Source organism: Spiroplasma endosymbiont of Dactylopius coccus (genome assembly GCF_977110965.1).
Window position 1 is genome coordinate 1 of the sequence record NZ_OZ373019.1, and the last position, 461,373, is coordinate 461,373.

The window sequence follows — 461,373 nt, forward strand, 5'->3', positions numbered from 1 at the left end:
TATTTTCTTATTATCACAATGATGTTTAACCATTAAAAAGTATTCTTTATACAAATTTTTACTTTCTAAAATAGTTTTTGTTTTAAATGTTTCGTTAAAGATAATATTATTACTTTCATTTGAATATATAACAATTCCATTATTACCAATTCCAGCAGGGTCAATTCCAATGATTAAGTTATATTGCATTATGTTAAAAATACTTTTTCATTATGAGTTGAAACATGTTTATAAGAACCTGTTTGGAATCTTTTAAACATAATTAAACTAAAAAAGGGAATAATTATTTCTAACCTGACAGTTAATTAACATTTTATTTTCTTTGTCATTTTTTTGTTAAAAAGATTTTATCATTTGACAACTTATCGATTAAAAATTTATTTTTCAACTATAAAATAACATTTATGATATTAATTTAATCAAAAATAAGTTAAAAAAGATCCTAAACAGGTTCTAAGAAGTAACAATATAATTAATTGGCAAATCATTATGGTTATATGGATTATTTATTTTAAAACTTTTATTATCTTGTTGTCATGTAATATTGTATTTAAAACAAGGATTAGTAATTTTAGTTTTGTTATCAGTTATTTCACCAATAAATCAACTATTATGTTGTTCATAAAATATTAATGGTTCAAGTTTTATATCATTAATATAATATTCTTTTGGTGCTTCTTGTTTATTAACAGTTATTTTTTGTTCAGAAAGATATGGTTTTAATAATTCTAATAGTTCTTGACCATTCATTTCTTTTTTAATATTTTCTAAATTAAACACTCAATATGTATAATTATTATCAACAGTAAAACTATTATTTTTAATCATTCAATTTGGAATAGATAATTTATATTCACCATAATCAATCATAATAGAATTTTGTTTTTTAATTATTTGTTCTTTTTTAAATTCTATTTGCATAATAATCCTTTCCTAATATGTTCTGTTGCTTCTAGCATAAAGAACATATAATTTGATTTTTAGATTATTAATAATACTACTATTCGTTTTATTTATTCCTGTAATTCTGGGCTCAAAAATAAATTGTGAAATTTTAAAAAACATCGAGGCATTCGATTCAATATTTATTTAATTTGCGTTTAGTAAATTAATATTTTAATTGAACCGGCACCGCTCAATTTTTTTTATAAGTTTGAAATTTATTTTATCGCCCAAAAAAATTTTTCAAAAAAAATAAAAAATAAAACCAACACTTGCTCACTGGAGAGTGGCAAGGTTGGTTAAATTAAGAATAATAATAGTTCGTCCCCACTTCGGGTCTATATATACTAGTTTCCAATTCGCTCCCACCCCAAGAATTACCATTACTGGTTAGTATATTTTATTAGGTATCACTCCACTTTTTATTTATCCATGCAAGTCCACATGGCTAGCTACTATTTTTAACAACTGTGTTGTAGTTCACTTTTTTAGTTCCCTAACACGTGTTGATAATAGCGTTAAAGACGTTTATTAAAAATTTTAAAATTTTACAATTACAAAAAAAGACAAGATTATTTCTTGTCTTTTTCCTTTGATAATAATTTTTATTTTATCTTATAAAATCTATATTTTTTAAAATACGTCGAATATAAATTTAATGGTAAAAGAGAATTTAATTTGTCTATCATCATTTTTAAATGGTAATTTTGGAAATAAGTTACTACTATGATAATTAATTATTTCGTAAATTTGACAACCGCCCATTTTATTTTAATAAAAATTATCTATCAAATTATTATTATGATATTTTTATTGTTAATTAATTTTCTAAATTAGAGTAGTATTAATAGTTTTTATAAAAATTTAATAAATGTCTTGTTTTTTAATTAAAAGTAATTTATAATTTTTATAAATAAGTATTTAATTAATTAAATAACTATTTTAAAAAGGAGAAGTTATAATGATAGTTAAAAGTGTTGACCAAGAAAAAGAAAAAGTAGATATAAAAACAAAGAAAAAAATAAAGATTAATTCAAAACAACAAATTTTTAATATTACTTTGACAGGAATTTTATTGGGATTAGCTGTTGCTTCTTCATTAATTGAAATACCTATTCAGTTTATGGGAGTAATTTTACCATTAAGAATTTTTGATTCATTAATTATTGCTTTTGCTTTACCAATTATTGGTTTATATTATACATTAGCAATTGGTATTATTGAACCTTGATTACATTTATTAGCAGATAGTGATCATCCGCCAATTCAAATTTTCTTTGATAATATTGCTAATATTTTATTTATTGTTTCTTTTTATTTTATTTACTACTATCTTTTTAAATTGTGTAATAAAAGTAAAAATTTAAAAGTAGATACTATCAAAAAAGTAAGTGCTGGTCTAGTAATAGTACCCTTAAATGCGATTATTGCTACTTTATCTTTTGCTTTAACTTTAGTAGTACTTTATTTTAGTCCTAACCTACCAAGACCTGATGAATATGATAATAATATTCTTAATTTTAATAATCATTCAGTAATTATATTATTTATTTTACTTGGTATTGAAATTTTAAGATTTATTTTTATCTTTATCTTATTTAGCTTAGTTGAAAGAAAGATAGGTTCTGCTAAACGTTATTATTTTTAATAAAAAGTATTTTATTTTATAAAATAAAATGTTAAATTAATACTTATTAATTAAAAATAAAATGTGGGAGTAACATATGAAGTTAATAGTTATTTTAATTATTATCATGAGTATTATTTTTTTAATTGGTTTTATAATAATATTTTTTCTGAAATTAAGAAAAAAGAAAATAAAATCATCAAGGAAAATAAAATATCGTTTATGTGATCCAAATTCTTATCATAGTAGCATTATCAAGAATAGAAAGTTTAAATTTAAAAGTAATAATGATTTAGTAAATAATAAAAAAGTATTGGAAATGTTAACATATTTACAGGAAAGAGATATCGCTAATTATAATAATATTATTCCTACTTTTTATAGCATTTTGGAAAAACCTATCCAACATAATTTGGAAGCTAATAAAAATGTTAATTATTTATTAACTAATATTGTTGATATTTTATGTCACCATCATCACTCTATGGTAAATCCCTTACATTTGATTAAACATTTGTTTAATAAATGTAATAATAAATTACATCAACACAAAAAAATTCTCATTTTACTCAAGAGAATAATCATTCAGTTAAACCAACACATGTTTTTAATAAAACACAAACTAATGCTTCTACACCAAAAACTAATGTTTCTACAACAAAAAAATATAATAAACATACTTTCTCATAAATTTATAAATATTCCTTTACTAGTTATTAGTCCTAACTTAACAAAAACGGAATATCTAATTAAATTCATAATTAAAATGTATTAAATATCTACTAATTTAACTTATTAGTAGATATTTTTTTTAAAAATAAAATTTACTGTACATTATTTTGTAATAGTTTATAATAATAAGAAAATCATTATAAATGGAGTGTAAAATATGAGACGAAAATTAAATTTATTTTTTACTACCAGCCTTTTATTAAGTTCTAGCATGTCGCTTTTAGCATTCACAATTGATACAAACAATATTAGTATTAATAATTTTGCCAACAACAATGTTGATACTAAAACAGCAACTAAGTATGCTAATGAAACCTCTATTGTTGGTAAATCGTTATTAATTGCTAAAAATAAAGGTTTTAATACTAATAATTTATTAAATGATATGTATAATCAAACCCCTTCTATTCAAATTGATAATCTTACAGGTAAGAATACTGGAAATGATTTTATTAATGATTGAACTAGTAACTTAGATGGTAATAGTATTAATACTATTCAATCTTTATTTCAACGTAATGGTATTAATCAATCTAAAGTTGATGCTATCACTAATAATATTAATAACTATAGTAGTTATCATGACATATTGCCAATGCTTAAAAATTATTTAAATAATTCTATTTTATCTAATGATGATACTGTTAATATGATTGATGGAATGTTAAAAAATATTAAAAATTTAATACCAAATATTAATGATTACTTATCTTATACTAATTATATTCCAATTATAACTAATACTATTGATGAATTATTAGCAGATTGAGATCAAGAAGATAATTTTAGTGGTAATACTACTTTTGAAAAAATGCAAGATTATATGTCAAAGAAAGCGACATTTGCTCAAGCTTGAAATATTCCAAGTCATGAAAAGTGATACTATGTTAAAGATGAAGCAAAAAATTGAAATTGAAATCAATTTTATGAATATATAGCTGGTGTTAATTTTAATTATATGTTTAAGTCAATATCAGGAAAATATATTGGGGAAATGATTAGCGATAATATTAAATATGCTTTATGAGGTGCTGGACCTATCGGTTTTAATTCTGATAATTTTAATGCTACATTTAGTGAAACTCTTAATAAGATTTTAACAAATCCAGTGGCATGACCTTATTTAATAAAAACAATAATACCAATGGTTAAAAGTGAAGTATTAAAATTAACTAATCCAACTCTTGGTATTGATAGTATTACTTGAGATGATAAAACACCACTTAAAAATAATACAGTTCAACTAAAAAAAGTATTAACTATTTTTCAAGAATTAATATCTTCAAAAGATAATATGCTTAAATTAGTTACCAATTTAATGACCGGACCTTTTGGTGAAGACATTATTGCGAAAGCTACCTTTGCATGAACTGATTCATATTGAACATTACCTGAGATTCAAAAGAAATTTTCTTTTATTTCAACTATTAGTGATATTCCTCAACAAGTTGTTAATAGTTTAGAATCAGCAATTAAAAATGTTCCAATTAATGACACAATTAATAAAATATTTGAGTTTACTAACAAATATTTAACAACAAATCCATTAATTGATTTAAAAGATTTAGTAAAATATTTAGATTTAACTTTCGGTAGTAAAGATTTTATTAATGCTTTAAATAATCTTAAATATATTATTAATCACCCAACAACAGATAATATTAGTAAAACTAAAGAAATATTACAATTATTAGGTGTTCAATTTGGTGATGAAACTAATTTTAAACAAGATAGTGTTCTTGCAAACTTTTCTAATTGATTAAATACTCCTACTAACAGTTTAAATTCTTTACTAAATATAATAGTTGATAAAACACATCATAATGGTGGTATTCTTGATAATATGTTAAAGGACCAAGAAAATTTATATAAAGATATGTATAGTAAATATTTTGATATTAACAATAATAGTTATTTTACTTTAAGTGATATTGCAATGAATACATTTAAACATGATGATGGTAGTGTTAGTGCAGTTTTAAGTTATAAAATTAAAAATAATTTAGATAATAAAAGTTATGATATTACATTTAAAAATGCTAATTTTCTTACAAGTAAAATCTTTAAAATAAAATTATTTCATATTAGTCAATAATTTTTAATAATTTCCTTCAATAATTAGATATTTTAATTTAAAAAGTATATTAATATACAAGTCAGTTATTGCATTTCTCTTTAAACAATTTAAAATATAGATAACTTATAGATTTAAGAAAAAGTTATTGGGGAAAATAAAGGGGACTAATTATGAAATCATTATTAACAACATTAAGTGTTTTAACACTTGCAACAACTACAGGAAATTTAATCAATATTTTAAATACAATTGAAGAAAAAACTAATATTACAACTAATTACATTCAAAGTAAAACACAACAAGATACAATTTACAAAAATAAAAATGGAGAAAAAATAAAAACTAATATAGAAGATTTGTCAGAGATAGAAAGTAAAGAGGTTGTTCAAATTGGTTTTTATAAGAATCGACAAGGTGAAATTCAAGTTGCTAGAGTGCCAAAAACAATTCAAAAAGTACCAGATCAGTTACCATCAGAAATAACATCTTTGAGTTATATGTTTACTCGTGCGAAATCATTTAATCAGGATTTGTCAGCTTAATGTAACAAATATGAGCAGTCTGTTTAGTGACACATTAGTATTTAATGGTAATATTGCTAATTGAAATGTGTCGAAGGTGACAACTATGAAACAAATGTTTTATTATGCAGCCACATTTAATCAGGATTTGTCAAAATGAGATGTATCTAATGTAACAGATATGTATGCTATGTTTAGTAAAACTTGAGAATTTAATGGTAATATTACTAATTGAAATGTGTCTAAGGTGACAACTATGAATAATATGTTTAGTGCTTCTGGATCATTTGAAGGTTCATCATCATTTAATCAGGATTTGTCAAAATGAGATGTATCTAATGTAACAGATATGTATGCTATGTTTAGTAAAACTTGAGAATTTAATGGTAATATTACTAATTGAAATGTGTCTAAGGTGACAACTATGAATAATATGTTTAGTGCTTCTGGATCATTTGAAGGTTCATCATCATTTAATCAGGATTTGTCAGAATGAAATGTATCTAATGTCACAGATATGAGTGGTATGTTTAGTAGAACTTGAAAATTTAATGGTAATATTTCAAATTGAGATGTATCTAATGTTACAAATATGAGTGATATGTTTGCATATGCAACTTCCTTCAATCAAAATATTTCAAAATGAAAAGTTGAAAAAGTAAAAAACCATGATAATTTTGCTATTGAGTCAGGAATTGCATCAGATCTTAGTAAATGACCAAAATTTAATAAATAAAATAAATGTTTCAAGAAGAAACAATAAAAAATAATGAGGCTTTTTAGAAATCTGTGTATCTTTGTTTTACAAAGTACTAGTTAAGATTAATTCTATCTTCAAATTTTATCATAAAATGAGCAATTGCTGTATTTCAATTTTGAATGGGCATTGTTCATTTTTTTGTTATATTTTCAATTGCTAAATAAAATATTTTCAATTCTTCCATATCATTAGGAAAAACTTTTTTATTTCTGATAACTTTTCGTAATTGACTATTAACAGATTCAATAGCATTTGTGGTATAAATTACTCTTTTAATTTCTGTTGGATAACTAATAAAAACTATTAAATTTTCTCAATTTTTATATCAAGATTTAGCAATTTGAGGATATTGTTTATTTCACTTATTTTCAAATGTTTCTAAAGCCTGCATTGCTTGTTCTTCATTACATGCAGTATAAATTGGTTTTAAATCTGCAACTAGAGATTTTCTATGCTTATATGAGACATATTTCAAACTATTTCTAATTTGATGAACGATGCATAATTGATGTTCTGTTTTAGGATAAACTGATTGTATTGCTTCTGACATTCCTGTTAAATTATCACTACAAGCAATAAGAATATCATTTAAGCCTCGATTTTTCATTTCTGTGAAATTGGCTAATCAAAATTTAGAACCTTCATTTTCACTAATTCATAAGCCTAAAATATCTTTTTTACCTTCTAAATCAACTCCTAAAGCTATATACACAGATTTGTTAATAATGCGTTTATCTTGTCGTATTTTAACTACTATGCAATCAAAATAAACAATCGGATAAATACTATCTAATGGTCGATTTTGCCATACTTTTACATCATCAATAACATCATCAGTAATTTGTGACTAATAACACTTTCACTAATATCAGCACCATGATATAACTCTTGTAATTGCATTCTAATATCTGATAATGTCATACCTTTTGCATATAAAGAAAGAACTTGTTGATCAAAACCATCAAATCTTCTTTGTCTTTTTGCAATTATTACAGGATTAAAATTACTATTGCGATCTCGTGGTACATCAATCTCAATTTTACCTTGTTGAGTTATTAATTTTTTTGAACTTATACCATTACGAGCATTGTCACTATTACTATGTTGATTCTTATCATATCCTAAATAATTTTGCATCTCAGAATTCAACATTTTTTCTACTAATCTTTTTGTTAATTCTTTATACAAACCTCCCTCTTTAAAAACTGTTGTTAAATCTTCAGTATTTTCTAATAATAAATCTACTGCTTTTGATATTGGATCATTATTATTAATATTTTGCTTTTTAGCCATCTGTAATTCACTCTTTCTAGGTTTATTATAGAATTAATTAAACATAGTTATTTTTGTAAGTTACACAGATTACTAAACATTACCTTTTTTATTGATAATCTAAGTAAAGATTATTATTTACATTACTTAAGATAATTTTTATTTTCTTTATTTTGAATATTGTTTTTTAAATGTTTTGATTTTATAATGTATATGAACAGACAAGAAATATATGCTTAAATCATTAAGCCTGTTTAGTATTATTACCTAAACAGGTTTTTTTGCTGTTTAATTAGAGAAATTTTAACTTAGAAAGAAGAGTAATTAAATGATAAATAATCAAGAACAGTATAAAAAAATTATTACTATTGTTTTAAATGCTATTGGTGCTGGTAGTGCTGGTGCAACTACTAAATTATTACATAATGCTCGTCAAGTTTCACAATGATTAAATTTAGCAAATGCTTTAAATAGGGGTGTTTTTGGGACAGCATTTACATTTTTACCAGATAGTAAAAAAGTAGCAACATTAATAGAAGTTTGAAAAATATTAATAAATACCTCATATATAGTTACAACATTAGATGTTAATTTTATTAAAACAATATTTACTAAAGCAAGTAATTGAGATTTAACAATTCCTAATTTACTACCATTTATTAGTTTTGAAATATCTGCTATTTCTGGTGTTTTGGCTGGAACAACAACACTTACACGTATTTATTTTACTAATAAAGATTCAGCAACTAATAAAATATTAAAGTCAATTGAAGATGGTTTTAATTTATTATGTCCTTTTGCTGCAATTATTGGAGGAGGATCATTATTTTGAACACCTGGTCTTGATTCAAAAATTATTGCTCCAATTTTTGCTACACTTGATGGAGTTTCTGGAACTACTAATTGATTAATAAATAAATTTTGAAATCCTATTGATTTTGAGACTAATAATGAAAATCAGAGCATATTGGATAATGAAGAAAATGGTACTTTATTAATTAATGATGAAGAATTTAAGACAAGATGTAATGAAACAAATATTGATAATGATTCATCTTCATTAAACTCTGTTAATTCAGTTTTTGTTGCTAATTAGTAATAGTTTTTTGTTAAATTTATTTAAATAGATTTTTAAAATTTAATAATAAAAAACTACTAGCATCTTTGTTGTTGCTAGTGGTTTTTATTGTTTGATTTGTTAATGTTGTGCTAAAAGTAGTGTTTTGTGGGAGTATAAATATTTGTTATTGCATTATCTTAAAAAGCATTCTAAGAACCTGTTTAGGATCTTTTTTAACTTATTTTTGATTAAATTAATATCATAAATGTTATTTTATAGTTGAAAAATAAATTTTTAATCGATAAGTTGTCAAATGATAAAATCTTTTTAACAAAAAAATGACAAAGAAAATAAAATGTTAATTAACTGTCAGGTTAGAAATAATTATTCCCTTTTTTAGTTTAATTATGTTTAAAAGATTCCAAACAGGTTCTAAGAACCTGTTTAGGATCTTTTTTAACTTATTTTTGATTAAATTAATATCATAAATGTTATTTTATAGTTGAAAAATAAATTTTTAATTGATAAGTTGTCAAATGATAAAATCTTTTTAACAAAAAAATGACAAAGAAAATAAAATGTTAATTAACTGTCAGGTTAGAAATAATTATTCCCTTTTTTAGTTTAATTATGTTTAAAAGATTCCAAACAGGTTCTAAGAATTATGACTGGTATGTTTGCTGGCTCAGTATTATTTGATCAAGATCTTTCAAATTGAGATGTATCCAATGTACTAGATCACACTCATTTTGCTGTTGGTTCAGCAATTTCTAATTCTAATAAATTACCTAAATTTAAAAAATTTTTTATTAATAACACTATTTAATTTGATCAAAAGTATTTAATTTCTAAGTAAGTAATTATAATAAAATATTTAAAATATTATATTTGTTTTTTATAAAAGCATATAATATTGACAAACGGTAAATTTAAAAAGTTTTAACTCATTTCTTTATTTTTTTAAAGTAAATGAGTTTTTATTTTTATTATTATATGTTCTTTTATTTTACTGACTAGTCATACATTTAAAGTAATCAATTGCAATTATATGCCAAAGGTTATATAATATGGGTAATAGTGGGAAAGTGTGGGTGATATTATGCTACTAGGACAATCATTGTCAACATTAGATGAAAAGAAACGAATGATAATTCCTTCTAAGTTTAGAAGTTATTTTCATAACAATGAGATTGTTATTGTTTCTAAAGGTTTTGAAGGCTGTTTAGTTATTCGTAACGAAATTGAATTTATTAAATGACAAGATAAAATCTTATCACAATCCGAAGGTCAGAAAGAAGCCAGAATTTTAGCAAGACAAGTATTTGCTAATTCAGAAGAATTAACTATTGATAGTAAAGGTCGCATTAATATTCCACATTCATTATTGACACTAGCTGATATTAAACAAAAAGTAATTATGATTGGACTATCCAATAAAATTGAGATTTGATCAGAAACTAATTGAAATAGTTTTAATCAAGATACCAAGGATAAATTTGAGTCGGCGGCAGCAGCTCTAGATGAGATATAAAAATTATGAATAATATCAATGCAAGACACATTTCTGTAATGTTAACAGAAGCAATTGATTTCTTAAATATTAAACCTGATGGTATTTATGTCGATTGTACATTAGGACGAGCAGGTCATAGTAAAGTTATACTATCAAAACTTACCTCTGGCAAACTATATGCTTTTGATCAAGATCAAATGGCCATTGATAATAGTAAAATTATTTTAAAAGATTTTAAAGATAAATATGAAATAATTAAAAGTAATTTTGCAAATATTCAATCTGAGCTTTTAAAAAGAAATATTACTAAAGTTGATGGTATATTATATGATTTAGGTATATCATCACCACAAGTTGATGAAGATATTAGAGGATTTAGTTATATGAAAGATGCTAAGTTAGATATGCGTATGGATCAAAGTCAAAAATTAAATGCGTGAGATATTGTTAATAATTATAATTATGAGCAATTAAAAACAATTATTAAAAATTATGGTGAAGAAGTATTTGCTAGTAGTATTGCTAAAAATATTATTAAAACAAGAACTTTTCAACCAATTGATACCACTTTACAATTGGTTACGATTATTAAAAAATCATTACCAGTAAGAGTATTAAATAAGCATCATCATCCTGCTAAAAAGACTTTTCAAGCATTAAGAATTGCTGTTAACAATGAGTTAGAAACATTAAAATCTTCTTTAAAACAATCTTTGAAATTATTAAAATCTAATGGTAGAATTGTTGTTATTAGTTTTCATTCTTTAGAAGATCGTATTGTTAAACAAACTTTTAATGAAGTTTTAATTGATCCACAAGCACAATTATATGCTAAATTACCAGTTCACAATAATTGAAAAACAAAATATCAGTTAATAATTAAAAAACCAATTACACCAAAGCCTGATGAAATAAATAAAAATCCAAGAGCACGAAGTGCAAAACTAAGAGTTATTACTTATATTGATTCATAAAAATGTTTGGAGGTGAGCAATATGAATTTTCAAGAACTATATGTTGTATGTCAAATTGAAGATTTTAGTTTAAAAGTTATGGTTAATAATTATGTTAATAATCAAATTCAGGTTTTATATAAAGAAACTGTTGATACTGAACAGTTTTCTGAAAATGGTGTAATTATTAATTCAATTGCTACAGGTAAGTTATTAAGACAAATTATTAATAAAATTAATAATACTTTAAATATAAAAGTACAACGTATTGCCTTAACTTTACCTTCAAATAATTTAAAAATTTATCAATCACAAGCATCACTTGATTTTAAAGATGCTAATCACATTATCACTGATGAAGATTGTAGTAAAGTGATTGAAATGGCTAAAAACATTACTATTGATAATAGTGAAATTATTTGTTTAACTAAACCATACAATTTTAAAGTTGATCATGCAATTGGTAATTGTTCATTACCAATTGCAAAAAAAGGACAAGTTATGCATGTTGATGCTTTAGTTTATTCATTACCTAAAAGTTTATATAATTCTCACCTCGAAGTATTAACTAATGCCGAAACAGAATTGTTAACTGTTACTTTAGATCAATTTGCATTAGTATGTAATATTAAAAATACTGATTTTAATCGTAATACAGTTTTAGTTGATTGAAATATTAATAGTACTAAGATTAGTGTTTTTAGTAATTCAGTATTATTTGCAACAACTAATATTAAAATTGGTTGAAATCAAATAATTCAATCATTAATGAAGCAAATGCATTGTGGTTATGATAAAGCTGAAAGATATTTACAAAAAATTATTAATATAAGTAGTAATTATTTATGCGATGTTGTTGTTGATAAGTATGTTGATGATCAAACAAAATCTATTGTTCGTTTAACAAAAACTGATTTACAAGCAACAGTTAAAAGACAAATTAATGAAATTATTTCTTGTATTGAATATTTTCTTGATGAAGTTAGTGATAATAATAGTTCAGATATGGAAATTATTTTTACGGGAATTACTATTGGTTTATGTGGTTTTGCCAACTATTTTAAAAATAATAGCAAACTAAAAGAAGTAAAATATATGCTCAGTCAAACTCCTGGTGCATATAGTTATCAGTGAACTACTTTAATCGGTAATACTCACTACCAACATTTAGTAAATGTTTTTAGTAATAATTATATTTCATCAATACATAAACCAGAAATTGTATCAAAATTAAATCATTATACGCATTCTAATAATCATGATAATAAGCATTATAATTCCCCCTTTCAACCAAATTATCAGTATAATGATGGTAGTAAATAGAAGAAGACAATTTGATTACTCAGGAGGAAAATAAAATGGAACATAATAATTCACAATTTAAACCAATAGCATCAATTCGGGTAATTGGTATTGGTGGTGCTGGTAATAATGCTGTTAATAGAATGATTGAAGCAGAGGTACAAGGTGTTGATTTTTATGTTGCTAATACTGATGCACAAGTAGTTAATGCATCACCAGCTGAAAATAAAATTATTTTGGGCAAAGAGTTATCAAAGGGACTTGGAGCAGGAGCTAATCCCGAAATTGGTAAACAAGCCGCAATTGAAAGTGAAGCAGAAATTAAACGTGCTTTAGATGGTGCAGATATGGTTTTTATTGCTGCTGGTATGGGTGGTGGTACTGGTACTGGTGCTGCATCAATTGTTGCAAGAATTGCTAAAGAATGTGGTGCTTTAACAATTGCTATTGTTACTAAACCATTTAAATTTGAAGGACGTAATCGTAATGCTCATGCTATATTTGGAATTGAAAATTTAAAGAAACAAGTTGATGCAATTATTATTATTTCTAATGATAAATTATTACAAGTAATTGGTAATATCCCTCTTAAAGATTCGTTTAAAGAAGCAGATAATATTTTACGTCAAGGTGTACAGACTATTACTGACTTAATTGCTGTTCCTGCTTTAATAAATTTAGATTTTGCTGATGTTCGTACTATTATTGAAAATAAAGGTAATGCTTTATTTGGTATTGGAATGTCAAAGGGTGAACATAAAGCTAAACAAGCCGCAACAAAAGCTATTTCTTCTCCTTTACTTGATGATGTGACAATTAAGGGTGCTAAAAATGCTATTGTTAATGTTACTGGTGGAACAACAATGACATTAACTGATGCTAATATTGCTGTTGATTTAGTTCGTGATGCTGCGGGTAATGATGTTAATATCATTTTTGGTGTTGCTGTTAATGAAAATTTAAATGATGAAATGATTGTAACAGTTATTGCCACTGGTTTTGATGAAGAAGGTGCTAATGCTAATAATTTTGTTTATAGTTCAAAAGTTGATAATCATGAATTTATTACCAATAAGACTCAATATTTAAGTGAAGAAATTAAAGAACAAACAAAGAAAAAAGAAGAAGAACAACAAAATTTAGTCCAAGAAGCAGCAATGGAAGCAGATGATGATTTACCATCATTTTTACGAAGACGAAAGGGAGTTTAATTAATTATGGGATGAAGAAGTAAAAAATATAAAGACAATGATGAAAATAGTAATTATAAAACCAGTTTTCAAGAACAAATACAAGAATTTGCTCCTAAAAATTATCAAGAAATTGAATCAGTTGCTAATGCTATGATTTTACAAAAACCAATTAAAGTTAATTTAACAACAACTGTTGAAAATGATCGAAGAAGAATTATTGATTTTCTTTGTGGTATTTCGTATGTTATTGGTTTTGTTGTTGATAAAACTGATATTCATATTTATGAATTTAAAAATGAATTAAGTTAATCTTGAACAAATAGGTTTTTTATTTCTTTCTAATAATAAAGAAATAAAATTATTTATTTTTTAAATTGTTCTTACATTAATTTTAGAATATAAATCGGTAATGTTTAGTAATCTGTGTAACTTACAAAAATAACTATGTTTAATTAATTCTATAATAAACCTAGAAAGAGTGAATTACAGATGGCTAAAAAGCAAAATATTAATAATAATGATCCAATATCAAAAGCAGTAGATTTATTATTAGAAAATACTGAAGATTTAACAACAGTTTTTAAAGAGGGAGGTTTTTTAGAAATCTGTGTATCTTTGTTTTACAAAGTACTAGTTAAGATTAATTCTATCTTCAAATTTGAGGCTTTTTAGAAATCTGTGTATCTTTAGTTGTTAAACCTTCACTATCAAGAAAAAAAGTTTTCGAAAGAAATTTAAAAAAAATTTTGTAAAAAATTTACCTATAATAACTGCCGGTACTGCTACAGTAGTAACATTAGCGGTTGGTGGAATTGATGGCTTTCAATGTTCTGATTTAGGAATAACAGCTAGTGCAGGTACATCTGCTGCTATGATGGGTGCAGTTATTAAAGCTACGATTAAACAAAATAAACAAGAGAAAGTAGAATTAGAAGATGAGAATAATGAAAAATCAAGTATTCTTCAGAGAAAATTAGAAGAATTACAATTAGAAACAGTAGGAGCAAAAATTCTTAAAAAACAATTAGAAAGAACTAAAGTTGAATTTGAATTAGTTAAAGCAAGAGAAGAATTAGCAAAACTTAATAACATAACTAGTTTAAATATTACTTCATCACCGATCCCTCAAGAATTTAATTTAGCAAAAGTAGTAAATGTAGAAACGAGTAATAGTTGTTCATTATCAATTCATAAAAAAATAAGTACATATATATATATATAAAAATGTAAATAAACAATTGAAAAGGATAAAAGATATGAAAACAGAATTGCAAAATTTAAATGATTGTAATAATGAAACTGTTGTTATTGTAAAAAAACTCTATATAAAGAAAATAAAAAATTTTATTGAAAAACTGGTATTCAAGCTGTTATAAGTACTGCTGCTATTACTGGCTTGTTTGTAAGTGGTGTTGGGTTAGTACCAATATCTATTTTTTCTGGAAGTGTAATAATTGGTAATACACTTTCAATTTGAGCAGAAAGAAAAAGAAGAAAAAATGTCAAAAAATTTTTTCAAGAATTAAATAAAAAATTAAATAAGGAATTAGAAATTAGTAAAATAAGATCAGAAATACAAAAAGAAAGATTAGAAGCAGAAAATTTAATTAAGCAAGAAGAACTTGAACAATTAAAGTTAGAAATAAATGAAAAAGAATTAATTATTTTAACTAAACAAATAGAATATAAAAAAAATAGAATTAGAAAAAAGTAAGATAGAAGCAGAAAATTTGATTAGGGAAAAAGAGCTTGAACAATTAAGTCTAGAAAGAAGTAGGGTACAACAAGATATTTTAACTAAGCAGTTAGACCTTGCAAAATTAGAAATGACTACCACGTTAGAAACAGATAAAACATTAGTACAACCTCAATTAAATGGTACATTAAAAGTAGAAAGTTTATTTGATATTTTAGAAAAAAATAGATTAGCAAAAAAAGAGAGTAGAAGGAAATTTTTTGAAGATGAATCATTAGATGAAAGATTAAATATTGAAAAAATTAATAAATCAGAATCACAAAATCAACAATCTTTAACAAAAAATTATTCGCAAGAAAATTGCAAATTTAAAGTTTATTAAAAATATTATGATACATTTTTATTAAGTTAAATCTAAATTTTAATTTTCAAGAAATATTTTTATAAAGGTTATATTTTCATTTATATTTCATAATTGTCGTTAAACATGTTAATCATCATTTATGATAGAATTTAATATATGAGATTTTAGAGTTGTGAGGTTTTAGTATGGAAGTGTCAGCAGAGAATTATAGAAATATTAATTCTCATAATCGTTGAGGAATTATTGTTAGTTCGGGATTAATGGCAATAACTTTGATTATAAGTTGAGTATTATGACTTATACTTTATCGTACTAATGTTAATGAGATTTTAGTAATTTTAACTGAAGTAATTAATAGTAAAGGCATTACATTTACTCTTACTTTTCAGATTTTAACAATTTTTACTTTAATTTTTTCGGTTATTACTCTAGTGTTTATTACAATTCCATTTATTTTTTTAAATAAATATGGAGTAATAACTTTAGTATGAGCATTAATAGTAGTAGTAATTTCGCTTGTCTTACTTATTAGTTCGGGATTATTAATAAGTTATGGTTATAAAAAAATTTATAGTTATGTTATGGACAAAAAAATTATTAATGTTTTATTTTTTATTTTACCTTGAGGCTTTGCATTAATTAGTAGTTTCTTTTTAGTACTTTTTTCTTTATGATTAATAATGGCTAATTTAAGAAATAAATCAAAAAAAGTATTATCATTGACAAATAATAATGCTTTATCAGCAACAGAAATACCCGCAAGTGTTGAACAAAATTCTCTTTTTGGTGAACAAACTATTGGACCATCATTTACAGATCGATTTTTTAATGAACATGATAAATCAACACAAGGTATAAATATAGTTATTAATAATACTGGTGGAGGTGCACTTCCACAATCAAAATTACTTGATAATCAAGTAACTAGTAATCCAAATCCTGTTCAAACTAATAACAGTAGTAATAACAGTAGTAATGTTGTTAATAGTGAAGTAACTTGAACACCACAACAAATTGAAGAAGTATGAAATAAAGGAGAAATTATTGATGATTATAATCCACAGTTATATCGAAAAGACTATGCGGGTGCGCTAATGTTTAAAAATAACTTTATTAGTAATGTTAAACTTAATGATGATCCTAAAAGTTATAATTGAACTATTATACATCAACGACCTTTATTTCATGGAGGTACTTCTGATATTAGTAATTTACAACCAATGAATAATACTAATGCTATTACTAAAGGTAATAATTATCCACGTTGAAAAACAGCTATTACTTTTAATGGAAAACAAAATTTTTTAAAACAAAAATCATGAAAAGATAAAAAATAGAGTATTAATCATTAATTTAACTGAAGATGATATTAAGCATATTATAAATATAATTGGTATTTTGCTTAGTTGTTAATAATTTAAATTTAATTACACTATTATCTTTTAAAATTTATTTGTTTATGGGAAAATGTATATAATAATTAAAAGATAGGAGCAATTAATCATGCAAGTTATTGTCCATGGAAAAAATATTAATATTACTTATGAAATTAAAAATGCTGTTGATAAAAATTTTAATTATTTACAAGAAAAGTATTCTAAATATATTAAAAAAGATATGATTGCTAAAGTTGGTATTGAAAGAAATAGTAATCATACATATAATATTTCCGTTCATATTCAGTTATTAAATAATAATTTTTTACAGTGTTTAGTAGAAAATCACGATCTTTATGTTGGCATTAATAAAACATTAGTTCCGTTGGAAAAACAATTAAGTCGTTTAAAAACGGTTGCTGATAAAACTGGTGCTGAAAGCGTTGGTCAATTTATAACTAAAGAAATTCTTGATGATAATAGTGAAGTTATTATTGACGTAACAGAAAATAAAGATTAAAGAAAACGTTTATGAAAGTATACAATTATTAGCATTATTTTTTTTATGTAAATATGATGCATCATATTTTTCATTTTCTGCATCTTTTGCTTTTTTTTGTAAATTTTCTTCGGGCGGTTGTCGGACGTATGAGATTAACCCTTAGAATTATGAGTAACATTAACAATATAACTGCAAATTCTATTATTTTTTAATTTAATTATAACATATATTTTAAAAATATTAAAATATATAATTTCAAAATTACATTTAAATAACACAAAAATTCTAATCTTAAAATTAGAAATAAAAAATATTAAGTTTTAACTTATTAAGTACTATTAAGATAACTTCTACTATTTAAATAATTGGCTTTTGCTATTAACATATTATTTAATATTTGATAATTATATATTTTTGCTCCATTAGTTAAAGATTTTAAAAAATGATATACATCACTTTCCGCACTACAACCAATATTTCAATCAGCATTTTGATTAATAATTCCTTGTTCATTATTTTTAAAATAATTATAAGTTTTTTTAGTAACTTTATTATGATTATTTTCTAAAATAGTAATTAATTGATTATAACTACCATTTGAAAAAGTAGTTGTTACATCTAAATATTTTGTTCAATCAAGTGCTTTCTTTTGATGTTTACCACGAACATTAACAAAAGATTTTCATAAATAACTATAAGCATGATATTTATCTAAAATATAATAACAACCCAATCAACTAGCCATTGCTCTAATTCATAATGCACCATCACCAGCAACTACTAAATTATGATTATTATATTCTCAATTAATAGCAAATATATTTAGGGAGCATACCGATGTTGTCAATAATATTCAAATTTGTCTTAAAATTATAAAGTTAGACGAGAATAATTTAGACTTCAATATGCAATTGTATTGTAATTTTAACACTTGTAAAATATTAGTCAACAATAATACTTACTTTTATAATTCAAAAATTCTTATTAATAGTTACTTTAATAAGTTTTATTTTATTTTTAGTTTTTTTAAAATCTTTAATTTTAATTTATAATAACTGGATGGCAGTATTTATTTGATAGCATTTAAAATTAACCATTTTTGTATACATATCAATATTATAAGTTCTATCACCAATCATATGCTTTAAAATTTGTTTAATATTAGTTTCAGTAAAGCAACCAATATTTTCAACTAATGCTTGATTTAATACACCATCTTTTGCATTAATAAAATAATCAACTTTTAATTTTTTATATTGCAAAGTTAATGATTGTAAAAAATCAATTAATTCATAATATTGACCTTTGGCAAATAAATTTATTGCATTTTCATAATGTAATTTAGCAATTTTATTTTTTCTTCTTCCAGCCATTATACCAAGAAATAAAACATGAAAAGCATGGAATTTATCTAAAATAAATTTAGCATTTAAAATTGTAGCAGTTTTTTTAATTCATTTTGCACTATCTCCACAAACTATTAAATTTGCTTGGTCAAAGTTTTCAAAATATAAATTACCATATGTTTGAATTAATTTAGCTGTTTTTTCTGCACCAATTTCTGTTTTTGATACTCTTATTTTACATACAGCTCTTTTATTAATTAATTTTCCATTTTTCTTTTTACCAGTACAAAATACTAATAATCTCATAGAACATTTTTTACAATTTTTAGTATTGTGTTTTTCATTAAACTTAAATTTTCTATGTCCATCATCAATATTTATATATAAATATTGATTTGGTTGCAATGGTATTTTAGGAATATTAGCTTTTGGTAATTGAAATTTTTGATAGGTTCTACAAACTATACTAGTACTTATTAAATCCTCAATAAAAGTATCACAAATATCACGATATTTTTTACCATCAGCAAAATATTTTATAATTTGTTTAATAACATTTGGTGCAAGTTTACTATATTTTTTAACACCAAGATAATTATCTAGCAGTGAAACAAATTCCTTTTTTTGTGTTTTTGGGTTATAATATATACAAATACGTCGTTTATAAGTTAATAAACCTTTTTTTGCTTTTAATTTTCTTTGTCTAAATCTATATGATTTATATTCAGATTTATTACATTCATTTCATAGTTGTTCATCTATTTTTGCAAATAATTCTTCTGTTTGTTTTAAACTTAATTCATCTTGATTAAAATCGTGTTTGTCTCAATCAAAAAGATTAGGGAATGGTAATTTTAACATTTTTAATGTTCCTTTCTTTTAAATAATTTAATTTTAACTTATATATGTTAATAAGGAGTAAATATGGATTTTATTACTAGTTATGCACAACTAAATAAAAAATATAATCTTAATTTTAGTGATAATAATTATGGTTTTAGTTGAGATATTTTTAAACAATTTGTTGGTGATGAATGAGCAGAATATTTTACTACTAATTGTTTTTATCGTTTTATACCAACAGCACGTGGAACAAGAAAAACTTGAAACTGCTTAGCATTTGATTTATTTATATGTTGTAATTTTAGTGATAGTAGTGTTCAAGAAGTAAGACGATATGAAAATACTCATAGTGAAACTACAATTGGTGCTTTAATGAATGTTTGTCAAGTTTTATTAGATACATATAATATTAATTTATTACCTAATAATCCACATGGTATTAAATGAAAAATTACTAAGGACGGTGGGTGTATTATTTTTCCTAGTAATCAACAAATTGACTTTATTGGTTATGCTAATGGTAATAAGATTTTTGGAAAAGAAGCCGGTGGTTCAAGTTTTTTTAGGTTCAAGAACAGATGAAATTATTATGGCAGAAGAAAAGGAAACATTAACTGAAAAACAATTAACATATTGATATGAACGTTTACAAAACTCTATGTTTAGAAGTAATCGTATTAAAGTATCAAAAGAACCTATTAAAGAATGAAGTTGAACTTTTATTGATAAAAATATATATAGTCCTAATTTTGGAAAAAAGACTACTCGCTATTTTTATAAAAGTTTCTTTATTACTTTTACATGTAATCCTTATGATAAGTATCATCCGTTTTATTTAAAATACTGTACACCCTTTTTACCATTAAATGATGAAATAACGAAAAATCTTAAAAAAATTGGCAAAGTTTATTATGAAAATAAAGACATATTTAGTGGTTTGGGTTTATTTGTTTTAAGATTTACTATTCAACCATTTTGAAATAAATTACCTGAAATTCAACAAAAAACTTTATTAGAAATGAAAAAAAGTAATCCAGATGAATATAATACTGTTTTTTATGGTTTTGAATTTTTAGATAGTGATGCAACAATTTTTCCATTTCAAAAAGTAGTAAAATATTGACAATCATATGATTTAAAACAATTTTATAATCAAGAAAAAGATATGTATAAATTTGATTTTTATAGTGTTGGTATTGATTGAGCTACGGGACCAAAAGACCATACTGTATTTATGGTAGTTGCTTTTAAAGAATATAATAATACTGGTTATTATGATGCTTATATTATTTGTGAATTAGTAGTTACACCGAATGATTTTATTAATGAAAATGAAAAAATTAATGCTTATGTTAATGAAATTTTAGGGTTAATGGATAATTTTGAAAATTTTGAACAAGCAATTTATTTTTATGATGATAAAGCAAGAACAGCAATAGATTGATTAAATCAAAAATTAATAGATGAACATAATACTATTTTAATAATACAAACTGCAATTAAACATGCTTCAAATTTAAATCAAGAAGCAGGATTAACTAATAGAGTAGTTTGAATGAGAAATATTATGAGTTATGGAAACTTTTATGCTAATAAAGATGATTTACCAAAAACTACTCAATGTTTAGAAGAATTACGTTATGATGAGACGAAAACTAACATTCCCGACAGAAATATGTATCAAGACCCTTATGATGCATTATTTTATGCCTTGTATCCATATAAAAATGTAATTAGGGGTAAAAATAATGCTAGTGTGAAAAAAAGTATCTTCACATTTGCTATATAATAAACAATTTCAATATAATTAATAGTATAGGTATCACAAAATAAACGCCTTTAATTTAGGCGTTATTTTGCATTTAAAATCATACTTGTAAAAATAATGAAAAATAGTACAATTTATAAGTAAAATCAAGGAAAAAAGGAGTAATTTAATATGAAAACATGAATAAAAACAAATTTAAGTAAAATAACATTAGCATTAGCACTAACTGGTGCTATAAGCGGAGTAACTGGTTTAATAATCGCTTCAATAACACATCATAAAACTAATGATTTGACTTATTTTTTAGACCATGATTATAATGCTCACTGGGGGGGGCTTCTATTTGAGAAAGTCAAAGAAGCGACCATTATAAAATAGATTTATATTTTGCAATTAAACCAGCTAATGATAATGATAAAAAATGAGATGGAATTTATCCAAAAGGATATTTTGATAATTAAATTTCTAAATTAATATATGAAATATTTTCGTTATATTTATCAAATAAATTAATATTATTTAAATTTATTTCTTGTTTATCAGTTATTAAAACTAAATCATAATTTCCAGTACCAAATATGCCACTAATTTCAATTCGATTTAAGTTATTAATCGGATTTTCAATTTGTAATTCAAATTCACTAATATTATCAATTTTTTAAATTTCTTTATAAAATTCTAATTTAGAAAATAATTGAGATTTATTTGAACCATATAAATTTAAAGCATTTTCAATTTTATTTTTATTAATAATTACTCTTGTAAAGTATTTGCCATATTCACCATTACCTAATGTTCAGTCAGCAGGAATTAATGATGGTATATTATTACTTTCTAATTCATTTGTAATAGATAATCAGTTAAATTGATTATCATCTAGTTTAAATAATTCATTTTGACTAATGTCGTTATTTTTTAGTTTAATGCTATTCATATCTGTAAAGTCAAAATATACTGATTTTAAAATTACTTTTGCATCCTTAAACTCTCAAATTTCATCAGAATTTCTATGAATAGGATTTGATTTTAATTCAAAATAATATGGTAATAAAATTTTATCATCATCATTTAAACCTTTGTTGATTGACATATTAGAATAAATATTATTTGATAACATAATAATTATTTTTTTAAGTATTTGTACTTGTGGTAAATTTACATAATTTGGATAATCTAATTTTCATTGTTTAAATAAATTACTAATTACTTCTTCGGGTTTTTGACCCTCAAATTTTGCTCTCAATTTATCTAATTCATTTGGTTTTTTTGTTGGGTCTAAACTTGCACCATCAAAATTTCTATTATAAGTATATGTATAAGTTAGCATATCTAATAATAACTTTTGTAAACTATCAATTGGTGGTTTATCATTTATTTCAATTTCAATATCATTAAAGTTCTGTGATAATTCAATAGCAATATATTTACTAGGATATGGTGGGGTTGGTTCTCTATGACTATATAATATATATTGTTCATTCTTTTTCATTTCAAAATCAGCTAATTTTTTAGGTACTGGTGCTGGTCCATCATATTTACCAATTTTTGCATATGTTATTTTTGCATTATTAATAATTTCTTTTCTTGTTTCAGTTCCACCACCAATAGCAATTAAATCTAAAACTGATTTTTCTTGTCCTATAAATTGTTTTACTAAATTTCAAGGTAATATTTGTTCACTAAATCATTGTTGTAATATTCTAACTTTTGGTTGAGTTTCAATAGGCATTGATAATAGCGGAAATGCTATCTTATTTTTAACAAATAACTTTGGGTATACTTCCATATTGTCAACTTCACCAAGTACCTTTATATTGCCGAAAATCATGCTTCTAGGGGCTTTAATTTTTAAACCAGTTACTTTGGTATCTTTATCTAATGGTTTTTGTAATTTAATAATAATTGGATAACCATCTCTTGTTTTAAAATCCTTAATTTTAATAATAGTAATGCTTTTAGTACTTCTTGTTTTTGGATTTTGATAAGGTTGAGAATAATTATTAATGATATATAAATTATCAATATTATTTTCACTTAAAGGTTCATTAATTGAAACTGCATATAATTTAAATTGATTTAATAAATTTATTTCTTGAAATATTAAATTTTTAATATCAGTCATACTATATTCAATAGTATTATCATTAATGTTAGTACTTGCTCTTTGATTTAATTGCATAGTAAAGTCTGATGTTTCAACAGCAGTAGTTTTAATACTTTTTCAATATCAATAAAACCTATTTTAATAGTGTTTGCTGAAAATTTTAAACTATTATTTTCATTATTTTTAAATAAACGTTCAATTTCATAAATATAAATTGTTCTTTTTTTAAATTCATCATATGCTCTATTAATATTTGGGTCACTAGTAGCACCCATCATATTTGTAAAATCATAAGGAATATTATCAATTAAATAATCATTTTCTACTTCTGCTTGATTAAGTTTAGTTTGTTTCTGTGGAAACTTCGTTTGTGGTTTGTTGTTGTTTTCCATTGTTCTCTCCTATTAATTGGTTATTTTCGGGATTAAATAATTGTAGTTTAACTGTTAAATTATTAATTTCTTGTTCATCATTAATATTAAATGTTTTACTATTTAATAAATCTTTATCTAAACGTACTAATATTTGAATAAATTTAAGAATATCAATATTAAATTGTCATAATTTTTGTTCAATATAATTAATAGTTGAAATATTTACAGCTGTACTTTCGGGAACTGATTGTTGTGCTGACTTCTTTTGACTTGGTATATGAATACCACAACGTTTAAATATTTCATTAACATTTCAGTCGTATATATCAGTTAAATTTTTACCTTTAAAATTACTACTTGTCATATTGATATTTTCGTTTTGTTCATTATTATCTCCACCACTTTTAAATATATAGTTTTTAGTAACCAAAGTTCTTACTGCATCTTCCATTAAAGATTGAACATTACCATAAGTTTGACTAAATATAAATTTAGGTGAATTTAAAATGGTATCTAAAACAATTTGTTCATAAATAACATCTAATGCTTTAATTTTATCCATTACTTTATTACAATCTGCTAATTCATTTGCTTTATTTCTCATAATTGCTATTGGTATATAGTTAATATTTAGTGTTTGTTCTTGTGCTAAATTAGGGTTATTAATGAATGATTTAAAATCTAGTGGAAATTGTTTTTTACTATCATTAACACTATAAATTGCACGATTAATAGTTACTTGTTCATTATTTAATGTATAAACTTCAAATAATCTTACAATTTGTGCATTTTGTTCATAACTATCATAAAAAATAGTACATTGAATTAATTTACCAGTAATATCATAAACTCTTTGTTGTATATCAACTACTTGAAAATATAAATCATCAGTAGCAATAAAAATTAAATAACCACTAATTCCTAATTTACTTAACTTAAAAATAGAATTTCAATTTTTTCTATAAAATTCTTGATTAATTAAATATTGTTTAATGGTTTCATTATTAATATCTAATGGAGCATTATATAAATTAGCATTATTTTCTGCTACAAAATCAGTAAAATAAGTTTCATGATTAAAATCATTAAAACCAAAATAACTTAAAATAGAAGCATGTGTACTTTTACCTTTTAAAAAAGTTAATTTAGTTTTTTCTTCATTATTAGTACTTTTATCTCTTCTTAAAAATTTACCTAACATAATATTCACCACCTTTTTTAAAATATTTGATTAATTTTTAATATTATTTTTACAATGATAAATATAATTAAACCCGCTGTTGCTGATGATAGAATTACTCCTATTAAACCTAAAATAATTTTTATTATTTTAAAAAACATAATATTATTCCTGTAATTCTTCTAATTTTAAAAGTTGGCCAAATCTTGTAGGGTCACTAACGATAGCAATTGTATCATTTTGCATTTGTAAAGAAATTATTATTCTATCATTAACTTTATCTCAATACAAAGATTGAATATCAGTATTTAACTCACCATATAAAAATTCTTTACACATAAAAGCAAATTTTTTACTACTTGTTTGGCTTTCAAAATTATAATAAATTTTATATTTAGTATTTGATTTAAAAGTATATTTAATATGATTTATATTAACTTTTGTTCCTACTTCTTTTCAATTTGAACCACTTGGTGGAATTGGACTAGGTGCTGGTTGTTTTTTATTTAATTCATTAATAGTACCAGCAATAGTTTTATCTTTAGTTTCTAAATTAGGAATTTCTTTACTAACAGCATTTATTTGAAAAGCAATTGGAAATTGTGATTTTGTATCTTCTATTTTTTTATCTACTTCTTCTTTTTTATAATAATCAGATAAATCTGCTTTACCACCAGTAGCACTAATAGTATTAGTTTTTTCATCAATCTTAATATTTTCACCAGCAATTAATTTATTTTGTTTTTTATTTAATAAATTATTAGTTTCTAATTTTGTATAATAATCACGTTCAGTACTTTCTTCTGTTATAAATTCAGTTGGTGTTCCAGTTCCTTGATATTGATATATTTTAGAAATAAATCCTGAATAATATGTCCCGGGTGTAGCAGTAGCGCGAATTTTATAATTACTGCAAGTTAAATATAATCTAATATTATTAGTTTTATCTGAATAAAAAGTATCTAATAGAGTATATGATTTTATTGCATATTCTTCATTTAATTTAAATATAGATTTTCTAGTATATTTATATTTATACATATCACTCTCATAAATATAACCTCATATTACTAATATTTCTTTATTTAAATTATCAGTTGAAAGTTCATTAGATATCTCTTTTCATAATGGACTAGTTTCAATATTAAATCAGTTATTTTTAATATCATCAATATTTTGTTTATTAATCTCAATTTTATTTTCTATTGATTTGATATTATTATCAACTTTAGTTTCTAATAATTTAATATTATTTTCATTAGTAGTAATTCGTTTTTGTTGTTTAGCCGAAAAATCACAAGTTGGTGCATGAGTAAAATCACCAATTTGTGGATTATTTTGTAATGCTTCGGGTGGTAATGTACCAATTTCATCAGGTCAATCTAAAATCATTGTTTCAGTTTCTTTATCATAATCAGTTGCAACATAACCTTTATTAACAAATTTACTAACAGGACCTCTATATATTTCCTTTTCATTATCATCAACTAAATCATCATATAATTTTACTTGTTTTGATAATGTAAATTCTTTTTGTTCTTTAATTAATTCATCAACTTGATTTCTAGTATAAAATGCTTTTAAATCAATTTTTTCAACATCTATTTCATCATCATTATAATTTGATAATATTTGTTTTAATTCTGTTAGTCTTGCCCATATTTTCATTCTACTTGGTGCTAAATCTCATACATTAATTGTAGGAATACTACTTGCACTAAATTGACTACCATTATTAAATTGAATAGTAGCATCGACATTAAACTCAATTGGTGTACGATTAAATACTCAATGTTCAACGGTTACATATACCATATCTCTTAATGTTTCTTTAATTAATTCATCTTTGAAACTATCAAAAGGAAATTTAGATAAAATAAAACCAAGATAAGCATTAATATCATTTTGTGCACGAATAGCAAAAGTTTTAAATCAATCATTAACATTTAGTCATGTATTTATATATTGTTGTGGAGTTTCTGTAATTTTTCCAGTTAATGGATATCAATTATTATAATTTTCTAAACTGACACCAGTTCAAAGTTTATTAATCATATTTTATCATTCCTTAAAAAATGCTTTTTTATAACGTTTAGTTTTTGATTTTGTTTTTCTATGGGATATATGCAAAATTTCTTTTTGTAATTTTTTCTTTCCTTTTTTTACAACTTGCTTATATGCAAATTTTTCTAAATGCCTTAATAATCCAGTTCCAAATATAGTATTTACTGAAAATTTTAAACCAACTCTTTTAAATGATTTATTAATATTTTCAATAGGGTTATTAATAATATTAACTACTTTATGATAAGTTCTTATTGTTCTAAATATTTGTCTATATACTTTAAAACTATCTTTAATTATTTGTTGAACTACTGGGGGTGCAAAAGCAATAGTTTTTAATCATTTATTTTGAGTAACCCCATAACCAATATATCAACCACTATATCATCTATATCAATGAAATGGATGTATTTGAGTAACAAAAGTTTCTACTTTTATAATACTGTCAATAACTACAATTGGTTTATATTTAGGATTACGATGATAAATAGTAATTGCACATTTGTCTAATGATAATGGTTGAATTTTACAAGCCATAAATACCGGTGAATTTAATGGAATTAATTGTGCATGTTTAATTGCTTTCTTTTCTGCGCTTGTAAATACATCAGTTGCTTTTTCTTTTAATTTATTAATTTTCTCGAATGCTTGTTTTTCTAATTTTTCAAACTTTTCTTGCAATTTATATATACTTTCACGTATTTTTTCAAAATATGGTGTTTCTTTTCAAAATTTATTTAAACCTTTTTTAAAATAAAATTTAATATCAAAATATTTAAAAGTTTTATTAACTTTTAAAACAAGTTTATGAATAGTACTATTTTTAAAATTAAATTTAATAGCATTAGCACGAATTTTTTGTAAATCTAAAATTAAAGATTTTCCATATCTATTTTCTGCATGTATTGTATGAACTAAATTTAATCAATCATGTTGATTCATTTTTAATACTTCTTTTAAATCAGTATTATATTTTTTTAAAAAGTTATTGGCTTTATCAATATCTTTAATTTTAAATTTTGGAGTTAACTGTGGACTTAACTTTATTAATTCATTTTGTAATAATAAATAATCTTTTAATTCTTGTGTTTCTAACTTTGCAAAATTATTTTTATATTGTCTTTCAGCAACAAATACTAAATTTTGTATTATTGTTTCGCGATTTGGAACATGGTTGTAATTAAATAAATAACGTTTATTACCAATAATTTTATCTGTTAAAAATTGTTTTTCACTTACTTGACTAATGATTTCTTGTAAATTTTTTGCTTTTTTAATACCAATTTGTTCTAATGTTTTAGTTTTTTCTGCTAAACTAATAAATTTACTTGTACGATAACCACGACTAATTCTATTAAGTCCAGCAAATGCTGGTAATATATTAAAAAAAGTATTTAATGGTGTTACATTTCCTTTTAAATAATCATAAACTTGATTTATAGTAAAATCAGTTAAAAATTCTACACCAACAGCACTAATAATAGCAACTAAATCACTTGCACCTAATCCAAGTGCAAAACTTTCACTTAATCCACCAGTAAAAGGAGCAAGTGCTACTGCAATTACTTGTACACCAATCATTTCTAAAATTTCTCATCAAAAACTTTTATGTTCTTGTTGTTGACTTGTTCTAGTATGTTTTGGTTTATTTATGTTTAAAAGTATTGCTGTACTAGTTGTACCAATTGGCATAATAATTATCCTTATTTAATAGTTATTTTAATTGGATTTGTTGAACTTTGATAATATGCATCATTAATATCAGCAGTAATTATTACATATAAATCTCCTGCTTTTTGTTTTTCATTAGTTATGTCAGTTGTAGCTTGTTGTTCACCAAAATACTTAATTTTTGGATTTGTTAGATTAGGATTTAAAGTTTTAATTTCATTAGTATTTAAAATTTTTTTATCTAAAAATTGATTATTTTTAGTAGTATCAGCAGTAATATTAGTTGTTAAAGTTGTTACTTTACTACTTAAATCAGTTTTATTAATAATTCCACATAACATTCAACGTGATGTTTCTTCTTTTTTAGAAATATAAGGTATTGATTGACCTAATACTTCACCACCAACTTTATATGCTCTACCAAGTTTGCCATCGGCAATTTCTTGTACATATACTATTGTTTGTTGCAACATGTATCTTTTCATTGCTCTTGGTGTTGCTAAAACAAATGGCATAATTTGTTTTTTCTTTGTACTATCAGTGAATGGATGGGTTACACTTTATTGGACACTAATTACGTAGACAAGTGAACAAATTAGTGAAAAGAAAGGAAGTATAATTATGGCCAATATTAACTCATATTCAGATGAATTTAAAAAACAAATAGTAGCTTTATATCAAAGCGGTAAGTCAGTGTCTTGTCTTGCTAAAGAGTACAATGTTACAAGAGCAGCTACTTATAATTGAATTAAGCAATTTACTAATTCAGGTAGTTTTAAAACTAAAGATAATCGTTCTGTTGAAGAAAATGAATTAATTAAATTAAGAAAAGAATTAAAACAATTAAGAATGGAAAATGATATTTTAAAGCAAGCAGCACTAATAATAGGCAGAAAGTAGAAATTATTGCTAAAAATAAAGTTAAATATAAAATTCGCACAATGTGTCGTTTTTTGAAAATATCTAAATCAACATATTATTTTAACTTAAAGAAAAAAGAAAATAAAATCAAAAATAATATGTATGATGAAGCTGTTATTAGTGCTTTTAAAGAAAATAAAGAAGTTTATGGTACTAGAAGATTAAAAAAAATTTTAGAAAACCAAGAAATTTATTTATCACGCAGAAAAATTAAAGAAATTATGAATAAGCATAATTTAATATCAAAATACACTAAATTATCATTCAAAAATCATCATAATAAAGTCAATAATAGTCAAATAACCAATCTTGTTAATAGAAACTTTAATAATAGGGTTAAAAATGAAGTTATTGTTAGTGATTTAACTTACGTTCAAGTTAATGGTAAATGAAACTATATTTGCCTATTAATAGACCTATTTAACCGCGAAATTATTGGACATAGTGTTGGAGTTAAAAAAGATTCATTACTAGTATATCAAGCATTTATGCAATCAAATCGCTGTTTAAAAGATATCCAAATATTTCATAGTGATCGAGGTAATGAATTTAACAATAAAATTATTAATAATCTTTTATTAGCATTCAATATTACTCGATCTTTAAGCAAAAAAGGTTGTCCTTATGATAATGCTGTTGCTGAAGCAACTTTTAAAACTTTCAAAACTGAATTTATTAATGATAAAAATTTTACATCATTAATCCAATTAAAATTAGAATTATTTGATTATATCAATTGATACAACAACATAAGAATCCACAGCACTTTAAACTACTTAACTCCTATCAAATATCAAGAACAAGTGTCTACCAAAAAATAGTCCTAAAAAGTGTTGCCATTCCAGAAAGTCATATAATCATCCATTACAATTTGACATAAAACACCTTTTATATATAAATCATTTCCATTTAATCTTAATTGTTGAGAAATTTGATTATCAGTAATTAAGCCTTTATTATTTGCTAAGTAAACAATAGTATCATAAAGATTATTATTAATAAAGAAACGACAATTTGCACTATTTCTTAATTGAAATAAAGTATTTCAAGCAGTTAACATTGCTTGTATATGTCCAATTGGTGATATGTCATTAATTACTATTTTGGTTGCATTTTCACTAATTACTTGTGTATCATCAGTTGCTAGTTTATCTGCTAAATCATTAGCCACTTCATATTGCATACTTTCTAATAAATTTTGTCCATTTTCAGCATTTAAATCAACAGCTGCGATAGTTTCACCAGCAACATATAATTTTTCTATTATTTTGGAAATAGTATCAGTTTGTGCATAAGTAACATCTACTCTTTGACTTTTATCATTTCAAGCAATTACTTTAATTGATGGGTCTTTTGGAACTTTAATAATAAATTCAATTTTTGTAGAATTTACTATTTCAATAGGAAAAAAGTTTGTTCATGGACTATTTGATTGTTTAAAAAACTCAATAAATTCCGGTGCTTCTACTAATTTTTGTGTATTATCTAAATTTTTTTGAATATTAATTGCCATTTTTTATATTCCTTTCCGTTATAAGTTATTTTTCTTTTTATAATCCAATAAAGTACTTTTTATTGAACTTGGTTGATTTGTTAATATTGTTTCTTGTTTACCACCCGTATTAATTGTTTCCTTAAATACTGGTTGTTCTTTAATCATTTTTTTAATAGTTTCTTCAATTTTTGAATTTTCTAAATTATTAGTTTTAAATTTTAAAAAATCATAAAATTCAGTTTTAACTTGATATTTTTTAAATATATTAATCATTTCTTTTTCTTTAATTTCTTGATTAAGTTGATTTAACTTATTTTCTAATTCAACAATTTTAGTTTCTTGTTGTAAATTATTATCTTCAGTTAAAGGTTCCGTATTTTGTTCAATATTAGTTTCATTTTCTAACATTTAAATCACACCTTTATTATTTATTTTCTTTACCATTAATTTTTTTATTAAGTTTTGCTAATTTTTTTTGATGTTTCATTACTTTATTATTTCTTCTAATATGTTTTGGAGTTGTAATAAATCTTTTAAATCAAACAATTAATTCTCTGCAAATTAATGTTCCTACACTTGTTCCAATAATAATTAATTCATGTAAAAATTCTTTCATTTTCAATTCTTTCCTTTCAATTATTTATTTTTAATTATTCATCAAATTGACCACTATTAATTCTTTCAATCATTGACTGTGAATTACTTATAATAATTACCAATAAAGATATTTCTTTATTTAATTGTTCCATTCTTTCTTTATATGTTTGAATTTCATTGTTATAATATTCAATCATTTTTTCTTTATTCATTAGTTATCATCTCCTTTATAAACTATCATATGTAGTTGGTCTTTCATATAAAACATCACTACTTCCACTATGATTACTAATAACATCACTATTAATTAATCTTCTTGTTTCATTTGTAAATGATGTTTCTTGCATTTCTTGATTATGATTTGTAGTTTCCATAGGTAATAAATTATGAATAATTTCACTTGCACCAGCAACTATTGTTGGCACTGCATAAGCATTATTAAAATCATTATTAATACCCATTGCTACACCACTACTAATCAAACATCCACCAGTTGCCATATTACATATCTTTCTTATTACTTCAAATCTATTAGGTATTAATTCGCTTAATCCACCAATTAGATTTGATATACCATAAGTATTTAAACTAATATATGTATCTCAATCCATTAATTGTTGTTTATTATCATTAGTTAATAATAATGGTCATGGTGGTGTTTCTGTGGTAGTAGTTGTTAATCAAGGTGCTGGTTCAGGATTAGGATTAATTTTTGTAAATTTAGCATAATTAACTAAACCAATAGTTCCTAAACCTAATAATATTTTTTTACTTGAATTTAATATTTTCTTTTTAGTACTTGGCATTTGATTTAAATTTCATATATCAATTCCTAATTTTTTAGAAAATAATAAAGCATTAATGCTACCTAATATTGGATATTTTAAATACTGTCCATAGTAAGAACTTGTACCAATCATTGCTGATAATGGACTTATTCCAGTTCTTATTAATTTCAATAAAGTATAATTATTTGATTGTACATTGGTGTCATTTGGCATTTTCATTTACTCCTTCTTTTGGTTTAATAAATATTTCTACTCAACCTGTATAATGAATGTTGTCACCAACTAAAATAGCAGTATTTGCATGTGGTTGAGAAACAACTAAATATTCAGCAATAACATTAGGATATTTTCATAAAATAATTGCTTTTATATCATTACTATCTGTTAAATCTTTGGGATTTGGTGAAAATATTTCTATTTTATCTTGACCAAATAAATCTGTTAATTTAGTCATTATCAAAATCTCCATTTATAATAGCTTCATATCACTTTTCTAATTCATAAAGTCTATTAAAAAGTTTATTTATTTCAAATTTACTTTTTGAGTCTTCTATTTTTTCAGTAATAAAATCTATTCTTTTTTTCATATTTTCAATTATTTTTTCTTTATTCATTATCAAAGTCTCCATTTTCAATTTTTTCTTTTATAGTATTAATTGCTAATAATATCCCGTAATGTGTATATTTATCTTGTTCATTTTTAAATTCCATAAAATGATAACCATAATCAGTTTCCATATTTTTATAATATTTATTTAAATATTTAATTAATTTTTCTTTATTCATTATCAAAATCTCCATTTTCTATTTTTTCTTGTAATTTCATTATTAATTTCATTTTCCAATTACTAATATTAATTTTAATTTCATCACTAATATCATCTTTAAGTAATTCCATAAATTCATTGTCAAGATAATTAATTATTTTTTCTTTATTCATAATTTAACCTTTCTTTTCTAACTCTTTTATTTTGTTTTTGCTTACATAAGTTATTACATTTATGGGCATAAACTCTACCATAACCACATTTATTATTCTTTTTAATTTTTATTATCATTAGTTTTAAATGTTTCTTCTTTTTCATCTCAATATAATTTGGTATTTGTTTCTATTCACTTCTCAAAAGAATTTAATTTTAATTTATTCATTATCAAATGTCTCCATTTTCTAAATCTTTAATTAACTCAAAAGCATCAATATATAGTATTCCATCATCACCTTTATCTAATTCATCTTGTATTTGTTCTTTAAGAAAAATAATTAATTTTTCTTTATATTCATTAATTGTTCTTTTTTGTATATCTTTATGTATTTCCAGTGAACATATAATACTATCAAAGGGTTTATTCATTATTATCAACTCAACTTTCATTTAATCATAAAAATATTTCATGTAAAACTAATATTGAATCTGCTTTATCTTTATACTTAAACATTAAATCTGTTATATATTTACGTAATACACTTTTATTAACTCTATTTTCTTTTTTCATTATCTAATACCCTTTCTATGTTCTCTTACATGTTCAATATTTTCTTCATCACCAATCATTATTTCTCCACAAAAAACACATTTATACTTTGTTCAATATCCCATTATTTATTCTCCTTATTTTTATTTAAATTCATAATTAATATTTCTAAACAATTCATACATCAATAATTAGTTAATCAAATTCTTTTATTACAATATTTACATTTATTCATTTTTACTCTTTTCATTTTTTAAATCATTTAACGTTAATTGAACAAAATGCACGATTTTTAGGAATATTTAAAGTATTAAAGATTTCACCAGTTACTATAATTTCATCTTTTTTGTTTAATAAAATACATCGATTATAAAGTTTTGGGTTGTTAAAAATTAAAGTAACATAGTTTAATCCATTTCATTGACCACGAACACTATAATATAATCCTTTATTACCTTTTTCGTAATATTTTGTTTCAATAGTGTTACTAAGTTTTACTGTTAATTTGACATAATTGGCTTTCTCTTTCATTTTTATAATTCCTTAAATAATATTGAATGTGCTTATATGTATGGCTTGACCTGTAACTTCTCCACCAACTAAATGCATTCTTCCAACTTTACCATCTGCCACTTCTTGAACATAAATAATTGTATCTTGCAACATATATCTTTTCATTGCTTTTGGTGTTGCTAAAACAAATGACATAATTTCATCATCATTTTTATCATTTTTAAAAGTCATATAGTCATCCATTACAATTTGACATAAAACACCTTTAATATATAAATCATTACCATTTAATCTTAATTGTTGTGCAATTTCATTATCAGTAATTAAACCTTTATTATCTGCCAAATAAACTATACTATCATAAAGAGAATTAGTAATAAAGAATCTACAATTTGCAATATTTCTATATTGAAATAATGTATTTCATGCCCCCAACATTGCTTCTACATATTTAATTGCTTGTGCTTTTGGTTCTGTTGATTTTTCAATCATAAATTTAATTGCATATTTTGCAATTACATTAGTATTGTTATTAGCTAAATAATCTGCTAAATCATTAGCAACTTCATATTGCATACTTTGTAATAAATTTTGACCATTTTCTGCTAATAAATCTTTTGCTGCAATTGTTTCGCCAGCAACGGCTTCTTCTGTAATTTCTTTAATAATTTTATCTGTATCAGCATATCCAACATCTATTCTTTTACTTTTATCATTTCATTGAAGAACTTTAACTTTTGGGTCTTTTGGTTTTTTAACTATAAATTCAATTCTTGTTGAATTAACCATTTCGATAGGAAAAAAACTTGCCCACGGACTATTTGATTGTTTAAAAAATTCTATAAATTCTGGTGCTTCTACTAATTTTTCGGTATTATCTAAATTTTGTTTGAATGGTACTGCCATTTTTTATTTTCCTTCCTTAGAACCTGTTTAGGATCTTTTTTAACTTATTTTTGATTAAATTAATATCATAAATGTTATTTTATAGTTGAAAAATAAATTTTTAATCGATAAGTTGTCAAATGATAAAATCTTTTTAACAAAAAAATGACAAAGAAAATAAAATGTTAATTAACTGTCAGGTTAGAAATAATTATTCCCTTTTTTAGTTTAATTATGTTTAAAAGATTCCAAACAGGTTCTTATAATTTATTTTTATTTTTATAATCCAATAATGTACTTTTTATTGAATTTGGTTGATTTGTTATTATTGTTTGTGGTTTGCCACCTGTATTAATTGTTTCTTTAAATACTGGTTGTTCTTTAATCATTTTTTTAATAGTTTCTTCAATTTTTGAATTTTCTATATTACTTGTTTTAAATTTTAAATAATCATAAAATTCAGTTTTAACTTGATATTTTTTAAATATATTAATAATTTCTTTTTCTTTAATTTCTTGATTAAGTTTATTTAACTTATTTTCTGCTTCATTAACTTTATTTTCTATTTCTTGTGAAGAAGCATTATTTTCAGTTAAAGGTTCAGTTGTTTGTTGAACATTATTTTCAGTTAAAGGTTCAGTTGTTTGTTGAACATTATTTTCATTTTCTAACATTTAACATTCTCCTAATCTTATCCCAATAATCAATCTTTAACTAATTGTGGCATTTCACTTATTATTTTTTTATAATCATTAACAGCATTTTCTAATATATCAATATCAGAAAATTTAAAACAATTTCCTATATCTAAATCAAAATCTCTATCAATTTTGATATTATTTTTTCTATATTTTTCATTAAATTCAATTTTTGTCATATTATTTTTCTCCTTTATTAATTTTTTCGTTTAATTTTGCTAATTTTTTTTGATGTTTTATAATTTTGTTATTTGCTCTAACATGTTTTGGAGTTGTAATAAATCTTTTTAATAAAACAATAATTTCTCTGCAAATTAATGTTCCAACACTTGTTCCAATAATTATTAATTCATGTAAAAATTCTTTCATCTCAATATTTTCCTTTCAATTATTTATTTTTTAATTATTCATCAAATTGACCACCATTAATTCTTTCAATCATTGATTGTGAATTACTTATAATTTTTACTAATACAGATATTTCTTTATTTAATTGTTCCATTCTTTCTTTATATGATTGTATTTCTTGATTATAATATTCAATTATTTTTTCTTTATTCATTGCTTTTCACCCCCTTTATAAACTCATGTGATTGTAATCTCAATTTAATGAAGCATTATCAGTATTTAATGGTACTTCGCTCATATTATCACTACCGTATTGACTGGTTGTTTCACTATTAATTGAAAATCTATTATCATTAATTAATCTTGTAGTTTCATTATTAAATGTTGTTTCTTGCATTTCTTCAACATGATGATTTGTTTCCATAGGTAATAAATTATGAATAATTTCAGATGCCCCAGCAATAATGGTAGGTACTGCATAAGCATTATTAAAATTATTATTTATACCCATAGCAACACCAGTACTAATCAAACATCCACCAGTTGCCATATTACAAATTTTTCTTATTGTTTCAAATTTATTAGGTATTAACTCAGTTAATCCACTAATAAGATTTGAAATACCATAAGCATTTAAACTAATATATGTATCTCAATCCATTAATGACTGATTATCTTGTTTATCTAATAATAATCATGGTGGACCCTCAGTTGTAGTTGTAGTAGTTATTGGAGTTGGTGTTGTTGGAATAATAGGATTAATATTATTTTCTGTTCATTTACTATAATTTGCTAAACCGATTGTTCCTAAACCTAGTAATATTTTTTTAGAACTATTAATTAATTTTGTTTTAGTATTTGGTCTTTGATTTAAATTTCAAATATCTAAACCTAATTTTTTACCAAATAATAAACTATTAATTGAACCTAATACTGGATTTGAAATTACTTGACCATAATAAGCACTTGTACCAATCATTGCACAAATAGGACTTATTCCAGTTCTAATTAATTTGGTTAAAGTATAATTTGATTGTGTATTTTCGTTTGGCATTTTATTCTCCTTTAATTTCTAATTTTTTAACTGTTACTTTAATTCAACCTTGATAAACATCATTATCACCAACTATTAATGCAACATTACTTTCGGGGTCAGAAACAATTATGTGTTTTGATTTAATATTTGGATATTGTCTTAAAATAATTGCTCTAATATCATTACTTGTATGAATTGCTTTGGGAAATGGTGATAATATTTCAATTTCATCTTTATTTTCAAACAAAGTAGGTAATATTATCATTAGTCAAATTCTCCATTTTCTATTTTTTCTTGTAATTTCATTATTAATTTCATTTTCCAATTACTAATATTAATTTTAATTTCATCACTAATATCATCTTTAAGTAATTCCATAAATTCATTGTCAAGATAATTAATTATTTTTTCTTTATTCATAATTTAACCTTTCTTTTCTAACTCTTTTATTTTGTTTTTGCTTACATAAGTTATTACATTTATGGGCATAAACTCTACCATAACCACATTTATTATTCTTTTTAATTTTTATTATCATTAGTTTTAAATGTTTCTTCTTTTTCATCTCAATATAATTTGGTATTTGTTTCTATTCACTTCTCAAAAGAATTTAATTTTAATTTATTCATTATCAAATGTCTCCATTTTCTAAATCTTTAATTAACTCAAAAGCATCAATATATGGTATTCCATCATCACCTTTATCTAATTCATCTTGTATTTGTTCTTTAAGAAAATTAATTAATTTTTCTTTATATTCATTAATATATTTTTGAGCAATTTTTCTTCTTATATTTTCAACTTTAATCATATGTTCTTCACAAAAATATCTTACTTGTACATTATCTTTATCTAATTTTGTTGGTAAATTAGTACAATTAGTTATATGTTTACCAACTTCATTAACTTCACTAAAACAACATGGTATATTTTCTTTATTCATTATTTACTTTCCTTTCTATATTTTTTTCTTGATGTATTAATAAATTTATTAAAATTATTTGTTTATCAATGTCACCTAATTTTTTTAAAAGATATTCATATCTTTTTTTAAAATCTTCACTATCAATATCTCTATCTTTATAAATTAAATTTTTCAGTTTTTTTATTTTATATAAGGTTTTTGGGGAATATATTTCTCCATCCATACAAAGAAAACATTTCATTATTTTATTTCCTTATTTTCAATTTGATTAGCAATTTCATTTAATATTTTCAATACTTTATATTCATTTTTTAATTCTTTAATAATAAATATTAAAATTATTATTAGTGTTATACTTGTTATTAATATTGGTACTATTAATAAAATTTTTCATAATATCATTTTTTTACTCTTTTCATTTTTTAAATCATTTAACATTAATTGAACAAAATGCACGATTTTTAGGAATATTTAAAGTATTAAAAATTTGACCAGTTACTAAAATTTCATCATTTTTGTTTAATAAAATACATCGTTTATAAAATTTTGGGTTATTAAAAATTAAAGTAACATAGTTTAATCCATTTCATTGACCTCTAACACTATAATATAATTCTTTATTACCTTTTTCGTAATATTTTGCTTCAATAGTATTACTTAGTTTTACTGTTAATTTGACATAATTTGCTTTTTCTTTCATGTTTATAATTTCCTTAAATAATTATCAAAAATTAATATTTTTTTATGATTTTTTAAATAATATTGAATATGCTTATAAGCATCTTGTTCATGTTTTGTTAATTTTATATTTCCTTTATAATTTGTTATTTTATTTTTATTTTTTGGTTGGTTTTCTAGATAATCTCAATTCATAACATCTTGTACTAATACCATTAATGCACCAATAATTTTAGGGGTTGCTAATGGATTAGTTAATAATTGTTTTGAATTTAAAAAGAAATTTTCTACAATAACTAATATTTTTTTATCAATAAATTTTTCTTTAATTAATTGAAATTTTTCTTTATACATATTTTTAGTTCATAAAACAGTTAATGTATTAAATGTTTCATTAAAAATAATATTATTAGTTTCATGTGAATATATAACAATTCCATTATTACCAATTCCAGCGGGGTCAATTCCGATAATTAAGTCATATTGCATTAATTAAGTTAACCTTTAATAACTGTTTTAATAATTTCTAAATCACAATTACATCAACAATATTTACATTCTTCAATAAATTCTTTATGACCACAAACTAAATTATCTTTTTTTAAATCATCAATCAGTTTAATTAGTCCTATTTTAAATTCAATATCATCACTGTCTGGTATGCAAATCGTTCCTCTTTTAGTTAAATATTCTTTATCCATATTTATACCTCCTACTTAACCTAATATTTAAAATACAGTCATAACAAATCGCTTTACTATTTTTATCTCTTAAAAAATATTTTCTTGTTTTTATATCATTAGTATTAAAGAATAAATAATCAAATTTATGTTGTTTACATGTTCAACAAAAATACTTTTTCATTTTATTTATCTACATTTTCTTGTTTTTTATCAATAACATAATCAATTGTTATATTTTTATAATTATTTAAGTGAGTTTTACATAATCCTAATTTTGTATCTTTTTTAATTGAACAAACATATATTTCTTGTTTACTATTATTATTTTTACAACCATAAATATCACAAAATCATATTCAATCATGTTCATTAATCATTATTGAATTACCTTACTTTCATTATTAATATGTTCTGTTGCTTCTAGCATAAAGAACATAACTACTATTTGTTTTATTCATTCCAGAAGTTCTGGGCTCAAAAATAAATTGTGAAATTTTAAAAAACATTGAGGCATTCGATTCAATATTTATTTAATTTGTGTTTAGCAAATTAATATTTTAATTGAACCGGCACCGCTCAATTTTTTTTACAAGTTTGAAATTTATTTTCTCGCCCAAAAATTTTTTCAAAAAAAATAAAAAATAAAACCAACACTTGCTCACTGGGGAGTGGCAAGGTTGGTTAAATAAAGAATAGAATTAATACAATAGGTCCCTACAACAGGTCTATATATACTAGTTTCCAATTCGCTCCCACCCCAAGAATTACCATTACTGGTTAGTATATTTTATTAGGTATCACTCCACTTATTATTTATCCATGCAAGTCCACATGCTCTAACTGCTATTTTTAACAACTGTGTTGTAGTTCACTTTTTTAGTTCCCTAACACGTGTTGATAATAGCGTTAAAGAGGGTTATTAATTATTAACTTTCTCCTACTTGGTCACTGCGTGTAGTAGATATTTAAAGAGTGTTAATAATAAAAATTTTAAAATTTTACAATTACAAAAAAAGACAAGATTATTTCTTGTCTTTTTCCTTTGAGAATAATTTTTATTTTATCTTATAAAATCTATATTTTTTAAAATACGTCGAATATAAATTTAAATTTAAGGGTAAAAGAAAATTTAATTTGTCTATCATCATTTTTAAATGGTAATTTTGGAAATAAGTTACTAATATGATAATAAATTATTTCGTAACTTTGACAACCGTCCTTTTTATTATTTTAAAAAACATAATATTATTCCTGCAATTCTTGTAATTTTCATAAATTACCACCACTAATATTCATGTCTTCTCATTTAAAAACATCAAGATTTTCATGTCTTGAACATAATAATTGTAATCTTCCACCATCTTTTATATAAGTACTATATACTGTTACGGTTTGTGGAATACCAGAACCTAACGAATAAACAAATTCAGTAAATGTATAAATATCTGGTAATATTATTTTTTGTTGTCTTGGATTTAAATTAAATCATATACGATATAATTTATTTTCTTTACAATCATATCTAATTTCTTGATTTTTTATACCAGTAGTACTAATATTAAAGGCTACATCTTTTCATTGTGGAATACTTGGTGTTGGTGTATTTTTTAATTCAATATCAAAAGTATTTTCTGCTAATTCTTTAATATTTAAAGTTTTTGAATTAATTTTTAAAGGTTTAGTTATATCTATTTTTTCACTTTTTGTAATATTTAATGTATTTGAAGTAATTTCATAAGTATTTTCTGTAATTTCTTCTTCTAATTTTAACAATTGACCAACTTTTTTTGAAATTGGAATTGTATTCATAAATATAGAATTTATATTTAATTGTAAAAATGTATTTGAATTATCACTATATAAAAAATTTTCTAAAACTTGATTATTATTCCCATTATGTATAAATTCTTTACATATTCATGAAAAATTATTTATGTTACTATCAGTTAATTCAAAATTATAATAAATACGATATCTTTTATTTTTAATAAAATTATAATTAATAGTTTTATTATCTTGTTTAATACCAACTTCTTTTCATTTACCAATTTTTAAATCTTTTATTTTTTTAATTAATTCATTAATAGCACCAGCAATAGTTTTATCACTAGTTTCTAAATTAGCAATTTCAGTACCAAAAGTATTGAGAACAAAAGCATATTGAAATTGTGTTTTATCTATTTTATCTTCTAATTCTTTATCTACTTCTTCTTTTTTATAATAATCAGTTAAATCTGGGATATTTTTATTTAATGTTCTTAAATTAACATCATCTTGTGGTTGTGTAGGGTCTGCTATATAAACAATTCTAGTATTATTTGAAGTAATAATTCTTTTTTCTTTAGGTTGAATAATATTAGGCGAATTAGGGTCTATTAATCATAATGATTCACCACTACCGCCAGTAGCACTAATAGTATTATTTTTTTCATCAATCTTAATATTTTCACCAGCAATTAATTTATCTTGTTTTTTATCTAAGAACCTGTTTGGAATCTTTTAAACATAATTAAACTAAAAAAGGGAATAATTATTTCTAACCTGACAGTTAATTAACATTTTATTTTCTTTGTCATTTTTTTGTTAAAAAGATTTTATCATTTGACAACTTATCCATTAAAAATTTATTTTTCAACTATAAAATAACATTTATGATATTAATTTAATCAAAAATAAGTTAAAAAAGATCCTAAACAGGTTCTAAGAACCTGTTTGGAATCTTTTAAACATAATTAAACTAAAAAAGGGAATAATTATTTCTAACCTGACAGTTAATTAACATTTTATTTTCTTTGTCATTTTTTTGTTAAAAAGATTTTATCATTTGACAACTTATTGATTAAAAATTTATTTTTCAACTATAAAATAACATTTATGATATTAATTTAATCAAAAATAAGTTAAAAAAGATCCTAAACAGGTTCTAATAAATTATTAGTTTCTTGTTTTGTATAATAATCACGTTCAGTATCTTCTTCTGCTATAAATTCAGTTGGTGTATCTATTCCTTGATATTGATATATTTCTTCTATACTACCAATTAAATTAATTTTTCCACGTTCAGGATAAGAATTACCGCCACCACTAAATTCTTTCTTTTTATTGTTATAGTAAATCGTTCCGGTATTTAAAATTCTTTTATTTTGGATTTGTTCACTATACGTCATGGAATCAACATTTAGCAATTCAAATTCATTAAAAACATTATTTAAATAAATTTTAATTACTTTATAAAATTTCATAAAGTTATTTTCTGTTGAATATTGATAACTGATTTTAATAAAATATCATTTAAATATTTCTATATTATTATTTTCAACTTTTTTTCATAAAGGACTAGTTTCAATATTAAATCAATTATTTTTAACATCATTAATATTTTCATTTGCTTTAATTAATTCAGTATTTAATTTGGTAATTTCATTTTCATTAGTAGTAATTCGTTTTTGTTGTTTAGCAGAAAAATCACAAGTTGGTGCATGCGTATAATCACCAATTTGTGGATTATTTTGTAATGCTTCGGGTGGTAATGTACCAATTTCATCAGGTCAATCTAAAATCATTGTTTCAGTTTCTTTATCATAATCAGTTGCAACATAACCTTTATTAACAAATTTACTAAGAACCTGTTTGGAATCTTTTAAACATAATTAAACTAAAAAAGGGAATAATTATTTCTAACCTGACAGTTAATTAACATTTTATTTTCTTTGTCATTTTTTTGTTAAAAAGATTTTATCATTTGACAACTTATCGATTAAAAATTTATTTTTCAACTATAAAATAACATTTATGATATTAATTTAATCAAAAATAAGTTAAAAAAGATCCTAAACAGGTTCTAACAGGACCTCTATATATTTCATTTTCATTATCATCAACTAAATCATCATATAATTTAATTTGTTTTGATAATGTAAATTCTTTTTGTTCATTAATTAATTCATCAACTTGATTTCTGGTATAAAATGCTTTTAAATCAATTTTTTCAACATCTATTTCATCATCATTATAATTTGATAATATTTGTTTTAATTCTGTTAGTCTTGCCAATATTTTCATTCTACTTGGTGCTAAATCTCAAACATTAATTGTAGGAATACTATTTGCACTAAATTGACTACCATTATTAAACTGAATAGTAGCATCAACATTAAATTCAATTGGTGTACGATTAAATACTCAATGTTCAGCGGTTACAAAAACCATATATCTTAATGTTTCTTTAATTAATTCATCTTTAAAACTATCAAAAGGAAATTTAGATAAAATAAAACCAAGATAAGCATTAATATCATTTTGAGCATGAATAGCAAAAGTTTTAAATCAATCATTAACATTTGGTCATGTTTGTATATATTGCTGTGGTGTTTCTGTAATTTTTCCAGTTAATGGATATCAGTTATTATAATTTTCTAGACTGACACCAGTTCAAAGTTTATTAATCATATTTTATCATTCCTTAAAAAATGCTTTTTTATAATGTTTAGTTTTTGTTTTAGTTTTTCTATGTGATATATGTATAATTTCTTTTTGTAATTTCTTTGGATGGGTTACACTTTATTGGACACTAATTACGTAGACAAGTGAACAAATTAGTGAAAAGAAAGGAAGTATAATTATGGCCAATATTAACTCATATTCAGATGAATTTAAAAAACAAATAGTAGCTTTATATCAAAGCGGTAAGTCAGTGTCTTGTCTTGCTAAAGAGTACAATGTTACAAGAGCAGCTACTTATAATTGAATTAAGCAATTTACTAATTCAGGTAGTTTTAAAACTAAAGATAATCGTTCTGTTGAAGAAAATGAATTAATTAAATTAAGAAAAGAATTAAAACAATTAAGAATGGAAAATGATATTTTAAAGCAAGCAGCACTAATAATAGGCAGAAAGTAGAAATTATTGCTAAAATAAAGTTAAATATAAAATTCGTACAATGTGTCGTTTTTTGAAAATATCTAAATCAACATATTATTTTAACTTAAAGAAAAAAGAAAATAAAATCAAAAATAATATGTATGATGAATCTGTTATTAGTGCTTTTAAAGAAAATAAAGAAGTTTATGGTACTAGAAGATTAAAAAAAATTTTAGAAAACCAAGAAATTTATTTGTCACGCAGAAAAATTAAAGAAATTATGAATAAGCATAATTTAATATCAAAATACACTAAATTATCATTCAAAAATCATCATAATAAAGTCAATAATAGTCAAATAACCAATCTTGTTAATAGAAACTTTAATAATAGGGTTAAAAATGAAGTTATTGTTAGTGATTTAACTTACGTTCAAGTTAATGGTAAATGAAACTATATTTGCCTATTAATAGACCTATTTAACCGAGAAATTATTGGACATAGTGTTGGAGTTAAAAAAGATGCATTACTAGTATATCAAGCATTTATGCAATCAAATCGCTGTTTAAAAGATATCCAAATATTTCATAGTGATCGAGGTAATGAATTTAACAATAAAATTATTAATAATCTTTTATTAGCATTCAATATTACTCGATCTTTAAGCAAAAAAGGTTGTCCTTATGATAATGCTGTTGCTGAAGCAACTTTTAAAACTTTCAAAACTGAATTTATTAATGATAAAAATTTTACATCATTAATCCAATTAAAATTAGAATTATTTGATTATATCAATTGATACAACAACATAAGAATCCACAGCACTTTAAACTACTTAACTCCTATCAAATATCAAGAACAAGTGTCTACCAAAAAATAGTCCTAAAAAGTGTTGCCATTCCAGTTAATGGTTCAAGTTTTATATCATTAAGATAATATTCTTTTGGAGCAATTGGTTTATTAACAATTATTTTTTGGTCTTTAATATATGGTTCTAATAATTTTATTAATTCATTACCACTTAATTCTCTTTTAATATTTTCTAAATTAAAAACTCAATACGTGTAACTGTTGTCAACAATAAAAGAATTATTTTTAATCATTCATTTTGGCAGTGATAATCTATATTCAACATAATCAATAAGAATAGATTGTGGTTTATCTTTAACAATTTGTTCTTTTTTAAATTCTATTTGCATAATAATCCTTTCCTAAATATGTCCTGTTGCTTCCTAGCATAAAGGACATAGACATATAATTTGATTTTTAGATTATTAATAATACTACTATTCGTTTTATTCATTCCATCAATTCTGGGCTCAAAAATAAATTGTGAAATTTTAAAAAACATCGAGGCATTCGATTCAATATTTATTTAATTTGCGTTTAGCAAATTAATATTTTAATTGAACCGGCACTGCTCAATTTTTTTTACAAGTTTGAAATTTATTTTCTCGCCCAAAAAAATTTTTCAAAAAAAATAAAAAATAAAACCAACACTTGCTCACTGGAGAGTGGCAAGGTTGGTTAAATTAAGAATAATAATAGTTCGTCCCCACTTCGGGTCTATATATACTAGTTTCCAATTCGCTCCCACCCCAAAATTACCATTACTGGTTAGTATATTTTATTAGGTATCACTCCACTTATTATTTATCCATGCAAGTCCACATGGCTAGCTACTATTTTTAACAACTGTGTTGTAGTTCACTTTTTTAGTTCCCTAACACGTGTTGATAATAGCGTTAAAGACGGTTCTTAAAAATTTTAAAATTTTACAATTACAAAAAAAAGACAAGATTTTTATTCTCGTCTTTTGTCATTTATTTTTAATTCAAGGGTAAAAAAAGAAAGGAGCTATTTTTAAAACTTTTTAGTTACCGACATCTTCGGTACGCTCCCTTGTAAATTAATAAGTGAAGAACAACTAAGTAAGTTATATAAAAACCATTCTGAAAAGAATGGTTTTTATATAACTATATTTTAATGTTTTATTAAATTTATTATTAGGAAATTATTTTTTACCTAATAATGTAAACATTTTCTTTTTGTATACTTCAACACCAGGTTGGTTAAATGGGTCAACACCTAATAATTTTGCACTAACAGCACAAGCCTTCATAAAGAAATAACTAGCATAACCAAACATTTTGCCATCCATTGTATCCCATTCTAATAAAATATTTGGTGTTTTTCCTACTATTTCATCACTATGAGCTTCAATAGTTCCTTGTAAGGCAATATTATTAATTTCATGTAAAGAATGTTTTGTTAAATAGTTTAATTGATCATTGTTTTCTTTATCAAGTGGAATTTTGATATCTTTATTAGGTTTTTTGATTTTTATTACTGTTTCAAAAAACATTTTTGAACCTTCTTGAATAAATTGGCCCATTGAATGTAAATCAGTTGAAAAAACAACACTAGCTGGTAATAATCCTTTGCCATCCTTACCTTCTGACTCACCAAATAATTGTTTTCATCATTCACATAACATTTGCATTTGTAATTCATAGCTTACTAAAATTTCAACTGCTTTATTATTAGTTTTATGTAAATGATAGCGAGAAACTGCATATAAATAGGCATCATTAACATCAATTTTATCACTTTTACATTCTTTTGCTGCTAATTGCGCACCAGCAATAATTTCTTCACAGTTAATTCCTGCTACCATCATCGGAAAAATACCAACAGGAGTTAAAACAGAGTATCTACCACCGATATTATCGGGAATAACAAAGCTTTCATATCCTTCTTCTTTTGCCAAATCATGGAGTACTCCTCTTGTTTTATCAGTAGTAGCGATAATTCTGTTATTAACAATATTCTTATTTTTCTTTTGTTTAATTAATAGTTCTTTTAACAAACGAAAGGCAATTGCTGGTTCAGTAGTAGTTCCTGATTTAGAAATAACATTAATGGCAAATTCTTTATCTTTTAAATATGATAAAACTTGGTGAACATAAGTTGAACTCATGGTATTACCCATATAAATTACTTTAACAGGAGCCGTATTATTAAATAAACCTTGCACCATATCAATTCCTGCTCTAGCACCTAAGTATGATCCACCAATACCAATTACTACTAAAACTTGTATTTCTTTTTGTAGTTTCAATGCTAGAGTTTTCATTCGTTTTCAAGACTCTTGAAAAGTAATGTCTTTTTGGTATGCAAATGGAAAATCAATTCATCCTAATCAACCATCTTCATTTTTAGCATTACTTTCCAGTTCAGCGTTAATCACCGTTACTTTTTCTTGATATAAAGTTGATAATTCTTTCATATCTAAATTAGTAAACTTTAAATTAGTTTTTATCACTATTCTATAACCTCCTTATAGTATTTAAAATTAAAATATTAATTCGTAATAATACTATTTAATATTTATAATAAAAATATAGTTGTAAAAATTTTAGATTGCAAGAAAATAATAAAAAATATTGCCATTAAATAGCAATATTTTTTATTATTTGGAAGAAAAATAGTATTTTAATTATTTTCTTCTTTTTTAAATCAATTATCAACAGTTTCTCTTATTGGTGCAAATCCTTTACCATTTTCTTCAATTGAAGAATTATTCTTTGCAACTAATCCTTGTTCTTTTGTACTTAAACTTAATTGTTGTTTAGTATGATCAATACCTGTTATTTCTGCTTTAACTGATGTACCAATTGTAAAATAATCACTAACATTTTTAACAAATTTAGGGGTAATACGACTAATGTGAATTAAACCAGAAAATCCATTTGGACACTTACAAAAAACTCCAAATTCCTTTATTCCAGTTGGAGTTACGGTAATAATGTCACCAACTTGAAATTGTTGAACATTTGATTCATTTTCTTCATTTTTAATAATTGTACTCATAATAAGTTAATTCCTCTTTCTTTTGTATAATTTAATAATACATAGAAATATTATAACATTATATTTAATCTTGAAGTTAAAATTAATAATATTAATTTTATGAATTTTTAAACATTAGAATGAGAAATTATTAATTGATTTTAAATTTAAAGATTATTAAAATATTAAATTTGTTAGCAATTTCTTTATTTTTAAAGAAATGAATGTTACTTGTAACAATATTACAACAATATTACTAATTTTTTTTAATATTTTTCTTTATTTTATACTTAAAATGGTAAGTTAATATAGATATTTTATTTTATATGATGTAATCAAAAAAGATTTGGATATTAAAGAAAAATTGGATTTACATGTTGCAAAGTTAGATAATGACTGTATTATTTGTTATGAAATTTTATTAAAATTATCAAAAGAAAATGTGATTTTTTCTGAAAAATTAGAAAAATGAAAATTATATTATAAAACAAATGAATTAAAAAAAGAAATTGTTGAAGTTGGTAATAAGGTTGAGAAACCAAATTCTAGTTTCTTTTTAAAGTGATTTTTTATTCTTTTAGTTGCTCCTTTATCTATGTTATTTTGATTATTTAAAGATAATGGTTATTTTTGTGTTAATCATATTGAAATAAAATTTTTAAAAGAAGAAAGAATAAAAAAGATAATTATTTATTCTTTTATTTCATTAATATGATTAACATTAATTTTGTGTTTTTATTTTTTTGTTTGTAGTAAATGGTAATTTAATTGAATTATTTTAATAATATAACTTGTATATATATATATATAATGGTTAATAGCAAAGATGTAAAGTTTTACCAACCATTTAACTTTATGTTTTTGCTTTTTTTGTGTCAATATCGAGTGAAAATTTCCCAAAAATATTTATCAAAAATTAAATTATTTTGGAAAGTTACACTGTTAAATAAACACAAATTCTAAATAACCCCTAAAATTTAGTTCCTTGTTTTCATATAGGAACTTTTTTATTTACAAACCAATTTTTAATGAATATAATAAATATGAATTAAAAATAGTTTTAGAAACCTAATTGTTTTATTTTTAAACAATTAGGTTTCTAATTTTGAAAGGATTTTTAATATATGGATAAACAATTACAAGAAAGTCAAAATCAAATTTCTAAGTTAAGTAATGAATTTAGAAGTTTGGAGAAAAAGCTAGATAATGAAAAAAGAAAAGAAAAAGAAATAAATAAAAAAATATCTTGTTTAACAAATCAAGATATTAACAATAAAAATGAATTAAAAATAAGAAATGAAATAAGAAAATATGAAAATGAACATAGAATTATTTCTCAAAAAGTAAATTATTTTGAAATTAAATTTAATTCAATAAAAGAAGAATTAAAAAAAATATCAAATTTAAAAATGGAAATTTATAACAAAAATTTAGAAAAGTTAAAAATAAAAAAGTTTGATGAAGTTGAAATTAATAGCTTTGAAAATAAAAATTATAAGGGTTTTAAAATAAAATCACTAAAATTAAAAAATAAACAGCCCTAAAAAGGGCTGTTTTAAATCGAATTATTATTAATTATAAGTTATATAAATAACTTCACTTTTGGGAAATTATTACTCGATAACTAATAGGAAATTTTTACTAAATAATGACAAATTTTGCTTTTTTTGTGTCAATATCGAATGAAAATTTCCTAAAAATATTTATCAAAAAATTAAATTATTTTGGAAAGTTACACTATTAAATAAACACAAATTCCAAATAACCTTTAAAATTTTAATTCCTGTTTTTAATATAGGATTTTTTTTGTATAATTTAATTAAACTTAATATAAGTTTTTAACTCATTGCTTTAATTTCAAAGTAAATGAGTTTTTATTTTGAAAGGATGAAAAAATGAATAAAAATTTACAAGAAGAATATGAATGAATTAATAAAGAATTGATAAAAATAATCATTGATAAAAATCAATTTACTCCAGAAATTATTAGTAATAGAGTTAATTTAGCTCAAACTACTATTGTTGATATTAATGAAAATTTAAAAAAACAAAAGATTAGCAAATTTAAAAAAATTAGTTATTTAATATTAAAAATATTTACTTTTGGAAAAATTGATAAAAATAAAATAATTAAAGAAAAAAATGATTTTTTTATAAAAATATCAAAAGAACTTTTTGGAAATATTAAAAAAGTAAAAGAATTATATATAAGAAAATCAAATAGTGAAATAAATATAGATGTTAATAAAATTAATAATGCAACTTTAAATAATTTATTAATAAATCCGAAGAGGCTTTTTAGAAATCTGTGTATCTTTGTTTTACAAAGTACTAGTTAAGATTAATTCTATCTTCAAATTTTATCATAAAATGAGCAATTGCTGTATTTCAATTTTGAAACTAATAAAAACTATCAAATTTTCTCAATTTTTATATCAAGATTTAGCAATTTGAGGATATTGTTTATTTCACTTATTTTCAAATGTTTCTAAAGCCTGCATTGCTTGTTCTTCACTACATGCAGTATAAATTGGTTTTAAATCTGCAACTAGAGATTTTCTATGCTTATATGAGACATATTTCAAACTATTTCTAATTTGATGAACGATGCATAATTGATGTTCTGTTTTAGGATAAACTGATTGTATTGCTTCTGACATTCCTGTTAAATTATCACTACAAGCAATAAGAATATCATTTAAGCCTCGATTTTTCATTTCTGTGAAATTGGCTAATCAAAATTTAGAACCTTCATTTTCACTAATTCATAAGCCTAAAACATCTTTTTTACCTTCTAAATCAACTCCTAAAGCTGTATAGACAGATTTGTTAATAATGCGTTTATCTTGTCGTATTTTAACTACTATGCAATCAAAATAAACAATCGGATAAATACTATCTAATGGTCGATTTTGCCATGCTTTTACATCATCAATAACATCATCAGTAATTTGACTAATAACACTTTCACTAATATCAGCACCATGATATAACTCTTGTAATTGCATTCTAATATCTGATAATGTCATACCTTTTGCATATAAAGAAAGAACTTGTTGATCAAAACCATCAAATCTTCTTTGTCTTTTTGCAATTATTAAAGGATTAAAATTACTATTGCGATCTCGTGGTACATCAATCTCAATTTTACCTTGTTGAGTTATTAATTTTTTTGAACTTATACCATTACGAGCATTGTCACTATTACTATGTTGATTCTTATCATATCCTAAATAATTTTGCATCTCAGAATTCAACATTTTTTCTACTAATCTTTTTGTTAATTCTTTATACAAACCTCCCTCTTTAAAAACTGTTGTTAAATCTTCAGTATTTTCTAATAATAAATCTACTGCTTTTGATATTGGATCATTATTATTAATATTTTGCTTTTTAGCCATCTGTAATTCACTCTTTCTAGGTTTATTATAGAATTAATTAAACATAGTTATTTTTGTAAGTTACACAGATTATTAAACATTACCTTTGGTTTTTGTTTTACCTTTATTAGGTAAAATTTTGCCAGTTGTTAATGCTTTGTTACAAACTATTTATATGCAGTATTTAAGTTCTTTTGCTGGATTACATACTGTGACCCTTTTTATTAAGTCGTTTTTTTATGATAGTTTATACACTTTACCTTTGCCTATTCTTGCTTTAATAAATGTTAGTTTTGTATTTTATTTAATTTTGGGATTATTTAGATTTACAAGACATTAGGATGTGAAATTATGTTTATACCTTTTATTACAACTGTTATGCAATTATTTGCTTCAATTTTTATGAAGTTTTTTAGTTTTCCACTTGGTGATTTAGGTTTTAATTTGGGTACTTTGATGATATTTTGATTTTGCTTAGATTTGCATTTAGGGTTATTTTACCCGAATTAATGTTACCAACATTAGGTTTAGGTTATGGTGTTAAAAAAATTGCTAAGTCTTCTGTTTTAGTTGGTAAAACAATTGCCAAGGGTCATAAACAAACACAAGATTTTAGTGGAATAAATGTAGGTAAATAATTATGTCTGATTTTGTTTTTAGTATATTGCATTTTATTTTTATATTTTCTAGTAAAGATATTCAAATATTTTTAAATCAATCAAATATTACTAATGAAGTTTATATTTTGTTTAATTTGACTTTTTGGTTGGTGTTAGGTGTGTTTTTTAATTTTATTTATCGTAGTATTAAATTTATTTTTAGGTCATTATTTGGGTAGGTGTTAGTTATGAGTGTTTTAGAAATTTATAATAAAATACATCAATGTATTGTTGATTATTGAACTATGTTTATAGGTAGTCCAGTTGATGATTTTACTACTATTTTATGAAACTTAGTAGTTTATGGAACTCAATTTTTTATTGGATTTGTTTTGTTTTATGGTTCATGGTGAATTTTAAAATGTTTATTTGGTAAATAATTATGTGATTTAAGTTTGCTAAATTATTTTTTGTTGTAAATACTTCTGTTCAAGCACCCACTAGTTTAATTGCTTCAAATGACCCTAATATTGTTAATTATGATATTACAAAAGATATGATTAAACATTTAAAATATAATGATTTTAATGATTGAGCAACAATACCATGAAATTCTGCTTATTTTGATGTTGACCAACCGGATTTAAAATTAGTTAGTGGTTATTTTTATGATTTTTATAATCCAAATTATAAATATTTTTTAAATTACGTTAGTGATGTTACTGGTGTTTCAAAAAAACATGTTGATTTTGATGGTCATTTATTTTTAAATGCTGAGCAGTTGAATGCTTTTTCACGTATTATGATTTGGTACAGTCTAATCAAAGTAATTTTTTTGAATTTGGTAGTAATGTTGCAATTCAAAAAAAATTTAGTTTTCAATTAAAATTTGTAATTTCTAAACCTTTGAGTTTTTATATACAAGGTTTTATGTTTTATTTTGATTTTTTAAATTTTCTTTATTTTGGTTCAACATTTAGATTTTCTTTTTTGGATTATGATGGTAATACAGAATATGATTTTAAAGGAGAAATTGATAGTCAGTTTTGTTCAAGAAATATTTATAATTTTATTACTATGCCAGTTCGTGTTCCAAATTTAAAATATTTAACTGTTGATTTTGATATTCTTTCTACTATTGGAAATCCACAAAAGTCAATGTCACTTAAATTTGGTCAGATGAATATTTTTTCTTCCAAAGATATTAATCCAGTACCCCCAAATAGTCCTTTTAACCCTAATTATGAACGAGTTATTTGATATGATTTTTTTGGTCAATTGCGTAATGCTTTTAGATGAGTACTTTATGGTGTTGTTGGTAAAGTTTTACCCGTTGAACCTTTAAGAGAATTTTTTGCTAAACTTGACGGATTATTGAGACGTATTTTTGATGATACTATTAGTTCTGTTTTAAATGTTGATTTTACTAGTGGTTTAGAACAAGTTTTAACTTTATGAGTATTTTTAAAAGCAGTAGGATTTTTAGTTGGTTAGGAGTTTATTATGAAAAAGAAAGATTTATTTGAAATTTGTAGTGGAGTTATTTTTTGTTTTTTAATATCATCGCTTACTGCGTTATTTTTTGATTTTGATGTAGACAAATTAAAGTTATTTTTTGAAAATGCTAGTTTTGGTTCAAAATTTTTAATTCTCTTTTTTGATTTTATTTTTCCCTTTATTTTAAGTTCATATTTTGTAGAGTTTTGTTTTTGAATTAAAAATAAGTTTAAAAATAAGTTTAAAAATAAAAGTAAGGTGGTTAAATAATGCCTTGATATGGTTATTTACTTTTAGGAATTTTATTATTAATAATACTTTATCCGTTTTTGATAACAAGAAAAAATATAAAGATATTACAACGTGTAGGTAGTTATATAATTTCAGCACCACCACGTACTGGTAAATCTGCTCTTGCTTGTTGTTTAGCACAAAAACATAAGGGTAGGGTAGTAAGTCCTATTCCTATTAAAGTACGTAATGAGTATAGTTATCGTTGTTCTTATGATGATGTTTTTAAATTTAATCAATTAAATAGTAATTATGCTTTTAAAGAGAATGATATGCTTGTTTTTGATGAATTAGGTTTAAAAATTAATAGTAATGATTTGTCACCCGAATTTAAAGAAACACAAGAAAGTTTAGGAATGTTTTGTAAATTAATAGGTCATAATTTTAATGGAATTATGTATATGATTGAACAACATCCTGATAGAATACCAAAACAAGCACGTGAAAAAGTTGAATATATTGTGCAAGTTAAAAGAATGCGTATTTTGTTATTTTTAGTTAAGTTTAAACTAAATATTTATACTAATGTTGATGATTATAATAAAGTTGTATTATCTAAAAGACAAACAAAGCGAATAATTAAACGTGGTGGATTACCACCTAGTTATAGTGGTGAAACTATGACTTTTAGTTTATGATTTCCTAGGTCTTATTTACAAAGATATAATAGTCGTGCTTTAAATTATATTCATTCGTTAAAGAGTGAATTAAGTACTGTTAAAGACTATGAACAATCACAAGCATTAGATTTTACTGTTGATGATATTAGAGCAGTAGGATTAGATAAGTTGGATAATATATTACAAACTGAAAAGAAAGAAACTGAAAATACTGTATGTCGTACTTGTTATTATAGAAATAAGCATTCTAATAAAAATAAGAAAAATTTTAAAATAGAATAAACCTATATTATTGGTCGAAGCCAACCAGAACCTTGGTTGGTTGGCCGCGGGGTTTAGCCCCGCTGGGGTGAGTTGCGAAGCAACTAGGGGCAAAGCCCCTATATACTTGAGCTTTTTCCATGCCAGAACATTCAGTAATACTTTTTTTAATATAATCTCCTTCTTTATTTGAAAGTAATCCATAGATTCAAACAACTAATTGATCATCTGATTGGCTTTTAAAGTGTGGTTGACGATTTAAGGTATAACTTAAAATTCAACTTGAATTGATAGCAGTAACAATTCCACCAGTTACAACTTTTTTAGCATACGGATCTCTTTTGCTGATTTTTTCAATATAAGGTGCTATTTTTTTATCTAGAGTTGTTAATGTTGCTGAGATAAATCAATTTTCTTTTGGTAAATTTGCATAAAATTTTTCTGGTTTTCCAAAATCTTTACTTTGCTTTGCCAAATTTTCTCATAATTCTCAACTTCCACCTAATTGGAGTTGTTCACTAATTGGTGCTGGAGTATTATGATCACCATATGTTGTACTTTCAGTAATACTGCCATTAGTTACAAAAACGAAATCGTTTTCTTTTAATATTATTTGTTGTTCTTTATTCTTTTTTTGAAAAATGATTTTTTTTGCAATTTTTTTCTTTATTTTCATTTTCTGAAATTATAATATTTTTTACTATTGTTTCATAGTGAAAAACAACACCTTGTTCTTCTAAGTGAGAAATTAATGGTAAAACAAGTGATTCGTATTGATTGTTGGAATGGCAACACTTTTTAGGACTATTTTTTGGTAGACACTTGTTCTTGATATTTGATAGGAGTTAAGTAGTTTAAAGTGCTGTGGATTCTTATGTTGTTGTATCAATTGATATAATCAAATAATTCTAATTTTAATTGGATTAATGATGTAAAATTTTTATCATTAATAAATTCAGTTTTGAAAGTTTTAAAAGTTGCTTCAGCAACAGCATTATCATAAGGAAAACCTTTTTTGCTTAAAGATCGAGTAATATTGAATGCTAATAAAAGATTATTAATAATTTTATTGTTAAATTCATTACCTCGATCACTATGAAATATTTGGATATCTTTTAAACATCGATTTGATTGCATAAATGCTTGATATACTAGTAATGCATCTTTTTTAACTCCAACACTATGTCCAATAATTTCGCGGTTAAATAGGTCTATTAATAGGCAAATATAGTTTCATTTACCATTAACTTGAACGTAAGTTAAATCACTAACAATAACTTCATTTTTAACCCTATTATTAAAGTTTCTATTAACAAGATTGGTTATTTGACTATTATTGACTTTATTATGATGATTTTTGAATGATAATTTAGTGTATTTTGATATTAAATTATGCTTATTCATAATTTCTTTAATTTTTCTGCGTGATAAATAAATTTCTTGGTTTTCTAAAATTTTTTTTAATCTTCTAGTACCATAAACTTCTTTATTTTCTTTAAAAGCACTAATAACAGCTTCATCATACATATTATTTTTGATTTTATTTTCTTTTTTCTTTAAGTTAAAATAATATGTTGATTTAGATATTTTCAAAAAACGACACATTGTGCGAATTTTATATTTAACTTTATTTTTAGCAATAATTTCTACTTTCTGCCTATTATTAGTGCTGCTTGCTTTAAAATATCATTTTCCATTCTTAATTGTTTTAATTCTTTTCTTAATTTAATTAATTCATTTTCTTCAACAGAACGATTATCTTTAGTTTTAAAACTACCTGAATTAGTAAATTGCTTAATTCAATTATAAGTAGCTGCTCTTGTAACATTGTACTCTTTAGCAAGACAAGACACTGACTTACCGCTTTGATATAAAGCTACTATTTGTTTTTTAAATTCATCTGAATATGAGTTAATATTGGCCATAATTATACTTCCTTTCTTTTCACTAATTTGTTCACTTGTCTACGTAATTAGTGTCCAATAAAGTGTAACCCATCCAAACATTTGAAAATAAGTGAAATAAACAATATCCTCAAATTGCTAAATCTTGATATAAAAATTGAGAAAATTTGATAGTTTTTATTAGTTATCCAACAGAAATTAAAAGAGTAATTTATACCACAAATGCTATTGAATCTGTTAATAGTCAATTACGAAAAGTTATCAGAAATAAAAAAGTTTTTCCTAATGATATGGAAAAATTGAAAATATTTTATTTAGCAATTGAAAATATAACAAAAAAATGAACAATGCCCATTCAAAATTGAAATACAGCAATTGCTCATTTTATGATAAAATTTGAAGATAGAATTAATCTTAACTAGTACTTTGTAAAACAAAGATACACAGATTTCTAAAAAGCCTCAAAAAATCATTTTTTTCTTTAATTATTTTATTTTTATCAATTTTTCCAAAAGTAAATATTTTTAATATTAAATAACTAATTTTTTTAAATTTGCTAATCTTTTGTTTTTTTAAATTTTCATTAATATCAACAATAGTAGTTTGAGCTAAATTAACTCTATTACTAATAATTTCTGGAGTAAATTGATTTTTATCAATGATTATTTTTATCAATTCTTTATTAATTCATTCATATTCTTCTTGTAAATTTTTATTCATTTTTTCATCCTTTCAAAATAAAAACTCATTTACTTTGAAATTAAAGCAATGAGTTAAAAACTTATATTAAGTTTAATTAAATTATACAAAAAAATCCTATATTAAAAACAGGAATTAAAATTTTAAAGGTTATTTGGAATTTGTGTTTATTTAACAGTGTAACTTTCCAAAATAATTTAATTTTTTGATAAATATTTTTAGGAAATTTTCATTCGATATTGACAACAATAAAAGAAAAACGTTACTTAATAACATTTTCTTTACTAGTAATAGATAATTATAATTTTTAATTAAAAAATAATTTTAAAATATATAAAAAAGAAAAGAAATTTTTTAAAAAAATAACTTAATTTACAAGTATTTTTGCATATTAAAGTTATATTGTAAAATATTTGGTTTTCATATATTATTAATTCAAAATCTTTATTGGTTTTTAAATTAACTTATTATTTTTAAGCGAGGTAAAAAATGAAAAACTTAGTAAAATTATTATCGATCTTAACAATATCAACACCAATACCATTATCAGTTGTTGCTTGTGATAATAACACAACACAAAAAACAGAATTAAAAGATAAAATTACTAAACTAACAACAAATATTACTGTAGATGTTAATAAAAGTAATAAAAAATTAGATACATTAATAAATAATACAATAGAAGTTAAAAACTTAAATCCAAAGTTAGGTAACCCTGTAATTAAATATTTTAGTGATAAAGAAGCTAAAAATGATATAACTACTAAATTACAAAAAGTTGGTGATTTATATATAGTTATTACTAGCAATAGTAATGATTTGAATTATCAAGGTTCAACAAGCGCCAATTAAAATAAATATAAAAGAACAATCTGATAAAACTGATTTAAGTACTATTACTCAATTAACTGGTTTAGACATTATTGCTAATCCAAGTAAAAGTTATAAAGAATTAATTAGTAATATAAATAGTTTTGATGAATTTAAGTCAATACCATTAGCTGCTGGTTATCAACTTCAATTTTATAACGAAAATAATGAAGAAATAACAAACAATAAACAAGAACTTGAAAAAGTATCTAAAATAGTTGTCAAAATAAGTAGTAATTCAAATGATCCAAATTATCAAGGTTCAACAATGATTGATATAACTAAACAAACAATTATTTCAGATATTGATATGCAAAATTATTTTGCAAAGACAACTTTGCCATTCGCTTCATGAGCACCAGCAACTTCAACTAAAGCAACAATGAATAAACAAGAAGCAGTAACAGATGTTATAAATAAATTAAAAAAATTACAAAAAGATTCAGAATTAGCTGTTAAAGTTTTATTAAAAGGTATGTATAAAGAAAAAATTGATTTTAATAAGCTTAGAAATGAAAATGAAATTTATGATAAAAATGAAAAGCCAGTACCTAATGATTGATTTAAAGATAAAGAATCAGATAAAGAAGCAAATGTATTGATTTTTTATGGTAATACAGAAACTGGTTATTTTTATCCTATAAAAATAAATATAAATTAATTTATTAAAATTTATGATAAAAAATAAACTCTCTTTTAATTAAAAGAGAGTTTTTATTATTTAAACTTTTTTATTTTTTTCTTTTAAATTTTGATGTTTATAGAACATTCTATTTTCAATACTTGCAATACGAGCAGTTGATTCACCAACATTAATATTAACCAATGCTTCATCAATTGCATAGATCTTTGCATCTAAGTTATCTAAATGATGTAAAATTTCAGCTTCTATTGTTTTTGGTAAGACAGGTGAACCATATTCATATTTACCATGACTAGCTAATATTAGATGCTGTAATAAAACTACGATTTCTTCTTCTAAGTTAATATTTAATTCTTTACAAGCGAGTGTAACTTGCATTGCGCCTAATGAAATATGACCAATCATTTTACCTGATAGTGTATATGAACTAATAGGATTATTATTTAATTCAACCATTTTTCCATAATCATGCATAATGATTCCTGCATATAATAGTTCACTATTAATATTACGATCATTATAAAGTGCTACTACTTGTTTTGCCATTCTTAACATTGTTACTGAGTGTCATAATAAACCGCTTTGAACAGCATGATGCATTTTAACTGCTGCTGGTCACTTCTTATAATCATCAATATTTTTTTTATTAAAACATTGGATTAATACTTTTTTTAAAATTGGATTTTTAAATTCCTTTATTGTTTGACTAATTTCAGTTCATGCTTCAATAATATTAATTGGTGCTTGTGTAAGTAATAAATCATAATATTCACTAGGATTAGTAATAATAGTTCAATTATTAATTTTTAGTTGTATTTCATTATTATAATTAATGCTATTTGCTTCAATTTTAATTACTTGTCCTATTGTTAATTGTTCAATAGTTTCTTTGCTTACGTCTCAAATTCTTGCTGAAATTGTCCCAGTTTTATCTTGTAATTGTAAGTTTAAATAATTAGTATTGTTAGAAGCAACACCTTGAATTACTCGATTAATAATTACTACTAAACTTAAAACATTATTAGGTTTAATATCTTTAATTACAGTCATTTTTTAGTTCCTTTCTATCATTTTATATCTTTGATATTTAGATATTTGATAGCTAATTCTTCATACATTTTTCTCATTTTTAATTGTGCATCATTAATGGTTTTATCAACACAAACAAAATAGAATTTAATTTTTGGCTCAGTTCCACTAGGTCTAACAGCAAATCATGAACCATCACTGAAGTAAAATTTTAGTAAATTTTGCGATGGCATTCCATGTAAACCAGTTTGATAATCTTCAACTTTAATTGTTTTAATATTATTAAGTGTTGGTATTTTACTAGTTCTTAATGTTTCTAACATATTATTAATAGTATTTTGTCCTGTTTTGCCTTTTAAAATAAGATTAACAGTATAACAGTAATAATATCCAAATTTTTGATAAATATTTTCTAAAACATCAACTAATGTTTTTTGTGACTTTTGATAATATCAAGCCGCTTCTGCTGCTACTATTGCTGATTGAATACCATCTTTGTCACGAGTAATATCTTTAATAACATAACCATATGCTTCTTCAAAACCAAAAACAAAGTTAATGTTACGTGCTTTTTCTTTTAGCATTTCTGTACCAATTCATTTAAAACCAGTTAACGTTTTAATAACTTGACATCCATATGATTTAGCAATCATATCAGATAAATTTGAAGTAACAAATGTATTGTACATAACAGGATTTTTTGGCATTGTTTTATTAAGTTGATAATGGCTTAATAAATATTCTAATAAAATTGGTGCTGTTTCATTACCTGTTAATAATACATAATCATTATTATGTTTTACAGCAATACCAATGCGATCAGCATCAGGATCATTTAAAATAATTAATGGTGCATCATGTTTTTTAGCATGTTTAATTGCTAAATCAAATGTTGGTTTTACTTCGGGATTGGGCGACACTACACCTTTAAAATCAGGATCATAGTTAGCTTGCTCTGTTACTAAAATAATTTCATAACCGCATTGTTCTAAAATTGGTTTAACTCATTCACGACTAGTACCGTGTAGATTAGAAAATACAATTTTAAAGTTACGATTTTTAACTTGTTGATAAAACTGTAAATTTTTAATATCGTCACGATAATTATCTTCTACTGTTGAAGGCACTTCTTTAATTAGGTTAGTATCATAATCGAATGTTAATTGAAAATCATCAGGCAATTGTTCCATTTTATTGCTAATTATATTGGTAACATTAGGAAGAAATTGACAGCCATATTGATCATAAATTTTATAACCATTATATTCAGGAGGATTATGACTGGCTGTAATAACAATTCCAGCAAGAGCATTAACTTTTCTAATACTATATGAAAGTACTGGTGTTGGTCTTAAATCATTATTTTTAAATAAAAAAACAGGAATTTTATGTTTAGCTAAAGTTTTTGCTGTTAACATTGTAAATTCTGCTGAAAAGTGACGATTATCATGAGCAATAATAACACCACGAAGTAAGTCTTTTTCAGAAAAGGCAGATTTTAAATATTGAATAAATGCGACAGTTGCCTTCATAATAATAATTTCATTAATTCTGCCGGTACCAACTCCAGTAATACCACGCATGCCAGCTGTACCAAATTCTAAAGTTGTAGTAAAAGCATCTTCAATTTCACTTTTAGACATTGTAGTTAATTGTTTTTTTAAGTGTTGCGGTAAGTTTTGCTTTTTTCAAATCTCATATGTTTTTAGTACATTCATTATTATTTCTCCTTTATAATAAAAAATTAAGTTTATAGGTAAATCATACTATAAAATAAGAAGAAAATAAATTTTAGTAGTTAATCTAAACATAAACTTTGAATTAAATAATAAAAAATAAAATTATTAAAAATTTCAATTTCAATCTTTAATAATTTTATTTTATTTTTATATTGATTGTGAATTGGTTTTATTTAGGGCGCATTGCAAACTTGGATACGATTTAATAAAAATATAAATGAGAGATAAAACTCTCATTTTTAATTGTTGAACAATTATAATTAATTATTTTATTAAACCAGCACTTTATTAAAGTAATTAATTATTACATAACTAAATAAAAAATTATTTAGGCTATTGTGTTGGAATTAACCAATAGTAATTTTTGTGTTACTCTTTGAAAATTTCAGAAATTTTGGTTCCCTTCCCCTAGAACCCCTACCCTCCAAGGCTTTGCTACTTACAGTAGCATAAGCCTTACGTAGTAGATTAGATAATTAGTTAGTAGTAATAAGCCTTTTATCACTGTAGGTGATAAGGCTTATACGTAGAAAGGATTCGTAATGATTAATGTTAATTTAGATATTAAAAATAAAGTTAGAGAAACAACTAAAGGTATGTTATTAGAAATTGGTGAATATGAAACATGATTTCCAATTAAAGATACTACTTTTGATAAAAATAATAAAAAAATAACATTAAAAATAATTGAAGATTTTAATTATAAATTAGGTAAAAAATCAATTACAAAAGATATTGAAAGTATTAAAGGTAGTGAAATTTTAAAATATATTAAAAATATTGAGGCTTTTTAGAAATCTGTGTATCTTTGTTTTACAAAGTACTAGTTAAGATTAATTCTATCTTCAAATTTTATCATAAAATGAGCAATTGCTGTATTTCAATTTTGAATGGGCATTGTTCATTTTTTTGTTATATTTTCAATTGCTAAATAAAATATTTTCAATTCTTCCATATCATTAGGAAAAACTTTTTTATTTCTGATAACTTTTCGTAATTGACTATTAACAGATTCAATAGCATTTGTGGTATAAATTACTCTTTTAATTTCTGTTGGATAACTAATAAAAACTATCAAATTTTCTCAATTTTTATATCAAGATTTAGCAATTTGAGGATATTGTTTATTTCACTTATTTTCAAATGTTTCTAAAGCCTGCATTGCTTGTTCTTCACTACATGCAGTATAAATTGGTTTTAAATCTGCAACTAGAGATTTTCTATGCTTATATGAGACATATTTCAAACTATTTCTAATTTGATGAACGATACATAATTGATGTTCTGTTTTAGGATAAACTGATTGTATTGCTTCTGACATTCCTGTTAAATTATCACTACAAGCAATAAGAATATCATTTAAGCCTCGATTTTTCATTTCTGTGAAATTGGCTAATCAAAATTTAGAACCTCCATTTTCACTAATTCATAAGCCTAAAACATCTTTTTTACCTTCTAAATCAACTCCTAAAGCTATATACACAGATTTGTTAATAATGCGTTTATCTTGTCGTATTTTAACTACTATGCAATCAAAATAAACAATCGGATAAATACTATCTAATGGTCGATTTTGTCATGCTTTTACATCATCAATAACATCATCAGTAATTTGACTAATAACACTTTCACTAATATCAGCACCATGATATAACTCTTGTAATTGCATTCTAATATCTGATAATGTCATACCTTTTGCATATAAAGAAAGAACTTGTTGATCAAAACCATCAAATCTTCTTTGTCTTTTTGCAATTATTACAGGATTAAAATTACTATTGCGATCTCGTGGTACATCAATCTCAATTTTACCTTGTTGAGTTATTAATTTTTTTGAACTTATACCATTACGAGCATTGTCACTATTACTATGTTGATTCTTATCATATCCTAAATAATTTTGCATCTCAGAATTCAACATTTTTTCTACTAATCTTTTTGTTAATTCTTTATACAAACCTCCCTCTTTAAAAACTGTTGTTAAATCTTCAGTATTTTCTAAGAACCTGTTTAGGATCTTTTTTAACTTATTTTTGATTAAATTAATATCATAAATGTTATTTTATAGTTGAAAAATAAATTTTTAATCGATAAGTTGTCAAATGATAAAATCTTTTTAACAAAAAAATGACAAAGAAAATAAAATGTTAATTAACTGTCAGGTTAGAAATAATTATTCCCTTTTTTAGTTTAATTATGTTTAAAACATTCCAAACAGGTTCTAATAATAAATCTACTGCTTTTGATATTGGATCATTATTATTAATATTTTGCTTTTTAGCCATCTGTAATTCACTCTTTCTAGGTTTATTATAGAATTAATTAAACATAGTTATTTTTGTAAGTTACACAGATTACTAAACATTACCGATTTTACTACTATTTTATGAAATTTAGTAGTTTATGGTACACAGTTTTTTATTGGATTTGTTTTGTTTTATGGTTCATGGTGAATTTTAAAATGTTTATTTGGTAAATAATTATGTGATTTAAGTTTGCAAAATTATTTTTTGTTGTAAATACTTCTGTTCAAGCACCCACTAGTTTAATTGTTTCAAATGACCCTAATGTTGTTAATTATGATATTAAAAAAGAAATGATTAAACACGTTAAGTATAATGATTTTAATGATTGAGCAACAATACCATGAAATTCTGCTTATTTTGACATTGACCAACCGGATTTAAAATTAGTTAGTGGTGAATATATTGGTAATCAGGGTACTTATATATGTTCTTATTATAGTGATACAGTTGGTGTTCCAAAACAACAGATAAATATGGGGTCTGGCGTTTATACTTTTAATAGAAAACAATTGGATGAATTTTCACGTATTATGTTTAATCATAATTATGTTTCAGAAAAGAATACTAATCATTTGAATTTTGTTAATAACGATAGGAGAGTTATAAATTTTCAAACACAGTTAAATTTTGAAATTGATAAACCTTTGAGTTTTTATATTCAAGGATTTATGTTTTATTTTGAATATGAACGTTTTAAAACTTTTACTGCTAATTTTACTTTTAGTTTTTTAGATTATGTTGGTAATACAAAGTATGTTTTTAAAGGTAAAGTGGATAATGATATTTATTAACAAGATTTATATAATTTTGTTACTTTGCCTATTCGTGTACCAAATTTAAAACATTTAAGAGTATTTTTTGACGTTCACGGTGATTCATATTCTTATATGTCACCACAATTAAATTTTGGTCAAATTAATATTTTTTCAAGTGAGAAAGTAACACCAGTACCGCCAAATAGTCCTTTTAACCCTGAGTATGAGCGTGTTAGTTGATATGATGTTTTTGGTCATTTACGTAATGCTTTTAGATGAGTACTTTATGGTGTTGTTGGTAAAGTTTTACCGGTGGAGCCATTAAGACAATTTCTTTTTACAACAGATAGTTTATTACGTCATATTTTTTCAGATACTATTAGTACTGATTTAAATGTTGATATTGTTAGTGGAATAGAAAATATTATACCTTTGTGATTATTTGTTAGAGCAATTAGTTTAATTATAGGTTAGGAGTTTATTATGCCTTGATATGGTTATGTGTTATTAGTTATAGGTTTGATTATGATTATTTATCCAATTTGTATAAATATTCGTAATGTTAAAATTTTAAAACGAGTTGGTAGTTATATTATTTCAGCACCACCACGTACTGGTAAATCTGCTCTTGCTTGTTCTCATAAAAAACGAGTAGTTAGTCCTTTTCCTATTAAATTAAAAAAAGGTTATTCTTATTTGGTTAATTATAATGATGTTTTTACTTTTAATCAGTTAGCAAGTAATTATGCTTTTGAAGAACAAGATTTAATAATTTTAGATGAATTAGCATTAAAGATAAATTCTAATGATTTAGGAATGCAGTTTAAAAATCAACAAGAAAGTTTAGGACAATTTTGTAAGTTAATAGGTCATATGTTTAATGGTACAATGTATTTGATTGAACAACATCCTAATAGAATACCAGTACAAGCAAGAGAAAAAGTAGAGTATGTTGTTCAAGTCAAAAGAATGCGTGTTTTTTTATTTTTTGTTGTGTTTAATATTAATTTATATACGAATATTGAGGATTATAATAAAGTAGTGTTTTCACGTCGTAGAACAAAGAAAATGATTAAAAGAGGCATTATGCCTCCAAGTTATAATGGTGAAGCAATGACTATGACTTTATTTTTTCCTAGACATTGGTTAAAGAGGTACAATTCTAGGGCTTTACATTATGTACATGAACTTAAAAGTGAATTGTCACCTAAGAAATACCTTAAAGAGGCAAGTAGCATTGATATGACTTATAGTGATATTAAATCTGCTGGTTTAGATAAATTGGATAATATTTTAAAGAAGAAAGATAAACTTAAAAATAAAGATAAATAAAAATGATTATAGTCCCAGTGAACCTACTGGGACTATAATTTGGGTGAGCCACGTAGTGGCGAGGGACGTAGTCCCTATAACTTGACATTAAAATGGTTATTTTTAAATGTAATAAGAACCTGTTTAGGATCTTTTTTAACTTATTTTTGATTAAATTAATATCATAAATGTTATTTTATAGTTGAAAAATAAATTTTTAATCGATAAGTTGTCAAATGATAAAATCTTTTTAACAAAAAAATGACAAAGAAAATAAAATGTTAATTAACTGTCAGGTTAGAAATAATTATTCTCTTTTTTAGTTTAATTATGTTTAAAAGATTCCAAACAGGTTCTAAGAACCTGTTTAGGATCTTTTTTAACTTATTTTTGATTAAATTAATATCATAAATGTTATTTTATAGTTGAAAAATAAATTTTTAATCGATAAGTTGTCAAATGATAAAATCTTTTTAACAAAAAAATGACAAAGAAAATAAAATGTTAATTAACTGTCAGGTTAGAAATAATTATTCCCTTTTTTATTTTAATTATGTTTAAAAGATTCCAAACAGGTTCTAAGATAAATTTAGAAACATAATTTAATGAATGTAGTAATTACTGATTATTTCACAATTTGCAATAGCATCTCAAAAATTATTATTTTTTATTTTTCTTTTTAAACCAATAATTAAGAATGTTAATGACAAAATTATAGACACAAAAATTGGAACTACAATTGTAGAAAAAATAACTGCAATTTTTAACCATAATAAAGGATAATTATAATAATTATCAATAATATAACAACTTCCAAAATTTTTAAAAGAAATATTATTATTGGTTAATATGTAATATCAACTATATTTACTTCATAAAGTAAAACCATTATATTCAAATGTTAAAGTTTCTGAATTTTTAAATAAATAATTATTTTTAACAGTTACTACTTCTTTTCCATGAAATAAACTAAGTAATAATAGTCCAATAATCATAATTAAAATAGTTAAAATAAATAACAATACAGTTATTAACTGTAATTTTTTAAGTTTCATTTTTAAAATCTCCTTAATTTTACTTTACAAGTTTAGCATTTAACAAACTTAATTATAAGTATTTTAGTTGCAATAAATTTAAAAAAATTATATTATTTAAATACAATTTCATAAAAATCCAAATTATTTCTTGTCTAAATTTATAATAAGACGATATAAATTAATTTATTCCGGATTTTTGACAATCTCCCAAATAAATTTTTAAATCATGTAAAATTATAATAAGAAAAAATAGGATTTAAAATATTGGATGGGTTACACTTTATTGGACACTAATTACGTAGACAAGTGAACAAATTAGTTAAAAGAAAAGGAGAATAAAAATGTTTAAAAAAATAAAAGAAATTAAGAAAAGTAATAAGCTTAAATCTATAAATGATTATCAGTGATTAGCTTTAGATATTGGGACTGAAAATTTTAAAGCTAGATATATTAATACTGGTCTTAGGTATGATGCACCAACATATTTAGCTGAAGATTATGAAAAGAATATAATTATTTATGGTGAAGAAGCAAAAGCATTGATGGATAAAACTAATGAAAATGTTATTATTAAACGTCCAGTTCGTGGCGGTAATATTGCTGATCCCGATGCTTTACAGCGTATTCTTGTTAAAATTTTTCAAGATTTCAGACTTGAAATTACAAATATAAAACAAAAAGATAATAATTCGATAAAAAATTTTAAAGCACTAGAAAAAATAGATAAAAAACGTGACTTGATTGTATTAATGGCTACACCAAGTGAAATCAATACAATACAAAGAGAAGCTTTAGAAAATATTGTTCATCAATTAGGAGCACTGCGTGGATTTGTACAAGAAGAAGTTAAAATGGCAGCGCTAGGTTCGGGACAAGATATTTTTGGAACAGCAATTATGTGTATTGATATTGGTGGAGGAAGTACTGATATTGCTGTAATTAATAATGATTCAATTTTATATTCATATACAACACATTGTGCTGGAGATTTTTTAACACAAAAAATTCAAGAATACATTGCTAAAAAACATGCTATAAAAATTGGAACAAAAGAAGCTGAAGATGTTCTCAAAAACATTGGTTCACTTATGAAATATCAAAATGAAAAACCGTATACTATTTCGGGTATTTCATTACCTAGATTGGAATCTCAACCCGGAGAAACAATGTCAATTTCTAAAACTATTGAAATTACACCCGAAGAAATTCGTGAAAGTGTTATGCAAGTTCAATTTAGAGAACATGTTATTCCTGCAATTAGAACAGTGTTAAGAACTGTCGGAGACAAAGCTTCTGGAAGTGTTAGTGACTTAAAGAAAAAAGGTAAGGGAATCACAATTTGTGGTGGTGGAGCTTATATTAAAAAAATAGATGAATTTATTAAAGAAGAATTATCTAAAGAATACTTCATTGAAGTTAAATCTAATAAATCTGGTATAAAACCAGTTCGTCAAAAATATGAAGGAGATATCTTTGAAGTACGTATTGCTCAAAATCCTTTAGAAAATGTTATTGATGGTTGTGTAAAATATCGTGATACAATTTATAAACAAATAATAGCTGAACAAAATCCTAACCGTGAGATTCTTAAAAAAGAAGAAGAATAAGATAAAAATAATTAAAAATTAAAATTTTTGGAGGGATAGTTATGAATAAAAAAGAATTAGTAAAAGCAATAAGTAATGAAATTAATTTGAATCAAAAAGATATTGAAAACTGTGTTGATAAACTTTCAGAAATAATTATTGCTAAAAATTCAATTGGTGAATTTGTTGATATTTCAAATCTTGGAAAATTCATGATTGTTAAAAAGAATGCAAGAACTGTTAGAAATCCTAAAACTGGTCAGACTTTACAAATGAATGAACATTACTCACCGAAATTTCAACCAAAATCTATCTATAAACAAACTATTAAATCAGCAGTTATTCAAAAAGAAATAGGAGTAAAAACAAATGTTTAATAAGTTAAAAGAAAATTAAAAACAGAAAATGAATAAAATAGAATTAGGTTTATATATTGATAATTTTGTAAAATTAAATCAAAAGAAAAACACAAGGCCAAACATAGGAAAATTTGAACAAAATTCATTTTTCGTTATACAAAATTGTTTTAAAGAAAATAAAAACAAACCAGTTGCAAAATCAGAATTTTAAAATAAAAACGAAACTGAACATAAATAATTAAATAAAGGTCATATATGACCTTTATTTAATGAATGATGAAAATATATTTTTATATATATAAATAGTAATATTTGTAATACTTTATGCTAATTAGTTGATTTATATAGTTTTTATTATAAAATAATACTTGATTAAGTATCGTTTTTGTTTATGTTTGCTTTTATAATTTTTTATGTTAAGATTTGTTTGTTATTAAAATATATAAAATTAGTTTTTAAAACTAGAATTATGGAGTTTTATATATGGATATTCAGCAAGATTTTTATGTTAAAAAGATTTTTTATGCTTGTTATGTTAAAAATGTAGTTTTACCTATTTCTTTTTTAAATAATATTGGAAATAAAAAAGGTAAATGTTATGTTGGTAATAAACAGAAATTAAGAAATAATACTTTTCGTACTAAAACTAATTTGATACAAAAAGCATTACATAATTTTTATGATAGTAAAATGTTAAGTTTTGTTACTTTAACTTATAAAGATAATATGCAAGATATTAAAAAAGCAAAAAAAGATATTCGTTTATTTTTTCTTAAATTAAAGAGATGATGAAATGACCCTAAACGTTTTGAACATTTAGGAGAATTAAAATATTTTTATGTTTATGAATATCAGTCACGTGGTGCTATTCATTTTCATATAATTTTTAATAGAAAGATACACAAAAGTATGTTAGCAGAATGATGAACTCATGGTTTTAATGATTTAAAGGTAGTTAAAAAAGGTACAAATGAATTTGTTATTAAATATTTAGGAAAATATGTTACAAAAGCAATAGATGATGTTAAATCTATAAATCAAACAGATGTAGGCATAAAAGCATATTCTTTTAGTCGTAATTGTAAAAATCCTATTGTAGTTCGTGGTATTAAAAAAATTACAATTCAAGATATAATTAAAGCAAGTTTTAATGCAACAAATGTATTTTATTTTAAAACTCAAAAAGATAGTAATGGTGATACTGTTATGATTGGTGGGATTATTGAAAGTACTGTTGTTAATGATTATTTTAAAGAGTATGAAGATTATGAACGATATGTATATTTAAGTGCTTTATCGTATAAAGAATATTTACGGACTAGTGAAATCGGTTATTTAATTCAAAGAGATAAAGATGTTTTGACTTGGACAGAGAAAGTTTTTGGGAATAAAGTTGAAAAAATAGATTTTAAGAAAAAAGTTTTACATTAGAAAAAAACCTTAATTTTTCTATAATTTTACTTGTATATATATATATATATATATATAATGGTTAATGAATACTAGTAATTACCGTAATTCTTACTAGTGTTCGTTTTTTTTATTGTATTTTTATTTTTTATGTTATAATATTTTTGTAAGTATAGGTTTACCCTACTATGCTTAACTTATTAAATTTTTAATTTAATGAATTACGGAGGTTAAGTATTTTTTTATGTTTAAAGTACAGTTAGTTAATATTGAAAAAGGGCGTATTATTCCCGATAAAAATAATAAAGGTCAAACATTGAAGTTTGATGTTTTGAAGTTTGTAGAAATAAATAAACAAACAAGTGTGCCAACTGGTCAAACACGTGATAAATGATATAATCCAGAATTTGCTAGTGATTTTAATAATTGTTTATCTACTGTTGATTTAAAAGTTGGTAATTTTTATTCACTTGAACTTGATTTAAGCGGTAATATTAAAAAACTTTCTAATTGAAAATAGTTATTTATTAAAAGGGTAATTTTAAATAATTATTAATATGTTAGGAGTTAAGTTTAAATTATGGCTAAAAATGATAATTGTTCATGTGAACAAGCATTTCATTTAGCAATTTATATATGTAAACTTTGTGACCAAGTTGTTTGTCCCAAAAGAGTTTTACAAAACTTATATACTAAAAATTATTATTGTCCAAATTGTATATTAGATATTGCTTTAAATAAAGCAATGAGACAACAAGAAAGTAAGTTAAATTATGAGACGTAGTTTAAAGTGCTGTGGATTCTTATGTTGTTGTATCAATTGATATAATCAAATAATTCTAATTTTAATTGGATTAATGATGTAAAATTTTTATTATTAATAAATTTAGTTTTGAAAGTTTTAAAAGTTGCTTCAGCAACAGCATTATCATAAGGACAACCTTTTTTGCTTAAAGATCGAGTAATATTGAATGCTAATAAAAGATTATTAATAATTTTATTGTTAAATTCATTACCTCGATCACTATGAAATATTTGGATATCTTTTAAACAGCGATTTGATTGCATAAATGCTTGATATACTAGTAATGCATCTTTTTTAACTCCAACACTATGTCCAATAATTTCTCGGTTAAATAGGTCTATTAATAGGCAAATATAGTTTCATTTACCATTAACTTGAACGTAAGTTAAATCACTAACAATAACTTCATTTTTAACCCTATTATTAAAGTTTCTATTAACAAGATTGGTTATTTGACTATTATTGACTTTATTATGATGATTTTTGAATGATAATTTAGTGTATTTTGATATTAAATTATGCTTATTCATAATTTCTTTAATTTTTCTGCGTGATAAATAAATTTCTTGGTTTTCTAAAATTTTTTTTAATCTTCTAGTACCATAAACTTCTTTATTTTCTTTAAAAGCACTAATAACAGCTTCATCATACATATTATTTTTGATTTTATTTTCTTTTTTCTTTAAGTTAAAATAATATGTTGATTTAGATATTTTCAAAAAACGACACATTGTGCGAATTTTATATTTAACTTTATTTTTAGCAATAATTTCTACTTTCTGCCTATTATTAGTGCTGCTTGCTTTAAAATATCATTTTCCATTCTTAATTGTTTTAATTCTTTTCTTAATTTAATTAATTCATTTTCTTCAACAGAACGATTATCTTTAGTTTTAAAACTACCTGAATTAGTAAATTGCTTAATTCAATTATAAGTAGCTGCTCTTGTAACATTGTACTCTTTAGCAAGACAAGACACTGACTTACCGCTTTGATATAAAGCTACTATTTGTTTTTTAAATTCATCTGAATATGAGTTAATATTGGCCATAATTATACTTCCTTTCTTTTCACTAATTTGTTGACTTGTCTACGTAATTAGTGTCCAATAAAGTGTAACCCATCCACTTCCTTTCTTTTCACTAATTTGTTCACTTGTCTACGTAATTAGTGTCCAATAAAGTGTAACCCATCCAAAAACTATATTAACACAATTATATTTTACAAAAAGAGCAGTTGACAATGTTCTTTTTGTGTTAATTAATAAATTATTTTATTTAGTCTTATTTTAATATTTAAGTTTGTTGAATTAATTTATTTTTTCTTTTATTCATAAATAAAATAATTTGATATTTTATTTATGAACTAAATTTATAATTATCAAATAAGAGGGGGTGTTAAAATGATAAATAATGTTGTATTAGTAGGTAAATTAATGAATGAACCAGAAATAATACCAACCAGAGAACAAATTCCAACAAAATGAACCAAGTTTATAATGGCTGTTGAAAGACCTTTTAAAAATCGTCAAAATCAATTTGAAATTGATTTTATCACTATTAAAACTTGAATAGCTAATACAGAGGAATTAAAAACACTATTAAAAAAGAATGCAATTATTGGTATTAAAGGTAGAATTCAAACATTTGCTAATAAAGCTAATGATTTTTACTATACAGAAATTATTGCTGATCGTATTATTTATTTAACTTAAAAGTAATTAAAAAATGGTCTTAATTACTCAATAATTAAGACCATTTTTATTTTTACTACTAATAAGTTTATAGTCACTTTATATTTTTTTCAAATTAAAACGATATATAGTAAAATAAATTTGTTATAATTTTACTATAATTTATTAGTATAAAAGGTTAGGAGCAAACAAAATGAAAATTGGAATTGTAAGTGATTCAGCTACTGGTTTTACCGTTGAAGATATGAAAAAATATCCTGAAATAATAATTATTCCTTTAAATATTATTGAAGGAGAAAATGCTTATGATGATAATAACATTGATATTGATAGCGAAACAATTCGTAAAAAGATGATTGATGAACACTGTATTTTAAAAACTAGTCAAACTAGTCGTGGTAAACTTGAACAATATTGAGATAATGCTTTAAGTAAATATGATCAAATTTTATTTTTACCAATTGCTAATAATGCTTCAGGACAATATGCAAGTTCACAAGTTTTACAAAAAGAAGAAAAATATAAAAATAAAGTTCATATTTTAGAAACAGGTGCTGCTTCAATACCTTTAAAATTTATGGTTTTAATTGCTTTTACTCTTGTTAAAAATGGAAAAAAAATTCCTGAAATTTTAGGAATTTTAAATAAATTTCGTAAGACTTATGAATCTTATATTGCTCCTAATGATTTAAAATTTTTGGCTCGTGGTGGTAGATTACCAATGAGTAAAGCAAGAATTGGTAATTTTTTACGTTTTAAACCAATTTTAAGATGTAAAGAAACAATTGATAATATTGGTAGAGTTAGAACCTTAAGTAAAGCTATGGAAGAAATGTTAGATATTATTACTAAAATTAAAGACGTTACTAAAGAAACAATATATATTATTGATGGTTGATGTAGAAAAGATATTATTGATGAAGCAATTAAAAAAGTAAAAAATAGAGGATTTACCAAATATAAAGTTGAACCATTATGTAATATTTTAAAAACACATACTGGTAATAATACTATTGGTTTTTCAGTAGTACCTAATCAATGAGTAAAAGAAGTCTAATAAAAAAGTAGTTTTATAAAAAATGATTAAGTATTCTGTTTTTTAGAAAATATATAAAAAATTTTAAATCTAAAAAAGAATGTTAGTAAAGGTTAATTTAGTTTACTAACATTCAGATTTTTTCAACTTATAAATAATAAAATATTAAATATTATGATTTAAATTCTTATTAATAATTAAAGTTTTAAACTAAAGAAATAATTGAAAAAATTTAATAAAATAAATATTTATAAATCAAAGTAATGGTTTTTTAATTTATTGAGTTTTAACTATAAAATTAAAAAATATTTTTATTAAGTATCCTTAACCATTTCATAGTATAACTATTTTATTTTTTTAATTTTAATAGCCATTTTCATTTAGTGGTATTTTAAATCAAAAACCTTCATAACAAACAACATTTCCAAAATTATTTTTATATTTTTGATAAGAACGATAAATATTATTATAGGCTTGATAATAGCGTTTTTTATTAGTTTTATCAATGTGGTAAATTTTTAATATTGCTTCTTCCATAGTGTCATAAACACCTAAACAGTTATCTTCTTTATCATATCTCGCATAAATAAAATTATTTTTTTTCATTTTTAACTCCAATACTTTTTTATATATTCCCATAATTTAAGATTTACTTACAACATAGATTATATTTATAATATTTAGGATTTTAAAAAAATATGAAATGGTGTAAGAACATTAAATTAGTTTGTAAATTTATAAAAAATAAAATGATAAGTTAAATTTATGACAATATTAAAAATATTGTTAATAATATAAATTGATAACAAATTATTTTTTTATAGAATATAGTTTTAATTGAAAAATTATTATTTATTGTTTATTTTTGAATTCTAAGTAAATCTTAATTTAAGTCTATAATTGAAAAAATGAATATACAATAAAAAATTCACTTTTTTATAAAAAGGCGAATTTATTTCATAATTTTATATTTATTGTAAAATTAAAATTAAAATTTTATTTAATTTTTAACTAATATTTTTTAAATTTATTATTTTATTTTAAATAAATTTTTACTATTTTAGTGGTTTTTTATTTTTTTATTATAAATTATTTTTCATTTTTTTAGATTTATTTGAAAAAATATTAACTAAACACTTTCTATTTTAAATGATTAAAAGTAAAATAATGTTGTTTTTAATAAAACAAGAAATAAGTATATTAGTAGTTTTAAAAAAACTACTAAGATATTTGGATGGGTTACACTTTATTGGACACTAATTACGTAGACAAGTGAACAAATTAGTGAAAAGAAAGGAAGTATAATTATGGCCAATATTAACTCATATTCAGATGAATTTAAAAAACAAATAGTAGCTTTATATCAAAGCGGTAAGTCAGTGTCTTGTCTTGCTAAAGAGTACAATGTTACAAGAGCAGCTACTTATAATTGAATTAAGCAATTTACTAATTCAGGTAGTTTTAAAACTAAAGATAATCGTTCTGTTGAAGAAAATGAATTAATTAAATTAAGAAAAGAATTAAAACAATTAAGAATGGAAAATGATATTTTAAAGCAAGCAGCACTAATAATAGGCAGAAAGTAGAAATTATTGCTAAAAATAAAGTTAAATATAAAATTCGCACAATGTGTCGTTTTTTGAAAATATCTAAATCAACATATTATTTTAACTTAAAGAAAAAAGAAAATAAAATCAAAAATAATATGTATGATGAAGCTGTTATTAGTGCTTTTAAAGAAAATAAAGAAGTTTATGGTACTAGAAGATTAAAAAAAATTTTAGAAAACCAAGAAATTTATTTATCACGCAGAAAAATTAAAGAAATTATGAATAAGCATAATTTAATATCAAAATACACTAAATTATCATTCAAAAATCATCATAATAAAGTCAATAATAGTCAAATAACCAATCTTGTTAAAGAAACTTTAATAATAGGGTTAAAAATGAAGTTATTGTTAGTGATTTAACTTACGTTCAAGTTAATGGTAAATGAAACTATATTTGCCTATTAATAGACCTATTTAACCGAGAAATTATTGGACATAGTGTTGGTTAAAAAAGATGCATTACTAGTATATCAAGCATTTATGCAATCAAATCGCTGTTTAAAAGATATCCAAATATTTCATAGTGATCGAGGTAATGAATTTAACAATAAAATTATTAATAATCTTTTATTAGCATTCAATATTACTCGATCTTTAAGCAAAAAAGGTTGTCCTTATGATAATGCTGTTGCTGAAGCAACTTTTAAAACTTTCAAAACAGAATTTATTAATGATAAAAATTTTACATCATTAATCCAATTAAAATTAGAATTATTTGATTATATCAATTGATACAACAACATAAGAATCCACAGCACTTTAAACTACTTAACTCCTATCAAATATCAAGAACAAGTGTCTACCAAAAAATAGTCCTAAAAAGTGTTGCCATTCCAATTTTTAAAATTTAATGGAGGATGAAAATGCAAACTTTTATTGGAATTATAGGTTATTTAGCCGGAATATTGTCTATTATAACATTTATTCCACAAGCAATAAAAACAATAAAAACTAAGGAAACTAAACATATAATCTTATCAACTTATATTATTTATAATATTGCTAATCTTTTTTTCTTGATATTTGGAATACTTTCAGTAACATTACCAGTAATGTGACCAGAAGGTGCTGATACTCTTGAAATTGCAATTTGAGGTTCTACCTTAATAATACCGTCTACAGTAACAATGACTGCAACTAATTGTATTATTTATGTTAAAGTAAAAAATATGAAAACGTTGGGCGAAAATGCTAAAACTTTGGAGGAATAAAAATAATGGCAAATACTGAATGATGAATTACTACTATAATAGGGATTATTGGAGCACTTATTGCTGTTATAGCATTTTGTCCACAGTCTTTAAAAACAATAAAAACTAAAAAAACAGATGGTATTTCTTTACTTACATTTATTCTTTATACAACAGCTAACAGTTTATGAGTATTATGGGGCATTATTCATTTATCATATCATGGTGGATCTGAATCAACAATTTTAATGAAAGATTTAGTTATAATTTGTGCTAATACACCTTGTGCAATATGATCAGGAATTATTCTTGGTATTAAAATTAATAATATGTATAAATATGATGAAGATTGTAAAAAATGAAAAGGTAAAGTAAATATAAAGAGTGACTTTTAATAGTTTATTTTTTATTAAAAATAATAATTTATTACTAAAAATGCATTGTAATGATGCATTTTTTAATATTTATAGTAGTAAAATACTTATCAAAATTAAAAATATAATTTAAGTTATAATATATGTATAATTAAAAATTCTGTGGGGTTAAATAATGATAATTCAAAATGATGTTTATAAAATTCTAGTACAAGTAATCCTAGAAAAAGGTCATTGTAATGTTTTATTAGCACAAATGATGCGAGATAAAAATCTAACATTATCAGAAAAAGAAGCAATTGAAAAGATAGTACTAGGAACCTTAAAAAATCAAATTTATTTAGATTATATATTAAATCAAATATGAAATGTTTTGAAATCAGTAATTACTATTCCTTTTCACATAACTATTTTATTATGAATAGTTTTATATGAAATCTATTTTTTAGAAATTACTAATAAAGAAATCTTCATTGAAAATACTTTAAAAAAAGTAAGCACCATTGATAATAAACTAACATTTATTATTTCTAAAGTATTAGATTTATGTTTTACTGAATTTAGATCAGAATTTAACTTACAAAAAGAAAGTAAACAAAATATTAAATTAATTAAATATAGTTATCCTAGTTGATTATACTCTTTAATAAAATCACAATTTAGTATTAATATTGCAAATCAATTGATAAAAGATAACTTAAGAATGCCATTAATTAGTTTTAGAGTTAATACATTAAAAACTACTGTTAATAAAGTGTTAAACAATGAAAATTATAAATCTTTTAACTTTTGTTTAAGCGAGATAGTATCTGATGGTATTATTAGTTCAAAGTCAATTTTTAACACAAAATTATATAAAAATGGTGAAATTATTAAACAAGATCAAGCAAGTATGCTAGTTAGTCATATTTTAGATCCACAACCATATGATGAAGTATTAGATATGTGTGCAGGAATTGCTAGTAAAACAGCCCATATGGCAGCTTTAATGTCTAATCACGGTAAGATAGTTGCTTGTGATATAAATGAAGAACGATTAAAAATTGGTGCTACTTATTTGAAAAAATTAGGCGTAACAAATACTGAACTTAAATATGGTGATTCTACAATATTAGATTTTAATAATAAATTTGACAAAATTTTAATTGATGCTCCTAGTACTGCTTGAGGTTTAATTAAAAGAAAACCAGAAGTTAAACTTATCAATTGAAGTAAAGAAGAAATTAATCAGTTAATTACTGTTCAAGCAAAATTATTAAATAAGGCTTATCAACTTTTAAAACCTGAAGCGATAGTTGTGTATGTTACTTGTACTTTCAATATTAAAGAAAATCAAAATCAAATTGAGAATTTTGTTAAAAATCACCCAGATATGACAATCATTGCAGAAAAACAATTTTTTGGTTTTAATAACAATACTGATGGATTTTATATTTGTAAATTAAAAAAAGGAATATAGGGGGACAGTTTATGAAAATAAATGCTAGTTATAAAACAGATGTTGGTAATTATCGTACAAATAATCAAGATGCCGTTTTATATTTAACAAATAACACTGGACAAGTTATTGGTGTTGTTTGTGATGGATTGGGTGGTCATAAATGTGGTGAAGTGGCCAGTAATATGGCTGTTAGTATGTTAAAAAAATTTTTTCAAACAACAGATTTTACTAAATTAAAACATGATAAACAAATTCATGCATGATTACAAGAAAAGATAGAAATTATTCAAATTGAAATGAATAATTTTAGTTTAAGTAATGAACAAGCGCTTGATATGGGAACAACTATGGTAATAATTTTAATTACTAATAACAAAGCTTATTTAGTAAATATTGGTGATTCACATATTTATCAATATAGTGAACAAGGATTAAAACAGTTAACAGTTGACCATAATATTTTAAATTTATATTTACAAAAAAATACAACTAAAGAATCAAGTGTTGATTTAAATCACACTTATTGAAAGGCATTGACTAGTGCTCTTGGTCCACGTAAGCCATTAAAAACCGATATTTTTCATTTACCATTAATAATTCCATCATATTTTCTTTTAACTAGTGATGGTGTTCATGATTTTTTAGAAGAATATGAAATAGTTAATATTTTAGAAAAAAATGGAAATATTAATAATAAAGTTAAATTATTAATTAAGCAAGCATTACTTAATGTTTCAACTGATAATGTTACTGCATTATTAATGGAAATAAAATTTTAGTCTTTTGATATTTTTGTGTAAAATATAAATTATAAATAAGTTAGTAATTTTTAAAAAATAAATTTAAAAGTAATGGTGAAACTAATGGAAATAAATAAATTATTGAATAATCGTTATCATATTTTAAAAATTATTGGTTCGGGTGGTATGGCTAAAGTTTATGAAGCACAAGATAAATATTTAAATCGGCAAGTTGCTTTAAAAGTAATTAATCCAATTTCACCGCTAGATGACTTAATAAAAGAACGATTTTTGCAAGAAATTAGAGCAGTATCTAGAGTTAGACATCCCAATGTTATTTTGGTATATGATGTTTTTATTGATAAGAAAGATTGATGCTTAGTTTTTGAATTATTAGAAGGTAAAACATTAAAAGAATATTTAAGTAATTATTCGGTTTTATCAGTTAATGAAGTTATAGTTATTATGAAAGAAATCTTAAAAGGGGTTAATGCGTGTCATTCAGTCAATATTATTCATCGTGATTTAAAACCTGAAAATATTATTTTAACTAGTAGTGGAGCAATTAAAGTTTTAGACTTTGGTATTGCTGTTATTGATGATTATGAAGTTAAAAAACACGCTAATCAAGTTGTAGGAACAATGAAATATATTGCTCCAGAAGTAGTAAGATTTCAAAAACCAACAATTCAAAGTGATATTTATGCTTTGGGTATTATATTATATGAATTATTAGTTGGTAAACCACCTTTTTTTCATAAAAATCCACAAATATTAGCCGCTAAACATATTAAAGAACCAATGCCATTAATTCATGAAATTAATAAGAATATTCCACAAAGTTTAGAAAATATTATTTTGAAGGCAACTGCTAAGAATATTAATGATCGCTATCGGACAATTAGTGAATTGAGTAATGATTTAGATTGTTGTTTAAAAACGGAAAATAAAAATAATATGTTATTTAAGAAAAATTACTTAAATTTACAAAAATTAAAAAAACCATTTTATTTAAAAAAAGAATTTTTATTATTTTTAATTTTAATTATATTATTACTTATTGGTGTTATTATAAGCATATTAATTTTATATTAATTGGAGGACACTATGAATTTTAAACAAGGAATAGTTATTGGAGTTGCAAATAACTTTGTTGAAGTAAGAATTGAAAATCAAATTTTTTCTTGTTTAATCAAAGGAAATTTAAAATTTCAAACAGCAAAAATTTTAGTTGGTGATTATGTTAAAGTTAATTTTAAAGATGATAAAAATCCTTTGGTTGAATCAATTTTACCTCGATTTAATGAACTATATCGACCAAGCATTGCTAATGTTGATCAAGTATTAATTGTTAGTTCTCTTGTTAATCCTTTTCTTAGTAGTTTTCTATTAAATAAATTATTAACTATTTTTAATTATTATCATTTAAAAATAATTTTAATATTTACAAAAATTGATTTGGTAACTAAAGATAATGAAGTTTGAACAAAAGTTAAAGCATATCAGAATTTAAATTTACCAACAATTTTTATTTCAAATGTTAAAAAAAATGGTATTGAAGATTTAAAAAAAGTTTTTACAAACAAGTTATCAATATTAACAGGTACTTCAGGAGTGGGAAAGAGTTCAACTTTAAATAGTTTGGATAATAATTTAAAATTATGAACACAGGATATTTCTACAAGTTTAAATCGTGGTAAACATACCACAACTAAAACTCGCCTTTATTTTTTACATGATGGTATTATTGCAGATACACCTGGTTTTTCGGTCTTTCAGTTACAAGGTCTAAGTAGTATTGATATTGCTACTAATTTTCCTAGTTTTACTAATATTTGACAAAATTGTAAGTTTCGTACTTGCTTACATCAGCAAGAACCAGAATGTGCAATTAAAAAAGCAGTTGCAAATAAAATAATTTCTAGTTTTTTTTATGAAGATTATTGTAAAATTTTAATAGAATTCAATAAAATTAATAATTTAAAATAAAGGATGGTAATATATGAAAAAAGAAGTAACAATTGCCGCTAGCATTTTAACTGCTAACTTTCTATCTTTAAAAGATGATTTATTAAATTTACAAAATGCAGGAATTAATTGAATTCATTTTGATGTTATGGATCATCATTTTGTTGAAAATTTAAGTTTTGGTGCAAAAATATTAAGTGATGTATGTAAATTTAGTTCTAATATCAATATTGATTGTCATATGATGGTAAAGATAACAACATCAAAAGTATGTGATTATTTAAAACCATTTATAATTTTACCGCAAGTTAAAAATATTACTTTGCATTATGAAGCATTAACAGAAGAACAATTAAAAGAATTTCTGCAGTGAAAAAACCCTGGTTTTAAAAAAGGAATTGCCATTAATCCTGATACACCAATTTCAAAAATTTATGATTATTTGAAAGATCTTGATACAATTTTAATTATGAGTGTGCAACCAGGTGCGGGTGGACAACGTTTTTTAGATTTAACTATTAATAAAATTAAAATGTTAGTAAAACATATCCATAATAATTTTCCAAATATTACAATTGCTGTTGATGGTGGCATTAATAATTTAACAGCAAATGATTGTATTGCTGCTGGTGCTAATTACCTAGTAGCGGGTAGTTATTTATTAAATAGTGATAATTCAGTAAAAAAACAAGTTGCGATGTTAACAAATTATGAAAAATAGTGATATTAAACAATTAGTAATTGTTTGTCGTGATTATAATTTAAATTGAGAACAATTTATTAATCCAATTTTTATTGGTGTTGAAACTGGTGTTTTATCATTATTAAAATATAAAAAACCAATTAAGTTTATTTGTGGTGATAATGATACCATTAATAAACAACAGTTAAAGATTTTAAATGATCAAAGTAAAATACATAATTTTGAAATTATTACTTTTAATAAAGAAAAAGATTTTATTGATAGTGAACTTGCGATAGTTACTGCAATTTCCAAAAAAATTAATTTTCAACAAATAGTGATAGTAAGTGATGGAATACGTTGGGATATGTTACTTGCTAGTATTAATATATTAAAAAAATATGAATGTTTTAACCCAATTTTATTAGGTGAAAATAATTATTGTTTTTTACTAAAAGCAAAATCAGAATATATTTTTTACAATTGACAATTAACATATAAATATATTTCTTTTTTTAGTTTAGACAATGAAGAAGTAATTTATAACTTTAGTGGTTGTAAGTTTTATCCAAATCAAGATATTACTGTTACTAATAATAGTACGCAAACTATTAGTAATGAATTTAACAAAGAAGAAAGACCAAAACTAATTATTAAAAAAGGAAAATGTTTAGTTTTTTTACATAAATAATTTTTAAAATTTAGAAAAACTAATTATTATTTTATGACAAAAGTATATTAATAAAAATGGGAGATTGTCAAAAATCCGGAATAAATTAATTTATATCGTCTTATTATAAATTTAGACAAGAAATAATTTGGATTTTTATGAAATTGTATTTAAATAATATAATTTTTTAAATTTATTGCAACTAAAATACTTATAATTAAGTTTGTTAAATGCTAAACTTGTAAAGTAAAATTAAGGAGATTTTAAAAATGAAACTTAAAAAATTACAGTTAATAACTGTATTGTTATTTATTTTAACTATTTTAATTATGATTATTGGACTATTATTACTTAGAACCTGTTTGGAATCTTTTAAACATAATTAAACTAAAAAAGGGAATAATTATTTCTAACCTGACAGTTAATTAACATTTTATTTTCTTTGTCATTTTTTTGTTAAAAAGATTTTATCATTTGACAACTTATCGATTAAAAATTTATTTTTCAACTATAAAATAACATTTATGATATTAATTTAATCAAAAATAAGTTAAAAAAGATCCTAAACAGGTTCTTAGTTTATTTCATGGAAAAGAAGTAGTAACTGTTAAAAATAATTATTTATTTAAAAATTCAGAAACTTTAACATTTGAATATAATGGTTTTACTTTATGAAGTAAATATAGTTGATATTACATATTAACCAATAATAATATTTCTTTTAAAAATTTTGGAAGTTGTTATATTATTGATAATTATTATAATTATCCTTTATTATGGTTAAAAATTGCAGTTATTTTTTCTACAATTGTAGTTCCAATTTTTGTGTCTATAATTTTGTCATTAACATTCTTAATTATTGGTTTAAAAAGAAAAATAAAAAATAATAATTTTTGAGATGCTATTGCAAATTGTGAAATAATCAGTAATTACTACATTCATTAAATTATGTTTCTAAATTTATCTTATTACATTTAAAAATAACCATTTTAATGTAAATACTAATATTATATGTTCTATTACCAAGCATTTCTTTTAAAATATGTCAAATATTACCTTCTGTAAAACAACCTTTATTCCAAGAAGCGCCTTGATTTTCAATACCTTGTTTATTATTTTTAAAATATTGTTTTTTTAATTTTTTATGATTATCTAATTGGTTATATAAGTAATCAATTAATTGTTCATATTGACCATTATTAATTAAATTTTTACAGTGATTATATTCTTTTAAATATTTTCCTTTATTGCCAGCCATTATTCCAAGATATAATGTTCTAATTAAATGAAATTTATCTAAAACAAATTGTGCACCTAAATAATCAGCAATTTCTTTAATTCATCCTGCACTATCACCACAAATAATATTTTTTGCTTTTGCAATATTTTCATAAAATTTTTGACAATGTTCTTTAAGAACCTGTTTGGAATCTTTTAAACATAATTAAACTAAAAAAGGGAATAATTATTTCTAACCTGACAGTTAATTAACATTTTATTTTCTTTGTCATTTTTTTGTTAAAAAGATTTTATCATTTGACAACTTATCGATTAAAAATTTATTTTTCAACTATAAAATAACATTTATGATATTAATTTAATCAAAAATAAGTTAAAAAGATCCTAAACAGGTTCTAACAAATTCAGCAGTTTTTTTAACTCCAATTGGTGTTCTTGTTTTTCTTATAATGGCTTTTACTCTTTTATTTTGTACTTTATGATTAATATTATCTGTATATGTTACTATTAATCGGATAGAATGTTTTGTACCTTTACGTTTAAAGTCTCAAAACTTGCGGTGTCCATCATCAATTGCTACAAAAATAGGTTGATTTTTTTCTAATTTTACTTTTACTGGGTTTGCTTCAAATATTTCTAAATTTTTAAAAACTCTATGAACACTACTAACACTAATACCTGCTTTTTTACAAATGGAATGGCAACACTTTTTAGGACTATTTTTTGGTAGACACTTGTTCTTGATATTTGATAGGAGTTAAGTAGTTTAAAGTGCTGTGGATTCTTATGTTGTTGTATCAATTGATATAATCAAATAATTCTAATTTTAATTGGATTAATGATGTAAAATTTTTATCATTAATAAATTCAGTTTTGAAAGTTTTAAAAGTTGCTTCAGCAACAGCATTATCATAAGGACAACCTTTTTTGCTTAAAGATCGAGTAATATTGAATGCTAATAAAAGATTATTAATAATTTTATTGTTAAATTCATTACCTCGATCACTATGAAATATTTGGATACCTTTTAAACAGCGATTTGATTGCATAAATGCTTGATATACTAGTAATGCATCTTTTTTAACTCCAACACTATGTCCAATAATTTCGCGGTTAAATAGGTCTATTAATAGGCAAATATAGTTTCATTTACCATTAACTTGAACGTAAGTTAAATCACTAACAATAACTTCGTTTTTAACCCTATTATTAAAGTTTCTATTAACAAGATTGGTTATTTGACTATTATTGACTTTATTATGATGATTTTTGAATGATAATTTAGTGTATTTTGATATTAAATTATGCTTATTCATAATTTCTTTAATTTTTCTTCTTGATAAATAAATTTCTTGGTTTTCTAAAATTTTTTTTAATCTTCTAGTACCATAAACTTCTTTATTTTCTTTAAAAGCACTAATAACAGCTTCATCATACATATTATTTTTGATTTTATTTTCTTTTTTCTTTAAGTTAAAATAATATGTTGATTTAGATATTTTCAAAAAACGACACATTGTGCGAATTTTATATTTAACTTTATTTTTAGCAATAATTTCTACTTTCTGCCTATTATTAGTGCTGCTTGCTTTAAAATATCATTTTCCATTCTTAATTGTTTTAATTCTTTTCTTAATTTAATTAATTCATTTTCTTCAACAGAACGATTATCTTTAGTTTTAAAACTACCTGAATTAGTAAATTGCTTAATTCAATTACTAAGTAGCTGCTCTTGTAACATTGTACTCTTTAGCAAGACAAGACACTGACTTACCGCTTTGATATAAAGCTACTATTTGTTTTTTAAATTCATCTGAATATGAGTTAATATTGGCCATAATTATACTTCCTTTCTTTTCACTAATTTGTTCACTTGTCTACGTAATTAGTGTCCAATAAAGTGTAACCCATCCAAATTATTTCGTAAATTTGACAACCGCCCTAAAAACATAAACATTTAAAATATGATAAAATCATTAAGTATTATTAAATAATAGTTAGTAAGTGTGAAATTTTAAAAGATAATCTTACTTTTAATTTTTTTTAAAATAAAAAGTTTAATATTGTATAAAAATATTGATAATTTTTTAATTTACTAATATAATTGTTAAAGTAAAATAAAAAATAGGAGCTGACATGAATGCATTCAGTGAAAAAATCACCATCATCAGACAACAAAGAAAACGAAGAACGAACAAGTAGTGAACAAGAGTTTCAACGTCTTTTAAAAGGATTTAGTAAAAAGGCCCAAGAAACTAAAAGAGCAGAAAAAAGACATAAACATTTTCTTTCTGCGCGTGATGAAAAACGCGAAAAACAAAGCGCTGCTGCTAAAAAGAAAAAACATCGTAAGTAATAAAAAGGAAAAAATGGTAATCACTGTTAATTATTATTGGCGGTGATTTTTTATATGAAATATCCTTTTGTTCAACAAGAAACAGAAAATGATTGTGGTTTGGCATGTCTTGCTATGATATATAGGTTTTATTTTAAGAAGAAGTTATTAATTAATGACATAAAAAAAGATATATTTTTAACAAAATTGGGAATTAATCTTTTAGAATTAAAACAATTGGCTAGTAATTATAATTTATTATTAAAAGCTTATAATATTAATTTTGATAAATTAAAATCACTAATAATTGTTAAACCATTAATTATTCAAATATATAATGCTAATGTCGGATTTCATTTTATAGTTATTTACAAAAAGAAAAAAAATAAATGACTGGTGGCAAATCCAGAAGATATTGAACTTAGTTGAAAAAATATTGAAGATTTTACAAAAATTTTTACGAATGTTGTTATTTCAACTAATATAATAAATAAATTTTTTATTAGTAATAAAAAAAAGATGAATAAAATTAAAAATTTTTCACCATTTTTGATTCCAAATTATTTATATTATTCATTAATTATTATAATTAATAATTTATTTTTAGTTACTACCTTTTTTATAGCACAAGTATTTTATAAGCATTTTATTAATCAAATTATTTTAAATAATAGTTTACAGTTAGCAATGATTTTATTATTAAGTTTCTTTTTTATTAATTTAATGAAAATTTTAATTGAATATATTTTAAATAAAATATGTCAAAAATTTTATTTTTATTTCAATAACTTTTTAGTTGTCAATATCGAGTGAAAATTTCCCAAAATAATTTATCAAAAAATGTAAAAAATTTTGGCAAGTTAAAAATAAACATAAATATAATTAAGAGGTTGTAATTACAACCTCTTAATTTTTTACATTTTTTGTGATTTACTACTAGATTTTGTTTTAGCTTGTTCTTGCTGTTTTTTTATAGCATCTTCTTTTGCTCATCTTTCCTTAGTTTCTTTCATATCATTAATTTCCCATTTTTTAACTTCTTTCAAATCTGTTGAACCATCAGAATTTTCCTTTCATTTATTTGGCATAATTTGTTTTTCCTCTCTTTGTTTATTATTTTTAAATACTTTTTTCTATTATCTTTAAAATATTTAACAAAACAAGTATATATTTTTAAAACTAAAAATGTGTAAAAAATAATAAAAAATCACTATTTTTAAAAATAGTGATTAAAACTTTATTAATTAATTGAATAATATAAATTTGTTAAATCATTGATTGATTTATGTTAATAAACATTTTACTTTATTTCAAGTATTAGCTGAAATTGGAATATTATTAATACTTTTTGCATTAAATTTTTCTTGAGTTTGATTAGACAATTTTCTATTTTTAAGTATATTAATATTCTGTTCAAAACTTGCTTTGATTTTATCAAAAGGTATTTGTTTTTGACAACTTAAATAGTTTTTTAAAACTCTACTATTGGTATTATGAAAATTTATTTCGTTTAAATCATTTATATCTATTTTTTTATCTTTCTTTGAATTTATTCATTTTTTTATTTTTTGAAGTAATGGTTTAATCACATAATCTTTTGATAATGAAATACTTGTAACAAGTAAAATAGCTAAACCAATACACAACACTATAGGGACATTTGTTCCAATTAATGATAATATTCATATTGATATCGGTGTTCATCACTCAAAGGCTAGAAGTAAAGTACCTTTACCTGCTATAAGTCCAAGAAATCCTGAAATAACACCAAAAATATAGGTTTCAGTAATAAATATAAATGGTCGTAAAATTCATTTTTTTATGTATGAAATATATTTATTTTCATTAATTGTTTTACTATTTAATATTTTATCCGGTTTTTCTTTTTTATTTTTAAAGAGCAAAATAGATTTTTTTCTAATAAAAACCTTACTATCATTTTTATCTTTAATTGTTTGAACTGCTTGTAAATATTCTTGTTTATTAGAAAAAAATCTAAATTGTTCAATTATTTTTTGTTCAATATTATTTTCTTTATTATCAATATATACTGCTTTTTCTCAAATTTCACCATTTTCACAATAAATTCTTGTTATAAGGCAAGTACCATTTACATCTTTTACTTTATTTAAAAAATATTCATAAATTACTTCTTTATTAACTTCTGTTTTATATACAAAACCATTTTCATTTTTTATTTTTTTAGAGTTTATTCGCTGTATTTCTGCTTGAGTTTTTTGTATTTGATGTAAGAACCTGTTTGGAATCTTTTAAACATAATTAAACTAAAAAAGGGAATAATTATTTCTAACCTGACAGTTAATTAACATTTTATTTTCTTTGTCATTTTTTTGTTAAAAAGATTTTATCATTTGACAACTTATCGATTAAAAATTTATTTTTCAACTATAAAATAACATTTATGATATTAATTTAATCAAAAATAAGTTAAAAAAGATCCTAAACAGGTTCTAACGGTGGATTTCTTAATTTATCATCATTTTTTTCAAATCAAAAACTATTAATATTTTCTATCAACGTAGATTTCATTTTAATGTCTCTTTTTGACAATAAAACCCATTTACTTTTAAATTAAAGTAATGGGTTAAAACTTATATATTGGATAACAACTACATGTTATCAAATTTTGTGTATTTTACAATTAGTTAAGTTTTAACCAAAATTGAGTTATGCAAGAAGTCTATTTACAAAATCAATTAAAATTGTATAATTAAAATGTTTCTGAAAAAGAAATCATAATTTAACCCAAATTTATAAAAAATATTCTAGTCTCCTTGTTGTTGTCATTTTAGAAGATTTTTTATTATTGAAATATATTTAAAATCAATTTTAAGAGGACGGTTGTCAAAGTTACGAAATAATTTATTATCATATTAGTAACTTATTTCCAAAATTACCATTTAAAAATGATGATAGACAAATTAAATTTTCTTTTACCCTTAAATTTAAATTTATATTCGACGTATTTTAAAAAATATAGATTTTATAAGATAAAATAAAAATTATTCTCAAAGGAAAAAGACAAGAAATAATCTTGTCTTTTTTTGTAATTGTAAAATTTTAAAATTTTTATTATTAACACTCTTTAAATATCTACTACACGCAGTGACCAAGTAGGAGAAAGTTAATAATTAATAACCCTCTTTAACGCTATTATCAACACGTGTTAGGGAACTAAAAAAGTGAACTACAACACAGTTGTTAAAAATAGTAGTTAGAGCATGTGGACTTGCATGAATAAATAAAAAGTGGAGTGATACCTAATAAAATATATTAACCAGTAATGGTAATTCTTGGGGTGGGAGCGAATTGGAAACTAGTATATATAGACCTGTTGTAGATCTGCCAAATAAACTATACTATCATAAAGAGAATTAGTAATAAAGAATCTACAATTTGCAATATTTCTATATTGAAATAATGTATTTCATGCCCCCAACATTGCTTCTACATATTTAATTGCTTGTGCTTTTGGTTCTGTTGATTTTTCAATCATAAATTTAATTGCATATTTTGCAATTACATTAGTATTGTTATTAGCTAAATAATCTGCTAAATCATTAGCAACTTCATATTGCATACTTTGTAATAAATTTTGACCATTTTCTGCTAATAAATCTTTTGCTGCAATTGTTTCGCCAGCAACGGCTTCTTCTGTAATTTCTTTAATAATTTTATCTGTATCAGCATATCCAACATCTATTCTTTTACTTTTATCATTTCATTGAAGAACTTTAACTTTTGGGTCTTTTGGTTTTTTAACTATAAATTCAATTCTTGTTGAATTAACCATTTCGATAGGAAAAAAAATTGCCCACGGACTATTTGATTGTTTAAAAAATTCTATAAATTCTGGTGCTTCTACTAATTTTTCGGTATTATCTAAATTTTGTTTGAATGGTACTGCCATTTTTTATTTTCCTTCCTTATAATTTATTTTTATTTTTATAATCCAATAATGTACTTTTTATTGAATTTGGTTGATTTGTTATTATTGTTTGTGGTTTGCCACCTGTATTAATTGTTTCTTTAAATACTGGTTGTTCTTTAATCATTTTTTTAATAGTTTCTTCAATTTTTGAATTTTCTATATTACTTGTTTTAAATTTTAAATAATCATAAAATTCAGTTTTAACTTGATATTTTTTAAATATATTAATAATTTCTTTTTCTTTAATTTCTTGATTAAGTTTATTTAACTTATTTTCTGCTTCATTAACTTTATTTTCTATTTCTTGTGAAGAAGCATTATTTTCAGTTAAAGGTTCAGTTGTTTGTTGAACATTATTTTCATTTTCTAAGAACCTGTTTAGGATCTTTTTTAACTTATTTTTGATTAAATTAATATCATAAATGTTATTTTATAGTTGAAAAATAAATTTTTAATCGATAAGTTGTCAAATGATAAAATCTTTTTAACAAAAAAATGACAAAGAAAATAAAATGTTAATTAACTGTCAGGTTAGAAATAATTATTCCCTTTTTTAGTTTAATTATGTTTAAAAGATTCCAAACAGGTTCTAACATTTAACATTCTCCTAATCTTATCCCAATAATCAATCTTTAACTAATTGTGGCATTTCACTTATTAGTTTTTTATAATCATTAACAGCATTTTCTAATATATCAATATCAGAAAATTTAAAACAATTTCCTATATCTAAATCAAAATCTCTATCAATTTTGATATTATTTTTTCTATATTTTTCATTAAATTCAATTTTTGTCATATTATTTTTCTCCTTTATTAATTTTTTCATTTAATTTTGCTAATTTTTTTTGATGTTTTATAATTTTGTTATTTGCTCTAACATGTTTTGGAGTTGTAATAAATCTTTTTAATAAAACAATAATTTCTCTGCAAATTAATGTTCCAACACTTGTTCCAATAATTATTAATTCATGTAAAAATTCTTTCATCTCAATATTTTCCTTTCAATTATTTATTTTTTAATTATTCATCAAATTGACCACCATTAATTCTTTCAATCATTGATTGTGAATTACTTATAATTTTTACTAATACAGATATTTCTTTATTTAATTGTTCCATTCTTTCTTTATATGATTGTATTTCTTGATTATAATATTCAATTATTTTTTCTTTATTCATTGCTTTTCACCCCCTTTATAAACTCATGTGATTGTAATCTCAATTTAATGAAGCATTATCAGTATTTAATGGTACTTCGCTCATATTATCACTACCGTATTGACTGGTTGTTTCACTATTAATTGAAAATCTATTATCATTAATTAATCTTGTAGTTTCATTATTAAATGTTGTTTCTTGCATTTTTTCAACATGATGATTTGTTTCCATAGGTAATAAATTATGAATAATTTCAGATGCCCCAGCAATAATGGTAGGTACTGCATAAGCATTATTAAAATTATTATTTATACCCATAGCAACACCAGTACTAATCAAACATCCACCAGTTGCCATATTACAAATTTTTCTTATTGTTTCAAATTTATTAGGTATTAACTCAGTTAATCCACTAATAAGATTTGAAATACCATAAGCATTTAAACTAATATATGTATCTCAATCAATTAATGACTGATTATCTTGTTTATCTAATAATAATCATGGTGGACCCTCAGTTGTAGTTGTAGTAGTTATTGGAGTTGGTGTTGTTGGAATAATAGGATTAATATTATTTTCTGTTCATTTACTATAATTTGCTAAACCGATTGTTCCTAAACCTAGTAATATTTTTTTAGAACTATTAATTAATTTTGTTTTAGTATTTGGTCTTTGATTTAAATTTCAAATATCTAAACCTAATTTTTTACCAAATAATAAACTATTAATTGAACCTAATACTGGATTTGAAATTACTTGACCATAATAAGCACTTGTACCAATCATTGCACAAATAGGACTTATACCGGTTCTAATTAATTTGGTTAAAGTATAATTTGATTGTGTATTTTCGTTTGGCATTTTATTCTCCTTTAATTTCTAATTTTTTAACTGTTACTTTAATTCAACCTTGATAAACATCATTATCACCAACTATTAATGCAACATTACTTTCGGGGTCAGAAACAATTATGTGTTTTGATTTAATATTTGGATATTGTCTTAAAATAATTGCTCTAATATCATTACTTGTATGAATTGCTTTGGGAAATGGTGATAATATTTCAATTTCATCTTTATTTTCAAACAAAGTAGGTAATATTATCATTAGTCAAATTCTCCATTTTCTATTTTTTCTTGTAATTTCATTATTAATTTCATTTTCCAATTACTAATATTAATTTTAATTTCATCACTAATATCATCTTTAAGTAATTCCATAAATTCATTGTCAAGATAATTAATTATTTTTTCTTTATTCATAATTTAACCTTTCTTTTCTAACTCTTTTATTTTGTTTTTGCTTACATAAGTTATTACATTTATGGGCATAAACTCTACCATAACCACAGTTATTATTCTTTTTAATTTTTATTATCATTAGTTTTAAATGTTTCTTCTTTTTCATCTCAATATAATTTGGTATTTGTTTCTATTCACTTCTCAAAAGAATTTAATTTTAATTTATTCATTATCAAATGTCTCCATTTTCTAAATCTTTAATTAACTCAAAAGCATCAATATATGGTATTCCATCATCACCTTTATCTAATTCATCTTGTATTTGTTCTTTAAGAACCTGTTTGGAATCTTTTAAACATAATTAAACTAAAAAAGGGAATAATTATTTCTAACCTGACAGTTAATTAACATTTTATTTTCTTTGTCATTTTTTTGTTAAAAAGATTTTATCATTTGACAACTTATCGATTAAAAATTTATTTTTCAACTATAAAATAACATTTATGATATTAATTTAATCAAAAATAAGTTAAAAAAGATCCTAAACAGGTTCTAAGAACCTGTTTGGAATCTTTTAAACATAATTAAACTAAAAAAGGGAATAATTATTTCTAACCTGACAGTTAATTAACATTTTATTTTCTTTGTCATTTTTTTGTTAAAAAGATTTTATCATTTGACAACTTATCGATTAAAAATTTATTTTTCAACTATAAAATAACATTTATGATATTAATTTAATCAAAAATAAGTTAAAAAAGATCCTAAACAGGTTCTAAGAAAATTAATTAATTTTTTTTATATTCATTAATATATTTTTGAGCAATTTTTCTTCTTATATTTTCAACTTTAATCATATGTTCTTCACAAAAATATCTTACTTGTACATTATCTTTATCTAATTTTGTTGGTAAATTAGTACAATTAGTTATATGTTTACCAACTTCATTAACTTCACTAAAACAACATGGTATATTTTCTTTATTCATTATTTACTTTCCTTTCTATATTTTTTTTCTTGATGTATTAATAAATTTATTAAAATTATTTGTTTATCAATGTCACCTAATTTTTTTAAAAGATATTCATATCTTTTTTTAAAATCTTCACTATCAATATCTCTATCTTTATAAATTAAATTTTTCAGTTTTTTTATTTTATATAAGGTTTTTGGGGAATATATTTCTCCATCCATACAAAGAAAACATTTCATTATTTTATTTCCTTATTTTCAATTTGATTAGCAATTTCATTTAATATTTTCAATAATTTATATTCATTTTTTAATTCTTTAATAATAAATATTAAAATTATTATTAGTGTTATACTTGTTATTAATATTGGTACTATTAATAAAATTTTTCATAATATCATTTTTTTACTCTTTTCATTTTTTAAATCATTTAACATTAATTGAACAAAATGCACGATTTTTAGGAATATTTAAAGTATTAAAAATTTGACCAGTTACTAAAATTTCATCATTTTTGTTTAATAAAATACATCGTTTATAAAATTTTGGGTTATTAAAAATTAAAGTAACATAGTTTAATCCATTTCATTGACCTCTAACACTATAATATAATTCTTTATTACCTTTTTCGTAATATTTTGCTTCAATAGTATTACTTAGTTTTACTGTTAATTTGACATAATTTGCTTTTTCTTTCATGTTTATAATTTCCTTAAATAATTATCAAAAATTAATATTTTTTTATGATTTTTTAAATAATATTGAATATGCTTATAAGCATCTTGTTCATGTTTTGTTAATTTTATATTTCCTTTATAATTTGTTATTTTATTTTTATTTTTTGGTTGGTTTTCTAGATAATCTCAATTCATAACATCTTGTACTAATACCATTAATGCACCAATAATTTTAGGGGTTGCTAATGGATTAGTTAATAATTGTTTTGAATTTAAAAAGAAATTTTCTACAATAACTAATATTTTTTTATCAATAAATTTTTCTTTAATTAATTGAAATTTTTCTTTATACATATTTTTAGTTCATAAAACAGTTAATGTATTAAATGTTTCATTAAAAATAATATTATTAGTTTCATGTGAATATATAACAATTCCATTATTACCAATTCCAGCGGGGTCAATTCCGATAATTAAGTCATATTGCATTAATTAAGTTAACCTCTAATAACTGTTTTAATAATTTCTAAATCACAATTACATCAACAATATTTACATTCTTCAATAAATTCTTTATGACCACAAACTAAATTATCTTTTTTTAAATCATCAATCAGTTTAATTAGTCCTATTTTAAATTCAATATCATCACTGTCTGGTATGCAAATCGTTCCTCTTTTAGTTAAATATTCTTTATCCATATTTATACCTCCTACTTAACCTAATATTTAAAATACAGTCATAACAAATCGCTTTACTATTTTTATCTCTTAAAAAATATTTTCTTGTTTTTATATCATTAGTATTAAAGAATAAATAATCAAATTTATGTTGTTTACATGTTCAACAAAAATACTTTTTCATTTTATTTATCTACATTTTCTTGTTTTTTATCAATAACATAATCAATTGTTATATTTTTATAATTATTTAAGTGAGTTTTACATAATCCTAATTTTGTATCTTTTTTAATTGAACAAACATATATTTCTTGTTTACTATTATTATTTTTACAACCATAAATATCACAAAATCATATTCAATCATGTTCATTAATCATTATTGAATTACCTTACTTTCATTATTAATATGTTCTGTTGCTTCTAGCATAAAGAACATAACTACTATTAGTTTTATTCATTCCAGAAATTCTGGGCTCAAAAATAAATTGTGAAATTTTAAAAAACATTGAGGCATTCGATTCAATATTTATTTAATTTGTGTTTAGCAAATTAATATTTTAATTGAACCGGCACCGCTCAATTTTTTTTACAAGTTTGAAATTTATTTTCTCGCCCAAAAATTTTTTCAAAAAAAATAAAAAATAAAACCAACACTTGCTCACTGGGGAGTGGCAAGGTTGGTTAAATAAAGAATAGAATTAATACAATAGGTCCCTACAACAGGTCTATATATACTAGTTTCCAATTCGCTCCCACCCCAAGAATTACCATTACTGGTTAGTATATTTTATTAGGTATCACTCCACTTTTTATTTATTCATGCAAGTCCACATGCTCTAATTACTATTTTTAACAACTGTGTTGTAGTTCACTTTTTTAGTTCCCTAAGAACCTGTTTGGAATCTTTTAAACATAATTAAACTAAAAAAGGGAATAATTATTTCTAACCTGACAGTTAATTAACATTTTATTTTCTTTGTCATTTTTTTGTTAAAAAGATTTTATCATTTGACAACTTATCGATTAAAAATTTATTTTTCAACTATAAAATAACATTTATGATATTAATTTAATCAAAAATAAGTTAAAAAAGATCCTAAACAGGTTCTAACACGTGTTGATAATAGCGTTAAAGAGGGTTATTAATTATTAACTTTCTCCTACTTGGTCACTGCGTGTAGTAGATATTTAAAGAGTGTTAATAATAAAAATTTTAAAATTTTACAATTACAAAAAAAGACAAGATTATTTCTTGTCTTTTTCCTTTGAGAATAATTTTTATTTTATCTTATAAAATCTATATTTTTTAAAATACGTCGAATATAAATTTAAATTTAAGGGTAAAAGAAAATTTAATTTGTCTATCATCATTTTTAAATGGTAATTTTGGAAATAAGTTACTAATATGATAATAAATTATTTCGTAACTTTGACAACCGTCCGAATTTTTTTGTATAATTTAATTAAACTTAATATAAGTTTTTAACTCATTGCTTTAATTTCAAAGTAAATGAGTTTTTATTTTGAAAGGATGAAAAAATGAATAAAAATTTACAAGAAGAATATGAATGAATTAATAAAGAATTGATAAAAATAATCATTGATAAAAATCAATTTACTCCAGAAATTATTAGTAATAGAGTTAATTTAGCTCAAACTACTATTGTTGATATTAATGAAAATTTAAAAAAAACAAAAGATTAGCAAATTTAAAAAAATTAGTTATTTAATATTAAAAATATTTACTTTTGGAAAAATTGATAAAAATAAAATAATTAAAGAAAAAAATGATTTTTTTATAAAAATATCAAAAGAACTTTTTGGAAATATTAAAAAAGTAAAAGAATTATATATAAGAAAATCAAATAGTGAAATAAATATAGATGTTAATAAAATTAATAATGCAACTTTAAATAATTTATTAATAAACCCGAATAAATCAAACTTACCACAAATGTAAAAACGATAGATTGCAATTACAATTTCTTTTATATTTAAAATCAATTTTAGGTCACCAAATTTGCTCATATACAAATGATTTAAAAATTTATATGGTTTAGTATTCACAAAATGTAAATCTTATATAACTTTAATTAGGAATTATTAATATCCATATCTTCAAGGATGATTTTTATTGGGTATATAAACTTTTTTAGTTTTTATTAAATTTTCTTTGATAATTGGTTTTAAAGCTATTTCTTTTAGTTCATACATTTGATTATTGTAACTAAGATATAAGTCATTAATAAATGATTTAAGTACAATTACATCAGTTCTAGGTTGTATATATTGAACTTTGTTATTTTTATAAGGAAAATATTTTTTACTATAATATGTTATAGTTGAACCACTATCTGTTTTTCTTTTAGAAAATCTTGAAAGATAAATATTTATTTCTTCTTGTGTAGGAGCTTTAATCATAGCAGATTTATTATCATCAATAGGAAAAGCAAACTGTTTATTAAAAAAGTTTATGTACGTTTTAAGAAATTGATTAGCTTTTTCTAAAGTTTTAATTTTATTAAGTCTTAGTTCGCTAATTAATCGACTTTGAAGTGTTCCAAATAAGCGTTCAATTCGACCTTTAGCTTGTGGAATTGAAGTTCTAATTATTTCAACACCCAAATCATTACAGCATTTTTGAAATTGAGTATAAGTGTCATTTTCTGTTTTTATTTTACCCGCATCGATTTTTTTCTTATATCCAAAAACTGTTCTGTTATCAGTATAAAATGCTTTTGGTATGCCATATTTAGTTAAAATTTGATAAAAGACATTATAATAACCATCTAATGTTTCTTGATGATCAAATCATAGCCCGACAATATTGCCTGTAGCATCATCAATTGCAGCATGTAAAAATGTTTTTGGCTTATCGTTACCAAATCAATGATGATTACTGGCATCCATTTGAATTAATTCACCAAAATTTGTTCTACGATTTCTTGTTGGATGTAAGTTATTTTTCTTATTTTTATGTTTTTTTGGTGAAGTGAGTTTTTTTAATTAATATAGTATAAAGTGTGCTATATGAAATTTTAATTTTTTCTTCATTAATTAATTTCTCATGGAAATGTTGAAAATTAAAATTATAATATTTGGTTTTATACAAGTTTATAATTTCATTTTTAATTTTAATATTTGTTGCTTTATTAGAAATTTTATTACGTGATTTATGAATAAAACCAATTTTACCTTCTCTATTAAAAATTTGAATTAATTGATTAATTCTTCTAATAGTTAAGTTAAGTTTACTTTTAGCTTGATGCTTAGATAATTTTTTAATAGTAATGTCGTTTATAATCTTATATTTATATTTTTCTTTCATAGTCATGCTTCTTCCCATATTTATCACCAAGTATATTTAACTTCACTTTTGGGAAATTTTACTCGATAACTAATAGGAAATTATCACTAAATAATGACATTTTGTCCACTTTTCTGTCAATATCGAGTGAAAATTTCCCAAAAATATTTACAAAAAAATAAATTATTTTAGAACCTGTTTAAAATCTTTTTAATAAAATTGAAATAAAGGAAAGAACAACCATTTGTAAGCTAGTGTTTAGTTTTCGTTCGCAATTTTTTCATAATCTTCTGCATTTTTCTAATCATGCAAAACTTCGTTCTACAACTCATCTTTTTGGTAATACTACAAAAGAATGGATGGGTTACACTTTAAAATTGATTTTAAAAACATCTAATTTGTTCATAGACAAACGATTTAAAAATTTATATGATTTAAAATATTCAAAAAATAAAAATCTCTAATTAGAGATTTTTTAAATTAAATATTTGGTATTATCAAATATCTTTATTTTTATGAAATTATTATTTGATAATTAGCGGGAAATTAAACTATTAAATAAACACAAATTACAAAAATCTTTAAATAATTTAGTTGAAAATTTATTTAGGGGCTTTTTTTATTTTAAAAAAGTAGTAAAATTAATGAAAATAAAAAATTGCTTTGTTTTGAAAGTAAATATAAATTATTTACTTTCAAAAAAAACAATAATTATGAAGTATTAAAGTCAAATTTATTGATTTAAATTTTGAACAATAATTGTTAATTAATTACTAATGAAAAACATAAAAAAAGAGATATTAATAGTGGTTCAGAAAAAAATAGCATCTATTCAAGATGAGTATGCCTTAATAAAAAAATAACATTTTTTTGTTTATAAAAAATGATTAATAAATTTTTTCTTAATCTTGTACTTAATTGTATTTAATTGTACTTAAACAAATAAAGATATTTTAAAACTATAAAACTATTAAAAATAAATTAATTTTATTAAAAGGAGTTTTAAAAATGGATTATTTAACTGACGAATTAACTGATAAAAAGAAACCACCACATAAACCTGAAAAACCATCAAAACCACCACATAAACCAGAAAGTGCGCATATAAAAGATTATGATAAAAATCAATATGATAAGCGCGGAAGTAAAGTTAAAAATATTTTAAAAAGTACATGAAATGTTTTAGACAAAACTTTAGATAAATTAGAACAAATTGTTAATATAACTCAAGCAATTGATTCTATGTTTAACTTAGGAATTTTTGAAAATACTGATGAAATAGCAAATAAAATTGCTGAAAAATTAAAAGAGCAAGTTAAAAATGATCCAGGTAAAGAAATTAATGAAAACATTGAAGATAAATTAAAAAAAGAACTTACAGCTAAAGTAAAAGAATTAGTTTTAAAAAACTTTAAAGATGATCCAGAAATTGTTAATAACGAAGAAATGGTAGAATATTTAACTTTTTTAACTACTGATAAATTATGAGAATTAAAAGAAAAAGAACCAAGTGAAGATTTAATTTTAAAAACTATAAATGAAGTTTTTGATGATCCTAATAACTGAAAAGAATCATTTTTTAACGAAATAACAGAAATAAATTCAATTGATTTACAAAATGAATCTTCCACAAGTGGATATAAACCAAACTCATCACAAATGTAAAAAACGAGAGATTGTAATTACAATCTCTCTTATATTTAAAAAGGCATGAGTTAGATAAGTTTACTAAACATTACCAACTTATCTAACTCATGCCAATTCTGTTTTGAAAGTTTTAAAAGTTGCTTCATCAACAGCATTGTCATAAGGACAGCCTTTTTTGCTTAAAGATCGAGTAATATTGAATGCTAATAAAATTTATCAGATATTAGAATGCAATTACAAGAGTTATATCATGGTGCTGATATTAGTGAAAGTGTTATTAGTCAAATTACTGATGATGTTATTGATGATGTAAAAGCATGGCAAAATCGACCATTAGATAGTATTTATCCGATTGTTTATTTTGATTGCATAGTAGTTAAAATACGACAAGATAAACGCATTATTAACAAATCTGTGTATATAGCTTTAGGAGTTGATTTAGAAGGTAAAAAAGATGTTTTAGGCTTATGAATTAGTGAAAATGAAGGTTCTAAATTTTGATTAGCCAATTTCACAGAAATGAAAAATCGAGGCTTAAATGATATTCTTATTGCTTGTAGTGATAATTTAACAGGAATTTCAGAAGCAATACAATCAGTTTATACTAAAACAGAACATCAATTATGCATCGTTCATCAAATTAGAAATAGTTTGAAATATGTCTCATATAAGCATAGAAAATCTCTAGTTGCAGATTTAAAACCAATTTATACTGCATGTAGTGAAGAACAAGCAATGCAGGCTTTAGAAACATTTGAAAATAAGTGAAATAAACAATATCCTCAAATTGCTAAATCTTGATATAAAAATTGAGAAAATTTGATAGTTTTTATTAGTTATCCAACAGAAATTAAAAGAGTAATTTATACCACAAATGCTATTGAATCTGTTAATAGTCAATTACGAAAAGTTATCAGAAATAAAAAAGTTTTTCCTAATGATATGGAAGAATTGAAAATATTTTATTTAGCAATTGAAAATATAACAAAAAAATGAACAATGCCCATTCAAAATTGAAATACAGCAATTGCTCATTTTATGATAAAATTTGAAGATAGAATTAATCTTAACTAGTACTTTGTAAAACAAAGATACACAGATTTCTAAAAAGCCTCATAAATAAATCTGTTTCTTCTTTAACTTTTGACAATGATGATAATATTTATGCAGGAGTTTGAACCGGTTCATATCAATCTCCTAGTAATGATGAAGTTTACAAATGTTTAGCAGAAGAAACAAACTTTAAACCAATGTCTGGAATAAAAGGGGGAGTACTATCATTAGTTTTTAATAAAAATACAAATTTTTATATGTTACTACATGAAACGGATATGGAAAAACTAAAACTAATGACGGTTCACTTTATAAATGCTTACCACCAAATAATATCTTTACTTTAGTTCAAAAAAATTTACCAGCTATATGACATCTAAAAACCAAAAATAGTGAACCATTTATTGAACTTGAATATTAACAAATATCAAAAAAAATATAATTGAAATTAATAATTATTAATTTAACATTATTGAAAAATTGATTTCAATTAAATTACATAATTAATCTCTAATGAAAAATAATTAAATTGTTTTTCATTAGAGATTTTTAATATTTATATTTTCTAATTTTATTAAACTTCTAATCACTTTAAAATTAAAATTTTACTTCTTAAATTCCAAATTTAATATTGATAACTGATCAGATGAAATTTCACTAGGACTATTTGTTAATAAACAAATACCACGATTATTTTTAGGAAAAGCAATAGTATCACGAATTGATTCATTCTTAATTAAAATCATTAATAAACGATCAATGCCAAAAGCAATACCACCATGTGGAGGAACTCCGTAATTAAAAGCTGATAAGAAAAAACCAAATTTATTTTCAATTTCTGTTTTACTTAAATCTAATAATTCAAAAATCTTTTTTTGTAATTTATAATCATGAATTCTAACGCTCCCACCAGCAATTTCAAAACCATTTAAAACCAAATCATAAGCATCTGCAGTTAAAGTTCCTAAATCTTTATTTTTTATATCTAATAATTTTTCAGGATTTTTTGGACTTGTAAAAGGATGATGACAAGCTTGTCATTTATTTTCTTCCTGTTCAAACATTGGTCAATCAATAATTCAAATAAATTCAAAGTTTTCAATATTATTCATAAAATCTTTATGATTAATTCGTTTTGACAAATCATTAATATAAAAACTTCTAATAGCACCCATAACTTTATTAGCAACATCTTGTTGTTCATATACGAAAATTAAAAAATTATTATTATATTTTATTTTTGATATTTCTTCTGCTAAAACTAAATCATCAAACTTTACTTTAGAATTATTATGAATAATTTTTTTTTAATTAAGTCATAAATTATTAATGTTTTTCCTCCATGCTGATTGCTAATTTCTGTTATTTTTTTTATAGTTGTTTCATTCATTTTATCATTAACTATAAAACCCTTATAAATAAATCCATCACTATTATTGTTAATATTAATACTTATTAACTTACATGTACAACGCAAATCAGGTTTATCACTACCATATAAATCCATTGCTTGATCATAGGTAATCGATGAAAATGTTGAGGGAATATTACCAATTTTTAAAGTATTAAAAAGACTTATTATCATATTTTCTACTATTAATTTAATTTCTTTATTAGTAGTAAATGCCATTTCTAAGTCTAATTGTTGAAATTCGGGTTGTCTATCAGCACGAAAATCTTCATCACGAAAACATTTAGCAATTTGATAATATTTGTCAATACCTGATATCATTAATAATTGCTTATAAATTTGTGGTGATTGTGGTAAAGCATAAAAATGTTTTTTTTGAATACGAGCAGGAACTAAAAAATCACGAGCACCTTCTGGTGTTGATTTTGTTAAGCAAGGAGTATCAATTTCTAAAAAATTATTTTGATTCAAAAATGTTCGTAAGCAACTAAGAACTTGGTGTTTAAATTTAATATTATAATTCATTGCTGGTCTTCTTAAATCTAAATAGCGATATTGTAAACGTAATTCTTCACTAGCAAGCGTATTATCATTTTTAATAACAAATGGTAAATTAATAGAATTGCTTAATATTTCAATATCTTTTGCTACTACTTCAATCATATCATTAGCAGTTTTTGCATCTTTATTTTTTCGTAAGACAACTGTTCCAATTACTTTTAAAACAGATTCAACTTTAACATTTTTTATTTCTTGATAATATCCGTTATCTGGTTTAACAATGACTTGTGTTGTTCCATACATATCACGTAAATCAATAAAAATACCAAATTTATTAATACGAATATCTTTAACTCAACCACTAATAATAATTTCTTTTGTAATATCACCCTGCGTTAAATTACCACATGTATGAGTTCTAAAGAGTTTTTCCATATTCTTCATTCTCCTCTAATAATAGATTTTTAACCTTACTAAGCAATTGCTGTTCAGTATCAAAAATTAATTTTATCATTTCTTTTTTAACAAAAGAATAAAAACTAACCTGATTTTTTTCTTTTAAAAATAGTATATTTTTGGCTAAACTACGATCAATAATCTGTGACTTATTTTTATCTTGATATAAATTATATTCCATATCAATATGATAATTTTCTTTACGTAATTGTAATAATAAATCGGAAGCTATTATTAATCCTAATTCGCTTAAAGCAATAATTTGTAAATCAATAATTGGTGGTTTATTAATATTTTTATTTTCTACCAATAATAACATTAATCTTTCAATACCAATTGCAAAACCAATAGCAGGTATTTTTAATGGTGAACCCAATTCATTAAATAAATTATCATATCTACCACCACCAAGTAAAGTATTTTGACTTTCACCAATTCGTGAATCAATAGTAGTTATTTCAAAAATAATACCATTATAATAATCTAAACCACGAACTAAATGCTCATCAATAATAAAATTAACTTTATTATTTTTTAAACTATTAATAATGGTTGTAAAATATGTTTTTTCTTCATTAGTTAAAAAATCATTTAAATATGGTATTTCTAAATTTAATTTAGTACAAATTTTACAATCAAGAACTCTTAACGGCGATACTTTAACTCTAATTTGACAATTTTCACACAATTGCTTACTTTGATTTAATAATTGTTCTTTAAGTGCTATTTGGTATTTATTTTTTGTTTCATTAGATCCAAAATAATTAATATTTAAAGTTAAATTTGGTATTGAAAAACTTTTTATCAGTTCTAGGGCCATCATCATTACTTCAACATCAACTAAAGGATGTTTAACACCAACAGTTTCGATACCAAATTGATTAAATTGACGTTGACGCCCTTTTTGAGGTCTTTCATATCGAAACATTGAACCATAATAAAAATACTTTAACGTTTGCTTAGATTTATATAATTTATTTTCAATTATAGCACGAACAATACCCGCTGTTCCTTCAGGACGAAGAGCTAATAATCTATCATTTTTATCATTAAATTGATAAATTTCTTTCTGAATAATATCAGTTCTATCTCCCACGGCTCGTAAAAATAGTTGAGCCTTTTCAAAAATAGGAGTAATAAATTCTTGATAATTATATTTAATTGCACACTGTGTTAAAGATTTAATAATATTACGATATATAATAACCTCTTCATTATACATATCACGTGTTCCTCTTGCTTTTTGAAATTGCATACTTTTTTTACTCCTTTTAATAAAAAATAAATCTTCTAAAAAAATGTTCCTTTATTTTAGGAACGTTTCTTAACGCGACCATCCTAATTCATTTACAAAGTAAATGCACTTAATTATAATTTATCATATTTAATTAATTAATAATACAAGCTATTTAATGTCATAAAATTAGTTAACCAATGTTTGCACCAACCACACTGTCTCTTAATGTTTACCCTAAATTTACTTTTAAATGCTCAAAATATTATACTAAAATATTACATAATTATTCTGTTTATTGCAATAATATCAGGAATTTTTTTAATTGATGAAATAATTTGATGTAAACGTTCAATATTAGAAACTTTAATTAAAATTTTTAAACTTCCATGATTTTCCTTAAGCTTATTATTAGCATCAATACTTTGAATTTGTGCCTTTAAATAGCCCAAAATATTTAAAACATCAGTCATCAATGCTGGTCGATCTAAATATTGAATTTGAATTTTTGAATTATAAAGATGATGACTGGTTGCTAATAAATTTCACTTAGTATCAATAATACGTTCTTTACGCTCTGGCAAACTAACATTAGGACAAATTAAACGATGAACTTTAATACCTTGCCCTTTAGTAATATAACCCGCAATTGGTTCATCAGGGATAGGTAAACAACAATGAGCCAATGATGTTTTAGTATTGGGGGCATTTTCAATAATAATTTCATTATTACTACTTAAATTCATTGTTGTTTGTTGTTTAGTTTTTAATTCTTGAAATGTTACTGAATCACTATATAAAATAGTAGTAACCGCCTGTTCAATTGTATAAGTTCCATTAGCAACATCTAAGCAAAAATCTTCATACGTTTTATATTTTAATGATATAATTCTTGACATAATAACATTATGTTTTGCAATTTTTCAACGAATGTGATTTTCAATAATATATTCTTCTATTTTTTCCTTTGTTTTTTTTATTTTCTCTTTGTTTTCTGTATCTTTAATTTTATTTTCTTGATTAAATTTTTCTTGCTGATTATTTAAATATTTTTTTATTTTATGTTGAGCAAAATTGGTCTTAACAATATTTAATCAATCACGAGAAGGGCGTGCAGTTTTAGCAGTTTTAATTTCAACAATATCACCTGATTTTAAAACAGTATTAATAGGAGAGTAAATACCATTTATTCTTGCACCTACTGTTGTTTCACCAATTTCAGTATGAACTTTAAAAGCAAAATCTAAAACAGTTGAACCAAATGGTAATGTTATAACATTACCATTTGGAGTTAATACATAAATTAAATCACTAAAAATATCTTGTCGAATTTCTTTTTCTAAATTATTATCTTTGGCAATATTATCTGCTAATATGTTTTCATCAACATTTGGATTTAAGTCATTTAAATTTAATATTTCTTGAAAAATATTTAATTTTTCATCAATTTCTGCTTGACGTTTCTTAGGATTTTTATTTTCCCCTTCTTTATATCTTCAATGCGAAGCTGCACCTGCTTCAGCAAAATCTTCCATTTCTTCAGTTCTAATTTGTAATTCATAAATTTCATTATCAAAAACAACAGATGTATGTAATGATTGATACATATTATTTTTTGGTGTTGCAATATAATCTTTAAATCTACCCGGAACAGGAGTAAAACTTTGATGAATATAACCCAAAATGGCATAACAACTATCAATAGAATTAGTAACAACTCTAATTGCTAAAATATCATGTATATCATCAAAATCTTTTCCAAAATAATACATTTTACGATAAATAGAATATAAGTGTTTACTACGACCATAAATTTTAAAAATTAAATTTTTATGTTGTGATAATGTTTTACTTAATTCTTTAATAATTTCATTAACTAATTTTTCACGTTTTTCACGATCCAAATTAATAAGGTTATCAATTTTTTTATACTCTTTAGGATGTAATACTGCAAAAGAAAGATCTTCTAGTTCTGATTGTAATTTACGCATACCTAGACGATGAGCAATAGAAGCATAAACTTCTAAAGTTTCTTTAGCAATAATTATTTGTTTTTCGGGATTTAAAAAATTAATAGTTCTAATATTATGTAAACGATCTGCCATTTTAATAATAATGACACGAATATCATGAGCTAAACTTAAATATAATTTACGTAAATAATTAGCTTTAATTTCATTTCTTTTTTCTTTTGCAAAATGACTAACTTTAGTTACAGCTAAAACTAAATTAGCAACTTCCAAACCAAATTCTGCTACTAACTCATCAAAAGTTGTTGGTGTATCTTCTAAAATATCATGTAAAAATCCTGCTTGTATTGAAGAGACATCTAAATGTCATAATACTAAATTATATGCTGTTGATAAAACATGATAAACATAAGGATCACCATTCTTTCGATATTGATCTTTATGTTTTAATAATGCATATTCATAAGCTACTTTAATTTTTGTAATTTGCTTAGGATCTTTGATAAATGTTTTTGCTTCCGCTAATAATTGGTTAAAATCTTTACAAGTTAAATTATTCATTATTTACTACTTATTAAAACTGAATTATTTCTAACAGCGGAATATTATCAAAATGATGTTTATTAGCAAATTCAGAAAGCGAAATTAAAGTAGCAATGCCAACTGATTGAGCATTACTTTGTTTTATTAAATTAAGACAAGCATTAATTGTTCCCGAAGTTGCAATCAAATCATCAATTATTACTACTTTATCTTTTGTTGAAAGTACATTTTGCTGCATTTCTAATATAGCAGTACCGTACTCTAAATTATAAGTTACTTTATAGGTTTTACCTGGTAATTTACCTTTTTTGCGTGCAAGAACTAATTTGATACCCAACTTATATGCTATAGCAGCACCAAAAATAAATCCTCTTGCTTCAGGTGCTAAAATTGCTGTTGCTCCACATTTTTTAATAAAATCTACAAAAATATTAACAACACTTTGAAATGCTTCTGGATTACTTAATATTGGGTTAATATCTTTAAATTGGATACCTTTAATTGGAAAATCAGGAATATTAATAATAATTTTTTTTAATGATTCTTTTGTCATTGCAACCACCTATTCATTAATACCTTTAATAACATATTCATCTGCACCAATGAAATGTTTTTTAATTTTATTAATACGTTTTTTATATCTATAAACTCTTCATTTCTCAAAATAAATTCAAATAAAAGGAGCAATAAAGTAAGATGATACTAAACTTACTATACAACCTATTAATAATGATAAACTAACTATTCAGAAACTAGGAATAATAAACATAACAATTACTGATGTTATTAATACTACACCATTAATAACTAATGTTCTTGGTAAAGCCTTTTGAACACTTTTATTTGAAATTTCAATTATTTCTTCTGTGCTAATAACTTGTGTTTGATTATTATTAATCTTAATTTCACGAATATTATCAAAAATTGACATAATACTAATTATTGTTAAAATCATTACTCCCAATAATATTCCAACAATTGAAGTAGAAATTACAATTTGGAAAATACTAATAATAGCAAGTGTCATTAGTAAACTAAAAATAATAGCTAAAATTAAAGGAATAACATAAGTTAATTGAAATCTAATAATAATATAAATTAAAATAACAATAAAAGATAAAGCAATTGAAATAATCATATTAACTAATAAATCTACACCTGACTTAGCAACAACTAGATCAATTTCTCCTCATTGTAAAATAGATTTTTGTTTTCAATTTCTATTTCTAGTAATCTCCCCTAAAAAATTCTTAAACCTTTGCTGCATACTTTGAGAATTTACTGTTGTTTGAACAATAATTTTAAACTGATATCGTTTTCCTTCACCACCAGCAACTAAGGAAAAATTAATATTTTTAAAATATTTACTAAATTGACTATTATTTTGAATTTCTTTACTAATAAAATCTTTTGCTAATTCTGCTTCTTTAATAATATTGTAACTAGGATCACTTGGATCTTGAATTGTACCCATTCCAACAAAATCAGTTCGTTGATCAAAACCAGAACCAAAATTAGAACCAATTACACCATAAGTAATAGCTGAAGCAAGAACAATAACAGCAGAACCTGAAAGAATTCATTTTGTTAATTTATGAAAATAATTTCAGTTACTTATTTTAAGTTTTGAAAAAACATTTTTAAAATTAACTAATATTTTTTTGTCTTTTGCTTTAACTATTTGAATTTTTAACGGTTTTAATGCATTAATTAATTCTTGTTTCAATTTATTAATTTCTTGTGAAAGATTTAATTTTAAATCTTTTACTTTTGACTTATAAACTGATCTTGATTTACTATGTTCTTTTTTTAATTGCTGCTTATCAACTTTAAATTTTTTAATTAATTCTTTAACTTTATTTTTATAACTAATTTGAAGCTGACATTTTTCTGAAATTAATTGTTTTTTTATTTTTTTATCACTACTTTTAATATTATTTGTATCTATTGAATTATTTAAAACTATAGTGCTTTTTCTACTAATATTATTAGTTCCTAAAAGTTGAGGTTTATTTTCTAACCAGTTATTTCGTAATAATGTTCATAACATTAATCTTAATAAGATAATTCCAAAAATAATTACACCAAAAGTAGCAATAGAAGTCATAATAATAAAACCTTTGATAGCACGAGTTCCAAATCAGAAAATAGTTAAATTAACAATTAAAATAATAGCGCTACAATCTAATGAAGAAGATAATGTTTTCTTATTTGCTGATTTAAAAGCACTAATCAAAGTTTTACCTTGCATATATTCATTTTTAAAACGTTCCAACAAATTAATAATTGTATCTAATAATAGTGCAAAACCAATAATTAAAGCAATTACGCTTTCAGGAGCAATTATGCCATTAATGAAAACAAAACTAACAATAGTAAATAATAAAAATAATGATATTATAATTAGAACAATAACTCCTAACATACGATAATAAAACAGAACAATAGTCATAAGAACAAAGGTAACTAATATAATAATAACAACTGCAATTTTTAAAGATGTTGCACCTAGCGTTGGACTAACATTAGCATAAGATAACATAGTAAAATTATTTTTTGACAATCCTGATGTTAAAACACTTTTCATTTGTTCAACTATTTCAAGATTAAAAGTATCTGAATTAATTGAAATACTATTGTTAGTTACTTTAACTTCACCAACTCAATATGGAATATAACGATAATCAATAACATCTTCATGTAAAATATCTGAAACATCTGGTAAACGTAATAAATCTTTAATATAAGGCAATCATGCATTCATAGGTGAACCAACAATAGGAGAAGCAAAAGGATCAAAGCGATTAGCAGGATCATATGTATTTTTTTCATCATTAGTATCAACAGAAAGACTATGAACTGAACCTAAATTATCAGAATAAATTCAATTAATACCAAATTGACCATTTTGATTAGGATTTAATAGTCGTGCTAAAGTAGGGTCTTGTGCTTTAGCTCTAGCTAAAATATCAGTACCTTTACCAAGACCTGGTGTATTATTATCTAATAATGATGTTAATGATGCTTTAATCTTACCATCAGTATCATTTTTAAGATTATCAATTATAAAAGCAAGGGAGCGAATACCCTCCATACTACTTCGAATATAATCTAATAACTGACCAATATCTGAATAAATATAAAATGTATTTTCTTTGGCAGAAGTAAGTTCTTTTAAAACTGAATCATTTTTAACATCAAAAACAAGTTCTGGGCGATGAGTAACAGAATTATTAACAGCTTTAATAGCAGAAAAAACATCACTAGTTAATAATCTTTTATCTCTTTTTGTTCAAGTAGTAGCTTTGTCATCTTTCTTTTCGGTTGCTAATAAATCATTACCATCTTTATCAACAATATAAGAATAACCACGTCGTGATACACTGTGAACAAAAGTAGAAATATCAACTCCCGCATCTTTACTCAACGCTAAATTATACTTATTATTATTGCTAGTAATGCTTTCAATATAAACGTTACTAGTACCTAAAGGGTCAACTCTGTCTTTTAATAAATTAATAACATCTTTTTGTTTACCTTTACCCTCATATTGAACTTGTGTTTGATAACCACCAGCAAACTCAATACTTAATTTACTATTATTTTCAACATATTTAGCACTAAACACTACTGAAATTATTATTGCAGAAACAATAATTATTAAACTAAAAATCCTTAAAAAAAATCCAAGATTTTTAGTTTTTCTTGTCCTAGAAGAAGTGTTCATATTTCTTCACTCCTAAATCATTTTATTTGTATAAACATAGATTGTATATTATTTAAGCACTATATAAGAATACCAACATTCGTTATAAATAACAATTGTTTTACAGTACTATCAAAAATAATTATTTTCTAAATAAAATTATATTATTAATATACTCTTTACCAATAATTGTTATTGGGAGATTGTCAAAAATCCGGAATAAATTACTTCATACACAGTCTTATTATAAATTTAGACAAGAAATAATTTGGATTTTTATGAAATTGTATATTCATCTTAGAACCTGTTTAGGATCTTTTTTAACTTATTTTTGATTAAATTAATATCATAAATGTTATTTTATAGTTGAAAAATAAATTTTTAATCGATAAGTTGTCAAATGATAAAATCTTTTTAACAAAAAAATGACAAAGAAAATAAAATGTTAATTAACTGTCAGGTTAGAAATAATTATTCCCTTTTTTAGTTTAATTATGTTTAAAAGATTCCAAACAGGTTCTTACTATTTTTTAAAAGATAATACAACTAAAATACTTATTTTTAAAAATTACTAAAAAATTAAAAAATAAATCTAATATTTATACACAACAAAAATTCTTATTAAAACACATTTAATAAGTTTTATTTTATTTTATTTTGATTTTTTAAAAAAAGTAAAATTTTAACTTGGTAATGTTTAGTAATCTGTGTAACTTACAAAAATAACTATGTTTAATTAATTCTATAATAAACCTAGAAAGAGTGAATTACAGATGGCTAAAAAGCAAAATATTAATAATAATGATCCAATATCAAAAGCAGTAGATTTATTATTAGAAAATACTGAAGATTTAACAACAGTTTTTAAAGAGGGAGGTTTATATAAAGAATTAACAAAAAGATTAGTAGAAAAAATGTTGAATTCTGAGATGCAAAATTATTTAGGATATGATAAGAACCTGTTTGGAATCTTTTAAACATAATTAAACTAAAAAAGGGAATAATTATTTCTAACCTGACAGTTAATTAACATTTTATTTTCTTTGTCATTTTTTTGTTAAAAAGATTTTATCATTTGACAACTTATCGATTAAAAATTTATTTTTCAACTATAAAATAAAATTTATGATATTAATTTAATCAAAAATAAGTTAAAAAAGATCCTAAACAGGTTCTAAGAATCAACATAGTAATAGTGACAATGCTCGTAATGGTATAAGTTCAAAAAAATTAATAACTCAACAAGGTAAAATTGAGATTGATGTACCACGAGATCGCAATAGTAATTTTAATCCTGTAATAATTGCAAAAAGACAAAGAAGATTTGATGGTTTTGATCAACAAGTTCTTTCTTTATATGCAAAAGGTATGACATTATCAGATATTAGAATGCAATTACAAGAGTTATATCATGGTGCTGATATTAGTGAAAGTGTTTTAGTCAAATTACTGATGATGTTATTGATGATGTAAAAGCATGGCAAAATCGACCATTAAATAGTATTTATCCGATTGTTTATTTTGATTGCATAGTAGTTAAAATACGACAAGATAAACGCATTATTAACAAATCTGTGTATATAGCTTTAGGAGTTGATTTAGAAGGTAAAAAAGATGTTTTAGGCTTATGAATTAGTGAAAATGAAGGTTCTAAATTTTGATTAGCCAATTTCACAGAAATGAAAAATCGAGGCTTAAATGATATTCTTATTGCTTGTAGTGATAATTTAACAGGAATGTCAGAAGCAATACAATCAGTTTATCCTAAAACAGAACATCAATTATGCATCGTTCATCAAATTAGAAATAGTTTGAAATATGTCTCATATAAGCATAGAAAATCTCTAGTTGCAGATTTAAAACCAATTTATACTGCATGTAGTGAAGAACAAGCAATGCAGGCTTTAGAAACATTTGAAAATAAGTGAAATAAACAATATCCTCAAATTGCTAAATCTTGATATAAAAATTGAGAAAATTTAATAGTTTTTATTAGTTATCCAACAGAAATTAAAAGAGTAATTTATACCACAAATGCTATTGAATCTGTTAATAGTCAATTACGAAAAGTTATCAGAAATAAAAAAGTTTTTCCTAATGATATGGAAGAATTGAAAATATTTTATTTAGCAATTGAAAATATAACAAAAAAATGAACAATGCCCATTCAAAATTGAAATACAGCAATTGCTCATTTTATGATAAAATTTAAAGATAGAATTAATCTTAACTAGTACTTTGTAAAACAAAGATACACAGATTTCTAAAAAGCCTCTTTAACTTATAATAATTGTATCTCTGTATTTATTTTATTACATTTAAAAATAACCATTTTAATATAAATTGAAATATTATCAGTTCTATCACCAAGCATTTCTTTTAAAACGTGTCAAATATTAGTTTCAGTAAAGCAACCAATATTTCATTTTGCACCTTGATTTTCAATACCTTGTTTATTATTTTTAAAATATTTTTTCTTTAATTTTTTATGATTATCTAATTTTTTATATAAATAATCAATTAATTGTTTATAATTACCATTATTAATTAAATTTTTACAATGATTATATTCTTTTAAATATTTTCCTTTATTTCCCGCCATTATTCCAAGATATAATGTTCTAATTAAATGAAATTTATCTAAAACAAACTGTGCACCTAAATAATCAGCAACTTCTTTAATTCATCCTGCACTATCACCACAAATAATAATTTTTGCTTGTTCAATATTTTCATAAAATTTTTGACTGGATGGGTTACACTTTATTGGACACTAATTACGTAGACAAGTGAACAAATTAGTGAAAAGAAAGGAAGTATAATTATGGCCAATATTAACTCATATTCAGATGAATTTAAAAAACAAATAGTAGCTTTATATCAAAGCGGTAAGTCAGTGTCTTGTCTTGCTAAAGAGTACAATGTTACAAGAGCAGCTACTTATAATTGAATTAAGCAATTTACTAATTCAGGTAGTTTTAAAACTAAAGATAATCGTTCTGTTGAAGAAAATGAATTAATTAAATTAAGAAAAGAATTAAAACAATTAAGAATGGAAAATGATATTTTAAAGCAAGCAGCACTAATAATAGGCAGAAAATAAAAATTATTGTCAAAAATAAAGTTAAATATAAAATTCGCACAATGTGTCGTTTTTTGAAAATATCTAAATCAACATATTATTTTAACTTAAAGAAAAAAGAAAATAAAATCAAAAATAATATGTATGATGAAGCTGTTATTAGTGCTTTTAAAGAAAATAAAGAAGTTTATGGTACTAGAAGATTAAAAAAAATTTTAGAAAACCAAGAAATTTATTTATCACGCAGAAAAATTAAAGAAATTATGAATAAGCATAATTTAATATCAAAATACACTAAATTATCATTCAAAAATCATCATAATAAAGTCAATAATAGTCAAATAACCAATCTTGTTAATAGAAACTTTAATAATAGGGTTAAAAATGAAGTTATTGTTAGTGATTTAACTTACGTTCAAGTTAATGGTAAATGAAACTATATTTGCCTATTAATAAACCTATTTAACCGAGAAATTATTGGACATAGTGTTAGTTAAAAAAGATGCATTACTAGTATATCAAGCATTTATGCAATCAAATCGCTGTTTAAAAGATATCCAAATATTTCATAGTGATCGAGGTAATGAATTTAACAATAAAATTATTAATAATCTTTTATTAGCATTCAATATTACTCGATCTTTAAGCAAAAAAGGTTGTCCTTATGATAATGCTGTTGCTGAAGCAACTTTTAAAACTTTCAAAACTGAATTTATTAATGATAAAAATTTTACATCATTAATCCAATTAAAATTAGAATTATTTGATTATATCAATTGATACAACAACATAAGAATCCACAGCACTTTAAACTACTTAACTCCTATCAAATATCAAGAACAAGTGTCTACCAAAAAATAGTCCTAAAAAGTGTTGCCATTCCGGATTTTGAAAAGAAGAAACGTAAATTAGAAATGGAAAAACAACAAAAAGAATTAGAGAAAGGGGGTGATTAATATGCCTGCTGGATTATCAGCATTATTAAATATGATTGGTGGTGTTGGCCAACAATTATTAAATTCTTTTACTTAGAACCTGTTTAGGATCTTTTTTAACTTATTTTTGATTAAATTAATATCATAAATGTTATTTTATAGTTGAAAAATAAATTTTTAATCGATAAGTTGTCAAATGATAAAATCTTTTTAACAAAAAAATGACAAAGAAAATAAAATGTTAATTAACTGTCAGGTTAGAAATAATTATTCCCTTTTTTAGTTTAATTATGTTTAAAAGATTCCAAACAGGTTCTTATATTTTTGGTTGAGTATTTACTACTGGCGATGGTGGAACACTTACAAATTGACCAGTGTTAATTTCAATTGTATTTATGGTATTAGTGTTTATCAAACAATTTGTGGGACATATTATTCATGGAACACATTAGTAATTAGAAAGGAAGTAAGCGAATGGTAAAGTTATTTTTTAGTTTGGTTTGAGGCTTTTTAGAAATCTGTGTATCTTTGTTTTACAAAGTACTAGTTAAGATTAATTCTATCTTTAAATTTTATCATAAAATGAGCAATTGCTGTATTTCAATTTTGAATGGGCATTGTTCATTTTTTTGTTATATTTTCAATTGCTAAATAAAATATTTTCAATTCTTCCATATCATTAGGAAAAACTTTTTTATTTCTGATAACTTTTCGTAATTGACTATTAACAGATTCAATAGCATTTGTGGTATAAATTACTCTTTTAATTTCTGTTGGATAACTAATAAAAACTATTAAATTTTCTCAATTTTTATATCAAGATTTAGCAATTTGAGGATATTGTTTATTTCACTTATTTTCAAATGTTTCTAAAGCCTGCATTGCTTGTTCTTCACTACATGCAGTATAAATTGGTTTTAAATCTGCAACTAGAGATTTTCTATGCTTATATGAGACATATTTCAAACTATTTCTAATTTGATGAACGATGCATAATTGATGTTCTGTTTTAGGATAAACTGATTGTATTGCTTCTGACATTCCTGTTAAATTATCACTACAAGCAATAAGAATATCATTTAAGCCTCGATTTTTCATTTCTGTGAAATTGGCTAATCAAAATTTAGAACCTTCATTTTCACTAATTCATAAGCCTAAAACATCTTTTTTACCTTCTAAATCAACTCCTAAAGCTATATACACAGATTTGTTAATAATGCGTTTATCTTGTCGTATTTTAACTACTATGCAATCAAAATAAACAATCGGATAAATACTATCTAATGGTCGATTTTGCCATGCTTTTACATCATCAATAACATCATCAGTAATTTGACTAATAACACTTTCACTAATATCAGCGCCATGATATAACTCTTGTAATTGCATTCTAATATCTGATAATGTCATACCTTTTGCATATAAAGAAAGAACTTGTTGATCAAAACCATCAAATCTTCTTTGTCTTTTTGCAATTATTACAGGATTAAAATTACTATTGCGATCTCGTGGTACATCAATCTCAATTTTACCTTGTTGAGTTATTAATTTTTTTGAACTTATACCATTACGAGCATTGTCACTATTACTATGTTGATTCTTATCATATCCTAAATAATTTTGCATCTCAGAATTCAACATTTTTTCTACTAATCTTTTTGTTAATTCTTTATACAAACCTCCCTCTTTAAAAACTGTTGTTAAATCTTCAGTATTTTCTAATAATAAATCTACTGCTTTTGATATTGGATCATTATTATTAATATTTTGCTTTTTAGCCATCTGTAATTCACTCTTTCTAGGTTTATTATAGAATTAATTAAACATAGTTATTTTTGTAAGTTACACAGATTACTAAACATTACCTTTGGTTTTTGTTTTACCTTTGTTAGGTAAACTTTTACCAGTTGTTAATACTTTGGTACAAACTATTTATATGCAGTATTTAAGTTCTTTTGCTGGGTTACATACTGTGACACTTTTTATTAAGTCGTTTTTTTATGATAGTTTATATACTTTACCTTTGCCTATTCTTGCTTTAATAAATGTTAGTTTTGTATTTTATTTAATTTTAGGATTATTTAGATTTACAAGACATTAGGATGTGAAATTATGTTTATACCTTTTATTACAACTGTTATGCAATTATTTGCTTCAATTTTTATGAAGTTTTTTAGTTTTCCACTTGGTGATTTAGGTTTTAATTTGGGTACGTTGATGATATTTTTGATTTTGCTTAGATTTGCATTTAGGGTTATTTTACCTGAATTAATGTTACCAACATTAGCATTAGGACGTAATGTTAAAACCATTGGTCGTTTTGCTAGTAATGTAAATAATGTTGTTGGTACAAGTATTGCCAAACATCATTTAAGAAAATTGGAACAAAAAGAAGTTAAAGAAAGAATGGAACGACGTGCTAATTATGTAAGAACCTGTTTAGGATCTTTTTTAACTTATTTTTGATTAAATTAATATCATAAATGTTATTTTATAGTTGAAAAATAAATTTTTAATCGATAAGTTGTCAAATGATAAAATCTTTTTAACAAAAAAATGACAAAGAAAATAAAATGTTAATTAACTGTCAGGTTAGAAATAATTATTCCCTTTTTTAGTTTAATTATGTTTAAAAGATTCCAAACAGGTTCTAAGGCTTAAATATGGTGAATAGTTATGTCTAATTTTGTTTTGAGTATATTGCATTTTATTTTTATATTTTCTAGTAATGATATTGGTATATTTTTAAATCAACCAAACATTACTAATGAAGTTTATATTTTGTTTAATTTGACTTTTTGATTGGTATTAGGTGTATTTTTTAATTTTATTTATCGTGCTATTAAATTTGTTTTTAGGTCATTGTTTGGGTAGGTGTTAAGTATGAGTGTTTTAGAAATTTACAATAAAATACATCAATGTATAGTTGATTATTGAACTATGTTTATAGGTAATCCAGTTGATTATTTTACTACTATTTTATGAAATTTAGTGGTTTATGGAACTCAATTTTTTATTGGATTTGTTTTGTTTTATGGTTCATGGTGAATTTTAAAATGTTTATTTGGTAAATAATTATGTGATTTAAGTTTGCTAAATTATTTTTTGTTGTAAATACTTCTGTTCAAGCACCCACTAGTTTAATTGTTTCAAATGACCCTAATGTTGTTAATTATGATATTACAAAAGATATGGTTAAGTATGTTAAATATAATAATTTTGATGATTGAGCAACAATACCATGAAATTCTGCTTATTTTGACATTGACCAACCGGATTTAAAATTAGTAAGTGGTGAAATTATAGGTGGTGTAAAGAATGATTTGGATGTTGAATATCGAAGTGATGTTGTAGGTGTTAAAAAGACAACACTTAATACTGGAACTGGTGTTTATTCTTTTAAGAACCTGTTTAGGATCTTTTTTAACTTATTTTTGATTAAATTAATATCATAAATGTTATTTTATAGTTGAAAAATAAATTTTTAATCGATAAGTTGTCAAATGATAAAATCTTTTTAACAAAAAAATGACAAAGAAAATAAAATGTTAATTAACTGTCAGGTTAGAAATAATTATTCCCTTTTTTAGTTTAATTATGTTTAAAAGATTCCAAACAGGTTCTAAGAGATATCAGTTAGATGACATTTCTCGTATTATGTTTAATCATAATTTTATTCAATATGGCAAAAAAAATCAAATTCTTATTTATAATGTAAATCGTTGAGCTAAACCTTTGAGTTTACGTTTTGAATTAAATTTTGAAATTGATAAACCTTTAAGTTTTTATATTCAAGGTTTTATGTTTTATTTTAGTTATGATGGTTTTTCTACATTTACTGGTGATTTTTCTTTTAGTTTTTTAGATTATGTTGGTGATACTAAATATGTTTTTAAAGGTGCAATTGATAATACTACTTTTAGTCAAGATTTATATAATTTTATATCTATGCCGGTGCGTGTTCCAAATTTAAGACATTTAACTGTATTTTTTGATATTCATGGAACTACAGATTTAACTATTTCACCAGATGTTTTATTTGGTCAAGTTAATATTTTTTCAAGTGAGAAAGTAACACCAGTTCCACCAAATAGTCCTTTTAATCCTGAGTATGAACGAGTTAGTTGATATGATGTTTTTGGTCAATTGCGTAATGCTTTTAGATGAGTACTTTATGGTGTTGTTGGTAAAATTTTACCCGTTGAACCTTTAAGAACCTGTTTAGGATCTTTTTTAACTTATTTTTGATTAAATTAATATCATAAATGTTATTTTATAGTTGAAAAATAAATTTTTAATCGATAAGTTGTCAAATGATAAAATCTTTTTAACAAAAAAATGACAAAGAAAATAAAATGTTAATTAACTGTCAGGTTAGAAATAATTATTCCCTTTTTTAGTTTAATTATGTTTAAAAGATTCCAAACAGGTTCTAAGAGAATTTTTTGCTAAACTTGACGGATTATTGAGACGTATTTTTGATGATACTATTAGTTCTGTTTTAAATGTTGATTTTACTAGTGGTTTAGAACAAGTTTTAACTTTATGAGTATTTTTAAAAGCAGTAGGATTTTTAGTTGGTTAGGAGTTTATTATGAAAAAGAAAGATTTATGATATGGTTATTTACTTTTAGGAGTTATATTAATAATACTTTATCCATTTTTAATAACTAGAAAAAATATAAAGATATTACAACGTGTAGGTAGTTATATTATTTCAGCACCACCACGTACTGGTAAATCTGCTCTTGCATGTTGTTTAGCACAAAAACACAAAGGTAGAGTAGTAAGTCCTATTCCTATTAAAGTTCGTAATGAATATAGTTATCGTTGTTCTTATGATTATGTTTTTAAATTTAATCAATTAAATAGTAATTATGCTTTTAAAGAGTGTGATATGGTTGTTTTAGATGAGTTAGGTTTGAAAATTAATAGTAATGATTTATCACCCGAATTTAAAGAAACACAAGAAAGGTTAGGAATGTTTTGTAAGTTAATAGGTCATAATTTTAATGGAATTATGTATATGATTGAGCAACACCCCGATAGAATACCAAAGCAAGCACGTGAAAAAGTGGAATATATTGTTCAAGTTAAAAGAATGCGTATTTTTTTATTTTTAGTTAAGTTTAAACTAAATATTTATACTAATGTTGATGATTATAATAAAGTTGTATTATCTAAAAGACAAACAAAGCGAATAATTAAACGTGGTGGATTACCATCTAGTTATAGTGGTGAAACTATGACTTTTAGTTTATGATTTCCTAGGTCTTATTTACAAAGATATAATAGTCGTGCTTTAAATTATATTCATTCGTTAAAGAGTGAATTAAGTATTGTTAAAGACTATGAACAATCACAAGCATTAGATTTTACTGTTGATGATATTAGAGCAGTAGGATTAGATAAGTTGGATAATATATTACAAACTGAAAAGAAAGAAACTGAAAATACTGTATGCCGTACTTGTTATTATAGAAATAAATATTCTAAGAACCTGTTTAGGATCTTTTTTAACTTATTTTTGATTAAATTAATATCATAAATGTTATTTTATAGTTGAAAAATAAATTTTTAATCGATAAGTTGTCAAATGATAAAATCTTTTTAACAAAAAAATGACAAAGAAAATAAAATGTTAATTAACTGTCAGGTTAGAAATAATTATTCCCTTTTTTAGTTTAATTATGTTTAAAAGATTCTAAACAGGTTCTAAGAACCTGTTTAGGATCTTTTTTAACTTATTTTTGATTAAATTAATATCATAAATGTTATTTTATAGTTGAAAAATAAATTTTTAATCGATAAGTTGTCAAATGATAAAATCTTTTTAACAAAAAAATGACAAAGAAAATAAAATGTTAATTAACTGTCAGGTTAGAAATAATTATTCCCTTTTTTAGTTTAATTATGTTTAAAAGATTCCAAACAGGTTCTAAGAAAAATAAGAAAGATGTTAAAATAGAGTAAACCTATATTATTGGTCGGAGCCAACCAGAACCTTGGTTGGTTGGCCGTGGCGTTTACGCCACTGGGGTGAGTTGCGAAGCAACGAGGGGCAAAGCCCCTATATACTTGTACTTTGTAAAACAAAGATACACAGATTTCTAAAAAGCCTCCTATTATTTTTAATCATTCAATTTGGAATAGATAATTTATATTCACCATAATCAATCATAATAGAATTTTGTTTTTTAATTATTTGTTCTTTTTTAAATTCTATTTGCATAATAATCCTTTCCTAATATGTTCTGTTGCTTCTAGCATAAAGAACATATAATTTGATTTTTAGATTATTAATAATACTACTATTCGTTTTATTTATTCCTGTAATTCTGGGCTCAAAAATAAAATGTGAAATTTTAAAAAACATCGAGGCATTCGATTCAATATTTATTTAATTTGCGTTTAGCAAATTAATATTTTAATTGAACCGGCACCGCTCAATTTTTTTTATAAGTTTGAAATTTATTTTATCGCCCAAAAAAATTTTTCAAAAAAAATAAAAAATAAAACCAACACTTGCTCACTGGAGAGTGGCAAGGTTGGTTAAATTAAGAATAATAATAGTTCGTCCCCACTTCGGGTCTATATATACTAGTTTCCAATTCGCTCCCACCCCAAGAATTACCATTACTGGTTAGTATATTTTATTAGGTATCACTCCACTTATTATTTATCCATGCAAGTCCACATGGCTAGCTACTATTTTTAACAACTGTGTTGTAGTTCACTTTTTTAGTTCCCTAACACGTGTTGATAATAGCGTTAAAGACGTTTATTAAAAATTTTAAAATTTTACAATTACAAAAAAAGACAAGATTATTTCTTGTCTTTTTACTTTGATAATAATTTTTATTTTATCTTATAAAATCTATATTTTTTAAAATACGTCGAATATAAATTTAATGGTAAAAGAGAATTTAATTTGTCTATCATCATTTTTAAATGGTAATTTTGGAAATAAGTTACTAATATGATAATTAATTATTTCGTAAATTTGACAACCGCCCATATACAAACATATTTATTAACCGAACAAATACAACAAAATAATTTTTTAAATAATAATGAAAAAAGTAAATATAGAAATAAAACTCATGAAAATGAAAAAAAATCACAAATCATAAGATTTAAATAATTATTATATGTCAAAAAATCATTTTAAATAAATTATTTTTTTAATTATTTTACTAAATTTAAAAATATTGCGTATAATTTATATAATGTCAAAATTTAAGAATAACGGAGAATGAAAAATGTCTGAACAAGAAAAAGTTTCTGCTGAACAAAAAATTATTAATATTGCAGTGATAGCACACGTCGATGTTGGAAAGTCAACATTAGTTGATGCTTTATTAAAGCAATCAAATATTTTTCATCAAAACCAAGTTATTGTTGAACAAATAATGGATAGTAATTATCAAGAACGTCAACGAGGAATTACTATTTATTCTAAAAATTGTTCAATCATGCATGGTAATACAAAAATTAATATTATTGATACACCTGGTCATGCTGACTTTTCCTCTGAAGTTGAAAGAATTATGAAAACAGTAGACTGTGTTATTTTACTAGTTGATAGTGTTGAAGGACCAATGCCACAAACTCGTTTTGTATTGCAAAAAGCACTAGAACATAACTTAAATCCAATTTTAATGATTAACAAAATTGATAAAAAGGACCAAAGAATTGAAGAAGTAAAAGATGAAGTATTAGAACTTTTTATGGAATTAAATGCTAATGATGAACAGTTAGACTTTCCAACACTTTATGGAATTACTAAACAAGGTATTGCCCAATATGAATTGAATCAACCAAGTGAAAATTTAGAACCATTATTTGAAACAATTATTAAACATGCTAAAATTTCTAAATTAGTAAAATATAATGAGCCTTTACAAATGCAAATTAGTTCATTAGATTATGATAGTTTTATTGGCAGAATTGGAATTGGTAGATTATTTCAAGGTACTATTTCTGAAGGACAAGAAATAATTGTTGTTGATGATTATGATTTAAAAAGAAAAGCTAAAGTAAAATATTTATTTGTTTATCAAGGATTAAAACGAGTAGCTGTTAAAAACGCTGTTGCTGGTGATATTGTTTGCATAGCGGGTATTGAAAATATAACAATTGGTAATACTATTTGTGATAAAGATAATGTTGTGCCAATGGAACCAATTACAATACAGGCTCCAACAATGTCAATGAATTTCCTTGTTAATAATTCACCATTTTCTGGAACTGAAGGTAAACTAGTAACTAGTAATAAAATTAAAGAACGTTTAACAAGAGAATTAGAAACTAATGTTGGTTTAAAAATAGAACAATTATCTGGAAGTAATGCTGATGGTTTTAAAGTTTTTGGTCGTGGTGAATTACATTTATCTGTTTTAATTGAAAATATGCGTCGTGAAGGCTTTGAATTAGGTATTTCTAAACCGGAAGTAGTATTTAAAAAAGATGAAAAAGGACACACCACTGAACCAGTCGAAGAAATTATTTTAAATCATCCTACTAAATATAGTAGTATTGTTATTAATAATTTAAATCTAAGAAAAGGTATTATGACTAATATGGATTCTGATAATGTTCGTGATAAAATTATTTTTCATATTCCAACAAGAGGATTAATTGGATTTGGTCGTCAATACGTTAATATTACTCGCGGAACTGGTGTTATGGTTCGTAGTTTCCTTACATATGAACCATTAAAAGGCGAAATTAATAATAATAGAAATGGCGTTCTAGTAAGTATGATTACAGGCACAACATTACCTTATGCTTTAAATTCTTTAGAAGAACGTGGTACTTTATTTGTTAAACCGCAAACTAAAGTGTATGAAGGAATGATTATTGGTTTAAGTAATCGTGATAAAGATTTAGATGTTAATCCTTGCAAAGCAAAACAATTAACAAATACTAGAAGTTCAGGTAATGATGAAGCTGTTAGATTAACACCACCAACTATTTTTAGTTTAGAAGAATCTTTAGAATTTATTGCTAGAGATGAATTAGTTGAAGTAACACCACAAAATATTCGTATGCGTAAAAAATTCTTGACTGAAAATGAACGTAAACAAAATAGAAATCGTAAGTAATACTTACGATTTTTTTTAAAGATTGGTAATGTTTAGTAATCTGTGTAACTTACAAAAATAACTATGTTTAATTAATTCTATAATAAACCTAGAAAGAGTGAATTACAGATGGCTAAAAAGCAAAATATTAATAATAATGATCCAATATCAAAAGCAGTAGATTTATTATTAGAAAATACTGAAGATTTAACAACAGTTTTTAAAGAGGGAGGTTTGTATAAAGAATTAACAAAAAGATTAGTAGAAAAAATGTTGAATTCTGAGATGCAAAATTATTTAGGATATGATAAGAATCAACATAGTAATAGTGACAATGCTCGTAATGGTATAAGTTCAAAAAAATTAATAACTCAACAAGGTAAAATTGAGATTGATGTACCACGAGATCGCAATAGTAATTTTAATCCTGTAATAATTGCAAAAAGACAAAGAAGATTTGATGGTTTTGATCAACAAGTTCTTTCTTTATATGCAAAAGGTATGACATTATCAGATATTAGAATGCAAGAGGCTTTTTAGAAATCTGTGTATCTTTGTTTTACAAAGTACTAGTTAAGATTAATTCTATCTTCAAATTTTATCATAAAATGAGCAATTGCTGTATTTCAATTTTGAATGGGCATTGTTCATTTTTTTGTTATATTTTCAATTGCTAAATAAAATATTTTCAATTCTTCCATATCATTAGGAAAAACTTTTTTATTTCTGATAACTTTTCGTAATTGACTATTAACAGATTCAATAGCATTTGTGGTATAAATTACTCTTTTAATTTCTGTTGGATAACTAATAAAAACTATCAAATTTTCTCAATTTTTATATCAAGATTTAGCAATTTGAGGATATTGTTTATTTCACTTATTTTCAAATGTTTCTAAAGCCTGCATTGCTTGTTCTTCACTACATGCAGTATAAATTGGTTTTAAATCTGCAACTAGAGATTTTCTATGCTTATATGAGAACCTGTTTGGAATCTTTTAAACATAATTAAACTAAAAAAGGGAATAATTATTTCTAACCTGACAGTTAATTAACATTTTATTTTCTTTGTCATTTTTTTGTTAAAAAGATTTTATCATTTGACAACTTATCGATTAAAAATTTATTTTTCAACTATAAAATAACATTTATGATATTAATTTAATCAAAAATAAGTTAAAAAAGATCCTAAACAGGTTCTGAGACATATTTCAAACTATTTCTAATTTGATGAACGATGCATAATTGATGTTCTGTTTTAGGATAAACTGATTGTATTGCTTCTGACATTCCTGTTAAATTATCACTACAAGCAATAAGAATATCATTTAAGCCTCGATTTTTCATTTCTGTGAAATTGGCTAATCAAAATTTAGAACCTTCATTTTCACTAATTCATAAGCCTATGGAATGGCAACACTTTTTAGGACTATTTTTTGGTAGACACTTGTTCTTGATATTTGATAGGAGTTAAGTAGTTTAAAGTGCTGTGGATTCTTATGTTGTTGTATCAATTGATATAATCAAATAATTCTAATTTTAATTGGATTAATGATGTAAAATTTTTATCATTAATAAATTCAGTTTTGAAAGTTTTAAAAGTTGCTTCAGCAACAGCATTATCATAAGGACAACCTTTTTTGCTTAAAGATCGAGTAATATTGAATGCTAATAAAAGATTATTAATAATTTTATTGTTAAATTCATTACCTCGATCACTATGAAATATTTGGATATCTTTTAAACAGCGATTTGATTGCATAAATGCTTGATATACTAGTAATGCATCTTTTTTAACTCCAACACTATGTCCAATAATTTCGCGGTTAAATAGGTCTATTAATAGGCAAATATAGTTTCATTTACCATTAACTTGAACGTAAGTAAATCACTAAGAACCTGTTTGGAATCTTTTATAAAATAACGTAAAATGACTATATATTTTAAGATAAGGGGTATATATGCATAAAAATTATCCAAGTCATGTTACTAAAGAACAATTTGAGAACATAAGATCAATTTTAGAAAATAGCAAAAAGAAAACAAAACCAAGAAATTTAGATTTATATGAAGTATTTTGTGCAGTTTTATATGTATTAAAAAGTGGATGTCAATGAAGAATGTTACCAAAAAATTTTCCAAAATGACAAACTGTATATTATTATTTTCAAATTTGAAGTAAAAATAGTGATAAAGAACCTAGCACTTGACAAGTAATTTTAAAAAAAATTAGTTAGAAAAGTTCGTATCAATAATGGTAGAAAAGAACAAACTAGTTTTTGTATAATTGATTCACAAAGTGTTAAGAACACAGATACTGCTAAAAATAAAGGTTATGATGCTGGTAAAAAAATTTCAGGAATAAAGCTTCATATTGCTGTTGATTCTCAAGGTTTACCACATACAATTTACATAACCACAGCAGAAAAAACAGATCGTAACAGTGCTATAATAATGATTGAAAATGAAAAAGAAAATTTATCTAAAGTTCAAAAAATACTAGTAGATGCTGGTTATACTGGTGAAAAATTTGCTTTTAAAATCAAAACAATCATAAATGCAAATGTTGAAGTTATCAAACGTAATGAATTACATTCTTTTGTATTATTGCCAAAAAGATGAGTTGTAGAACGAAGTTTTGCATGATTAGAAAAATGCAGAAGATTATGAAAAAATTGTGAAAGAAAATTAAATACTAGCTTACAAATGGTTGTTCTTTCCTTTATTTCAATTTTATTAAAAAGATTTTAAACAGGTTCTAACAATAACTTCATTTTTAACCCTATTATTAAAGTTTCTATTAACAAGATTGGTTATTTGACTATTATTGACTTTATTATGATGATTTTTGAATGATAATTTAGTGTATTTTGATATTAAATTATGCTTATTCATAATTTCTTTAATTTTTCTGCGTGATAAATAAATTTCTTGGTTTTCTAAAATTTTTTTAATCTTCTAGTACCATAAACTTCTTTATTTTCTTTAAAAGCACTAATAACAGCTTCATCATACATATTATTTTTGATTTTATTTTCTTTTTTCTTTAAGTTAAAATAATATGTTGATTTAGATATTTTCAAAAAACGACACATTGTGCGAATTTTATATTTAACTTTATTTTTAGCAATAATTTCTACTTTCTGCCTATTATTAGTGCTGCTTGCTTTAAAATATCATTTTCCATTCTTAATTGTTTTAATTCTTTTCTTAATTTAATTAATTCATTTTCTTCAACAGAACGATTATCTTTAGTTTTAAAACTACCTGAATTAGTAAATTGCTTAATTCAATTATAAGTAGCTGCTCTTGTAACATTGTACTCTTTAGCAAGACAAGACACTGACTTACCGCTTTGATATAAAGCTACTATTTGTTTTTTAAATTCATCTGAATATGAGTTAATATTGGCCATAATTATACTTACTTTCTTTTCACTAATTTGTTCACTTGTCTACGTAATTAGTGTCCAATAAAGTGTAACCCATCCAACAAATTATGCCATTTGTTTTAGCAACACCAAGAGCAATGAAAAGATACATGTTGCAACAAACAATAGTATATGTACAAGAAATTGCCGATGGCAAACTTGGTAGAGCATATAAAGTTGGTGGTGAAGTATTAGGTCAATCAATACCTTATATTTCTAAAAAAGAAGAAACATCACGTTGAATGTTATGTGGAATTATTAATAAAACTGATTTAAGTAGTAAAGTAACAACTTTAACAACTAATATTACTGCTGATACTACTAAAAATAATCAATTTTTAGATAAAAAAATTTTAAATACTAATGAAATTAAAACTTTAAATCCTAATCTAACAAATCCAAAAATTAAGTATTTTGGTGAACAACAAGCTACAACTGACATAACTAATGAAAAACAAAAAGCAGGAGATTTATATGTAATAATTACTGCTGATATTAATGATGCATATTATCAAATTTCAACAAATCCAATTAAAATAACTATTAAATAAGGATAATTATTATGCCAATTGGTACAACTAGTACAGCAATACTTTTAAACATAAATAAACCAAAACATACTAGAACAAGTCAACAACAAGAACATAAAAGTTTTTGATGAGAAATTTTAGAAATGATTGGTGTACAAGTAATTGCAGTAGCACTTGCTCCTTTTACTGGTGGATTAAGTGAAAGTTTTGCACTTGGATTAGGTGCAAGTGATTTAGTTGCTATTATTAGTGCTGTTGGTGTAGAATTTTAACTGATTTTACTATAAATCAAGTTTATGATTATTTAAAAGGAAATGTAACACCATTAAATACTTTTTTTAATATATTACCAGCATTTGCTGGACTTAATAGAATTAGTCGTGGTTATCGTACAAGTAAATTTATTAGTTTAGCAGAAAAAACTAAAACATTAGAACAAATTGGTATTAAAAAAGCAAAAAATTTACAAGAAATCATTAGTCAAGTAAGTGAAAAACAATTTTTAACAGATAAAATTATTGGTAATAAACGTTATTTATTTAATTACAACCATGTTCCAAATCGCGAAACAATAATACAAAATTTAGGATTTGTTGCTGAAAGACAATATAAAAATAATTTTGCAAAGTTAGAAACACAAGAATTAAAAGATTATTTATTATTACAAAATGAATTAATAAAGTTAAGTCCACAGTTAACTCCAAAATTTAAAATTAAAGATATTGATAAAGCCAATAACTTTTTAAAAAAATATAATACTGATTTAAAAGAAGTATTAAAAATGAATCAACATGATTGATTAAATTTAGTTCATACAATACATGCAGAAAATAGATATGGAAAATCTTTAATTTTAGATTTACAAAAAATTCGTGCTAATGCTATTAAATTTAATTTTAAAAATAGTACTATTCATAAACTTGTTTTAAAAGTTAATAAAACTTTTAAATATTTTGATATTAAATTTTATTTTAAAAAAGGTTTAAATAAATTTTGAAAAGAAACACCATATTTTGAAAAAATACGTGAAAGTATATATAAATTGCAAGAAAAGTTTGAAAAATTAGAAAAACAAGCATTCGAGAAAATTAATAAATTAAAAGAAAAAGCAACTGATGTATTTACAAGCGCAGAAAAGAAAGCAATTAAACATGCACAATTAATTCCATTAAATTCACCGGTATTTATGGCTTGTAAAATTCAACCATTATCATTAGACAAATGTGCAATTACTATTTATCATCGTAATCCTAAATATAAACCAATTGTAGTTATTGACAGTATTATAAAAGTAGAAACTTTTGTTACTCAAATACATCCATTTCATTGATATAGATGATATAGTGGTTGATATATTGGTTATGGGGTTATTCAAAATAAATGATTAAAAACTATTGCTTTTGCACCCCCAGTAGTTCAACAAATAATTAAAGATAGTTTTAAAGTATATAGACAAATATTTAGAACAATAAGAACTTATCATAAAGTAGTTAATATTATTAATAACCCTATTGAAAATATTAATAAATCATTTAAAAGAGTTGGTTTAAAATTTTCAGTAAATACTATATTTGGAACTGGATTATTAAGGCATTTAGAAAAATTTGCATATAAGCAAGTTGTAAAAAAAGGAAAGAAAAAATTACAAAAAGAAATTTTGCATATATCCCATAGAAAAACAAAATCAAAAACTAAACGTTATAAAAAAGCATTTTTTAAGGAATGATAAAATATGATTAATAAACTTTGAACTGGTGTCAGTTTAGAAAATTATAATAATTGATATCCATTAACTGGAAAAATTACAGAAACTCCACAACAATATATAAATACATGACTAAATGTTAATGATTGATTTAAAACTTTTGCTATTCGTGCACAAAATGATATTAATGCTTATCTTGGTTTTATTTTATCTAAATTTCCTTTTGATAGTTTCAAAGATGAATTAATTAAAGAAACATTAAGAAATATGGTATATGTAACCGTTGAACATTGAGTATTTAATCGTACACCAATTGAGTTTAATGTCGATGCTACTATTCAATTTAATAATGGTAGTCAATTTAGTGCAAGTAGTATTCCTACAATTAATGTATGAGATTTAGCACCAAGTAGAATGAAAATATGGGCAAGACTAACAGAATTAAAACAAATATTATCAAATTATAATGATGATGAAATAGATGTTGAAAAAATTGATTTAAAAGCATTTTATACTAGAAATCAAGTTGATGAATTAATTAAAGAACAAAAAGAATTTACATTATCAAAACAAGTAAAATTATATGATGATTTAGTTGATGATAATGAAAAGGAAATATATAGAGGTCCTGTTAGTAAATTTGTTAATAAAGGTTATGTTGCAACTGATTATGATAAAGAAACTGAAACAATGATTTTAGATTGACCTGATGAAATTGGTACATTACCACCCGAAGCATTACAAAATAATCCACAAATTGGTGATTTTACTCATGCACCAACTTGTGATTTTTCGGCTAAACAACAAAAACGAATTACTACTAATGAAAATAATATTAAATTATTAGAAACTAAAGTTGATAATAATATCAAATCAATAGAAAATAAAATTGAGATTAATAAACAAAATATTGATGATATTAAAAATAACTGATTTAATATTGAAACTAGTCCATTATGAAAAGAGATATCTAATGAACTTTCAACTGATAATTTAAATAAAGAAATATTAGTAATATGAGGTTATATTTATGAGAGTGATATTTATAAATATAAATATACTAGAAAATCTATATTTAAATTAAATGAAGAATATGCAATAAAATCATATACTCTATTAGATACTTTTTATTCAGATAAAACTAATAATATTAGATTATATTTAACTTGCAGTAATTATAAAATTCGCGCTACTGCTACACCCGGGACATATTATTCAGGATTTATTTCTAAAATATATCAATATCAAGGAACTGGAACACCAACTGAATTTATAACAGAAGAAAGTACTGAACGTGATTATTATACAAAATTAGAAACTAATAATTTATTAAATAAAAAACAAAATAAATTAATTGCTGGTGAAAATATTAAGATTGATGAAAAAACTAATACTATTAGTGCTACTGGTGGTAAAGCAGATTTATCTGATTATTATAAAAAAGAAGAAGTAGATAAAAAAATAGAAGATACAAAATCACAATTTCCAATTGCTTTTCAAATAAATGCTGTTAGTAAAGAAATTCCTAATTTAGAAACTAAAGATAAAACTATTGCTGGTGCTATTAATGAATTAAATAAAAAACAACCAGCACCTAGTCCAATTCCACCAAGTGGTTCAAATTGAAAAGAAGTAGGAACAAAAGTTAATATAAATCATATTAAATATACTTTTAAATCAAATACTAAATATAAAATTTATTATAATTTTGAAAGCCAAACAAGTAGTAAAAAATTTGCTTTTATGTGTAAAGAATTTTTATATGGTGAGTTAAATACTGATATTCAATCTTTGTATTGAGATAAAGTTAATGATAGAATAATAATTTCTTTACAAATGCAAAATGATACAATTGCTATCGTTAGTGACCCTACAAGATTTGGCCAACTTTTAAAATTAGAAGAATTACAGGAATAATATTATGTTTTTTAAAATAATAAAAATTATTTTAGGTTTAATAGGAGTAATTCTATCATCAGCAACAGCGGGTTTAATTATATTTATCATTGTAAAAATAATATTAAAAATTAATCAAATATTTTAAAAAAGGTGGTGAATATTATGTTAGGTAAATTTTTAAGAAGAGATAAAAGTACTAATAATGAAGAAAAAACTAAATTAACTTTTTTAAAAGGTAAAAGTACACATGCTTCTATTTTAAGTTATTTTGGTTTTAATGATTTTAATCATGAAACTTATTTTACTGATTTTGTAGCAGAAAATAATGCTAATTTATATAATGCTCCATTAGATATTAATAATGAAACCATTAAACAATATTTAATTAATCAAGAATTTTATAGAAAAAATTGAAATTCTATTTTTAAGTTAAGTAAATTAGGAATTAGTGGTTATTTAATTTTTATTGCTACTGATGATTTATATTTTCAAGTAGTTGATATACAACAAAGAGTTTATGATATTACTGGTAAATTAATTCAATGTACTATTTTTTATGATAGTTATGAACAAAATGCACAAATTGTAAGATTATTTGAAGTTTATACATTAAATAATGAACAAGTAACTATTAATCGTGCAATTTATAGTGTTAATGATAGTAAAAAACAATTTCCACTAGATTTTAAATCATTCATTAATAACCCTAATTTAGCACAAGAACAAACACTAAATATTAACTATATACCAATAGCAATTATGAGAAATAAAGCAAATGAATTAGCAGATTGTAATAAAGTAATGGATAAAATTAAAGCATTAGATGTTATTTATGAACAAATTGTTTTAGATACCATTTTAAATTCACCTAAATTTATATTTAGTCAAACTTATGGTAATGTTCAATCTTTAATGGAAGATGCAGTAAGAACTTTGGTTACTAAAAACTATATATTTAAAAGTGGTGGAGATAATAATGAACAAAACGAAAATATCAATATGACAAGTAGTAATTTTAAAGGTAAAAATTTAACTGATATATACGACTGAAATGTTAATGAAATATTTAAACGTTGTGGTATTCATATACCAAGTCAAAAGAAGTCAGCACAACAATCAGTTCCCGAAAGTACAGCTGTAAATATTTCAACTATTAATTATATTGAACAAAAATTATGACAATTTAATATTGATATTCTTAAATTTATTCAAATATTAGTACGTTTAGATAAAGATTTATTAAATAGTAAAACATTTAATATAATAGCAAATGCTATACAAGAAAACTTTAAAATAAGTGATTGAATTAAATATTTTACTAAACCAAATATTATATTAGCAAATACAATCACTTATTTTTCTATACGACCAGTTAATTCCATATTTAAATGAGGATTAGAAACATTAAAAATTAAAACTAATATTTGTCCTCAAATAATTTCAAACTGAATTACAAAACAATCAAATTATGGAAAATTTTCAATGGCAATATTTTTATTTTTTTTGAATGCTGTTTTTACTAATATTACTAAAACAGCAACAACACTACTTACTAAATATGAAGTTACAAAATCTCATGTTCTACTTGAATTAAAATTAAAAAAATGAGAAACATGATTATTTTTTTTCTTAGCAACAGGTTCTCAAATGTTTTCTCTTTCTATTTCAAATTTTTATAAAATCTTTAATTTTGAAACTTTAATAAAAAAAATTAGATATTTTCATAAACCAAACATAAGTTTACTAGAAGAAAAATTAATAGAATTAGAAAACAATAGTAATATTCCAATTTTTAATAAATCAAAAGTAATAAAAATACAAGACAGCATAAATGAAGCAAATAAGACTTATAAAGTAATATATTCAAATACAAAAAAATTGATCCAAAGTTAATAAATACCATTGATTATGATTCAGATCAATTTCCATTATTAAACAAAAAAATGATTTTATTTGCTTAATTCATAATATAACTTAAAAATATATTTTTTTTTAAAAAATATTTATACTAATTTATGGATATTTTTAAAAAAAAGAAAAAAATAATCCAAAGTTTAACATTAGAAAAGAGGAACTTTTTATTATGGATAAAGATAAGGAAATTGAAAAGTTAAGAAAACAAGATGCAGAAAATAAAAAACAATTTGAAGAAGAAAGATTAAAAAAAAGAATTGCAGAAGCTGAAAAGGAAAGAAAAAGAATTGCAGAAGAAAAAAACAGTATAAAAAAGATAAAAATTTATAGACATAATACATTTTTATTATAGTTACAATATAAAAAATATTTTTTTATAAAATTAATATATTATTAAAATTAAAAAAAATTTTAAGTATAATAAATTTATGAAATATTTAGGCATTGATTTAGGTAGTAAAACATTAGGGCTTGCTCGTGGTGAAGGAAAAATTGCTTTTTCTTGAAAAACTATTCGTTTCCCAGAGCATGATTTTAATAATGCTATTATCCAACTCCAAAATGCTATTAAAGAATATGATGCTGATATTCTTGTTTTTGGTTACCCTTTAAACATGGATAGCACAGTCGGCCCCAGCGCAAAAATTGTTTTAAATTTTATTGATAAATTTAAATTAACACAAAATAATGATAAACTAAATATTGTTTTACAAGATGAAAGAAGAACTACCTATTCTTCGCAGCAAATATTAATTAAATCTAATGTTTCTTCAAATAAAAGAAAACAAGTTAAAGATCAATTGGCTGCTGCTATTATTTTACAATCATACTTTGATAAAATAACTCAATCTTAAATTTTAGGAGATAAATGTGAAATATAAAAAAATTAATTTAATCGCTATCGCTGGCGGCAGTGCTTCAGGAAAAACAACAGTAGCAGAAAAAATTGCTGAAACTTGTAATAAAAAAAATGTCATTTTTGTACAAATGGATAATTATTATCATGACCTTAGTAACTTAAAAGTTGAAGAAAAAAAACTAATTTTGATCATCCTAATGCTATTGATATGAAATTATTAATTCATGATTTAGAACAATTATTACTTGGCAATGCTATTGAAGAGCCTATTTATGATTTTAAAATCAATAGTCGCAGTAAAAACACTGAGATTATTGGTCCGGGTGATGTTATCATTCTGGATGGTATTTTTGCTTTAGAAAATCCTATTATTCGTGAATTATCTACTATCAAAATTTTTGTTGATACTGATAGTGATACTAGACTACTAAAAAGAATTAAACGAGATGTTAGTTTTAGAAATCGTACTCTTGACAGTGTTTTACAACAATATGCATTAACTGTTAAACCTATGCATGATGCTTTTGTTGAACCAACTAAACGTTATGCTGATATTATTATTCCTTTTGATTTTCATAATACTGTAGCTATTGATATTATTGCTACTAAAATTAAAGCAATTATTAAATAATTGCTTTAAGCTTTAATTTTTAAAAGAGGCTTTTTAGAAATCTGTGTATCTTTGTTTTACAAAGTACTAGTTAAGATTAATTCTATCTTCAAATTTTATCATAAAATGAGCAATTGCTGTATTTCAATTTTGAATGGGCATTGTTCATTTTTTTGTTATATTTTCAATTGCTAAATAAAATATTTTCAATTCTTCCATATCATTAGGAAAAACTTTTTTATTTCTGATAACTTTTCGTAATTGACTATTAACAGATTCAATAGCATTTGTGGTATAAATTACTCTTTTAATTTCTGTTGGATAACTAATAAAAACTATCAAATTTTCTCAATTTTTATATCAAGATTTAGCAATTTGAGGATATTGTTTATTTCACTTATTTTCAAATGTTTCTAAAGCCTGCATTGCTTGTTCTTCACTACATGCAGTATAAATTGGTTTTAAATCTGCAACTAGAGATTTTCTATGCTTATATGAGACATATTTCAAACTATTTCTAATTTGATGAACGATGCATATGAGCTAATCGATATTCGATTGGCTCATTCCAAACCAACAAATAATTACTTCATACCTATAAATTTAACACTTATAAACGCTATTTTATAAAATTTAATAAAAGGTTACTTTTCTTGACAAGTTCACAATTTATTAAAACATACATAAGTATTTTTAATAAGCAATTTTCTTTTCCTATTGATGATAATAAATTTGCTATGATTAAAGCTCCTACATTAGAAGAAATAAATATTTATCTTTCAAGATTTTCTAAAAGAAAAACAGATAGTGGTTCAACTATAACATATTATGGTAAAAAGTATTTTCCTTATAAAAATAATAAAGTTCAATATATACAACCCAGAACTGACGTAATTGTACTTAAATCGTTTATTAATAACTTATAATCTTAGTTATAATCATCAAATATATGAACTAAAAGAAATAGCACTAGAACCAATCATCAAAGAAGAATCAGTAAAAATTAAAAAAGTTTATATACCAAATAAAGATCATCCTTGAAGATATGGATATCAATAATTTCTAATCAAGTATATAGGGGCTTTGCCCCTAGTTGCTTCGCAACTCACCCCAGTGGCGTAAACGCCACGGCCAACCAACCAAGGTTCTGGTTGGCTCCGACCAATAATATAGGTTTACTCTATTTTAACATCTTTCTTATTTTTCTTAGAACCTGTTTAGGATCTTTTTTAACTTATTTTTGATTAAATTAATATCATAAATGTTATTTTATAGTTGAAAAATAAATTTTTAATCGATAAGTTGTCAAATGATAAAATCTTTTTAACAAAAAAATGACAAAGAAAATAAAATGTTAATTAACTGTCAGGTTAGAAATAATTATTCCCTTTTTTAGTTTAATTATGTTTAAAAGATTCCAAACAGGTTCTTAGAATATTTATTTCTATAATAACAAGTACGGCATACAGTATTTTCAGTTTCTTTCTTTTCAGTTTGTAATATATTATCCAACTTATCTAATCCTACTGCTCTAATATCATCAACAGTAAAATCTAATGCTTGTGATTGTTCATAGTCTTTAACAATACTTAATTCACTCTTTAACGAATGAATATAATTTAAAGCACGACTATTATATCTTTGTAAATAAGACCTAGGAAATCATAAACTAAAAGTCATAGTTTCACCACTATAACTAGGTGGTAATCCACCACGTTTAATTATTCGCTTTGTTTGTCTTTTAGATAATACAACTTTATTGTAATCATCAACATTAGTATAAATATTTAGTTTAAACTTAACTAAAAATAACAAAATACGCATTCTTTTAACTTGAACAATATATTCCACTTTTTCACGTGCTTGCTTTGGTATTCTATCGGGGTGTTGCTCAATCATATACATAATTCCATTAAAATTATGACCTATTAACTTACAAAACATTCCTAAACTTTCTTGTGTTTCTTTAAATTCGGGTGATAAAACATTACTATTAATTTTCAAACCTAACTCATCTAAAACAACCATATCACACTCTTTAAAAGCATAATTACTATTTAATTGATTAAATTTAAAAACATCATCATAAGAACAACGATAACTATATTCATTACGAACTTTAATAGGAATAGGACTTACTACTCTACCTTTGTGTTTTTGTGCTAAACAACATGCAAGAGCAGATTTACCAGTACGTGGTGGTGCTGAAATAATATAACTACCTACACGTTGTAATATCTTTATATTTTTTCTAGTTATTAAAAATGGATAAAGTATTATTAATAATATAACTCCTAAAAGTAAATAGCCATATCAAGGCATTATTTCAACTCCTAACAACTTATTAAAATTCATATTTTCACTTAATCTTTGTTCAAAATTTCGCTTTGCTTTTTTCTTTTGTAACTTTTGTCTTGGCATATTTTTTCATTTATTTTTTTTCATTTTCATCAGTTACTCCAAACTCATTATTTAATTTTTTTATATTTTTCTTAGTTTTAACCAAATCAAAAATAATATAACTAATAGTTAAAATAACTAACACCAAAGACAAAACTAAACCAACAATATCACCATTTGTAAAAGAACTATCCATAATCATGCTTAATTTAGAGCCTAAAACACTAAAAGAAAAAACAAATATAATCAAAGAACATCAATCTAAAAAAGTATTTTTCATAATATCTTGACGGCGTTTCAAATATTATCTTAACTTTTCTTTAAATTCCATTTTAAACACCACCTAATGTATAAGCATAAGAATAATCCCAATTTAAACTTGCTCTATCTAAATTAATCTCAGACATACTATCATCATTTAAATCAACATCAACCATACCATCATCACTTATACTTTGATAATCATTAACACTAGCATTAATTAATCTTGCTCTTTCATCTGTAAATAATTCTTGTAATTCTGTATTATTATGTGTATTTCCTAAGAACCTGTTTAGGATCTTTTTTAACTTATTTTTGATTAAATTAATATCATAAATGTTATTTTATAGTTGAAAAATAAATTTTTAATCGATAAGTTGTCAAATGATAAAATCTTTTTAACAAAAAAATGACAAAGAAAATAAAATGTTAATTAACTGTCAGGTTAGAAATAATTATTCCCTTTTTTAGTTTAATTATGTTTAAAAGATTCCAAACAGGTTCTAACGGTAATAATAAAGTATTAATAATCTCACTTGCTCCGGCAATAATTGTAGGAATAGCAAAATAATTATTAAAATTATTGTTTATACCCATAGCAACACCACTACTAATCAAACAACCACCAGTTCCCATATTTGCTATTTTTCTTATATTTTGAAACCTATTAGGTATTAACTCAGTTAAACCACTAACAACATTTGCTATACCAAAACTGCTTAAAGATAAATATGTATCTCAATCTACAAAAGGTACATCAACTATTGGTTTAGGCGTTGGTGTTGGAATTGGCGGAACTGGAGGTTCAGTTGGGCATGGCGGTCAAAAACAAGGTTCATTTCTTAATAAAGAAACTGACTTATCTACATACTGAACAAACTTAGCATAATTTATTAAACCAATTGTTCCTAAACCTAAAAATATCTTTTTATAACTATTAATAACTTTATTTCTAGTAGTTGGTCTTTGATTAATATTCCATATATCAATTCCTAACTTTTTACTAAATAATAAAGAATTAATACTTCCCAAAATTGGGTCTTTTAAATATTGACCATAATAAACACTAACTCCAACCATAGCACTTAATGGACTTAATCCAATTTTTAAAATTTTAGTTAAAGTATAATTACTAGTTTGGATGGGTTACACTTTATTGGACACTAATTACGTAGACAAGTGAACAAATTAGTGAAAAGAAAGGAAGTATAATTATGGCCAATATTAACTCATATTCAGATGAATTTAAAAAACAAATAGTAGCTTTATATCAAAGCGGTAAGTCAGTGTCTTGTCTTGCTAAAGAGTACAATGTTACAAGAGCAGCTACTTATAATTGAATTAAGCAATTTACTAATTCAGGTAGTTTTAAAACTAAAGATAATCGTTCTGTTGAAGAAAATGAATTAATTAAATTAAGAAAAGAATTAAAACAATTAAGAATGGAAAATGATATTTTAAAGCAAGCAGCACTAATAATAGGCAGAAAGTAGAAATTATTGCTAAAAATAAAGTTAAATATAAAATTCGCACAATGTGTCGTTTTTTGAAAATATCTAAATCAACATATTATTTTAACTTAAAGAAAAAAGAAAATAAAATCAAAAATAATATGTATGATGAAGCTGTTATTAGTGCTTTTAAAGAAAATAAAGAAGTTTATGGTACTAGAAGATTAAAAAAAATTTTAGAAAACCAAGAAATTTATTTATCACGCAGAAAAATTAAAGAAATTATGAATAAGCATAATTTAATATCAAAATACACTAAATTATCATTCAAAAATCATCATAATAAAGTCAATAATAGTCAAATAACCAATCTTGTTAATAGAAACTTTAATAATAGGGTTAAAAATGAAGTTATTGTTAGTGATTTAACTTACGTTCAAGTTAATGGTAAATGAAACTATATTTGCCTATTAATAGACCTATTTAACCGCGAAATTATTGGACATAGTGTTGGAGTTAAAAAAGATGCATTACTAGTATATCAAGCATTTATGCAATCAAATCGATGTTTAAAAGATATCCAAATATTTCATAGTGATCGAGGTAATGAATTTAACAATAAAATTATTAATAATCTTTTATTAGCATTCAATATTACTCGATCTTTAAGCAAAAAAGGTTGTCCTTATGATAATGCTGTTGCTGAAGCAACTTTTAAAACTTTCAAAACTGAATTTATTAATGATAAAAATTTTACATCATTAATCCAATTAAAATTAGAATTATTTGATTATATCAATTGATACAACAACATAAGAATCCACAGCACTTTAAACTACTTAACTCCTATCAAATATCAAGAACAAGTGTCTACCAAAAAATAGTCATAAAAAGTGTTGCCATTCCATAATGCAAAAATTTATTCAAAAGAAGCATTTTTTAATTTATTAAAATTAAAACAAGCAAGGATTAATAAATTAAAAGTGTTTGTTTAAATTTATAAAATTTAATAAATCTAAACCTAAATAGTTAGGAATTTTTAAATTATATTAATAAAAATGTGACACAAAATACTTTATTTTTTTAATTAATGTGTTATAATCATTATAAAAATTAATAATTTATTTTATCTTTTATTTAAAGAAAATTAAATTATATCCACATTTGAAATACGTCCCATAAAAATTATGATAAGCACGATGAATAAGACTAGTTTTAGTACGAATAGTACTATTTTTCAATTTCTTATCATTAATTCCTAAATTTTTAATACCTTGACCATTACGTTTATTACTTAAAATTGCTTCCATAGGTAAAACTACATTTTTAACATAACAACCATAAAATGTTTTTTTAATATAAAAATTTTCTTCCATATATAAAACTCCCAAGATTTATTATTAATTTTACATATTATTATTAATTAATATATTATCACAAAAAAATAAAAATTATTTAAAAATAAAAACTCGGGGGTGAATTGTGTTACTTAATTGAATTGTGTTACTTAATATAAGAGATTTTATTTTTTTAAATACTAAACCATATAAATTTTTAAATCATCTGGAGGCTTTTATGTAATCTGTGTATCTTTGTTTTACAAAGTACTAGTTCAGATTAATTCTCTTCTCAAATTTTATCATAAAATGAGCAATTGCTGTATTTCAATTTTGTGGATTGGATGAATAAAGGAAAATTTACCTAAATATATTTACTTTTATAATAACCATCGACCTCAAATAAAATTAAATGGAATGAGTCCAATCGAATATCGATTGGACTCATTCCATTTTCATTTGTTCCTCTGCACGTACATGTGATGAGAAATCGGTTAAATAATATTTTTAAAAAAAGCGAAATAAAATTTAAAAATCGCTACCCTAACAAATAACTTTTTGTTAGGGTAACTAACAACGAGGTAAACTCGTTGGAGTGAGTTACGAAATAACAAGAGCAAACCCACTATTACTTGACTTCTATTAAAAATTTTTATTTAGTCTTTTTGCCAATAAAAAAACCAACACTTGCAGAAATAATTATACAAATTGTAAGAATAATCACTCATATTCATCAAGTCATATTTTAATCACCTTTCTAATTTAAATTTAATTTAATACAATTTTATTATAACACATTTTAAAATAAATTAGGATATCAAATAGTTTTTGAATGGCAACCTTTTTTAGTACTATTTTTTGGTAGACATTTGTTGTTGATATTTAACTAGAGTTAAGTAGTTTAAAGTGTTGTGAATTCTTAGAACCTGTTTAGGATCTTTTTTAACTTATTTTTGATTAAATTAATATCATAAATGTTATTTTATAGTTGAAAAATAAATTTTTAATCGATAAGTTGTCAAATGATAAAATCTTTTTAACAAAAAAATGACAAAGAAAATAAAATGTTAATTAACTGTCAGGTTAGAAATAATTATTCCCTTTTTTAGTTTAATTATGTTTAAAAGATTCCAAACAGGTTCTTATGTTGTTGTATCAATTGATGTAATCAAATAATTCTAATTTTAATTGGATTAATGATATAAAATTTTTATCATTAATAAATTCAGTTTTGAAAGTTTTAAAAGTTGCTTCAGCAACAGCATTGTCATAAGGACAGCCTTTTTTGCTTAAAGATCTAGTTATGTTGAATGCTAATAAAAGTTTATCAATCATTTTATTGTTAAATTCATTACCGCGATCGCTATGAAATATTTGGATATTTTTTAAACAGCGATTTGATTGCATAAATGCTTGATATACTAATGATGCATCTTTTTTAACTCTCCAACACTATGTCCGATAATTTCGCGATTAAATAGGTCTATTAATAGGCAAATATAGTTTCATTTACCATTTAACTTGAACATAAGTTAAATCACTAACAATAACTTCATTTTTAAGACTATTATTAAAGTTTTGTCAATATCGAATGAAAATTTCCTAAAAATATTTATCAAAAAATTAAATTATTTTGGAAAGTTACACTGTTAAATAAACACAAATTCCAAATAACCTTTAAAATTTTAATTCCTGTTTTTAATATAGGAATTTTTTTTGTATAATTTAATTAAACTTAATATAAGTTTTTAACTCATTGCTTTAATTTCAAAGTAAATGAGTTTTTATTTTGAAAGGATGAAAAAATGAATAAAAATTTACAAGAAGAATATGAATGAATTAATAAAGAATTGATAAAAATAATCATTGATAAAAATCAATTTACTTCAGAAATTATTAGTAATAGAGTTAATTTAGCTCAAACTACTATTGTTGATATTAATGAAAATTTAAAAAACAAAAGATTAGCAAATTTAAAAAAATTAGTTATTTAATATTAAAAATATTTACTTTTGGAAAAATTGATAAAAATAAAATAATTAAAGAAAAAAATGATTTTTTTATAAAAATATCAAAAGAACTTTTTGGAAATATTAAAAAAGTAAAAGAATTATATATAAGAAAATCGAGGCTTTTTAGAAATCTGTGTATCTTTGTTTTACAAAGTACTAGTTAAGATTAATTCTATCTTCAAATTTTATCATAAAATGAGCAATTGCTGTATTTCAATTTTGAATGGGCATTGTTCATTTTTTTGTTATATTTTCAATTGCTAAATAAAATATTTTCAATTCTTCCATATCATTAGGAAAAACTTTTTTATTTCTGATAACTTTTCGTAATTGACTATTAACAGATTCAATAGCATTTGTGGTATAAATTACTCTTTTAATTTCTGTTGGATAACTAATAAAAACTATCAAATTTTCTCAATTTTTATATCAAGATTTAGCAATTTGAGGATATTGTTTATTTCACTTATTTTCAAATGTTTCTAAAGCCTGCATTGCTTGTTCTTCACTACATGCAGTATAAATTGGTTTTAAATCTGCAACTAGAGATTTTCTATGCTTATATGAGACATATTTCAAACTATTTCTAATTTGATGAACGATGCATAATTGATGTTCTGTTTTAGGATAAACTGATTGTATTGCTTCTGACATTCCTGTTAAATTATCACTACAAGCAATAAGAATATCATTTAAGCCTCGATTTTTCATTTCTGTGAAATTGGCTAATCAAAATTTAGAACCTTCATTTTCACTAATTCATAAGCCTAAAACATCTTTTTTACCTTCTAAATCAACTCCTAAAGCTATATACACAGATTTGTTAATAATGCGTTTATCTTGTCGTATTTTAACTACTATGCAATCAAAATAAACAATCGGATAAATACTATCTAATGGTCGATTTTGCCATGCTTTTACATCATCAATAACATCATCAGTAATTTGACTAATAACACTTTCACTAATATCAGCACCATGATATAACTCTTGTAATTGCATTCTAATATCTGAGAACCTGTTTGGAATCTTTTATAAAATAACGTAAAATGACTATATATTTTAAGATAAGGGGTATATATGCATAAAAATTATCCAAGTCATGTTACTAAAGAACAATTTGAGAACATAAGATCAATTTTAGAAAATAGCAAAAAGAAAACAAAACCAAGAAATTTAGATTTATATGAAGTATTTTGTGCAGTTTTATATGTATTAAAAAGTGGATGTCAATGAAGAATGTTACCAAAAAATTTTCCAAAATGACAATGGATGGGTTACACTTTATTGGACACTAATTACGTAGACAAGTGAACAAATTAGTGAAAAGAAAGGAAGTATAATTATGGCCAATATTAACTCATATTCAGATGAATTTAAAAAACAAATAGTAGCTTTATATCAAAGCGGTAAGTCAGTGTCTTGTCTTGCTAAAGAGTACAATGTTACAAGAGCAGCTACTTATAATTGAATTAAGCAATTTACTAATTCAGGTAGTTTTAAAACTAAAGATAATCGTTCTGTTGAAGAAAATGAATTAATTAAATTAAGAAAAGAATTAAAACAATTAAGAATGGAAAATGATATTTTAAAGCAAGCAGCACTAATAATAGGCAGAAAGTAGAAATTATTGCTAAAAATAAAGTTAAATATAAAATTCGCACAATGTGTCGTTTTTTGAAAATATCTAAATCAACATATTATTTTAACTTAAAGAAAAAAGAAAATAAAATCAAAAATAATATGTATGATGAAGCTGTTATTAGTGCTTTTAAAGAAAATAAAGAAGTTTATGGTACTAGAAGATTAAAAAAAATTTTAGAAAACCAAGAAATTTATTTATCACGCAGAAAAATTAAAGAAATTATGAATAAGCATAATTTAATATCAAAATACACTAAATTATCATTCAAAAATCATCATAATAAAGTCAATAATAGTCAAATAACCAATCTTGTTAATAGAAACTTTAATAATAGGGTTAAAAATGAAGTTATTGTTAGTGATTTAACTTACGTTCAAGTTAATGGTAAATGAAACTATATTTGCCTATTAATAGACCTATTTAACCGCGAAATTATTGGACATAGTGTTGGAGTTAAAAAAGATGCATTACTAGTATATCAAGCATTTATGCAATCAAATCGATGTTTAAAAGATATCCAAATATTTCATAGTGATCGAGGTAATGAATTTAACAATAAAATTATTAATAATCTTTTATTAGCATTCAATATTACTCGATCTTTAAGCAAAAAAGGTTGTCCTTATGATAATGCTGTTGCTGAAGCAACTTTTAAAACTTTCAAAACAGAATTTATTAATGATAAAAATTTTACATCATTAATCCAATTAAAATTAGAATTATTTGATTATATCAATTGATACAACAACATAAGAATCCACAGCACTTTAAACTACTTAACTCCTATCAAATATCAAGAACAAGTGTCTACCAAAAAATAGTCCTAAAAAGTGTTGCCATTCCATATTTTTTAAATAATAAATAATAGTAATAAAGTGTACTAGTTTATAAACTAGTACACTTTATTTATAAATTATTTTACATTAAAAATTTGTATCTCTTAAAGCCGCTATTGGTTTATTATTTTTTTTATAAAGGATATTATTATAAAGAGTAAAAAGTAACATCAAAATTATGTATAAGATTAAAATTGCAAAGATATAAATAAAGAAAGTAGTTAAACTTTTATGAAAATCTAAAAATGGATATGGAAATGAATAATCAATTTCTGTTGTTCCTTTTCTTAAAAAACCAACAAAATTTCCTTTAGCAAGTGCATAACCTAAATATACAAACATGTAAATAGAAATAATTGGTATTCAAAGATATGTTTGTTTTCCAAGTTTTCAGTAGTATTTACCAGCAGAAAACATAAAATATAAAATCACTATCACTGGTACTATTAAATGTAATAAAAATGTATTTATAAAATTTAATATGCTAATACTATTACTACTATCTAAATTATTTATCATTGGTTTAAATAATACAGCAAAAAATACGATAAGAGTTACGGTAATATAAACAGTAATTGCTAATGAAAAGCGCCCAAAAACAAATTGTGCGCGATTGTCATGAAAACGATTTGTTAATACAAAACAAAAGAAAAGAAAAACTAAAAAATTTGACTGAATAGTAAAGGTAGAAATCATTGTTCAAATACCAACTCATGGGCCATCTGGAGTTCATAAATTATGAGGATTAGGTGTTCTAACTGTTATTGGTTTATACTCAATTAAAACTATTGCAAATTGCATTATTAGACCTATAACAGCAATAATTAGTCCAGATCAAAGTAAAAAATCAGAAAATTTACTTTTAAATCCTATATTTTTTCCTATTCCCATATGGATCAACTCACAATTCTACATTTTTTCTATTTTAATTACATTATACATGATATTATAATAAGTATGTAAGATATTAGAAAATTATTAATAGCAACTAAATGAAATAATAAGGTGATGTTATGTATCAATTATATTTAGATACAACAAATAACAAATTAACAGTGGTGATTTTGCAAGCTAATAAAATTTTAGCAAGTTCATCATTTATTGCTTGACAAAAACAAACAGAATTGGCAATTCCAACTATTACTAATTTACTTGTAAAATGTAAAATAAAATTAAAAGATATTTCAAAAGTAGTTATTGCAAATGGTCCTGGCAGTTATACTGGAATTAGAGTAGCAATTACTTTTGTCAAAACACTTAAAGTTTTGAATAGTTTTTTAACGGTTTTTACTATTAATAGTTTATTATTACAGGCAGGATTAATAAAATCAATAAGTGTTTTGTCAGCATACAATAATAAAAGTTATTTGGCAGTATGTGATAATGGAAAAATAATTATTCAGCCGCAATTAGTAGATGAAAATGCTAAAATTGGTATTATTAGTGATTTACTAGATTATAAAATAATTGAAAATTTAGAAAAGTGTAATATTGTGGAAAATTTTCAAAAGTTGTCACCATATTTTATCGAAGTAAAAAACATGGAAGATTTGCGACCATATTATATTAATGATCCATTTTCATCACATAATTAAAAAAATGGATGGGTTACACTTTATTGGACACTAATTACGTAGACAAGTGAACAAATTAGTGAAAAGAAAGGAAGTATAATTATGGCCAATATTAACTCATATTCAGATGAATTTAAAAAACAAATAGTAGCTTTATATCAAAGCGGTAATTCAGTGTCTTGTCTTGCTAAAGAGTACAATGTTACAAGAGCAGCTACTTATAATTGAATTAAGCAATTTACTAATTCAGGTAGTTTTAAAACTAAAGATAATCGTTCTGTTGAAGAAAATGAATTAATTAAATTAAGAAAAGAATTAAAACAATTAAGAATGGAAAATGATATTTTAAAGCAAGCAGCACTAATAATAGGCAGAAAGTAGAAATTATTGCTAAAAATAAAGTTAAATATAAAATTCGCACAATGTGTCGTTTTTTGAAAATATCTAAATCAACATATTATTTTAACTTAAAGAAAAAAGAAAATAAAATCAAAAATAATATGTATGATGAAGCTGTTATTAGTGCTTTTAAAGAAAATAAAGAAGTTTATGGTACTAGAAGATTAAAAAAATTTTAGAAAACCAAGAAATTTATTTATCACGCAGAAAAATTAAAGAAATTATGAATAAGCATAATTTAATATCAAAATACACTAAATTATCATTCAAAAATCATCATAATAAAGTCAATAATAGTCAAATAACCAATCTTGTTAATAGAAACTTTAATAATAGGGTTAAAAATGAAGTTATTGTTAGTGATTTAACTTACGTTCAAGTTAATGGTAAATGAAACTATATTTGCCTATTAATAGGCCTATTTAACCGCGAAATTATTGGACATAGTGTTGGAGTTAAAAAAGATGCATTACTAGTATATCAAGCATTTATGCAATCAAATCGCTGTTTAAAAGATATCCAAATATTTCATAGTGATCGAGGTAATGAATTTAACAATAAAATTATTAATAATCTTTTATTAGCATTCAATATTACTCGATCTTTAAGCAAAAAAGGTTGTCCTTATGATAATGCTGTTGCTGAAGCAACTTTTAAAACTTTCAAAACAGAATTTATTAATGATAAAAATTTTACATCATTAATCCAATTAAAATTAGAATTATTTGATTATATCAATTGATACAACAACATAAGAATCCACAGCACTTTAAACTACTTAACTCCTATCAAATATCAAGAACAAGTGTCTACCAAAAAATAGTCCTAAAAAGTGTTGCCATTCCAGTTATTTGGAATTTGTGTTTATTTAACAGTGTAACTTTCCAAAATAATTTAATTTTTTGATAAATATTTTTAGGAAATTTTCATTCGATATTGACATATTAATTATTTAATCTTGATTTTTTGTTAATAAAGTTTATTATTAATGTTAAGGATATAATTTTTATCCTTATAATTTTAATGAATATATAAGTAATTATATAAGTATTAAAATTATATATGTTGATTTAACAAAAAGTTTAATAATTGATTATATATCCTTAGTTTTATTTTATTAAAACTAAGATTTTAAGTATTTAATTAAATATGCTTAATTTAATATTATAATTATAAACACAAATAATAGGTAAAAAAGGAGTAATCATAATGACAAATTTCTTATCTTTTAGTTTTTTTAAAACTAAAAGTTTTAAAACAATAAGTTTGGCTTTGGCATTATCTCTTACTAGTAGTTTAATGATAGTTACTAATCATCAATCTAATATTAGTACTGTTAATGAGAGTAACAAACTTTCTGGGTTTCATATTACTGTTAAGGAAAATAATAAAAATTTAATTAGTGAAGATAATACTTGAAATTCAATTAATAATAATTATGAAGATTTTATTAGATTGCATAAAGAAGTAATAACAGAACAATTTAATGATTGATCAGACCTTATTAATAAGGTTAATAATAATCCAAATGATAATCTTAGTAAAGATGTTAATGAGAAATTTAAGAAACAAATTAAAAACAAAGCTAATAATATCTTGCCAGATAATGGTATTAAATATTTTACTGATAAAGTTATTGGTCGTAGTGTTGCTAAACAAAGTTTTAATGATATTGCTAGTTTTGGCTATGTTTATGTTGGTTACCATGATAATAGTTTACCAGCGCAGATTAACAATGGTATTTTTGCAACGGTAAATCCTAGGGCAGATTTTAATAATTATTTTAGTATTCCTTATATGGTTAAACCAAGCGATGATTTTTTAAATAGTCATAAAAGTGTTCAAGATCGGTTAGCAATTTTACCACTTAATAATGGTAATCCCAATGATACTAATCAACCAATGTTAGCTATTTTAGCAAAAAATAAAAATGATAAGAATGAACAATTATTAATAAATGATAAAAATGATGAAGTTTTTGATAATGGTTCAATTAGTTATGCAATATTAAATCATAAACCAGATGATCATTTAAAATCAACTATTTTTAATGTTAGTGTTAAAGATAGTGGTTATAGTAAAACTATTAAGTTAACAAATAGTAGTTCAAATATTCAATTTAGTACTATTAGTGATGAAAAAGTTAAAGAAAATCCTGTAATTGTACCTCAATATTTAGTTCAAAATAATTCACAAGATAATAAAAATACATTAATAGTTATGAATAAAGCTATTGAGAAAGCTAAAGTAAATATTAGTGATTCACAACAACATTGACTAAAATGAAAAGTTGATTCACAAACTTTACAAAAAGCAAAAAATGATTTGGGAACACCTATTAAAGATGGTGATAATTTAACTCTTAATCAAGGAAGTAATTTTCAAGTTTATTGTATAGGTTTAGATACATCTGACTTACAACGTCAAGCTGCTTCTGAACAATATATTACTGTTTATAGAAGCAATACAAAAATACCTAATTTTCCAAATTGTACTGATTTTTTTGAAAAAACTAATAATTTATTAGCGGGTTTTCAACAATATTTAACTAGTGCTACTAACAATAGTATTAAAATTGAAGATTTAAAAAATAATGCTGCTGGTGAGTTTTTATCATGATTTATTCAATATCAAGGTGATATTACTAAACAAAATTATGTTAATTATTTACAAAGTAATAATTCAGATCGTCCCTGAGATGTTAATATATCATTAACAACTAAAATGTTAGTTAATAATTGAAATATTATTATCATTTGTGGATTCATTATTAGTTTTTTAACTATAATTCCAATAGTTGTTGTTATTATTCGTAAAAAGAAATATTTAAAATAAAGTTTGTTATTTTTAAGTAGTACTTGTTAAAAAACAATATTTTATATAAAAATATAAAATGATAAGTGTAAAAAATGTTATTACTTGTTTTTTCTTTTTAGTGAGTTACAATAAAAATGGTAGTTATAAATGTTTAGAAAATATTTAGGTAATGCCGGTTTTAATTTTATATTTGACTTTAAGTCCTTGTATACTATATATGCTATACAAGGAGTTTTTATATAATTTTAAAATAAAATATATTAAGAAAAAGGAGGCAAAAAATAACAAAATAATATTTAAAAAAAATAATACAATTTCAAATTTTTACTTTTCACAAATATATATTCCTCCCTACAATTATTTTTCTATTATATTTTTTAAATAATAAATAATAGTAATAAAGTGTACTAGTTTATAAACTAGTACACTTTATTTATAAATTATTTTACATTAAAAATTTGTATCTCTTAAAGCCGCTATTGGTTTATTATTTTTTTTATAAAGGATATTATTATAAAGAGTAAAAAGTAACATCAAAATTATGTATAAGATTAAAATTGCAAAGATATAAATAAAGAAAGTAGTTAAACTTTTATGAAAATCTAAAAATGGATATGGAAATGAATAATCAATTTCTGTTGTTCCTTTTCTTAAAAAACCAACAAAATTTCCTTTAGCAAGTGCATAACCTAAATATACAAACATGTAAATAGAAATAATTGGTATTCAAAGATATGTTTGTTTTCCAAGTTTTCAGTAGTATTTACCAGCAGAAAACATAAAATATAAAATCACTATCACTGGTACTATTAAATGTAATAAAAATGTATTTATAAAATTTAATATGCTAATACTATTACTACTATCTAAATTATTTATCATTGGTTTAAATAATACAGCAAAAAATACGATAAGAGTTACGGTAATATAAACAGTAATTGCTAATGAAAAGCGCCCAAAAACAAATTGTGCGCGATTGTCATGAAAACGATTTGTTAATACAAAACAAAAGAAAAGAAAAACTAAAAAATTTGACTGAATAGTAAAGGTAGAAATCATTGTTCAAATACCAACTCATGGGCCATCTGGAGTTCATAAATTATGAGGATTAGGTGTTCTAACTGTTATTGGTTTATACTCAATTAAAACTATTGCAAATTGCATTATTAGACCTATAACAGCAATAATTAGTCCAGATCAAAGTAAAAAATCAGAAAATTTACTTTTAAATCCTATATTTTTTCCTATTCCCATATGGATCAACTCACAATTCTATATTTTTTCTATTTTAATTACATTATACATGATATTATAATAAGTATGTAAGATATTAGAAAATTATTAATAGCAACTAAATGAAATAATAAGGTGATGTTATGTATCAATTATATTTAGATACAACAAATAACAAATTAACAGTGGTGATTTTGCAAGCTAATAAAATTTTAGCAAGTTCATCATTTATTGCTTGACAAAAACAAACAGAATTGGCAATTCCAACTATTACTAATTTACTTGTAAAATGTAAAATAAAATTAAAAGATATTTCAAAAGTAGTTATTGCAAATGGTCCTGGCAGTTATACTGGAATTAGAGTAGCAATTACTTTTGTCAAAACACTTAAAGTTTTGAATAGTTTTTTAACGGTTTTTACTATTAATAGTTTATTATTACAGGCAGGATTAATAAAATCAATAAGTGTTTTGTCAGCATACAATAATAAAAGTTATTTGGCAGTATGTGATAATGGAAAAATAATTATTCAGCCGCAATTAGTAGATGAAAATGCTAAAATTGGTATTATTAGTGATTTACTAGATTATAAAATAATTGAAAATTTAGAAAAGTGTAATATTGTGGAAAATTTTCAAAAGTTGTCACCATATTTTATCGAAGTAAAAAACATGGAAGATTTGCGACCATAGTATATTAATGATCCATTTTCATCACATAATTAAAAAAATGGATGGGTTACACTTTATTGGACACTAATTACGTAGACAAGTGAACAAATTAGTGAAAAGAAAGGAAGTATAATTATGGCCAATATTAACTCATATTCAGATGAATTTAAAAAACAAATAGTAGCTTTATATCAAAGCGGTAAGTCAGTGTCTTGTCTTGCTAAAGAGTACAATGTTACAAGAGCAGCTACTTATAATTGAATTAAGCAATTTACTAATTCAGGTAGTTTTAAAACTAAAGATAATCGTTCTGTTGAAGAAAATGAATTAATTAAATTAAGAAAAGAATTAAAACAATTAAGAATGGAAAATGATATTTTAAAGCAAGCAGCACTAATAACAGGCAGAAAGTAGAAATTATTGCTAAAAATAAAGTTAAATATAAAATTCGCACAATGTGTCGTTTTTTGAAAATATCTAAATCAACATATTATTTTAACTTAAAGAAAAAAGAAAATAAAATCAAAAATAATATGTATGATGAAGCTGTTATTAGTGCTTTTAAAGAAAATAAAGAAGTTTATGGTACTAGAAGATTAAAAAAAATTTTGGTAATGTTTAGTAATCTGTGTAACTTACAAAAATAACTATGTTTAATTAATTCTATAATAAACCTAGAAAGAGTGAATTACAGATGGCTAAAAAGCAAAATATTAATAATAATGATCCAATATCAAAAGCAGTAGATTTATTATTAGAAAATACTGAAGATTTAACAACAGTTTTTAAAGAGGGAGGTTTGTATAAAGAATTAACAAAAAGATTAGTAGAAAAAATGTTGAATTCTGAGATGCAAAATTATTTAGGATATGATAAGAATCAACATAGTAATAGTGACAATGCTCGTAATGGTATAAGTTCAAAAAAATTAATAACTCAACAAGGTAAAATTGAGATTGATGTACCACGAGATCGCAATAGTAATTTTAATCCTGTAATAATTGCAAAAAGACAAAGAAGATTTGATGGTTTTGATCAACAAGTTCTTTCTTTATATGCAAAAGGTATGACATTATCAGATATTAGAATGCAATTACAAGAGTTATATCATGGTGCTGATATTAGTGAAAGTGTTATTAGTCAAATTACTGATGATGTTATTGATGATGTAAAAGCATGGCAAAATCGACCATTAGATAGTATTTATCCGATTGTTTATTTTGATTGCATAGTAGTTAAAATGCGACAAGATAAACGCATTATTAACAAATCTGTGTATATAGCTTTAGGAGTTGATTTAGAAGGTAAAAAAGATGTTTTAGGCTTATGAATTAGTGAAAATGGAGGTTCTAAATTTTGATTAGCCAATTTCACAGAAATGAAAAATCGTGGCTTAAATGATATTCTTATTGCTTGTAGTGATAATTTAACAGGAATGTCAGAAGCAATACAATCAGTTTATCCTAAAACAGAACATCAATTATGCATCGTTCATCAAATTAGAAATAGTTTGAAATATGTCTCATATAAGCATAGAAAATCTCTAGTTGCAGATTTAAAACCAATTTATACTGCATGTAGTGAAGAACAAGCAATGCAGGCTTTAGAAACATTTGAAAATAAGTGAAATAAACAATATCCTCAAATTGCTAAATCTTGATATAAAAATTGAGAAAATTTGATAGTTTTTATTAGTTATCCAACAGAAATTAAAAGAGTAATTTATACCACAAATGCTATTGAATCTGTTAATAGTCAATTACGAAAAGTTATCAGAAATAAAAAAGTTTTTCCTAATGATATTGAAGAATTGAAAATATTTTATTTAGCAATTGAAAATATAACAAAAAAATGAACAATGCCCATTCAAAATTGAAATACAGCAATTGCTCATTTTATGATAAAATTTGAAGATAGAATTAATCTTAACTAGTACTTTGTAAAACAAAGATACACAGATTTCTAAAAAGCCTCAAAATTTTAGAAAACCAAGAAATTTATTTATCACGCAGAAAAATTAAAGAAATTATGAATAAGCATAATTTAATATCAAAATACACTAAATTATCATTCAAAAATCATCATAATAAAGTCAATAATAGTCAAATAACCAATCTTGTTAATAGAAACTTTAATAATAGGGTTAAAAATGAAGTTATTGTTAGTGATTTAACTTACGTTCAAGTTAATGGTAAATGAAACTATATTTGCCTATTAATAGACCTATTTAACCGCGAAATTATTGGACATAGTGTTGGAGTTAAAAAAGATGCATTACTAGTATATCAAGCATTTATGCAATCAAATCGCTGTTTAAAAGATATCCAAATATTTCATAGTGATCGAGGTAATGAATTTAACAATAAAATTATTAATAATCTTTTATTAGCATTCAATATTACTCGATCTTTAAGCAAAAAAGGTTGTCCTTATGATAATGCTGTTGCTGAAGCAACTTTTAAAACTTTCAAAACTGAATTTATTAATGATAAAAATTTTACATCATTAATCCAATTAAAATTAGAATTATTTGATTATATCAATTGATACAACAACATAAGAATCCACAGCACTTTAAACTACTTAACTCCTATCAAATATCAAGAACAAGTGTCTACCAAAAAATAGTCCTAAAAAGTGTTGCCATTCCATATTTTCTGAATTATCTGAATGTAAAATTAATATATTTAATTCTCTACACAATACTTTTAATTTATTAAAAATATCACTTAATAATCAATATTTATAATTACCATGAGTATTAAAACCATTTTTAGGTGTACTACCAATTTCTAATTGTAATTTAAGTATTTTTTTATATAAATTATTCATTATTTATCACTCTTTCTATTTATTGCATTTTTAATTAAACCTCTTATAAATTTTGTAATTGTAATATTTTTACTTTGACAAAAATCTTTAATTTCTTGTTTTTTAATATCAGAAACACGAATTCTTATAAAATTATTTAATAATATTTTATCTTTTGAAATTTTATTTCTAGGTGTCATATTTATTCATCTCCTTTAACCTTTAAAAACTCTTTTATAATCAATAATTGCTTGTTCTAATTTATTTACATCTTCATATGTAAAATAATCATTATAAGTTTTTAAATCACCATCATCATCAATTGTAATTTCTCAATTTTCATATTTACTATTAAATTCTTCTTGTAATTCTTCAAATTTTTCTATTAATTTCATTGCATTTTGTAATTCTAATTGATTCATTTTTTTTACACTCCTTTAAAATTTTCTAATTGTAATTCATTAATATAATATTCATATAAATAATCTCAATTATCACTTGTTAAAAACATATCGTTTTCAATCATGTCATTAATACATTTATTACAATAATATGTATTTTCTAATTCACTAAATCAAATATATTTTTCATTATGAATATTACATTTCATTTTTTTCACCAATTAATTTATAAAAACATTTATTACAAGTTTGATTTGCAAATGATGAATTTTTATTACATATATCACATGAACCAAATATTTTTTCAATTTCTTCATATTTTAAATATATTCTTTTATCTTCTTTTAAATTCAACATAAATTAATTCTCTCTTTCTATAATTTTTAATATTTCTTGTATTTCAATATATTTTTGATTTTTTAGTAATTTTTCATTACATAATTTTTTTATTAATTCTATTTTTTCAACATTTAATAACATATTAATTTCCTTTAATACTTTAAATAAAATATTTTTTCATTATGAGTATTTATATCTTTCATTGGTGTAACAATATAATTAATCGCTAAATCATTATCTTTATATGGATTATTTATTTTAAAACTTTTCATATATTGTTCTCATGTAATGTTATATTTAAAACATTTTTGATTTTTATCATTTGTAAAAATATAATAACCATTATATTGTTCATTAAGTTTTTCATCACAAGCTATTAATTCATTTTCATTTGTAGTAATATCTGAAATATTTTTTATATATTTTAAAATATCACTACCTTTAATACTTTCAATATCTTTTGTAATTGATTTTTTACCTAATTTATAATTAAAATCTTCAATTATTTTTAATGTTATTTTTTTATTTTTTTCATCAATAGTAGTATATTGTTTAGGAAATCATGTTTCATATTGACCAACTTCTAATAATATGCCACCTTTATTTTTTTCATCTTTATATGTTTCTCTAATTTTAGTTTTCAAATCTAAATTAACATTAATCATTACGAATCCTTTCTACGTATAAGCCTTATCACCTATAGTGATAAAAGGCTTATATACTTACTAACTAATACTACTACTATACGTAAGGCTTATGCTACTGTAAGTAGCAAAGCCTTGGAGGGTAGGGGTTCTAGGGGAAGGGAACCAAAAAATATCAAGTTGTAAAAGAGCATGACAAAAATTACTATTTGCAAATTCCTATACAATAGCTTTTATAATTTTTATTAAATTTGGAATAATTAATTACTTTAATAAAGTATAGGTTTAATAAAATAATTAATTATAATTGTTCAACAATTAAAAATGAGAGTTTTATCTCTCATTTAATTTCTTATTAAACCGTATCCAAGTTTGCAATGCGCCCTTTAAATGGTTCAATAGGAATTTTTTTAATTTTAAAATCATTTATTGAATTACTTTTTTGACTTTGGATTATATTTAAAATTGTATTTCTTGATCAATCAGCAATTGCTGAGGTAAAAAATGTCGTTAAAATAGTATCAATGAATGTTGTGAAATAGTTTTGTTTATTTTGAAATATTCCATAAAGATAATCTTCTGATGTATATTCTTGCTCATCAAAAATATATGTAGAAATTATTCTTTGTGCATTTTTTCCAGTAAATGCAATATAAACTAGTAGTAATCCTAACAATAAATTAGGTAATGTTTTTTTAATTTTGGCACTTATTGAAATATTGCTAGACGAAGTAGGAATATCAATAAGTTTTTGCATATATGTTAAATACTGATATAACTTTAATAAATTATCATAATTAATATTAATACTTAATTCTTGATTAAATGAGGTAATATTTTTTATAAACATATCTATATTATTAATAGAATTTATAGCAACGTTTTCTAAATAATAATAATATTTTAGATTTGATTTTTCGCCTCCTTTAACTTTGATAGGAGAGGAATCTAAAAGTTTATTATTCTTTAGGTCATCTGATAATTTGTCAATGTTTTCATATTTTTTAACGTGTTTATATAATTTATTATTTTTAATTAAAAATATTTCAAAAATAATTTGACTATTTGGAAAGACAGTTCTTTTCGTTCAATATTTAAAATCATTTTTGTTTTTGTCATAAATTGTCATATAGGATTCATAAATAAGTGAATCAAGTTCATTAGATTTATTTCTAATTTCAGTTTTATATTCTCATTCTCCTTTATTATTTTTTCATTTCTTTGTTTTTCCACCAAACCTATTGTTATTTTTTGTTAATTTTATTTTTTTTAAATTTCTCATTTTTACTCCTTTTTAATTATAAAAGTTTTATTTAATATATTAATTTGTTATTAATAACAGTAGTTATATATTTTAAAAAGGATCATATTACAAGATCCTCAAAAGCAGTAGTATTAATTTTTTTGAATTAGTTTTACTATAACAATTTATAAGTATTTTAAAATCATATCCAAAAAATTACTGTTTATAAGTAAAGTTTTTAGTTGTGTTATTAATTTTTTCCCAATACCTTCTTAGATATATAATAAGAAGTAACTAAATTCTAAAGTTTTTAAAATAAAATACAATAAAAATTATTTTTATGTCATTATTTAGTGATAATTTCCTATTAGTTATCGAGTAAAAATTTCCCAAAAGTGAAGTTAAATATACTTGGTGATAAATATGGAAAGAAGCATGACTATGAAAGAAAAATATAAATATAAGATTATAAACGACATTACTATTAAAAAATTATCTAAGCATCAAGCTAAAAGTAAACTTAACTTAACTATTAGAAGAATTAATCAATTAATTCAAATTTTTAATAGAGAAGGTAAAATTGGTTTTATTCATAAATCACGTAATAAAATTTCTAATAAAGCAACAAATATTAAAATTAAAAATGAAATTATAAACTTGTATAAAACCAAATATTATAATTTTAATTTTCAACATTTCCATGAGAAATTAATTAATGAAGAAAAAATTAAAATTTCATATAGCACACTTTATACTATATTAATTAAAGAAAAACTCACTTCACCAAAAAAACATAAAAATAAGAAAAATAACTTACATCCAACAAGAAATCGTAGAACAAATTTTGGTGAATTAATTCAAATGGATGCCAGTAATCATCATTGATTTGGTAATGATAAACCAAAAGCATTTTTACATGCTGCAATTGATGATGCTACAAGCAATATTGTTGGGCTATGATTTGATCATCAAGAAACATTAGATGGTTATTATAATGTCTTTTATCAAATTTTAACTAAATATGGCATACCAAAAGCATTTTATACTGATAACAGAATAGTTTTGGATATAAGAAAAAAATCGATGCGGGTAAAATAAACACAGAAAATGACACTTATACTCAATTTCAAAAATGCTGTAATGATTTGGGTGTTGAAATAATTAGAACTTCAATTCCACAAGCTAAAGGTCGAATTGAACGCTTATTTGGAACACTTCAAAGTCGATTAATTAGCGAACTAAGAACCTGTTTGGAATCTTTTAAACATAATTAAACTAAAAAAGGGAATAATTATTTCTAACCTGACAGTTAATTAACATTTTATTTTCTTTGTCATTTTTTTGTTAAAAAGATTTTATCATTTGACAACTTATCGATTAAAAATTTATTTTTCAACTATAAAATAACATTTATGATATTAATTTAATCAAAAATAAGTTAAAAAAGATCCTAAACAGGTTCTAAGACTTAATAAAATTAAAACTTTAGAAGAAGCTAATCAATTTCTTAAAACGTACATAAACTTTTTTAATAAACAGTTTGCTTTTCCTATTGATGATAATAAATCTGCTATGATTAAAGCTCCTACACAAGAAGAAATAAATATTTATCTTTCAAGATTTTCTAAAAGAAAAACAGATAGTGGTTCAACTATAAGAACCTGTTTGGAATCTTTTAAACATAATTAAACTAAAAAAGGGAATAATTATTTCTAACCTGACAGTTAATTAACATTTTATTTTCTTTGTCATTTTTTTGTTAAAAAGATTTTATCATTTGACAACTTATCGATTAAAAATTTATTTTTCAACTATAAAATAACATTTATGATATTAATTTAATCAAAAATAAGTTAAAAAAGATCCTAAACAGGTTCTAAGAACCTGTTTGGAATCTTTTAAACATAATTAAACTAAAAAAGGGAATAATTATTTCTAACCTGACAGTTAATTAACATTTTATTTTCTTTGTCATTTTTTTGTTAAAAAGATTTTATCATTTGACAACTTATCGATTAAAAATTTATTTTTCAACTATAAAATAACATTTATGATATTAATTTAATCAAAAATAAGTTAAAAAAGATCCTAAACAGGTTCTAACATATTATAGTAAAAAATATTTTCCTTATAAAAATAACAAAGTTCAATATATACAACCTAGAACTGATGTAATTGTACTTAAATCATTTATTAATGACTTATATCTTAGTTACAATAATCAAATGTATGAACTAAAAGAAATAGCTTTAAAACCAATTATCAAAGAAAATTTAATAAAAACTAAAAAAGTTTATATACCCAATAAAAATCATCCTTGAAGATATGGATATTAATAATTCCTAATTAAAGTTATATAAGATTTACATTTTGTGAATACTATAAACCATATAAATTTTTAAATCATTTGTATATGAGCAAATTTGGTGACCTAAAATTGATTTTAAATATAAAAGAAATTGTAATTGCAATCTATCGTTTTTACATTTGTGGTAAGTTTGATTTATTCGGATTTATTAATAAATTATTTAAAGTTGCATTATTAATTTTATTAACATCTATATTTATTTCACTATTTGATTTTCTTATATATAATTCTTTTACTTTTTTAATATTTCCAAAAAGTTCTTTTGATATTTTTTATAAAAAAATCATTTTTTTCTTTAATTATTTTATTTTTATCAATTTTTCCAAAACTAATTTTTTTAAATTTGCTAATCTTTTGTTTTTTTAAATTTTCATTAATATCAACAATAGTAGTTTGAGCTAAATTAACTCTATTACTAATAATTTCTGGAGTAAATTGATTTTTATCAATGATTATTTTTATCAATTCTTTATTAATTCATTCATATTCTTCTTGTAAATTTTTATTCATTTTTTCATCCTTTCAAAATAAAAACTCATTTACTTTGAAATTAAAGCAATGAGTTAAAAACTTATATTAAGTTTAATTAAATTATACAAAAAAATTCCTATATTAAAAACAGGAATTAAAATTTTAAAGGTTATTTGGAATTTGTGTTTATTTAACAGTGTAACTTTCCAAAATAATTTAATTTTTTGATAAATATTTTTAGGAAATTTTCATTCGATATTGACATAAAAATTATTTTTAATTAACTTTATTTTTATTTTTATGAATAATAATCAATTTAATATTTTTTTAATTCTTTGATTATTTTTGATTTTAGTAAAATTATGATAAGATATTTTTATATTTATATTAGTTTTTTGCTTTTAAAGTTTTTTTATTAATAAAATAAATAAAAGGGTTTTGGTCTTTAAAAAAACTGGTGTAAATAAAAACAATTATTTAGAAAATCAATATCAAAATAATTAGAGATAAATTGTTTTTTAACTTTTTACTAGCAAATAATGAAATATTCATATTTAAAAATAAATAAATAAATGCAGTATTAGTTGGATTGTTAATCTTAAGGAATTAAAAAAATTAACGTATAATTAAACTATCAATAATTATAATATAATATTATTTAAGGTTTCTTAAATTATTTTTTGTTTTTAGGAGGAACTATGAAAATTGCTTTTGATGTAATGGGTTCAGACCATGGTAGTTTGCCCGCTATTGCTGCAGCGTTAGAAGTTATTAAAGAATTCAAAAACGTTGAAATTTGTTTAGTTGGTGATGAAAAACAAATTAATGAAAACTTGCAGATTTTATTAAAAAATAAGCCATTATCATCAAGAATAACAATACTAGCAACAACCCAAGTAATAACTATGAATGATGGTCCACTCGCTGGTATTAGAATGACTGATTCTTCTATGAATCAAGCCATTCAGTTAGTTAAAAATAAAAAAGCAGATGGGATTCTAACTTCTGGTTCAACTGCTGCCTATCTTGGTGCTTGTCATTTTTTATTAGGCGAAATCAAAGGCATTAAACGTCCGGCATTCATGCCAATTATGCCTACTTTAATAAAAGATCGACAAGTAGTATTATTGGATGTTGGAGCAAATATTGAAAACACTGTTGATGAATTAATTAATTTTGCATTAATGGGTCATATTTATTGTCAAACTATTCAAAATATTTCACGTCCTAAAATTGGTTTACTAAATATTGGTATTGAAGAAAGCAAAGGTCCAGAAGTAACTAAAACAACATATGCTAAACTAAAACAATTAACACAAAAAAGTGAAAAGTTAAGTTTTTTAAATTTTCACGGTAATATTGAACCACGAAATGTTTTAAGTGGTGATGTTGATATTATTATTTGTGATGGTTATTCAGGTAATATTGTTTTAAAATCAGTTGAAGGCATGGCATCATTATTATTTACATTAATTAAAAATGGTTATAAAAAAAATTTATGAACTAAATTTTTAGGTTTAATGTCAATTGGTATTTTTAAAAATATTAAAAAGACTTTTGATTATAAGAATACAGGTGGTGCTCAATTAATAGGTATTAATGGCATTGCTTTTAAAGCACATGGATCTAGTGATAAAAAATCTTATTATAGTACTTTAAAACTTTTAATTCGTGCTATTGAGCAAGATGTTACTAATAAAATAGCTAAAAAAATTCAAGAATTATAATTTATAAATAAGTATTAAGGAGAAAAATATGATTAATATTGAACATATTTTAAAATCGAGTATTTTAGAAAAAATTAAATCTAATCGTAATTATCGTGAAGCATTTACTCATCGTTCTTTTTCAAACGAACATAATTTAGATTATTCATATGAGCGATTAGAATTTTTGGGTGATTCGATTTTAGGGGAAAATATTTCAACTTACATTTGACACTTATTTCCAAATAAAGATGAGGGACAATTAACAAGTTTACGTAGTAAAGCAGTTAGACAAGAAACATTGGCAGCAGTGGCAATTGCTCTAGGATTACAAGATTATTTATTTTTGGGAAATGGTGAAAAAAATACAGGTGGACAACAACGCGAAAGCATTTTATCAGATGTTTTTGAATCATTTCTTGCTGCAGTATATCTTGATTTAGGAAATAGTGCAGTGAAAAAAATCTTAGACTTAACCTTATTTGAATTAATTAAAACTAATCAGTTAGAAACAATTATTGATTATAAAACTAAATTACAAGAATTAGTACAGGCAGAAAAAAGAGATCCTATTAATTATAAAACTATGGAACAAATTAAAAAAGATAATATTACTTATTTTATTGTTCATGTGTATTTAGATAATAAAATACTAATGGGGAAAGGAGTAGGAACAAATAAAAAGAAAGCTGAGCAAGAAGCAGCAAAGTCAGCTTTAGCAAAACTGTCAAAATCTAATTTATTAATAAGTGATCATAAGAAGGGATAAACATGTTTAAATTATTACGTAATTATATTCGTGAACAAAAAAACAATTTATTACAAATGTTTGGTTTAGGTTTTTTAGTAATGATTATGATTATTGCCTTTTTATCATTAAATTTTTCTAATAATTATTTATTTGAACAATATGTTAACGATATTGCTCATAATGAATTTAATCAATATACATTTTTTTCACCAATCGAATATGTTAATTTTGATGGAAAATATAATGAAAAAGATAAAGTTGGTTCTTATTTAAATAATATTAATTATTATCAAAAAGATAATACTATTGATAAAGAAAAGATGGCAAAAGCTACTTTTCAGTTAACAATACCAGATGCTACTAGACCTGATATATATCGTTTTACTTTTTATGGTGGGGACGCTAATAGTAAAGAATATTTTGCTATTGGTGATAGTCTTTTTAATGATACTAGCCATAATTATATTGATTTTAAAATTAATATTCCTATTAATTATCCATCTTATGATACTCATAAAGCAACGATAAAACAATATGCTAATATTCTAAATCAATATCTATATGATCCATTACATCCAGAAAATGCAACAAATTTTATGATTACTAGTGAAGCTGCTTTACAGTTTTATAACGATAATTTTAAGGGACAATTGTCATATGCTAATCGAAACTATAGTGAAATATATATTAAAAATGAAGCTAAGTTATATGAAATAATGTCAATGGGAATGTTATATAAAGATATTGAATGACAACATGCTGTTATGGTCCGTGATTTATTAATTACTAGTAAAAATTTTGCTTTTATTGAAACAGGACCCGAATATATTGTTAATAAAGCAATTATTGTCAAAGATGGTGGCCCAAGTTTAACAGAAAAACCATTACAAGATAATGAAATTTTAATTTACAAACATTTTGCTGAACTAAATAATTTACATATTGGTCAAAATTATGTAATTGCTGGACAAACGTTTATTATTCGTGGTTATGCTACAAGCTCATTAGCAGCATTTGTTGGTCGTTATTTTGGTAATTCACTTGATTTAAAAAATAATACTGTCGCTTTTACTAATGGTAATACGATGCGCAAAGTTGAATCTGATTTAAAGGCATTTAGCAGTAATATTGATGATTTTTTTTTAGGTATTAATCCTGATTTGTCTAAAAATATTGATTCACAAATAAACAATGAATGAATTTATAATTATCTTCATGCAACTTATAAAACACCTACTGATATAGCAAGTACAAAATATTATAATAATGGTATTGATTATAATAAAATAGTTTCTCCTTTAAGTATCAATAATCTTAGATTTTATACTAGTATGCAAGAATGATCTTTTAGTTCCATTAATAATAGAATTAATGTTATTGAAGAGATTTCTAATTTATTCTTAATTTTGATTTTTATTGTGACTACTATTATTATTTTTATTATTACTTTTAAAATGATTGATCGTAATAAAAAATTAATTGGAATTTTAAAAGCAACAGGATATAAAAGTTGACAGTTAAGTATATCATTAGTAATTTCAATTATTGCTCCTTTAATTATTTTTTCTATTATTGGTGTTTTAATTTCTATTCCAGTTGCGCATTATTTAATTTATATTACTAATATTAGTACTGTTGCCTTAATTAGTTATGGTTGGTACTTTAATATTGTTACCGCTATTTTATTACTTGTTATTCCAATCATTAGTTTAACTTTCATTAGTTTTTTAATGGTATTATTCTTATTAAGAAGTAAACCATTAGATTTAATTACTAATAATATTTCAAAACAAAAATATAAAATAAATATTAGTTCAACTTTTACTTTTATTGCAAGATATGTGATTGGTAGATTTAGTTATCGTAATAAGTTGGCCGTTACTACTTCACTACGTAGTTTTGGTAAAACATTAATTATGTGTTTTACTAGTATTTTTGCTGCAACATTAGTATTCTTTGCGCTTGCTGCTAGTGGTTTAGTTAATAATATGTTAGGTTCACAATTTGCGGGAACTAATTTTAATTATCAAAATGGTTATCAATTTGATGATAATATTAAAACTAACTTTATTAATAACGAAAATAAATTAATGTATCAATTTAATAGTGTTGATAATATTAAAAGCAAAATTTCATTATATCCAGAATTATTAGCTGCAATTAAACGATTTGATCCTCTTAATCCTAATAAATCAATTATGATTAATGTTCAAAATCGTTATATTATGGGTAGTGAATTATTAAAAATAAAACAGTGAATTGCTGCTAATCCATCAAAGATTCCACCCATAGTTAAGGATTTCTTAGAAAAAAATAAAATATTATTTAATTATTTAACCAATAATAATGGTAAAAGCAATACTGATTTATTGATAAGTTTTGGTTTAATTCCTTATGATGAACACTATGAAGTACCATACACACAATTAGAACTTGATAAGGCTAGTTTGTTACTTCCTAATCAGCGTGGTGCTGTTTTTGATAATGATACACAAACCTTATCAAAAGAATCTTTTAAAAATTGAAGTGCACCAAGAACTGCTTATGGTATTGATGATAGTTTAAGTGATTTTTTATCTCTAAATTTTAGTATAAGTGATTTCTCTACTTTTAGTAAATTAAATTTAGCTGATATGGAAGTTTCTAATAATTGGCAAGATAAACAATTTATTAATATTCGTAATCATTTAATTCAAAAATTAGGAATTAAAAATCCAGATAGTAGTGCTGTTCAATTTATTCCAATGGCTACTTCTGTTTTACCTTCGGTTGTCAATGTTTATAATGGTGGAGAACAACTTAATAATAGTGTTATTTATAGGTATAAAGGATTAGATAATCAAATAAAATATATAATTGGTATTGCTTATGATTATATTAATAAATTAGATCCAAAAATAATAGTAATGCCTAAACTTTGGCTTAATGATATTTTGTTTGGTAGTAAAAGTGATTTATTAGAAAATAATTTTGCTAATAGTAAATTAAGCAAATTTACTGATAATGAGTTTAAACATTACTTACCAATTATTAGTAATAAAAATGATTATAATATTGATTTAGCACAAATTTCACACTCAGGATATTTGGAAAGTAAAGGTATTAGTACTTCATTATCATCAGTGTATGATATTAGTAATTTACGTAGTATTATGAAGAATAATCAATATAGTTTACAAATAATCATTTCATTTTTTGGTATTTTTAGTGTTATATTATCATTAATGATTATTGTTATTGTTACTAATATTAGTGTTCGTGATAATTTAATATTAATTAATATTTTACGAAGTTTAGGTTATACTGCATTAGAAGTTTCTTATAATTTCTTTCTGGTAATAATACCGGCATTGGTAATGAGTAGTTTGGTTGCTGTTTTTATTGTTCCTTCTTTAGTAATGGTACTTTCTAATTTATTAGCAACTTTTGCAAAAATCGCATTTCCTATTGTTTTTCGTTGATGATATTTTGCATTGATGATTAGTATAAATATTTTAATTTATTTAGTCTCATACATTATTACTTGAAAGTTAAACGTTAATAATAAACAATTAATGACATTAACTAAATAATATATAATCTGGTTTGCTGCTATTAAATAAAAAATTACACATTAAAATGTTTTAATTTTAAAAAATATTTTTAAATTGATAAAATTAATTTGAAGTATCAACTGAGGTTAGTGGAATATGGTAAAAATATTTTTTAATTATTTGCGTGAACAAAGAAAAAATATTATTCAAGTTTTAGGGTTAGGCTTTTTAGTTATGATTATGATTATAACTTTTTTGGGAGCGTACCGATGTTGTCAATAATATTCAAATTTGTTTTAAAATTATAAAGTGAGACGAGAATAATTTTGACTTCAATATGCAATTGTATGTTAATCTTAACACTTGAAAAATATTAGTCAACAATAATACTTACTTTTATAATTCAAAAATTCTTATTAATAGTTACTTTAATAAGTTTTATTTTATTTTTATTTTTTTTAAATTTAAACTTTTTATTTTATAATAACTGGATGGCAGTATTTATTTGATAGCATTTAAAATTAACCATTTTTGTATACATATCAATATTATAAGTTCTATCACCAATCATATGCTTTAAAATTTGTTTAATATTAGTTTCAGTAAAGCAACCAATATTTTCAACTAATGCTTGGTTTAATACACCATCTTTTGCATTAATAAAATAACCAACTTTTAATTTTTTATATTGTAAAGTTAATGATTGTAAAAAATCAATTAATTCATAATATTGACCTTTGGCAAATAAATTTATTGCATTTTCATAATGTAATTTAGCAATTTTATTTTTTCTTCTTCCAGCCATTATACCAAGAAATAAAACATGAAAAGCATGGAATTTATCTAAGAACCTGTTTGGAATCTTTTAAACATAATTAAACTAAAAAAGGGAATAATTATTTCTAACCTGACAGTTAATTAACATTTTATTTTCTTTGTCATTTTTTTGTTAAAAAGATTTTATCATTTGACAACTTATCGATTAAAAATTTATTTTTCAACTATAAAATAACATTTATGATATTAATTTAATCAAAAATAAGTTAAAAAAGATCCTAAACAGGTTCTAAAATAAATTTAGCATTTAAAATTGTAGCAGTTTTTCTAATTCATTTTGCACTATCTCCACAAACTACTAAATTTGCTTGTTCAAAATTTTCAAAATATAAATTACCATATGTTTGAATTAATTTAGCTGTTTTTTCTGCACCAATTTCTGTTTTTGATAATCTTATTTTACATACAGCTCTTGGATGGGTTACACTTTATTGGACACTAATTACGTAGACAAGTGAACAAATTAGTGAAAAGAAAGGAAGTATAATTATGGCCAATATTAACTCATATTCAGATGAATTTAAAAAACAAATAGTAGCTTTATATCAAAGCGGTAAGTCAGTGTCTTGTCTTGCTAAAGAGTACAATGTTACAAGAGCAGCTACTTATAATTGAATTAAGCAATTTACTAATTCAGGTAGTTTTAAAACTAAAGATAATCGTTCTGTTGAAGAAAATGAATTAATTAAATTAAGAAAAGAATTAAAACAATTAAGAATGGAAAATGATATTTTAAAGCAAGCAGCACTAATAATAGGCAGAAAGTAGAAATTATTGCTAAAAATAAAGTTAAATATAAAATTCGCACAATGTGTCGTTTTTTGAAAATATCTAAATCAACATATTATTTTAACTTAAAGAAAAAAGAAAATAAAATCAAAAATAATATGTATGATGAAGCTGTTATTAGTGCTTTTAAAGAAAATAAAGAAGTTTATGGTACTAGAAGATTAAAAAAAATTTTAGAAAACCAAGAAATTTATTTATCACGCAGAAAAATTAAAGAAATTATGAATAAGCATAATTTAATATCAAAATACACTAAATTATCATTCAAAAATCATCATAATAAAGTCAATAATAGTCAAATAACCAATCTTGTTAATAGAAACTTTAATAATAGGGTTAAAAATGAAGTTATTGTTAGTGATTTAACTTACGTTCAAGTTAATGGTAAATGAAACTATATTTGCCTATTAATAGACCTATTTAACCGCGAAATTATTGGACATAGTGTTGGAGTTAAAAAAGATGCATTACTAGTATATCAAGCATTTATGCAATCAAATCGCTGTTTAAAAGATATCCAAATATTTCATAGTGATCGAGGTAATGAATTTAACAATAAAATTATTAATAATCTTTTATTAGCATTCAATATTACTCGATCTTTAAGCAAAAAAGGTTGTCCTTATGATAATGCTGTTGCTGAAGCAACTTTTAAAATTTTCAAAACTGAATTTATTAATGATAAAAATTTTACATCATTAATCCAATTAAAATTAGAATTATTTGATTATATCAATTGATACAACAACATAAGAATCCACAGCACTTTAAACTACTTAACTCCTATCAAATATCAAGAACAAGTGTCTACCAAAAAATAGTCCTAAAAAGTGTTGCCATTCCAAGCATAGAAAATCTCTAGTTGCATATTTAAAACCAATTTATACTGCATGTAGTGAAGAACAAGCAATGCAGGCTTTAGAAACATTTGAAAATAAGTGAAATAAACAATATCCTCAAATTGCTAAATCTTGATATAAAAATTGAGAAAATTTGATAGTTTTTATTAGTTATCCAACAGAAATTAAAAGAGTAATTTATACCACAAATGCTATTGAATCTGTTAATAGTCAATTACGAAAAGTTATCAGAAATAAAAAAGTTTTTCCTAATGATATGGAAGAATTGAAAATATTTTATTTAGCAATTGAAAATATAACAAAAAAATGAACAATGCCCATTCAAAATTGAAATACAGCAATTGCTCATTTTATGATAAAATTTGAAGATAGAATTAATCTTAACTAGTACTTTGTAAAACAAAGATACACAGATTTCTAAAAAAGCCTCGTCATTTCAATTCCAACTTTATTATCAATTTCATAATTTCAATTTCAACTGGGTGGATTAATATTTGGTTCATTTTTCATGCCTCATGCAGTGAAGTGAAAATGAACAGCTCTTCGTTGTCCTTTTTTATTTAATAAATAAATTGGTCCCATATCACGCGCTCAACTATCTTGATATTTAATATCGATTAATTTGATAGTTGGATCTAATAGTTTGCGAGCTTCATTTCAATTACTTTTATTAATAATAATTTTTACTGGTTCATGCTTATTGATTGAGTTAGCTATTTTTGCAAAAACAGTTCGTGCTGGTTGACATTCTTTTTGTTAATTATCTTTCATAAGCGGTCAAATCATTCATGTGCCTTTATGTTCTATTGATTCAATTGGGGCAAAAAACCATCTTTTTTTGGTGTTGATGTTAATAATTTGCTCATAATTTCCTCCCCCTTTAAGTAGTACTATTTATAATAGTGGATTTACGTAACCCCTATTCTATATATAAATAGTATTTTTATTATAAAATATTTTATTTACAAAATAAAATTTATTTCATAATAAAAGTGTTAAAATTAATTGAATATGATTTTATTTATCATTTTAATTAGTAAAATTAATGTAATATAAAGTATGATTTTTGTATATTATTTGCAATACATTTTATACATGCTATTATTTAGCAATAGTTATCTCAAATATTAGAGATAAACTATATGCATTATTATAGGTAATTAACAAGAGATTTTAGAAATTGTTAATTAACTTTTTCAAATAAATTATAACTAATTTATTTTAGAATTGTTCCTTTGCTTATTTTAATGAAAATTTAAAATAAAAAATTTAAAAAAATATGTTTTTCAAGCCCATTGTTTTATTTTTAATAAAATAAATGGGTTTTTTATTTGAAAGGATGTAAAAAAGTGCCTACAGAAATTCAAGAAATAGGTTCTGATAATAAAAAGCAAAAAAATATTAAGGATTTTAGAAAAGAAATAACTTCTAAGAACCTGTTTGGAATCTTTTAAACATAATTAAACTAAAAAAGGGAATAATTATTTCTAACCTGACAGTTAATTAACATTTTATTTTCTTTGTCATTTTTTTGTTAAAAAGATTTTATCATTTGACAACTTATCGATTAAAAATTTATTTTTCAACTATAAAATAACATTTATGATATTAATTTAATCAAAAATAAGTTAAAAAAGATCCTAAACAGGTTCTAAGATTACAAGTGCAAAAATAGAAAAAAATATTGCAAACAATTAATAAAAACAATTAATAGTGATGACCTTACTATATTTTTTAATAGTTTAATTAAAGCAGATTCATTATTTTGCTTTTTAAATATTGTTCATCATCTTTATCAAGAATTATTTTCTTTTTATAATAATAAAAAGTTTTTAGTATTTGATGAACTTTTATTAGAAAATTTAATAGATTCATTAGAATGAATTGAGAAAGAACAGCAAATTTTAATGAAGAATATAACTTAATTATTGAATTAAAAAATATAGTTAAAGAATCATTTCCAGAGCAATATTTTGAAATTATAAAATTTAAACAAGAACAAGCACGAATTAATTTTGATTACTTTTTTCCTGAATTAAAAATTCCTGATAATGCGATTAATTTTTGAAAACAAATTATACAAGAAGAAAATCTAGAACAGTTTTTATCAGTAGAGTGAAAAGAAAAAATTGCTGAGTTGTGTAATGTTTTTATTAATTTTGAAAAAAATATTAAAAAATTTAAAATTATTGGTGAAGATTATCAAGAATTTATTTTAAATCATAAAAGAAATCTAGAAAAAGTTAAAGAATGTAGTGATCAAGTAGTATTAGTTAGTAATGTTATGAAAAGAAAACAATTTTTAATTGATTTAGAAGATTATAATAATGAAAATTACTATAATAGTTTTCAAAAAAAATTATCAAAAAGTATAAATGAATTAAAAAATTTTATTAATAATATTGAAGATTCTAAGATAATGAATTACTATTATCAATTTCTTATTTTTAATAGTATTGAACAATTTGCAGCAGATAGTTTAGAATGAAATATTAATAGAATATGTGATGCTATCAATAATGAATTTACTATATTAAAAAAAATAAGTGATTCATATACAAGTGACTTAACAAAAAATTTCATAATGAAATACATAGCAGGAGCAGTAAATTTAACAAAAAGTACTTCTGAAAAAATGAAAGAAATTACATTACAGTTTGATAGACATTGTGAACAATTAGTTGAAGAAGAAAATAAATTGATTGAAGTTATTAACAAAAAAATAGAAGCATTAGAAAATATTAATAAAACAGAAAGAACGACATATGAAAATTTGTCAAGAACTTTGGAAAATGTAAGTTTAGATAATGATAAAAAAATGATAACAGAGTTAAAACAACAAATTGAAAACATTAGAACTATTACAAAAGAAAAAATAACAGAAAGTAAAAAAAAGCAAGAAGAAGCTATTGAACGAAGAAGAAAAACAAAAAACGCTTCAATTAGAAGAAACTAAACAGGAAATTATTAATAATACAAATTTAATGAAAGATAATATTAAAAATTATCATCAAAAAATTACTGAATTTATTAAGTCTTTTACAATTTCACTTTATGAATTTATTTTATGATTTAAAAATAATGAATGAGATCGTGAAAAATATAAATTAAACAATACGATCAATAATATTTTACAACCAGGATTAATTATTAAAATTGAATATAAAAATGATAATTTACAATATAAGTTACCATGATCAAATTTTATTTATTTAAAAACAGAAAATGATAATTATTTGGTATTAGCAGTTCCCGATAGTGAAGAAGCTAATTTTCAAATATTAAATAAAGAAGGTAGAAAAATTTTGATTAAAAAATTAATTGAAGAGGAAAAATATTATTTTTTATCTAGAAAATTTTGTAATTTATACACTAAATTTACATTAGTTGAAGATAATTTCTTAAGTGAAAAGGAAGTAAGCAAAATTTTTAAAAAAATAGAAGTATTAGAAAATATTAAAACTATTGAAAATGAAACTCCTCAATTAACAAATAATAAACAAAAAGAATTTTTTCAAACAAAACTTAATGAAATATTTCAAAAAATTGAAGAACAATATCAGTCACTTATAACATCATTAAAAGAAATTTTTCCTATTGAAAGATTAAAAGTTATTAGTAGTTGAAAGACAATTGATAATAATGAAAATGTAGCAACTAAAAATGAAGATTCTTTATTATTTGAAACGATTATTAAATATATTGATACATATATAGAAGATTTAATTCCAAAAATTAAAGCAAAAGTTGAAAAAGAATGAGAAGAAACTGAAGATGAAGATTGAGATGCAGTTGAAGCAATAACTACTGCTTTCAAATCTGATTTTGAAAAAAAGATACTGAAATTCAACATTTAAAAAAATTCTTGAAGAAAAAGAAGAAAAAATTGCACAACTAGAGACACAATTAAAAAATGTGCTACCTAAAAAAGATAGTCCAATTGTGAGTTTTAATGATATAAAAGAGCAATGTGATTTAGAATTTTTACCAATTTTAGAAAACAATTTTGATGAACTTGAACAAAGTAAAGAAAGTGATTCTAGTAGAAATTTATCTTCAACTTCGCTTACTTCTTCTTATTAAAAATGTTCATATCAAATTTAATTAATACTTTTTTGTTAAATTAGCAAAAAAATTGTTATTATTATATTTATTAAATATGATTTTGTTTTTCGAAGAGGAATAATTTGTGTTTTTATTATATAAGCAAAAATTTAAAGATTGAAGATTTTTATATAAATTATTAAGTTGTATATTAATTTTTATTTTATCAATATTGACTATCATCTTTTCTGTATTTACTGAATTTTGATATGTTAATAGTACTAATAAAGATAATTTTTATAATTCTATAGTATTACAAAACTTTGATGTAATGTTATCATTTTGGTCTTCTCAAACAATATTTATTGTTAATATTTGATTTTTATTTTCTTTAATTTATCATCAAAAAGAGCAGACAAATGGATTCACTAATATTTATAGTCAAATTAATTTAACAATATACATAACTATTACTGCCCTTATTTTTTGAGCGGGGATATTTATTGATAGTGTTTCAAAGTTAGATTTAGAACTTAATTGATTTTGAAAATTGAATAATTTATCTTTATTTTGTTCCTTTTTAGATCATTTAGTATCACCAATATTGATGATTATTTTTTTAATTTTAACGTTTAGAAAAAACAAATTTAATATCAATATTAAAAAACAATTTATATTAGTGGTTATTTATCCAATTATTTATCTAACTTATATTTATATTAGAGCCGGTATTTTACAAGCAAATGATGTTAAAAATTTTATTTATCCTTATAACATCCTCAACTTTAATTATTCAATTATTGGAATTCCATTATGAATTAATAGTATCTTAGTTATAATGTTAATTATTAGTACTATTATTAGTACTACATTATTTTATTTGTGAATTAATAAATTTTATTATAAAACAATTAAAGAACAAATAATAATGCAAATAAAGTAATATTTCTGCTAAATCTTAACAATAAATATTAAGCTGATTCATGGTAAAATATAAATATATATTTTAAAATAGGTGAGGTAAGATGGCATTCTTAAAAAGAATCGAAGCATATGGTTTTAAGTCATTTGCAGAGCCTTTAACAATAGAATTTGATACTAATATTGTAGGTATTGTTGGCCCTAATGGCTCTGGGAAGTCTAATATTAATGATGCTATTCGTTGAGTTTTAGGTGAACAATCAGTTAAATCATTACGTGGTGAAAATAGTGAAGATATAATTTTTAATGGTGCTAAAGGAAAACAACCATTAAATAGTGCTCAAGTTACTTTAGTTTTTGATAATACTAATAAAATATTTAAAGTTGATTTTAATGAAGTACAAATTACTAGAAAAACTTTTCGTAATAGTTCAGAAAATGAATATTACATTAATAAAGCTCGTGTTCGTTTAAAAGATGTACAAGAAATTATTATGGGTACAGGTTTAGCTAAAGGTTCACTTGCAATTATTAGTCAAGGTAATGTTTCACAATTTGCTGATTCTAAGCCAGAAGAAAGAAGAACTTTATTTGAAGAGGCTGCTGGTGTTTCAAAATACAAAAAGAGGAAAGAAGAGTCATTACGTAAATTAGAGCGTACTAATGAAAATTTAATTCGAGTTAATGATATTATTAGTGAAATAAGTAGAAAAATTGAACCATTAGCAAAACAAGCACAGAAAGCTAAAACTTATGTTGAATTACGTGATAATTTAAAAAAATATGAAATTACTATTATTGTTAAAGATTTGGAGACATATCATAATCAATTAAAACTTACAACAGTTAGTATAAATGATAATGAAATTTTACAACAACAACTTAATTTAAATATTAGTAAGAATGAACAACAATTAAAATTTTTAAAAAATAAAAGTTATGATTTAGATAAAAACATTAATAGTTTAGAAATGAATTTATCTAATGTTAATAGTTTATTGCAAGTTTTAGAACAACAAAAATCGTTAATGAAAACAAAACAAAGTGAAATAAAAGATCAAACAGAAGTTGAAAAATTAAAAAATGAAATTGAAACTTTGCTTACTATTATTGAACAAAAAACTTTTTTACAAAAAAAAGAACAAGAAAATTTTGATAAAATTAATAATTTATTTGAAGAACTAAATGTTCAACATCAAGATTTAATTTTAGGACAAAATAATATTCATCGTGGTTTAGGTGAAAAAAAAGCACAATTAGAATCGGTAATTAATTATCAACAACGACAAAATCAAAAATATTTGGGTGTTCAAACAATTTTAAATAATAAAGATAAACTATATGGCATCATTGGAGTAGTGAGTGATTTAATTTCGGTGCCCGATCTTTATAGTGAAGCGATTGTTAAAGTATTGGGCAATACCTTAAAAAACATTGTTACGGCGACTAACAAAGATGCAACCAAGGCTGTTGAATTTTTAAAACAAAATAAAGCGGGAATTGCCACTTTTTTACCTTTAAATTCAATTCAAGTTCGAACAGCGACTAAAGAAGATGAAATTATTGTTAATAGTAAATCAGGTTATTTAAGTTTTGCTCATCATTTAGTTACAGTAGTTGATAATATAATTCAGCCGATTATTAATTTTCTTTTAGGTCGTACTATTATTTGTGAAGACTTAGAAAGCGCAAGAGTTATTTCACAATTAATTGCTGCTAAATACCAATGTGTAACTTTAGATGGTCAATTAATTAAAGCTGGTGGTGCTATTGTTGGAGGTTATCAACATCAAAATAGTATTAATGTTTTTAAAGAAAAGTTAATAGTTTCTGAATTAAAAGAAGAAATTAAATCATTAGAACAACAATTAGTTAATATAAATGTCCAAAGAACAAGTATTGAAAGCGAATTAAATAATTATCAAGGTCAAAAGTTGACAATTACTTTAACAATAAATAAACTGATTAGTGAAATTAGTGATATCACTAATCAATCACAATTATTAACTACTCAATATCAAACATTAACTGGTAAAAAATTAGATATTGATACTACAAACCAATTAAATGATATTTTTATTCAATATGAAAATTCTAAATATGATCAAGCAACAATAAAAAGTCAACTACAATTAATTCGTAAACAGAAACATCAATTATTAGAACAAATGCAAAGTTTAGAAAATGAATTATATAGTTTAAATCAAGAACATTTTATGACTAGTGATAAATTAAATAATCAAAAGCTTGAACAAGTAAAAATGGAGTCAAAAGTAGAACAACATTTAAGACGTTTAGTTGAAACTTATAATTTAACTTATGAATATGCTAGAGAACATTATAGTGAACCATTAGCAGACGAACAACAAGCACGTAATTTGGTACAACAATTACGTAGTGAAATTGAAGATTTAGGATTTGTAAATATTAATGCTATTGAAGAATTTGAAAATGAAAATGAACGTTATTTACGTTTAAAAACTAAACATGATGAATTACAATTAGCATCACAATCGTTGTTAACAGCCATTGATGAAATGGATAATGTTATGGTAACGCAATTTGATGAAACAATCAAAGCTATTAATATGGTATTGCCCGAAACATTTCAAACTTTATTTGGTGGAGGAACTTGTAGTTTACGATATACATCACCTGATGATATTTTAAATACAGGTGTGGAAGTGCTTGCTAATCCTCCTGGTAAAAGAATTAGTAATTTAAACTTATTATCAGGTGGTGAAAAATCATTAGTTGCATTAGCAGTATTATTTGCTATTTTAAAAGTCAAGTCGTTGCCATTGACAATATTAGATGAGGTTGAAGCACCATTGGATCCAGCAAATTTAGAGCGTTTTGCTAGATATGTTCGTAGTTTTTCACAATATACACAATTTATTATTGTTACTCATCGTCCAGGTACAATGGAAAATTGTGATGTATTATATGGTACAACTATGCAAAATCAAGGAATTACGAAAATGGTAGCCATTAAATTAGCAGATGCTAAAAAAATTATTGAAAGCGATAAATCAGTGAAAAATGTTAATTATGTCGTTTAAATTTTATGTTATATTAAAAATAAATTTATTAAAGGTAATGTTTAGTAATCTGTGTAACTTACAAAAATAACTATGTTTAATTAGTTCTATAATAAACCTAGAAATAGTGAGTTACAAATGGCTAAAAAGCAAAATATTAATAATAATGATCCAATATCAAAAGCAGTAGATTTATTATTAGAAAATACTGAAGATTTAACAACAGTTTTTAAAGAGGGAGGTTTGTATAAAGAATTAACAAAAAGATTAGTAGAAAAAATGTTGAATTCTGAAATGCAAAATTATTTAGGATATGATAAGAATCAACATAGTAATAGTGACAATGCTCGTAATGGTATAAGTTTAAAAAAATTAATAACTCAACAAGGTAAAATTGAGATTGATGTACCACGAGATCGCAATAGTAATTTTAATCCTGTAATAGTTGCAAAAAGATAAAGAAGATTTGATGGCTTTGATCAACAAGTTCTTTCTTTATATGCAAAAGGTATGACATTATCAGATATTAGATTGCAATTACAAGAGTTATATCATGGTGCTGATATTAGTGAAAGTGTTATTAGTCAAATTACTGATGATGTTATTGATGATGTAAAAGCATGGCAAAATCTACCATTAGATAGTATTTATCCGATTGTTTATTTTGATTGCATAGTAGTTAAAATACGACAAGATAGACCAACAAGAACAGTAATTGGAGTTAAAAAGACTGCTGAATTTGTTAAAGAGCATTGTCAAAAATTTTATGAAAATATTGAACAAGCAAAAATTATTATTTGTGGTGATAGTGCAGGATGAATTAAAGAAGTTGCTGATTATTTAGGTGCACAGTTTGTTTTAGATAAATTTCATTTAATTAGAACATTATATCTTGGAATAATGGCGGGAAATAAAGGAAAATATTTAAAAGAATATAATCACTGTAAAAATTTAATTAATAATGGTCAATATGATGAATTAATTAACTATTTATATAAAGAATTAGATAATCATAAAAAATTAAAAAACAGTATTTTAAAAATAATAAACAAGGTATTGAAAATCAAGGTGCAAAGTGAAATATAGGTTGCTTTACTGAAACTAATATTTGACATGTTTTAAAAGAAATGCTTGGTAATAGAACATATAATTGGAATGGCAACACTTTTTAGGACTATTTTTTGGTAGACACTTGTTCTTGATATTTGATAGGAGTTAAGTAGTTTAAAGTGCTGTGGATTCTTATGTTGTTGTATCAATTGATATAATCAAATAATTCTAATTTTAATTGGATTAATGATGTAAAATTTTTATCATTAATAAATTCAGTTTTGAAAGTTTTAAAAGTTGCTTCAGCAACAGCATTATCATAAGGACAACCTTTTTTGCTTAAAGATCGAGTAATATTGAATGCTAATAAAAGATTATTAATAATTTTATTGTTAAATTCATTACCTCGATCACTATGAAATATTTGGATATCTTTTAAACAGCGATTTGATTGCATAAATGCTTGATATACTAGTAATGCATCTTTTTTAACTCCAACACTATGTCCAATAATTTCGCGGTTAAATAGGTCTATTAATAGGCAAATATAGTTTCATTTATCATTAACTTGAACGTAAGTTAAATCACTAACAATAACTTCATTTTTAACCCTATTATTAAAGTTTCTATTAACAAGATTGGTTATTTGACTATTATTGACTTTATTATGATGATTTTTGAATGATAATTTAGTGTATTTTGATATTAAATTATGCTTATTCATAATTTCTTTAATTTTTCTGCGTGATAAATAAATTTCTTGGTTTTCTAAAATTTTTTTTAATCTTCTAGTACCATAAACTTCTTTATTTTCTTTAAAAGCACTAATAACAGCTTCATCATACATATTATTTTTGATTTTATTTTCTTTTTTCTTTAAGTTAAAATAATATGTTGATTTAGATATTTTCAAAAAACGACACATTGTGCGAATTTTATATTTAACTTTATTTTTAGCAATAATTTCTACTTTCTGCCTATTATTAGTGCTGCTTGCTTTAAAATATCATTTTCCATTCTTAATTGTTTTAATTCTTTTCTTAATTTAATTAATTCATTTTCTTCAACAGAACGATTATCTTTAATTTTAAAACTATCTGAATTAGTAAATTGCTTAATTCAATTATAAGTAGCTGCTCTTGTAACATTGTACTCTTTAGCAAGACAAGACACTGACTTACCGCTTTGATATAAAGCTACTATTTGTTTTTTAAATTCATCTGAATATGAGTTAATATTGGCCATAATTATACTTCCTTTCTTTTCACTAATTTGTTCACTTGTCTACGTAATTAGTGTCCAATAAAGTGTAACCCATCCAAATATTAGTATTTACATTAAAATGGTTATTTTTAAATGTAATAAAATAAATTTAGAAACATAATTTAATGAATGTAATAATTACTTATTATTTCACAATTTGCAATAGCATCTCAAAAATTATTATTTTTTATTTTTCTTTTTAAACCAATAATTAAGAATGTTAATGACAAAATTATAGAGACAAAAATCGGAACTACAATTGTAGAAAAAATAACTGCAATTTTTAACCATAATAAAGGATAACTATAATAATTATCAATAATATATTCATTTCCAAAATATTTAAAAGAAATATTATTATTGGTTAATATGTAATATCAACTATATTTACTTCACAAAGTAAAACCATTATATTCATATATTAAACGTTTTGTATTTTTAAATAAATAATTATTTTTAACAGTTACTACTTCTTTTCCGTGAAATAAACCAAGTAATAATAGTCCATTAATTATAATTAAAATAGTTAAAATAAATAGTGATACAGTTATTAACTGTAATTTTTTCAGTGTTTTAATTTTCATCTTTAAATTCTCCTTAAATATTACTTCATAAGTTTAACACTTACTAAACTTAATTATAAGTATTTTAGTTGTATTTTTTTTTAAAAAATAGTAAGATAAATATACAATTTCATAAAAATCCAAATTATTTCTTGTCTGAAATATAATAAGACTACAACGATTTAATTTATTCCGGATTTTTGACAATCTCCCCTAAACTTTCTTTAAAAGAAATATGTGAAAACTTTAATATTGAAAATTCTAACATAAAAGAATTACTAAATGATTGTTTAAAAATCCCAGATAATAATTTTGAAAAAATCAAACAACAAAGTAATTTAGATACTAAAGAAAACAAAACTTATAATTATCATTCTGTTCAATTATAAATTAATAAATAATTAAAAATGACCACTATTTATTAGTGGTCATTTTTAATTAAATTATTTATAATTGATTTTTTACTTCTATAATTTTTACCCTATATGTTTCTTTAATACCTTTAATATCAACAATATCACCAACAACACAATTCATAATTGATACTGCTAATGGGCACTCATTAGAAATTAATCCTTCAAATGGATTACTTTCAATACTTCCAACAATTTTAAATTTTTCTTCTGAATCAGAAACAATTTTACCATCTTTAATTTTTACAATTGTTACTCAACTACCAACACGAACTGCTTTGATATTACTATTTTTACGTTGTTTTTGTTCTTCAAGAATAACAGCACTAGTAATAATCGTTTCAAGTTCTTGAATGCGTGCTTCATTTTTACCTTGCTCTTCACGCGCACTAGTATAATCAGCATTTTCTGATAAATCACCATCAGCCCTAGCTGCTTTTAATCGTTCTTTTATCGATTCACGTTCAACATTAATTCGTTTATATAATTCAGTTCTTAACTTTTCTAAACCTTGTTCTGAAATTATTATTTCTTTATTTTTGTTAATTTCGCTCATTAAATGCCTCCATTTATATAATTTAATATTTTAAGAACGTAAATAATTATATCATAAGGATAAATGGTTTTAAAAAAAGTATTAAAAAGAATACTTTTTTTAAAACCATTTACTTTATTAATTTTTCTTCTTTTAATAAAGAAATAATTTCTGTTTTAACTTCTTCAAGTTTTTTATCTTCTTCTTTCTCATCCATTTTTGTAATAATAAAAGCAATTTTACTAAAATTTTTTGCTTGTAAACCTAGAAAATTAAGAACTGACTTAGCTTTAACTTTAGTTTCATTACCAGTAAGTTTTACTGGCTTCGTAATATCTGCATTATCAGGTAATTTAATGACTTCTACCTCAATATTTTTATACTTACTAATAGCACCAGCAATTTTGGCTATTGGTCGTGCATGTAAACCAATCTTTTTTTCATCATCAATTTGCACAGCATAAATAATACAATTCATTTTTTTCCTCCAAGATTTCTTAAAAATTTGTATAATATAGTTTACTTATAACATATTTTTTATTTTTTTAAAAAAAATATATAATTTAAATTTTTCTTATTAAAATAATGTCCTAGTAAATATTCAATTTTTTACAAATAAATTTTAATTTTTTTTAAAATAAATAAATAAATATGGTATTATTTATTAGTTAAAACATTAATAAGGAGAAAATAACTATGGCAAGAAAATGTGCTTTAAGTGGTATTGGTCCACTAGCTGGTAACAACCGTTCGCATGCGATGAACTCTTCTAGAAGAAAATGAAATCCAAACTTACAGCCAATAAAAATTGGTGGAAAAAATTTAATGATTAGTGCTCGTACTTTAAAAACTTTAAAGAAAAATAATGCTTTAGATAATAAAAAATAAAGTTATTTTATCTTTTGAATTATATAAATAAAGAATACTAATAAAAGAAAGAAATACTTTTCTTTTATTTTTTTATATTAAATTAAAAATATTTAATAAAATGGTATTAAGTTAACTTAATACCATTTTTTAATTACTAAAAAATATTAATAATATAGTTTAGAACCTACATTTTTTATAAAAATGAAATAATTTTTCTAGTTTTTATCAATTATATTGTTATAATACGTGTATGATAAAGAAAACTCTCAGTTGGGTGGATTTATATGCTAAAAAAAAGAATTTTGTCATTATTTTGATTAATCACAATGATTAGTATTTTTATTGTAACTTTAGTTAGTCATAAACCCTATTTTATTATGGGTGGTTCAACTTCAGTAGCACCTTTAATGCATACATTAATGGAAGACTATCCTGATAATCATAAAGAAGCAGATTTTACTTATAACAGTTTAGGTTCAGATGCAGCAGTAATTCCCGTTAATAAAAATATGTTTGGTATTGGCTGACTTTCAAAGGAATATACAACTCCTAATAATAATTTAATTTCTTTTGTTTTATCAAAAGATGGCATGATTTTAGTTTATAATTTACCAAAAGATTGCTTAGGTAATGATAAACCTCTAAATTTTACACAAGATAAAGTAAAAAAAATGTATTTAAAATCGTCTATTTTCTGAAGAGATTTATTTCCACAAAATACTTCAGAACCAAATCAAGGTTGAATCAAACCAACTTGTGACCTCAAAATTTTACCTTATACTAGAGAAAATGGTTCAGGAACACGAGATGTTTTTAATGAAAAAGTTCTGGGTGATTCAAAAGCATATTATCCACAAGCAATAACCGTTAATTCAAGTACACAAATGTTTAATATGTCTAGTGGTGGTGTTGGTTATAGTTCATATTCAGATAAAAAACAATTAGATTCAAATAAACAATTCACTAATATTCATATTGCTAATTGAGAAAAAATTGCTCCAAGTTTAGATACCATTAAAAATGGTACTTATCAGTTATCACGACCATTTACAGGTTTAATAAATAAAAATTTTAAACAAATTAATACTTTAGTTAAATTTCTAAAATTCTTGTTTATTCCTGGCTATCCAGGTCATAACGAATACGTAGTTCCTGCTTTTTCAGAAGCTCAATACGCACAATCAGCAGTACCATTAACTGACAAATTAAATCATGATTTAAATCAGTGATTAAACAATTTTCCATAAAGGAGTATTAATAAATGAAATCCAAATCTTTTAAAAAGTTTTGACATAAAATAACTTTTAATCATTTTAATAAAAATCATGATCCAAAAAATGTTTTTATTAGTGAACAAAAAAAACATACTTATGATTTGATTGCTAAAATTTGTGTATTGTCTATATCTTCATTAGCACTAATTGCCGCTTCATTATTAATTGGTTTTATTATCGGCCAAACATTTAGTAATATGAGTTTTCTTAATTGATTTAAAATGTTAGGAAATAGTAAATGATTACCTAGTGCTAATAGTTTTGGTATTATTGCCTTTGTTGTTGCCACTTTTTGAGTTGCGCTATTTTCAATGATACTTGCTGTTCCTTTAAGTTTACTAACATCATTATTTATATGTGAATTTTTACCACCAAAATTAAAAAAAACAACATTAACTTTAGTAGAATTATTATCTGGTATTCCTTCAGTTGTTTTTGGTGCTTTTGGTTTAATGACCATTGGTCCTATTTTTGTAAAAATGGGAGCACCAACCAAAGAAAATATGATGACAGCAAGTTTTATTTTATCAATGATGGCATTACCAACAATTATTTCATTATCTGTTAATGCTATTACTAGAGTACCAAAATCTTATCTATATGCATCATTAGCACTAGGTATTAGCAGGACTGACACTAGTTTTAAAGTCATTTTTAAAGCGGCAAAAACCAAAATCATTGGTGCAATAATTTTTGGATTTGGAAGAGTCATTGGTGAAACAATGGCCGTTGTCATGATTGCTGGTAATAGTACTCTAACCCCCAATTTTGCACATGGTACACTTGCATTTTTATTTAGTTCAATTTCTACTTTAGCGGGAGTAATTGGACTAGAAATTGGAGAAGCAGTTAGTTCTCAACAAATATCAGCATTATATGGAATTGGTTTATTTTTATTTATTATAGTTTCAATCATTAACTTTATTGTTTTAATAATTTATAAACGTAGTGATAAAAAAGCAAAAGGTCATAAAAAACCACGAAATTATAATTTAAAAAAAATAAATCTATCTGATAATCAACTAATGTTAACTATTAGTGAAAAAACTATTAAAAATCAAGGCTGAAAACACTTTAAAGACTATTTTCGATTATTCTTTATGGGGCTAGCTTGTTTTATTACTATGGGATTAATTATTTGAATTATTGGTGATATTATTATTAATGGTATCTTCAACATTAGTGGTAATACTGGTAGTAGCGTTTTCAATTTTAATTTTGCGGCTTTAATTTGAACAACCGGTGATGAAGGTTACTTATCAATTATCACAATGACATGTTTATTGGTATTAACAACAATTACTATTGCTATGCCATTAGGTATTATTGGCGCAATTTATCTTCACGAATATGCCAAAAATGGTTGATTTGCTTCAATATTACGTTTTGTGCTAAATACCTTAGCTTCTACGCCATCAATTATCTTTGGTATGTTTGGATTTACTTTTTTTATTACTTTCTTACAAATAAGTTTCTCAGCAATTGCTGCTAGTTTAACATTAACAATTGTTATTTTACCACTTATTATTAGAGCAGTAGAAGATACATTAAAATCAGTACCCATTGAATATCGTGAAGCATCATTAGCACTAGGTGCTAGTAAATTTGAAACAATAAGAAAAGTAGTTATTCCAGCTGCCATTGCTGGCATTATTACTAGTATGATTTTATCAATGGGTAGAATTATTGGTGAATCAGCACCAGTTTATCTAACATTAGGAAGCACTGTTGCTTTTCCCAATAAAGGTTTCTTAAGTTCAGGACAAACTTTAACAACCCATATTTTATTAGTTAATAAAGAATCAAATGACCCTAATAAATTAGGAATGATGTACCAAACAGCACTAATAACAGTTATACTAATATTTATTTTAAATTTTATAGCAAAACATTTTGAAAAAAGTTTAACAACAAGAATCGGGGTGAAAACAAAATGCTCAATTGAATTATTAAAAGAAAAAATGAAAGCAAGAAAGAATCAGCGAATAGCAATAAAAAAAGAAAAGTAAATGTGATTAAACCTTACTTTTTAAAAGTGAAAGATAAATTTAAGAAAAAACCAAATAACAAATCAAATAATTTATCAAATATAGAAAATATTCCAAAAAGTAATTATGTTTTTACTATTAAAAATTTAAATTTCTTCTATAATCATGGTAAAAAACAGGCTTTATTTAATATAAATTTAGAAATAAGTCGTAATCAAGTAACCGCTTTTATTGGACCAAGTGGTTGTGGCAAATCAACATTACTACGAACTTTAAATAGAATGAATGATTTAATTGATGGTGTTAAAATTAATGGACAAATATTATTCAATAATGAAGATATTTATGAAAATAAAAAAAATATTATTTCATTACGAACTAAAGTTGGAATGGTATTTCAAAAACCTAATCCCTTTCCAATGTCAATTTATGATAATGTTGCATATGGTCCAAAAAATCAAGGCATTAAAAACAAAAAGATTCTAAATCAAATTGTCGAAGATGCTTTAAAAAAAGCGGCTTTATGAGATGAAGTTGCTCAACACTTATTTGATTCAGCATTATCATTATCAGGTGGCCAACAACAACGTTTATGTATTGCTCGTGCTATTGCCCTAAAACCAGAAGTACTATTAATGGATGAACCAACTTCAGCTCTAGATCCGATTGCCGCATCTAAAATTGAAGACTTAATGAATGATTTAAAATCAGACTTTACAATTATTGTTGTTACTCATTCAATGCAACAAGCAGCACGAATTTCTGATAAAACTGCTTTTTTCTTAAATGGAGAAGTCATTGAGTATAATAATACTAAAAAAATATTTTCACGACCAAAAGATAAAAGAACAGAAGATTATATTACCGGCAGATTTGGTTAAAAATATATATAATTAATTATAGAGGAAGGAGGAAAAAATGAAAATAATTAACCGTAGATTTGATTTAGATATCATAAATTTAAAACAAAACTTATTAACTTTATTAAAAGAAGTAAAAAAAGAACATAAAGACGCTTTAATAGCAATGGAAACACAAGATTTTGATATGTCAAAAAGAATTGTTGAAACCGATAAAGAAATTAGAACAGTCGCTGAAAGTTTAACAATTACTGCAATTTGAAGTATTGCTCAACAAAATCCTTTTGCTACTGACTTACGTACTATTATTGGCTATATGAATATTATTCGTGATTTAGAACGTATTTCAAATTATGCTAAAAATTTATCCAAATTTAATGTCAAATATAAACCAGAAATTAAATTAACATCTCAATTATCAGGATTAATGAAAAAAGTATTTAAAATGATGGATTTAATTGGTGAATCTATAAATGAAAATGATATTAACAAAGCTTATCAAGCAGCAGAATATGATATCGATATTGATAATCGTTTTCGTGAATCAATGAAAAACATTGTCAATATGTTAAAAGTAAACAAAAATAATGATCAACTCTCTCAATATACATCAACAATGCAACAGTTGAAATATATTGAAAGACTAGGTGATCACTTAGTTAACATTTGTGAAACAATAGTATATATTATTAAAGGTAAATTTTATGATTTATCTTCAACAAAAATATCTGAATAATTTATCAATCATTGTTAAAATAATTACTTTTTTTTGCAAGTTTCATTTAAATAGAGGCTTTTTAGAAATCTGTGTATCTTTGTTTTACAAAGTACTAGTTAAGATTAATTCTATCTTCAAATTTTATCATAAAATGAGCAATTGCTGTATTTCAATTTTGAATGGGCATTGTTCATTTTTTTGTTATATTTTCAATTGCTAAATAAAATATTTTCAATTCTTGCATATCATTAGGAAAAACTTTTTTATTTCTGATAACTTTTCGTAATTGACTATTAACAGATTCAATAGCATTTGTGGTATAAATTACTCTTTTAATTTCTGCTGGATAACTAATAAAAAGGTAATGTTTAGTAATCTGTGTAACTTACAAAAATAACTATGTTTAATTAATTCTATAATAAACCTAGAAAGAGTGAATTACAAATGGCTAAAAAGCAAAATATTAATAATAATGATCCAATATCAAAAGCAGTAGATTTATTATTAGAAAATACTGAAGATTTAACAACAGTTTTTAAAGAGGGAGGCTTGTATAAAGAATTAACAAAAAGATTAGTAGAAAAAATGTTGAATTCTGAGATGCAAAATTATTTAGGATATGATAAAAATCAACATAGTAATAGTGACAATGCTCGTAATGGTATAAGTTCAAAAAAATTAATAACTCAACAAGGTAAAATTGAGATTGATGTACCACGAGATCGCAATAGTAATTTTAATCCTGTAATAATTGCAAAAAGACAAATAAGATTTGATGGTTTTGATCAACAAGTTCTTTCTTTATATGCAAAAGGTATGACATTATCAGATATTAGAATGCAATTACAAGAGTTATATCATGGTGCTGATATTAGTGAAAGTGTTATTAGTCAAATTACTGATGATGTTATTGATGATGTAAAAGCATGGCAAAATCGACCATTAGATAGTATTTATCCGATTGTTTATTTTGATTGCATAGTAGTTAAAATACGACAAGATAAACGCATTATTAACAAATCTGTGTAGGAGTTGATTTAGAAGGTAAAAAAGATGTTTTAGGCTTATGAATTAGTGAAAATGAAGGTTCTAAATTTTGATTAGCCAATTTCACAGAAATGAAAAATCGAGGCTTAAATGATATTCTCATTGCTTGTAGTGATAATTGGTCGTTTAAAAAATGCGTATAAAGTATATTTTCTATGAGAGAAAAATATCTTTAATTGTTATAACAATTATAACACATTAATTAAAAAAAATAAAGTATTTTGTACCACATTTTTATTAATATAATGGGAGCGTACCGAAGATGTCGGTAACTAAAAAGTTTTAAAAATAGCTCCTTTCTTTTTTTACCCTTGAATTAAAAATAAATGACAAAAGACGAGAATAAAAATCTTGTCTTTTTTTTGTAATTGTAAAATTTTAAAATTTTTATTATTAACACTCTTTAAATATCTACTACACGCAGTGACCAAGTAGGAGAAAGTTAATAATTAATAACCCTCTTTAACGCTATTATCAACACGTGTTAGGGAACTAAAAAAGTGAACTACAACACAGTTGTTAAAAATAGTAGCTAGAGCATGTGGACTTGCATGAATAAATAAAAAGTGGAGTGATACCTAATAAAATATATTAACCAGTAATGGTAATTCTTGGGGTGGGAGCGAATTGGAAACTAGTATATATAGACCTGTTGTAGGGACCTATTGTATTAATTCTATTCTTTATTTAACCAACCTTGCCACTCCCCAGTGAGCAAGTGTTGGTTTTATTTTTTATTTTTTTTGAAAAAATTTTTGGGCGAGAAAATAAATTTCAAACTTGTAAAAAAAATTGAGCGGTGCCGGTTCAATTAAAATATTAATTTGTTTAACACAAATTAAATAAATATTGAATCGAATGCCTCAATGTTTTTTAAAATTTCACAATTTATTTTTGAGCCCAGAATTTCTGGAATGAATAAAACTAATAGTATTAATAATATAAAAATCAAAATATATATTCTTTATGCTAGAAGCAACAGAATATATTAGAAAGAATTATTATGAAAAAGTATTTTTGTTGAACATGTAAACAACATAAATTAGATTATTTATTCTTTAATACTAATGATATAAAAACAAGAAAATATTTTTTAAGAGATAAAAATAGTAAAGCAATTTGTTATGACTGTATTTTAAATATTAGGTTAAGTAGGAGGTATAAATATGGATAAACAAAAATTAATTAGTTGATTAAATTTAATTTTAGATAGTGATATAGAACAATATAATAAAGAAAAAGACATATATTATTTAAATAAATTAAAAGGTTCAATTGATATTATTAAAATTTTAATTAATAAAATACAATGCAGAGAATTTGATTAATAATGAAATATGAATTAATTATTGGAATTGACCCTGCTGGTATTGGTAATAATGGAATTGTTATATATTCAAATGAAACTAATAATATTGTTTTTAATGAAACATTCAATACATTAACTGTTTTATGAACTAAAAATATTTATAAAGAAAAATTTCAATTAATTAAAGAAAAATTTATTGATAAAAAAATATTAGTTATTGTAGAAAATTTCTTTTTAAATTCAAAACAATTATTAACTAATCCATTAGCAACTCCTAAAATTATTGGTTCATTAATGGTATTAGTACAAGATGTTATGAATTGAGATTATCTAGAAAACCAACCAAAAAATAAAAATAAAATAACAAATTATAAAGGAAATATAAAATTAACAAAACATGAACAAGATGCATATAAGCATATTCAATATTATTTAAAAAATCATAAAAAAATATTAATTTTTGACAATTATTTAAGGAAATTATAAAAATGAAAGATAAAACAAATTATGTCAAATTAACAGTAAAACTTAGTAACACTATTGAAGCAAAATATTACGAAAAAGGTAATAAAGAATTATATTATAGTGTTCGTGGTCAATGAAATGGATTAAACTATGTTACTTTAATTTTTAATAAACCAAAACTTTATAGACGCTGTATTTTATTAAACAAAAACGATGAAATTATAGTAACTGGTGAAATCTTTAATACTTTAAATATTCCTAAAAATCGTGCATTTTGTTCAATTAATGTTAAATGATTTAAAAAATGAAAAGAGTAAAAAATGATATTATGAAAAATTTTATTAATAGTACCGATATTAATAACAAGTATAACACTAATAATATTTTTAATATTTATTATTAAAGAATTAAAAAATGAATATAAAGTATTGAAAATATTAAATGAAATTGCTAATCAAATTGAAAATAAGGAGAAAAAATAATGAATAGATGTACATTTAGTCAAACTACTAAATTTACTAGTTTAATACCACCACATGATGAAAATTTTGAACAAATACAATGTGAAAATATAACAGAAGAGCAATTTGATGAATATGGTAGAGCATACTGTAAAGAACATAGAATTAAAGTTGATGAAATTAATAAATCAAGACATAAAAATTGTATTAATAAAGAAAAATTACTTGAACATATTAAAAATATAAATTTTAAAGGAATTTTTGGTTTATTAATTAAAAAAATAGAAAACGGAGAAATTAACTAATGACTAATTGTAAACATGAAGATGTAAGCATTGAATTAATATTTCGTTGTAATGATTGTTTAGCTGTTCAATTTCAACATCCAAAAAATAATAAGGAGAAATAACTAAATGAAAATGTGTAATGATTGTAAAGAAAATTATAATTGACCAAATTGTCAAAATTGTTTTAAAAATAATGATAATAAAAACTAATAATTGAAATATAACAATATCAAATCATGATGAAGCAGATAGTTTATTAATTGGTTGATATTATTTAAATAAGGAGAATAAATAATGAATAAAGAACAATTAATTAAATATTTAAATCAATATTATAAAAATATGGAAACTGATAATGAATATCACTTTATGGAATTTAAAAATGAACAAGATAAATATACACATTACGGGATATTATTAGCAATTAATACTATAAAAGAAAAAATAGAAAATGGAGAATTTGACTAATGATAATATTACCTACTTTGTTTGAAAATAAAGATGAAATTGAAATATTATCACCATTTCCAAAAGCAATTCATACAAGTAATGATATTAGAGCAATTATTTTAAGACAATACCCAAATGTTAAATCAAAACACATAATTGTTTCTGACCCCGAAAGTAATGTTGCATTAATAGTTGGTGATAATGATGTATATCAAGGTTGAATTAAAGTAACAATTAAAAAATTAGAAAATTAAAGGAGAACAAATAAATGCAAAAAGAAAAAATTAAAATTAGAAATTATGAATTTGAATTAAATTCTTATGTAGTAGATTCCTTATTAGATGTTATAAGAGAACTGATAAAAACAAATAAAGGAGATTAAATTATGTTAGATGAAATTTTACAAGTCATTTTTGATAAAGCAGATAAAAAAGAGTTAATCGATACGATAGAAAAGTTAATTAATGTTACTAACAATCATTCAGAAACAAAAAAATGACTTATTATAAATTTTGATAAAACTAATTATGTTTTAGAAAAATTATTGAATATGAACGGAGAAATTAAATAATGCCAAATATAGAAAATCAATCAAATTATACATTAACTAAATTAATTAGAACTGGTATAAGTCCTATTTGTGCAATGATTGGTACAAGTGCTTATTATGGTCAAGTAATTGCAAATCCAGTATTAGGTTCAATTAATAGTTTATTATTTGGTAAAAAATTAGGTTTAGATATTTGAAATTTAAATCAAAGACCAAATACTAAAACAAAATTAATTAATAGTTCTAAAAAAATATTACTAGGTTTAGGAACAATCGGTTTAGCAAATTATAGTAAATGAACAGAAAATAATATTAATCCTATTATTCCAACAACACCAACTCCAATAACTACTACAACTACAACTGAGGGTCCACCATGATTATTGTTAGATAAACAAGATAATCAGTCATTAATGGATTGAGATACATATATTAGTTTAAATGCTTATGGTATTTCAAATCTTATTAGTGGATTAACTGAGTTAATACCTAATAAATTTGAAACAATAAGAAAAATTTGTAATATGGCAACTGGTGGATGTTTGATTAGTACTGGTGTTGCTATGGGTATAAATAATAATTTTAATAATGCTTATGCAGTACCTACCATTATTGCTGGGGCATCTGAAATTATTCATAATTTATTACCTATGGAAACAAATCATCATGTTGAAGAAATGCAAGAAACAACATTTAATAATGAAACTACAAGATTAATTAATGATAATAGATTTTCAATTAATAGTGAAACAACCAGTCAATACGGTAGTGATAATATGAGCGAAGTACCATTAAATACTGATAATGCTTCATTAAATTGAGATTACAATCACATGAGTTTATAAAGGGGGTGAAAAGCAATGAATAAAGAAAAAATAATTGAATATTATAATCAAGAAATACAATCATATAAAGAAAGAATGGAACAATTAAATAAAGAAATATCTGTATTAGTAAAAATTATAAGTAATTCACAATCAATGATTGAAAGAATTAATGGTGGTCAATTTGATGAATAATTAAAAAATAAATAATTGAAAGGAAAATATTGAGATGAAAGAATTTTTACATGAATTAATAATTATTGGAACAAGTGTTGGAACATTAATTTGCAGAGAAATTATTGTTTTATTAAAAAGATTTATTACAACTCCAAAACATGTTGGAGCAAATAACAAAATTATAAAACATCAAAAAAAATTAGCAAAATTAAATGAAAAAATTAATAAAGGAGAAAAATAATATGACAAAAATTGAATTTAATGAAAAATATAGAAAAAATAATATCAAAATTGATAGAGATTTTGATTTAGATATAGGAAATTGTTTTAAATTTTCTGATATTGATATATTAGAAAATGCTGTTAATGATTATAAAAAACTAATAAGTGAAATGCCACAATTAGTTAAAGATTGATTATTGGGATAAGATTAGGAGAATGTTAAATGTTAGAAAATGAAAATAATGTTCAACAAACAACTGAACCTTTAACTGAAAATAATGCTTCTTCACAAGAAATAGAAAATAAAGTTAATGAAGCAGAAAATAAGTTAAATAAACTTAATCAAGAAATTAAAGAAAAAGAAATTATTAATATATTTAAAAAATATCAAGTTAAAACTGAATTTTATGATTATTTAAAATTTAAAACAAGTAATATAGAAAATTCAAAAATTGAAGAAACTATTAAAAAAATGATTAAAGAACAACCAGTATTTAAAGAAACAATTAATACAGGTGGCAAACCACAAACAATAATAACAAATCAACCAAATTCAATAAAAAGTACATTATTGGATTATAAAAATAAAAATAAATTATAAGGAAGGAAAATAAAAAATGGCAGTACCATTCAAACAAAATTTAGATAATACCGAAAAATTAGTAGAAGCACCAGAATTTATAGAATTTTTTAAACAATCAAATAGTCCGTGGGCAAGTTTTTTTCCTATCGAAATGGTTAATTCAACAAGAATTGAATTTATAGTTAAAAAACCAAAAGACCCAAAAGTTAAAGTTCTTCAATGAAATGATAAAAGTAAAAGAATAGATGTTGGATATGCTGATACAGATAAAATTATTAAAGAAATTACAGAAGAAGCCGTTGCTGGCGAAACAATTGCAGCAAAAGATTTATTAGCAGAAAATGGTCAAAATTTATTACAAAGTATGCAATATGAAGTTGCTAATGATTTAGCAGATTATTTAGCTAATAACAATACTAATGTAATTGCAAAATATGCAATTAAATTTATGATTGAAAAATCAACAGAACCAAAAGCACAAGCAATTAAATATGTAGAAGCAATGTTGGGGGCATGAAATACATTATTTCAATATAGAAATATTGCAAATTGTAGATTCTTTATTACTAATTCTCTTTATGATAGTATAGTTTATTTGGCAGATAATAAAGGTTTAATTACTGATAATGAAATTGCACAACAATTAAGATTAAATGGTAATGATTTATATATTAAAGGTGTTTTATGTCAAATTGTAATGGATGACTATATGACTTTTAAAAATGATAAAAATGATGATGAAATTATGTCATTTGTTTTAGCAACACCAAGAGCAATGAAAAGATATATGTTGCAAGATACAATTATTTATGTTCAAGAAGTGGCAGATGGTAAAGTTGGAAGAATGTATTTAGTTGGTGGAGAAGTTACAGGTCAAGCCATACCTTATATTTCTAATAATGAAACAACATCACGTTGAATGGCATGTGGAATTATTAATACTGATAAAACTGATTTAAAAACTAAAATTACAAATTTAACAACTGATATTACTGCAAATGTTAATAACAATAATAGTGAATTAAATACACAAATAAAAAGTACTAATGAACTTAAATCATTAAATCCAAATTTAACAAATCCAACTATTAAATATTTTAGTGACGCACAAGGAAAAACTAATGTAAGTAATCAAAAACAAAAAGCAGGTGACTTATATATAACTATTACTGCAAATGTTAATGACTTAAATTATAAAGGAACAACAAATCCAATTAAAATAACTCTTAAATAAAGGAAATTAATACCATGCCAATCGGTACAACTAGTACAGCAATACTTTTAAACATAAATAAACCAAAACATACTAGAACAAGTAACCAACAAGAAAATAAAAGTTTTTGATGAGAAATTTTAGAAATGATTGGTGTACAAGTTATAGCAGTAGCACTTGCTCCTTTTACTGGTGGATTAAGTGAAAGCGTAGCACTTGGATTAGGTGCAAGTGATTTAATTGCTAGTATTAGTGCTGTTGGTGTAGAGTTTTTAACTGATTTTACTATTAATCAAGTTTATGATTATTTAAAAGGAAATGTAACAAAATTAAATACTTTCTTTAATATACTTCCTGCATTTGCTGGACTTAATAAAATTAGTCGTGGTTATCGTACTACTAAATTTATTAAATTAGCAGAAAAAACTAAAACATTAGAACAAGTTGGAATTAAAGAAGCAAAAAACTTACAAGAAATTATAAGTCAAGTAAGTGGAAAAGAAATTTTAACAGATAAAATTATTGGTAATAAACGTTATTTAATGAATTATAGTTTTACTCCTAATCGTGAAACAGTATTACGAGATTTAGGTTATGTTGCTGAAAGACAATATAAAAATAATCAAAATTAAGTCCTCAATTAACTCCAAAGTTTAAAATTAAAGATATTGAAAAAGCAAATAATTTTTTAAAAAAATATAATACTGATTTAAAAAAAGTACTATCTATGAATCAACATGATTGATTAAATTTAGTTCATACAATACATACAGAAAATAGATATGGAAAAACTTTAATTTTAGATTTACAAAAAATTCGTGCTAATGCTATTAAATTTAATTTTAAAAAAAATTCAATTCATAAGATTGTTTTAAATGCAAATAAAATTTTTAAATATTTGGATATTAGATTTTATTTAAAAAAAGGTTTAAATAAATTTTGAAAAAATACATCATATTTTGAAAAATTACGAGAAAGTATATATAAATTACAAGAAAAATTTGAAAAGTTAGAAAAGCAAGCATTTGAGAAAATTAAAAAATTAAAAGAAAAAGCAACTGATTTATTTACTAGTGCAGAAAAAAGAGCAATTAAACATGCACAATTAATTCCATTAAATTCACCAGTATTTATGGGTTGTAAAATTCAACCTTTATCATTAGATAAATGTGCAATTACTATTTATTATCGTAATCCTAAATATAAACCAATTACAGTTGTTGATAGTATTCTTAAAGCAGAAACTTTTGTTGCTCAAATACATCCATTCCATTGATATCGTTGATATAGTGGTTGATACATTGGTTATGGAGTTAATCAAAATAAATGATTAAAAGCAATAGCATTTGCTCCGCCGGTTGTTCAACAAATAATTAGAGATAGTTTTAAAGTATATAGAGAAATATTTAGAATCGTAAGAACTTATCATAAAGTAGCAAATGTTATTAATAATCCTATTGAAAATATTAATAAATCATTTAAAAGTGTTGGTTTAAAATTTTCAGTAAATACTGTATTTGGTACTGGATTATTACATCATTTAGAAAAATTTGCATATAGTCAAGTTGTAAAAAAAGGTAAAAAGAAATTACAAAAAGAAATTATACATATATCACATAGAAAAACTAAAACAAAAACTAAACATTATAAAAAAGCATTTTTTAAGGAATGATAAAATATGATTAATAAACTTTGAACTGGTGTCAGTCTAGAAAATTATAATAACTGATATCCATTAACTGGAAAAATTACAGAAACACCACAGCAATATATACAAACATGACCAAATGTTAATGATTGATTTAAAACTTTTGCTATTCGTGCTCAAAATGATATTAATGCTTATCTTGGTTTTATTTTATCTAAATTTCCTTTTGATAGTTTTAAAGATGAATTAATTAAAGAAACATTAAGAGATATGGTTTTTGTAACCGCTGAACATTGAGTATTTAATCGTACACCAATTGAATTTAATGTTGATGCTACTATTCAGTTTAATAATGGTAGTCAATTTAGTGCAAATAGTATTCCTACAATTAATGTTTGAGATTTAGCACCAAGTAGAATGAAAATATTGGCAAGACTAACAGAATTAAAACAAATATTATCAAATTATAATGATGATGAAATAGATGTTGAAAAAATTGATTTAAAATCATTTTATACTAGAAATCAAGTTGATGAATTAATTGAACAGCAAAAAGAATTTACATTATCAAAACAAATTAAATTATATGATGATTTAGTTGATGATAATGAAAATGAAATATATAGAGGTCCTGTTAGTAAATTTGTTAATAAAGGTTATGTTGCAACTGATTATGATAAAGAAACTGAAACAATGATTTTAGATTGACCTGATGAAATTGGTACATTACCACCCGAAGCATTACAAAATAATCCACAAATTGGTGATTTTACTCATGCACCAACTTGTGATTTTTCGGCTAAACAACAAAAACGAATTACTACTAATGAAAATGAAATTACCAAATTAAATACTGAATTAATTAAAGCAAATGAAAATATTAATGATGTTAAAAATAATTGATTTAATATTGAAACTAGTCCTTTATGAAAAAAAGTTGAAAATAATAATATAGAAATATTTAAATGATATTTTATTAAAATCAGTTATCAATATTCAACAGAAAATAACTTTATGAAATTTTATAAAGTAATTAAAATTTATTTAAATAATGTTTTTAATAAATTTGAATTGCTAAATGTTGATTCCATGACGTATAGTGAACAAATCCAAAATAAAACAATTTTAAATACCGGAACGATTTACTATAACAATAAAAAGAAAGAATTTAGTGGTGGCGGTAATTCTTATCCTGAACGTGGAAAAATTAATTTAATTGGTGATATAGAAGAAATATATCAATATCAAGGAATAGATACACCAACTGAATTTATAGCAGAAGAAAATACTGAACGTGATTATTATACAAAACTAGAAACTAATAATTTATTAGATAAAAAACAAGATAAATTAATTGCTGGTGAAAATATTAAAATTGATGAAAAAACTAATACTATTAGTGCTACTGGTGGAAGTGGTGAATCATTATGATTAATAGACCCTAATTCGCCTAATATTATTCAACCTAAAGAAAAAAGAATTATTACTTCAAATAATACTAGAATTGTTTATATAGCAGACCCTACACAACCACAAGATGCTGTTAATTTAAGAACATTAAATAAAAATATCCCAGATTTAACTGATTATTATAAAAAAGAAGAAGTAGATAAAGAATTAGAAGATAAAATAGATAAAACACAATTTCAATATGCTTTTGTTCTCAATACTTTTGGTACTGAAATTGCTAATTTAGAAACTAATGATAAAACTATTGCTGGTGCTATTAATGAATTAATTAAAAAAATAAAAGATTTAAAAATTGGTAAATGAAAAGATGTAGCCTTTAATATTAGTACTACTGGTATAAAAAATCAAGAAATTAGATATGATTGTAAAGAAAATAAATTATATCGTATATGATTTAATTTAAATCCAAGACAACAAAAAATAATATTACCAGATATTTATACATTTACTGATTTTGTTTATTCGTTAGGTTCTGGTATTCCACAAACTGTAACAGTATATAGTACTTATATAAAAGAGGGTGGAAGATTACAATTATTATGTTCAAGAAATGAAAATATTGATGTTTTTAAATGAGAAGACATGAATATTAGTGGTGGTAATTTATGAAAATTACAAGAATTGCAGGAATAATATTATGTTTTTTAAAATAATAAAAATTATTTTAGGTTTAATAGGAGTTTTATTATCTTCTGCTGTTGCTGGTTTAATTATATTTATTATAGTAAAAATTGTATTAAAAATTAATCAAATATTTTAAAAAAAGGTGGTGAATATTATGTTAGGTAGATTTTTAAGAAGAGATAAAAGCGCTAATAATGAAGAAAAAACTAAATTAACTTTTTTAAAAGGTAAAAGTACACATGCTTCTATTTTAAGTTATTTTGGTTTTAATGATTTTAATCATGAAACATATTTTACTGATTTTGTAGCAGAAAATAATGCTAATTTATATAATGCTCCACTAGATATTAACAATGAAACTATTAAGCAGTATTTAATTCAACAAGAATTTTATAGAAAAAATTGAAATTCTATTTTTAAATTAAGTAAATTGGGAATTAGTGGTTATTTAATTTTTATTGCAAATGATGACTTATATTTTCAAGTAGTTGATATACAACAAAGAGTTTATGATATTACTGGTAAATTAATTCAATGTACTATTTTTTATGATAGTTATCAACAAAATGCACAAATTGTAAGATTATTTGAAGTTTATACATTAAATAATGAACAAGTAACTATTAATCGTGCAATTTATAGTGTTAATGATAGCAAAAAACAATTTCCACTAGATTTTAAATCGTTCATTAATAACCCTAATTTAGCACAAGAACAAATACTAAATATTAACTATATACCAATAGCAATTATGCGAAATAAAGCAAATGAATTAGCAGATTGTAATAAAGTAATGGATAAAATTAAAGCATTAGATGTTATTTATGAACAAATTGTTTTAGATACAATTTTAAACTCACCAAAGTTTATTTTTAATTCAACTTATGGTAATGTAAAAGATTTATTAGAAGATGCTGTAAGAATATTAGTTACTAAAAATTATATTTTTAAAAGTGGCGGAGATAATAACGAACAAAACGAAAATATCAATATGACAAGTAGTAATTTTAAAGGTAAAAATTTGACTGATATATACGATTGAAATGTTAATGAAATATTTAAACGTTGTGGCATTCATATTCCAAGTCAAAAGAAGTCAGCACAACAATCAGTTCCCGAAAGTACAGCTGTAAATATTTCAACTATTAATTATATTGAACAAAAGTTATGACAATTTAATATTGATATTCTTAAATTTATTCAAATATTAGTACGTTTAGATAAAGATTTATTAAATAGTAAAACATTTAACATTAATGATGAACAAGAAATTAATAATTTAACAGTGAGATTAAAATTATTTAATCCCAAAAATAACCAATTAATAGGAGAAAACAATGGACAATCAAAACAACAAACCACAAACGAAGTTTCCACAGAAACAAACTAAACTTAATCAAGCAGAAGTAGAAAATGATTATTTAATTGACAATATTCCTTATGACTTTACTAATCTTATGAGTAGCAAAGGTGACCCTGAGCTTAAAAGAGCATATGATGAATTTAAACTAAGAACTTTATATATTTATGAAATTGAACGTTTATTTAAAAATAATGAAAATAATAATTTAAGATTTTCAGCAAATACTATTAAAATTGGTTTTATTGATATTGATAAAGTATTAAAAACTACTGCTGCTGAAACATCAGACTTTACTATGCAATTAAATCAAAGAGCAAGTACAAATATTAATGATAATACTATTGAATATAGTATGACTGATATTAAAAATTTAATATTTCAAGAAATAAATTTATTAAATCAATTTAAGTTATATGCTGTATCTATTAATGAACCATTAACTGAAAATAATATTGATAATTTATATATCATTAATAACTATTCTCAACCTTATCAAAATCCAAAAACAAGAAGTACTAAAAGTATTACTATTATTAAAATTAAAGATTTTAAAACAAGAGATGGTTATCCAATTATTATTAAATTACAAAAACCATTAGACAAAGATACAAAAGTAATTGGTTTAAAAATTAAAGCCCCTAGAAGCATGATTTTCGGCAATATAAAGGTACTTGGTGAAGTTGACAATATGGAAGTATACCCAAAGTTATTTGTTAAAGATAAGATAGCATTTCCGCTATTATCAATGCCTATTGAAACTCAACCAAAAGTTAGAATATTACAACAATGATTTAGTGAACAAATATTACCTTGAAATTTAGCAAAACAATTTATTAGCCAAGAAAAATCAGTTTTAGATTTAATTAAAATTAGTAGTGGTTCTGTAACAAGAAAAGAAGTCATTAAAAATGCAAGAGTTACACATGCTTGATTAGGGTATGAATTTAGTAATGTTTTAGGTGGTAAATGACCACTAAAAAGTCAAAAAGAATTAAAAGATAAAGAAGTTTGAGATTTTGTAGGTGAAAGTCAATTTTATCAATATGTTGCAACTAATAATAGATTTGATGATATTGAAATTGAAATTAAAGATGCACCAACTAATGATAGTTTACAGCAACTTTTATTAGATATGCTAAGTTACACATATAACTATAATAGAAATTTTGATGGTGCAACATATGATGATAAAGGTGTTCCAGACAATGAAATAGCAAAGTTAAGAGCAAAATTTGAAGGACAAAAACCAGAAGAAGTAATAACTAATTTATTTAAACAATGAAAATTAGATTATCCAAATTATATAAATTTACCACAAGTTTATATTTTTAAGAAACTAGTAATTATGTTATCAAATAATATTTATTCAATTATGTCAATTAATAAAGGTTTAAATGATGATAATAAAATTTTGTTACCCTATTATTTTGAATTAAAATCGAGTCCAATAAAACCTACTGGTAAAGATATTTGAAGATTTAAAGATACCAAAGTTATATTAAAATCTGAGTATTTTGATTTTACAGATATGAATAACATTAAACTAAGAAATAATGATATTAGTCAAAATGAATTATTTAAATTAGATGATAATCAATTTAATTGATTATCTATTACAAATGAATTAGAAAGTAATAATATACCTTCATTAATTCCAGCAGATTGAACATTAGCAAATGGCGAATATGGAAAATATTTTACAAAATTAATCATTAGTAATAATAAAATTGAAAATGCTTTAAATTTATATGGTTCAAATAAATCCCAATTATTTTCTAAATTGGAATTTTATAAAGAAATATCACAAATTGATAATAATAGTGAATTTGAATTACAAATTGAAAATCCGATTAATAACTTAAATCGGATTGAAATTAGTGGTATATTTGGTACTGGAAATTATGATTTAGTTTTAATAACTGATAAACAAGAAATAAATTTAAATAATATTAATTTATTTGATAAATATAATGAAAATATTTCTTATATTAACTTAGAAATTTAATTATTCAAAATAATTATTTGTGTAAGTACCATCTCATTTTACATCTTCATCATGATGTTTAATTTTTGAAAAATACAATCTAGTTTTATCGGGGCTATATCATTTATTTCATCAAATAGTAGTTGTACCTAATACTTTTTCACCATTTGGTTTTAAATAATAATTTTCCATATTATGAGTAAGCACCCCCCCATGATTAATCCTATTGTTCCAGTTGTTGCACCAGTTAGTGCTAATGCTAATGTTATTTTACTTAAATTTGTTTTTATTCATGTTTTCATAATAAATTTCTCCTTTTTTCCTTGATTTTACTTATAAATTGTACTATTTTTGATTATTTTTACAAGTATGCTTTTAAATGCAAAATAACGCCTAAATTAAAGGCGTTTATTTTGTGATACCTATACTATTAATTATATGTAAATTGTTTACTATATAGCAAATGTGAAGATACTTTTTTTCACACTAGCATTATTTTTACCCCTAATTACATTTTTATATGGATACAAGGCATAAAATAATGCATCGTAAGGGTCTTGGTACATATTTTTATCAGGAATGTTAGTTTTGGTTTGGTCATAACGTAATTCTTCTAAACATTGAGTAGTTTTTGGTAAATCATTTTTATTAGCATAAAAGTTTCCATAACTCATAATATTTCTCATTCATACTACTCTATTAGTTAATCCGGCTTCTTGATTTAAATTTGAAGCATGTTTAATAGCAGTTTGTGTTATTAAAATAGTATTATGTTCATCTATTAATTTTTGATTTAATCAATCTATTGCTGTTCTTGCTTTATCATCATAAAAATAAATTGCTTGTTCAAAATTTTCAAAATTATCCATTAATCCTAAAATTTCATTAACATAACCATTAATTTTTTCATTTTCATTAACAAAATCATTTGGAGTAACTACTAATTCACAAATAATATAAGCATCATAATACCCAGTATTATTATATTCTTTAAAACCAACTATCATAAATACAGTATGGTCTTTTGGTCCAGTAGCTCAATCAATACCAACACTATAAAAATCAAATTTATACATTTCTTTTTCTTGATTATAAAATTGTTTTAACTGATATGGTTGTCAATATTTTACTACTTTTTGAAATGGAAAAATTGTTGCATCACTATCTAAAAATTCAAAACCATAAAAAACAGTATTAAATTCATCAGGATTACTTTTTTTCATTTCTAATAAAGTTTTTTGTTGAATTTCAGGTAATTTATTTCAAAATGGTTTAATAGTAAATCTTAAAATAAATAAACCTAAACCACTAAATATGTCTTTATTTTCATAATATACTTTGCCAATTTTTTTAAGATTTTTCGTTATTTCATCATTTAATGGTAAAAATGGTGTACAGTATTTTAAATAAAACGGATGATACTTATCATAAGGATTACATGTAAAAGTAATAAAGAAACTTTTATAAAAATAACGAGTAATCTTTTTTCCAAAATTAGGACTATATATATTTTTATCAATAAACGTTCAACTTCATTCTTTAATAGGCTCTTTTGATACTTTAATACGATTACTTCTAAACATAGAGTTTTGTAAACGTTCATATCGATATGTTAATTGTTTTTCAGTTAATGTTTCCTTTTCTTCTGCCATAATAATTTCATCTGTTCTTGAACCTAAAAAACTTGAACCACCAGCTTCTTTTCCAAAAATCTTATTACCATTAGCATAACCAATAAAGTCAATTTGTTGATTACTAGGAAAAATAATACATCCACCGTCCTTAGTAATTTTTCATTTAATTCCATGTGGATTATTAGGTAATAAATTAATATTATATGTATCTAATAAAACTTGACAAACATTCATTAAAGCACCAATTGTAGTTTCACTATGAGTATTTTCATATCGTCTTACTTCTTGAACACTACTATCACTAAAATTACAACATATAAATAAATCAAATGCTAAACAATTTCAAGTTTTTCTTGTTCCCCGTGCTGTTGGTATAAAACGATAAAAACAATTAGTAGTGAAAAATTCTGCTCATTCATCACCAACAAATTGTTTAAAAATATCTCAACTAAAACCATAATTATTATCACTAAAATTAAGATTATATTTTTTATTTAGTTGTGCATAACTACTAATAAAAGCCATATTTACTCCTTATTAACATATATAAGTTAAAATTAAATTATTTAAAAGAAAGGAACATTAAAAATGTTAAAATTACCATTCCCTAATCTTTTTGATTGAGACAAACACGATTTTAATCAAGATGAATTAAGTTTAAAACAAACAGAAGAATTATTTGCAAAAATAGATGAACAACTATGAAATGAATGTGATAAATCTGTATATAAATCATACAGATTTAGAAAACGAAAATTAAAAGCAAAAAAGGGTTTATTAAATTATAAACGACGTATTTGTACATATTATAACATAGAAAAACAAAAAACTGAATACGTATCTTTATTAGATAACTATCTTGGTGTTAAAAAATATAGCAAACTTGCACCTAATGTTATTAAACAAATTTTAAAATTTTTTGCTGATGGAAAAAAGTATCGTGATGTTTGTGATACTTTTATTGAGGATTTAATAAGTACTAGTACAGTTTGTAGAACATATCAAAAATTTCAATTACCAAAAATTAATATCCCTAAAATAGTATTAGAAAAAAATCAAACTTTATATATCAATATTGATGATGGGCATAGAAAATTTAAGTTTAATGAAAAACACAATACTAAAAATTGTAAAAAATGTTCTATGAGATTATTAGTATTTTGTACTGGTAAAAAGAAAAATGGAAAATTAATTAATAAAAGAGCAGTTTGTAAAATAAGAGTATCAAAAACAGAAATTGGTGCTGTGGATGGGTTACACTTTATTGGACTGGATGGGTTACACTTTATTGGACACTAATTACGTAGACAAGTGAACAAATTAGTGAAAAGAAAGGAAGTATAATTATGGCCAATATTAACTCATATTCAGATGAATTTAAAAAACAAATAGTAGCTTTATATCAAAGCGGTAAGTCAGTGTCTTGTCTTGCTAAAGAGTACAATGTTACAAGAGCAGCTACTTATAATTGAATTAAGCAATTTACTAATTCAGGTAGTTTTAAAACTAAAGATAATCGTTCTGTTGAAGAAAATGAATTAATTAAATTAAGAAAAGAATTAAAACAATTAAGAATGGAAAATGATATTTTAAAGCAAGCAGCACTAATAATAGGCAGAAAGTAGAAATTATTGCTAAAAATAAAGTTAAATATAAAATTCGCACAATGTGTCGTTTTTTGAAAATATCTAAATCAACATATTATTTTAACTTAAAGAAAAAAGAAAATAAAATCAAAAATAATATGTATGATGAAGCTGTTATTAGTGCTTTTAAAGAAAATAAAGAAGTTTATGGTACTAGAAGATTAAAAAAAATTTTAGAAAACCAAGAAATTTATTTATCACGCAGAAAAATTAAAGAAATTATGAATAAGCATAATTTAATATCAAAATACACTAAATTATCATTCAAAAATCATCATAATAAAGTCAATAATAGTCAAATAACCAATCTTGTTAATAGAAACTTTAATAATAGGGTTAAAAATGAAGTTATTGTTAGTGATTTAACTTACGTTCAAGTTAATGGTAAATGAAACTATATTTGCCTATTAATAGACCTATTTAACCGAGAAATTATTGGACATAGTGTTGGAGTTAAAAAAGATGCATTACTAGTATATCAAGCATTTATGCAATCAAATCGCTGTTTAAAAGATATCCAAATATTTCATAGTGATCGAGGTAATGAATTTAACAATAAAATTATTAATAATCTTTTATTAGCATTCAATATTACTCGATCTTTAAGCAAAAAAGGTTGTCCTTATGATAATGCTGTTGCTGAAGCAACTTTTAAAACTTTCAAAACTGAATTTATTAATGATAAAAATTTTACATCATTAATCCAATTAAAATTAGAATTATTTGATTATATCAATTGATACAACAACATAAGAATCCACAGCACTTTAAACTACTTAACTCCTATCAAATATCAAGAACAAGTGTCTACCAAAAAATAGTCCTAAAAAGTGTTGCCATTCCATGGTCATGTTTGTATATATTGCTGTGGTGTTTCTGTAATTTTTCCAGTTAATGGATATCAGTTATTATAATTTTCTAGACTGACACCAGTTCAAAGTTTATTAATCATATTTTATCATTCCTTAAAAAATGCTTTTTTATAATGTTTAGTTTTTGTTTTAGTTTTTCTATGTGATATATGTATAATTTCTTTTTGTAATTTCTTTTTACCTTTTTTTACAACTTGACTATATGCAAATTTTTCTAAATGATGTAATAATCCAGTACCAAATACAGTATTTACTGAAAATTTTAAACCAACACTTTTAAATGATTTATTAATATTTTCAATAGGATTATTAATAACATTTGCTACTTTATGATAAGTTCTTACGATTCTAAATATTTCTCTATATACTTTAAAACTATCTCTAATTATTTGTTGAACAACCGGTGGAGCAAATGCTATTGCTTTTAATCATTTATTTTGATTAACTCCATAACCAATGTATCAACCACTATATCAACGATATCAATGGAATGGATGTATTTGAGTAACAAAAGTTTCTGCTTTAAGAATACTATCAACAACTGTAATTGGTTTATATTTAGGATTACGATGATAAATAGTAATTGCACATTTATCTAATGATAAAGGTTGAATTTTACAACCCATAAATACTGGGGAATTTAATGGAATTAATTGTGCATGTTTAATTGCTTTTTTCTCTGCACTAGTAAATAAATCAGTTACTTTTTCTTTTAATTTATTAATTTTCTCAAATGCTTGTTTTTCTAATTTTTCAAATTTTTCTTGTAATTTATATATACTTTCTCGTAATTTTTCAAAATATGATGTATTTTTTCAAAATTTATTTAAACCTTTTTTTAAATAAAATCTAATATCCAAATATTTAAAAATTTTATTTGCATTTAAAACAATCTTATGAATTGAACTTTTTTTAAAATTAAATTTAATAGCATTAGCACGAATTTTTTGTAAATCTAAAATTAAAGTTTTTCCATATCTATTTTCTGAATGTATTGTATGAACTAAATTTAATCAATCATGTTGGTTCATAGATAGTACTTTTTTTAAATCAGTATTATATTTTTTTAAAAAGTTATTTGCTTTTTCAATATCTTTAATTTTAAATTTAGGAGTTAATTGTGGACTTAGTTTTATTAATGTATTTTGTAATAATAAGTAATCTTTTAATTCTTGTGCTTCTAATTTTTGAAAATTATTTTTATATTGTCTTTCAGCAACATATCCTAAATTTTGGATTATTGTTTCACGATTAGGAGCAAAACTATAATTAAATAAATAACGTTTATTACCAATAATTTTATCTGTTAAAATTTCTTTTCCACTTACTTGACTTATAATTTCTTGTAAGTTTTTTGCTTCTTTAATTCCAACTTGTTCTAATGTTTTAGTTTTTTCTGCTAATTTAATAAATTTAGTAGTACGATAACCACGACTAATTTTATTAAGTCCAGCAAATGCAGGAAGTATATTAAAGAAAGTATTTAATTTTGTTACATTTCCTTTTAAATAATCATAAACTTGATTAATAGTAAAATCAGTTAAAAACTCTACACCAACAGCACTAATACTAGCAATTAAATCACTTGCACCTAATCCAAGGGCTACACTTTCACTTAATCCACCAGTAAAAGGAGCAAGTGCTACTGCTATGACCTGTACACCAATCATTTCTAAAATTTCTCATCAAAAACTTTTATTTTCTTGTTGTTTACTTATTCTAGTATGTTTTTGTTTATTTATGTTTAAAAGTATTGCTGTACTAGTTGTACCGATTGGCATAATATTAATTTCCTTTATTTAAGAGTTATTTTAATTGGATTTGTTGTTCCTTTATAATTTAAGTCATTAACATTTGCAGTAATAGTTATATATAAGTCACCTGCTTTTTGTTTTTGATTACTTACATTAGTTTTCCCTTGTGCATCACTAAAATATTTAATAGTTGGATTTGTTAAATTTGGATTTAATGATTTAAGTTCATTAGTACTTTTTATTTGTGTATTTAATTCACTATTATTGTTATTAACATTTGCAGTAATATCAGTTGTTAAATTTGTAATTTTAGTTTTTAAATCAGTTTTATCAGTATTAATAATTCCACATGCCATTCAACGTGATGTTGTTTCATTATTAGAAATATAAGGTATGGCTTGACCTGTAACTTCTCCACCAACTAAATACATTCTTCCAACTTTACCATCTGCCACTTCTTGAACATAAATAATTGTATCTTGCAACATATATCTTTTCATTGCTCTTGGTGTTGCTAAAACAAATGACATAATTTCATCATCATTTTTATCATTTTTAAAAGTCATATAGTCATCCATTACAATTTGACATAAAACACCTTTAATATATAAATCATTACCATTTAATCTTAGAACCTGTTTGGAATCTTTTAAACATAATTAAACTAAAAAAGGGAATAATTATTTCTAACCTGACAGTTAATTAACATTTTATTTTCTTTGTCATTTTTTTGTTAAAAAGATTTTATCATTTGACAACTTATCGATTAAAAATTTATTTTTCAACTATAAAATAACATTTATGATATTAATTTAATCAAAAATAAGTTAAAAAAGATCCTAAACAGGTTCTTAATTGTTGTGCAATTTCATTATCAGTAATTAAACCTTTATTATCTGCCAAATAAACTATACTATCATAAAGAGAATTAGTAATAAAGAATCTACAATTTGCAATATTTCTATATTGAAATAATGTATTTCATGCCCCCAACATTGCTTCTACATATTTAATTGCTTGTGCTTTTGGTTCTGTTGATTTTTCAATCATAAATTTAATTGCATATTTTGCAATTACATTAGTATTGTTATTAGCTAAATAATCTGCTAAATCATTAGCAACTTCATATTGCATACTTTGTAATAAATTTTGACCATTTTCTGCTAATAAATCTTTTGCTGCAATTGTTTCGCCAGCAACGGCTTCTTCTGTAATTTCTTTAATAATTTTATCTGTATCAGCATATCCAACATCTATTCTTTTACTTTTATCATTTCATTGAAGAACTTTAACTTTTGGGTCTTTTGGTTTTTTAACTATAAATTCAATTCTTGTTGAATTAACCATTTCGATAGGAAAAAAAATTGCCCACGGACTATTTGATTGTTTAAAAAATTCTATAAATTCTGGTGCTTCTACTAATTTTTCGGTATTATCTAAATTTTGTTTGAATGGTACTGCCATTTTTTATTTTCCTTCCTTATAATTTATTTTTATTTTTATAATCCAATAATGTACTTTTTATTGAATTTGGTTGATTTGTTATTATTGTTTGTGGTTTGCCACCTGTATTAATTGTTTCTTTAAATACTGGTTGTTCTTTAATCATTTTTTTAATAGTTTCTTCAATTTTTGAATTTTCTATATTACTTGTTTTAAATTTTAAATAATCATAAAATTCAGTTTTAACTTGATATTTTTTAAATATATTAATAATTTCTTTTTCTTTAATTTCTTGATTAAGTTTATTTAACTTATTTTCTGCTTCATTAACTTTATTTTCTATTTCTTGTGAAGAAGCATTATTTTCAGTTAAAGGTTCAGTTGTTTGTTGAACATTATTTTCATTTTCTAACATTTAACATTCTCCTAATCTTATCCCAATAATCAATCTTTAACTAATTGTGGCATTTCACTTATTAGTTTTTTATAATCATTAACAGCATTTTCTAATATATCAATATCAGAAAATTTAAAACAATTTCCTATATCTAAATCAAAATCTCTATCAATTTTGATATTATTTTTTCTATATTTTTCATTAAATTCAATTTTTGTCATATTATTTTTCTCCTTTATTAATTTTTTCATTTAATTTTGCTAATTTTTTTTGATGTTTTATAATTTTGTTATTTACTCTAACATGTTTTGGAGTTGTAATAAATCTTTTTAATAAAACAATAATTTCTCTGCAAATTAATGTTCCAACACTTGTTCCAATAATTATTAATTCATGTAAAAATTCTTTCATCTCAATATTTTCCTTTCAATTATTTATTTTTTAATTATTCATCAAATTGACCACCATTAATTCTTTCAATCATTGATTGTGAATTACTTATAATTTTTACTAATACAGATATTTCTTTATTTAATTGTTCCATTCTTTCTTTATATGATTGTATTTCTTGATTATAATATTCAATTATTTTTTCTTTATTCATTGCTTTTCACCCCCTTTATAAACTCATGTGATTGTAATCTCAATTTAATGAAGCATTATCAGTATTTAATGGTACTTCGCTCATATTATCACTACCGTATTGACTGGTTGTTTCACTATTAATTGAAAATCTATTATCATTAATTAATCTTGTAGTTTCATTATTAAATGTTGTTTATTGCATTTCTTCAACATGATGATTTGTTTCCATAGGTAATAAATTATGAATAATTTCAGATGCCCCAGCAATAATGGTAGGTACTGCATAAGCATTATTAAAATTATTATTTATACCCATAGCAACACCAGTACTAATCAAACATCCACCAGTTGCCATATTACAAATTTTTCTTATTGTTTCAAATTTATTAGGTATTAACTCAGTTAATCCACTAATAAGATTTGAAATACCATAAGCATTTAAACTAATATATGTATCTCAATCCATTAATGACTGATTATCTTGTTTATCTAATAATAATCATGGTGGACCCTCAGTTGTAGTTGTAGTAGTTATTGGAGTTGGTGTTGTTGGAATAATAGGATTAATATTATTTTCTGTTCATTTACTATAATTTGCTAAACCGATTGTTCCTAAACCTAGTAATATTTTTTTTAGAACTATTAATTAATTTTGTTTTAGTATTTGGTCTTTGATTTAAATTTCAAATATCTAAACCTAATTTTTTACCAAATAATAAACTATTAATTGAACCTAATACTGGATTTGAAATTACTTGACCATAATAAGCACTTGTACCAATCATTGCACAAATAGGACTTATACCGGTTCTAATTAATTTGGTTAAAGTATAATTTGATTGTGTATTTTCGTTTGGCATTTTATTCTCCTTTAATTTCTAATTTTTTAACTGTTACTTTAATTCAACCTTGATAAACATCATTATCACCAACTATTAATGCAACATTACTTTCGGGGTCAGAAACAATTATGTGTTTTGATTTAATATTTGGATATTGTCTTAAAATAATTGCTCTAATATCATTACTTGTATGAATTGCTTTGGGAAATGGTGATAATATTTCAATTTCATCTTTATTTTCAAACAAAGTAGGTAATATTATCATTAGTCAAATTCTCCATTTTCTATTTTTTCTTGTAATTTCATTATTAATTTCATTTTCCAATTACTAATATTAATTTTAATTTCATCACTAATATCATCTTTAAGTAATTCCATAAATTCATTGTCAAGATAATTAATTATTTTTTCTTTATTCATAATTTAACCTTTCTTTTCTAACTCTTTTATTTTGTTTTTGCTTACATAAGTTATTACATTTATGGGCATAAACTCTACCATAACCACATTTATTATTCTTTTTAATTTTTATTATCATTAGTTTTAAATGTTTCTTCTTTTTCATCTCAATATAATTTGGTATTTGTTTCTATTCACTTCTCAAAAGAATTTAATTTTAATTTATTCATTATCAAATGTCTCCATTTTCTAAATCTTTAATTAACTCAAAAGCATCAATATATGGTATTCCATCATCACCTTTATCTAATTCATCTTGTATTTGTTCTTTAAGAAAATTAATTAATTTTTCTTTATATTCATTAATATATTTTTGAGCAATTTTTCTTCTTATATTTTCAACTTTAATCATATGTTCTTCACAAAAATATCTTACTTGTACATTATCTTTATCTAATTTTGTTGGTAAATTAGTACAATTAGTTATATGTTTACCAACTTCATTAACTTCACTAAAACAACATGGTATATTTTCTTTATTCATTATTTACTTTCCTTTCTATATTTTTTTTCTTGATGTATTAATAAATTTATTAAAATTATTTGTTTATCAATGTCACCTAATTTTTTTAAAAGATATTCATATCTTTTTTTAAAATCTTCACTATCAATATCTCTATCTTTATAAATTAAATTTTTCAGTTTTTTTATTTTATATAAGGTTTTTGGGGAATATATTTCTCCATCCATACAAAGAAAACATTTCATTATTTTATTTCCTTATTTTCAATTTGATTAGCAATTTCATTTAATATTTTCAATACTTTATATTCATTTTTTAATTCTTTAATAATAAATATTAAAATTATTATTAGTGTTATACTTGTTATTAATATTGGTACTATTAATAAAATTTTTCATAATATCATTTTTTTACTCTTTTCATTTTTTAAATCATTTAACATTAATTGAACAAAATGCACGATTTTTAGGAATATTTAAAGTATTAAAAATTTGACCAGTTACTATAATTTCATCGTTTTTGTTTAATAAAATACAGCGTCTATAAAGTTTTGGTTTATTAAAAATTAAAGTAACATAGTTTAATCCATTTCATTGACCACGAACACTATAATATAATTCTTTATTACCTTTTTCGTAATATTTTGCTTCAATAGTGTTACTAAGTTTTACTGTTAATTTGACATAATTTGTTTTATCTTTCATTTTTATAATTTCCTTAAATAATTGTCAAAAATTAATATTTTTTTATGATTTTTTAAATAATATTGAATATGCTTATATGCATCTTGTTCATGTTTTGTTAATTTTATATTTCCTTTATAATTTGTTATTTTATTTTTATTTTTTGGTTGGTTTTCTAGATAATATCAATTCATAACATCTTGTACTAATACCATTAATGCACCAATAATTTTAGGGGTTGCTAATGGATTAGTTAATAATTGTTTTGAATTTAAAAAGAAATTTTCTACAATAACTAATATTTTTTTATCAATAAATTTTTCTTTAATCAATTGAAATTTTTCTTTATACATATTTTTAGTTCATAAAACAGTTAATGTATTAAATGTTTCATTAAAAATAATATTATTAGTTTCATGTGAATATATAACAATTCCATTATTACCAATTCCAGCGGGGTCAATTCCGATAATTAAGTCATATTGCATTAATTAAGTTAACCTCTAATAACTGTTTTAATAATTTCTAAATCACAATTACATCAACAATATTTACATTCTTCAATAAATTCTTTATGACCACAAACTAAATTATCTTTTTTTTAAATCATCAATCAGTTTAATTAGTCCTATTTTAAATTCAATATCATCACTGTCTGGTATGCAAATCGTTCCTCTTTTAGTTAAATATTCTTTATCCATATTTATACCTCCTACTTAACCTAATATTTAAAATACAGTCATAACAAATCGCTTTACTATTTTTATCTCTTAAAAAATATTTTCTTGTTTTTATATCATTAGTATTAAAGAATAAATAATCAAATTTATGTTGTTTACATGTTCAACAAAAATACTTTTTCATTTTATTTATCTACATTTTCTTGTTTTTTATCAATAACATAATCAATTGTTATATTTTTATAATTATTTAAGTGAGTTTTACATAATCCTAATTTTGTATCTTTTTTAATTGAACAAACATATATTTCTTGTTTACTATTATTATTTTTACAACCATAAATATCACAAAATCATATTCAATCATGTTCATTAATCATTATTGAATTACCTTACTTTCATTATTAATATGTTCTGTTGCTTCTAGCATAAAGAACATAACTACTATTCGTTTTATTCATTCCAGAAATTCTGGGCTCAAAAATAAATTGTGAAATTTTAAAAAACATTGAGGCATTCGATTCAATATTTATTTAATTTGTGTTTAGCAAATTAATATTTTAATTGAACCGGCACCGCTCAATTTTTTTTACAAGTTTGAAATTTATTTTCTCGCCCAAAAATTTTTTCAAAAAAAATAAAAAATAAAACCAACACTTGCTCACTGGGGAGTGGCAAGGTTGGTTAAATAAAGATAGAATTAATACAACAGGTCCCTACAACAGGTCTATATATACTAGTTTCCAATTCGCTCCCACCCCAAGAATTACCATTACTGGTTAGTATATTTTATTAGGTATCACTCCACTTTTTATTTATTCATGCAAGTCCACATGCTCTAACTACTATTTTTAACAACTGTGTTGTAGTTCACTTTTTTAGTTCCCTAACACGTGTTGATAATAGCGTTAAAGAGGGTTATTAATTATTAACTTTCTCCTACTTGGTCACTGCGTGTAGTAGATATTTAAAGAGTGTTAATAATAAAAATTTTAAAATTTTACAATTACAAAAAAAGACAAGATTATTTCTTGTCTTTTTCCTTTGAGAATAATTTTTATTTTATCTTATAAAATCTATATTTTTTAAAATACGTCGAATATAAATTTAAATTTAAGGGTAAAAGAAAATTTAATTTGTCTATCATCATTTTTAAATGGTAATTTTGGAAATAAGTTACTAATATGATAATAAATTATTTCGTAACTTTGACAACCGTCCGTAATTTTAATCCTGTAATAATTGCAAAAAGACAAAGAAGATTTGATGGTTTTGATCAACAAGTTCTTTCTTTATATGCAAAAGGTATGACATTATCAGATATTAGAATGCAATTACAAGAGTTATATCATGGTGCTGATATTAGTGAAAGTGTTATTAGTCAAATTACTGATGATGTTATTGATGATGTAAAAGCATGGCAAAATCGACCATTAGATAGTGTTTATCCGATTGTTTATTTTGATTGCATAGTAGTTAAAATACGACAAGATAAACGCATTATTAACAAATCTGTGTAGGAGTTGATTTAGAAGGTAAAAAAGATGTTTTAGGCTTATGAATTAGTGAAAATGAAGGTTCTAAATTTTGATTAGCCAATTTCACAGAAATGAAAAATCGAGGCTTAAATGATATTCTCATTGCTTGTAGTGATAATTTAACAGGAATGTCAGAAGCAATACAATCAGTTTATCCTAAAACAGAACATCAATTATGCATCGTTCATCAAATTAGAAATAGTTTGAAATATGTCTCATATAAGCATAGAAAATCTCTAGTTGCAGATTTAAAACCAATTTATACTGCATGTAGTGAAGAACAAGCAATGCAGGCTTTAGAAACATTTGAAAATAAGTGAAATAAACAATATCCTCAAATTGCTAAATCTTGATATAAAAATTGAGAAAATTTGATAGTTTTTATTAGTTATCCAACAGAAATTAAAAGAGTAATTTATACCACAAATGCTATTGAATCTGTTAATAGTCAATTACGAAAAGTTATCAGAAATAAAAAAGTTTTTCCTAATGATATGGAAGAATTGAAAATATTTTATTTAGCAATTGAAAATATAACAAAAAAATGAACAATGCCCATTCAAAATTGAAATACAGCAATTGCTCATTTTATGATAAAATTTGAAGATAGAATTAATCTTAACTAGTACTTTGTAAAACAAAGATACACAGATTTCTAAAAAGCCTCAATAAAAACTATCAAATTTTCTCAATTTTTATATCAAGATTTAGCAATTTGAGGATATTGTTTATTTCACTTATTTTCAAATGTTTCTAAAGCCTGCATTGCTTGTTCTTCACTACATGCAGTATAAATTGGTTTTAAATCTGCAACTAGAGATTTTCTATGCTTATATGAGACATATTTCAAACTATTTCTAATTTGATGAACGATGCATAATTGATGTTCTGTTTTAGGATAAACTGATTGTATTGCTTCTGACATTCCTGTTAAATTATCACTACAAGCAATGAGAATATCATTTAAGCCTCGATTTTTCATTTCTGTGAAATTGGCTAATCAAAATTTAGAACCTTCATTTTCACTAATTCATAAGCCTAAAACATCTTTTTTACCTTCTAAATCAACTCCTACACAGATTTGTTAATAATGCGTTTATCTTGTCGTATTTTAACTACTATGCAATCAAAATAAACAATCGGATAAACACTATCTAATGGTCGATTTTGCCATGCTTTTACATCATCAATAACATCATCAGTAATTTGACTAATAACACTTTCACTAATATCAGCACCATGATATAACTCTTGTAATTGCATTCTAATATCTGATAATGTCATACCTTTTGCATATAAAGAAAGAACTTGTTGATCAAAACCATCAAATCTTCTTTGTCTTTTTGCAATTATTACAGGATTAAAATTACTATTGCGATCTCGTGGTACATCAATCTCAATTTTACCTTGTTGAGTTATTAATTTTTTTGAACTTATACCATTACGAGCATTGTCACTATTACTATGTTGATTCTTATCATATCCTAAATAATTTTGCATCTCAGAATTCAACATTTTTTCTACTAATCTTTTTGTTAATTCTTTATACAAACCTCCCTCTTTAAAAACTGTTGTTAAATCTTCAGTATTTTCTAATAATAAATCTACTGCTTTTGATATTGGATCATTATTATTAATATTTTGCTTTTTAGCCATTTGTAACTCACTCTTTCTAGGTTTATTATAGAACTAATTAAACATAGTTATTTTTGTAAGTTACACAGATTACTAAACATTACCTTTAAATTTTTAAGTCATACTTTAATATGATAATATTTATTATTATTTTATTTTTAATTGTATTAAATTAAGGTATGATTTTTTAATTTAATATTAAAATTTCTAAAAAGGAATGTTTAACTTAGTTCTTCTATTTTAATATTACTATTAATATTTTTTTTGTTATCTACATTTTGCTTATTTTTATTATATAATAAAGAAATTCCTATTATTAAACCAATTAAATTTAATGTTAAAAATAATAATATGATGCCTAATGCATTATTACTATTACATAAAGTTATACCTCAAATTAAAAACACTATTCAAATTACTAAACATATTCATATAATAAATGTAATTAAACCAATACTCATTACCTTGCACCTTTTTCTTTCTAAAAAATAATTAAACTAAATAAAATATAGTATTTTCTATTAGATTCTTATAATTTAATATTTTTTACTTTATACAAGTATTTACTCTATATAAATATAAGAAAAATGCATATTTTTATGCATTTTTCTTATATTTATTAAATCAACCCCCATCTATATCCTTTTCTTATGATCAATTTATTTCATTTGGTTTCATTGGTTTTTCATTATTCTTTACACTAATAATTTTACCATTTTTAACGTTAATAACAGTATTTGCAACATATTGGAAGTTAGGATTATGAGTAACCATAATAATTGATGTTTTATATTCTCGATTAACATCCAATAAAATTTCTAACACCTTACGCCCCATTTCCTCATCAAGTGCTCCTGTTGGCTCATCACAAAATAAAATTGTCGGATTTTTTGCTAGTGCTCTACCAATCGATACTCTTTGTTGTTGTCCACCCGATAATTGACTTGGAAACTTATTCATATGTTCATCCATTTCAATAACTTGAAAAATATCATCAATACTCATATTTTTATTTTTAGCAAGATTTTCACCAACTTCAGCATTTTCACGAGCAGTTAAGTTAGTTAATAAATTGTATTGTTGAAAAATAAAACCAACATTATCTCGTCTAAATTTAGTTAAATGACTATCTTTTAATAAAGATAAATTGTATCCCGCCACAAAAACATCACCAGTATTAGGTTTATCCAATCCCGAAATAATATTTAATAATGTTGTCTTACCACTTCCCGATGGTCCTAAGATAACAACAAAATCACCTAATTTAATTTTTAAATTAACTCCTTTTAATACTTCATATTCTAAGTCTCCAGTTAAGTAAGATTTTTTAACATCAAATAATTCAATAACATTAGTTTGAGTATCAGGAGTATTATTAGTCATTGATATAATTTTACCTGCTAAAATTTCTTTTGAATGAGTTTTTGTTAATTTTTTAATTGCTTTTTGATTATCTTTAAAAGCTTGCAATTTAGCTTTATTAGCTTCTATTTCTTCCTTTGATTCTGGTTTATCATGAGATTTATGAGTTACTGGTGGTATTGTACCTTCGGTTTTAGATACTGACTTCTTTGTAAAACTAGATTCTAACTTATTTTTAGTTACTTGTTCACTTGAATTTTTAGTGTTTTTTTTATCATTTTTCATGTTTTTATTCCTTTCTGCTTTTAATCAAATTCATTTAAAGTTTTAATTGGATTAATCTTCTTCATGGCATATCAATCAATAATAAAGGTTGTTGCATAAATACCAAAGACAATTAAACCAACCACAAGCGGTAATCATCAAACAAAGAATAATGGTAAAACCCATGTTGTATTAGCAGCTAAATAGTTAAGAATAAACTTAACAATTATTCATCCTACAGGAAAACCAATAACAAACATAACAGCAATCACTGGTAAATACATACCAATAACAATATTAGTTATTTTTGCATCACTATAACCAAGTGTTTTCATTGTTGCTATTGTTTTACGATTTTCATAAATTACTAAATTACTTGTTAATAAAATAATAAAGAACGAAATGATTAATGAAAAGATAATAAATGTAACCAATACTGTATCAACTAAAGCAGTAATTTGATTTAACAACTGATGATGGATATCTTGTGGCGTAATATTAACAGCACTACCTGCACCATAACCTTGATAAGTACCAGAACCATCAGTACCACCATTTAAACCAAAAGCACTGTAATCTCCATACATTTGCGAAGTTGAAAATGAATTAGTTATATCTGGTAATGATTGCGAATTTGAAAATTTAAAATTAAAGATTGGATTTTCATTTTCAAATATTTGATTAAGTTTATAAATAACGGGATCATTTAATTGATTAAGAAAATTTTGATATTCATTAAATGATTTTAATTTACCAAAATCAACATCACAAGTTGTTTTTTTGTCTTCTCATTCTTTTTTAAATAATAAAAATAAAAATTCTTTTGTTTTATTAAATGATAAAACTTTATCAGCATTAGTTTTACTAATATAAGCATTAGGTTGACCATAACCATTATATATACCAACTACTTTATACGTTGGTGTTTTAGAACTTATCTTATCATTATAAGAATTAACAACCTTACCAGCAGCAACTTCTTTTAACATATTTGTAGCATTAATACCCGCATTAACATAAGCCTCATCCTTTAACTCATCAACTTGTGTATAACCAGTTTGTTGTTTTAATAATGTTACATTATTAACATTTTTACTATCGCCAACAACGTTATCAATATTAATTTTATCCAAATCAAAAGGTTTCAATTTATTATTATCTTTAAATTTTATAGTATTACCATTACTACTCATTTTAAATTCATCATTTATTTTTAAATTTAATTGTTTAGCAATTGTTTGATTAATAACAAGACTAATACTATCATCACTATTTTCTTGTTCTAAAAGTGGATTTAATGAAGAACCTCCAGCATCATATAATTGCATCATTGAAGGTTTGCCTAACTGTTGTTGATTTTGTAAACCATAAACTTTCATTAAATATTTGTTCTGTTTAAATAATTTTTCAGGAGTACCAATAAAGTAAGTTCCTAATTCATCAGTTTCTTTATCAAAAGGCACAACATTAAAAGCAACATTAAAAGGAGCATTGGGATGACTATAAGCTTTGGCAATATTTTGACGAATAAAATATGGGCTTTTAGTATAAGCACCTTGCACTACAGTTTGTCCCATTCTATTATAAAATAAAGCACCAAATCAAATTCCAACTTTATTAATTCAACTATCACGCTCTTTGTCACTAATTTCAGATGCATTATTATTCAATAATTGTGTTTCATTAGTTAAATGTCACGGATATAATTTATCGTTAGTATCAAAACTTAAATTATCAATATCATTAATAAAAGTAGGACCCTTACTTGAGGCATTTTTGTAAGCAGGAATATTACTATTTGCTCAATCTTTGAATTTTGTAATATCTAAATCATTAGGATTAGTACTAATCTTACCAGTCTTCGAAATCGTACCACTAATATTCATTGCCACTGTTGTTCGATAGTTTTGATAAAATTTTCTAATAATATTATAAGTATTCTCACTATAAAAACTGTTAATATTAGTATTTTTTAAAACTGTGTCATACATTGGTAGTGCATTTGGTCAAGCCATTTGTACCATAATTCCAACAATCACAGAAGCATCTTTAATATCACTAGAATCTAATCCATTTAAAAAGTTTTTAGTAAGCATTTTACCATTTAAATACGTTAAACCAGTATATCCTAAATCACTAATAGCAGCACCGGGATTAGATTCATCTGACATTGGAGCATATGCTTCAGCATTAATATTATTTTCTAATAATTCTTTAACAAAAGTATCATTTAATGGTCCAGAATTATCAAAACGTGGTGGATGTCAATATGTATCACCAGTAGTACTATCAACAGTAGAAGTATAAGTTCAATCATCTTTATTATTTGGATTATAAGTTTTATAAAAACTATATGGAGAATTATAAGTCGGAATGTCATATTCAACTAAGGAGTGATAATTCATACCAGTAAAAGAAAGTAATTTATTATCAGCCATAATTTTTGGACCAATAATAGATGTTGTCATTAAAGTTGTTCCTAAAAACATAGTTAATGCTGCTGCTGCCATTTTTCCAATTGATGATGTAAATAGTGATAAACGGAATCTTGTTAAAAATCCACGATTAATACTTTTTGTTTTAATAATTCGACTAAAGCGAGAATTAACAGTAGCTGATTCGTTTTTAATTAAATCTATTGGTTTTTTAATAACTGTTAAAGCACTAATAACTCATGCAATAATTGATAAAAAACCAAATATTAAAATTAAACAATATATAAATCCTAAACCATTAAAAATAAAATGACCAAAATCTAGATTAAAATAGTTGGCAAATGTTTGAACTATAATTACTTGTAAACCACTTGCTGGTAAAAACACTAAAATAGTACCAATAAGTGCTGCTACCATTGGATAAGATAAAGATGTAATTAAAATTTTAATATTACTATAACCTAATGATTTTAAAATTCCAATTTGTGTTCGTGAATTATCAATATTTTTATAAGTAATTAATATTACTGTAATTCCTGTAATAATTAAAACAATTAACAATAAACCAATTAATAAACTTTTAAATCCAATAATAGTTGCATTCAAAGTAGCAGTACGTTTATTAAACGTATACTTATTATTTCCTAATTTATATACTAAAGCAGCATCAGAATCAATAGTATTAATATATTTACTTCTTAAACTTTGTGAAATTAATTTAATATCATTAATTTTACCTATTGTTGATTTTCCAACAAAATAAATTTCGCGATCATTATCAGAAGAAATTGTGATTTTTTCATTAGCTTTATCATATGATCAAATATAATTATTTTTTTCTAACCTTTTACTTAAACCAAATTGCATTGGATCAACGTATAATAAACCTTCACGAGTTTTATTTGGAATTGGTGTAGTTTGATCAATAATTGGGGTTGTGAAATCAGCAGATACACCATATCCAACAATTTTTAATCAATTATAACTACTATAAGCAGCATCATTTAAATCATATCCTGAAACTTTTAAACTACTTCCTAATTGATCTGATTGCACACGAATTGTATCATTAATATGCAAATTATTTTTTTGAGCAAATTCTTTATTAATAACTACCTGTTTTCAACTTGGAGTTTTATCTGGATTATTACTATCTCCTATTTGATAACCATCACTAATGATTAATTTATCAATACGAGCATCTTGATTATAAGTTAATATTTTTAAAATTCTAGGATTACTATTATTATCTAATTGCATAGTTCTGCCTTCAACACGATCTCATATAAATTCATTACCAGCATCATTTGCAATATTGTTAATATCAAAATCATTCTTTTCATCAACAGCAGTTGTTGATGTTGAGATTTTATTAGAAACAGTTTTTGGAGTAGTATTAGATAAATCAATAACAAAATCATGTAAATTAGATTTTGCAACTAATGTTGAATATTCATCAGAAATTCTTGCTAAACTTGTTTGCATTAATGAAAAAATAGTTGATGATAATAATACTAAAACAATTAAACCAACTAATTGAATTTTATTACGAAATGCTTGTTTAAACGAATTTTTAAAAAGCAAAAATGATTGTTTTTTCATATTCGTTCTTCCTTTCTTTTAAATTTTAAAACAAAAAAAGTTATTGAATTAAAGCCATTTTTCAACCATTAATTAAAGTTTTTAAATCTTGAATAGTTTTAGTAATAAGTAGTGTTAATTGGGCACTTAAAAAATAAGTTAAATTCTTCTTAAAAATAGCAATTAAAAGTTTTTTATTATTATCAGTAATAGAAACTTGGTGGTCAAAATTAGTAAACATTTGTTTTTTAAATTGCCATATTAAAATGATAATTTTAGTTTTAGTATATGCTTTTACTGGAAATTGTTTATTAATAATATTGGGTAATGAAGAATTACTAAATAATGTTACTCAAGTTTTTTTAATTAAATTAAAAATTGTAAATAAATTATCACTAAACATTTTTCATGAAAAGAAACCTAATCAATAGTAAAAGAACACTAAAATTAGTACTGAAATAAAGTTATTTATTGATGGTAATGATATTTTAATCATAGTAAAATTAAATTGTAAAATAATAGCAATTATAATAATTCACAAAATAGTAAAACGCATCACTTTCATAATTTGATTATTATTACGGCTTAAAAAACTAAAACAAATAAATAAATGTAAAATCGAAATCAATGATAGCATTGGTAAACTTTCTAAATCTAAAAAATTAATATTAATTACCATTTCTTGAACTGGTAATAAAAATAAACAAAATTGTGCTAAAAATCATAAACTAAATTGAAGAATAATGATTTTTGTTTTATTAAATATTTTTTTATTATTAATACTATTTTTATGAAAATTAATAGTAATTAAAAAAGTTAATTTCATAATTAAAAGTAAAAAAAGAACTGGTAAACCAAAAAAAATAAATAATTGTTCAAAATTATTAATACTATTAATTTTTAAAATATTACTACTACGTAACATTATATTCACCTTTAAATAAACTTTGTTATTATTATAATTATAAACTATTAAAATTAAATAATGCAATTATTTAGTTTTAGATAGTGTTCAAATATTCAAAAAGAAAAGGAAAAAAGAAAATGTTATGAAACTGCTGTATTAAATTCTTTAGTAATAATTTTGATAATGAATATCAATATTTACAACCTATGGATTCAAACTATATGTACTACCCCACTACTAATTATCAAACTACTACATCTACTACTAAAATAATAGCTGTTGAACAACCAACTAAAAATACATCAACAGTTTTTTCAAATAGAAAAATTATTTCAAAACCATTGAAAAAAAAGATACAAGAAATTAATATTAATAATATTACTATTTTTGAAGAAGAAAGTGAAAATCAAACTAAACATATATCTTTATAAATATCTTTAATGGTAATGTTTAGTAATCTGTGTAACTTACAAAAATAACTATGTTTAATTAATTCTATAATAAACCTAGAAAGAGTGAATTACAGATGGCTAAAAAGCAAAATATTAATAATAATGTTCCAATATCAAAAGCAGTAGATTTATTATTAGAAAATACTGAAGATTTAACAACAGTTTTTAAAGAGGGAGGTTTGTATAAAGAATTAACAAAAAGATTAGTAGAAAAAATGTTGAATTCTGAGATGCAAAATTATTTAGGATATGATAAGAATCAACATAGTAATAGTGACAATGCTCGTAATGGTATAAGTTCAAAAAAATTAATAACTCAACAAGGTAAAATTGAGATTGATGTACCACGAGATCGCAATAGTAATTTTAATCCTGTAATAATTGCAAAAAGCCTCTCTTTAATTTTTTTAAAAACCATTGTTTTATAATCTTTGTTACGATAATCATCAAAAACAAATATACCTATAAAATGATAACCAATGCCTTTTGATTTTTCTTTTATTTTTACAAAAGTAACAAATTCTACTTTATCTTTAATATATTTTTCACCCAATTGTTTTCTTTTTTCACTTGTACTGGTACTATTAAATTGATAAATAACATTTCAATCTTCTGACAAAAAATTTGCATATCCTGTTTTAATTACTTCTTCTTTTTCGCTATTTGGACTAATCGTTAAAAATCAAACTTGTTGATAATCATTTATTTTATAACCAATTTTTAATATTGATACACCATCTTCATTAGTAAAAAGAGTACTTAAAACCTCAAAAATTGTTTTAAATAATATTCTATCTTTGATAGTTATTTCTTTCTTGAATAAAATTGTTTTTAGTACCTCATTGTTCACTATATGATCACCTCTATATAAACTATAACATAATTTTAATGATTCTTATTTATACGAAATAATAATACTAATTACATTGTAAATAATTTTGGTTGTAAACAAAATCCTAGTGTTAATTCATTAGCACTATGAACGTCTTTTCAATTTTCAGTTTCAACTGAAAATTGTTGACCCGTAGGTACTAAAACTGATACTGGTGCAACTACTTCCATCATTTCACTAACTACTAATGTTTTTGATACTATTTTTTTTCAATAACTGGGTTAATATGAATACAAGATTTTATATCATAACTATCAGTAAATGCCACTAAATTTTGATTATACTGTGATAACACTTGTATTTTTTTTATTTAAATTTGTCAACTTCTGACTACCTTTTTTATTTAAAGTTTCTAACTTTTCTTTTTCTAAAACTAATTGTTTTTTTCTTTAAGTAGTTTTTGAACTTCTTCAGTTGTTTGATTACCAATCTTTGTTAATTTATCTTCTAGTAAAGAAATATTTTTTTCTTTCTCCTTTATTTGCATGCCATTTTCTTGTTGAATAGTTTCTAGTTTTATTTTTTCTTCCTTTAATTGATTAACTTCCGTAACCAATTTTTGATTTTTATCTTCTACTGTTATTAATGTTTGTTGTGTTTTTGATAATTCTTGATTTAATTTTTCTAAATCTTGGTTATTTTTATAATTTCTACTTTCTAATCTTTCTTTTTCTGAAACTAACGCGAACTCTTTTTTTATTAATCTTTCAATACTTTTATTTTTTTGATCACGAATATTTCTCAATTTTTTTTGCACTTTTTCTAAATTATTACCTATTTGATTTATTTTTACACTATTTTGTTGTTTAATTTTTTCTAACTTTGTTTTCTCTCTTTCTAAAGTAGCAACTTTAGAAACTAAAAATTTAGTTTCATCAATTAATAGTTGTACTTTTTGCTTTTCTGCTATTAATTGTTGTTCTAATATTGCTGTTTCTTCTGCAGATTTAACTTTTGTTTTATCCAATTCTTCTTGTGTTTGCTTTAATTGTGCTTCTAATTGATTAATTTTTGCTTGTAAAATTTGATCTTGACTTAAAATTTCTGTTTTTTCTTCTTTTGCATCATTTTCTTGTTTTATACTTTGTTCTTTAATGTCCTTTTCTTCTAAAATAGCATTAATTTTAGTAATATCTTTTTCAAGTAAAGACGTTGAACTACTTGTTGTAGATGATTCTGAATTATCTGTTTCATTAGTATTAATAAATTTTAAATGTTCATTTTTTTTGTTGTCTTTTTTCTTATTTTTTCTTTTTTTAACATTTGTTTTCTTTGTTTCTGTTTTATGAGAATTATTAAAACTTTCTACTTGCATTAACGTTTCCTTTTTTGAAACATCATTATCGTTTAAAATTTCTTGCAATTTTTGTTTTAACTTTTTAATCATTTCAATATTACTATCAATATTTTTTTCAATTTCGTTTAAATATTGCATTGAATCATTTTCATCAAAAATTTGATTTACAATTTTCGTTAAAGGCAATGAAGAAGTAACTGGTTTTTGAAACATTTCAAAAATAATTTTTGAAAAATCAAAAATATTTTGAATTTTTAATTCATTTTTAATAATTTTATATATTTTTACTAACAAACTAATCATAACACAAAAAACAAAATAATTAATAAATTATCTTGCGGTGAATTGTGTTACTTAATGAATTGTGTTACTTAATCAAGAGCAGATTTACCAGTACGTGGTGGTGCTGAAATAATATAACTACCTACACGTTTTAAAATTTTAACATTACGAATAGTTATACAAATTGGATAAATAATTATAATCAAACCTATAACTAATAACACATAACCATATCAAGGCATTATTTCAACTCCTAACCTATAATTAAACTAATTGCTCTAACAAATAATCACAAAGGTATAATATTTTCTATTGCACTAACAATATCAACATTTAAAGCAGTACTAATAGTATCTGAAAAAATATGCCGTAATAAACTATCTGTTGTAAAAAGAAACTGTCTTAATGGCTCAACTGGTAAAACCTTACCAATAACACCATAAAGCACTCATCTAAAAGCATTACGCAAATGAGCAAAAACATCATATCAACTTGGTCTTTCATATTCTGGATTAAAAGGACTATTTGGTGGCACTGGTGTTATATTTTCACTTGAAAAAATATTAATTTGACCAAAATTAACACTAGGTCTAACACTATGCGTATTAGTACCATGAATATCAAAAAATACAGTTAAATGTCTTAAATTAGGAACACGAACCGGAATAGTAACAAAATTATATAAATTTTGACTAAAAGTATTATTATCAATTGCACCTTTAAAAGCATATTTAGTATCACCAACATAATCTAAAAAACTAAAAGTAAAATCACCAGTAAATGTATCAAAATTTAATCAATTAAAATAAAACATAAATCCTTGAATATAAAAACTTAAAGGTTTATCAATTTCAAAATTTAACTCAAATTGCAAACCAAAATTACCACCCCTACCATTTTTAACTTGAAACAAATTTGGATGGGTTACACTTTATTGGACACTAATTACGTAGACAAGTGAACAAATTAGTGAAAAGAAAGGAAGTATAATTATGGCCAATATTAACTCATATTCAGATGAATTTAAAAAACAAATAGTAGCTTTATATCAAAGCGGTAAGTCAGTGTCTTGTCTTGCTAAAGAGTACAATGTTACAAGAGCAGCTACTTATAATTGAATTAAGCAATTTACTAATTCAGGTAGTTTTAAAACTAAAGATAATCGTTCTGTTGAAGAAAATGAATTAATTAAATTAAGAAAAGAATTAAAACAATTAAGAATGGAAAATGATATTTTAAAGCAAGCAGCACTAATAATAGGCAGAAAGTAGAAATTATTGCTAAAAATAAAGTTAAATATAAAATTCGCACAATGTGTCGTTTTTTGAAAATATCTAAATCAACATATTATTTTAACTTAAAGAAAAAAGAGGGAGCATACCGATGTTGTCAATAATATTCAAATTTGTCTTAAAATTATAAAGTTAGACGAGAATAATTTTGACTTCAATATGCAATTGTATGTTAATCTTAACACTTGTAAAATATTAGTCAATAATAATACTTACTTTTATAATTCAAAAATTCTTATTAATAGTTACTTTAATAAGTTTTATTTTATTTTTGGTTTTTTAAAATCTTTAATTTTAATTTATAATAACTGGATGGTAGTATTTATTTGATAGCATTTAAAATTAACCATTTTTGTATACATATCAATATTATAGGTTCTATCACCAATCATATGCTTTAAAATTTGTTTAATATTAGTTTCAGTAAAGCAACCAATATTTTCAACTAGTGCTTGGTTTAATACACCATCTTTTGCATTAATAAAATAACCAACTTTTAATTTTTTATATTGTAAAGCTAATGATTGTAAAAAATCAATTAATTCATAATATTGGCCTTTTTCAAATAAAGTTATTGCATTTTGATAGTGTAATTTAGCAATTTTATTTTTTCTTCTTCCAGCCATTATACCAAGAAATAAAACATGAAAAGCATGGAATTTATCTAAAATAAATTTAGCATTTAAAATTGTAGCAGTTTTTCTAATTCATTTTGCACTATCTCCACAAACTACTAAATTTGCTTGTTCAAAATTTTCAAAAAATAAATTACCATGTTTTTTAATTAATTGTGCTGTTTTTTCAGCACCAATTTCTGTTTTTGATACTCTTATTTTACAAACTGCTTTTTTATTAATTAATTTTCCATTTTTCTTTTTACCAGTACAAAATACTAATAATCTCATAGAACATTTTTTACAATTTTTAGTATTGTGTTTTTCATTAAACTTAAATTTTCTATGTCCATCATCAATATTTATATATAAAGTTTGATTTTTTTCTAATACTATTTTAGGAATATTAGCTTTTGGTAATTGAAATTTTTGATAGGTTCTACAAACTGTACTAGTACTTATTAAATCATCAATAAAAGTATCACAAACATCACGATACTTTTTTCCATCAGCAAAATACTTTAAAATTTGTTTAATAACATTAGGTGCAAGTTTACTATATTTTTTAACACCAAGATAATTATCTAGCAATGAAACAAATTCATTTTTTTGTGTTTTTTGGTTATATTTTGTACAAATACGTCGTTTATAATTTAATAAACCTTTTTTTGCTTTTAATTTTCGTTTTCTAAATCTATATGATTTATATTCAGATTTATCACAGGTACTTCATAAATAATCATCTATTTTTGTAAATAATTCTTCTGTTTGTTTTAAACTTAATTCATCTTGATTAAAATCATGTTTATCTCAATCAAAATGATTAGAGAATGGTAATATAAACATTTTTTAATGTTCCTTTCTAAATTTTGTTTGTTATAATTTAATTGTATTGCTTATAAAAATTAGGGAGTAAAATATGCCTTTTATTAGTAGTTATGCACAACTGAATAAAAAATATAATCTTAATTTTAGTGATAATAATTATGGTTTTAGTTGAGATATTTTTAAACAATTTGTTAGTGATGAATGAGCAGAATTTTTTACAACTAATTGTTTTTATCGTTTTGTACCAACTGCACGTGGAACAAGAAAAACTTGAAACTGTTTAGCATTTGATTTATTTATATGTTGTAATTTTAGTGATAGTAGTGTTCAAGAAGTAAGAAGATATGAAAATACTCATAGTGAAACGACAATTGGTGCATTAATGAATGTTTGTCAAGTTTTATTAGATACATATAATATTAATTTATTACCTAATAATCCACATGGTATTAAATGAAAAATAACCAAAGATGGTGGATGTATTATTTTTCCTAATAATCAACAAATTGATTTTATTGGTTATGCTAATGGTAATAAAATTTTTGGAAAAGAAGCGGGTGGGTCAAGTTTTTTGGGTTCACGTACTGATGAAATAATAATGGCAGAAGAAAAAGAAACACTAACAGAAAAGCAATTAACATATAGATATGAGCGTTTACAAAATTCTATGTTTAGAAGTAATCGTATTAAAGTTTCAAATGAACCAATTAAAGAATGAAGTTGAACTTTTATTGATAAAAATATATATAGTCCTACTTTTGGAAAATTAATTACTCGTTATTTTTATAAAAGTTTCTTTATTACTTTTACATGTAATCCTTATGATAAATATCACCCATTTTATTTAAAATACTGTACGCCATTTTTACCATTAAATGATGAAATAATTGAAAATCTTAAAAAAGTTGGTAAAGTTTACTATGAAAATAAAGACATATTTAGTGGTTTAGGTTTATTTGTTTTAAGATTTACTATTCAACCTTTTTGAAATAAATTACCTGACATTCAAAAAAGAACATTATTAGAAATGAAAAAAAGTAATCCTGATGAATTCAATACTGTTTATTATGGTTTTGAATTTTTAGATAGTGATGCAACAATTTTTCCTTTTCAAAAAACAGTAAAATATTGACAATCATATGATTTAAAACAGTTTTATAATCAAGAAAAAGATATGTATAAATTTGATTTTTATTCAGTTGGTGTTGATTGAGCAACTGGTCACAAAGACCATACTGTATTTATGGTGGTCGGATTTAAAGAATATAATAATACTGGGTATTATGATGCTTATATTATTTGTGAATTAGTAGTTACTCCAAATGATTTTGTTAATGAAAATGAAAAAATTAATGGTTATGTTAATGAAATTTTAGGATTAATGGATAATTTTGAAAATTTTGAACAAGCAATTTATTTTTATGATGATAAAGCAAGAACAGCAATAGATTGATTAAATCAAAAATTAATAGATGAACATAATACTATTTTAATAACACAAACTGCTATTAAACATGCTTCAAATTTAAATCAAGAAGCCGGATTAACTAATAGAGTAGTATGAATGAGAAATATTATGAGTTATGGAAACTTTTATGCTAATAAAAATGATTTACCAAAAACTACTCAATGTTTAGAAGAATTACGTTATGACCAAACCAAAACTAACATTCCTGATAAAAATATGTACCAAGACCCTTACGATGCATTATTTTATGCCTTGTATCCATATAAAAATGTAATTAGGGGTAAAAATAATGCTAGTGTGAAAAAAAGTATCTTCACATTTGCTATATAGTAAACAATTTACATATAATTAATAGTATAGGTATCACAAAATAAACGCCTTTAATTTAGGCGTTATTTTGCATTTAAAAGCATACTTGTAAAAATAATCAAAAACAGTACAATTTATAAGTAAAATCAAGGAAAAAAGGAGAAATTTATTATGAAAACATGAATAAAAACAAAATTAAGTAAAATAACATTAGCATTAGCACTAACTGGTGCAACAACTGGAACAATAGGATTAATCATGGGGGGTGCTTACTCATAATATGGAAAATTATTATTTAAAACCAAATGGTGAAAAAGTATTAGGAACAACAACTATTTGATGAAATAAATGGTATAATCCTAATAAAACAGATTTATATTTTTCTAAATTTAAACATCATGATGAAGATATAAAATGAGATGGTACTTATACAGATAATTATTTTGAATAGTTATATTTCTAAATTTATATAAGAAATATTTTCATTATATTTATCAAATAAATTAATATTATTTAAATTTATTTCTTGTTTATCAGTTATTAAAACTAAATCATAATTTCCAGTACCAAATATGCCACTAATTTCAATTCGATTTAAGTTATTAATCGGATTTTCAATTTGTAATTCAAATTCACTAATATTATCAATTTTTGAAATTTCTTTATAAAATTCTAATTTAGAAAATAATTGAGATTTATTTGAACCATATAAATTTAAAGCATTTTCAATTTTATTTTTATTAATAATTGCTCTTGTAAAGTATTTGCCATATTCACCATTACCTAATGTTCAGTCAGCAGGAATTAATGATGGTATATTATTACTTTCTAATTCATTTGTAATAGATAATCAGTTAAATTGATTATCATCTAGTTTAAATAATTCATTTTGACTAATGTCGTTATTTTTTAGTTTAATGCTATTCATATCTGTAAAATCAAAATACTCAGATTTTAATATAACTTTGGTATCTTTAAATCTTCAAATATCTTTACCAGTAGGTTTTATTGGACTCGATTTTAATTCAAAATAATATGGTAACAAAATTTTATTATCATCATTTAAACCTTTATTAATTGACATAATTGAATAAATATTATTTGATAACATAATTACTAGTTTCTTAAAAATATGAACTTGTGGTAGATTTATATAATTCGGATAATCCAATTTTCATTGTTTAAATAAGTTAGTTATTACTTCTTCGGGTTTTTGTCCTTCAAATTTTGCTCTTAACTTTGCAATTTCATTATCTGGTCTACCTTTATCATCATATGTAGCACCTTCAAAATTTCTATTATAGTTATATGTGTAACTTAGCATATCTAATAAAAGTTGCTGTAAACTATCATTAGTTGGTGCATCTTTAATTTCAATTTCAATATCATCAAATCTATTATTAGTTGCAACATATTGATAAAATTGACTTTCACCTACAAAATCTCAAACTTCTTTATCTTTTAATTCTTTTTGACTTTTTAGTGGTCATTTACCACCTAAAACATTACTAAACTCATATCCTAATCAAGCATGTGTAACTCTTGCGTTTTTAATAACTTCTCTTCTTGTTTCAGTTCCAGTACTAATTTTAATCAAATCTAAAACTGATTTTTCTTGTCCAATAAATTGTTTTGCAAGATTTCATGGTAATATTTGTTCACTAAATCATTGTTGTAATATTCTAACTTTTGGTTGAATTTCAATAGGCATTGATAATAGCGGAAATGCTATCTTATCTTTAACAAATAACTTTGGGTATACTTCCATATTGTCAACTTCACCAAGTACCTTTATATTGCCGAAAATCATGCTTCTAGGGGCTTTAATTTTTAAACCAATTACTTTTGTATCTTTGTCTAATGGTTTTTGTAATTTAATAATAATTGGATAACCATCTCTTGTTTTAAAATCTTTAATTTTAATAATAGTAATACTTTTAGTACTTCTTGTTTTTGGATTTTGATAAGGTTGAGAATAGTTATTAATGATATATAAATTATCAATATTATTTTCAGTTAATGGTTCATTAATAGATACAGCATATAACTTAAATTGATTTAATAAATTTATTTCTTGAAATATTAAATTTTTAATATCAGTCATACTATATTCAATAGTATTATCATTAATATTTGTACTTGCTCTTTGATTTAATTGCATAGTAAAGTCTGATGTTTCAGCAGCAGTAGTTTTTAATACTTTATCAATATCAATAAAACCAATTTTAATAGTATTTGCTGAAAATCTTAAATTATTATTTTCATTATTTTTAAATAAACGTTCAATTTCATAAATATATAAAGTTCTTAGTTTAAATTCATCATATGCTCTTTTAAGCTCAGGGTCACCTTTGCTACTCATAAGATTAGTAAAGTCATAAGGAATATTGTCAATTAAATAATCATTTTCTACTTCTGCTTGATTAAGTTTAGTTTGTTTCTGTGGAAACTTCGTTTGTGGTTTGTTGTTTTGATTGTCCATTGTTTTCTCCTATTAATTGGTTATTTTCGGGATTAAATAATTTTAATCTCACTGTTAAATTATTAATTTCTTGTTCATCATTAATGTTAAATGTTTTACTATTTAATAAATCTTTATCTAAACGTACTAATATTTGAATAAATTTAAGAATATCAATATTAAATTGTCATAACTTTTGTTCAATATAATTAATAGTTGAAATATTTACAGCTGTACTTTCGGGAACTGATTGTTGTGCTGACTTCTTTTGACTTGGAATATGAATGCCACAACGTTTAAATATTTCATTAACATTTCAATCGTATATATCAGTCAAATTTTTACCTTTAAAATTACTACTTGTCATATTGATATTTTCGTTTTGTTCGTTATTATCTCCGCCACTTTTAAAAATATAATTTTTAGTAACTAATATTCTTACAGCATCTTCTAATAAATCTTTTACATTACCATAAGTTGAATTAAAAATAAACTTTGGTGAGTTTAAAATTGTATCTAAAACAATTTGTTCATAAATAACATCTAATGCTTTAATTTTATCCATTACTTTATTACAATCTGCTAATTCATTTGCTTTATTTCGCATAATTGCTATTGGTATATAGTTAATATTTAGTATTTGTTCTTGTGCTAAATTAGGGTTATTAATGAACGATTTAAAATCTAGTGGAAATTGTTTTTTGCTATCATTAACACTATAAATTGCACGATTAATAGTTACTTGTTCATTATTTAATGTATAAACTTCAAATAATCTTACAATTTGTGCATTTTGTTGATAACTATCATAAAAAATAGTACATTGAATTAATTTACCAGTAATATCATAAACTCTTTGTTGTATATCAACTACTTGAAAATATAAGTCATCATTTGCAATAAAAATTAAATAACCACTAATTCCCAATTTACTTAATTTAAAAATAGAATTTCAATTTTTTCTATAAAATTCTTGTTGAATTAAATACTGCTTAATAGTTTCATTGTTAATATCTAGTGGAGCATTATATAAATTAGCATTATTTTCTGCTACAAAATCAGTAAAATATGTTTCATGATTAAAATCATTAAAACCAAAATAACTTAAAATAGAAGCATGTGTACTTTTACCTTTTAAAAAAGTTAATTTAGTTTTTTCTTCATTATTAGTGCTTTTATCTCTTCTTAAAAATCTACCTAACATAATATTCACCACCTTTTTTTAAAATATTTGATTAATTTTTAATACAATTTTTACTATAATAAATATAATTAAACCAGCAACAGCAGAAGATAATAAAACTCCTATTAAACCTAAAATAATTTTTATTATTTTAAAAAACATAATATTATTCCTGCAATTCTTGTAATTTTCATAAATTACCACCACTAATATTCATGTCTTCTCATTTAAAAACATCAATATTTTCATTTCTTGAACATAATAATTGTAATCTTCCACCCTCTTTTATATAAGTACTATATACTGTTACAGTTTGTGGAATACCAGAACCTAACGAATAAACAAAATCAGTAAATGTATAAATATCTGGTAATATTATTTTTTGTTGTCTTGGATTTAAATTAAATCATATACGATATAATTTATTTTCTTTACAATCATATCTAATTTCTTGATTTTTTATACCAGTAGTACTAATATTAAAGGCTACATCTTTTCATTTACCAATTTTTAAATCTTTTATTTTTTTAATTAATTCATTAATAGCACCAGCAATAGTTTTATCATTAGTTTCTAAATTAGCAATTTCAGTACCAAAAGTATTGAGAATAAAAGCATATTGAAATTGTGTTTTATCTATTTTATCTTCTAATTCTTTATCTACTTCTTCTTTTTTATAATAATCAGTTAAATCTGGGATATTTTTATTTAATGTTCTTAAATTAACAGCATCTTGTGGTTGTGTAGGGTCTGCTATATAAACAATTCTAGTATTATTTGAAGTAATAATTCTTTTTTCTTTAGGTTGAATAATATTAGGCGAATTAGGGTCTATTAATCATAATGATTCACCACTTCCACCAGTAGCACTAATAGTATTAGTTTTTTCATCAATTTTAATATTTTCACCAGCAATTAATTTATCTTGTTTTTTATCTAATAAATTATTAGTTTCTAGTTTTGTATAATAATCACGTTCAGTATTTTCTTCTACTATAAATTCAGTTGGTGTATCTATTCCTTGATATTGATATATTTCTTCTATATCACCAATTAAATTAATTTTTCCACGTTCAGGATAAGAATTACCGCCACCACTAAATTCTTTCTTTTTATTGTTATAGTAAATTGTTCCGGTATTTAAAATTGTTTTATTTTGGATTTGTTCACTATACGTCATGGAATCAACATTTAGCAATTCAAATTTATTAAAAACATTATTTAAATAAATTTTAATTACTTTATAAAATTTCATAAAGTTATTTTCTGTTGAATATTGATAACTGATTTTAATAAAATATCATTTAAATATTTCTATATTATTATTTTCAACTTTTTTTCATAAAGGACTAGTTTCAATATTAAATCAATTATTTTTAACATCATTAATATTTTCATTTGCTTTAATTAATTCAGTATTTAATTTGGTAATTTCATTTTCATTAGTAGTAATTCGTTTTTGTTGTTTAGCCGAAAAATCACAAGTTGGTGCATGAGTAAAATCACCAATTTGTGGATTATTTTGTAATGCTTCGGGTGGTAATGTACCAATTTCATCAGGTCAATCTAAAATCATTGTTTCAGTTTCTTTATCATAATCAGTTGCAACATAACCTTTATTAACAAATTTACTAACAGGACCTCTATATATTTCATTTTCATTATCATCAACTAAATCATCATATAATTTAATTTGTTTTGATAATGTAAATTCTTTTTGCTGTTCAATTAATTCATCAACTTGATTTCTAGTATAAAATGATTTTAAATCAATTTTTTCAACATCTATTTCATCATCATTATAATTTGATAATATTTGTTTTAATTCTGTTAGTCTTGCCAATATTTTCATTCTACTTGGTGCTAAATCTCAAACATTAATTGTAGGAATACTATTTGCACTAAATTGACTACCATTATTAAACTGAATAGTAGCATCAACATTAAATTCAATTGGTGTACGATTAAATACTCAATGTTCAGCGGTTACAAAAACCATATCTCTTAATGTTTCTTTAATTAATTCATCTTTAAAACTATCAAAAGGAAATTTAGATAAAATAAAACCAAGATAAGCATTAATATCATTTTGAGCACGAATAGCAAAAGTTTTAAATCAATCATTAACATTTGGTCATGTTTGTATATATTGCTGTGGTGTTTCTGTAATTTTTCCAGTTAATGGATATCAGTTATTATAATTTTCTAGACTGACACCAGTTCAAAGTTTATTAATCATATTTTATCATTCCTTAAAAAATGCTTTTTTATAATGTTTAGTTTTTGTTTTAGTTTTTCTATGTGATATATGTATAATTTCTTTTTGTAATTTCTTTTTACCTTTTTTTACAACTTGACTATATGCAAATTTTTCTAAATGATGTAATAATCCAGTACCAAATACAGTATTTACTGAAAATTTTAAACCAACACTTTTAAATGATTTATTAATATTTTCAATAGGATTATTAATAACATTTGCTACTTTATGATAAGTTCTTACGATTCTAAATATTTCTCTATATACTTTAAAACTATCTCTAATTATTTGTTGAACAACCGGCGGAGCAAATGCTATTGCTTTTAATCATTTATTTTGATTAACTCCATAACCAATGTATCAACCACTATATCAACGATATCAATGGAATGGATGTATTTGAGCAACAAAAGTTTCTGCTTTAAGAATACTATCAACAACTGTAATTGGTTTATATTTAGGATTACGATAATAAATAGTAATTGCACATTTATCTAATGATAAAGGTTGAATTTTACAACCCATAAATACTGGTGAATTTAATGGAATTAATTGTGCATGTTTAATTGCTCTTTTTTCTGCACTAGTAAATAAATCAGTTGCTTTTTCTTTTAATTTTTTAATTTTCTCAAATGCTTGCTTTTCTAACTTTTCAAATTTTTCTTGTAATTTATATATACTTTCTCGTAATTTTTCAAAATATGATGTATTTTTTCAAAATTTATTTAAACCTTTTTTTAAATAAAATCTAATATCCAAATATTTAAAAATTTTATTTGCATTTAAAACAATCTTATGAATTGAACTTTTTTTAAAATTAAATTTAATAGCATTAGCACGAATTTTTTGTAAATCTAAAATTAAAGTTTTTCCATATCTATTTTCTGTATGTATTGTATGAACTAAATTTAATCAATCATGTTGATTCATAGATAGTACTTTTTTTAAATCAGTATTATATTTTTTTAAAAAATTATTTGCTTTTTCAATATCTTTAATTTTAAACTTTGGAGTTAATTGAGGACTTAATTTTGTTAATGTATTTTGTAATAATAAGTAATCTTTTAACTCTTGTGCTTCTAATTTTTGAAAATTATTTTTATATTGTCTTTCAGCAACATAACCTAAATCTCGTAATACTGTTTCACGATTAGGAGTAAAACTATAATTCATTAAATAACGTTTATTACCAATAATTTTATCTGTTAAAATTTCTTTTCCACTTACTTGACTTATAATTTCTTGTAAGTTTTTTGCTTCTTTAATTCCAACTTGTTCTAATGTTTTAGTTTTTTCTGCTAATTTAATAAATTTAGTAGTACGATAACCACGACTAATTTTATTAAGTCCAGCAAATGCAGGAAGTATATTAAAGAAAGTATTTAATTTTGTTACATTTCCTTTTAAATAATCATAAACTTGATTAATAGTAAAATCAGTTAAAAACTCTACACCAACAGCACTAATACTAGCAATTAAATCACTTGCACCTAATCCAAGTGCTACGCTTTCACTTAATCCACCAGTAAAAGGAGCAAGTGCTACTGCTATAACTTGTACACCAATCATTTCTAAAATTTCTCATCAAAAACTTTTATTTTCTTGTTGGTTACTTGTTCTAGTATGTTTTGGTTTATTTATGTTTAAAAGTATTGCTGTACTAGTTGTACCGATTGGCATGGTATTAATTTCCTTTATTTAAGAGTTATTTTAATTGGATTTGTTGTTCCTTTATAATTTAAGTCATTAACATTTGCAGTAATAGTTATATATAAGTCACCTGCTTTTTGTTTTTGATTACTTACATTAGTTTTTCCTTGTGCGTCACTAAAATATTTAATAGTTGGATTTGTTAAATTTGGATTTAATGATTTAAGTTCATTAGTACTTTTTATTTGTGTATTTAATTCACTATTATTGTTATTAACATTTGCAGTAATATCAGTTGTTAAATTTGTAATTTTAGTTTTTAAATCAGTTTTATCAGTATTAATAATTCCACATGCCATTCAACGTGATGTTGTTTCATTATTAGAAATATAAGGTATGGCTTGACCTGTAACTTCTCCACCAACTAAATACATTCTTCCAACTTTACCATCTGCCACTTCTTGAACATAAATAATTGTATCTTGCAACATATATCTTTTCATTGCTCTTGGTGTTGCTAAAACAAATGACATAATTTCATCATCATTTTTATCATTTTTAAAAGTCATATAGTCATCCATTACAATTTGACATAAAACACCTTTAATATATAAATCATTACCATTTAATCTTAATTGTTGTGCAATTTCATTATCAGTAATTAAACCTTTATTATCTGCCAAATAAACTATACTATCATAAAGAGAATTAGTAATAAAGAATCTACAATTTGCAATATTTCTATATTGAAATAATGTATTTCATGCCCCCAACATTGCTTCTACATATTTAATTGCTTGTGCTTTTGGTTCTGTTGATTTTTCAATCATAAATTTAATTGCATATTTTGCAATTACATTAGTATTGTTATTAGCTAAATAATCTGCTAAATCATTAGCAACTTCATATTGCATACTTTGTAATAAATTTTGACCATTTTCTGCTAATAAATCTTTTGCTGCAATTGTTTCGCCAGCAACGGCTTCTTCTGTAATTTCTTTAATAATTTTATCTGTATCAGCATATCCAACATCTATTCTTTTACTTTTATCATTTCATTGAAGAACTTTAACTTTTGGGTCTTTTGGTTTTTTAACTATAAATTCAATTCTTGTTGAATTAACCATTTCGATAGGAAAAAAACTTGCCCACGGACTATTTGATTGTTTAAAAAATTCTATAAATTCTGGTGCTTCTACTAATTTTTCGGTATTATCTAAATTTTGTTTGAATGGTACTGCCATTTTTTATTTTCCTTCCTTATAATTTATTTTTATTTTTATAATCCAATAATGTACTTTTTATTGAATTTGGTTGATTTGTTATTATTGTTTGTGGTTTGCCACCTGTATTAATTGTTTCTTTAAATACTGGTTGTTCTTTAATCATTTTTTTAATAGTTTCTTCAATTTTTGAATTTTCTATATTACTTGTTTTAAATTTTAAATAATCATAAAATTCAGTTTTAACTTGATATTTTTTAAATATATTAATAATTTCTTTTTCTTTAATTTCTTGATTAAGTTTATTTAACTTATTTTCTGCTTCATTAACTTTATTTTCTATTTCTTGTGAAGAAGCATTATTTTCAGTTAAAGGTTCAGTTGTTTGTTGAACATTATTTTCATTTTCTAACATTTAACATTCTCCTAATCTTATCCCAATAATCAATCTTTAACTAATTGTGGCATTTCACTTATTAGTTTTTTATAATCATTAACAGCATTTTCTAATATATCAATATCAGAAAATTTAAAACAATTTCCTATATCTAAATCAAAATCTCTATCAATTTTGATATTATTTTTTCTATATTTTTCATTAAATTCAATTTTTGTCATATTATTTTTCTCCTTTATTAATTTTTTCATTTAATTTTGCTAATTTTTTTTGATGTTTTATAATTTTGTTATTTGCTCTAACATGTTTTGGAGTTGTAATAAATCTTTTTAATAAAACAATAATTTCTCTGCAAATTAATGTTCCAACACTTGTTCCAATAATTATTAATTCATGTAAAAATTCTTTCATCTCAATATTTTCCTTTCAATTATTTATTTTTTAATTATTCATCAAATTGACCACCATTAATTCTTTCAATCATTGATTGTGAATTACTTATAATTTTTACTAATACAGATATTTCTTTATTTAATTGTTCCATTCTTTCTTTATATGATTGTATTTCTTGATTATAATATTCAATTATTTTTTCTTTATTCATTGCTTTTCACCCCCTTTATAAACTCATGTGATTGTAATCTCAATTTAATGAAGCATTATCAGTATTTAATGGTACTTCGCTCATATTATCACTACCGTATTGACTGGTTGTTTCACTATTAATTGAAAATCTATTATCATTAATTAATCTTGTAGTTTCATTATTAAATGTTGTTTCTTGCATTTCTTCAACATGATGATTTGTTTCCATAGGTAATAAATTATGAATAATTTCAGATGCCCCAGCAATAATGGTAGGTACTGCATAAGCATTATTAAAATTATTATTTATACCCATAGCAACACCAGTACTAATCAAACATCCACCAGTTGACATATTACAAATTTTTCTTATTGTTTCAAATTTATTAGGTATTAACTCAGTTAATCCACTAATAAGATTTGAAATACCATAAGCATTTAAACTAATATATGTATCTCAATCCATTAATGACTGATTATCTTGTTTATCTAACAATAATCATGGTGGACCCTCAGTTGTAGTTGTAGTAGTTATTGGAGTTGGTTTTGTTGGAATAATAGGATTAATATTATTTTCTGTTCATTTACTATAATTTGCTAAACCGATTGTTCCTAAACCTAGTAATATTTTTTTAGAACTATTAATTAATTTTGTTTTAGTATTTGGTCTTTGATTTAAATTTCAAATATCTAAACCTAATTTTTTACCAAATAATAAACTATTAATTGAACCTAATACTGGATTTGCAATTACTTGACCATAATAAGCACTTGTACCAATCATTGCACAAATAGGACTTATACCAGTTCTAATTAATTTAGTTAATGTATAATTTGATTGATTTTCTATATTTGGCATTATTTAATTTCTCCGTTCATATTCAATAATTTTTCTAAAACATAATTAGTTTTATCAAAATTTATAATAAGTCATTTTTTTGTTTCTGAACGATTGTTAGTAACATTAATTAACTTTTCTATCGTATCGATTAACTCTTTTTTATCTGCTTTATCAAAAATGACTTGTAAAATTTCATCTAACATAATTTAATCTCCTTTATTTGTTTTTATCAGTTCTCTTATAACATCTAATAAGGAATCTACTACATAAGAATTTAATTCAAATTCATAATTTCTAATTTTAATTTTTTCTTTTTGCATTTATTTGTTCTCCTTTAATTTTCTAATTTTTTAATTGTTACTTTAATTCAACCTTGATATACATCATTATCACCAACTATTAATGCAACATTACTTTCGGGGTCAGAAACAATTATGTGTTTTGATTTAACATTTGGGTATTGTCTTAAAATAATTGCTCTAATATCATTACTTGTATGAATTGCTTTTGGAAATGGTGATAATATTTCAATTTCATCTTTATTTTCAAACAAAGTAGGTAATATTATCATTAGTCAAATTCTCCATTTTCTATTTTTTCTTTTATAGTATTAATTGCTAATAATATCCCGTAATGTGTATATTTATCTTGTTCATTTTTAAATTCCATAAAGTGATATTCATTATCAGTTTCCATATTTTTATAATATTGATTTAAATATTTAATTAATTGTTCTTTATTCATTATTTATTCTCCTTATTTAAATAATATCAACCAATTAATAAACTATCTGCTTCATCATGATTTGATATTGTTATATTTCAATTATTAGTTTTTATTATCATTATTTTTAAAACAATTTTGACAATTTGGTCAATTATAATTTTCTTTACAATCATTACACATTTTCATTTAGTTATTTCTCCTTATTATTTTTTGGATGTTGAAATTGAACAGCTAAACAATCATTACAACGAAATATTAATTCAATGCTTACATCTTCATGTTTACAATTAGTCATTAGTTAATTTCTCCGTTTTCTATTTTTTTAATTAATAAACCAAAAATTCCTTTAAAATTTATATTTTTAATATGTTCAAGTAATTTTTCTTTATTAATACAATTTTTATGTCTTGATTTATTAATTTCATCAACTTTAATTCTATGTTCTTTACAGTATGCTCTACCATATTCATCAAATTGCTCTTCTGTTATATTTTCACATTGTATTTGTTCAAAATTTTCATCATGTGGTGGTATTAAACTAGTAAATTTAGTAGTTTGACTAAATGTACATCTATTCATTATTTTTTCTCCTTATTTTCAATTTGATTAGCAATTTCATTTAATATTTTCAATACTTTATATTCATTTTTTAATTCTTTAATAATAAATATTAAAAATATTATTAGTGTTATACTTGTTATTAATATCGGTACTATTAATAAAATTTTTCATAATATCATTTTTTTACTCTTTTCATTTTTTAAATCATTTAACATTAATTGAACAAAATGCACGATTTTTAGGAATATTTAAAGTATTAAAGATTTCACCAGTTACTATAATTTCATCGTTTTTGTTTAATAAAATACAGCGTCTATAAAGTTTTGGTTTATTAAAAATTAAAGTAACATAGTTTAATCCATTTCATTGACCACGAACACTATAATATAATTCTTTATTACCTTTTTCGTAATATTTTGCTTCAATAGTGTTACTAAGTTTTACTGTTAATTTGACATAATTTGTTTTATCTTTCATTTTTATAATTTCCTTAAATAATTGTCAAAAATTAATATTTTTTTATGATTTTTTAAATAATATTGAATATGCTTATATGCATCTTGTTCATGTTTTGTTAATTTTATATTTCCTTTATAATTTGTTATTTTATTTTTATTTTTTGGTTGGTTTTCTAGATAATCTCAATTCATAACATCTTGTACTAATACCATTAATGAACCAATAATTTTAGGAGTTGCTAATGGATTAGTTAATAATTGTTTTGAATTTAAAAAGAAATTTTCTACAATAACTAATATTTTTTTATCAATAAATTTTTCTTTAATTAATTGAAATTTTTCTTTATAAATATTTTTAGTTCATAAAACAGTTAATGTATTGAATGTTTCATTAAAAACAATATTATTAGTTTCATTTGAATATATAACAATTCCATTATTACCAATACCAGCAGGGTCAATTCCAATAATTAATTCATATTTCATTATTAATCAAATTCTCTGCATTGTATTTTATTAATTAAAATTTTAATAATATCAATTGAACCTTTTAATTTATTTAAATAATATATGTCTTTTTCTTTATTATATTGTTCTATATCACTATCTAAAATTAAATTTAATCAACTAATTAATTTTTGTTTATCCATATTTATACCTCCTACTTAACCTAATATTTAAAATACAGTCATAACAAATTGCTTTACTATTTTTATCTCTTAAAAAATATTTTCTTGTTTTTATATCATTAGTATTAAAGAATAAATAATCTAATTTATGTTGTTTACATGTTCAACAAAAATACTTTTTCATAATAATTCTTTCTAATATATTCTGTTGCTTCTAGCATAAAGAATATATATTTTGATTTTTATATTATTAATACTATTAGTTTTATTCATTCCAGAAATTCTGGGCTCAAAAATAAATTGTGAAATTTTAAAAAACATTGAGGCATTCGATTCAATATTTATTTAATTTGTGTTAAACAAATTAATATTTTAATTGAACCGGCACCGCTCAATTTTTTTTACAAGTTTGAAATTTATTTTCTCGCCCAAAAATTTTTTCAAAAAAAATAAAAAATAAAACCAACACTTGCTCACTGGGGAGTGGCAAGGTTGGTTAAATAAAGAATAGAATTAATACAATAGGTCCCTACAACAGGTCTATATATACTAGTTTCCAATTCGCTCCCACCCCAAGAATTACCATTAATGGTTAGTATATTTTATTAGGTATCACTCCACTTTTTATTTATTCATGCAAGTCCACATGCTCTAGCTACTATTTTTAACAACTGTGTTGTAGTTCACTTTTTTAGTTCCCTAACACGTGTTGATAATAGCGTTAAAGAGGGTTATTAATTATTAACTTTCTCCTACTTGGTCACTGCGTGTAGTAGATATTTAAAGAGTGTTAATAATAAAAATTTTAAAATTTTACAATTACAAAAAAAAGACAAGATTTTTATTCTCGTCTTTTGTAATTTATTTTTAATTCAAGGGTAAAAAAAGAAAGGAGCTATTTTTAAAACTTTTTAGTTACCGACATCTTCGCCACGCTCCCAAAAAAGAAAATAAAATCAAAAATAATATGTATGATGAAGCTGTTATTAGTGCTTTTAAAGAAAATAAAGAAGTTTATGGTACTAGAAGATTAAAAAAAATTTTAGAAAACCAAGAAATTTATTTATCACGCAGAAAAATTAAAGAAATTATGAATAAGCATAATTTAATATCAAAATACACTAAATTATCATTCAAAAATCATCATAATAAAGTCAATAATATTCAAATAACCAATCTTGTTAATAGAAACTTTAATAATAGGGTTAAAAATGAAGTTATTGTTAGTGATTTAATTTACGTTCAAGTTAATGGTAAATGAAACTATATTTGCCTATTAATAGACCTATTTAACCGCGAAATTATTGGACATAGTGTTGGAGTTAAAAAAGATGCATTACTAGTATATCAAGCATTTATGCAATCAAATCGATGTTTAAAAGATATCCAAATATTTCATAGTGATCGAGGTAATGAATTTAACAATAAAATTATTAATAATCTTTTATTAGCGTTCAATATTACTCGATCTTTAAGCAAAAAAGGTTGTCCTTATGATAATGCTGTTGCTGAAGCAACTTTTAAAACTTTCAAAACTGAATTTATTAATGATAAAAATTTTACATCATTAATCCAATTAAAATTAGAATTATTTGATTATATCAATTGATACAACAACATAAGAATCCACAGCACTTTAAACTACTTAACTCCTATCAAATATCAAGAACAAGTGTCTACCAAAAAATAGTCCTAAAAAGTGTTGCCATTCCAACTTTATTTTTTCCTAGACATTGGTTAAAGAGGTACAATTCTAGGGCTTTACATTATGTACATGAACTTAAAAGTGAATTGTCACCTAAGAAATACCTTAAAGAGGCAAGTAGCATTGATATGACTTATAGTGATATTAAATCTGCTGGTTTAGATAAATTGGATAATATTTTAAAAAAGAAAGATAAACCTAAAATAAAGATAAATAAAAATGATTATAGTCCCAGTGAACCTACTGGGACTATAATTTGGGTGAGCCACGTAGTGGCGAGGGACGTAGTCCCTATTACTTGATTGCTCTCTTAATTTATTTAGCTTATTTAAGTCCTTGCACGAACTAATTTTTTAATAAAAAAATATTATCATTTTTCAGGATTTCTATTTTTGTTTTCATAAATTCAATATTAGTAATATCTTTTTTAATAAAATCACTAAAATCACTAAATAATAAAGGATGATTAAAAACATTAATTATTAAAATAATTGAAATCAAACTTTTCAAACTGTATAAATTGTCTTGATCAATATATTGCAAAGAACTATGCAAATTTTTTCTAAACAATTGACTATCAAATTTTTCATCTTCTTGTTGATAATATTTGGCAATATTACTAATAGAACTATCAATAGCATTATATTCTGCACAAGTTATATAGATAATATTAAGCGCAGTAATAATGTCTTCTTTAGTTAATGTTGGTACTTGTGATTTTATTTTTTGTAAAATGTTAGAACCTGTTTGGAATCTTTTAAACATAATTAAACTAAAAAAGGGAATAATTATTTCTAACCTGACAGTTAATTAACATTTTATTTTCTTTGTCATTTTTTTGTTAAAAAGATTTTATCATTTGACAACTTATCGATTAAAAATTTATTTTTCAACTATAAAATAACATTTATGATATTAATTTAATCAAAAATAAGTTAAAAAAGATCCTAAACAGGTTCTTAGTAATTAAAAGTTTACCTACTGCCATTATTTTTACTCCTATCTTTTTTAATCAATTAAAAGCTCATATAGCCATTAAATGGTTATATGAGCTTTAGTATCTTTAATATTATATTGTAATAATCACTTTTAATTATAGATTAACTTTAGTTTTAATATTCAAAGTTGCTGAATTTTGTAACTGTGCCTTTATTGCATTGGCTACATGTTCAACATCGGTACCAATAACAATTTGCAAAGCTTCTTTATTCAAAATTTTAGTACCAAATGCTCCTGCGGCCTTAACTTTTGCCAAATTAACACGTGATGTATCTTTAACAATCAAACGTAACCTAGTAGCACAATTATCAATTTCAACAAAATTATCTGCACCAATTGCTTCAATTAATTTTGTTGCCATTAATGTATATTTATCACTTTTAAGATTTTTATTGCTTAACTCTGATTTTGTTGTTACTTTATTTTCTTCAACACCAAAATCTTCTTCTCTTCCTGGTGTTTCAATATTCATTTTAGTAATTAATGTATAAAATACAATAAAATAAACTCCACCAGCAGCCACAATTAATAATAATACTCATAGTGGATTTGAAGTAATATGATAAGCACCTGTAGCATGATTAGCAAATCCTCATGATTGAGCAAAAGAAATGCAATAGTCAATAATTCCAGCACTAAAACCAAAACCAACTTGAATATGCAATGCTGTCGTTATTGCAATAAATATCCCTGTTAATAAGGCATGAATTACTAATAATAATGGAGCAATAAATACAAATGAAAATTCAATTGGTTCAGTGATTCCACTAATAAAAGAAACTAAAGCAACTCCTCCTAAAAATCCTGATACCATTTTTCTATTTTCTTTTTTAGCTGCCATAATCATAGCTAAGGCAGCAGCGGGAATACCACCCATCATAATAGGAAAGAAACCTGATTGAAAAAATCCAGATCCTTCAATACCTCTAGTAAAAGCATTAATGTCTCCATTTACTCATTCCGCTGTTCCAGATGCAGCACCTGTAATTGGAGATATTATCTGACCATTAATTGGTAATTGAAATCAAAAAAAAGTATTTAAGATTTGATGTAATCCAAAAGGTAATAATAAACGATTTAATATTCCATAAACTGCTGTTCCTGGAATAGCAACTGCTGGATTATTTGGATTAGCAACTAATTGACCAAATTTCATTAATACTAATTGAATTCATGGTCAAACAATAGCAAATGCCAAAGCAGTGGGAATAGTTATTGCTAAAGCCACCATTGGTGCAAATCTTCTACCACCAAAGAATGATAATGCTTGAGGAAGTTTAATTTCTTTATATTTATTATATAAAACTGCAGATAAACACCCCGCTACAATTCCACCAAAAACACCAATGTTTAATACATAAATGCCACCGATAATAGTTTTACCATCTGTTCCAAATTCTTCTACATAAAATAATGACGAAAATTTTTCACCTTTACTTGATGTAAAAGTTAAAACATTTTTATATAACATTTCTGGTAATGAATGTTCAATTGACGTCATTGCAGATATTGCCAAATAAAATACTGCTCCAACTAATGCAGCTTCACCACGATGATCTTTAGCTAAACCAAATGCTAAACCTAAAGCAAATAATAATGGTAAATTATTAAATACTATTTTTCCTGGTTGTTGAATAATATATGAAATTCAATAACCCACTTCATTAGTAACATGCATAACACCAGCATCAGTTGTAGTAGTAAATGTAAGCCCTAATGCTCCAAATCTGTTTAAAATAGCAGCGAATGGTAATACTGCAATTGGAAATTGTAATGCTTTACCTAAGTCTTGTAAAAATTTTAAAACATTATTTCAAGGACTTTTTTCTTTTGAGGTTTTTAATTCAATATTACTATTTTTTGTTTGATTTTTCTCTTTATGTTTTTTTCAGAAAACTAAACCCATATTTTAATCCCTTCCTAAAACTTTTTCTTAATTTTTCAAAATTAAAACATTGAACTTATTGAAACTGATAATAGCACAATGGCACCAACCGTTGCACAAAACATTAAAAATATATAAAGAGCTTTATTTCAAAAATGAAAAACTTGATATGTAACTTTTTTTAGTTTAAATAAAAATTGCTCGTTAATCAGGCTCCTTTCTTTACGTAATTTTCTTTTAAATAAAAAAAACACAATAAAAATAATACCAATACAAATCAAACCAATGATAAACATTATTCACATTGCCGATGTTGATAAACTTTTATTGTGCGACTCTAATGTTAAAAAATTTAGCATAATCATTTACACTTTCTAATCATTAGTTTTTTATCTTAATAAATATTATTATACAATAAATTTTTCTTAAATAAATATAATCACAAAATTTTAAACTTTTTTATTATTTATTATACAATGACTTACGCATTCTAAATCTTAATTTAATTGGTACACCCTGAAAACCAAATCGTTCACGAATTTGATTAATTAAAAAACGTTCATAAGAAAAATGACATCGTTGTGGATCATTGACCATTAAGATAAAAGTAGGCGGATTTTTTTCAACCTGTGTTGTGTAATATATCTTTAATCTACCACCTTTAAAGTAGGGCGGCTCATTAATTAATTGAGCTTTATTAATTATTTCATTAAGAATACTTGTTTTAATTCTTAAATTCATATTAACTAATACTTCATTAATAGTAGCAAATAAAGTATGAATTCTAGTATTTTCTAAAGCAGATAAATATACAACAAAAGAATACTCAAGGTATTTAAATTTTTCTTTTATTTTTTTAGTAAACTCTTGCATTGTTTTTTCATTTTTTTTAACTAAATCTCATTTATTAACAATAATAATAACTGGCTTATCTAAATTTTTTGCCATTCCTGCTATTGTTAAATCTTGTTCTTGAATTTCAACACTACCATCTAATAAAAACAAAACAATATCACTACGTTCAATAGCATTAGTAGTTCTAATTAAACTATATTTTTCTAAATCTTCAGTAATTTTTCCTTTTCTACGAATTCCAGCAGTATCAATAACACAATATTGTTTTTTATTATAAACAAAATTACTATCAATAGCATCAGTTGTTGTTCCTGCTATTGGTGAAACAATAACTCTATTCTCTTGAAGAATAGTATTAACTAAACTTGATTTACCAACATTGGGACGACCAATAATTGCTAAATTAATATGTTCTTTCTTTTCTGTATGAACCTCTTTTGGTAACTTAGTAATTATCATATCTAATAAATCACCAAAACCAACACCATGACTAGCAGATACTAAAATTGGTTCGCCAAAGCCAACTTTTAAATAATCATAAATTTTATCATTATCGTTTTGAACATTATCATATTTATTTGCAATAATAATAACCGGTTTCTTAGTTCTGTATAATAATTTGGCAATATCTTCATCTTCGTGAGTTAAACCTTCTTGATAAGAACAAACAAATAAAACAATATCAGCCTCAGCTAAAGCAATATTAACTTGTTGATTGATTTGTTGAGTAAAATTAGTAATCGTTTTAGTAATACCACCCGTATCAATAATCACAAAATTTTGTGTTAATCATTCACCAATGCCATAAATTCGATCTCTAGTTGCTCCAGGCATATCTTCAATTATTGCTACTTTTTTTTGTAATATACGATTAAAAATTGAAGATTTACCAACATTAGGGCGTCCTACAATTACTACTTTTGGTAACTTATTCATTTTATTCAAATCCTTATATTTAAAATATTATTTTTTATGACTAAAGTAATTATCATATAAAACTTTTAATTTATCAACGGTCGTTTGTAAATTATAATCACTATTATCTAAAATAACTGCATCTTCAACAATTACTAGTTGACCAGTGCTACGAGTTTTATCAACATTATCACGAATTACCATATCGTTATATACTTGTTCTTGTGTAATATTAATACCATCTTTAATATACTGTTTATATCTTCTTTCACTACGAGCGTGTAAACTAGAAGTTAAAAAAATCTTTAATTGAGCATCAGGTAAAACAACACTACTAATATCTCTGCCAACGACAATAAAGCCTTGACTTCTAACCATTTCTTGAATTCTAGCAACCATAACTTTTCTAACTTCAGATAACGAAGCAATTATTGGTACTTTACTAGTAACATTTTTATCATAAATTTCTTCTGTTGGTGGTTGATCATTAAATAAAAAATGACCATTAACTCATCTTATATCAAAAAGTTGTAATGCTGCAAGTATTAAATCTTCACTTTCAAAAGCAATTTTATTTTTTAAACAATAATTAGTAAAGCTACGATACATAATTCCTGTATCCATAAATTGATAATCAATTTTTTTAGAAAGCAAATATGCAGCTGCTGATTTACCACTAGCTGCTGGACCATCTATTGCAATATTAATCTTTGGGTACATTGTTTTTCTCCATTCTCTACTTAATAAATAATATTAATGATAATACTAACACGACTATTAAAATTAAACAAATAATGATAATACTAAATACTGTTAAACTTCACTTATAGTTATTTTTAATTTTAACTTTTTGTAATTCATCTTGAAAATTATTATGTTCTTGATTAATTTCTTTTAGTTCTTTATTAAGATCACTATTATTTATTTTATACTTTTTATATTTAAATTCTAAATTTTTAACAAAATTTTTGACATCATGAATTTTACTTTCTAAGTCTTTTTGAAATTCATTTATTTTATTATGCATACTATTAATTAACGTTTGATATTCTAAGTTAGTACTTATTAATGGCAAATCAACTATTTCAAAATCAATATTTTCACTATATTTTTTTAAAATATTATTAATATTTTCTAACATATTTTCCAATATTAATTTATCATCATCATCTAAATGTTGTTCATTATTTTTAATAAAATAATTTTCAAAATTAACTAAATTTAAATCAGAATTTAATTTTTGAAAAATTGGCTCAAAATATGATTTATCAATTTTTATTAGTTGCTGATAATAATTCTCTATTTTTTGTTCTTGTTCTCAAAGCTTACTATTTTCTTTAATTTCTTTAGCAATTTGTTCACGTAAACTTTTATATTTTTCCATTCTTGTCATTAAAGCACCCACAAATTAATATTTAAAAAATTCCAATATTGATTTATTTTTAATAGTAATGATAATTTTCTTGATTATAACATAAATATATAAAATCATTATAATATACAAATTTAACTATTGATAATATTGATAATATTTTAAAAAATAATTGTTTTTACTTAGTTTTCTTTTAAACATTATTAAATGTCAATATCGAATGAAAATTTCCTAAAAATATTTATCAAAAAATTAAATTATTTTGGAAAGTTACACTGTTAAATAAATACAAATTCCAAATAACCTTTAAAATTTTAATTCCTGTTTTTAATATAGGATTTTTTTGTATAATTTAATTAAACTTAATATAAGTTTTTAACTCATTGCTTTAATTTCAAAGTAAATGAGTTTTTATTTTGAAAGGATGAAAAAATGAATAAAAATTTACAAGAAGAATATGAATGAATTAATAAAGAATTGATAAAAATAATCATTGATAAAAATCAATTTACTTCAGAAATTATTAGTAATAGAGTTAATTTAGCTCAAACTACTATTGTTGATATTAATGAAAATTTAAAAAAACAAAAGATTAGCAAATTTAAAAAAATTAGTTATTTAATATTAAAAATATTTACTTTTGGAAAAATTGATAAAAATAAAATAATTAAAGAAAAAAATGATTTTTTTATAAAAATATCAAAAGAACTTTTTGGAAATATTAAAAAAGTAAAAGAATTATATATAAGAAAATCAAATAGTGAAATAAATATAGATGTTAATAAAATTAATAATGCAACTTTAAATAATTTATTAATAAATCCGAATAAATCAAACTTACCACAAATGTAAAAACGATAGATTGCAATTACAATTTCTTTTAGAACCTGTTTGGAATCTTTTAAACATAATTAAACTAAAAAAGGGAATAATTATTTCTAACCTGACAGTTAATTAACATTTTATTTTCTTTGTCATTTTTTTGTTAAAAAGATTTTATCATTTGACAACTTATCGATTAAAAATTTATTTTTCAACTATAAAATAACATTTATGATATTAATTTAATCAAAAATAAGTTAAAAAAGATCCTAAACAGGTTCTTATATTTAAAATCAATTTTAGGTCACCAAATTTGCTCATATACAAATGATTTAAAAATTTATATGGTTTAGTATTCACAAAATGTAAATCTTATATAACTTTAATTAGGAATTATTAATATCCATATCTTCAAGGATGATTTTTATTGGGTATATAAACTTTTTTAGTTTTTATTAAATTTTCTTTGATAATTGGTTTTAAAGCTATTTCTTTTAGTTCATACATTTGATTATTGTAACTAAGATATAAGTCATTAATAAATGATTTAAGTACAATTACATCAGTTCTAGGTTGTATATATTGAACTTTGTTATTTTTATAAGGAAAATATTTTTTACTATAATATGTTATAGTTGAACCACTATCTGTTTTTCTTTTAGAACCTGTTTAGGATCTTTTTTAACTTATTTTTGATTAAATTAATATCATAAATGTTATTTTATAGTTGAAAAATAAATTTTTAATCGATAAGTTGTCAAATGATAAAATCTTTTTAACAAAAAAATGACAAAGAAAATAAAATGTTAATTAACTGTCAGGTTAGAAATAATTATTCCCTTTTTTAGTTTAATTATGTTTAAAAGATTCCAAACAGGTTCTTAGAAAAATTTATATTTTTATGCAGGCATTATTTTTTTATTGTATATTCTTTTTTTCAATTATAGACTTAAATTAAGATTTACAAAAAATATTTTTATCTAATATCACTTTCACATTATTATAAATATCTTGCTATTATCGATATTAAAAATAAAAATATATTACATTAGGTAAATCTTAATTCTAAAAATAAACTAAAACTAAAAATCAAAATTTTGGATGGGTTACACTTTATTGGACACTAATTACGTAGACAAGTGAACAAATTAGTGAAAAGAAAGGAAGTATAATTATGGCCAATATTAACTCATATTCAGATGAATTTAAAAAACAAATAGTAGCTTTATATCAAAGCGGTAAGTCAGTGTCTTGTCTTGCTAAAAAGTACAATGTTACAAGAGCAGCTACTTATAATTGAATTAAGCAATTTACTAATTCAGGTAGTTTTAAAACTAAAGATAATCGTTCTGTTGAAGAAAATGAATTAATTAAATTAAGAAAAGAATTAAAACAATTAAGAATGGAAAATGATATTTTAAAGCAAGCAGCACTAATAATAGGCAGAAAGTAGAAATTATTGCTAAAAATAAAGTTAAATATAAAATTCGCACAATGTGTCGTTTTTTGAAAATATCTAAATCAACATATTATTTTAACTTAAAGAAAAAAGAAAATAAAATCAAAAATAATATGTATGATGAAGCTGTTATTAGTGCTTTTAAAGAAAATAAAGAAGTTTATGGTACTAGAAGATTAAAAAAAATTTTAGAAAACCAAGAAATTTATTTATCACGCAGAAAAATTAAAGAAATTATGAATAAGCATAATTTAATATCAAAATACACTAAATTATCATTCAAAAATCATCATAATAAAGTCAATAATAGTCAAATAACCAATCTTGTTAATAGAAACTTTAATAATAGGGTTAAAAATGAAGTTATTGTTAGTGATTTAACTTACGTTCAAGTTAATGGTAAATGAAACTATATTTGCCTATTAATAGACCTATTTAACCGCGAAATTATTGGACATAGTGTTGGAGTTAAAAAAGATGCATTACTAGTATATCAAGCATTTATGCAATCAAATCGATGTTTAAAAGATATCCAAATATTTCATAGTGATCGAGGTAATGAATTTAACAATAAAATTATTAATAATCTTTTATTAGCATTCAATATTACTCGATCTTTAAGCAAAAAAGGTTGTCCTTATGATAATGCTGTTGCTGAAGCAACTTTTAAAACTTTCAAAACAGAATTTATTAATGATAAAAATTTTACATCATTAATCCAATTAAAATTAGAATTATTTGATTATATCAATTGATACAACAACATAAGAATCCACAGCACTTTAAACTACTTAACTCCTATCAAATATCAAGAACAAGTGTCTACCAAAAAATAGTCCTAAAAAGTGTTGCAATTCTACAATTCTTTATTATTTTAGGGTAGTAACACGTTAATGTTACTACCCTAAATTTATTATTTTTTAATTTTAAAAGAGAGAGAAATTTAATATTAAGAATTTTTATATTTTTAATTGTTTTAAGAAATTATTCTTTCAAAGTATTGTCACTATAACTTACAATTTTATTATTTAAATTTAAATTTTTATTAATACCAATATTGGCAATTGTATTAAGACTTGATATTGGTAATGTTTTTACTCTAAAAGATAAATCATAAATTTCAGTTTCATTTAAGACACGAAGTTCTCCGTTGATTAAGTATTCATAACCAATTCTAAAGTTTTTAATTCAAGTTGCACGATTAAGATCAGCATAACTAATATCTTCCTCGCGAAAACTTAAAATAGAATTATTATTAGATTTTTTCAATTTAATAATAGATAAGTTATCACCTAATAAGCCTAGGCTTTGCTCATGTTGTTCAATTGAATTTCTAATAATAGGAATTATTAAACATTTTTGATCAGGAGTTTGTGTTCAAATGATAACTGTTTCAAGTTTGCAACCATTACAATATTGATAATTACAATTTATATTTTCACATCTAGTTTCGTTAGTTGTTTTTGTTAATGGCACATTGGCAAAATAAATGCCACAATTTATAATATTCTGCATTTAATAAACCTCATTTTCTAAAGTTTTAATAATACTTTTACTATAAACAAACTTAATTACCATAAAAGAGTAAATTTGACCTTAAACTTAATACTTTTAAATTATAATGATATAAATTTTAAAATGTTTTTAATTATTAGTCTGTATAAATTTTGGTTTAAGGGTAAGTGGGAATATTAATTTATGAAATTGGAATAGATATTAAATTGAGTTTTTAAACTAAATTAAAGACTCATATCAATAAATTAAAATACAAAACCCTTACATGAAAATTACTCATATAAGGGCATAAAGCCAAATTTACAATTTTAAATTAATTAAACTGATGTTTTGTCCTAAAGTTTTAGGACAAATATAATAATAACAAATTTAAACCAAATTACAATAGAATCTCATACTGTATATAATATATTTTGATTAATCATTACTATAAATTATTATTAATGCTTTAATTAATTTTATAATATAAATATTATTTATTTTATTATAATTATTTTATTTTAAAAAACAAAAAAATAAATAAAAGCAGTACCTTAAATACTACTTTTATAATATAATTTCTCTAATTAAGTTAAAAAAATAATATTTTAAACTATAAATTAAAATTCATGCAAATTTAACTTTAAACTAGTAGTAAAATAACCTCTCACAAACTGAGTATCTTTTTCATTATTTGCTGTAACCGTTTCAACACTAACAAATTTAAAAATAAATGCTTTTTGATTTCAATCATAATCGTAACTAACTGTTTGCTGAACTTTATTCATATTTCCTTCATGTGAAATACTATTATCAATAAACTTTGTATCACTAGATACAATAACTAAATTCTTACTTTGATCATTATAATAATCTTTTCCATTTATATGAAAATCGACATGACTTTTTATATCAGTTAATTCTATATATTTTAATTTTGAAGGATCACTAAAAGAACAATAACATTTTTTTCAAAAGTTTTAACTGTAGTTTCTCCATTATCAGCAAAAATAGGGTATTCAACAATATCAATTGGTTGTATTACATCATGTAAATTATCAACATTTATTAAATTGTAATTTTTTACATATGAATTTAATATCGAAGAAGTTGAAAATATTGATGCTGCTGATAATGCTATTGTTGTTAACATTGATAAATATTTTTTCATAAATAACACCTCTTTTTTAATAACTTCTTAAAATCTTAAGAAGTTCGATACATCATAAACCTTTCTTTTAAAGAAAACAATAAAAAAACATTTATAATAAATAAATGTTTTTTTAATAATTTTTACGATTAAAATAAAAAATGAAATTCATTATTAGCGATTTTTTTGATAATTATATACTAACTTAAGTACTGTTTTTAAAGGTAATATTCTAATAATAGTTCTTGTAATTTTATTAGAAATTCCTGTAATAATAAAACTTTTTCTTTTTGTTTTTAAGGCTGTTTGTAAAGACTTTTTAGCATAAGTTTCAGTATCTAAAACTGGTAATAATGAACTATAATGTTCTTTATTTCCTTTACCATTACTACTACGATTTCAAAATTCAGTTTTTAATGGACCTGGACAAATTGTAATTACTCTTACTTTACTTTTTGCTCTTTTTAATTCATAATTAACTGCAACACCTAAACTTCAAACATATGATTTAGAAGCATAATAACTAGCAAAAACAGGACCTGGACTAAAAGCTGCCATACTTCCAATATTAATAACACGACCATAATTATTTTTACTAAAACGTTGAACAAATAACTTTGTTAAAATATGTAAACAAGAAATATTTAAATTAATCATATTTAATTCTTGTTCTAACATACTATCTGCAAATGTTCCTCAAACACCATAACCAGCATTATTAATAACTACTGTTACATTTAATTCTTTTGATAACTCAAATAATTTATAAATATTTTTTAAATCAGATAAATCTAAATCATAATTTTTAACTTGTAAGTGTGGATACTTATCTGCTAATTCTAATATTTTTTTACTATCACGTGATACCCCTAATACGTGATAACCTTGTGCTAATAATGCTTGACAGTAATAATATCCCAATCCTTTAGACGCTCCTGTAACTACTGCTCACTGATTCAAAACAATTACTTTATTTATCATTTATATTAATACTCCTTTTATTTTTAGATATTAAACAATTTTTTACTATTTGAACTAATATAATTATAAGCACTAAAAATACTTAATACTGTAACAACGTACATTGGTATCATTACTAATTGATTAATTAAACCATATTGATCATTATTACTATGACCATTAACACTACCATTTAAAAATCGTCAATTAATAAAAAATAAAATTGTAATTCCTAACATTTGTAATGCTGCCTTTATTCTACCATATTTATCAGCAGCCATTACTGTACCTTTAGTAGCCAAAATTTGACGAACTACATCAATAATAAAATCACGTAATACCAAAATAATTACCATTCAAACGGGAATTATAGTAGCACATGCCATTACAATTAAAACACCATTAGTTAAAAGTTTATCTGCAATTGAATCAAAAAATTTACCAAAAGTTGTTACCTGATTAAATTTTCTTGCTCATCATCCATCAATAAAATCACTAATGGCAGCAATAATAAATAAAATTGCTGCTATTAACCAACTAATCGGTAAACTATAACTATTAATATTAATACTTGTTATTCAAAGATGATAAAAATTATCATTATCTATTGGACCGATAATCATTAAACTAACAATAATTGGGACTAATATTAATCTTATTAAAGAAATAATATTGGGAACATTCATATTTAAAATCCTTTCATATAAGTTTATTTATAATATTTAATATTATTATGTACTTACCTTTTTTAGCATAATTTATAAAAAGTAAAACTTATATTTTTGATCTATTCATGAAATAAGTATATCGTTATTTTCTATATCTATCAATAATATACATTTATATATTAAAATAAATATTCTTTTATATACAATTTCTTAACTATTGTTTGTTTTTTATTTTTCTGATTTTTCTCTTTCGGCAGCAGCTTGTGGATTTTTTCTTTTCTCAATATAATAGAATAAACCAATATAACTTAAATAATAATCTTTATTAAAATCAATTAAACGTGAAGCATTTGTAACAGTTGCTTGTCCTGCCGGTTTACTTCCTCATTCATAAAACGGAATTAAACGTGTTTTTGCTGGATTATGTTTTGCTAAAAAAATAACAGCAGTATCAAAATCTAATTTCATTAACTCACTACCTGTAATTAATTTTTTACCTTGTAATGATGAATTAATATTATCAGCTTTTTTATCTTTATTACCAGAATGGCTATAATTAATAATTGTTTTTTCACCGAACATATCTGAATATTTATTAGCGGTTTGTAAATCCATAGTTTGCAAAAAAGTATGCAAAATACAGTTATTAAAAATAGTTTCTGCTGTTTCTTTACCATATTTTTGTGTTAATTGTTGTAAATCTTGCATAATCATCATGAAAAAAATATTACGACTTCGTGCAACAGTAATCATTTGTGCCATACTAGCAATCGTTGGTATATTACCAAACTCATCAAATAAAAAGTATAAAGGACGTGGTAATTTAATATCAGGTAAAGTACTTGCATAACGAATTGTATTTTTATATAACTGTGCAATAAACATTGATACAAAAGCATTACGTTCATTACTTTCATCAGGAACAACTAAGAAAACAGCACTTGGTTTTTTTACAATTTGATCTAAATTTATATCATTACTGCAACTAATATTTCGCGTCACTGGATCAGTAAATAAACGTAATCCATTAGCAACCATTTGACTAATTGATCCCGCAGTTTCTTCAGCACCTTCTAATACACCTAAACCAATTTGACGAGCTAAACTATGAGTTGGCATTTTTTTTAGAATTTCAACATATCGTTGACGATTAGTAGCAACAATAGCAGCATTTGACATACTAAAGTATTTTAAAGGAACATCAGGTTGATCTTCAAGTTGTTCTAACATAAATAACATAATTGATTTGACAACTTGCATCGCTGATTGATTTCAAAATTTTTGTTTTGGATCTGATTCAGGAAATAAAGCTTCAACAATATCATTAATTCATGATAATGCCATTGATTCATAAGTAATTGATTCATTTAAAGGATTATTTTCTTTTTTTAAACGCATTGATTCTACATAAAAATCATATACTTTAACAAAAGGATTTCATGAATTAGATACTGATGTATCACGTAAATTAATAACATAAACATCGTAACCATTATCTTTTAATATTTTAGAATGATTTTGAAATAATTCTCCTTTTGGGTCAGTAATAACCATTGATGGTTTAATTTTCGATTGGGCATTTAAATATATAGTTGGAATAACTAATTTTTGAGTTTTACCACTTCCTGTTCCCCCAATTACAATATTATGAGCATCAGACTTAATATTAAATTGGACACCACCAATTTTAGTTTTTGTTGTTTGAACAACAATACCATAATCATTTTCAACAGTTTTTGATAAAGGAAAAGTATTAGCAATTTCAGTGGGTGTTAATCAAGCAGCAGATCCATACACTTTATTTTTTGAATCACGTAAAAAGCGACTTTTATTATGAGTTTCACGATAAATTTTATATTTATGAATCATAAAGTAAGATAATAAAACTGAAAATTCAATAAGAAATAGAATTAAAAATATTAATCAATAATTAATAACATCCTGTATTAAAAATTTAAGTGTAAATGGTTGTTGATTATCTCCACTATGAGAAAACATGTTACGAACAAAGACTAAAGCATAAACTAATAAAGTATTTATTAATACTAAAAAGGGTATAACAATTATAATTACTGCTGGTAGTACTCATTTTTTTTGACGAATAAATTTCATTTTTATGTTCCTTTATTTTTTATATATTTTATAATAATTTATATTTTACCCATATTGGGAAATAACACCAGCAATACCTGATATTATTAATAATAAAACACCAATAGTTACATTACGTCTTCAACGATAACTTTTTTTCTTTTTAAATTCATTTTTTGTTTTTTTAAATTTCATGATTATTTCTCCAAGATTTTAATATTTTACTTTTTTTATTCATCAGGATCTCCTCTTCTTGCACTCTTTCTAGTGTTATTTAAATTTACAAAAGGTTCAACAAAAGCACCCTTAGCCATATTATTTAATCCAACAAAAGGGCTTTTTAAATTATTTTTTGTATCTTGTCATTTAGTACCTTGATCATGAGAATTTTGAAATTTACCAATTCCTTTAGCAACTCCTTTAGTACCTTTACCTAAATAACCTGTGATACCATTTTTTAATAGTCCATTTGCTTTCTTTTGACTACCATCAGGATTTCTTCCATCTTTAGCACCACCAAATGCAATTTGTTTCCCAAGTTTTAATGCACCAGCACCACCTGCTGCAAGGCTAGCAAAAGTCCGAGCTTTACCCATAATATTTCCAGCAATAGCTGCTCCATTAGAATCAATAGCACTTTGTACACCTAAGTTTTGTGTTACTAAGTGATTAATAATTTTTTGAGTTCTTAAACAACTAATAGCACCGGCTGTACAAAATAACGTATATAAAACTTGTTTTTCAAGTCAACTAAAATTAGTATTATTAGTAATATCTAATATTGCCTTTGGTAATATTTGAAGAAAGATATAAATAGGTAACATCGTTCCTGGACCAATAATAAACTTACCTATTACCATTTCTTTTCAAACACCCAATCTTTTTCCTTGATCAACAGGCATCATAGAAGCAACAATTGGTGATATTGAAAATAAAAGTAATAAATCAATAATTCTTTCAACCAACGTCATTGATGCAACAAATAATACATACAAAGTAAATCACACCGCAATAATTTCAAGAATAAAGTTTCAATGTTTTAATTGAGAAATAGGTGGCATTGAATAAACACCAGGATCATGCTGAGCAGCATTAGCATCCGGAGCACCAATACCTCATAATAAATCAGCTAAACTAGCATTTTTTCCTAAAGCTGTAATTTGTAAAACTGCCAATAATCCTGTTATTAAATAATTTATAGTACTCATAAAAAATGGAATGAAAACAATTACTAAAAAAGCTAAAAATGTATTTTTTATAGCTTTACCTAATTTTTCTCTAATTGTATGTGTTTCAGTAAATTGAATAATAATTAATTGCATAATAAACATAATAAGTATTACGCCAATTGAAACAATTGCTAATGCTGAAAAAAATACTGGTAAATTTTTACTATTAAGTGGATCTTTAGTAAAATCTCCAAAAACTAAATTAGTTATCGCATCAGTTGTTAAATAATCAAATATGCCGCCATGACCATGATTAGGTGATCTCAATAAAATATCAATTAAATATAATGGTCCTTGAATGAAAATAAGTCAAGGTATAAATAATAAAGCTCCTAGTATACTATCTATTAGTCAATCCATATTTTCATCTCTTTTCTCTTCATAACTTAATATTAAGTTAATATATAACTTTCTTTAGTTAGCTAGGAAGAATATTTGGATTACCACCAAAAGCTTGCACAAGAGCAATTATTATTGCTGATGCAGTAATGCCAATAATTGGTGCAATTAATGTATACATAAACGCTTTTTTAATCTCACTTCTACGTTGTGGATCATCACCAGCAGCCGCTAAATCTTTTGCCAATATAATTATTTTAAAAACACTAAATGCAATTAAAGCAGCAATTAGCAATCCTGCAACTGCCGAAACATAAGGTTTTGCTACATCAATGATTTTATTTATATCAGGTCCATCTGATAGATAATTAAAAATCATAAGTTTTTCCTCCTTAAATAATAAAAAAATAAAATTATTTACTAATCAAAATTGTTTATAAAGCATGAATTTATCTAATAATATAATAAGCCCTATTTTACTCCTTAAAGAGATAAATTAGGACTTACAGTCAAATTCATATGTTATAAATAATGTTGATACACTTTAATTATAGTTGATTTTAAAATAAAGTAAATAAAAATTTTCAATTTTATCAACTTATTTTTTATTGTTTTATAAAATTTTTAGGGCGGTTGTCAAATTTACGAAATAATTAATTATCATATTAGTAACTTATTTCCAAAATTACCATTTAAAAATGATGATAGACAAATTAAATTCTCTTTTACCATTAAATTTATATTCGACGTATTTTAAAAATATTGGATGGGTTACACTTTATTGGACACTAATTACGTAGACAAGTGAACAAATTAGTGAAAAGAAAGGAAGTATAATTATGGCCAATATTAACTCATATTCAGATGAATTTAAAAAACAAATAGTAGCTTTATATCAAAGCGGTAAGTCAGTGTCTTGTCTTGCTAAAGAGTACAATGTTACAAGAGCAGCTACTTATAATTGAATTAAGCAATTTACTAATTCAGGTAGTTTTAAAACTAAAGATAATCGTTCTGTTGAAGAAAATGAATTAATTAAATTAAGAAAAGAATTAAAACAATTAAGAATGGAAAATGATATTTTAAAGCAAGCAGCACTAATAATAGGCAGAAAGTAGAAATTATTGCTAAAAATAAAGTTAAATATAAAATTCGCACAATGTGTCGTTTTTTGAAAATATCTAAATCAACATATTATTTTAACTTAAAGAAAAAAGAAAATAAAATCAAAAATAATATGTATGATGAAGCTGTTATTAGTGCTTTTAAAGAAAATAAAGAAGTTTATGGTACTAGAAGATTAAAAAAAATTTTAGAAAACCAAGAAATTTATTTATCACGCAGAAAAATTAAAGAAATTATGAATAAGCATAATTTAATATCAAAATACACTAAATTATCATTCAAAAATCATCATAATAAAGTCAATAATAGTCAAATAACCAATCTTGTTAATAGAAACTTTAATAATAGGGTTAAAAATGAAGTTATTGTTAGTGATTTAACTTACGTTCAAGTTAATGGTAAATGAAACTATATTTGCCTATTAATAGACCTATTTAACCGCGAAATTATTGGACATAGTGTTGGAGTTAAAAAAGATGCATTACTAGTATATCAAGCATTTATGCAATCAAATCGCTGTTTAAAAGATATCCAAATATTTCATAGTGATCGAGGTAATGAATTTAACAATAAAATGATTGATAAACTTTTATTAGCATTCAATATTACTCGATCTTTAAGCAAAAAAGGTTGTCCTTATGATAATGCTGTTGCTGAAGCAACTTTTAAAACTTTCAAAACAGAATTTATTAATGATAAAAATTTTACATCATTAATCCAATTAAAATTAGAATTATTTGATTATATCAATTGATACAACAACATAAGAATCCACAGCACTTTAAACTACTTAACTCCTATCAAATATCAAGAACAAGTGTCTACCAAAAAATAGTCCTAAAAAGTGTTGCCATTCCAATCTTTTTAACAAAAAAATGACAAAGAAAATAAAATGTTAATTAACTGTCAGGTTAGAAATAATTATTCCCTTTTTTAGTTTAATTATGTTTAAAAGATTCCAAACAGGTTCTTAGAGAAAAGTCACCAAGTAGAAAGATGAGACAAATATCTTTATAATCTAAAAAGGAAATAAAGTTATGAATAAAGAAGAAAAAGAAAAAGTAGAAAAAGAACTTAATAAATCAGCTAAACGAAGAGTTGCAAATATGGAAAAAAGATTAACACGCGAAGATATAGAAAAAGCTAATAAAGAAAAAGTAGAAAAAGAAAAATCTGAAAAACAAAATAAGACTTCAAAAAGTCGTAGTTGATTTTCAAAATAAATAGTTTTTTAAAAGTCTACTGATAAATACAAAAAAGTTAGGTAATACTTATTTTAAAAATATTACCTAACTTTTTTTATGTTAAAGTTTTAATAAATTTTAGAACTTCATCATAGTTTGGTTCTAATGTTACTTCTTTAACAATTTGTAAATATATAACTTTATTATTTTTATCAACAATGATAATAGTACGTGCTAATAATTGGATTTCATCAATTAATAAATTAGTAGTATTACTAAAATTATTTTTATTATTACGATAATCACTTCAAATATGAAAATTATTATTCATTTTTAGTTTTTCACAAAAGCGACTTTGAGCAAATGGTAAATCTTTGGAAATAGTAATGATAACTAAATCTTTTAATTTAGTAGCCTCTTTATTAAAGTGTATAGTTTGTAAAGCACAAGTTTTAGTATCAATGCTTGGTACACTAGAAATAATCTTAAATTTATTAGTGAATTGTTCTAAATTCATATTATCCATTTTTTTATTAACTGCAGAAAATGATAAAGTATCTCCAACTTTGATTATTTCATTTTTAATATGAACGGGTTTACCTTTAATTGTTAATTGCAACATAATATTTTTTTCTCCCTTTTTATCAAATGTATTTATAATATTATTATAACTAAATTTATTAAAGATAATCTATTAGAACCTGTTTGGAATCTTTTAAACATAATTAAACTAAAAAAGGGAATAATTATTTCTAACCTGACAGTTAATTAACATTTTATTTTCTTTGTCATTTTTTTGTTAAAAAGATTTTATCATTTGACAACTTATCGATTAAAAATTTATTTTTCAACTATAAAATAACATTTATGATATTAATTTAATCAAAAATAAGTTAAAAAAGATCCTAAACAGGTTCTTAAGGAGTAACAAAGTGTTAAAAATTTTAAATAAATTTAAAATTGCTATTCAAGAATTTAAAATGGTTTTTAAAGCAGTGGGGACTAAACACATTTATAAAAATAAAAGAGGCTTTTTAGAAATCTGTGTATCTTTGTTTTACAAAGTACTAGTTAAGATTAATTCTATCTTCAAATTTTATCATAAAATGAGCAATTGCTGTATTTCAATTTTGAATGGGCATTGTTCATTTTTTTGTTATATTTTCAATTGCTAAATAAAATATTTTAAAAACTGACATATCATTAGGAAAAACTTTTTTATTTCTGATAACTTTTCGTAATTGACTATTAAAAGATTCAATAGCATTTGTGGTATAAATTACTCTTTTAATTTCTGTTGGATAACTAATAAAAACTATCAAATTTTCTCAATTTTTATATCAAGATTTAGCAATTTGAGGATATTGTTTATTTCACTTATTTTCAAATGTTTCTAAAGCCTGCATTGCTTGTTCTTCACTACATGCAGTATAAATTGGTTTTAAATCTGCAACTAGAGATTTTCTATGCTTATATGAGACATATTTCAAACTATTTCTAATTTGATGAATGATGCATAATTGATGTTCTGTTTTAGGATAAACTGATTGTATTGCTTCTGACATTCCTGTTAAATTATCACTACAAGCAATAAGAATATCATTTAAGCCTCGATTTTTCATTTCTGTGAAATTGGCTAATCAAAATTTAGAACCTTCATTTTCACTAATTCATAAGCCTAAAACATCTTTTTTACCTTCTAAATCAACTCCTAAAGCTATATACACAGATTTGTTAATAATGCGTTTATCTTGTCGTATTTTAACTACTATGCAATCAAAATAAACAATCGGATAAATACTATCTAATGGTCGATTTTGCCATGCTTTTACATCATCAATAACATCATCAGTAATTTGACTAATAACACTTTCACTAATATCAGCACCATGATATAACTCTTGTAATTGCATTCTAATATCTGATAATGTCATACCTTTTGCATATAAAGAAAGAACTTGTTGATCAAAACCATCAAATCTTCTTTGTCTTTTTGCAATTATTACAGGATTAAAATTACTATTGCGATCTCGTGGTACATCAATCTCAATTTTACCTTGTTGAGTTATTAATTTTTTTGAACTTATACCATTACGAGCATTGTCACTATTACTATGTTGATTCTTATCATATCCTAAATAATTTTGCATCTCAGAATTCAACATTTTTTCTACTAATCTTTTTGTTAATTCTTTATACAAACCTCCCTCTTTAAAAACTGTTGTTAAATCTTCAGTATTTTCTAATAATAAATCTACTGCTTTTGATATTGGATCATTATTATTAATATTTTGCTTTTTAGCCATCTGTAATTCACTCTTTCTAGGTTTATTATAGAATTAATTAAACATAGTTATTTTTGTAAGTTACACAGATTACTAAACATTACCAAATAAAAGAACAATTATTAAAAGTATTGCACTATGTTTTATTCCATTTTTATATGCTTTTATTGCTTTATGAGCTTTTTTTAATCCATTGGGAAATATTAATCGTTTACCAATTGCTTTAGTTAATAACGATAGTTCTGCAGTAGGAATTAATCGTGTTATTAATCGACATAATTTAAATTTGGATAATGAAAATCCTAATAGTAGTGGTGCTTATGAATTTAAAATTAATGATTTACAAATTAACAATGAGAAAAAAACATTTACTGTTTATTATTATGATGATTGAAAAAGTTATTATCAACATCAAAATGACAAAACTTTTTTAACTGAAATTATTATTGATAGTTGTTTTACTAAGGATTTTAATGATTTTTTTAAACAAGCTTTTAAAGTAGTTATTGATAATATTAAAACTCCAGAAAGAATTTGGAATCTTATTAATCAAATTACTATTAGACCAAAAATTAGTTTACAAGCTTCATATAAAGTTAGTCCGATTTTAGGTGAAATTAATGATTTTACTTTAAATGCATTAAAAGATAATATTTTTAGTAAGTTTTTACCTGTTGTTATTAGTGATCAAGTATTTGATTATTGAGATAAAGATGCTTCTGATTCAGGTTATCACCATTTACAACCAATTTTAAAAGAAATTTATGGTATTCTTTCAATTGTTGTTCCTGGTTTAGGTCCTCATGCCGAACAATTTAATGATAATATTGATAGTGTAACAAGAAACGAAGAGATTAAACATATTAAAGTTTTAGAACATGATTATTGAATGAATCATACTTTATTGGCACCTATTAACTTTATTAATTTTAATATTAATATTGAAGGTCAAGATAAATCTCCTTATGGATTTGGTTTGGGTCCATATTTCATGTGTATTGGAATGTGAGTAGGTACTTTATTATTAACTTTTACTTTTATTAGAAATAAAGATATTCCAAAAACTAAATTTTGATCAAACTATTTAGCTAAATCAGCATGAATGATTATTTTTGGTTTAATTCAGTCAACAATTTTAGTAACTTCATTATTACTATTATTTAATAATATTGATTTATGACAACGATTTTGACAAATGTTTTTATACATGTGATTAATAGCAATTATTTTTGATTTGGTTGTTCAATCAATTGCTCACATGTTTCGTAATCATGATTTGGGTAGATTTTTAATTGTTATTCTTTTAATACTACAACTTTCTTCATCAAGTGGTACTTTTCCTGTTGAATTAGAACCCAAGTTTTTTCAAGTAATGTATAATTTTTTACCATTTAGTTATGCAATAAAAGGATTAAGAGAAATTCTTATTAATCCTAATCCAATGACTATTTTATGAAGTATTGGTTGTTTATTAATATTTATTATTATTTTAGTACCATTATCGTTGTTACTTAATTGATGACATGATCATAAAGATGCAAAAAATGAAGTTGGAAATAAAAAAAATAAATTAGTTGTTAATAATTCTTCATCATTAAAAAATAAAACTACTACTGATGAGAACTAAACATTATATTTTTAGGTGTCCTTTTTATTAATACTTTCTAATAAAAATAGAATACTTAAAAGAATGTTGTATATTATTTTTTTCAATTATAAACTTAAATTAATATCTACAAAAGATATATCTTTTGTAGATATTAATTTATAAAATAAAAAACATAAATATTTAAAAAAAATAATAAAAAAGTAAAAGAGGAAAAAAACTTATGCATTTTAAAAAATTATTAACAATGTTTACTATAACATTTTTTGCTAGTTCAGGGACTATGCTTTCAATTAATACTCATGTTTCTAATAACAAATTAATTAAAAATTGTTTGGTTAATAACCATGAAACATTTTCAAAATTGGAAGGAACTAGTGGTGTAATTCAATCAATAACTAGTGATCAAAAAGGCAATTTTTATGCTGCTAATGATGAAGGTATTATTTATTATATTAGTGAAAATAATAAAGATATTAAACCAATATTTAAAAGTGAAGGTATTATTCAAGCAATAGCAACTTCTAATAATGGTAATGTTTATGTAGCTATAAAAGAAACAAAAAATGAAACAAAAATTTATATAAAAAATAATGATAGTAATAATTTTAAACTACTTGAAAAATTTGATTTTAACTTATTATCAATGATAGTCTATACTTCTAATGATGGTGAAGAATATCTTTATATGGGTACAGATAATGATGTTAAAGCATATTATCAATCATTTGGACAAGAATGATTGCAAACTATTCCTGGAACTAAAGGAAAAATTTCTGCAATAATTAAAGATAATAATGATAAATGTATTTACGCTGCTACTACTGATGGTCAAATTTATAAAACTATTGGTGGTGATCAAAAATTTAAGGAACTTCTTACTACTGGTAGTAAAATTACTGATTTAACATTTGATAATTTAGGTAATGTTTATGCTACTGAGATGTCAGGGCAAGTTTGAAAAAAAGATAATAATAAGAATTCTTTTTTTAGATTTCAATTACATCCATTATCAAATTGTGGAATGGCAACACTTTTTAGGACTATTTTTTGGTAGACACTTGTTCTTGATATTTGATAGGAGTTAAGTAGTTTAAAGTGCTGTGGATTCTTATGTTGTTGTATCAATTGATATAATCAAATAATTCTAATTTTAATTGGATTAATGATGTAAAATTTTTATCATTAATAAATTCAGTTTTGAAAGTTTTAAAAGTTGCTTCAGCAACAGCATTATCATAAGGACAACCTTTTTTGCTTAAAGATCGAGTAATATTGAATGCTAATAAAAGATTATTAATAATTTTATTGTTAAATTCATTACCTCGATCACTATGAAATATTTGGATATCTTTTAAACAGCGATTTGATTGCATAAATGCTTGATATACTAGTAATGCATCTTTTTTAACTCCAACACTATGTCCAATAATTTCGCGGTTAAATAGGTCTATTAATAGGCAAATATAGTTTCATTTACCATTAACTTGAACGTAAGTTAAATCACTAACAATAACTTCATTTTTAACCCTATTATTAAAGTTTCTATTAACAAGATTGGTTATTTGACTATTATTGACTTTATTATGATGATTTTTGAATGATAATTTAGTGTATTTTGATATTAAATTATGCTTATTCATAATTTCTTTAATTTTTCTGCGTGATAAATAAATTTCTTGGTTTTCTAAAATTTTTTTTAATCTTCTAGTACCATAAACTTCTTTATTTTCTTTAAAAGCACTAATAATAGCTTCATCATACATATTATTTTTGATTTTATTTTCTTTTTTCTTTAAGTTAAAATAATATGTTGATTTAGATATTTTCAAAAAACGACACATTGTGCGAATTTTATATTTAACTTTATTTTTAGCAATAATTTCTAATTTCTGCCTATTATTAGTGCTGCTTGCTTTAAAATATCATTTTCCATTCTTAATTGTTTTAATTCTTTTCTTAATTTAATTAATTCATTTTCTTCAACAGAACGATTATCTTTAGTTTTAAAACTACCTGAATTAGTAAATTGCTTAATTCAATTATAAGTAGCTGCTCTTGTAACATTGTACTCTTTAGCAAGACAAGACACTGACTTACCGCTTTGATATAAAGCTACTATTTGTTTTTTAAATTCATCTGAATATGAGTTAATATTGGCCATAATTATACTTCCTTTCTTTTCACTAATTTGTTCACTTGTCTACGTAATTAGTGTCCAATAAAGTGTAACCCATCCAAGCTACTATTTTTAACAACTGTGTTGTAGTTCATTGTTTTAATTCCCTAAGAACCTGTTTGGAATCTTTTAAACATAATTAAACTAAAAAAGGGAATAATTATTTCTAACCTGACAGTTAATTAACATTTTATTTTCTTTGTCATTTTTTTGTTAAAAAGATTTTATCATTTGACAACTTATCGATTAAAAATTTATTTTTCAACTATAAAATAACATTTATGATATTAATTTAATCAAAAATAAGTTAAAAAAGATCCTAAACAGGTTCTAACACGTGTTGATAATAGCGTTAAAGACGGTTCTTAAAAATTTTAAAATTTTACAATTACAAAAAAAAGACAAGATTTTTATTCTCGTCTTTTGTCATTTATTTTTAATTCAAGGGTAAAAAAAGAAAGGAGCTATTTTTAAAACTTTTTAGTTACCGACATCTTCGGTACGCTCCCAAACTTTTTATTTTTTTATATGTTATACATAAGTTTGAACAATCATAATTTTGATTAAAGATAAAAATTCAACAATCTAAAAGACTATATTTATTTAAATTGATTTTTATTTCTGGTAAAGAAACTATTTTAACACCATAATTTGATGTTAAAATGGTAACATTATTTATTGATTTAATGTAGTTAATGTTTAAAATCAAACCAGTATCAATATTAAACATATTTTAACTATAACCTAACTCTTTTAATTTTCTAGGATTATTTCTTCAATCAGGTATTACTTTTACAAAAGTTTTTAATATAATATGAGAATCAAAAATACTTTCTAAATCTGTTCTAGCTCTTATTCCAATTTCTTTAATCATACTACCTCCTTTACCAATAATAATTCCTTTTTGTGAGTCGCGTTCAACAACAATAACAGCATTAATATCAGTAATATTAGTATTTGGATTATAATTAATACTTTCAATTAATACTGCTACACTATAAGGAATTTCTTCTTCTGTTAAATTTAAAATTTTTTCACGAATAATTTCCTTAATTAAAGTATTATCTGAAACATCATCGTTATTTTCAATTAAATAATTCTTTTCACCAATTGGTAAATACTCATATAGTTTTTTCAATAATATATCTAAGTTCATTTCTTTTATAGCAGAAATTGGAATTATTTCTTTAAATGGTAATAAATCTTTTCAATCATTAATTTTATCCATTAATTTTTCTTTTGTTACTAAATCAACCTTAGTTAATAAAAGTAGAATAGTTGTATTTACCCTTTCTGATAATAATTTAATAATATGTTTATCGCTATTTCCAATGTATTCATTACATGGCGCTAATAAACAAATAATGTTAGTTTCTTTAGTGGCACGGTTAGCATCGCGATTCATCATTCGTCCAAGTTGGTTATTATGTTTATGAATGCCGGGAGTATCAAAAAATATGATTTGCATATCATCACTATTATAAATACCTTGAATTTGATTTCTGGTTGTTTGTGGTTTATTAGATACAATTGCCTTTTTTTCTTGAAGAATGGTATTTAATAAAGTTGATTTTCCAACATTACTTCTACCAATAAAACTAACAAAACCTGATTTAAAATTATTAGTCATAAATTAATTCCCTTTCAATGAACTTGGTTTAAACGCTAAAGGTAATAAGTCTTTTACTAATATTTTACAAATTATTTTAGTATCATTATTTTCATTTTTATTACTAATATAAACAGGGCATGTTTCTGGCATAATTTCAATCATAAATTGACGACACATACCACAAGGAGAACCAACCGTTTCACTATCAGTAATTAAAAATAGACTAATAATATCTTCTTTTTTATAACCTTGAGCAATAACTTGTGACAAAGCTGCTCTTTCAGCACAAATACCTACTGAGTATGCAGCATTTTCAACATTTACTCCTAACACTTCTTTACTATTTTTCAAAATTACTATTGCAGCAACTCTAAATAAAGAATAAGGCGCATAAGCATTTTTTTGTATTACTTTTGCTTTTTTCAATAATACTAATAAATCTATATCTTGTTCCATTATACCACTCCTTATTTTCTAGTAATACCAAGAATATTTAAAATTTCATCTTGTAAATCAAACATAACCTTTTCTTCTACACTATTTTGATGATCATATCCTAATGTATGAAGTAATCCATGAATAAAAAGAAATGATAATTCTCTAATTAAACTATGACCATATTCTTGTGCTTGCGCTACTGCCTTTGAATAACAAATATAAACATCGCCTAAATCTCTAATATCAATATTAATATTTGGAAAATCATCATCATTATTTCCAAATGATAAAACATCAGGAACATAATCTTTATGACGATACATTTTATTTAATTCAATACTAGTCTGTTCGTCATTAAAAATAACAGCAATACACCATGTAATTTTCTGTTTTAACTTAATAGCTACTGCATTTAAAATATTTTCTGATAAAATATTAAAATTTTTAATGTCATAGTTATGATCATTGTAAATATTTACAATATTAATTTTTGCTGGCATTTATCTACCTAACTTCTTTTTGATTAAATTATATCAATATTTACATTTATGTTGTAATATTATTTCAAATAAATGTTAACAAACTTTCTTTACCAATAATAATTATTAATACCATTTGATTTAAATATGTATTAGAATTAATGTTTTCTTCAATTAAAAGTTGATTATTATCATTTCATTTTGGAAAAAATTGTTAAGTAACATTTATTAATAGAGAAAAAAATAGTAATTTGATTAAAACTATTAAACTTTAAACATTCTTCTCTTTTAAAATCTAATAAATAAGCAAAGTGTCCCTTATTTTCATATCTTGTCTCACTTATAAAAATAGTTTGACCATTAACAGCATAAACATGAGGAATATTAATAATTTTTAAACCTAATAAGAGTCCTAAAAAAAGAAAAATTGAACTACTTCCTAATAAATAAGTACTTTTTCTAAAAAAAATCATTACTCATTACCATCTATACTTTTATAATTATTTAAATCAATTACATTTTTAAATAATTTTACTAGTGTTAAATCATGACCTGCATAAATAATAATTATTTTTTTATAATGATTCAATAATAAAGTTATTAACTTTATTTTTAAATCATTATTGATGTTACTCAAAATTTCATCTAATAAAATTACTTTTCAATCATAAAAAAATAAACTTAAGAAAATAATTATTTGTTTTTGACCTTGACTAAGATTAGCCCCATATTCTTGACAATAATAAAATGTTGTTAAACCTAAACTGCCCAAGAGATCATTAAATCCTAATTTTTGAAAATTTATTAATTTTTCTTTTGTAATATTAAATGATAAAATATTTTCTAAAACTGTACCGTTATGAATAATAGAATTTGAATGCAAATAAATACATTTTTTTTGTCAAAATTCATATGAAATATTATCTAATCCAATTTCATTATTAATTAAAATCTTACCTTTAAAAGGCACATATTTCTGAATTAATAATGATAGTAAGGTTGTTTTACCAATGCCAGAAGGACCAATAATAATATTACTTTGTTTTAATATTAAATTTAAATTACTAAAAACTACTTTATTTCTTAGAACCTGTTTGGAATCTTTTAAACATAATTAAACTAAAAAAGGGAATAATTATTTCTAACCTGACAGTTAATTAACATTTTATTTTCTTTGTCATTTTTTTGTTAAAAAGATTTTATCATTTGACAACTTATCGATTAAAAATTTATTTTTCAACTATAAAATAACATTTATGATATTAATTTAATCAAAAATAAGTTAAAAAAGATCCTAAACAGGTTCTTAGATTAAAATAGCAATCTTTTAATACTATTTTATTAATTGATATTGAAAAAAAATTTTTGTTATTCTTATATTGTAATCTACAATTAATAAAATTATTAAATCTTTGAAATGATTTAATAAAAACCGGAAAGAAAATAAGACTATTACCAATATTTTGAAAAAAGAATTAATATAAATACTAATACTAGTAATAAATATTAATTGAGATAGATTAATTTTACCATCAAAAATTAATATTAATGATAAATATATAGTAATAAAACTAATAATATTTTTAATAAAACTTGTTAACGAACTATTATTAATAACTAAATTATTTAATTGTCAATAATTATTAGAGGTTTTTTAGAAATCTGTGTATCTTTGTTTTACAAAGTACTAGTTAAGATTAATTCTATCTTCAAATTGGAATGGCAACACTTTTTAGGACTATTTTTTGGTAGACACTTGTTCTTGATATTTGATAGGAGTTAAGTAGTTTAAAGTGCTGTGGATTCTTATGTTGTTGTATCAATTGATATAATCAAATAATTCTAATTTTAATTGGATTAATGATGTAAAATTTTTATCATTAATAAATTCAGTTTTGAAAGTTTTAAAAGTTGCTTCAGCAACAGCATTATCATAAGGACAACCTTTTTTGCTTAAAGATCGAGTAATATTGAATGCTAATAAAAGATTATTAATAATTTTATTGTTAAATTCATTACCTCGATCACTATGAAATATTTGGATATCTTTTAAACAGCGATTTGATTGCATAAATGCTTGATATACTAGTAATGCATCTTTTTTAACTCCAACACTATGTCCAATAATTTCGCGGTTAAATAGGTCTATTAATAGGCAAATATAGTTTCATTTACCATTAACTTGAACGTAAGTTAAATCACTAACAATAACTTCATTTTTAACCCTATTATTAAAGTTTCTATTAACAAGATTGGTTATTTGACTATTATTGACTTTATTATGATGATTTTTGAATGATAATTTAGTGTATTTTGATATTAAATTATGCTTATTCATAATTTCTTTAATTTTTCTGCGTGATAAATAAATTTCTTGGTTTTCTAAAATTTTTTTTAATCTTCTAGTACCATAAACTTCTTTATTTTCTTTAAAAGCACTAATAACAGCTTCATCATACATATTATTTTTGATTTTATTTTCTTTTTTCTTTAAGTTAAAATAATATGTTGATTTAGATATTTTCAAAAAACGACACATTGTGCGAATTTTATATTTAACTTTATTTTTAGCAATAATTTCTACTTTCTGCCTATTATTAGTGCTGCTTGCTTTAAAATACCATTTTCCATTCTTAATTGTTTTAATTCTTTTCTTAATTTAATTAATTCATTTTCTTCAACAGAACGATTATCTTTAGTTTTAAAACTACCTGAATTAGTAAATTGCTTAATTCAATTATAAGTAGCTGCTCTTGTAACATTGTACTCTTTAGCAAGACAAGACACTGACTTACCGCTTTGATATAAAGCTACTATTTGTTTTTTAAATTCATCTGAATATGAGTTAATATTGGCCATAATTATACTTCCTTTCTTTTCACTAATTTGTTCACTTGTCTACGTAATTAGTGTCCAATAAAGTGTAACCCATCCAGAATTCAGTTTAACTTTACTAATTGTATTAATTGTAATCAAATAACTAATTTGTATTTAATTAATTATGATTTGGGTGGTATTTTTTGTAAAAATTGTTTTTTAGAATTAGATATAATTAATTTTGACATTGTTTTGTTTAAAAAAATATATCAACTTTATTTATTAAATTATCAAGATATTAATAAATGAAAAGTTGAAAAAGAAGAACTTAATAAAATTCTTAATATTTTAGAAAACCACTGTCAAAAATATAATAATAAATTAATAATTACATAAATATTTTAATAATTAGTTGTTATATTATTTTTAATAATATATAACACCTATAATAGGTTGACAAAACCTATCTATGAACATATTATTAACAAGATTATTCTTTTTAGAGATTTTATATATTATTTAAGATATTTAAGAAAATTTTTATGATTAATGGAGGGGCAATGATTAATAGAATTATCAATGATAAGTCAATGAAGGAAATAATTACTCATTTAAAAGAAAATGGTTTTATTTTTCAAGGATCAGAAATTTATTCAGGTCTTGCTAATAGTTGAGATTATGGTCCGCTTGGTGTAGCACTTAAAAATAATATTAAGAAAAGTTGATGAGTTTTTTTTGTCGAAAAAAATCCATACAATGTTGGGTTAGATAGTTCAATTATTATGAAATCTAAAGTTTGAGAAGCTTCAGGGCATTTGAGTAATTTTAGTGATCCATTAATTGATTGTAAAAAATGTAAGTCTCGATTTCGAGTTGATAATTTAATTAATCATTATTTTCCTATTATTAATTGTGATAATTGAAGTAATGAAAAATTAGAAACATATATTAATCAAAATCATATTAAATGTATTAAATGCAATAATGAAGATTGAACTAAAGTTAGACAATTTCAATTAATGTTTGAAACATATCAAGGTGTTTTAAAAGAAGATAAAAATAAAATTTATTTAAGACCTGAAACTGCACAAGGAATATTTATAAATTTTAATAATGTAAGAAATAGTTATAATAAAAAAGTACCATTTGGTATTGGTCAAATTGGTAAAAGTTTTAGAAATGAGATAACTCCTGGTAATTTTATTTTTCGTACTAGAGAATTTGAACAAATGGAATTAGAATTTTTCTTTATTCCAAAGGATAAAAATGATAACACTTGATTTAATTATTGAGTTGATCAATGTAAAGAATTTCTCTCTCTAGTAGGTTTATTGAATTCAAAAAATATAAAATTTAAAAATCATGAACAAAATCAACTAGCACATTATGCATTAGCAACTACTGATATTGAATATAATTTTCCTTTTGGTATGAGTGAATTATGTGGTATAGCTAATCGCGGGAATTATGATTTAACAAAACATAGTGAGAATTCTGGTGTAAATTTTGAAATTCAAGATCCTAATGTTACAGTAAAAAGAATGGTTATTCCTTCAGTTATTGAACCTTCAATTGGTGTTGAAAGGCTTTTATTAGCTTTAGTTTGTGAAGCATTTACAAAAGAAGTTTTAAAAGACGATAAAGAACGGTTAGTGTTAAAATTAAATAAGAGTATTTGCCCTTATCAAGTAGCTGTTATGTCTTTAAATAAAACAAAATTGGGTAAAGAGGCATATGAAATTTTTGAAATGTTAAATAAAACACAATTAAGAGTAATTTATGAAGCATCATCAAGTGTTGGTAAATCTTATCGTTATCAAGATGGTATTGGTACTATGTATTGTGTAACAATTGATTATGACACAAAAACTAAAGGTACTGTTACAATTAGAGATCGTGATACTACAAATCAAGTTATAGTTAAAGTTGATCAACTTAAAGAATATTTATATGACAAATTAGACATTATTTGTTAGAATTGTGTGAAAAAATATGGATATCGAGTTTAATAAAAAAATTAATGAAGTTAAAGCAAAAATTAATATTGTTGAAGTTATGGGTAAATATTTAAATTTGATCCGTAAAGGCAATAATTTTTGAGCTATCTGTCCTTTTCACGAAGACTCTACTCCTTCATTATCAATTTCACAAGAAAAACAAATTTATAAATGTTTTTCTTGTGGTGAACAAGGAAACGTTTTTATTTTTTTACAAAAATATAAAAATATTAATTTTATTAATGCTCTTAAAGAAGCAGCAGATAATGTTAATTTAAATTTAAAAGAGTTTGATATTAATTTATCTGAATTTAATGTTGAAACTAAAAAAAATCCACTAAAAATTTTAAATAATATTGCAATGAATTTTTTTAGTTATCAGTTACTAACTGATATTGGTCAAGAAGCAATGAAATATTTACAAAATCGTAATATTACTACTGAAAATATTAAATATTTTAATATTGGTTATGCACCTATTAATAATGAATTAATAGATTATCTTAACGCACAAGGTTATAAAGATAATATTGAATTTGTAAAATTAGGACTTATGAAAATTAATAATAAGGATCAACTTCTTCCTACCTTTTCAAATCGAATTATGTTTGCTATTAAAGATGAAGATGGAGATTGTGTTGGTTTTTCTGCAAGAAATTATAATAGAGAAGATAAAAGTTATAAATATATTAATAGTCCAGAAACAGATTTTTTTAAGAAAAGTAAAATTTTATATAACTTTAATAATGTTAAAAATTATATTAAAAAAAATGAAGTTATTTATTTGACTGAAGGTTTTATGGATGTTATTGCTCTAAATAATCAAAATATTAAAAATGTTGTTGCTTTAATGGGAACAAATTTAACAAAAGAACATATTTTACTTTTAAAAAAAATTACTATTAATATTATTATTTTTTTAGATGGTGATTTACCAGGAAAAATAGCATCTTCAAAAATAGCTAGTGTTTTATTATCAAATAATTTTAAAGTACAAATTATCAATAATGATACTAAATTTGATCCTGATGAATTAATAAATAAATTTCCTCAAAAATTTTATGAAATAATAAAAAAAACCATTCATCCTTTTGAATTTGCAATTAATTTATCATTAACTAAATATAACATTAAAAAAGATAGTTATGAACTTAATGAATTTTTAAAATCATTAGTTCCAATTTGAACAAAAATCAATGATGTTATTACTAAAAAGTTTTACTTAAATATGTTAGCAAAAATAACTAATTTATCCACTGAAGACTTAATACAAATTTTAAATATTGATAATAATTTAGTAACTACAACTTTTAGTATCAAAAATAAATCTAAAATAGAAGTAAAAAATATTTTTTTTGAAGCACAAGAACAACTTATTTTTTTAGTAATGTTATCAAAAAATGTTTATTTAATTTTAGAAAAAGAAAAATTTATTTTTCCAAATCAAGATTTTATGAATTTATACTTTTTAATTAGTCAAAAATATCAAAATAATCAAATAGAAGCAATTAATTTTGATTTAATTTTAGAAGAACTTAAAGGTAATTCACTTTTAAATATTTTAGAAAAACTTCTTGATAAATATAAAAATAAAAAGTTTGATTTAAAACCTCAAATTATTAATGATTACTTAAAAATTATTAATAATCAACTAATTGATTATGAAATAAAAATGATCAATGATAAATTGAAATCTGAAAAAAATATTGAAAAACAAATATTGTTATTAAAAGAAATATCAGTATTAAAAAATAAAATAAAGAAAAAATAAGTATGATGATAAATTAAGGATAAGGTGAAAATATGGCTGTTATAGAACAAAAAACGAAATTGAAAAAACTTTTAACTTTAGAGGAAGTAGAAAGTAATTTAATTAAAAAATTAGAAAAGAGTCAAACAAAAGAATTAAAACAAGAAGATGTCATTAAAGGGTTTGCACATTTAAAATTAGATGATGATACGATTGAGGAAATTTTTGATCGGTTAGAAAAAGAAGGAGTAGTCTTTACTGATATTTTGATGGATGAAGTTGAAGATGATGCTAATTTTACCGATATTGATGATGAACAATTACCTGATGATTTAGATATTGATATTTTAGTTAGTGATTTGAGTTTTAAAAATACAATGGGGATCTCTAATGATACAAGAAGAAAAGATGGAATTAAGTCTTATTTTAATATTTTGGGAACAAGTCAAATATTGAGTCAAGGTGAGGAAATTAAATATGCTAAAATGTTAGAATCAAAAGATGTTGAGGAAAGAACATATGGTCGTGAGCAATTAATTAAATCAAATTTAAAATTAGTAGTTTCTGTTGCTAGAAAACATTTAAATCGTGGTTTAGATTTTGCTGATTTAATTGAAGAAGGTAATATTGGTCTTATTAAAGCAGTTGATAAATTTGATTATCGCCGTGGTTTTAAATTTTCAACTTATGCTACTTGATGAATTAGACAATCAATTACACGAAGTTTAGCTGATCAAGGTAAAATGGTTCGTGTACCTGTTCATATGGTTGAAAGAATTAATAAGTTAACAAGAATTGAAAGAAACTTAACACAAGAATTAGGTCGTGATCCTACTCATGAGGAAATTGCCAATAAAATGGGACAAAACATGACAGCCGATCGTGTTCGTGAAATTAAAAAACTTGCTATTGAACCAGTATCTTTAGAAAAACCAATTGGTGAAGAAGATGATACACATTTTGGTGATTTTATTAAAGATAAAAATATGCTATCTCCCGATGAATATGCTGAAAGACATTGATTAAGAGAACAATTGGATCGTGTTTTTGCTGAAGTATTAACAAAACGAGAAGAAAAAGTTATTAGAATGCGTTTTGGAATTTTACCAACAAAATTAAGAATATTATTAGAACTTTGTGAAGATGAAAAAGAAATTACTGAATTAAAAACAGTAGTTAATAATTTACAGTTACACTATGATACTAGTTTAGATAAAACAGAATTGTTAAGTGATAAGGTTGTTCATCGTCATATTACTAAGTACGATTCTCCAAAAACTCTAGAAGAAGTTGGTAAAGAATTTATTGTTACAAGAGAAAGAATTAGACAAATAGAAGCAAAGGCAATTAGAAAATTAAAACATCCGTCTAAATCTAAACATATTAAAGAATTTTATAAAGGATAATAGTTAAAATGTTAACTATCAATAATATAATTAATGTTTTAGAAACATATTTTCCTTTAAAAGATGTTTGTGAATGAGATTTTTCAGGAATACAAATTAAATCAAAAACAAAGACCAATATTAATAAAATTTTAGTTTGTTTGGATGTTACTAATGAAGTTTTAACTGAGGCCATTAATAATAATATTGATTTAATAATTTCTCATCATCCATTAGTTTTTGCCAAAGATATTAATCAATCTAATATTTCAAATTGAAAAAAAGAATTATATAGTAAAATACTAATAGCAGAATTAATGTATATTCATTACATACTAATTTTGATATATCATTAGTAGGTATGAATATGTTGATGGCTAAAGAATTAAAAATTAAAAATATTCATTTATTAATGAAGAAAAGTTAGCAATAGTTGGTAAATTTGATAGACAAATGCCATTAAAAGAATTAATTAATAACTTAAAAAAATATTTTAATGTTGCAAATATACAATTGGTTAATAATAAATTGAGTGATAACAATATAGTGACTGTTGCTTTATCTGCTGGTGCTGGTGGTGATATTATTAGTAATTTATCTGGATGGGTTACACTTTATTGGACACTAATTACGTAGACAAGTGAACAAATTAGTGAAAAGAAAGGAAGTATAATTATGGCCAATATTAACTCATATTCAGATGAATTTAAAAAACAAATAGTAGCTTTATATCAAAGCGGTAAGTCAGTGTCTTGTCTTGCTAAAGAGTACAATGTTACAAGAGCAGCTACTTATAATTGAATTAAGCAATTTACTAATTCAGGTAGTTTTAAAACTAAAGATAATCGTTCTGTTGAAGAAAATGAATTAATTAAATTAAGAAAAGAATTAAAACAATTAAGAATGGAAAATGATATTTTAAAGCAAGCAGCACTAATAATAGGCAGAAAGTAGAAATTATTGCTAAAAATAAAGTTAAATATAAAATTCGCACAATGTGTCGTTTTTTGAAAATATCTAAATCAACATATTATTTTAACTTAAAGAAAAAAGAAAATAAAATCAAAAATAATATGTATGATGAAGCTATTATTAGTGCTTTTAAAGAAAATAAAGAAGTTTATGGTACTAGAAGATTAAAAAAAATTTTAGAAAACCAAGAAATTTATTTATCACGCAGAAAAATTAAAGAAATTATGAATAAGCATAATTTAATATCAAAATACACTAAATTATCATTCAAAAATCATCATAATAAAGTCAATAATAGTCAAATAACCAATCTTGTTAATAGAAAATTTAATAATAGGGTTAAAAACGAAGTTATTGTTAGTGATTTAACTTACGTTCAAGTTAATGGTAAATGAAACTATATTTGCCTATTAATAGACCTATTTAATCGCGAAATTATCGGACATAGTGTTGGAGAGTTAAAAAAGATGCATTACTAGTATATCAAGCATTTATGCAATCAAATCGCTGTTTAAAAAATATCCAAATATTTCATAGTGATCGAGGTAATGAATTTAACAATAAAATTATTAATAATCTTTTATTAGCATTCAATATTACTCGATCTTTAAGCAAAAAAGGTTGTCCTTATGATAATGCTGTTGCTGAAGCAACTTTTAAAACTTTCAAAACTGAATTTATTAATGATAAAAATTTTACATCATTAATCCAATTAAAATTAGAATTATTTGATTATATCAATTGATACAACAACATAAGAATCCACAGCACTTTAAACTACTTAACTCCTATCAAATATCAAGAACAAGTGTCTACCAAAAAATAGTCCTAAAAAGTGTTGCCATTCCACTAACAATATTGATTTATTAATTACTGGAGAAATGAAATGAAACTATATTATGGAAGCTAAAGATAGAAAAATTAATGTTATTTTGGTTGGTCATTATATGGAGCAAAAATTTGTTGATTTTCTTTTTCAATTACTTATTGAAAAAGAAAATCAACAAAAGTTAAAATTTTTAAATATAATTTAGAAAATCCTATTACTTTTTTTTAAACTTATAAAATTTAAAAAGGAAAAAACTATTTTTTAAATAAAAATAAGTTTTAGGGGGTTGATAAATATGATTTTAGAAGATTTAGAACCAATGACTGATCAAGAGTGTCAGGCAGTTAGTGGTGGTTTTGCTCAATTTTTAATGGGTGCCATGTTAGCAGGGATAGCAATTCCTGTTATTAAAAATTTATGAAATAGTGTTTCAGGAAGTATTAAGTTACCAGGTGGTATTGAAAGTAAATGAGATAGTTCTAAAGATGATAGTAAAGATTTAACAAAAATTAAAGATGAATTTAATAAATTTCAAGAAAAATTAACACATTTAATACCACCTTTTATGAATTTTAAAGAACTTAATAATACAAAAAAACCAAGAAAAAAAGCCATTAAATATGGCTTTGACGCTCTTAGTGATAATGAATTATTAGCAATTATTTTGCGAACAGGAACTAAAGAAAAAAATGTATTATTTTTAGCGTAAGAAATAATTACTAATTTTAATGGTCTTGAAAATTTAAATAAAGTAACTATTAAATCTTTGATGAGTATTAAAGGTATTGGTGTTAGTAAGGTTTTAGAAATTTTAAGTTGTTTAGAAATAGTAAAAAGAATAAGAACTATTGAAAGTCAAAAAAATATTTTAAAATTATTATTCCCGAAGATGTTTTTAATTTAGTTAATGCATATTATCAAAATTTAACGCAAGAACATTTTTATTTATTATTATTAAATAATCAAAATAAATTAATTCATCAAAATTTATTATATAAGGGTACTAATGATACTATGAAAATTGATGTTAAAGATATGTTGCATCTGGCACTTATTCATAAATCAAGTAAAGTAATTTGTATTCATAATCATCCTAGTGGTAATAGTGAACCCTCACTATCTGATTTATATATCACCGAAGAAATTAAAAAAAATTTTCAGGTTTTTAATATTACCTTAGTTGATCATATTATTATTGGCAAAGGTAATTATTTTAGTATAAATTTAAATAAAAAATATTATAAGTTTAAATAAAAACTTAAAAAAATACATTACTTAAATTTAAAAATATAGTAAAATTATTATGGTTTAGTGTGTAAATAATATTTAACTTACCAATAATGGACTAGTTATTAAACATAGTTTGTTATTAGAACCTGTTTGGAATCTTTTAAACATAATTAAACTAAAAAAGGGAATAATTATTTCTAACCCGACAGTTAATTAACATTTTATTTTCTTTGTCATTTTTTTGTTAAAAAGATTTTATCATTTGACAACTTATCGATTAAAAATTTATTTTTCAACTATAAAATAACATTTATGATATTAATTTAATCAAAAATAAGTTAAAAAAGATCCTAAACAGGTTCTTAGATATTGATAAGAAAGGAGAAAATTATGTCAACAATTAAACCAAGCAATGAATCATTTACTGCCCAACCGTCACTATTTGGAAAAATTATGGTTTATTTATCTTTTGTTTTAATATTTCCAATAATTTTATTTATTGTTTCTCGTAATAATTTTCTAAGATTACAACAATCAATTGAAGAAACTGCTTCTGATATTGATGTGCAATTAAAGCGTCGTTTTGATTTATTAACAAAATTAGTAGATGCTACTAAAGGTTATATGAAATTTGAAAAAAGTACATTAACAGATGTTGTATCTTTACGAAGTGGAAAAATGGAAACAATGAGTGATCTTTCAAAAGCAGATAGTGGACTTAATGCAGCTTTTGGAAAATTTAATGCTTTATTAGAAAATTATCCTGATTTAAAAGCAAATACTACTGTTTTACAATTACAATCAGGTGCCAAAGATTGTGAAGATAATATTGCTGCTGCTAGAAGATTTTATAATGCTAATGTTAAGGTGTTCAATAGTAAAATTAAAACCTTTCCAAGTAATGTTGTAGCATCAACATTAAATTTAGTTTCAAAAGATTACTTTCTTGCATCAGATAGCGATCGTCAAGATATTAAAATTGATTTATAAAATTAAAATTTATATTAATTAGATTTAATTCTTTTATTATTTATTTCATTTTTTATTTAAGAAAAATTATATTTTGGTATAATCTAACTCATTAAGTAAGTTCTTAATAAATATTAAAGAAAGTAGTAAAGTAATATGAATATTTTTTTCAAATTTTTTCAAATTTTTCTTTTTTAATGTTTTTATTATGAATTTTTTTGTTTGCATATTTATTTTTTAAAATTATTAAAAATAAATTAGTTATTAATTATAAAATATTAAATTTTCAAAGAAAACATGTTTTTGGTAATATTAGTTATCAAAAGATTTTTTATTTATTATTATTAATGTTTTTATTAACGCAAGTTTTACCATACAATATTGTTTTTAATAATAGTTTACAAGTTACTCAAGTTTATCGTTTTCAAAATTTTATGATGTTAAATTATTTCATTTCTATTTTTAAACTTTTAACTTTTTATTTTTTTATTTTTAGTTTCTTTTTAGGAATTAATAATAATATGGAAAAAAAATATACTTTACAATTTATTAGTTTTTTGTTTCTTTTTATAAATTTATTTTTCAATTTAGTTGCTATTCCTAATCAAACATTGAATTTATTAAATGCTATTAATATTTTTTCTGTTATTCCTTTTATTTTTATATATATTTTAGTTTTTTTAAAACAATTATGAAGTATATTTTTATTACTTGCCAAAAATGAAGAAAACTATACTTTGTTGTTAAATACTACTACTAATAGTAGTAATTCAAAATTATTAGTTTCTGATATTTCTATAATCAATTCTAAAGTTATTAAAAGAAACATAAGTTTTAATAGTAAAAATAAAAAGGTTTTTTAAAAGATAAAATTTTAAAAGACTATATAGTTGTTAATGGTTGAAAAATGAGTTTAATTCAATAAATTTAAAACATAATACATATAATAAAAATTAATTTCATTTTACAATTAGTAAAAAAAATATAGTGATGAAAATAAGTACGTTCTTATTAAAATATTTAGTAAGTAAACAATTGATTTGTATTTTTACAAAAACGTAAAATACCATTTTAAAATACTAAAAATATTATTTGTTAAAAAATAAATATTTTTAGAATAATCTTAATTTTAAAAACCACAAAATGCCATTATATCCTTACAAATAATTATCAATAATTATATTTTAAAAGTGGAATGGCAACACTTTTTAGGACTATTTTTTGGTAGACACTTGTTCTTGATATTTGATAGGAGTTAAGTAGTTTAAAGTGCTGTGGATTCTTATGTTGTTGTATCAATTGATATAATCAAATAATTCTAATTTTAATTGGATTAATGATGTAAAATTTTTATCATTAATAAATTCAGTTTTGAAAGTTTTAAAAGTTGCTTCAGCAACAGCATTATCATAAGGACAACCTTTTTTGCTTAAAGATCGAGTAATATTGAATGCTAATAAAAGATTATTAATAATTTTATTGTTAAATTCATTACCTCGATCACTATGAAATATTTGGATATCTTTTAAACAGCGATTTGATTGCATAAATGCTTGATATACTAGTAATGCATCTTTTTTAACTCCAACACTATGTCCAATAATTTCGCGGTTAAATAGGTCTATTAATAGGCAAATATAGTTTCATTTACCATTAACTTGAACGTAAGTTAAATCACTAACAATAACTTCGTTTTTAACCCTATTATTAAAGTTTCTATTAACAAGATTGGTTATTTGACTATTATTGACTTTATTATGATGATTTTTGAATGATAATTTAGTGTATTTTGATATTAAATTATGCTTATTCATAATTTCTTTAATTTTTCTGCGTGATAAATAAATTTCTTGGTTTTCTAAAATTTTTTTTAATCTTCTAGTACCATAAACTTCTTTATTTTCTTTAAAAGCACTAATAATAGCTTCATCATACATATTATTTTTGATTTTATTTTCTTTTTTCTTTAAGTTAAAATAATATGTTGATTTAGATATTTTCAAAAAACGACACATTGTGCGAATTTTATATTTAACTTTATTTTTAGCAATAATTTCTACTTTCTGCCTATTATTAGTGCTGCTTGCTTTAAAATATCATTTTCCATTCTTAATTGTTTTAATTCTTTTCTTAATTTAATTAATTCATTTTCTTCAACAGAACGATTATCTTTAGTTTTAAAACTACCTGAATTAGTAAATTGCTTAATTCAATTATAAGTAGCTGCTCTTGTAACATTGTACTCTTTAGCAAGACAAGACACTGACTTACCGCTTTGATATAAAGCTACTATTTGTTTTTTAAATTCATCTGAATATGAGTTAATATTGGCCATAATTATACTTCCTTTCTTTTCACTAATTTGTTCACTTGTCTACGTAATTAGTGTCCAATAAAGTGTAACCCATCCACTATTTGATATCCTAATTTATTTTAAAATGTGTTATAATAAAATTGTATTAAATTAAATTTAAATTAGAAAGGTGATTAAAATATGACTTGATGAATATGAGTGATTATTCTTACAATTTGTATAATTATTTCTGCAAGTGTTGGTTTTTTTATTGGCAAAAAGACTAAATAAAAATTTTTAATAGAAGTCAAGTAATAGTGGGTTTGCTCTTGTTATTTCGTAACTCACTCCAACGAGTTTACCTCGTTGTTAGCTACCCTAACAAATAACTTTTTGTTAGGGTAGCGATTTTTAAATTTTATTTCGCTTTTTTTAAAAATATTATTTAACCGATTTCTCATCACATGTACGTGCAGAGGAACAAATGAAAATGGAATGAGTCCAATCGAATATCGATTAGCTCATTCCTTTTAATTTTATTTGAGGTCGATGGTTATTATAAAAGTAAATATATTTAGGTAAATTTTCCTTTATTCATTCAATAGTTCTATTTTGGAAAATAGTGATTAAAAATTATTTATTACACATTTTTAGTTTTTAAAATATATAATTTTATTGGATATTTTAAGGGTAAAAAAATATTCAAAAATAATAATAAGGGAGAAGATAAACATGCCATGAGAACCAATTGATAAATTAAGTCAAGCGGATAAAGATAAACATAACAAAGATGCTGAACGAATAAATAAAGCTTGAGGAGAAAAAAACGAACGAGAAAGACGAGAAAGAGTTGCCAATGCTCTTGGATTTGAAAAAGATAAGTCAAAAGTAAACAGTGAAGGTTCAACAAGTAAAAATCAAAGTTCTAGTAGTAAATCACAAAAAATGTAAATATTATATGAACATCTAGAATAAAGTAGACACAGAATTGTAACCTTTGTGTTAAAAATACTTTAAGGAAGGTGTTCATTTTTTTATGGCTAAATGACTATCAAAAGAAGAAAAGTTAAAAATAATAAAAATAAGTAAAATTAAAACAATTGATAAAACCGCATTAGAGTATGGTATTGGTCGATCATCAATAAAAGAATCAATTAAAGCATATAAATTATTAGGTGAAAAAGGTTTAGAATATGGCAATGGAATTCGTGCTAAAAAACCAAAAGAACAGGTCGATCCAAATCTTTAAATTTTAATGAAATGACAAAACAAGAATTAATTGAATATATTGGGCAATGAATTATATAAAAAAGTATTTAGAAAAATCGACAAAAAAGAAGAAATATTTTGTGATTTTCTCATTGAAGAAAAAATATCAGATTAGTTATTTATGTTGATTATTAAATGTTTCAAAATCAGGATATTATAAATGAATTAAGAATGGAATGAATGAATTTAATAAATGAGATACATTTTTAGCTAATATAATTAAAAATATTTTTTATGAATTTCAAGAAATTTATGGTTATAAAATGATAACTTTATGAATTAACAAAATTTATAATTTAAAATTAAAATTTCATATTGTATATAGATATATGAAAAATATGGGTTTAAAAGCTAAGGTTCGCATAAAAAAAATTGATTATAGAACTAAATCAGGAAGTTTAAGATATGATAATTTATTAAAACGTGATTTTTCAACCACTAATTTAAATCAAAAATTAGATACTGATATAATTTATTTATTAACTAATGGTAAAACATATTATTTATCAATTGTTAAAGATTTTCATAATAATGAAATATTAGATTATAAAATAAGTGCAAGTTTAGACATGACATTTGTTGTCCAAAATATTATCCAAACTTGAGTTAATACTCAAAAACCTACTTCATGAATTTTACAATCAGATCAAGGATTTCACTATACAAATCCTTCTTATAAAATTTTATGTGATGAATTAAAAATAAAAATTTCAATGTCTAGAAGAGGTAATTCCTGTGATAACGGTGTTACTGAAACTTGATTTGGAACAATGAAAACAGAATTTCTATATCAAATTCCAAGAAAAAATAGAACTATTGAATGAATAAAGGAAAATTTACCTAAATATATTTACTTTTATAATAACCATCGACCTCAAATAAAATTAAAAGTAATGAGATGTTCTGTTTTAGGATAAACTGATTGTATTGCTTCGAGGCTTTTTAGAAATCTGTGTATCTTTGTTTTACAAAGTACTAGTTAAGATTAATTCTATCTTCAAATTTTATCATAAAATGAGCAATTGCTGTATTTCAATTTTGAATGGGCATTGTTCATTTTTTTGTTATATTTTCAATTGCTAAATAAAATATTTTCAATTCTTCCATATCATTAGGAAAAACTTTTTTATTTCTGATAACTTTTCGTAATTGACTATTAACAGATTCAATAGCATTTGTGGTATAAATTACTTTTTTAATTTCTGTTGGATAACTAATAAAAACTATCAAATTTTCTCAATTTTTATATCAAGATTTAGCAATTTGAGGATATTGTTTATTTCACTTATTTTCAAATGTTTCTAAAGCCTACATTGCTTGTTCTTCACTACATGCAGTATAAATTGGTTTTAAATCTGCAACTAGAGATTTTCTATGCTTATATGAGACATATTTCAAACTATTTCTAATTTGATGAACGATGCATAATTGATGTTCTGTTTTAGGATAAACTGATTGTATTGCTTCTGACATTCCTGTTAAATTATCATTACAAGCAATAAGAATATCATTTAAGCCTCGATTTTTCATTTCTGTGAAATTGGATAATCAAAATTTAGAACCTTCATTTTCACTAATTCATAAGCCTAAAACATCTTTTTTACCTTCTAAATCAACTCCTAAAGCTATATACACAGATTTGTTAATAATGCGTTTATCTTGTCGTATTTTAACTACTATGCAATCAAAATAAACAATCGGATAAATTGGAATGGCAACACTTTTTAGGACTATTTTTTGGTAGACACTTGTTCTTGATATTTGATAGGAGTTAAGTAGTTTAAAGTGCTGTGGATTCTTATGTTGTTGTATCAATTGATATAATCAAATAATTCTAATTTTAATTGGATTAATGATGTAAAATTTTTATCATTAATAAATTCAGTTTTGAAAGTTTTAAAAGTTGCTTCAGCAACAGCATTATCATAAGGACAACCTTTTTTGCTTAAAGATCGAGTAATATTGAATGCTAATAAAAGATTATTAATAATTTTATTGTTAAATTCATTACCTCGATCACTATGAAATATTTGGATATCTTTTAAACAGCGATTTGATTGCATAAATGCTTGATATACTAGTAATGCATCTTTTTTAACTCCAACACTATGTCCAATAATTTCGCGGTTAAATAGGTCTATTAATAGGCAAATATAGTTTCATTTACCATTAACTTGAACGTAAGTTAAATCACTAACAATAACTTCATTTTTAACCCTATTATTAAAGTTTCTATTAACAAGATTGGTTATTTGACTATTATTGACTTTATTATGATGATTTTTGAATGATAATTTAGTGTATTTTGATATTAAATTATGCTTATTCATAATTTCTTTAATTTTTCTTCTTGATAAATAAATTTCTTGGTTTTCTAAAATTTTTTTTAATCTTCTAGTACCATAAACTTCTTTATTTTCTTTAAAAGCACTAATAACAGCTTCATCATACATATTATTTTTGATTTTATTTTCTTTTTTCTTTAAGTTAAAATAATATGTTGATTTAGATATTTTCAAAAAACGACACATTGTGCGAATTTTATATTTAACTTTATTTTTAGCAATAATTTCTACTTTCTGCCTATTATTAGTGCTGCTTGCTTTAAAATATCATTTTCCATTCTTAATTGTTTTAATTCTTTTCTTAATTTAATTAATTCATTTTCTTCAACAGAACGATTATCTTTAGTTTTAAAACTACCTGAATTAGTAAATTGCTTAATTCAATTATAAGTAGCTGCTCTTGTAACATTGTACTCTTTAGCAAGACAAGACACTGACTTACCGCTTTGATATAAAGCTACTATTTGTTTTTTAAATTCATCTGAATATGAGTTAATACTGGCCATAATTATACTTCCTTTCTTTTCACTAATTTGTTCACTTGTCTACGTAATTAGTGTCCAATAAAGTGTAACCCATCCATCACATTATAAAATTGGATTAATGGAACAAGGAATTTATTTTCATTTTAAACCAGAACAAATGATAATTACTGATAATCAAGAATCAAGAATTAAAACTTAATAATGTGGGAGGAAATTTACATAATTATGATGATGAAAACAAACATTTACCAAATTCTTTTTTTTAATATAAATGCAACTATTAAATACCAAGTAAAATAAATTTAAAAATATACTAAAAATAACCAAATATTTGGTTATTTTTTATTAATATAACAAATCAATAAATACAAAAGTGATAATACTAATTAATTAGTATTTGTATTAGTAATTTCTTTTAATAATTGTTGATCTCCTGTTTTTGAACCATTAATTATTGGTTTAATAAATGATTCAAAAACAAGATTAGGATTTGTAAATAATTGTTCTTGATTATTTAATTCAAAAATAGATTTTTCTAATATTTCATTTTTTTGATGTGCTGGTACTTTAATTATATCTTCAATAAAAATATCAATTATAGCATTTTGTGTTTCTTCATTAATTTCTTTATCAGAGAACTGATTTTTAAGTTTCAATCTAGCATTAATTAAAAAATCAGCACTTTCCTCTCTTGGAAATGAAATACTTTCTTGAAAACTATTATTACCTGAATTAACTTCAAATGAAGGTGTTACTACTTTTGTAGTTTCTTCCTCATTTCTTTTTGCTGGTGTTTGATTAGTAACATTTGAAAAATATTGATAATGTCGAGCTTGATAGTATAACTTCACTTCATTATTAGCAATTACATTATCTGGTTCAAATCTTTCCCTACTTGCAATATCAAAATCTTCATTAATCCTAATAATATCACAATTTAAAATATTACAAATTGCTTCAATTTCAACAGAACCTGTTATTTCACCATTTTTTCTCATTTGTTCTAAAGTTTTTCTTATTTGTGTATCTTCACTATTGTTATGATATAATTCTTTATTTTTTTTATTAATTTCACTATCTAATAACATTGATCTAAAATTAGCTTTATTATTTGGACGTTTTGTATCTAAATTTGTTTCAATATAATCACAAATACGATTACGAAAGACTTTAACTAATTTTTCATTTTCTTTATCATCAAAATTAAAATCAGCAAAATTAAAAATTCGTTCTCAACCGAATTCTATACCAAAAAGCGATTTATATCTTGTTTTAAATTGGTTTTTATTAGTTTTAACTTGTTCTAAATATGAAACGATTACTGCTCATAATAAACAATTACCATCTCTTTGTACATATTTAATTGCCATGGTGATGTGTGCTCCTTTAAACGAAAAACAGTTACTAAAATAAAATAATAAACTGAAATTTTAAATAAATATATTGGAATTTTAATACTCGTTGCTTTGCAATTCATCGTAAATTGGTAATAAATATTACTACTTATAATATAACAAAAAAACAAAAAAAATAATAGCAAATCATTATTAAAATATTATATATAAATATTTCATAATTTAATTTTATTTAATAAAAAATATATTATAATACTTTCCTAACAAAATAAAATTAACCTATAAATAAAATATAAGGAGATTTTTAGAAATGAAAATTCAGAAACTTAAAAAAATAAATTTAATAACACTATCACTATTGATTTTAACTATTTTGGTTATATTTACATCTTTAACCTTAATAAATTTTTTTAACATAAAAAATGATATAAAATATATTCCTTCTTTCTATAATTATTATCGAAAACAAGAAATAATAACAAAAGAAAATGGTTTTAATTTAATAAAAGAACATGGTCTAATTTATATGTTAACTAATAATAAATTATATTTTTGTAAACATTACCTCTTCCAAAATATTGTTGAAAACTATAATCTTAAATCATTAGTACAACTAAAAATTGGAATTGTTTTTGCTATAATTTTAAGTCCAATTTTATTATTTATAACTATATTACTAATCTTTTTAAATATTTATTTAAAAATAAAAAAAGCAGATAATAACTTTTGAGATGCTATTGAAAATTGTGAAATTATTAATAATTACTATGTTCATTAATTTTTTATTTATTATTAGAAATTAAAGTAAGAACCTGTTTGGAATCTTTTAAACATAATTAAACTAAAAAAGGGAATAATTATTTCTAACCTGACAGTTAATTAACATTTTATTTTCTTTGTCATTTTTTTGTTAAAAAGATTTTATCATTTGACAACTTATCGATTAAAAATTTATTTTTCAACTATAAAATAACATTTATGATATTAATTTAATCAAAAATAAGTTAAAAAAGATCCTAAACAGGTTCTAAGAAATTTAAAAACTATTGATTATATTTATTATTTAATATAGTAAGCATAGATAAAATTATATGCTTACTATAAATTTTTAATTACTCTTGATAAAATTAACTGAATATTATCATTATAAATTTCTACCTTTCCTTCCATTAAAATTACTTTATTAACTTGTAAATATTCTTGGTATATTTGATATAACTTTTCAAAAACCGTTACTTCAATAACATTACTATCATTTTGCATTTCAAAAAAAGCCATTAATTTTTTAGTTTTAGTTTTAATTACTCTAATATTATTGATAACTCCATATACTCTAACATGTTGATCAACATAATTATTAATATATGCTAAATCAATAGCTTTATTATGAGGATCTAATTGCTCTTTTCATAGTAATTTAGGATTATATTTTAAATAAAGTCCTAATGCACGATGTTCATTAATACTATTATTATTTCAATCATCTTCTCTTTGTAACATAATTGGTTTAGCAATTAAATTAAAATTTAATGATAATTCGCCACTAGCTTCATCTTTTACCTGCACCATATTTGCATATTCTAATGCAGCATCCAAGTTTAATAATAACATTGTTCGATTTGATTGAATATCATCTAACGCACCAGCAGCAATTAAATGTTCAATGTTTTTACGATTCAAACCAATAAATATTGCCCGAGCACAAAAGTTAAAAAAATCTTGAAAAAATCCATTACTAGTACGTTCTTTAATAAGATTACTACAACTACCTTGACTCATTTGCTTAATTGCTTGTAAACTATAACGAATAGCTTTTTTAGCACCATCAATTAAAAAATCAATGCCAGAAAATTGAATTGATGGTGGTAAAACTTTAATTTGATATTTTTGACATTCATTCAAATATTGTAACATTTTTTGATCATTACCAATAACACTACTTAATAACGACACCATAAATGCCAATGGATAATTTGCTTTTAAATAAACTAAATAATAACTAATTAATGAATAAGCGACAGCATGAGATCGATTAAATCCATAACCAGCAAATTTTTCAATATCTTCTCATATTTTCTTAACAACTCTTGGTGAATAACCTCTATTAACAGCACTTTTAATAAATGAGTTTGCTTGTTCTTTCATAACTGTAGTATCTTTTTTACTAATTGCACGACGAATTAAATCAGCTTTTCCTAATGAATAACCAGCAATTTTCTGTAAAATTAATAATATTTGTTCTTGATAAATAATAATGCCATAAGTTGATGCTAAATAAGGTTTTAAATCTTCATGAATATACGTAACTTTTTGTTTTCCTAATTTACGATTAATATAATCTTGAATGTACTCTTGTGGTCCAGGACGAAATAAAGAAGAACTACCAATAATATCTTCTAAGTTATCAACTTTCATTTTAATTAAAATTTGACGCATTCCTGAAGATTCCAATTGAAAAATACCTGTTGTATCACCATTTTTAATAATGTTAAAACTTTTTTCATCATTTAAAGGAATTTGAGATAATTTTAAATTTAAAAAATAATGTTTGCTTACCTGTTGTAAAATATTTTGCAAAATAGTTAAATTACGTAATCCTAAAATATCCATTTTTATTAAACCAAGAGCTTCTAGGGTTTGCATTGGAAATTGCGTTTGATAAATACCTTGAAATCCTAGTTGTAATGGAATAGTAGTAACTAACGGTGCTCTTGTAATAACGATTCCTGCTGCATGAGTACTAGTTTGTCGTGGAAAACCAAGAATTTCTTTGGTTAAAGTAAACAATAAAGGATACTTATTTGCATATCATGCTAATTTTGGTGATTGTTTAATAGCCATATCTATTTCAAAATTATATTGAATTGGTATTAATTTTGTCATTTCATTAATATCTTCAATATTAACTTGAAAAACTCTTCCCAAATCACGAATTGCCATTTTACTAGCAATTGTTTGAAAAGTAACAATATATGCAACATGTTCTTTGCCATATTTTTGATGAATATAATTAATAACTTCATCTCTTCTTGTATCTTCAAAATCGATATCAATGTCTGGTAATGATATTCGTTCTGGATTTAAAAATCTTTCAAAAATTAAATTATAAGTAATAGGATCAACACCAGTAATTCCTAAAACATATGCTACTAAACTACCAGCAACACTTCCTCTACCTGGTCCAACCATTATATTCTTGCTTTTTGCAAATTTAACATAATCATTAACAATTAAAAAATAATCAGCAAAACCCATTTCATTAATTACTTGTAATTCATATAAAACTCTTTTAACGTATGTTTCAGGAATTTCACGACTTTGAAAATGCGCTTCTAATCCCTGTTTACATAATTCTTGCAAATATAAATTACTAGTAAGATTATTAGGGCAAGTAAATTTTGGTAAACTTAATTCTGCACTATTTGGCTTATTTTTAGGAAATTTTAAATTACATAGTCAAATAACCTTTTCAATATTTTCAATAATTTCATTTGGATAATGTTGCATTAAATCTTGTTTAGTTTTATATAAAAACTCATTACTTTTTGATAAATCTTCTGATTTTAATGTTTTTTGTTCTTTAATAGCTTGTAAAATTTGATAAGTACGATGTTGTTTTTCATCTAAATATAAAACCAAATCAATTGGAATAATATTAGATGTAATCGATTTTAATAAAGTAATATTATCCATATCACTAGGTACTAAACCAAAATAAACTAATTCATGACCTGTTGAATTTAAAATATCATAATTGTTTTTAATATATCTAATATTTTTATTATTAGCATGAATAATAACTAAAACTTCACGTGTTTGATTTAGATATTTTTTTACATCATTAGTAGTAACAATATTATTATTAGTACTAATAATAGTAGAAAGCTCTATTAATCTTTGATAACCAGCATATGAAGTTGCCATAATAGTTAATTCAACTTTATCAGTAGCACTTTCTCAAACGCAATTTAAACCAATTAATGGTTTAATATCATTCTCTATACATGAATTACAAAATTCATAAGCACCATACATTATATTTTTATCTACTAAAGATAGAACTTTTAAATTATTTTTTTTAGCAAATTCAATATAATCACTTATTTTAATAGTTGATGAAAGAAATGAATAATTAGAACGAACATTTAAATTAACTATATATTTCATACTATCCCCTACAATTCTTGAATGACTTATATTACAAGTTAATTTTAACATCATTTTCTTGCTAGGTTATTCTTAAGTTATTGTTTTTAATACAAAACTATTTAAAACACTTAAAATCAACTTTTTTAGAAATAAAATAAAAAAATAAATTTTATTTCTAAAATTTATATTAAAAAAGAAAAAATAAACATTATTTTTTCAATAATTAATAATAAATAATTTGGGAAAAATTATAATATATTTTTTTACATATTAAAACCAATAATATGTTAAAATCTGCATAAACTTAATACAAGTTTTCAACTTATTACTTCATTTTAAAGTAAGTGAGTTTGTTATTTTTAATCAAATAAGGAGAAAAAAATGGATATTCAAAATATTAATTTAATAAAAGCTGCTAAAATCGGTGATCTACAAGTAATTAAAAAAATAATTAAAAATGGTGGCAATGTTAATTATATATGCGATGATATAACCGCTTTAATATGAGCAGCGCAAAATGGTCATTTAGATGTGGAATGGCAACACTTTTTAGGACTATTTTTTGGTAGACACTTGTTCTTGATATTTGATAGGAGTTAAGTAGTTTAAAGTGCTGTGGATTCTTATGTTGTTGTATCAATTGATATAATCAAATAATTCTAATTTTAATTGGATTAATGATGTAAAATTTTTATCATTAATAAATTCAGTTTTGAAAGTTTTAAAAGTTGCTTCAGCAACAGCATTATCATAAGGACAACCTTTTTTGCTTAAAGATCGAGTAATATTGAATGCTAATAAAAGATTATTAATAATTTTATTGTTAAATTCATTACCTCGATCACTATGAAATATTTGGATATCTTTTAAACAGCGATTTGATTGCATAAATGCTTGATATACTAGTAATGCATCTTTTTTAACTCCAACACTATGTCCAATAATTTCGCGGTTAAATAGGTCTATTAATAGGCAAATATAGTTTCATTTACCATTAACTTGAACGTAAGTTAAATCACTAACAATAACTTCATTTTTAACCCTATTATTAAAGTTTCTATTAACAAGATTGGTTATTTGACTATTATTGACTTTATTATGATGATTTTTGAATGATAATTTAGTGTATTTTGATATTAAATTATGCTTATTCATAATTTCTTTAATTTTTCTGCGTGATAAATAAATTTCTTGGTTTTCTAAAATTTTTTTTAATCTTCTAGTACCATAAACTTCTTTATTTTCTTTAAAATATCATTTTCCATTCTTAATTGTTTTAATTCTTTTCTTAATTTAATTAATTCATTTTCTTCAACAGAACGATTATCTTTAGTTTTAAAACTACCTGAATTAGTAAATTGCTTAATTCAATTATAAGTAGCTGCTCTTGTAACATTGTACTCTTTAGCAAGACAAGACACTGACTTACCGCTTTGATATAAAGCTACTATTTGTTTTTTAAATTCATCTGAATATGAGTTAATATTGGCCATAATTATACTTCCTTTCTTTTCACTAATTTGTTCACTTGTCTACGTAATTAGTGTCCAATAAAGTGTAACCCATCCACTTTATTTTTAGCAGTATCTGTGTTCTTAACACTTTGTGAATCAATTATACAAAAACTAGTTTGTTCTTTTCTACCATTATTGATACGAACTTTTCTAACTAATTTTTTTTAAAATTACTTGTCAAGTGCTAGGTTCTTTATCACTATTTTTACTTCAAATTTGAAAATAATAATATACAGTTTGTCATTTTGGAAAATTTTTTGGTAACATTCTTCATTGACATCCACTTTTTAATACATATAAAACTGCACAAAATACTTCATATAAATCTAAATTTCTTGGTTTTGTTTTCTTTTTGCTATTTTCTAAAATTGATCTTATGTTCTCAAATTGTTCTTTAGTAACATGACTTGGATAATTTTTATGCATATATACCCCTTATCTTAAAATATATAGTCATTTTACGTTATTTTATAAAAGATTCCAAACAGGTTCTAAAGCCTGCATTGCTTGTTCTTCACTACATGCAGTATAAATTGGTTTTAAATCTGCAACTAGAGATTTTCTATGCTTATATGAGACATATTTCAAACTATTTCTAATTTGATGAACGATGCATAATTGATGTTCTGTTTTAGGATAAACTAATTGTATTGCTTCTGACATTCCTGTTAAATTATCACTACAAGCAATAAGAATATCATTTAAGCCTCGATTTTTCATTTCTGTGAAATTGGCTAATCAAAATTTAGAACCTTCATTTTCACTAATTCATAAGCCTAAAACATCTTTTTTACCTTCTAAATCAACTCCTAAAGCTATATACACAGATTTGTTAATAATGCGTTTATCTTGTCGTATTTTAACTACTATGCAATCAAAATAAACAATCGGATAAATACTATCTAATGGTCGATTTTGCCATGCTTTTACATCATCAATAACATCATCAGTAATTTGACTAATAACACTTTCACTAATATCAGCACCATGATATAACTATTGTAATTACATTCTAATATCTGATAATGTCATACCTTTTGCATATAAAGAAAGAACTTGTTGATCAAAACCATCAAATCTTCTTTGTCTTTTTGCAATTATTACAAGATTAAAATTACTATTGCGATCTCGGTACATCAATCTCAATTTTACCTTGTTGAGTTATTAATTTTTTTGAACTTATACCATTACGAGCATTGTCACTATTACTATGTTGATTCTTATCATATCCTAAATAATTTTGCATCTCAGAATTCAACATTTTTTCTACTAATCTTTTTGTTAATTCTTTATACAAACCTCCCTCTTTAAAAACTGTTGTTAAATCTTCAGTATTTTCTAATAATAAATCTACTGCTTTTGATATTGGATCATTATTATTAATATTTTGCTTTTTAGCCATCTGTAATTCACTCTTTCTAGGTTTATTATAGAATTAATTAAACATAGTTATTTTTGTAAGTTACACAGATTACTAAACATTACCGAATTGAAAAAACAAAATTATTAGTAAATGAAATAAATGGAATTGATTTACAAAATCAAACTTCAACAAGTAATCAAAATACTTATTGTAATATTTTATAGTTTACTATTAAAAAATAACAAAAAGAGTGAAACTTCACTCTTTTTTTATATTTAAAGTAAATAAACTGCAATTTATTAAAACTATTAAATTATTAATAAATTTATTTATATTTTTTCAATATCTTTAAAACTATTTATTAAAATTTGTTCTCAATCAATTATTTGCTTTAAATCATTTTCTAAAAGTTCACATTCTTTAATCTTTGGTTGTGTAACAGAGTTTTTGGGAACAAATAATGAACAACAATCAGCGAATGGTAAAATTGATGTTTCATAAGTACCAATTTTTTTTGCAAGATTAATAATATCAACTTTATCTTCGGCAATTAAACTACGCAAAATTGGTAAATTGCTAACAATATTAATAGCATTAATACTTGCTAATGTTTGTGAAGCAACCTGACCAATCGCTTCACCAGTTGCTAATGCTTGAATTTTATATTTTTCTGCAAATAAACTAGCAATTCTAATAAACATTCTACGCATTAAAGTAATACGATAACTTTCTTTCTTAATATGACTTAATTCATTTTGCAAGTTAGTAAAATTGCAAATATATAAATTTTTACTACCAGCATTATAAGGTGCTAAAATTTGAACTAAAGTTTCTACTTTTTTTAATGCTGTTGGTAAAGTAAAAGGTGGAGTAGCAAAATGTAAATATTGAACTTGTAATCCTCGTTTCATTAATTTATATGCTGCTACAGGGGAATCAATACCACCGCTCAATAATAATAACACTTTCCCTGAACTACCTACTGGAAATCCACCAGCACCAATAATTTTATTTGCAAATAAATAAATATCATCTTTATTAACTTTGATATTTATTTTTAAATCAGGATTAGTAACATTAACTTTTAAATCTGTTTTTTTTAAAATTATAGAAGCTATAATTTTAACTATTTGTTCTGAATTTAATGAAAAACTCTTATCACTACGACTAACAAAAAGTTTAAATGTTTTAAAATTTGTTAGATCTTGACTTAAAATTAATGATATTACTTTTTCTGATAATATTTCCATATTTTTAGCAATTCTAAAAGCAGGTGATAATGAACTAATACCAAATATTTTCACCAAAATATTAATAACATCATTCATTACGTCAAGAGATAAATTAGTTAATTCCATCCGATCATGAAAATGAATAATATTTATTTGTTTATAATCACTAAGAGCATACTTAATATTTATTTTTAATTGTTTAATAAAATCAATCCGATTTTTACTTTTAGTTGTTAATTCACCATAAAGAATAATAATAATTGGTACCATTTAATTTTCCTCTTTTTTAAAATTTATTCCATTAATTCCAATAATAATGTTAATGCTTTTTGATTATGATTATTAGTGATATTATTTTCAATTTCATTAAATTTACTATTAAGTTGCTGATTAATTGAACGATGACGATTAGCATAAACAAGAGTTAAATGTGATAATTTATGAATAGTAATTTCCATTTTTAATTCAGTATAAAGATGAAAAATTTTATTTTGTAAATCATTAAATTTACTAAAAGAAGAATTATCATAATTTCCATTTTTAAAATTTAAAATAGTATCATTTATTAAATATTGTAAATCACTAAACTTTTCTTTATAAATTTCATTTAAATAATAAAAATTAATATTATTTAAAATATTATCAATTTGTAACATCATTGAATTGATTTTATCAACATAAGTTTTAAATTTAATTTTTGCTTTATTTTGTTCATTCAACAATTTATTATACTCTTTTAAACTATTAAAAACAACAATACTATTTTCAAATAACGCCGCTAATAACATCACTAATGTTTCATAACTAGTATTTTTTATTGATTTTTGATGTTCTATGATTAATAAATTATCAAAATGATTAACAGTAGCAAGTTGTTTATTAATAATAGTTTCTAAGTTAGTTATTTTGCTATTTTCTATCATTTTAGAATTAATTTTATTTGAAAGAGCAATTTCATTTTTAATAGCTTCAAATATTTCATTAAAATTAAAACTCATAACTAAAAATTTTTCATAATTTTCTTTAAAAATATTATAAAATATTTGTTCTTTATCAATTTTATTACTAAAAGTGGCAATTAATTTTAATATTTCTTGAGTGTTAACCTTAGCTTTTTTGTATTGTAAATTATTAATTTGTTTATTAATAAAACTTAACTTTTCATCAACGTTTGCTACTAATTGTTCGTATTGTAAAAGTAAAGTATTATTTATTTTTATCATTTGATATTTATTTTTTAAGGCCGCCATTTTCTGTTTAATTTCATATGTTATAATATAACGAAGTGTTGGTAAATTATCTAAAATTTCTGCCAATGTTACAACAGCAATCGCAATCTCACTTAAAATAGTAATAATTTGACTAACATTAATAGCATTAATATTTGTTTCTAATTCTTTAAACATATCATTAATTATTTTAATAACTTCATCTAATTGTTCTCGATTAAGATCGTTTTGTAAATTAATCTTGATCATTTGATCTTGTAAATAATTAAAATTTTGTTTAAAAAATAATTGATATTCTCGTAATAATTGATCAATACTAATAAAATAATCTATTTCAATTGTTAATAACTGCAATTGATTTTTTAAATTATTACTTTTATTATGCATTCTATACATTAATTTATATCTTTTTCATAATTCTTTATTATTTTGTAATTTTAAAATTTGAATATATTTTTTAAAAACCTTATTTAAATCTTTTTTTAAAAAAAGATTATAACGACTAATTCAAATCCCTAAAATAGAACTATATTGTTCATTTGCTTGTACCATTTGATTAATACGATTTAATCTTTCTTTAATATTAATATTTTGAATATATTGCAAATTTTTATAAACCATAAATTGTTTATTTTTATACGAACTAAAAATTACTAATAAACTTGTTAAAACGATAATAGTAAAAATTAATAAACTAATAATAGTTATTATAATAATTTGTGCACTAGTTAATTTATAAATTTTTATTAACATCAACATAGTTTTATTCTCCTTTCCTTATATTTTAAATATATTAAAAGATATTAATCTTTTATTTTATTATTACTTCTAAAATATTTAATAATATCAACTAAACCTAAAAATAACATTTGTGGTTCATAAATATAAGAAAAATCAAAATAAGATTTTAAAATTGGTACACTACCTCCTGTTAAAATTACAGGTAAACTAATATTTGTTTCATTTTTAATTCTAGCAACTATACTATTAATCATTGCACTAAAACCATAACCATAACCAATTGATAAAGCATGATTAGTATTTTTACCTAACATTGATTGATAATGTTGCATTTCAAAATCAACAAGTAAAGCAGCATTATCAATCAATGCATCTTTACTTGTACTAAATCCAGGTCCAATAATAACGCCAACCAAAACATCATTAACAACAACACTATAGGTAGTAGCAGTTCCCAAACTAACAACTATCGCATTGTGATACTTAGTATAAGCAGCATATGATAATGCTATCAAATCACTACCTAATTGACGATTTTCTAAATTAAGTTTTAAAGGTAAAGAACTTAGTAAATTAAAATCAACAATTAACGGTTTTAAATTATATGTAAAAACAATTAATTTTTCTATTATTATTAAAAAATTTGGAACAACACAACTAATAACAGCTTCTTCAAAATGTAATTTTTTATTTAATTTAAATGCTTTTTTCAATTGAACAATTGCAGTTTTACTTTTGGTTTCTATTACTGCTCATTGTTCAATAATTTCACTATCATTAATCATAGCAATCTTAACTAATGTATTACCAATATCTACTAATAACAAACTTTTCATTATTATACTTGTTGAACCATTTCTTTAGTTGAAGCTAATTCATCATATAGTGTACGAACAAGATTATTTAAGTTTTCAACTTGTAAAAACTTACCACTACGAGCTATTGAAACAGAACCATTAGTTTCACTAACAATAACTGATACTGCATCGGTTTGCTCTGATATTCCAATAGCAGCACGATGACGTGAACCAAATTGACTAGATATTTTTTTATTAGTTAGTGGAAAATAAGTAGAGGCACATTCAATACGACCTAAACGAATAATAACTGCACCATCATGCAAGGGTGAACCTTTAATAAAAATAGATTGTAATAGTTGTGAAGTTACTTCACCATCAATTTTTACTCCCAAATCAGTATATTCATTTAATGAAACATTCCTTTCAATAGTAATTAGTGCTCCAATTTTTTCTTCTGCTAATTTAATCACTGCTTCTGCTAAAACACTTGCTAACATTCTTTTTTCTGAAGTTGCTAGTAGTTTCATATGAGATTTATTTCTTGTTGTTCATCAAACTTTTTTACCACGAATAAAGGTATTCATAACTATTAAAATAAGAATTGTCATTAATAAAGAAATGGTTATTCCAAATAAAACCGCTATTTCAGCAATAACTGTTCCAATATCTGCTGAAATTACAGTCGAAATAATATTTAACGGTAATACACTCATATTAAATACCACCATTCCTTTATTTTTTGATTCCACTACTTTAATTATAAAGTAAAAAAATTATTTTTGATATTATTAGTATAACAACTTATCATAATTTACAAAATACTCCTTTTAAAAATAAATTTAAAAGGAGTACTAATATTTTTGATAATTTTAGATTTTATCTTATATAAGTTTATAAAATTATTATTTGTTAATTATCTTTATTAACTATAAATTTGGTACAGTGTTATGAAGATAATTTTTATTTACTACGGATAATGTTGGAATTGCAACACTTTTTAGGACTATTTTTTGGTAGACACTTGTTCTTGATATTTGATAGGAGTTAAGTAGTTTAAAGTGCTGTGGATTCTTATGTTGTTGTATCAATTGATATAATCAAATAATTCTAATTTTAATTGGATTAATGATGTAAAATTTTTATCATTAATAAATTCAGTTTTGAAAGTTTTAAAAGTTGCTTCAGCAACAGCATTATCATAAGGACAACCTTTTTTGCTTAAAGATCGAGTAATATTGAATGCTAATAAAAGATTATTAATAATTTTATTGTTAAATTCATTACCTCGATCACTATGAAATATTTGGATATCTTTTAAACAGCGATTTGATTGCATAAATGCTTGATATACTAGTAATGCAAACACTATGTCCAATAATTTCGCGGTTAAATAGGTCTATTAATAGGCAAATATAGTTTCATTTACCATTAACTTGAACGTAAGTTAAATCACTAACAATAACTTCATTTTTAACCCTATTATTAAAGTTTCTATTAACAAGATTGGTTATTTGACTATTATTGACTTTATTATGATGATTTTTGAATGATAATTTAGTGTATTTTGATATTAAATTATGCTTATTCATAATTTCTTTAATTTTTCTGCGTGATAAATAAATTTCTTGGTTTTCTAAAATTTTTTTTAATCTTCTAGTACCATAAACTTCTTTATTTTCTTTAAAAGCACTAATAACAGCTTCATCATACATATTATTTTTGATTTTATTTTCTTTTTTCTTTAAGTTAAAATAATATGTTGTTAAGTATCGTTTTTGTTTTATTGTTGTCAATATCGAGTGAAAATTTCCCAAAAATATTTATCAAAAATTAAATTATTTTGGAAAGTTACACTGTTAAATAAACACAAATTCTAAATAACCCCTAAAAATTTAGTTCCTTGTTTTCATATAGGAACTTTTTTATTTACAAACCAATTTTTAATGAATATAATAAATATGAATTAAAAATAGTTTTAGAAACCTAATTGTTTTATTTTTAAACAATTAGGTTTCTAATTTTGAAAGGATTTTTAATATATGGATAAACAATTACAAGAAAGTCAAAATCAAATTTCTAAGTTAAGTAATGAATTTAGAAGTTTGGAGAAAAAGCTAGATAATGAAAAAAGAAAAGAAAAAGAAATAAATAAAAAAATATCTTGTTTAACAAATCAAGATATTAACAATAAAAATGAATTAAAAATAAGAAATGAAATAAGAAAATATGAAAATGAACATAGAATTATTTCTCAAAAAGTAAATTATTTTGAAATTAAATTTAATTCAATAAAAGAAGAATTAAAAAAAATATCAAATTTAAAAATGGAAATTTATAACAAAAATTTAGAAAAGTTAAAAATAAAAAAGTTTGATGAAGTTGAAATTAATAGCTTTGAAAATAAAAATTATAAGGGTTTTAAAATAAAATCACTAAAATTATAAAAAAGATATTGCAATTGCAATATCTTTATGTATTTAAAATGAATTTTAAGGCACCAAATTTGCTCATATTCAAACGATTTAAAAATTTATATGTTTTAGTATTCAAAAAATAAACAGCCCTTTTTAGGGCTGTTTTAAATCGAATTATTATTAATTATAAGTTATATAAATAACTTCACTTTTGGGAAATTATTACTCGATAACTAATAGGAAATTTTTACTAAATAATGACAGTTTTTGTTTTATTGTTGTCAATATCGAGTGAAAATTTCCCAAAAATATTTATCAAAAATTAAATTATTTTGGAAAGTTACACTGTTAAATAAACACAAATTCTAAATAACCCCTAAAAATTTAGTTCCTTGTTTTCATATAGGAACTTTTTTATTTACAAACCAATTTTTAATGAATATAATAAATATGAATTAAAAATAGTTTTAGAAACCTAATTGTTTAAAAATAAAACAATTAGGTTTCTAATTTTGAAAGGATTTTTAATATATGGATAAACAATTACAAGAAAGTCAAAATCAAATTTCTAAGTTAAGTAATGAATTTAGAAGTTTGGAGAAAAAGCTAGATAATGAAAAAAGAAAAGAAAAAGAAATAAATAAAAAAATATCTTGTTTAACAAATCAAGATATTAACAATAAAAATGAATTAAAAATAAGAAATGAAATAAGAAAATATGAAAATGAACATAGAATTATTTCTCAAAAAGTAAATTATTTTGAAATTAAATTTAATTCAATAAAAGAAGAATTAAAAAAAATATCAAATTTAAAAATGGAAATTTATAACAAAAATTTAGAAAAGTTAAAAATAAAAAAGTTTGATGAAGTTGAAATTAATAGCTTTGAAAATAAAAATTATAAGGGTTTTAAAATAAACTCACTAAAATTATAAAAAAGATATTGCAATTGCAATATCTTTATATATTTAAAATTAATTTTAAGGCACCAAATTTGCTCATATTCAAACGATTTAAAAATTTATATGTTTATAGTATTCAAAAAATAAACAGCCCTTTTTAGGGCTGTTTTAAATCGAATTATTATTAATTATAAGTTATATAAATAACTTCACTTTTGGGAAATTATTACTCGATAACTAATAGGAAATTTTTACTAAATAATGACATTTTTGTTTTATTGTTTGTTTTTATAATTTTTTATGTTAAGATTTGTTTGTTATTAAAATGTATAAAATTGGTTTTTAAAACCTAGAACTCGGAATTTTTATATATGGATATTCAACAAGATTTTTATGTTAAAAAGATTTTTTATGCTTGTTATGTTAAAAATGTAGTTTTACCTATTTCTTTTTTGAATAATATTGGAAATAAGAAAGGTAAATGTTATGTTGGTAATAAGCAAAAATTAAGAAATAATACTGTTCGTACTAAAACTAATTTAATTCAAAAAGCATTACATAATTTTTATAATAGTAATATGTTAAGTTTTGTTACTTTAACTTATGCTGAAAATATGCAAGATGTTAAACAAGCAAAAAAAGACATTCGTTTATTTTTTCTTAAATTAAAGAAATGATGAAATGACCCTAAGCGTGCTAAATATATGGGTGAATTAAAATATATGTATGTTTATGAATATCAAGACCGTGGAGCAGTTCATTTTCATATAATTTTTAATAGAAAGATACCTTATAATATGATACGTGATTGATGACCACATGCTGGAAATGCTAAGGGTATTGATTTGAGAGTTGTTCGTAAAGGTACAAATGAGTTTGTTATTAAATATTTAGGTAAATATGTTACAAAATCACTAGATGATGCTAAATCTTTAAATCAAGAAGATGTTGGTATAAAAGCATATGCTTTTAGTCGTAATTGTAAAAATCCTATTATAGTTCGTGGTATTAAGAGATTGACAATTGGAGATATAATTAAAGCAAGTTTTAATGCAACGAATGTATTTTATTTTAAAACTCAAAAAGATAGTAATGGTGATACTGTTATGATTGGTGGTATTATTGAAAGTACTGTTGTAAATGATTATTTTAAAGAGTATGAAGATTACGAACGATATGTATATTTAAGTGCTTTATCGCATAAGCATTATTTACGGACTAGTGAAATAGGTTATTTAATTCAAAGAGATAAAGATGTTTTAACTTGGGTAGATAAAGTTTTTGGTAATAAAGTTGAAAAAATAGATTTTAAGAAAAAAGTTTTGCATTAGAAAAAAACTAATTTTTTCTATAATTTTACTTGTATATATATATATATATATATATAATGGTTAATGAACATTAGTAATTATTCGAGTTCTTACTAGTGTTCATTTTTTATTTTTTGTTGAAATTTTATATTTTTATGATATATTATTAATAAGTATAGGTTTACCCTACTATGCTTAACTTATTAAATTAATTTTTAATGAACTCGAAAGGTTAAGTTTTTTTATGTTTAAAGTACAGTTAGTTAATATTGAAAAAGGGCGTATTATTCCCGATAAAAATAATAAAGGTCAAACATTGAAGTTTGATTTTTTGAAGTTTGTAGAAATAAATAAACAAACAAGCGTGCCAACTGGTCAAACACGTGATAAATGATATAATCCGGAATTTGCTAGTGATTTTAATAATTGTTTATCTGCTGTTGATTTAAAAGTTGGTAATTTTTATTCACTTGAACTTGATTTAAGCGGTAATATTAAAAAACTTTTTAATTGAAAATAGTTATTTATTAAAAGGGTAATTTTAAATAATTATTAATATGTTAGGAGTTAATTTTAAATTATGGCTAAAAATGATAATTGTTCATCTGAACAAGCATTTCATTTAGCGATTTATATGTGTAAACTTTGTGACCAAGTTATTTGTCCTAAAAGAGTTTTGCAAAATTTATATACTAGAAAATATTATTGTCCAAATTGTATATTAGATATTGTTTTAAATAAATCAATGAGACAACAAGAAAGTAAGTTAAATTATGAGACATAAGTGTAGTGATTGAACTTATGAACGAGTATATGGTTGTGAAATGTGTTACAGAGTTGCTAATGAAATGGAACGAATAAGAAAACAAAATAAAAAAAATCAAGGTGGTAAATAAAAATGCAAGATTTAGAAAAACGTATTGAAGAATTAGAAATTATTGTTAATGATTTAGTTAAATTTCAAACTTTACTTTTACATTCTTTTAATTATCTTAGTAAAGATGAAGAGAAATTTAAAAATAATATTAAACGTTTAAAATAGTATTAAAAAAAACTGAATAGGGAGCATATATATACTTTTTTGTGTACTTTGCTCCCATGTTATACAAATTAGTATAAATATGCTCCTTATTAGTATATAAAGTAAGAAGTTTTATTTATGGAAAAAACGAAACAGTTTAAATATGACTATATGTTAATTGATAAAGCGTTTAGAGATGCTAGGGAAGATAAGCATTTGCAAGAGATTTTAAAAAGATTAAGTGAAAAATAGAGGAGACAGTAAACATGCCTAATGAGTTAGAACAAACTAGTAATTATACTTTAACTAAAATTTTAAGAACTGGATTAAGTCCATTAAGTGCTATGGTAGGAGTTATATGTATAACTTTTATTAGATATGCTAAGTTATACATATAACTATAATAGAAATTTTAAGAACTGGATTAAGTCCATTAAGTGCTATGGTAGAAGTTAGTGCTTATTATGGTCAATATTTAAAAGACCCAATTTTAGGTTCTATTAATTCTTTGTTATTTAGTAAGAAGTTGGCAATTGATATATGAAATATTAATCAAAGATCAACTACTAAAAATAAAGTTATTAATAGTTATAAAAAGATATTTTTAGGATTAGGAACAATTGGTTTAGTTAATTATGCTAAGTTTGTTAATTATGTAGATAAGTCAGTTTTTTTATTAAGAGATGAACCATGTTTTTGACCACCTTGTCCTACACCACCACCAATTCCTACCCCAATACCAACACCTAGTCCAATAGTTAATAAACCTTTTGTAGACTGAGATACTTATATATCTTTAAATAGTTTTGGTATAGCAAATGTTATTAGTGGTTTAACTGAATTAATACCTAATAGATTTGAAATTATACGTAAAATAGCGAATACGGGTACTGGTGGTTGTTTGATTAGTAGTGGTGTTGCTATGGGTATTAATAATAATTTTAATAATTATTTTGCTATTCCTACGATTATTGTCTGTGCAAGTGAGATTATAAATACTTTATTGTTATCGTTAAGAAATACACATAATAATACAGAATTACAAGAAGTATTTACTGATGAAAGAGCAAGATTAATTAATGCTAGTGTTAATGATTATCAAAGTACAAATGACAGTATGGTTGATGTTAATTTAAATGATGATAGTATGTCGGAGATTAATTTAGATAGAGCAAGTTTAAATTGGGATTATTCTTATGCTTATACGTTAGGTGGTGTTTAAAATGGTTAAATGAATAGTTGTGATAATTGCTGTGTTAGGTACTTTTTGATTTTTTAAAGATTCTATTAAAAAGTTAGTTTGAAAATTTAAACTGGAATGGCAACACTTTTTAGGACTATTTTTTGGTAGACACTTGTTCTTGATATTTGATAGGAGTTAAGTAGTTTAAAGTGCTGTGGATTCTTATGTTGTTGTATCAATTGATATAATCAAATAATTCTAATTTTAATTGGATTAATGATGTAAAATTTTTATCATTAATAAATTCTGTTTTGAAAGTTTTAAAAGTTGCTTCAGCAACAGCATTATCATAAGGACAACCTTTTTTGCTTAAAGATCGAGTAATATTGAATGCTAATAAAAGATTATTAATAATTTTATTGTTAAATTCATTACCTCGATCACTATGAAATATTTGGATATCTTTTAAACATCGATTTGATTGCATAAATGCTTGATATACTAGTAATGCATCTTTTTTAACTCCAACACTATGTCCAATAATTTCTCGGTTAAATAGGTCTATTAATAGGCAAATATAGTTTCATTTACCATTAACTTGAACGGGGGCGCATTGCAAACTTGGATACGGTTTAATAAGAAATTAAATGAAAGATAAAACTCTCATTTTTAATTGTTGAACAATTATAATTAATTATTTTGATAAATCTGTACTTTATTAAAGTAATTAATTATTACATAACTAAATAAAAATTATTAAAGGCTATAGTGCAGATATAACTAATAGTAATTTTTGTCATGCTCTTTTAAAACTTGATATTTTTTGGTTCCCTTCCCCTAGAACCCCTACCCTCCAAGGCTTTGCTACTTACAGTAGCATAAGCCTTACGTAGTAGTAGAAGTATTTAGTTATTAGTATATAAGCCTTTTATCACTGTAGGTGATAAGGCTTATACGTAGAAAGGATTCGTAATGATTAATGTTAATTTAGATATTAAAAATAAAGTAAGAGAAACAACTAAAGGTATGTTATTAGAAATTGGTGAATATGAAACATGATTTCCAATTAAAGATACTATTATTAATCAAAATAATAAAAAAATAACATTAAAAATAATTGAAGATTTTAATTATAAATTAGGTAAAAAATCAATTACAAAAGATATTGAAAGTATTAAAGGTAGTGAAATTTTAAAATATATTAAAAATATTTCAGATATTACTACAAATGAAAATAAATTAATATCTTGTGAATTTTATGAACAATATAATGGTTATTATATTTTTACAAATGATAAAAATCAAGAATGTTTTAAATATAACATTACATGAGAAAAAGATATGAAAAGTTTTAAAATAAATAATCCATATAAAGATAATGATTTAGTAATAAATTATATTGTTACACCAATGAAAGATATAAATACTCATAATGAAAAAATATTTTATTTAAAGTATTAAAGGAAAATAATATGTTATTAAATGTTGAAAAAATAGAATTAATTAAAAATTTATGTAATGAAAAATTACTTAAAAATAAAAAATATATTGAAATACAAGAAATATTAAAAATTATAGAAAGGGATGAATAAAATGAAATGTAATATTCATAATGAAAAATATATTTGATTTAGTGAAATTGAAAATACATATTATTGTAATAAATGTATTAATGACATGATTGAAAACGATATGTTTTTAACAAGTGATAATTGAGATTCTTTATATGAATATTATATTAATGAATTACAATTAGAAAATTTTAAAGGAGTGTAAATATGAATAGATTAGAATTAGAAAATGCAAGAAAATTAATAGAAAAATTTGAAGAATTACAAGAAGAATTTAATAGTAAATATGAATATTTTGAAGTTGAAATTGATAATGATGGTGATTTAAAAATTCATAATGATTATTTTATATATGAAGATGTAAAAAAATTAGAACAAGTAATTATTGATTATAAAAGAATTTTTAAAGGTTAAAGGAGATGAATAAATATGACACCTAGAAATAAAATTTCAAAAGATAAAATATTATTAAATAATTTTATAAGAATTCGTGTTTCTGATATTGAAAAACAAGAAATTAAAGATTTTTGTCAAAGTAAAAATATTACAATTACAAAATTTATAAGAGGTTTAATTAAAAATGCAATAAGAAAGAGTGATAAATAATGAATAATTTATATAAAAAAATACTTAAATTACAATTAAAAATTGGTAGTACACCTAAAAATGGTTTTAATAAATTTGGTAATTATAAATATTGATTATTAAGTGATATTTTTAATAAATTTAAATTATTATGTGAAGAATTAAATATTGTTATTACACATGAAGATATATTAACAACTGATAGAAAAATTAGTTATTTAGATAAAAATGAAGTAGAAATAACTTATTTTAAAAGATATACAATTATTGATTTAGATAATGATAAAGAAATTAAATATTTTGATATATTAGCATGTGCTAAAAATACAGATATAGCAAAAGCAAAAGGTAGTGCAGAAACTTATGCTTATAGATATTTTTAATGAATTTATTGTTATTAAGTGAAGATGAACTTGACCCAGATAATGATAATGTTAATTTAATACAAAATAATAATAAATCACAAAATAATTATATTAATAATAATGTAAAAATACAAAATGAAAAATGAGAACCAAGTGAAAAACAATTAGATTATTTTGAAAAATATATGATTACAAATACAGTTTTATTTGATGAATGTATCAGAGAAGATATGGAAAGATTAAATCCAAATAATAGTAAAGATTTTTTAATATTAATGGGTGAAAATTATTTAAAAAATTTATTTAATAAATTTAAAGAAATTCGTGAAAGATTTAAAAATATAAAATCTAATAATAAAAATGAGTATAGAAATTATGAATAAATGTAAATATTGTAATAAAAGAATTTGATTAACTAATTATTGATGTATGAATTGTTTAGAAATATTAATTATGAATTTAAATAAAAATAAGGAGAATAAATAATGGGATATTGAACAAAGTATAAATGTGTTTTTTGTGGAGAAATAATGATTGGTGATGAAGAAAATATTGAACATGTAAGAGAACATAGAAAGGGTATTAGATAATGAAAAAAGAAAATAGAGTTAATAAAAGTGTATTACGTAAATATATAACAGATTTAATGTTTAAGTATAAAGATAAAACAGATTCAATATTAGTTTTACATGAAATATTTTTATGATTAAATGAAAGTTGAGTTGATAATAATGAATAAATTAAAATTAAATTCTTTTGAGAAGTGAATAGAAACAAATACCAAATTATATTGAGATGAAAAAGAAGAAACATTTAAAACTAATGATAATAAAAATTAAAAAGAATAATAAATGTGGTTATGGTAGAGTTTATGCCCATAAATGTAATAACTTATGTAAGCAAAAACAAAATAAAAGAGTTAGAAAAGAAAGGATAAATTATGAATAAAGAAAAAATAATTAATTATCTTGACAATGAATTTATGGAATTACTTAAAGATGATATTAGTGATGAAATTAAAATTAATATTAGTAATTGGAAAATGAAATTAATAATGAAATTACAAGAAAAAATAGAAAATGGAGAATTTGATAATGAATAATTATTTACTTTCAATTGACCCAAGTATTAAAAATACTGGATTTACATTATGAGAAAATAAAAAACCAATATTTGTTAAAAGTTATAGTTTTAAAAAATATAGTACTGGAGTTGAAATTAGTAAATCAGATTATATTTATAATAATAACTTTAATTATTTAATACTTAATCAAATAGAAAAAGAATTAGATTTTCAATTAGGAAGTAAAAATTCAAAATCCAACTTTAATCTAATTATAGAACGTGGTTTTCCTAATATGAAAGGTTCTGAAACACAAGAACATTTACGTGGTTTTATTGCTGGACAATTTAATAAATTATTAAAAAAAGATATGTTAATAAGTCCTAAAGAATGACAAAATTGATATTTAAAAGAATTAAGATATGAAGAAGATGATTTATTTAAAGATAAAAAGTGAAATAAAGAAAAATCATTATATATAGTTGGTGGTTTAATTAGACAACAAAATTGAAATATAACTATATCAAATCATGATGAAGCAGATAGTTTATTAATTGGTTGATATTATTTAAATAAGGAGAATAAATAATGAAAAAACAAATAATTGTTGAAAATATTAGATTACATAATCTTCAATATTATAAAGAAATGAAAATTAAAGATTTAGTTAAAATGTCACAATTTGATTTAGTAAATAATTTTATTCATATATTAGAATGTATTATTTTAAGTTTAGAATTAGATACAGAAGATAGTAATGGAGATATATAATTAATGCAAAAACAAAAACAAGAAAAAGTATTACTTAAATGTATTGTTAAAGATTGTAATAGTAAAGTATTAGTTATTTTAAAAACTTTAAATATAGAAGATAGTGTAGTTCAATTTTTTAATATGTGTTATTTTCATAAAAAACAATTTAAAAATAAAGTAAAAGAAATTAAAAATAAGGAGTAAATAATGACTAAAGAAATTGAACAAAAAATTATAGAATTTACTAATCAAATAAGTCATAAATTAAATACAACTGAACAACAAGTATTAAATAAAATTATTAATAATTATATAAATTTAAGTAAAACTTTAAATAAAATAACAGATAATCATATAAATAATCATTAAATTATCTATATTAAATATAGAAAATATGATATAATTAAAATAAAGATAAGTATTGCTCAATTCTACTTATCTTTTTTTAATTAACATTTTTCATTATTACAACTTAAACATATTTCATATTTAATATTATCTCTAGTAGAATTAAAGTAAAAAGTATGATTTAAATCAAGAAATAATGGTTTTATTATAAAAATATCATTATTAAATCTATTAATAATATAAAAAAATCTTCTTTTTGAATCACAAAATCTTTTTTTATAAATTGGTAAGTTAATTATATTTTGGTCAATTTCTTTATCTTTAAATCCATAATTTTTATATAAAAACTTAATTTCTAATTGTGTTTTTAAATCATCTACTATTCCAGAATTTTTTTCTTTTGTAAGATTTTTATAAAAATTATCTGACTTAGAAATATCTTTTAATAAATCAAAATAAAACTTATCAATTTTGTTGACCATTTCTTTATTAGTTTTATAAGTAAATTTATTTTTTTGAATATTAATACAAATACAATCGTAAATAAATAAACTAAAATCAATTAAATGTTTCATATTTTAGAAAAATCTTTCATATCATTAAAATTAATATTATTATTTGAAATTTCATTATCTTTTAAATATTTTCTTGCATTTTGTCAAGGTTTTGTATTATGTGCTATCTCAACTAAATCAAAAGTAGACTTATTTAGGTATTTATCAATTTTTTTATCAATAAATTTTTTTATTTTATCATTATTTAAACTACATATTTCAAATAAAGTATCATCTTCTTCAATTTCAAAATTAAAACCATGATATTTGATATGATAAAAAACTTTCGTTACTACAGGTCCATATATTCATGCTTCAAATTCTTCATCAAATAATTTTTCATTATTTTCTTTTAAATAATCTAAATATAAAAAATATAAAATTTTTTGTAATTTTACTGGTTGAATAATTTTATATTTTTCAACTAAATATTTAGTAATTGATAATAAATTATTTTTTATTTCCTTTTTTTTCATTTTTATCACATCCGAACAATAATTTAACAAAATCTATTTTTGTATTTAAATATTAACATATTTAAAAAATGAATAATAGATAATACAAATATTAAAAAATAAATTTTAATAATTCAATTTTTAATATTTTAAAATAAAAAAAGTTACCAATAAGGTAACTTTTTAATTAGGTGTTAACCTAATAATTACATTAGTTTGAGAAAAATTGATATTATCATCATATACTTACAAAAGTAAGTATTTTTATTATACATTATTTAAGATTGTTAGGAAATATTATTTTGTTTAAACTTTACCAGAAAAATCTTTAAGATAATAAAAATTAACATAAGGTGCATGTTTAATAATAGTAATATTACCATTAGAAACAATAGTATTATTTAATTTATCTTTTATTTCTGTTTCGGTATTATTCATATTTAATCCATATACATCTAAAAATTTACTAAACATTTTTCCACTAATTTCAATTTTTATATACCCTTCTTTATTATAAAAATCATTAAGAGAACCAGCATTATCTAATACATCATTTTTATAAAGTTTTAAATCCATTACTGGAATGGACATATTAACAACAATAACATTAAATTTATTAATTTTTTCAAATGTGGCTGTAAAAGTTTTTGGTAAACCTTGTTCAACACCACAAGCATTTAAATTTATAACTGAGAATGATGTTAAAGTAACTACTGATAATATTTTTAAAATAAATTTCATATTTTATATTTCCTTATCTATATAATATTCATTATAATTAATTATATATTATTTTATCTTGCGTTTAAAACTATTTTAATAATATTAGCATTTGCTTTATTTGTATATATTTTAGCATAATTATTATTAGAACCAGAATTATATTGTTCTGTATGTGCTTTACTTGGTGTTATAAAAATATTAATTTTTCAATTTAAATTATTATTTGAATTACTTAAAATATCAAAACCAATTGGATTTTTATTAGTAAAATCTAATGAAGAAACTGAATCATATACTTTAAAATAGTAATTTAATAAATTAAATTGTGATTTATTACCTTGATAATAAGCATAAGAACCTGTTTAGGATCTTTTTTAACTTATTTTTGATTAAATTAATATCATAAATGTTATTTTATAGTTGAAAAATAAATTTTTAATCGATAAGTTGTCAAATGATAAAATCTTTTTAACAAAAAAATGACAAAGAAAATAAAATGTTAATTAACTGTCAGGTTAGAAATAATTATTCCCTTTTTTAGTTTAATTATGTTTAAAAGATTCCAAACAGGTTCTAAGAAAAAGCTCTTCAATTACCACTTCCACCTACTGGTTTAAATTCAGTTTTTTTATCAATATTAGGTATTGATTTTGAAAATATTAAATCTTTTAAATTAATTTCAATTAAACTAGTTAATTCTTTTGCAGGATTAAAAGTTTCATCAGTTCCTCATTCGCTAGAACTAGAATCACTAACAAAACCTACATTATAACTATAGTGTATAGTTATTGATTTATAATATCTTTTTAAATCATTAAAAGTTTTAATTAATAATGTAGGGTCTAAATAATCTTTTAAACTAATATCTATATTTTTAGAAACTGGAATATTTTTATTAAATCATTCTTGTGTATTATTATGTGGATTACCAGTATTGTTAATTACTAATGGTATATCAATATAATTTAATTCTACTTTTAAATCCGGAATAATAATTATTGATTTTGCTATATTTTGAGGACTTGGTGGTAATATTTTTTGCTGGATAACTAAATGTAGTTTCTTCACTTTCTTCATATTCATCATGATTTAATTTATATAAAGTAGTTCAATTAAAAGCATTACCAGTTAAATAACCCATATTATTATAACGAAATTGAGCAACTGCTATTTCGTTATAATCACCTTGATAAGTAAAAGGATTATCACTATAAAATGTATGTCTTTCTTCACCTTGATGTAATGATTGAGTTACAATTGTATCAATAATATAAGCATAATTTGAACCGTCAATAACTCCATTTGCTGTTGGATTTCATTGACAATCTTTATCTTCATTTGTAAATGGTGAAGCTATATCTAAAAACTCAGTATCTTCTGCTAAAATATAAACTTTATTATTTTTCTTTTGTGATAAATCAACAGTTGATATTTGTTCTTTTACAGTTAATTTCTTACCAGTAGTAGGGTCTCATGGATAAACACTTACTCTATCACTTAATTTCATTGTCATAGCAGTTGTTGAAACATTTGCTCCTAATAATTTACCAATAGTAAAATCATTATCATTTGTAAATGCATTTAAAGGAATTAAACCACCATTACCAATAATACTTTCTAAATTACTTGTAAAAAATGCTGACATAAAACCATTAAAATATAACATTTTTTTATATTGTTGAGCATTTTGAGTAATAACTCAACTACTTCATATACCTAATGTTAAAGCATTTAATAATTTACCAATTAAAGGTATATCACTTAAAGCAAATGGTAATCATTGTTGACTATCATAAGGCATTTGAACTAATGGAGAAAATACTACACTATTAAAATTTAATATTGCTGACATATATTTTTGACTTATTTTTGAATAATCAACAGTTGGACTTCCTATAATTAATCCAGATTCTGGGTCTTTATATTTAAAATTACTACTCATATCTACATTATAATTACCCGTTAAATTATTTATATTTCATTCACTATCTCAAAAGAATTTTGCTTCTCCTACTGATGTACCATTACTTAATCTTGCTTTATCTTTATCAAAAGAAAGCATACCTTTAAAATCTTTTGTTACAAATAAATTATCTTGAAAATTTAATGAAGTTTTTAATCATTCTGTAAAATTTTTAAAATTAGTAAATCCAGTAGGTTTTGCATCCATAATATTATAAAATGTAGTTTCTGGATGACTACTTGTTGTTATTTTATCATTTATTCCAGCAAGTAAACCACCATTAGTTTTAATATTAGTTGTAGATTTTTCATTATTACCAGCAATAAATAATCTTCTTGAAGCAAATACTTTACTTTCAAATATTTCTTCATTATTTTGTTGAATAGGTTCTTGACCTTGAATTATTGGTCTTCCATAATAATAACAACTTGATAATAATTCTAATCCATAACTTTGTCTATGACTATATCTTACTCCTATATCACGCATTAAAGTACGATTTAATGTTACTTTTCCTTGTTGAATAGTAGGAAGCATAACCACTACCAGGACTTGCATATTGTACAAAATCAAGTGTATTTTGACCACTAGAAACTACTCTATCATTTAAACTACTAAAAGTTAATACTTGCATACTAAATGCACCATTATAAGGACTATAATAATTTGTTACATTTGAAATATATAATAATTGTCTATCTTGATTTTTACCACTATTACCACCAATATTTTCATTTTCATCATTAAATACAACAAAAAATTGTAAATAATCATCAATTGTAATATGTTCTTCAAACATTACTAAAGTATATTGTCTTTTAGTTTGTACTGTTTTAAATATTTGATTATTTGGTAAATTACTAAAATCAACACCACTTGTATCATCAATTAAATAAGCATTTCAATAATCACCAATTTTATATTGTTTTGTATAAAATTCATCTTGACTATTAACTTTATGTGTTTCTTCATTAATTTTACCTTTATTTTTTTGATATATTTTTGTACTATTTTTCCAAATACATACAACTGGAGTAGTACCAGTTAATATTAATTCATATTGACCAAAATCACTTATTTTACTATTAATTGGTTTATAACCAGTTTCAGTTAAAGGAATTGCACCATTATTAATAACAAATGGAAATATTTTTCAATAACTACATCTTTTAATTAGCAATTGTTGTCTTTTTAATTGAAGATGTAGATGTTTCATTAATTGAATTTGTTGATGTATCATTTTCTTTTTCTCCTAATAATTTAATTTCTTCTTTATCTTCTTCCATTATTTCTTTATAATGTTTTTTTGCTTGTTGTTTTGTTACTTCATCTAATTCAGCAATAGCTTGTGTATATGATAATGTTCTATCTGCTAATCTTTGACTAATCATTTCTTGTTTTAATAATTGGTCAGTCATAGCAATAGGTAAAAATTTAAAACTATAAGGTCTATCACCTTTACCATTTCATAATTTTTCATAAATTAATAACATATCAAAAAATCTATAAAAATAATATGAATAATGACTTATTTTAGTTTCAGTAGTTTCCATATCATTTTTATTATTAAATAATGATTTAGTTTTATTTTCATAATTTACACCACTAAATTCACTATAATCATAACCTGCACCATTTCATATATCTTTTCCTAAATCATCTTTATCTAAAATATAATTACTAGCTTTAAAATCACCTTGTATAACTTCCATACCACCAGCACCAGATTTATTATAGCCAGCAGTACCAACATTAACTACAATATTTTTTTTAGGATTATCAATAATTTTTCCATGTTCAATCATATCTTTAACAGTTTTATTATCAAATGCACCAAATAAAGTTGTAACATTTAATTCTCTATCAACATTTCTTTGAGTATATGATTTATGATAATATTCAGTTAAGTATCGTTTTTGTTTTATATTTGTTTTTATAATTTTTTATGTTAAGATTTGTTTGTTATTAAAATGTATAAAATTAGTTTTTAAAACTAGATTTCGGAGTTTTATATATGGATATTCAGCAAGATTTTTATGTTAAAAAGATTTTTTATGCTTGTTATGTTAAAAATGTTGTTTTACCTATTTCATTTTTGAATAATATTGGAAATAAAAAAGGAAAATGTTATGTTGGTAATAAGCAAAAATTAAGAAATAATACTGTTCGTACTAAAAATAATTTAATTCAAAAAGCATTACATAATTTTTATAATAGTAATATTTTGAGTTTTGTTACTTTAACTTATAAAGAAAATATGCAAGATGTTAAGCAGTCAAAAAAAGATATTCGTTTATTTTTTCTTAAATTAAAAAAGTGATGAAATGACCCTAAGCGTGCTGAATATATGGGTGAATTAAAATATATGTATGTTTATGAATATCAAGACCGTGGAGCAGTTCATTTTCATATAATTTTTAATAGAAAAATACCTTATAATATGATATGTGATTGATGACCACATGCTGGAAATGCTAAGGGTATTGATTTAAGAGTTGTTCGTAAAGGTACAAATGAGTTTGTTATTAAATATTTAGGTAAGTATGTTACAAAATCATTAGATGATGTTAAATCTATAAATCAAACAGATATAGGTATTAAAGCATATTCTTTTAGTCGTAATTGTAAAAATCCTATTGTAGTTCGTGGAATTAAAAAAATGACAATTCAAGATATAATTAAAGCAAGTTTTAATGCAACAAATGTATTTTATTTTAAAACTCAAAGAGATAATCAAGGTAATACTGTTATGATTGGTGGTATTATTGAAAGTACTGTTGTAAATGATTATTTTAAAGATTATGAAGATTATGAAAAATATGTATATTTAAGTGCTTTATCGTATAAGCATTATTTACGGACTAGTGAAATAGGTTATTTAATTCAAAGAGATAAAGATGTTTTAACTTGGGCAGAGAAAGTTTTTGGTAATAAAGTTGAGAAAATAGATTTTAAAAATAGAGTTTTACATTAGAAGAAAAACTTAATTTTTTCTATATTTTTACTTGTATATATATATATATATATATATAATGGTTAATGAACATTAGTAATTACCGAAATCATTACTGATGTTCGTTTTTTTTATTGTATTTTTATTTTTTATGTTATAATGATTTTGTAAGTATAGGTTTACCCTACTATGCTTAACTTATTAAATTTTTAATTTAATTGATTTCGGAGGTTAAGTATTTTTTTATGTTTAAAGTACAGTTAGTTAATATTGAAAAGGGTCGTGTTATTCCCGATAAAAATAATAAAGGTCAAACATTAAAGTTTGATGTTTTGAAGTTTGTAGAAATAAATAAACAAACTAGTGTACCAACTGGTCAAACACGTGATAAATGATATAATCCAGAATTTGCTAGTGATTTTAATAATTGTTTATCTACTGTTGATTTAAAAGTTGGTAATTTTTATTCACTTGAACTTGATTTAAGCGGTAATATTAAAAAACTTTCTAATTGAAAATAGTTATTTATTAAAAGGGTAATTTTAAATAATTATTTTATGTTAGGAGTTAATTTTAAATTATGGTTAAAAATGATAATTGTTCATGTGAACAAGCATTTCATTTAGCAATTTATATATGTAAACTTTGTGACCAAGTTATTTGTCCTAAAAGAGTTTTGCAAAACTTATATACTAGAAAATATTATTGTCCAAATTGTATATTAGATATTGCTTTAAATAAAGCAATGAGACAACAAGAAAGTAAGTTAAATTATGAGACATAAGTGTAGTGATTGAACTTATGAAAGAGTATATGGTTGTGAAATGTGTTACAGAGTTGCTAATGAAATGGAACGAATAAGAAAAGAAAATAAAAGAAAAAAATAAAAACTAAATAAGGGGCATATATATACTTTTTAGTGTATTTTTGCCCCTTACTCTAATTAGTATAAATATGCTCCTTATTATTAATAAAAGTAAGGAGTTTTATTTATGGAAAAAAGGAAACAGTTTAAATATGACTATATGTTAATTGATAAAGCGTTTAGAGATGCTAAGGAAGATAAGCATTTGCAAGAGATTTTAAAAAGATTAAGTGAAAAATAGAGGAGACAGTAAACATGCCTAATGAGTTAGAACAAACTAGTAATTATACTTTAAGTAAAATTTTAAGAACTGGATTAAGTCCATTAAGTGCTATGGTAGGAGTTAGTGCTTATTATGGTCAATATTTAAAAGACCCAATTTTAGGTTCTATTAATTCTTTGTTATTTAGTAAGAAGTTGGCAATTGATATATGAAATATTAATCAAAGACCAACTACTAAAAATAAAGTTATTAATAGTTATAAAAAGATATTTTTAGGATTAGGAACAATTGGTTTAGTTAATTATGCTAAGTTTGTTAATTATGTAGATAAGTCGGTTTTTTTATTAAGAGATGAACCATGTTTTTGACCACCTTGTCCTACACCACCACCAATTCCTATTCCAATACCAACACCTAGTCCAATAGTTAATAAACCTTTTGTAGACTGAGATACTTATATATCTTTAAATAGTTTTGGTATAGCAAATGTTATTAGTGGTTTAACTGAATTAATACCTAATAGATTTGAAATTATACGTAAAATAGCGAATACGGGTACTGGTGGTTGTTTGATTAGTAGTGGTGTTGCTATGGGTATTAATAATAATTTTAATAATTATTTTGCTATTCCTACGATTATTGCCGGTGCAAGTGAGATTATAAATATTTTATTGTTACCGTTAAGAAATACACATAATAATACAGAATTACAAGAAGTATTTACTGATGAAAGAGCAAGATTAATTAATGCTAGTGTTAATGATTATCAAAGTATAAATGACAGTATGGTTGATGTTAATTTAAATGATGATAGTATGTCGGAGATTAATTTAGATAGAGCAAGTTTAAATTGGGATTATTCTTATGCTTATACGTTAGGTGGTGTTTAAAATGGATTTTAAGGAGATTGTTAAATATGCTTTATATATTGGTGGGTTTTGCCTTATACTTTGATTTTGTCGTAATTGAATACATGAGTGTATACAGAAATTCAAACATAAAAAACATGTAAAGGAAAAAGAAAATGACCCAGATTGTATTTTTTGTCGTAAAGATTTTGAAAAGAAGAAACGTAAATTAGAAATGGAAAAACAACAAAAAGAATTAGAGAAAGGGGGTGATTAATATGCCTGCTGGATTATCAGCATTATTAAATATGATTGGTGGTGTTGGCCAACAATTATTAAATGCTTTTACTTATATTTTTGGTTGAGTATTTACTACTGGCGATGGTGGAACACTTACAAATTGACCAGTGTTAATTTCAATTGTATTTATGGTTCTTGTATTTATTAAGCAGTTTGTTGGTCATATTATCCATGGAACACATTAGTAATTAGAAAGGAAGTAAGCAAATGGTAAAGTTATTTTTTAGTTTGGTTTTTGTTTTACCTTTATTGGGTAGACTTTTACCAGTTGTTAATACTTTGGTGCAAACTATTTATATGCAGTATTTAAGTTCTTTTGCTGGATTACATACTGTGACACTTTTTATTAAGTCGTTCTTTTATGATAGTTTATACACTTTACCTTTGCCTATTCTTGCTTTAATAAATGTTAGTTTTGTATTTTATTTAATTTTAGGATTATTTAGATTTACAAGACATTAGGATGTGAAATTATGTTTATACCTTTTATTACAACTGTTATGCAATTATTTGCTTCAATTTTTATGAAGTTTTTTAGTTTTCCACTTGGTGATTTAGGTTTTAATTTAGGTACGTTAATGATATTTTTGATTTTGCTTAGATTTGCATTTAGGGTTATTTTACCCGAATTAATGTTACCAACATTAGGTTTAGGTTATGGTGTTAAATTTATTGGTAAATCTGCTGTTGCTATTGGTGGTGGTGCTGGTAAAGATATTGCAAATGCTTATCGTAATGGAGAATCTGGTGTAAAACCAGTTCAACGTTATAAAGGTGGTACTTATTCTTATAAACAAAAAGGTACTGCTGTTGCTCGTACTAGTGGATATGAACAACATTATTATAATCCTAAGTATATTAAGTAGGTGTTATTATGTCTAATTTTGTTTTTAGTATATTGCATTTTATTTTTATATTTTCTAGTAAAGATATTCAAATATTTTTAAATCAACCAAATATTACTGATGAAGTTTATATTTTGTTTAATTTGACTTTTTGGTTGGTATTAGGTGTATTTTTTAATTTTATTTATCGTAGTATTAAATTTGTTTTTAGGTCATTGTTTGGGTAGGTGTTAATTATGAGTGTTTTAGAAATTTACAATAAAATACATCAATGTATAGTTGATTATTGAACTATGTTTATAGGTAGTCCAGTTGACCAATTTACTACTATTTTATGAAATTTAGTAGTTTATGGTACACAGTTTTTTATTGGATTTATTTTGTTTTATGGTTCATGGTGAATTTTAAAATGTTTATTTGGTAAATAATTATGTGATTTAAGTTTGCTAAATTATTTTTTGTTGTAAATACTTCTGTTCAAGCACCAACTAGTTTAATTGCTTCAAATGACCCTAATGTTGTTAATTATGATATTACAAAAGAAATGGTTAAACATGTTAAATATCATAATTTTGATGATTGAGCAACAATACCATGAAATTCTGCTTATTTTGACATTGACCAACCAGATTTAAAATTAGTAAGTGGTGAATTTATTGGAAATGGTGAGGGTATTTATACATGTCGTTATTTTAGTGATACAGTTGGTGTTTTACCACAAGTGGTAAGGATGGGAACTGGTGTTTATACTTTTAATAGAAAACAATTAGATGACTTTTCACGTATTATGTTTAATCATAATTATGTTTCAAATGATAATGTTAATTATTTAGGTTTTCTTAATACTGGTAAAAGTATTATAAATTTTCAAACACAGTTAAATTTTGAAATTGATAAACCTTTAAGTTTTTATATTCAAGGTTTTATGTTTTATTTTTCTTATCATGATTTTAAAACTTTCTCTGCTCATTTTACTTTTAGTTTTTTAGATAATGTTGGTGATACAAAATATGTTTTTAAAGGTAAAGTTGATAATGATATTTATCAGCAAGATTTATATAATTTTGTTACTATGCCTATTCGTGTTCCAAATTTAAGACATTTAACAGTATTTTTTGATATTCATGGTCAATCAATTAGACCAACTTTTTCACCAGATGTTTTTTTTGGTCAAGTTAATATTTTTTCAAGTGAAAATATAACTCCAGTGCCACCAAATAGTCCTTTTAATCCTGAATATGAAAGACCAAGTTGATATGATGTTTTTGGTCATTTACGTAATGCTTTTAGATGAGTACTTTATGGAGTTGTTGGTAAAGTTTTACCAGTTGAACCTTTAAGAGAATTTTTTACTAAACTTGACGGATTATTAAGACGTATTTTTGATGATACTATTAGTTCTGTTTTAAATGTTGATTTTACTAGTGGTTTAGAGCAAGTTTTAACTTTATGAGTGTTTTTAAAAGCAGTAGGATTTTTAGTTGGTTAGGAGTTGAAATAATGCCTTGATATGGTTATTTACTTTTAGGAGTTATATTATTAATAATACTTTATCCATTTTTAATAACTAGAAAAAATATAAAGATATTACAACGTGTAGGTAGTTATATTATTTCAGCACCACCACGTACTGGTAAATCCGCTCTTGCTTGTTGTTTAGCACAAAAACATAAAGGTAGAGTAGTAAGTCCTATTCCTATTAAAGTTCGTAATGAATATAGTTATCGTTGTTCTTATGATGATGTTTTTAAATTTAATCAATTAAATAGTAATTATGCTTTTAAAGAGTGTGATATGGTTGTTTTAGATGAGTTAGGTTTGAAAATTAATAGTAATGATTTATCACCCGAATTTAAAGAAACACAAGAAAGTTTAGGAATGTTTTGTAAGTTAATAGGTCATAATTTTAATGGAATTATGTATATGATTGAGCAACACCCCGATAGAATACCAAAGCAAGCACGTGAAAAAGTGGAATATATTGTTCAAGTTAAAAGAATGCGTATTTTGTTATTTTTAGTTAAGTTTAAACTAAATATTTATACTAATGTTGATGATTATAATAAAGTTGTATTATCTAAAAGACAAACAAAGCGAATAATTAAACGTGGTGGATTACCACCTAGTTATAGTGGTGAAACTATGACTTTTAGTTTATGATTTCCTAGGTCTTATTTACAAAGATATAATAGTCGTGCTTTAAATTATATTCATTCGTTAAAGAGTGAATTAAGTATTGTTAAAGACTATGAACAATCACAAGCATTAGATTTTACTGTTGATGATATTAGAGCAGTAGGATTAGATAAGTTGGATAATATATTACAAACTGAAAAGAAAGAAACTGAAAATACTGTATGCCGTACTTGTTATTATAGAAATAAATATTCTAAGAAAAATAAGAAAGATGTTAAAATAGAGTAAACCTATATTATTGGTCGGAGCCAACCAGAACCTTGGTTGGTTGGCCGTGGCGTTTACGCCACTGGGGTGAGTTGCGAAGCAACTAGGGGCAAAGCCCCTATATACTTGATTAAATTTCAAACTGGATAAGTATCTGGATATGCATTTAAAGTTGTTGAATTACCATAAAAATTAACCATTGGTAAATTTGTTATTAATCTAATATTGGTAAATAATTTCAAGGATTTTTAATTTCATAACTATATTTTGGAGTTAAATTAGGTTTTAATTTTGTATGTGCTGTTCCTAAAATAATTTCTTTTTCATTTTTATTATCATTTTTATAAGTTTCAAATCTTATTTTTCCATTTTCAGCAATTACTCAAGTTAAAGTTGCACTATCTGCTTGTTCATTTATAAAAAAGAATTCTGCACATTGTTCTTCTTCATTATATTTAGCAACTCTACCAGCAAATGAATTAGGTAATACTTTTAAACTTGTACTGTTATCTTTATAAATAATAGGCATTATATATACTTTTCCAAGTAAACTTTCTTGAATTCCAAATTTATATAATTTTTCAAATCATTTATCACTAATAATTTTATTAGTAAAATATTTTAAAATATTATCTTTTTCACTATCAAATAATAAACCTTTACCTAATCATAATTTAGTTGATTTTTGAGCAATTCTCATAGGAATATCACTATATCATTCTCTTTTATTACAAGAAAGATATTCTAATGGATTATTCATTTTTATCACTCTCCAAATTTATTTTTATTAATTAATAATTCATTATCAATATTATTAATTAATCATTTCATTTTATGCATTGAAGCATACATTCTTGCATCTCAACAATTATCATATAAATCAAGCATTTGTGGTTCATTATTTGAATTTTCTAATTTAGATTTTGCTAATCATTGCATTTTTGATAATTCTTCATGTGTATTAGGACATTTTTTTCAATTAATACTTAATATACCTTTAATCATACAAATAGTATCTCAATCAATTCTATCTCTTAAATACATTGTAGTTTATCTACTGGAGTAAAATGTAATCAATTAATTCTTCTTTTTTCTACTTCTTTTTTTAAAATATCAATAACTGCTAATCCACCACTACCATAATCAACATAACAAGTAAATCCAAATTTCATTGCTTGAAATTTAATACTTTCATCTAAATAATAATCAATAATATTATTAGCTAATTCATATGTATCTTTAAATTTCATAATAGCATTACTATGATAAAATTCACTTTCTTGATGTATTCTTCTAGTTTTTTCATTTTCACCAATAAAACATAAAACAGCAACAGTAGGATGAGCTTGTGAACTTGTAGCAAAACCTAAATCTAAACCACCAACTATTTCATTAACATTAAAATCTAATTCAGTTTTAAGTTTATCAATATATCTTGCAAATATAGAACCAGTTAAAACACTAGGTACACCATAATATCAACTTTGTGCTTTAATAGGGTCAAGTATTTTTAATTCTTCTAAATCATTAATTTTATCTTGTTTTAAATTATGTTCATTTAATTTTCAATTTGAATAATGAAATAATTTAAAAATATTATTATCAAATACTGATTTAATTTGTTCATTATTTTCTTTCATTAAATCTAAATTAAAAGGTACTATTTTATTCATATATTCAATAAAATATTGATAAATATTATCTGGATTACAACTTCTAATTTTAATATGTTTTTTAGCATTACCTAATGCAAATGTAATTGCTTGAAATTCTGCTTGACTAAATTCATTTGCTTCTTCTTCTCATTCTATTGATAAATCAAAACCTTTTATTTCACTTCTAGATAGCCCTTTTAAAGGTATTCTATCATTACTATTTGAATATACACCCATTACTCTAATAAAAGATTTAGTTCCTTTAAATCTAAAATATGCTTGTTTATTTGGATATTTTAAATTAAAGTCTACATAATCATTAAATCCAGAAGAAATAAATGCTTCATATATTTCTTTTGTTAATTCATTAATATCTTTATTTAATTTTCTAAATCCATAAATAGCAATTGATTTATTAACTTTAATTGAAATTGCAATTAATATTGCTAATTCTTCTGCAATACTATATGTTTTACTTGAATATCTACTACCACTTAAATTATATTCACTATGAGTAAAATCACTTTTATTTAATAATCAATAACTAATTTCATGCAAATAAGTAAATTCTTTATTCATAATATTATTCCTGCAATTCTTCTAATTTTCATACATTACCTTTTAAATTACCTTTTCCAGTATAAATAGTAATCAATTTTGCATGTTGAACTGATAAAATTACTATATTAGCACTATCATTAAAGATTTGTATTTGTACACCAGCAATTTTTTTATCAGTTATAATAAATTCTTGAATAGTATAAACTGGATTATATATACTTCAAGAATAATAAACTCTATAATGTTTATTCTCTTGAAAATCATAAGTAATTTGTCAATTATCTCATTTATTTTTTTCTCTTGTTCCTACTTCTTTTCAATTTGAACCACTTGGACTTGGTTGTGGTTGTTTTTCTAATATTTCATTAATTGCTTGTAATAATTTTTTATTTTGAGTTTTTAATAATTTATATTCATTATTTTCTAATAAATCTCTACAAAGTAATGAATTTTCTTCATCATTTAGTAAAATTTCATTTGTTTCAGTATTATATTTAAAATAATCATTTGAAAATTTTTTATCTTTTGTTTTTTCTTTTAACTCATTAATAGCACCAACAATAGTTTTATCTTTAGTTTCTAAATTAGCAATTTCAGTACCAAAAGTATTGAGAACAAAAGCATATTGAAATTGTGTTTTATCTATTTTATCTTCTAATTCTTTATCTACTTCTTCTTTTTTATAATAATCAGTTAAATCTGGGATATTTTTATTTAATGTTCTTAAATTAACAGCATCTTGTGGTTGTGTAGGGTCTGCTATATAAACAATTCTAGTATTATTTGAAGTAATAATTCTTTTTTCTTTAGGTTGAATAATATTAGGCGAATTAGGGTCTATTAATCATAATGATTCACCACTACCGCCAGTAGCACTAATAGTATTAGTTTCTTTATCAATCTTAATATTTTCACCAGCAATTAATTTATCTTGTTTTTTATCAACATATTCTTTATTGGTTGCATCAGTTAAAAATGTAGGTGTACCAACATCAATTATTCTTTTATCATTAGCACTAATACCTTTATCATCTTTGGATTTAATAAAATTAGTATTATCTTTATCAACTTCTCATAATGAATTACCACTAGTAGCACTAATAACTTTCTTTTCTTGACCTTATTTACCATCTACTAATTTCATAGTATCATTACTAAAATATTTAGTAAATAATTCAATTGTTGTTAAATTATCAAATGATTTAATACCAGTAGTATCAATTCATAATTCAGTTCCAATTAAATGTTTAGGATGTTTAAGATATATTTTTACTCTTGTATCATTTGTTTTTAAATTTATTAATTCTAAATATCTGGTTAAAGGACTATCTTCAGCAAAATTACTAAAAAAATTACTAAAAAAATCATATCTTTTAGGTAAAACATCTAAATTAAAACCAGTAATATTTGGATATTCTTTAATTTTTCTTAAACAATTAAATACTTCTGGAACAATATAATAAGGTTCATTAGGATTATTTTCACTATAAGTCATACCACCTTGACTAATACTTGATTGACCACGAATATAATTACTATCTTTTGTTAATAAAAATCTAACATAATATGCAGTAGCAGTTTGTATTTCATCAGTAAATTCTGTTAATGTAGTTTCTGGTCATTTTTTTGAAATAGAATGTCCACTTAAATAATCAATATTATTACTTGCAACTGAAATAGCAAATCAAATTTCATTATCTGGTGTTGTTGTATCATCAAATTCTAATTTATTAAAACCTTTTCAATTTTTAAATTCTTCAATTGTAATAAACATTAATGGGTCTTTAATAGCCATAATAATTTACTCCTTAATGTAAAATAAAGGGTATTTAAACCCTTTAAATTTTAAATTTAGTTACTTTTTTCTTATCTTTTTCACTTAATTCTTGACGTTTTGCTTTTTGAGTAATTGCAAATTTTTTAATATCTTCTTCAGAAATATTAAAACTATCAAGTAATTTAGCAGTATCAGTAGTTTCTAATTGTAAATGAGAATTTAATTGTTTAATATTTTCAATAATATAATTAATTTCTAATTCTTTTTTTAATTCTTTTGCTAATTTACTATGTTTTATTTTTTTAATTTTTCTTAAAATTAATGGTGAAATAACACTAATTGAGCCACCACTTATTAATGCAATTATAATAATTTCTAATAATTTTCATGATATATTCATTTTTTATTCCTCCAATTGTATTTTATTTGAATGTTGTTTACATAAATGACATTCTTTTTTATGTTTTCTAATATTTTTATATTGATATATTAAATAAGGACTTGTAATAATAATTGGGATTGTTATTAATATATATTTAATTAATTTTCCATAATTACCTAATTTAGTTATAATATTTAATCCAATATGACCAAACATAGGAAATAACGTTAATATTAAATGGTCAGGTCAAGTAAAATTATATTGATTAGTATAATTGCCTATTCCCATTTCTATTGGTATTTTAGGTATTAATCAAGGTGTTATTGTAAAAAATAATGTTATAAACATACCAAGACTATGACTAGTTATTTTTAAAATATTTGATATTAAAATTTTAATTTTATCAATATGAGTACTATTTTTATTAAATCAAATCTTATTTAATCTTTTATATTCTTTATTATCTTTACTTAATGGATTAATAGTATTTCATATACCAATTGGTTTAATTGGTTTATCTAATTCAATAATAATTACCACCTACTTTCATGTTTTATAAAAATTAGAATTTTGTTTAATTTTTATATATTTTTTTGTATGTAAAGAATTTTTTAATAATTGTTTTCTTTCATATCTTCATTGTGTACTTCCAATTTCATTTTTAGATAAAGTTTTATATTCTTTTAATTTAAAAAAACCTTTTTCTAATCTATTAATAAAATGCATAGTTTTTTGAACATTAATATTATTTGGATAAATTACATTTGTATCTTGAGACCCGTAATACTTACCTTTTTTAGCTAATTCACTTTTAACATATTTTCTTAATTGACTTGGTAATCATTTTCTATTTCAAAATTTTCAAAATATAGTTCCAGCACCAGTACCATTTTTTCCTTTTGCTTGTGTCATTAATATTCATATTTCTTGTGGAAATGCTGGATAAGTATAAGGACCATATCATATTTGTCTTTTATCATTATCACTTTGAAATAATGTTGTTAAAGTTCCAATTTTTAAATTTTTATTATCAACAATAAATCTTCCTTTTTTAAATCATGAACTTGATAATACTTCTCATGCATTTTCTGGTATTTCTTCTTCATTTTCTTTAAATAAATTATTAAATTTATTTACATAATTTTTAACAGTTCTAATTTCTGTTGGTATAATAGAATTTTTAAAACTATTTATTGGATTTTTAAATTTATTAATTTCATTTTTTAATATAGATAATTCACTTGGTTTTAATATACTTGTTAATTTTTTAAGTATATTTGGATTAAAAACACTATATGGTTGATGTATTTCTTTTTCACTAATATTTTCACTATCAAATACTGCTTTTAATGATTGATTTTTATAATAAGTTTTTAAAGCATTTATTAACGCTAATTTAATATCATTACTTGCTAATGCATAATATATTCATTCAATAATTAAAGGTAACATTATAAACTCATATGACTATAATCTCATCTTAAATTTGATTCACTAATTTCACTAATAGCACCATATTGACTTATACTATCATTAATAAGATTTGCAGTTTCATTATTAAATGGTGTTTCTTGCATTTCTTCAATATGATTTGTAGTTTCCATAGGTAATAAATTATGAATTATTTCACTTGCACCAGCAATTATTGTTGGCACTGCATAAGCATTATTAAAATCATTATTTATACCCATAGCAACACCACTTGATATTAAACAACCACCAGTTGCCATATTTGCTATTTTACGTATAGTTTCAAATCTATTAGGAATTAATTCTGTAATTCCATTAATAAGATTTGAAATACCATAAGCATTTAAACTAAAATATGTATCTCAATCCATTAAATTATTAGTATTATTTTTCATTAATAATAAATCATCTGGAAAAGGATTAATTGGTGTTGTACTTGGAAATGGATTAGGAGTTGGATTAGGATTAATATTTATATTAGTAAATTTAGCATAATTAACTAAACCAATTGTTCCTAAACCTAATAAGATTTTTTTACTACTATTAATTAATTTAGTTTTAGTATTTGGTCTTTGATTTAAATTTCAAATATCTAAACCTAATTTTTTACCAAATAATAAACTATTAATTGAACCTAATACTGGATTTGCAATTACTTGACCATAATAAGCACTTGTACCAATCATTGCTGCTAATGGACTAATTGAAGAACGAATTATCTTTAATAAAGTATAATTATTTGATTGTATAGTTTCAGAAATTGGCATTTTCATTTACTCCTTTTAATAAATTAGGTTGTTTTTCTATTTTAATAATTACTTTACCTTCACAATGAATATTATCTCCTACACATATAGCATAAGTATCATGTACATCACTTACTATAAAATAATCATTTCTTAATTTAGGATATTCATCTAATAAAATTGCTCTAATATCATTACTTGTAGTTAAATCTGCTGGCTTTGGTGAATAAATAGTAATATTTGCTTTTTCATCAAAATATTTATAAATATATTCCATAATTATTTTTAGAAAATTTTAAATTTACTACTCCATAATATTCAGTATTATTACCAGTCATAGTAACACTTGTTGATTTAATATCACTAAATATTGCTTTACCTTTTTCATAGCCAACATTACCAGCATTTATTATTGCTTCTTCTAATTCACCATTAGTAGGACTTGCACCAGCCATAGTTATTTTTCCTAAATTTCTATAATAAATAACATCTTCTAAATTTAATTTATTAATATCATCATATAAAGTTGATTGATAAGTTGCATTTTCATTTTTAGGATTAGTTAAAAAATCTTTTGCTCTTGCTTCTTTAATTTCTGCAAGTGTAGGCATAGTTGGTCTAATTAAATACATTAAATTAGGTCTAATAGCACTTGGTAAAGCAAATAAACATTTACCAATAATTTTAATATTATCTGTATCATTATCTAATTTTTGTCTTATTTTAGTAAATGAAATAGGCATACCTCACATATATCTATTAACTACAAAACCATGTGTATTTTTTAAACTATAATCTTTTTCTAAATGCATTGCTTTTTCAGTATCATGAATAAATTCTTGTTCTAAATAAAAACTTTCTCAAAATTCCATACCAGCAATTAAACTTGTATATCTTCTACCATATGCTAATGTATCTGCTGAAATTTGACTATAATTTAAAACAGTAAATGCTTTTGATAAACCTAAATTACTATCAATACCAGTTGCTCCCATTAAATCTTCTCTATTAGTTCCTACAGTAATATAATTTACTAATTTAATTAATTTATTATTTCTTGCTCAAATTGTATAATAAGCTTCTTTTGCTTGTTCTGCATTCATATTAATTAAATCTAAAGGTAATACTAATGATTTAGCAATAGCATAATCTTGAATACCATTTAAAAATATTAATTCTAAATTTTCACCTAAATTTCTCATAAATGAAGCTGTTCAATTTGAAACAATTTGTACTGCAATATCTTTTGGTGCTTTCATAAATCTTTCAATATCAAATTCTGGAATTTCAAAATCAATTGTTAAATATTTATTAATTTCTAATTTAGTTGTATAAACATCACCAATTTGTCTTTTAGTTCCATTTTTTACATCTCATGTTGAACCTCAAAGTACACGAACAGTTGCACGAAATATTGCAATACCAACACCAGACATTTCACCAATTTGAGCAGCACTACAAGTTCCACGCATAAACATGGTTGATTTTTCACTTGTTAATTCACCACGTACTTGTGCTTCAAGTACACTTAAAATAGCATTTTCTGTTGGATTATTACCTTTAATAAAAAATGCTTCAGGTATTTTTATTGCTCCCATAATAAAACTTCTTTCTATTTACCAATAGATTGAAAAGCTTCATTTCTAGTAATTTCAACTAAATCTTCTAATTCTTTTTGATTAGTCATTCCTTGTGTCGTTGCTTTATTTTTTAAATCTTGAGCAATTTTAAAATGGTCTAATGAATTATTATGTAATTTTAAAATTAAATCAGTAGGATTAATTGAATTATCTTGTTGTTTATTTTCTTGTTTAATAGGTTCTAATTTATCAATTAAAAAATCTTTATAATCTTCATTTATTTTATTAAATGCTTCTTGTTTAGATAAAGATTTATAATTATCAGTACTCATTAAATTTTTAATTAAATTTACTTTTTTAGTATCTTTAATATTTGAAAATAATTGTTGCTCTTCAAAACTATTAATTTTATTTTCATATTCTTTTAATTTTGTTTGATATTCATTTATTTTTGGTTCTAATTCTTTTTTAAGAAATTCATCTTTTGCTTGTGCATTGGAATGGCAACACTTTTTAGGACTATTTTTTGGTAGACACTTGTTCTTGATATTTGATAGGAGTTAAGTAGTTTAAAGTGCTGTGGATTCTTATGTTGTTGTATCAATTGATATAATCAAATAATTCTAATTTTAATTGGATTAATGATGTAAAATTTTTATCATTAATAAATTCTGTTTTGAAAGTTTTAAAAGTTGCTTCAGCAACAGCATTATCATAAGGACAACCTTTTTTGCTTAAAGATCGAGTAATATTGAATGCTAATAAAAGATTATTAATAATTTTATTGTTAAATTCATTACCTCGATCACTATGAAATATTTGGATATCTTTTAAACAGCGATTTGATTGCATAAATGCTTGATATACTAGTAATGCATCTTTTTTAACTCCAACACTATGTCCAATAATTTCGCGGTTAAATAGGTCTATTAATAGGCAAATATAGTTTCATTTACTATTAACTTGAACGTAAGTTAAATCACTAACAATAACTTCGTTTTTAACCCTATTATTAAAGTTTCTATTAACAAGATTGGTTATTTGACTATTATTGACTTTATTATGATGATTTTTGAATGATAATTTAGTGTATTTTGATATTAAATTATGCTTATTCATAATTTCTTTAATTTTTCTGCGTGATAAATAAATTTCTTGGTTTTCTAAAATTTTTTTTAATCTTCTAGTACCATAAACTTCTTTATTTTCTTTAAAAGCACTAATAATAGCTTCATCATACATATTATTTTTGATTTTATTTTCTTTTTTCTTTAAGTTAAAATAATATGTTGATTTAGATATTTTCAAAAAACGACACATTGTGCGAATTTTATATTTAACTTTATTTTTAGCAATAATTTCTACTTTCTGCCTATTATTAGTGCTGCTTGCTTTAAAATATAATTTTCCATTCTTAATTGTTTTAATTCTTTTCTTAATTTAATTAATTCATTTTCTTCAACAGAACGATTATCTTTAGTTTTAAAACTACCTGAATTAGTAAATTGCTTAATTCAATTATAAGTAGCTGCTCTTGTAACATTGTACTCTTTAGCAAGACAAGACACTGACTTACCGCTTTGATATAAAGCTACTATTTGTTTTTTAAATTCATCTGAATATGAGTTAATATTGGCCATAATTATACTTCCTTTCTTTTCACTAATTTGTTCACTTGTCTACGTAATTAGTGTCCAATAAAGTGTAACCCATCCATAAAGTATTCTATAATTAAAATTAACAAATATAATAATTGTAATCTCTTTTCATAAAACTATAAACCAAACGAAACACGATCATAGCAAGATTTGTTTTTTTATTTTTTCTATCATTTAAATAATATGATATTTTCGTTTTAATTGTTTTAAATTAATTAAATTAAATAAAGTTGAAATACTAAAAATAATCAAAATAATTAATAATGCAGTTATTAATAATCATATAGCCCCTGGAATACCATAAAAAGATTTGTGAATGTTTAAAAAGAAATATTGATAAGCTCAAACCTTTCCTGCTTTTCAACGAAATTCACCACGAATTAACATTATAACTGCTCAAATAAATGGATAAATATAGTACATTCACATACGCTTTTTTCAAAATTCTTTAGTTGTGAAAACACTACCTTGCTCTCTTGGCATAATAAAAAAGTAAATAATCATTATAATTGGAACTACCATATGTTGGACAATATTAGTAAATCATGCATAAAAGGTTTGTAGTTGATTTACTAAAGTTGGTAATAACATAACATTAAAAACAATACCTGTAATAGTAATAAAAGTTGTTACTGCTAAGGTCATATATTGGCCAAATCATTTACTATTAATTCTACCTTCTTGTTCTCAAAAAATAGCAGATGATATTAATCAAATAATAACAAAAACATTAGTTTGAATTGTAAAAAAAGAAAAATAATTTAAAATAAAATCTCCTTTATCTTCAGTAAATCACATTCAGTTTCTAGCATCTTTTTTTTGTTGATCAGTTACAGTAATTCCATTAATTAAAGATGATAATAATCCATATAATAAAACTGCTAGAAAAAATAAACCAAAACCTAATTTAAAATAAAATTTTCAATCCTTAATACAATCATATCAACTTAAATCTATAATATATTTCCCCCTTTGTTTAATTGTAACACTTATTAGTTTTTAATAATTTTTAATACAAAAACTTATTTCAACACTTTTTTTCTTTTAGCACTACTTATAATTTTTACTTTTTATTAATCCAAAAATACAAATTTTGACTGATTCTGGTTACCAAAATTACAAAAAAATCATAAAAAACATTTTTAACATTTAAAAAGTTTATAAAAAATCTATTGCTTTAAAATTAAAGAAATAGGATTTAAAATAAACTTGATATTAAGTTTATAAAATTATTGTAATATAGTTTTCTATACCATTATATTTTTATACAAATTAACATCGTTAAATGTTTTTAATATTTAATTCTAAACTATCAAATCAAAAACTAATTAATATTATTTTTAATAATATCTGTTATTTCTTTAACAGCAATATCTAAGTCATCGTTAATAACAATATAATCATATTCATGTTGAACTTTAAATTCTTCTTTTGCTTTATTTAATCTTTTCTCAATAATTGCTTCTGACTCACTAGCACGCATACGAATTCTTTGTTCTAATTCTTGATAAGAAGGAGGCATAATAAAAATACTCATAATATCATTGCGATGTTCATAATTTTTTAAAACTTGACTAGCACCATCAACCTCAATTTCCAAAATAACGTTATAACCTTGATTTTGCAAATTTAAAACATAACTCTTACTAGTACCATAGTAATTACCAATAAAATTTGTATATTCTAAAAAATCATTACCTTTAACATGATTTAAAAAAGTTGATACATCAACAAAAAAATAATTAATGCCATCTTGTTCTTTATTACGTTGTTTTCTTGTTGTCATCGAAACTGAATATGCTAAATTTAATGATTTATCAGCAAATAATTTAGCAATAATTGCACCCTTACCAACACCACTTGGTCCAGAAAGAATAATTAATTTTCCTTTTTTTTGTGCCATTTACATTCTACTTTCTACTTTTCATAAAATTGAATTATTTTAATATATATTTTACCGTATTTTTTATTAGATACTACTTTAAAATGGAAATTTAATTGTAAATTTTCAAGTGGTACATTTGTTTCTAAAACAATTAAAGCATTATTAGCAAGTAAATTATTTTTATAAAAGAAATCAATAATTCACTGTTGACAAGTAATATTTGCAAACGGTGGATCAATAAAAACAATATCACACTGTTGTACTAGTATTTTACTAAAAATTTGATAATCCAAATTACTTAATTTAACTTGTTCTTGTAAATTACAAGCAAAACAATTTTGATTAATAATGTTACAAGCAGCTTTATTAATATCATTTGCAAAAGCAAATTTTGCCCCTCGTGATAAACTTTCAAGAATTAAATTACCACTTCCAGCAAATAAATCAACAACAATTTTATCTTCAAAACTACAATAATTTAACATAATATTAAAAATATTTTCTTTAATTCGATTTAAGGTTGGCCGTGTTGATAAACCATCTAAAGTAATTATTTTTTTTCCTTTTAATTTTCCAGCAATAATTTTCATGTTTTCTCCAAAATTTAGTTTATAATAACTTTATCATTAAATTTGATAAAAGCAAATTAGTTTAATTTATTATTTATTACAAACTGATGAAAGGATCTGCAATGTTAAAAAAATTACAAAACGAAGTACCATCAGCATCTTGAATTACTGAAGATACAAAACCTAGTTTATTAAAACCTTGTGCTGATGTTATTTTACCATTAACACCTAAAGATGAAAATATTATGAAACGTATGATTGATTGAGTAAAAGCATCACAAGATAAAGAATTTAATGCTAACAACATTTTAACCGAAGCTATTGGTATTGCTGCACCACAAATTGGAGAAAATATAAAAATGTATTATATTTTATTACCAATTCCTGATAAAAATGAAAAGATTATTTACTATGAACATGCATTAATAAATCCAAAAATCATTGGTAAAAGCGAACAAATAGCTTATTTAAAAAAAGGTGAAGGTTGTTTAAGTGTAACTAATCACCCTCATGAAGGTTTAGTTCCACGTAGTTATAAAATCAACGTTACAGGTTATGACTATTTAAAAAAGAAAAAAGTAACTTTAACTGTTAGAGGTTATGAAGCAATTGTTTTTCAACATGAGCAAGACCATTTAGAAGGAAAACTCTTTTATCATTACATTAATAAGGATAATCCTTGACTTAATGATGATAAATGGATTATGATATAAAGTAGAATGATAAACTTAAGTTTTTAAATTGTTTTATTATAGTTAAATATAATATACCAAATAAGTAATAAGTAAAAACATGATTAAATTCATTACATTTTTTTATGTTATGTTTTATGTTATTTCCTTATAATTTAAAATGAATGAAGGAGAAAAAATATGAGTGATACACCCACAAAAAATACTATGCCAGTTAAAAAGTTCGTCACGAAAATCTTTGCACTTGGTGGGCTAGAAGAAGTTGGAAAAAATACTTATGTAATTGAACAAGATAATGAAATTATTATTATTGATGCTGGAGTAAAATTTCCTGATGCTTCTATGCCAGGAATTGAAGCAGTAATTCCTGATTATAGTTACCTAAAAGAAAATAAACATAAAATTAAAGGAATATTTATTACTCATGGTCATGAAGATCATATTGGTGGTATACCATACTTATTAAAAGAAATTAGTGATATTCCAGCTATTTATGCTCCTAACTTAGCAGCAGCTTTAATTCGTCATAAAATTAAGGACAAAGGAATAAAATCAAAAATAAAAATAAATATTGTTGATGGTAATAGTAAAATTAAAACTAACAGATTTATTATTAGTTTTTTTGCTGTTAATCATTCAATTCCTGATGCATATGGAATTTGTGTAGAAAATTCAAATGGAACTGTTGTAACAACAGGTGATTATAAATTCGATTGAACACCTTTAGGTCATAAAGCAGATATTGATAAAATGGCACAAATGGGTCAAAAAGGAGTAACATTATTTTTAGCAGATTCAACGAATGCTGAAGTACCCGGTTATACAATGACAGAAATGCTTGTTGTTAAAAGAATTAGTGAAATATTTGCTAAAGCAAAGGGCAGAATTTTAATTTCTACTTTTGCTTCTAATGTACACCGTTTACAACAAATTATTGAAGTTGCAACAAAACATAATAGAAAAGTTATTGTTGTTGGAAGAAGTTTAGAAAGAATAGTTAATGTTATTCGTCAAATGGGACATTTAAAAGTTCGTGATAGTTCATTTATTAAAGCAGAAGAAGCTAAAAAATATGATAATAATCAAATTGTTATTATTTGTACGGGTTCCCAAGGTGAACCAATGGCAGCATTATCAAGAATTGCTAATCGCGAACATCGTCAAATAAAAATTATACCCGGTGATACAGTAATATTCTCTTCATCAGCAATTCCCGGTAACCGTGCTGACGTTGAAAGAGTAGTTAATAAACTAACACGACTTAGTGCGATTGTTGAAGAAAATTCACCATTAAATTGATTGCATACTTCTGGTCATGCTTCACAAGAAGAACAAAAATTAATGTTAAATTTAATTAAACCATCATACTTTATGCCAATGCATGGTGATTATCGAATGTTAAAAGTTCATAAAGAAACAGCTGTATCAATTGGAATCCCTGAAGAAAATATATTTATTTGTGCTAACGGTGATCCAATTATTATGGATAATGGTAAATGTTCTTTAAGCGATAAACGCATTGCTGCTGATCCTATTTATGTTGATGGTGGTAAAGATATGTCTGGAGTAACAACTGCTGCAGTAATCCGTGATAGACAAATTCTTTCTAAAGATGGTTTAATTGCAATTGTTGTTTCTATTGATTCACAAAATAATAAATTATTAGCACCACCAACGTTTATTTCTCGCGGTTCTTTCTATGTTCGTGATGCAGCACCTTTAGTATCTGAAGCAATATTATTACTAACAAAAGCTATTAATGAAGTATTAAAAAGTGAAAGACCTACTTTTGCTACAATAAAAAATGCTATCAAATCAACATTAGCACCTTATATATTTAAAAAGAAAAGAAGAAACCCTTTAATTATTCCTGTTATATTAAATAAAAAATAGTTTTTAAAACTATTTTTTATTTTTTTGATATATTTTATTAAACATAATTAGCATTGAATATGATGTTATTATTAAGGGTTAACTATTAATTCTTCTCCTACAAGAATCATAACTTCACCGATTTTAAATCTAACTGTAATTTTATCATTGGCCATAAAATTACCTGTTGTTTTATCATTTTTTGTTACTAATAATTTTAGTGGTCCTTTATTTAATAATTTTTGGATTCCAAAGATTGTTTTAACATTATCTTTAGAATTATCTAACATTGAAGTCAAATCACTCTTAATTTGAAATTTACTTACTGATTGACCTACTTTAAATTCACTTTGAAAATTACTATTAAAATCTGTTTTTTTAATTGGAAAAATATCATGACCAACTACTCCATTTGGACTTGTTTTTATAACTACTTTATATTTATCAGTTTTTGTAACACCATTTGTAAATATTATATTATATGAACCTTTTACAATGTAAAAATCATTTTTGTCTGTTACTGGATTTAATTCAACATTAATATTTGAAATAATAGTAGTTACACCATTTAATTCTGTTTCATTAAAAATAGCATCTTCTAATTTTGTGCCACTATCAATTTTAATATTTAAGGCATTTTTTAAAAATTGAAAACTTTCTTCATCTTTAGCTTTTTTATCATTTTTAACCAAATTTATTACCTTAATATTAGTTGTATTGATTTTTCAGGTTACTTGTGATTTATCATTTTCATCAATATTAATAGTAGGCATTAATAATCCTTCGCCAGTAGCATTAGTCAATTTTAAACCTTGTGAAACTTTTGCATTTAATAAATTTCCTTCGAAATCTTGATTATCACATGCAATAACTGAGCTTGTGCTAACTGTAGTTAAAGCAACTGCCGACATTAATCTTAATACCGATTTTATAATATTCATATTTTTCTCCTCAATCTTTAAATCTTTTTTTACTATATCTATTATATATAATTTTTGTTATATTACATTAATTATTATTTTATTATGATTTGAGTGTTTACTTAATTAATTGTATAAATTTAATCTGTATAATTAAATGAAAATTACCTTTATATTTGTAAAGTTTTTTTATTATTAATTGTTAAAAAAGTATTATCATCTTCAATTAAATTTATATTATTTTTAAAATAATCAAAAGCATCAATAGCAACTTCATCAACATCATAATAATAATTTATAATGTTAAATCTATTTTTATTAGCATTTTTATCTTTTTTATTTAAAGGTTTAATAAAACAAGATTTTTTTCTTGATAATAAATCAATATTTTTTTCTAAAAATATTCTATCTTCTTCATTTATTTGAACTTTTGATTTAATTGCTAAAGCATTTTCTTTTTTTAGTAACATACAAGCATGATTTCATGCTGAATTCCCCGAACTATCTTTATAATCAATATCAACTGATCATTTTGTTACTAAATAAGTTACTAATTTTTGTCAATCATTTAATACTGCTATATGCAATAATGAATAATTTTCCTCTTCAAATTTTAGACTATTAATAAATTCTTTTTAAAAAAAAGTGGATGGGTTACACTTTATTGGACACTAATTACGTAGACAAGTGAACAAATTAGTGAAAAGAAAGGAAGTATAATTATGGCCAATATTAACTCATATTCAGATGAATTTAAAAAACAAATAGTAGCTTTATATCAAAGCGGTAAGTCAGTGTCTTGTCTTGCTAAAGAGTACAATGTTACAAGAGCAGCTACTTATAATTGAATTAAGCAATTTACTAATTCAGGTAGTTTTAAAACTAAAGATAATCGTTCTGTTGAAGAAAATGAATTAATTAAATTAAGAAAAGAATTAAAACAATTAAGAATGGAAAATGATATTTTAAAGCAAGCAGCACTAATAATAGGCAGAAAGTAGAAATTATTGCTAAAAATAAAGTTAAATATAAAATTCGCACAATGTGTCGTTTTTTGAAAATATCTAAATCAACATATTATTTTAACTTAAAGAAAAAAGAAAATAAAATCAAAAATAATATGTATGATGAATCTGTTATTAGTGCTTTTAAAGAAAATAAAGAAGTTTATGGTACTAGAAGATTAAAAAAAATTTTAGAAAACCAAGAAATTTATTTATCACGCAGAAAAATTAAAGAAATTATGAATAAGCATAATTTAATATCAAAATACACTAAATTATCATTCAAAAATCATCATAATAAAGTCAATAATAGTCAAATAACCAATCTTGTTAATAGAAACTTTAATAATAGGGTTAAAAATGAAGTTATTGTTAGTGATTTAACTTACGTTCAAGTTAATGGTAAATGAAACTATATTTGCCTATTAATAGACCTATTTAACCGCGAAATTATTGGACATAGTGTTGGAGTTAAAAAAGATGCATTACTAGTATATCAAGCATTTATGCAATCAAATCGCTGTTTAAAAGATATCCAAATATTTCATAGTGATCGAGGTAATGAATTTAACAATAAAATTATTAATAATCTTTTATTAGCATTCAATATTACTCGATCTTTAAGCAAAAAAGGTTGTCCTTATGATAATGCTGTTGCTGAAGCAACTTTTAAAACTTTCAAAACAGAATTTATTAATGATAAAAATTTTACATCATTAATCCAATTAAAATTAGAATTATTTGATTATATCAATTGATACAACAACATAAGAATCCACAGCACTTTAAACTACTTAACTCCTATCAAATATCAAGAACAAGTGTCTACCAAAAAATAGTCCTAAAAAGTGTTGCCATTCCAAACTGACATAGAAAACTTTATTAAAAGAATAAAAACAACAAAAGTACCTAAATTAAAACCTAAATCTGCCATTGGCAAATTTCAAAATTTCATAAAAATTTCTCCAAATAATTCTAAAACTTTTGAAATAAAAGCAACACCCATAATAAACTACTCCTATATTATTTTTAATAATTTTAAAATTAATGAAAAAGTAAAAAGTACTAAAATAATTGCTAACAATGGTGCTGGCATTGAAACTATTTGTTGTGAACTATCACCAAAAATGAAACTTTTAATAACCAAAGACAAATTATGTAAACCAGAAAAATCAGTAATATAACTTTGCAAAATATTTTGCACAATATTATTTAAAGAAGGTAAAAGTTTACCTAATAAAGGAAAAACAAAAATTATTGCAAAAAATAATTTAATCATAACCATTACCTCCTAAAAATAAGTTTCTTTTTTTTCTATCTGAACCCCCTAATAATATGTCCAATAAATTCTTTAATAAACACTAATACCATCATAAATATTGGAATTAAAACCGGTCAATTTGTCATTATAGAATCACCAGCAAATACTCAATTAAATACATAACTAAAAGATTCTAATAATTTTTGGCCAATACCTCCAATCATATCAATTAAAGCACTAAGTCCTTTTGGCATACTAATCACCTCCCTCCTCTAATTCTTTTCTTGCTCTTTCTTTACGTTTTTGTTCTTTACAATATCAACAATCGGGTTCAATTACTTCATGTTTTTTATGTTTAAATTTTCAAACTAACTTTTTAATAGAATCTTTAAAAAATCAAAAAGTACCTAACACAGCAATTATCACAACTATTCATTTAACCATTTTAAACACCACCTAACGTATAAGCATAAGAATAATCCCAATTTAAACTTGCTCTATCTAAATTAATCTCCGACATACTATCATAATTTAAATTAACATCAACCATACTGTCATTTGTACTTTGATAATCATTAACACTAGCATTAATTAATCTTGCTCTTTCATCAGTAAATACTTCTTGTAATTCTGTATTATTATGTGTATTTCTTAACGGTAACAATAAAGTATTTATAATCTCACTTGCACCGGCAATAATCGTAGGAATAGCAAAATAATTATTAAAATTATTATTAATACCCATAGCAACACCACTACTAATCAAACAACCACCAGTACCCGTATTCGCTATTTTACGTATAATTTCAAATCTATTAGGTATTAATTCAGTTAAACCACTAATAACATTTGCTATACCAAAACTATTTAAAGATATATAAGTATCTCAGTCTACAAAAGGTTTATTAACTATTGGACTAGGTGTTGGTATTGGGGTAGGAATTGGTGGTGGTGTAGGACAAGGTGGTCAAAAACATGGTTCATCTCTTAATAAAAAAACTGACTTATCTACATAATTAACAAACTTAGCATAATTTTAACTAAACCAATTGTTCCTAATCCTAAAAATATCTTTTTATAACTATTAATAACTTTATTTTTAGTAGTTGGTCTTTGATTAATATTTCATATATCAATTGCCAACTTCTTACTAAATAACAAAGAATTAATAGAACCTAAAATTGGGTCTTTTAAATATTGACCATAATAAGCACTAACTCCTACCATAGCACTTAATGGACTTAATCCAGTTCTTAAAATTTTAGTTAAAGTATAATTACTAGTTTGTTCTAACTCATTAGGCATGTTTACTGTCTCCTCTATTTTTCACTTAATCTTTTTAAAATCTCTTGCAAATGCTTATCTTCCCTAGCATCTCTAAACGCTTTATCAATTAACATATAGTCATATTTAAACTGTTTCCTTTTTTCCATAAATAAAACTCCTTACTTTATATACTAATAAGGAGCATATTTATACTAATTTGTATAACATGGGAGCAAAGTACACAAAAAAGTATATATATGCTCCCTATTTAGTTTTTTTTAATACTATTTTAAACGTTTAATATTATTTTTAAATTTCTCTTCATCTTTACTAAGATAATTAAAAGAATGTAAAAGTAAAGTTTGAAATTTAACTAAATCATTAACAATAATTTCTAATTCTTCAATACGTTTTTCTAAATCTTGCATTTTTATTTACCACCTTGATTTTTTTTATTTTGTTTTCTTATTCGTTCCATTTCATTAGCAACTCTGTAACACATTTCACAACCATATACTCGTTCATAAGTTCAATCACTACACTTATGTCTCATAATTTAACTTACTTTCTTGTTGTCTCATTGATTTATTTAAAACAATATCTAATATACAATTTGGACAATAATATTTTCTAGTATATAAATTTTGCAAAACTCTTTTAGGACAAATAACTTGGTCACAAAGTTTACACATATAAATCGCTAAATGAAATGCTTGTTCAGATGAACAATTATTATTTTTAGCCATAATTTAAAATTAACTCCTAACATATTAATAATTATTTAAAATTACCCTTTTAATAAATAACTATTTTCAATTAAAAAGTTTTTTAATATTACCGCTTAAATCAAGTTCAAGTGAATAAAAATTACCAACTTTTAAATCAACAGCAGATAAACAATTATTAAAATCACTAGCAAATTCCGGATTATATCATTTATCACGTGTTTGACCAGTTGGCACGCTTGTTTGTTTATTTATTTCTACAAACTTCAAAACATCAAACTTCAATGTTTGACCTTTATTATTTTTATCGGGAATAATACGCCCTTTTTCAATATTAACTAACTGTACTTTAAACATAAAAAAAATTAACCTTTCGAGTTCATTAAAAATTAATTTAATAAGTTAAGCATAGTAGGGTAAACCTATACTTATTAATAATATATCATAAAAATATAAAATTTCAACAAAAAATAAAAAATGAACACTAGTAAGAACTCGAATAATTACTAATGTTCATTAACCATTATATATATACAAGTAAAATTATAGAAAAAATTAGTTTTTTTCTAATGTAAAACTTTTTTCTTAAAATCTATTTTTTCAACTTTATTACCAAAAACTTTATCTACCCAAGTTAAAACATCTTTATCTCTTTGAATTAAATAACCTATTTCACTAGTCCGTAAATAATGCTTATGCGATAAAGCACTTAAATATACATATCGTTCGTAATCTTCATACTCTTTAAAATAATCATTTACAACAGTACTTTCAATAATACCACCAATCATAACAGTATCACCATTACTATCTTTTTGAGTTTTAAAATAAAATACATTCGTTGCATTAAAACTTGCTTTAATTATATCTCCAATTGTCAATCTCTTAATACCACGAACTATAATAGGATTTTTACAATTACGACTAAAAGCATATGCTTTTATACCAACATCTTCTTGATTTAAAGATTTAGCATCATCTAGTGATTTTGTAACATATTTACCTAAATATTTAATAACAAACTCATTTGTACCTTTACGAACAACTCTCAAATCAATACCCTTAGCATTTCCAGCATGTGGTCATCAATCACGTATCATATTATAAGGTATCTTTCTATTAAAAATTATATGAAAATGAACCGCACCACGGTCTTGATATTCATAAACATAAAAATGTTTCAATTCACCTAAATATTTAGAACGTTTAGGGTCATTTCATCATTTCTTTAATTTAAGAAAAAATAAACGAATATCTTTTTTTGCTTGTTTAACATCTTGCATATTTTCAGCATAAGTTAAAGTAACAAAACTTAACATATTACTATTATAAAAATTATGTAATGCTTTTTGAATTAAATTAGTTTTAGTACGAACAGTATTATTTCTTAATTTTTGCTTATTACCAACATAACATTTACCTTTCTTATTTCCAATATTATTCAAAAAAGAAATAGGTAAAACTACATTTTTAACATAACAAGCATAAAAAATCTTTTTAACATAAAAATCTTGTTGAATATCCATATATAAAAATTCCGAGTTCTAGGTTTTAAAAACCAATTTTATACATTTTAATAACAAACAAATCTTAACATAAAAAATTATAAAAACAAACAATAAAACAAAAACAATACTTAACAGTAGGGGCTTTGCCCCTCGTTGCTTCGCAACTCACCCCAGCGGGGCTAAACCCCGCGGCCAACCCAACAAAAGGTTCTTTGTTGGTTCCGGTCATTTTTTTAATTTTTATCTCCCTTTTTCTTTAAAATATTATCTAATTTATCTAAACCAGCAGATTTAATGTCATTATAAGTCATATCAATACTACTTGCTTCTTTAAGGTATTTTTTAGGTGATAATTCACTTTTAAGTTCATGCACATAATGTAAAGCCCTAGAATTATACCTTTTTAATCAATGTCTAGGAAAAAATAAAATCATAGTCATTGCTTCACCACTATAACTTGGAGGCATTATACCTTTTTTAAACATTTTCTTTGTTTTACGTCGTGAAAATACTACTTTATTATAATCATCAATATTAGTATATAAATTAATATTAAATACAACAAAAAATAATAAAATACGCATTTTTTTAACTTGAACAACATATTCCACTTTTTCTCTTGCTTGTACTGGTATTCTATTAGGGTGTTGTTCAATCAAATACATTGTACCATTAAACATATGACCTATTAATTTACAAAATTGTCCTAAACTTTCTTGTTGATTTTTAAACTGTACTCCTAAATCATTAGAATTTATTTTTAATGCTAATTCATCTAAAATTATTAAATCTTGTTCCTCAAAAGCATAATTACTTGCTAACTGATTAAAAGTAAAAACATCGTTATAATTAACCAAATAAGAATAACCAGTCTTTAACTTAATAGGGAAAGGACTCTAACTACTCGTTTCTTATGAGTTTGTGCTAAACAACAAGCAAGGGCAGATTTACCAGTACGTGGTGGTGCTGAAATAATATAACTACCAACTCGTTTTAAAATTTTAACATTACGAATAGTTATACAAATTGGATAAATAATTATAATCAAACCTATAACTAATAACACATAACCATATCAAGGCATTATTTCAACTCCTAACCTATAATTAAACTAATTGCTCTAACAAATAATCACAAAGGTATAATATTTTCAATTGCACTAACAATATCAACATTTAAAGCAGTACTAATAGTATCTGAAAAAATATGCCGTAATAAACTATCTGTTGTAAAAAGAAACTGTCTTAATGGTTCAACGGGTAAAACTTTACCAACAACACCATAAAGTACTCATCTAAAAGCATTACGCAATTGACCAAAACATCATATCAACTAACTCGTTCATACTCAGGATTAAAAGCACTATTTGGTGGAACTGGTGTTACTTTCTCACTTGAAAAAATATTAACTTGACCAAATAAAACATCTGGTGAAATAGTTAAATCTGTAGTTCCGTGAATATCAAAAAATACAGTTAAATGTCTTAAATTTGGAACACGCACCGGCATAGATATAAAATTATATAAATCTTGACTAAAAGTAGTATTATCAATTGCACCTTTAAAAACATATTTAGTATCACCAACATAATCTAAAAAACTAAAAGAAAAATCACCAGTAAATGTAGAAAAACCCTCATAACTAAAATAAAACATAAAACCTTGAATATAAAAACTTAAAGGTTTATCAATTTCAAAATTTAATTCAAAACGTAAACTCAAAGGTTTAGCTCAACGATTTACATTATAAATAAGAATTTGATTTTTTTTGCCATATTGAATAAAATTATGATTAAACATAATACGAGAAATGTCATCTAACTGATATCTCTTAAAAGAATAAACACCAGTTCCAGTATTAAGTGTTGTCTTTTTAACACCTACAACATCACTTCGATATTCAACATCCAAATCATTCTCTACACCACCTATAATTTCACCACTTACTAATTTTAAATCCGGTTGGTCAATGTCAAAATAAGCAGAATTTCATGGAATTGTTGCTCAATCATCAAAATTATTATATTTAACATACTTAACCATATCTTTTGTAATATCATAATTAACAACATTAGGGTCATTTGAAACAATTAAACTAGTGGGTACTTGAACAGAAGTATTTACAACAAAAAATAATTTAGCAAACTTAAATCACATAATTATTTACCAAATAAACATTTTAAAATTCACCATGAACCATAAAACAAAACAAATCCAATAAAAAATTGAGTTCCATAAACCACTAAATTTCATAAAATAGTAGTAAAATAATCAACTGGATTACCTATAAACATAGTTCAATAATCAACTATACATTGATGTATTTTATTGTAAATTTCTAAAACACTCATACTTAACACCTACCCAAACAATGACCTAAAAACAAATTTAATAGCACGATAAATAAAATTAAAAAATACACCTAATACCAATCAAAAAGTCAAATTAAACAAAATATAAACTTCATTAGTAATGTTTGGTTGATTTAAAAATATACCAATATCATTACTAGAAAATATAAAAATAAAATGCAATATACTCAAAACAAAATTAGACATAACTATTCACCATATTTAAGCCTTACATAATTAGCACGTCGTTCCATTCTTTCTTTAACTTCTTTTTGTTCCAATTTTCTTAGAACCTGTTTGGAATCTTTTAAACATAATTAAACTAAAAAAGGGAATAATTATTTCTAACCTGACAGTTAATTAACATTTTATTTTCTTTGTCATTTTTTTGTTAAAAAGATTTTATCATTTGACAACTTATCGATTAAAAATTTATTTTTCAACTATAAAATAACATTTATGATATTAATTTAATCAAAAATAAGTTAAAAAAGATCCTAAACAGGTTCTTAAATGATGTTTGGCAATACTTGTACCAACAACATTATTTACATTACTAGCAAAACGACCAATGGTTTTAACATTACGTCCTAATGCTAATGTTGGTAACATTAATTCAGGTAAAATAACCCTAAATGCAAATCTAAGCAAAATCAAAAATATCATCAACGTACCCAAATTAAAACCTAAATCACCAAGTGGAAAACTAAAAAACTTCATAAAAATTGAAGCAAATAATTGCATAACAGTTGTAATAAAAGGTATAAACATAATTTCACATTCTAATGTCTTGTAAATCTAAATAATCCTAAAATTAAATAAAATACAAAACTAACATTTATTAAAGCAAGAATAGGCAAAGGTAAAGTGTATAAACTATCATAAAAAAACGACTTAATAAAAAGTGTCACAGTATGTAATCCAGCGAAAGAACTTAAATACTGCATATAAATAGTTTGTACCAAAGTATTAACAACTGGTAAAAGTCTACCCAATAAAGGTAAAACAAAAACTAAACTAAAAAATAACTTTACTATTTGCTTACTTCCTTTCTAATTACTAATGTGTTCCATGAATAATATGTCCCACAAATTGTTTGATAAACACTAATACCATAAATACAATTGAAATTAACACTGGTCAATTTGTAAGTGTTCCACCATCGCCAGTAGTAAATACTCAACCAAAAATATAAGTAAAAGCATTTAATAATTGTTGGCCAACACCACCAATCATATTTAATAATGCTGATAATCCAGCAGGCATATTAATCACCCCCTTTCTCTAATTCTTTTTGTTGTTTTTCCATTTCTAATTTACGTTTCTTCTTTTCAAAATCTTTACGACAAAAAATACAATCAGGCTCACTATCATTCTCCTTTATATGTTTTCTATGTTTATATTTTTCTATACCCTCACGTAGTATTCAATTTCTACAAAACCAAAGAATTAAACAAAACCCACCAATATATAAAGCATATTTTATAATCTCCTTAAAATCCATTATTTATCAACTCCTAACAACTTATTAAAATTCATATTTTCACTTAATCTCTGTTCAAAATTTCTTTTTGCCTTTTTCTTATGCAACTTTTGTCTTGGCATATTTTTTCATTTATCTTTTTTCATAAATTAATTCACTCCTTATAAAATAAATGTTTTTATCATTTTATTTTGTTCGCTAATTTTTGGCATTTCATTATTAATTTCTAATAATTTATTTTGAAATTCTAATGTTTGTTTTAATTCTTTTATTTGATTGTTTAAATTTTCAAATTTTCTTTCTAATTTTTGTTTTTCATATCTTTTTCTTTCTACTTTTAAATCATTTTTCTTAATCAATTTATTTTCTTTTCTTTTAAAAACCCAATTTGTTATTTTATTTTTAATATTATTTCATGGAATACCAACATAACCTATAACAATACTGATTAAAATAGATAATGGTTTAATTGCAACAATCCCTAAAAGTATAATGCTAGGAACTAATCCTAAAAATATACTAAATGTAATACATCCAGTTAATGCTATAAATTTTAAAATTCATCACATATATATTTTCACTTTAAACACCACCTAGTGTATAAGCATAAGAACCTGTTTGGAATCTTTTTTAACTTATTTTTGATTAAATTAATATCATAAATGTTATTTTATAGTTGAAAAATAAATTTTTAATTGATAAGTTGTCAAATGATAAAATCTTTTTAACAAAAAAATGACAAAGAAAATAAAATGTTAATTAACTGTCAGGTTAGAAATAATTATTCCCTTTTTTAGTTTAATTATGTTTAAAAGATTCCAAACAGGTTCTTACAAATGCTTATCTTCCTTAGCATCTCTAAACGCTTTATCAATTAACATATAGTCATATTTAAACTGTTTCCTTTTTTCCATAAATAAAGCTCCTTACTTATTTAATAAGGAGCTTATTTATGAATTATAATCTAATCCATTGGGGCTTAATGAAAAATATATAATCCATATATAAGCCCCTTATTTAATTTTGTTAATACTACTTCAAACGTTTAATATTAGTTTTAAATTTCTGTTCATCTTTACCAAGATAATTAAAAGAATGTAAAAGTAAAGTTTGAAATTTAACTAAATCATTAACAATAATTTCTAATTCTTCAATACGTTTTTCTAAATCTTGCATTTTTATTTACCACCTTGATTTTTTTTATTTTGTTTTCTTATTCGTTCCATTTCATTAGCAACTCTGTAACACATTTCACAACCATATACTCGTTCATAAGTTCAATCACTACATTTATGTCTCATTTTAACTTACTTTCTTGTTGTCTCATTGCCTTATTTAAAGCAATATCTAATATACAATTTGGACAATAATATTTTCCAGTATATAAATTTTGTAAAACTCTTTTAGGACAAATAACTTGGTCACAAAGTTTACACATATACCTTGCTAAATGAAATGGTTGTCGACATGAACAATTATTACTTTTAGCCATAATTTAATTAACTCCTAACATAAATAATTATTTAAAATTACCCTTTTAATAAATAACTATTTTCAATTAGAAAGTTTTTTAATATTACCGCTTAAATCAAGTTCAAGTGAATAAAAATTACCAACTTTTAAATCAACAGTAGATAAACAATTATTAAAATCACTAGCAAATTCTGGATTATATCATTTATCACGTGTTTGACCAGTTGGCACACTTGTTTGTTTATTTATTTCTACAAACTTCAAAACATCAAACTTCAATGTTTGACCTTTATTATTTTTATCGGGAATAATACGCCCTTTTTCAATATTAACTAACTGTACTTTAAACATAAAAAAATACTTAACCTTTCGCGTTCATTAAAATTTAATTTAATAAGTCAAGCATAGTAGGGTAAACCTATACTTACTAATAATATATCATAAAAATATAAAATTTCAACTAAAAATAAAAAATGAACATTAGTAAGAACGCGAATAATCACTAATGTTCATTAACCATTATATATATATATATATATATATACAAGTATATTATTTAATAATTTAATTTTTTATGATAAAACTTAAAATTTTTAAATTTATTATTTTAAATCATTTTTTAAACAATTCGGACAAATAGCAATCATAATTTTTAACTTGTTTTTTTCAGTTACTAAAAAGAATTTAAAAATTACACTTCAATCAATTATTTTTTTCCTATTATATAATGAATTAGTAAATTCATCTCATTTTTTTGTATCAATAATACTTCTACATTGAGAACATTCATATTTATTTTCGAAATTAAAAATAGATAATAAAATATTTACTTCTCACAAATACGAATTAAAATGTGTTATAAATTCTTTTGACATTTCTTTTACTGAAAGTTGTTTACTACCTATTATTCATTTTTATAATCTCTAAGTAAATTTTTCTCTTCATAAGAAAAAAAATGATATTTATTTCAAATCTTTTCTAATTCTTTATATAATTCTGTTTTAATTGTTCTTTTTCTATTCTCAAATTGAATATATATAGTAATACCTAAAGTTATAATAACAGACATAGTACTAATAATACTAGTACAAATTTCAATTATTGTTTTAGTATCCATTTTTTTCTCCTTTTATATTTTATTATAATTTAAAAAAATAAAAAAATACTAAAAATTAAACTAATGTAAAACTTTTTTCTTAAAATTTATTTCTTCAACTTTACTACCAAAAACTTTATAAACCCAAGTCAAAACATCTCTATCTCTTTGAATTAAATAACCTATTTCACTAGTCCATAAATAATGTTTATACGATAAAGCACTTAAATATACATATTTTTCGTAATCTTCATATTCTTTAAAATAATCATTTACAACAGTACTTTCAATAATAGCACCAATCATCACAGTATCACCATTACTATCTCTTTGAGTTTTAAAATAAAATACATTTGTTGCATTAAAACTTGCTTTAATTATATCTTGGATTGTCATTTTTTTAATTCCACGAACTATAATAGGATTTTTACAATTACGACTAAAAGCATAAGCCTTTACGCCTACATCTGTCTGATTTATAGATTTAACATCATCCATGGCTTTTGTAACATATTTTCCTAAATATTTAATAACAAATTCATTCGTACCTTTTTTAACTACTTTTAAATCATTAAAACCATGATTTCATCATTCTACTAACATACTTTTATATATCTTTCTATTAAAAATTACATGAAAATGAATAGCACCACGAGATTGATATTCATAAACATAAAAATACTTTAATTCTCCTAAATTTTGAAAACGTTTAGGGTCATTTCATCACTTTTTTAATTTAATAAAAAATAAACCAATATCTTTTTTTGCTTTTTTAATATCTTGCATATTATTTTTATAAGTCAAAGTAACAAAACTTAACATTTTACTATTATAAAAATTATGTAATGCTTTTTGAATTAAATTAGTTTTAGTACGAGAAGTATTATTTCTCAATTTTTGTTTATTTCCAACATAACATTTACCTTTTTTATTTCCAACATTACTTAAAAAAGAAATAGGTAAAACAACATTTTTAACATAACAAGCATAAAAAATTTTTTTAACATAAAAATCTTGTTGAATATCCATATATAAAACTTCCGCGTTCTAGGTTTTAAAAAACCAATTTTATACATTTTAATAATAAACAAATCTTAACATAAAAAATTATAAAAACAAATAATAAAAGAAAAACGATACTTAATTTTAAATTTAATCTAACAATTAGTAAATTTTACCAATTAATAAGTGAATTTTTAATTAGTGCTATAATTTAAGTAAGCGATTTTAAAAAATATTTTTTTTGGGGGGAATAAATTTTGGAAGGACAAAAAATTCAATTTAAAAAATTACGACCGCATAATTTTTTGGGAGGGCAATATTTTGTTTTATTATTTTTTTGAATAATATTTATTACATTACTAATTACTGCATTAGTCTTATTTTTAAATGAAAGAACAAGAATTGATAAAGAAAATAATGTTAAAGAACTACTAGAACAAATTGCTAATGCAAAACAAGAAAGTGACAAAATTTCTTTCTATAAAAAATTAATGGATATTTATTATCCATTAATTGATTTTTCATTAATGTCATTTATTTTTACTAAACATGATGATTCACCAATAAGTGACTGAGGAAGCGCATGAACACAACGTTTAAATAGCATTAATACTGCTTATTCATATATCTTTATTACAATTTTAATCGCTTTACTTTTTTATATTATTATCATTATTAAACTTTATCGTCGTCGAGCATTTCAAAGAAAATATGGTTTAACAACTCAATTTGCTAATGATTATCCAATTTATGATATTAAAATGTATCTAGGTTTTACAGTTAATTTAGCTATTGTTTTTAGTTTTTTCAATTTTCTAACAACTATCATTGTATTAATTTATGGTACTATCTTGGTATTAACTTCTTATTTCTTTTGATATATTTTAAAAATTAAAACAGAAATATTAATTATGCATAAATGATGAAAAACACCAAACTTTGCTTTATTTTTATCTGTTATTTTATTTCAAAATGGTTATACTTTATTAAAATCAATATTTGCTCAAAATTTTAATGTTAACTTAGACTTAATTTTATCAATTATTTTACCAATTGGAACAATTACCATTCATTACCTTATTAATCAAAAATATGCTTAATTCACAAGTTACAGCAGTAAAAAATGCTATTAAAACAATTGCTGCTAAAATTAGTGCTTTTCAAATTTTCTATTATACACAAAAAGAAAAATCTTTAGAAGACTACATGTTTGTTAGTCAATTGCCAACACTTGTTCGTATACCATTACAAAATAATAGCATTAACACCAAACAAGCAGTAACGCTAATGGCAACTATTGATGAAACAATAATATTTTTTAAAAAACACTTTCATAAACCAAAAGAATTAAACTATATGCTTTTTCACTTATTTAATAGAATAACTGATATTGAAGAAATTGAAGAAATCAAAAATAATATTCTTAAAATAGAAAAAAATAATTAATCAAAATTTAACAAAAAAGTTTTAAAAATAGTTAATACCATAGAAAATAATAAAATTTGTTATAATTGAGTAGAGTAATTATGATATGAGGAAAGGAAGTTATATATATGTGACCATTTAAAAAAAGGGATAAAACTGGAGAAGCAAAAGATCAAAAAAAATGTGATGGTTGTGGGAAAATGAAAAATTCATCTGAATGTACTAAAGCAGCAGATGGTAAATGTTTGTGTAAAGATTGTGCTAAATAAATATATTAAATAAGTGTGTCATTAACACACTTATTTAATATATTTAGAAAGGAAGGATATAATGAAATGATTCAATAAAAAAAACAAAAAAACTGATGATGAATCTTTAACAAAAACTCTAAAATGTTTTGATTGCGGAATGATGTTTGAACCTTTTGACATTCTTGATACAAAAGAAGGAAAATCTTTATGTAAAAAATGTTTCATTAAAGAAGAAGAAAAATAAATTAATGATGTGTTTAGCAAAACACATTTTTTATTATTTAAAATAAAATAAATAACTATTTTCACAATATTTGGGCGCATTGCAAACTTGGATACGGTTTAATAAGAAATTAAATGAGAGATAAAACTCTCATTTTTAATTGTTGAACAATTATAATTAATTATTTTGATAAATCTGTACTTTATTAAAGTAATTAATTATTACATAACTAAATAAAAATTATTAAAGGCTATAGTGCAGATATAACTAATAGTAATTTTTGTCATGCTCTTTTACAACTTGATATTTTTTGGTTCCCTTCCCCTAGAACCCCTACCCTCCAAGGCTTTGCTACTTACAGTAGCATAAGCCTTACGTATAGTAGTAGTATTAGTTAGTAAGTATATAAGCCTTTTATCACTATAGGTGATAAGGCTTGGATTCGTAATGATTAATGTTAATTTAGATTTGAAAACTAAAATTAGAGAAACATATAAAGATGAAAAAAATAAAGGTGGCATATTATTAGAACCTGTTTAGGATCTTTTTTAACTTATTTTTGATTAAATTAATATCATAAATGTTATTTTATAGTTGAAAAATAAATTTTTAATCGATAAGTTGTCAAATGATAAAATCTTTTTAACAAAAAAATGACAAAGAAAATAAAATGTTAATTAACTGTCAGGTTAGAAATAATTATTCCCTTTTTTAGTTTAATTATGTTTAAAAGATTCCAAACAGGTTCTAAGAAGTATGAGCGGTATGTTTACTGGTTGTTTTTTATTTAATCAAGATTTATCAACTTGAAATGTATCTAGTGTAGAAGATATGGTTGGTACATTTGCCAATACTTTAGCATTTAATAAAGATTTATCAAAATGAAATGTATCCAATGTAAGAACCTGTTTAGGATCTTTTTTAACTTATTTTTGATTAAATTAATATCATAAATGTTATTTTATAGTTGAAAAATAAATTTTTAATCGATAAGTTGTCAAATGATAAAATCTTTTTAACAAAAAAATGACAAAGAAAATAAAATGTTAATTAACTGTCAGGTTAGAAATAATTATTCCCTTTTTTAGTTTAATTATGTTTAAAAGATTCCAAACAGGTTCTTAGAAATTGGTGAATATGAAACATGATTTCCTAAACAATATACTACTATTGATGAAAAAAATAAAAAAATAAAATTAAAAATAATTGAAGATTTTAATTATAAATTAGGTAAAAAATCAATTACAAAAGATATTGAAAGTATTAAAGGTAGTGATATTTTAAAATATATAAAAAATATTTCAGATATTACTACAAATGAAAATGAATTAATAGCTTGTGATGAAAAACTTAATGAACAATATAATGGTTATTATATTTTTACAAATGATAAAAATCAAAAATGTTTTAAATATAACATTACATGAGAACAAGATATGAAAAGTTTTAAAATAAATAATCCATATAAAGATAATGATTTAGCGATTAATTATATTGTTACACCAATGAAAGATATAAATACTCATAATGAAAAAATATTTTATTTAAAGTATTAAAGGAAATTAATATGTTATTAAATGTTGAAAAAATAGAATTAATAAAAAATTTATGTAATGAAAAATTACTAAAAAATCAAAAATATATTGAAATACAAGAAATATTAAAAATTATATAAAGAGAGAATTAATTTATGTTGAATTTAAAAGAAGATAAAAGAATATATTTAAAATATGAAGAAATTGAAAAAATATTTGGTTCATGTGATATATGTAATAAAAATTCATCATTTGCAAATCAAACTTGTAATAAATGTTTTTATAAATTAATTGGTGAAAAAAATGAAATGTAATATTCATAATGAAAAATATATTTGATTTAGTGAATTAGAAAATACATATTATTGTAATAAATGTATTAATGACATGATTGAAAACGATATGTTTTTAACAAGTGATAATTGAGATTATTTATATGAATATTATATTAATGAATTACAATTAGAAAATTTTAAAGGAGTGTAAAAAAAATGAATCAATTAGAATTACAAAATGCAATGAAATTAATAGAAAAATTTGAAGAATTACAAGAAGAATTTAATAGTAAATATGAAAATTGAGAAATTACAATTGATGATGATGGTGATTTAAAAACTTATAATGATTATTTTACATATGAAGATGTAAATAAATTAGAACAAGCAATTATTGATTATAAAAGAGTTTTTAAAGGTTAAAGGAGATGAATAAATATGACACCTAGAAATAAAATTTCAAAAGATAAAATATTATTAAATAATTTTATAAGAATTCGTGTTTCTGATATTGAAAAACAAGAAATTAAAGATTTTTGTCAAAGTAAAAATATTACAATTACAAAATTTATAAGAGGTTTAATTAAAAATGCAATAAATAGAAAAAGTGATAAATAATGAATAATTTATATAAAAAAATACTTAAATTACAATTAGAAATTGGTAGTACACCTAAAAATGGTTTTAATACTCATGGTAATTATAAATATTGATTATTAAGTGATATTTTTAATAAATTAAAAGTATTGTGTAGAGAATTAAATATATTAATTTTACATTCAGATAATTCAGAAAATATGAATATAAATAAAATAGAAAATATTAAAGAATTTATGGATAAAAATAATAATAAAATACAAAATGTAACAAAAGAAATAGAAGTTTCATATCAAAAAAAATATTCAATTATTGATTTAGATAATATAGAATTTAGAGAAGAATTTAATATTTTTGCTTGTGCTAAAAATACAGATATAGCAAAAGCAAAAGGTAGTGCAGAAACTTATGCTTATAGATATTTGGAATGGCAACACTTTTTAGGACTATTTTTTGGTAGACACTTGTTCTTGATATTTGATAGGAGTTAAGTAGTTTAAAGTGCTGTTGATTCTTATGTTGTTGTATCAATTGATATAATCAAATAATTCTAATTTTAATTGGATTAATGATGTAAAATTTTTATCATTAATAAATTCAGTTTTGAAAGTTTTAAAAGTTGCTTCAGCAACAGCATTATCATAAGGACAACCTTTTTTGCTTAAAGATCGAGTAATATTGAATGCTAATAAAAGATTATTAATAATTTTATTGTTAAATTCATTACCTCGATCACTATGAAATATTTGGATATCTTTTAAACAGCGATTTGATTGCATAAATGCTTGATATACTAGTAATGCATCTTTTTTAACTCCAACACTATGTCCAATAATTTCGCGGTTAAATAGGTCTATTAATAGGCAAATATAGTTTCATTTACCATTAACTTGAACGTAAGTTAAATCACTAACAATAACTTCATTTTTAACCCTATTATTAAAGTTTCTATTAACAAGATTGGTTATTTGACTATTATTGACTTTATTATGATGATTTTTGAATGATAATTTAGTGTATTTTGATATTAAATTATGCTTATTCATAATTTCTTTAATTTTTCTTCTTGATAAATAAATTTCTTGGTTTTCTAAAATTTTTTTTAATCTTCTAGTACCATAAACTTCTTTATTTTCTTTAAAAGCACTAATAACAGCTTCATCATACATATTATTTTTGATTTTATTTTCTTTTTTCTTTAAGTTAAAATAATATGTTGATTTAGATATTTTCAAAAAACGACACATTGTGCGAATTTTATATTTAACTTTATTTTTGACAATAATTTTTATTTTCTGCCTATTATTAGTGCTGCTTGCTTTAAAATATCATTTTCCATTCTTAATTGTTTTAATTCTTTTCTTAATTTAATTAATTCATTTTCTTCAACAGAACGATTATCTTTAGTTTTAAAACTACCTGAATTAGTAAATTGCTTAATTCAATTATAAGTAGCTGCTCTTGTAACATTGTACTCTTTAGCAAGACAAGACACTGACTTACCGCTTTGATATAAAGCTACTATTTGTTTTTTAAATTCATCTGAATATGAGTTAATATTGGCCATAATTATACTTCCTTTCTTTTCACTAATTTGTTCACTTGTCTACGTAATTAGTGTCCAATAAAGTGTAACCCATCCATTTGCATCTCAGAATTCAACATTTTTTCTACTAATCTTTTTGTTAATTCTTTATACAAACCTCCCTCTTTAAAAACTGTTGTTAAATCTTCAGTATTTTCTAATAATAAATCTACTGCTTTTGATATTGGATCATTATTATTAATATTTTGCTTTTTAGCCATCTGTAATTCACTCTTTCTAGGTTTATTATAGAATTAATTAAACATAGTTATTTTTGTAAGTTACACAGATTACTAAACATTACCAATTTTAATTTTTTATAATTTTGTTTATTCATAAAACATCTCTAATATTTTATTAGAGATGTTTTTAAAGATACTTTATAAATATATTAAACTTATATATTTGCTTGTAAATTTGATTTATATAAAAAACTATTACTATTTTTTAACTTTAATTTTATTTCTTTAAAAAAATCAAATTTTTCTTTTTCTTTATAATCATTAGAAAATATTTCTAAAGTTTCAGCATCAGATTTTTCATAAAAATGATATATATTATTGAATACTTGCTTTTGTGTTTCTTCTTCTTTTATTACTCGATATATAAAATTAAGAACTGAACACATTTTTCGATATTTATTATCTTTTCTTAAAGCATTATTAAATTTTTCTTTTTGTTTAGTATTCATTTTGGATATTTTAGAACTATTTTTAACGTTTGTTATATCAATTTCTTCATCCACTAAATAAACTACTTGATCTAAAAAATTTAATACTAATTCATCTACATCTTTTGATTTATATTTTTTTAAGGTTTCTAAATAAGTATCTACTAAATTAATTGCTAATAAATTTAAAAAATTATTTAAAACTTTTGTTTTTAAATTTTTGTTAATATTTAAATCCATTATCAAAACTCCTTAAAATCACCTTCAATAGATTAGGATTATTATCATGTTTTAAATAATAATTTTGTCTATTTATAATTAATTTATTTTCTAATATTAACCCTAATCTTTTAGTTTTTTCTTCAGCTAATTCTTTTTGTAATTTTCTGTCTTTTTCATTTTCAAGTGATTCATGTTTAAATCTAGAATCTTGTAAATCTTTTTCATGTTGTCTTTGCTTTTCTTTATCAATTAATTTTGCTTCAATCTTAGCTCTATTTTCTATATACTTTTTAATACTTTTAAAAATAGAAATTGGGTTCAAACAATCAATTATTTTTAATAAAATTTTCACATAACCCCCTACTCCCCATTTAAGTAATTATTATTAATATACTTATTATAAATTAAAATTTTATCAATTTCTTAGGGAATTGTTTTTTTATTATATCATTTTATTTAAACTTGCTTTTAATTTATTTTTCTATGAATACTAGATTTATTATAGAAAATTATATCATTTTATTTATAATTTTTATAAATAAAATGATATAATAAAAAATATAAATAAATTATTTATAAAACTTTGAAATGGGGAATATAAAATGATTAATAACATAAAAAATATGATTAAAAATTACTCTAGAGAAATTGAGTGTCACGCAATAATAAAAAATAATTTAGAAAATAATCATTTAAAAAGTCAAGAGAATTTAATTAATATTGAAATGCAAAAAAATTACATAAAAATTAAAATGGAAATAATTGCAGAATTAAAAAAAATACTATATATTTAACATAAAATTGTGAGAAATCTCATTTTTATTTCAAAATATGCTTTATGAAAATAAAAAATTAATTGACTTAAATAGATCAATTAATTTTTTATTTTCAAATAATCCAATTTAGAAAAAAACAAATCAAATATTTATAACTTTTTTATTAATTTTCTTCATCTATTTTTAAAACAGCACGAAATGCTTCTGGTGGTAATTCAACATTACCAATCGATTTCATTTTTTTCTTTCCTTCTTTTTGTTTTTCTAAAAGTTTTCTTTTTCTTGTAATATCACCACCATAACATTTAGCAATAACATCTTTTCTAACTGCTTGCACAGTTTGACGAGCAATAATTTTATTATTAATAGCAGCCTGAATAGCAACTTCAAAATTTTGTTTTGGAATTAATTTTTTTAATTTTTCACATAAAACACGCCCACGATCATAAGCAAAATCCTTATGAACAATAACAGATAATGCATCAACAATATTACCTGCTAATAAAATATCCATTTTCACTAATTTACTTTCCTGATAACCAATTAATTCATAATCTAATGAAGCATAACCTTTTGATATTGATTTTAATTTATCAAAAAAATCAATGACAATTTCATTCAGTGGCATATTATAAATAAGAGTTCTTCGTAAATTATCAGCATATTTTAAATCTAAATAAGTTCCACGTTTATCCTGACATAATTGCATCAATGCACCAACATATTGTTCTGGTGTCATTATTGTTACTTGCACAAATGGTTCTTCTACACTTTTAATTGTCTGCACAGTTGGTCATTTTGCTGGATTATCAATTATTAACTTTTCACCATTAGTTAAATTTACTTCATAAATTACAGAAGGAGCTGTTGAAATTAAAACTAAATTATATTCACGCTCTAAACGTTCTTGAATAACATCCATATGTAATAACCCTAAAAAACCACAACGAAAACCAAAACCTAATGCTTGTGATGTTTCAGCAGTAAAAATTAATGAGGCATCCGATAATTGAATTTTATATAATGCATCCTTTAATTCTTGATATTTATTAGTATCAATTGGATATAAACCACAATAAACCATTGGTTTTAAAGTTTTATAACCCGATAATGGTGCATCAGCAGGATTAATAACACTAGTAATCGTATCACCAACATGAATATCACTAATTATTTTAATTGCACCACTAATTCAACCAACTTCACCAGCTGTTAACATTTCTCTCTTTTCTTCTTTTGGTGTGCGTACTCCTAATTCAGTAATTTCATATTCGGCACCAGTTGACATCATTCTTACTTTATCGCCAACTTTAATTACACCAGTTTTGATTCTAATAAATGCCATCACTCCACGATATTTATCATATAATGAATCAAAAATTAAAGCACGCAATGGTTCATTATCATCAGCATCAATTGGATAAGGAATATATTTAATAACTGCTTCTAAAACATCGCGAATATTAATACCTGTTTTTGCAGAAATTAAAGACGCATAATCAGCAGGTAAACCCAATACTTTTTCAATTTCTTCCTTAACTTTTTCTGGTTCAGCACTTGGTAAATCTATTTTATTAATAACAGGAATAATTTCTAAATCATTATCTAATGCTAAATATACATTTGCTAAAGTTTGTGCTTCAATACCCTGAGCAGCATCAACTACTAAAATGGCACCTTCACATGCTGCTAAACTACGCGATACTTCATAAGTAAAGTCAACATGACCTGGAGTATCAATTAAGTGAAGCAAATAAGTATGACCATCTAATGATTGATATTTAAGTTGTACACTATTTAATTTAATTGTAATGCCACGTTCACGTTCTAAATCTAGTGAATCTAACAATTGATTTTTCATTTCCCTTTTTGAAACAGCATTAGTTAATTCTAAAATACGATCAGCCAAAGTTGATTTACCATGATCAATATGGGCAATAATTGAAAAATTTCTAATGTATTTTTTATCGATACTCATAATATTATTTATTCACCTATCTTTTGCTTATAAACTATTTACTATGTTTTAGTATACCAAAGTTTAAATAAAATTAAATCGAAAGTTGCAGATAATGTTATAAATATATTAAACTATCACTTAACAATATATGAAAAGATATATACATAAATAACTAGTTTTTAAAATCATGTAAAATTATAATAACAAAAAATAAAGGAGGGAGGTTGTTAATAATATGAAAAAATTGGAATGGCAACACTTTTTAGGACTATTTTTTGGTAGACACTTGTTCTTGATATTTGATAGGAGTTAAGTAGTTTAAAGTGCTATGGATTCTTATGTTGTTGTATCAATTGATATAATCAAATAATTCTAATTTTAATTGGATTAATGATGTAAAATTTTTATCATTAATAAATTCAGTTTTGAAAGTTTTAAAAGTTGCTTCAGCAACAGCATTATCATAAGGACAACCTTTTTTGCTTAAAGATCGAGTAATATTGAATTCTAATAAAAGATTATTAATAATTTTATTGTTAAATTCATTACCTCGATCACTATGAAATATTTGGATATTTTTTAAACAGCGATTTGATTGCATAAATGCTTGATATACTAGTAATGCATCTTTTTTAACTCCAACACTATATCCAATAATTTCGCGGTTAAATAGGTCTATTAATAGGCAAATATAGTTTCATTTACCATTAACGTGAACGTAAGTTAAATCACTAACAATAACTTCATTTTTAACCCTATTATTAAAGTTTCTATTAACAAGATTGGTTATTTGACTATTATTGACTTTATTATGATGATTTTTGAATGATAATTTAGTGTATTTTGATATTAAATTATGCTTATTCATAATTTCTTTAATTTTTCTGCGTGATAAATAAATTTCTTGGTTTTCTAAAATTTTTTTTAATCTTCTAGTACCATAAACTTCTTTATTTTCTTTAAAAGCACTAATAACAGCTTCATCATAGATATTATTTTTGATTTTATTTTCTTTTTTCTTTAAGTTAAAATAATATGTTGATTTAGATATTTTCAAAAAACGACACATTGTGCGAATTTTATATTTAACTTTATTTTTAGCAATAATTTCTACTTTCTGCCTATTATTAGTGCTGCTTGCTTTAAAATATCATTTTCCATTCTTAATTGTTTTAATTCTTTTCTTAATTTAATTAATTCATTTTCTTCAACAGAACGATTATCTTTAGTTTTAAAACTACCTGAATTAGTAAATTGCTTAATTCAATTATAAGTAGCTGCTCTTGTAACATTGTACTCTTTAGCAAGACAAGACACTGACTTACCGCTTTGATATAAAGCTACTATTTGTTTTTTAAATTCATCTGAATATGAGTTAATATTGGCCATAATTATACTTCCTTTCTTTTCACTAATTTGTTCACTTGTCTACGTAATTAGTGTCCAATAAAGTGTAACCCATCCATGTTTAATATATTGCACTAGTCCAACTGTTTGCATATAGGAGGAGTACCTACAGAATCTGAAATATCACCTAATATTTCTTTTTTAGTTTTATCAATTCTTCTTTCTACTTCAATTTTATTTTCAATTTCTTCTAAGAACCTGTTTAGGATCTTTTTTAACTTATTTTTGATTAAATTAATATCATAAATGTTATTTTATAGTTGAAAAATAAATTTTTAATCGATAAGTTGTCAAATGATAAAATCTTTTTAACAAAAAAAATGACAAAGAAAATAAAATGTTAATTAACTGTCAGGTTAGAAATAATTATTCCCTTTTTTAGTTTAATTATGTTTAAAAGATTCCAAACAGGTTCTAATAAACCTTCAATTCTATTCATTAATTCTTTTTGATCTGCAATAATATTCATAATTTTTATCTTCCTTTTCACATATAATTTTAATTTAATAAAACCTAGTATAGTTAAATTACTATACTAGGTATGAACAATTATTAAATTATAAATACTATTATAACTATAAGTTAAAAATTACTCAATCAACTATTATTTACTATTTTTAAATTTTCTAATTATTTTTTTGATCTAATAACATAAATAATCATTATATATGTTCTTTTTCTATTCAAGTTAAAACATCTTCTAAAATAATATTAATATTGGGTTCATTTAAAATTGCATGATTACCTTCTTCATAAAAACTATAAGTTATCCCCTGTCTTCAACGTTTATTATTTTTTTCAATTTTATCAAAATCGGCAAATATATCTTTTGCAGATTGAACAATCAAAACCGGACATTTAGCATTATTAAGATTTTTTGGTACTTGTTTACTTAATTTTTGTGCTTGTAAAGAAAATAATAATGTAAATTTCATATTAGTCATTGCTCTAATTTTCCCTTTTTTAATATAATTAGAGTTAATAGAAATTGTTTCCATATCAAAAGTAATAGGTAATGGATGATGTTTATAAAATAGAAATCCTCAAATTGCATGACAAACTAATGAAGGTTTTATTTTAAATATTTGTTTCTTAGTAACAAAATTAGTTAAAATTGCACCATCAATCATTTTTGGTAATCTTTTAATTGCTAATGCTGTTAACGCCGAACCTAATGATTCACCCATTAATAAAATTTTTTTATTAGGATAACGTTCATTCAAAACCGTTATAATATCTTTAATATCATTAATAGTTGTTCCTAAAGTATGATATTTTCATTTTTCATTTTCTCCTCAACCTCGTTGATCAAAACTTAAAAATGAAATACCATGTTTAGTAAAAAACTTAGCAGCTGTTTTAAAGTCTGTTAAAGAGGCACCCATACCATGAATACCAATAATAATATATTTACTATTATCAACAAATTTAAATTCAGTATGTAAAAAATAGTTATCCCTAGTAATGATTCCCTCATTACTTCATTGTGGAAAATGACGATTCAGTTCTCAGTGATAATCAATATGGAAAATTTGATAAATTCTATATAAAATATAAAGTATTATTAACATAGCTAAAACTACAATAAGTACTGCTCATCAATAATGTTGCCAAAAATTATCCATAATAAATGATACCCTCCAATAATATATAAATACTTACTAATATTTTATCAAATTAATTTTGTTTTTATTAAAACAAAACCATTTAAGGTTTTGTTTTAATAAAAATATTTATTTCTTAGTGACTTCAGCAATTAATTGACCAACCGTTACTTGTTCATCATCTTTTACTACTTGCTTTACAACATAACCTTCCATTGTTTCATTAGTGAAAACAATTGGTGTTGTTACTTTTTTACCTTTATTCTTAACTTCTTGTAAATTAGCAATTACCATTACTTCTGATTTTTTAATTGGTTTACCTTGTTCAACTTTAATATCAAAGCCCTTACCAGCTAATTCAACAGTATCAATACCAATATGAACTAAACATTCAATACCTGTATTTACATCTTTAATACCATAAGCATGTCCTGTATTAAATACTGTTGCTAATTTTCCATCAAATGGTGATACAAATTCAACTCCATCTTTATCTTTATATTCAGGAATAATAGCAAAACCAGTCCCTAACATTTCCTGAGCAAATACTGGATCTTCAACTTTACTAAGGTTAATAACTTTACCAGTAACTGGCGCATAAATTAATAAAGGTAATTGTTTTTTTTTCTTGAAAAACATATGTCGATTCTCCTCAAAATTATGTAAATTAGATGTTTATAATTTTAACATTAAATAATGTAACTTTAAAAATAAATAATATTTTTATTTTTTTGATAAAATTTTTCTACTAATGATTTAACTTCTTCATTGGTTTCACATTGTAATGCTTTTGATGCTAATATTTCTGTATCCTTTTTATTTAAAGTACTAATAATTTTTCTAGTTTCTAAAACACTAGATGCAGACATTGAAAATTCATCTAGCCCTAGACCAACTAGTAGTGGAACAGCAATTTTATCACCAGCCATTTCACCACACATGGCAACAGGACGATTATATTTATGTCCACCATCAATTGTCATCTTAATCAAACGTAAAATTGATGGATGATATGGTTGATATAAATAAGACACTTTTTCTGACATACGATCAGCGGCTAAACTATATTGAATTAAATCATTAGTTCCAATTGAAAAGAAATCTGCATATTTAGCAAATGTTTCGGTATTAACTGCTGCTGCTGGAATTTCAATCATCATTCCAACTTGAATATCATCACTAACTTTAACTTTTTCTTTAATCAATTCTTTTTTGCAAGTTTCATATAATGCTTTAGCTGCTTTAAATTCTTCAACAGTGGCAATCATTGGAAACATAATAGCTAATTTACCAAAAGCTGAAGCACGAATTAAAGCACGTAATTGAGTTTTAAAAATATCTTTACGATCTAAACACAAACGAATGGCACGATAACCAAGAAAAGGATTCATTTCTTTTGGTAAATCTAAATATGATAATTCTTTATCACCACCAATATCTAAAGTTCTAATAACAACTTTATGTTTAGTAGCAGACAATACTTTTTTATATTCTTCAAATTGAATATCTTCACTTGGAAAATCACTACTTTCCATATAAAGAAATTCACTTCTAAAAAGTCCTACTCCTTGTGCATCATATTCAATTGCTTTAATCATATCTTTAGGTGAACCAATATTTGCTTCTAACTTTACTTCATGATTATCACTGGTTTTAGTTAATTTACCTTTAAATACTAATAATTCTTTTTGTTCTTCAATTCATGCGTTTTGTTTAGCAACTCATTTATTTTTTTCACTACTATTTAAATCAATTTCAATTTCACCAGTATTACCATCTAATACACAAAATTGATTATTTTTTACTTTTGTAGTAACATTTTTTAATCCAAGAACCGCTGGAATACCAAGACTACGAGCCATAATTGCTGCATGAGAAGTTCTACCACCAATATCACATAAAAATCCTTTAACAAATTTAGGATTCAATTGACTTGTTTCTGAAGGTGTTAGATCATGACTAACAATAATTGTTTCTTCTTTAATTGCACTTAAATCAATAGTTTTAATATTTAAAATTTTACGTAAAATTCGATCACGAACATCAATAACATCAGCAGCACGTTCACGAAAATAATCATCATCCATTGATTGAAATGTTGCAATTGCTTTATTAGCAGTACTTTCTAAAGCATTAGCAGCATTATATTTTTCTTCTTTAATTAACTTTTCAGTATCTTCAATTAATACTGGATCAGTTGTTACTAAAAAATGAGCTTCAAAAACAGCGGCTTTTTCTTCACCTAAAGTTTTTGTTGTATTTTGGATGAGTTGTTTAATTTCATCACCTGCTATTTTTAAGGCATCATGTAACTTTTTAACTTCTCCTTCTATTTCTTTTTCATCAATTTTTTTAGGATTAGTTTTGATAGTTTCATGTTTTAAAATTAATGCTTTGGCTAGAGCAATGCCATTACTAGCACCAATACCTTTCATTTTTAACATTATATATATTTCACTCCTTATAAAATATGTTTATTAATAGTCTACTAAATTATAATAAAAAAAATGAAATATTGTATAAAATATTTATTATAATTTAAACTTTTTGTAAATAAAAATGATTTTAATATTTTTAAATATTTTTCATATATGTTAATTCCTACTTTTAATTTCATTAAAAGTAGGAATTGGATGAAACGAATTTTCAATTTCATCAATAATATATATTTTATTTTTATCATTATTCATAATTCTGGGCATTAAATAAAGAAATCTTTTTGTTCCCTCCGATATATTTTCAAATGGTACTTTTATTTCTTTATTGTTTTTATCTTTGACAATTGCAATAATATCATCATCATAACCATGATATTGTAAATCAATAATATTTGGATCAACAGCCTTAATTGGGATTTTTAAATTTTTTAATTCTTGTTTACTTTTGTCATTTTTAGATTTAAAAATTTTCTTTAAATCATGTGTAAGAACCTGTTTGGAATCTTTTAAACATAATTAAACTAAAAAAGGGAATAATTATTTCTAACCTGACAGTTAATTAACATTTTATTTTCTTTGTCATTTTTTTGTTAAAAAGATTTTATCATTTGACAACTTATAGATTAAAAATTTATTTTTCAACTATAAAATAACATTTATGATATTAATTTAATCAAAAATAAGTTAAAAAAGATCCTAAACAGGTTCTAAGATGATGGTGTTCATAAACTCCAAAAACATTATCAAAAATTTCAATATTTTTTATAAATAAAAATAAGTTATTTATTAAATTAACTTCTTTTTCTTCAAATTTAAAAGTTATTTTTTCCTCATATTCAGAAATAGTTGCTACTCTTCATAATAAACAATAATCTTTATAATTTTCAAAAATAGTTTTTCATTCTGTAACTTCATTATTAATTTTTTCAAAAATAAATAATTTTTCTTTAATTAATTTGAAATCATCACTAAATTCTAAATCATGTTTTAATAAATTATTATTAATTATATATTCAAAACTAAATAGTTTTTTTCTTTTCAAACCCACATATATTTTTTATAGTATTTTTATTAATTTCAAATTTATTAGTAACTATTTTCTTATATATATATTGCATCTAAAAAAGAAGATTTACCAGTTGCATTACCACCAATAATACCAGCTAAATTAAATGTATATAAAATATTAGTATTAGTTAATTTATGTGTTATAGTAACATTTTTATTTTTATTAGCTATATTTTTATGAGTATAGTATTCTATTTCTGCATTTGTTAAACTTTTAAAACCTTTAATTTTAATTTTAGTTAACATATACTTTCTCCTTTTTAATTTATGTTACAGAAATATAGTAACATAAATTAAATAAATGTAAAGTTAAATATTAAAATTTTACCCCATAATTCCAGCTTCATATAAATGTTTAAAGTGACCTTCTTTAACTTTTAATTCATCAAAAGTACCAACTTGAACTAAACCTTTTTCTTTTTCTAAAACTAAAATCTTATCAACAGTTTTAATTGTTGATAAACGATGGGCAATAATAATACTAGTACGACCAATCATTAATTTATTAAATTGTGCTTGTATTTCCTTTTCGACAATATTATCTAAGGCACTAGTAGCTTCATCTAAAATTAATAGTTCTGGATTTTTTAAAAAGATACGAGCAATAGCTACTCTTTGTTTTTGCCCACCAGATAAGTTAATCCCACGTTCACCTAAAATTGTATTATAACCATTAGGTAATTGTTCAATGTAATCATGTAAGTTAGCTTTACTTGCAGCAATTTTGATTTCTTCTAAAGTTGCTCCTTGCTTAGTATAACTAATGTTTTCGGCAAATGTGCCAAATAAAATTTGTGGATTTTGTTCAATATAGCCAATATGATGTAAGTATTGTGCTAAGTCAATATCACGTAAATCAGTATTATTATTAATTAAAATTCTTCCTTTAGCGGGGTCATAGTAACGTAGTAATAACTTAGAAATAGTAGTTTTTCCGACACCAGTTGCACCAACAATAGCATAACTTTTACCTTTTTCAAAAGTGAAAGAGAAGTTATTTAAAATTCAGTCTTCTTTTTCATCATAGCGGAAATTAACATTTTCAAAAATAATATCACTAGTAATTTGTTTTACTGGTAAGGCTTTTTCTTTATTAACTATTTTTGGTTTAATATTAAGAATTTCATTAACTCTTAAAATTGAAGTTGATGTTTTAGCTCAATTACCTAAGAATTGAATACTTTGAATAACTGGGAAAATTAAAGTGTTGACTGCTAATAAAAAAGCAATTAGTGTTGGAACACTAATGATGTGTTTACTTACAAACATGAAACCAGCAACTAAACCAACAATGTTAATTCCTGTTAGCAATGTAATTAGTAATGCTCTAGTAAAACTTTCAAAAGTAATAGTTTTTTTTGCTGCTTGGTAATATTTAAGATGTTCATTAGAAAATCTTTTATTTTCACTTTTTTCTGTAGCATTACTTTTAATTAAAGTAATAGTATTTAGTCGATCAGTAATATCAGCATTAACTTCAGTGTAAACTTTTCTTCATTTATAGTTTAAATAACGAATAATTTGAACATTTAATACTGATATTATTAAAATTGATAAAACAATACCTAAAACAATTAATGATAATTGTCAATTTAAAGAAAAAATAACGTAAATTGAACCAAAAAAAGTCACAATTGAACTAAGCATAGTTAAAGGAATAGATTGCATATTTTCACCAATAACACTAGTATCACTAATTAGTTTTGTTAAAGTGTCACCAATTTTGCGGTCTTCATAATATGACATATCTAAATCTAGTAAATGTTTTAAAACTTTATTTCGATATTCAATTTCAACTTTAACACCAATGATGCTTCCTGTTAAATTACGAAAGTACATAAATAATCCTGATGCAATTTGTAAACTAATTAAAATATAAGCTAAAGTAGTAATTTTTTCTCATTGAAAACCATCGGGGGTAGCTAAAGAATTATTAGTAATTTTAGGAATAATCACTGAAATTATTGAAGAAGCAATAGTGGTTAGTATTGCAATTAGATAAAGTAGTGGATATTTTTTAAAGTATTTAATAACTGCGCTTAAGAAACCACTTTTTTTTATTTTTAATTCATTATAATCAGTCACGCTTTTTTTTATTTTTGCTGTTGTTTTTTCTTTTGTCGGCGAAGCAGTAATTTTTGTTTTATTTTTTTTGGACATAATATTTGATCTCCTTATTAATAATTTATTTTTATTTGTTATAGTGGTAAACCCAATTCTTTTAATGGAATATAATTAAAAAAATAACGACAATTACTATCTATTATATAATTTAAAGTATCTTTATATTCTGGTTTTTTAAATCAATCACTTAATAAATATCAGTATTCAATTTTGCAATTTAATATTGATAAAAGTTTTTGTCATTGTTTTCTTTTAAAATCACAAGTTTGTAGTTTTTCATCAACACTTCCAGCAACATTTTGTGTTTTAATTTCAATAATGAAAAAAGTATTATTCTTATATACAAAAATACTGTCATCTGGTAGTAATTTTTTTGATAAAAAGTAATTTCAGTTTAAATTGTGGTGTTTTTCTAAATAAACATAGATTGCATGTTTTTTGAAAATATTAGCAACATGTTCTCCCATATAAAATAATTCAAATGCATCATTTCTTTTTAAATTGTGGATTCGAATCATATTTTTAATTTCATAATTTTCCTGTTTTTTAAAAAATGAATATAACTCTTTTTCTCCTTCAAAAGCGAGACCAGTTTTTGTATTTGCACCACCGATTCCATTTTTAACCATTATTATCCAATCTTTTTTTGCTAGATTAAAATATTCAATATTATTTTCAATTCCTATGAAATTTCTATTGTGCATTTTACATGCAAGACCAGTTGTGCCACTACCCATAAACGGATCTAAGACAATATCATTTTCATTAGTACAAGCAATTATAATTCTTTTTAAAAGATCTAATGGTTTTTGTGAAGGATGTTTACCATAAATTTTTTCAAATGGTTTAGGGGTAGTTATTGCTCAAACACTTCGCATTTGCTTATCTTCATTCTTAAAATTATCTTCTTCTCATTTAGAATATTTCATATCTTTGTAATTAAAAACATGTTTAGAATTACTATCTTTTTTTGCTCATATTAATGTTTCATGACTAGCAGTAAAATTTCTACAACCAATATTAGGTGTACAATTAGGTTTGTATCAAGCTATGTCATTAAGAATGTGAAAATTTAGTTCTTGTAAAATAAAACCACAAATGTAAATAGAATGATAAGTTCCAGTAATTATTAAAGTTCCATTTGGTTTTAAAATTCTTTTGCATTCTTTAATTCATTTTTGATGAAATTTATAATTTTCAATAAAACCTTTACTTTTATCTCATTCACCTTTATTAACAGATGTTCTTTTGCCAGCGTTAACACTATAACCATCATTTGATAAAAAATAAGGTGGATCGATAAATATAAAATCAACTAATTCATTTTTCATTTTTTTCATTTCAATAAAACTATCTCCAAAAATAAGATTTATTTTTTTAACTTGATTTGAATTTGAATCATCTATTTTAAGTTTAACTGTTTTTCCATTTTTGGTTTCTAATTCTTTACTCACTAAACTCATTATTAGTACTCCTTAGTTACAATTATTTGTTTATATTATTACAATACTATTTAGTTTATTAAACTTCCCTTTTCTTTAATTTATATATTAAATAATTAATAAATAAGTATTTTACTATAGATACTATTTATTAATTTTTATTACTTCACGTTTCATATATTGTTAAAAACTTATTATTTAATGGTTTTTTTTGTTCTATTAAATGCTTTTTTAAAATTTCTAGATAGTATTTAAAAGCAACAGTTAAATCTTGAAAGGCAAGTTTTCTTAATTCTTCAACATAATAATGGTTACGTTCAATTGATATTTTATCTGCTAATAATACTATTAATTCTAAAGGTTTCATTTCAGTTGCACCAGTAGTATGTTTAGCAATTGCATGAAGAACTAAATCATCATGGTACTGATAATGATTTTTTAAATACAATGCTGCTACATAACCATGTCAAATTGGAAATGGTTCTTGTAAAAATTCTTTATTATATTTTGTTAAAAATTTAGTCATTTTATTTTTACTTCATTGTTTGCAAAGGTCATGATAAGTGCCTGCAATTAGGGCTTTATTAGCATCTTCGTTATAATGAATTGCTAATTTAACAGCCATTTTACCAACATTAATACAATGTTCAGTTCTATTGTTATCTAAATTTGCTTTTAAACGCTCATAACTATATATTAAATTATTGTTAATATAATCATTAATTTTTATATCAATTTGATTAATAATTTCACCATTTCTAATTTTGGCAGAGCTAATATCACTACTTGGTCGAACTACTAAATTTTGACACTTGTATTTTGACATTAGTTCTAATGTTTTACGATAATGAGGGCGATTAACAACAATAATTTTAACTAAATTAATTAACTGTTCAATTCCTTGTCATTTATTTAAGGTATATAAATTATCAGAACCGATAATAAAAAAGAATTTGTGATTTGGATAGTTTTCAATAAAGTAGTTAATAGTATTAATAGTATAACTAGGTTGTTTACTTGTTAGTTCATAATCATTTAATTTTATTCAAGAATAGTTTTTAATAACTAAATTAATCATATCGACTCTTTGTTGATCGCTGGCACTGACACTGTCTTTTAACGGATTTTGTTTTGTTGGTAAAATTCAAACTTCATAAAGTGAAAGTTTATGATAAGCTGTATTTGCAATATTTAAATGTTGATTATGAAATGGATCAAAAGTTCCACCAAAAATACCAATTCTTTTCATTATTTGCTAGTTCCTAATGATTCTAAAATTTCTTTATTATATTTTTTTGTTCTTATCATTTTAATTTCATGTAAATAAGGTGGATGTCCATTAATTCATGGCGTTTCTAAAATTTTTATTTTAGTAAGCAACAATGGATGATAAATAATGTTAATTAAAGTTTGAAAACCAAGGTAACCCATTCCTAAGTTAGCATGACGATCTTTATGAGCATTGATTGGGTTTTTAGAATCATTAACATGAATAACTAATAATTTATCTAATCCAATAAGTTGATCAAATTGTTGTATTACTTGTTCTAAATTATTATTAAGATCATAACCAGCATCAGATAAGTGACAAGTATCTCAACAAACACCAATTAGTTCGGGCCTTTTTACATTATTAATAATATATTGAAGTTGTTCAAAAGTAGTTCCTACTTCACTACCTTTTCCTGACATTGTTTCCAAAGCAATTTTTACAGTTTGTTTTTCTAAACATGCTGCATTTAGTCCTTTAACAATTTGATCTAAAGCAGTTTGTGGTAAAGCACCAACAGCGCTACCTGGATGTAAAACCAAAGTTTTAATGCCAATATCTTGACAGCGAATTATTTCTTGTCGTAAGAAATCTACTGCTAATTGGTAAGTACTTTTGTTAATACTATTAGCCAGATTAATAATATAAGGAGCATGGACAATAAGATTATTAATATTAATATTTTTTTCAATTAGTTTTTCTGTAAATTCTTTAATAAATAATGCTTTGGTTGGTTTACGAATTGTATTTTGTGGAGCACCTGTATAAAACATAAACGTATTGGCATTATAACTTAGAGCTTCTTCAAGAGCACCTAATAAATATTTTGGTGCTTTCATTGAAACATGAGATCCAATAATTAATTTGTCATTTTCCATCTTGCTTCCTCTTTCATTATTAATTTTCATCAAAAAGTTTTTTTCTTCTTGCAATTGCTTGTGTTTTTTTAATTTTCTTAATTGATGCTTTAATGTGTTGTTTTCTTGTTTCTTTTTTTATTGCTTCTAAATCTTTATTAAATTTTTTCTTATAACCAGGAGTTACATTTTTATTTTTTTTAAAGCGATTAATAACATATTGTTCTTCTTTATTTCTTTCTATTTTTTGTTTATGAGCAATGATGTTGTCATTAGTAATTTCTGGTAGTAACTTATTATCTTTAATTTTATAGTATTCTATTGGAACGTTTAAATTTTTTAACTTATGAATAGTAGAATTATCACTCTTATCATAAAATACATAAGAAATACCTGAATAGTTAGCTCGTCCTGTTCGTCCTGCTCGATGAAAATAATATTCTATATTATTTGTCGGTAATTGTAAAGAGATAACATGAGATACCCCTTCAATATCAATACCACGTGCTGCTATATCTGAACAAACAACATATTGATATTCAAAATTTTTAATACGTTTAAAAGTTTGAGAACGTTCTCGTGCTGGTAATCCACCATGTAAGATTGCTACTTTTTTATTTTCTTCAATTAAGACGTTTGCAATTTCTTCAATATTTTCTTTGTTATTAACAAAAATTAAACATAAATAAGGATCAAACATTGTTAATAATGATTGTAGTTGTTTTTTACTATCTTGATGATGACGATTAATAAAGATATGTTGAATTTTTTGAGATTTATTATCAATACTAATTGTAGTAGCATTAGTAATATATTTTTTTAATCAAGTAACTAGTTGGGGTAATATTGTTGCTGAAAAAGTCATAATTTGAGTATTTTTATTCATTTTAGTAATTAAAAAATTTAAATCTTCCATGAATCCCATATCAAATAACATATCACATTCATCAATAACTAAAGTGTTAGTAGTAGTAATTGCTAACATATTAAGTTCATATAAACGTTTTAATCTAGTTGGAGTACCAATTACAATTTGTGGTTGATTATTACTTAAATTATTACTTTGACGAATAATATCTTTGCCACCCACTAAACAAGCAATGCTAATATTTTGATCTTTGATTAAAGCTTTTAAAAAATTGAACGTTTGTTGAGCAAGTTCACGAGTAGGTATAATAATAACTGCTTGTGTTACTTTTAAAGTAACATTACAATTATTTAAAATTGGAATTAAATAAGTATGAGTTTTACCACTACCAGTAGCACTTTTAATAATTAAGTTTTTATTAGTTAATGCTAAAGGAATGATTTCAGTTTGGACTGGTGTTGGATTAATTAGTTTTTCTTTTTTTAAATTTTCAATTAGTCATGGTTGTAAATTAAATTGTTGAAATGACATACGTTCACCTTTTTCTTTAATGCAATATTAATATTTTATCTTATTTTTACTAAGTTCTTTAAAAAATAAGATAAAAAACTTTATTAAAAGTAATAATAATTACTATTTTAATGTTTAAGATTATTAATTTTCAAAAAATAAAAAAATACATCAGTAATTTATACAACTAATTGTTTATCTAAATTTCTAATCTAATAAAAGTAAAATGTCAATAGATTATTTGTAATCATGTAAAATTAAATTAGAAAAAATTTAAGGGCTTAGAAAAGAGGTTTGTAATTTATGTCAGAAGAAGATGAAGAAAAAAAGAAAAAGAAGAAGAAATCAACAAAAATTATTGCTGGTCTTATCGGCTCTGCAGCTTTAATTGGAGCCATCATTGCTGGTGGTATGACAGCTATTGCTGAAACAGAAAGAGAAAAAGAAGAAGAAGAGAAAGAAAAAAATAAAAAAAATCAAATGGTTCGATCTCTAAACAATCATCAATTAGTGATAATAAACAAATTTTAGCAGTAATTTTAAAAAGCAAAACAAATTTGCAATTAAAAACTGAAGACAAATTGAAAATGACAAGTTCAGAAACTGTAAAGGAGGTTATTAAAGAGAGACTAATTGAAAATAATCCACAATCAAATTTAATAAAAGAAAAAATTATTTTAGGTAATTTAAAATATAATAATATGAACATTAAACCAACTACTTTAACAGTTGAAATGACTTATGATGACCCTTTAGTTATTGGAAGTGTAATTTTAAATGTAATTTATCCAAAATAAAAGATAAGCAGAACTTGTTTATAAAATGACGCAAATTTATATATTAAGAAAATTTAGGGGGTTATTTATATGCAAAATAATTTAAATATAATGTTTTTAGTTAATTGATCAGATTTTTCAATAAAGGACTGAATAATCATAGGATTATCAATATTATTATTAATGCTAACTTTTATTTTTATTTTAGTTATTTTTCTTTTTAAAAGAAAAAGATTTAAGTTTAAAATAAACAATATTATAAGTGATAATTTAGTAAAAATAGGTAAAAATAATTATAAATTTTCAAGTAGAAATGCTTTTATACTCTTTAATGAAATTAAATCAATAATTTTAGATAAGCGTTATAAGTATTTTTATAAATTTAAAAAGAGATATAAAGATGGTAGTTTAAATAATGAACTTTTTGATATAGTTCAAAAATATTATTTAAAAAATGAAAAAGAATTAAAGAAAAAACCAAAACCTTTATTTGAAAATAAAAAAAATGATAAACCCAGTGATGCTGTTAATAAAAAAGATGATAAAAAAGTTAAATTTGTTTTTGATGATCAAGAAATGACAGTAAAAATTGAAGAAGATAAATAAAACTACTCAATTGAGTAGTTTTATTTATTTATAACTATTTTTTATCTTTTAAAAATATGTATAAAAATTTAACACCAAATATTCTAGATATTATGATATAATTCTTTAAACTTAATTTAAGTTTTCAACTCATTATTTTATTTTTTTAAAGTAAATGGGTTTTTTATTTTTTTGAAAGGAAGATTAAAAGATATGTATAGTAAAGTTAAAAAAATAAAAAGTATATATAAATTAATTGCTGAAATTAAAGAAGAAATAAAACTTCCAGAAGGATTTGAAGAAAGAAAAATGTACCATGCTTGAGTACAAGAACCACTTTGCAATGTTTTAGATACCACTTGATATCATGAAATTGATATAAAAATTCAAAATATTGAAAAAAGATTAAATAATAATATTAATAAAACTAGTTTAAAAGAAATCAAAATAGAATTGGAAAAAATAACAAAAGAAATTGATCAAAAAAATGGTTGAGATATAGAAAAAGATAATAATTTTATTGATGAAATAAATAAAATAAGTTTATCAATCCAACATAAAACTAAAATTAATAATAAATTTATAGCAAAATAAAAATAGTTACCAAAATGGTAACTATTTTTCTAAATTAAAAAAGATGCTAAAATCAAGAACATAAACTTAATATAAGTTTATAAATACACTATTTATTTTAAAAAGGAAATATAAAATATGGATATAATGTTAGAGAATAACAATAACGAAAAAACAAAAGATGAATCTATTTTTATACCTTCTCCTGCTATTTTTGTAGAAATTTCATTTGAAAACATTAAAACTAAAAAACAAAAACATGCAGAAAGACAAAAAAATATGGACGTATTTCAAATGTGGATATAATTTAATTTTCTTTAAATAAAAGATAAAATAAATTATTAATTTTTGTAATAATTACAACACATTAATTAAAAAAAATAAAGTATTTTGTGTCACATTTTTATTAATATAAGAGGCTTTTTAGAAATCTGTGTATCTTTGTTTTACAAAGTACTAGTTAAGATTAATTCTATCTTCAAATTTTATCATAAAATGAGCAATTGCTGTATTTCAATTTTGAATGGGCATTGTTCATTTTTTTGTTATATTTTCAATTGCTAAATAAAATATTTTCAATTCTTCCATATCATTAGGAAAAACTTTTTTATTTCTGATAACTTTTCGTAATTGACTATTAACAGATTCAATAGCATTTGTGGTATAAATTACTCTTTTAATTTCTGTTGGATAATTAATAAAAACTATCAAATTTTCTCAATTTTTATATCAAGATTTAGCAATTTGAGGATATTGTTTATTTCACTTATTTTCAAATGTTTCTAAAGCCTACATTGCTTGTTCTTCACTACATGCAGTATAAATTGGTTTTAAATCTGCAACTAGAGATTTTCTATGCTTATATGAGACATATTTCAAACTATTTCTAATTTGATGAACGATGCATAATTGATGTTCTGTTTTAGGATAAACTGATTGTATTGCTTCTGACATTCCTGTTAAATTATCACTACAAGCAATAAGAATATCATTTAAGCCTCGATTTTTCATTTCTGTGAAATTGGCTAATCAAAATTTAGAACCTTCATTTTCACTAATTCATAAGCCTAAAACATCTTTTTTACCTTCTAAATCAACTCCTAAAGCTATATACACAGATTTGTTAATAATGCGTTTATCTTGTCGTATTTTAACTACTATGCAATCAAAATAAACAATCGGATAAATACTATCTAATGGTCGATTTTGCCATGCTTTTACATCATCAATAACATCATCAGTAATTTGACTAATAACACTTTCACTAATATCAGCACCATGATATAACTCTTGTAATTGCATTCTAATATCTGATAATGTCATACCTTTTGCATATAAAGAAAGAACTTGTTGATCAAAACCATCAAATTTTCTTTGTCTTTTTGCAATTATTACAGGATTAAAATTACTATTGCGATCTCGTGGTACATCAATCTCAATTTTACCTTGTTGAGTTATTAATTTTTTTGAACTTATACCATTACGAGCATTGTCACTATTACTATGTTGATTCTTATCATATCCTAAATAATTTTGCATCTCAGAATTCAACATTTTTTCTACTAATCTTTTTGTTAATTCTTTATACAAACCTCCCTCTTTAAAAACTGTTGTTAAATCTTCAGTATTTTCTAATAATAAATCTACTGCTTTTGATATTGGATCATTATTATTAATATTTTGCTTTTTAGCCATCTGTAATTCACTCTTTCTAGGTTTATTATAGAATTAATTAAACATAGTTATTTTTGTAAGTTACACAGATTACTAAACATTACCTAATATAATTTAAAAATTCCTAACTATTTAGGTTTAGATTTATTAAATTTTATAAATTTAAACAAACACTTTTAATTTATTAATCCTTGCTTGTTTTAATTTTAATAAATTAAAAAATGCTTCTTTTGAATAAATTTTTGCATTATTATTAGATATAGATTTTATTAAATGATAAACATCACTTTCAGCACTACAAGCAATATTTCAAATAGCATTTTGATTTCTAATACCTTCTTTATTATTTTTAAAATATTCATATATTTTTTCATCAGCATTATTTTCTTTTAAATAATCTAATAATTTAGTGCATGTTTAATGGCTCTTTTTTCTGCACTAGTAAATAAATCAGTTACTTTTTCTTTTAATTTATTAATTTTTTCAAATGCTTGTTTTTCTAACTTTTTAAATTTTTCTTGTAATTTATATATACTTTCTCGTAATTTTTCAAAATATGGAGTATCTTTTCAAAATTTATTTAAACCTTTTTTTAAATAAAATCTAATATCAAAATACTTAAAAATTTTATTTAATCTTACAATATTTTTATGAATTAGGTCATTTTGAATTCAATTAAATTTATGAGCATTAGCACGAATTTTTTGTAAATCTAAAATTAAAGTTTTTCCATATCTATTTTCTGTGTGTATTGTATGAACTAAATTTAATCAATCATGTTGATTCATTTCTAATGCTTTTTTTAAATCAGTATTATATTTTTTTAAAAAGTTATTTGCTTTTTCAATATCTTTGATTTTAAATTTAGGAGTTAATTGTGGACTTAGTTTTATTAATGTATTTTGTAATAATAAGTAATCTTTTAATTCTTGTGCTTCTAATTTTTGAAAATTATTTTTATATTGTCTTTCAGCAACATATCCTAAATTTTGGATTATTGTTTCACGATTAGGAGCAAAACTATAATTAAATAAATAACGTTTATTACCAATAATTTTATCTGTTAAAATCTCTTTTCCACTTATTTGACTAATAATTTCTTGTAAATTTTTTGCTTCTTTAACACCAATTTGTTCTAATGTTTTAGTTTTTTCTGCTAATTTAATAAATTTAGTTGTACGATAACCACGACTAATTTTATTAAGTCCAGCAAATGCAGGTAATATATTAAAGAAAGTATTTAATGGTGTTACATTTCCTTTTAAATAATCATAAACTTGATTAATAGTAAAATCAGTTAAAAACTCTACACCAATAGCACTAATACTAGCAACTAAATCACTTGCACCTAATCCAAGGACTACACTTTCACTTAATCCACCAGTAAAAGGAGCAAGTGCTACTGCTATGACCTGTACACCAATCATTTCTAAAATTTCTCATCAAAAACTTTTATTTTCTTGTTGGTTACTTGTTCTAGTATGTTTTGGTTTATTTATGTTTAAAAGTATTGCTGTACTAGTTGTACCGATTGGCATGGTATTAATTTCCTTTATTTAAGAGTTATTTTAATTGGATTTGTTGTTCCTTTATAATTTAAGTCATTAACATTTGCAGTAATAGTTATATATAAGTCACCTGCTTTTTGTTTTTGATTACTTACATTAGTTTTTCCTTGTGCGTCACTAAAATATTTAATAGTTGGATTTGTTAAATTTGGATTTAATGATTTAAGTTCATTAGTACTTTTTATTTTTGTATTTAATTCACTATTATTGTTATTAACATTTGCAGTAATATCAGTTGTTAAATTTGTAATTTTAGTTTTTAAATCAGTTTTATCAGTATTAATAATTCCACATGCCATTCAACGTGATGTTGTTTCATTATTAGAAATATAAGGTATGGCTTGACCTGTAACTTCTCCACCAACTCAATACATTCTTCCAACTTTACCATCTGCCACTTCTTGAACATAAATAATTGTATCTTGCAACATATATCTTTTCATTGCTCTTGGTGTTGCTAAAACAAATGACATAATTTCATCATCATTTTTATCATTTTTAAAAGTCATATAGTCATCCATTACAATTTGACATAAAACACCTTTAATATATAAATCATTACCATTTAATCTTAATTGTTGTGCAATTTCATTATCAGTAATTAAACCTTTATTATCTGCCAAATAAACTATACTATCATAAAGAGAATTAGTAATAAAGAATCTACAATTTGCAATATTTCTATATTGAAATAATGTATTTCATGCCCCCAACATTGCTTCTACATATTTAATTGCTTGTGCTTTTGGTTCTGTTGATTTTTCAATCATAAATTTAATTGCATATTTTGCAATTACATTAGTATTGTTATTAGCTAAATAATCTGCTAAATCATTAGCAACTTCATATTGCATACTTTGTAATAAATTTTGACCATTTTCTGCTAATAAATCTTTTGCTGCAATTGTTTCGCCAGCAACGGCTTCTTCTGTAATTTCTTTAATAATTTTATCTGTATCAGCATATCCAACATCTATTCTTTTACTTTTATCATTTCATTGAAGAACTTTAACTTTTGGGTCTTTTGGTTTTTTAACTATAAATTCAATTCTTGTTGAATTAACCATTTCGATAGGAAAAAAACTTGCCCACGGACTATTTGATTGTTTAAAAAATTCTATAAATTCTGGTGCTTCTACTAATTTTTCGGTATTATCTAAATTTTGTTTGAATGGTACTGCCATTTTTTATTTTCCTTCCTTATAATTTATTTTTCTTTTTATAATCCAATAAAGTGCTTTTTATTGAATTTGGTTGATTTGTTATTATTGTTTGTGGTTTGCCACCTGTATTAATTGTTTCTTTAAATACTGGTTGTTCTTAATCATTTTTTTAATAATTTCTTCAATTTTTGAATTTTCTAAATTATTAGTTTTAAATTTTAAATAATCATAAAATTCATTTTTAACTTGATATTTTTTAAATATATTAATTATTTCTTTTTCTTTAATTTCTTGATTAAGTTTATTTAATTTATTTTTTGCTTCATTAACTTTATTTTCTATTTCTTGTGAAGAAGCATTATTTTCAGTTAAAGGTTCAGTTGTTTGTTGAACATTATTTTCATTTTCTAACATTTAACATTCTCCTAATCTTATCCCAATAATCAATCTTTAACTAATTGTGGCATTTCACTTATTAATTTTTTATAATCATTAACAGCATTTTCTAATATATCAATATCAGAAAATTTAAAACAATTTCCTATATCTAAATCAAAATCTCTATCAATTTTGATATTATTTTTTCTATATTTTTCATTAAATTCAATTTTTGTCATATTATTTTTCTCCTTTATTAATCTTTTCATTTAATTTTGCTAATTTTTTTTGATGTTTGATAATTTTGTTATTTGCTCTAACATGTTTTGGAGTTGTGATAAATCTTTTTAATAAAACAATAATTTCTCTGCAAATTAATGTTCCAACACTTGTTCCAATAATTATTAATTCATGTAAAAATTCTTTCATTCCAATATTTTCCTTTCAATTATTTATTTTTTAATTATTCATCAAATTGACCACCATTAATTCTTTCAATCATCGATTTTGAATTACTTATAATGCTTACTAATAAGGCAATTTCTTTATTTAATTGTTCCATTCTCTCTTTATATGTCTGAATTTCATTATTATAATATTCAAGTAATTTTTCTTTATTCATAAATTATTCACCTCCTTTATAAACTCATGTGATTATAATCTCAATTTAGTGAAGCATTATCATGATTTAATGGTACTTCGCTCATATTATCACTACCATATTGACTAGTTGTTTCACTATTAATTGAAAATCTATTGTCATTAATTAATCTTGCAGTTTCATCATTAAATGATGTTTCTTGCATTTCTTCATTATGATGTGTAGTTTCCATAGGTAGTAAATTATGTATAATTTCACTTGCACCAGCAATTATGGTAGGTACTGCATAAGCATTATTAAAATTATTATTTATACCCATAGCAACACCACTACTAATCAAACATCCACCAGTTGCCATATTACAAATTTTTCTTATTGTTTCAAATTTATTAGGTATTAACTCAGTTAATCCACTAATAAGATTTGAAATACCATAAGCATTTAAACTAATATATGTATCTCAATCCATTAATGACTGATTATCTTGTTTATCTAATAATAATCATGGTGGACCCTCAGTTGTAGTTGTAGTAGTTATTGGAGTTGGTGTTGTTGGAATAATAGGATTAATATTATTTTCTGTTCATTTACTATAATTTGCTAAACCGATTGTTCCTAAACCTAGTAATATTTTTTTAGAACTATTAATTAATTTTGTTTTAGTATTTGGTCTTTGATTTAAATTTCAAATATCTAAACCTAATTTTTTACCAAATAATAAACTATTAATTGAACCTAATACTGGATTTGAAATTACTTGACCATAATAAGCACTTGTACCAATCATTGCACAAATAGGACTTATATCGGTTCTAATTAATTTGGTTAAAGTATAATTTGATTGTGTATTTTCGTTTGGCATTTTATTCTCCTTTAATTTCTAATTTTTTAACTGTTACTTTAATTCAACCTTGATAAACATCATTATCACCAACTATTAATGCAACATTACTTTCGGGGTCAGAAACAATTATGTGTTTTGATTTAATATTTGGATATTGTCTTAAAAAATTGCTCTAATATCATTACTTGTATGAATTGCTTTGGGAAATGGTGATAATATTTCAATTTCATCTTTATTTTCAAACAAAGTAGGTAATATTATCATTAGTCAAATTCTCCATTTTCTATTTTTTCTTGTAATTTCATTATTAATTTCATTTTCAAATTACTAATATTAATTTTAATTTCATCACTAATATCATCTTTAAGTAATTCCATAAATTCATTGTCAAGATAATTAATTATTTTTTCTTTATTCATAATTTAACCTTTCTTTTCTAACTCTTTTATTTTGTTTTTGCTTACATAAGTTATTACATTTATGGGCATAAACTCTACCATAACCACATTTATTATTCTTTTTAATTTTTATTATCATTAGTTTTAAATGTTTCTTCTTTTTCATCTCAATATAATTTGGTATTTGTTTCTATTCACTTCTCAAAAGAATTTAATTTTAATTTATTCATTATCAAATGTCTCCATTTTCTAAATCTTTAATTAACTCAAAAGCATCAATATATGGTATTCCATCATCACCTTTATCTAATTCATCTTGTATTTGTTCTTTAAGAAAATTAATTAATTTTTCTTTATATTCATTAATATATTTTTGAGCAATTTTTCTTCTTATATTTTCAACTTTAATCATATGTTCTTCACAAAAATATCTTACTTGTACTGGATGGGTTACACTTTATTGGACACTAATTACGTAGACAAGTGAACAAATTAGTGAAAAGAAAGTAAGTATAATTATGGCCAATATTAACTCATATTCAGATGAATTTAAAAAACAAATAGTAGCTTTATATCAAAGCGGTAAGTCAGTGTCTTGTCTTGCTAAAGAGTACAATGTTACAAGAGCAGCTACTTATAATTGAATTAAGCAATTTACTAATTCAGGTAGTTTTAAAACTAAAGATAATCGTTCTGTTGAAGAAAATGAATTAATTAAATTAAGAAAAGAATTAAAACAATTAAGAATGGAAAATGATATTTTAAAGCAAGCAGCACTAATAATAGGCAGAAAGTAGAAATTATTGCTAAAAATAAAGTTAAATATAAAATTCGCACAATGTGTCGTTTTTTGAAAATATCTAAATCAACATATTATTTTAACTTAAAGAAAAAAGAAAATAAAATCAAAAATAATATGTATGATGAAGCTGTTATTAGTGCTTTTAAAGAAAATAAAGAAGTTTATGGTACTAGAAGATTAAAAAAATTTTAGAAAACCAAGAAATTTATTTATCACGCAGAAAAATTAAAGAAATTATGAATAAGCATAATTTAATATCAAAATACACTAAATTATCATTCAAAAATCATCATAAGGTAATGTTTAGTAATCTGTGTGACTTACAAAAATAACTATGTTTAATTAGTTCTAGTAAATATAATTAAATGACTAGAAAGAGTGAGTTACAGATGGCTAAAAAAGATAACTTTAATAATAATGATCCAATATCAAAAGCAGTAGATTTATTATTAGAAAATACTGAAGATTTAACAACAGTTTTTAAAGAGGGAGGATTATATAAAGAATTAACAAAAAGATTAGTAGAAAAGATGTTGAATTCTGAAATGCAAAATTATTTAGGACATGAAAGAAATCAACGTGGTAATAGTGATAATATTCGTAATGGTACAACTTCAAAAAAATTAATAACTCAACAAGGTAAAATTGAAATTGATGTACCAAGGGATCGCAATAGTGATTTTACTCCTGTAATAGTTGCAAAAAGACAAAGAAGATTTGATGGTTTTGATCAACAAGTTCTTTCTTTATATGCAAAAGGAATGACTTTATCTGATATTAGATTGCAATTACAAGAGTTATATCATGGTGCTGATATTAGTGAAAGTGTTATTAGTCAAATTACTGATGATGTTATTGATGATGTCAAAGCATGACAAAATCGACCATTAGAAAGTGTTTATCCGATTGTTTATTTTGATTGTATAGTAGTTAAAGTACGACAAGATAAACGGATTATTAATAAATCAGTTTATATAGCTTTAGGAGTTGATTTAGAAGGCAAAAAAGATGTTTTAGGTTTATGAATTAGTGAAAATGAAGGCGCTAAATTTTGACTATCTAATTTTACAGAAATGAAAAATCGAGGCTTAAATGATATTCTTATTGCTTGTAGTGATAATTTAACAGGCATGTCAGAAGCAATACAATCAGTTTATCCTAAAACCTAACATCAATTATGCATCGTTCATCAAATTAGAAATAGTTTGAAATATGTCTCATATAAGCATAGAAAATCTCTAGTTGCAGATTTAAAACCAATTTATACTGCATGTAGTGAAGAACAAGCAATGCAAGCTTTAGAATCATTTGAAAATAAATGAACTAAACAATATCCACAAATTGCTAAATCTTGATATAAAAATTGAGATAATTTAATGGTTTTTATTAGTTATCCTGCAGAAATAAAAAGGGTAATTTATACCACAAATGCTATTGAATCTGTTAATAGTCAATTACGAAAAGTCATCAGAAATAAAAAAGTTTTTCCTAACGATATGGAAGAATTGAAAATATTTTATTTAGCAATTGACAAAATAACAAAAAAATGAACAATGCCCATTCAAAATTGAAATACAGCAATTGCTCATTTTATGATAAAATTTGAAGACAGAATTAATCTGAATTAGTAACTTTGTAAAACAAAGAAACACAGATTATTAAAAAGCCTCCATCATAATAAAGTCAATAATAGTCAAATAACCAATCTTGTTAATAGAAACTTTAATAATAGGGTTAAAAACGAAGTTATTGTTAGTGATTTAACTTACGTTCAAGTTAATGGTAAATGAAACTATATTTGCCTATTAATAGACCTATTTAACCGCGAAATTATTGGACATAGTGTTGGAGTTAAAAAAGATGCATTACTAGTATATCAAGCATTTATGCAATCAAATCGCTGTTTAAAAGATATCCAAATATTTCATAGTGATCGAGGTAATGAATTTAACAATAAAATTATTAATAATCTTTTATTAGCATTCAATATTACTCGATCTTTAAGCAAAAAAGGTTGTCCTTATGATAATGCTGTTGCTGAAGCAACTTTTAAAACTTTCAAAACAGAATTTATTAATGATAAAAATTTTACATCATTAATCCAATTAAAATTAGAATTATTTGATTATATCAATTGATACAACAACATAAGAATCCACAGCACTTTAAACTACTTAACTCCTATCAAATATCAAGAACAAGTGTCTACCAAAAAATAGTCCTAAAAAGTGTTGCCATTCCATGTTTTTTCTTTGTACTATCAGTGAAAGTCATATAATCATCCATTACAATTTGACATAAAACACCTTTTATATATAAATCATTTCCATTTAATCTTAATTGTTGAGAAATTTGATTATCAGTAATTAAGCCTTTATTATTTGCTAAGTAAACAATAGTATCATAAAGATTATTAGTAATAAAGAAACGACAATTTGCACTATTTCTTAATTGAAATAAAGTATTTCAAGCAGTTAACATTGCTTGTATATGTCCAATTGGTGATATGTCATTAATTACTATTTTGGTTGCATTTTCACTAATTACTTGTGTATCATCAGTTGCTAGTTTATCTGCTAAATCATTAGCCACTTCATATTGCATACTTTCTAATAAATTTTGTCCATTTTCAGCATTTAAATCAACAGCTGCGATAGTTTCACCAGCAACATATAATTTTTCTATTATTTTGGAAATAGTATCAGTTTGTGCATAAGTAACATCTACTCTTTGACTTTTATCATTTCAAGCAATTACTTTAATTGATGGGTCTTTTGGAACTTTAATAATAAATTCAATTTTTGTAGAATTTACTATTTCAATAGGAAAAAAGTTTGCTCATGGACTATTTGATTGTTTAAAAAACTCAATAAATTCCGGTGCTTCTACTAATTTTTGTGTATTATCTAAATTTTTTTGAATATTAATTGCCATTTTTTATATTCCTTTCCGTTATAAGTTATTTTTCTTTTTATAATCCAATAAAGTACTTTTTATTGAACTTGGTTGATTTGTTAATATTGTTTCTTGTTTACCACCCGTATTAATTGTTTCCTTAAATACTGGTTGTTCTTTAATCATTTTTTTAATAGTTTCTTCAATTTTTGAATTTTCTAAATTATTAGTTTTAAATTTTAAAAAATCATAAAATTCAGTTTTAACTTGATATTTTTTAAATATATTAATCATTTCTTTTTCTTTAATTTCTTGATTAAGTTGATTTAACTTATTTTCTAATTCAACAATTTTAGTTTCTTGTTGTAAATTATTATCTTCAGTTAAAGGTTCCGTATTTTGTTCAATATTAGTTTCATTTTCTAACATTTAAATCACACCTTTATTATTTATTTTCTTTACCATTAATTTTTTTATTAAGTTTTGCTAATTTTTTTTGATGTTTCATTACTTTATTATTTCTTCTAATATGTTTTGGAGTTGTAATAAATCTTTTAAATCAAACAATTAATTCTCTGCAAATTAATGTTCCTACACTTGTTCCAATAATAATTAATTCATGTAAAAATTCTTTCATTTTCAATTCTTTCCTTTCAATTATTTATTTTTAATTATTCATCAAATTGACCACTATTAATTCTTTCAATCATTGACTGTGAATTACTTATAATAATTACCAATAAAGATATTTCTTTATTTAATTGTTCCATTCTTTCTTTATATGTTTGAATTTCATTGTTATAATATTCAATCATTTTTTCTTTATTCATTAGTTATCATCTCCTTTATAAACTATCATATGTAGTTGGTCTTTCATATAAAACATCACTACTTCCACTATGATTACTAATAACATCACTATTAATTAATCTTCTTGTTTCATTTGTAAATGATGTTTCTTGCATTTCTTGATTATGATTTGTAGTTTCCATAGGTAATAAATTATGAATAATTTCACTTGCACCAGCAACTATTGTTGGCACTGCATAAGCATTATTAAAATCATTATTAATACCCATTGCTACACCACTACTAATCAAACATCCACCAGTTGCCATATTACATATCTTTCTTATTACTTCAAATCTATTAGGTATTAATTCGCTTAATCCACCAATTAGATTTGATATACCATAAGTATTTAAACTAATATATGTATCTCAATCCATTAATTGTTGTTTATTATCATTAGTTAATAATAATGGTCATGGTGGTGTTTCTGTGGTAGTAGTTGTTAATCAAGGTGCTGGTTCAGGATTAGGATTAATTTTTGTAAATTTAGCATAATTAACTAAACCAATAGTTCCTAAACCTAATAATATTTTTTTACTTGAATTTAATATTTTCTTTTTAGTACTTGGCATTTGATTTAAATTTCATATATCAATTCCTAATTTTTTAGAAAATAATAAAGCATTAATGCTACCTAATATTGGATATTTTAAATACTGTCCATAGTAAGAACTTGTACCAATCATTGCTGATAATGGACTTATTCCAGTTCTTATTAATTTCAATAAAGTATAATTATTTGATTGTACATTGGTGTCATTTGGCATTTTCATTTACTCCTTCTTTTGGTTTAATAAATATTTCTACTCAACCTGTATAATGAATGTTGTCACCAACTAAAATAGCAGTATTTGCATGTGGTTGAGAAACAACTAAATATTCAGCAATAACATTAGGATATTTTCATAAAATAATTGCTTTTATATCATTACTATCTGTTAAATCTTTGGGATTTGGTGAAAATATTTCTATTTTATCTTGACCAAATAAATCTGTTAATTTAGTCATTATCAAAGTCTCCATTTTCAATTTTTTCTTTTATAGTATTAATTGCTAATAATATCCCGTAATGTGTATATTTATCTTGTTCATTTTTAAATTCCATAAAATGATAACCATAATCAGTTTCCATATTTTTATAATATTTATTTAAATATTTAATTAATTTTTCTTTATTCATTATCAAATTCTCCATTTTCTATTTTTTCTTGTAATTTCATTATTAATTTCATTTTCCAATTACTAATATTAATTTTAATTTCATCACTAATATCATCTTTAAGTAATTCCATAAATTCATTGTCAAGATAATTAATTATTTTTTCTTTATTCATAATTTAACCTTTCTTTTCTAACTCTTTTATTTTGTTTTTGCTTACATAAGTTATTACATTTATGGGCATAAACTCTACCATAACCATATTTATTATTCTTTTTAATTTTTATTATCATTAGTTTTAAATGTTTCTTCTTTTTCATCTCAATATAATTTGGTATTTGTTTCTATTCACTTCTCAAAAGAATTTAATTTTAATTTATTCATTATCAAATGTCTCCATTTTCTAAATCTTTAATTAACTCAAAAGCATCAATATATAGTATTCCATCATCACCTTTATCTAATTCATCTTGTATTTGTTCTTTAAGAAAAATAATTAATTTTTCTTTATATTCATTAATTGTTCTTTTTTGTATATCTTTATGTATTTCCAGTGAACATATAATACTATCAAAGGGTTTATTCATTATTATCAACTCAACTTTCATTTAATCATAAAAATATTTCATGTAAAACTAATATTGAATCTGCTTTATCTTTATACTTAAACATTAAATCTGTTATATATTTACGTAATACACTTTTATTAACTCTATTTTCTTTTTTCATTATCTAATACCCTTTCTATGTTCTCTTACATGTTCAATATTTTCTTCATCACCAATCATTATTTCTCCACAAAAAACACATTTATACTTTGTTCAATATCCCATTATTTATTCTCCTTATTTTTATTTAAATTCATAATTAATATTTCTAAACAATTCATACATCAATAATTAGTTAATCAAATTCTTTTATTACAATATTTACATTTATTCATTTTTACTCTTTTCATTTTTTAAATCATTTAACGTTAATTGAACAAAATGCACGATTTTTAGGAATATTTAAAGTATTAAAGATTTCACCAGTTACTATAATTTCATCTTTTTTGTTTAATAAAATACATCGATTATAAAGTTTTGGGTTGTTAAAAATTAAAGTAACATAGTTTAATCCATTTCATTGACCACGAACACTATAATATAATCCTTTATTACCTTTTTCGTAATATTTTGTTTCAATAGTGTTACTAAGTTTTACTGTTAATTTGACATAATTGGCTTTCTCTTTCATTTTTATAATTCCTTAAATAATATTGAATGTGCTTATATGCATCATGTTCATGTTTTGTAAATTTTATATTTCCTTTATAATTTTCTATTTTAATTTTATTTTTTGGTTCGCTTTCTTGAAATTCTCAATTCATAACGTCTTCTACTAATACCATTAATGCACCAATAATTTTAGGCGTTGCTAATGGATTAGTTAATAATTGTTTTGAAGTTAAAAAGAAATTTTTTACAATAACTAATATTTTTTTATCAAAAAATTGTTCTTTAATTATTGATAGTATTCTTTTATAACAATTTTTACTTTCAAAAACATGTGTTGTGTTGAATGTTTCCATATAAATAATCATATTTGTTTCATTTGAATATATAACAATTCCATTATTACCAATACCAGCGGGGTCAATTCCAATAATTAAGTCATATTGCATTATTAATCAAAGTCTCCATTTTCAATTAATTCCTTTAAAATAAATAAAGTTACATCAGTTCTACGTTCTGGTTCTAATTTAATTAAATTATTAATATGATTAATTAATTTTTCTTTATTCATATTTATACCTCCTACTTAACCTAATATTTAAAATACAGTCATAACAAATTGCTTTACTATTTTTATCTCTTAAAAAATATTTTATTGTTTTTATATCATTAGTATTAAAGAATAAATAATCTAATTTATTTTGTTTACATGTTCAACAAAAATACTTTTTCATTATGAGTTGAAATTTCCTTATATGAAGTGACTATATAATTAATTGGTAAATCATCATGTTTATATGGATTATTTATTTTAAAACCTTTTCTGTTTTCTTCTCACGTAATGTTATATTTAAAACAAGGATTAGTAATTTTAGTTTTGTTATCTGTTATTTCACCCATAAATCAACTATTATGCTGTTCATAAAATGCTAATGGTTCAAGTTTTATATCATTAAGATAATATTCTTTTGGAGTAGTTGGTTTATTAACAGTTATTTTTTGGTCTTTAATATATGGTTCTAATAATTTTATTAATTCATTACCACTTAATTCTCTTTTAATATTTTCTAAATTAAAAACTCAATATGTATAACTGTTATCAACAATAAAAGAATTATTTTTAATCATTCATTTTGGAAGCGATAATTTATATTCAACATAATCAATAAGAATAGATTGTGGTTTATCTTTAACAATTTGTTCTTTTTTAAATTCTATTTGCATAATAATCCTTTCCTAATATGTTCTGTTGCTTCTAGCATAAAGAACATATATTTTGATTTTTAGATTATTAATAATACTACTATTCGTTTTATTCATTCCATGAAAACTGGGCTCAAAAATAAATTGTGAAATTTTAAAAAAACATTGAGGCATTCGATTCAATATTTATTTAATTTGCGTTTAGCAAATTAATATTTTAATTGAACCGGCACCGCTCAATTTTTTTTACAAGTTTGAAATTTATTTTCTCGCCCAAAAATTTTTTCAAAAAAAATAAAAAATAAAACCAACACTTGCTCACTTGAAAGTGGCAAGGTTGGTTAAATAAAGAATAGAATTAATATAGTAGGTTCCCTAAGCAGGTCTATATATACTAGTTTCCAATTCGCTCCCACCCCAAGAATTACCATTAAATGGTTAGTATATTTTATTAGGTATCACTCCACTTTTTATTTATCCATGCAAGTCCACATGCTAGCTACTATTTTTAACAACTGTGTTGTAGTTCACTTTTTTAGTTTCCTAACACGTGTTGATAATAGAGTTAAAGACGGTTATTAAAAATTTTAAAATTTTACAATTACAAAAAAAAGACAAGATTTTTATTCTCGTCTTTTGTCATTTATTTTTAATTTAAGGGTTTAAAAAAGAAAGGAGCTATTTTTAAAATTTTTTAGTTACCGACATCTTCGACACGCTCCCAATTTTTTTAATAAAATTGAAATAAAGGAAAGAACAACCATTTGTAAGCTAGTATTTAATTTTCTTTCACAATTTTTTCATAATCTTCTGCATTTTTCTAATCATGCAAAACTTCGTTCTACAACTCATCTTTTTGGCAATAATACAAAAGAATGTAATTCATTACGTTTGATAACTTCAACATTTGCATTTATGATTGTTTTGATTTTAAAAGCAAATTTTTCACCAGTATAACCAGCATCTACTAGTATTTTTTGAACTTTAGATAAATTTTCTTTTTCATTTTCAATCATTATTATAGCACTGTTACGATCTGTTTTTTCTGCTGTGGTTATGTAAATTGTATGTGGTAAACCTTGAGGAATCAACAGCAATATGACGCTTTATTCCTGAAATTTTTTTACCAGCATCATAACCTTTATTTTTAGCAGTATCTGTGTTCTTAACACTTTGTGAATCAATTATACAAAAACTAGTTTGTTCTTTTCTACCATTATTGATACGAACTTTTCTAACTAATTTTTTTTAAAATTACTTGTCAAGTGCTAGGTTCTTTATCACTATTTTTAATTCAAATTTGAAAATAATAATATACAGTTTGTCATTTTGGAAAATTTTTTGGTAACATTCTTCATTGACATCCACTTTTTAATACATATAAAACTGCACAAAATACTTCATATAAATCTAAATTTCTTGGTTTTGTTTTCTTTTTGCTATTTTCTAAAATTGATCTTATGTTCTCAAATTGTTCTTTAGTAACATGACTTGGATAATTTTTATGCATATATACCCCTTATCTTAAAATATATAGTCATTTTACGTTATTTTATAAAAGATTCCAAACAGGTTCTAAGAACCTGTTTAGGATCTTTTTTAACTTATTTTTGATTAAATTAATATCATAAATGTTATTTTATAGTTGAAAAATAAATTTTTAATCGATAAGTTGTCAAATGATAAAATCTTTTTAACAAAAAAATGACAAAGAAAATAAAATGTTAATTAACTGTCAGGTTAGAAATAATTATTCCCTTTTTTAGTTTAATTATGTTTAAAAGATTCCAAACAGGTTCTAAGAAAAATAAGAAAGATGTTAAAATAGAGTAAACCTATATTATTGGTCGGAGCCAACCAGAACCTTGGTTGGTTGGCCGTGGCGTTTACGCCACTGGGGTGAGTTGCGAAGCAACTAGGGGCAAAGCCCCTATATACTTGAACTTGATATTAAAAATTTAAGAGAAAAAAAGCAGAAAAAAATTGAAAACTAACTTTTTTAAATGTATTTACTTTTGGTATTTTTAAATATGTTAGAAACAAAAAAGTTAATAAAGAAATTAAAGAAATAAAATTGAAGACAAGAAATTTAAGAGAAGAAATAATGAAAATGAAAAAAATATTAAACTACTTAAAGTTTTAAAATTAAATATTTTTGAAAATATTATTAATTTACAAGTCAGTTTGATTAATAAAATTACAAATGAAAAAAATGAAGAAATTTTTGATAAATTAAATTTTATTTCAGAAAATGAAATATCAAAGCAATTTGATGAAGACAATCCTTTTTCTAGTAAAAAAAGAATTAATTTCAAGAGTTAATAGTCAATATAGTGATCTTGGTTTTGAAACAGATATTGAAAAAAATCAATCTTGTTTTAGTTTGCCAAATGAAGATAAAGCAGAAGAAAAATTAAGTTCTTCTTTGAAATCAATAAATTCTTTATAAGAAAAAAAGATTTTAGTTAAAAATGAATTTAAAAAGTTATTATTTAAAATAACTTTTTATTTTTATATATTATATAATTAATTATCAATGATATTATTGGCAATTAAATATAATAAATAAGTAACATTATGTACTTATTTATTTCAATGTTATAATTATTTTAAGATTAAATTTAAAAATATATAATTAGATTGGAAGTAAAAAATGATTCCCGAATATCGATTATTTAACCATCTTTTGCTTTTAAAAAGTAATTATTTTTTTAAGCGCGAAATTAAAAAAAAATTAGGTCATTTAAAAGCAAAAGATTATCGTAATACTTATAACTTAATATTTAATAGTAATCAAAATTTAATGTTTATGAAAATAATAAGTGTTTATTTATATTTTAATAAAATTTCTTATAAAGAATATTTAAGATTAGTTGCAAATTTTATATTAACTATTTCTGCTTTAATTCCTACTTTTAAGCATCAAGAAAAACAGTTAGATGATTATCAAAATGCCAAGGAACTTTTATTATTACTTGGATGTAAAGACCAAATAAAAGTTTGGTTTGATGATACTTCAAAAGTAGTATTACCTGATTTTTTGATAAATAATTCTAATTTGAAAAAAGAAAGTTTGCTAATAATTAAAAGATTGGTAAATATTAGTAGTAATATTTTTATTAATTTAACTAAGAATGAAACAAACATAAAAAATAATTATGAGTTTGGAAGTTTATTAATGTTATTTTACTTGTTGGATTTAGAAACTAGAAAAACATTGCTAACAAAAGATAGTACTGATTTAAATTTAAAAGCTTTTTTTTCATATGAAACTTTGTTTACTAATAAGTTGATAATTTTAGATGAATTGGTTAAATGTGCTATGCGCTTAGAACAAACTAATTTTAATTTTTATATTAGAATAATGAATTATTCTTTGTTAGGAAATTATCAATAAATTAAGGAGAAAAAATATGAATAATTATGATGTAAAAGTTGAAAATATTAAAAGTAAATTTTTAAATATTAATAAAGATATTATTATTGCTTTACCTTCTATTTATGATCAAAATATTGCTTATGAAGTTTATTTAGTTTTTGATGGTAAAGATATGTTACTTAATAGTAATAGTAATATTTTATTTGAAAATAATAGTAATTGTATTTTTATTGGTATTGGTAGTACCAATAATATGACTCGTTTTAATGATTTAGCAACTTATACCAATGATGATGTAAAAATATTAATGACAAAATATTTTCCTGAATTAAAAAAAAGTAAGATTGATTTTCTTGGTGGTAATGGTAAAAATTACTTAGAATTTATTATTAATGAGGTTATACCATTTGTTATTAAAAAGTTTAATTTAAAAATTAAAAATTTAAATGCCATTGGTTGTTCTTTGGGAGCATATTTTTGTTTACAAATGTTATATTTATCAAAATTACAATTTACAAAATTATTATTATTTTCGCCAGCAATTTGATTTAATTCACAAATTATTGAAGATTTAAAAACTAAAGTTTTAAATAATAATCAACCTTTAATAGTTGAACTATGGGTAGGAAAAAAAGAACCAAAGTTTTTTAAAGGCAAATTAGTAACAAATTATGAAAGTAATACTATTGAATTAAAAAAAATATTAACTAATAGAAAAATTACTACTAATTTAGTAATTGATGAAAATGGTAGTCATGGTTTTAAATGATGAATTAAATATATTAATGAAAATCCTTTAATTCTTATTACCTAATTGAAACTATGGTTTTTCTTTTTTTCTAAAAATATTATTAATTTTTAGAATTAAAATAATACTTGCAAAAAATAATACAATAGTATTAGTTGTAATAATAGCAGGTTGATTAGACAATATTGCAAAAATAATTCATGTTATTGCTGATAGTACAAAAATAATATACATATATAATGATAATGATTTTGTATCTCTGGTGCGAATTATTTTAAAACTTTGAGGAATTAAAACAATACTAGTTAAAATTGCTCCAATCCAAGATAAAATATTAATTGTAAGTTCCATATCTTTCTCTCCTAAATTCTTACTATATTTTAGTATTCCAAGTTATAGGGACTACGTCCCTCGCCACTACGTGACTCACCCAAATTATAGTCCCAGTAGGTTCACTGGGACTATAATCATTTTATTTATCTTTATTTTTAGGTTTATCTTTCTTTTTTAAAATATTATCCAATTTATCTAAACCAGCAGATTTAATATCACTATAAGTCATATCAATGCTACTTGCCTCTTTAAGGTATTTCTTAGGTGACAATTCACTTTTAAGTTCATGTACATAATGTAAAGCCCTAGAATTGTACCTCTTTAACCAATGTCTAGGAAAAAATAAAGTCATAGTCATTGCTTCACCACTATAACTTGGAGGCATAATACCTCTTTTAATCATTTTCTTTGTTCTACGACGTGAAAACACTACTTTATTATAATCCTCAATATTCGTATATAAATTAATATTAAACACAACAAAAAATAAAAAAACACGCATTCTTTTGACTTGAACAACATACTCTACTTTTTCTCTTGCTTGTACTGGTATTCTATTAGGATGTTGTTCAATCAAATACATTGTACCATTAAACATATGACCTATTAACTTACAAAATTGTCCTAAACTTTCTTGTTGATTTTTAAACTGCATTCCTAAATCATTAGAATTTATCTTTAATGCTAATTCATCTAAAATTATTAAATCTTGTTCTTCAAAAGCATAATTACTTGCTAACTGATTAAAAGTAAAAACATCATTATAATTAACCAAATAAGAATAACCAGTCTTTAATTTAATAGGAAAAGGACTAACTACTCGTTTCTTATGAGTTTGTGCTAAACAACAAGCAAGAGCAGATTTACCAGTACGTGGTGGTGCTGAAATAATGGATGGGTTACACTTTATTGGACACTAATTACGTAGACAAGTGAACAAATTAGTGAAAAGAAAGGAAGTATAATTATGGCCAATATTAACTCATATTCAGATGAATTTAAAAAACAAATAGTAGCTTTATATCAAAGCGGTAAGTCAGTGTCTTGTCTTGCTAAAGAGTACAATGTTACAAAGAGCAGCTACTTATAATTGAATTAAGCAATTTACTAATTCAGGTAGTTTTAAAACTAAAGATAATAGTTCTGTTGAAGAAAATGAATTAATTAAATTAAGAAAAGAATTAAAACAATTAAGAATGGAAAATGATATTTTAAAGCAAGCAGCACTAATAATAGGCAGAAAGTAGAAATTATTGCTAAAAATAAAGTTAAATATAAAATTCACACAATGTGTCGTTTTTTGAAAATATCTAAATCAACATATTATTTTAACTTAAAGAAAAAAGAAAATAAAATCAAAAATAATATGTATGATGAAGCTGTTATTAGTGCTTTTAAAGAAAATAAAGAAGTTTATGGTACTAGAAGATTAAAAAAAATTTTAGAAAACCAAGAAATTTATTTATCACGCAGAAAAATTAAAGAAATTATGAATAAGCATAATTTAATATCAAAATACACTAAATTATCATTCAAAAATCATCATAATAAAGTCAATAATAGTCAAATAACCAATCTTGTTAATAGAAACTTTAATAATAGGGTTAAAAATGAAGTTATTGTTAGTGATTTAACTTACGTTCAAGTTAATGGTAAATGAAACTATATTTGCCTATTAATAGACCTATTTAACCGCGAAATTATTGGACATAGTGTTGGAGTTAAAAAAGATGCATTACTAGTATATCAAGCATTTATGCAATCAAATCGCTGTTTAAAAGATATCCAAATATTTCATAGTGATCGAGGTAATGAATTTAACAATAAAATTATTAATAATCTTTTATTAGCATTCAATATTACTCGATCTTTAAGCAAAAAAGGTTGTCCTTATGATAATGCTGTTGCTGAAGCAACTTTTAAAACTTTCAAAACTGAATTTATTAATGATAAAAATTTTACATCATTAATCCAATTAAAATTAGAATTATTTGATTATATCAATTGATACAACAACATAAGAATCCACAGCACTTTAAACTACTTAACTCCTATCAAATATCAAGAACAAGTGTCTACCAAAAAATAGTCCTAAAAAGTGTTGCCATTCCAGATTTTATCATTTGACAACTTATCGATTAAAAATTTATTTTTCAACTATAAAATAACATTTATGATATTAATTTAATCAAAAATAAGTTAAAAAAGATCCTAAACAGGTTCTTATATCAATATTGAAATATAATTTAAATTATATATAAAATATTTCTAATTAACCAATTCATTATTATCAAATTCTCTGTTTTTAATTATTTGGGAGCGTGGCGAAGATGTCGGTAACTAAAAAGTTTTAAAAATAGCTCCTTTCTTTTTTTACCCTTGAATTAAAAATAAATTACAAAAGACGAGAATAAAAATCTTGTCTTTTTTTTGTAATTGTAAAATTTTAAAATTTTTATTATTAACACTCTTTAAATATCTACTACACGCAGTGACCAAGTAGGAGAAAGTTAATAATTAATAACCTTCTTTAACGCTATTATCAACACGTGTTAGGGAACTAAAAAAGTGAACTACAACACAGTTGTTAAAAATAGTAGCTAGAGCATGTGGACTTGCATGAATAAATAAAAAGTGGAGTGATACCTAATAAAATATACTAACCATTAATGGTAATTCTTGGGGTGGGAGCGAATTGGAAACTAGTATATATAGACCTGTTGTAGGGACCTATTGTATTAATTCTATTCTTTATTTAACCAACCTTGCCACTCCCCAGTGAGCAAGTGTTGGTTTTATTTTTTATTTTTTTTGAAAAAATTTTTGGGCGAGAAAATAAATTTCAAACTTGTAAAAAAAATTGAGCGGTGCCGGTTCAATTAAAATATTAATTTGTTTAACACAAATTAAATAAATATTGAATCGAATGCCTCAATGTTTTTTAAAATTTCACAATTTATTTTTGAGCCCAGAATTTCTGGAATGAATAAAACTAATAGTATTAATAATATAAAAATCAAAATATATATTCTTTATGCTAGAAGCAACAGAATATATTAGAAAGAATTATTATGAAAAAGTATTTTTGTTGAACATGTAAACAACATAAATTAGATTATTTATTCTTTAATACTAATGATATAAAAACAAGAAAATATTTTTTAAGAGATAAAAATAGTAAAGCAATTTGTTATGACTGTATTTTAAATATTAGGTTAAGTAGGAGGTATAAATATGGATAAACAAAAATTAATTAGTTGATTAAATTTAATTTTAGATAGTGATATAGAACAATATAATAAAGAAAAAGACATATATTATTTAAATAAATTAAAAGGTTCAATTGATATTATTAAAATTTTAATTAATAAAATACAATGCAGAGAATTTGATTAATAATGAAATATGAATTAATTATTGGAATTGACCCTGCTGGTATTGGTAATAATGGAATTGTTATATATTCAAATGAAACTAATAATATTGTTTTTAATGAAACATTCAATACATTAACTGTTTTATGAACTAAAAATATTTATAAAGAAAAATTTCAATTAATTAAAGAAAAATTTATTGATAAAAAAATATTAGTTATTGTAGAAAATTTCTTTTTAAATTCAAAACAATTATTAACTAATCCATTAGCAACTCCTAAAATTATTGGTTCATTAATGGTATTAGTACAAGATGTTATGAATTGAGATTATCTAGAAAACCAACCAAAAAATAAAAATAAAATAACAAATTATAAAGGAAATATAAAATTAACAAAACATGAACAAGATGCATATAAGCATATTCAATATTATTTAAAAAATCATAAAAAAATATTAATTTTTGACAATTATTTAAGGAAATTATAAAAATGAAAGATAAAACAAATTATGTCAAATTAACAGTAAAACTTAGTAACACTATTGAAGCAAAATATTACGAAAAAGGTAATAAAGAATTATATTATAGTGTTCGTGGTCAATGAAATGGATTAAACTATGTTACTTTAATTTTTAATAAACCAAAACTTTATAGACGCTGTATTTTATTAAACAAAAACGATGAAATTATAGTAACTGGTGAAATCTTTAATACTTTAAATATTCCTAAAAATCGTGCATTTTGTTCAATTAATGTTAAATGATTTAAAAAATGAAAAGAGTAAAAAATGATATTATGAAAAATTTTATTAATAGTACCGATATTAATAACAAGTATAACACTAATAATATTTTTAATATTTATTATTAAAGAATTAAAAAATGAATATAAAGTATTGAAAATATTAAATGAAATTGCTAATCAAATTGAAAATAAGGAGAAAAAATAATGAATAGATGTACATTTAGTCAAACTACTAAATTTACTAGTTTAATACCACCACATGATGAAAATTTTGAACAAATACAATGTGAAAATATAACAGAAGAGCAATTTGATGAATATGGTAGAGCATACTGTAAAGAACATAGAATTAAAGTTGATGAAATTAATAAATCAAGACATAAAAATTGTATTAATAAAGAAAAATTACTTGAACATATTAAAAATATAAATTTTAAAGGAATTTTTGGTTTATTAATTAAAAAAATAGAAAACGGAGAAATTAACTAATGACTAATTGTAAACATGAAGATGTAAGCATTGAATTAATATTTCGTTGTAATGATTGTTTAGCTGTTCAATTTCAACATCCAAAAAATAATAAGGAGAAATAACTAAATGAAAATGTGTAATGATTGTAAAGAAAATTATAATTGACCAAATTGTCAAAATTGTTTTAAAAATAATGATAATAAAAACTAATAATTGAAATATAACAATATCAAATCATGATGAAGCAGATAGTTTATTAATTGGTTGATATTATTTAAATAAGGAGAATAAATAATGAATAAAGAACAATTAATTAAATATTTAAATCAATATTATAAAAATATGGAAACTGATAATGAATATCACTTTATGGAATTTAAAAATGAACAAGATAAATATACACATTACGGGATATTATTAGCAATTAATACTATAAAAGAAAAAATAGAAAATGGAGAATTTGACTAATGATAATATTACCTACTTTGTTTGAAAATAAAGATGAAATTGAAATATTATCACCATTTCCAAAAGCAATTCATACAAGTAATGATATTAGAGCAATTATTTTAAGACAATACCCAAATGTTAAATCAAAACACATAATTGTTTCTGACCCCGAAAGTAATGTTGCATTAATAGTTGGTGATAATGATGTATATCAAGGTTGAATTAAAGTAACAATTAAAAAATTAGAAAATTAAAGGAGAACAAATAAATGCAAAAAGAAAAAATTAAAATTAGAAATTATGAATTTGAATTAAATTCTTATGTAGTAGATTCCTTATTAGATGTTATAAGAGAACTGATAAAAACAAATAAAGGAGATTAAATTATGTTAGATGAAATTTTACAAGTCATTTTTGATAAAGCAGATAAAAAAGAGTTAATCGATACGATAGAAAAGTTAATTAATGTTACTAACAATCGTTCAGAAACAAAAAAATGACTTATTATAAATTTTGATAAAACTAATTATGTTTTAGAAAAATTATTGAATATGAACGGAGAAATTAAATAATGCCAAATATAGAAAATCAATCAAATTATACATTAACTAAATTAATTAGAACTGGTATAAGTCCTATTTGTGCAATGATTGGTACAAGTGCTTATTATGGTCAAGTAATTGCAAATCCAGTATTAGGTTCAATTAATAGTTTATTATTTGGTAAAAAATTAGGTTTAGATATTTGAAATTTAAATCAAAGACCAAATACTAAAACAAAATTAATTAATAGTTCTAAAAAAATATTACTAGGTTTAGGAACAATCGGTTTAGCAAATTATAGTAAATGAACAGAAAATAATATTAATCCTATTATTCCAACAAAACCAACTCCAATAACTACTACAACTACAACTGAGGGTCCACCATGATTATTGTTAGATAAACAAGATAATCAGTCATTAATGGATTGAGATACATATATTAGTTTAAATGCTTATGGTATTTCAAATCTTATTAGTGGATTAACTGAGTTAATACCTAATAAATTTGAAACAATAAGAAAAATTTGTAATATGGCAACTGGTGGATGTTTGATTAGTACTGGTGTTGCTATGGGTATAAATAATAATTTTAATAATGCTTATGCAGTACCTACCATTATTGCTGGGGCATCTGAAATTATTCATAATTTATTACCTATGGAAACAAATCATCATGTTGAAGAAATGCAAGAAACAACATTTAATAATGAAACTACAAGATTAATTAATGATAATAGATTTTCAATTAATAGTGAAACAACCAGTCAATACGGTAGTGATAATATGAGCGAAGTACCATTAAATACTGATAATGCTTCATTAAATTGAGATTACAATCACATGAGTTTATAAAGGGGGTGAAAAGCAATGAATAAAGAAAAAATAATTGAATATTATAATCAAGAAATACAATCATATAAAGAAAGAATGGAACAATTAAATAAAGAAATATCTGTATTAGTAAAAATTATAAGTAATTCACAATCAATGATTGAAAGAATTAATGGTGGTCAATTTGATGAATAATTAAAAAATAAATAATTGAAAGGAAAATATTGAGATGAAAGAATTTTTACATGAATTAATAATTATTGGAACAAGTGTTGGAACATTAATTTGCAGAGAAATTATTGTTTTATTAAAAAGATTTATTACAACTCCAAAACATGTTAGAGCAAATAACAAAATTATAAAACATCAAAAAAAATTAGCAAAATTAAATGAAAAAATTAATAAAGGAGAAAAATAATATGACAAAAATTGAATTTAATGAAAAATATAGAAAAAATAATATCAAAATTGATAGAGATTTTGATTTAGATATAGGAAATTGTTTTAAATTTTCTGATATTGATATATTAGAAAATGCTGTTAATGATTATAAAAAACTAATAAGTGAAATGCCACAATTAGTTAAAGATTGATTATTGGGATAAGATTAGGAGAATGTTAAATGTTAGAAAATGAAAATAATGTTCAACAAACAACTGAACCTTTAACTGAAAATAATGCTTCTTCACAAGAAATAGAAAATAAAGTTAATGAAGCAGAAAATAAGTTAAATAAACTTAATCAAGAAATTAAAGAAAAAGAAATTATTAATATATTTAAAAAATATCAAGTTAAAACTGAATTTTATGATTATTTAAAATTTAAAACAAGTAATATAGAAAATTCAAAAATTGAAGAAACTATTAAAAAAATGATTAAAGAACAACCAGTATTTAAAGAAACAATTAATACAGGTGGCAAACCACAAACAATAATAACAAATCAACCAAATTCAATAAAAAGTACATTATTGGATTATAAAAATAAAAATAAATTATAAGGAAGGAAAATAAAAAATGGCAGTACCATTCAAACAAAATTTAGATAATACCGAAAAATTAGTAGAAGCACCAGAATTTATAGAATTTTTTAAACAATCAAATAGTCCGTGGGCAAGTTTTTTTCCTATCGAAATGGTTAATTCAACAAGAATTGAATTTATAGTTAAAAAACCAAAAGACCCAAAAGTTAAAGTTCTTCAATGAAATGATAAAAGTAAAAGAATAGATGTTGGATATGCTGATACAGATAAAATTATTAAAGAAATTACAGAAGAAGCCGTTGCTGGCGAAACAATTGCAGCAAAAGATTTATTAGCAGAAAATGGTCAAAATTTATTACAAAGTATGCAATATGAAGTTGCTAATGATTTAGCAGATTATTTAGCTAATAACAATACTAATGTAATTGCAAAATATGCAATTAAATTTATGATTGAAAAATCAACAGAACCAAAAGCACAAGCAATTAAATATGTAGAAGCAATGTTGGGGGCATGAAATACATTATTTCAATATAGAAATATTGCAAATTGTAGATTCTTTATTACTAATTCTCTTTATGATAGTATAGTTTATTTGGCAGATAATAAAGGTTTAATTACTGATAATGAAATTGCACAACAATTAAGATTAAATGGTAATGATTTATATATTAAAGGTGTTTTATGTCAAATTGTAATGGATGACTATATGACTTTTAAAAATGATAAAAATGATGATGAAATTATGTCATTTGTTTTAGCAACACCAAGAGCAATGAAAAGATATATGTTGCAAGATACAATTATTTATGTTCAAGAAGTGGCAGATGGTAAAGTTGGAAGAATGTATTTAGTTGGTGGAGAAGTTACAGGTCAAGCCATACCTTATATTTCTAATAATGAAACAACATCACGTTGAATGGCATGTGGAATTATTAATACTGATAAAACTGATTTAAAAACTAAAATTACAAATTTAACAACTGATATTACTGCAAATGTTAATAACAATAATAGTGAATTAAATACACAAATAAAAAGTACTAATGAACTTAAATCATTAAATCCAAATTTAACAAATCCAACTATTAAATATTTTAGTGACGCACAAGGAAAAACTAATGTAAGTAATCAAAAACAAAAAGCAGGTGACTTATATATAACTATTACTGCAAATGTTAATGACTTAAATTATAAAGGAACAACAAATCCAATTAAAATAACTCTTAAATAAAGGAAATTAATACCATGCCAATCGGTACAACTAGTACAGCAATACTTTTAAACATAAATAAACCAAAACATACTAGAACAAGTAACCAACAAGAAAATAAAAGTTTTTGATGAGAAATTTTAGAAATGATTGGTGTACAAGTTATAGCAGTAGCACTTGCTCCTTTTACTGGTGGATTAAGTGAAAGCGTAGCACTTGGATTAGGTGCAAGTGATTTAATTGCTAGTATTAGTGCTGTTGGTGTAGAGTTTTTAACTGATTTTACTATTAATCAAGTTTATGATTATTTAAAAGGAAATGTAACAAAATTAAATACTTTCTTTAATATACTTCCTGCATTTGCTGGACTTAATAAAATTAGTCGTGGTTATCGTACTACTAAATTTATTAAATTAGCAGAAAAAACTAAAACATTAGAACAAGTTGGAATTAAAGAAGCAAAAAACTTACAAGAAATTATAAGTCAAGTAAGTGGAAAAGAAATTTTAACAGATAAAATTATTGGTAATAAACGTTATTTAATGAATTATAGTTTTACTCCTAATCGTGAAACAGTATTACGAGATTTAGGTTATGTTGCTGAAAGACAATATAAAAATAATTTTCAAAAATTAGAAGCACAAGAGTTAAAAGATTACTTATTATTACAAAATACATTAACAAAATTAAGTCCTCAATTAACTCCAAAGTTTAAAATTAAAGATATTGAAAAAGCAAATAATTTTTTAAAAAAATATAATACTGATTTAAAAAAAGTACTATCTATGAATCAACATGATTGATTAAATTTAGTTCATACAATACATACAGAAAATAGATATGGAAAAACTTTAATTTTAGATTTACAAAAAATTCGTGCTAATGCTATTAAATTTAATTTTAAAAAAAGTTCAATTCATAAGATTGTTTTAAATGCAAATAAAATTTTTAAATATTTGGATATTAGATTTTATTTAAAAAAAGGTTTAAATAAATTTTGAAAAAATACATCATATTTTGAAAAATTACGAGAAAGTATATATAAATTACAAGAAAAATTTGAAAAGTTAGAAAAGCAAGCATTTGAGAAAATTAAAAAATTAAAAGAAAAAGCAACTGATTTATTTACTAGTGCAGAAAAAAGAGCAATTAAACATGCACAATTAATTCCATTAAATTCACCAGTATTTATGGGTTGTAAAATTCAACCTTTATCATTAGATAAATGTGCAATTACTATTTATTATCGTAATCCTAAATATAAACCAATTACAGTTGTTGATAGTATTCTTAAGGCAGAAACTTTTGTTGCTCAAATACATCCATTCCATTGATATCGTTGATATAGTGGTTGATACATTGGTTATGGAGTTAATCAAAATAAATGATTAAAAGCAATAGCATTTGCTCCGCCGGTTGTTCAACAAATAATTAGAGATAGTTTTAAAGTATATAGAGAAATATTTAGAATCGTAAGAACTTATCATAAAGTAGCAAATGTTATTAATAATCCTATTGAAAATATTAATAAATCATTTAAAAGTGTTGGTTTAAAATTTTCAGTAAATACTGTATTTGGTACTGGATTATTACATCATTTAGAAAAATTTGCATATAGTCAAGTTGTAAAAAAAGGTAAAAAGAAATTACAAAAAGAAATTATACATATATCACATAGAAAAACTAAAACAAAAACTAAACATTATAAAAAAGCATTTTTTAAGGAATGATAAAATATGATTAATAAACTTTGAACTGGTGTCAGTCTAGAAAATTATAATAACTGATATCCATTAACTGGAAAAATTACAGAAACACCACAGCAATATATACAAACATGACCAAATGTTAATGATTGATTTAAAACTTTTGCTATTCGTGCTCAAAATGATATTAATGCTTATCTTGGTTTTATTTTATCTAAATTTCCTTTTGATAGTTTTAAAGATGAATTAATTAAAGAAACATTAAGAGATATGGTTTTTGTAACCGCTGAACATTGAGTATTTAATCGTACACCAATTGAATTTAATGTTGATGCTACTATTCAGTTTAATAATGGTAGTCAATTTAGTGCAAATAGTATTCCTACAATTAATGTTTGAGATTTAGCACCAAGTAGAATGAAAATATTGGCAAGACTAACAGAATTAAAACAAATATTATCAAATTATAATGATGATGAAATAGATGTTGAAAAAATTGATTTAAAATCATTTTATACTAGAAATCAAGTTGATGAATTAATTGAACAGCAAAAAGAATTTACATTATCAAAACAAATTAAATTATATGATGATTTAGTTGATGATAATGAAAATGAAATATATAGAGGTCCTGTTAGTAAATTTGTTAATAAAGGTTATGTTGCAACTGATTATGATAAAGAAACTGAAACAATGATTTTAGATTGACCTGATGAAATTGGTACATTACCACCCGAAGCATTACAAAATAATCCACAAATTGGTGATTTTACTCATGCACCAACTTGTGATTTTTCGGCTAAACAACAAAAACGAATTACTACTAATGAAAATGAAATTACCAAATTAAATACTGAATTAATTAAAGCAAATGAAAATATTAATTATGTTAAAAATAATTGATTTAATATTGAAACTAGTCCTTTATGAAAAAAAGTTGAAAATAATAATATAGAAATATTTAAATGATATTTTATTAAAATCAGTTATCAATATTCAACAGAAAATAACTTTATGAAATTTTATAAAGTAATTAAAATTTATTTAAATAATGTTTTTAATAAATTTGAGTTGCTAAATGTTGATTCCATGACGTATAGTGAACAAATCCAAAATAAAACAATTTTAAATACCGGAACGATTTACTATAACAATAAAAAGAAAGAATTTAGTGGTGGCGGTAATTCTTATCCTGAACGTGGAAAAATTAATTTAATTGGTGATATAGAAGAAATATATCAATATCAAGGAATAGATACACCAACTGAATTTATAGCAGAAGAAAATACTGAACGTGATTATTATACAAAACTAGAAACTAATAATTTATTAGATAAAAAACAAGATAAATTAATTGCTGGTGAAAATATTAAAATTGATGAAAAAACTAATACTATTAGTGCTACTGGTGGAAGTGGTGAATCATTATGATTAATAGACCCTAATTCGCCTAATATTATTCAACCTAAAGAAAAAAGAATTATTACTTCAAATAATACTAGAATTGTTTATATAGCAGACCCTACACAACCACAAGATGCTGTTAATTTAAGAACATTAAATAAAAATATCCCAGATTTAACTGATTATTATAAAAAAGAAGAAGTAGATAAAGAATTAGAAGATAAAATAGATAAAACACAATTTCAATATGCTTTTGTTCTCAATACTTTTGGTACTGAAATTGCTAATTTAGAAACTAATGATAAAACTATTGCTGGTGCTATTAATGAATTAATTAAAAAAATAAAAGATTTAAAAATTGGTAAATGAAAAGATGTAGCCTTTAATATTAGTACTACTGGTATAAAAAATCAAGAAATTAGATATGATTGTAAAGAAAATAAATTATATCGTATATGATTTAATTTAAATCCAAGACAACAAAAAATAATATTACCAGATATTTATACATTTACTGATTTTGTTTATTCGTTAGGTTCTGGTATTCCACAAACTGTAACAGTATATAGTACTTATATAAAAGAGGGTGGAAGATTACAATTATTATGTTCAAGAAATGAAAATATTGATGTTTTTAAATGAGAAGACATGAATATTAGTGGTGGTAATTTATGAAAATTACAAGAATTGCAGGAATAATATTATGTTTTTTAAAATAATAAAAATTATTTTAGGTTTAATAGGAGTTTTATTATCTTCTGCTGTTGCTGGTTTAATTATATTTATTATAGTAAAAATTGTATTAAAAATTAATCAAATATTTTAAAAAAAGGTGGTGAATATTATGTTAGGTAGATTTTTAAGAAGAGATAAAAGCACTAATAATGAAGAAAAAACTAAATTAACTTTTTTAAAAGGTAAAAGTACACATGCTTCTATTTTAAGTTATTTTGGTTTTAATGATTTTAATCATGAAACATATTTTACTGATTTTGTAGCAGAAAATAATGCTAATTTATATAATGCTCCACTAGATATTAACAATGAAACTATTAAGCAGTATTTAATTCAACAAGAATTTTATAGAAAAAATTGAAATTCTATTTTTAAATTAAGTAAATTGGGAATTAGTGGTTATTTAATTTTTATTGCAAATGATGACTTATATTTTCAAGTAGTTGATATACAACAAAGAGTTTATGATATTACTGGTAAATTAATTCAATGTACTATTTTTTATGATAGTTATCAACAAAATGCACAAATTGTAAGATTATTTGAAGTTTATACATTAAATAATGAACAAGTAACTATTAATCGTGCAATTTATAGTGTTAATGATAGCAAAAAACAATTTCCACTAGATTTTAAATCGTTCATTAATAACCCTAATTTAGCACAAGAACAAATACTAAATATTAACTATATACCAATAGCAATTATGCGAAATAAAGCAAATGAATTAGCAGATTGTAATAAAGTAATGGATAAAATTAAAGCATTAGATGTTATTTATGAACAAATTGTTTTAGATACAATTTTAAACTCACCAAAGTTTATTTTTAATTCAACTTATGGTAATGTAAAAGATTTATTAGAAGATGCTGTAAGAATATTAGTTACTAAAAATTATATTTTTAAAAGTGGCGGAGATAATAACGAACAAAACGAAAATATCAATATGACAAGTAGTAATTTTAAAGGTAAAAATTTGACTGATATATACGATTGAAATGTTAATGAAATATTTAAACGTTGTGGCATTCATATTCCAAGTCAAAAGAAGTCAGCACAACAATCAGTTCCCGAAAGTACAGCTGTAAATATTTCAACTATTAATTATATTGAACAAAAGTTATGACAATTTAATATTGATATTCTTAAATTTATTCAAATATTAGTACGTTTAGATAAAGATTTATTAAATAGTAAAACATTTAACATTAATGATGAACAAGAAATTAATAATTTAACAGTGAGATTAAAATTATTTAATCCCGAAAATAACCAATTAATAGGAGAAAACAATGGACAATCAAAACAACAAACCACAAACGAAGTTTCCACAGAAACAAACTAAACTTAATCAAGCAGAAGTAGAAAATGATTATTTAATTGACAATATTCCTTATGACTTTACTAATCTTATGAGTAGCAAAGGTGACCCTGAGCTTAAAAGAGCATATGATGAATTTAAACTAAGAACTTTATATATTTATGAAATTGAACGTTTATTTAAAAATAATGAAAATAATAATTTAAGATTTTCAGCAAATACTATTAAAATTGGTTTTATTGATATTGATAAAGTATTAAAAACTACTGCTGCTGAAACATCAGACTTTACTATGCAATTAAATCAAAGAGCAAGTACAAATATTAATGATAATACTATTGAATATAGTATGACTGATATTAAAAATTTAATATTTCAAGAAATAAATTTATTAAATCAATTTAAGTTATATGCTGTATCTATTAATGAACCATTAACTGAAAATAATATTGATAATTTATATATCATTAATAACTATTCTCAACCTTATCAAAATCCAAAAACAAGAAGTACTAAAAGTATTACTATTATTAAAATTAAAGATTTTAAAACAAGAGATGGTTATCCAATTATTATTAAATTACAAAAACCATTAGACAAAGATACAAAAGTAATTGGTTTAAAAATTAAAGCCCCTAGAAGCATGATTTTCGGCAATATAAAGGTACTTGGTGAAGTTGACAATATGGAAGTATACCCAAAGTTATTTGTTAAAGATAAGATAGCATTTCCGCTATTATCAATGCCTATTGAAACTCAACCAAAAGTTAGAATTTTACAACAATGATTTAGTGAACAAATATTACCATGAAATTTAGCAAAACAATTTATAGAACAAGAAAAATCAGTTTTAGATTTGATTAAAATTAGTAGTGGAACTGAAACAAGAAAAGAAGTTATTAAAAATGCAAGAGTAACTGATACTTGATTAGGTTGAGAATTAGGTTCTATTTGAACTGGTGATTGACCATTAAAAAACGAAATACATTTAGAAGATAAAAAAGTTTTATCTTTTAGTAATGAAGGATGATATGTTTATCTTGCAACTAATAATAGATTTAAAGATATTGCAATTGAAATACAAGATGCACCAAAAAATGATAGTTTACAACAATTATTATTAAACATGTTAAGTTATACATATAATTACAATAGAAATTTTGAAGGTGCAGAATATGATGAAAAAACAGGAAAACCTAAAAATAAAATAGCAGAATTACGTGATACATTTTCGGGGCAAAAACCTGACGAAATAATTACTAATTTATTTAAACAATGAGAGTTAGATTATCCAAATTATATAAATTTGCAACAAGTTAAAATATTTAAACAAGTATTTATTATGTTATCAAAATATATTTATTCAACTTTATCAATAAATAAAGGTTTGAATGATGATAATAAAATATTATTACCTTATTATTTTGAACTAAAATCAAGTCCAATAAAACCCAGTAAAAATGATATTTGACAATTTAAAGATGTAAAAGTTATATTAAAATCTGAATATTTTGATTTTTCAGATAAGAATAATATTAAATTAAAAAATAATGATATTAGTCAAAATGAATTATTTAAACTTGATGATAATCAATTTAATTGATTATCTATTACAAATGAATTAGAAAGTAATAATATTCCATCATTAGTTCCTGCTGATTGAACACTAGCAAATGGAGAATATGGTAAATATTTTACACGATTAATTATTAATAAAAATAAACTTGAGAATACTTTAAACTTATATGGTTCAAATAAATCTCAATTATTTTCTAAATTAGAATTTTATGAAGAAATATTACAAATTGATAACAATAATGAATTTGATTTACAAATTAAAAAAGCAATTAATAATTTAAATCGTATTGAAATTAGTGGAATATTTGGTGCTGGTAATTATGATTTAATTTTAATAACTGATAAGCAAGAAATAAATTTAAAAAATATTAATCTATTTGATAAATATAACGAAAATATTTCTTATATAAATATTGAACTTTAATTATCAAAAATATCCATCAGGATAATTACCATCTCATGATATATCTATTCTTTCAAGAGTATTTCCACTATTATAAAATTCTGTTTTTTCAGGAGTATCAGAAAAATAAATTTTAAATTCATTTTTTATATCGACTGAAATACCATGAATATCAGACATTCATATTTTTTGAACACCTCATTCAACTTGTTTATGTGGAGTTAAAAAATATTTAACTCCACTAACATTATGGGTAAGCACCCCCCCATGATTAAACCTATTGTTCCAGTTGTAGCACCAGTTATTGCTAATGCTAATGTTATTTTACTTAAATTTTTTTTTATTCATGTTTTCATTTTAAATTTCTCCTTTTTTCCTTGATTTTACTTATAAATTGTACTATTTTTGATTATTTTTACAAGTATGCTTTTAAATACAAAATAACGCCTAAATTAAAGACGTTTATTTTGTGATACCTCTATACTATTAATTATATGTAAATTGTTTATTATATACCAAATGTGAAGATGCTTTTTTTTACACTAGCATTATTTTTACCTCTAATTACATTTTTATATGGATACAAGGCATAAAACAACGCATCATAAGGGTCTTGATACATATTTTTATCCGGAATGTTAGTTTTTGTTTCATCATAACGTAATTCTTCTAAACATTGAGTAGTCTTTGGTAAATCATCTTTATTTGCATAAAAGTTTCCATAACTCATAATATTTCTCATTCATACTACTCTATTAGTTAATCCCGCTTCTTGATTTAAATTTGAAGAGTGTTTAATAGCAGTTTGTGTTATTAAAATAGTATTATGTTCATCAATTAATTTTTGATTTAATCAATCCATGGCAGTTCTTGCTTTATCATCATAAAAATAAATTGCTTGTTCAAAATTTTCAAAATTGTCCATTAATCCTAAAATTTCATTAACATAAGCATTAATTTTCTCATTTTCATTAATAAAATCATTTGGAGTAACTACTAATTCACAAATAACATAAGGGTCATAATATCCAGTATTATTATATTCTTTAAAACCAACTATCATAAATACAGTATGGTCTTTTGGTCCCGTAGCTCAATCAATACCAACACTATAAAAATCAAATTTATACATATCTTGTTCTTGATTATAAAATTGTTTTAAATCATATGGTTGTCAATATTTTACTGTTTTTTGAAATGGAAAAATTGTTGCATCACTATCTAAAAATTCAAAACCATAAAAAACAGTATTGAATTCATCAGGATTACTTTTTTCCATTTCTAATAAAGTTTTTTGTTGAATTTCAGGTAATTTTTTTCAAAATGGTTGAATAGTAAATCTTAAAATAAATAAGCCTAAACCACTAAATATATCTTTATTTTCATAATAAACTTTGCCAATTTTTTTAAGATTTTCAATTATTTCATCATTTAATGGTAAAAATGGCGTACAGTATTTTAAATAAAATGGGTGATATTTATCATAAGGATTACATGTAAAAGTAATAAAGAAACTTTTATAAAAATAACGAGTAATTAATTTTCCAAAAGTAGGACTATATATATTTTTATCAATAAAAGTTCAACTTCATTCTTTAATTGGTTCATTTGAAACTTTAATACGATTACTTCTAAACATAGAATTTTGTAAACGCTCATATCTATATGTTAATTGCTTTTCTGTTAGTGTTTCTTTTTCTTCTGCCATTATTATTTCATCAGTACGTGAACCCAAAAAACTTGACCCACCCGCTTCTTTTCCAAAAATTTTATTACCATTAGCATAACCAATAAAATCAATTTGTTGATTATTAGGAAAAATAATACATCCACCATCTTTGGTTATTTTTCATTTAATACCATGTGTATTATTAGGTAATAAATTAATATTATATGTATCTAATAAAACTTGACAAACATTCATTAAAGCACCAATTGTAGTTTCACTATGAGTATTTTCATATCGTCTTACTTCTTGAACACTACTATCACTAAAATTACAACATATAAATAAATCAAATGCTAAGCAGTTTCAAGTTTTTCTTGTTCCACGTGCTGTTGGTATAAAACGATAAAAACAATTAGTAGTGAAAAATTCTGCTCATTCATCACCAACAAATTGTTTAAAAATATCTCAACTAAAACCATAATTATTATCACTAAAATTAAGATTATATTTTTTATTCAGTTGTGCATAACTACTAATAAAAGCCACATTTTACTCCCTAATTTTTATAAGTAATACAATTAAATTATAACAAACAAAATTTAGAAAGGAACATTAAAAAATGTTTATATTACCATTCTCTAATCATTTTGATTGAGATAAACATGATTTTAATCAAGATGAATTAAGTTTAAAACAAACAGAAGAATTATTTACAAAAATAGATGATTATTTATGAAGTACCTGTGATAAATCTGAATATAAATCATATAGATTTAGAAAACGAAAATTAAAAGCAAAAAAAGGTTTATTAAATTATAAACGACGTATTTGTACAAAATATAACCAAAAAACACAAAAAAATGAATTTGTTTCATTGCTAGATAATTATCTTGGTGTTAAAAAATATAGTAAACTTGCACCTAATGTTATTAAACAAATTTTAAAATTTTTTGCTGATGGAAAAAAGTATCGTGATGTTTGTGATACTTTTATTGAAGATTTAATAAGTACTAGTACAGTTTGTAGAACCTATCAAAAATTTCAATTACCAAAAGCTAATATTCCTAAAATAGTATTAGAACCTGTTTGGAATCTTTTAAACATAATTAAACTAAAAAAGGGAATAATTATTTCTAACCTGACAGTTAATTAACATTTTATTTTCTTTGTCATTTTTTTGTTAAAAAGATTTTATCATTTGACAACTTATCGATTAAAAATTTATTTTTCAACTATAAAATAACATTTATGATATTAATTTAATCAAAAATAAGTTAAAAAAGATCCTAAACAGGTTCTTAGAAAAAAATCAAACTTTATATATAAATATTGATGATGGACATAGAAAATTTAAGTTTAATGAAAAACACAATACTAAAAATTGTAAAAAATGTTCTATGAGATTATTAGTATTTTGTACTGGTAAAAAGAAAAATGGAAAATTAATTAATAAAAGAGCAGTTTGTAAAATAAGAGTATCAAAAACAGAAATTGGTGCTGAAAAAACAGCACAATTAATTAAAAAACATGGTAATTTATTTTTTGAAAATTTTGAACAAGCAAATTTAGTAGTTTGTGGAGATAGTGCAAAATGAATTAGAAAAACTGCTACAATTTTAAATGCTAAATTTATTTTAGATAAATTCCATGCTTTTCATGTTTTATTTCTTGGTATAATGGCTGGAAGAAGAAAAAATAAAATTGCTAAATTACACTATCAAAATGCAATAACTTTATTTGAAAAAGGCCAATATTATGAATTAATTGATTTTTTACAATCATTAGCTTTACAATATAAAAAATTAAAAGTTGGTTATTTTATTAATGCAAAAGATGGTGTATTAAACCAAGCACTAGTTGAAAATATTGGTTGCTTTACTGAAACTAATATTAAACAAATTTTAAAGCATATGATTGGTGATAGAACCTATAATATTGATATGTATACAAAAATGGTTAATTTTAAATGCTATCAAATAAATACTACCATCCAGTTATTATAAATTAAAATTAAAGATTTTAAAAAACCAAAAATAAAATAAAACTTATTAAAGTAACTATTAATAAGAATTTTTGAATTATAAAAGTAAGTATTATTATTGACTAATATTTTACAAGTGTTAAGATTAACATACAATTGCATATTGAAGTCAAAATTATTCTCGTCTAACTTTATAATTTTAAGACAAATTTGAATATTATTGACAACATCGGTATGCTCCCAATTATTTTAATGACATCTTTATAGACAGCAATTGTCACTTCAGCACGTGCCATCATTTGCATTGTATTAAAAATAAAGTTTTCATCAGGATTTTTTTAATTTATACTAAAAATCGTGGTACATGATAAAGTGTTATTTATTTACATTATTTACATTTAAAAGTTTTAATAATTGTTAAAAAAACTTATAAAAATAATACTATATGTTTAAATTAATAGTAAAAAATAATTTACCACTACTTTTCTACATAATTAAAAAATTTTTTTACATTCTTCTTTTTCAAGTTCCGTTTCTAAAAATTTAAAAAATTTACTATTGTTTCTAATTTTTTCTTGTATTTTTTTTAATTAAAAATTTTTGATCAATCATCGTTCAAAATCCTTAAAAATTTATTTTAATTATCAAAATATCCATCAGGATAATTGCCATTTCATTTTTTATCATTATTATTAGTTGGTTTAACTGCAAAATATAAATCTATTTTATAATGGTCGCTTCTTGGACTTTCTCAAATAGAAGCCCCCCAGTGCGCATTGTAATCATGGTCTAAAAATAAGTCAAATCATTTGTTTTATGATGTGCTATTGAACCAATTATTAATCCTATTGTTCCGGTTGTCGCACCAGTTAGTGCTAATGCTAATGTTATTTTATTTAAATTTGTTTTTATTCATGTTTTCATTTTAAATGACTCCTTATTTTTTAATTTTAAATAAACATATAAAATAAAACAGAAATAATTATTGAAAATATTGATAAAATTAGAAATAAAATACCTCAATTTAATAGTTTATGTTTTTTGGTAGCTATAATAGAATTAATTTTAATTTGTTCTGATAAACGCAAACAAGTTTCTTTATTTTTTAAAACTTCTTTTTTAATATTACTTATTTTCATTTTTTGTAAATCTTTATAATATAAACTAAAATTATTTGTTTTATTTTTATTAAGTGTTTTTGGTCTACTTCTTGGAGAAATTGAACAAATAAAAATAATTATTGATAAAAATAAAAACAATATATATAAAATTGTGAAAAGAAATAAAAAAAATGTAGTAATTTTAATTGATGAATATTCAATATCTTTAAATATGGGTATTCAACCAAAAGACATTCCCAAAAGGACACCAGAAATAGCCGTTAATATACTAGCTTTTATATCAAGTCTTTCTATTTGCTTTTTAATTTCATTTAGCAAATCAGTTTCTTTATCATTACATTGTTCAATTTTTCCTAGTTATGAGTTTTTTTATAAATATTAAAAAATAATACTTATTATTTCTTAATTTTACTTTTAAATTGTACTTATTTTTTGATATTTTTACAAATATGTTTTTAAATATAAAATAAGGCCTAAACCAAAGCCATTTATTTTGTGAGACCTATACTATTAATTCTATTGCAATTATTTATTATATTTTAAATATGAAAGCAATTTTTTAAATATTTTTTATTTTATTTAAAATTACACTTATATATATATCTATATATATTTATATAATAAACAAGTAAATTAATATTTTAAAAATATTTACAATAAATTTAGAAATTTAAAAAATGGTTAGGAGAAAAACATGGATTTTAATTATCGATGAACTTATAAAGAATAATATCCTAAAATTGATAAATTAATTTTAGAACATATAACAAAGAAATGAGAAAAGTGAGATTGAAGAATAAAAAATACAAGAGATAAAAAGAAATATAAAATTGTTGATTATCAATATCGAACAAGAAAAACAATGTATGGATTAATAACTTATAAAAGAAGAATTTATGAATATTTTGATGAAAAATTACAAAAATGAGTTCGTGTTTGTTTAGTTGATGAAATACTAGAACTGCCAAAATATAAAAGAATTGGTGAAGATATTGAAGATACTATTATTGAAAATTTTGCAGATGGAAAAAGATATCGTGATATTTGTGTGATTTGTAAAAAAGCAGGTATTAGTGTTAGTAGTGTTCATAGAGTTTTTAAAAATTTAGAAATATTTGAAGCAAACCCAGTAAAAGTAAAATTAGAAAAAAATCAACCTATTTTTGTAGCAATTGATGATGTACACCGCAAGTTTTGAGACTTTAAACGTAAAGGTACAAAACATTCTATCCGATTAATAGTAACATATACAGATAATATTAATCATAAAGTACAAAATAAAAGAGTAAAAGCCATTATAAGAAAAACAAGAACACCAATTGGAGTTAAAAAAACTGCTGAATTTGTTAAAGAACATTGTCAAAAATTTTATGAAAATATTGCAAAAGCAAAAATTATTATTTGTGGTGATAGTGCAGGATGAATTAAAGAACTTGCTAATTATTTAGGTGCACAATTTGTTTTAGATAAATTTCATTTAATTAGAACATTATATCTTGGAGTAATGGCTGGAAATAAAGAAAAATATTTAAAAGAATATAATCACTGTAAAAATTTAATTAATAATGGTCAATATGAACAATTAATTGATTACTTATATAACCAATTAGATAATCATAAAAAATTAAAAAAACAATATTTTAAAAATAATAAACAAGGTATTGAAAATCAAGGCGCTTCTTGGAATAAAGGTTGTTTTACAGAAGGTAATATTTGACATATTTTAAAAGAAATGCTTGGTAATAGAACATATAATATTAGTATTTACATTAAAATGGTTATTTTTAAATGTAATAAGATAAATTTAGAAACATAATTTAATGAATGTAGTAATTACTGATTATTTCACAATTTGCAATAGCATCTCAAAAATTATTATTTTTTATTTTTCTTTTTAAACCAATAATTAAGAATGTTAATGACAAAATTATAGACACAAAAATTGGAACTACAATTGTAGAAAAAATAACTGCAATTTTTAACCATAATAAAGGATAATTATAATAATTATCAATAATATAACAACTTCCAAAATTTTTAAAAGAAGTATTATTATTGGTTAATATGTAATATCAACTATATTTACTTCATAAAGTAAAACCATTATATTCAAATGTTAAAGTTTCTGAATTTTTAAATAAATAATTATTTTTAACAGTTACTACTTCTTTTCCATGAAATAAACTAAGTAATAATAGTCCAATAATCATAATTAAAATAGTTAAAATAAATAACAATACAGTTATTAACTGTAATTTTTTAAGTTTCATTTTTAAAATCTCCTTAATTTTACTTTACAAGTTTAGCATTTAACAAACTTAATTATAAGTATTTTAGTTGCAATAAATTTAAAAAAATTATATTATTTAAATACAATTTCAATACAATTTATACAATTTCATAAAAATCCAAATTATTTCTTGTCTAAATTTATAATAAGACGATATAAATTAATTTATTCCGGATTTTTGACAATCTCCCAATTTTTTATTTAAATAAAATCATATTAATAAAACTTATAAGTTTTATTAATATGAAAGTATCTTTATATTTAATTTAAAATAAATTAACAATTATTGATGAAATCGATAATGTATAAAAATATACTAATTTTCAATTTCGTTATTTTTTATATTTTTAATTGCTTGTGTTTCAGCATCACTAACATTAATATTTAAACACATACGATATAAACTAGAAATAGCAAAAAGACATTCACCAACTTTAGCACGAGCAATAAAATCAGTTTCATTAGCAGAAATGCCACCATATGAAGAATACAATTCATTTAATGCCGCTAAATCATGAGGTTGTAAATTTAATACTTTTAAATATTGACTTGAGTTAATAATAGCAGTAGTATATTTTTTAATTTCTTCAGAACCAAGAAAATCGTTAATATTTTGTGTAATAATATTTATCATACCTGTATACTTACGAATTCTCTTAACAATTTGATACATAAATAATAATGCTGCTGGAAATTCTTTATCAATAAGTAAATGGGCTTCATCAATAGTAATTGAAATTCATTGTTGTTTATTATTAATTTCATTATCATTTTTATTTTTTCGTACTTCATTTTCAATATATTTCAAAATTAAAAACATTTGAGCGTTAACTAAACGTTTATTCCCTGATTGCGTTAAAGTATATAAATCATAAACTTGTAATAAACTACTGCTATTAATATTAGTATGAGCATTTCATAAATTAGCATCAGTACCACCAGTTGCAAATCTTGATAATATAATTAGTAAATTTTTTAATTCATTTTTACTTCTAATTTCTTCTTCTTTAACCATATCAGATTCAATAATATCATATAAATCTTGAAAAATTGGAAATTGATTTGGTTTTAATAAATGAATTTTTGTTCGAGAAGTAATACCAAATTTTTCATACATTAAATTTACATAAATCATTAATAAACTTGATTCATTTCTCGTTAATCCACCAGTAGCAACGTTTAAAAATTGTTCTAAGAATTGCATATGTTGTGCTAAAATATCACGAGTATTATTATCATTAGTATTATCATCACTCAGTGCCAATGTAATTTGAAATGGATTAATATTACCAGAAGAACCATCACCAACATCAATTCAACTTCCATCATGATAATTACATAAATCGCGATATTCACGTTCAGGATCAATAACAATTACTTTATGACCAAGCATAATTTGATAATTTACTTCTTTTTTAGAAGTATAAGATTTTCCCGAACCACTAGTACCAATAATTAATTGATTATGATTTTTACGAGTACTACTTTTAGTTCTTTGATCAAAAAATACTTTATTACCACTTTCATTAAATCCAAGAAACAGTCCTTGTTTATCATTTAATTCTTGATTTAAAAAAGGAAAACTAGCACCTATTGTTAAACATGGCATTTCATGACTTGTTTCTTTAAATCAATCAGCACTATCTGGCATTACTGATAAAAAAGCTTCTAATTGACGATAATATAATTTATCAAACTTCATATTATTGTTTTTTATTTCGTATTCGGCAGTACTAATATTTTGCTTAAGTTGCTTACGATCAGCACCATTAATTAATAAATACATATTAGTATCAAATATTTTTTCACCACCACCAGCAATTTGATCTAGTAATTCATTTAATGATTGATAATGATAATCATAATCTCTTCGTTCTGATAATGATTTTGTCATAAAATTTAAAGTTGCTAAATTTTGCATAGCTTTATTCAATTGTTTTTTAGCACTTTCTTCACTGATACTATTAAAAGTAAAGATTAAACTAGTATTCGGAATATTTACTAAATTTGCTAATCAGACTGCTGAAACTTCAAATGGATAATCATATATGTTATAAACAGTTTGAAAACAATTAGCAAATTCTAAATTATTCTTATGAACTAATAATTCTTTAATCGCTAAATCATTAGTTAAATCTTTACTTTTAACAGTTTCTTCTTTTTTTGTAGTAAACATTTCTTCTAACGAAGCATTTTCATTAGAATTTATTAATTTACTATAAACAACCATCATTTCAAAACAATTAATATCACTAGCTTTAACACCACTACGACTGATATAATTTTTAAAAGCATTTACTTCTTCTTTTAATTTTTCTTGATTTGATGAATAAAAAAATAAGTAAAAAAATGGTTGCGTCATTTCATTTTGATTTTGAATTTCATTATTAGCATTAATTGCTGATATCATTTGAAATTTTCTTGCTAATTTTGCTTTTTCACTAATATTTTCTAAATCAATTTTTTCGAGTTGTTCTTTATAAAAATTAGTTTGCGCAGTTATATCTAAAGGCATATCAATCTTTATTAAAGACATAGAAATATTAATAATTTTAAAAGCTGCAGCTAAATCTTTAATTTTATTTGAGGCTTCTTCATTAGATAATAATGTAATATTAAAACCCTCCAATAATAAAGCTCTAGTATAATTTGTATTTTTCACATTTAATTGCATCACATTCTTACTAATAATTTTTTTAAATGGTACTAATATTTGTGAATTTTTTTCAGATTTATAATAACGATTTTTACTATGAAATTTAAATCATAATAAAATAATTTCTCATCCTTTTTTTCTTGGCTGTCAATAAAAAGTAAGCGGAATAGTAGAACAACCAACTAAAATAACAGCTAATATTTTAAAAATAATATCAATTTGCAACAGTAAAATAATAATTGAAGCAAATCCAACTACCATTAAAATAATTAATAAATCAATTAAACCAACACTTCTCCAAATTTGTAATTTTACAAATTTAATAGTTTTAGGAATTAAAAATTTCATTTATCTTTTCTTTTGAAATTTCATTAGAATTTAGCGCTGAATTTGGTTTACTGTTTATTTTCTCTATCTTTATACTATTAACACGCTTCTTAAAACCACAACGACTGCAATTAACTTGAATATTTATTCCTTCTAAGTAATCAGCTATCAAAATTACTCTACCACATCTATAGCAAGCAAAAGAATTTTGTGGCTTTTGAGCTAATCGAACAGATGTATACGTATCTTTCATAATCATTGTCTCCTAACTGAATTTAATTTGTTTACTAAACACAATTCAAAGTTATCTTGTTCCCTAAATATTATTAAGCAACTGAAAAAGAAAAAATAAATTTTTGCTATATTTTTAATTTAAAATAACCCACTATTTAAACACTATTTTCTTTTTAAAATCTAGTTTTACTTTAAAAAATAAATTAAATTTTTAAAAACAAAGAAGAAAATTTAAAAAAATTTTAATAAAATAATATCTATAAAAACTCAAGAAATCAAAGTTTTATACATTTCTTGAGTTAAATAAATTTTAACAAATTAACAAAAAATAACAAATTTTTTTTATTTTTTGTCAATATCGAATGAAAATTTCCTAAAAATATTTATCAAAAAATTAAATTATTTTGGAAAGTTACACTGTTAAATAAGCACAAATTCCAAATAACCTTTAAAATTTTAATTCCTGTTTTTAATATAGGATTTTTTTTGTATAATTTAATTAAACTTAATATAAGTTTTTAACTCATTGCTTTAATTTCAAAGTAAATGAGTTTTTATTTTGAAAGGATGAAAAAATGAATAAAAATTTACAAGAAGAATATGAATGAATTAATAAAGAATTGATAAAAATAATCATTGATAAAAATCAATTTACTCCAGAAATTATTAGTAATAGAGTTAATTTAGCTCAAACTACTATTGTTGATATTAATGAAAATTTAAAAAAACAAAAAATTAGCAAATTTAAAAAAATTAGTTATTTAATATTAAAAATATTTACTTTTGGAAAAATTGATAAAAATAAAATAATTAAAGAAAAAAATGATTTTTTTATAAAAATATCAAAAGAACTTTTTGGAAATATTAAAAAAGTAAAAGAATTATATATAAGAAAATCAAATAGTGAAATAAATATAGATGTTAATAAAATTAATAATGCAACTTTAAATAATTTATTAATAAATCCGAATAAATCAAACTTACCACAAATGTAAAAACGATAGATTGCAATTAAAATTTCTTTTATATTTAAAATCAATTTTAGGTCACCAAATTTGCCCATATACAAATGATTTAAAAATTTATATGGTTTAGTATTCACAAAATGTAAATCTTATATAACTTTAATTAGGAATTATTAATATCCATATCTTCAAGGATAATTTTTATTGGGTATATAAACTTTTTTAGTTTGGAATGGCAACACTTTTTAGGACTATTTTTTGGTAGACACTTGTTCTTGATATTTGATAGGAGTTAAGTAGTTTAAAGTGCTGTGGATTCTTATGTTGTTGTATCAATTGATATAATCAAATAATTCTAATTTTAATTGGATTAATGATGTAAAATTTTTATCATTAATAAATTCAGTTTTGAAAGTTTTAAAAGTTGCTTCAGCAACAGCATTATCATAAGGACAACCTTTTTTGCTTAAAGATCGAGTAATATTGAATGCTAATAAAAGATTATTAATAATTTTATTGTTAAATTCATTACCTCGATCACTATGAAATATTTGGATATCTTTTAAACAGCGATTTGATTGCATAAATGCTTGATATACTAGTAATGCATCTTTTTTAACTCCAACACTATGTCCAATAATTTCGCGGTTAAATAGGTCTATTAATAGGCAAATATAGTTTCATTTACCATTAACTTGAACGTAAGTTAAATCACTAACAATAACTTCGTTTTTAACCCTATTATTAAAGTTTCTATTAACAAGATTGGTTATTTGACTATTATTGACTTTATTATGATGATTTTTGAATGATAATTTAGTGTATTTTGATATTAAATTATGCTTATTCATAATTTCTTTAATTTTTCTTCTTGATAAATAAATTTCTTGGTTTTCTAAAATTTTTTTTAATCTTCTAGTACCATAAACTTCTTTATTTTCTTTAAAAGCACTAATAACAGCTTCATCATACATATTATTTTTGATTTTATTTTCTTTTTTCTTTAAGTTAAAATAATATGTTGATTTAGATATTTTCAAAAAACGACACATTGTGCGAATTTTATATTTAACTTTATTTTTAGCAATAATTTCTACTTTCTGCCTATTATTAGTGCTGCTTGCTTTAAAATATCATTTTCCATTCTTAATTGTTTTAATTCTTTTCTTAATTTAATTAATTCATTTTCTTCAACAGAACGATTATCTTTAGTTTTAAAACTACCTGAATTAGTAAATTGCTTAATTCAATTATAAGTAGCTGCTCTTGTAACATTGTACTCTTTAGCAAGACAAGACACTGACTTACCGCTTTGATATAAAGCTACTATTTGTTTTTTAAATTCATCTGAATATGAGTTAATATTGGCCATAATTATACTTCCTTTCTTTTCACTAATTTGTTCACTTGTCTACGTAATTAGTGTCCAATAAAGTGTAACCCATCCAATAGTAATGTCGTTTATAATCTTATATTTATATTTTTCTTTCATAGTCATGCTTCTTTCCATATTTATCACCAAGTATATTTAACTTCACTTTTGGGAAATTTTTACTCGATAACTAATAGGAAATTATCACTAAATAATGACAATTTTTTTTATTTTTCTAACTTTTTATTAACTTATCTAATCCTGGAATATTTGGCATTTCTCCTTTTTTAATCTGACCAGCAATTTGATCCATAACTTTTTTAGTTTTTTCAAATTGGTTTAGCACTTTATTTAATTCTTTTTCTGAACGACCTGAGCCTTTTAATACTCTTGCTTTTCTAGTTGGATAACGTAAAATTTGTGGCTTTTCACGTTCTTGAGCAGTTGTTGAAGCAATAATATATTCTGCTATTTTTAAATCAGTTTCAGCATCACTAATTTTAGCATCACTAATTTTAGAAGACATACCAGGAATCATTTTTACAAGTGAGCCCAATTTACCCATTTTTTGAATTTGCTTCATTTGATTAACAAGGTCATTCAAATCAAATTGACCTAACATCATTCTATTCATAGTTTCTTCAACATCACGAGTTGAAACTATACTTTCGGCCTTCTCCATTAATGTAGTAAGATCACCCATTCCTAAAATACGTTCTGCCATTCTTTCTGGATAAAAAACTTCTAAATCAGTTACCTTTTCACCCATTCCTAAGAACTTAACAGGAATCTTTGTTAAATAAGAAATTGAAAGAGCTGAACCACCCTTAGCAGTACCATCTAATTTAGTGATTATACTTCCAGTAATAGGAATAGTATTATTAAACTCAATAGCAACATTAATTATATCTTGTCCTGCCATACCATCACAAACAAGTAAAACTTCTTTTGGTGAAGTAATTTTTCTTATTTCTGCTAGTTCTTGCATTAATTTTTCATCAATGTGTAATCTTCCAGCTGTATCAATTAATATTACATCAAACTTATTTTTATTAGCATATATTTGAGCATTTTTAACAATATTAGTAGGAGTTTCATTTTTTTGGGAAAAAACTTCAATATTCAATTGTTTTCCTAAAACTTTTAATTGTTCAACAGCAGCTGGACGATAAATATCTCCTGCAACTAGTAAACATTTTTTTTGATATTTATCTGTTAACAACTTTGCTAGTTTAGATATTGTTGTTGTTTTACCAGAACCTTGTAAACCAACTATCATAATAACAGTGGGATTAGTAGATAAATCTAATTCAACATTCTTAGTACCCATAATCTTTGTTAATTCATCATGAATAATTTTAATTAACATTTCTTTTTGATCTAAGCCTTCTTTAATAAATTCACCTTTTGCTTTATTAATAATTTCATTAGTTAAAGTTTTAACTACTCTAAAATTAACGTCAGCCTCTAACAAAATTAATCTGAATTCTTTAATTGTTGCTTCCATATTTTCCATGGTTAAAGTTTTTTTACTTAAATTTTTTTCTAATGTTTTTTGTACTTTTTTTGACATAATGTCAGCAAAAATCATATTTATATTCTCCTCTATTTTTAAGACTATATTATTTTAACACTAAAATAATAATGAAAAAATAAATTAAACATAAAAAAATAAATATTTGAATTAACAAATTATATATTTTATAAAGTTAAAAAGAGAACCTAAGGGTTCTCTAAAAATTAATTAATTAATTCTGTTGCTCTTACTTCACGAATAACAGTAATATGAATATCGCCTGGTATTGTAATCATTTGTTCTAATTTTTGTTTTAAGTTTCTTGCTAATATATGAGCATCAAAATCATTAATAACTTTAGGATCAACAATAACTCTAATTTGTCTTCCTGCCTGAACAGCATATGCTTTTTCTACGCCTTTAACAGATTTACACAAATCTTCAATTTCTTTAATTCTAGTTATAAATTCTTCTAATGAATTATTTCTTGAACCAGGTCTAGCTGCTGATAATGTATCAGCAGCTGAAACTAAAGAAGAATAAACATTATCTTTTGCAACATCACCATGATGAGAATGAATAGCATTAATAATAATATCACTTTCACCATATTTTTTTGCTAAAATCACACCATTATAAACATGTGAACCTTCTAATTCATAATCAGCAGCTTTACCAATATCATGTAATAAACCAGCACGTTTTGCAATATTAACATCTAAACCCAATTCAGCTGCCATTGCTCCTGCAAGTTTGGCAACTTCAAAGGAATGCAATAAAACATTTTGCCCATAACTTGTACGATATTTTAATCTTCCAATATAAGATACTAACTCTGGTTCAAAACCAGTTAATTTTAACTCATCAATAATTTTTTTACCATCAACTTTAAAACCTTCATTTAATTCCTGCTCATAAAATCTCAAGATTTCTTCAATTCTAATTGGATGAATTCTTCCATCTTTAACTAAATCTTCTAAAGCTCTAGTTGCAATTTCTCTTCTGATCGGATTAAATGAAGAAATTTGAATTGTTTCTGGCGTATCATCAATGATAATATCTACACCCGCTGTTAACTCAAAAGATTTAATATTTCTACCCTCTTTACCAATAATTCTGCCTTTCATTTCTTCATTAGGTAACTTAACATATGATACTGACTTATCAACAATAAAATTACTTGCATAACGTTCTATTGCTTCACTAACAATATTATTGGCTAACTCTTTAGATTGAAGTTTAATATTATATTCATGATTTTTAATAATTTTATTAAATTCTAATGATAATTTTTCTTTTAATTTACTAAACAATTCATCTTTTGCTTCATTTCGACTCATACCAGAAATTTTTTCTAATTCCATAATAATTTGATCAATTTTTTGATGATATTCTAATTTAACATTTTTTACAATTTCACGTTGATGATAAAGATTTTGTGTTTGTGTTTCAATTATTTCTTCACGTTCACTTAATTTGCGTTCTCTTTTATTTAAAAGTTTCTCATATTCTAAATTTTGTTCTTTACGATATTCAATCTCTAAATACAAATCTTTTTTCATTTTACTTATTTCAATTTTTGCATCGGCTCTTGAGGATTGAATTAATTTTTGAGATTCTTTTTCTCTCTTTAAAATATTAGTAAAACTTTGTTGTTCTTTAATTTTTAAATACATTTTTCTAATTAGAAATCCAGCAATTATCCCTACTATCATTGCTAGAAAAATTGATATACCTACTCACATTCCAAACTGTTGACTACTTATATTTGATAATATAGCTAACATATTTTTTTCCATTTATATTTTTCTCCTTGCTGTAAAACACCTACAAGAAAAAGAATCCTTACACTCAAAAACTTAAATAAAATTAAAATTTTATATTTTTCTTCTTTAATATCTACACACAAATAAGTAGGATAATAATCCTACATTAATTTTAGCATGTTTTAAATATTAATTTTTAAAACTTGATTCGTTCCTTAATTTGTTCTAAAAGAAAAGTATTTGCTTCTAAAGTTTCTTTTGCTTTTATTTTTCCTTGTCCTAATTTTACATCTTCATAAGTGTATCAACCACCAGATTTATTAATAACTTCTTTCTCAACAGCAATTGTAATGATTTCACTAATTTTTGAAAATCCTTCTTCAAAACAAAAATCAAGACTTGCTGTTTTAAATGGTGGTGCTACTTTATTTTTTACAACTTTTATTTTTATTTTATGACCAATTATTTGATTACTTTTGATTAATTGTTCACCTTTACGTACTTCTAGTCTAATTGTACTATAAAAACGTAATGCTTTTCCTTCGGGTGTTATTTCAGGATTACCATATATAATACCAACTTTTTCTCGAATTTGATTAATAAATAAAACAATACAATTAGTTTTTGCGATACTTCCACTAATTTTTCGTAATGCTTTAGACATTAATCGCGCTTGAGCACCAATTGTTTGATCATTCATATCACCATCAAGTTCAATTTGTGGAACTAATGCTGCTACTGAATCAACAACAATCATATCTAAAGCTTCTGATTTAACAAGAATATCTAGTATTTCTAATGCTTGTTCTCCTGAATCTGGTTGTGTAATTAATAAACGACTAATATCAACACCTAATTTTTGACTATATTGACGATCTAATGCATGTTCAGCATCTATAAATGCTATTCTACCATTTTGTTTTTGAACTTCTGCTAAAGCCATTAATGCTAATGTAGTTTTAGGGAGCGTGTCGAAGATGTCGATAACTAAAAAGTTTTAAAAATAGCTCCTTTCTTTTTTAAACCCTTGAATTAAAAATAAATGATAAAAGACGAGAATAAAAATCTTGTCTTTTTTTTGTAATTGTAAAATTTTAAAATTTTTAATAATCGTCTTTAACGCTATTATCAACACGTGTTAGGGAACTAAAAAAGTGAACTACAACACAGTTGTTAAAAATAGTAGCAAGCATGTGGACTTGCATGGATAAATAATAAGTGGAGTGATACCTAATAAAATATACTAACCATTAATGGTAATTCTTGGGGTGGGAGCGAATTGGAAACTAGTATATATAGACCTGTTGTAGGGACCTATTGTATTAATTCTATTCTTTATTTAACCAACCTTGCCACTCTCCAGTGAGCAAGTGTTGGTTTTATTTTTTATTTTTTTTTAAAAATTTTTTGGGCGAGAAAATAAATTTCAAACTTGTAAAAAAAATTGAGCGGTGCCGGTTCAATTAAAATATTAATTTGCTAAACACAAATTAAATAAATATTGAATCGAATGCCTCAATGTTTTTTAAAATTTCACAATTTATTTTTGAGCCCAGAATTTCTGGAATGAATAAAACGAATAGTAGTTATGTTCTTGTCTTGCTAAAGAGTACAATGTTACAAAGAGCAGCTACTTATAATTGAATTAAGCAATTTACTAATTCAGGTAGTTTTAAAACTAAAGATAATAGTTCTGTTGAAGAAAATGAATTAATTAAATTAAGAAAAGAATTAAAACAATTAAGAATGGAAAATGATATTTTAAAGCAAGCAGCACTAATAATAGGCAGAAAGTAGAAATTATTGCTAAAAATAAAGTTAAATATAAAATTCGCACAATGTGTCGTTTTTTGAAAATATCTAAATCAACATATTATTTTAACTTAAAGAAAAAAGAAAATAAAATCAAAAATAATATGTATGATGAAGCTGTTATTAGTGCTTTTAAAGAAAATAAAGAAGTTTATGGTACTAGAAGATTAAAAAAAATTTTAGAAAACCAAGAAATTTATTTATCACGCAGAAAAATTAAAGAAATTATGAATAAGCATAATTTAATATCAAAATACACTAAATTATCATTCAAAAATCATCATAATAAAGTCAATAATAGTCAAATAACCAATCTTGTTAATAGAAACTTTAATAATAGGGTTAAAAATGAAGTTATTGTTAGTGATTTAACTTACGTTCAAGTTAATGGTAAATGAAACTATATTTGCCTATTAATAGACCTATTTAACCGAGAAATTATTGGACATAGTGTTGGAGTTAAAAAAGATGCATTACTAGTATATCAAGCATTTATGCAATCAAATCGCTGTTTAAAAGATATCCAAATATTTCATAGTGATCGAGGTAATGAATTTAACAATAAAATTATTAATAATCTTTTATTAGCATTCAATATTACTCGATCTTTAAGCAAAAAAGGTTGTCCTTATGATAATGCTGTTGCTGAAGCAACTTTTAAAACTTTCAAAACTGAATTTATTAATGATAAAAATTTTACATCATTAATCCAATTAAAATTAGAATTATTTGATTATATCAATTGATACAACAACATAAGAATCCACAGCACTTTAAACTACTTAACTCCTATCAAATATCAAGAACAAGTGTCTACCAAAAAATAGTCCTAAAAAGTGTTGCCATTCCAGAATTTACATTATCAAAACAAATTAAATTATATGATGATTTAGTTTATGATAATGAAAATGAAATATATAGAGGTCCTGTTAGTAAATTTGTTAATAAAGGTTATGTTGCAACTGATTATGATAAAGAAACTGAAACAATGATTTTAGATTGACCTGATGAAATTGGTACATTACCACCCGAAGCATTACAAAATAATCCACAAATTGGTGATTATACGCATGCACCAACTTGTGATTTTTCTGCTAAACAACAAAAACGAATTACTACTAATGAAAATGAAATTACCAAATTAAATACTGAATTAATTAAAGCAAATGAAAATATTAATGATGTTAAAAATAATTGATTTAATATTGAAACTAGTCCTTTATGAAAAAAAGTTGAAAATAATAATATAGAAATATTTAAATGATATTTTATTAAAATCAGTTATCAATATTCAACAGAAAATAACTTTATGAAATTTTATAAAGTAATTAAAATTTATTTAAATAATGTTTTTAATGAATTTGAATTGCTAAATGTTGATTCCATGACGTATAGTGAACAAATCCAAAATAAAACAATTTTAAATACCGGAACGATTTACTATAACAATAAAAAGAAAGAATTTAGTGGTGGCGGTAATTCTTATCCTGAACGTGGAAAAATTAATTTAATTGGTGGTATAAGAAGAAATATATCAATATCAAGGAATAGATACACCAACTGAATTTATAGCAGAAGAAGATACTGAACGTGATTATTATACAAAACAAGAAACTAATAATTTATTAGATAAAAAACAAGATAAATTAATTGCTGGTGAAAATATTAAGATTGATGAAAAAACTAATACTATTAGTGCTACTGGTGGTAGTGGTGAATCATTATGATTAATAGACCCTAATTCGCCTAATATTATTCAACCTAAAGAAAAAAGAATTATTACTTCAAATAATACTAGAATTGTTTATATAGCAGACCCTACACAACCACAAGATGCTGTTAATTTAAGAACATTAAATAAAAATATCCCAGATTTAACTGATTATTATAAAAAAGAAGAAGTAGATAAAGAATTAGAAGATAAAATAGATAAAACACAATTTCAATATGCTTTTGTTCTCAATACTTTTGGTACTGAAATTGCTAATTTAGAAACTAGTGATAAAACTATTGCTGGTGCTATTAATGAATTAATTAAAAAAATAAAAGATTTAAAAATTGGTAAATGAAAAGATGTAGCCTTTAATATTAGTACTACTGGTATAAAAAATCAAGAAATTAGATATGATTGTAAAGAAAATAAATTATATCGTATATGATTTAATTTAAATCCAAGACAACAAAAAATAATATTACCAGATATTTATACATTTACTGATTTTGTTTATTCGTTAGGTTCTGGTATTCCACAAACTGTAACAGTATATAGTACTTATATAAAAGAGGGTGGAAGATTACAATTATTATGTTCAAGAAATGAAAATATTGATGTTTTTAAATGAGAAGACATGAATATTAGTGGTGGTAATTTATGAAAATTACAAGAATTGCAGGAATAATATTATGTTTTTTAAAATAATAAAAATTATTTTAGGTTTAATAGGAGTTTTATTATCTTCTGCTGTTGCTGGTTTAATTATATTTATTATAGTAAAAATTGTATTAAAAATTAATCAAATATTTTAAAAAAAGGTGGTGAATATTATGTTAGGTAGATTTTTAAGAAGAGATAAAAGCACTAATAATGAAGAAAAAACTAAATTAACTTTTTTAAAAGGTAAAAGTACACATGCTTCTATTTTAAGTTATTTTGGTTTTAATGATTTTAATCATGAAACATATTTTACTGATTTTGTAGCAGAAAATAATGCTAATTTATATAATGCTCCACTAGATATTAACAACGAAACTATTAAGCAGTATTTAATTCAACAAGAATTTTATAGAAAAAATTGAAATTCTATTTTTAAATTAAGTAAATTAGGAATTAGTGGTTATTTAATTTTTATTGCTAATGATGATTTATATTTTCAAGTAGTTGATATACAACAAAGAGTTTATGATATTACTGGTAAATTAATTCAATGTACTATTTTTTATGATAGTTATGAACAAAATGCACAAATTGTAAGATTATTTGAAATTTATACATTAAATAATGAACAAGTAACTATTAATCGTGCAATTTATAGTATTAGTGATAATAAAAAACAATTTCCACTAGATTTTAAATCATTCATTAATAATCCAAATTTAGAACAAGAACAAACACTAAATATTAACTATATACCAATAGCAATTATGCGAAATAAAGCAAATGAACTAGCAGATTGTAATAAAGTAATGGATAAAATTAAAGCATTAGATGTTATTTATGAACAAATTGTTTTAGATACAATTTTAAACTCACCAAAGTTTATTTTTAATTCAACTTATGGTAATGTAAAAGATTTATTAGAAGATGCTGTAAGAATATTAGTTACTAAAAATTATATTTTTAAAAGTGGTGGAGATAATAATGAACAAAATGAAAATATCAATATGACAAGTAGTAATTTTAAAGGTAAAAATTTAACTGATATATATGACTGAAATGTTAATGAAATATTTAAACGTTGTGGTATTCATATTCCAAGTCAAAAAAAATCTGCACAACAATCAGTTCCCGAAAGTACAGCTGTAAATATTTCAACTATTAATTATATTGAACAAAAATTATGACAATTTAATATTGATATTCTTAAATTTATTCAAATATTAGTACATTTAGATAAAGATTTATTAAATAGTAAAACATTTAATATTAATGATGAACAAGAAATTAATAATTTAACAGTTAAATTAAAATTATTTAATCCCGAAAATAACCAATTAATAGGAGAGAACAATGGAAAACAACAACAAACCACAAACGAAGTTTCCACAGAAACAAACTAAACTTAATCAAGCAGAAGTAGAAAATGATTATTTAATTGATAATATTCCTTATGACTTTACTAATATGATGAGAGCAACTAGTGACCCAGATATTAATAGAGCATACGATGAATTTAAAAAAAGAACAATTTATATTTATGAAATTGAACGTTTATTTAAAAATAATGAAAATAATAGTTTAAGATTTTCAGCAAATACTATTAAAATTGGTTTTATTGATATTGAAAAAGTATTAAAAACTACTGCTGCTGAAACATCAGACTTTACTATGCAATTAAATCAAAGAGCAAGTACAAATATTAATGATAATACTATTGAATATAGTATGACTGATATTAAAAATTTAATATTTCAAGAAATAAATTTATTAAATCAATTTAAGTTATATGCAGTTAGTATAAATGAACCATTAACTGAAAATAATATTGATAATTTATATATCATTAATAATTATTCACAACCTTATCAAAATCCAAAAACTAGAAGTACTAAAAGTATTACTATTATTAAAATTAAAGATTTTAAAACAAGAGATGGTTATCCAATTATTATTAAATTACAAAAACCATTAGATAAAGATACCAAAGTAACTGGTTTAAAAATTAAAGCCCCTAGAAGCATGATTTTTGGCAATATAAAGGTACTTGGTGAAGTTGACAATATGGAAGTATACCCAATTATTTGTCAAGGATAAGATAGCATTTCCATTATTATCAATGCCTATTGAAACTCAACCAAAAGTTAGAATTTTACAACAATGATTTAGCGAACAAATATTACCTTGAAATTTAGCAAAGCAATTTATAGGACAAGAAAAATCAGTTTTAGATTTAATTGCTATTGGTGGCGGAACTGAAACAAGAAAAGAAATTATTAATAATGCAAAAATAACATATGCTAAAATTGGTAAATATGATGGACCAGCACCAGTACCTAAAAAATTAGCTGATTTTGAAATGAAAAAGAATGAACAATATATATTATATAGTCATAGAGAACCAACCCCACCATATCCTAGTAAATATATTGCTATTGAATTATCACAGAACTTTAATTCAATTGAAATTGAAATAAATGATAAACCACCAATTGATAGTTTACAACAACTATTATTAGATATGCTAAGTTACACATATAACTATAATAGAAATTTTGAAGGTGCTACATATGATGATAAAACTGGTAAACCCAATAATGATATTGCAAAACTAAGAGCAAAATTTGAAGGACAAAAACCAGAAGATGTAATTACTAATTTATTTAAACAATGAGAATTAGATTATCCAAATTATATAAATTTAGAACAAGTAAAAATATTTAAACAAATATTTGTGATGTTATCAAAATATATTTATTCAAGTATGTCTATTAATAAAGGTTTAAATGATGATAATAAAATTTTATTGCCTTATTATTTTGAATTAAAATCAAAGCCAATACATCCAAATGAAAATAAAATTTGAGAATATAAAGATATAAAAGTTATATTAAAGTCTTCATATTTTGATTTTACAGATATAAATAATATTAAATTAAAAAACAATGATATTAGTCAAAATGAATTATTTAAGTTAGATGATAATCAATTCAACTGATTATCTATTACAAACGAATTAGAAAGTAATAACATACCATCATTAATTCCAGCAGATTGAACATTAGGTAATGGTGAATATGGTAAGTATTTTACAAGAGCAATTATTAGTAATAATAAAATTGAAAATATTTTAAATTTATATGGTTCTAATAAATCACAACTATTTTCTAAATTAGAATTTTATAAACAAATTTCACAAATTGATAATAATGGTAATTTGGAATTACAAATTGAAAACCCGATTAATAACTTAAATCGGATAGAAATTAGTGGCATATTTGGTTCTGGAAATTATGATTTAACTTTAATAACAGATAAACAAGAAATAAATTTAACTAATATTAATTTATTTGATAAATATAATGAAAATATTTCTTATATAAATATTGAAATTTAATTATTGAAAATAATTATCTGTATAAGTACCATCTCATTTTATATCTTCATCATGATGTTTAATTTTAGAAAAATATAATTCAGTTTTATTTGGACTATCTCATTTATTTCATCAAATAGTTGTTGTTCCTAATACTACTTCTCCATTGGGTTCTAAATAATGTTTAACATTAGTACCTATATTATGGGTAAGCACCCCCCATGATTAATCCTATTGTTCCAGTTGTAGCACCAGTTAGTGCTAATGCTAATGTAATTTTACTTAAATTTGTTTTTATTCATGTTTTCATTTTAAATTTCTCCTTTTTTCCTTGATTTTACTTATAAATTGTACTATTTTTGATTATTTTTACAAGTATGCTTTTAAATACAAAATAACGCCTAAATTAAAGACGTTTATTTTGTGATACCTATACTATTAATTATATGTAAATTGTTTATTATATACCAAATGTGAAGATGCTTTTTTTTACACTAGCATTATTTTTACCTCTAATTACATTTTTATATGGATACAAGGCATAAAACAACGCATCATAAGGGTCTTGATACATATTTTTATCCGGAATGTTAGTTTTTGTTTCATCATAACGTAATTCTTCTAAACATTGAGTAGTTTTTGGTAAATCATTTTTATTTGCATAAAAATTTCCATAACTCATAATATTTCTCATTCAAACTACTCTATTAGTTAATCCTGCTTCTTGATTTAAATTTGAAGCATGTTTAATAGCAGTTTGTGTTATTAAAATAGTATTATGTTCATCTATTAATTTTTGATTTAATCAATCAATTGCTGTTCTTGCTTTATCATCATAAAAATAAATTGCTTGGTCAAAATTTTCAAAATTATCCATTAATCCTAAAATTTCATTAACATAAGCATTAATTTTCTCATTTTCATTTATAAAATCATTTGGTGTAACTACTAATTCACAAATAACATAAGGGTCATAATATCCAGTATTATTATATTCTTTAAAACCAACTATCATAAATACAGTATGGTCTTTTGGTCCCGTAGCTCAATCAATACCAACTGAATAAAAATCAAATTTATACATATCTTGTTCTTGATTATAAAATTGTTTTAAATCATATGGTTGTCAATATTTTACTGTTTTTTGAAATGGAAAAATTGTTGCATCACTATCTAAAAATTCAAAACCATAAAAAACAGTATTGAATTCATCAGGATTACTTTTTTCCATTTCTAATAAAGTTTTTTGTTGAATTTCAGGTAATTTTTTTCAAAATGGTTGAATAGTAAATCTTAAAATAAATAAGCCTAAACCACTAAATATATCTTTATTTTCATAATAAACTTTGCCAATTTTTTTAAGATTTTTAATTATTTCATCATTTAATGGTAAAAATGGCGTACAGTATTTTAAATAAAATGGATGATATTTATCATAAGGATTACATGTAAAAGTAATAAAGAAACTTTTATAAAAATAACGAGTAATTAATTTTCCAAAAGTAGGACTATATATATTTTTATCAATAAAAGTTCAACTTCATTCTTTAATTGGTTCATTTGAAACTTTAATACGATTACTTCTAAACATAGAATTTTGTAAACGCTCATATCTATATGTTAATTGCTTTTCTGTTAGTGTTTCTTTTTCTTCTGCCATTATTATTTCATCAGTACGTGAACCCAAAAAACTTGACCCACCCGCTTCTTTTCCAAAAATTTTATTACCATTAGCATAACCAATAAAATCAATTTGTTGATTATTAGGAAAAATAATACATCCACCATCTTTGGTTATTTTTCATTTAATACCATGTGGATTATTAGGTAATAAATTAATATTATATGTATCTAATAAAACTTGACAAACATTCATTAATGCACCAATTGTCGTTTCACTATGAGTATTTTCATATCTTCTTACTTCTTGAACACTACTATCACTAAAATTACAACATATAAATAAATCAAATGCTAAACAGTTTCAAGTTTTTCTTGTTCCACGTGCAGTTGGTACAAAACGATAAAAACAATTAGTTGTAAAAAATTCTGCTCATTCATCACTAACAAATTGTTTAAAAATATCTCAACTAAAACCATAATTATTATCACTAAAATTAAGATTATATTTTTTATTCAGTTGTGCATAACTACTAATAAAAGGCATATTTTACTCCCTAGTTTTTATAAGCAATACAATTAAATTATAACAAACAAAATTTAGAAAGGAACATTAAAAAATGTTTATATTACCATTCTCTAATCATTTTGATTGAGATAAACATGATTTTAATCAAGATGAATTAAGTTTAAAACAAACAGAAGAATTATTTACAAAAATAGATGATTATTTATGAAGTACCTGTGATAAATCTGAATATAAATCATATAGATTTAGAAAACGAAAATTAAAAGCAAAAAAAGGTTTATTAAATTATAAACGACGTATTTGTACAAAATATAACCAAAAAACACAAAAAAATGAATTTGTTTTATTGCTAGATAATTATCTTGGTGTTAAAAAATATAGTAAACTTGCACCTAATGTTATTAAACAAATTTTAAAGTATTTTGCTGATGGAAAAAAGTATCGTGATGTTTGTGATACTTTTATTGATGATTTAATAAGTACTAGTACAGTTTGTAGAACCTATCAAAAATTTCAATTACCAAAATCTAATATTCCTAAAATAGTATTAGAAAAAAATCAAACTTTATATATAAATATTGATGATGGACATAGAAAATTTAAGTTTAATGAAAAACACAATACTAAAAATTGTAAAAAATGTTCTATGAGATTATTAGTATTTTGTACTGGTAAAAAGAAAAATGGAAAATTAATTAATAAAAGAGCAGTTTGTAAAATAAGAGTATCAAAAACAGAAATTGGTGCTGAAAAAACAGCACAATTAATTAAAAAATATGGTAATTTATTTTTTGAAAATTTTGAACAAGCAAATTTAGTAGTTTGTGGAGATAGTGCAAAATGAATTAGAAAAACTGCTACAATTTTAAATGCTAAATTTATTTTAGATAAATTCCATGCTTTTCATGTTTTATTTCTTGGTATAATGGCTGGAAGAAGAAAAAATAAAATTGCTAAATTACACTATCAAAATGCAATAACTTTATTTGAAAAAGGCCCATATTATGAATTAATTGATTTTTTACAATCATTAGCTTTACAATATAAAAAATTAAAAGTTGGTTATTTTATTAATGCAAAAGATGGTGTATTAAACCAAGCACTAGTTGAAAATATTGGTTGCTTTACTGAAACTAATATTAAACAAATTTTAAAGCATATGATTGGTGATAGAACCTATAATATTGATATGTATACAAAAATGGTTAATTTTAAATGCTATCAAATAAATACTACCATCCAGTTATTATAAATTAAAATTAAAGATTTTAAAAAACCAAAAATAAAATAAAACTTATTAAAGTAACTATTAATAAGAATTTTTGAATTATAAAAGTAAGTATTATTATTGACTAATATTTTACAAGTGTTAAGATTAACATACAATTGCATATTGAAGTCAAAATTATTCTCGTCTAACTTTATAATTTTAAGACAAATTTGAATATTATTGACATCTTCGCCACGCTCCCATAAAATAAATAAAGCTTGAGGAGAAAAAAATGAATCTGAAAGAAGAGAAAGAGTTTGTAAAAATCTTGAGTTAGATAAATCAAAAATAAATAGTGAATCTTCTTCAAGTGAAAGTAAAAACTCTAGTAGTAAAAACAGTAACCAGTTATAAAAAAAACAATTTTTTTAATCTTAATTAAGATATTGATGAAATTAGCATTTATGTTATTAAAAATAGTGTTTATAACTTAAAAGATATATAATAAAAAATTATTTATTTAATCTTTTGTAAATTTTTCTTGATTTTAATATATATATATCATATAATATACAAGCTAGAATAAGCCAAAGACAGCAACGGACTTTTGTCTTAATTATGTTGCTCAGGTAATTTCCATCATTATATATGCATGTGATTTACTCGGTTTTGCTCCGAGTTTTATTTACTACTTATTGCTAGTTATTTCAGAATAATAAGGAGATGTAGTTATGCGCCCAGCAATGGTTGAAAAACAAAAAACTATTGATTTAATTGCTAAGCAAATTAATGATTCAAAAACAACAATTGTTGTACAATATCAAGGTATGAATGTTGAAGAAATTAGTTCTTTACGTAAGGAATTAAGAGCTAAAGGTGCAACATTCACTATTTATAAGAATAATTTAGTTGCTCGTGCTTTAAAAAAAGAATATTCATCGCTTGAAAGTAGTTTAGTTGGCCCAAATGGTTTTATCTTTGGATTTGAAAACGACTTAGAAACAGCTAAAATAGTTTCTAATTATGCTAAAATTAATAAATTATTAGTATTAAGAGGTGGCATTTTTGAAGGAAAAGTTATTGACCAAAGTGAGTTACAAAAAATAGCTTCATTACCATCAAAATTAGAATTAATTTCAATGTTAGCTTCTTGTTTACAAGCACCAGTTCGCAATTTGGCTTTAGCAATTAAAGCAGTAGCCCAACAAAAAGAAAACGCATAATTAACACTTATTAAATAAAAAAAATATGGAGGAAAAAATAATGGAAAATATTACAAATAAACAAATTATTGAACATGTTAAAACAATGACAGCAGTTCAATTAAAAGAATTAGTTGAATTAATTGAAACAACTTTTGGAGTAACTGCAGCAGTTGCTTCTGCACCAGCAACAGCTAAAGAAGAAGCAACAAAACCATCAACAGTTTCTGTAATCTTAAAAGAAGTGGGAGACAAAAAAGTTGATGTTATTAAAGCAGTTAAGGCAATTGTTGGTGGTACAATGTCTTTAATGGATGCTAAAAAAATGGTTGATGCAGTAGTAACAGGACCACAAAAGATTTTAGAAAATATTGATACAGCAAAAGCAACAGAACACGAAGCAACGTTAAAAGCCGTTGGTGCTATTGTTGAAGTTAAGTAGTTCAAATATTAAAAATTTATATGAAAACCAGTATTAATTAAAACTGGTTTTCTGTTTGTTATTTAACTAAAAATTATCAACTTAAAACTTAATATTTTATCAAACTAATTAGTAATTTAATACTAATTAACTGAAATCAAATTATTTGATTTTAATAAATTTTTAAAATTGGAGATGAACCAATGTCATATACTACAAAACAATTTGGTCATTATGCTAAAAGACGTGACTATACTAAAGTATCAGGAAATTTAGATCTTCCTGATTTAATTTCAATTCAACGTGATACTTATAAATGATTTATTGATACAGGAATACAAGAAGTATTTAATGAAATATTTCCGGTAACTGATAATGATAATCGTATTATTTTATCATTGATTGATTGAGAATTTCGTAAACCAAGAAGAACATTAAAAGAAGCAAAAGATGAGTCAAAAACTTATGAAGCACCAATATATACAAAATTATCTTTATCAATTCATGAAAATAATCGTCATTTAACTATTGCTGCTAAAGATAATATTTTAGATTATTTAATGCGTTGAATTAAAGACCAATTTGGTATTAAAAACATTAATGAACCAAAAGTTAGCGATAATATATATTATTTTGAAGAAAAAAATGTTCATGCTAATAGTGAATTTTCAACTATTGAAGTTACTATTAAAAGTAGAGAAGAAGATGTTTTAATTGTTGATTATACATTAACTCGTGAAGGAGATGTATTTTTAGGTGATTTTCCATTAATGACACAAAAAGGAACCTTTATTATTAATGGAAGTGAAAAGGTTGTTGTTTCACAATTAGTTCGTTCACCAGGTGCATATTTTAAAATTGAAATTGATCCAAAAACCGGATTATATAAATTTTTAGGTGATTTAATTCCATCACGTGGAACTTGACTAGAATTTGAAACTGATTCTAAACGTAATAAATTAGTTCGTAATAAAAATGCAATTAAAGATATTATTCAAGTTAAAATTGAAAAATCACGTAAAATTGCAGTAACCACTTTACTTACTGCCTTAGGATTAACTAAAGATGATGTTATTAATATAATTGGTAAAGATGATGTTTTATTAAATACTTATGAATATGATGAACATCAAAATTGACCAGCAGCAGTACAAGAAATTTATAAAAAAATTAAAGCCGGAGAAACTGCCAGTGTTGATGGTGCTGCAAAATTTTTAACTGGACTATTATTTGATTCAAAAAAATATGATTTAACAAAAGCAGGAAGATATAAGTTAATTCAAAAATTAGCTACTACAGATCGTGTTTTAAATTACACTCTAGCTGAAGATATTAAAGATATTAGAGGTAAAGTTGTTTTATCCAAAAAAACAGTAATTGGTAAATCACAATTAGAAATTCTAAAAACAGTATTAGAAGAAGGAGCATGTTTAGTACCTTTAAAAACATCAATTAGTGATAGTGAACCAAAACATTATGTGCAGTTAATTAAAGTTTATAATGATAAAGAAAGATTAAATGAAGTTATTAATGTTGTTGGAATTAATCCTAAATGTAAAGAAGTAATTATTACTATTGCTGATATTTTAGCAACTCTTTCTTATATTTTAAATTTTGTTCATGGTATTGGTAATGCTGATGATATTGATCACTTAGCAAATCGTCGTATTCGTACAATTGGTGAATTACTACAAAACCAATTTCGTATCGGGATGGGACGTATTGAAAAAAATGTTAAAGAAAAAATGTCAACTACTGATAGTGATAAAATGAAACCAGCAAATATTACAAATAATAAACCATTAACAGCTGTTATTGGTGAGTTTTTTAACTTATCACAATTATCACAATTTATGGATCAAACTAATCCATTAGCAGAATTGGCTAATAAAAGACGTTTAACTGCTTTAGGACCTGGTGGATTATCACGTGATCGTGCTAGTTTAGAAGTTCGTGATGTTCACTATTCTCACTATGGAAGAATTTGTCCAATTGAAACTCCTGAAGGACCTAATATTGGTTTAATCAATAATTTAGCCACTTATGCTCGTATTAATGAATACGGTTTTATTGAAACACCTTACCGTCAAGTAATTGCAGGTAAAATTACTAATGAAATTAAATATTTAACTGCCGGTGAAGAAAAGAATTATATCATTGCACAAGCTAATATTGAATTAGATACTAATAATGTTATTAAAAATAATAATGTTATTGCTCGTAGTAATGGTCAAAATATTATTGTTGGACCAAACGAAGTTGAATATATTGATGTTTCACCAAAACAAATTGTGTCAATAGCTACAAGTTGTATTCCCTTTTTAGAAAATGATGATGCTAACCGTGCTTTAATGGGTGCTAATATGCAACGTCAAGCAATTCCATTATTAAAACCACAAACACCAATTGTTGGTACGGGTGTTGAGTATGCTGTTGCTCGTGACTCAGGATTAGCTATTGTTGCTAATTTACCGGGAGTTGTACAATATGTTGATTCTCATGAAATTATTATTAAATCAGAAGATGAAATAACAACTTATGAGTTAAGCCGTTTTGAACGTAGTAATCAAGGAACAGCAGTAACTCATGTGCCATTAGTAAAAGTTGGTGATAAAGTTGAAGTTAATCAAATTTTAGCAGACGGACCTTCAATGAAAGATGGTGAACTTGCATTAGGACAAAATGTAATTATTGCTTTCATGACTTGACATGGTTATAACTATGAAGATGCTATTATTATTAGTGAACGTTTAGTAAAAGATGATGTTTATACTTCAATGCATATTGAAGAATATAATTTAGAATGTCGAAAAACAAAACAAGGTAAAGAAGAAATTACACCTGAAATCCCTAATACTTCTGAACAATCAAGACGTTATCTTGATGATGAAGGAATTGTTTTAATTGGAACTGAAGTTAAAGAAGGAGATATTCTTGTTGGTAAAGTTACACCAAAAGGTCAAACACAATCAACTGCTGAAGAAAAATTATTAGCAGCTATTTTTGGTGAAAAATCACGTAATGTTAAAGATAATTCATTACGAGTACCTAATGGTGGTGCTGGAATTGTTCAAGGTATTAAACGTTATAAACGTGAAGATGGTTTTGACTTACCTTCAGAAGTAGAAGAAGTAGTTAAAGTATTTATTGTACAAAAACGTAAAATCCGAGAAGGAGATAAAATGGCTGGAAGACACGGAAATAAAGGTGTTATTTCTAAAGTCTTACCAATTGAAGATATGCCTTTCCTAGAAGATGGAACACCAGTTGATATTATGTTAAATCCATTAGGAGTACCATCGCGGATGAATATTGGACAAATTCTTGAATTACACTTAGGAATGGCTGCTAAAACTTTAGGAATTAAAGTAGCAACCCCTGTTTTTGATGGTGCAAAAAATCAAGACTTGTTAGATATTATGAAAGAAGCAAAATATAATGACTTTGATAAATTAACATTATATGATGGTTTAACTGGTGAAAAGTTTGCCAAGAAAATTTCAGTTGGTGTTATGTATATGTTAAAACTATCACACATGGTAGATGATAAATTACATGCTCGTAATGTGGGCCCATATTCATTAATTACTCAACAACCATTAGGTGGTAAGGCACAAAATGGTGGACAAAGATTTGGAGAAATGGAAGTTTGAGCATTAGAAGCTTATGGTGCTGCTCATACTTTACAAGAAATCCTAACTATTAAATCTGATGATATTAAAGGTAGAATTAAAACTTATGAAGCGATTCTACGTAATAAACAAATTCCAACGCCAGGTATCCCTGAATCATTTAATGTTTTAACAAAAGAACTACAAGGTTTAGGAATAAATATTGTGTTAATTGACGAAAAAGGTCAAGAACAAAAAGTTGTAACTTACGATGAAGAAGTCGAAAGTTATCTTGAGGATTAGAAAAGGAGTAATAAATATATGCAAATGCAAAAAAATTCAAAACATTATACTGCCCTTAAAATTTCTCTTGCTTCTCCCGATCAAATTCGCTCATGATCACATGGAGAAATTACAAAGCCAGAAACAATTAATTATAAGTCATTAAAACCTGAAAAAGATGGATTATTTGATGCACGAATATTTGGACCAACTAAAAATTATGAATGTAATTGTGGTAAATATAAGAAAATAAAAAATAAAGGTAAAGTTTGTGAACGTTGTTTAGTAGAAATTACTGAAGCAATTGTTCGACGTGAACGTTTAGGACACATTGAGTTAGAAGACCCAGTAACTCATATTTGAATGTTAAAGGCTTCTCCTTCAAGAATTGCGTTAGCATTAGATATGAAAGCTAAAGACTTAGAAGAAGTAGCATATTTTGTTTCTTATATTGTTTTAGATCCAGGGACTGCTAAAGGTTTAAAACAAAAAATGATTATGGATTTAGGTAATGCTAAATCTTCAACTGATACTCGTAATCGTTTACGTAAAGTATTTGCACAAATTTTAGAACAATTAGAACCTTCTTCTTTTGCTTATACTCGTGCTCAAATGTTAACTGATACTTTAGCAGATACTTCACGTCCATTTTCAATGGATGAATGTGCTCAATTTATTACTAAACATACTGGAACAAAATTTGGAATTGGTGCTTCAGCTATTGAGTATTTATTAAAAAATATTAATTTAGAAAAAGAATTTCTTGCCATTAAAAAACAATTGACAAACAAGAAATCACAAACTGATCGTAGAAAACTAGAACGTCGTTTAGATGTTATTGATTCATTTGCTAAATCAGGAAATAAACCAGAATGAATGGTATTACACGCTATTCCGGTGATTCCACCTGATATTCGTCCAATTATTCAGTTAGATGGTGGTCGTTTTACAACATCAGAAATTAATGATTTATATCGAAGAATTATTATTCGTAATGAACGCTTAAAAAAAGTAAAACAAATGGGAGCACCAATCTTAATTATTAATAATGAAAAAAGAATGTTGCAAGAATCAGTTGATGCTTTATTTGATAATGAACGTAAAGCACGTCCAGTAACAGGAAGAGATAAACGTCCATTAAAATCTTTAACTTCAACATTAAAAGGAAAACAAGGACGTTTCCGTCAAAACTTATTAGGTAAGCGTGTTGATTATTCAGGTCGAAGTGTTATTGCTGTTGGTCCGGAATTAAAAATGTATCAATGTGGTATTCCTCGTGATATGGCAATTATTTTGTTCAAACCTTTTGTTGTGCAAAGATTAGTTCATCAAGAATTAGCTTTAAATATTAAAATTGCTGAAAAATTAATTGAAATTCAAGATGAACGAATTTGAGATGTTTTAGAAGAAGTAATTAAAGATCGTCCTGTCTTATTAAACCGTGCTCCAACTTTACACCGTTTAGGAATTCAAGCATTTGAACCAATTCTAGTTAAAGGGAAAGCTATTCGTTTACACCCACTAGTAACTCCTGCTTTTAATGCTGACTTTGATGGTGACCAAATGGCTGTTCACGTGCCAATTACTCAAGAAGCAGTAGCTGAAGCAAGAAGTTTAATGTTAGGTTCAAAAAATATTTTAAGTCCTAAAGATGGTAAACCAATTGTTACGCCAACTCAAGATATGGTTCTTGGTAATTATTATTTAACTATTGAAAAATTAGATGAATTAGGTCAAGGTTCAATTTTTAAAGATGTTAATGAAGCAATTAAAGCTTATGATACAAAACAGGTTTCATTACATGCTATTATTGGAATTCGTGTTGCTAGTTTAGGTGCAAGTAAATTTGCTGCTACCGATCAAAATAAATTTTTAATTACTACTATTGGTAAGATTATTTTTAATCAAATGTTTTCAGAAAGAATGCCATTTATTAATCGCCCAAATATTATTAATTTAACTGAAACTCATAATGAAGATTTAGTTGCAACTGATGTTGATTTTCGTGAATTTATTAAAAAAAGAGTTATTGTTGAACCATTTAAGAAAAAAGCTTTAGCAGATATTATTCATAAATATTTTAAAACTTTTGGAACTCAATTAACTGCACAAATGTTAGATAAAATGAAAAATCTTGGTTTTAAATTTTCAACAATTTCAGGAACAACAATTTCTGCAGGCGATGTTGTATCTTATTCAGGTAAAACAAGATTATTTAAAGAAGCAGATGAATATGTTAAAACAATTAACAAGTTTTATAAACAAGGTATGTTAACTAATCGTGAGCGTCATTACCATATTATTAATAAATGAAGTGGTATTAAAAACAATATTCAAGTTGAACTAGAAACAGTTTTAAGAAAAGATATTGAAAATCCAATCTTTATGATGTGAGATTCAGGTGCTAGAACTAATATTAGTAACTTTACTCAATTAGTAGGGATGCGTGGTTTAATGAATAATCCAAAAGGAGAAGTTATTGAATTACCAATTAAATCTTCATTCCGTGAAGGATTAAATGTTTCAGAGTTCTTTATTTCTACCCATGGTGCTCGTAAAGGAATGGCAGATATGGCGCTTAAAACTTCTGACTCAGGTTATTTAACAAGAAGACTAGTTGACGTTTCACAAGATATTATTGTTACTGAAGAAGATTGTAGTACCGGTAATGGCTTTATAATTAGTGACGTTGTTGACCAAAAACGTAATAATATTATTGTGCCGTTACGTGACCGTTTATTTGGACGTTTTGTTCAAGGTGATGTTGTTGATAGTAAAAATAATGTAATTGTTGCAAATAATGAATTAATTACTGAAAAATTAGTAGAAACAATATTAGAGGCAAAAATTACAAAAATAAATATTCGTTCAGTTTTAACTTGTGAAGCAAGTTATGGTGTTTGTCAAAAATGTTATGGTATTAATTTAACAACAGGTTCTATTGTTGCTATTGGCGAAGCAGTTGGAATTATTGCGGCGCAATCAATTGGTGAACCAGGAACTCAACTAACGATGAGAACTTTCCATACTGGAGGAGTTGCTGGTGGTAGTGATATTACCCAAGGATTACCAAGAATTAAAGAATTATTAGATATTACTAATCCCAAAGGTGCTGTTGCTATTATTAGTGAATTTGATGGTAAAGTAACAGATATTCGTGAAGAGCAAGGAATTTATACAATTACTGTAAAGTCAAAACTTGACTATAAAGAATACAAAACTCAATATAATGCGCAGGTAAGAATTAAAATTGGTGATAATGTTAAGATTGGCCAAAAACTAACTGAAGGTGCAATTAATATTACACAATTACTAGAAGTAGCAGGAATCATTGAAGTTCAACAATATATTTTAAAAGAAGTACAACGTGTTTATCGTTTACAAGGAATTGAAATTTCTGATAAGTATATTGAAATTATTCTAAAACAAATGTTGAATCGTATTTTTGTAGTTGAAGGTAATGATTCACCATTATTGCCTGGAGCGATTGTTGATATCAAAGAATTTAAGAATGTTAATGCCAAAATTATTGTTGTTGGTAAAAAACCTGCTTTTGGTCATCCAATTATTTTAGGGATTAAAAAAGCACCATTAGAATCAGAATCATTCTTGGCTGCTGCTTCTTTCCAAGATACAACAAGAGTATTAACTAATGCTGTTATTAAGTCAAAACAAGATAATTTACGTGGTTTAAAGGAAAATGTTATTTTAGGAAACTTGATACCGGCCGGTACTGGTTTAATGCCAACTGAGAAGTTAATAGGTATCGGTAATTCTTCACTTGAAGAAGAATACTAAATTAAATATTTAAAAAGTGAGAATAAAATTCTCACTTTTTAAATATTTAATTTAATTTTACTAGTTGTATGTTTTAAAGATACGATAAATATATTTTTGGACATTCTTGTGTATAATTAATTTTACCAGAATTTATAATTTTTTTTGTTTTTTTATTAAACTCTTGCATTGTTTTTTCAGATTTTTCTTTTGCTTCACATTCTTCTGAATTATCTTTTTTATGGAGATGTATTCTTTTAAAATTTTCGTCTTTCAGTATACTTATTTCTTGTCGTTCACTACCAATTCCACTATCTTTACTATTATGTTTTAAAGATAATTTTCTTAAAAGATTACTTTTATTATCATCTTTAGTAAAGTCCATTGTAATTTCTTGTAGTAATTGATTGTTAATTTCACTATCTTGACTTGAAGTTAATATTACATTATTTATTTTTTCCTCTGATTTAGAAGCTACTACAATATTACTATCATCATCTTTGTTAAAATCATTATCTTTATTTGAAGATAATATTGCATTATCTATTTCTTTTTTTTCATTAAAAACAGTATCTTTAGTATTATCTTTTAAAACAGTTGGTTTTAAAAAACTAGGGCTGATAACATTTTGATAAAACATTTCTTCTTTTTTATGATTAGATTGAACTTTATGAACTCAATTAACTGCACAAATGTTAGAACCTGTTTGGAATCTTTTAAACATAATTAAACTAAAAAAGGGAATAATTATTTCTAACCTGACAGTTAATTAACATTTTATTTTCTTTGTCATTTTTTTGTTAAAAAGATTTTATCATTTGACAACTTATCGATTAAAAATTTATTTTTCAACTATAAAATAACATTTATGATATTAATTTAATCAAAAATAAGTTAAAAAAGATCCTAAACAGGTTCTTAGGAACACATGATTATATTAATAGTTTAGCAATAGGTGAAGATGGTTCTGTTTTTGCTGGAGCTAATAATCATGGTAAAATTTATAAAAGTAATGGTGTAAATGATTTTCAATTAATTAAAGAACAAAATGATGCTGGGTCAATAAAAAGTTTAGTCGTAGATACTATTGGAACTATTTTTGCTGGTTCTGATAATGGTAATATTTATCAAATTAATAGTGGAAGTATGTATTCTAAAATTTTAAATACAGGTCATGAAATTAAACGATTAATTATTGATAGAGATGGTGTTTTGTTCGCTGGTGTTGATTCAAATCAAATATATAAAAAAGTAAAAAAAATCATCTATTTTTTGCAATATGTTAGGAATAGATAATGATAATGAACATATTCTTGCCTTAACAATTAATTCAGAAAATACTTTATATGCTGCAGAAACTGAAGGAATTTTGTATTCAAATAAAAATTTTAAGTAACATTTTAAATGTTACTTAAAATTAAATATATTAAAAAAAATTTAATTAAAAAAAATGTTGATTCTTATGATATAAAATTAGATTTTTTTAATGCTATACTTATTTATAAAGTTTAAAATAATATGAAAGGAAGCAATTATGAAAGTAATTAAGGTTAAAAATATTACGAAGTCGTATAATGGTAATGTTGTACTCGGACCTATTAATTTAGAAATTGAGAGTGGTAGTTCTGTTGCTATTTTTGGTGCTAATGGTGCTGGTAAAACCACATTATGTGAGATTATTAGTAATACTAAAAATGCAAGTACAGGAGAAATTGAATATAACTTTAATAAAAAAGATATTCCATATGTTGTTGGAATAAATTTTCAAGATCAAGTTTATCCTAACTTTATAACAGTTAAAGAATTAATAAATTTTTATCATAAGATTTATTTAGATAAAATAAAACCCGAAATTTTTAATAGTATGTTAGATAAGTTTCAATTAAAAGAATTATACAAACGTAAAGTAAATAGTTTATCGGGTGGTCAAAGACAAAGAGTTAATTTATTTTTATCATTATTTCATCAACCAAAAATTTATATTGGTGATGAGATTTCAACTGGTTTAGATGTTAAAACAAGAATTGATATTATTAATTTTTTACAAGAACAAATTAGTTTGAATAACATTACTTTAATTTTAGTTAGTCATAACTTAGATGAAATCCAAGCTTTATGTAAACGTATTATTTTTTTAAAGGATGGTCAAATTATTGATGATACTACTGTTGTTGAAGTTACTAAAAATATGGTTCATTATTAAAATATTATTTAGAAAAAACAGAAACACCATTAGAAATAACTACGAGAAAGGAAAAAAATAATGCTAGCAATGTTTCAATTATTATTTGGTTATTTTAAGAAATCTTTCCATAGTATTTTCTTTGGCTTTATTTTCCCTATTATTATGTTAACAATTTTAGTTGCTGTATTAACACCCGGTAACCCAAATGTTGCACAAACAGTATTACCGGGGTTAGTGATGTCAGCTTCACCAGTATTAGGAATTGTTACTTTATCAATGACATATTCTGATTTTAAACAATCAATAATTATTAAAAGAATTGGTGCAACACCATTAAAACCATGACAATTTATTAGTAGTATTTTAATATTTCATGTTATTTTAATTTTTATTGGTAGTTTTTGAACATTAGGAATTGGTGCAGCTTTATATCATAATCAGATTAATTGAGAACTAATTAATTGAGGTTATATATTACTAGCAATTCTGCTTTCATCAATTATGTGTTCAGCAGTAGGAATAATGGTTGGTATTCTTGCTTCTGATTTTAAAATTGCTAATGCTTTTGCTTTATTATTATATTTGCCAACATCATTTTTATCGGGTCAATATATTCCGTATGTAGCCATTAAAGGACAACCAGTTTTAGTTATTATTGCTAAAATTATTCCTTTTTCTTATCCTGTTTCTATTATGAATAGAGGATGAAATAATTATGGTACTCCAAATGATTTAATCAATGCAGCACTTTTTGATAATTACTGAATACCAATTTTAGTTAGTTTACTTTGAATTGGAGCATTAATATTTGGAGCAATTATGGCTTATAAATATCGACGAAAATAAATTAATCTATAATAATAAAAATAGTTACCATTTTGATAACTATTTTTATTTCAATCAACAACTAGCAAACTTAAATCTACTGTAAGAACCTGTTTAGGATCTTTTTTAACTTATTTTTGATTAAATTAATATCATAAATGTTATTTTATAGTTGAAAAATAAATTTTTAATCGATAAGTTGTCAAATGATAAAATCTTTTTAACAAAAAAATGACAAAGAAAATAAAATGTTAATTAACTGTCAGGTTAGAAATAATTATTCCCTTTTTTAGTTTAATTATGTTTAAAAAATTCCAAACAGGTTCTTAGATAAAATGAAAAATCTTGGTTTTAAATTTTCAACAATTTCAGGAACAACAATTTCTGCAGGCGATGTTGTATCTTATTCAGGTAAAACAAGATTATTTAAAGAAGCAGATGAATATGTTAAAACAATTAACAAGTTTTATAAACAAGGTATGTTAACTAATCGTGAGCGTCATTACCATATTATTAATAAATGAAGTGGTATTAAAAACAATATTCAAGTTGAACTAGAAACAGTTTTAAGAAAAGATATTGAAAATCCAATCTTTATGATGTGAGATTCAGGTGCTAGAACTAATATTAGTAACTTTACTCAATTAGTAGGGATGCGTGGTTTAATGAATAATCCAAAAGGAGAAGTTATTGAATTACCAATTAAATCTTCATTCCGTGAAGGATTAAATGTTTCAGAGTTCTTTATTTCTACCCATGGTGCTCGTAAAGGAATGGCAGATATGGCGCTTAAAACTTCTGACTCAGGTTATTTAACAAGAAGACTAGTTGACGTTTCACAAGATATTATTGTTACTGAAGAAGATTGTAGTACCGGTAATGGCTTTATAATTAGTGACGTTGTTGACCAAAAACGTAATAATATTATTGTGCCGTTACGTGACCGTTTATTTGGACGTTTTGTTCAAGGTGATGTTGTTGATAGTAAAAATAATGTAATTGTTGCAAATAATGAATTAATTACTGAAAAATTAGTAGAAACAATATTAGAGGCAAAAATTACAAAAATAAATATTCGTTCAGTTTTAACTTGTGAAGCAAGTTATGGTGTTTGTCAAAAATGTTATGGTATTAATTTAACAACAGGTTCTATTGTTGCTATTGGCGAAGCAGTTGGAATTATTGCGGCGCAATCAATTGGTGAACCAGGAACTCAACTAACGATGAGAACTTTCCATACTGGAGGAGTTGCTGGTGGTAGTGATATTACCCAAGGATTACCAAGAATTAAAGAATTATTAGATATTACTAATCCCAAAGGTGCTGTTGCTATTATTAGTGAATTTGATGGTAAAGTAACAGATATTCGTAAAGAGCAAGGAATTTATACAATTACTGTAAAGTCAAAACTTGACTATAAAGAATACAAAACTCAATATAATGCGCAGGTAAGAATTAAAATTGGTGATAATGTTAAGATTGGCCAAAAACTAACTGAAGGTGCAATTAATATTACACAATTACTAGAAGTAGCAGGAATCATTGAAGTTCAACAATATATTTTAAAAGAAGTACAACGTGTTTATCGTTTACAAGGAATTGAAATTTCTGATAAGTATATTGAAATTATTCTAAGAACCTGTTTAGGATCTTTTTTAACTTATTTTTGATTAAATTAATATCATAAATGTTATTTTATAGTTGAAAAATAAATTTTTAATCGATAAGTTGTCAAATGATAAAATCTTTTTAACAAAAAAATGACAAAGAAAATAAAATGTTAATTAACTGTCAGGTTAGAAATAATTATTCCCTTTTTTAGTTTAATTATGTTTAAAAGATTCCAAACAGGTTCTAAAACAAATGTTGAATCGTATTTTTGTAGTTGAAGGTAATGATTCACCATTATTGCCTGGAGCGATTGTTGATATCAAAGAATTTAAGAATGTTAATGCCAAAATTATTGTTGTTGGTAAAAAACCTGCTTTTGGTCATCCAATTATTTTAGGGATTAAAAAAGCACCATTAGAATCAGAATCATTCTTGGCTGCTGCTTCTTTCCAAGATACAACAAGAGTATTAACTAATGCTGTTATTAAGTCAAAACAAGATAATTTACGTGGTTTAAAGGAAAATGTTATTTTAGGAAACTTGATACCGGCCGGTACTGGTTTAATGCCAACTGAGAAGTTAATAGGTATCGGTAATTCTTCACTTGAAGAAGAATACTAAATTAAATATTTAAAAAGTGAGAATAAAATTCTCACTTTTTAAATATTTAATTTAATTTTACTAGTTGTATGTTTTAAAGATACGATAAATATATTTCTGGACATTCTTGTGTATAATTAATTTTACCAGAATTTATAATTTTTTTTGTTTTTTTATTAAACTCTTGCATTGTTTTTTCAGATTTTTCTTTTGCTTCACATTCTTCTGAATTATCTTTTTTATGGAGATGTATTCTTTTAAAATTTTCGTCTTTCAGTATACTTATTTCTTGTCGTTCACTACCAATTCCACTATCTTTACTATTATGTTTTAAAGATAATTTTCTTAAAAGATTACTTTTATTATCATCTTTAGTAAAGTCCATTGTAATTTCTTGTAGTAATTGATTGTTAATTTCACTATCTTGACTTGAAGTTAATATTACATTATTTATTTTTTCCTCTGATTTAGAAGCTACTACAATATTACTATCATCATCTTTGTTAAAATCATTATCTTTATTTGAAGTTAATTTTGCATTATCTATTTTTTCCTCTGATTTAGAAGCTACTACACTATCACTATCATCATCTTCGTTAAAACCACTATCTTGACTTGAAGTTAATATTGCATTATCTATTTCTTCGTCTGATTCAGAAAGTATTTCAATATCACTATCTTCTTCTTTAAAATCATTATCTTTATTTGAAGATAATATTGCATTATCTATTTCTTTTTTTCATTAAAAACAGTATCTTTAGTATTATCTTTTAAAACAGTTGGTTTTAAAAAACTAGGACTGATAACATTTTGATAAAACATTTCTTCTTTTTTATGATTAGATTGAACTTTATGAACTCAATTAACTGCACAAATGTTAGATAAAATGAAAAATCTTGGTTTTAAATTTTCAACAATTTCAGGAACAACAATTTCTGCAGGCGATGTTGTATCTTATTCAGGTAAAACAAGATTATTTAAAGAAGCAGATGAATATGTTAAAACAATTAACAAGTTTTATAAACAAGGTATGTTAACTAATCGTGAGCATCATTACCATATTATTAATAAATGAAGTGGTATTAAAAACAATATTCAAGTTGAACTAGAAACAGTTTTAAGAAAAGATATTGAAAATCCAATCTTTATGATGTGAGATTCAGGTGCTAGAACTAATATTAGTAACTTTACTCAATTAGTAGGGATGCGTGGTTTAATGAATAATCCAAAAGGAGAAGTTATTGAATTACCAATTAAATCTTCATTCCGTGAAGGATTAAATGTTTCAGAGTTCTTTATTTCTACCCATGGTGCTCGTAAAGGAATGGCAGATATGGCGCTTAAAACTTCTGACTCAGGTTATTTAACAAGAAGACTAGTTGACGTTTCACAAGATATTATTGTTACTGAAGAAGATTGTAGTACCGGTAATGGCTTTATAATTAGTGACGTTGTTGACCAAAAACGTAATAATATTATTGTGCCGTTACGTGACCGTTTATTTGGACGTTTTGTTCAAGGTGATGTTGTTGATAGTAAAAATAATGTAATTGTTGCAAATAATGAATTAATTACTGAAAAATTAGTAGAAACAATATTAGAGGCAAAAATTACAAAAATAAATATTCGTTCAGTTTTAACTTGTGAAGCAAGTTATGGTGTTTGTCAAAAATGTTATGGTATTAATTTAACAACAGGTTCTATTGTTGCTATTGGCGAAGCAGTTGGAATTATTGCGGCGCAATCAATTGGTGAACCAGGAACTCAACTAACGATGAGAACTTTCCATACTGGAGGAGTTGCTGGTGGTAGTGATATTACCCAAGGATTACCAAGAATTAAAGAATTATTAGATATTACTAATCCCAAAGGTGCTGTTGCTATTATTAGTGAATTTGATGGTAAAATAACAGATATTCGTGAAGAGCAAGGAATTTATACAATTACTGTAAAGTCAAAACTTGACTATAAAGAATACAAAACTCAATATAATGCGCAGGTAAGAATTAAAATTGGTGATAATGTTAAGATTGGCCAAAAACTAACTGAAGGTGCAATTAATATTACACAATTACTAGAAGTAGCAGGAATCATTGAAGTTCAACAATATATTTTAAAAGAAGTACAACGTGTTTATCGTTTACAAGGAATTGAAATTTCTGATAAGTATATTGAAATTATTCTAAAACAAATGTTGAATCGTATTTTTGTAGTTGAAGGTAATGATTCACCATTATTGCCTAGAGCGATTGTTGATATCAAAGAATTTAAGAATGTTAATGCCAAAATTATTGTTGTTGGTAAAAAACCTGCTTTTGGTCATCCAATTATTTTAGGGATTAAAAAAGCACCATTAGAATCAGAATCATTCTTGGCTGCTGCTTCTTTCCAAGATACAACAAGAGTATTAACTAATGCTGTTATTAAGTCAAAACAAGATAATTTACGTGGTTTAAAGGAAAATGTTATTTTAGGAAACTTGATACCGGCCGGTACTGGTTTAATGCCAACTGAGAAGTTAATAGGTATCGGTAATTCTTCACTTGAAGAAGAATACTAAATTAAATATTTAAAAAGTGAGAATAAAATTCTCACTTTTTAAATATTTAATTTAATTTTACTAGTTGTATGTTTTAAAGATACGATAAATATATTTCTGGACATTCTTGTGCATAATTAATTTTACCAGAATTTATAATTTTTTTTGTTTTTTTATTAAACTCTTGCATTGTTTTTTCAGATTTTTCTTTTGCTTCACATTCTTCTGAATTATCTTTTTTATGGAGATGTATTCTTTTAAAATTTTCGTCTTTCAGTATACTTATTTCTTGTCGTTCACTACCAATTCCACTATCTTTACTATTATGTTTTAAAGATAATTTTCTTAAAAGATTACTTTTATTATCATCTTTAGTAAAATCCATTGTAATTTCTTGTAGTAATTGATTGTTAATTTCACTATCTTGACTTGAAGTTAATATTACATTATTTATTTTTTCCTCTGATTTAGAAGCTACTACAATATTACTATCATCATCTTTGTTAAAATCATTATCTTTATTTGAAGTTAATTTTGCATTATCTATTTTTTCCTCTGATTTAGAAGCTACTACACTATCACTATCATCATCTTCGTTAAAACCACTATCTTGACTTGAAGTTAATATTGCATTATCTATTTCTTCGTCTGATTCAGAAAGTATTTCAATATCACTATCTTCTTCTTTAAAATCATTATCTTTATTTGAAGATAATATTGCATTATCTATTTCTTTTTTTTCATTAAAAACAGTATCTTTAGTATTATCTTTTAAAACAGTTGGTTTTAAAAAACTAGGGCTGATAACATTTTGATAAAACATTTCTTCTTTTTTATGATTAGATTGAACTTTATCAAGTAAATTTTTAAGAATTATTATATCTGAAAAGATTTCATCATAAGTAGCAATAATTGCATGTTTATTTATTACGGTTTCATATATTCTTTGACCAGCATTTTCTTGGGTGATTAAAAAAGAATAATCACAAGTGTTATTAAAATTACAATTTGTTTTTGCTTTTTTAATAAAATCAGCAGTTAAAAGTATTATAAAACTATTTATCTTCTTTCTTCTATTTAAACTTCCATATTTATTTAATGAAGCTTCAATTTCTCAGTCAATATGTTGTCTACATTTTGTATGTATTCCTAGAATAAGAATAGTAATAGTTGTATCTTTTAAATGATTTTCTCTAATAGTTTTAGCGATTTTATTATTTGATCATGTGGTATCAATATCCCCTATTTCTACAGACATGTCTTTTATATTTAAATAATTAGCATACTTTTTAATTAACTCTGCTAATTGGTTTTTTTCTTCTTGTTCTCTTAGATGATGATATGAAATAAAAATTTTTCTCACTGTTTAACTCCTTTTTTTTAACATTATTAAGACTTATGTTTTATAATTTTTTTGATTATAAAACATAAGTCTTAATAGGTAATTTTAAAGATATTGTTTTAAAAATTTAAATTTATTTTTTACTTATATTTTATTTAAACATTTAATATTTTAATCTGTGTAGTTTAATAATTTTTTGATTTGTTCATTAGTTGCAGTTGAAAGTGAAAGTATTGAAATAAAATATAAGTATTTGTTTTCTATTAAATCTTTTCTAACTTTATCAATTTGTTTTCAAAAATCTTCGATTTCTTTTTTTGCTTAAATTTTCATCATTAATGATGAAATTACCATTAGTGTCTATTTTTGTTAGTGATCTACTAGCAATTAAGATTGGTCTGATTTTTAAATTCATAATTTTTAAAATTACATCTGTTACTAAGTTATTGTTATCGGAAGTTAATAATATTTGTTTACTTTCATCAAAAGTATTTTTAATACTTTTAATTGCTTCAGAAACTCTTCCTTCGGATTTATTTACTAATATTGAACTTGTCAAAATTATAAAAAAATTTCAGGCAATTTTTGTTGGTTTTTTATTAACTCCACTTTCTGATTTTAGAAATTTTTTAAATAAATTTATATCAACATCTCTAATAAATATTTCTTTAAAATATTTTCTTAGTTTTATTTTTAATTCTTTTTTCGTTCCTATGATTTGACTAAAATCATTTGAAGAAAGTATTCTTTTAACTTTGTTTTTTTGTTTATAATTTAATAAAAATTTTATTAGTAAAAACATTAAAAGTAATATGAAAAAATAAGTAAAGCGATACTTGAAATAATAATTATTCCTTTAAATATTTTAGTTGTAGTCAATTTGCTTTTCCTTAGTTTTATCCATAAAATGTTAAACATAATAGTATAAAAAATACATAACTTTTATGTTTATAATTTGGGGTATTAGTTTAAAAAATAAAAAGATTTAGTATTATAATTTTTTAATTAAATAGTTACTTGTTTTCTGTTAGTTATTAATTTTATTTTAGATTCTTATTAATATTTGTTGAAAATTATTATGATATTAATAATAATATTCCATTTTAATTATATACATATATAATTTAAAAAATCTATTAAAAAACAACATAATATAA

At 23.3% G+C, this 461,373-nt stretch carries 541 protein-coding genes, 49 pseudogenes and 1 other annotated feature; of the genes and pseudogenes, 270 read left to right on the top strand and 320 right to left on the bottom strand.

Features of this window, described 5'->3' with window-relative positions:
* Nucleotides 1–189: pseudogene (locus ACXUB0_RS00005) on the bottom strand (hypothetical protein); the annotation flags it as partial.
* Nucleotides 190–453: 264 nt separating this feature from the next.
* Entirely contained in the window at nt 454–921 is a 468-nt protein-coding gene (locus tag ACXUB0_RS00010) for a hypothetical protein (RefSeq protein ID WP_458257322.1), read from the bottom strand.
* Nucleotides 922–1,903: 982 nt separating this feature from the next.
* On the opposite strand from ACXUB0_RS00010, the gene ACXUB0_RS00015 reads away from it, so the two are divergent.
* The 5 genes from ACXUB0_RS00015 (at nt 1,904) to ACXUB0_RS00035 (ending at nt 6,635) form a co-directional block, all read left to right on the top strand.
* Entirely contained in the window at nt 1,904–2,590 is a 687-nt protein-coding gene (locus tag ACXUB0_RS00015) for a hypothetical protein (RefSeq protein WP_338987585.1), read from the top strand.
* 76 nt (nt 2,591–2,666) lie between these two features.
* Nucleotides 2,667–3,344: a hypothetical protein gene (locus ACXUB0_RS00020; RefSeq protein WP_458257323.1), complete on the top strand. Its 678-nt coding sequence runs from the start codon at nt 2,667–2,669 to the stop codon at nt 3,342–3,344.
* A gap of 168 nt (nt 3,345–3,512) precedes the next feature.
* Nucleotides 3,513–5,396 carry a hypothetical protein gene (locus tag ACXUB0_RS00025; protein WP_458257324.1) on the top strand — a complete coding sequence of 628 codons (1,884 nt, stop codon included), beginning with the start codon at nt 3,513–3,515 and terminating at the stop codon, nt 5,394–5,396.
* Nucleotides 5,397–5,548: 152 nt separating this feature from the next.
* The gene (locus ACXUB0_RS00030) at nt 5,549–5,920 is read left to right on the top strand and encodes a hypothetical protein (RefSeq protein ID WP_338987591.1); all 372 of its coding nucleotides are present in this window, start codon (nt 5,549–5,551) and stop codon (nt 5,918–5,920) included.
* Nucleotides 5,921–5,930: 10 nt separating this feature from the next.
* Nucleotides 5,931–6,635 (top strand): BspA family leucine-rich repeat surface protein, encoded by a 705-nt coding sequence (locus tag ACXUB0_RS00035; protein WP_458257325.1) that lies wholly within the window; start codon nt 5,931–5,933, stop codon nt 6,633–6,635.
* A gap of 76 nt (nt 6,636–6,711) precedes the next feature.
* Here ACXUB0_RS00035 and ACXUB0_RS00040 read toward each other — a convergent pair.
* Nucleotides 6,712–7,952: pseudogene (locus ACXUB0_RS00040) on the bottom strand (IS256 family transposase).
* Nucleotides 7,953–8,259: 307 nt separating this feature from the next.
* Between ACXUB0_RS00040 and ACXUB0_RS00045 the strand changes: the two are divergent.
* The 13 genes and pseudogenes from ACXUB0_RS00045 to hpf all read left to right on the top strand — a co-directional run bounded on the left by ACXUB0_RS00045 (nt 8,260) and on the right by hpf (nt 17,908).
* Nucleotides 8,260–9,027, top strand: coding sequence for a hypothetical protein (locus ACXUB0_RS00045; RefSeq protein ID WP_458257326.1), 768 nt, complete (start codon nt 8,260–8,262; stop codon nt 9,025–9,027).
* Between the two features lie 628 nt (nt 9,028–9,655).
* A complete protein-coding gene (locus ACXUB0_RS00050; protein WP_458257327.1) occupies nt 9,656–9,817 on the top strand; it encodes a BspA family leucine-rich repeat surface protein in 162 nt (53 codons plus the stop codon).
* A gap of 261 nt (nt 9,818–10,078) precedes the next feature.
* Nucleotides 10,079–10,522 carry a division/cell wall cluster transcriptional repressor MraZ gene (gene mraZ / locus ACXUB0_RS00055; protein WP_281748124.1) on the top strand — a complete coding sequence of 148 codons (444 nt, stop codon included), beginning with the start codon at nt 10,079–10,081 and terminating at the stop codon, nt 10,520–10,522.
* 5 nt (nt 10,523–10,527) lie between these two features.
* Nucleotides 10,528–11,478: a 16S rRNA (cytosine(1402)-N(4))-methyltransferase RsmH gene (rsmH, locus tag ACXUB0_RS00060; RefSeq protein WP_252320018.1), complete on the top strand. Its 951-nt coding sequence runs from the start codon at nt 10,528–10,530 to the stop codon at nt 11,476–11,478.
* A gap of 21 nt (nt 11,479–11,499) precedes the next feature.
* A complete protein-coding gene (locus ACXUB0_RS00065; protein ID WP_458257328.1) occupies nt 11,500–12,780 on the top strand; it encodes a hypothetical protein in 1,281 nt (426 codons plus the stop codon).
* 35 nt (nt 12,781–12,815) lie between these two features.
* A complete protein-coding gene (gene ftsZ / locus ACXUB0_RS00070; RefSeq protein WP_458257329.1) occupies nt 12,816–13,970 on the top strand; it encodes a cell division protein FtsZ in 1,155 nt (384 codons plus the stop codon).
* A 6-nt stretch (nt 13,971–13,976) separates the two neighbouring features.
* Nucleotides 13,977–14,261, top strand: coding sequence for a cell division protein SepF (gene sepF / locus ACXUB0_RS00075; RefSeq protein ID WP_174480582.1), 285 nt, complete (start codon nt 13,977–13,979; stop codon nt 14,259–14,261).
* Nucleotides 14,262–14,441: 180 nt separating this feature from the next.
* Nucleotides 14,442–14,585 (top strand): annotated as a pseudogene (locus tag ACXUB0_RS00080) (IS256 family transposase); the annotation flags it as partial.
* A 238-nt stretch (nt 14,586–14,823) separates the two neighbouring features.
* Entirely contained in the window at nt 14,824–15,174 is a 351-nt protein-coding gene (locus tag ACXUB0_RS00085) for a hypothetical protein (protein ID WP_458257330.1), read from the top strand.
* A 174-nt stretch (nt 15,175–15,348) separates the two neighbouring features.
* Complete coding sequence (locus tag ACXUB0_RS00090) at nt 15,349–15,666, top strand: hypothetical protein (protein ID WP_458257331.1); 318 nt, start codon at nt 15,349–15,351, stop codon at nt 15,664–15,666.
* Between the two features lie 16 nt (nt 15,667–15,682).
* The gene (locus tag ACXUB0_RS00095) at nt 15,683–16,030 is read left to right on the top strand and encodes a hypothetical protein (RefSeq protein ID WP_458257332.1); all 348 of its coding nucleotides are present in this window, start codon (nt 15,683–15,685) and stop codon (nt 16,028–16,030) included.
* A 167-nt stretch (nt 16,031–16,197) separates the two neighbouring features.
* Entirely contained in the window at nt 16,198–17,349 is a 1,152-nt protein-coding gene (locus tag ACXUB0_RS00100) for a hypothetical protein (protein WP_458257333.1), read from the top strand.
* A 166-nt stretch (nt 17,350–17,515) separates the two neighbouring features.
* Nucleotides 17,516–17,908 (top strand): ribosome hibernation-promoting factor, HPF/YfiA family, encoded by a 393-nt coding sequence (gene hpf / locus ACXUB0_RS00105; protein ID WP_174480838.1) that lies wholly within the window; start codon nt 17,516–17,518, stop codon nt 17,906–17,908.
* 310 nt (nt 17,909–18,218) lie between these two features.
* Here the strand turns inward: hpf and ACXUB0_RS00110 are convergent, their stop codons facing one another.
* Together ACXUB0_RS00110 and ACXUB0_RS00115 are read right to left on the bottom strand one after the other, a co-directional pair.
* Nucleotides 18,219–18,737, bottom strand: a complete 519-nt coding sequence (locus ACXUB0_RS00110) for a hypothetical protein (RefSeq protein WP_458257334.1) — start codon at nt 18,735–18,737, stop codon at nt 18,219–18,221.
* Between the two features lie 199 nt (nt 18,738–18,936).
* Nucleotides 18,937–20,097, bottom strand: a complete 1,161-nt coding sequence (locus ACXUB0_RS00115) for an Mbov_0401 family ICE element transposase-like protein (protein WP_458257335.1) — start codon at nt 20,095–20,097, stop codon at nt 18,937–18,939.
* Nucleotides 20,098–20,160: 63 nt separating this feature from the next.
* Between ACXUB0_RS00115 and ACXUB0_RS00120 the strand changes: the two genes are divergently transcribed.
* The 3 genes from ACXUB0_RS00120 (at nt 20,161) to ACXUB0_RS00130 (ending at nt 22,225) form a co-directional block, all read left to right on the top strand.
* Entirely contained in the window at nt 20,161–20,745 is a 585-nt protein-coding gene (locus tag ACXUB0_RS00120) for a hypothetical protein (RefSeq protein WP_458257336.1), read from the top strand.
* Nucleotides 20,669–21,868: a hypothetical protein gene (locus ACXUB0_RS00125; RefSeq protein ID WP_458257337.1), complete on the top strand. Its 1,200-nt coding sequence runs from the start codon at nt 20,669–20,671 to the stop codon at nt 21,866–21,868. The genes ACXUB0_RS00120 and ACXUB0_RS00125 overlap by 77 nt, the downstream gene beginning before the upstream one ends.
* 150 nt (nt 21,869–22,018) lie before the next feature.
* Nucleotides 22,019–22,225 (top strand): hypothetical protein, encoded by a 207-nt coding sequence (locus tag ACXUB0_RS00130; protein WP_458257338.1) that lies wholly within the window; start codon nt 22,019–22,021, stop codon nt 22,223–22,225.
* A gap of 280 nt (nt 22,226–22,505) precedes the next feature.
* On the opposite strand, the gene ACXUB0_RS00135 is transcribed toward ACXUB0_RS00130, so the two are convergent.
* From ACXUB0_RS00135 to ACXUB0_RS00160, 6 genes are all read right to left on the bottom strand, one after another.
* A complete protein-coding gene (locus tag ACXUB0_RS00135) occupies nt 22,506–24,026 on the bottom strand; it encodes a hypothetical protein (RefSeq protein ID WP_458257339.1) in 1,521 nt (506 codons plus the stop codon).
* Entirely contained in the window at nt 24,017–24,343 is a 327-nt protein-coding gene (locus ACXUB0_RS00140) for a hypothetical protein (protein WP_458257340.1), read from the bottom strand. The genes ACXUB0_RS00135 and ACXUB0_RS00140 overlap by 10 nt, the downstream gene beginning before the upstream one ends.
* On the bottom strand, nt 24,294–25,526 hold the full coding sequence (locus tag ACXUB0_RS00145) for a hypothetical protein (protein WP_458257341.1): 1,233 nt from the start codon (nt 25,524–25,526) through the stop codon (nt 24,294–24,296). The genes ACXUB0_RS00140 and ACXUB0_RS00145 overlap by 50 nt, the downstream gene beginning before the upstream one ends.
* A gap of 144 nt (nt 25,527–25,670) precedes the next feature.
* On the bottom strand, nt 25,671–27,560 hold the full coding sequence (locus tag ACXUB0_RS00150) for a hypothetical protein (protein ID WP_458257342.1): 1,890 nt from the start codon (nt 27,558–27,560) through the stop codon (nt 25,671–25,673).
* 3 nt (nt 27,561–27,563) lie between these two features.
* The gene (locus ACXUB0_RS00155; protein ID WP_458257343.1) at nt 27,564–29,261 is read right to left on the bottom strand and encodes a hypothetical protein; all 1,698 of its coding nucleotides are present in this window, start codon (nt 29,259–29,261) and stop codon (nt 27,564–27,566) included.
* 11 nt (nt 29,262–29,272) lie between these two features.
* On the bottom strand, nt 29,273–29,755 hold the full coding sequence (locus ACXUB0_RS00160; protein ID WP_458257344.1) for a hypothetical protein: 483 nt from the start codon (nt 29,753–29,755) through the stop codon (nt 29,273–29,275).
* Between the two features lie 106 nt (nt 29,756–29,861).
* On the opposite strand from ACXUB0_RS00160, the gene ACXUB0_RS00165 reads away from it, so the two are divergent.
* Nucleotides 29,862–30,982 (top strand): IS3 family transposase gene (locus ACXUB0_RS00165; RefSeq protein ID WP_458257345.1). Its coding sequence is split into 2 segments (ribosomal slippage): nt 29,862–30,138 and nt 30,138–30,982, totalling 1,122 coding nucleotides; the frame shifts between segments, so codons are not numbered across the junction.
* A 2-nt stretch (nt 30,983–30,984) separates the two neighbouring features.
* On the opposite strand, the gene ACXUB0_RS00170 is transcribed toward ACXUB0_RS00165, so the two are convergent.
* The 30 genes from ACXUB0_RS00170 to ACXUB0_RS00315 all read right to left on the bottom strand — a co-directional run bounded on the left by ACXUB0_RS00170 (nt 30,985) and on the right by ACXUB0_RS00315 (nt 44,729).
* Nucleotides 30,985–31,674, bottom strand: a complete 690-nt coding sequence (locus tag ACXUB0_RS00170) for a hypothetical protein (protein ID WP_458257346.1) — start codon at nt 31,672–31,674, stop codon at nt 30,985–30,987.
* An 18-nt stretch (nt 31,675–31,692) separates the two neighbouring features.
* Nucleotides 31,693–32,064 carry a hypothetical protein gene (locus tag ACXUB0_RS00175; RefSeq protein WP_458257347.1) on the bottom strand — a complete coding sequence of 124 codons (372 nt, stop codon included), beginning with the start codon at nt 32,062–32,064 and terminating at the stop codon, nt 31,693–31,695.
* A 16-nt stretch (nt 32,065–32,080) separates the two neighbouring features.
* The gene (locus ACXUB0_RS00180; RefSeq protein WP_458257348.1) at nt 32,081–32,272 is read right to left on the bottom strand and encodes a hypothetical protein; all 192 of its coding nucleotides are present in this window, start codon (nt 32,270–32,272) and stop codon (nt 32,081–32,083) included.
* A 34-nt stretch (nt 32,273–32,306) separates the two neighbouring features.
* The gene (locus tag ACXUB0_RS00185; protein ID WP_458257349.1) at nt 32,307–32,465 is read right to left on the bottom strand and encodes a hypothetical protein; all 159 of its coding nucleotides are present in this window, start codon (nt 32,463–32,465) and stop codon (nt 32,307–32,309) included.
* A gap of 15 nt (nt 32,466–32,480) precedes the next feature.
* Entirely contained in the window at nt 32,481–33,254 is a 774-nt protein-coding gene (locus ACXUB0_RS00190; RefSeq protein WP_458257350.1) for a hypothetical protein, read from the bottom strand.
* A complete protein-coding gene (locus ACXUB0_RS00195) occupies nt 33,223–33,495 on the bottom strand; it encodes a hypothetical protein (RefSeq protein WP_458257351.1) in 273 nt (90 codons plus the stop codon). The genes ACXUB0_RS00190 and ACXUB0_RS00195 overlap by 32 nt, the downstream gene beginning before the upstream one ends.
* A complete protein-coding gene (locus ACXUB0_RS00200; protein ID WP_458257352.1) occupies nt 33,488–33,655 on the bottom strand; it encodes a hypothetical protein in 168 nt (55 codons plus the stop codon). The genes ACXUB0_RS00195 and ACXUB0_RS00200 overlap by 8 nt, the downstream gene beginning before the upstream one ends.
* Entirely contained in the window at nt 33,648–33,827 is a 180-nt protein-coding gene (locus ACXUB0_RS00205; RefSeq protein ID WP_458257353.1) for a hypothetical protein, read from the bottom strand. Before ACXUB0_RS00205 ends, ACXUB0_RS00200 begins: the two co-directional genes overlap by 8 nt.
* Entirely contained in the window at nt 33,820–33,981 is a 162-nt protein-coding gene (locus ACXUB0_RS00210; RefSeq protein WP_458257354.1) for a hypothetical protein, read from the bottom strand. The genes ACXUB0_RS00205 and ACXUB0_RS00210 overlap by 8 nt, the downstream gene beginning before the upstream one ends.
* A gap of 208 nt (nt 33,982–34,189) precedes the next feature.
* Nucleotides 34,190–34,393, bottom strand: coding sequence for a hypothetical protein (locus ACXUB0_RS00215; protein WP_458257355.1), 204 nt, complete (start codon nt 34,391–34,393; stop codon nt 34,190–34,192).
* Nucleotides 34,386–34,535, bottom strand: coding sequence for a hypothetical protein (locus tag ACXUB0_RS00220; protein ID WP_338987125.1), 150 nt, complete (start codon nt 34,533–34,535; stop codon nt 34,386–34,388). The genes ACXUB0_RS00215 and ACXUB0_RS00220 overlap by 8 nt, the downstream gene beginning before the upstream one ends.
* A gap of 216 nt (nt 34,536–34,751) precedes the next feature.
* Nucleotides 34,752–35,045, bottom strand: coding sequence for a hypothetical protein (locus ACXUB0_RS00225; protein WP_458257356.1), 294 nt, complete (start codon nt 35,043–35,045; stop codon nt 34,752–34,754).
* A 12-nt stretch (nt 35,046–35,057) separates the two neighbouring features.
* Nucleotides 35,058–35,933: a hypothetical protein gene (locus tag ACXUB0_RS00230; protein WP_458257357.1), complete on the bottom strand. Its 876-nt coding sequence runs from the start codon at nt 35,931–35,933 to the stop codon at nt 35,058–35,060.
* Nucleotides 35,934–36,172: 239 nt separating this feature from the next.
* Nucleotides 36,173–36,586, bottom strand: coding sequence for a hypothetical protein (locus ACXUB0_RS00235; RefSeq protein WP_458257358.1), 414 nt, complete (start codon nt 36,584–36,586; stop codon nt 36,173–36,175).
* Between the two features lie 17 nt (nt 36,587–36,603).
* A complete protein-coding gene (locus ACXUB0_RS00240; protein WP_458257359.1) occupies nt 36,604–36,789 on the bottom strand; it encodes a hypothetical protein in 186 nt (61 codons plus the stop codon).
* 1 nt (nt 36,790) lies between these two features.
* Nucleotides 36,791–36,979 carry a hypothetical protein gene (locus tag ACXUB0_RS00245; protein WP_174481134.1) on the bottom strand — a complete coding sequence of 63 codons (189 nt, stop codon included), beginning with the start codon at nt 36,977–36,979 and terminating at the stop codon, nt 36,791–36,793.
* A 34-nt stretch (nt 36,980–37,013) separates the two neighbouring features.
* On the bottom strand, nt 37,014–37,172 hold the full coding sequence (locus ACXUB0_RS00250) for a hypothetical protein (protein ID WP_458257360.1): 159 nt from the start codon (nt 37,170–37,172) through the stop codon (nt 37,014–37,016).
* Between the two features lie 15 nt (nt 37,173–37,187).
* The gene (locus tag ACXUB0_RS00255) at nt 37,188–38,012 is read right to left on the bottom strand and encodes a hypothetical protein (protein ID WP_458257361.1); all 825 of its coding nucleotides are present in this window, start codon (nt 38,010–38,012) and stop codon (nt 37,188–37,190) included.
* A gap of 1 nt (nt 38,013) precedes the next feature.
* Nucleotides 38,014–38,259 (bottom strand): hypothetical protein, encoded by a 246-nt coding sequence (locus ACXUB0_RS00260; RefSeq protein ID WP_458257362.1) that lies wholly within the window; start codon nt 38,257–38,259, stop codon nt 38,014–38,016.
* Nucleotides 38,259–38,414 carry a hypothetical protein gene (locus tag ACXUB0_RS00265; RefSeq protein ID WP_458257363.1) on the bottom strand — a complete coding sequence of 52 codons (156 nt, stop codon included), beginning with the start codon at nt 38,412–38,414 and terminating at the stop codon, nt 38,259–38,261. The genes ACXUB0_RS00260 and ACXUB0_RS00265 overlap by 1 nt, the downstream gene beginning before the upstream one ends.
* A gap of 208 nt (nt 38,415–38,622) precedes the next feature.
* Nucleotides 38,623–38,937, bottom strand: coding sequence for a hypothetical protein (locus ACXUB0_RS00270; protein ID WP_458257364.1), 315 nt, complete (start codon nt 38,935–38,937; stop codon nt 38,623–38,625).
* Complete coding sequence (locus ACXUB0_RS00275; RefSeq protein WP_458257365.1) at nt 38,930–39,160, bottom strand: hypothetical protein; 231 nt, start codon at nt 39,158–39,160, stop codon at nt 38,930–38,932. The genes ACXUB0_RS00270 and ACXUB0_RS00275 overlap by 8 nt, the downstream gene beginning before the upstream one ends.
* Nucleotides 39,160–39,321 carry a hypothetical protein gene (locus ACXUB0_RS00280; protein WP_338975126.1) on the bottom strand — a complete coding sequence of 54 codons (162 nt, stop codon included), beginning with the start codon at nt 39,319–39,321 and terminating at the stop codon, nt 39,160–39,162. The genes ACXUB0_RS00275 and ACXUB0_RS00280 overlap by 1 nt, the downstream gene beginning before the upstream one ends.
* A gap of 4 nt (nt 39,322–39,325) precedes the next feature.
* Nucleotides 39,326–39,619 (bottom strand): hypothetical protein, encoded by a 294-nt coding sequence (locus ACXUB0_RS00285; RefSeq protein WP_458257366.1) that lies wholly within the window; start codon nt 39,617–39,619, stop codon nt 39,326–39,328.
* A 2-nt stretch (nt 39,620–39,621) separates the two neighbouring features.
* Complete coding sequence (locus ACXUB0_RS00290) at nt 39,622–40,086, bottom strand: hypothetical protein (RefSeq protein WP_458257367.1); 465 nt, start codon at nt 40,084–40,086, stop codon at nt 39,622–39,624.
* 8 nt (nt 40,087–40,094) lie between these two features.
* Nucleotides 40,095–40,298: a hypothetical protein gene (locus tag ACXUB0_RS00295; RefSeq protein ID WP_400254810.1), complete on the bottom strand. Its 204-nt coding sequence runs from the start codon at nt 40,296–40,298 to the stop codon at nt 40,095–40,097.
* Nucleotides 40,299–40,462: 164 nt separating this feature from the next.
* Entirely contained in the window at nt 40,463–40,657 is a 195-nt protein-coding gene (locus tag ACXUB0_RS00300; protein WP_458257368.1) for a hypothetical protein, read from the bottom strand.
* A gap of 868 nt (nt 40,658–41,525) precedes the next feature.
* A complete protein-coding gene (locus ACXUB0_RS00305) occupies nt 41,526–42,089 on the bottom strand; it encodes a hypothetical protein (RefSeq protein ID WP_458257369.1) in 564 nt (187 codons plus the stop codon).
* Nucleotides 42,090–43,192: 1,103 nt separating this feature from the next.
* Nucleotides 43,193–43,843: a hypothetical protein gene (locus ACXUB0_RS00310; protein WP_458257370.1), complete on the bottom strand. Its 651-nt coding sequence runs from the start codon at nt 43,841–43,843 to the stop codon at nt 43,193–43,195.
* 235 nt (nt 43,844–44,078) lie between these two features.
* A complete protein-coding gene (locus tag ACXUB0_RS00315) occupies nt 44,079–44,729 on the bottom strand; it encodes a hypothetical protein (RefSeq protein WP_458257371.1) in 651 nt (216 codons plus the stop codon).
* A gap of 172 nt (nt 44,730–44,901) precedes the next feature.
* Between ACXUB0_RS00315 and ACXUB0_RS00320 the strand changes: the two are divergent.
* Nucleotides 44,902–46,021, top strand: a pseudogene (locus ACXUB0_RS00320) (IS3 family transposase).
* Here the strand turns inward: ACXUB0_RS00320 and ACXUB0_RS00325 are convergent.
* From ACXUB0_RS00325 to ACXUB0_RS00335, 3 genes are all read right to left on the bottom strand, one after another.
* A complete protein-coding gene (locus tag ACXUB0_RS00325) occupies nt 46,008–46,340 on the bottom strand; it encodes a hypothetical protein (RefSeq protein ID WP_458257372.1) in 333 nt (110 codons plus the stop codon). The pseudogene ACXUB0_RS00320 and the gene ACXUB0_RS00325 overlap by 14 nt on opposite strands.
* A gap of 815 nt (nt 46,341–47,155) precedes the next feature.
* Nucleotides 47,156–48,466: a glucose-6-phosphate isomerase gene (locus tag ACXUB0_RS00330; protein ID WP_458257373.1), complete on the bottom strand. Its 1,311-nt coding sequence runs from the start codon at nt 48,464–48,466 to the stop codon at nt 47,156–47,158.
* A 170-nt stretch (nt 48,467–48,636) separates the two neighbouring features.
* A complete protein-coding gene (locus ACXUB0_RS00335; protein ID WP_252318945.1) occupies nt 48,637–49,014 on the bottom strand; it encodes a S1 RNA-binding domain-containing protein in 378 nt (125 codons plus the stop codon).
* A gap of 343 nt (nt 49,015–49,357) precedes the next feature.
* On the opposite strand from ACXUB0_RS00335, the gene ACXUB0_RS00340 reads away from it, so the two are divergent.
* From ACXUB0_RS00340 to ACXUB0_RS00350, 3 genes are all read left to right on the top strand, one after another.
* On the top strand, nt 49,358–49,756 hold the full coding sequence (locus ACXUB0_RS00340; RefSeq protein WP_458257374.1) for a hypothetical protein: 399 nt from the start codon (nt 49,358–49,360) through the stop codon (nt 49,754–49,756).
* 361 nt (nt 49,757–50,117) lie between these two features.
* Complete coding sequence (locus ACXUB0_RS00345) at nt 50,118–50,537, top strand: hypothetical protein (RefSeq protein WP_458257375.1); 420 nt, start codon at nt 50,118–50,120, stop codon at nt 50,535–50,537.
* 351 nt (nt 50,538–50,888) lie between these two features.
* Nucleotides 50,889–51,332, top strand: coding sequence for a hypothetical protein (locus tag ACXUB0_RS00350; protein ID WP_458257376.1), 444 nt, complete (start codon nt 50,889–50,891; stop codon nt 51,330–51,332).
* 33 nt (nt 51,333–51,365) lie between these two features.
* Here ACXUB0_RS00350 and ACXUB0_RS00355 read toward each other — a convergent pair.
* Nucleotides 51,366–52,394, bottom strand: a pseudogene (locus ACXUB0_RS00355) (IS256 family transposase); the annotation flags it as partial.
* 118 nt (nt 52,395–52,512) lie between these two features.
* Here ACXUB0_RS00355 and ACXUB0_RS00360 point away from each other — a divergent pair.
* From ACXUB0_RS00360 to ACXUB0_RS00390, 7 genes are all read left to right on the top strand, one after another.
* Nucleotides 52,513–52,713 carry a hypothetical protein gene (locus ACXUB0_RS00360; protein ID WP_458257377.1) on the top strand — a complete coding sequence of 67 codons (201 nt, stop codon included), beginning with the start codon at nt 52,513–52,515 and terminating at the stop codon, nt 52,711–52,713.
* Between the two features lie 130 nt (nt 52,714–52,843).
* Nucleotides 52,844–53,011, top strand: a complete 168-nt coding sequence (locus ACXUB0_RS00365; protein ID WP_458257378.1) for a hypothetical protein — start codon at nt 52,844–52,846, stop codon at nt 53,009–53,011.
* A 209-nt stretch (nt 53,012–53,220) separates the two neighbouring features.
* Nucleotides 53,221–53,412, top strand: coding sequence for a hypothetical protein (locus ACXUB0_RS00370; protein WP_174481173.1), 192 nt, complete (start codon nt 53,221–53,223; stop codon nt 53,410–53,412).
* A 2-nt stretch (nt 53,413–53,414) separates the two neighbouring features.
* The gene (locus ACXUB0_RS00375; protein WP_458257379.1) at nt 53,415–53,858 is read left to right on the top strand and encodes a hypothetical protein; all 444 of its coding nucleotides are present in this window, start codon (nt 53,415–53,417) and stop codon (nt 53,856–53,858) included.
* Nucleotides 53,859–53,902: 44 nt separating this feature from the next.
* Nucleotides 53,903–54,466, top strand: coding sequence for a hypothetical protein (locus ACXUB0_RS00380; RefSeq protein ID WP_458257380.1), 564 nt, complete (start codon nt 53,903–53,905; stop codon nt 54,464–54,466).
* A 9-nt stretch (nt 54,467–54,475) separates the two neighbouring features.
* Nucleotides 54,476–54,739, top strand: coding sequence for a hypothetical protein (locus ACXUB0_RS00385; protein ID WP_458257381.1), 264 nt, complete (start codon nt 54,476–54,478; stop codon nt 54,737–54,739).
* Nucleotides 54,739–55,662, top strand: coding sequence for a hypothetical protein (locus ACXUB0_RS00390; RefSeq protein ID WP_458257382.1), 924 nt, complete (start codon nt 54,739–54,741; stop codon nt 55,660–55,662). The genes ACXUB0_RS00385 and ACXUB0_RS00390 overlap by 1 nt, the downstream gene beginning before the upstream one ends.
* 7 nt (nt 55,663–55,669) lie before the next feature.
* Here the strand turns inward: ACXUB0_RS00390 and ACXUB0_RS00395 are convergent, their stop codons facing one another.
* From ACXUB0_RS00395 to ACXUB0_RS00405, 3 genes are all read right to left on the bottom strand, one after another.
* On the bottom strand, nt 55,670–56,317 hold the full coding sequence (locus tag ACXUB0_RS00395) for an oleate hydratase (RefSeq protein WP_458257383.1): 648 nt from the start codon (nt 56,315–56,317) through the stop codon (nt 55,670–55,672).
* Nucleotides 56,265–56,474 (bottom strand): oleate hydratase, encoded by a 210-nt coding sequence (locus ACXUB0_RS00400; RefSeq protein ID WP_458258769.1) that lies wholly within the window; start codon nt 56,472–56,474, stop codon nt 56,265–56,267. Before ACXUB0_RS00400 ends, ACXUB0_RS00395 begins: the two co-directional genes overlap by 53 nt.
* Nucleotides 56,446–57,566 (bottom strand): IS3 family transposase gene (locus tag ACXUB0_RS00405; RefSeq protein WP_458257384.1). Its coding sequence is split into 2 segments (ribosomal slippage): nt 56,446–57,290 and nt 57,290–57,566, totalling 1,122 coding nucleotides; the frame shifts between segments, so codons are not numbered across the junction. The genes ACXUB0_RS00400 and ACXUB0_RS00405 overlap by 29 nt, the downstream gene beginning before the upstream one ends.
* 71 nt (nt 57,567–57,637) lie before the next feature.
* On the opposite strand from ACXUB0_RS00405, the pseudogene ACXUB0_RS00410 reads away from it, so the two are divergent.
* Nucleotides 57,638–57,967: pseudogene (locus tag ACXUB0_RS00410) on the top strand (transposase); the annotation flags it as partial.
* On the opposite strand, the gene ACXUB0_RS00415 reads toward ACXUB0_RS00410, so the two are convergent.
* Nucleotides 57,960–58,265, bottom strand: a complete 306-nt coding sequence (locus tag ACXUB0_RS00415; RefSeq protein ID WP_458257385.1) for a hypothetical protein — start codon at nt 58,263–58,265, stop codon at nt 57,960–57,962. The pseudogene ACXUB0_RS00410 and the gene ACXUB0_RS00415 sit on opposite strands and share 8 nt — an antisense overlap.
* Nucleotides 58,266–58,733: 468 nt before the next feature.
* Here ACXUB0_RS00415 and ACXUB0_RS00420 point away from each other — a divergent pair, with 468 nt between their 5' ends.
* Both ACXUB0_RS00420 and ACXUB0_RS00425 read left to right on the top strand, forming a co-directional pair.
* Nucleotides 58,734–59,096: a hypothetical protein gene (locus ACXUB0_RS00420; RefSeq protein WP_458257386.1), complete on the top strand. Its 363-nt coding sequence runs from the start codon at nt 58,734–58,736 to the stop codon at nt 59,094–59,096.
* Entirely contained in the window at nt 59,059–59,775 is a 717-nt protein-coding gene (locus ACXUB0_RS00425; RefSeq protein ID WP_458257387.1) for a hypothetical protein, read from the top strand. The genes ACXUB0_RS00420 and ACXUB0_RS00425 overlap by 38 nt, the downstream gene beginning before the upstream one ends.
* A gap of 60 nt (nt 59,776–59,835) precedes the next feature.
* Here the strand turns inward: ACXUB0_RS00425 and ACXUB0_RS00430 are convergent, their stop codons facing one another.
* Both ACXUB0_RS00430 and ACXUB0_RS00435 read right to left on the bottom strand, forming a co-directional pair.
* Nucleotides 59,836–60,807: a 3'-5' exoribonuclease YhaM family protein gene (locus ACXUB0_RS00430; protein ID WP_252318981.1), complete on the bottom strand. Its 972-nt coding sequence runs from the start codon at nt 60,805–60,807 to the stop codon at nt 59,836–59,838.
* A 14-nt stretch (nt 60,808–60,821) separates the two neighbouring features.
* Complete coding sequence (locus ACXUB0_RS00435; protein ID WP_458257388.1) at nt 60,822–62,504, bottom strand: phospho-sugar mutase; 1,683 nt, start codon at nt 62,502–62,504, stop codon at nt 60,822–60,824.
* Between the two features lie 563 nt (nt 62,505–63,067).
* On the opposite strand from ACXUB0_RS00435, the gene ACXUB0_RS00440 reads away from it, so the two are divergent.
* Nucleotides 63,068–63,319, top strand: coding sequence for a hypothetical protein (locus tag ACXUB0_RS00440; protein ID WP_458257389.1), 252 nt, complete (start codon nt 63,068–63,070; stop codon nt 63,317–63,319).
* A gap of 29 nt (nt 63,320–63,348) precedes the next feature.
* On the opposite strand, the gene ACXUB0_RS00445 is transcribed toward ACXUB0_RS00440, so the two are convergent.
* Together ACXUB0_RS00445 and ACXUB0_RS00450 are read right to left on the bottom strand one after the other, a co-directional pair.
* Nucleotides 63,349–64,563: an IS256 family transposase gene (locus ACXUB0_RS00445; protein ID WP_458258770.1), complete on the bottom strand. Its 1,215-nt coding sequence runs from the start codon at nt 64,561–64,563 to the stop codon at nt 63,349–63,351.
* A 109-nt stretch (nt 64,564–64,672) separates the two neighbouring features.
* Complete coding sequence (locus ACXUB0_RS00450) at nt 64,673–64,810, bottom strand: hypothetical protein (RefSeq protein WP_458257390.1); 138 nt, start codon at nt 64,808–64,810, stop codon at nt 64,673–64,675.
* 197 nt (nt 64,811–65,007) lie between these two features.
* On the opposite strand from ACXUB0_RS00450, the gene ACXUB0_RS00455 reads away from it, so the two are divergent.
* Genes ACXUB0_RS00455 through ACXUB0_RS00465 form a run of 3 tightly spaced genes read left to right on the top strand, consistent with a single transcriptional unit; the run spans nt 65,008 to nt 66,918 of the window.
* Complete coding sequence (locus ACXUB0_RS00455; RefSeq protein ID WP_458257391.1) at nt 65,008–65,622, top strand: hypothetical protein; 615 nt, start codon at nt 65,008–65,010, stop codon at nt 65,620–65,622.
* A gap of 24 nt (nt 65,623–65,646) precedes the next feature.
* Nucleotides 65,647–66,060 carry a hypothetical protein gene (locus ACXUB0_RS00460; protein WP_458257392.1) on the top strand — a complete coding sequence of 138 codons (414 nt, stop codon included), beginning with the start codon at nt 65,647–65,649 and terminating at the stop codon, nt 66,058–66,060.
* A gap of 9 nt (nt 66,061–66,069) precedes the next feature.
* Nucleotides 66,070–66,918, top strand: a complete 849-nt coding sequence (locus ACXUB0_RS00465; protein WP_458257393.1) for a hypothetical protein — start codon at nt 66,070–66,072, stop codon at nt 66,916–66,918.
* A gap of 581 nt (nt 66,919–67,499) precedes the next feature.
* Here the strand turns inward: ACXUB0_RS00465 and ACXUB0_RS00470 are convergent.
* Nucleotides 67,500–67,952, bottom strand: a complete 453-nt coding sequence (locus tag ACXUB0_RS00470) for a hypothetical protein (RefSeq protein WP_458257394.1) — start codon at nt 67,950–67,952, stop codon at nt 67,500–67,502.
* A 323-nt stretch (nt 67,953–68,275) separates the two neighbouring features.
* On the opposite strand from ACXUB0_RS00470, the gene ACXUB0_RS00475 reads away from it, so the two are divergent.
* The 6 genes from ACXUB0_RS00475 to ACXUB0_RS00500 all read left to right on the top strand — a co-directional run bounded on the left by ACXUB0_RS00475 (nt 68,276) and on the right by ACXUB0_RS00500 (nt 72,073).
* Nucleotides 68,276–69,541 (top strand): rod shape-determining protein, encoded by a 1,266-nt coding sequence (locus ACXUB0_RS00475; protein ID WP_458257395.1) that lies wholly within the window; start codon nt 68,276–68,278, stop codon nt 69,539–69,541.
* Between the two features lie 41 nt (nt 69,542–69,582).
* The gene (locus ACXUB0_RS00480; RefSeq protein WP_458257396.1) at nt 69,583–69,897 is read left to right on the top strand and encodes an HU family DNA-binding protein; all 315 of its coding nucleotides are present in this window, start codon (nt 69,583–69,585) and stop codon (nt 69,895–69,897) included.
* A gap of 28 nt (nt 69,898–69,925) precedes the next feature.
* Nucleotides 69,926–70,090 (top strand): hypothetical protein, encoded by a 165-nt coding sequence (locus ACXUB0_RS00485; protein WP_458257397.1) that lies wholly within the window; start codon nt 69,926–69,928, stop codon nt 70,088–70,090.
* Between the two features lie 272 nt (nt 70,091–70,362).
* Entirely contained in the window at nt 70,363–71,310 is a 948-nt protein-coding gene (locus tag ACXUB0_RS00490; RefSeq protein ID WP_458257398.1) for a rolling circle replication-associated protein, read from the top strand.
* A 223-nt stretch (nt 71,311–71,533) separates the two neighbouring features.
* On the top strand, nt 71,534–71,809 hold the full coding sequence (locus tag ACXUB0_RS00495) for a hypothetical protein (protein WP_281748222.1): 276 nt from the start codon (nt 71,534–71,536) through the stop codon (nt 71,807–71,809).
* Between the two features lie 60 nt (nt 71,810–71,869).
* Complete coding sequence (locus ACXUB0_RS00500; protein WP_458257399.1) at nt 71,870–72,073, top strand: hypothetical protein; 204 nt, start codon at nt 71,870–71,872, stop codon at nt 72,071–72,073.
* Here the strand turns inward: ACXUB0_RS00500 and ACXUB0_RS00505 are convergent.
* Nucleotides 72,061–73,145 (bottom strand): IS3 family transposase gene (locus ACXUB0_RS00505; protein ID WP_458257400.1). Its coding sequence is split into 2 segments (ribosomal slippage): nt 72,061–72,902 and nt 72,902–73,145, totalling 1,086 coding nucleotides; the frame shifts between segments, so codons are not numbered across the junction. The genes ACXUB0_RS00500 and ACXUB0_RS00505 overlap by 13 nt on opposite strands.
* Before the next feature lie 351 nt (nt 73,146–73,496).
* Here ACXUB0_RS00505 and ACXUB0_RS00510 point away from each other — a divergent pair.
* Together ACXUB0_RS00510 and ACXUB0_RS00515 are read left to right on the top strand one after the other, a co-directional pair.
* Nucleotides 73,497–73,808 (top strand): single-stranded DNA-binding protein, encoded by a 312-nt coding sequence (locus ACXUB0_RS00510; RefSeq protein ID WP_338957442.1) that lies wholly within the window; start codon nt 73,497–73,499, stop codon nt 73,806–73,808.
* 172 nt (nt 73,809–73,980) lie between these two features.
* Nucleotides 73,981–74,844: a DegV family protein gene (locus tag ACXUB0_RS00515; RefSeq protein ID WP_252319596.1), complete on the top strand. Its 864-nt coding sequence runs from the start codon at nt 73,981–73,983 to the stop codon at nt 74,842–74,844.
* Between the two features lie 342 nt (nt 74,845–75,186).
* Here ACXUB0_RS00515 and ACXUB0_RS00520 read toward each other — a convergent pair whose 3' ends face one another.
* Entirely contained in the window at nt 75,187–75,429 is a 243-nt protein-coding gene (locus ACXUB0_RS00520; RefSeq protein ID WP_458257401.1) for a hypothetical protein, read from the bottom strand.
* Between the two features lie 701 nt (nt 75,430–76,130).
* On the opposite strand from ACXUB0_RS00520, the pseudogene ACXUB0_RS00525 reads away from it, so the two are divergent.
* The 9 genes and pseudogenes from ACXUB0_RS00525 (at nt 76,131) to ACXUB0_RS00565 (ending at nt 83,521) form a co-directional block, all read left to right on the top strand.
* Nucleotides 76,131–77,248: pseudogene (locus tag ACXUB0_RS00525) on the top strand (IS3 family transposase).
* Nucleotides 77,249–77,298: 50 nt separating this feature from the next.
* Nucleotides 77,299–77,646, top strand: a complete 348-nt coding sequence (locus ACXUB0_RS00530; RefSeq protein WP_458257402.1) for a SemiSWEET family sugar transporter — start codon at nt 77,299–77,301, stop codon at nt 77,644–77,646.
* Between the two features lie 5 nt (nt 77,647–77,651).
* On the top strand, nt 77,652–78,020 hold the full coding sequence (locus ACXUB0_RS00535; RefSeq protein ID WP_458257403.1) for a SemiSWEET family sugar transporter: 369 nt from the start codon (nt 77,652–77,654) through the stop codon (nt 78,018–78,020).
* A gap of 154 nt (nt 78,021–78,174) precedes the next feature.
* Complete coding sequence (locus ACXUB0_RS00540; protein WP_458257404.1) at nt 78,175–79,458, top strand: methyltransferase domain-containing protein; 1,284 nt, start codon at nt 78,175–78,177, stop codon at nt 79,456–79,458.
* Between the two features lie 11 nt (nt 79,459–79,469).
* Entirely contained in the window at nt 79,470–80,219 is a 750-nt protein-coding gene (locus tag ACXUB0_RS00545; RefSeq protein WP_458257405.1) for a protein phosphatase 2C domain-containing protein, read from the top strand.
* Between the two features lie 84 nt (nt 80,220–80,303).
* Nucleotides 80,304–81,275: a serine/threonine-protein kinase gene (locus tag ACXUB0_RS00550; protein ID WP_458257406.1), complete on the top strand. Its 972-nt coding sequence runs from the start codon at nt 80,304–80,306 to the stop codon at nt 81,273–81,275.
* A 12-nt stretch (nt 81,276–81,287) separates the two neighbouring features.
* A complete protein-coding gene (gene rsgA / locus ACXUB0_RS00555) occupies nt 81,288–82,169 on the top strand; it encodes a ribosome small subunit-dependent GTPase A (protein ID WP_174481522.1) in 882 nt (293 codons plus the stop codon).
* 13 nt (nt 82,170–82,182) lie between these two features.
* A complete protein-coding gene (locus ACXUB0_RS00560) occupies nt 82,183–82,869 on the top strand; it encodes a ribulose-phosphate 3-epimerase (RefSeq protein ID WP_458257407.1) in 687 nt (228 codons plus the stop codon).
* Nucleotides 82,859–83,521 carry a thiamine diphosphokinase gene (locus tag ACXUB0_RS00565; RefSeq protein ID WP_338987515.1) on the top strand — a complete coding sequence of 221 codons (663 nt, stop codon included), beginning with the start codon at nt 82,859–82,861 and terminating at the stop codon, nt 83,519–83,521. The genes ACXUB0_RS00560 and ACXUB0_RS00565 overlap by 11 nt, the downstream gene beginning before the upstream one ends.
* Before the next feature lie 925 nt (nt 83,522–84,446).
* Here ACXUB0_RS00565 and ACXUB0_RS00570 read toward each other — a convergent pair.
* Together ACXUB0_RS00570 and ACXUB0_RS00575 are read right to left on the bottom strand one after the other, a co-directional pair.
* Nucleotides 84,447–84,758, bottom strand: a complete 312-nt coding sequence (locus ACXUB0_RS00570; RefSeq protein WP_458257408.1) for a hypothetical protein — start codon at nt 84,756–84,758, stop codon at nt 84,447–84,449.
* 697 nt (nt 84,759–85,455) lie between these two features.
* Nucleotides 85,456–86,577: pseudogene (locus ACXUB0_RS00575) on the bottom strand (IS3 family transposase).
* Between the two features lie 302 nt (nt 86,578–86,879).
* On the opposite strand from ACXUB0_RS00575, the gene ACXUB0_RS00580 reads away from it, so the two are divergent.
* Nucleotides 86,880–87,095: a hypothetical protein gene (locus ACXUB0_RS00580; RefSeq protein ID WP_174480618.1), complete on the top strand. Its 216-nt coding sequence runs from the start codon at nt 86,880–86,882 to the stop codon at nt 87,093–87,095.
* A gap of 54 nt (nt 87,096–87,149) precedes the next feature.
* A complete protein-coding gene (locus tag ACXUB0_RS00585) occupies nt 87,150–87,920 on the top strand; it encodes a cysteine peptidase family C39 domain-containing protein (protein WP_458257409.1) in 771 nt (256 codons plus the stop codon).
* 68 nt (nt 87,921–87,988) lie between these two features.
* Here the strand turns inward: ACXUB0_RS00585 and ACXUB0_RS00590 are convergent, their stop codons facing one another.
* The 17 genes from ACXUB0_RS00590 to ACXUB0_RS00670 form a co-directional block, all read right to left on the bottom strand.
* Nucleotides 87,989–88,162 carry a hypothetical protein gene (locus ACXUB0_RS00590; RefSeq protein WP_458257410.1) on the bottom strand — a complete coding sequence of 58 codons (174 nt, stop codon included), beginning with the start codon at nt 88,160–88,162 and terminating at the stop codon, nt 87,989–87,991.
* 195 nt (nt 88,163–88,357) lie between these two features.
* Entirely contained in the window at nt 88,358–88,978 is a 621-nt protein-coding gene (locus ACXUB0_RS00595) for a hypothetical protein (RefSeq protein WP_458257411.1), read from the bottom strand.
* 1,433 nt (nt 88,979–90,411) lie between these two features.
* Complete coding sequence (locus ACXUB0_RS00600) at nt 90,412–91,005, bottom strand: hypothetical protein (RefSeq protein WP_458257412.1); 594 nt, start codon at nt 91,003–91,005, stop codon at nt 90,412–90,414.
* Nucleotides 91,006–91,021: 16 nt separating this feature from the next.
* Entirely contained in the window at nt 91,022–91,150 is a 129-nt protein-coding gene (locus tag ACXUB0_RS00605) for a hypothetical protein (protein ID WP_338987885.1), read from the bottom strand.
* 489 nt (nt 91,151–91,639) lie between these two features.
* Nucleotides 91,640–91,825: a hypothetical protein gene (locus tag ACXUB0_RS00610; protein WP_458257413.1), complete on the bottom strand. Its 186-nt coding sequence runs from the start codon at nt 91,823–91,825 to the stop codon at nt 91,640–91,642.
* Between the two features lies 1 nt (nt 91,826).
* A complete protein-coding gene (locus tag ACXUB0_RS00615; RefSeq protein WP_174481134.1) occupies nt 91,827–92,015 on the bottom strand; it encodes a hypothetical protein in 189 nt (62 codons plus the stop codon).
* A gap of 34 nt (nt 92,016–92,049) precedes the next feature.
* Nucleotides 92,050–92,208 (bottom strand): hypothetical protein, encoded by a 159-nt coding sequence (locus ACXUB0_RS00620; RefSeq protein ID WP_458257360.1) that lies wholly within the window; start codon nt 92,206–92,208, stop codon nt 92,050–92,052.
* Between the two features lie 15 nt (nt 92,209–92,223).
* On the bottom strand, nt 92,224–93,048 hold the full coding sequence (locus ACXUB0_RS00625; protein WP_458257414.1) for a hypothetical protein: 825 nt from the start codon (nt 93,046–93,048) through the stop codon (nt 92,224–92,226).
* Between the two features lies 1 nt (nt 93,049).
* Complete coding sequence (locus ACXUB0_RS00630) at nt 93,050–93,295, bottom strand: hypothetical protein (RefSeq protein WP_458257362.1); 246 nt, start codon at nt 93,293–93,295, stop codon at nt 93,050–93,052.
* Nucleotides 93,295–93,450 carry a hypothetical protein gene (locus ACXUB0_RS00635; RefSeq protein ID WP_458257363.1) on the bottom strand — a complete coding sequence of 52 codons (156 nt, stop codon included), beginning with the start codon at nt 93,448–93,450 and terminating at the stop codon, nt 93,295–93,297. Before ACXUB0_RS00635 ends, ACXUB0_RS00630 begins: the two co-directional genes overlap by 1 nt.
* Nucleotides 93,451–94,217: 767 nt before the next feature.
* The gene (locus ACXUB0_RS00640; protein ID WP_458257415.1) at nt 94,218–94,418 is read right to left on the bottom strand and encodes a hypothetical protein; all 201 of its coding nucleotides are present in this window, start codon (nt 94,416–94,418) and stop codon (nt 94,218–94,220) included.
* Nucleotides 94,418–94,642 carry a hypothetical protein gene (locus ACXUB0_RS00645; protein WP_338974876.1) on the bottom strand — a complete coding sequence of 75 codons (225 nt, stop codon included), beginning with the start codon at nt 94,640–94,642 and terminating at the stop codon, nt 94,418–94,420. The genes ACXUB0_RS00640 and ACXUB0_RS00645 overlap by 1 nt, the downstream gene beginning before the upstream one ends.
* Nucleotides 94,642–94,803 (bottom strand): hypothetical protein, encoded by a 162-nt coding sequence (locus tag ACXUB0_RS00650; protein WP_458257416.1) that lies wholly within the window; start codon nt 94,801–94,803, stop codon nt 94,642–94,644. Before ACXUB0_RS00650 ends, ACXUB0_RS00645 begins: the two co-directional genes overlap by 1 nt.
* 4 nt (nt 94,804–94,807) lie before the next feature.
* Complete coding sequence (locus ACXUB0_RS00655) at nt 94,808–95,101, bottom strand: hypothetical protein (RefSeq protein WP_458257366.1); 294 nt, start codon at nt 95,099–95,101, stop codon at nt 94,808–94,810.
* Nucleotides 95,102–95,103: 2 nt separating this feature from the next.
* Nucleotides 95,104–95,568, bottom strand: coding sequence for a hypothetical protein (locus ACXUB0_RS00660; RefSeq protein WP_458257367.1), 465 nt, complete (start codon nt 95,566–95,568; stop codon nt 95,104–95,106).
* A gap of 8 nt (nt 95,569–95,576) precedes the next feature.
* The gene (locus ACXUB0_RS00665; RefSeq protein ID WP_281748672.1) at nt 95,577–95,780 is read right to left on the bottom strand and encodes a hypothetical protein; all 204 of its coding nucleotides are present in this window, start codon (nt 95,778–95,780) and stop codon (nt 95,577–95,579) included.
* A 164-nt stretch (nt 95,781–95,944) separates the two neighbouring features.
* A complete protein-coding gene (locus ACXUB0_RS00670) occupies nt 95,945–96,139 on the bottom strand; it encodes a hypothetical protein (protein ID WP_458257368.1) in 195 nt (64 codons plus the stop codon).
* Nucleotides 96,140–97,301: 1,162 nt separating this feature from the next.
* Here ACXUB0_RS00670 and ACXUB0_RS00675 point away from each other — a divergent pair.
* The gene (locus tag ACXUB0_RS00675) at nt 97,302–97,466 is read left to right on the top strand and encodes a hypothetical protein (RefSeq protein WP_458257417.1); all 165 of its coding nucleotides are present in this window, start codon (nt 97,302–97,304) and stop codon (nt 97,464–97,466) included.
* Nucleotides 97,467–97,865: 399 nt separating this feature from the next.
* Here ACXUB0_RS00675 and ACXUB0_RS00680 read toward each other — a convergent pair.
* Nucleotides 97,866–99,108: pseudogene (locus ACXUB0_RS00680) on the bottom strand (ISNCY family transposase).
* A gap of 160 nt (nt 99,109–99,268) precedes the next feature.
* A pseudogene (locus tag ACXUB0_RS00685) lies at nt 99,269–99,430 on the bottom strand (transposase); the annotation flags it as partial.
* A 647-nt stretch (nt 99,431–100,077) separates the two neighbouring features.
* Between ACXUB0_RS00685 and ACXUB0_RS00690 the strand changes: the two are divergent.
* Together ACXUB0_RS00690 and ACXUB0_RS00695 are read left to right on the top strand one after the other, a co-directional pair.
* Nucleotides 100,078–100,734: a hypothetical protein gene (locus ACXUB0_RS00690; RefSeq protein ID WP_458257418.1), complete on the top strand. Its 657-nt coding sequence runs from the start codon at nt 100,078–100,080 to the stop codon at nt 100,732–100,734.
* Nucleotides 100,735–100,926: 192 nt separating this feature from the next.
* A pseudogene (locus tag ACXUB0_RS00695) lies at nt 100,927–101,790 on the top strand (IS256 family transposase); the annotation flags it as partial.
* 584 nt (nt 101,791–102,374) lie between these two features.
* Here the strand turns inward: ACXUB0_RS00695 and ACXUB0_RS00700 are convergent.
* The 6 genes from ACXUB0_RS00700 to secDF form a co-directional block, all read right to left on the bottom strand.
* Nucleotides 102,375–102,944 (bottom strand): amino acid--tRNA ligase-related protein, encoded by a 570-nt coding sequence (locus tag ACXUB0_RS00700; RefSeq protein WP_458257419.1) that lies wholly within the window; start codon nt 102,942–102,944, stop codon nt 102,375–102,377.
* Nucleotides 102,945–103,045: 101 nt separating this feature from the next.
* Nucleotides 103,046–104,116, bottom strand: a complete 1,071-nt coding sequence (aspS, locus tag ACXUB0_RS00705; protein WP_458257420.1) for an aspartate--tRNA ligase — start codon at nt 104,114–104,116, stop codon at nt 103,046–103,048.
* Nucleotides 104,100–105,392, bottom strand: coding sequence for a histidine--tRNA ligase (hisS, locus tag ACXUB0_RS00710; protein ID WP_458257421.1), 1,293 nt, complete (start codon nt 105,390–105,392; stop codon nt 104,100–104,102). The genes aspS and hisS overlap by 17 nt, the downstream gene beginning before the upstream one ends.
* Before the next feature lie 257 nt (nt 105,393–105,649).
* Nucleotides 105,650–107,902 carry a RelA/SpoT family protein gene (locus ACXUB0_RS00715; protein WP_458257422.1) on the bottom strand — a complete coding sequence of 751 codons (2,253 nt, stop codon included), beginning with the start codon at nt 107,900–107,902 and terminating at the stop codon, nt 105,650–105,652.
* Between the two features lie 13 nt (nt 107,903–107,915).
* Entirely contained in the window at nt 107,916–108,437 is a 522-nt protein-coding gene (locus tag ACXUB0_RS00720) for an adenine phosphoribosyltransferase (RefSeq protein ID WP_458257423.1), read from the bottom strand.
* Between the two features lie 9 nt (nt 108,438–108,446).
* Nucleotides 108,447–111,611, bottom strand: coding sequence for a protein translocase subunit SecDF (secDF, locus tag ACXUB0_RS00725; protein WP_458257424.1), 3,165 nt, complete (start codon nt 111,609–111,611; stop codon nt 108,447–108,449).
* Nucleotides 111,612–112,363: 752 nt separating this feature from the next.
* On the opposite strand from secDF, the gene ACXUB0_RS00730 reads away from it, so the two are divergent.
* Nucleotides 112,364–112,567 (top strand): hypothetical protein, encoded by a 204-nt coding sequence (locus ACXUB0_RS00730; protein ID WP_458257425.1) that lies wholly within the window; start codon nt 112,364–112,366, stop codon nt 112,565–112,567.
* A gap of 208 nt (nt 112,568–112,775) precedes the next feature.
* A pseudogene (locus tag ACXUB0_RS00735) lies at nt 112,776–113,824 on the top strand (IS256 family transposase); the annotation flags it as partial.
* Between the two features lie 47 nt (nt 113,825–113,871).
* Here the strand turns inward: ACXUB0_RS00735 and ACXUB0_RS00740 are convergent.
* Nucleotides 113,872–114,192, bottom strand: a complete 321-nt coding sequence (locus ACXUB0_RS00740; RefSeq protein ID WP_458257426.1) for a hypothetical protein — start codon at nt 114,190–114,192, stop codon at nt 113,872–113,874.
* A 222-nt stretch (nt 114,193–114,414) separates the two neighbouring features.
* Here ACXUB0_RS00740 and ACXUB0_RS00745 point away from each other — a divergent pair.
* Together ACXUB0_RS00745 and ACXUB0_RS00750 are read left to right on the top strand one after the other, a co-directional pair.
* Nucleotides 114,415–115,533 (top strand): annotated as a pseudogene (locus ACXUB0_RS00745) (IS3 family transposase).
* Nucleotides 115,534–115,897: 364 nt separating this feature from the next.
* Entirely contained in the window at nt 115,898–116,059 is a 162-nt protein-coding gene (locus ACXUB0_RS00750) for a hypothetical protein (RefSeq protein WP_458257427.1), read from the top strand.
* A gap of 91 nt (nt 116,060–116,150) precedes the next feature.
* On the opposite strand, the gene ACXUB0_RS00755 is transcribed toward ACXUB0_RS00750, so the two are convergent.
* A complete protein-coding gene (locus ACXUB0_RS00755; protein ID WP_458257428.1) occupies nt 116,151–117,389 on the bottom strand; it encodes an IS256 family transposase in 1,239 nt (412 codons plus the stop codon).
* Nucleotides 117,390–117,492: 103 nt separating this feature from the next.
* On the opposite strand from ACXUB0_RS00755, the gene ACXUB0_RS00760 reads away from it, so the two are divergent.
* From ACXUB0_RS00760 to ACXUB0_RS00785, 6 genes are all read left to right on the top strand, one after another.
* Complete coding sequence (locus ACXUB0_RS00760) at nt 117,493–117,708, top strand: hypothetical protein (RefSeq protein ID WP_458257429.1); 216 nt, start codon at nt 117,493–117,495, stop codon at nt 117,706–117,708.
* An 11-nt stretch (nt 117,709–117,719) separates the two neighbouring features.
* Nucleotides 117,720–118,082: a hypothetical protein gene (locus tag ACXUB0_RS00765; RefSeq protein ID WP_458257430.1), complete on the top strand. Its 363-nt coding sequence runs from the start codon at nt 117,720–117,722 to the stop codon at nt 118,080–118,082.
* Between the two features lie 408 nt (nt 118,083–118,490).
* The gene (locus ACXUB0_RS00770) at nt 118,491–118,682 is read left to right on the top strand and encodes a hypothetical protein (RefSeq protein WP_458257431.1); all 192 of its coding nucleotides are present in this window, start codon (nt 118,491–118,493) and stop codon (nt 118,680–118,682) included.
* A 2-nt stretch (nt 118,683–118,684) separates the two neighbouring features.
* Nucleotides 118,685–119,062 (top strand): hypothetical protein, encoded by a 378-nt coding sequence (locus ACXUB0_RS00775; protein WP_458257432.1) that lies wholly within the window; start codon nt 118,685–118,687, stop codon nt 119,060–119,062.
* Between the two features lie 142 nt (nt 119,063–119,204).
* Nucleotides 119,205–119,864 carry a hypothetical protein gene (locus ACXUB0_RS00780; protein WP_458257433.1) on the top strand — a complete coding sequence of 220 codons (660 nt, stop codon included), beginning with the start codon at nt 119,205–119,207 and terminating at the stop codon, nt 119,862–119,864.
* Nucleotides 119,865–120,201: 337 nt separating this feature from the next.
* Entirely contained in the window at nt 120,202–121,155 is a 954-nt protein-coding gene (locus tag ACXUB0_RS00785; RefSeq protein ID WP_458257434.1) for a hypothetical protein, read from the top strand.
* A gap of 522 nt (nt 121,156–121,677) precedes the next feature.
* Here the strand turns inward: ACXUB0_RS00785 and ACXUB0_RS00790 are convergent.
* Nucleotides 121,678–121,839 carry a hypothetical protein gene (locus ACXUB0_RS00790; RefSeq protein WP_458257435.1) on the bottom strand — a complete coding sequence of 54 codons (162 nt, stop codon included), beginning with the start codon at nt 121,837–121,839 and terminating at the stop codon, nt 121,678–121,680.
* A 1,030-nt stretch (nt 121,840–122,869) separates the two neighbouring features.
* On the opposite strand from ACXUB0_RS00790, the gene typA reads away from it, so the two are divergent.
* Both typA and ACXUB0_RS00800 read left to right on the top strand, forming a co-directional pair.
* Nucleotides 122,870–124,714 carry a translational GTPase TypA gene (typA, locus tag ACXUB0_RS00795; protein ID WP_458257436.1) on the top strand — a complete coding sequence of 615 codons (1,845 nt, stop codon included), beginning with the start codon at nt 122,870–122,872 and terminating at the stop codon, nt 124,712–124,714.
* 108 nt (nt 124,715–124,822) lie between these two features.
* A pseudogene (locus ACXUB0_RS00800) lies at nt 124,823–125,221 on the top strand (transposase); the annotation flags it as partial.
* A gap of 41 nt (nt 125,222–125,262) precedes the next feature.
* On the opposite strand, the pseudogene ACXUB0_RS00805 reads toward ACXUB0_RS00800, so the two are convergent.
* The 3 pseudogenes from ACXUB0_RS00805 to ACXUB0_RS00815 form a co-directional block, all read right to left on the bottom strand.
* Nucleotides 125,263–125,673: pseudogene (locus ACXUB0_RS00805) on the bottom strand (transposase); the annotation flags it as partial.
* Nucleotides 125,674–125,893: 220 nt separating this feature from the next.
* Nucleotides 125,894–126,100: pseudogene (locus tag ACXUB0_RS00810) on the bottom strand (transposase); the annotation flags it as partial.
* A 22-nt stretch (nt 126,101–126,122) separates the two neighbouring features.
* Nucleotides 126,123–126,578 (bottom strand): annotated as a pseudogene (locus ACXUB0_RS00815) (transposase); the annotation flags it as partial.
* 76 nt (nt 126,579–126,654) lie between these two features.
* Here ACXUB0_RS00815 and ACXUB0_RS00820 point away from each other — a divergent pair.
* A protein-coding gene (locus ACXUB0_RS00820) for an IS5 family transposase (RefSeq protein ID WP_458257437.1) occupies nt 126,655–127,444 on the top strand; the annotation gives its coding sequence in 2 pieces (ribosomal slippage) (nt 126,655–126,915 and nt 126,917–127,444; 789 coding nt in all).
* On the opposite strand, the gene ACXUB0_RS00825 is transcribed toward ACXUB0_RS00820, so the two are convergent.
* From ACXUB0_RS00825 to ACXUB0_RS00835, 3 genes are read right to left on the bottom strand one after another with little or no spacing between them, the layout of a single operon-like run.
* The gene (locus tag ACXUB0_RS00825; RefSeq protein WP_458257438.1) at nt 127,430–127,588 is read right to left on the bottom strand and encodes a hypothetical protein; all 159 of its coding nucleotides are present in this window, start codon (nt 127,586–127,588) and stop codon (nt 127,430–127,432) included. The genes ACXUB0_RS00820 and ACXUB0_RS00825 overlap by 15 nt on opposite strands.
* A gap of 44 nt (nt 127,589–127,632) precedes the next feature.
* Nucleotides 127,633–127,788 carry a transposase gene (locus ACXUB0_RS00830; RefSeq protein WP_458257439.1) on the bottom strand — a complete coding sequence of 52 codons (156 nt, stop codon included), beginning with the start codon at nt 127,786–127,788 and terminating at the stop codon, nt 127,633–127,635.
* Nucleotides 127,789–127,829: 41 nt separating this feature from the next.
* Nucleotides 127,830–128,108, bottom strand: coding sequence for a transposase (locus tag ACXUB0_RS00835; RefSeq protein WP_353306568.1), 279 nt, complete (start codon nt 128,106–128,108; stop codon nt 127,830–127,832).
* Nucleotides 128,109–128,191: 83 nt separating this feature from the next.
* Between ACXUB0_RS00835 and ACXUB0_RS00840 the strand changes: the two genes are divergently transcribed.
* The 8 genes and pseudogenes from ACXUB0_RS00840 to udk all read left to right on the top strand — a co-directional run bounded on the left by ACXUB0_RS00840 (nt 128,192) and on the right by udk (nt 135,661).
* The gene (locus ACXUB0_RS00840; RefSeq protein WP_458257440.1) at nt 128,192–128,674 is read left to right on the top strand and encodes a hypothetical protein; all 483 of its coding nucleotides are present in this window, start codon (nt 128,192–128,194) and stop codon (nt 128,672–128,674) included.
* A gap of 11 nt (nt 128,675–128,685) precedes the next feature.
* Nucleotides 128,686–128,925, top strand: a complete 240-nt coding sequence (locus ACXUB0_RS00845) for a hypothetical protein (protein ID WP_458257441.1) — start codon at nt 128,686–128,688, stop codon at nt 128,923–128,925.
* Between the two features lie 509 nt (nt 128,926–129,434).
* Nucleotides 129,435–130,382 carry a hypothetical protein gene (locus tag ACXUB0_RS00850; protein ID WP_458257442.1) on the top strand — a complete coding sequence of 316 codons (948 nt, stop codon included), beginning with the start codon at nt 129,435–129,437 and terminating at the stop codon, nt 130,380–130,382.
* Between the two features lie 3 nt (nt 130,383–130,385).
* Nucleotides 130,386–132,275, top strand: coding sequence for a hypothetical protein (locus ACXUB0_RS00855; protein WP_458257443.1), 1,890 nt, complete (start codon nt 130,386–130,388; stop codon nt 132,273–132,275).
* Between the two features lie 144 nt (nt 132,276–132,419).
* Complete coding sequence (locus ACXUB0_RS00860; protein WP_458257444.1) at nt 132,420–134,150, top strand: hypothetical protein; 1,731 nt, start codon at nt 132,420–132,422, stop codon at nt 134,148–134,150.
* Nucleotides 134,151–134,340: 190 nt separating this feature from the next.
* Nucleotides 134,341–134,523 (top strand): hypothetical protein, encoded by a 183-nt coding sequence (locus tag ACXUB0_RS00865; protein ID WP_458257445.1) that lies wholly within the window; start codon nt 134,341–134,343, stop codon nt 134,521–134,523.
* A gap of 76 nt (nt 134,524–134,599) precedes the next feature.
* Nucleotides 134,600–135,025: a Holliday junction resolvase RuvX gene (gene ruvX / locus ACXUB0_RS00870; protein WP_174481257.1), complete on the top strand. Its 426-nt coding sequence runs from the start codon at nt 134,600–134,602 to the stop codon at nt 135,023–135,025.
* A 16-nt stretch (nt 135,026–135,041) separates the two neighbouring features.
* A pseudogene (udk, locus tag ACXUB0_RS00875) lies at nt 135,042–135,661 on the top strand (uridine kinase).
* 66 nt (nt 135,662–135,727) lie between these two features.
* Here the strand turns inward: udk and ACXUB0_RS00880 are convergent.
* Nucleotides 135,728–136,180, bottom strand: a pseudogene (locus ACXUB0_RS00880) (transposase); the annotation flags it as partial.
* Nucleotides 136,181–136,293: 113 nt separating this feature from the next.
* On the opposite strand from ACXUB0_RS00880, the gene ACXUB0_RS00885 reads away from it, so the two are divergent.
* Entirely contained in the window at nt 136,294–136,566 is a 273-nt protein-coding gene (locus ACXUB0_RS00885; protein ID WP_458257446.1) for a hypothetical protein, read from the top strand.
* Nucleotides 136,567–137,047: 481 nt separating this feature from the next.
* On the opposite strand, the gene ACXUB0_RS00890 is transcribed toward ACXUB0_RS00885, so the two are convergent.
* The 3 genes from ACXUB0_RS00890 to ACXUB0_RS00900 form a co-directional block, all read right to left on the bottom strand.
* The gene (locus tag ACXUB0_RS00890; RefSeq protein WP_458257447.1) at nt 137,048–138,091 is read right to left on the bottom strand and encodes a hypothetical protein; all 1,044 of its coding nucleotides are present in this window, start codon (nt 138,089–138,091) and stop codon (nt 137,048–137,050) included.
* Complete coding sequence (locus ACXUB0_RS00895) at nt 138,072–138,320, bottom strand: hypothetical protein (RefSeq protein ID WP_458257448.1); 249 nt, start codon at nt 138,318–138,320, stop codon at nt 138,072–138,074. Before ACXUB0_RS00895 ends, ACXUB0_RS00890 begins: the two co-directional genes overlap by 20 nt.
* Nucleotides 138,321–138,730: 410 nt before the next feature.
* On the bottom strand, nt 138,731–139,381 hold the full coding sequence (locus ACXUB0_RS00900; protein ID WP_458257449.1) for a hypothetical protein: 651 nt from the start codon (nt 139,379–139,381) through the stop codon (nt 138,731–138,733).
* Nucleotides 139,382–139,515: 134 nt separating this feature from the next.
* Here ACXUB0_RS00900 and ACXUB0_RS00905 point away from each other — a divergent pair.
* A protein-coding gene (locus ACXUB0_RS00905; RefSeq protein ID WP_458257450.1) for an IS3 family transposase occupies nt 139,516–140,636 on the top strand; the annotation gives its coding sequence in 2 pieces (ribosomal slippage) (nt 139,516–139,759 and nt 139,759–140,636; 1,122 coding nt in all).
* Nucleotides 140,637–140,885: 249 nt separating this feature from the next.
* On the opposite strand, the gene ACXUB0_RS00910 is transcribed toward ACXUB0_RS00905, so the two are convergent.
* Nucleotides 140,886–141,128 carry a hypothetical protein gene (locus ACXUB0_RS00910; RefSeq protein ID WP_458257451.1) on the bottom strand — a complete coding sequence of 81 codons (243 nt, stop codon included), beginning with the start codon at nt 141,126–141,128 and terminating at the stop codon, nt 140,886–140,888.
* A 270-nt stretch (nt 141,129–141,398) separates the two neighbouring features.
* On the opposite strand from ACXUB0_RS00910, the gene ACXUB0_RS00915 reads away from it, so the two are divergent.
* Nucleotides 141,399–141,587, top strand: coding sequence for an IS3 family transposase (locus ACXUB0_RS00915; RefSeq protein WP_458257452.1), 189 nt, complete (start codon nt 141,399–141,401; stop codon nt 141,585–141,587).
* Between the two features lie 642 nt (nt 141,588–142,229).
* Here ACXUB0_RS00915 and ACXUB0_RS00920 read toward each other — a convergent pair.
* A pseudogene (locus ACXUB0_RS00920) lies at nt 142,230–142,670 on the bottom strand (transposase); the annotation flags it as partial.
* Between the two features lie 224 nt (nt 142,671–142,894).
* Between ACXUB0_RS00920 and ACXUB0_RS00925 the strand changes: the two are divergent.
* Entirely contained in the window at nt 142,895–143,083 is a 189-nt protein-coding gene (locus ACXUB0_RS00925) for a hypothetical protein (protein WP_458257453.1), read from the top strand.
* Nucleotides 143,084–143,257: 174 nt separating this feature from the next.
* Here ACXUB0_RS00925 and ACXUB0_RS00930 read toward each other — a convergent pair.
* Nucleotides 143,258–144,115 (bottom strand): annotated as a pseudogene (locus tag ACXUB0_RS00930) (IS256 family transposase); the annotation flags it as partial.
* A gap of 66 nt (nt 144,116–144,181) precedes the next feature.
* Between ACXUB0_RS00930 and ACXUB0_RS00935 the strand changes: the two are divergent.
* A pseudogene (locus ACXUB0_RS00935) lies at nt 144,182–144,370 on the top strand (transposase); the annotation flags it as partial.
* A 76-nt stretch (nt 144,371–144,446) separates the two neighbouring features.
* Nucleotides 144,447–145,567, top strand: a protein-coding gene (locus tag ACXUB0_RS00940; protein WP_458257454.1) for an IS3 family transposase whose coding sequence is annotated in 2 segments (ribosomal slippage) — nt 144,447–144,723 and nt 144,723–145,567 — 1,122 coding nt in all. Because the reading frame shifts where the segments join, the coding sequence is not laid out codon by codon here.
* Between the two features lie 102 nt (nt 145,568–145,669).
* On the opposite strand, the gene ACXUB0_RS00945 is transcribed toward ACXUB0_RS00940, so the two are convergent.
* Entirely contained in the window at nt 145,670–146,383 is a 714-nt protein-coding gene (locus ACXUB0_RS00945; protein ID WP_458257455.1) for a hypothetical protein, read from the bottom strand.
* Nucleotides 146,384–146,595: 212 nt separating this feature from the next.
* On the opposite strand from ACXUB0_RS00945, the gene tsaB (ACXUB0_RS00950) reads away from it, so the two are divergent.
* The 3 genes and pseudogenes from tsaB (ACXUB0_RS00950) to ACXUB0_RS00960 all read left to right on the top strand — a co-directional run bounded on the left by tsaB (ACXUB0_RS00950) (nt 146,596) and on the right by ACXUB0_RS00960 (nt 150,390).
* A complete protein-coding gene (gene tsaB, locus ACXUB0_RS00950) occupies nt 146,596–147,177 on the top strand; it encodes a tRNA (adenosine(37)-N6)-threonylcarbamoyltransferase complex dimerization subunit type 1 TsaB (protein ID WP_458257456.1) in 582 nt (193 codons plus the stop codon).
* A gap of 81 nt (nt 147,178–147,258) precedes the next feature.
* Nucleotides 147,259–148,378, top strand: a pseudogene (locus ACXUB0_RS00955) (IS3 family transposase).
* A 386-nt stretch (nt 148,379–148,764) separates the two neighbouring features.
* Nucleotides 148,765–150,390 carry a hypothetical protein gene (locus ACXUB0_RS00960; protein WP_458257457.1) on the top strand — a complete coding sequence of 542 codons (1,626 nt, stop codon included), beginning with the start codon at nt 148,765–148,767 and terminating at the stop codon, nt 150,388–150,390.
* Nucleotides 150,391–150,822: 432 nt separating this feature from the next.
* On the opposite strand, the gene ACXUB0_RS00965 is transcribed toward ACXUB0_RS00960, so the two are convergent.
* Nucleotides 150,823–151,536: a hypothetical protein gene (locus ACXUB0_RS00965; protein WP_458257455.1), complete on the bottom strand. Its 714-nt coding sequence runs from the start codon at nt 151,534–151,536 to the stop codon at nt 150,823–150,825.
* Nucleotides 151,537–151,748: 212 nt separating this feature from the next.
* On the opposite strand from ACXUB0_RS00965, the gene tsaB (ACXUB0_RS00970) reads away from it, so the two are divergent.
* From tsaB (ACXUB0_RS00970) to ACXUB0_RS00990, 5 genes are all read left to right on the top strand, one after another.
* A complete protein-coding gene (tsaB, locus tag ACXUB0_RS00970; RefSeq protein WP_458257458.1) occupies nt 151,749–152,297 on the top strand; it encodes a tRNA (adenosine(37)-N6)-threonylcarbamoyltransferase complex dimerization subunit type 1 TsaB in 549 nt (182 codons plus the stop codon).
* Between the two features lie 114 nt (nt 152,298–152,411).
* Nucleotides 152,412–152,690: a transposase gene (locus ACXUB0_RS00975; RefSeq protein ID WP_458257459.1), complete on the top strand. Its 279-nt coding sequence runs from the start codon at nt 152,412–152,414 to the stop codon at nt 152,688–152,690.
* 41 nt (nt 152,691–152,731) lie between these two features.
* Entirely contained in the window at nt 152,732–152,923 is a 192-nt protein-coding gene (locus tag ACXUB0_RS00980) for a transposase (protein WP_458257460.1), read from the top strand.
* Between the two features lie 47 nt (nt 152,924–152,970).
* On the top strand, nt 152,971–154,209 hold the full coding sequence (locus ACXUB0_RS00985) for an IS256 family transposase (protein WP_458257461.1): 1,239 nt from the start codon (nt 152,971–152,973) through the stop codon (nt 154,207–154,209).
* A gap of 95 nt (nt 154,210–154,304) precedes the next feature.
* Entirely contained in the window at nt 154,305–154,904 is a 600-nt protein-coding gene (locus ACXUB0_RS00990) for an IS3 family transposase (RefSeq protein ID WP_458257462.1), read from the top strand.
* Here ACXUB0_RS00990 and ACXUB0_RS00995 read toward each other — a convergent pair.
* The 7 genes from ACXUB0_RS00995 to ACXUB0_RS01025 form a co-directional block, all read right to left on the bottom strand.
* A complete protein-coding gene (locus ACXUB0_RS00995; RefSeq protein ID WP_458257463.1) occupies nt 154,860–155,108 on the bottom strand; it encodes an ERF family protein in 249 nt (82 codons plus the stop codon). The two genes, ACXUB0_RS00990 and ACXUB0_RS00995, sit on opposite strands and share 45 nt — an antisense overlap.
* A complete protein-coding gene (locus ACXUB0_RS01000) occupies nt 155,108–155,287 on the bottom strand; it encodes a hypothetical protein (protein ID WP_458257464.1) in 180 nt (59 codons plus the stop codon). The genes ACXUB0_RS00995 and ACXUB0_RS01000 overlap by 1 nt, the downstream gene beginning before the upstream one ends.
* A 15-nt stretch (nt 155,288–155,302) precedes the next feature.
* Complete coding sequence (locus ACXUB0_RS01005) at nt 155,303–155,509, bottom strand: hypothetical protein (RefSeq protein WP_458257465.1); 207 nt, start codon at nt 155,507–155,509, stop codon at nt 155,303–155,305.
* A 5-nt stretch (nt 155,510–155,514) separates the two neighbouring features.
* On the bottom strand, nt 155,515–155,697 hold the full coding sequence (locus ACXUB0_RS01010; RefSeq protein ID WP_458257466.1) for a hypothetical protein: 183 nt from the start codon (nt 155,695–155,697) through the stop codon (nt 155,515–155,517).
* Nucleotides 155,687–155,845, bottom strand: coding sequence for a hypothetical protein (locus ACXUB0_RS01015; protein WP_458257467.1), 159 nt, complete (start codon nt 155,843–155,845; stop codon nt 155,687–155,689). The genes ACXUB0_RS01010 and ACXUB0_RS01015 overlap by 11 nt, the downstream gene beginning before the upstream one ends.
* 134 nt (nt 155,846–155,979) lie before the next feature.
* Nucleotides 155,980–156,492: a hypothetical protein gene (locus ACXUB0_RS01020; RefSeq protein ID WP_458257468.1), complete on the bottom strand. Its 513-nt coding sequence runs from the start codon at nt 156,490–156,492 to the stop codon at nt 155,980–155,982.
* A 334-nt stretch (nt 156,493–156,826) separates the two neighbouring features.
* A complete protein-coding gene (locus ACXUB0_RS01025; RefSeq protein ID WP_458257469.1) occupies nt 156,827–157,753 on the bottom strand; it encodes a hypothetical protein in 927 nt (308 codons plus the stop codon).
* 384 nt (nt 157,754–158,137) lie between these two features.
* Here ACXUB0_RS01025 and ACXUB0_RS01030 point away from each other — a divergent pair.
* Nucleotides 158,138–158,958 (top strand): annotated as a pseudogene (locus ACXUB0_RS01030) (ISNCY family transposase); the annotation flags it as partial.
* Between the two features lie 855 nt (nt 158,959–159,813).
* Nucleotides 159,814–160,050, top strand: a pseudogene (locus ACXUB0_RS01035) (ISNCY family transposase); the annotation flags it as partial.
* A 272-nt stretch (nt 160,051–160,322) separates the two neighbouring features.
* Here ACXUB0_RS01035 and ACXUB0_RS01040 read toward each other — a convergent pair.
* Nucleotides 160,323–160,592, bottom strand: coding sequence for a hypothetical protein (locus ACXUB0_RS01040; RefSeq protein WP_458257470.1), 270 nt, complete (start codon nt 160,590–160,592; stop codon nt 160,323–160,325).
* A 659-nt stretch (nt 160,593–161,251) separates the two neighbouring features.
* On the opposite strand from ACXUB0_RS01040, the gene plsX reads away from it, so the two are divergent.
* The 4 genes from plsX to ACXUB0_RS01060 all read left to right on the top strand — a co-directional run bounded on the left by plsX (nt 161,252) and on the right by ACXUB0_RS01060 (nt 166,825).
* Entirely contained in the window at nt 161,252–162,280 is a 1,029-nt protein-coding gene (plsX, locus tag ACXUB0_RS01045; RefSeq protein WP_458257471.1) for a phosphate acyltransferase PlsX, read from the top strand.
* A 28-nt stretch (nt 162,281–162,308) separates the two neighbouring features.
* Nucleotides 162,309–163,028: a ribonuclease III gene (gene rnc, locus ACXUB0_RS01050; RefSeq protein WP_174481262.1), complete on the top strand. Its 720-nt coding sequence runs from the start codon at nt 162,309–162,311 to the stop codon at nt 163,026–163,028.
* A gap of 2 nt (nt 163,029–163,030) precedes the next feature.
* Nucleotides 163,031–166,582 carry an FtsX-like permease family protein gene (locus tag ACXUB0_RS01055; protein WP_458257472.1) on the top strand — a complete coding sequence of 1,184 codons (3,552 nt, stop codon included), beginning with the start codon at nt 163,031–163,033 and terminating at the stop codon, nt 166,580–166,582.
* Between the two features lie 117 nt (nt 166,583–166,699).
* Nucleotides 166,700–166,825 (top strand): hypothetical protein, encoded by a 126-nt coding sequence (locus ACXUB0_RS01060; RefSeq protein WP_458257473.1) that lies wholly within the window; start codon nt 166,700–166,702, stop codon nt 166,823–166,825.
* Between the two features lie 196 nt (nt 166,826–167,021).
* Here the strand turns inward: ACXUB0_RS01060 and ACXUB0_RS01065 are convergent, their stop codons facing one another.
* The gene (locus ACXUB0_RS01065) at nt 167,022–167,348 is read right to left on the bottom strand and encodes a hypothetical protein (protein ID WP_338987022.1); all 327 of its coding nucleotides are present in this window, start codon (nt 167,346–167,348) and stop codon (nt 167,022–167,024) included.
* A 521-nt stretch (nt 167,349–167,869) separates the two neighbouring features.
* On the opposite strand from ACXUB0_RS01065, the gene ACXUB0_RS01070 reads away from it, so the two are divergent.
* Together ACXUB0_RS01070 and ACXUB0_RS01075 are read left to right on the top strand one after the other, a co-directional pair.
* Nucleotides 167,870–168,990, top strand: a protein-coding gene (locus tag ACXUB0_RS01070) for an IS3 family transposase (RefSeq protein ID WP_458257474.1) whose coding sequence is annotated in 2 segments (ribosomal slippage) — nt 167,870–168,146 and nt 168,146–168,990 — 1,122 coding nt in all. Because the reading frame shifts where the segments join, the coding sequence is not laid out codon by codon here.
* A gap of 22 nt (nt 168,991–169,012) precedes the next feature.
* Nucleotides 169,013–169,417, top strand: a pseudogene (locus tag ACXUB0_RS01075) (transposase); the annotation flags it as partial.
* Nucleotides 169,418–169,560: 143 nt separating this feature from the next.
* Here the strand turns inward: ACXUB0_RS01075 and ACXUB0_RS01080 are convergent.
* Nucleotides 169,561–169,770: pseudogene (locus ACXUB0_RS01080) on the bottom strand (agmatine deiminase family protein); the annotation flags it as partial.
* 1,138 nt (nt 169,771–170,908) lie between these two features.
* Here ACXUB0_RS01080 and ACXUB0_RS01085 point away from each other — a divergent pair.
* The 6 genes and pseudogenes from ACXUB0_RS01085 to ACXUB0_RS01110 all read left to right on the top strand — a co-directional run.
* Nucleotides 170,909–171,985 (top strand): hypothetical protein, encoded by a 1,077-nt coding sequence (locus ACXUB0_RS01085; RefSeq protein ID WP_458257475.1) that lies wholly within the window; start codon nt 170,909–170,911, stop codon nt 171,983–171,985.
* Entirely contained in the window at nt 171,939–172,886 is a 948-nt protein-coding gene (locus ACXUB0_RS01090; RefSeq protein WP_458257476.1) for a hypothetical protein, read from the top strand. The genes ACXUB0_RS01085 and ACXUB0_RS01090 overlap by 47 nt, the downstream gene beginning before the upstream one ends.
* Complete coding sequence (locus ACXUB0_RS01095; protein WP_458257477.1) at nt 172,855–173,112, top strand: hypothetical protein; 258 nt, start codon at nt 172,855–172,857, stop codon at nt 173,110–173,112. Before ACXUB0_RS01090 ends, ACXUB0_RS01095 begins: the two co-directional genes overlap by 32 nt.
* A gap of 106 nt (nt 173,113–173,218) precedes the next feature.
* Nucleotides 173,219–174,016, top strand: a complete 798-nt coding sequence (locus ACXUB0_RS01100) for a hypothetical protein (protein WP_458257478.1) — start codon at nt 173,219–173,221, stop codon at nt 174,014–174,016.
* A gap of 82 nt (nt 174,017–174,098) precedes the next feature.
* Entirely contained in the window at nt 174,099–177,056 is a 2,958-nt protein-coding gene (locus tag ACXUB0_RS01105; RefSeq protein ID WP_458257479.1) for an AAA family ATPase, read from the top strand.
* Between the two features lie 117 nt (nt 177,057–177,173).
* Nucleotides 177,174–177,734, top strand: a pseudogene (locus ACXUB0_RS01110) (transposase); the annotation flags it as partial.
* A gap of 475 nt (nt 177,735–178,209) precedes the next feature.
* On the opposite strand, the gene ACXUB0_RS01115 reads toward ACXUB0_RS01110, so the two are convergent.
* Both ACXUB0_RS01115 and ACXUB0_RS01120 read right to left on the bottom strand, forming a co-directional pair.
* Nucleotides 178,210–179,330 (bottom strand): IS3 family transposase gene (locus tag ACXUB0_RS01115; protein ID WP_458257480.1). Its coding sequence is split into 2 segments (ribosomal slippage): nt 178,210–179,087 and nt 179,087–179,330, totalling 1,122 coding nucleotides; the frame shifts between segments, so codons are not numbered across the junction.
* Nucleotides 179,331–179,470: 140 nt separating this feature from the next.
* On the bottom strand, nt 179,471–179,932 hold the full coding sequence (locus ACXUB0_RS01120; protein WP_458257481.1) for a hypothetical protein: 462 nt from the start codon (nt 179,930–179,932) through the stop codon (nt 179,471–179,473).
* A 179-nt stretch (nt 179,933–180,111) separates the two neighbouring features.
* Here ACXUB0_RS01120 and ACXUB0_RS01125 point away from each other — a divergent pair, with 179 nt between their 5' ends.
* Entirely contained in the window at nt 180,112–180,300 is a 189-nt protein-coding gene (locus ACXUB0_RS01125; protein WP_458257482.1) for a hypothetical protein, read from the top strand.
* 58 nt (nt 180,301–180,358) lie between these two features.
* Here ACXUB0_RS01125 and greA read toward each other — a convergent pair whose 3' ends face one another.
* Nucleotides 180,359–180,880, bottom strand: coding sequence for a transcription elongation factor GreA (greA, locus tag ACXUB0_RS01130; RefSeq protein WP_458257483.1), 522 nt, complete (start codon nt 180,878–180,880; stop codon nt 180,359–180,361).
* Between the two features lie 109 nt (nt 180,881–180,989).
* The gene (locus tag ACXUB0_RS01135; protein WP_458257484.1) at nt 180,990–181,337 is read right to left on the bottom strand and encodes an HPr family phosphocarrier protein; all 348 of its coding nucleotides are present in this window, start codon (nt 181,335–181,337) and stop codon (nt 180,990–180,992) included.
* 218 nt (nt 181,338–181,555) lie between these two features.
* On the opposite strand from ACXUB0_RS01135, the gene rpmB reads away from it, so the two are divergent.
* From rpmB to phoU, 5 genes are all read left to right on the top strand, one after another.
* On the top strand, nt 181,556–181,747 hold the full coding sequence (gene rpmB, locus ACXUB0_RS01140; protein WP_458257485.1) for a 50S ribosomal protein L28: 192 nt from the start codon (nt 181,556–181,558) through the stop codon (nt 181,745–181,747).
* A 266-nt stretch (nt 181,748–182,013) separates the two neighbouring features.
* Nucleotides 182,014–182,976, top strand: a complete 963-nt coding sequence (locus ACXUB0_RS01145; RefSeq protein ID WP_252320663.1) for a PstS family phosphate ABC transporter substrate-binding protein — start codon at nt 182,014–182,016, stop codon at nt 182,974–182,976.
* 14 nt (nt 182,977–182,990) lie between these two features.
* Nucleotides 182,991–185,012: a phosphate ABC transporter permease PstA gene (gene pstA, locus ACXUB0_RS01150; RefSeq protein WP_458257486.1), complete on the top strand. Its 2,022-nt coding sequence runs from the start codon at nt 182,991–182,993 to the stop codon at nt 185,010–185,012.
* Between the two features lie 80 nt (nt 185,013–185,092).
* A complete protein-coding gene (gene pstB / locus ACXUB0_RS01155) occupies nt 185,093–185,872 on the top strand; it encodes a phosphate ABC transporter ATP-binding protein PstB (protein WP_400255247.1) in 780 nt (259 codons plus the stop codon).
* Between the two features lie 37 nt (nt 185,873–185,909).
* Nucleotides 185,910–186,587, top strand: a complete 678-nt coding sequence (gene phoU / locus ACXUB0_RS01160; protein WP_174480791.1) for a phosphate signaling complex protein PhoU — start codon at nt 185,910–185,912, stop codon at nt 186,585–186,587.
* Nucleotides 186,588–186,681: 94 nt separating this feature from the next.
* Here phoU and ACXUB0_RS01165 read toward each other — a convergent pair.
* Nucleotides 186,682–186,930 (bottom strand): annotated as a pseudogene (locus ACXUB0_RS01165) (transposase); the annotation flags it as partial.
* A gap of 83 nt (nt 186,931–187,013) precedes the next feature.
* On the opposite strand from ACXUB0_RS01165, the pseudogene ACXUB0_RS01170 reads away from it, so the two are divergent.
* The 22 genes and pseudogenes from ACXUB0_RS01170 to ACXUB0_RS01275 form a co-directional block, all read left to right on the top strand.
* Nucleotides 187,014–187,735, top strand: a pseudogene (locus tag ACXUB0_RS01170) (IS256 family transposase); the annotation flags it as partial.
* 1,047 nt (nt 187,736–188,782) lie between these two features.
* The gene (locus ACXUB0_RS01175; RefSeq protein ID WP_458257487.1) at nt 188,783–188,944 is read left to right on the top strand and encodes a hypothetical protein; all 162 of its coding nucleotides are present in this window, start codon (nt 188,783–188,785) and stop codon (nt 188,942–188,944) included.
* 2 nt (nt 188,945–188,946) lie between these two features.
* The gene (locus tag ACXUB0_RS01180) at nt 188,947–189,411 is read left to right on the top strand and encodes a hypothetical protein (protein WP_458257488.1); all 465 of its coding nucleotides are present in this window, start codon (nt 188,947–188,949) and stop codon (nt 189,409–189,411) included.
* A 2-nt stretch (nt 189,412–189,413) separates the two neighbouring features.
* Nucleotides 189,414–189,707, top strand: a complete 294-nt coding sequence (locus tag ACXUB0_RS01185; RefSeq protein WP_458257489.1) for a hypothetical protein — start codon at nt 189,414–189,416, stop codon at nt 189,705–189,707.
* Between the two features lie 3 nt (nt 189,708–189,710).
* Nucleotides 189,711–189,872 (top strand): hypothetical protein, encoded by a 162-nt coding sequence (locus ACXUB0_RS01190; protein ID WP_342266587.1) that lies wholly within the window; start codon nt 189,711–189,713, stop codon nt 189,870–189,872.
* Nucleotides 189,872–190,156: a hypothetical protein gene (locus ACXUB0_RS01195; RefSeq protein ID WP_458257490.1), complete on the top strand. Its 285-nt coding sequence runs from the start codon at nt 189,872–189,874 to the stop codon at nt 190,154–190,156. Before ACXUB0_RS01190 ends, ACXUB0_RS01195 begins: the two co-directional genes overlap by 1 nt.
* Before the next feature lie 121 nt (nt 190,157–190,277).
* Entirely contained in the window at nt 190,278–190,433 is a 156-nt protein-coding gene (locus ACXUB0_RS01200) for a hypothetical protein (protein ID WP_458257491.1), read from the top strand.
* A complete protein-coding gene (locus ACXUB0_RS01205; protein ID WP_458257492.1) occupies nt 190,433–190,606 on the top strand; it encodes a hypothetical protein in 174 nt (57 codons plus the stop codon). Before ACXUB0_RS01200 ends, ACXUB0_RS01205 begins: the two co-directional genes overlap by 1 nt.
* Nucleotides 190,606–190,842 carry a hypothetical protein gene (locus ACXUB0_RS01210; RefSeq protein WP_174480108.1) on the top strand — a complete coding sequence of 79 codons (237 nt, stop codon included), beginning with the start codon at nt 190,606–190,608 and terminating at the stop codon, nt 190,840–190,842. Before ACXUB0_RS01205 ends, ACXUB0_RS01210 begins: the two co-directional genes overlap by 1 nt.
* A 131-nt stretch (nt 190,843–190,973) precedes the next feature.
* Nucleotides 190,974–191,159, top strand: a complete 186-nt coding sequence (locus ACXUB0_RS01215; protein ID WP_458257493.1) for a hypothetical protein — start codon at nt 190,974–190,976, stop codon at nt 191,157–191,159.
* A complete protein-coding gene (locus tag ACXUB0_RS01220) occupies nt 191,159–191,983 on the top strand; it encodes a hypothetical protein (protein ID WP_458257494.1) in 825 nt (274 codons plus the stop codon). Before ACXUB0_RS01215 ends, ACXUB0_RS01220 begins: the two co-directional genes overlap by 1 nt.
* 15 nt (nt 191,984–191,998) lie before the next feature.
* Nucleotides 191,999–192,157 carry a hypothetical protein gene (locus tag ACXUB0_RS01225; protein ID WP_458257360.1) on the top strand — a complete coding sequence of 53 codons (159 nt, stop codon included), beginning with the start codon at nt 191,999–192,001 and terminating at the stop codon, nt 192,155–192,157.
* Nucleotides 192,158–192,191: 34 nt separating this feature from the next.
* Complete coding sequence (locus ACXUB0_RS01230; protein WP_458257495.1) at nt 192,192–192,380, top strand: hypothetical protein; 189 nt, start codon at nt 192,192–192,194, stop codon at nt 192,378–192,380.
* Between the two features lies 1 nt (nt 192,381).
* Nucleotides 192,382–192,567 (top strand): hypothetical protein, encoded by a 186-nt coding sequence (locus ACXUB0_RS01235; protein WP_458257413.1) that lies wholly within the window; start codon nt 192,382–192,384, stop codon nt 192,565–192,567.
* Nucleotides 192,568–192,584: 17 nt separating this feature from the next.
* The gene (locus tag ACXUB0_RS01240; protein ID WP_458257496.1) at nt 192,585–192,962 is read left to right on the top strand and encodes a hypothetical protein; all 378 of its coding nucleotides are present in this window, start codon (nt 192,585–192,587) and stop codon (nt 192,960–192,962) included.
* Between the two features lie 16 nt (nt 192,963–192,978).
* The gene (locus ACXUB0_RS01245) at nt 192,979–194,178 is read left to right on the top strand and encodes a hypothetical protein (RefSeq protein WP_458257497.1); all 1,200 of its coding nucleotides are present in this window, start codon (nt 192,979–192,981) and stop codon (nt 194,176–194,178) included.
* 14 nt (nt 194,179–194,192) lie between these two features.
* On the top strand, nt 194,193–194,789 hold the full coding sequence (locus ACXUB0_RS01250) for a hypothetical protein (protein WP_458257498.1): 597 nt from the start codon (nt 194,193–194,195) through the stop codon (nt 194,787–194,789).
* Nucleotides 194,790–194,884: 95 nt separating this feature from the next.
* Nucleotides 194,885–195,832, top strand: coding sequence for a hypothetical protein (locus ACXUB0_RS01255; RefSeq protein ID WP_458257499.1), 948 nt, complete (start codon nt 194,885–194,887; stop codon nt 195,830–195,832).
* 3 nt (nt 195,833–195,835) lie between these two features.
* On the top strand, nt 195,836–197,908 hold the full coding sequence (locus tag ACXUB0_RS01260; RefSeq protein ID WP_458257500.1) for a hypothetical protein: 2,073 nt from the start codon (nt 195,836–195,838) through the stop codon (nt 197,906–197,908).
* Nucleotides 197,909–197,912: 4 nt separating this feature from the next.
* A complete protein-coding gene (locus tag ACXUB0_RS01265; RefSeq protein ID WP_255495889.1) occupies nt 197,913–198,035 on the top strand; it encodes a hypothetical protein in 123 nt (40 codons plus the stop codon).
* Nucleotides 198,036–198,053: 18 nt separating this feature from the next.
* Nucleotides 198,054–199,289, top strand: a complete 1,236-nt coding sequence (locus tag ACXUB0_RS01270; RefSeq protein ID WP_458257501.1) for a hypothetical protein — start codon at nt 198,054–198,056, stop codon at nt 199,287–199,289.
* Nucleotides 199,237–201,267, top strand: coding sequence for a hypothetical protein (locus ACXUB0_RS01275; protein WP_458257502.1), 2,031 nt, complete (start codon nt 199,237–199,239; stop codon nt 201,265–201,267). The genes ACXUB0_RS01270 and ACXUB0_RS01275 overlap by 53 nt, the downstream gene beginning before the upstream one ends.
* Here the strand turns inward: ACXUB0_RS01275 and ACXUB0_RS01280 are convergent, their stop codons facing one another.
* The 3 genes from ACXUB0_RS01280 to ACXUB0_RS01290 form a co-directional block, all read right to left on the bottom strand.
* Nucleotides 201,268–201,438 carry a hypothetical protein gene (locus ACXUB0_RS01280; RefSeq protein WP_338974221.1) on the bottom strand — a complete coding sequence of 57 codons (171 nt, stop codon included), beginning with the start codon at nt 201,436–201,438 and terminating at the stop codon, nt 201,268–201,270. It lies immediately after the preceding gene.
* A complete protein-coding gene (locus ACXUB0_RS01285; protein ID WP_458257503.1) occupies nt 201,420–201,548 on the bottom strand; it encodes a hypothetical protein in 129 nt (42 codons plus the stop codon). Before ACXUB0_RS01285 ends, ACXUB0_RS01280 begins: the two co-directional genes overlap by 19 nt.
* A 150-nt stretch (nt 201,549–201,698) precedes the next feature.
* Nucleotides 201,699–203,405 (bottom strand): hypothetical protein, encoded by a 1,707-nt coding sequence (locus ACXUB0_RS01290; protein WP_458257504.1) that lies wholly within the window; start codon nt 203,403–203,405, stop codon nt 201,699–201,701.
* A gap of 63 nt (nt 203,406–203,468) precedes the next feature.
* Between ACXUB0_RS01290 and ACXUB0_RS01295 the strand changes: the two genes are divergently transcribed.
* Nucleotides 203,469–204,179 (top strand): UPF0236 family transposase-like protein, encoded by a 711-nt coding sequence (locus tag ACXUB0_RS01295; protein ID WP_458257505.1) that lies wholly within the window; start codon nt 203,469–203,471, stop codon nt 204,177–204,179.
* A gap of 47 nt (nt 204,180–204,226) precedes the next feature.
* Nucleotides 204,227–205,347 (top strand): IS3 family transposase gene (locus tag ACXUB0_RS01300; protein WP_458257454.1). Its coding sequence is split into 2 segments (ribosomal slippage): nt 204,227–204,503 and nt 204,503–205,347, totalling 1,122 coding nucleotides; the frame shifts between segments, so codons are not numbered across the junction.
* A 2-nt stretch (nt 205,348–205,349) separates the two neighbouring features.
* On the opposite strand, the gene ACXUB0_RS01305 is transcribed toward ACXUB0_RS01300, so the two are convergent.
* The 18 genes from ACXUB0_RS01305 to ACXUB0_RS01390 form a co-directional block, all read right to left on the bottom strand.
* Entirely contained in the window at nt 205,350–205,478 is a 129-nt protein-coding gene (locus ACXUB0_RS01305; protein WP_458257506.1) for a hypothetical protein, read from the bottom strand.
* Between the two features lie 3 nt (nt 205,479–205,481).
* Nucleotides 205,482–207,179 (bottom strand): hypothetical protein, encoded by a 1,698-nt coding sequence (locus ACXUB0_RS01310; protein WP_458257507.1) that lies wholly within the window; start codon nt 207,177–207,179, stop codon nt 205,482–205,484.
* A 14-nt stretch (nt 207,180–207,193) separates the two neighbouring features.
* Nucleotides 207,194–207,718: a hypothetical protein gene (locus tag ACXUB0_RS01315; RefSeq protein WP_458257508.1), complete on the bottom strand. Its 525-nt coding sequence runs from the start codon at nt 207,716–207,718 to the stop codon at nt 207,194–207,196.
* A gap of 241 nt (nt 207,719–207,959) precedes the next feature.
* A complete protein-coding gene (locus ACXUB0_RS01320; RefSeq protein WP_458257509.1) occupies nt 207,960–208,616 on the bottom strand; it encodes a hypothetical protein in 657 nt (218 codons plus the stop codon).
* A 16-nt stretch (nt 208,617–208,632) separates the two neighbouring features.
* Nucleotides 208,633–209,010 carry a hypothetical protein gene (locus ACXUB0_RS01325; RefSeq protein WP_458257496.1) on the bottom strand — a complete coding sequence of 126 codons (378 nt, stop codon included), beginning with the start codon at nt 209,008–209,010 and terminating at the stop codon, nt 208,633–208,635.
* A 17-nt stretch (nt 209,011–209,027) separates the two neighbouring features.
* Entirely contained in the window at nt 209,028–209,213 is a 186-nt protein-coding gene (locus tag ACXUB0_RS01330; RefSeq protein WP_458257413.1) for a hypothetical protein, read from the bottom strand.
* Between the two features lies 1 nt (nt 209,214).
* A complete protein-coding gene (locus tag ACXUB0_RS01335; protein WP_458257510.1) occupies nt 209,215–209,403 on the bottom strand; it encodes a hypothetical protein in 189 nt (62 codons plus the stop codon).
* A 34-nt stretch (nt 209,404–209,437) separates the two neighbouring features.
* Complete coding sequence (locus ACXUB0_RS01340) at nt 209,438–209,596, bottom strand: hypothetical protein (protein ID WP_458257360.1); 159 nt, start codon at nt 209,594–209,596, stop codon at nt 209,438–209,440.
* 174 nt (nt 209,597–209,770) lie between these two features.
* Nucleotides 209,771–210,043 carry a hypothetical protein gene (locus ACXUB0_RS01345; RefSeq protein WP_458257511.1) on the bottom strand — a complete coding sequence of 91 codons (273 nt, stop codon included), beginning with the start codon at nt 210,041–210,043 and terminating at the stop codon, nt 209,771–209,773.
* 121 nt (nt 210,044–210,164) lie between these two features.
* Complete coding sequence (locus ACXUB0_RS01350; protein WP_458257512.1) at nt 210,165–210,437, bottom strand: hypothetical protein; 273 nt, start codon at nt 210,435–210,437, stop codon at nt 210,165–210,167.
* Between the two features lies 1 nt (nt 210,438).
* Nucleotides 210,439–210,684: a hypothetical protein gene (locus ACXUB0_RS01355; protein ID WP_458257362.1), complete on the bottom strand. Its 246-nt coding sequence runs from the start codon at nt 210,682–210,684 to the stop codon at nt 210,439–210,441.
* Entirely contained in the window at nt 210,684–210,839 is a 156-nt protein-coding gene (locus ACXUB0_RS01360; protein WP_458257363.1) for a hypothetical protein, read from the bottom strand. The genes ACXUB0_RS01355 and ACXUB0_RS01360 overlap by 1 nt, the downstream gene beginning before the upstream one ends.
* Nucleotides 210,840–211,047: 208 nt before the next feature.
* Complete coding sequence (locus ACXUB0_RS01365) at nt 211,048–211,362, bottom strand: hypothetical protein (RefSeq protein WP_458257364.1); 315 nt, start codon at nt 211,360–211,362, stop codon at nt 211,048–211,050.
* Nucleotides 211,362–211,586 carry a hypothetical protein gene (locus ACXUB0_RS01370; RefSeq protein WP_338974876.1) on the bottom strand — a complete coding sequence of 75 codons (225 nt, stop codon included), beginning with the start codon at nt 211,584–211,586 and terminating at the stop codon, nt 211,362–211,364. Before ACXUB0_RS01370 ends, ACXUB0_RS01365 begins: the two co-directional genes overlap by 1 nt.
* Nucleotides 211,586–211,747 (bottom strand): hypothetical protein, encoded by a 162-nt coding sequence (locus ACXUB0_RS01375; RefSeq protein WP_338975126.1) that lies wholly within the window; start codon nt 211,745–211,747, stop codon nt 211,586–211,588. The genes ACXUB0_RS01370 and ACXUB0_RS01375 overlap by 1 nt, the downstream gene beginning before the upstream one ends.
* 4 nt (nt 211,748–211,751) lie before the next feature.
* Nucleotides 211,752–212,045, bottom strand: a complete 294-nt coding sequence (locus ACXUB0_RS01380) for a hypothetical protein (RefSeq protein WP_458257513.1) — start codon at nt 212,043–212,045, stop codon at nt 211,752–211,754.
* Between the two features lie 2 nt (nt 212,046–212,047).
* Nucleotides 212,048–212,512 (bottom strand): hypothetical protein, encoded by a 465-nt coding sequence (locus tag ACXUB0_RS01385; RefSeq protein WP_458257514.1) that lies wholly within the window; start codon nt 212,510–212,512, stop codon nt 212,048–212,050.
* Between the two features lie 377 nt (nt 212,513–212,889).
* Nucleotides 212,890–213,084, bottom strand: coding sequence for a hypothetical protein (locus tag ACXUB0_RS01390; RefSeq protein WP_458257368.1), 195 nt, complete (start codon nt 213,082–213,084; stop codon nt 212,890–212,892).
* 846 nt (nt 213,085–213,930) lie between these two features.
* Here ACXUB0_RS01390 and ACXUB0_RS01395 point away from each other — a divergent pair.
* Nucleotides 213,931–214,868 (top strand): annotated as a pseudogene (locus ACXUB0_RS01395) (IS256 family transposase); the annotation flags it as partial.
* Between the two features lie 41 nt (nt 214,869–214,909).
* Here the strand turns inward: ACXUB0_RS01395 and ACXUB0_RS01400 are convergent.
* From ACXUB0_RS01400 to ACXUB0_RS01415, 4 genes and pseudogenes are all read right to left on the bottom strand, one after another.
* A pseudogene (locus tag ACXUB0_RS01400) lies at nt 214,910–215,898 on the bottom strand (IS256 family transposase); the annotation flags it as partial.
* A gap of 627 nt (nt 215,899–216,525) precedes the next feature.
* Nucleotides 216,526–217,524 carry an ABC transporter ATP-binding protein gene (locus ACXUB0_RS01405; RefSeq protein ID WP_338959714.1) on the bottom strand — a complete coding sequence of 333 codons (999 nt, stop codon included), beginning with the start codon at nt 217,522–217,524 and terminating at the stop codon, nt 216,526–216,528.
* A 20-nt stretch (nt 217,525–217,544) separates the two neighbouring features.
* Nucleotides 217,545–221,540, bottom strand: coding sequence for an ABC transporter permease (locus ACXUB0_RS01410; RefSeq protein WP_458257515.1), 3,996 nt, complete (start codon nt 221,538–221,540; stop codon nt 217,545–217,547).
* 40 nt (nt 221,541–221,580) lie between these two features.
* Nucleotides 221,581–222,444: a hypothetical protein gene (locus ACXUB0_RS01415; protein ID WP_458257516.1), complete on the bottom strand. Its 864-nt coding sequence runs from the start codon at nt 222,442–222,444 to the stop codon at nt 221,581–221,583.
* A 119-nt stretch (nt 222,445–222,563) separates the two neighbouring features.
* Between ACXUB0_RS01415 and ACXUB0_RS01420 the strand changes: the two genes are divergently transcribed.
* Nucleotides 222,564–222,857, top strand: a complete 294-nt coding sequence (locus ACXUB0_RS01420) for a hypothetical protein (RefSeq protein WP_338959720.1) — start codon at nt 222,564–222,566, stop codon at nt 222,855–222,857.
* A gap of 95 nt (nt 222,858–222,952) precedes the next feature.
* Nucleotides 222,953–223,267: pseudogene (locus ACXUB0_RS01425) on the top strand (transposase); the annotation flags it as partial.
* A gap of 62 nt (nt 223,268–223,329) precedes the next feature.
* On the opposite strand, the pseudogene ACXUB0_RS01430 reads toward ACXUB0_RS01425, so the two are convergent.
* From ACXUB0_RS01430 to ACXUB0_RS01450, 5 genes and pseudogenes are all read right to left on the bottom strand, one after another.
* Nucleotides 223,330–223,728, bottom strand: a pseudogene (locus ACXUB0_RS01430) (hypothetical protein); the annotation flags it as partial.
* A gap of 71 nt (nt 223,729–223,799) precedes the next feature.
* The gene (locus ACXUB0_RS01435; RefSeq protein ID WP_458257517.1) at nt 223,800–223,943 is read right to left on the bottom strand and encodes a hypothetical protein; all 144 of its coding nucleotides are present in this window, start codon (nt 223,941–223,943) and stop codon (nt 223,800–223,802) included.
* A gap of 200 nt (nt 223,944–224,143) precedes the next feature.
* Nucleotides 224,144–225,370, bottom strand: a complete 1,227-nt coding sequence (locus tag ACXUB0_RS01440) for a hypothetical protein (RefSeq protein WP_458257518.1) — start codon at nt 225,368–225,370, stop codon at nt 224,144–224,146.
* 68 nt (nt 225,371–225,438) lie between these two features.
* Complete coding sequence (locus ACXUB0_RS01445; RefSeq protein WP_458257519.1) at nt 225,439–225,591, bottom strand: hypothetical protein; 153 nt, start codon at nt 225,589–225,591, stop codon at nt 225,439–225,441.
* A gap of 11 nt (nt 225,592–225,602) precedes the next feature.
* On the bottom strand, nt 225,603–226,223 hold the full coding sequence (locus ACXUB0_RS01450; RefSeq protein WP_458257520.1) for a hypothetical protein: 621 nt from the start codon (nt 226,221–226,223) through the stop codon (nt 225,603–225,605).
* A 118-nt stretch (nt 226,224–226,341) separates the two neighbouring features.
* On the opposite strand from ACXUB0_RS01450, the gene ACXUB0_RS01455 reads away from it, so the two are divergent.
* Entirely contained in the window at nt 226,342–226,620 is a 279-nt protein-coding gene (locus ACXUB0_RS01455) for a transposase (RefSeq protein WP_353306568.1), read from the top strand.
* Between the two features lie 320 nt (nt 226,621–226,940).
* Here ACXUB0_RS01455 and ACXUB0_RS01460 read toward each other — a convergent pair whose 3' ends face one another.
* Entirely contained in the window at nt 226,941–228,101 is a 1,161-nt protein-coding gene (locus ACXUB0_RS01460; RefSeq protein WP_458257521.1) for an Mbov_0401 family ICE element transposase-like protein, read from the bottom strand.
* 73 nt (nt 228,102–228,174) lie between these two features.
* On the opposite strand from ACXUB0_RS01460, the gene ACXUB0_RS01465 reads away from it, so the two are divergent.
* Nucleotides 228,175–229,881: a hypothetical protein gene (locus ACXUB0_RS01465; RefSeq protein WP_458257522.1), complete on the top strand. Its 1,707-nt coding sequence runs from the start codon at nt 228,175–228,177 to the stop codon at nt 229,879–229,881.
* A 259-nt stretch (nt 229,882–230,140) separates the two neighbouring features.
* Nucleotides 230,141–230,311: a hypothetical protein gene (locus ACXUB0_RS01470; RefSeq protein WP_458257523.1), complete on the top strand. Its 171-nt coding sequence runs from the start codon at nt 230,141–230,143 to the stop codon at nt 230,309–230,311.
* Here the strand turns inward: ACXUB0_RS01470 and ACXUB0_RS01475 are convergent, their stop codons facing one another.
* From ACXUB0_RS01475 to ACXUB0_RS01570, 20 genes are all read right to left on the bottom strand, one after another.
* A complete protein-coding gene (locus tag ACXUB0_RS01475; protein ID WP_458257524.1) occupies nt 230,312–232,342 on the bottom strand; it encodes a hypothetical protein in 2,031 nt (676 codons plus the stop codon). It lies immediately after the preceding gene.
* Nucleotides 232,290–233,525, bottom strand: coding sequence for a hypothetical protein (locus tag ACXUB0_RS01480; protein WP_458257525.1), 1,236 nt, complete (start codon nt 233,523–233,525; stop codon nt 232,290–232,292). Before ACXUB0_RS01480 ends, ACXUB0_RS01475 begins: the two co-directional genes overlap by 53 nt.
* Before the next feature lie 18 nt (nt 233,526–233,543).
* Nucleotides 233,544–233,666: a hypothetical protein gene (locus ACXUB0_RS01485; RefSeq protein ID WP_255495889.1), complete on the bottom strand. Its 123-nt coding sequence runs from the start codon at nt 233,664–233,666 to the stop codon at nt 233,544–233,546.
* Between the two features lie 4 nt (nt 233,667–233,670).
* Complete coding sequence (locus tag ACXUB0_RS01490; RefSeq protein WP_458257526.1) at nt 233,671–235,743, bottom strand: hypothetical protein; 2,073 nt, start codon at nt 235,741–235,743, stop codon at nt 233,671–233,673.
* 3 nt (nt 235,744–235,746) lie between these two features.
* Entirely contained in the window at nt 235,747–237,444 is a 1,698-nt protein-coding gene (locus ACXUB0_RS01495) for a hypothetical protein (protein WP_458257527.1), read from the bottom strand.
* A 14-nt stretch (nt 237,445–237,458) separates the two neighbouring features.
* On the bottom strand, nt 237,459–238,658 hold the full coding sequence (locus ACXUB0_RS01500) for a hypothetical protein (RefSeq protein WP_458257497.1): 1,200 nt from the start codon (nt 238,656–238,658) through the stop codon (nt 237,459–237,461).
* Between the two features lie 16 nt (nt 238,659–238,674).
* Nucleotides 238,675–239,052, bottom strand: a complete 378-nt coding sequence (locus tag ACXUB0_RS01505) for a hypothetical protein (protein WP_458257496.1) — start codon at nt 239,050–239,052, stop codon at nt 238,675–238,677.
* A 17-nt stretch (nt 239,053–239,069) separates the two neighbouring features.
* Nucleotides 239,070–239,255 carry a hypothetical protein gene (locus ACXUB0_RS01510; protein WP_458257413.1) on the bottom strand — a complete coding sequence of 62 codons (186 nt, stop codon included), beginning with the start codon at nt 239,253–239,255 and terminating at the stop codon, nt 239,070–239,072.
* Between the two features lies 1 nt (nt 239,256).
* Complete coding sequence (locus ACXUB0_RS01515; protein ID WP_174481134.1) at nt 239,257–239,445, bottom strand: hypothetical protein; 189 nt, start codon at nt 239,443–239,445, stop codon at nt 239,257–239,259.
* Between the two features lie 34 nt (nt 239,446–239,479).
* Nucleotides 239,480–239,638, bottom strand: a complete 159-nt coding sequence (locus ACXUB0_RS01520; protein WP_458257360.1) for a hypothetical protein — start codon at nt 239,636–239,638, stop codon at nt 239,480–239,482.
* A gap of 15 nt (nt 239,639–239,653) precedes the next feature.
* Nucleotides 239,654–240,478 (bottom strand): hypothetical protein, encoded by an 825-nt coding sequence (locus ACXUB0_RS01525; protein ID WP_458257528.1) that lies wholly within the window; start codon nt 240,476–240,478, stop codon nt 239,654–239,656.
* The gene (locus tag ACXUB0_RS01530) at nt 240,478–240,663 is read right to left on the bottom strand and encodes a hypothetical protein (protein ID WP_458257529.1); all 186 of its coding nucleotides are present in this window, start codon (nt 240,661–240,663) and stop codon (nt 240,478–240,480) included. The genes ACXUB0_RS01525 and ACXUB0_RS01530 overlap by 1 nt, the downstream gene beginning before the upstream one ends.
* A gap of 131 nt (nt 240,664–240,794) precedes the next feature.
* The gene (locus ACXUB0_RS01535; RefSeq protein ID WP_174480108.1) at nt 240,795–241,031 is read right to left on the bottom strand and encodes a hypothetical protein; all 237 of its coding nucleotides are present in this window, start codon (nt 241,029–241,031) and stop codon (nt 240,795–240,797) included.
* On the bottom strand, nt 241,031–241,204 hold the full coding sequence (locus tag ACXUB0_RS01540; protein WP_458257492.1) for a hypothetical protein: 174 nt from the start codon (nt 241,202–241,204) through the stop codon (nt 241,031–241,033). Before ACXUB0_RS01540 ends, ACXUB0_RS01535 begins: the two co-directional genes overlap by 1 nt.
* Nucleotides 241,204–241,359, bottom strand: coding sequence for a hypothetical protein (locus ACXUB0_RS01545; RefSeq protein ID WP_458257491.1), 156 nt, complete (start codon nt 241,357–241,359; stop codon nt 241,204–241,206). Before ACXUB0_RS01545 ends, ACXUB0_RS01540 begins: the two co-directional genes overlap by 1 nt.
* Nucleotides 241,360–241,480: 121 nt before the next feature.
* Entirely contained in the window at nt 241,481–241,765 is a 285-nt protein-coding gene (locus ACXUB0_RS01550) for a hypothetical protein (protein ID WP_458257490.1), read from the bottom strand.
* Nucleotides 241,765–241,926, bottom strand: coding sequence for a hypothetical protein (locus tag ACXUB0_RS01555; protein WP_342266587.1), 162 nt, complete (start codon nt 241,924–241,926; stop codon nt 241,765–241,767). Before ACXUB0_RS01555 ends, ACXUB0_RS01550 begins: the two co-directional genes overlap by 1 nt.
* A gap of 4 nt (nt 241,927–241,930) precedes the next feature.
* The gene (locus ACXUB0_RS01560) at nt 241,931–242,224 is read right to left on the bottom strand and encodes a hypothetical protein (protein ID WP_458257489.1); all 294 of its coding nucleotides are present in this window, start codon (nt 242,222–242,224) and stop codon (nt 241,931–241,933) included.
* 2 nt (nt 242,225–242,226) lie between these two features.
* The gene (locus ACXUB0_RS01565; RefSeq protein WP_458257488.1) at nt 242,227–242,691 is read right to left on the bottom strand and encodes a hypothetical protein; all 465 of its coding nucleotides are present in this window, start codon (nt 242,689–242,691) and stop codon (nt 242,227–242,229) included.
* 2 nt (nt 242,692–242,693) lie between these two features.
* Nucleotides 242,694–242,855, bottom strand: coding sequence for a hypothetical protein (locus tag ACXUB0_RS01570; protein WP_458257487.1), 162 nt, complete (start codon nt 242,853–242,855; stop codon nt 242,694–242,696).
* An 880-nt stretch (nt 242,856–243,735) separates the two neighbouring features.
* Here ACXUB0_RS01570 and ACXUB0_RS01575 point away from each other — a divergent pair.
* Nucleotides 243,736–244,524, top strand: a complete 789-nt coding sequence (locus tag ACXUB0_RS01575; RefSeq protein ID WP_458258771.1) for an IS3 family transposase — start codon at nt 243,736–243,738, stop codon at nt 244,522–244,524.
* Between the two features lie 360 nt (nt 244,525–244,884).
* Here ACXUB0_RS01575 and ACXUB0_RS01580 read toward each other — a convergent pair whose 3' ends face one another.
* The 6 genes from ACXUB0_RS01580 to ACXUB0_RS01605 form a co-directional block, all read right to left on the bottom strand.
* Entirely contained in the window at nt 244,885–245,304 is a 420-nt protein-coding gene (locus ACXUB0_RS01580) for a hypothetical protein (protein WP_458257530.1), read from the bottom strand.
* A 142-nt stretch (nt 245,305–245,446) separates the two neighbouring features.
* Nucleotides 245,447–245,575 (bottom strand): hypothetical protein, encoded by a 129-nt coding sequence (locus ACXUB0_RS01585; RefSeq protein ID WP_458257531.1) that lies wholly within the window; start codon nt 245,573–245,575, stop codon nt 245,447–245,449.
* Between the two features lie 57 nt (nt 245,576–245,632).
* The gene (locus ACXUB0_RS01590) at nt 245,633–247,444 is read right to left on the bottom strand and encodes a PTS transporter subunit EIIC (RefSeq protein ID WP_458257532.1); all 1,812 of its coding nucleotides are present in this window, start codon (nt 247,442–247,444) and stop codon (nt 245,633–245,635) included.
* 441 nt (nt 247,445–247,885) lie between these two features.
* Nucleotides 247,886–249,214, bottom strand: a complete 1,329-nt coding sequence (gene der / locus ACXUB0_RS01595; RefSeq protein WP_338986624.1) for a ribosome biogenesis GTPase Der — start codon at nt 249,212–249,214, stop codon at nt 247,886–247,888.
* A gap of 27 nt (nt 249,215–249,241) precedes the next feature.
* Entirely contained in the window at nt 249,242–249,913 is a 672-nt protein-coding gene (gene cmk, locus ACXUB0_RS01600) for a (d)CMP kinase (RefSeq protein ID WP_458257533.1), read from the bottom strand.
* Between the two features lie 16 nt (nt 249,914–249,929).
* Nucleotides 249,930–250,586 carry a hypothetical protein gene (locus ACXUB0_RS01605; RefSeq protein WP_458257534.1) on the bottom strand — a complete coding sequence of 219 codons (657 nt, stop codon included), beginning with the start codon at nt 250,584–250,586 and terminating at the stop codon, nt 249,930–249,932.
* Nucleotides 250,587–250,997: 411 nt separating this feature from the next.
* Between ACXUB0_RS01605 and ACXUB0_RS01610 the strand changes: the two genes are divergently transcribed.
* Complete coding sequence (locus tag ACXUB0_RS01610) at nt 250,998–251,417, top strand: hypothetical protein (protein WP_458257535.1); 420 nt, start codon at nt 250,998–251,000, stop codon at nt 251,415–251,417.
* A gap of 366 nt (nt 251,418–251,783) precedes the next feature.
* Here ACXUB0_RS01610 and ACXUB0_RS01615 read toward each other — a convergent pair.
* A pseudogene (locus ACXUB0_RS01615) lies at nt 251,784–252,050 on the bottom strand (ISNCY family transposase); the annotation flags it as partial.
* Nucleotides 252,051–252,561: 511 nt separating this feature from the next.
* Between ACXUB0_RS01615 and ACXUB0_RS01620 the strand changes: the two are divergent.
* A protein-coding gene (locus ACXUB0_RS01620; RefSeq protein ID WP_458257536.1) for an IS3 family transposase occupies nt 252,562–253,682 on the top strand; the annotation gives its coding sequence in 2 pieces (ribosomal slippage) (nt 252,562–252,838 and nt 252,838–253,682; 1,122 coding nt in all).
* A 148-nt stretch (nt 253,683–253,830) separates the two neighbouring features.
* Here ACXUB0_RS01620 and ACXUB0_RS01625 read toward each other — a convergent pair.
* From ACXUB0_RS01625 to ACXUB0_RS01665, 9 genes are all read right to left on the bottom strand, one after another.
* Nucleotides 253,831–254,361, bottom strand: coding sequence for a hypothetical protein (locus ACXUB0_RS01625; RefSeq protein ID WP_458257537.1), 531 nt, complete (start codon nt 254,359–254,361; stop codon nt 253,831–253,833).
* A 599-nt stretch (nt 254,362–254,960) separates the two neighbouring features.
* The gene (locus ACXUB0_RS01630) at nt 254,961–255,128 is read right to left on the bottom strand and encodes a hypothetical protein (protein ID WP_338986562.1); all 168 of its coding nucleotides are present in this window, start codon (nt 255,126–255,128) and stop codon (nt 254,961–254,963) included.
* A 143-nt stretch (nt 255,129–255,271) separates the two neighbouring features.
* On the bottom strand, nt 255,272–255,511 hold the full coding sequence (locus tag ACXUB0_RS01635) for a hypothetical protein (protein ID WP_338986560.1): 240 nt from the start codon (nt 255,509–255,511) through the stop codon (nt 255,272–255,274).
* A gap of 153 nt (nt 255,512–255,664) precedes the next feature.
* The gene (locus ACXUB0_RS01640; protein ID WP_252320132.1) at nt 255,665–256,471 is read right to left on the bottom strand and encodes an SDR family NAD(P)-dependent oxidoreductase; all 807 of its coding nucleotides are present in this window, start codon (nt 256,469–256,471) and stop codon (nt 255,665–255,667) included.
* Between the two features lie 23 nt (nt 256,472–256,494).
* Nucleotides 256,495–257,136, bottom strand: a complete 642-nt coding sequence (pgsA, locus tag ACXUB0_RS01645; protein WP_458257538.1) for a CDP-diacylglycerol--glycerol-3-phosphate 3-phosphatidyltransferase — start codon at nt 257,134–257,136, stop codon at nt 256,495–256,497.
* Between the two features lie 210 nt (nt 257,137–257,346).
* A complete protein-coding gene (locus tag ACXUB0_RS01650; RefSeq protein WP_458257539.1) occupies nt 257,347–259,230 on the bottom strand; it encodes a VirD4-like conjugal transfer protein, CD1115 family in 1,884 nt (627 codons plus the stop codon).
* Between the two features lie 45 nt (nt 259,231–259,275).
* A complete protein-coding gene (locus ACXUB0_RS01655; protein ID WP_256468397.1) occupies nt 259,276–259,404 on the bottom strand; it encodes a hypothetical protein in 129 nt (42 codons plus the stop codon).
* Nucleotides 259,405–259,439: 35 nt separating this feature from the next.
* A complete protein-coding gene (locus ACXUB0_RS01660; RefSeq protein ID WP_458257540.1) occupies nt 259,440–260,798 on the bottom strand; it encodes an Mbov_0396 family ICE element transmembrane protein in 1,359 nt (452 codons plus the stop codon).
* A gap of 58 nt (nt 260,799–260,856) precedes the next feature.
* On the bottom strand, nt 260,857–261,156 hold the full coding sequence (locus tag ACXUB0_RS01665; RefSeq protein ID WP_174480067.1) for a hypothetical protein: 300 nt from the start codon (nt 261,154–261,156) through the stop codon (nt 260,857–260,859).
* A 460-nt stretch (nt 261,157–261,616) separates the two neighbouring features.
* Between ACXUB0_RS01665 and ACXUB0_RS01670 the strand changes: the two genes are divergently transcribed.
* Nucleotides 261,617–262,737 (top strand): IS3 family transposase gene (locus tag ACXUB0_RS01670; RefSeq protein WP_458257541.1). Its coding sequence is split into 2 segments (ribosomal slippage): nt 261,617–261,893 and nt 261,893–262,737, totalling 1,122 coding nucleotides; the frame shifts between segments, so codons are not numbered across the junction.
* A 202-nt stretch (nt 262,738–262,939) separates the two neighbouring features.
* Nucleotides 262,940–263,125: a hypothetical protein gene (locus ACXUB0_RS01675; RefSeq protein WP_342258168.1), complete on the top strand. Its 186-nt coding sequence runs from the start codon at nt 262,940–262,942 to the stop codon at nt 263,123–263,125.
* 76 nt (nt 263,126–263,201) lie between these two features.
* Here the strand turns inward: ACXUB0_RS01675 and tpx are convergent, their stop codons facing one another.
* Both tpx and ACXUB0_RS01685 read right to left on the bottom strand, forming a co-directional pair.
* The gene (gene tpx / locus ACXUB0_RS01680) at nt 263,202–263,708 is read right to left on the bottom strand and encodes a thiol peroxidase (RefSeq protein ID WP_458257542.1); all 507 of its coding nucleotides are present in this window, start codon (nt 263,706–263,708) and stop codon (nt 263,202–263,204) included.
* Nucleotides 263,709–264,153: 445 nt separating this feature from the next.
* The gene (locus tag ACXUB0_RS01685) at nt 264,154–265,392 is read right to left on the bottom strand and encodes an IS256 family transposase (RefSeq protein ID WP_458257543.1); all 1,239 of its coding nucleotides are present in this window, start codon (nt 265,390–265,392) and stop codon (nt 264,154–264,156) included.
* Between the two features lie 172 nt (nt 265,393–265,564).
* Here ACXUB0_RS01685 and ACXUB0_RS01690 point away from each other — a divergent pair, with 172 nt between their 5' ends.
* Both ACXUB0_RS01690 and ACXUB0_RS01695 read left to right on the top strand, forming a co-directional pair.
* Complete coding sequence (locus tag ACXUB0_RS01690; protein WP_458257544.1) at nt 265,565–266,998, top strand: YhgE/Pip family protein; 1,434 nt, start codon at nt 265,565–265,567, stop codon at nt 266,996–266,998.
* A 202-nt stretch (nt 266,999–267,200) separates the two neighbouring features.
* A complete protein-coding gene (locus tag ACXUB0_RS01695) occupies nt 267,201–268,034 on the top strand; it encodes a hypothetical protein (RefSeq protein WP_458257545.1) in 834 nt (277 codons plus the stop codon).
* On the opposite strand, the gene ACXUB0_RS01700 is transcribed toward ACXUB0_RS01695, so the two are convergent.
* From ACXUB0_RS01700 to ACXUB0_RS01730, 7 genes are all read right to left on the bottom strand, one after another.
* Nucleotides 268,021–269,141, bottom strand: a protein-coding gene (locus ACXUB0_RS01700) for an IS3 family transposase (RefSeq protein WP_458257546.1) whose coding sequence is annotated in 2 segments (ribosomal slippage) — nt 268,021–268,865 and nt 268,865–269,141 — 1,122 coding nt in all. Because the reading frame shifts where the segments join, the coding sequence is not laid out codon by codon here. The two genes, ACXUB0_RS01695 and ACXUB0_RS01700, sit on opposite strands and share 14 nt — an antisense overlap.
* A 748-nt stretch (nt 269,142–269,889) precedes the next feature.
* A complete protein-coding gene (gene era, locus ACXUB0_RS01705; protein ID WP_458257547.1) occupies nt 269,890–270,786 on the bottom strand; it encodes a GTPase Era in 897 nt (298 codons plus the stop codon).
* A gap of 3 nt (nt 270,787–270,789) precedes the next feature.
* On the bottom strand, nt 270,790–271,224 hold the full coding sequence (gene cdd / locus ACXUB0_RS01710; protein ID WP_339048710.1) for a cytidine deaminase: 435 nt from the start codon (nt 271,222–271,224) through the stop codon (nt 270,790–270,792).
* An 11-nt stretch (nt 271,225–271,235) separates the two neighbouring features.
* The gene (gene ybeY / locus ACXUB0_RS01715; RefSeq protein ID WP_174480613.1) at nt 271,236–271,706 is read right to left on the bottom strand and encodes an rRNA maturation RNase YbeY; all 471 of its coding nucleotides are present in this window, start codon (nt 271,704–271,706) and stop codon (nt 271,236–271,238) included.
* Nucleotides 271,707–271,873: 167 nt separating this feature from the next.
* A complete protein-coding gene (locus ACXUB0_RS01720; RefSeq protein ID WP_458257548.1) occupies nt 271,874–272,158 on the bottom strand; it encodes a hypothetical protein in 285 nt (94 codons plus the stop codon).
* Complete coding sequence (locus tag ACXUB0_RS01725; protein ID WP_458258772.1) at nt 272,158–272,745, bottom strand: ATP-binding cassette domain-containing protein; 588 nt, start codon at nt 272,743–272,745, stop codon at nt 272,158–272,160. Before ACXUB0_RS01725 ends, ACXUB0_RS01720 begins: the two co-directional genes overlap by 1 nt.
* 678 nt (nt 272,746–273,423) lie before the next feature.
* A protein-coding gene (locus ACXUB0_RS01730; protein ID WP_458257549.1) for an IS3 family transposase occupies nt 273,424–274,544 on the bottom strand; the annotation gives its coding sequence in 2 pieces (ribosomal slippage) (nt 273,424–274,301 and nt 274,301–274,544; 1,122 coding nt in all).
* A gap of 210 nt (nt 274,545–274,754) precedes the next feature.
* On the opposite strand from ACXUB0_RS01730, the gene ACXUB0_RS01735 reads away from it, so the two are divergent.
* From ACXUB0_RS01735 to ACXUB0_RS01795, 13 genes and pseudogenes are all read left to right on the top strand, one after another.
* Nucleotides 274,755–274,898, top strand: coding sequence for a hypothetical protein (locus ACXUB0_RS01735; protein WP_338979228.1), 144 nt, complete (start codon nt 274,755–274,757; stop codon nt 274,896–274,898).
* 176 nt (nt 274,899–275,074) lie between these two features.
* Complete coding sequence (locus tag ACXUB0_RS01740; RefSeq protein WP_458258773.1) at nt 275,075–276,478, top strand: glycine--tRNA ligase; 1,404 nt, start codon at nt 275,075–275,077, stop codon at nt 276,476–276,478.
* 16 nt (nt 276,479–276,494) lie between these two features.
* Nucleotides 276,495–278,270: a DNA primase gene (gene dnaG, locus ACXUB0_RS01745; RefSeq protein WP_458257550.1), complete on the top strand. Its 1,776-nt coding sequence runs from the start codon at nt 276,495–276,497 to the stop codon at nt 278,268–278,270.
* 32 nt (nt 278,271–278,302) lie between these two features.
* Nucleotides 278,303–279,655: a sigma-70 family RNA polymerase sigma factor gene (locus ACXUB0_RS01750; RefSeq protein WP_458257551.1), complete on the top strand. Its 1,353-nt coding sequence runs from the start codon at nt 278,303–278,305 to the stop codon at nt 279,653–279,655.
* An 8-nt stretch (nt 279,656–279,663) separates the two neighbouring features.
* On the top strand, nt 279,664–279,990 hold the full coding sequence (locus ACXUB0_RS01755; protein WP_458257552.1) for a Nif3-like dinuclear metal center hexameric protein: 327 nt from the start codon (nt 279,664–279,666) through the stop codon (nt 279,988–279,990).
* Nucleotides 279,987–280,061 (top strand): hypothetical protein, encoded by a 75-nt coding sequence (locus ACXUB0_RS01760; protein ID WP_458258774.1) that lies wholly within the window; start codon nt 279,987–279,989, stop codon nt 280,059–280,061. The genes ACXUB0_RS01755 and ACXUB0_RS01760 overlap by 4 nt, the downstream gene beginning before the upstream one ends.
* Nucleotides 280,058–280,270, top strand: a complete 213-nt coding sequence (locus tag ACXUB0_RS01765) for a Nif3-like dinuclear metal center hexameric protein (RefSeq protein WP_458258775.1) — start codon at nt 280,058–280,060, stop codon at nt 280,268–280,270. The genes ACXUB0_RS01760 and ACXUB0_RS01765 overlap by 4 nt, the downstream gene beginning before the upstream one ends.
* Before the next feature lie 39 nt (nt 280,271–280,309).
* Nucleotides 280,310–281,432: pseudogene (locus ACXUB0_RS01770) on the top strand (IS3 family transposase).
* Between the two features lie 31 nt (nt 281,433–281,463).
* Nucleotides 281,464–281,640: a Nif3-like dinuclear metal center hexameric protein gene (locus tag ACXUB0_RS01775; RefSeq protein ID WP_458258776.1), complete on the top strand. Its 177-nt coding sequence runs from the start codon at nt 281,464–281,466 to the stop codon at nt 281,638–281,640.
* A gap of 90 nt (nt 281,641–281,730) precedes the next feature.
* The gene (locus ACXUB0_RS01780; RefSeq protein ID WP_458257553.1) at nt 281,731–282,144 is read left to right on the top strand and encodes a UPF0758 domain-containing protein; all 414 of its coding nucleotides are present in this window, start codon (nt 281,731–281,733) and stop codon (nt 282,142–282,144) included.
* 107 nt (nt 282,145–282,251) lie between these two features.
* Complete coding sequence (locus ACXUB0_RS01785; RefSeq protein WP_338979790.1) at nt 282,252–282,689, top strand: JAB domain-containing protein; 438 nt, start codon at nt 282,252–282,254, stop codon at nt 282,687–282,689.
* 366 nt (nt 282,690–283,055) lie between these two features.
* Complete coding sequence (locus ACXUB0_RS01790; RefSeq protein WP_252319773.1) at nt 283,056–283,655, top strand: LemA family protein; 600 nt, start codon at nt 283,056–283,058, stop codon at nt 283,653–283,655.
* 197 nt (nt 283,656–283,852) lie between these two features.
* Complete coding sequence (locus ACXUB0_RS01795; RefSeq protein ID WP_458257554.1) at nt 283,853–284,497, top strand: hypothetical protein; 645 nt, start codon at nt 283,853–283,855, stop codon at nt 284,495–284,497.
* Between the two features lie 351 nt (nt 284,498–284,848).
* Here the strand turns inward: ACXUB0_RS01795 and ACXUB0_RS01800 are convergent.
* Nucleotides 284,849–285,969 (bottom strand): IS3 family transposase gene (locus ACXUB0_RS01800; protein ID WP_458257555.1). Its coding sequence is split into 2 segments (ribosomal slippage): nt 284,849–285,693 and nt 285,693–285,969, totalling 1,122 coding nucleotides; the frame shifts between segments, so codons are not numbered across the junction.
* A 474-nt stretch (nt 285,970–286,443) separates the two neighbouring features.
* Nucleotides 286,444–286,557, bottom strand: a complete 114-nt coding sequence (locus tag ACXUB0_RS01805) for an IS3 family transposase (protein WP_458258777.1) — start codon at nt 286,555–286,557, stop codon at nt 286,444–286,446.
* A gap of 102 nt (nt 286,558–286,659) precedes the next feature.
* Between ACXUB0_RS01805 and ACXUB0_RS01810 the strand changes: the two genes are divergently transcribed.
* The 3 genes from ACXUB0_RS01810 to ACXUB0_RS01820 all read left to right on the top strand — a co-directional run bounded on the left by ACXUB0_RS01810 (nt 286,660) and on the right by ACXUB0_RS01820 (nt 288,113).
* A complete protein-coding gene (locus tag ACXUB0_RS01810) occupies nt 286,660–286,878 on the top strand; it encodes a hypothetical protein (RefSeq protein WP_458257556.1) in 219 nt (72 codons plus the stop codon).
* Nucleotides 286,879–286,963: 85 nt separating this feature from the next.
* Nucleotides 286,964–287,176 (top strand): hypothetical protein, encoded by a 213-nt coding sequence (locus ACXUB0_RS01815; RefSeq protein WP_458257557.1) that lies wholly within the window; start codon nt 286,964–286,966, stop codon nt 287,174–287,176.
* 100 nt (nt 287,177–287,276) lie between these two features.
* Nucleotides 287,277–288,113 carry an IS3 family transposase gene (locus ACXUB0_RS01820; RefSeq protein ID WP_458257558.1) on the top strand — a complete coding sequence of 279 codons (837 nt, stop codon included), beginning with the start codon at nt 287,277–287,279 and terminating at the stop codon, nt 288,111–288,113.
* A gap of 58 nt (nt 288,114–288,171) precedes the next feature.
* Here ACXUB0_RS01820 and ACXUB0_RS01825 read toward each other — a convergent pair.
* The 4 genes and pseudogenes from ACXUB0_RS01825 to ACXUB0_RS01840 form a co-directional block, all read right to left on the bottom strand.
* A pseudogene (locus tag ACXUB0_RS01825) lies at nt 288,172–288,903 on the bottom strand (IS256 family transposase); the annotation flags it as partial.
* Between the two features lie 23 nt (nt 288,904–288,926).
* A protein-coding gene (locus ACXUB0_RS01830; protein ID WP_458257559.1) for an IS3 family transposase occupies nt 288,927–290,047 on the bottom strand; the annotation gives its coding sequence in 2 pieces (ribosomal slippage) (nt 288,927–289,771 and nt 289,771–290,047; 1,122 coding nt in all).
* Between the two features lie 365 nt (nt 290,048–290,412).
* Entirely contained in the window at nt 290,413–291,396 is a 984-nt protein-coding gene (locus tag ACXUB0_RS01835; RefSeq protein WP_458257560.1) for an OTU domain-containing protein, read from the bottom strand.
* 1,083 nt (nt 291,397–292,479) lie between these two features.
* On the bottom strand, nt 292,480–295,548 hold the full coding sequence (locus tag ACXUB0_RS01840; protein WP_458257561.1) for a DNA polymerase III subunit alpha: 3,069 nt from the start codon (nt 295,546–295,548) through the stop codon (nt 292,480–292,482).
* A 363-nt stretch (nt 295,549–295,911) separates the two neighbouring features.
* Between ACXUB0_RS01840 and ACXUB0_RS01845 the strand changes: the two genes are divergently transcribed.
* Nucleotides 295,912–296,130: an ankyrin repeat domain-containing protein gene (locus ACXUB0_RS01845; protein ID WP_458257562.1), complete on the top strand. Its 219-nt coding sequence runs from the start codon at nt 295,912–295,914 to the stop codon at nt 296,128–296,130.
* Here the strand turns inward: ACXUB0_RS01845 and ACXUB0_RS01850 are convergent.
* The 9 genes and pseudogenes from ACXUB0_RS01850 to ACXUB0_RS01890 form a co-directional block, all read right to left on the bottom strand.
* Nucleotides 296,086–297,023, bottom strand: a pseudogene (locus tag ACXUB0_RS01850) (IS3 family transposase). The gene ACXUB0_RS01845 and the pseudogene ACXUB0_RS01850 overlap by 45 nt on opposite strands.
* 224 nt (nt 297,024–297,247) lie before the next feature.
* Nucleotides 297,248–297,470 (bottom strand): annotated as a pseudogene (locus tag ACXUB0_RS01855) (transposase); the annotation flags it as partial.
* A 63-nt stretch (nt 297,471–297,533) separates the two neighbouring features.
* Nucleotides 297,534–298,446, bottom strand: a pseudogene (locus tag ACXUB0_RS01860) (IS256 family transposase); the annotation flags it as partial.
* A gap of 290 nt (nt 298,447–298,736) precedes the next feature.
* Nucleotides 298,737–299,909 carry a tRNA uracil 4-sulfurtransferase ThiI gene (thiI, locus tag ACXUB0_RS01865; protein ID WP_458257563.1) on the bottom strand — a complete coding sequence of 391 codons (1,173 nt, stop codon included), beginning with the start codon at nt 299,907–299,909 and terminating at the stop codon, nt 298,737–298,739.
* A 23-nt stretch (nt 299,910–299,932) separates the two neighbouring features.
* Entirely contained in the window at nt 299,933–301,621 is a 1,689-nt protein-coding gene (locus tag ACXUB0_RS01870; protein WP_458257564.1) for a hypothetical protein, read from the bottom strand.
* A gap of 50 nt (nt 301,622–301,671) precedes the next feature.
* Nucleotides 301,672–302,445, bottom strand: coding sequence for a type III pantothenate kinase (locus ACXUB0_RS01875; protein ID WP_458257565.1), 774 nt, complete (start codon nt 302,443–302,445; stop codon nt 301,672–301,674).
* A 2-nt stretch (nt 302,446–302,447) separates the two neighbouring features.
* On the bottom strand, nt 302,448–303,122 hold the full coding sequence (locus tag ACXUB0_RS01880; RefSeq protein WP_252320291.1) for a diadenylate cyclase: 675 nt from the start codon (nt 303,120–303,122) through the stop codon (nt 302,448–302,450).
* Between the two features lie 290 nt (nt 303,123–303,412).
* Nucleotides 303,413–303,775, bottom strand: coding sequence for an IS3 family transposase (locus ACXUB0_RS01885; protein WP_458257566.1), 363 nt, complete (start codon nt 303,773–303,775; stop codon nt 303,413–303,415).
* On the bottom strand, nt 303,702–304,202 hold the full coding sequence (locus ACXUB0_RS01890; protein WP_458257567.1) for an IS3 family transposase: 501 nt from the start codon (nt 304,200–304,202) through the stop codon (nt 303,702–303,704). The genes ACXUB0_RS01885 and ACXUB0_RS01890 overlap by 74 nt, the downstream gene beginning before the upstream one ends.
* Before the next feature lie 246 nt (nt 304,203–304,448).
* Between ACXUB0_RS01890 and ACXUB0_RS01895 the strand changes: the two genes are divergently transcribed.
* From ACXUB0_RS01895 to ACXUB0_RS01935, 9 genes are all read left to right on the top strand, one after another.
* Nucleotides 304,449–304,853: a hypothetical protein gene (locus ACXUB0_RS01895; protein ID WP_458257568.1), complete on the top strand. Its 405-nt coding sequence runs from the start codon at nt 304,449–304,451 to the stop codon at nt 304,851–304,853.
* A gap of 501 nt (nt 304,854–305,354) precedes the next feature.
* Nucleotides 305,355–305,759: a hypothetical protein gene (locus tag ACXUB0_RS01900; protein ID WP_458257569.1), complete on the top strand. Its 405-nt coding sequence runs from the start codon at nt 305,355–305,357 to the stop codon at nt 305,757–305,759.
* Nucleotides 305,760–306,097: 338 nt separating this feature from the next.
* Entirely contained in the window at nt 306,098–307,057 is a 960-nt protein-coding gene (locus ACXUB0_RS01905; RefSeq protein ID WP_458257570.1) for a rolling circle replication-associated protein, read from the top strand.
* A 223-nt stretch (nt 307,058–307,280) separates the two neighbouring features.
* The gene (locus ACXUB0_RS01910; protein WP_458257571.1) at nt 307,281–307,556 is read left to right on the top strand and encodes a hypothetical protein; all 276 of its coding nucleotides are present in this window, start codon (nt 307,281–307,283) and stop codon (nt 307,554–307,556) included.
* 60 nt (nt 307,557–307,616) lie between these two features.
* Nucleotides 307,617–307,820 (top strand): hypothetical protein, encoded by a 204-nt coding sequence (locus tag ACXUB0_RS01915; protein ID WP_458257572.1) that lies wholly within the window; start codon nt 307,617–307,619, stop codon nt 307,818–307,820.
* Nucleotides 307,810–307,932: a hypothetical protein gene (locus ACXUB0_RS01920; RefSeq protein ID WP_458257573.1), complete on the top strand. Its 123-nt coding sequence runs from the start codon at nt 307,810–307,812 to the stop codon at nt 307,930–307,932. Before ACXUB0_RS01915 ends, ACXUB0_RS01920 begins: the two co-directional genes overlap by 11 nt.
* A gap of 2 nt (nt 307,933–307,934) precedes the next feature.
* Nucleotides 307,935–308,078, top strand: coding sequence for a hypothetical protein (locus tag ACXUB0_RS01925; protein ID WP_458257574.1), 144 nt, complete (start codon nt 307,935–307,937; stop codon nt 308,076–308,078).
* A gap of 245 nt (nt 308,079–308,323) precedes the next feature.
* Nucleotides 308,324–308,455, top strand: a complete 132-nt coding sequence (locus ACXUB0_RS01930) for a hypothetical protein (protein ID WP_458257575.1) — start codon at nt 308,324–308,326, stop codon at nt 308,453–308,455.
* A gap of 44 nt (nt 308,456–308,499) precedes the next feature.
* Nucleotides 308,500–309,279, top strand: coding sequence for a hypothetical protein (locus tag ACXUB0_RS01935; protein WP_458257576.1), 780 nt, complete (start codon nt 308,500–308,502; stop codon nt 309,277–309,279).
* Nucleotides 309,280–309,394: 115 nt separating this feature from the next.
* Here ACXUB0_RS01935 and ACXUB0_RS01940 read toward each other — a convergent pair.
* Nucleotides 309,395–309,844 (bottom strand): annotated as a pseudogene (locus ACXUB0_RS01940) (transposase); the annotation flags it as partial.
* Between the two features lie 368 nt (nt 309,845–310,212).
* Between ACXUB0_RS01940 and ACXUB0_RS01945 the strand changes: the two are divergent.
* The 12 genes from ACXUB0_RS01945 (at nt 310,213) to ACXUB0_RS02000 (ending at nt 313,946) form a co-directional block, all read left to right on the top strand.
* On the top strand, nt 310,213–310,701 hold the full coding sequence (locus ACXUB0_RS01945) for a hypothetical protein (RefSeq protein WP_338986766.1): 489 nt from the start codon (nt 310,213–310,215) through the stop codon (nt 310,699–310,701).
* Nucleotides 310,702–310,833: 132 nt separating this feature from the next.
* Nucleotides 310,834–311,016 carry a hypothetical protein gene (locus tag ACXUB0_RS01950; RefSeq protein ID WP_458257577.1) on the top strand — a complete coding sequence of 61 codons (183 nt, stop codon included), beginning with the start codon at nt 310,834–310,836 and terminating at the stop codon, nt 311,014–311,016.
* A gap of 2 nt (nt 311,017–311,018) precedes the next feature.
* Entirely contained in the window at nt 311,019–311,225 is a 207-nt protein-coding gene (locus ACXUB0_RS01955) for a hypothetical protein (RefSeq protein WP_458257578.1), read from the top strand.
* Nucleotides 311,226–311,240: 15 nt separating this feature from the next.
* Nucleotides 311,241–311,417 carry a hypothetical protein gene (locus tag ACXUB0_RS01960; protein ID WP_458257579.1) on the top strand — a complete coding sequence of 59 codons (177 nt, stop codon included), beginning with the start codon at nt 311,241–311,243 and terminating at the stop codon, nt 311,415–311,417.
* Nucleotides 311,417–311,779 (top strand): ERF family protein, encoded by a 363-nt coding sequence (locus ACXUB0_RS01965; protein ID WP_458257580.1) that lies wholly within the window; start codon nt 311,417–311,419, stop codon nt 311,777–311,779. The genes ACXUB0_RS01960 and ACXUB0_RS01965 overlap by 1 nt, the downstream gene beginning before the upstream one ends.
* Nucleotides 311,779–312,144, top strand: coding sequence for a hypothetical protein (locus ACXUB0_RS01970; RefSeq protein ID WP_458257581.1), 366 nt, complete (start codon nt 311,779–311,781; stop codon nt 312,142–312,144). Before ACXUB0_RS01965 ends, ACXUB0_RS01970 begins: the two co-directional genes overlap by 1 nt.
* Before the next feature lie 206 nt (nt 312,145–312,350).
* Nucleotides 312,351–312,500, top strand: a complete 150-nt coding sequence (locus ACXUB0_RS01975; RefSeq protein ID WP_458257582.1) for a hypothetical protein — start codon at nt 312,351–312,353, stop codon at nt 312,498–312,500.
* Nucleotides 312,501–312,701: 201 nt separating this feature from the next.
* Nucleotides 312,702–312,863, top strand: a complete 162-nt coding sequence (locus ACXUB0_RS01980; protein WP_458257583.1) for a hypothetical protein — start codon at nt 312,702–312,704, stop codon at nt 312,861–312,863.
* Entirely contained in the window at nt 312,856–313,413 is a 558-nt protein-coding gene (locus tag ACXUB0_RS01985) for a hypothetical protein (RefSeq protein WP_458257584.1), read from the top strand. Before ACXUB0_RS01980 ends, ACXUB0_RS01985 begins: the two co-directional genes overlap by 8 nt.
* Entirely contained in the window at nt 313,413–313,595 is a 183-nt protein-coding gene (locus ACXUB0_RS01990) for a hypothetical protein (RefSeq protein WP_458257585.1), read from the top strand. Before ACXUB0_RS01985 ends, ACXUB0_RS01990 begins: the two co-directional genes overlap by 1 nt.
* 3 nt (nt 313,596–313,598) lie before the next feature.
* The gene (locus ACXUB0_RS01995) at nt 313,599–313,781 is read left to right on the top strand and encodes a hypothetical protein (RefSeq protein WP_458257586.1); all 183 of its coding nucleotides are present in this window, start codon (nt 313,599–313,601) and stop codon (nt 313,779–313,781) included.
* Between the two features lie 3 nt (nt 313,782–313,784).
* On the top strand, nt 313,785–313,946 hold the full coding sequence (locus ACXUB0_RS02000; RefSeq protein WP_458257587.1) for a hypothetical protein: 162 nt from the start codon (nt 313,785–313,787) through the stop codon (nt 313,944–313,946).
* Nucleotides 313,947–314,026: 80 nt separating this feature from the next.
* On the opposite strand, the gene ACXUB0_RS02005 is transcribed toward ACXUB0_RS02000, so the two are convergent.
* The 6 genes from ACXUB0_RS02005 to ACXUB0_RS02030 form a co-directional block, all read right to left on the bottom strand.
* On the bottom strand, nt 314,027–314,500 hold the full coding sequence (locus ACXUB0_RS02005; RefSeq protein ID WP_458257588.1) for a hypothetical protein: 474 nt from the start codon (nt 314,498–314,500) through the stop codon (nt 314,027–314,029).
* Nucleotides 314,488–314,955 carry a Panacea domain-containing protein gene (locus ACXUB0_RS02010; protein WP_458257589.1) on the bottom strand — a complete coding sequence of 156 codons (468 nt, stop codon included), beginning with the start codon at nt 314,953–314,955 and terminating at the stop codon, nt 314,488–314,490. The genes ACXUB0_RS02005 and ACXUB0_RS02010 overlap by 13 nt, the downstream gene beginning before the upstream one ends.
* Before the next feature lie 285 nt (nt 314,956–315,240).
* Complete coding sequence (locus ACXUB0_RS02015) at nt 315,241–315,675, bottom strand: hypothetical protein (RefSeq protein ID WP_458257590.1); 435 nt, start codon at nt 315,673–315,675, stop codon at nt 315,241–315,243.
* A 919-nt stretch (nt 315,676–316,594) separates the two neighbouring features.
* Nucleotides 316,595–318,109 carry a hypothetical protein gene (locus tag ACXUB0_RS02020; RefSeq protein WP_458257591.1) on the bottom strand — a complete coding sequence of 505 codons (1,515 nt, stop codon included), beginning with the start codon at nt 318,107–318,109 and terminating at the stop codon, nt 316,595–316,597.
* Complete coding sequence (locus tag ACXUB0_RS02025) at nt 318,084–318,860, bottom strand: hypothetical protein (protein WP_458257592.1); 777 nt, start codon at nt 318,858–318,860, stop codon at nt 318,084–318,086. The genes ACXUB0_RS02020 and ACXUB0_RS02025 overlap by 26 nt, the downstream gene beginning before the upstream one ends.
* Nucleotides 318,790–319,425, bottom strand: a complete 636-nt coding sequence (locus ACXUB0_RS02030; RefSeq protein ID WP_458257593.1) for a hypothetical protein — start codon at nt 319,423–319,425, stop codon at nt 318,790–318,792. Before ACXUB0_RS02030 ends, ACXUB0_RS02025 begins: the two co-directional genes overlap by 71 nt.
* A 209-nt stretch (nt 319,426–319,634) precedes the next feature.
* Here ACXUB0_RS02030 and ACXUB0_RS02035 point away from each other — a divergent pair, with 209 nt between their 5' ends.
* The 11 genes from ACXUB0_RS02035 to ACXUB0_RS02085 all read left to right on the top strand — a co-directional run bounded on the left by ACXUB0_RS02035 (nt 319,635) and on the right by ACXUB0_RS02085 (nt 326,078).
* Complete coding sequence (locus ACXUB0_RS02035; protein WP_458257594.1) at nt 319,635–320,594, top strand: rolling circle replication-associated protein; 960 nt, start codon at nt 319,635–319,637, stop codon at nt 320,592–320,594.
* A 224-nt stretch (nt 320,595–320,818) separates the two neighbouring features.
* Nucleotides 320,819–321,094 (top strand): hypothetical protein, encoded by a 276-nt coding sequence (locus ACXUB0_RS02040; RefSeq protein WP_281748721.1) that lies wholly within the window; start codon nt 320,819–320,821, stop codon nt 321,092–321,094.
* Between the two features lie 59 nt (nt 321,095–321,153).
* On the top strand, nt 321,154–321,357 hold the full coding sequence (locus tag ACXUB0_RS02045; protein ID WP_458257595.1) for a hypothetical protein: 204 nt from the start codon (nt 321,154–321,156) through the stop codon (nt 321,355–321,357).
* 336 nt (nt 321,358–321,693) lie between these two features.
* On the top strand, nt 321,694–322,551 hold the full coding sequence (locus ACXUB0_RS02050) for a hypothetical protein (RefSeq protein ID WP_458257596.1): 858 nt from the start codon (nt 321,694–321,696) through the stop codon (nt 322,549–322,551).
* Nucleotide 322,552: 1 nt separating this feature from the next.
* Complete coding sequence (locus ACXUB0_RS02055; RefSeq protein WP_458257597.1) at nt 322,553–322,786, top strand: hypothetical protein; 234 nt, start codon at nt 322,553–322,555, stop codon at nt 322,784–322,786.
* A gap of 1 nt (nt 322,787) precedes the next feature.
* Nucleotides 322,788–322,994: a hypothetical protein gene (locus tag ACXUB0_RS02060; protein ID WP_174480363.1), complete on the top strand. Its 207-nt coding sequence runs from the start codon at nt 322,788–322,790 to the stop codon at nt 322,992–322,994.
* Nucleotides 322,995–323,016: 22 nt separating this feature from the next.
* The gene (locus ACXUB0_RS02065) at nt 323,017–323,271 is read left to right on the top strand and encodes a hypothetical protein (RefSeq protein WP_174480864.1); all 255 of its coding nucleotides are present in this window, start codon (nt 323,017–323,019) and stop codon (nt 323,269–323,271) included.
* Nucleotides 323,272–323,282: 11 nt separating this feature from the next.
* Complete coding sequence (locus tag ACXUB0_RS02070) at nt 323,283–323,675, top strand: hypothetical protein (RefSeq protein WP_458257598.1); 393 nt, start codon at nt 323,283–323,285, stop codon at nt 323,673–323,675.
* 215 nt (nt 323,676–323,890) lie between these two features.
* Nucleotides 323,891–324,082 (top strand): hypothetical protein, encoded by a 192-nt coding sequence (locus tag ACXUB0_RS02075; protein ID WP_458257599.1) that lies wholly within the window; start codon nt 323,891–323,893, stop codon nt 324,080–324,082.
* 2 nt (nt 324,083–324,084) lie between these two features.
* On the top strand, nt 324,085–325,143 hold the full coding sequence (locus ACXUB0_RS02080; protein WP_458257600.1) for a hypothetical protein: 1,059 nt from the start codon (nt 324,085–324,087) through the stop codon (nt 325,141–325,143).
* A gap of 11 nt (nt 325,144–325,154) precedes the next feature.
* The gene (locus ACXUB0_RS02085; RefSeq protein WP_458257601.1) at nt 325,155–326,078 is read left to right on the top strand and encodes a hypothetical protein; all 924 of its coding nucleotides are present in this window, start codon (nt 325,155–325,157) and stop codon (nt 326,076–326,078) included.
* A gap of 193 nt (nt 326,079–326,271) precedes the next feature.
* Here ACXUB0_RS02085 and ACXUB0_RS02090 read toward each other — a convergent pair whose 3' ends face one another.
* From ACXUB0_RS02090 to ACXUB0_RS02160, 15 genes are all read right to left on the bottom strand, one after another.
* The gene (locus ACXUB0_RS02090) at nt 326,272–326,817 is read right to left on the bottom strand and encodes a hypothetical protein (RefSeq protein WP_458257602.1); all 546 of its coding nucleotides are present in this window, start codon (nt 326,815–326,817) and stop codon (nt 326,272–326,274) included.
* Between the two features lie 2 nt (nt 326,818–326,819).
* Entirely contained in the window at nt 326,820–327,101 is a 282-nt protein-coding gene (locus ACXUB0_RS02095) for a hypothetical protein (protein WP_458257603.1), read from the bottom strand.
* Nucleotides 327,092–328,291, bottom strand: coding sequence for a hypothetical protein (locus ACXUB0_RS02100; RefSeq protein WP_458257604.1), 1,200 nt, complete (start codon nt 328,289–328,291; stop codon nt 327,092–327,094). Before ACXUB0_RS02100 ends, ACXUB0_RS02095 begins: the two co-directional genes overlap by 10 nt.
* 1,102 nt (nt 328,292–329,393) lie before the next feature.
* Nucleotides 329,394–330,068: a hypothetical protein gene (locus ACXUB0_RS02105; protein WP_458257605.1), complete on the bottom strand. Its 675-nt coding sequence runs from the start codon at nt 330,066–330,068 to the stop codon at nt 329,394–329,396.
* A 43-nt stretch (nt 330,069–330,111) separates the two neighbouring features.
* Entirely contained in the window at nt 330,112–330,450 is a 339-nt protein-coding gene (locus ACXUB0_RS02110; RefSeq protein WP_458257606.1) for a hypothetical protein, read from the bottom strand.
* Between the two features lie 3 nt (nt 330,451–330,453).
* Entirely contained in the window at nt 330,454–330,972 is a 519-nt protein-coding gene (locus tag ACXUB0_RS02115) for a hypothetical protein (RefSeq protein ID WP_458257607.1), read from the bottom strand.
* Nucleotides 330,973–331,884, bottom strand: coding sequence for a hypothetical protein (locus ACXUB0_RS02120; protein ID WP_458257608.1), 912 nt, complete (start codon nt 331,882–331,884; stop codon nt 330,973–330,975).
* The gene (locus tag ACXUB0_RS02125) at nt 331,884–332,669 is read right to left on the bottom strand and encodes a hypothetical protein (RefSeq protein ID WP_458257609.1); all 786 of its coding nucleotides are present in this window, start codon (nt 332,667–332,669) and stop codon (nt 331,884–331,886) included. Before ACXUB0_RS02125 ends, ACXUB0_RS02120 begins: the two co-directional genes overlap by 1 nt.
* The gene (locus tag ACXUB0_RS02130; protein ID WP_458257610.1) at nt 332,638–332,925 is read right to left on the bottom strand and encodes a hypothetical protein; all 288 of its coding nucleotides are present in this window, start codon (nt 332,923–332,925) and stop codon (nt 332,638–332,640) included. The genes ACXUB0_RS02125 and ACXUB0_RS02130 overlap by 32 nt, the downstream gene beginning before the upstream one ends.
* Nucleotides 332,909–334,246, bottom strand: a complete 1,338-nt coding sequence (locus ACXUB0_RS02135; RefSeq protein ID WP_458257611.1) for a hypothetical protein — start codon at nt 334,244–334,246, stop codon at nt 332,909–332,911. The genes ACXUB0_RS02130 and ACXUB0_RS02135 overlap by 17 nt, the downstream gene beginning before the upstream one ends.
* A gap of 14 nt (nt 334,247–334,260) precedes the next feature.
* Entirely contained in the window at nt 334,261–334,560 is a 300-nt protein-coding gene (locus tag ACXUB0_RS02140; protein WP_458257612.1) for a hypothetical protein, read from the bottom strand.
* Nucleotides 334,561–334,747: 187 nt separating this feature from the next.
* A protein-coding gene (locus tag ACXUB0_RS02145) for an IS3 family transposase (RefSeq protein WP_458257613.1) occupies nt 334,748–335,868 on the bottom strand; the annotation gives its coding sequence in 2 pieces (ribosomal slippage) (nt 334,748–335,592 and nt 335,592–335,868; 1,122 coding nt in all).
* Between the two features lie 192 nt (nt 335,869–336,060).
* Nucleotides 336,061–336,684 (bottom strand): Pr6Pr family membrane protein, encoded by a 624-nt coding sequence (locus ACXUB0_RS02150; RefSeq protein ID WP_458257614.1) that lies wholly within the window; start codon nt 336,682–336,684, stop codon nt 336,061–336,063.
* 526 nt (nt 336,685–337,210) lie between these two features.
* The gene (gmk, locus tag ACXUB0_RS02155; protein ID WP_458257615.1) at nt 337,211–337,789 is read right to left on the bottom strand and encodes a guanylate kinase; all 579 of its coding nucleotides are present in this window, start codon (nt 337,787–337,789) and stop codon (nt 337,211–337,213) included.
* A gap of 14 nt (nt 337,790–337,803) precedes the next feature.
* Nucleotides 337,804–338,361 carry an RsmD family RNA methyltransferase gene (locus ACXUB0_RS02160; RefSeq protein WP_458257616.1) on the bottom strand — a complete coding sequence of 186 codons (558 nt, stop codon included), beginning with the start codon at nt 338,359–338,361 and terminating at the stop codon, nt 337,804–337,806.
* A 101-nt stretch (nt 338,362–338,462) separates the two neighbouring features.
* On the opposite strand from ACXUB0_RS02160, the gene def reads away from it, so the two are divergent.
* Together def and ACXUB0_RS02170 are read left to right on the top strand one after the other, a co-directional pair.
* Nucleotides 338,463–339,053, top strand: a complete 591-nt coding sequence (def, locus tag ACXUB0_RS02165) for a peptide deformylase (RefSeq protein WP_458257617.1) — start codon at nt 338,463–338,465, stop codon at nt 339,051–339,053.
* Nucleotides 339,054–339,212: 159 nt separating this feature from the next.
* Nucleotides 339,213–340,925, top strand: a complete 1,713-nt coding sequence (locus ACXUB0_RS02170; RefSeq protein ID WP_458257618.1) for a ribonuclease J — start codon at nt 339,213–339,215, stop codon at nt 340,923–340,925.
* Between the two features lie 71 nt (nt 340,926–340,996).
* On the opposite strand, the gene ACXUB0_RS02175 is transcribed toward ACXUB0_RS02170, so the two are convergent.
* On the bottom strand, nt 340,997–341,845 hold the full coding sequence (locus tag ACXUB0_RS02175; protein ID WP_458257619.1) for a hypothetical protein: 849 nt from the start codon (nt 341,843–341,845) through the stop codon (nt 340,997–340,999).
* A 149-nt stretch (nt 341,846–341,994) separates the two neighbouring features.
* Complete coding sequence (locus tag ACXUB0_RS02180) at nt 341,995–342,411, bottom strand: hypothetical protein (protein WP_458257620.1); 417 nt, start codon at nt 342,409–342,411, stop codon at nt 341,995–341,997.
* A 135-nt stretch (nt 342,412–342,546) separates the two neighbouring features.
* Between ACXUB0_RS02180 and ACXUB0_RS02185 the strand changes: the two genes are divergently transcribed.
* A protein-coding gene (locus tag ACXUB0_RS02185; protein ID WP_458257621.1) for an IS3 family transposase occupies nt 342,547–343,667 on the top strand; the annotation gives its coding sequence in 2 pieces (ribosomal slippage) (nt 342,547–342,790 and nt 342,790–343,667; 1,122 coding nt in all).
* 2 nt (nt 343,668–343,669) lie between these two features.
* Here ACXUB0_RS02185 and ACXUB0_RS02190 read toward each other — a convergent pair.
* The 27 genes from ACXUB0_RS02190 to ACXUB0_RS02320 all read right to left on the bottom strand — a co-directional run bounded on the left by ACXUB0_RS02190 (nt 343,670) and on the right by ACXUB0_RS02320 (nt 355,019).
* A complete protein-coding gene (locus ACXUB0_RS02190; protein WP_458257622.1) occupies nt 343,670–343,834 on the bottom strand; it encodes a hypothetical protein in 165 nt (54 codons plus the stop codon).
* 12 nt (nt 343,835–343,846) lie between these two features.
* A complete protein-coding gene (locus tag ACXUB0_RS02195; protein WP_338956747.1) occupies nt 343,847–344,107 on the bottom strand; it encodes a hypothetical protein in 261 nt (86 codons plus the stop codon).
* Between the two features lie 35 nt (nt 344,108–344,142).
* On the bottom strand, nt 344,143–344,343 hold the full coding sequence (locus tag ACXUB0_RS02200; protein WP_458257623.1) for a hypothetical protein: 201 nt from the start codon (nt 344,341–344,343) through the stop codon (nt 344,143–344,145).
* 1 nt (nt 344,344) lies between these two features.
* The gene (locus ACXUB0_RS02205) at nt 344,345–344,533 is read right to left on the bottom strand and encodes a hypothetical protein (RefSeq protein ID WP_458257624.1); all 189 of its coding nucleotides are present in this window, start codon (nt 344,531–344,533) and stop codon (nt 344,345–344,347) included.
* 1 nt (nt 344,534) lies between these two features.
* Nucleotides 344,535–344,855, bottom strand: a complete 321-nt coding sequence (locus ACXUB0_RS02210) for a hypothetical protein (protein WP_458257625.1) — start codon at nt 344,853–344,855, stop codon at nt 344,535–344,537.
* A gap of 242 nt (nt 344,856–345,097) precedes the next feature.
* A complete protein-coding gene (locus ACXUB0_RS02215) occupies nt 345,098–345,394 on the bottom strand; it encodes a hypothetical protein (RefSeq protein WP_458257626.1) in 297 nt (98 codons plus the stop codon).
* A 245-nt stretch (nt 345,395–345,639) separates the two neighbouring features.
* Nucleotides 345,640–345,783 (bottom strand): hypothetical protein, encoded by a 144-nt coding sequence (locus ACXUB0_RS02220; RefSeq protein WP_458257574.1) that lies wholly within the window; start codon nt 345,781–345,783, stop codon nt 345,640–345,642.
* A gap of 2 nt (nt 345,784–345,785) precedes the next feature.
* Nucleotides 345,786–345,908, bottom strand: coding sequence for a hypothetical protein (locus ACXUB0_RS02225; RefSeq protein ID WP_458257573.1), 123 nt, complete (start codon nt 345,906–345,908; stop codon nt 345,786–345,788).
* A complete protein-coding gene (locus tag ACXUB0_RS02230; RefSeq protein ID WP_458257627.1) occupies nt 345,898–346,101 on the bottom strand; it encodes a hypothetical protein in 204 nt (67 codons plus the stop codon). The genes ACXUB0_RS02225 and ACXUB0_RS02230 overlap by 11 nt, the downstream gene beginning before the upstream one ends.
* 60 nt (nt 346,102–346,161) lie before the next feature.
* On the bottom strand, nt 346,162–346,437 hold the full coding sequence (locus tag ACXUB0_RS02235) for a hypothetical protein (protein WP_458257628.1): 276 nt from the start codon (nt 346,435–346,437) through the stop codon (nt 346,162–346,164).
* A 209-nt stretch (nt 346,438–346,646) separates the two neighbouring features.
* Nucleotides 346,647–347,606, bottom strand: coding sequence for a rolling circle replication-associated protein (locus tag ACXUB0_RS02240; RefSeq protein ID WP_458257629.1), 960 nt, complete (start codon nt 347,604–347,606; stop codon nt 346,647–346,649).
* A 215-nt stretch (nt 347,607–347,821) separates the two neighbouring features.
* The gene (locus ACXUB0_RS02245) at nt 347,822–348,445 is read right to left on the bottom strand and encodes a hypothetical protein (protein ID WP_458257630.1); all 624 of its coding nucleotides are present in this window, start codon (nt 348,443–348,445) and stop codon (nt 347,822–347,824) included.
* Between the two features lie 17 nt (nt 348,446–348,462).
* Nucleotides 348,463–348,672 (bottom strand): hypothetical protein, encoded by a 210-nt coding sequence (locus ACXUB0_RS02250; protein ID WP_458257631.1) that lies wholly within the window; start codon nt 348,670–348,672, stop codon nt 348,463–348,465.
* A gap of 11 nt (nt 348,673–348,683) precedes the next feature.
* Nucleotides 348,684–348,899, bottom strand: coding sequence for a hypothetical protein (locus ACXUB0_RS02255; RefSeq protein ID WP_458257632.1), 216 nt, complete (start codon nt 348,897–348,899; stop codon nt 348,684–348,686).
* Entirely contained in the window at nt 348,833–349,744 is a 912-nt protein-coding gene (locus tag ACXUB0_RS02260; protein WP_458257633.1) for a hypothetical protein, read from the bottom strand. The genes ACXUB0_RS02255 and ACXUB0_RS02260 overlap by 67 nt, the downstream gene beginning before the upstream one ends.
* A 2-nt stretch (nt 349,745–349,746) precedes the next feature.
* Nucleotides 349,747–349,938 carry a hypothetical protein gene (locus ACXUB0_RS02265; RefSeq protein WP_458257431.1) on the bottom strand — a complete coding sequence of 64 codons (192 nt, stop codon included), beginning with the start codon at nt 349,936–349,938 and terminating at the stop codon, nt 349,747–349,749.
* A 465-nt stretch (nt 349,939–350,403) separates the two neighbouring features.
* The gene (locus ACXUB0_RS02270) at nt 350,404–350,709 is read right to left on the bottom strand and encodes a hypothetical protein (protein WP_458257634.1); all 306 of its coding nucleotides are present in this window, start codon (nt 350,707–350,709) and stop codon (nt 350,404–350,406) included.
* Between the two features lie 11 nt (nt 350,710–350,720).
* Nucleotides 350,721–350,885 carry a hypothetical protein gene (locus tag ACXUB0_RS02275; RefSeq protein WP_342274152.1) on the bottom strand — a complete coding sequence of 55 codons (165 nt, stop codon included), beginning with the start codon at nt 350,883–350,885 and terminating at the stop codon, nt 350,721–350,723.
* 112 nt (nt 350,886–350,997) lie between these two features.
* A complete protein-coding gene (locus ACXUB0_RS02280; RefSeq protein WP_174480363.1) occupies nt 350,998–351,204 on the bottom strand; it encodes a hypothetical protein in 207 nt (68 codons plus the stop codon).
* Nucleotide 351,205: 1 nt separating this feature from the next.
* Nucleotides 351,206–351,442, bottom strand: coding sequence for a hypothetical protein (locus ACXUB0_RS02285; protein ID WP_458257635.1), 237 nt, complete (start codon nt 351,440–351,442; stop codon nt 351,206–351,208).
* Nucleotides 351,442–351,567, bottom strand: a complete 126-nt coding sequence (locus ACXUB0_RS02290; protein WP_458257636.1) for a hypothetical protein — start codon at nt 351,565–351,567, stop codon at nt 351,442–351,444. Before ACXUB0_RS02290 ends, ACXUB0_RS02285 begins: the two co-directional genes overlap by 1 nt.
* Nucleotides 351,568–351,582: 15 nt before the next feature.
* Complete coding sequence (locus tag ACXUB0_RS02295; RefSeq protein WP_458257637.1) at nt 351,583–352,002, bottom strand: hypothetical protein; 420 nt, start codon at nt 352,000–352,002, stop codon at nt 351,583–351,585.
* 451 nt (nt 352,003–352,453) lie between these two features.
* Complete coding sequence (locus ACXUB0_RS02300) at nt 352,454–352,597, bottom strand: hypothetical protein (protein WP_458257638.1); 144 nt, start codon at nt 352,595–352,597, stop codon at nt 352,454–352,456.
* A gap of 2 nt (nt 352,598–352,599) precedes the next feature.
* On the bottom strand, nt 352,600–352,722 hold the full coding sequence (locus tag ACXUB0_RS02305; RefSeq protein WP_458257573.1) for a hypothetical protein: 123 nt from the start codon (nt 352,720–352,722) through the stop codon (nt 352,600–352,602).
* Between the two features lie 247 nt (nt 352,723–352,969).
* Entirely contained in the window at nt 352,970–353,245 is a 276-nt protein-coding gene (locus tag ACXUB0_RS02310) for a hypothetical protein (protein ID WP_281748222.1), read from the bottom strand.
* 553 nt (nt 353,246–353,798) lie between these two features.
* A complete protein-coding gene (locus tag ACXUB0_RS02315; RefSeq protein ID WP_458257639.1) occupies nt 353,799–354,011 on the bottom strand; it encodes a hypothetical protein in 213 nt (70 codons plus the stop codon).
* Nucleotides 354,012–354,071: 60 nt separating this feature from the next.
* The gene (locus tag ACXUB0_RS02320; protein ID WP_458257640.1) at nt 354,072–355,019 is read right to left on the bottom strand and encodes a rolling circle replication-associated protein; all 948 of its coding nucleotides are present in this window, start codon (nt 355,017–355,019) and stop codon (nt 354,072–354,074) included.
* A 230-nt stretch (nt 355,020–355,249) separates the two neighbouring features.
* Between ACXUB0_RS02320 and ACXUB0_RS02325 the strand changes: the two genes are divergently transcribed.
* The 10 genes from ACXUB0_RS02325 (at nt 355,250) to ACXUB0_RS02370 (ending at nt 359,789) form a co-directional block, all read left to right on the top strand.
* Nucleotides 355,250–356,092, top strand: coding sequence for a hypothetical protein (locus ACXUB0_RS02325; protein WP_458257641.1), 843 nt, complete (start codon nt 355,250–355,252; stop codon nt 356,090–356,092).
* Nucleotides 356,085–356,438: a hypothetical protein gene (locus tag ACXUB0_RS02330; RefSeq protein ID WP_458257642.1), complete on the top strand. Its 354-nt coding sequence runs from the start codon at nt 356,085–356,087 to the stop codon at nt 356,436–356,438. The genes ACXUB0_RS02325 and ACXUB0_RS02330 overlap by 8 nt, the downstream gene beginning before the upstream one ends.
* Nucleotides 356,439–356,545: 107 nt before the next feature.
* Nucleotides 356,546–356,686: a hypothetical protein gene (locus ACXUB0_RS02335; protein ID WP_252319951.1), complete on the top strand. Its 141-nt coding sequence runs from the start codon at nt 356,546–356,548 to the stop codon at nt 356,684–356,686.
* 61 nt (nt 356,687–356,747) lie between these two features.
* Nucleotides 356,748–356,912, top strand: a complete 165-nt coding sequence (locus ACXUB0_RS02340) for a hypothetical protein (RefSeq protein ID WP_458257643.1) — start codon at nt 356,748–356,750, stop codon at nt 356,910–356,912.
* A gap of 735 nt (nt 356,913–357,647) precedes the next feature.
* Complete coding sequence (locus tag ACXUB0_RS02345) at nt 357,648–357,836, top strand: BspA family leucine-rich repeat surface protein (protein WP_458257644.1); 189 nt, start codon at nt 357,648–357,650, stop codon at nt 357,834–357,836.
* 745 nt (nt 357,837–358,581) lie between these two features.
* Nucleotides 358,582–358,740: a hypothetical protein gene (locus ACXUB0_RS02350; RefSeq protein ID WP_458257467.1), complete on the top strand. Its 159-nt coding sequence runs from the start codon at nt 358,582–358,584 to the stop codon at nt 358,738–358,740.
* Complete coding sequence (locus tag ACXUB0_RS02355; protein WP_458257466.1) at nt 358,730–358,912, top strand: hypothetical protein; 183 nt, start codon at nt 358,730–358,732, stop codon at nt 358,910–358,912. Before ACXUB0_RS02350 ends, ACXUB0_RS02355 begins: the two co-directional genes overlap by 11 nt.
* A 5-nt stretch (nt 358,913–358,917) precedes the next feature.
* Nucleotides 358,918–359,124, top strand: a complete 207-nt coding sequence (locus ACXUB0_RS02360; protein ID WP_458257465.1) for a hypothetical protein — start codon at nt 358,918–358,920, stop codon at nt 359,122–359,124.
* 15 nt (nt 359,125–359,139) lie between these two features.
* Nucleotides 359,140–359,319 carry a hypothetical protein gene (locus ACXUB0_RS02365; RefSeq protein ID WP_458257645.1) on the top strand — a complete coding sequence of 60 codons (180 nt, stop codon included), beginning with the start codon at nt 359,140–359,142 and terminating at the stop codon, nt 359,317–359,319.
* Nucleotides 359,319–359,789, top strand: coding sequence for an ERF family protein (locus tag ACXUB0_RS02370; protein WP_458257646.1), 471 nt, complete (start codon nt 359,319–359,321; stop codon nt 359,787–359,789). Before ACXUB0_RS02365 ends, ACXUB0_RS02370 begins: the two co-directional genes overlap by 1 nt.
* Here ACXUB0_RS02370 and ACXUB0_RS02375 read toward each other — a convergent pair.
* The 18 genes and pseudogenes from ACXUB0_RS02375 to ACXUB0_RS02460 all read right to left on the bottom strand — a co-directional run bounded on the left by ACXUB0_RS02375 (nt 359,745) and on the right by ACXUB0_RS02460 (nt 378,120).
* A protein-coding gene (locus ACXUB0_RS02375; RefSeq protein WP_458257647.1) for an IS3 family transposase occupies nt 359,745–360,865 on the bottom strand; the annotation gives its coding sequence in 2 pieces (ribosomal slippage) (nt 359,745–360,589 and nt 360,589–360,865; 1,122 coding nt in all). The genes ACXUB0_RS02370 and ACXUB0_RS02375 overlap by 45 nt on opposite strands.
* 50 nt (nt 360,866–360,915) lie before the next feature.
* Nucleotides 360,916–361,104 (bottom strand): annotated as a pseudogene (locus ACXUB0_RS02380) (IS256 family transposase); the annotation flags it as partial.
* Nucleotides 361,105–361,280: 176 nt separating this feature from the next.
* Complete coding sequence (locus ACXUB0_RS02385) at nt 361,281–361,793, bottom strand: hypothetical protein (RefSeq protein WP_458257648.1); 513 nt, start codon at nt 361,791–361,793, stop codon at nt 361,281–361,283.
* Nucleotides 361,777–362,127 carry a hypothetical protein gene (locus tag ACXUB0_RS02390; RefSeq protein ID WP_458257649.1) on the bottom strand — a complete coding sequence of 117 codons (351 nt, stop codon included), beginning with the start codon at nt 362,125–362,127 and terminating at the stop codon, nt 361,777–361,779. Before ACXUB0_RS02390 ends, ACXUB0_RS02385 begins: the two co-directional genes overlap by 17 nt.
* A gap of 587 nt (nt 362,128–362,714) precedes the next feature.
* On the bottom strand, nt 362,715–364,523 hold the full coding sequence (gene lepA, locus ACXUB0_RS02395; RefSeq protein WP_458258778.1) for a translation elongation factor 4: 1,809 nt from the start codon (nt 364,521–364,523) through the stop codon (nt 362,715–362,717).
* Nucleotides 364,524–364,779: 256 nt separating this feature from the next.
* Nucleotides 364,780–365,900, bottom strand: a protein-coding gene (locus tag ACXUB0_RS02400) for an IS3 family transposase (RefSeq protein WP_458257650.1) whose coding sequence is annotated in 2 segments (ribosomal slippage) — nt 364,780–365,624 and nt 365,624–365,900 — 1,122 coding nt in all. Because the reading frame shifts where the segments join, the coding sequence is not laid out codon by codon here.
* A gap of 358 nt (nt 365,901–366,258) precedes the next feature.
* The gene (locus ACXUB0_RS02405; RefSeq protein WP_458257651.1) at nt 366,259–366,387 is read right to left on the bottom strand and encodes a hypothetical protein; all 129 of its coding nucleotides are present in this window, start codon (nt 366,385–366,387) and stop codon (nt 366,259–366,261) included.
* A gap of 193 nt (nt 366,388–366,580) precedes the next feature.
* Nucleotides 366,581–367,543, bottom strand: a complete 963-nt coding sequence (locus ACXUB0_RS02410; protein WP_338987409.1) for an alpha/beta hydrolase — start codon at nt 367,541–367,543, stop codon at nt 366,581–366,583.
* A gap of 108 nt (nt 367,544–367,651) precedes the next feature.
* Nucleotides 367,652–368,161 (bottom strand): PTS sugar transporter subunit IIA, encoded by a 510-nt coding sequence (locus ACXUB0_RS02415; protein ID WP_458257652.1) that lies wholly within the window; start codon nt 368,159–368,161, stop codon nt 367,652–367,654.
* 65 nt (nt 368,162–368,226) lie between these two features.
* Nucleotides 368,227–369,966: a phosphoenolpyruvate--protein phosphotransferase gene (gene ptsP, locus ACXUB0_RS02420; RefSeq protein WP_458257653.1), complete on the bottom strand. Its 1,740-nt coding sequence runs from the start codon at nt 369,964–369,966 to the stop codon at nt 368,227–368,229.
* A 150-nt stretch (nt 369,967–370,116) separates the two neighbouring features.
* Nucleotides 370,117–370,476 (bottom strand): AAA family ATPase, encoded by a 360-nt coding sequence (locus tag ACXUB0_RS02425; RefSeq protein ID WP_458258779.1) that lies wholly within the window; start codon nt 370,474–370,476, stop codon nt 370,117–370,119.
* Between the two features lie 148 nt (nt 370,477–370,624).
* Nucleotides 370,625–371,002 (bottom strand): hypothetical protein, encoded by a 378-nt coding sequence (locus tag ACXUB0_RS02430; protein ID WP_458257654.1) that lies wholly within the window; start codon nt 371,000–371,002, stop codon nt 370,625–370,627.
* Nucleotides 371,003–371,061: 59 nt separating this feature from the next.
* Nucleotides 371,062–371,274 (bottom strand): hypothetical protein, encoded by a 213-nt coding sequence (locus ACXUB0_RS02435; protein ID WP_458257655.1) that lies wholly within the window; start codon nt 371,272–371,274, stop codon nt 371,062–371,064.
* A gap of 78 nt (nt 371,275–371,352) precedes the next feature.
* Entirely contained in the window at nt 371,353–373,188 is a 1,836-nt protein-coding gene (locus tag ACXUB0_RS02440) for an ABC transporter ATP-binding protein (protein ID WP_458257656.1), read from the bottom strand.
* Between the two features lie 38 nt (nt 373,189–373,226).
* On the bottom strand, nt 373,227–374,615 hold the full coding sequence (locus ACXUB0_RS02445; RefSeq protein ID WP_458257657.1) for a DNA-methyltransferase: 1,389 nt from the start codon (nt 374,613–374,615) through the stop codon (nt 373,227–373,229).
* Nucleotides 374,616–374,745: 130 nt separating this feature from the next.
* Nucleotides 374,746–375,843, bottom strand: coding sequence for a nicotinate-nucleotide adenylyltransferase (locus ACXUB0_RS02450; protein WP_458257658.1), 1,098 nt, complete (start codon nt 375,841–375,843; stop codon nt 374,746–374,748).
* On the bottom strand, nt 375,843–376,742 hold the full coding sequence (locus ACXUB0_RS02455; RefSeq protein ID WP_252320030.1) for a deoxyribonuclease IV: 900 nt from the start codon (nt 376,740–376,742) through the stop codon (nt 375,843–375,845). Before ACXUB0_RS02455 ends, ACXUB0_RS02450 begins: the two co-directional genes overlap by 1 nt.
* A 19-nt stretch (nt 376,743–376,761) precedes the next feature.
* Nucleotides 376,762–378,120 carry a DEAD/DEAH box helicase gene (locus ACXUB0_RS02460; protein ID WP_458257659.1) on the bottom strand — a complete coding sequence of 453 codons (1,359 nt, stop codon included), beginning with the start codon at nt 378,118–378,120 and terminating at the stop codon, nt 376,762–376,764.
* A 282-nt stretch (nt 378,121–378,402) separates the two neighbouring features.
* Between ACXUB0_RS02460 and ACXUB0_RS02465 the strand changes: the two genes are divergently transcribed.
* The 5 genes from ACXUB0_RS02465 (at nt 378,403) to ACXUB0_RS02485 (ending at nt 380,339) form a co-directional block, all read left to right on the top strand.
* Complete coding sequence (locus ACXUB0_RS02465) at nt 378,403–378,630, top strand: hypothetical protein (RefSeq protein ID WP_458257660.1); 228 nt, start codon at nt 378,403–378,405, stop codon at nt 378,628–378,630.
* 56 nt (nt 378,631–378,686) lie between these two features.
* Nucleotides 378,687–378,896, top strand: coding sequence for a hypothetical protein (locus ACXUB0_RS02470; protein WP_458257661.1), 210 nt, complete (start codon nt 378,687–378,689; stop codon nt 378,894–378,896).
* 69 nt (nt 378,897–378,965) lie between these two features.
* Complete coding sequence (locus ACXUB0_RS02475; protein WP_252320024.1) at nt 378,966–379,481, top strand: hypothetical protein; 516 nt, start codon at nt 378,966–378,968, stop codon at nt 379,479–379,481.
* A 171-nt stretch (nt 379,482–379,652) separates the two neighbouring features.
* The gene (locus ACXUB0_RS02480) at nt 379,653–380,054 is read left to right on the top strand and encodes a hypothetical protein (protein WP_458257662.1); all 402 of its coding nucleotides are present in this window, start codon (nt 379,653–379,655) and stop codon (nt 380,052–380,054) included.
* A gap of 117 nt (nt 380,055–380,171) precedes the next feature.
* Nucleotides 380,172–380,339, top strand: coding sequence for a hypothetical protein (locus ACXUB0_RS02485; protein WP_458257663.1), 168 nt, complete (start codon nt 380,172–380,174; stop codon nt 380,337–380,339).
* A gap of 150 nt (nt 380,340–380,489) precedes the next feature.
* Here ACXUB0_RS02485 and ACXUB0_RS02490 read toward each other — a convergent pair.
* The 10 genes and pseudogenes from ACXUB0_RS02490 to ACXUB0_RS02535 form a co-directional block, all read right to left on the bottom strand.
* Nucleotides 380,490–381,728: pseudogene (locus ACXUB0_RS02490) on the bottom strand (IS256 family transposase).
* 377 nt (nt 381,729–382,105) lie between these two features.
* Complete coding sequence (locus ACXUB0_RS02495; RefSeq protein ID WP_458257664.1) at nt 382,106–383,245, bottom strand: hypothetical protein; 1,140 nt, start codon at nt 383,243–383,245, stop codon at nt 382,106–382,108.
* A gap of 14 nt (nt 383,246–383,259) precedes the next feature.
* On the bottom strand, nt 383,260–384,459 hold the full coding sequence (locus ACXUB0_RS02500) for a hypothetical protein (RefSeq protein WP_458257665.1): 1,200 nt from the start codon (nt 384,457–384,459) through the stop codon (nt 383,260–383,262).
* Between the two features lie 81 nt (nt 384,460–384,540).
* Complete coding sequence (locus ACXUB0_RS02505; RefSeq protein WP_458257666.1) at nt 384,541–384,852, bottom strand: hypothetical protein; 312 nt, start codon at nt 384,850–384,852, stop codon at nt 384,541–384,543.
* Between the two features lie 17 nt (nt 384,853–384,869).
* A complete protein-coding gene (locus ACXUB0_RS02510) occupies nt 384,870–385,055 on the bottom strand; it encodes a hypothetical protein (protein ID WP_458257413.1) in 186 nt (61 codons plus the stop codon).
* A gap of 1 nt (nt 385,056) precedes the next feature.
* Nucleotides 385,057–385,245, bottom strand: a complete 189-nt coding sequence (locus ACXUB0_RS02515; RefSeq protein WP_174481134.1) for a hypothetical protein — start codon at nt 385,243–385,245, stop codon at nt 385,057–385,059.
* Nucleotides 385,246–385,279: 34 nt separating this feature from the next.
* Entirely contained in the window at nt 385,280–385,438 is a 159-nt protein-coding gene (locus ACXUB0_RS02520) for a hypothetical protein (RefSeq protein ID WP_281747961.1), read from the bottom strand.
* Between the two features lie 16 nt (nt 385,439–385,454).
* Nucleotides 385,455–386,279, bottom strand: a complete 825-nt coding sequence (locus ACXUB0_RS02525; protein ID WP_458257667.1) for a hypothetical protein — start codon at nt 386,277–386,279, stop codon at nt 385,455–385,457.
* 245 nt (nt 386,280–386,524) lie between these two features.
* On the bottom strand, nt 386,525–386,680 hold the full coding sequence (locus ACXUB0_RS02530; RefSeq protein ID WP_458257668.1) for a hypothetical protein: 156 nt from the start codon (nt 386,678–386,680) through the stop codon (nt 386,525–386,527).
* A 208-nt stretch (nt 386,681–386,888) separates the two neighbouring features.
* Entirely contained in the window at nt 386,889–387,071 is a 183-nt protein-coding gene (locus ACXUB0_RS02535; protein WP_458257669.1) for a hypothetical protein, read from the bottom strand.
* A gap of 106 nt (nt 387,072–387,177) precedes the next feature.
* Between ACXUB0_RS02535 and ACXUB0_RS02540 the strand changes: the two genes are divergently transcribed.
* From ACXUB0_RS02540 to ACXUB0_RS02555, 4 genes and pseudogenes are all read left to right on the top strand, one after another.
* A complete protein-coding gene (locus tag ACXUB0_RS02540) occupies nt 387,178–387,456 on the top strand; it encodes a transposase (RefSeq protein WP_353306568.1) in 279 nt (92 codons plus the stop codon).
* A 41-nt stretch (nt 387,457–387,497) separates the two neighbouring features.
* A complete protein-coding gene (locus tag ACXUB0_RS02545; protein WP_458257439.1) occupies nt 387,498–387,653 on the top strand; it encodes a transposase in 156 nt (51 codons plus the stop codon).
* Between the two features lie 197 nt (nt 387,654–387,850).
* Nucleotides 387,851–389,089, top strand: a pseudogene (locus ACXUB0_RS02550) (IS256 family transposase).
* Nucleotides 389,090–389,182: 93 nt separating this feature from the next.
* Nucleotides 389,183–389,680: pseudogene (locus ACXUB0_RS02555) on the top strand (IS3 family transposase); the annotation flags it as partial.
* Here the strand turns inward: ACXUB0_RS02555 and ACXUB0_RS02560 are convergent.
* The 14 genes and pseudogenes from ACXUB0_RS02560 to ACXUB0_RS02625 all read right to left on the bottom strand — a co-directional run bounded on the left by ACXUB0_RS02560 (nt 389,667) and on the right by ACXUB0_RS02625 (nt 396,297).
* Nucleotides 389,667–390,395, bottom strand: a complete 729-nt coding sequence (locus ACXUB0_RS02560; protein WP_458257670.1) for a hypothetical protein — start codon at nt 390,393–390,395, stop codon at nt 389,667–389,669. The pseudogene ACXUB0_RS02555 and the gene ACXUB0_RS02560 sit on opposite strands and share 14 nt — an antisense overlap.
* Before the next feature lie 18 nt (nt 390,396–390,413).
* Nucleotides 390,414–390,785, bottom strand: a complete 372-nt coding sequence (locus tag ACXUB0_RS02565) for a hypothetical protein (RefSeq protein ID WP_458257347.1) — start codon at nt 390,783–390,785, stop codon at nt 390,414–390,416.
* 16 nt (nt 390,786–390,801) lie between these two features.
* Nucleotides 390,802–390,993, bottom strand: a complete 192-nt coding sequence (locus ACXUB0_RS02570; RefSeq protein ID WP_458257348.1) for a hypothetical protein — start codon at nt 390,991–390,993, stop codon at nt 390,802–390,804.
* Between the two features lie 34 nt (nt 390,994–391,027).
* Nucleotides 391,028–391,186, bottom strand: a complete 159-nt coding sequence (locus tag ACXUB0_RS02575; RefSeq protein WP_458257349.1) for a hypothetical protein — start codon at nt 391,184–391,186, stop codon at nt 391,028–391,030.
* Between the two features lie 15 nt (nt 391,187–391,201).
* Nucleotides 391,202–391,975 carry a hypothetical protein gene (locus tag ACXUB0_RS02580; protein WP_458257350.1) on the bottom strand — a complete coding sequence of 258 codons (774 nt, stop codon included), beginning with the start codon at nt 391,973–391,975 and terminating at the stop codon, nt 391,202–391,204.
* The gene (locus tag ACXUB0_RS02585) at nt 391,944–392,216 is read right to left on the bottom strand and encodes a hypothetical protein (RefSeq protein WP_458257351.1); all 273 of its coding nucleotides are present in this window, start codon (nt 392,214–392,216) and stop codon (nt 391,944–391,946) included. Before ACXUB0_RS02585 ends, ACXUB0_RS02580 begins: the two co-directional genes overlap by 32 nt.
* On the bottom strand, nt 392,209–392,388 hold the full coding sequence (locus ACXUB0_RS02590) for a hypothetical protein (protein ID WP_458257671.1): 180 nt from the start codon (nt 392,386–392,388) through the stop codon (nt 392,209–392,211). The genes ACXUB0_RS02585 and ACXUB0_RS02590 overlap by 8 nt, the downstream gene beginning before the upstream one ends.
* The gene (locus ACXUB0_RS02595; protein ID WP_458257583.1) at nt 392,381–392,542 is read right to left on the bottom strand and encodes a hypothetical protein; all 162 of its coding nucleotides are present in this window, start codon (nt 392,540–392,542) and stop codon (nt 392,381–392,383) included. The genes ACXUB0_RS02590 and ACXUB0_RS02595 overlap by 8 nt, the downstream gene beginning before the upstream one ends.
* A gap of 208 nt (nt 392,543–392,750) precedes the next feature.
* Nucleotides 392,751–392,954 carry a hypothetical protein gene (locus ACXUB0_RS02600; protein ID WP_458257355.1) on the bottom strand — a complete coding sequence of 68 codons (204 nt, stop codon included), beginning with the start codon at nt 392,952–392,954 and terminating at the stop codon, nt 392,751–392,753.
* Nucleotides 392,947–393,096 (bottom strand): hypothetical protein, encoded by a 150-nt coding sequence (locus ACXUB0_RS02605; RefSeq protein ID WP_338987125.1) that lies wholly within the window; start codon nt 393,094–393,096, stop codon nt 392,947–392,949. The genes ACXUB0_RS02600 and ACXUB0_RS02605 overlap by 8 nt, the downstream gene beginning before the upstream one ends.
* Before the next feature lie 216 nt (nt 393,097–393,312).
* Complete coding sequence (locus ACXUB0_RS02610) at nt 393,313–393,606, bottom strand: hypothetical protein (RefSeq protein WP_458257356.1); 294 nt, start codon at nt 393,604–393,606, stop codon at nt 393,313–393,315.
* A complete protein-coding gene (locus ACXUB0_RS02615) occupies nt 393,563–394,033 on the bottom strand; it encodes a hypothetical protein (RefSeq protein WP_458257672.1) in 471 nt (156 codons plus the stop codon). The genes ACXUB0_RS02610 and ACXUB0_RS02615 overlap by 44 nt, the downstream gene beginning before the upstream one ends.
* A gap of 256 nt (nt 394,034–394,289) precedes the next feature.
* On the bottom strand, nt 394,290–394,808 hold the full coding sequence (locus ACXUB0_RS02620) for a hypothetical protein (protein ID WP_458257673.1): 519 nt from the start codon (nt 394,806–394,808) through the stop codon (nt 394,290–394,292).
* A 677-nt stretch (nt 394,809–395,485) separates the two neighbouring features.
* Nucleotides 395,486–396,297: pseudogene (locus tag ACXUB0_RS02625) on the bottom strand (IS5 family transposase).
* A 762-nt stretch (nt 396,298–397,059) separates the two neighbouring features.
* Here ACXUB0_RS02625 and ACXUB0_RS02630 point away from each other — a divergent pair.
* From ACXUB0_RS02630 to ACXUB0_RS02640, 3 genes are all read left to right on the top strand, one after another.
* Nucleotides 397,060–397,236: a hypothetical protein gene (locus ACXUB0_RS02630; protein ID WP_458257674.1), complete on the top strand. Its 177-nt coding sequence runs from the start codon at nt 397,060–397,062 to the stop codon at nt 397,234–397,236.
* A 204-nt stretch (nt 397,237–397,440) separates the two neighbouring features.
* A complete protein-coding gene (locus ACXUB0_RS02635; RefSeq protein WP_458257675.1) occupies nt 397,441–398,184 on the top strand; it encodes a hypothetical protein in 744 nt (247 codons plus the stop codon).
* Nucleotides 398,185–398,200: 16 nt separating this feature from the next.
* A complete protein-coding gene (locus tag ACXUB0_RS02640; protein ID WP_458257676.1) occupies nt 398,201–398,980 on the top strand; it encodes an alpha/beta hydrolase-fold protein in 780 nt (259 codons plus the stop codon).
* A 6-nt stretch (nt 398,981–398,986) separates the two neighbouring features.
* Here the strand turns inward: ACXUB0_RS02640 and ACXUB0_RS02645 are convergent, their stop codons facing one another.
* Nucleotides 398,987–399,265: a SemiSWEET family sugar transporter gene (locus tag ACXUB0_RS02645; protein WP_286641432.1), complete on the bottom strand. Its 279-nt coding sequence runs from the start codon at nt 399,263–399,265 to the stop codon at nt 398,987–398,989.
* A 121-nt stretch (nt 399,266–399,386) separates the two neighbouring features.
* Complete coding sequence (locus ACXUB0_RS02650) at nt 399,387–400,022, bottom strand: hypothetical protein (protein WP_458257677.1); 636 nt, start codon at nt 400,020–400,022, stop codon at nt 399,387–399,389.
* 192 nt (nt 400,023–400,214) lie between these two features.
* Between ACXUB0_RS02650 and ACXUB0_RS02655 the strand changes: the two are divergent.
* The 21 genes and pseudogenes from ACXUB0_RS02655 (at nt 400,215) to ACXUB0_RS02755 (ending at nt 415,024) form a co-directional block, all read left to right on the top strand.
* Nucleotides 400,215–401,336 (top strand): annotated as a pseudogene (locus ACXUB0_RS02655) (IS3 family transposase).
* A gap of 1,145 nt (nt 401,337–402,481) precedes the next feature.
* Nucleotides 402,482–402,643: a hypothetical protein gene (locus tag ACXUB0_RS02660; RefSeq protein WP_458257487.1), complete on the top strand. Its 162-nt coding sequence runs from the start codon at nt 402,482–402,484 to the stop codon at nt 402,641–402,643.
* A 2-nt stretch (nt 402,644–402,645) separates the two neighbouring features.
* Nucleotides 402,646–403,110, top strand: a complete 465-nt coding sequence (locus ACXUB0_RS02665; RefSeq protein WP_458257488.1) for a hypothetical protein — start codon at nt 402,646–402,648, stop codon at nt 403,108–403,110.
* 2 nt (nt 403,111–403,112) lie between these two features.
* Nucleotides 403,113–403,406 carry a hypothetical protein gene (locus ACXUB0_RS02670; protein WP_458257489.1) on the top strand — a complete coding sequence of 98 codons (294 nt, stop codon included), beginning with the start codon at nt 403,113–403,115 and terminating at the stop codon, nt 403,404–403,406.
* A 3-nt stretch (nt 403,407–403,409) separates the two neighbouring features.
* Complete coding sequence (locus ACXUB0_RS02675) at nt 403,410–403,571, top strand: hypothetical protein (RefSeq protein WP_342266587.1); 162 nt, start codon at nt 403,410–403,412, stop codon at nt 403,569–403,571.
* Nucleotides 403,571–403,855 (top strand): hypothetical protein, encoded by a 285-nt coding sequence (locus ACXUB0_RS02680; protein WP_458257490.1) that lies wholly within the window; start codon nt 403,571–403,573, stop codon nt 403,853–403,855. The genes ACXUB0_RS02675 and ACXUB0_RS02680 overlap by 1 nt, the downstream gene beginning before the upstream one ends.
* 121 nt (nt 403,856–403,976) lie before the next feature.
* Entirely contained in the window at nt 403,977–404,132 is a 156-nt protein-coding gene (locus tag ACXUB0_RS02685; protein ID WP_458257491.1) for a hypothetical protein, read from the top strand.
* Nucleotides 404,132–404,305 carry a hypothetical protein gene (locus ACXUB0_RS02690; RefSeq protein ID WP_458257492.1) on the top strand — a complete coding sequence of 58 codons (174 nt, stop codon included), beginning with the start codon at nt 404,132–404,134 and terminating at the stop codon, nt 404,303–404,305. The genes ACXUB0_RS02685 and ACXUB0_RS02690 overlap by 1 nt, the downstream gene beginning before the upstream one ends.
* Nucleotides 404,305–404,541: a hypothetical protein gene (locus ACXUB0_RS02695; protein WP_174480108.1), complete on the top strand. Its 237-nt coding sequence runs from the start codon at nt 404,305–404,307 to the stop codon at nt 404,539–404,541. Before ACXUB0_RS02690 ends, ACXUB0_RS02695 begins: the two co-directional genes overlap by 1 nt.
* Before the next feature lie 131 nt (nt 404,542–404,672).
* Complete coding sequence (locus ACXUB0_RS02700) at nt 404,673–404,858, top strand: hypothetical protein (protein ID WP_458257529.1); 186 nt, start codon at nt 404,673–404,675, stop codon at nt 404,856–404,858.
* A complete protein-coding gene (locus ACXUB0_RS02705) occupies nt 404,858–405,682 on the top strand; it encodes a hypothetical protein (protein ID WP_458257678.1) in 825 nt (274 codons plus the stop codon). The genes ACXUB0_RS02700 and ACXUB0_RS02705 overlap by 1 nt, the downstream gene beginning before the upstream one ends.
* 15 nt (nt 405,683–405,697) lie before the next feature.
* Nucleotides 405,698–405,856: a hypothetical protein gene (locus tag ACXUB0_RS02710; RefSeq protein ID WP_458257360.1), complete on the top strand. Its 159-nt coding sequence runs from the start codon at nt 405,698–405,700 to the stop codon at nt 405,854–405,856.
* A gap of 34 nt (nt 405,857–405,890) precedes the next feature.
* Nucleotides 405,891–406,079: a hypothetical protein gene (locus tag ACXUB0_RS02715; protein WP_174481134.1), complete on the top strand. Its 189-nt coding sequence runs from the start codon at nt 405,891–405,893 to the stop codon at nt 406,077–406,079.
* Between the two features lies 1 nt (nt 406,080).
* A complete protein-coding gene (locus ACXUB0_RS02720; RefSeq protein WP_458257413.1) occupies nt 406,081–406,266 on the top strand; it encodes a hypothetical protein in 186 nt (61 codons plus the stop codon).
* Between the two features lie 17 nt (nt 406,267–406,283).
* Nucleotides 406,284–406,661, top strand: a complete 378-nt coding sequence (locus ACXUB0_RS02725; RefSeq protein ID WP_458257496.1) for a hypothetical protein — start codon at nt 406,284–406,286, stop codon at nt 406,659–406,661.
* A 16-nt stretch (nt 406,662–406,677) separates the two neighbouring features.
* The gene (locus ACXUB0_RS02730; RefSeq protein WP_458257497.1) at nt 406,678–407,877 is read left to right on the top strand and encodes a hypothetical protein; all 1,200 of its coding nucleotides are present in this window, start codon (nt 406,678–406,680) and stop codon (nt 407,875–407,877) included.
* 14 nt (nt 407,878–407,891) lie between these two features.
* Entirely contained in the window at nt 407,892–409,589 is a 1,698-nt protein-coding gene (locus ACXUB0_RS02735; RefSeq protein WP_458257527.1) for a hypothetical protein, read from the top strand.
* 3 nt (nt 409,590–409,592) lie between these two features.
* Nucleotides 409,593–411,665 (top strand): hypothetical protein, encoded by a 2,073-nt coding sequence (locus tag ACXUB0_RS02740; RefSeq protein ID WP_458257679.1) that lies wholly within the window; start codon nt 409,593–409,595, stop codon nt 411,663–411,665.
* A gap of 4 nt (nt 411,666–411,669) precedes the next feature.
* The gene (locus ACXUB0_RS02745; protein ID WP_255495889.1) at nt 411,670–411,792 is read left to right on the top strand and encodes a hypothetical protein; all 123 of its coding nucleotides are present in this window, start codon (nt 411,670–411,672) and stop codon (nt 411,790–411,792) included.
* Nucleotides 411,793–411,810: 18 nt separating this feature from the next.
* Nucleotides 411,811–413,046 (top strand): hypothetical protein, encoded by a 1,236-nt coding sequence (locus ACXUB0_RS02750; RefSeq protein ID WP_458257525.1) that lies wholly within the window; start codon nt 411,811–411,813, stop codon nt 413,044–413,046.
* Nucleotides 412,994–415,024: a hypothetical protein gene (locus tag ACXUB0_RS02755; protein ID WP_458257680.1), complete on the top strand. Its 2,031-nt coding sequence runs from the start codon at nt 412,994–412,996 to the stop codon at nt 415,022–415,024. The genes ACXUB0_RS02750 and ACXUB0_RS02755 overlap by 53 nt, the downstream gene beginning before the upstream one ends.
* On the opposite strand, the gene ACXUB0_RS02760 is transcribed toward ACXUB0_RS02755, so the two are convergent.
* From ACXUB0_RS02760 to ACXUB0_RS02770, 3 genes are all read right to left on the bottom strand, one after another.
* On the bottom strand, nt 415,025–415,264 hold the full coding sequence (locus ACXUB0_RS02760) for a hypothetical protein (protein ID WP_339046328.1): 240 nt from the start codon (nt 415,262–415,264) through the stop codon (nt 415,025–415,027). It abuts the gene before it with no gap.
* Entirely contained in the window at nt 415,225–415,359 is a 135-nt protein-coding gene (locus ACXUB0_RS02765; RefSeq protein ID WP_458257681.1) for a hypothetical protein, read from the bottom strand. Before ACXUB0_RS02765 ends, ACXUB0_RS02760 begins: the two co-directional genes overlap by 40 nt.
* A 152-nt stretch (nt 415,360–415,511) precedes the next feature.
* Nucleotides 415,512–417,218: a hypothetical protein gene (locus ACXUB0_RS02770; protein WP_458257682.1), complete on the bottom strand. Its 1,707-nt coding sequence runs from the start codon at nt 417,216–417,218 to the stop codon at nt 415,512–415,514.
* 73 nt (nt 417,219–417,291) lie between these two features.
* Here ACXUB0_RS02770 and ACXUB0_RS02775 point away from each other — a divergent pair, with 73 nt between their 5' ends.
* Complete coding sequence (locus tag ACXUB0_RS02775; protein ID WP_458257683.1) at nt 417,292–417,825, top strand: UPF0236 family transposase-like protein; 534 nt, start codon at nt 417,292–417,294, stop codon at nt 417,823–417,825.
* A 244-nt stretch (nt 417,826–418,069) separates the two neighbouring features.
* Complete coding sequence (locus ACXUB0_RS02780; protein WP_458257684.1) at nt 418,070–418,675, top strand: hypothetical protein; 606 nt, start codon at nt 418,070–418,072, stop codon at nt 418,673–418,675.
* A gap of 767 nt (nt 418,676–419,442) precedes the next feature.
* Here the strand turns inward: ACXUB0_RS02780 and ACXUB0_RS02785 are convergent.
* Nucleotides 419,443–419,577 carry a hypothetical protein gene (locus ACXUB0_RS02785; RefSeq protein WP_458257685.1) on the bottom strand — a complete coding sequence of 45 codons (135 nt, stop codon included), beginning with the start codon at nt 419,575–419,577 and terminating at the stop codon, nt 419,443–419,445.
* 26 nt (nt 419,578–419,603) lie between these two features.
* Nucleotides 419,604–420,008: a Pycsar system effector family protein gene (locus tag ACXUB0_RS02790; protein WP_458258780.1), complete on the bottom strand. Its 405-nt coding sequence runs from the start codon at nt 420,006–420,008 to the stop codon at nt 419,604–419,606.
* A gap of 562 nt (nt 420,009–420,570) precedes the next feature.
* Here ACXUB0_RS02790 and ACXUB0_RS02795 point away from each other — a divergent pair.
* On the top strand, nt 420,571–421,590 hold the full coding sequence (locus ACXUB0_RS02795; RefSeq protein ID WP_458258781.1) for an Mbov_0401 family ICE element transposase-like protein: 1,020 nt from the start codon (nt 420,571–420,573) through the stop codon (nt 421,588–421,590).
* Nucleotide 421,591: 1 nt separating this feature from the next.
* Here the strand turns inward: ACXUB0_RS02795 and ACXUB0_RS02800 are convergent, their stop codons facing one another.
* The 3 genes from ACXUB0_RS02800 to ACXUB0_RS02810 form a co-directional block, all read right to left on the bottom strand.
* Nucleotides 421,592–422,044 carry a hypothetical protein gene (locus tag ACXUB0_RS02800; protein ID WP_458257686.1) on the bottom strand — a complete coding sequence of 151 codons (453 nt, stop codon included), beginning with the start codon at nt 422,042–422,044 and terminating at the stop codon, nt 421,592–421,594.
* Between the two features lie 336 nt (nt 422,045–422,380).
* Entirely contained in the window at nt 422,381–425,068 is a 2,688-nt protein-coding gene (locus tag ACXUB0_RS02805) for an Mbov_0397 family ICE element conjugal transfer ATPase (RefSeq protein WP_458257687.1), read from the bottom strand.
* Complete coding sequence (locus tag ACXUB0_RS02810; protein ID WP_174480064.1) at nt 425,049–425,300, bottom strand: hypothetical protein; 252 nt, start codon at nt 425,298–425,300, stop codon at nt 425,049–425,051. The genes ACXUB0_RS02805 and ACXUB0_RS02810 overlap by 20 nt, the downstream gene beginning before the upstream one ends.
* 556 nt (nt 425,301–425,856) lie before the next feature.
* On the opposite strand from ACXUB0_RS02810, the gene ACXUB0_RS02815 reads away from it, so the two are divergent.
* Nucleotides 425,857–426,276: a hypothetical protein gene (locus tag ACXUB0_RS02815; protein WP_458257688.1), complete on the top strand. Its 420-nt coding sequence runs from the start codon at nt 425,857–425,859 to the stop codon at nt 426,274–426,276.
* A gap of 221 nt (nt 426,277–426,497) precedes the next feature.
* On the opposite strand, the gene ACXUB0_RS02820 is transcribed toward ACXUB0_RS02815, so the two are convergent.
* The 4 genes from ACXUB0_RS02820 to recA all read right to left on the bottom strand — a co-directional run bounded on the left by ACXUB0_RS02820 (nt 426,498) and on the right by recA (nt 431,891).
* A protein-coding gene (locus ACXUB0_RS02820) for an IS3 family transposase (protein WP_458257454.1) occupies nt 426,498–427,618 on the bottom strand; the annotation gives its coding sequence in 2 pieces (ribosomal slippage) (nt 426,498–427,342 and nt 427,342–427,618; 1,122 coding nt in all).
* Nucleotides 427,619–427,853: 235 nt separating this feature from the next.
* The gene (gene ffh / locus ACXUB0_RS02825) at nt 427,854–429,209 is read right to left on the bottom strand and encodes a signal recognition particle protein (RefSeq protein ID WP_458257689.1); all 1,356 of its coding nucleotides are present in this window, start codon (nt 429,207–429,209) and stop codon (nt 427,854–427,856) included.
* Between the two features lie 149 nt (nt 429,210–429,358).
* Complete coding sequence (gene rny, locus ACXUB0_RS02830; RefSeq protein WP_458257690.1) at nt 429,359–430,933, bottom strand: ribonuclease Y; 1,575 nt, start codon at nt 430,931–430,933, stop codon at nt 429,359–429,361.
* A 163-nt stretch (nt 430,934–431,096) separates the two neighbouring features.
* Nucleotides 431,097–431,891: a recombinase RecA gene (gene recA / locus ACXUB0_RS02835; protein ID WP_458258782.1), complete on the bottom strand. Its 795-nt coding sequence runs from the start codon at nt 431,889–431,891 to the stop codon at nt 431,097–431,099.
* A gap of 575 nt (nt 431,892–432,466) precedes the next feature.
* Here recA and ACXUB0_RS02840 point away from each other — a divergent pair.
* The 7 genes from ACXUB0_RS02840 to ACXUB0_RS02870 all read left to right on the top strand — a co-directional run bounded on the left by ACXUB0_RS02840 (nt 432,467) and on the right by ACXUB0_RS02870 (nt 438,483).
* Nucleotides 432,467–432,697: a transposase gene (locus tag ACXUB0_RS02840; RefSeq protein ID WP_458257691.1), complete on the top strand. Its 231-nt coding sequence runs from the start codon at nt 432,467–432,469 to the stop codon at nt 432,695–432,697.
* 32 nt (nt 432,698–432,729) lie between these two features.
* Complete coding sequence (locus ACXUB0_RS02845) at nt 432,730–433,539, top strand: IS3 family transposase (protein WP_458258783.1); 810 nt, start codon at nt 432,730–432,732, stop codon at nt 433,537–433,539.
* Nucleotides 433,455–434,330, top strand: coding sequence for a hypothetical protein (locus ACXUB0_RS02850; RefSeq protein ID WP_458257692.1), 876 nt, complete (start codon nt 433,455–433,457; stop codon nt 434,328–434,330). The genes ACXUB0_RS02845 and ACXUB0_RS02850 overlap by 85 nt, the downstream gene beginning before the upstream one ends.
* 785 nt (nt 434,331–435,115) lie before the next feature.
* Nucleotides 435,116–435,238 carry a hypothetical protein gene (locus tag ACXUB0_RS02855; RefSeq protein ID WP_255495889.1) on the top strand — a complete coding sequence of 41 codons (123 nt, stop codon included), beginning with the start codon at nt 435,116–435,118 and terminating at the stop codon, nt 435,236–435,238.
* A gap of 18 nt (nt 435,239–435,256) precedes the next feature.
* The gene (locus ACXUB0_RS02860) at nt 435,257–436,489 is read left to right on the top strand and encodes a hypothetical protein (protein ID WP_458257693.1); all 1,233 of its coding nucleotides are present in this window, start codon (nt 435,257–435,259) and stop codon (nt 436,487–436,489) included.
* Complete coding sequence (locus ACXUB0_RS02865) at nt 436,440–437,183, top strand: hypothetical protein (protein WP_458257694.1); 744 nt, start codon at nt 436,440–436,442, stop codon at nt 437,181–437,183. Before ACXUB0_RS02860 ends, ACXUB0_RS02865 begins: the two co-directional genes overlap by 50 nt.
* Complete coding sequence (locus ACXUB0_RS02870; protein ID WP_458257695.1) at nt 437,143–438,483, top strand: hypothetical protein; 1,341 nt, start codon at nt 437,143–437,145, stop codon at nt 438,481–438,483. The genes ACXUB0_RS02865 and ACXUB0_RS02870 overlap by 41 nt, the downstream gene beginning before the upstream one ends.
* Here the strand turns inward: ACXUB0_RS02870 and ACXUB0_RS02875 are convergent, their stop codons facing one another.
* Both ACXUB0_RS02875 and ACXUB0_RS02880 read right to left on the bottom strand, forming a co-directional pair.
* Nucleotides 438,484–438,678, bottom strand: coding sequence for a hypothetical protein (locus ACXUB0_RS02875; RefSeq protein ID WP_458257696.1), 195 nt, complete (start codon nt 438,676–438,678; stop codon nt 438,484–438,486).
* A gap of 244 nt (nt 438,679–438,922) precedes the next feature.
* Nucleotides 438,923–440,629 (bottom strand): hypothetical protein, encoded by a 1,707-nt coding sequence (locus tag ACXUB0_RS02880; RefSeq protein ID WP_458257697.1) that lies wholly within the window; start codon nt 440,627–440,629, stop codon nt 438,923–438,925.
* A 73-nt stretch (nt 440,630–440,702) separates the two neighbouring features.
* On the opposite strand from ACXUB0_RS02880, the gene ACXUB0_RS02885 reads away from it, so the two are divergent.
* The 5 genes from ACXUB0_RS02885 (at nt 440,703) to rpoC (ending at nt 451,135) form a co-directional block, all read left to right on the top strand.
* A complete protein-coding gene (locus ACXUB0_RS02885; RefSeq protein ID WP_458257698.1) occupies nt 440,703–441,863 on the top strand; it encodes an Mbov_0401 family ICE element transposase-like protein in 1,161 nt (386 codons plus the stop codon).
* A 527-nt stretch (nt 441,864–442,390) separates the two neighbouring features.
* Nucleotides 442,391–442,516, top strand: a sequence feature (ribosomal protein L10 leader region).
* Between the two features lie 36 nt (nt 442,517–442,552).
* A complete protein-coding gene (rplJ, locus tag ACXUB0_RS02890) occupies nt 442,553–443,044 on the top strand; it encodes a 50S ribosomal protein L10 (RefSeq protein WP_252320296.1) in 492 nt (163 codons plus the stop codon).
* Between the two features lie 40 nt (nt 443,045–443,084).
* A complete protein-coding gene (gene rplL / locus ACXUB0_RS02895; RefSeq protein WP_458257699.1) occupies nt 443,085–443,465 on the top strand; it encodes a 50S ribosomal protein L7/L12 in 381 nt (126 codons plus the stop codon).
* Nucleotides 443,466–443,647: 182 nt separating this feature from the next.
* Nucleotides 443,648–447,358 carry a DNA-directed RNA polymerase subunit beta gene (gene rpoB, locus ACXUB0_RS02900; RefSeq protein WP_458257700.1) on the top strand — a complete coding sequence of 1,237 codons (3,711 nt, stop codon included), beginning with the start codon at nt 443,648–443,650 and terminating at the stop codon, nt 447,356–447,358.
* A gap of 24 nt (nt 447,359–447,382) precedes the next feature.
* Nucleotides 447,383–451,135: a DNA-directed RNA polymerase subunit beta' gene (rpoC, locus tag ACXUB0_RS02905; RefSeq protein ID WP_458258784.1), complete on the top strand. Its 3,753-nt coding sequence runs from the start codon at nt 447,383–447,385 to the stop codon at nt 451,133–451,135.
* Nucleotides 451,136–451,208: 73 nt separating this feature from the next.
* On the opposite strand, the gene ACXUB0_RS02910 is transcribed toward rpoC, so the two are convergent.
* Nucleotides 451,209–451,838 carry a hypothetical protein gene (locus ACXUB0_RS02910; protein WP_458257701.1) on the bottom strand — a complete coding sequence of 210 codons (630 nt, stop codon included), beginning with the start codon at nt 451,836–451,838 and terminating at the stop codon, nt 451,209–451,211.
* A gap of 810 nt (nt 451,839–452,648) precedes the next feature.
* Between ACXUB0_RS02910 and ACXUB0_RS02915 the strand changes: the two genes are divergently transcribed.
* The 4 genes and pseudogenes from ACXUB0_RS02915 to ACXUB0_RS02930 all read left to right on the top strand — a co-directional run bounded on the left by ACXUB0_RS02915 (nt 452,649) and on the right by ACXUB0_RS02930 (nt 456,356).
* Nucleotides 452,649–453,317 (top strand): ABC transporter ATP-binding protein, encoded by a 669-nt coding sequence (locus ACXUB0_RS02915; RefSeq protein ID WP_458257702.1) that lies wholly within the window; start codon nt 452,649–452,651, stop codon nt 453,315–453,317.
* A 144-nt stretch (nt 453,318–453,461) separates the two neighbouring features.
* Nucleotides 453,462–454,145, top strand: coding sequence for an ABC transporter permease (locus ACXUB0_RS02920; protein ID WP_458257703.1), 684 nt, complete (start codon nt 453,462–453,464; stop codon nt 454,143–454,145).
* Between the two features lie 305 nt (nt 454,146–454,450).
* Nucleotides 454,451–455,770: pseudogene (locus ACXUB0_RS02925) on the top strand (DNA-directed RNA polymerase subunit beta'); the annotation flags it as partial.
* A gap of 217 nt (nt 455,771–455,987) precedes the next feature.
* A complete protein-coding gene (locus ACXUB0_RS02930) occupies nt 455,988–456,356 on the top strand; it encodes a hypothetical protein (protein ID WP_458257704.1) in 369 nt (122 codons plus the stop codon).
* Nucleotides 456,357–456,429: 73 nt separating this feature from the next.
* Here the strand turns inward: ACXUB0_RS02930 and ACXUB0_RS02935 are convergent, their stop codons facing one another.
* Entirely contained in the window at nt 456,430–456,720 is a 291-nt protein-coding gene (locus ACXUB0_RS02935; RefSeq protein ID WP_458257705.1) for a hypothetical protein, read from the bottom strand.
* Between the two features lie 480 nt (nt 456,721–457,200).
* On the opposite strand from ACXUB0_RS02935, the pseudogene ACXUB0_RS02940 reads away from it, so the two are divergent.
* Nucleotides 457,201–458,895, top strand: a pseudogene (locus tag ACXUB0_RS02940) (DNA-directed RNA polymerase subunit beta'); the annotation flags it as partial.
* 73 nt (nt 458,896–458,968) lie between these two features.
* Here ACXUB0_RS02940 and ACXUB0_RS02945 read toward each other — a convergent pair.
* Entirely contained in the window at nt 458,969–460,237 is a 1,269-nt protein-coding gene (locus ACXUB0_RS02945) for a TIR domain-containing protein (protein ID WP_458257706.1), read from the bottom strand.
* A 259-nt stretch (nt 460,238–460,496) separates the two neighbouring features.
* A complete protein-coding gene (locus tag ACXUB0_RS02950) occupies nt 460,497–461,018 on the bottom strand; it encodes a hypothetical protein (RefSeq protein ID WP_458257707.1) in 522 nt (173 codons plus the stop codon).
* Nucleotides 461,019–461,373: the final 355 nt, after the last annotated feature.